Origin of the sequence: Bradyrhizobium sp. CCGB12, assembly GCF_024199845.1 — a bacterium.
Classification (GTDB): Bacteria; Pseudomonadota; Alphaproteobacteria; order Rhizobiales; family Xanthobacteraceae; genus Bradyrhizobium.
The window spans coordinates 5,798,762-6,260,134 of record NZ_JANADO010000001.1 but is presented as its reverse complement, the minus strand read 5'-3'; the positions used below and the strand labels follow the sequence as shown (position 1 = coordinate 6,260,134).

The following is a 461,373-nucleotide window of genomic DNA, read 5'->3' as shown; positions in this document are numbered from 1 at the left end:
GCCGTTCATCGCGGCGGCCATGCCGTGCTCGCGGATGCCGTAATGGATGAAGCGACCCTTCGGCGTCTTGGCCGAGAAGGCGGTCGCCGACTTCGCCTTGTTGTTGTTGGAGCCGGTGAGATCGGCCGAGCCGGCCAGGAACTCCATCGGCATCGCGGCCGCAATCGCCTCGATCGCGGCTTCTGACGATTTGCGGGTCGCCGCTGTCAGCGGCTTTTCGAGCAGCTCCTTCTTGTGCGCCCGCAGTGCCTTCGCCAGCGAGGCCGGACGTTCATGGCGCAGGCGGCGTTCGAACTCGGCGCGCTTGCGGCTGCCGAGCTCGCCAAGGCGTGCTTCCCATTCCTGGCGTGCCGCCGCGCCGCGGCTACCGGCCGCGCGCCACGCCTTCAGCACGTCGTCGGCGACCGCGAACGGTTCGAGTGCGATGCCGAGATTTTCCTTGGCGGCCTTGAGCTCGTCGGCGCCGAGCGCCTCGCCATGCGCCTTCGCGGTGCCGGCCTTGTGCGGCGCGCCGAAGCCGATGGTGGTGCGGCAGGCGATCAGCGTCGGCTTGTTGGACTTTTGCGCGCGCGTGATCGCGGCGGCGATCGCGGCCTGGTCCTGGCCGTCGATCTTCTCGGCGGCCCAGCCCGCGGACTTGAAGCGCTTCACCTGGTCGACGGAATCGGAGATCGAGGTCGGGCCGTCGATCGAGATGCCGTTGTCGTCGTAGAGCACGATCAGCTTGTTGAGCTTCCAGTGCCCGGCCATCGCGATCGCTTCCTGCGACACGCCCTCCATCAGGTCGCCGTCGGAGGCCAGCACATAGGTGTGGTGATCGACGATCTTCTTGCCGAATTCGGCGGCCAGCATCTTCTCGGCGAGCGCCATGCCGACCGCGGTCGAGATGCCCTGGCCGAGCGGGCCGGTGGTGGTCTCGATGCCCTTGGTGCGGAAATTCTCGGGGTGTCCGGGGGTGAGCGAGTCGACCTGGCGGAACTGCTTGATCTGATCCAGCGTCATCTCGGAATTGCCGGTCAGGTACAGCAGCGAATAGAGCAGCATCGAGCCGTGGCCGGCCGAGAGCACGAAGCGGTCGCGATCCGGCCAGCTAGGCGCGGCGGCATCGAATTTCAGGAATTGTGTGAACAGCACCGTGGCGATGTCGGCGGCGCCCATGGGCAGGCCGGGATGGCCCGACTTCGCCTTCTCGACAGCGTCCATCGAGAGGCCGCGGATCGCGTTGGCCATACGGGAGTGATCGACCTGCGTCATGTCTGAAATCCGTCTGAAATGAGGCGCTTGGCGGCGAACGCCCGCGCGGGAGGAGCCTGGCGGCCACTGAAGGTCGGGGCTGGGATAGCACCTCGGTTCCGGGAGTCCAAGGCAATCAAACGCCGGTTTGGCCGTAAAAGTTGCCTGTGTGGAGATCGGTTTTCCGCCGGGATCGCGCCCGGGAGGAACTGGCCGATCGGCACGACCTCCACTCGATCTATCGGTGCATAGTTTGGCGGCGGCGTTGCGCTTGGCTAGCTTGCCACGTAAATTTCTGCTTCTAACCGCTTGCCGAACCGAGTCTTTTACCGGCCGGCAAGCCCCAGGAATAAGGCCACTGGGCAAAGGCCAAAGGTTCCGCCGCTGACTGCATGAACGATCGCGTGTCCAACAGCTCTGCCATGACGGAGTCATCCGCCGTCGAGATCGAGATTGCGACCCGCAGGCTCACGGCGGCGCTCGATGCGCTCGAAAGCGCGGTCGAGCGGCGGCGCGACGCGGATCGCGACGAGAACGAGCTCGCGACGCGGATTCAGGCGCTCGGCGCGGACCGCTCGCGCCTTGCCGACGAGCTCGACGGCGCGCTGGTGAAGGCGCGCAAGCTCGAGCGCACCAATCGCGAGATCTCCGACCGGCTGGATTCCGCAATCGTCACGATACGCTCGGTGCTCGATACCGGAGAGGACGGATGAGCCACATCAACGTCACCATCAACGGCCGGCAATACCGCATGGCCTGCGAGGAGGGCCAGGAGGTGCGGCTGCTCAAGCTCGCCGAAAGCCTGGAGACTCGCATCCAGTCGCTGCGCGGAAAATTCGGCGAGATCGGCGATGCCCGTCTCACCGTGATGGCGGCGTTGACCGTCTGCGACGAGCTGGTCGACGTGGGCAACCGCGTCCGCACCATGGAGCAGGAGTTGATCGAGCTCAGGGACTTCCGCAACGCCGCCGTCGAGCGCGCCCGGATGACGCAGACCGCGGTGGTGAATGCGCTGAACGCCGCCGCCGAACGCATCGAGAAGTCGACCCAGGTCCTGAACCGCACCGTCGGCAACGGGATCGCGATCGGCTGATCGTCTCCCTCCCCCGCTTGCGGGGAGGGTCGGGGAGAGGGTGTCTCGGCAACGGGACAATCCCCCAGAGGAGAAAGCCCTCACCCGCGCCTTCGGCGCGACCTCTCCCGCAAGCGGGAGAGGTGAGTAACCACAAGCCGGGCTGGTGATTCGTCAATATCGTTGTTACATTGCACGGGCGAGGCTGCGACGTGCGTCCGGAGCCATATATCCCCGGGGCCTTATCGATCCTTTAGGGAACTGTCCCTGGCCGGGCCCGTGGGCCCGGACATATGGTGCCCACCTACTTTCGTAGGGAACTCCGGGATCGAGTGCTTCAACGGCGTACGCGGCTTCGCACTTGCGTCTGCTTGGTTTGTGCCTGTCGAAACGATTGCGGCCAGTTCAGGAGATGTCGTGTCCCGGCTTGACCGGGGCATCCAGTACGCCGCGGCCTTTGTGTGAATCACCACTGCCTCTGGAATACTGGATCACCCGCCCCAGTGCGCAAGGGCGCACAAGGCGAGTGATGATGTGGGGGACCAAAGCGCATGTCCACTTCGAAAGCCGAACTCCGTGCCAGGGCCCTCGCCAAGCGCGACGCGCTGAGCGAGAAGAAGCGCGCCACCGCCGCCACCAAGCTCGCCAAGCGCGGCTTGCCGTTCAAGCTCCTGCCCGGGAGCATCGTCTCCGGCTATTCGCCGATCCGCAGCGAGATCGATCCGATGCCGCTGTTGCGCAAGCTCGCTGAAGAGGGCGCAAGGCTGGCGCTGCCTTGCGTCACCGCGCGCGGCCAGTCGCTGATCTTCCGTCTCTTTCATCCGAACGATCGCCTTATGCTCGGCCCGCTCGGCATTCCCGAGCCGTCGCCGGCAGCAAGCGAGGTGATCCCCGACATCATGCTGACGCCGCTCGCCGCCTTCGACCGTCTCGGCCATCGCATCGGCTATGGTGCAGGGCATTACGATTTCACCTTCGCGCATTTGCGCAAAGCCAAGCAGATCGTCGGCATCGGGCTTGCTTTTGCCGCGCAGGAGATCGAGGCGGTTCCGGCACTATCGCACGACGTCGCGCTGGATTATGTGCTAACGGAATCGGACGTGTTCGATTTCCGGAGTTCTGAAGTTGCGCATTCTCTTCGTGGGTGATGTCGTCGGCCGTGCGGGGCGCAACGCCATCGCCGAATATCTGCCCGGCATGGTCAAGGACTGGTCGCTCGATTTGGTCGTCGTCAACGGCGAGAATTCCGCCGGCGGCTTCGGCATCACGGAGGCGATCTATCAGGAGTTTCTCGATGCCGGCGCCGATGCGGTGACGCTCGGCAATCACTCCTGGGACCAGCGCGAGGCGCTGGTGTTCATCGAGCGCGCCGAACGCCTGGTGCGTCCGGCGAACTATCCGCGCGGCACGCCCGGCCGCGGCGCAGCCCTGGTCGAGACCAAGAACGGCAGGCACGCCCTGGTCGTCAACGCGTTGGGGCGCGTCTTCATGACCCCGTTCGACGATCCCTTTGCCGCGCTGGAGCGTGAGCTCGGTGCCTGTCCGCTCGGTGTTGCCGCCGATGCCATCGTCGTCGACTTCCATTGCGAGGCAACCAGCGAGAAGCAGGGCATCGGTTTCTTCTGCGACGGCCGCGCCAGCCTCGTCGTCGGCACCCACACGCATGTGCCGACCGCCGACCACCAGATCCTCGCCGGCGGCACTGCCTACATGACCGATGCCGGCATGACCGGCGACTACGATTCCATCATTGGCATGCAGAAGGAGGAGCCGCTGCGGCGGTTCACGTCGGGAATCCCGTCGGGCCGTTTCGAGCCGGCCGCGGGGACGGCGACGCTGAGCGCCGTCGCCGTGGAGACGGATGACGCGACGGGCCTCGCGCTGCGGATCGCGCCGGTGCGCGTCGGCGGCCGGCTGGAGCCGGCGACGCCGAAATTCTGGTTGAGCTGAATTCTCGCGGCATTCACGGTGCACCCTCGCCCCTTGTGGGAGAGGGTGGCTCGCCGCGAAGCGGCGAGACGGGTGAGGGGTCTCTCTCCGCGAGTTCGCATCGTGCAAGTGGACAGAGACCCCTCATCCGGCGCTTCGCGCCACCTTCTCCCGCAAGGGGAGAAGGAGGGGCAGCGTCGCCCGTTTCGACCGCCGTCTCCCTCACGCCGCCGCCAGGACGGCCTGCCAGAGATCGAGTACTTCCGCACGTGCGATGCCGCGTGTGATGAACACGATGCGCGAGCGGCGATCGCCGTCGGGCCAGCCACCAAGCGCAACAGGCGGATGGAAGACGTGGTGCACGCCGTGGATCACGATCGGCGTTGGCTCGTCACGGAGATTGAGAATTCCCTTCACCCGCAGCAGGTCCTCTCCGCGCGCGCTGCGCAGATGCGCAAGCCAGCGCGTCACGGCCATCCAGTCGAGCGGCTCGTCGAACGCCAGCATGAAGCTGGCGATCGACGCATCGTGATCATGATGGCCATGGTCATGGTGCGCGTGATGATCGTGATGCGAATGACCGGCGTCCGCATGTGGTTCCGCGAAGGCCCGCTCGTTGAGCCAGCGCTCAACGTCTATCCTTTTCAGCTCGGGATCGATCAGGCCGGCGCCGAATAGCTGCGCAGGATCGATCTCGCCGTGACTGACGCTTTCGATCCTGGCGCCGGGATTGAGCCGCCGCAGGCGCAGCTCCAGCGCCGCGATATCCTCGACCAGATCGCTTTTGGTGATCAACAGCCGGTCGGCCAACGCCACCTGTTTCACCGCCTCATATTGCCGATCGAGCTGACGCGGCGCGTTGACCGCATCGACCGTGGTCACGACCGTGTCGAGCCGCAGGAAGTGCGAGACGAGAGGATTGTTGAGCAAGAGCTGCACGATCGGCGCGGGGTCGGCGAGACCGGTGGTCTCGACCAGGATACGGCGGAACGGCGGAATCTCGCCGCGGTCTCGCTTCACCAGAAGGCTTCGCAACGTCTCCTCGAGGTCGCTGCGGATGGTGCAGCAGATGCAGCCGCTGGCGAGCACGGCGACCTCGCCATCGACGCGCTCGACCAGGAGATGATCGAGACTGATCTCGCCGTACTCGTTGATGATGACGGCGCTGTCCTTCATGCCGTCGTGGCGCAGCAGGCGATTGAGCAATGTCGTCTTGCCGCTGCCGAGAAAGCCGGTGATCAGCGAGACCGGAAGTCGCTGCGCGGATTTGTCGCTTTCAAACAGGCTCATTGGAAGCTCTCGCACCAACGGTCGTCGCTGGACAACAGCTTAGCGGAGGAGGAGGGTGACGGAAACAATTTTAGAGTCCGGATTTTTTCCGGACCACAACCTGGGAGGGTGCAATGTCTAGTGAGATCAACGACGTAGATCATGACAGCAGCGGCGCCACGACCGACCGCCGGACCTTGCTCCGCACCGCGGGCATCGCCGGCGTCGCCGGCGCGGCGCTCGCCGGCTCGATGCACGGCAAGTTCTCGCTGGCGCCCATCAGCCAAGCCCAGGCCCAGACTGCCACCTCCATGCCCAAGAATGTCGACAAGCCATGGTGGCCCTCGAAATGGGGCAAGGATGACGAGTCCGGCGCATCCAACCACATCACCCCGGCGAAGGTCCTCGACGCCGCGAAATGGATCAAGGACGGCAAGATCTACAAGATCGGTCGGGTCTACGAGGCCGCGATGCCGCTGTTCGGCGCGCGTGTGTTCGCGCTGCGCATTCCCGGCAGCCCGACCGGTGGCCCGTTCGGCGACAACAAGCTCGTCTATCACGACGAATTTCTCGCTACCGAGATCGCGCAGACCGGCACGCAGTTCGACGGCCTCGGCCACATCGGCATCCAGATGGGCAAGGACGGCGACAAAAGCGAGATGCGATTCTACAACGGCTTCACAGCCGCAGAGATCAGCGACGCCTACGGGCTCAAGAAGCTCGGCGTCGAAAAGCTCAAGCCGATCTTCACCCGCGCGCATCTGATCGACATGGTCGCCCTGAAGGGCGGCATGATGGACGCCGGCCAGGAGATCACCTCGGCCGATATCAAGGCGGCGCTGGCGAAGCAGAACATCCCCGAGAGCGACATCAAGCCTGGCGACGCGATCATGTTTCATACCGGCTGGGGCTCGCTCTGGATGAAAAACAATGATCGTTTCAATAGCGGCGAGCCGGGCATCGGCCTCGACGCGGCCAAATGGATCGTCGAAAAGGATCTCGCGCTCACCGGCGCGGACAACTGGGCGGTCGAGGTGGTGCCCAATCCCGACAAGACGCTCGCCTTCGTGGTCCATGCCGAGCTGCAGACCAAGCACGGCATCCACAACCATGAGAACCTGATCTTCGACGAGCTGATCGCCGACAAGAAGTATCAGTTCGTCTATTGCTTCTCCCCGGCTCCGATCAAGGGCGCTACGGGAAGCAACGGCTGCCCGATCGCGATTACGTAACGATGCGCGTCCGCGTGGGCGAGGGAAGCCCACGCCGAGGTGTTGGGCTAGCTCCACAGCATGGTGTCGTCCCGGCGAAAGCCGGGACCACCAATCTCGTCTTACACTTACTCCGCCGTCTGCTCCCTTAACTCCGCCACATCCTTCGCCGTCAGCTTCGAGCCCTTGGTGCCGAACCGCGCCGTGACGTAGTTCGCCACCGCCGCGATCTCGTCGTCGGTGTACGCCTTGCCGAATGCCGGCATCGACAGCGCACCATCGGGCGTATGGCGCCTGGTGCCTGACAGCACGATCTGCGCGACGTTGGTGGCGGCGGGGTCGTTGACGGCCCAGGTGCCGGTCAGCGTCGCCATCGGCGAGACCGGACTCTCGCCGCTCCAGCCGTGGCAGCTGGCGCAAGCGCTGGCGAATACCTTCTTGCCGCGTGCGTCCGCCGTCACGCCCTGCTTGTGCGAGGCCGGTGCTGCGGGCGCCGTGGTGGCCGGCAGGTCGGGCGAAGGCTGCGGCGGCACGCTGCGCAAATAGGTGACGATGGCGCGGATATCTTCGGGGGCGAACTGGCTGAAACTGTTGTCGACGGCTTCCCCCATCGGACCCGAGGCCGAGCCGTGGCCCGGCGCATGGCCGAGCGACAGATACGAGATCAAATCCTCGTCGCGCCAATTGCCAAGGCCGGTCGCTTTGTCCGAGGAGATGTTGAACGCTCGCCACCCGGCGGTGACGGCTCCTGCGAACTTCCTGCGGTTGTCCAGCGCAAAGCCGAGATTGCGCGGCGTGTGGCACTCGCCGCAATGCGCCAAGGCTTCCGCAAGATACGCGCCTCTGTTCCATTCCGGGCTCTTCGACGGATCTGGCGTAAAGCGCGTGTCAGGATTGAACACGGCCGACCAGAACATCATCGCCCAACGCTGGTTGAACGGGAACGACAGCGTGTTGTCATGAGCTTTCGCGCGCACCGCCGGCAGGCTGAACAGATAGGCCTTCACCGCCAGCACGTCCTCGTCGGTCATGAAGGTGTAGGACGTGTATGGCATCGCCGGATAGAGGCGGGCGCCATCGCGGCGCTTGCCGTGCTGGACCGCGTTGAGGAAATCCTGGTCGCTGTAATTGCCGATGCCGGTGTCCTTGTCCGGCGTGATGTTGGTCGAATAGAGCGTGCCGAACGGCAGCTTGAAGCCGAGCCCGCCGGAATACTCTTTCTCACCGGGCTTGGTGTGGCAGACCATGCAGTCGGCGGCCTTGGCGAGATACTCGCCACGCTCGACGATGCCAGCCTTCTCCAGCTTGGCGGGGACGCCGGTGGGCTTGCCGGCGCGGTAGTCCGCCAGCGCCACCTTCGTGCCGCCGGCGAAGTCGAGCGGGCCGGGCCCGCGGATGATGAAGACGCCGATCCCGACCGCGACGATGGCGATCACAATGATGCTTGCGAGGATACGCATCTTGCCGCTCATGCCTTCTTCCCCACAGCCAGCAGTCTTCGATCGATCGGCAGGCGCCGCAGCGCGACGCCGGTTGCGGCGTAGATCGCGTTACGCAGGGCAGGCGGCCCGGCGTTGACGCCGGCCTCGCCGATGCCGCCGGGCGCCTCGCCGCTCCTAACCACGATCACCTCGATCTTCGGCGTCTCGTTGATGCGCATCATGCGGTAGTCGTGGAAGTTCGACTGCTGCACGCGGCCCTTGTCGATGGTGATCTCGCCATAGAGCGCGGCCGTGAGGCCGAAGATCAGTCCGCCCTCGATCTGCGCCTTCACCGTATCGGGATTGACCGCGATGCCGGTGTCGACCACCGAGGTGATGCGACGGAGCGCGATCTCGCCGACATCGTCGATCTCGGCCTCGACCACGGTCGCGATGAAGCTCGCGAATGACGGTTGTACGCAGACGCCGCGGCCGACGCGCGGCGGCAGCTTTTGGCCCCAGCCGGACTTTTCCGCGGCGAGGTCGAGCACGGCGAGCATGCGCGGATTTTTCGTGAGCATGGAACGGCGGAATTCGACCGGATCCTTGCCGGCCTTGCGTGCGAGCTCATCCATCGCACATTCGACCGCGAACACGTTGTTGTTCGGGCCGACGCCGCGCCAGAATCCCGTCGGCACCGACAGCGGCTCGGCGCGGACATATTCGACATGGAAGTTGGCGAAATCGTAGGGCGCATCGACCGCGGCGTCGACCGCGTCGATGTCGATGCCCTTCTGGAACGCCGGCGGCAGCCAGCGCGCCAGCACGGCGGAGCCGGCGACCTTGTACTTCCAGCCCGCGACCTTGCCGTCGACCAGCGATGCCGTGATCTGGTCGCGATAGACCGGGCGGTAGACGTCGTGCTGGATGTCCTCCTCGCGGGTCCAGATCACCTTGACGGGATAGTCGACCTGCTTGGCGATCTTCACCGCGGCGACCACCATGTCCGGCTCGAGCTTGCGGCCGAAGCCGCCGCCGAGCAGATGCTGGTTGACGATCACCTTGTCGACGGGAAGGCCGGCCGCCTTCGCCGCCTCGGACTGAACGCGCGTCATGATCTGCGTGCCGGTCCAGATCTCGCAGGCATCCGGCCTGACGTGGACAGTGGCGTTGATCGGCTCCATCGAGGCATGCGCGAGGAACGGCAGCTCGTAGGCGGCTTCGAACCTGTCGCCGCTGGCGAGCGCCTTGGCGATGTCGCCGTCCGATTTCGCGACGGCCCCATCCTTCTCGCTGGCCTTGCGCAGATCGTCCCAAATGTCCTTGTTGGAGATCCCAGCGTTCGGCCCCTCGTTCCACTCGATCTTGAGCGCTTCGAGACCTTTCTTCGCCGCCCACATGTGATCGCCGATCACGGCGACCGCGTCGTCGAGCACGACGATCTTGCGCACGCCGGCGACCTTCGTCGCGGCACTGTCGTCGACCTTGCCGACCTTGCCGCCGAACACCGGACAATTGGCGATCGCCGCGATCTTCATGCCGGGCAGGATCGCGTCGATGCCGTAGAGCGCCTTGCCGTTGACCTTGTCAGGCGTATCGAGCCGCTTCAGCGGCTGGCCGATGAGGACGAAGTCCTTGGGATCCTTGATGGCGACGTCCTTGGGCGGCGTCTGGGCCTGCGCGGCGAGCGCCAGCTCGCCGTAGCCGAGCTTGCGGCCGCTTGCGGCATGCGCGACCTCTCCTTTGGACGCCGTGCAGCTTGCGGGCTCAACGCCCCACTGGCTGGCCGCGGCCTGCACCAGCATCGCGCGCGCGGTGGCACCGGCCTTGCGCAGCGGCAGCCACCATGCGCGGATCGAGTTGGAATTGCCGGTGACTTGCAGGCCGAAGGTCGGATTGCCGTAAAGCTTGTCATTCGGCGGCGCATGCTGCACCTCGACCTTGCTCCAGTCGGCATCCAGCTCTTCGGCGATCACGGCCGAGATCGAGGTGTAGGTGCCCTGGCCCATCTCCACCTGCGGCATCATCAGGACGGTGCGGCCGGTCTCGTCGATGCGGATGAAGGCGTTGGGCGCGAACTTGCCGTCGGTCACGTCGCGCTGCACGGGCTCGTTGGCGGCGGCGCGCAGCGGCAGATGAAAGGCGAGCAGGAAGCCGGTGGCGAGGCCGCCGGTCAGAAGCGCGCGGCGGGAGACGCTGTTGTGTGCAGTCATGGCGGACCTCACGACTGCTTGCCGTTGGCGGCCTGCTTGATGGCCTCGCGGATGCGGACATAGGTGCCGCAGCGGCAGATGTTGCCGGCCATCGCAGCATCGATGTCGGAATCGTCAGGGTTGGGCGTGGCCGCCAGCAGTGCGGCGGCGGACATGATCTGCCCGGACTGGCAATAGCCGCACTGGATCACTTCGGCGTCGAGCCAGGCCTTCTGCACCTTCGCGCCCGCAGGCGTGCTGCCAACGTGCTCGATGGTGGTGACGGCACGGTTCTCGACCGCGCTCACCGGCAGCACGCAGGAGCGCACCGCCTTGCCGTCGACATGCACGGTGCACGCACCGCATTGCGCGATGCCGCAGCCGAACTTGGTGCCGGTCATGCCGAGGATGTCGCGCAGCACCCACAGCAGCGGCATTTCAGGTGGCGCGTCGAAGGATTTCGTTTCGCCGTTGATGGTGAGAACAGTCGCCATATGCATCCCCTCTGCTCGCTGAATCGCTTGCGGGCGATCTAGTCGGCGAATTCGCGCGCGACAATAATCATACCGATGCAAAACGATGAAGCGTCGATAAATCCGGCGATGCATATTTGCGCTGCCGACGCGTCAGGCCATGACGTTCACGAATTTGTGCGGCGATCGCTGCAGCGATTCTGGGCTAATTGATATGATAAGCGTCATTTTTTGACGTTTTTTCATCGCGCGCGCCCTCGACAGCCGCAGATGATCGTGTGAATCGGCAAAGCCGTGCGATGACGAAATGCGTGCGATTAGAAAAAAATCGACGGCGGTCGCGCGCCGCAGGGATCGGTCGCAATGGTCGCTGCGCCGGATCTGCGACGCAATAGCCAAGGTGTTCGTCGATGGCACTGCTTATTGTCCGGCCGGGGGAGGTCGGAAGGGCTGGCGTCGCGATTTCGGAATATTGGCAGTATGCCCCTGTTTTGCCCGACGGGTCAACCGTAGAGCGCGGCGATCTGCGCCGGCACTCGGATCACCTCTCCTGCCGGGAGAGGTCATCCGCGGCCCGGGCTGATTGCATCGCGCGTGGGCGCTTGATGATGCATGCGCCCAAGCCATTGATTCCGCACGCCCCGGCTACTGTGCATGGGGTTGTTTTCGAGCTTTTTGTTTTTGGGGATGCCGGAACGCCGTCGCGTGCCGGCCGTCAGCTCTGGCGGAAGCCCATCCGGAAGGCGCCCCAATGCTTGCCGCGGATCACGATCGGCGAGGACAGATCCTTCATCAGCACGAACTGCCCGCCGCCCATGTCGCGGCGGTAGGTCTGGAGCAGGAACGGCTTGGTGTTGGCCGCGACCTTCTTCACCGCGCGATCGGTGAACAGGCGGCGGTTGCGGCAATTGGCGTTATTCCAGACCGGGTCCTTGCCCTGGGGCAGGCGGTAGTTCGGATTGTGCGTCGGCAGATAGCCGCCCTTGGTCCAGGCGACGCAGAACACGATGCGGGGATCGGATTTCTGGATCGGGTCCTGGATCGCGGGCAGCACGCGGTCGGTGAACTCGACGTAGTTGGTGAGGTACTGTTTCGGATCGGTGCCGGCAATTTCGCGGTATTTCTCGTCCATGAGCTGCTCGAGCGTGACGTCGCCGCGATCGATCGCGGCTTCGAACTCGGCAGAGATTCGCCTCGCGGTCTCGACGACGACGCGGACCAGCGGTGCATCCGACGTCTCTACGCCGCTGTCGGCGATCAGCGCGATCAGGCCTTCGGAGGTGTCGAGCAGCTTTGTCACCCGCTGATCGGCGCTCCTGAGATCGCGCGAGGACAGATCGACGCCCTTGGCGAGCTCGTTGAGCTCGCTGATCACGGTGTCGCAATGTCCGAGGTTGGACGTCGCCGCGCGCGTGACGCTGTCGATCTCCGCCTCCACGGAGGCAAAACCCTGCTGGACGCGCGAGATGATGCTGGAGATCTGCTGGGCGCCTTCGCCGGCGGTCTTGGCGCGCTGCGAGGCGTCGCTGCTTTCGCCGATCAGGCCTTCGATCTGGCCGTCGAGGTCGCGCACGGTGTCGGCGATCTGATGCGTGGCCTGGCGGGTCGCTTCCGCGAGGTTCTTCACCTCGCTCGCGACCACGGCGAAGCCGCGACCGGCATTGCCGGCACGCGCCGCCTCGATCGTTGCGTTCAGCGCGAGCAGGTTGGTCTGTTTCGCGATCGCCTCGATCGAGCCGGACACCTTTGCGACCTGCGCCAGCGCCGAGCCGACGGCGCTCAATCGCGCCTCGATGCGCTCCACTGCGGCGACGAGCTCGGAGATGTGGCTGACCGCGGTATCGACCGCGCTGCGCGACTGCGCGATCTCGCCGACCGCGGCGGACGTGGTCGTTTGCACCGCCTGCGATGCATTGGCGATGTCGTGGTTGGCCGAGACCATCGTCTCGGCGGTCTTCTGGAGGTGGTGGAACCGTTCCGACTGGTTCGCGACACGGTTTGCGACCTCCTGGACATTGCCGGCGATGTCGGCGAGTTCCACGCCGAGGCCGCCAATGCGATCGGCGAGCTGGTCGATCAGCCGTTCGGCGAGCGTCCGGTTGGAGCCGGTGTCCATGACGGCAAGTTGTGCGACGGACATGTTCGATGAGTCCTCCAGTCAGAGCCGTTCGCCGGCTCGCGGCGGCATTCCCATTCCAATTTCGACCTTAAAGGATGATTCGCCGCCGCCGTCTTGCCTGAGCGTGCACGAGGGCGCGATTCACTTAGTTCTTTGGTTGGAGCACGGTCTTGTCGAAAGACACCGCGCAATTTCCTGGAGCATGTTCTAGAGCTTGTAAGCGGTGCGGAATCCACCCCAGTGCCGGCCCTGCACGCGGATGGGGACGTCGATCTCCCGCATCATCACGGTGTTGCCGTTGCCCATGTCCCGCGCATAGCTCTGGACCAGATACGAGCGCAGGTTGTGCGCGGCCGCCAACCCCGCCGGATCGTTGAATATCCGCCGGTTGCGGCTGTTGGCCGTGTTCCAGGCGACATCGCCCGCCCGCTGCGCATGCGAATAGATATTGTTGTGCACCGGCAGGAAGCCGTTGCGGTCGACCATGGCGCAGAACGCCATACGCGGCTCCTTCGCCAGAAAGGCTTCCTGAAACGGCGGCAGTGCGCGGTCGGCCCAATCCAGATATCTGGTGCGGTATTGCTGCGGGTTGGTGCCCGCAATCTCCACATAATCGGTGTCGAAGAGTGCGTCGATGCTGACGTCGCCGCGCGCAACCGCCTGCTCGAAGATCCGGGTCAGCGCGCCTCCGGCTTCCATGGCACGGGTCACGAGCTCCGTGTTCTCCTCATGGATCGACCACAGCCTGTCTTCGATCTTCTCGCGGAGCTCGGCGTCGGCACCAACGAATTGCGCGCGAGCGCCGGTCTTGGACTGCTCGACGACGCGCAGGCGGCAGGCGCCGACATGTTCGAGCGTGCCTTCGATCATCGATTGCGGTGCAAGCCGGCCGGCATCCGTGCCGCCGATCAGCACGCCATCCATCGCGATTTCATAGACCGGCAGCACGCCGCGCGCGGTTTTGAACTTGAGATGGCAGGGCAGGCGTTCGGTCTTGCGGCGGTCGTCATGCTCGCTCTGGCGGAGCAGCACGGCGCAGCGCGATTTCAGCTTTTGCGCGAAGGTGGTGACGGCCTTGCCGGCACTGGCGACGTTCTCGCCATGGGTCTCGGCCGCCTTGGTCGCGGCATCGATCTCGGCTGCGCTCTCGCCGACCGAGATGATGAACTCCGACGCGCTCGCGGCATTGCCGGAGACTTCGCTGGTGGTGGCTTTCTGCTCGGCGACCGCACCGTTGACGGTTTCGAACACCGGGCGGATCGCCTCGATCGCCTGCGAGATGCGATGCACAGCATCGGCCGAGCCGACCGCGTCGCGCTGCAGCGCGTCGATCTTCCGTGTGATCTCTTCGGTTGCTCCTTGCGTCTGCACCGCGAGGGCCTTGACCTCGGTGGCGACGACCGCAAAACCCTTTCCCGCAGCGCCGGCACGCGCGGCCTCGATGGTCGAGTTGAGCGCGAGCAGCGTCGTCTGCCGCGCGATCTGGGCGATCAGATTGACGACGTTGCCGATGGCGGCGGAGGATTCGCGCAAGCGATCGACGTTGGCGCGGGCTTCCTGCGCCGCGGCGCTGGCCTCGTCGGCGAGCTTGCCGGCTTCGCGGACCTGCGCCCCGATGCCTTGGGCGGACTGGGTGAACTTGTCGGCGGCATGGGCGAAGGTTGAGGTGGTCGATTGCGCGGCATTGGTGCGGCCGGTCAGGGCGTCGGTGCGGTCGCGAATGGCAGCAAGGGTTGCGGCGGTCGCCTCGGCGCCGCCGGCCACGGAATTGGCGGCGCGCTCGAGCTGGCGAATCATCGCGCCCAGCTCGAGTTCCAGCAATTCCAGGATTTCCCTGGCGGAATCGCCTTCGGCGGCCGGGGCGGGCTCGGAATTGGCCACCGGCTGCGTCGCCTGCGGAGCTTCCGCGGGCGAAGCCATGTCAGGTAGACGCTTCCGAAATAGTCCGAACGCCATCACGTCTCTCTTGTCGTGGAACGCGCGGACGCTATTTTCGCAGGCCGGAATGAAATCAGGGTTAACGATGCCCGACCTCTAGGCAGGCGTCCTCAGGGTGGCTACCTCTACGGTGCTACCTTAAAGCGCCAGAGCCCCTTTGATTCCGGTGGGTTGGCGGCTTATAAGGCCGCGCTTCCCACCCCATCGGCGGACGATTCCAAAGACCATTCAAGAGACCACGCATGGCCGGACATTCCCAATTCAAGAACATCATGCACCGCAAGGGGCGGCAGGATGCGCAGAAGTCGAAGCTGTTCGGCAAGCTGGCGCGGGAAATCACCGTCGCGGCCAAGCTCGGCACGCCTGACCCCGCCATGAACCCGCGCCTGCGCGCCGCCGTGATCGCCGCGCGCCAGGAGAACATGCCGAAGGACAATATCGAGCGCGCCATCAAGAAGGCGCTCGGCAGCGACGGCGAGAACTATGACGAGATCCGCTACGAGGGTTACGGCCCCGGTGGCGTCGCCGTCATCGTCGAGGCGCTGACCGACAACCGTAACCGTGCCGCCTCGGACATCCGCTCGTTCTTCACCAAGTCCGGCGGAAATCTCGGCGAAACCGGCTCGGTGTCCTTCATGTTCGACCGCACCGGCATCATCGAATACGACCGCAGCGTCGCCTCCGACGATGCGGTGCTGGATGCCGCGATCGAGGCCGGCGCCGACGACGTCGTGTCCGGCGAAGGCAGCCACGAGATCTACGCCTCGACCGAAGGCTATCGCGACGTCGCCAAGGCGCTGGAAGCCAAGTTTGGCGAGCCACGCAAGGCCGCGCTGATCTGGAAGCCGCAGAACACCGTCGCGGTGGACGACGAGACCGGCGAGAAGCTGCTCAAGTTGATGGACCTGCTCAACGAGCACGACGACGTCCAGAACGTCTATGCCAATTTCGAGGTGTCCGACGCGCTGGTCGCGAAGATGAGCGGGTAGGGCCGCTCGGACGGTGTGCTCCCTCGCCCCGCTCTTGCGGGGAGAGGGTTGGGGTGAGGGGCTGTTTCCGCGGGCGCGGTGACAGACGGACTCGCGGAGAGTCCCCCTCACCCGGAAGCCGCGCTTTGCGCGCATTCCGGCCTCTCCCCGCAGGCGGGGAGAGGCGAAGAGCACTTCCCCTGTTACTTCCGTTCTGTTTCTGTTTCCCTCTGTCCGGCCAGCCGCTATCACTGGCCCATGACTGCGCTTCCGATTCGTGGCCCCGTTCGCATCATCGGCATCGACCCCGGCCTGCGCCGTACCGGCTGGGGCGTGATCGAGGCCGAGGGCAATCGTTTGATCTATGTCGCCTGCGGCTCGGTGGAACCGCCGGACGATCTGCCGCTGGCGAGCCGGCTGCTCGCGATCCATGAGGGGCTCGCGTCCGTCCTCTCCAGCCACCAGCCGATGGAAGCTGCGGTCGAGCAGACGTTTGTGAACAAGGATGGCGTCGCGACGCTGAAGCTCGGCCAGGCCCGCGGCGTCGCCATGCTGGCGCCCGCAATGTTCGGCATCTCTGTCGCCGAATACGCGCCGAACCAGGTCAAGAAGACCGTGGTCGGTGCCGGTCACGCCGACAAGCAACAGATTGCGATGATGCTGAAGATATTGCTGCCCAAGGCCGAGCCGCCGTCAGCCGATGCCGCCGACGCGCTCGCCATCGCCATCACCCACGCCCATCACCGTCAGAGCGCCGCGCTCAGACTGAAGGTGGTGGGACTATGAGCTTACGCCGCGTATCACTGCCGTCATGCCCGGCCTTGTGCCGGGCATCCACGTTCTTTCTTGCTGATCGCGAAGTCGTGGATGGCCGGGACAAGCCCGGCCATGACGAAAGAGAAGTGCCTGCCGCGACCGAGGTCTCGAGATGATCGGCAAGCTCAAGGGCCTGATCGATTCCTACGGCGAGGATTTCGTCATCCTCGACGTCGGCGGCGTCGGCTACCAGGTGCATTGCTCCTCGCGCACCTTGCAGCATCTGCCGTCGCCCGGTGAAGCCGCCGTGCTGTCGATCGAGACCTATGTCCGCGAGGACCAGATCAAGCTGTTCGGCTTCCGCACCGATCAGGAGCGCGAATGGTTTCGACTGCTCCAGACCGTGCAGGGCGTCGGAGCCAAGGTCGCGCTCGCCGTGCTCGGCACGCTGTCGCCGGCCGATCTCGCCAACGCCATCGCGCTGCGCGACAAGGCCGCGGTAGCGCGCACGCCCGGCGTCGGCCCCAAGGTCGCCGAACGCATCGTCACCGAGCTGAAGGACAAGGCGCCGGCCTTCGCCAATGTCGACCCGGCCGTCGTGCACCTCGCCGGCGCCGTCGACGACCAGCGCGCGCCGCGGCCCGTCGCGGATGCGATCTCCGCGCTGGTCAATCTCGGCTACGGCCAGCCGCAGGCCGCCGCGGCGATCGCATCGGCCTCGCGCAGCGCGGGTGAAGGCGCCGAGACGGCGCAGCTCATTCGGCTCGGCTTGAAGGAGCTCGCGAAGTGAAGGCGTCAATGATCAATCTCGTAGGGTGGGCAAAGCGGAGCGTGCCCACCATCTGTAGAGCGAGCGGTAGCATGGTGGGCACGGCGCGAAGAGCGCCTTTGCCCACCCTACGATCTGAGGGAGTTCGCTGAGTGAGCGATCCCAAGGCCAACCGCATGGTGTCGCCCGAGCGCCGCAGCGACGATGTCGGCGACACCGCGCTGCGTCCGCAATCGCTGTCCGATTTCGTCGGCCAGGCGCAGGCGCGCAAGAACCTCTCGATCTTCATCGAGGCGGCGCGCAAGCGCGGCGAGGCGCTGGATCATGTACTGTTCGTCGGCCCGCCCGGCCTCGGCAAGACCACGCTGGCGCAGATCGTGGCCAAGGAGCTCGGCGTCGGTTTTCGCGCCACGTCTGGTCCAGTCATCGCCAAGGCCGGCGATCTCGCTGCGCTGCTGACCAATCTCGAAGAGCGCGACGTGCTTTTCATCGACGAGATCCATCGCCTCAGCCCGGCGGTGGAAGAGGTGCTCTATCCCGCGATGGAGGATTTTCAGCTCGACCTCATCATCGGCGAGGGCCCGGCGGCGCGGTCAGTGAAGATCGAGCTGTCGAAATTCACGCTGGTCGGCGCCACCACGCGCGCAGGCCTGCTCACCAATCCCCTGCGCGACCGCTTCGGCATTCCGGTCCGGCTGAATTTCTACACGATCGAGGAATTGGAGAGCATCGTCAGCCGCGGCGCGCGCGTGCTCAATGTCGGCATGAGCGCTGACGGCGCCAACGAGATCGCGCGTCGCGCCCGCGGCACGCCGCGCATCGCCGGCCGCCTGCTGCGCCGTGTCCGGGATTTCGCATCGGCGGCCGATGCCGACAAGATCGACCGCAAGATCGCCGACCACGCGCTGAGCGCGCTCGAGGTCGACGCCGCAGGTCTCGACGCCATGGACCGCCGCTACCTCACGACCATTGCGCTCAACTATGGCGGCGGCCCGGTCGGCGTCGAGACCATGGCAGCTGCCTTGTCAGAGCCGCGCGATGCGATCGAAGACATCATAGAGCCCTATCTGATCCAGTGCGGCTATCTCCAGCGCACCCCGCGCGGCCGCCTGCTGACGTCGCACGCCTTCCGCCATCTCGGCATCGCCGAGCCTTCGCGCGATGCGGCGGCACAGTTCGGCCTGTTCGGTACCGACGAGGCCGAGGACGACTGACTGCCGCAACCGGTGAACCCAGCGGTTCAATCCCATCACTAATCCGAACGCGCGGCGGACGGCATCGCCGCTGACGCACACGGACTGGAGCGGGAAGAATGAGGCTGACGGACGACACTGGAGTGCTCGAGGTCATCGCGGCCGCGCCGCAGCTGCGCACGCCTGATGAGACCGAGGCGTTCCTGGATCCGATGCCGCTCAGCGAGCTGGCGTCGATGTGGTGCGTGCTTCAACGCGTCAGCCGGCGCGACCAGGTCGGCAGCATCAGGGCCTTGATACTCTATTTCGATCATCTGCCGCATCGCCGGCCGCAAGAAGCGCTCGATCTCGTGCTGGAGGTGCTCAAGACCGAGGCCGACAAGCCGACGGTGATGCAGCTCAATGACAAGTTCCTGCTGGCGCTGCTCTATGCGCACGGTGAAGAGGTGATCGCGCGCATCGAGCACGAGGCCGGGCACAATGACCGGCTGCGCTGGCTGCTTGGCGGCGTGCATGTCGCTGCCGACGATCCCTTGATGTCGCGTCTTGCAGAGTTCGCCGACGGCGAAGCCTGGCATGCCGACCATCTGGCGCGGCGCACGCCGCGCGAGCCGCTCGATTGCGCCAACATGTCGACCGGCGCGCTGGCCCGCGCCTGGGTCGAGCAATATTCCAGGTCCGAACGCGACCAGGACGACAATCTGTTCGCGATCATGGAGTTCGAGCGCGACCTGCGCGAGGACGATCCCGATGGAATGATCGACCTCATCCTGGAAATCCTGAAGATCGAAGCCAATCCGGTGCTGCTGTCGCTGCTGGCCGCGGGTCCCCTCGAAGACGTAATCAGCGCCGGGACGATCGACCGCATCGAGCGCGAGGCGCGTGTCAATGAACGTTTTCGCGATCTGCTCGGCGGTGTCTGGTACTACCGCGCGCCCGACGACGTGAAAACGCGGCTGGATGCCTTGATTGGCGAGAGCCGCTGGTAACCTTTGTGCAGGCGTCTGCACGAGGATGCAGACGGTCTGCACGAGCCTACCCCAATTCCGCTTCAATCGGATCGCATCGAGAAGCGGCATCAGAACCGGGTTTCCATGATCTCGCGCCGTCATCTCATCCGTTCCGTCGGCGGCCTGTCCGCCCTCGGCGTCTCGACCGCCGCCTATGGCGTTGCTGTCGAGCCGGTGCTGCGGCTTCGCGTCACCCGCTATCATCCGACGCCGCGGCAGTGGCCGGCGGATCTTCCGCTGAAGATCGCCGTCATCGCCGACATCCATGCCTGCGATCCCTGGATGCCGCTGGACCGGATCGAGGCCATCGTCGCCCGCACCAACGCGCTGAACGCCGACCTCATCGTGCTGCTCGGCGACTATGTCGCCGGTCTGCATCAGATCACACGCATCATTCCGTCGAGCGAATGGGCCAGAGTGTTGGGCGGCCTCAAGGCGCCGCTGGGCGTCCATGCCGTCATGGGCAACCACGATTATTGGGACGACAAGACCGTGCAGCGGGCCGGGCAGGGGCCGACCACCGCGCATCGTGCGCTGGAAGCGGCCGGCATTCCCGTCTACGAGAACGACGTCGTGCGCCTCACCAAGGACGGCCGCCCGTTCTGGCTCGCGGGTCTCGGCGATCAGCTCGCCTTCCTGCCGGCGCGCCGGTTTCGGAGCATGGTGCGCTTCGGCGCCGACGATCTCAGCGCGACCCTCGCCAAGGTCACGGACGACGCGCCGATCATCCTGCTCGCGCATGAGCCCAACATCGCGCCGCGCGTGCCCGCGCGTGTTGCGCTGCAGCTGTCCGGCCACACCCATGGTGGCCAGGTCCGCCTGCTCGGCTGGTCGCCGGCAGTTCCGCCGCAGCACGGCATCCGGCTCGCCTATGGTCATGTCCGGCTGAAATGCAACGTCATCATCTCCGGCGGCCTGGGCTGCAGCGTCATGCCGGTTCGTTTCGGCGTGCCGCCCGAGATCGTCGAGGTGACACTGGGCAGGACGGGACCAATTGTGTCCCAGAGCGTTTTCGAGCGAAGTGGGCACCGGTTCGCGTAAAGAAAACGCGACAAGCAAAAAGCCTGCGTGCTTGCGCGACCGCCTGTTTTTGCGCAAAACGGGCCGGTGACCGACAAGCGAAGAGGCTCGCGACGTGACTGCGCATCTCGACGGCGACATCCGCGACGGCCGCCACCACATGCAGGTCCGCGTCTATTACGAGGACACGGATTTCTCGGGGATCGTCTATCACGCCAATTATCTGCGCTACATGGAGCGCGGACGGACCAATCATCTGCGGCTGATGGGCGCCGAGCAGCAGGTGCTGTTCGAGCAGGTCGAGACCGAAGGCGCCGGCTTCGCCTTCGTCGTGCGCTCGATGCATCTGGACTTCCTCAAGCCCGCGCGAATGGACGACGTGCTCGATGTCGTGACCTGGCCGATCGCGGTGAAGGGCGCCTCCATCATGCTGGCGCAGGAGGTGCGGCGCGGTGACGACGTGCTGGTGAAGGCCGAGGTGCGCGTCGCCTTCATCAGCGGCGGCCGTGCCCAGCCGATCCCGAAATCGATCCGGACCTTGATGAAAGCCGATCTGATTTCGTGATCGCCCGATAAGTGATCGCCTGATTTGTAATGGCCTATCGACTCCGGCAATTGCAGCGATAGATTGCGGCCCCAACCAATCGATGAGGCCCCGATGTCGCGCCCGCCGCTTCCCCCCTTCACGAGAGAAACTGCCGCGCAAAAGGCACGCATGGCCGAGGACGCCTGGAACTCGCGCGATCCGGTGAAGGTGTCGCTCGCCTATACCGAGGACAGCCGCTGGCGCAATCGTTCGGAGGTCTTCCTGGGCCGTGAGGCCATCGTCGCGTTCCTCACCCGCAAATGGGAGAAGGAGCACGACTATCGCCTGATCAAGGACCTCTGGGCCTTCGACGGCAACCGCATCGCGGTGCGCTTCCAGTACGAATGGCACGATGCCGGCGGCCAGTGGTATCGCTCCTACGGCAACGAGCAGTGGGAGTTCGACGAGTACGGCTTGATGAAGCGGCGCGAGGCCTCGATCAACGACATCGCGATCGCTGAGAAGGATCGCCGGTTTCATTGGCCTGCGCCTGGGCCGCGGCCGGCGGATGTGGTGGGGCTGGGGACTGATCCGTTCTGAGGCTTGCGAGATGGTGCGGAATGCACGCTGCACCCTCTCCCCTTGCGGGAGAGGGTGGCTCGTCGCGTAGCGACGAGACGGGTGAGGGGTATCTCTCGGCGAGTAGCTCTCACAATTGAGTTCGCGGATAGATACCCCTCATCCGGCGCTTCGCGCCACCTTCTCCCACAGGGGGAGAAGGGAAGAGTCTGCGTGGCGACAGTTGGAAACTAAAGCGTCGCGCGCCGCGCCAAGAACCTCGTGATCGCGCCACCGAGCTTTGCGCTGTCCATCGGCTCCGCCAGCGACTGCCTCGCTGTTGCGACCACGTCATCCGGCGCCTTGCCGTCGCGCAGATCGCAGCACACTTGTGCGAAACCTGCGTCGAATTCCGGATGGGGCTGCACCGTCAGCGTGGTGCCGTTGGCGTAGAGCAGGCCGGCATGTGGCGTGAATTCGGACGAAAGAATCGTGAGGGCGTCGTTTGGCGGTTCGATCACCTGGTCCTGATGCGAGCAGGCGATGGCGACCGCTTCGCCGTCGACCACGCCGTTCTCCGGCAGCACCTGATAGACGTGCCGGCCGATGCCCCAACCCTTGTCCGACTTGCGCACGGTGCCGCCGAGCGCCTGCGCGATCAGTTGATGGCCGAAGCACATGCCGACCATTGGCGTCTTGTTGGCGTAAGCCCTGCGCACGAAATCTTCCAGCGGTGCGATCCAGTCGAGCCCGTCATAAACGCCGGCCGCCGCGCCGGTGATCAGCACGGCTTCGAGCTGGCGTGGATCGGGAAGTGCGTCGCCATTCGGGATGCTGATGACATCCACCGTGGCCGCCGGATCCTCGGCATGGACCATGCGCTCGAACATGTCCGGAAACGAGCCGTGACGCTCGCGATGCTTTTGAGGAACGAGCCCGGTCTCGATGATGGTGATGCGTGCCATGTGCCACCTGCGGATACTGAGAGGATATAGCGAGACCGGCAAGGCGTCCAAGTCAACCGGGCGAAGAATCCTGTGCGGACTCGTCCTCGAGCTTTGTGAGCGCCTTGCGCATGGTCTCGACCAGATCCAGCGCCACCGGCGACGGGCTGCGCTGGGCGGGAAAGACGGCGGAGAATTCAAAGTCGATGCGCGGCAGGAAGCGGCGCACGACGACGCCGCGCGTCGCAAATTCCTGCGCGGTGAAGGGATCGCAGATCGACACCCCGAGCCCTGATGAGACCATGCCGCACATGATCTCCGACAGCGTGGTCTCGACCCTGAGCACGCGGCGGACATCGCTGCGGTGGAAGACCTGGTCGACGAGATGTCGGCTCGACGATCCCGCCGACAGTGAGATGAACGTCTCGCCCTCGAAATCGCGCGGCTCCAGCACTTCCTTCTCCGCCAGATGATGTCCGGTCGGCAGCACCGCGACGCGGGCCAGCGCCGGCAGCCGCAGGCTCGGCAGGCCGGAATGCGCGATCGGCACCTCGGCAAAGCCGATGTCGCATTGGTTGTTCAGCACCCAGTCGACCACGATCGGTGAGATCACGCCGAAGAAGGCGAGGTTGAGGTTGGGACGCTCCTTCAAGAAGTGGCCGGCGAGCCGCGGCAGATAGCCGTTCGCCAGAGCCGGCAGCGCGGCGATGCGCAGCGAGCCGGTGCGGCGGCCGCGGATTTCCTCGGCGGCGGCGGTGATGCGTTCGAGGCCAACGAAGGAGCGCTCGACCTCGGTATAGAGCGCCATCGCCGCCGCGGTTGGCACGAGGCCGGTGCCGCGCCGCTCGAACAGCTCCATCTTCAGCAGCGCCTGGAGGTCGCGCAGCAGCCGGCTGACCGCGGGCTGCGTCACCACCATCAGCTTCGCCGCCTCGGTGACGCTGCCGGTCAGCATTGTCGCGCGGAAAGCCTCGACCTGCCGCGAATTGATACGCACCATCCCAAATACCATTCATAACATTTTGGCATGCAAAGGGTGCCATTATTCATTGGACGATGGAAGCTTGGGTTTGCGATCTTTTTCATCAGAGCTGGAGCCAGCCCGCTTTTTCGGCAGATTGGAGGCGTTCAAACCTCCAAATCGCGCAAAACCCGCCGCGGAGGGGCCGGAGCCCTGGTCGGGAAGGGATTGCGCGGAAGGAAATGCGGAAGGTGCCTCAGTCGGAGACTTGTCGGCACGTCACCTCATTCCGGTATGGAGATCGGTCCACATGAAGACTCTTCGCCTTCTGACCGCGGTCAGCATCGCAGCGCTCATCGCCGTCCCGTCGGCCGCTTCGGCCCAGCAAAAGACGCTCTACGTCGCCGGCTATGGCGGCTCTTTCGAGAAGACCATTCGCGACGAGGTGATCCCGACCTTCGAGAAGGAAAACGGCGTCAAGGTCGAATACGTCGCCGGCAACTCCACCGACACGCTGGCAAAGCTCCAGGCGCAGAAGGGCAATCAGCAGATCGACGTCGCCATCGTCGACGACGGCCCGATGTACCAGGCGATCCAGCTCGGCTTCTGCGGCAAGCTCGACGGCCTGCCGGCTGACCTCTACGACACCGCGCGCTTCAAGGATGATCGTGCGGTGGCGATCGGCATCGTCGCGACCGGCCTGATGTACAACACCAAGGTGTTCAAGGAGAAAGGCTGGGCACCGCCGACCTCCTGGAACGACCTGAAGGACACGAAATACGCAAAGCAGCTCGTGATCCCCCCGATCAACAACACCTATGGCCTCGAAGCGCTGGTGATGCTGTCGAAGATGAACGGCGGCGGCGAGACCAACGTCGATTCCGGCTTCAAGATCTTCAAGGAGCAGGTCAATCCGAACGTGCTCGCCTATGAGCCGTCGCCGGGCAAGATGACCGAGCTGTTCCAGTCCGGTCAGGCGGTCATCGCAGTGTGGGGCACCGGCCGCGTGCAGAGCTTCGCCAACACCGGCTTTCCCGTCGACTTCGTCTATCCGAAGGAAGGCGCGGCAACGCTGCTGACGACGGCGTGTCCGATCAACAAGCCCAACGCTTCGCCGCTGGCCTCGAGCTTCGTCAAGATGCTGCTCGATCCAAAAATCCAGCTCGTGATGCTCAAGGACTACGGCTATGGCCCGGTGCTGAAATCGCTGGTGATCCCGCCCGAGCTCGGCAAGATGGCGCCGATCGGCGAGCGTGCGGCAAAGCTCTATAATCCGGACTGGACCGTCATCAACGAGAAGCGCGAGGAGTGGACCAAGCGCTGGAATCGCGAGGTCGAGCGTTGATCTGATCGTCCGCATCGGAGACAGCGCATGGCTTATCTCGAGCTCGATCGGGTCGCAAAACAGTTCGGCACGCAGACTGTGGTCGACGACTTCAGCCTGTCGGTGGGGAAGGGGGAGTTCATCTCCTTCCTCGGCCCATCCGGCTGCGGCAAGACCACGACGTTGCAGATGATCGCGGGCTTCCTCGATCCCTCGCGCGGCGCGATCCGCCTGGAGGGCAAGGACCTGACCGCGATCCATCCGGCCAAACGCGGCCTCGGCATCGTGTTTCAGAGCTATGCGCTGTTTCCGCACATGACCGCGGCGGAGAACGTCGCCTTCGGCCTCGAGATGCGCAACGTGCCGCGCGCTGAAAGAGCCGAGCGAGTCCGCGCTGCGCTCGCGATGGTGGGTCTTGCCGGTTACGAGGACCGCCACCCGCGCCGGATGTCCGGCGGCCAGCAGCAGCGCGTGGCGCTGGCCCGTGCGCTCGTGATCAAGCCGAGCGTGCTCCTGCTCGACGAGCCGCTGTCCAATCTCGACGCAAAACTGCGCGAGGAAATGCAGATCGAGCTGCGCCAGATCCAGCGCAACATCGGCACGACCACGATCCTGGTCACCCACGATCAGAACGAGGCGATGTCGCTGTCCGACCGCATCGTGGTGATGAGCCAAGGCCGCATCGAACAGATCGGTACGCCGCAGGAGACGTATGAAAGCCCGGCCTCGGCCTTCGTCTCGCAGTTCCTCGGCAAGACCAACGATTTTGCCGCGACGATTGATCGGGCTGTGGCGCCGGCGCAGCTGGTGGCGGGCTCCTGGAGCGCGCCGGCGCCGGCAGGATTCAACGGCCCCGTCACCGTCAGCATTCGCCCCGAACGGATCGGCTTCGGCGATGCCGGCCTCAGTGCGAAGATCATCACCCGCATCTTCCAGGGCAATCACTGGCTGTTCCAGTGCGAGAGCGAATGCGGCCCGGCGATCGTGATCCGGCAGAATGACGGCAAGGCGCAGCCGGTCGAAGGCGAGGCGGTTCGCCTCACCTGGCGATCTGAGGACATGAGCGTGCGTGCGAGGACTGTCGCATGAGCGCGGTCGCCGAGGAGCGCAGCACGCGTGCGCCATGGGCGTTGACCGCGCCTGCCCTGATGCTGTTCGTCGGCGTGCTGCTGATCCCGCTCGCAATGACCGTGATGCTCTCGTTCCACGATTGGGGCCAGTACAAGGGGATCGAGCCGGTCTTCATCCTCAAGAACTGGCACGAGATCGCGACCGATCCCTATTACGCCGAGATGTTCTGGCGGACGTTTCGCATTGCGATCCTGACCACGCTGCTCACCGCTTTGCTTGGAGCGCCCGAAGCTTACATCCTCAACCGCATGAGCGGTCGCTGGAAGAGCTTCTTCCTGCTCGTCATTCTCGGGCCGCTGCTGATCTCCGTGGTCGCGCGCACGCTGGGCTGGGCGTTGCTGTTCGGCGGCAACAACGGGCTCGTCAACAAACTCCTGATGTCGCTTGGGGTGATCGGTTCTCCCATTCCCTTCATGTTCACTGAAACGGGCATGGTGATCGCGCTCGCGCATGTGATGATGCCGTTCATGGTGCTCTCGGTCTGGGCAGCGCTGCAGCGGCTCGATCCGCAGATCGAGAATGCCGCAATGTCGCTCGGCGCGGGCCCCGCGACCATCATCCGCCGCATCATCATGCCGCAGATCATGCCGGGCGTGCTGTCGGGTGCCATCATCGTATTCTCGCTCTCGGCCAGCGCCTTCGCGACCCCGGCGATCATCGGCGGGCGCCGGCTCAAGGTCGCGGCGACGCTCGCCTATGACGAATTCCTCAACACGCTGAACTGGCCGCTCGGTGCGGCGGTCGCAACGCTGCTGCTGGTCGCGCTGGTGCTGATCGTCGTCGGCAGCAACGCGCTGATCGAGCGCCGCTATGCGGAGGTGTTCCGATGAGACGGAACGGCCCGCTCGCGTTGATCTTCCACACCATCTTCGTCATCATCATGGTGGCACCGATCCTGGTGGTCTGCCTCGTCGCGTTCACGCCCGAGGGCTTCCTGTCGCTGCCGACCAACGGCTTTTCGCTGCGCTGGTTCAGGACTATCGCGAACTACCCTGAATTCATCCACGCCTTCTGGGTCAGCCTTGGCCTCGGCGCTCTGTCGTCCCTGGTGGCGCTGCTGTTCGCGGTGCCGGCGGCGCTGGCGATCGCGCGCCACCGCTTCCGTGGTCGCGATGCGCTGGCGGCACTGTTCCTGTCGCCGCTGATGATTCCGCATGTCGTGCTCGGCATCGCCTTCCTGCGCTTCTTCACGTCAGTCGGCCTCGGCGGCAGTTTTGCGGCGCTGATCATCGCGCATGTCATCATCGTGTTTCCGTTCGCGCTGCGGCTGACGCTGGCGGCCGCGACCGGCATGGACCGCACGGTCGAGATGGCGGCGGTGTCGCTCGGCGCCAACGGCTGGACGCTGTTCCGCCGCGTGACCTTGCCGCTGATCCTGCCCGGCGTGATCAGCGGCTGGGCGCTCGCCTTCATCCAGTCCTTCGACGATCTCACCATGACCGTCTTCCTCGCGGCACCCGGCACCGAAACGTTGCCGGTGCGCATGTTCCTTTATATCCAGGACAACATCGATCCGCTGGTGACGTCGGTCTCGGCCTGCGTGATCGCTGTTACCATGACCGCCCTCATTCTGCTCGACCGCTTTTACGGGCTCGACCGTGTGCTCGCCGGCAAGGGCGATACGGGACGATAGGAGACCCCATGCGAACAGATTACGACGTCGCCGTCGTCGGCGGCGGATTGCTCGGCTCCGCCATTGCCTGGGGCCTCGGCCGGCTCGGCAAGAAGGTGGCCGTGCTCGACGAGGGCGACATCACCAAGCGTGCCTCGCGCGCGAATTTCGCGCTGGTCTGGGTGCAGAGCAAGGGTCTCGGTATGCCCGCCTATACGGTCTGGACCGTGCAGGCATCACAAGCGTGGGGCCTGCTTGCCTCCGAACTGAAGCAACAGACAGGCCTCGACGTCTCGCTGCAGCAGAATGGCGGCTTCCACCTCACGCTCGGTGAAGACGAATTCGGCCAGCGCACCGAGCTGGTGAAGCGCATGCACAACCAGGCCGGCGCCGCCGACTACAAGATGGAAATGTTGCCCGCCTCCGAAGTGAAGAAGGCGCTGCCGCTGATCGGGCCGGAGGTTTCCGGCGGCAGCTATTGTCCGCTCGACGGTCACGTCAATTCGCTGCGCACGTTCCGTGCGTTCCACACCGGCTTCAAGGCGTTCGGCATCGACTATTTTCCGGAGCGTCCGGTCTCGGCGATCAGCAGGAGCGGCGGCGAATTCCGCCTGACCACGCCGAAGGGCGAGTTGCGTGCCGCCAAGATCGTGCTGGCCGCCGGCAATGCCAACCAGACGCTGGCGCCGATGGTCGGCCTCTTTGCCCCGATGGGCCCGACCCGCGGCCAGATCGTGGTGACCGAGCGCACCATGCCGTTCCTGCCGCACCCGCTGACCACGATTCGTCAGACCGACGAGGGTACGGTGATGATTGGCGACAGCAAGGAGGACGAGCTGGACGACCGTGCGCTGAAACATTCGATCAGCGCCGTCATGACCGATCGCGCCCAGCGCATGTTTCCGCATCTGTCGCGGCTCAACGTGGTCAGAAGCTGGGCCGGCATCCGCGTCATGCCGCAGGACGGCTTTCCGATCTACGACCAGTCGGAGACGCATCCCGGCGCCTTTGTCGCCTGCTGCCATTCCGGCGTGACGCTCGCCTCCAACCACGCCTTCGAGATCGCGCGCATGGTGGCGCAGGGCGCGCTCGAGCCGGAGCTGGTCGGCGCATTCTCGGCCAGCCGCTTCGGCGGCGCGGGCGCGGCGAACCACAGCGGCTATTAGAGATATCAAGGAGCCAAGAGGCATCCCATGTTCAAGAGATCCGAGCAGGACCAGCGGCCGCACGTGCAGATCTTCGTCGACGGTGTTGCCGTTGCGGCGCGGCAGGGCGATACCGTCTCCGCGGCGCTGCTGGCATCCAGCTGCGATGTGCGCAGGTCAACCGCGGTGAGTGGTGCGCCGCGTCTGCCCTATTGCATGATGGGCGTCTGCTTCGACTGCCTCGTCACCATCGACGGCGTCGGCAATCGCCAAGGCTGTCTCGTGCCCGTTGCAGAGGGTATGCAAATCGAGATCCAGAAGGGCAAGCGGGAGATCGGAAAATGACTGTGGCTCCCAAGCGCGAATCCTATGACGTCGTGGTGATCGGCGCCGGTCCCGCCGGCCTCGCGGCCGCTGCGACATCCGCCGAAGCCGGCCTGTCGACGCTGTTGCTTGACGAGAATGTCGGCCCCGGCGGCCAGGTGTTTCGCGCCATCTCGTCCACGCCGGTCACGGAGCGCAGCCAGCTCGGCGCGGACTATTGGGTGGGTGCCGATCTCGTGCAGGCGCTGCGCGCGAGCAACGCCGAAGTCATCCATCGTGCCACGATCTGGAGCCTCGACCGCAATCTCGAGATTGCCGCCTCGATCGGCGGCGCCTCCGCTTTCGTCAACGCCAAGCGCGTGATCCTTGCGACCGGCGCGCTGGAGCGGCCGTTCCCGATTCCAGGCTGGACGCTGCCGGGCGTGATGACGGCGGGCGCGGCGCAGACGATGCTGAAATCATCGGCTCTCGTGCCCGATGGCCGCACCGTGATCGCAGGGCAGGGGCCGCTGCTCTGGCTTCTCGCCGCGCAGATTTTGCGCCTCGGCGGCCGTATCGACCGCATCCTCGACACCACCGTGCGCGGCAATTACTTTGCCGCGTTGCCGCACGCCTTCGCCTTCCTGACGTCGCCCTATTTCGCCAAGGGCTTGTCGATGATGCGCGAGGTGAAGGCGCAGGTGCAGGTCGTCTCCGGTGTGACGGAGCTCGCCGCATCCGGCGACGGTCAGCTCGCGAGCGTGAGCTATGTCGCCAGCGGCAAGCGCGAGACCATTCCTGCCGATCTGCTGCTGTTGCATCAGGGTGTTGTCCCCAACGTCAATCTGGCGATGGCGGCCGGCGTCGAACACCGCTGGGACGATTTGCAGCTGTGCTGGTCGCCGGTGCTCGATGCGAGCGGCGGTTCGTCGGTCGCCGGCATTGCGATTGCCGGTGACGGCGCCGGAATCGGCGGCGCGAATGCTGCCGTGGTGCGCGGCCGGATCGCGGCGCGTGCGGCGGTGGAAGCGCTGGCGCCGGCGGCTGCGGCGAAGCTCGCATCGATGGCGACACTCCGCGCCGATCTCGCCAAGGCCGAACGCGGCCGCGTCTTCCTCGACACGCTGTTCCGTCCGCCGCCGCAGTTCCGCATTCCCGCAGGCGACACCATCGTCTGCCGTTGCGAAGAGGTTACGGCGAAGGACGTTCTCGATGCCGTCGCGATCGGGGCGACCGGGCCGAACCAGCTCAAGGCCTATCGCCGCACCGGCATGGGCCCGTGCCAGGGCCGGCTCTGCGGCCTCACCGTCACCGAGCTGATGGCGCAGGCGCGCGGAAAGACGCCGCAGGAGATCGGCTATTACCGGCTGCGCGCGCCGGTGAAGCCGATCACGCTCGCCGAGCTCGCCGCCGTTCCCAAGAGCGAGGCCGACGTCAAGGCGGTGGTGCGCGGATGACCGAAAACGTGGATGCGATCGTCGTCGGCGGCGGCATCCACGGATGCTCGACCGCGCTGCATCTGTGCCTCGCCGGCCTGAAGCCGGTGCTGATCGAGAAGGACTATGCCGGCCGCCACGCCTCCGGCGTCAATGCCGGCGGTGTCCGTCAGCTCGCGCGGCACATCCCGGAGATTCCGCTCTCGATCCGCTCGATGGGGGTCTGGGAGAAGATCTCGGATCTCCTCGACGATGATTGCAGCTTTGAGAGCCACGGCCAGGTGCTGGTTGCGGAAAACGAAGAGGAGCTCGCGGTCTGCCGTGCGCGCGTCGCCGAGCTCAATGCGCTCGGCTTCACCCATGAGGAGCTGATCGACGCGGCTGAATTGCGCCGGCTCGTCCCGGCGGTCGCCGAGACCTGTCCCGGCGGCGTGGTCTCGCGCCGCGACGGTGCCGCCAATCCGGCGCAGACGACGACCGCGTTCCGTCGCAAGGCCGAGCAGCTCGGTGCGACCGTGCGCGAAGGCATGGCGGCCAGTAACATCCGATATAGCGATGGCCTCTGGCATGTCGATGTCGGCACTGAAACCTTCGCCGCGCCGGTGCTCGTCAACGCAGCCGGCGCCTGGGCGGGCAAGATCGCGGCCGCGCTCGGCGAGCCCGTTCCGGTCGAGACCGTGGCGCCGATGCTGATGATCACCTCGCGCGTTCCGCACTTCATCGATCCCGTCGTGATCCTGCGCGGGCGCAAATTGTCCTTCAAGCAGTTCTCCAACGGCACCGTGCTGATCGGCGGCGGCCATCTGGCGACGCCGTATCAGGACCGCAACGAGACGGTGCTGGACTGGAAGAGCCTCGCGACCAGCGCGCGCAGCGTGTTCGAGCTGTTTCCGGTGATGCGTAGCGCGACGATCGTGCGGGCCTGGGCCGGCATCGAGGCGAAGATGAAGGACGATATCCCCGTGTTCGGGCCGAGCAGCCGTCACAAGGGCCTCTATCACCAGTTCGGCTTCTCGCTGCACGGTTTCCAGCTCGGCCCCGGTGCCGGCGCCGTCATGGCGGAGCTGATCGTGAACGGCGGCACCCAGACCCGCGTCAGTGATCTCGGCATCGACCGCTTCCATCCTTCCACGCTCTAGCAACAAGAGGACATCATGAGCATCACCCGCAGCATCCGCACGCCCATCATGCACCGCGCCGTCGAGGCCAATGGCTTCGTCTTTCTCGGCGGCACCATCGCCGACGACACTTCGGTCTCGATGGGCGACCAGACCCGCAACATCCTCGGCAAGATCGCCGGCTATCTGAAGGAAGCGGGGACCGACAAGAGCCGCGTCGTCAGCGCCTCGATCTTCGTCACCGATCTGTCCAAGAAAAAGGAGATGGACGCGGCCTGGATCGAGTTCTTTGGCGACAATCTGCCGACCCGCGCCACCGTCGGCGTCGCCGATCTCGGCGGCAGCGCGCTGATCGAGGTGGTGGTGACCGCGCTCAAGGGCTGATCGTAGAGCGATAGGGACCTCAGCACGTTCCTCGTGCTGTCGTCCCTACGAATTGCGGCTTGATCTCGCGCTTCCGCGCGACTAGTTAGAGGGCTCTCAATCAGGAACCTCGCAGCCATGGATTTCACCCCGACCGCAAAGCCCATCCGCCTTGCTCACGGGGAGTTCCATGCCTGCTTCAATCATCCTGTCGAACCTCTCGCTGTCCACGCCTGACGGCCGTTCTCTTCTCTCCAACATCGATCTGACATTCGCGGCCGAGCGCACCGGTCTCGTCGGCCGCAATGGCGTGGGGAAGACCACGCTGCTTGCGTCGATCTCCAGGGACCATGTTCCCCAGGGCGGGCGTGTTCTGATCAACGGCACCATCGGCTTGCTGCGCCAGGACGTTCAACCGCTTGCAGATAGCACGGTAGCTGATCTGTTCGGCGTGCGGCGGGCGCTGGAGCTGCTTCGCCGCGCGGAGCGGGGCGACGCCTCGGTCGATGACATCGCCGCGATCGACTGGACGCTCGAAGCGCGGCTGGAGGCCGCGCTGGCGCGTCTCGGCTTCGATCCGTCTGCCGATACGGAGCTGTCCCGTCTGTCCGGCGGTCAGATCACGCGCGTTCGTCTGGCCGCACTGGTATTTGCCGAGCCCGACTTCCTGCTGTTGGACGAGCCCACCAACAATCTCGACCGGGACGGCCGCAAGGCGGTGATCGATCTCCTCGCCGCTTGGCGTGGCGGCGCGATTGTCGTCAGTCACGACCGGAATTTGCTCGAGACGATGGATGCGATCGTCGAGCTGACGTCGCTCGGGTCAACGCGATATGGCGGCAATTGGAGCAGTTTTCGTGCGCAGAAGGCCGTCGAGCTCGCAGCCGTCAGGCACGACCTCGCGCATGCCCAGAGGCGTCTCTCCGAAATTGACGGGAAGGCGCAGGAGATTACGGAACGGAAGGCGCGCAAGGACAGTGGTGGCAGGAAGAAGCGCGCCAAGGGCGACATGCCGCGCATCCTCGCCGGCGCGCGCAAGGACCGCAGTGAAGACACCGGTGGCAAGAATGCACAAATCACCGAGCGACGGCGCGCGGAGGCGATCGAGGCGGTGGACAAGGCCCGCCACCGCATCGAGGTTCTTCAGCCGCTGTCGGTGAAACTGCCCGCGACCGGCCTGCCCGCGGGCAGGGAAGTGGTTTGCCTCGACGAGGTCAGCGCCGGCTATCGGCCGGCGCAGCCGGTCCTGCGCGACCTGTCGCTCTCGATCGTCGGCCCGGAGCGCGTCGCGATTGTCGGACCCAACGGTTCGGGCAAGACAACGCTGCTGAAGCTCATTGCCGGCGAGTTGCGGCCTGCCGCGGGTACGGTGCGGGTCAGGCCTGACTTGGCGCTGTTCGACCAGAAGGTCAGCCTGCTCGATCCCGTGCTCTCCATCCTGGACAATTTTGGCCGTCTCAATCCACAAGCGGGTGCGAACGCGTGCCACGCCGCGCTGGCTCGATTCATGTTTCGCGCCGATACCGCGTTGCAGATCGTGGGGAGCCTGAGCGGTGGACAAATGTTCCGTGCGGGCCTTGCCTGCGTGCTGGGCGGCGCAAAGCCGCCGTCCCTGCTGATCCTGGACGAGCCGACCAATCATCTCGACATCGAGTCCATCGAAGCCGTTGAAGCGGGCTTGAAAGCCTATGACGGCGCGCTGGTCGTCGTCAGTCACGACGACGCGTTCCTGCAGGCAATCGGGATCACGCGCCGGTTCGATCTCGCCGTCAGAGGGGAGCGCGCCAAAGGCGGGATCACCTGATCCCGCCTTGCGGTCGGATGTGACAGCTAGGCCTTGCTTCGATTTTTCAAACGCCCGACGCCCTGCCCCCAGCGCGTCGGGCGGAAAGATTGACTATCAATCGGTGATCCCAACGCCGTCTGTTGTGACGCGTCTCTCGCCGCTTTTCCACTCCGGGAAACTACCGCATCGGATCGTGTGTGGCGCTATGCAGTGCCGCCAGGCTCCAGCGCCTCGCCCATCTCCAGCGGGTGGGCCATGGTCTCGTGCAGCGCCTCGCGGTCGAGCTCGCCTTCGGACATGCTGATGACGACGCAGGCGACGCCGTTGCCGATCAGATTGGTCAGCGCGCGGCACTCGCTCATGAACTTGTCGATGCCGACGAGGATCGCAATCGACTGGATCGGGATGTCAGGCACGATCGAGAGCGTCGCGGCGAGCGTGATGAAGCCGGCGCCGGTGACGCCCGAGGCACCCTTCGAGGTGATCATGGCGATGCCCAAAATACCGAGCTCCTGCCAGATGGTCAGATGGGTGTTGGTCGCCTGCGCCAAAAACAGCGTCGCCAGAGTCATGTAGATGTTGGTGCCGTCGAGGTTGAAGCTGTAGCCGGTCGGGATCACGAGACCGACCACCGAGCGCGAGGCGCCGAGATGCTCCATCTTCTGGATCATCTGCGGCAGCACCGTCTCCGACGAGGAGGTGCCGAGCACGATCAGCAGCTCGTCCTTGATGTAGGCGATGAAGCGCAGGATCGAGAACCCGGCGAGCCGCGCGATCGAGCCGAGCACGATCAGCACGAACAGGATGCTGGTCAGATAGAACGTGCCGATCAGGGCGGCGAGGTTGAGCAGCGAGCCGAGACCGTAGGCGCCGACGGTGAAGGCCATGGCGCCGAACGCGCCGATCGGTGCCACGCGCACGATGATGCGGATGATGCCGAAGAACATCTTTGCGGCCTTGTCGATCGCCTCTGCGATCGGCTCGCCGGTCTTGCCGAGGAAGGCGATGGCGAAGCCGGAGAGGATCGAGACCAGCAGCACCTGGAGGAGGTCGCCGCGCGCAATCGCGCCCACATAGCTGTCGGGAATGATTGCCATCAGATGGGCGACGATGCCCTCCTCGTGGGCCTTGGTGACATAGGTCGCGACCGATTTCGGATCGATGCTGGCGGGATCGATGTTGAAGCCGTGCCCGGGCTGGAGAATTTCGCCGACCAAAAGGCCGATGGCGAGCGCGACGGTCGAGACCGTCTCGAAATAGATCAGCGACTTCAGCCCGACCCGACCGACGCGCTTGAGGTCGCCCATCGAGGAGATGCCGTGCACCACGGTGCAGAAGATCACCGGCGCGATCATCATCTTGATCAGCGCGATGAAGCCGTCGCCGAGCGGCTTTAGGGCTTTGCCGAGATCGGGATAGAAGTAGCCGACGAGCACGCCGAGCGCGATCGCGATCAGGACCTGGATGTAGAGGATCTTGTACCAGGGCTGGTGTCGGCGGAGGACGGCTGGCTGGATCGCGACTTGTGTCATAGAGTGTGCCCCGGAACGTATTGATCTTGCAGGATTTGGATCTTGCAATGCTTTGCATCATGTGATGGCCGCTGCAGAAGCGACAATCACATTTTTGTCGGATCGCACGAAGATCGATCGCTGCAATTGGGGGGAACATGGCGACTGCAACCGACTCCGACGGCCAAGCTGAAGGCTATTTTCCGCGTTGGAAACTCAAGACCTCGGGCGTGATCATGCCGGAGGAGCGGCTGTCCTGGGGCCAGACCGTCGTCTCCGGTCTCCAGCATTGCGTCGCAATGTCGGGTTCGACGATCATCGCGCCGCTGCTGATGGGGTTCGATCCCAATGTTGCGGTCCTGTTCTCCGGCGTCGGCACGCTGATCTTCTTCGTCATTGTCGCGGGGCGCGTGCCGAGCTATCTCGGCTCGAGCTTCGCATTCATCGCCGTCGTCATCGCCGCCACCGGTTATGCGGGGCAGGGACCAAATCCGAACCTGTCGGTTGCGCTCGGCGGCATTGTCGGAGCCGGCGTACTGTACGGCTTGATTGCGCTGGTCGTGATGTGGTCAGGGGTTGGCTGGGTCGAGAGGCTGCTGCCACCGGCCGTCACCGGCGCCGTGGTCGCCGCGATCGGCCTCAACCTCGCGCCCGTGGCGGTCAAGGCGGTGAGCGCCAACGCGTTCGACACCTGGATCGGGCTCGCGACCGTGCTGATGATCGGCGTGGTGGCCGTTGCCGCACCTGGCCTGTGGCGCCGCCTGCCGATCATCCTTGGCGCAATCGGCGGATATCTCTTGTACTTGCTGTTCGCGAACGGCCTCGGTTTTGGCAAGCCGATCGACTTCGCGCAACTCTCGGCCGCGCCGTGGTTCGGCCTACCCAACTTCACTGCGCCGACCTTTCAGGCCGATGCAATCTTCCTGATCGCACCGGTTGCGGTCATCCTCGTCGCCGAGAACCTAGGTCACATCAAGGCCGTCGGCGCGATGACGGGCCGGAGCCTCGATCGCTACCTCGGCCGCGCCCTGTTCGCAGACAGCCTCGCGACCATCGTGGCGGCCTGCGGCGGGGGCACAGGCGTTACGACCTACGCCGAGAATATTGGCGTCATGGCGGCGACGAAGGTCTATTCCACCTTGTTGTTCGCCTTCGCGGCCACGGTGTCGATCCTGCTCGGCTTCTCGCCGAAATTCGGCGCGCTGATCCTGTCGATCCCGGGTCCCGTCATCGGCGGCCTCTCGATCGTGCTGTTCGGGTTGATCGCGGCGATGGCCGGTCGGATCTGGGTCGAGAACAAGGTCGACTTTGCAAATCCCGCGAACCTGATTACCGTCGCGGTGGCGCTCACCGCAGGCGCCGGCGATCTCACGCTCAAATTCGGCGCGTTCACCATCGGCGGGATCGGCACCGCAACCTTTGGCGCCATCATCCTGTACCAAATCCTGACATTGACGCGCGGCCGCCGCGCCGAATGAATCGCAGCAATGCGTTATGAGATGGAACAAAGGCACCAGTTCCGTCGATGATCAGGCATCCCGGAGATCACTCATGCCACAAATCGATCGCTCCACCTCCTTTCAATCGCGCCTCGTCGGCCAATACGCGCTTGTGACTGGCGCCTCACAAGGCATCGGCCGCGCTGTCGCCATCCGGCTCGCCCAGGAGGGTGCGACTGTCGCCATCAATTATGTCGATCACCCTGAAAGGGCCGAGGAGACGCTCGCGCTCGCGCGCACGGGATCGAGCGATCGCGGCCACGGCAAGCTCGATCATCTCGTCGTGAAGGCCGATGTCAGCAATGAGCGGGCGGTCGCTGCGATGTTCGAGACCATCCTGGCGCGCTGGAAGCGCCTCGACTGTCTCGTCAACAACGCCGGCTTCCAGCGGGAATCGCCGAGTGATGCGCTCGACGTCGAAACCTATCGCCGCATCATCGACGTCAATCTCAACGGCGCTGTGCTCTGCGCGCAGAAGGCGCTCGCCCATTTCGTCGCGCGTGGCGGAGGCGGCAGCATCATCAACTGCTCCAGCGTCCACCAGATCATTCCCAAACCCGGCTATCTCGCCTATTCGATCAGCAAGGGCGGCATGGCCAATCTGACGCGGACGCTAGCGCTCGAATTCGCCGGCCAAGGCATTCGCGTCAATGCGGTTGGCCCCGGCGCGATCGACACTCCGATCAATGCGGCCTGGACCGGGGATCCCGAGAAGCGCGGCGTCGTCACCAGCCACATTCCGCTCGGCCGCGTCGGCACGCCGGAAGAGATCGCCGCCGTGTTCGCCTTCCTCGCTTCGGACGAAGCGAGCTACATCACCGGACAGACCATCTATGCCTGCGGAGGCCTGACGCTGTTTCCCGAGTTCAGGGAGAATTGGGCGAGCTGATGCGCATCGGCGGCAGCCCGATCCAGCTTGCAATAACCAGATCCTGGTCGCGAGGCACGCCTCTCGCTCGGCCTACGGGGCTACCCATGCCCTGCGCGGAGATGCCGGTTCGGGCCGGGTAGGGCTATGCGGCGCCGTGTGCTATCGACCGCGGACGACGCTGTCGCTATTGGCAAGCGTCGGCACAAGAAGGGCTCGTGACCACAACCATAAACATCAATGCCTACAGTGACGCACTGGTGGTCCTCGGTACTGCCGGCGTCGTGGTGCCAATTGTCCGTCATTGGGGCATCAATCCTGTGCTGGGCTATCTCGGCGCCGGCGCCATTCTCGGCCCGCTCGGGCTCGGGTCGCTCGTTCAGGAACTCCCGTTCCTGTACTGGTTCACGGTGACGGACGCGCGGAACGTCGAGGGTATCGCCAATCTCGGCATCGTATTCCTGCTATTTCTGATCGGGCTCGAGCTGTCCTTCAGGCGGCTCGCCACGATGCGACGCCTGGTGTTCGGGCTTGGCGGCCTGCAGGTGCTGGCGACCTCAGCCATGATCTTCGGCGCGACGCTTCTCTTCGGGCAGAACTCCGATACCGCCGTCATCCTTGGCGCGAGCCTTGCGCTGTCCTCCACGGCGATCGTGCTTGAGCTTTTGTCCACCGAGAGGCGGCTTGCGACCACCGCCGGTCGTGCCAGCTTCTCGGTGCTGCTGGCCCAAGACCTTGCGGTGGTTCCCATCCTCGTCTTCGTCTCGGTGCTCGGCGCCGGCAGCGGTGGCTCCGTCGTGACGCATATCTCCAGTGCGATGTTGAAGGCTGCGCTGGCCGGCGCCTTGCTCATCGTGCTCGGACGGTTGCTGCTGCGTCCGCTATTCCAGATGGTTGCGCGCACCCATTCGACGGAGTTGTTTGTCGCCGCGACCTTGTTCGTCATCGTCGGCGCAGGCCTAGCCGCGCACCAGGCCGGCCTGTCGATGGCGCTCGGAGCATTCGTTGCAGGCCTGATGCTGGCGGAAACGGAGTATGGCAAGGCCATTGAGGCCACGGTCGAGCCCTTCAAGGGCCTGCTGCTGGGCATCTTCTTCTTCACCGTCGGGATGGCCATCGACTTCCGCGTCTTCATGCGCGAGCCCGTTTGGCTGCTGGCCGCCGTTATCGGCATTCTGGCCGGCAAGGCGATCGTGCTCATCATCCTGGGCCGCCTCTTCAGACTCTCGTGGCCGGCGGCGATCGAAATCGGCTTCTTGCTGGGGCCAGTCGGCGAATTTGCCTTCGTAAGCATCGGGATGGCGGCGGCGCTCGGCCTGATCGAGCCTCGCGTGTCGAGCTTTGCCGTCGCCATCACCGCCGTGACGATGGCCTTGACGCCGCTTTTGGGTGTGCTCGGACGACGATTGGCCGCGAAGCTGGGTAACGAGCGCACCCTCGATCCCGAACTGGCGGTTCGGCCGCCCGGCGACCGGGCGCAGGCCATCGTGGTCGGCTACGGCCGCGTTGGGAAAGTCGTCTGCTCGCTGCTGACCAGCCATGACCTGAACTACATCGCGGTCGATCACGAGGCAGTCGCCGTGGCACGCGACCGCCGCGACGGTCACAAGGTCTATTTTGGTGATGCGACAGAACCGGGTTTCCTCGAAGCCTGCGGCCTGATGCAGACGACCGGTGTGATCATTACCATCCAGTCGCGACCAGCGATCGACGCCGTGGTCGGGCGGATCCGCGCGGTGCGGCCGGACGTGCTGATCGTTTCACGTGCGCGGGACGCCGATCATGCCCGCCATCTCTATGCGATCGGCGCAACCGATGCGGTGCCGGAAACCATCGAGGCAAGCCTGCAGCTTTCGGAGGCGGCACTGGTCGGCCTCGGGGTTGAGGTCGGGCATGCGATAGCCTCGGTGCACGAGAAGCGGGACGAATTTCGGCTGACGCTGCAGCAAGCCGCCCGCATTGCAGGACAAGAGCAAGCTCGTCCGCTCGATCTCACAGGGCGCCGGTCCCCGCGATAGCCGGCCATGCGCGGACTGTCGTGGTCTGGCAAAATTCGCCCGCACGGACTACATCTGCGCCATGACGAATGCTCCACTGGGAATCCCTCCGCTGCAGGATTTCATCGGCCGGCACGAACGTCTGTTCGTGCTCACCGGCGCCGGCTGTAGCACCAATTCGGGCATTCCCGACTATCGCGATAGCCACGGCAACTGGAAGCGGACCCAGCCGGTCAACTTCCAGGCCTTCATGTCGGACGAGCACACGCGCCGGCGCTATTGGGCGCGCAGCCTGATCGGCTGGCGGCGGTTCGGCCAGGCGAGGCCGAACGATGCGCATCATGCGCTCGCCCGGCTCGAGGCCAACGGCCGGTGCGGGATGCTGCTGACCCAGAACGTCGACCGCCTGCATCAGTCCGCCGGCCACCGGCAGGTGATCGACCTGCACGGCCGGCTCGATCTCGTCCGCTGCATGGGCTGCGGCCGCAAGACGCCGCGGGATGAGTTTCAGCGTGTTCTTGCTCGCGCGAATGCGGCGTGGCTGACGCTCGATGCCGCCGATGCACCTGATGGCGACGCCGATCTGGAGCATGAGGATTTTTCCTCCTTCGAAGTGCCGGCCTGCGAAGCCTGCGGCGGCATCCTCAAGCCCGACGTCGTGTTCTTCGGCGAGAACGTTCCTCGCGACACCGTCGCCACCGCGCAGGATCACCTGGCGCAGGCCGATGCCATGCTCGTCGTCGGCTCCTCGCTGATGGTCTATTCCGGATTCCGCTTCGTGCAGGCTGCCGCGCAGCGCAATATTCCGATTGCGGCGGTCAATCTCGGCCGCACCCGCGCCGACGATCTCCTGACGCTGAAGGTCGAGGAGCGCTGCGAGGCGGCGCTGGCATTTTTGCTCTGAGCGGGCCGCGCCGCGAGCACTCTCCTGTCGCATAGGTGCCACGCAAAGGGGGCCGAAGGCTTCACCATTTGCACCGCCCCTGGTATGAAAATTGCTGCGGTTTCGACCGCAATTTGGCGATCAGCTCGGAGTGTTCAGGAATGCTTGAGGGGGCCGAAGTACGGCTTGCCGTTGATATCGGTGGCACGTTCACCGACATCGTGCTGGACGTGGGGCAGGATCGCAAGACGCGCAAGGTGCTGACGACGCCGCAGCGGCCCGAGCAGGCGGTGATGGACGGAATGCGCCTCATCCTCGCTGACGCGCGCGCACATATGAGCGACATCGACGTCTTCATTCACGGCACCACGCTCGCGACCAACGCGATCATCGAGCGCCGGGGCGCGAAAACCGCGCTGATTGCGACCGACGGATTTCGCGATGTGCTCGATATCGGCACCGAGAGCCGCTACGACCAATATGATCTCAGCATCGACAAGCCGAAGCCGCTGGCGCCGCGGAGCCTGCGTTTCACCGTGCCCGAGCGCGTCGACGCCCATGGCGCCGTTCGCCTCCCCCTGGACGAGGCATCGGTGCGTGCGCTCGCGCCAAAACTGCGTGAGCTGGGGGTCGAGAGCGTCGCGATCGCCTTCCTGCACTCCTACGCCAATCCCGAGCATGAACGCCGCGCCGCGGCGATCATCAGTGAGGAGATGCCCGGCATCTCAGTGACCGTGTCGTCGGCGGTGTGTCCGGAGATCCGCGAATATGAGCGCACCTCCACCGCGGTTGCCAACGCCTATGTGCAACCCCTGATCGACGGTTATCTCGCCCGCATGGCGGACGCCCTGCAGGTCGAGCAGTTCCGCGGCGCGATCTATCTCGTCACCTCCGGCGGCGGCGTGACGTCAATCGAGACGGCGCGGCGTTTTCCGGTGCGTCTCGTCGAATCCGGTCCTGCCGGCGGCGCCATTTTCGCGGCGCAGATCGCGGCTCGCCTCGGCGAGAGCAAGGTGTTGTCCTTCGACATGGGCGGCACCACCGCAAAGATCTGCCTGATCGAGAAGTATCAGCCCGAGACCTCGCGCGTGTTCGAGGTCGATCGCGCCGCGCGCTTCCTCAAAGGGTCCGGCCTGCCGGTACGTATCCCCGTCATCGAAATGGTCGAGATCGGCGCCGGCGGCGGCTCGATCGCGCATGTCGACGCGATGAAGCGCGTGACCGTCGGCCCGGAGAGTGCCTCGTCGGAGCCGGGGCCGGCCTGCTACGGTCGCGGCGGCCAGCGTCCGGCGGTGACGGATGCGGACGTGGCGCTCGGCATGATCGATCCTGATACCTTTGCGGCCGGCACGATCAAGCTCGACCCGGAACTGTCGAAGCAGGCGCTGCTGCGCGACGTCGGCGAGGCGCTAGGCCTGTCGGCAGAAACCGCCGCCTATGCCGTTCACGAGGTCGTCTGCGAAAACATGGCGAGCGCGGCGCGAGTGCATGCGGTCGAGCGCGGTGCCGTGGTCGGCCAGCACACGCTGATCGCCTTCGGCGGCGCTGCGCCGCTTCATGCGGCGCGCGTCGCCGAGAAGATCGGAGTCTCCCGCGTGATCGTGCCGTCGAATGCCGGTGTCGGCTCGGCGGTCGGCTTTCTTGCCGCTCCCATCGCCTATGAGCTGGTGCGCAGCCGCCATGTCCGCCTCGATGATTTCGACACCGAGGCGGTCTCCGACCTCTTGCAGGAGATGGCGAGCGAAGCGCGTGCGCTGGTCGAGCCGGGCGCGGCCGGCGCGCCGGTGCGCGAGCGTCGCGCCGCCTTCATGCGCTATGTCGGCCAGGGTCATGAGATCTCGGTCGAGCTGCCGAACCGGCGGCTGACGACGGCCGATCTCGCTGGCCTGCGCCAGAAATTTGAGGCGGACTATTCCGCGATGTTCGAGCGGCCGATCCCGGGCGCCGCAATCGAAGTGTTGAGCTGGTCGGTGCTCGCGACCACCGAGGCGCGCAATCCGCCCGCGGTCACAGCCGTCGCGCGCAAGCCGGCCGGAAAGGCAATCGGCAGCCGCAAATTCTTCGACGGCCGTGCAGGCGAGGCGATCGAGATCCCGCTCTATCGTCGCGAAGACATGGTGCCGGGCGCGACCATTGCCGGCCCCGCCGTGATCGCGGAGGACGAAACCTCGACCTTCGTCTCCACCAGTTTTGACGCCCATATCGACGGTGCCGGCAGCATCGTCATGGAACGAAAGGCGGCCTGATCATGAGCAAGGCAAGCGGCGCGAGCCTGATCGATCTCCAGATCATGTGGCACCGGCTGATCGCCGTGGTCGAGGAGCAGGCGCAGGTGCTGCTGCGCACCGCCTTCAGCCCGATCGTGCGCGAATGCGGCGACCTCTCGGCCGGCGTATTCGACCTCAAGGGGCGGATGCTGGCGCAGGCGGTGACCGGCACGCCCGGCCACGTCAACTCGATGGCGGAATCGGTCAGGCACTTCATTGCCCACTTCCCGATCGAGACGATGAAGGAGGGCGACGCCTACATCACCAACGATCCCTGGATGGGCACCGGCCATCTCAACGATTTCGTCGTCACCACGCCCTGCTTCAAGGATGGCAAGCCGGTCGCGCTGTTTTCCTGCACCAGCCATCTCATGGACATTGGCGGCATCGGCTTCGGCCCTGATGCCACCGACGTGTTCATGGAGGGGCTCTACATCCCCATGCTGAAGCTGATCGACCAGGGCGTCGTCAACGAGACGCTGATGGCGATGATCCGCACCAACACGCGGTTGCCTGTTGACACCGAGGGCGACACCTATTCGCTCGCCGGCTGCAACGACGTCGGCTGCGAGCGCCTGGTCGAGATGATGAACGAGTTCGGCATCGACGCGCTCGACGAGCTCGGCGATTACATCTGCGACCGCTCGCGCGAGGCCGTGCTGGCCGAGATCGCGAAACTGCCGAAGGGAAGCTGGCGCAACACCATGGTCGTCGACGGCTACGACGCGCCGGTGACGCTTGCCGCGACCTTGACGATCTCGGATGAAGGCATTCACGTCGATTTCGACGGCACCTCCGCCGCCTCGAAATTCGGCATCAACGTGCCCTTGTCCTACACCACGGCCTATACCGTGTTCGGCCTCGGCTGCGTCGTCGCCTCGCAGATCCCGAACAATGCCGGATCGCTCTCGCCGCTGACGGCGTCGGCACCCCCTGGCGCGATTCTCAATGCGCCGAAGCCGGCGCCAGTCGCCTCGCGCCACATCATCGGCCAGATGCTGCCCGACGTCGTGTTCGGCTGCCTGCGCCAGATCATCCCCGAGCGCGTGCCCGCGGAAGGCACCTCTTGCCTGTGGAATCTCGTCGTCCGCGGCCAGACCCACTCCGGCGCCGGCGGCAATTACGGGTTCTCGATGGCGGTGACTTCCAATGGCGGCACCGGTGCGCGCTTCGGCAAGGACGGCCTGTCGGCGACCGCTTACCCAAGCGGCGTGCGCGGCACGCCGGTCGAGATCGCGGAGACACAGACGCCCTTGGTCTTCTGGCGCAAGGAGCTGCGCCCGGATTCAGGCGGAGCAGGGCGCACCCGCGGTGGCCTCGGCCAGATTATCGAGGTCGGCAGCGGCGTCGATGCGCCGTTCGACATCCTGGCCGCGTTCGACCGCATCGATCATCCGCCGCGCGGGCGGGATGGCGGCCGGGACGGCGAGGCCGGCTATGTCGGCCTCAAGTCCGGGAAGAAGTTGCGTGGGAAAGGCTTTCAGCAGGTGCCGCCGGATGATCGGCTGGTGGTGATGACGCCGGGCGGCGCCGGCATCGGCGCGCCCGGTGAGCGCGATCGCGCATCCGTGAAGGACGATGTCGAAAGCGGCCTCGTGTCTGCCGACAACGCCGCCGCCACGTACGGATACGCGCGGCGCTAGAGCCTTTCATTGCTTAATTGAATCGGAGGGGATTCCGGTTTTTGGCGGATTGTGATTCAAGATGCTGACTGGATTGGAGGCCAGCATCGCATGACCCGACCTCTTTCCCTGGATCTTCGCGAGCGTGTGGTGGCTGCGGTTTTGGCGGGCGAGAGCTGCCGGTCTGTGGCGGAACGGTTTGGTGTTGCGGTCTCGTCGGTTGTGAAGTGGTCACAGCGGCAGCGGGCGACCGGCTCGGTTGTGCCTGGCAAGATGGGCGGTCACCGCAAGCCTGTGCTCGATCCGCACCGCGCCTTCATCGTCGAGCGGATCACTCAAACGCCGCACCTGACGCTGCATGGTCTGAAGGCGGAACTGGCAGCCCGTGGGGTCAAGGTCTCACACAACGCGGTCTGGCTGTTCCTGCGCCGGGAAGGGCTGCGGTTCAAAAAAAACACTGTTCGCCCTCGAACAGGCTCGCGCCGACGTCTCGCGTAGGCGCCAGCGTTGGCGATCCTGGCAGGCCGGACTTGATCCGGGCCGGCTCGTCTTCATCGATGAGACCTGGATCAAGACCAACATGGCCCCTTTGCGGGGCTGGGGCCCCAAAGGGGCACGCCTGCGCGGCTTCGCCCCACACGGTCACTGGCGTACCCTCACATTCCTCGGCGCGCTCCGCCATGACCAACTCACGGCACCCTGCGTCTTCGACGGCCCGATCAACGGCGAATGCTTCCGCGCTTATGTGAAGCACCTTCTCCTGCCAACCCTGCGCGAAGGCGACATCGTCATTCTCGACAATCTCGGAAGCCACAAGTCCAAAGCTGTCAGGCAGATGATCCAGGCTGCTGGCGCCAGGCTCTGGTACCTGCCGCCATACTCGCCCGACCTCAACCCGATCGAACAGGCCTTCTCCAAGATCAAACACTGGATGCGGCAAGCTCAGAAGCGCACCATCGAGGACACTTGGCGCCACATCGGTCACCTCGTCCACGACATCCAGCCTCGCGAATGCGCCAACTACTTCGCCAACGCCGGTTACGCTTCAGTCAAAATGTGAAACGCTCTAGCGCTGCCGCATGCACCGCGGCCGGCCGCTATCCGCCGCAATCATTCGGCGGTGCCTTGCCGGTAAAGCGGTCGGTCATCCAGTTCACCGCGGCCATGGTGCTCGCCTGTGCGGCGCGGTCGTGTCCGACGTTGGGAAGGGTGACCATTTTCACGGGATTGCCCGCCTTGCACAGCCGGCCCATATAGGCGCGCGTCACCGTGGGCCGGATGATCTGGTCGACGGTCCCTTGAGCGAGGAACACAGGCATGCCGGCGGGCAATGTGCCGGCGCTGTTCTTCTCCAGCAGCGAGCGCCAGGGCTCGCGCTTGGTCGGATCCGGCACGGCCAGAAAATATTGTTGGAGCGGCCGCTCGGTGCGCTGCCGGATGAAGATATCGAAGGGACCTTCGATGCATTCGCGCGCCAGCCGGTCGATTACCGGCAGTGCGCGCGGATCGACGACACCGTCGAGCGCGGCGTCGTAGACGCGATGCCATGACCATAGCGTCATTGCGGTGATGTTCTTGCCGCCGATTGAATTGATGTCGTCGCTCATCAGCGTGGCGAGATCCGTCGCAGGCGCCGCAGCGGCAACGCCGCGCAGTTGGAGATCGGGCGCGTAGGTCGGCGCCAGCTGCCCGGCGAACAGCACAGCCTGTCCGCCCTGCGAGTGCCCCCACAAGGTAAAATCCTTAGCCCCGCCGGCGCCCGGCAGATCGCGCGCGACGCGCACGATGTCGAGCACGGCGCGGCCTTCGCTCTCGCCGACGAGATAGGGATGCGGCCCCGGCGTGCCGAGCCCGGGATAGTCGGTTGCCGCGACGATGTAGCCGCGTGCCACCATCGAGCGCAGCCCCTGGATCTGCTGGAACAAGAAGATCGCGAGCGACGGCGCGCAGCGCGGCACGACGCCTGACGTCGGGTGCGCCCAGGCCACGATCGGACGGCCACCGGGCGGCGGCGGGCCCTGTGGCACGATGACGACGCCGGAGACCAGAATGGACTCGCCCTTCAATCCGGTCGAGCGGTAGAGCACGCGAAAGGCCGAGGCGCCGAGCGGCGCGCCGTCCATTGGCTCCTGTCGCACGAGGCTGCCGGGCGGACCGTCCGCGAGCGATGCCGGCGCGTCGTAGAAGGGCGATTGCGCGCGTGCCGCCACCAACCCGGCGAACATGACGAGTGCGGCCATCGCCGCGCCGCCGAATGGGCCCAGCATCTGCAAGCCGGTCCTGCGCATGGTCACATCCCGTACAGGATTTTCAGCTCGCCGCTGGCGCGCAGCGCGAGCGTCATGCCGTCGGTCAGCAGTAGTGCCTTGTCGAACTGAATCGAAGACAGCTTTCCTTCCATGCGAAAGCCGTCCTTGAGCGGCCGCGTCAGTCGCTGGTTCGCCGCCATCAGCAGGTTCTGGTAGGAGACGCCGTAGTCGATATTCACGGCCTGCTTCAATTGCGCGATGATCTGTTGCAGTGTTGTGTCGGTCTGTCCGCCGTCCTGTAAGGCGACGTCGAGATCGCCAAGGCCGATGCTCTTATTCCCGTCGTCGACCTTGAGCGCAGCAGCGAGATAGCTCCATTGCCCCGCATTGGGATCGCTGTCAGAGGTGTTCGCAAGACGAAGGCCGATCACAAGCCTGCCCGTCGACGGGTAGACCTGCACCTCGCGCAGCTTCGTGTCCTGCGCCGGCAGCGCTGCGATCGCCTGGCTGATCTTATCCTTGATCGCATCATAGCCGATGCGGACGGGGAGGATGACGTCGAACGTGCCCGGTGCGGCTACGTCGGTGCCAAGCGACGGCAGCGGCGTCGGCACGACGCTCGCGGCTTGCTGTCCGATCGACGTCAGAGCGGTGCCAGAGAGCTCGAGCGAGCCCGATAGGACCTTGTCGTTGGCGCGAACCCCGGCGAAGGCTGCATTCTGTGGCGTCACTTGCAGCCAGACCGGCGGCTCGTCGGCGAGCTTCATCGGTTCGAACGCATGGATCCAGGCCGCGGCTGCCTTGTCGCGCAGATTGAGTTTCCTTGCTGCGGCCAGTGCACGTGATCGCACACGCGCGAGCTGGGTTCGGACGCGCGGCTCGACGTAGGGCGCAAGATCGACCTCGCGGCCGAGCACGTGCAAATAGGGTGCTTCGCTCCAATGGAAGGAGTCGCTGAAATTCAGGTCGAGCGACCAGTCCTTGCGCAGCGCGGGCCGTGCCTCGGCCTCGATCGTCGCGCGCGCTTCGGTCTGGCCGCGGATGCGCGCGGTGAAGCGGTTGGCGCCCTGGCCTTCGGCCGCGCCGTAGATCGAGACTGCACCATAGACGCGATCACCGCGGCCATAGAGCGAGACACCGCTGGTGCGATTGACGAAGCCAAACACGTCGCAATTGGCGTTGACACGGAACATCAGTACGCGGCGGTGCACGCAGTTGACGCGCTCGTCGATGGCGGCGAGCCGCCTGGGAATATCCTGCTCGATCGCCTTGGCGAGCGCCGGCAGACCGAACTCGATGGTTGCGGACACCCGCGAGGTCGTGGCGAGCGGCGCCGGCGGATCGGGAGCGAGCGGCGGCTTGTCGGCGGCGAGCGCGGCTTGCGCGAGTGCGGTGAGCACGAGCGCAACAAAGCCGACACGTTTCCTCGAATGAACAATCCGAAAAGGATCGGGCATTGTTCTTATTCCAGCTTGGCCCTGCTTCGCGCTCAGGTCGCCGGCAGCGGTGCCGTTCGGTCATCAGAGCAAAATCGCGGAAGAAGAGGCGGTCAGTCGATCAATTATTGCTTGTACTCAATGGTCGGATATCGCGGAGCCTGTATGACGCGGCCTTGCACTTTGAGCAAGGCCTTGTCTATCGGTCCGGTATGATGGTGGTACTTGAATTGCTCAAAAGAGATCGACGCCGCTCCGATCCAAATGACCACACGACAAAGCTTCTCCGCGGGCGCTGCGACGCTCGAGTTGAATCTGCTCGTCGAGACGAACGGTCAGCGCAGCTGACGTTTCAAATTCCTGCCGCGCGTCAAATTTGCACCGGACGCGCATTCCATCTTTTCGCTTTCCATCATCCGGCGTACTCTATGAGAGCGAGCAGAAGCGCAACAACAACCAGTCCAGTCATATAACTCCCTTTGGCGATGTCCGCCGAGAGAGAGCGAGACCTGTTGGCAGCTCGCATGCAATGGAGAGGAACGGGCATATAGCAAGCTATTCACATCCTTCGCGGCGGCGTTGGTAAGACGCAAGTTCAACGAACGATAAAAGCGGGAGGAACGGATGAAGAGGCGTTGGTCTAATTCTTGTTTACCCCTTGTTGCTGGCGCAACACTGATCGTTTCGTCAGCGTTGGCCCAAACCGTGGATACTGCGCGGATCGAGAATGCCGGCCAGAACGATTGGCTGACTTACCACGGTTCATACAAATCCTACCACTACAGCCCACTCGCGCAGATCAATGCGAGCAACGTCAAAGATCTGAGCGTTGCCTGGATCCATATTCCTGGACGCTCGACTCGTGGCCTGCAATCAATGCCGCTCGTGGCTGATGGCGTGCTCTACTACACGGGATCTTACAGCCGGGTCTTCGCGCTCAACGGCACGACGGGCGAGGTGATCTGGTCGCATTTCCCGGAACTGGACGAAGCGTTGATCGCCCGCCAGACCCATTCTCCCTACAATCGCGGCGTAGCGCTTGGCGAGGGCAAGGTCTTCGTCGGCACCATGGACGGCAGGGCTCTTGGCCTGGATATGAAGTCGGGGAAGGTCCTCTGGGAAACCCGGCTGATCGACTCGCAGAAGCTCACAGTTGGTTTCACCGGCGCGCCGCTTTACGCGAAGGGTACGGTGATCATCGGAGCACAAGGCGGTGAATGGCCGGGCCGCGGCCCGATCTTCGGCCTGGATGCCACCACTGGGAAGAAGAAGTGGGAATTCCTGACGGTCGCAGGCACCGACGAGGCCATGAAGACGTGGGGAAATGATTCCTGGCGCACGGGCGGGGGCGGCGGCTGGATGCCGGGTACTTTCGACTCCGAGACCAACACCGTCCTGTGGGGCACCGCAAACCCGGCGCCGCTCTACGATTGGTCGGGCGCCGACTACAAGACGCAGGGCGCGCGTCCCGGCGACAATCTCTATACGAGTTCAGTGATCGGTCTTGACGTCGATACCGGAAAGCTAAAATTCTATCATCAGGAATTGCCGCATGACGCCTGGGACTTCGACAGCGCCGTCGGCGAGTTTGTGATGCTGGAACGCGACGGCCAGAAGTTCGTGGTTCATCCGAACAAGGGCGGCTTCGTCTTCGTTTACGACCGCAATCTCGCGGTGAAAAATGTCTGGCGGCTTGTTGAGAACATCAACTTCGTCAAGGATATCGACCCCAAGACGGGCGCCCTGATCGGCCGTCGCGACTTCACCGCGGGGAAAGTTACCGAACCGCCACTGTGCCCATTCATTGGCGGCGGTATCAGCTGGAACGCCGGCTCGTACAACCCCAAGACGGGCCTCTACTACAAGATCGGCCAGGAATGGTGCATGACGCTCGACGTCCAGAAGACGACGCCGGTCACCGCGCCACAGGTCCAGCTCAACATCGGCGCTGATTTCAAGATGGCTCCTCCTCCGGGCGGCGAGATCTATGGACATCTCGACGCGCGCGATCCCATCACCGGGGCCAAGAAATGGGAGGTTCGCTATCCCGAGCCGCCGCTTGGGAGCGTCCTGTCGACCGCGGGCAATCTCGTGTTCGTGCCCGACTCCCGCGGCATCCTCCATGCCTACGATGCTGAAACCGGCACCGAGCTGTGGAATCACAACAACGGCACGGGCCATCAGGGCGGCATCGTCAGCTATTCCGTCAATGGCAAACAGTACATTGCCGTGGCCGCAGGCTTTGGCGGGATGCTGGCGGACGAGTATGCGCCAAACTTCGGCGGCGTCTACAAGAGCATGCCGCGTGACGACGGCGCGCTTGTCGTCTTCAGCCTGAAATAGATCATCGCAGATTGCCGGGGAGCAGGCGCAAGCTTGCTCCCCGTGCGTTGACGTTGCGGGCGGGCTTCAGGACATGGAGCTGGATACCTTGAAATTGCATTTGAAGAAGTTCACCGCGCTGCTGTTGGCAGTGCTGGGCGCTTCGTCGCTCTATGCCGCACCCGTTCTAGCGCAGTCTGCGACCCCTGCACCCGACAACGGGACGTTCGACGTCGAGCAGTTGTTCGCGGGGACTTGCGGCTTTTGCCACTCCGACGGCGGTCGGGCCGCCGGCAAGGGCCCGCAGCTGATGAATTCGCCGCGCGACGACGAATTTCTGCACAGCCGCATCAAGAGCGGCAAGTCTGGCGCGATGCCGGCATTCGGCGGGGCCTTCACCGACGCGCAGATCGATCAGATGGTCAAATATATCCGCGCCTTGAAGCCGCGCGAGGGTTAAATCTCCGAGGCGATCCTGTCGATACGAGGATGCGGAATGAAGACAATTCTCTCATTTGTGGTCGGCGCCGTCATCGCGCTGTTGAGTCCGGCGCAGGCGCGAACCCTGGACGCGATCCGTTCGTCCGGCGCGCTCGGGTTATGCGCTCATCCCAACTCGCTTCCTTTCGCGAGCAAGACCGCCGATCCTCCCGGCTTTCAGGTTGAATTTGGACAGGCGCTGGCACGCGAGCTCGGCGTCTCGCTGCGGCTCGACTGGATCATCACCCAATACCAGATGCGGAGCGCCGGCTGTGACATTCTTCTCGACGTCATCGCCGACCGCGAGGCGCAAGGCGAAACCCGCTTGAGGATCTCAAAGCCGTATCGTCGCACAGGCGTCGCACTCGCCGTGTCGCCATCCAGCACGCTGACCTCGTTCCGGGACCTCAACGCGCATACCAAGGTGGGGGTGCAGGTAGGGTCCGTCGCAGCGATGATCATCGGTCAACGGAATGTGCCTACGTCTACCTTCGGCTTCGAGAGCGACAGCCTTGACGCCCTGTCAAACAATGAGATCGATGCTGCTGCGGTGACACCCACGGCGGCGAGCTATTTCAATCTGACGCATCCGGATAAGGCGCTTCGCATCCTGGATCGCGACGAGAGTGTGGCCGATCTCAACTGGAACGTCGCCGTCGGCATGCTCCGGCCGGATGATGCGTTGCGCGAAGCCATCGATGGAGCCCTGGAACGATTGCGAAACGACGGCACGATCGATCGGGTATACGGTCGCTACGGGGTCGTAGTGCAAGCGCCGAAATAGCTGCGCGACGGCGTCCGGCCGAGAGATATGGAAAATTGGTCTCGAGCGCAGTCGCCCACCATCCAGGCCGGGGTGGCCGGGACGGCGGGCTAATTTGATTCGAGTGTCGCTACGCCGCCGCCTTCTTCCGCGCCTGCTCGGCCTTGTACAGCTCGAACTCCTCCGCGATCGCGCGTGCGACCGACGGCCGCTGACGCAGGCGCTCGTAATACGCCTTCAGGTTTGGCCATTTCGCGAGTTCGATCGGCGGCGTCGCCATCGTCCAGTTGATGACCGTGACGAGGTAGGCGTCGGCGACGCTGAAATGGTCGAGCAGGAATTCACGCCCCTCGAGATGATTGTCGAGATAGTCGAGCCGCGACAGATTTTTCTCCAGCGCATAAGCCTTGGCCTCCTGCGGCGCCTTGCGGTCGAGCACGGGAATGAACAAGGCTTTGTGCAGCTCGGTGCCGACGAAGCAGAGCCATTGATGCAGCCGCGTGCGCTCGATGCCTGCGGTGGCGCCGAGGCCGGATTGCGGAAAACGATCGGCGACATATTGCAGGATCGCCGCGTTCTCGGTCAGCACCACGCCCTCATCGGTGCGCAGCGTCGGCACTAGGCCGATCGGGTTCACGGTGCGGAAGTCGGAACCATCGTTGAGCACCTTCTTCGTCGGCGGATCGACTTCGAGATAATTCGCCTCGGCGCCGGCTTCATACAGCGCGACGCGGGTCGCCATCGAACAGGCGAGCGGCGAGAAATAGAGATCCATCTGTAGCCTCCTTGGGCAATTCCTCGATGTGACTTTTGGAGTGTCGCTCAACCTGGCCAGATTGATTTTTGTACTGTCTTGCATAATATAGGACCGGTCAAGGATTATTTTGCGAAATGGTACAAAAATCGAAGCCGCCAACTGCTGCCACTGAACCCAGGCGCCGCGGCCGGCCGCGCGCCTACGAGCCCGAAGTCGCGCTCGGCAGAGCGCTCGACCTGTTCCGCAAACAGGGTTTTGCCGCGACCTCGCTCGACGATCTCAGCGAGGCGACCGGCATGAATCGCCCGAGCCTCTATGGCGCCTTCGGCGACAAGCGCGAGCTCTACATCAAGAGCTACCAGCGCTACCGCGAGGAAGCGCGCGCAGCGATGGTGGAGATCTTTCGTCAGGAAATGCCGGTGCGCCAGCGCCTCGAGCGCATCTTTGCCGCCGCGCTGAACATCTATCTGTCCGGCGAGACCGGCCCGCGCGGCTGCTTCACGGTCGTGACCGCGGCCTCAGAGGCGGTCAGCGACCCCGAGATTCGCGCCATGGTGCTCGACGGCCTCACCGAGCTCGACAAGGCTTTCACCAATTGCTTCCGCCGCGCCAAGGAGAACGGCGAGGTGCCGGAGAGCGCCGATCCGGCGGCGCTGGCACAAGTCGCGTCGTCGACGGTGCATTCCATCGCCATCCGATCGCGTGCCCGCGTGTCGCGCAAGGAGCTGGAAGCAATCGTGAAGGGCGCGATCGACGTAATGGTGGGAGCCAAACCGTGAGCTGTCGTCCTGGCCTGCGCCGAGACGACACGGAGTAATGTAGCGCGGGCTAATTCCCCGACGTCGTCCTGGCGAAAGCCAGGACCCATAGCCACCGAATACAGTTTGGCGAAAGCCCGGGGTTAGAATGTCGCGCCGCAATTTCTTCTTGGGGTAACGGGTCCTGGCTTTCGCCAGGACGACGCGAGTGTGGGCACATCGGCGAGCTCTAATACCCCCTGGCTCGATCCACCACGTTCTCCAGTACGCCGCCCGCCTCGAAACGCGCAATCTGCTCGGCGACGTAGGCCGAGATTGCGTCCGCGTCGGTGTCCGCCGCATTGTGCGGGGTCAGCACCACCTTGGGATGGCTCCAGAACCGGCTGACAGCCGGCTGCGGCTCCTGCACGAAGACATCGAGCGAGGCGACGCCCAGCGTGCCGTCGTCGAGGCAGGCCAAAATGTCGGCTTCGTTCTGCAGGCCGCCGCGGCCGGCATTGATCAGCACCGGCGCGCCGAGCGGACTGTTACGGTTGAGCTTTGTGAAGACGTCTCGGTTGAGGATGCCGTGCGTATCCGGCGTCAGCGGCAGCAGGCAGACCAGTATGTCGGTCGCGCGCAGGAATGCGTCGATCTGCGCGGTGCCATGGAAGCATTCGACGCCTTCAATGGTGCGCGGGCTGCGGCTCCAGCCGGTGACGCGGAAGCCGAGCCGCCGCAACACGTCCGCCGCGTCGGTGCCCAGCGTGCCCAATCCCATGATGCCAACGGTGATCGCGCTCGCCGGCCATTGATATGTCGGCTCCCAGCGTTTGGCGCGCTGCGAGTCCCGCAGGTAAAGCTCCTGGCGATGGTGCATCAGCACATGCAACACGACATATTCGGTCATGCGGTTGGTCAGGTCAGGCACGGCGACGCGCACGAGCGGCACGTCGGGCAGGCTCTTGTCCGCCATCAACGCGTCGACGCCGGCGCCCAGATTGAAGACCGCACGCAGATTGGGGAACGCACCGAGCTCACCCGGCGCCGGCTTCCACACTGCGGCGTAGTGCACCTCGGCCGGATCAAGAGCGGAATCGGGCAGCAGCGCCACGCGGCGGTCGCCGCAGACCGCGTCGAACCGGGCCTTCCAGCGCTCCGGCAGCCAGTTCTGTTGCGTGCTGTTGATCAGGACGGCCAGTGTGCCCATGGTCATTCGAAGTGCCTCGTCGAGTTCCGCTTGAGAAGGCCCTCCTTGGCACGATCTGCCGGATTTTTCTTGCAAATTTTTTCCGCAGCCCTGTCGGGGTGGGGCATATTGGCGCGTCTTTAGAACAGACGAGGAAAGTGTCGCCTATGCTTTATGCCATCCTTTGCTATCACGATGAGGACTTTGTCGGCTCCTGGAGCAAGGAGCAGGACGAGGCCGTGATGAAGAAGCTCGCCGTGGTGCAGGAGAAGCTCACCAGCCAAGGCCGGCTCGGTCCGGTGGCGCGGCTGCTGCCGACCACGGCGGCGGCGACGCTGCGCAAGGAAGACCCGCCCCTTGTGCTCGACGGCCCCTATGCGGAGACCAAGGAGCAGCTGCTCGGCTTCTACATCGTCGACTGCAAGAACCTCGACGACGCGCTCGATGTCGCTCGCGACCTCGGAGCCGCCAATCCCGGCGGTGCCTATGAGGTGCGTCCGGTCGGTGTGTTCAGGCCAGGAGGGAATCTGACGTGAGCGAGGCCGACACCGCCTGGATCGAGACTGCGCTGACCTCGGCGCGACCCCAGGCGGTCGGCGCGCTGCTGCGCTATTTCCGCGATCTCGACACGGCCGAGGAGGCCTTTCAGAACGCCTGCCTGCGCGCGCTGAAGACCTGGCCGCAGAACGGGCCGCCGCGCGATCCCGCGGCCTGGCTGATCATGGTCGGCCGCAACGTCGCCATCGACGAGGTGCGCCGCGCCCGCAAGCAGCAGCCGCTGCCGGAGGACGACCAGGCGATTTCCGACCTCGACGATGCCGAGGGCGCGCTCGCCGAGCGGCTCGACGGCTCGCACTACCGCGACGACATTTTGCGGCTGATGTTCATCTGCTGCCATCCGCAACTGCCGGCGACGCAACAGATCGCGCTGGCGCTGCGCATCGTCTCGGGTCTCACCGTGAAGCAGATCGCGCGCGCCTTCCTGGTCTCGGAGGCGGCGATGGAGCAGCGCATCACGCGCGCCAAGGCGAAGGTCGCCGAGGCCGGCGTGCCGTTCGAGGCGCCCGGGGCGATCGAGCGCTCCGAGCGGCTCGCCGGTGTCGCGGCGATGATCTACCTGATCTTCAACGAAGGCTATTCGGCAAGCGGCGACACCGCGGAGATCAGGAAGCCGTTGTGCGAAGAGGCGATCCGGCTGGCGCGACTGCTGCTGCGGCTGTTCCAGAGCGAGCCGGAGATCATGGGGCTGACGGCGCTGATCCTGTTGCAACATGCGCGCAGCGCCGCGCGCTTTGCCGCGGACGGGTCGCTGATCCTGCTGGATGACCAGGACCGTTCGCTGTGGAACGGCCCCATGATCGCGGAGGGCCTCGCGCTGATCGACAAGGCGATGCGTCACCGCCGCAGCGGACCCTATCAGATCCAGGCCGCGATCGCCGCGCTGCATGCGCGCGCCGCGACGCCCGAAGAAACCGACTGGACCCAGATCGATCTGCTCTACGGCGCGCTCGAAGTGGTGCAGCCCTCGCCGGTGGTGACGCTCAACCGCGCGGTCGCGGTCTCCAAGGTGCGTGGGCCGCAGGCCGCGCTCGATCTGATCGAGCCGCTGGCGCCGAAGCTTGCCAACTATTTCCATTTCTACGGCGTGCGCGGCGCCTTCCTGATGCAGCTCGGCCGCAACGACGAGGCCCGCATCGCCTTCGACCGCGCCATCGCGCTCGCCAACACGTCCGCGGAAGCCGCCCACATCCGAATGCATCTCGATCGCCTGATCCGGGACAGCCAGCCGAAGTCGAAGGAAAGCGCGAAGGCGAAGTAAGACGCGCCACCATCTCCGTCGTCGCGCCCGGGCTTGACCCGGGCATCCACGTCTTGCCATCGGCGTTGAAGGACGTGGGATGGCCGGGACAACGCCCGGCCATGACGTGGGGCGGGCAGTGTGCCAAAATTTTCGTTTCCGTCTTGTCGGTTGGGGCCTTCCCCGTTCGTCCTAGGCTCCGTATCCCCCGGAGTCATCCATGCTGAAAGCCATTGCCGTTATCGCCATCGTCCTCGCGGCCGGAATTGCGGCCGTGCTCGTTTTTGCCCTGACGAAACCCGACACATTCCGCGTCGAACGCAGTCTCGCCGTGAAAGCGCCGGCCGATGCGATCTATCCGGTGGTCGCCGATTTCCGCCGCTGGACCGCCTGGTCGCCCTATGAGAACCGCGATCCCGCCATGAAGCGGACCTTCGGCGGAACCGCGGAAGGCAAGGGCGCGACCTATGCCTGGGACGGGAACAGCAATGTCGGTGCCGGGCACATGGAGATCCTCGAGGCGAGCACGCCATCAAAGCTTCGCATCAAGCTCGATTTCGAGCGTCCGTTCGAGGGCCACAACACCGCCGAGTTCACCTTTGTGCCGCAAGGCGATGCCACACTGGTCACATGGGCGATGTACGGTCCGGCCCCGTTCATGTCCAAGGTCATGCAGGTGTTCATCAACATGGATAACATGATCGGCAAAGACTTCGAGGCCGGCCTCGCCAGCCTGAAGAAGCTCACCGAGAAATAGCGCGCTCAACGAAGCGAAGAAGAGGAGAGAAACGATGCTCAATCCCTATCTGTTCTATCAGGACACCTGCGAAGCGGCGTTCAACTTCTACGCCAAGGTTCTCGGCGGCAAGATCGAGGCAATGATGCGCTCATCGGATGCGCCGCCGGACATGCCCGCTTCGCCAGGCCGCGAAAAGATGATCATGCATGCGCGCATGTCGCTGCCCGACGGCAGCGTTCTGATGGCCTCCGATTCCCCGCCCGAGCATTTTCAGAAGCCGCAGGGCTTCTCGATTTCGCTCACGGTCAAGGACCCCGCGGATGGCGAGCGCAAATTCAACGCGCTCGCCGACGGCGGCACCGTCACCATGCCCTACAGCAAGACGTTCTGGGCCAAGGGCTTTGGCATGTGCGTCGACAAGTTCGGCATTCCCTGGATGGTGAACTGCCCGGAAGGAATGTGACGCGCGAGACCGTGCGCATGACAGGTTGAGCTGCAATCCCCTCTCTCCAATGCTGCGGGAGAGGGGACACATCGGGAGTCGTTGCGGAGCGTAGAGCCGTTCCGTCACAGGCGCATCGGCTCTACCTTTTTACCGGACCGATCCGGTCACGTCTTGGCCCGGCGGCGACGATTGTACGCAGCGAGGGCAGATCATGAGCTTGGTGCCGAGCTGCTTGTCGTTCTCCGCTTCGATCTCGTCACGGACCGCCCACCACGCGTCGGAATATGGCCGCAAGGTACCGAGCACGCGCTCCCGCTCCTGATTGGGATCGCTCGCCGTGGGCGCAGGGGCCGTTGCGCGCTGCCTTGCGATATGAGGACGGTTCGGGCCCTTGTTGGGGTCTTGGCCGAGGCCATCCCATGCGATCGGACGACGCTCCTGCGCCGGTGCGACTGCACATCCAAGCAGCGTTGTGCAGAAAGTGAGCAAGATAAAGCCGTATCGCATCATGCCGGACCCAAAGTTCAGTGCGCGATGGGCAAGATCCGCGTGAGAACCTGCATCGCGTCGGTCAAATGGAACTTAAGGCAAACCAGCTGGCCGGCATGGCCCAGGAATAAATTCACGATACGCATCACTTTGCGCGAGCAGTGAGGCCGCTTCATGAAGCAATGCGGGCTGCATCGCACAACAATTGACGCAATATTGGGCTTGTGATCTGCACGCCAGAATCGCTATTGGTGATTCATAAAAATTACAAACTGGGATGGACGTCACGAAGGGGAGCGGCCGATGGCGACGGCGCTACAGATCAATTTTGCTCTTTGGGGAATGCTCATCTGCGCCAGCATGAAACTGGCGCCGATGATTCAGTCTCTCTTCTGAACGCGGCCAGCGTGTAAATGGCCAAGACCCGGTGCGCACGTTGCGTGCGAGCACAGGGAACCTGCCGTATGGCCTCGGCCCAGCCAAACCGACCAGCGCTAGTGTGAGTCGTTCACAGAGCTCATTCACGTCAGACTTTTGCCAGCTGCCGAGATCGTCAGCGGCAGCGCGGATAGATCGCGGCGAGATCACGTCCCCTCAGCAGGAGCAACCGCGAGGTGAGGCCGCCACGGCGGCTGATCCAGTCGCGCACCGGGCCGGGATAGGCGGCAAGCACCGCGACCGATGCCTCCGGCTCGGCATAGAAGCGCCCGCGCCGGTCGACCGAACGCGCCGCATGGAAGCCGAGCACGGCACGTTTGGTGACGCAGATGCGCTCGCCCGGCACGATGCTCAGCACCAGGGTGCAGGCGGATAGGCAGGGACCGTCGATCACCACGCGCTCGCCGCTCTCGCGCACCTTCTCGAACAGGTCGAGGAACGGCCCGACTTGTCCGCCCGGAGACTGGATGATGCGGATCTCGGCGGCGGCGGGCGGAGAGGCGAGCAAAGCTGCCGTGAGCATCAAGGCTGTGACGAAAGCAGCGCGTTGCATGGAGCACTCCACAAGCTCGATTCCGTAGGGTGGGCGGTAGCGTGCCCACCAACTGCACCGCAAATTTGCAGAGGCACGGTGAGCACGGCGCCTGCGCGCCTTTGCCCACCCTACAATTTCCGGGCCTACCCGTTGCGCCGCTGGCCGCGCAATGTCGGCAGGCCGATACCCGCTGCATCGAAGCCCCCATCAACGGCCAAAATTTGTCCGGTGATGTAGCTCGCGTTTGCCGAGCACAAAAAGTAGATCGCGTCCGCGAGTTCCTCTTCCAGGCCGTAGCGGTTGAGCGGAATGGCGTCGTGATAGTCGGCGCGGATCTCCTTGGTATGCACCTGCTTCGCCATCGCGGTGTCGACAGGCCCCGGCGCGACCGCGTTGACGCGGATGTTGAGCGAGGCGAGCTCGACAGCGAGCTGCTTGGTGAGGTGTGCGAGGCCCGCCTTGCTGGTGCCGTAGGCCGAGCGCAGCGTCGAGGCGCGCACGGCCGAGATCGAGGTGATGTTGACGATGGCGCCGCCATTGCCGTCGCGCATCAAGGGCACCGCCGCCTTGGTGCAGAGGAAGGGCCCGGTGAGATTGACCTCGAGCACGCGGCGCCAGTCGGCCTCCGACGTCTCCATCAGCGGCGCGAACACCGCGATGCCGGCATTGTTGACGAGCGCATCCAACCGGCCGAACCGCCGCTCGATCGTCGTCATCGCAGCGCTGACCGCGGTCGCCTCCGAAACGTCGCAGGACAGCGCCAGCGTTGTCTCGGCTTGACCGATCTCGGCGACCGCGCGGCCGAGCAATTCGCCCTCGATATCGAGCAGCGCCACGCGCCAGCCCTCGGCGAGGAACTTCTTCGCGGTCGCAAGCCCGATGCCGCGCGCGGCTCCGGTGACGAGGGCGACTTTTTGCGGGGGTGCGGTCATGAGCTGATCTGTCCTGTCTCGAAAAGGGGCGCGCGCGAGCGCGGCCTCCTTTTACTGCGCTTTGGTCCCGGCGAGGAAGGGGCCCGCAGCGATGCGGCCGAGCGCGGGCCCGCGTCGAGCCGTCACCCTGAGGTGGCCGTTTCTTCTGCCCTCGAAGGGCGACGGCCACAGACCGGGCCGATGCATCAGGAGGCTCACACTGCTCTGTAGTGTGAGCCTCAGGATGACGGAATAGAGATGAAGAAGGTGGCGCCTACGACAGCTCCGCCGACGCGCGCTGCATGTTGGCCGACATGTCCGACGTCACGATGCTCTGCTCCTCGATCGCGGCGGCGGTTGAGGTGATGAACTCGTTGACGCCGGCGATCGCCGCCCTGATGGCCGTGAGCGAACCGACGACGTCGCCGGCGATCGTGTTCAGCGCGCCGATCTCCGTAGAGATCGTGTCAGTGGCCTGCTTGGCTTGGTTGGCGAGGCTCTTCACCTCTGAGGCGACAACGGCGAAGCCGCGCCCGGCTTCGCCTGCGCGGGCCGATTCGATTGTGGCGTTCAGCGCGAGCAGATTGATCTGGCCGGTGATGCCGGAGATCATCTCGACGATGCCGCTCATGGCCTGCGCGGCGGCGTTCAAGCGCTGCGCCTGGCCGTCGGCGGCTTCGACGCGGCTGGTCGCGATCTTGGAATTCTCGCGCGACTTCGCCATGGTCTCCGAGATCTCGCGGATCGAGGCACTCATCTCTTCGCTGCCGGCGGCAACCGCCTCGATCAGCCCGCGGGCGTTATCGGCCTTCTTGCGGCCGATCGCCTGCGCGGTGATGTCGGTGGCGTATTTCACCACCTTGTAGGGTTTGCCGTTGAGGTCGAGGATCGGGTTGTAGGACGCCTGGATCCAGATCTCCCGTCCGCCCTTCGCGATCCGCTTGTATTCGGCGGCCTGGTATTCGCCGCGGTTGAGGGCCTCCCAGAACTGGCGATAGGCCGCCGAGTCCTTCTCGTTCGGCTCGACGAACATGGAGTGGTGCCGGCCCTTGATCTCCGCCAGCGAATAACCCATCGCCTTGAGGAAATTTCCGTTTGCGGTGCGGATCGTGCCGTCCATGTCGAACTCGATCACTGCCTGCGACTTCTGGATCGCGGCGAGCTGGCCGTCATTGTCGGCTGCCTTCATCTTCTGCGCGGTGACGTCGGTCGCGAACTTCACGACCTTGAACGGCTTGCCGGTCTCGTCGAGGATTGGATTGTAGGTTGCGAGGATCCAGATTTCCTTGGCCCCCTTGCCGAGGCGCTTGTATTCGCCTGCCTCGAACTGGCCGCTGTTCAGCCGCGCCCAGAAGTCGGCATAGGCGGCGCTGGCGCGGTCCTCTGATGTCACGAACGTGCTGTGATGCTTGCCCTTGATCTCATCGAGCGAGTAGCCCATCGCCTGCAGGAAGTTCTCGTTGGCGGTGACGATGGAGCCGTCCATGTTAAATTCGATCACCGCCTGGGCACGGTTGATCGCAGCGATCTTGCCGGAATCCTCCATGGCCTTGATCTTGTCCGCCGTGATGTCGGTCGCAAATTTGATCACGCCGACCGGCTTGCCGCTCTTGTCCATGATCGGATTGTAGGAGGCCTGGATCCACACCGCCCGGCCGTCCTTGGCAAAGCGTTTGTATTGCGCGGCCTGGTACTCCCCACGATTGAGCCGCGCCCAGAACTCTCGATAGCCGGCGCTTTCGCGCTCAACCGGATCGACGAACATCCGGTGATGCCTGCCCCGGATCTCGCCGAGCGAATAGCCCAACGCCTGCAGGAAATTCTCGTTCGCGCTCACGATGGTGCCGTCGAGCTTGAATTCGATCACCGCCTGTGAGTGATCGATCGCCGCGGCCTGCGCGAGGGCATGCTGGATCTTGGAATTTGCGCTGAAACCGAACATCTGGAATTCCCCCCGCAATGGTTCAACTATGCGTCGGCCGAGTTGCAATTGGCCTCCTCGAAAAAGTTGCATGCGCGCGTTGATCAACTGTAAACCTTTGCAGGAAGCTGCGGCGTCTCCGTAGTTCCACCTGCGCCGCCATGTTGCTCTGTTCGCTGGGATTCTCGTCCCATATGCACGGTGCGCGATATACCGGCACCGTATTCGTACGGACGTGCCTCGCGGCATTTTTCTGCATCGCGTTTGCCGAAATTTGGCAGGCTATGTCGGCGCAAGTATGCGTGCATCGTCTTCCAGAGGACCTTCTGCGGAGGCCGATCGATGCCTGACGACCGCGAGCGCCTGATTCGAGACCTCTTCGTCGCCTATCTTGCCGGCAACCGGCAACAGGTCGCCGACGCCATGGCCGACGATTTCCGCTTCACCAGTCCGTTCGATGACGATCTCGACAAGGCGGCCTATTTCGAGCGTTGCTGGAAGGACGCCGGCTGGATTGCACGACACGAGATCGAGCGGATTGTCGTCCGGGGCGACGAGGCCTTCGTCACCTATCTCTGTCTGGCGACAGATGGCAGGAGCTTTCGCAACACGGAGTTCTTCACCTTCGCCGGCGGCAAGGTCCGCCGCATCGAGGTCTATTTCGGGGCTGCCTGGCAGGACGGGCGTTTCCTGCCCCAGCCGCGCTAAGCGCCGGGCCAGACTTCCAGAACAATAGGATTTCCAAAATAATTTTCGGCTCGCTGTCGGTTCCGCAGGAGTTCGTTCGTCTTGGAGGGGAGGGCGGGTCAGCCGCGACGGGCTTGCGTTTCGTGCAACCCGGAATGACAGCGAAGCAAGGAATTCCCATGCGATTCATGATGCTGATGATCCCGCTTGGCTACGAGCGCGCGCCGGCGGATGTCCAACTCGATCCCGAGCGTGTTGCCGCGATGATGCGCTACAATGAAGCGCTCAGAGACGCCGGCGTGCTGATTACGCTCGACGGCCTGCATCCGCCGTCGACGGGCGCACGCGTCTCGTTTGCGACCGGCGTGCCCGTGGTGACGGACGGACCCTTCACTGAAGCCAAGGAAGTCCTGGGCGGCTACTGGATGATCGATGTCGCCTCGCGCGCCGAGGCGATCGCCTGGGCGAAGAAGTGCCCGGCCTCGCCCAATGAGATCATCGAGATCCGCCAGGTGCAGGAGATGAGCGACTTTTCGCCGGAGGTGCAGGCGGCCGCCGCCGGCTTTGACGATCTGAAGAAATAGCTGCCGTGGTCGCGATGACATCGCGGCTGTCGTCAATCGATCAACAAGGGAGAGAACCATGAGCGCCGAACACAAATTCCTCGCCGTCTATCTCGGCAGCAAGAGCGGGCCGAAAATGGCGGCCTGGGGTGCGCTTCCCGAGGCCGAGCGCAAGGCCAGGGAGCGCGAGGGCATGGCCGCCTGGCACGGCTGGGTCGAGAAGCACAAGGCCGTCATCGTCGAGATGGGCGGTCCGCTCGGCAAGACCCGCAGGATCGACGGAAGCGGCATCGCGGAGATAAGCAATGCATTGACCGGCTTCACGGTGGTGCGGGCCGCCTCGCAGGAGGAGGCTGCAAAACTGTTCGAGAACCATCCGCATTTTTCGATCTTTCCGGGCGAGGCAATCGAGGTCATGCCCGTGCTGCCGATTCCGCAGATGTAGCCTTCGATCGTCATTCCGGGGCGATGCGAAGCATCGAACCCGGAATCTCGAGATTCCGGGTTCGGCTCTTTGAGCCGCCCCGGAATGACAGTGAAAAAACGGGTTAATCACCCCGCTTCCCTGCTAGTGACCTTCTCGGCCGGCTCATGTAAAAGTCGTTCACATGAGCTGGCGCAAGGAGCAGCGCCGCGCCGAGCGCGGCTATCATCACGGCAATCTGAAGGAGGCCCTGTTGCAGGCCGCTCTCGGCCTGATCGCCGAGAAGGGTGCGGCGGGCTTCACGTTTGCCGATGCCGCGCGCATGGCCGGCGTCAGTGCGGCGGCGCCGTACCGGCATTTCCGCGACCGCGACGAGCTGTTGTCCTCGATCGCCCAACGCGGCTTCGAGCAGTTCGAGGCGCGCCTCAGCGCGGCTTGGGATGACGGGCGGCCCGATACGGTCACCGCGTTCGAACGCGTCGGCAAGGCCTATCTCGCCTTTGCCCGCGAGGAGCCTGCCTTCTACAACGCGATGTTCGAATCAGGGGTGCCAGTCGATTCAAGTCCGGCGCTGCAGGCCGCCAGTGAACGCGCCTTCAACATCATTCGCGCAGCGGCAGAACGGCTTGCCGCGCTTGCACCGCCCGGCACGCCGCGCCCGCCGGCGATGATGATGGCGCTGCATATCTGGTCGATGGCGCACGGCGTGGCCTCGCTGTTCTCACGCGGCGACGCCGCGCGGCGAAAACTGCCGATGTCGCCGGACGAGCTGCTCGAAGCCGAGGTGCTGATTTATCTGCGCGGTCTCGGCTTCCCCACCGACCGTCGCCCTCAGGCGAAGAGCGCCGAGCCGCCTCCGGTGCCACCGGAGGCGTCCTCCGGTTCGGGCGTCCCGCCCGGCGGGCCCCTGGGGCAAGCCGAAATAAAATTACGCAAGTAATCACGCGGGCGTGTCTCGCGGCCAGCTTGACAAAATCGTGAATTGATCTAGCTATGTAAATGTTATTTACATTCACAACGGCGCTGGTGCCGTGATGGAGATGGGAAATGGCCTACACCGCTGATGTCAATCGATGGCGCGGCCCCTCGGACCAATACCAACAGTACGAGCGTCCTCGCATGCTCGATACGCCCTGGCACCCCGGCTGGATTGCCGTGACCATTCTCGGCTTCATCATCTGGTGGCCGATCGGACTTGCCCTTCTCTTTTTCACACTCGGGAGCAGAAGAATGTCGTGCTGGAGCCACCAGGATCGCTGGCAGAACAAGATGGAGAAGATGCAGTACAGAATGGACCGCATGCGCGACCGCATGGAGCGCCGCGGCTTCGGCTTTGGCTTCGGCCCGCCGTCCTCCGGCAACCGCGCCTTCGACGAGTATCGCTCTGAAACGCTGCGACGCCTCGAGGAGGAGCAGGTCGAATTCAAGAACTTCCTCGAGCGCCTGCGTCACGCCAAGGACAAGGAAGAGTTCGACCAGTTCATGGCGCAGCACAAGACGCGTCCGACCCCGCCGCCGACCGACCAGCAGCAGGGCTGACACCTCTCAAAGCCTTCAGGCGCATGCCCCCAAAGTCCTGATGGCCCCGAGCCGCCCGCCTGCGCACCCCGCAGGCGGGCGGTCTGGTTTTTTTACCTCGCCCCGCTTGCGGGGAGAGGTCGACGCGCGAAGCGCGGCGGGTGAGGGGGTACAGGTCCATCGACGATCTTGCGTGTGGAGAGGGGCCCCTCACCCCAACCCTCTCCCCGTAAGAACGGGGAGAGGGCGCAGAGCGAGCCCCGAACCGGCGCAGGGTTCACCGACACCAAAAGCCTCATGGACCTCCGCACCCGCTTGCTGCTCGGCGTGACCGCCTTCGCGGTGCTGGGCTATATCGGCCTCGTCTACGGCGGCTGCGCCGCCGATCGCGATTGCCATTTTCGTCCCTGTCCCGGCGGGCGCGCGTTTTGCGGCGTTGATCACGTACATGTGCAGGCGCCATAGAACCCGATCCGCGCCGCGGCCGACCAAGCCCTGAGAGCGCCTCCCGCGGCGCCAACGGGTACGACCATGACGGACGCCGAACGCAAACGGATCAGTGAGCGCATCGCACTGCTCGAGCGCGCGTCGGCGCTGTTCGACCGGTTCGGAACGATCGTGCCGGTGTCGATCGCGTTCCTCAACCACTGGCCGACGGAGGTTCAGCTCTATCCGCAGTGGCAGCTCGGTGAGTCCTGGCGGTTTTTTCTCAGCCTTTATCTCTATTGGTTCGCTTCGTTCGCACTCAGCCGTGCGATCAGTTTTGCGAAGGGGAGCGTCGTCCCATGATCCTGCTCCGCGATTTCGCTCTCTATGTTCTTCCGGTCCTTGTCGCCACGGGAGGCTGGCTCTTTGCGGTCAGCCTGCGCAAGCAGACCCAGGCCGCGCGCGCGACGCACGCGTCCCGGTGGCATGAGCGGCGCCGCGCTGCATTGCTTGGCCGCGAGGGTCAGCGCGCCGTGGCGAGCTGCGCGCGAACTGACGTCAGGAAGTGGTCGTAGGCGTGGTCCACGATCTCGTTGAGCGATCGCGTGCGCGCGAACATCGCCTTGGCCTCGGCGAGAAACTCGTCGCGGGTCGGAATCTTCGGCAGATGCAGATGCGTCAGCGCGTCGACACCTTCATGCGCGCGATTGAGGATGTCGTGCAGCGTCGGCAGTTGCAACTGGGCCAGATCGGCCCGGTGCAGCGCCGATGAGATCGCATGCGCGAGGGCGTGCGCATCGAACCGTCCGGCAAGCTCGTGGGCCGCCCGTTTGATGACCCGCGCGCCGAGCGGCTGCTCGTTGCGCAGCACCTGCTCGGGCGGCGCCTTCATGTTCCAGACGATGCCGCACCAGGACAGGATCTTCAGGATGTAATAGGTGACGTCGATCTCCCACCAGCGAAAGCCCTGTCGCACGCTGCTCTGGTAGGCGTGGTGATTGTTGTGCCAGCCCTCGCCCAGCGTGAGCAGTGCCAACAGCCAGTTGTTGCGGGAATCATCACCCGTCACGTAGCGTTTGCGTCCATGCACATGGGCGAGGGAATTGATGCAGAAGGTCGCGTGATAGACCAGCACCGTGCTCCACAGGAAGCCGACGACCAGACCCGACCACCCCGCAGCCAGGAAGCAGAGCGCTGCAAGCACAAAGGCCGGCAGCAGTTCCATCCGATGCAGCCACATCAGCTCCGGATAGACGGTGAGATCGCCGACTTTCACGAGGTCGGTCTCGTCGTGCTCCCGGTAAAAGATCCAGCCGAGATGGCTGTACAGGAAGCCGCGCTGACGCGGCGAATGCACGTCCATTTCAGTATCGGAATGCAGATGATGGTGCCGATGCTTGGCCGCCCACCACAATACGCTCTTCTGCGCGGTGCTTTGCGCAAGGCAGGCCAGGATGAACTGGAACACCCGGCTGGTGGCAAAAGCCTTATGCGAGAAATAGCGGTGGTAGCCTGCTCCGATCGCAAACATGCGTACGACATACAATAACCCGCAGATCGCGACGGCCTGCCAGGTGATGCCTGTCCAGATGGCCGCAAAGCAGCCGAGATGGACCAGCACGAACGGGATAGCGGAGGGGTACATGACGTCGTCGTGGTGGTCGTCGGCGGGGGCGTTGGGCGACATATTTCAGCGTGACCTTGGATGACGTGGATTCGGAATTCACTTCCGCAGCGCGGGCGGCGCCGGGTACGAAAAACCCGCGGATGGCGGACCACCGCGGGGTCTTGAACGAGATGCTTAGTCTGAGGCCGAGGCTCCGTGTGACCAACCAAGGCCTTGCGAGACCAGGGCTTCGACCGAAACCGACCGACTATATGGTCGCGGCTGCCTGGCGTGCAAGCTCGTAGCCTCACGGGGAGCATGGCCTCGGCTAGCCAGGCGTGCCGATAACGCCATTTGGCGCGGGCTGTCGACAGCCTATATTCGACAGGGAGAAAGAAGCGTCAAAACACCGCAGGCGGCAATGATGGCGAAAGCAGCGTTCATGGCGGGCAAGATCCTCTGGCAGGAGATATGCAGCGAGGCGCAGCGCGCAGCAGCGGCCGACCCCGTCTTCGGCAAGGCTCTTGTCGGCGCCATCCTCGTCCATGAGGATTTTACCGCCGCCTTGGCCGACCTGATCGGGCGCCGGCTGGGCGGCAACGCGGCCGAACGCGAGCGCTTCACGACATTTTCCCGCGACGCCTTTCGCGGCCAGCCGGATCTGATCGAAGCGGCCGGTCGTGACTTGTGGGCCGTCGTGCTCCGGGATCCCGCCGTCGCCGGCCTGTTGCCGCCATTGCTGCATTTCAAGGGCTATGTCGCGCTGCAAGCCTGGCGCGTCTCGCACTGGCTCTGGCTTCATGACCATCGCGACGCGGCGCTGCTGTTGCAGAACGAGGCGTCGAACGCCTTGCAGGTCAGCATTCATCCGGCAGCGAGCCTTGGATCGTCAGTGTATCTCGACCACGCCACCGGCATCGTGATCGGTGCCAATGTCGTCATCGGCGACGAGGTCACCATCCTCCAGAACGTCAGCATCGGGCGCCATGGCGAGCTGCCGATGCGCTCGCCCCGCATCGGCCGCGGCGTGTTCATCGGCTCCGGCGCCACCATTCTCGGCGACATCAGTGTCGGCGATTTCGCGAAGATTGGCGCCGGGACGGTCGTGACCAGTGATGTGCCCGGCGGCTGCACTGCAATCGGCAATCCCGCGCGGCTGACCAATTGCCCCGAACCCGCCTCTGCGGCTTGAGCACATATCGATCCCAGGAGACCTGCAAATGAAGACGGCAATCGTGATCGGCGTCGGGCCGGACCGCGGGCTCGGCGCCCGGCTCTGCAAGCGCTTTGCGGCCGACGGACTCAAGGTGCTCGTCGCGGGCCGGACGCTGTCCGCGTTGCAGGCGGTTGCCGGCGATATCGAGACGGCGGGCGGGGCGGCCGTCCCCTTCGTCGCGGACGCGACCAAGGAGAGCGACATCGCCGCCCTGTTTGATGCGGCCGGCGATGATCTCGATCTCGCCATCTACAATGCCGGCAACAACACGCCGGGAAAAATCATCGAAATGGAGGCCGACTATTTCGAGCAGGCCTGGCGCGTGGTCTGCTTCGGCGGCTTCCTGTTCGGCCGCGAGGCGGTGCGCCGCATGGTGCCGAAGAAAGCCGGCACGCTGCTTTTCACCGGCGCCAGCGCCTCGCTGCGCGGACGCTCCGGCTACGGCGCCTTCAACTCATCCAAGGCCGGGCTGCGCACGCTGGCACAGGCCATGGCCAAGGAATATGCGGGCGACGGCATCCATGTCGGCCATGTCGTTGTCGATGGTGCGGTCGCGGGCGACAAGATCTTTTCGCGCTTCCCGGACGCGGCAAGCCGTGAGGACAGCCTGATCGACATCGAGGGCATCGTCGATGCCTTCGCCTTCCTCTACCGCCAACCCGAGCGCGCCTGGTCGTTCGAGCTCGACGTGCGGACCTCGAAGGAGAAGTGGTGAAGCGAATGAATGGCGAATTGGGCGTGGCGAATGGAGGCCGCGGCCCCTTCATTCGCTACTCGCCATTCGCCATTCGCTGCTTCAATACCCGGCGGCAAGTCCGCTGTTGCGGCGGGGATCGTTGGCGCCATAGTAGCGATTGTTGCCGACCTGCTTGCCGTTGAGCGACGGCGCGCCCACAATGATGACCGCCAGATGGTTGGCCGGTTGCGGCGGGCCGAACTTGTGGCCCATGCCCTCCAGAATCTTCTGCGTGTCGGGTGACAGCGCATAATTCTCGGCGTTGGTGATATCGGGCAGCCATTGCTGATGGATGCGCGGCATGTCGACGGCCTCTTGCGCGTTCATGCCGTAATCGATCGCGTTGATCATGGTCTGCAAGACCGCCGTGATGATGCGGCTGCCGCCGGGCGTGCCCACCACCATGACGGTCTTGCCGTCCTTGGTGACGATGGTTGGGCTCATCGAGGACAGCGGCCGCTTGCCGGGAGCGATGGAATTGGCCTCGCCCTGCACCAGACCGTAAAGGTTTGGCACGCCGACCTTCGCGGTGAAGTCGTCCATTTCATCGTTCAGCAGCACACCGGTCTTTGCCGCGGTGACCTTGGCACCGAACCAGTCATTCAGCGTGTAGGTGACAGACACGGCGTTGCCGTCCTTGTCCGCGATTGAATAGTGCGTGGTGTTGCTGCCCTCGTGCGGCGCGACGCCTGGCTTGATGTCCTTGGAGACGCCGGCCTTGTTAGGATCGATCACGGCACGGATCTTGGCCGCATACGCCTTGTCGAGCAGGCGATCGAGCGGATTCTTCACGAAATCCGGATCGCCGAGGTAGCTGTTGCGATCCACGTAAGCGTGCCGCATGGCTTCGATCTGCACGTGCACGGCCTGTGCGGAGTGATAGCCCAGCTCCTTCAGCGGATAGCCTTCCAGGATATTCAGGATCTCGCAGATGATGACGCCGCCCGAGCTCGGCGGCGGCGCGGAAACCACGTGATAGCCACGATAGTCGCATTCGACGGGTGCGAGCTCGCGGGTCTTGTAGCCGTCGAGGTCGTCCTGCGTGATCAAACCTTTGCCGGCTTGGCTCGATGCCACGATGGCACTGCCGACCCAGCCTTTATAGAAGCCATCGGTACCTTTGCTGCTGATCTCGCGCAGGGTCTTGGCGAGTTCAGACTGCACAAGCTTCTCGCCGACCCGGAACGGCTGACCGTTATTGAGGAAAATGGCGGCGGAGGCGGGATCGTCCTGAAAGTCCTTGGTGGCGGTGAGCAGCAGGTCGATGTCGCCCTGGTCCAGCGCAAAGCCCTGTTCGGCGAGCTGGATCGCGGGAGCGAGCAAGTCGGCACGCTTCATGGTGCCGTACTTTTCGCGCGCATACTCCATGCCCGAGACGGAGCCTGGAACACCCACCGCGAGGTGTCCCTTGGTCGAGATGCCTTTGATGACGTTGCCGTCCTTGTCGAGATACATGTTGGCGGTTGCCGCCCTGGGCGCGGTCTCGCGGAAATCAAGGAAGGTCTTGCGGCCGTCGGCGAGCTGGATCGTCATGAAGCCGCCACCGCCGAGATTGCCGGCTGCCGGATAGACGACGGCCAGGGCATAGCCGACGGCCACCGCGGCATCGACAGCATTGCCGCCGCGTTTCAGCACTTCGACGCCCACCTCGGTCGCCAGATGCTGCGCGGCTACGACCATGCCGTTCTCCGCGGCGACGGGCGCGACCGATGCCGCGTGCGCGGGACCGAACGTGACGAGGCTGACCGATACGATGGCGGCGGACATCCACCGCAGGCTTGTTCCCACATGTTGCACGGCTTGCTCCCCTGGCGAGGCCGGCTGTCCCGGCCCTTGTTGGTTGATGCAAGCCCAACCTATCAGGCGCAGTTCGTCGGGCAAATCGACCGTTCACGTCCGCGGTGCTCGCCAGGCGCATCCCTGCGCTCCCTCCTAGCGGGGAGGGGGCGGCTCAGGAAAAGGTATTCGTCAGGTGCGTCCGATTTCCTCGTCGCGGAGGGAATCCCTGCGCGTGGCCCCCTCCCTAGCCCCTTCCCCGCATAGGGGGAGGGAACCGGCCTCGCTTGACCCCGCGGCCTCCCCACCCCCGTCCGGTCCATCCCCCTGTGCGGCCAGCCTTTCCCGCAGCCAAATTCGTTCCCGGTAACCCCGCATTAACCAACGCCGGGCTCTGGTAATTGCGGACAGTCGCGCCCGAAGCCGTGTCGAGGCCCATAGTTTTGACATCTTGGCGGGGAATGCAGGCGGCCGGCTTTGGACGAGCCCTGCACCCCAGAAAGACAAGGCTTTGAGCGGGCTTGCCGGCCGCGCCGGTTCGAGCGCGGCGATTGGGAAACACCGGCAGCTATTTGCTGGCCGAAGGACATTAGGTAACGATCGCCTTGAGAGGATACTGCTTATGAATCCGGCCGACGTGGCTCAGTCAGCCCTTCCGGTTGCTGCCTCCGCCGACGTGTCGCTGATTGCGCTGTTCTGGCAGGCTCACTGGATCGTGAAAGCGGTGATGCTCGGACTGCTGTCCTGCTCGGTCTGGGTCTGGGCGATCGCCATCGACAAGATCTTCCTTTACGCGCGCACACGACGCTCGATGGACCGGTTCGAGCAGGCGTTCTGGTCCGGCGAATCCATCGAGGAACTCTATCGCACGCTCTCGGCCAAGCCGACGCATTCCATGGCGGCCTGCTTCGTCGCGGCGATGCGCGAATGGAAGCGTTCCTTCGAGAGCCATGCGCGCTCGGTCGCGGGCTTGCAGATGCGCATCGACAAGGTCATGAACGTCTCCATCGCGCGCGAGGTCGAACGGCTGGAACGCCGGCTGCTGGTGCTCGCCACCGTCGGCTCCGCCGGCCCCTTCGTCGGCCTGTTCGGCACGGTCTGGGGCATCATGTCGAGCTTTCAGTCGATCGCGGCGTCGAAAAATACGTCCCTGGCCGTGGTGGCACCCGGTATCGCGGAAGCGCTGTTTGCGACCGCCGTCGGCCTTATCGCCGCCATTCCTGCCACTATTTTCTACAATAAGTTCACCTCCGAGGTGAACCGGCAGGCCCAGCGGCTCGAAGGCTTCGCCGATGAATTTTCAGCCATCCTGTCGCGTCAGATCGACGAGCGGGGCTGACGGACGGCATGTATAGTGTGAAGGGCAATTTGGGCACCAGACCATGGGCATGAACGTCGCGAGTTCGTCCGGAGGCGGCGGGCGCCGCAGCCGGCGCAAGCCGGTCATGGCCGAGATCAACGTCACGCCGATGGTCGACGTGATGCTGGTGCTGCTCATCATCTTCATGGTGTCGGCGCCGCTGCTTACGGTCGGCGTGCCGCTCGATCTGCCGCAGACCCAGGCCAAGAGCCTGGAGCAGAACGACCAGAAACCGATCCAGATGTCGGTCGACATCAAGGGCAAGGTGTTCATCAACGACCAGGAGATCGCGATCAACGAGCTGGTGCCGAAGCTCAAGGCGATCACGGATGCGCGCGGCGGCCTCGAGGAGCGCATTTATCTCCGCGCCGACAAGAAGGCCGATTACGGGACGGTCGCCAGGGTGATGGGCCTGCTGTCCGGCGCGGGCTTCAAGAAGCTGGCGCTCGTCACCGAAGCGGATCAGGGGTAGCCCGTGAAGGTGAAGGTCGACAAGACACTCGTTGCGTCGATTGCCCTCCATGTCCTCGTGCTGGGATGGGGCCTCGTCACCTTTAGCAGCAAGGCCTATGTGGCGCCGGAAGAGTCGCTTCCGATCGACATCATCTCCACCGACCAGCTCGCGCAGATGATGGCGGGGCAGAAGACCGGCGAGAAGGACAAGCCGAAGCCCAAGGTCGAGAAGATCGCGGAAGCAAAGCCCGAGGAAGATGCCGTCGGCAAGGTCACCGAGAAGAAAGAGCTGATCAAGACCAACTCGACGCCGGAGCCGCCGCCAAAACCCGTCGAGAAGCCGGTCGAGAAGAAGCCCGAGCCGCCGAAGCCGGTCGCCGAGGCCAAGCCGAAGGAAGAGCCGAAGCCGCAGGAAAAGAAGCCTGATCCGGCCAAGGAAGATCCGATCGCCGAGCTCCAGAAGAAGCTGGAAACGAAGAAGCCGCCGCCCAAGCCGGTGGAGCAGAAGGTCGCGGCGGTGCAGCCGCAGCAGCAGCCGAAGCCGAAAGAGCGCACCTTCGACCCCGCGCAGATTCAGCGCGACCTCGACAAGCGCGCCGCGACCCGGCACGAGCTCGCCGGCACGGCGTTGAATGCTTCGGCATCGCTGGGAGCGGCGACCGGGACAGCCGCAAACAATATTGCGACCTGGCGAGGTGCGTTTCAGGGCGCCGTCAAGCGCTGCTTCACGCCGACCTATAACGGCCAGGATGCCGACCAGTACGAAGCTGACATCGACATTCCCATGAAGATCGACGGATCATTGGCGTCCGAGCCCATCGTCGTTGCGGTGAGGGGACCGTCGCGGTCGATCGCGCAAGCGATCGCGGAGAGCGCCAAGCGCGCCATCGTGCAGTGTCAGGTCTATTCGTTCATGCCGAAACAGCAGTACGAGAGCTGGAAGCTCATTCCGATGACTTTCGGTCTGAAAGATATGTTGTGACATCCGAACAAAAGAATTTTGCAATGAATGATGCCCCGATGAACCGCCGCCGTTTCATGACCTTCACCGGATCGGCGCTCGCCATGCTCGGCGGCGGACGCGCCTTCGCGCAGGCCCAGACCCAGCAGGGCCGCCTTCGCATCGATCCCACCGAATTCCAGCCGATCCCGATCGCGATCACCAATTTCGTGCCGGGCTCGCCGTCCGATGGCGACGTCGGCAACGGCGTCACCCAGGTCATCACCAACAATTTGAAGCGCTCCGGCCTGTTCGCGCCGATCGACCAGGCCGCCTTCATCGAGCGCATCAGCAACATCGACGTCGCGCCGCAATTCCAGAACTGGAAGACCATCAACGCGCAGGCCCTCGTCACCGGCCGCATGACGCGGCAGCCGGACGGCAGGCTCAAGGCCGAATTCCGCCTGTGGGACGTGATCAGTGGCCAGCAGCTCGCGGGACAGCAATATTTCACCTCGCCGGAATATTGGCGCCGCATCGCCCACATCATCTCCGACCAGATCTACGAGCGGATGACCGGCGAGAAGGGTTATTTCGACAGCCGCGTGGTGTTCGTGGACGAAACCGGACCGAAGGAGCGTCGCGTCAAGCGGCTCGCGATGATGGACCAGGACGGCGCCAATGTGCGCTATCTGACCCGCGGCTCCGACCTCGTGCTGACGCCGCGCTTCTCGCCGAACTCGCAAGAGATCACCTACATGGAGTTCGGCCAGGGTGATCCGAAGGTCTATCTCTTCAATATCGAGACCGGCCAGCGCGAGATCGTCGGCAACTTCCCTGGCATGACCTTTGCGCCGCGCTTCTCGCCGGACGGCCAGCGCGTCATCATGAGCCTGCAGCAGGGCGGCAACTCCAACCTGTTCGTGATGGATCTGCGCTCGCGCTCAACCACGCGCCTCACCGACACGCCCGCGATCGACACGTCGCCTTCTTATTCTCCGGACGGCAACCGCATCTGCTTCGAATCCGATCGTGGCGGCAGGTCGCAGATCTACGTGATGGGCGCGGGCGGGGGACAGGCGCAGCGGATCTCGTTCTCCAAGGACGATACCAATGCCAGCTATTCGACGCCGGTGTGGTCGCCGAAGGGCGATTACATCGCCTTCACCAGGCAGGGCGGCGGGCAGTTCTCGATCGGTGTCATGAAGCCGGACGGCAGCGGCGAGCGGCTGCTCACCTCCGGCTTCCACAACGAGGGCCCGACCTTCTCGCCGAACGGCCGCGTGCTGATGTTCTTCCGCGATCCCGGCGGCAATGGCGGGCCGTCGCTATACAGCGTCGACATCTCCGGTCGCAACGAGCTGAAGGTGCCGACGCCGGGCTTCGCCTCCGACCCGGCATGGTCGCCGCTATTGTCCTCGACCGCGGGCCAATAAATCACGCGTTCAGACGCGCGATCTTGTCGAAAAAGCGCGCAGATTTTTTCGGGTTCGGTGAGGAAAGCAAGCTTTCCTTCACCTTGCGCCCGGCAAGGCTTGCCTAGTTGCTTGAAAGATCAGCAGAAATTGGTTCGCTGTTGCCGAAAAACAACCCGACTTTAACGATGTTCCCTCAGAAAGGCTTCATCTGGCTTGAGTAAAAGTACGCTCCAAACAGGATGCGTAACAAGCCAATGCAACTGGCCGACCAGAAGCAGAGCGATCGAGACGAGCTGGAGCCGATACTCTACGCCGCTCTCGTCAACTCTATGGTGCAGAATTTCTGGGCGATCTTCCTTGGCTCGGCCTGTACGGCCGTGGCCGCGGTCATGACGGCGTTGAAGACCGGCGACGTGTTGCTGTGGCCGATCGCGTTTCTGATCATTGCCATCGGCACCGCGCGCGCGTTTCAGATGCGGCCCTACGAAAAACGCCTGCCGGGCCTGACGTTCCAGCAGGCCAAGCAGCTTGAGCCGCGCTATTGGTTCGGCGCGCTCGTCTATGCCGGCGTTATCGGCCTGTGGTGCTTCGTCGTCATCTTCAACAACGACGACGCGGTCGCGAACATGCTCTGCGTTTCCGTCACGGTTGGCTACACCGCCGGCGGCGCCGCCCGCAATTACGGCCAGCCGCGGGTGATCCAGTGGCACGTCGCGCTCGCCTGCGGTCCGATGTCGCTCGCCTTGCTGCTGCACGGCGGATTCTACCATATCGGGCTCGCGATCCTGCTCGTGCTGTTCTTCATCGCGCTGAAGAACATCAACCTCAGCCTGCACGCGATCTTCGTCAAGGCGCTGACCTCGAGCTTCCGCGAATCCGCGCTGGCGAGCCAGTTCGATACCGCGCTCAACAACATGCCGCATGGCCTGTGCATGTTTCGCGCCGACGGGCGCCTTGCCGTCATGAACCATCGCTTCAGCGAGCTGATGGCGCTGCCCGAGGACCTCGTCAAGCGCGGCGCCACGGCCGCCGACATCGCTTCGGCCTGCGTCTCCGCCGGGTCGATCTCGGCGGAGAGCGGCAACCGGATCCTGACCGAGATCGAGCAAGCGCGAATCTGCGAGATCGTTACCGCCGATCCGGATCAGGCGCGCGGCCGCACGTTGGCCTGGACGTTTCAGCCGATGACCGGCGGCGGCACGGTGCTGCTGCTGGAAGACATCACCGAGCGCACCAGCGCCGAGGCCCGGATCAGTCATCTCGCGCGCTATGACGAGCTCACGGCGCTGCCCAACCGCGTCAGCTTCCGCGACGAGATCGAGCGGCTGCTGGCGCATTCGCACGGCACCGAACGGCTCTCCGCTCTGCTGTTCGTCGACCTCGACCAGTTCAAGCAGGTCAACGACACGCTCGGTCATCCCTGCGGCGACCAGCTGTTATGCGCGGTCGCCAATCGCCTGCGCGAAATGCTGCGCCCCGAGGATTTCGTTGCCCGCTTCGGCGGTGACGAGTTCGTCGTGTTCCAGCAGAACCTCTCGTCGCCCGAGGATGCAGCCGCGCTGGCCCGCCGCATCGTCGAGCGGCTGAGCGAGCGCTATCGTATCGACAACCATCTGGTCGAGATCGGCGCCAGCGTCGGCATCGCGCTGACCTCGTCGGACGGCACCAGCGCCGATACGCTGCTCAAGAACGCCGACATGGCGCTGTACCGTGCCAAGGCCGACGGCCGCGGCACCTTCTGCTTCTTCCGCGACGAGATGGCGGCGACCGTCGAGGCCCGCCGCATCCTCGAGCTCGACCTGCGCAAGGCGCTCGCCAACGAGGAGTTCGAGCTGTTCTACCAGCCGCTGGTCAATCTGAAGTCCGGCAAGATCACCACCTGCGAGGCGCTGTTGCGCTGGAATCATCCGGTGCGCGGCACGGTCTCGCCGGTCGACATCATCCCTGTCGCCGAGGACATGGGCCTGATCGTCGATCTCGGCCGCTGGATCCTGCGTCGCGCCTGCATGGAGTGCATGAAGTGGCCGGAGGGCGTCAGCGTCGCCGTCAACTTCTCGCCGCAGCAATTCCACCAGCGCGACGTGCTGAGCGAAATCCGCTACGCGCTCGAGGTCTCGGGGCTTCCGGCCCATCGCCTGGAGATCGAGATCACCGAATCCTCACTGCTGCGCAACACCCAGCTCACGCACGATATCCTGTCGCAACTGCATGCGCTCGGCGTGCGCATCTCGCTCGATGATTTCGGCACCGGCTATTCCAGCCTCAGTTATCTGCACAATTTCCCGATGCAGAAGGTGAAGATCGACCGCTCCTTCCTCGAAGGCATCGATACCGATCGGCCGCTGACACTGCTGCGCGGCGTGGCGCGGCTGTCCGCCGACCTCGGCATGGCCGTCGTGGTCGAGGGCATCGAGACCAACGAGCAGCTCGAGCTGATCAGCGCCGACGGCACCGTCTCCGAGGGGCAGGGCTATCTGTTCAGCCGTCCGGTGCCCGCGGTGCGGATGCGCCAGCTGCTCAATGCCTCGCATGGGCGCCGCGGCGAGAGCCTGCTCCAGGTCGTCGGCTCGCGCTCCTTCGCCTGAGATCCTTCTCAAGATTTCGTGTCGTCGTTTCAGTCCGTTGCTATGCACCGTAGTGCTACGGGGGGTTAACCCTAACCCTTCGAATGCTTTGCATGGATGTTAAGAAGCTGTTAATAAATCATGACGCGCGTTGAAGTTGTTCTGGAGAATCCTCCTGGCCTGGGCGCGTTTGCAGCGAGCGGTGTGGGTAAGGAGTCTGTATGCAGTCCTCGGCCAGAGCGGTCATTTCGGCTGTGGGACGAGGGGCAGAACTCCTCACCGATGTCGACTATCACCTCGCAGAGACGGCAGAGGAGAAGGAGGAGATCTACAACCTCCGCTACCGCGCCTATCTGCGTGAGGGTGCGGTCAAGGAATCCGCGGACGCACGGGTCACCGACCGCTACGACGAGCTGCCGAACGCGTGGACCTTCGGCGTCTATCTCAACGGCGAACTCTGCAGCTCCGTGCGCATCAGTGTGCTGACCTCGGAATGGCGCGAGTCGACCTCGGCCGATGTCTTCCCCGAGATCCTGCTGCCGCGGCTCGACCGCGGCGAGGTCATGATCGATCCGACCCGCTTCGTCGCCGATCCCGACCAGGTCAAGCGCGTTCCGGAATTGCCCTATCTGACGACGCGCCTCGCCTACATGGCCTGCGAGCATTTCAATGCCGATCTCGGCCTTGCGATCGTGCGCGCCGAGCATCAGGCCTTCTACCGTCGGGTGTTCCTGCACGAGACCATCGCCGAGCCCCGGCTGGTTCCCGGTCTCACCAAGCCGTTCGGCCTGATGGCGGCGGACTTCCCGACCTTCCGCAAGAAGGTGTTCGAGCGCTATCCGATCATGCGGTCGACCGCCTTCGAGCGGCGAATGCTGTTCGGGCGCGGCGGCCAGCGCCAGATGCCGCAACGCCCCGTCCCGCAGCGGCCGGTGCTCGTGGCCGACGCCCTTCACGCCTGATTCCAAAGCAGCGTCGCGGGCCGTTCCCGTCGCCCCGCATCAGCCTTTCGGCCTAGAACTCCGGCAAAAAGGCGCTTGTGCCGCTTGTGCGGCTTGCCTTCACCCTTGCGCCACATTTACAACCCATTAACCATGACGGTTGCTTTTCGCTGGTTGGGGGCATTTGACCGGCTGAGGCAAGGTTCCATCAAGGTTGACGGAACGTTCGCTTAACCAACCCCCTGTAGACCGGACAGCAGTGGACTAACGCGAGCGTGGAGGCTCCGGAATGAAACATCCTATGCGTATCCTCCAGGGATTGAAGCTGGTCGCGGTGCTTGCCGTCGCGCTGTCGATGGGCGCCTGCGCCAACAAGAATGCTGCGACGGATGCGATGGCCAATGCGGCGACGCCGGGCAGCCAGCAGGATTTCGTGGTGAACGTGGGTGACCGCGTGTTCTTCGAAAGCGACCAGACCGATCTGACCCCGCAGGCGATCGTGACCCTGGAGAAGCAGGCGCAATGGCTCCAGACCTATCCGCGCTACAGCTTCACCATCGAAGGTCATGCCGACGAGCGCGGTACCCGCGAATACAACATCGCCCTCGGCGCCCGCCGCGCCCAGTCGGTGCGTTCGTTCCTCTCCTCGCGCGGTATCGATCCGAACCGCATGCGCACAATTTCCTACGGCAAGGAGCGGCCGGTCGCCGTCTGTAACGACATCTCCTGCTGGTCGCAGAACCGGCGCGCCGTCACCGTCCTGAACGCGAGTTCCTGACGCTTCGAGTCAGGCGCCGTTCATCTTCAGAAACCGATTATGCCGGCGTCCTCTCGGGCGCCGGTTTCGTTTCAGCATTCTGTGACCGAAACCCCTTGGTACCAGTCACATTTTTGGCGTACTCCACTTCAATGTGTGGCGCGTCAAATGTTCCGTCGCAGGCCATTTCGCTTTTGTCGTCAGGGCAAGATGTCATCCAGATTTAAGGTCTTTACCGGCACCGTGGCGATCGCCGCGCTGCTCTCTTTGTGCTCGCCCGTCTTCGCGCAGACGGATGATGACCCCGAGATGCGGATCGAGCGGCTGGAGAACCAGCTGCGCCAGCTCACCGGCCAGAACGAGGAACTGCAATATCGCAACCGCCAGCTCGAGGAGCGGCTGCGGGCACTTGAAGGCGGCGCGCAAGCCGCGCCCGGGCAGGTGCCGGTCCAGCCTTCGGTCTCGGCCGCTCCGCCCGCGCAAATCGCCCCCGGCTATCGCCAGCAGCCGCCGCAACAGCAGCAGGCCATGCAGCCGAATTACGAGCAGCCGCAGGGCGGGGCTCCTGCGCCGATCGTGCAGGAGCAGCCGGGCCCCGGTGCTCCGGGCTCGCGCCGCCGCGGCGATGCGTTCGACCCGGGCCAGAATCCGAATGCACCCGGCGCACCGCGCGCGCTTGGCGGCGGCCAGCAGCCGATGCCGGCAGGCCAGGCTGGCGCGCCCGGTGGCCGCAGCGCAGGCGAGCCGCTCGATCTCGCCAACACCAGCCCCCGCTATCAGCAAGGCGTCCCGGCAGCGCAGCCCGGCTACCCTCCTGCCCAGCAGCAAGGCTATCCCGCCCAATCCGGCGGCACCGGCCTGACCACGCTGCCGCCCTCGGCAACGCCGCGCGACGAGTTCGACCTCGGCATCGGTTACATGCAGCGCAAGGATTATGCGCTCGCCGAGCAGACCATGAAGAATTTTGCGCAGAAATACCCGAGCGACCCGCTGCTCGGGGACGCCCAATACTGGCTCGGCGAGAGCTACTTCCAGCGCCAGCAATATCGCGACTCCGCCGAAGCTTTCCTCGCCGTCACCACCAAATATGAAAAATCGGCCAAGGCGCCGGACGCCCTGCTGCGGCTCGGCCAGTCGCTGGCCGCGCTGAAGGAGAAGGAGGCCGCCTGCGCCGCCTTCGGCGAGGTCGGCCGCAAATATCCGCGCGCCTCCGCCGGGGTCAAATCGGCGGTCGACCGCGAGCAGAAGCGGGTGAAGTGCTGACGCCTGGCGTCTGGGCCCTGACAATGCGGACGGTGCTGCGCTAAACATCGCGATCATCCGCTGGTGATGCTGGGCCGCGTCATGTCAGACGACGATAATTCACCGATCTCGGCGCGCGAGGCGAGGCGACTGTTCGCCGGACTGAAAGCTGCGCCGGCACTGGTGCTCGCAGTCTCCGGCGGGCCCGACTCGGTCGCGCTGATGTGGCTCGCGGCGCGCTGGCGGCGCAGTCTTGCGCGCGGCCCGCGGCTCACCGTCGTCACGGTCGATCACGGCCTGCGCCCGGAAGCGGCTCGCGAGGCGCGCGAGGTCAAGCAGCTGGCCACCGAACTCGGACTGCCGCACCGGACCCTGCGCTGGCGTGGCGCAAAGCCTAGGACGGGACTACCTGCCGCTGCCCGCGAGGCCCGCTATCGCCTGCTCGCCGAGGCCGCGCGGGCCGTGGGCGCCAGCCACGTGCTGACCGCCCACACCCGCGACGACCAGGCCGAGACCTTGTTGATGCGAATGCTCCGGGGCAGCGGACTTGCCGGGCTGTCGGCGATGGCTGGTGTCAGCGAGCGCGACGGCATCGCGTTGGCGCGGCCGCTGCTCGATGTCCCGAAGGCACAGCTGATCGCGACCTTGAAGCGGTCCAAGGTCGGCTTTGCCGACGACCCCACCAACCGCGACACGGCCTTCACTCGGCCGCGGCTGCGTGCGCTGCTGCCGCAGCTCGCGGCCGAGGGCGGCGATGCCCGCACGCTGGTGCGGCTCGCGGCGAGGCTGGCGCGCGCCAATGCGGCAGTCGAGATACTGGCCGACGGCGCCGAACGCTTCCTGCGTTTGCGGGATCGCGACGTTGCGCCGCAGGAGGGCGTTCGAAGCTTCGAGGCCGCGGCGTTTGCCGTCCTTCCGGAGGAGGTGCGGCTACGGCTCCTGCTGCGGGCCATCGACGCGCTCGGGCACGAAGGGCCGGCGGAACTCGGCAAGGTCGAAACCCTGATGTCCGCGCTCGATCGGGCCATCGCCGCAGGTCCCCGTGCAGCCGCAAATGGACGGCCGGTCCTGAAGCAGACCCTTGCGGGAGCCTTGATCAGCCTCGCCGGCGGGCGTATCCAGATCGCACCGGCGCCGCCCCGGCGGCGCAAGGATGCATAAAGATGCATGATCGCTGCATGAGGTCGGATCATAACACCGGCCGTTTCGCCGCTGCGCCGTCAGGCCACCTTAACCAGGCAGGAAAAACCCCGGCTCGGACGCCATTATTTCAGCGGGAATCGCACTAAGATGGGATAAATAGTCCCATCTCGTTCCCTTGGCAGCGACCGGGGCGGCACCTAAATTGTATGCGTCTAACGATGAGGATTCCTTGGGGTTTCCTCGTATTGACCCAAATAGACGACCCAATTAACGACCCAAGGATCAAGGCCGCGATCCGCGCGACCACGAAGGAAGATCGATGAACGCCAATCTGCGCAATTTCGCCCTCTGGGTCATCATTGTCTTGCTGCTGTTGGCGTTGTTCACGCTCTTCCAGAACCCGGGTCAGCGCGCTTCCTCGCAGGACATCGCCTTCTCCCAGCTGCTGAGCGAGGTTGACCGCGGCAATGTGCGCGACGTCGTGATCCAGGGTCCCGACATCCACGGCACCTTCACCAACGGCTCCAGCTTCCAGACCTATGCGCCGAACGACCCGACGCTGGTGAAGCGCCTCTATGACAGCAAGGTCCAGATCACCGCGAAGCCGCCCGGCGACAACGTGCCGTGGTTCGTCTCGCTGCTGGTCTCCTGGCTGCCCTTCATCGCGCTGATCGGCGTCTGGATCTTCCTGTCGCGGCAGATGCAGGGCGGCGCCGGCAAGGCGATGGGCTTTGGCAAGTCGCGCGCCAAGATGCTGACCGAAGCGCATGGCCGCGTCACCTTCGAGGACGTCGCCGGCGTGGACGAGGCCAAGCAGGACCTCCAGGAGATCGTCGAATTCCTCCGCGACCCCGGCAAATTCCAGCGCCTCGGCGGCCGCATTCCGCGCGGCGTGCTGCTGGTCGGCCCGCCCGGCACCGGTAAGACCCTGATCGCCCGCGCGGTCGCGGGTGAAGCCAACGTGCCGTTCTTCACCATTTCCGGCTCCGACTTCGTCGAGATGTTCGTCGGCGTCGGTGCGAGCCGCGTCCGCGACATGTTCGAGCAGGCCAAGAAGAACGCGCCCTGCATCATCTTCATCGACGAAATCGATGCCGTCGGTCGTCATCGTGGCGCCGGCCTGGGCGGCGGCAATGACGAGCGCGAGCAGACGCTGAACCAGCTGCTGGTCGAGATGGATGGCTTCGAGGCCAACGAGGGCGTGATCCTTATCGCCGCGACCAACCGTCCCGACGTGCTCGATCCCGCGCTGCTGCGTCCGGGCCGCTTCGACCGCCAGGTCGTGGTGCCCAATCCTGATGTCGTCGGTCGCGAGCAGATCCTCAAGGTTCACGTCCGCAAGGTGCCCCTGGCGCCGGATATCAACCTCAAGACCATCGCGCGCGGCACGCCGGGCTTCTCCGGCGCCGACCTGATGAACCTCGTCAACGAGGCTGCGCTGACCGCCGCCCGTCGCAACAAGCGGATGGTGACGCAGGCCGAATTCGAGGAGGCCAAGGACAAGGTGATGATGGGCGCCGAGCGCAAGTCGCTCGTCATGACCGAGGAAGAGAAGCTGTTGACGGCCTATCACGAGGGCGGCCACGCCATCGTCGGCCTCAACGTGCCCGCGACCGATCCGATCCACAAGGCGACCATCATCCCGCGCGGCCGTGCGCTCGGCATGGTCATGCAGCTGCCGGAGCGCGACAAGCTGTCGATGTCGCTGGAGCAGATGACCTCGCGCCTCGCCATCATGATGGGCGGCCGCGTCGCCGAAGAGCTGATCTTCGGCCGCGAGAAGGTGACTTCGGGCGCGGCCTCCGACATCGAGCAGGCGACGCGCCTTGCCCGCATGATGGTGACGCGCTGGGGCCTGTCGGAAGAGCTCGGCACCGTCTCCTACGGCGAGAATCAGGACGAGGTCTTCCTAGGCATGTCGGTGTCACGGACGCAGAACGCTTCTGAAGCCACCGTCCAGAAGATCGATTCCGAGATCCGCCGTCTGGTCGAGGAAGGCTACAAGGAAGCGACCCGCATCCTCACCGAGAAGCACGCCGACCTCGAGGCGCTCGCCAAGGGCCTGCTCGAGTTCGAAACGCTCTCCGGCGACGAGATCGTCGACCTGCTCAAGGGCAAGAAGCCGAACCGCGAGTCCGTGCTCGAACCGACCACCCCGCGCGCCTCCGCCGTGCCCCCGGCCGGCAAGTCGCGCCCGCGTCCTGATCCGGATCCCGGCCTGGAGCCGCAGCCGCAGGCGTAATCGCAGGGCAGCAGACCGAATTGAAAAACGCGGCGGAAACGCCGCGTTTTTTTGTTGGCGACCGTCATTGCGAGCCACCGGGGCCGCGCAAAGCGCGGCCCGATAACAGGCTCCGCGAAGCAATCCAGACTCTTTCGGCGGTGGCAGTCTGGATTGCTTCGTCGCAAGGCTCCTCGCAATGACAGTGCTGAGGGAGCTGCGCTCCCAATGGCTTGGCGGCAGCTTCGTAGGGTGGGCGCTCAAATGACCGCCGGGAATTTCGCGGCCGCGTCAGGCCGCCCGCTCGTTCTCGATCGCCGCTTGCGGCGTGTTCCGGAAACCGATGGCCATCCGATTGTAGGCGTTCATCAAGCCGATCGCGATCGTGAGGTCGACGAGCTCGCGCTCCTCGAACACGGCGCGGGCAGCCTGATAGGCTTCATCCGGCACGTTGGTCTCTGCGACGCGCGTCACCGTTTCTGACCATGCGAGCGCAGCGCGTTCGCGTGCGTCGAAGAGATTTCCAGCCTCAGCCCACGCTTGCACCAGTGCGAGCTTCTCGATCTTCACACCGTTCTTGAGCAGGTCGCGGGTGTGCATGTCGAGGCAGTAAGCGCAATTGTTGATCTGCGACACACGCAGATAAACCAGGTTGACAAGCACTGCGGGAAGCTTGCTCTGCATGACGTAGCCGTAGACGCCGCCCAGCGCTTTGATGCCTGCCGGGGCGATCTGGTTGTAGTCGAGGCGCTTGCTCATTTTCCTGTTCCTTGATGACGATTGCTATTTGACCGGAGTGGTCAGTTGCTTCTCGTCGCTGTCGACGACAAACACTGCGAGCAGTTTCGCGGGCCTGGTGTTGCTCGCATTGCGGCTGACGGCATGGAGCGAGCCCGGCGGCTCATAGAAACTCTCGCCGGCCCGGTAAACATGCTTCGGCCCGTCATTCACCTGCGACTCGATTTCTCCCGACAGGACGTAAGCGAAGATGAAAGCCGACTTGGCGTGGAGATGTGAAGGCGATGCCCCGCCCGGCGTATAATCGACGATCACGCTGACCAGCGACTTGCCGGGGATGTTGGGAATCGCCTCCGCGAAGTGCGGCCTGACCGTTTCACCGATGCCATGCGCGGCGGCGGGCGTTGCCGCAGCGATGGCAGTGGCAGCATAGGCCGCACTGAGAATGGATCGTATTTTCATGGTCGTGTTCTCTTTGGTTTGTAAGGAGTGATGACACTGGTCCGGAAAAGCGGGCTCACTTGCGAATGGCGGCCTTCAGCGAGTCGACGAATACCCAGAAGGAGGCGGCGAACAGGCCGATATCCTTGAGGAGGAACTGGCCCGGCGCGACCGAGATTGCGGGCACCCCGAGCTCCGGCACCACGACACCCGGCGTCGAGAACATGAAGCTCAAGGTCGTGACGAAGAGTCCGGCCGAGAGAAAACCGCCGGCGACGGAGAAGACCGGGCTTGCCAATCTGAGCGCGATCAGCAGTCCGATGCTCAGTTCCAGGAAGCCGAGAAAGGCGGCGAAGCCGCGGACCGAAAACAGGGCGTAGAACCAGCTCAGCAACGGGCTGTTCTCCACCAGCGGCACCAGCCCCTGGGCTTCGTAGTCGGTGAACTTCATTCCGCCGAACCAGGCGTAGATGATCGCGAGCGACACGTAGAGGCCGACCCGGCTGACCGGCTCTGCGTAAGTGAGCAAGCGTTCGGCGTGATCGTGCCACCGCACGCCGGTACCAGGTAAGAGGAACGGTTCGGGGGTCTGAGTAATGATGCGAGACATGGTCATTTCCTTTTTGTGATCATGGTTTCAGTTGGATATGCGGTTCGATTGGTCTCACGCATTCACGCGCGAGCGAGGTTGTAACGGGGGGCCGGAATGGCGCTCGAGAGCTTGTTCGTCATGGCGAGGCGAGCGGTCTCATGGCGATCCCATTCGGCCTTGTCCGGCAGCGACGGGATGGTCACGGTCTCGCCGAGGTCGAGACCCGCGAGCGCCGCATCGACCAGATCGTCGGCCGACATCACGATTTGCGGCGGAAGCTGATGCACCGGCGTGCCGGCGACATCCCAGAACTCGGTGGCGGTGGCGCCAGGCAGCACGGCCTGCACGCGGATGCCCTTGCCAGCGAGCTCGTGAACGAGCGATTGACTGAATGCGAGCACGAAGGCTTTCGAGCCGCCGTAGACGCCATTCAGCACCTCCGGTGCGATCGCGACAATCGACGCAATGTTGATGATCGTGCCGTTGCCGCGGGCGACAAATCCAGGGACTGCGGCATAGGTCAGCCGCGTCAGCGCGATAACGTTCAGGTTGATCATGTCTTCCATCTTGTCGGCATCGGAGGTCACCAGCGGGGCCGATGCGCCGACGCCTGCATTGTTGACCAGCACTGAGATGCCGGCGTTGGTCTTGAGGATGTCCTCGACGCGCCGTAAGTCCGCCGGGGACGTGAGATCGGCTTCGACCGTCTCCACTTTCCGGCCCGTCTCGTTGGCGAGGCGGCGCGCCAGCGACGCGAGCCGCTGCTTGTTGCGGGCAACAAGAATGAGATCATGGCCACGCTTGGCCAACCGATCGGCGTAGATCGCGCCGATGCCGGTTGATGCGCCGGTAATGAGGGCAGTGCCTGCAGTCTGGGTCATTTCCATCTCCGTTGGTTGGCCGGGTTCGTGGCCTCGCGGTTATGGATATGTCCTTCCGAAATTGATTGGTATCTGCCAAAATAGAGATGCATCCTTCTAAAATTGGAAATATCCCATGGGCCGTTTCGAAAGCATGTCGATCGTCTTGGCAGTAACGGAGACCGGTAGCTTGTCGGCCGCGGCCCGCCGCCAGAAAATCCCGCTGGCGACGGTGAGCCGAAAAATTTCCGAGCTCGAAGCGGACCTGCGCACCAAGCTATTCAACCGGTCGACCCGCGCGCTTGTCCCGACGGAGGCAGGGCTTTCATACGCGGCCGCAGCCAAGCGGATTCTCGCCGACGTCGCCGAAGCCGAGCGCGCCGCGTCCGGCGAGTACGCGACACCGCGCGGGGAACTGAGCGTTACGACCCTCGTCGCGCTCGGCCGCTTGTGCCTGCAGCCAATCCTGGCGGAGTTCCTGGTGGCGTTCCCGGAGGTCGACGTTCAACTCAATCTACAGGATCGAACGCTCAATCTCCTGGACGAGCACATCGACGTTGCGCTTCGGGTCGGCGATCTCGCCGACAGCAACCTGATCGCCGTTCGTGTCGGGGAAATTCATCGCCTGGCTTGCGCCAGCCCGGCCTATCTGAAATCCCGCGGCACGCCGAAAACGCCTGACGATCTCTGTGCGCACGACTGCATTAGCTATCCTCCGATGCAGTCGCCAACCGCTTGGCGATTCAAACGGGAGCAGACCGACTACGAGATACCCGTGCATTCCCGCTTTGTTGCGAGCAATCTGGAGTCGGCCTGTGATGCCGCGCGCGCGGGCATAGGGATCACTGTGGTGTTCTCCTATCTCGCCGCCGAAGCGATAAATTCGAGAGAATTGGTTCCGCTGCTCCAGGAATTTCAGCCGCCGCCGCAGCCTGTCAGCTTCGTGTATTCGCCCAATCGTTTCATGCCGGCCAAATTGCGCGTCTTTCTCGACTTCGCGGTACCACGCCTCAGGGCGCGCCTCGCCGACCTGCCAAAAGGCGCAGCTTCGCCGAAGCCCCGCACGTAACCTGAATCGACAAATGTCATTATGCATCCGCTTCGAATCAGAACCGACCTGACCATAGCCGCGCTTCCCCTGAAGCCCGATGACAGGCTCCGCGAAGCAATCCAGACTCTTTCGGCGGTGGCAGTCTGGATTGCTTCGTCGCAAGGCTCCTCGCAATGACAGTGCTGAGGGAGCTGCGCCCCAATGGCTTGGCGGCAACTTCGTAGGGTGGGCGAAGGCGCCCTTGCGCCGTGCCCACCATCTCTCGGCCATCACGACAGAAGTGATAGGCACGCTTGCGCTTTGGCTATTCTACGATCTCCTCACTTCGCCCCGGCTCCCGACTTGTCACCGCCACGCGCCAGGAAATGCAGCACGTCATCGTTGAACTGCTCGCGATCCTGCAGGAACGAGAAGTGACTGACCTCAGGCTGGATCAGCAGGCCGGCCCCCGGAATGTTGGCCGCCATGAACTCGGTGTTCTCGCGCTTGATCGCCTCGTCATGATCGCCGTCCACGATCCAGGTTGGCACCTTGATCGCCGCGAGGTCGGAGGCCGTCCATTTCGGCTGACTCTCCCACATCTTGGTGATGTCGTCGACGAAGCTCTTGTACGCCGTCGGCGTCGGCGAGAGACGCTTGTACTCCTCTCCGGCCCTGGCGATGTAGGCGTTGAAGACGTTGCTCGATGCGATGTCCGCAACGCCCGACGGATCCGAGTTGGCCGCGAAGGCGAACAGCCTGCTCACCCGCTCCGGGTGCTTCATGGCAATGTCGAGTCCGATGATCGCGCCGTCGCTCCAGCCGACGATCGCGGTCTTCCTGATCCTGAGATCATCGAGCAGCCCGATCACGTCCGAGGCCATCAAATCGTAGCCATACGGCTCCTGGTTGCGGCTGCTGCGCCCGTGGCCGCGGCTCTCCATGACGATGACCTGATAGTGCCGCTGCAGCGCGCGGACCTGATGGCCCCAGTAATTGGCGTTGGCGAGGCCACCATGCAGCAACAGGACGGGTTCACCCCGGCCGAACATTGCGTACCAGACCTTGATGCCGTTGACGGGCGCGAGGCCGCTTCTCGTCGCCTTCGGCAAGGTCGGCGTCGGCGGCAGGCTCAGCCATTGCGGCGCCGCCTGTGCCGCGGTGAACGAGACCGTGACGAGAACTGCAATGAAGAGATTGCGAAAGCGCATGAGACGCCCTCCTGTTCGACCACTGGATATTACCGTACGGCGAGGCGGGTGCGTCACGTCGCAACAGGGGCCGCCACCGAAACGTGAAGCCTCGTGATCTCCATCTGCCGGCGAATGATGCCGCAACGCGACGTCCGGGTTCAAACGGGACGCGCGCTCGGCCTGATCTGCGTCATCGCCACGCCTGACATCGCGAGCAGCCCGCCGACGATCAATCTCGGCGTCATGCGCTCGCCGAGGAACAACACGCTCGACATCAAGGCGAACACCGGAAGCAGCAGGCCGCGACGCGGCTCATGGAGCAGCGCCCGATCAGCCAGAACCAAAGGCCAAACCCGACAATTCCTCCGATGAAGATCGTGTAGGCGAGGGCTAGCCAACCGCGCTCGTCCGCGGCGGCGAGGCTCGCCACTTGTCCATATTCGAGCAGCAGAGACATCAACATCACCTGCGGCACCGTGAACAGCGACGACCATCCCATCAGCATCAGGGGATCAAAAGGGCCGTAGCGCTTCGTCAGGACATTGGACACCGCGAATGCGAAGGCTGCTCCGACCACGAGCAGCAGCGGAAGCCCGTTTCCTGATAGGCCAGACTCCGCCGCCAACGCCACCACGCCACCGAATGCCAGCAGCACTCCGGCGGACGTGGTGAGAGACGGCCGCTCGCTGAGGAGCGGCCAGGCCAACAGCACGGTGAAGGGCGTCGCGAGCTGATAGGCGACGGCCGACATGCTTCCCGAGCCGAGCCCAAGGCCGACATAGAACAGCCCGAAGTTCAGTCCGCCAAGGAAGATCGAGATGGCCGCGATGGGGCCGAGCTGCTCGCGCGTGGGCCGTTTGACGATGGGAACGAGCAGCAGCGCGATCGCCAGGAAGCGGAGTGCGAGGAAGAAGAGCGGCGGAAACTCCGCCACCCCCACCTTGATGGCCACGAACTGATAACCCCAGAGCAGGGGAACGGCCACCGCGCAGACGATCTGGATAGCAGACACGGCATCCTTCCTTTCAAGACTGATCGGTCTAAATATACATGCGTCAATCGTGGTAGCGTCCCTGATCGGGTCGTTTACCGGATGAAGCGGTGGAGCAGAGCGTCAGCGGTGGCTTGCGACGTCGTCCGTGCCGGCGCCGTCTTGCCGACCACGCGCAACCCCTCGACGAAACAGACGAGAATTCTGGCTGCACTGGAGGGATCGACGCCATCGGCGAGCTGGCCCGCCGCCTTTGCGCGGGACAATGCACCCGCAAGCCTGGCTTCCATGGCTTTGAAAAAGCCCGCGACGCGGCGCGCGACTTCGGCGTCCTGGCCAGCCAACTCCATGGCCGTGGCCACCAGCAGGCATCCGCGCCGGCCATTGGCGCCGCTCGTGCGCTCGACGTAGCCGGAAAGAAAGGCTCGCAGGCCGTCGGCCGGCTCCCCGCCGGGCCCGAGTTCGACATCCATCCGTGTCACGGCATCGGCAATGTAGCGATCGAGCGCGCGCAGGAAGAGCGAGTGTTTGTCGCCGAACGCGGCGTAAAGGCTGCCCCGCGAGAGCCTTGTGGCCCGAAGCAGGTCCGGCAGCGCCGTAGCGTGATAGCCGCGCGACCAGAATTCGTTCATCGCACGCGCGACGGCGGCGTCCACGTCGAAACTTCGGGGACGGCCACGGGGCAATTGCACTGGGGCCTGAGAAGGCATGGGTGATATATAGACCATTTGGTTTATATATGGCAAGTGACCGCGGCAGCTCCAGAAGCGGTCATTCGTCCGAGCATTGAAATGTCAGCTATGGCCAATTGCGGCTGTGAGCAGTCGCAGCAAGCCCAGCCCTGTTCGATCACCTCGTCGGCGCGCAACAGAAACGATTCAGGAAGCTTCAGTCCGATCGCCCTCGCGGTCTTGAGGTTGATTGTCAGAAAGAACCGTGTGGGCTGCTCGATCGGCAAATCAGCAGGATTGGCTCCCTTGAAGATCTTGTCGACGAGAGCCGCCGAGCGGCGGAGGAAATCCTTGATGTCGTAGCCATAGCTGAGAGTTCCGCCATCGACCACGTATTCGCGGTGGGCAAACGTCGTTGGCAGCCTGGCCTTCATCGCGAGCTCCGCAATGCGTCTGCGATGCAAGGCGAAGACGGCATCAGTGATGACAACAACGGCCTCGACATGCTGTTGGGCAAACTGGACGAAGGCGGTATCGATCTCGTCTGCGTTGCGCGCATCGGCCCGCCATAGCTCAACAACGACTTGTCGGGCCGCCGCCTGAACCGTTGCGAGCCCCGGCACGGTCGTCGGGCTATCCGGGTTGGCGAGAACCCCGATGCGAGAGAGCTTGGGCAGGATCTCAGATAGAAATTCAATCTGCTTGGCAGTCGTGCTCTCATGTGAGGTCGCAAGGCCGGTGACATTGCCACCCGGCCTCGCAAGGCTGGACACGAAGCCGCTACCAACCGGATCGCTCACATTACTCATGATGATCGGTATGGTGCTCGTTGCGTTCCGCATCGCGGGAATGGCGGCGGGCGTGCCCAAGACGACGACATCGACGTTCAAACGAACCAGTTCGGCGGCAAGTTCGGGAAATCTGTCGTAACGACCTTCGGCATAACGGTATTCGATGACGTAGTCCCGCCCCTCGATATAACCCAAATCGCGCAGCCCCTCGATGAGCCCGACACTGACCCGCGACGTTCCGGCCGGCGTTCCTCCGATCAAGTGTCCGACACGCCAGAGTTTTCGCCCACCTCGCTGGGCCCGCACCGGGGGCGGCCAGACTGCTGCCATAGCGGCAAACGCTGCGATGATCTCCCGCCGTCGCATTCCTCGCCCCTAGGCAATGGACGAAGCACAGTATCGGCTCTGCCGAGCGGCCCCGATATAAGGATGAAATTGGTCCTGCCCCAAGGCCGGAGGGCCGCGGCCCGATGTCTCAGCCGGGTCACTTGCAGAAGTGGTGGAAATGAATGCCGACGCCAGCGCCTTTAGGGCCAGAAGCCGCTACCGCCCATGAAGCAGGCGCATCGCCTCTTCCACGCACTCCTCAAGACTTCGGCGTGCCGTGTCGACCGTGAAGTGATCGCGTTCCCAGGGAGCGTAGGCTCGGCCGGTGACCGCATTCCAGCTGGGCAGCGACTGCCCGGCGATGTCGGTCGACCTGGTTTCAATCCTGCGCCGATGCTCGTCGGAATCGCCGCACACCACCTCGATCCAAACGACTTCGGCACCAGCCTTCCGCGCGGCAGTTTCCCAGCCTTCCCGAGCCTCTTCGCAATCGTTCACACAGTCGGCGATCACGTCCAGGCCAAGGACCAGATTGTCGGTCGCGACGGCTTGAGCAGCTCGGTAGGTCCAGTCCAGGAGATCAACCGGTGCAGTACCGGATGCCCAGATCGCCTGATCCATCGAATCGATCCGCAGCCAGATAGCTCCGGTACGCCGAGCCAAAACCCGAGCAATGTTTGACTTGCCGACCCCCGGCAAACCAGCAAGCGTAATGAGTCTCGCCATTGTACACTCGAATTGCTTTGAATCGGAGGTTAGCAGTCCGACCGCCAAGTCCGCCATAGGTCAAACGGCGAAGTGGCGGAGGGCACGCCTAAGTCCGCTTCTGATTTTTAAGCGAGCATCCAGACACGAGAGAGACGCGCGCCATAGTCGCACACTCCGTCATTGCAAGCGGAGCGAGGCAATCCAGAGTCGATCCGCGGAAAGTTTCAGGTGCCTTTATGCGTGGCTGAACAAAGTGGCATTAAGAAACTTCAGTAAGCTCCTCCAACAGTGCCTTGGCAGAACAAAGGTCTGGTGTTTCGAAGCCTTCCGTAAACCAGCCGTAAACGGGACCAAGGAGGCCTCGCGCGTCGGCCATCTTGCCCTGGTCGCGCAACAGCCGAGCCAAACTCATGGCAGCACGCAATTCAAAGGATTTCGCGCCTTGGCTTTGCGCCACCCTGATCGCCGCTTGCAAGTAATCCTCGATCTCCTCGGCTGGAGCGCCACCAGTGCGATGCAGTTCGCCGTCAAGGCGCATGAGTTCCGCCTCCCACATATGTTCACCATTGCGCTCAGCAATGGCCTTTGCTTCGGCCAGGGTGGCCAGTCCGTTGTCGTCGTCGCCCAATTGGTGATACATCGCCGCGAGCATCCACAAATAACGCACCTGGTACCAGCTAGCTCCGAGCCTGCCCCGCTCGTTCAGACTCAGGCGCATGAGGGCCAGGCCGCCCTCCACGTTGCTTTCCTGTGCCATCGTCCAGCCCCGCAGGATGAGACCGCTCAAGCGCCAATAGTTCAAACTGTGCTGATCGGCGAGATCGATGATGGCTTCGGCGTGCGCATGCACACCCGCCACGTCCGCCATCAACTCGGCAGGCCCCGCTCCACCATAGACCTGCACGTGCGCGGTAAGATTCGTTTGATTCAACTCCGCAGCGTATTCATACGCCGCACGGCTGGCCCTCCGGGCCTGTTCAGGGTAGCCAAGGATCCAAAGCACAATCGCCAAGTAGGGTAGTGCCGAGGCTTTGGGGTCATGGACATAGTGGACAGGCGGCGGCCGATGCGCGTCCGGTCGATAACGACCCAAGATCGTTTCGAACTCCGACCGAGCCGTGAGAAAATCGCCGGCATGCATGGCGGTGAGTGCCGCCAAACGATGTGTCGCCAATTCAAGTGCCGTATCCCCGGTGCGCTCGGCGGCGCGCTGCGCCTCGGCAACAAGGCCCTGCATGGCGCCAAAGTCGCCGCGCACGAAGTGGAAAATGAACTTCCCGCTAAGAGTGGCGAACAGGGCAGCGGTGTCATCGAGTTCATAACAGAGCGCGTGAGCTCTGCTGAAGGCTGTGCCCAGTTGCGGAGCGGTGTACCCGTGAATGGCAATCAGCGGACCTCCGATTGCCGTTTGCAGCGCGAGTTCCAGGCGATCGCGCTCCGGTCCTTCTGGATTCGCCTTGAGTGCCTCCAGCCCCCTTGTGAGGTGAGTGATCGCTTCGAGATTGGCGGAACGTCCCGCGGCAATCCGGCCCGCCCGCAGCCAATAGCCGACTGCCTTTCCCGCCAGTCCACCCTGCATGAGGTGCAAAGCGATCGTCTCCGGCTCAGCCTCGGCACGGGCAGGATAATGTTCCTCGAGAGCTGCTGCGATGCGGGCGTGAATCTGCTGCCGCTTGCTCTTCAAGAGACTCTCATGCGCGATGTCTTGGACCAGCGCATGTTTGAAACTGTAGCCGATATCCGGAGGTGCTCCACGGCGGAATATGAGTTCCGCTGTCAACAGGTCATTGAGAGCACGCTGGAGCGAGTGTTCGTCGAGGGCCGTTACTGATCTTAGAAGGTCGTGTCCGAATTCGCGCCCAATGCATGCCGCGATCTGGGCGACTTCCTTGACCGGCGCCAACCGATCGAGGCGGGCCATCAACGAGTCCTGCAGCGTGGTCGGGATCGCCAGCGGTGGCAACGGACCCATCAACTCATAGCGGCTGCCCCGGTCTTTGAGCAGCCCGGATTCGACGACGGCCTTGGTGAGTTCCTCGACAAATAGAGGCACCCCGTCAGTTTTAGCCAAGATCTGCTCAAGAACCTCCTGTGGAAGTATTTTGCCGCCCGTGATCCGGTCGATCACAGCCGCTCCTTGCCTTCGGCCTAGCCGGCTCAAAGAGAGCGATGTCACGTGTCCACGGCCTGTCCAGCGAGGAACGAATTCCGGCCGGAAGGTGATAATCATCAGAATAGGAAGTCTCTGCACCTCGTCGACCGCCCGGTCGAGGAGTTCGAGCATGGTAGGATCTGCCCAGTGGACATCCTCGTACACGGCAAGCAGCGGCTGCCGCGCCGACAGGCCTTGTATCTGCTCGAGGAGGGCCCGGAACGTTCGTTCTTTCTTCTGGTGTGGACTAAGCGTTAGTGGCGGGTATCTCCCACCTGCCGGGATCGTCAAGAGGTCCGCAAGAACCGGCGCGCTGTCATGCAAGTCGTTTGTAGCAAGAGCGAGCATGGCCTCGAGTTTATCGAGCTGTTCTTCAGGAGCGTCCTCCCGTCGTATTCCGGCGGCCCGTTCGAGGAGGCCAATGATTGGGTACAACGCGGTGTTGGTATGGAACGGAGAACAGAAATGGCTCAGTGGCGTGTGCGGCGCACCTGCGAGATGGTCGCGCAATGCCCGCACGAGCCGAGACTTGCCAATGCCTGCTTCGCCGCCGAGCAGGACGATCTGTCCCTCACGCTCCTTCGCCTGCTCCCAGCGGTCCAAGAGCAATGCAAGCTCTTGATTCCGTCCGACCAGTGCGGTTGTTGCCATGCCGTGCTGGGCATCGAACCGACTCTCGGCCACGCCCTCGCCGATGACGAGCCAGGCCTGCACCAGTTCCGGGAAACCCTTGAGAGGCATCATGCCAAGGTCCTGGTAGATGAAGGCTTCGGCGAGGAGGCGGCGCGTAGACTCGGCGATCACCACATCGCTGGGCTCGGCCAGACTCTGCAACCGGGCAGCCAGGTTCGGGGTTTCGCCGATCACGGTCCGCTCGCGAGCCTCTCCCTCGCCTATGAGTTCGCCGACCACGACCAGACCGGTTGCAATGCCGACGCGAGCGGCAAGCGCTAAACCGCCCGGCTCGGTAAGGGAGGCGACCGCCTTGGTCACGCGAAGCCCGGCGCGGACGGCGCGCTCCGCCTCATCTTCATGCGCCCGCGGCCAACCGAAATACGCAAGAACGCCGTCGCCCAAGAACTTGGCGATGTGGCCTTCGAACCGGGCGATCTCGCCCGCCACGGCGTTGTGGTAGGCCTGCATGAGGTCACGTAGCTCCTCGGGGTCGCGCCCCGAGGCGAGTGCGGTCGACCCGACCAAGTCGACGAACATGACCGTAAGCTGCCGACGATCCGCCTCTGAGGGCAGTGCCGGCCTTATCTGTTCGGTTGGCTCACCTGCGTCAGGTGCGATGGGAGCGATCGATGACGAGCGTGCTTGAATTGCCTTCAGTACGATCTTGCGCGGCCCGAGCGGCAAGCCAAGTTCTCGCAGATCCGTTTCGGTTAGCTCTTGCAGGACATCAGGCGTGACTTCGGCTTCCTGGAAGGCGTGGGTGTAGCGCTCCAGCCCAAGACTGCGAAGCCATTCGGCTATATTCACGCGAAGTCTCCTCGCGCGGTGCCAAGCGATACGACGGCGAACTCAGTTGTCAGTTGAAGGTATGTAACCTCAGCTTCAGTGAGCCGTCCGCCTGGCGCTCGAACACATGGGTTGCAATGCCGCCGGCACTTTGGCGGCTCCCATCCGGTCCCTTGCCCTCGGCCGACCATTTTGCGGTGCTGTAGACGACCTTCTCGTCTCCACCCGCGTCTATGATTGTCAGTTTGTGATCAGTGAATCCGCCTGAAAACAGCCCGGCGAAGAAATTTTCGATTTCTTCCGGACCCGATATGACCTGATGCGTTGGCGGTAGCACTTTGGCGTTCGAAACATACGTCGCGGCGACCGCTTTCGCGTCAGCTTTGTTGAACGCAAAATCCCAGGCGGAATAAGCTCCAATAATTTCGGCTTTGAAGTCGAAGCTCGTCGAGGAGGTCAGGTTCATCATGATTTCCTCCCTCAGATTAGCCTTGGTAACGCCTCCACTATACTACTGCTGGCCAGTACGCGAAATCCGGAATTCGCGGGAACGGGCGTGCTGAGTGCCAAGTCTGCTTCACACTTGGAAGCAGACGTCTCACCTTGGCGAATGCACGCCCTGAGCCGCGGCCTCACTTCGGCGCCGCGGCCGTCCGTGGTCACCCGCACATGGATCACCGCGATGTCGTTCGCGTAGATCCGCTTCCAGCCTTTGAGCTGGTCGAGGACCTCAGGACCCGGCGCGTCGGCGACCAATAGCGGCCCGTGTCAGAACATTCTCTGAAATCAGACCAAGAATCTTGGCGGTCTTGAGATTGATGATGAGGTCGAACTTCACCGGTTGCTGAATGGGCATGCCGGCCGCCTTTGCCCCACGCAGCATTATATCCGCTACGCCGCGCCAAGAGGACGGCGGCCCGGTCGCTCGGGATCACTATTTTCGTAGAATTTTGTCCATTGCTTTTCCACGAGCCAACTCGTCGATCAGTTTATCCAAGTAGCGAATCTCCTGCATAGTTCGCTCTTTGATGTCCTCCACTCGAACACCGCAAATTACGCCTTTAATGAGGGCTCGCGACGGATTGATCTTGGGAGCCTCTGCAAAGAATGTCTCAAAGTCGGTTTGTTCTTTCAGCTGCGTCTCCAGCTCCTCCTGACCGTAGCCAGTCAACCACGAGATGACCTGATCAACCTCCGCCTTGGTACGTCCCTTTTTCTCCGCCTTCGCTACATAGAACGGATAAACGCTCGCGAAGCTTGTCGTATAGATTCGATGCTTTGCCATTGAATCGATCCGCTTGCATGGTTCCAAGGCACGTTCTCGCTCTGATCAATCTGCTGAGCCAACTTTAGCATGTCGGCAGTGATCGAATCCGCGAACGCGTGTCGTGTCCGCTATGCATTCAGCAGCGAAGCAGGTCAACTCGTCTTAACGTGTTGGCCAATAGGCGACATTGATTCCAGTTTGCAGCGTCGTATTCTGCGTATTGCTCCAGATCAAATGGTGCATTGCCGCCAGTGACAGCGTGCTTCCCGTTTCAGGGCGGATTTTACCATGCTGACGAAGCGCGAATTTCTCAGTCCGCGGCGTTGGCCGCAGCTGGCCTCATCGCCGTCAAGTCCACCCCTCTGCTGGCCCAAACCAGTGCGGACCGCCCCGGTCCAAGGGCGGGCGACTTCCGGACGACATCGACCTCCAGAAATATCCTGCACGACGCCGGTTACCGCGATGAGCCAAATCCGGACAACCCGAGAAAGAGCCTATTCGATAACTTCGTCGGCCCGTGTCAGAACACTCTCTGAAATGCTTAGACCAAGAATTTTGGCGGTCTTGAGATTGATGATGAGGTCGAACTTCACCGGTTGCTGAATTGGCATGTCGGCCGCCTTTGCCCCACGCAGTATCTTATCCGCAAACTCCGCTGCACGGGTGAACAGGTCGATAAAATTGGCTCCGTATGAAATCAAGCCTCCGGCGTCAACGAATTCTCTGAATCCAAATATGGTTGGTATTCTTGCGGTGTTGGCCGCGGCGATGATTTGGGACTTGTGAGCGTTTGTAAGAGGCTCACTGTACACATAAAGAGCATCAGTGCGGCCCGCCAGCCTTGTCATGGCGGGCTCGATGTCGCCCGCCGTCGCGATCTCAACAATGTTTACGTCGATGTTCATCCGTTCGGATGCAGCCCGGATACCGGCGACTTCGTGTTTAAGACCGGCGTAGTGTATATTGACCAATGCAGTGAGACGGCGGACGCTTGGGATAACTTCTCTCAGCAATTCAAGACGCTTGCTACTAAGCTCCCCTGGCTGGATGGAAAGTCCCGTCAGGTTTCCGCCTGGCCGAGACAAGCTTACAGCAAGGCCGTTACCAACGGCATCGCCGTAAGCCGCAAATACAATGGGAATGGTAGACGTTGCCTGCTTGGCGGCCACAACGCCGTACGCCGACGTGACGATCAGATCGACCTTTTGTCGCGCGAACTCGGCTGCAAATTCCGTGGTCTGCTGTACATCTCCGGCTGCCCATCGATACTCGATCGTGACGTTGCGTCCATCTGTCCATCCAAGCTCTGACAAGCGCTTCGCGAATGCCGCCGCCCATGCCCCGTGAGACGTCTCTGATCCTGCCACGAGGAAGCCGATCATCGGTCGCTTCTTCGGTTGTTGTTGTGCATTGCCTTTGATCGGCCGCGCAGCTGCCGCGCCTGCGACGAGAGTTAGGAACTGCCTTCGCCTCATCTGACGTTCCTCGCCCAAGAGAATTGCTTAGCCTAGCACACCGGATATGGGGCCGAGTTGGAATTGGCATGAGACGAGGCGAGACGAGACAGGAAAATTCCAAGCGTCGCAGCAATGTGAAACTCGAACTCGTCCATCGCGACTTGGGCCAGATCGGTGTGAGCCTGTCGAAAATCCCATTTTGAAGCTGACGGCGCCGCCGACTTCCATGTCGGTCGTGATCACACAAACAAGCGTCTTGAAGTCCGGGGGCTGATTGAAAAATCCGCGCCGCTTAAGGGCGGCAAGCAGATTTATCGGATAACATCGGCCGGCAGGACTTGAGTGGTTGCGCCAAACATCGTAAGCCAGCTCTGTCGATGCTTCTGCTTGCCACGGTGCTGAACGACGAAACGCAGCACCATCGTGAAGGGTCAGGTTCATTTCCTGACAGGTTCATTTCCTGACTTCCGGCCGATGAGCATAGTTACAGTTTTTTGGTGACTTGGTAAAAAGGCGACATGGGGCCCTTCGTAGGTTCAAAGACCGTCTGCATCCCGTCGAGCGTTAGCTAGACATAGCTCAGATGCCGCGGATCACTCTCACGCGGGTGCCGTTGCATTGGATATGGAGAGCACCAAATGGCTTCCACGCGGGACGACAGGCTCGCGGAAATGCAGATCGCGGAGGAGCTTTCGCACCTGGCGCGCGAAGAGGGAGACAGTCCCTCGGCCCAGCCGACCAGCGTGGCGGCGTCTCGCGCCCAGCCAGCAACGAACCATTCATCGGCGAAGCGGCGCCATGTGGCTTTCGCCTGCTCTCTGTTGGCGGCATCGATTGGTGTTGTTGCTTGGTGGTGGTCGCCCTCCGCTCATCCCGCCATGACGGCCCCTCACCCTGCACCTCTGACGCAGGGCCCCCGAGAGGCGGCCTCTCCGAAAGACGCAGCGCTGTCTGCCATCATCGCCCTGTCTTCCGACTTGGCACCGCAGCTCCAGTCGTTGACGCGCGATCTTGCTGCCCTGAGCCAGGCGGTCGAACAGCTCAAAGTGAGGCAAGAGCAATTGGTCCGCGACAACGAAAATGTCGCGAGCCAACTCAAGGCGAGCCAGGAAGAAATAGCGCGTAACAATCGTATCGCGGACGAGACCAGGGCAATCCAAATCCAGATGGCGCGCGAAAGCCAGACGCTTACCGAGCGCCTCAACGCAAGCCAAGCACAACTCGCCGGCGTCATTGCCAACGCTTCAGCGCCAAATGTGATGCCTGAAGGGCCAAAGGTGAGCCCCGAAGAGCCAAGGGTTATGCCTGAAATACCATTGCCGCGTCCTCGGCAGTCGGCCAATGTTGCCCAAGCGCCAAAGCCGGCGTCAACCGCCCCGCTGCAAGTCAAGAAGCCGCAACCGTTGTTGTCATGGCCATGGTCGCGCTAGTGCCGCGACCGACATGCCCCCAACTTGGATGCTGACGATCCTTCCTTGAGGCCTGCCAGCGCGTCAGACCGACGTCGCCCGAACTCGCAATTTATTACGCGCGTTCGACGTCGCTTCGGTGTACCTGCACAAACGGTCACCAGGCGGGCAGTTCGACCCAAGCCCGAAAACCGAAGTCTCCAAGCCGAGTACGACGCGCGAGGCAATGAAAGATGCGAGTTCGGGCCTCTTTTAAGCGAGACAATCCTTTTGACCAATTCGATGCCGGCTTTGCTGCCGGTCACGGCGCCAGGAATGAATTCCCCAACAACGTGTCGCTCTCCGCGAGGGACGTGCCCGATGCCGTCGTGCGGGCGCAAGCCGCCACGTTCTTCAAGCAATACTTAGCGCCAAGGGACAGCGAAGTCGGTGCTGCTCGCCTCGCTGCGTTGGAATATCTAACGCCGCTGATTGTCGGCCCATCCCTCGTCATTTTGGCGTTTGCCTGCGTGATTGGGTGGATAATGGCGAGCCTCCGTACGGCTTAGGACTTGACCATAAATCCGATCGCGAAGCTATGTCCGCTTGCCCCTCTGAAGCAGAAGGGGGCAGCTCGGGCTAACGAAAGCGGAAGTGAAAGATCGGCCCAAGAATGGTCGACGACCGGCGTCATTGGAGCCCCGTTCCGCTACCTTTTGTTCGACGGATCAGGGCAACACCTAACCTGACCCTTCGATAGATATTCGATCGAGGCGGAGCCGATGTCGATGATCGGTTAGCAGGTGTGCGCCCCCCAGGACGGCGGCCAGCGTTCCCAGCCCTGTTCCGCCAGCGATCAGGAACATAATCAGCAGTTGATACTTTGCCGCATCGACCGGCTCGACGCCCGCAAGAATCTGGCCCGTCATCATGCCCGGCAAAGAAACAAGGCCAATCGCTGCCATGCTGTTGATGATTGGCATGAAACCGCTTCTCAACGCATCCCGTATGACTGGCAGCACAGCTTGGTACCGGGTGCCCCCGAGTGCAAGACAAGCTTCTACAGCGGTTCGTTCGCGCACCAAGCCATTTGTCAGTACGTCCAAGCCCAAGCTGATTCCGGTCATGGTGTTACCCAAGATCATACCCAGCAAAGGTAGCGCATAGCGCGGGTGATACCAGGGATCCGGGCGTAGCTCCGTTAGAAGCGCGAACATCGTGACGGTACCGGCGGCGAGCAGCGTGCATCCGGCGCCCAAGCCGTACTTCCAAACGCCCGGAAGGCGCCGCTTCTGCCGCGCGACGATTTCCCGAGACGCGAAGAGGACCATGATGAAGGCGGCTAGTGCGGTCCAAAGCAGCGACACCGCGGCAAAAAGCAACGTCAGCACGTATCCAACGAGGACGAGCTGGACCACCATGCGCACGGTCGCGATGGCCAGTTGTTTCTCAAGCTTGAGGTGAAGAACAAGCGAGAGGCCGCCGTCCATGACGACAAGGAGCGCGGGCAGGACCAGATCGGCGTACGAAAGCTGGATGTAGGTCACGGCCGGCGCTCCTTGAGGCCGCCATCGGGGCCCATCGCCAATATCCTTGACGCGACGCGGCGGGCTTGAGCGTTGTCGTGGGTGCTCCAGATAACGCTCGTTCCTTTCGAAATGCGTTCGGCGATCAGGAACTCCACGGCTGCGGCGGATGCCGAGTCGAGCGCCGAAGTTGGCTCATCCAGCAGAAGCACGCGCGATCGCAGCATGAGTGCGCGCACAAGCCCTAAACGTTGTCTTTCGCCAGTCGAAAGTCTCTGAATCGGCCAAGGTCCGCAATCGTCTGGCAACCCCAAGCGGGTGACCAGCGGCAGAGCATCTTCCCAGCCTGTGATGTGCTCTTGCACGGTGTCGGACCACCAGCCAGGCTCGGCGGCGAGGTAGGTCACTCGCTTTCGCCAGGCGGGAGCGGACATCGCCTCTCTAAGCGTTCCGTCAAGCTTGACCGTCCCCTCGTTGGGATCGAGGTCCGCGATGGAGCGGAGTAGCAAGGTCTTCCCGACCCCGGAGGGCCCTTGCAGGGCGACGCATTCGCCGTCCTGCAAGTCGAATGACACGGAGATATGCAGGCGCTTGAGCCCGCTGACCGTTAGCATGCGTCAAAGCTTGAGCTGCAGCCGGTCGGCAACCCGCCTCGCGATCTCTGCCGGCGCCTCATCCGGGTAAGGGTGCACCGAGCTGACATTGATCTCGCCGAGCACATAGCTGTCGCTCCCATCGGCTTGGACAGGGCCGAGCATGAAGTCGGCGTCCCAGATCGCGGGCAGGTCACCTCGTACAATATCCAGCAGCGAGGTTAGCTGTGGCGTCCACTCGTCCTCCATCAACTGACGCAGTCGTTTGAAATGCGGATCGGTCTTGGACGAGTAGCGCCGTGGTCCGGCCTCCGAACGTGCGGCAGGCGACTCGACCAGGGCTTTGACCTTGTGATGGCCGAAGCCGGCGCAGCGATCGCCTGCCATGTAGCAACGCACCACGCCCTCGCTCAGGCGAGGCTGGAATGCTTGGTCGATCACGCTGCCGTTCTCGAAATACTCCGCGCAGCGGCGGAGGAAATCATCCAGCGTCAGTTCCTCGGACGCGTCCTTGGTTGCGTCCAGTACCTTTATCATGGAGGAGATCGGCAGCCTCTCGACCTTCCAGACGCCTTGTCCGCCGTTGCCCCGATTGCGCTTGATCACGCGCGGACCGGCAGCGAGCCGTGTCGGCAACTCGGCGCGCATCGCCGCAGCGTTTTGATATAGTGCCGCGTCGCTTCCCCAGGTCATCGAGCGGGTACGATAGAGGACTTCCTTGGTCCCCATCTTGAGGATGACATCGGGGTGCGCGCTCACCCATACGCCGCGGGCGGCGACGTCGCGCAGCAGGGCATCAAGACCCGCGCGATTTCGACCGTCTTGGATAGGATTGACCCATACGAGCACGCCGTCTACCGCGAGCAACTGTTCGCAGACCTCTTCGGCAAAACTTTCGTCGTAGATCGCTGGGCGCGCGTCGATGCCGACGGCGCCGAGCGCTTCGAAAACCTGCACAAAACGGCTGTTCTGCGCGGTCGTCTGCCGGCGCGAGGTTGCGTCGCCTCGCGAGAGAATGGCGATCGAAGGTCGGGAGGAGGAGTATCGGTCGGTGTCCATGCGCAAGCTCCACGTGTTGCGTGCTGCGCAGAGCTTGGACCGAAGTCTCACGGGGAGTCTGCTTGTCCCCTCCAAGACACTCTACGTGAGATCGGCCGAGAGCTTCAAGAGGTGGGTAAGAGACACTCCGAAGCGATTTCCCCGTCCTGGCCCGCCCGACCAGAGCTCAACGAGACGATCACGGCTGCCGACGCGTAGGGCGCGATCAGCGACCGTTGAAGCAGTTTCAATGACTCTCGACGTCGCAGGCTAAAGGCCGCGATGACCCCTGCAACTATCGTGTCTTGGCTCCCTATTTAGGAGCGCCAGTCTGGCTACCTGTGCCCGTGGTCTGACCGGTTCCCGGTCGTCCCGGGGGATGCGAAGAGGCAGCCGGCCTGTCTTGATCGGCTACGTATCCGGACTCTCCGGAATTGCGCGTCTTGATTCCTTTATCTGCATCGCGTTGCATCTGCTCGTTGGGCTCGCCCGTCTTGAGCCCCTTATCTGCATCTTGATGCATCTGCTCTTTTGTTTGATCGCTCGGTGCGGCTTGCGGCGTCTGGGCTGTTGCGGGGAAGGCAATCGCGCTTCCGGCAACGACCATCATCGCGAGAATCGAGGTTCGCATATGCTTCCTCCATTGCGTTGCTCGCTCCGTAACGCGCGAACTTCCAAACGTTTCCTGAATCCGTTGGGCATTTTCAGGACGCGTTTGAAATAGGACAGGGGAGTCCTCTCCGTCTCCAAAGCGTGATGCAAACTGAGCCATTGGATGGAGATATCGGGTTGACAGCCCGGCCATCCGGGCTTGTATTCGAGCCACGGGGATTTGCGATCTCCCCGCCAGGCGACATGCCCAAGAATCGCGTCCTGATCACCAAGGGCGCAGCATGTCATTATCAGACACCTCCATTGTACCCGCCAAATTGTCTCGATTGATCGGCACGGCGGACGCACCGGCGCTGCGCATCGACGACGTCTCGTCGGTCGCGGCTGCCACCGCAATCTTTCGCTTCAACGTATGCATGCTCGTCATGCTCACCGCATCCTGCGGTGCCGACATTCTGCTGCACTTGGCGGGCGGCATCTGAAGCGTAGGCGCCGACGGACTTCACCTGGGGCGGAGGACACGACCAGGAGAACGAATATGAGAACACGGACGATTTATCGGGCAGCAATTCTGCTGGCTCTCGCGGTCGGCATCTCACCAATCCTGGCGCTCGCACAAGAGGAACTCGTCGCCAAGATCCAGGCGGCCGGCTACTCGCAGGTGAGCGACGTCAAGCCGACCGCCGAGGGCACCACGGCCAAGGCGGTCAAGAACGGCAAGCCGGTGACGCTCGTCGTCGACGGCGGCGGCCAGATCAAAGAACGAAACTGAGTGGAGGACGAGTAAAATGAAACGCACAGTCTGGACTTTAACGGCCCTTGGCTTTGCTCTTGCCTACTTGCCGTTCATCTACATGGCGCGCGCGCAGGACATCGACTGGCAAAAGGTCGACGAGACCCTCGGTCGAAAGGCCGCAGTCTCGGACGATGTTCACCGCTACGGCTTCCCACGCAGTGACCTGTCGGTGACCCTAGACGGCGTGACCATCAAGCCTTCGCTGGCGCTGGGCGGTTGGGTTGCTTTCAAGCCGATGCACGGCGGCGCCATGATCATGGGCGACCTTGTGCTTCTAGAGACCGAGATCAATCCCGTGATGGCGAAGATGATCGCGAATGGCCTCGAGATCACCGCCGTACACAACCATCTGCTGCGTGCGAGCCCGCCAACGTTCTACATGCATGTCGCCGGCCACGGTGATCCCGTCAAGCTGGCCTCGGCCGTCCGCGACGCGTTGGCGGAAAGCAGGACACCGCTGACGGTCGCGGCACCGGCGAGCCCGCCGCCTGCCATCGACCTAGATACAGCGCAGCTCGACCAGATCATCGGAACGAAGGGACAGGCCAACGGCGGCGTTTACCAATTCAACGTGAAGCGGCACGATCCGATCACGGAGGACGGTATGCCGCTGACCCCGGTCGGCGCAATGGGCGTTGCCATCGGCATCAACTTCCAGCCGACGGGCGGCGGCAAGGCGGCGATCACCGGCGACTTCGTGCTGACCAATGACGAGGTGAACCCGGTCATCGTCGCGCTGCGGACCCACGGTATCGAGGTGACGGCGCTTCACAGCCACATGCTGGACGAGCAGCCGCGGCTGTTCTTCATGCACTTCTGGGCGAACGACGACGCGATCAAGCTGGCAAAGGGCTTGCGCGCCGCGCTCGACAAGACGGCAAGTACCAAGGGCTAGGATGACTTGAGGGCTGCGGGAACGACTCCGTAGGAGAGTTGTCGCACAAGCTTTAACAGCGTTCGAATTCGAAGTCTGCTCCGGGTTCGTCGCGACGGTTTGGCCCAGCATCCGCCGCTTGCGGGTCTACCCCCTCGGAGATGCCGTCGGATGACCCTAAACGACGCGAAGAGCCACAAGTAGATGACCCTATTGCCAAGGAGTAGATCGTTTTCGTAGGATGGCAGGGCTGGGGACGTCGCAGCCTCCCCGTTAAGTGGTCATCCCATGCAAGCGCTGCTCGCTTTCTTATGGAGCGAGCACTATGGATGGTCACCTTCTTTTCCCCTTCATACTAGCAACATTTCTGGGCGGTTTTGTTAGCGGTTTCTCTGGATTCGCGATGGGCATTGTCGTCTCCGGCATTTGGCTGCACATCATCACTCCGATCCAGACCGCGGCCCTAATCGCTGGCTACGGGCTGCTCACGCAGGGTTACGGCATCGCGAAGCTGCGTCATGAACTGAACTGGCAAAACGTCTGGCCGCTGACTCTGGGTACGGCAATCGGCATTCCGATCGGCGTGATGCTGCTGACCTACATCAATGCGACCTGGTTGCGGTTCGGCGTCGGCGTGCTGCTCGTCCTGTACGCCCTCTACAACCTTGTGCGCCCGACCATAAAGCCAATGAAGATCGGTACGCTGGCCGACGTCGCCATCGGCATCTCCAACGGGTTGCTCGGAGGCCTCACCGGTCTTGGCGGCATCGTCTCAACTATCTCCTGCCAGTGGCGCGGATGGTCGCGGGACAAGCAGCGCTCGGTGTTTCAGCCGGTGCTGTTTGCGGCCTTCGTGATCATCTCGATCTCGCAACTGATCGCGGGATCGTACACGCCCGACACCATTAAGCTTTACGGCCTGGGTCTGCCATTCATGGTAGCAGGCATCTGGATAGGCTTTAAACTCTACGGAGCGATCAACGATGAGACGTTTCGCAAAACTGTGTTGATGCTGGTTCTAATTGCTGGTGCATCGTTAGTTGCTTCCACGTTAACCGGAGGTCGCCAATGATCGAGCGGAAACACCTCTATCCGCAATCGGAAGGGAAGCCGATTTCCAATCATCAAGCGTAGTGTTTACGACAGCGCGGTTCAGGCTTCGCTATCGCGCTGATTCTGATGGGAGTTGACGCACCGCTGGATGCTGATAGGGGTGGGCACGATCCATCGGGGAATGACAATCCGGGTTAACGTCCGCTTTGGGTCTTGGCTGTGTGAAAACGCGAAGACGCTCAATCGCGATAGAAGAAGTTATTCGTCCAAGACCGTTTTAGTCGCTCAACGCGCAAGCGGATTCAACTTCGAACTGAAAAATATCGTTCCTTTGTCGAGTTTCGATTTTTGAGTTTTCACACAGCCAGGGTCAAAAGCCGGCGCCCGCCTATCTGTCGGACGCCGTGCGTCCGCTTCACATCTCTAAGCGAGCATCTGAGAGGACACGCCCGAAGCAGCGGCCTCACTTCGCCGTCGCCGCCGCGCCGTCCGCGTTGTCCCGCACATGGATCACCGCGATGTCGTCCGTGTAGATCCGCTTCCAGCCCTTGAGCTGGTCGAGGATCTGCGGACCCGGCGCGTCGGCGACCAAGAGCGTTGCGTCGATCTTGTGCTCGTCGAGCAGGCGCGGCAGCAGCTCGGGCTTCTTGCCCTCCGTCGCCTTGAAGAAGTCCATGACGAACTTTTCGCCATAGAGCTCGGCGCGGCCGTCGACGAAGACGGGGATGTCGCGCGAGATCAGATAGCCGCCGAACTGATACGCGTTGAAGACGCGCTGCACCTTGAGCTTCTCGAGCAGGTCGACCGCCGCAACCGGCGTCTGCGCCATCGTGAAGGTGAAGCGGTGGTGGTTCATGTAGAGCGAGGTCGAGGTCCAGCTTGCGGCCACGATCATCAGTGCGCCGAGCGCGGTGACGGTCCGGGCCGGCCAGCGGTCGGTATCGGTGGCGTCGACTGGCGGGCGCGAAAACATCTCGCCGAGCGGCTTTGCCAGCACCAGCGGCACCAGGAACGCAAAGGCCTCGATGCTCCTGACATGGGTCAGCGCGCTCCAGGTCAGGAACAGGATCAGGAAGATCCTGGGCGCCGAGAGCACGAGGCCGCGATAATAGCCGAGTGCGATCAGTCCGAGCAGGGCGCCTTCGAACGAGGTGAATGTAGCAAAATTCGCCGGCATCCATTCGAAGATCAGCGACAGCAGCTCGCCGAGGCTGAGGATGTTGGTCGCGCCCATCAGCGTCTTCCAGCCGTAAGGCGTGCAGCAGCTCGCAATCAGCGCGCCGATACCGAACAGCACCCAGCGCAGGAACAGTTGGAGCCGTTTTCCCTTCTCGGCATGCTCGACCGCCTCGAGCGAGATCGGGCCGATCAGCGCAAGGCCCAGCACGAAGCCGCCGTGCAAATTCGCCCAGAGCGCCATCAGCGGCAGCCAGGTCCAGGACGGCGCGCTCCGGCGGTCGGCCGCCGCCATCAAGAGGCCGATCCACGCCACCATGACCGGCAGCGCCAGGATATGCGGACGCGCCAGCACATGATGCAGCGACAGCAGCAGCGCCAGCATCGCGAACAGCACCGCGCGCGGTGCCTCGATCTGCGCATCGAGCAGATAGACGAAGATCGCGGCCGACAGCGCGACCCCCACCGCGGTGAGGATCACGGGCCCGGCCCAGCCCCATTGCGCGTAGGAGAACGCGAACATCACCTGCGACAGCCACGACGTCGAGATCCAGGGCGCGCCCGTCCGCGTGAACGAATAGAAATCCGTGGTGGGCATGGCGCCGTGATCGAGGATCCATTGCCCGATCTTGATCTGCCAGAACGAGTCGGAGTCCTGAAGCAGCGTGTCGCCGACAAAGAGGAAGAAGAGATAGGCGCCGGCACCGACGCATAGCGGCACAAGGGCCCGCGCGCGGCTCTGCACCGCAATGCTGTTGGCAAAGGAAATGGACATGCCGCCTCGTCGTCCTGTTGTTCTTGTCGGTCGAGCATGATCCGGAGCCGAAGGGCCGCGCTAGCGCAAAGCGTGGTGCGGTTTTCCGGGAAGACCATGCTCAAACAATAAGCTGAAGCGCGATGAACGATTCATCTCATCGCGCTTCAGGCCGAGCGGGCGGCATTGGACCACGGGTGGTCATAACTTCGGGTAAATCGCGCTCCGCAGCATTGCCGCAGATACTTACCATTTAACCGATTGTTCTCAATTTCGGTTTACCATCGGCCAATACGTGCAATCCGCTTCGTGTTTACGCAGTCGAATTAACTGCGGCGCAATTCTTTGCCTCTACGTTCGGCCGCATGGTCGGGCGGCGCTGGGAAGCCGAAAAGACCAGGCCAGTTTGTAGCCCTTTACTCTTTGGAGCAGTCTATGAAGAACCTCGTTTCGCGTTTCGTGAAAGACGAATCCGGCGCCACCGCCATCGAATACGGCCTGATCGCCGCCGGCATCGCGCTCGCGATCATCACCGTCGTCAACAATCTCGGCAGCTCGCTGAACACCAAGTTCGGCTCGATCTCGACCAGCCTGAAGTAAGACTGGACGTCTTCAGAATTTCGAGAGCCCCGTCTCGGACGGGGCTCTTTTCTTTTGGGCGGGGGAACGGCACGGCTGCGTGGATTTCTCCCGCTTGCGTGAAACTGGAGGCGTCTTGGCCTGCATGGTTCGAGACGTCCGCTTTGGCGGGCTCTTCACCATGAGGGGTCGGACATCAGCCGCAAAACGTGACCTCATCCTGAGGGTCCGCCGTAGGCGGGCGTCTGAAGGATGGGCCGCGCGCAGACTTTCAGGCACGCCACACGCTGGCTGAGCTTGGCGCTCCAGCCCTTTGCTGTGACGCGTCATGCATTTCCATCTTGTCATTCACCCTGAATAGTTGTTCAGTCCTTGCGGGGCAATTTGCATCGTTTGACGTGACGACGCGTTCGGCCGCAGGGCGTGTGGCTGGCGTGTGGGACAGGAAGCGCGCCATGGTTTACCGGCGGACGCATCAAGTGGTGAAGCGCCTTGCGGCGCGGCGCAGTGCGATATTGGCGGCGGCGCGGGAGGCTGCGGCGGAAGGCGGGATGGTCGCGGTGCAGATTGCGCCGGTCGCGGTCCGGGCCAACGTCGCGGCCGGCACGGTCTACCGCTACTTCCCCTCCAAGGCCGAGCTGATCTCCGAATTGATCGCCGAGGTCTCCCGCGATGAGCTCGCGGCGATCCGCCGGGCGGCCGATGCCGCGCCGGGGCCGTCTTCGGCGCTGGCGGCCGCCGTCACCACCGTGGCGATGCATACGCTGTCGCAGCGCAGGCTGGCCTGGGGCATCCTGGCCGAGCCAGTCGATGTCGATGTCAGCGCCTCGCGCCTGGCCAGCCGGCGCGAGATCGCCGGCGAGATCGCGTCCCGGATCGACGCCGCCGTGCGCGCCGGCCACCTGCCGGCGCAGGACACCGCGCTCGCCGCCACCGCGCTGCTCGGCGCGCTGCATGAGGCCCTGGTCGGGCCGCTCGCGCCCGACAATCTCGAAGATCCTATCAAGATGCGCGACGCGGTGCAGACCGTGACGCTGCTGGCGCTGCGCGCTGTCGGCGTCATGGACGCCCGCGCCAGGGGGCTGGTGGTGCAGCAGACGCTGCTGCCGACCGCGAAGGCGCTGGTTGGGGCGTAAAATCCGCCGCGCGACCCGCGCGGCGGCCTGATTGCGCTCAGGCCGTTGGTCGCGCAGAGCTTTTCGAGAAACCCGAGCACAGCCGCCGAAGTCGCGTTCTACTGTGCATGGGGTTGTTTTCGCACTTTTTGTTTGAGCGGCCGGACATCAGATATGGGCGTCGCCCCCGGGGCCGACCGAGGCGATGCGCACCATGTTGGTGGTGCCGGGAATGCCGAGCGGCACGCCAGCGACGATGATGACGCGCTGGCCGGCGCGGACGAAGCCGTCCCGGAACGCGATCTGGCCGGCGCGGCCGACCATGTCGTCCTGGTCGCGGGCATCCTCCGCTACCACGCAGTGCACGCCCCAGACGACGGCGAGCCGGCGGCCGGCGGTGATGTTCGGCGTGATCGCCACGATCGGCGGCTTGGGCCGCTCGCGCGCCACGCGCACGGCGGTCGAGCCCGAGCTGGTCCAGCAGATCAAGGCGGGCAGGTCGAGCGTCTCGGCGATCTGCCGGGCGGCGTCCGCGATGGCATCGCCCGCGGTGGATTCCGGGGCAGGGCGCTGTGCTGTAACGACCGACCGGTACGTCGGGTCGCGCTCGACCTCCTCGCCGATGCGGTTCATGGTCGAGACCGCCTCGACCGGGAATTTGCCCGCCGCCGATTCCGCCGACAGCATGATGGCGTCGGCGCCCTCATAGACGGCGGTGGCGACGTCGGAGACTTCGGCGCGGGTCGGCACCGGCGACTGGATCATCGATTCCAGCATCTGGGTCGCGATCACCACCGGCTTGCCGGCGCGGCGCGCCATCCGCGTCATCTGCTTCTGCAGGCTCGGCACGCGCTCGAGCGGCAGCTCGACGCCGAGGTCGCCGCGCGCCACCATAAGGGCGTCGGAGGCCTCGATGATGTCGGCGAGGCGGTCGATCGCCTGCGGCTTCTCGATCTTGGCCATGACGGCGGCGCGGCCGCGGATCATCTTCTTGGCCTCGATCACGTCGTCGGCGCGTTGCACGAAGGACAGCGCGATCCAGTCGACGCCGGTGACGAGCGCCGCCTCGAGGTCGGCCTTGTCCTTCGGCGTCATCGCGGAGACCGGCAGATCGGTGTCGGGCAGGCTGACGCCCTTGCGGTCGCTCATCTTGCCGCCGACCACGACGCGCGTCACCGCGTGCTCCTTCGAGGTCTCCTCCGCGATCAGGCGCACCTTGCCGTCGTCGAGCAGCAGCGCATGGCCGGGCCGCAACGCCGCCAGAATCTCCGGATGCGGGAGATTGACGCGGGTGGCATCGCCCGGCGCCTTGTCGGAATCCAGAATGAAGGTCTGGCCATTCTGGAGCTGGATGGCGCCGTCAGTGAAGGAGCCGAGCCGCAGCTTCGGCCCCTGGAGGTCGACCAGGATGCCGATCGGCCGTCCATAGCTGCTCTCGACGTTGCGGATCGTCGCCACCAGCTCCCGCATCTTGTCGTGCGGGGTATGGCTCATGTTGATGCGGAACAGGTCGGCGCCGGCCTCGAACAGGCGGCGGATCATCGCGAGGTCCGAAGAGGCAGGTCCCAGGGTCGCGAGAATCTTGATACGGCGAAGGCGCCTCATGGCTTACTTCCAGACGGGGGCGGGGCAGCGGCTGGCGGGAGGCCAGGCGCGGGGGGCGTACCACCGGGCGGGCTGTTGGGCAAACCCGGAACCCCGCCCGGGCCAACCGGGCCGGGCAGGCCGGGCACGCGCTGCTGCGCCGGCTGTTCGTTGGCGTCGGTGAGCTGGACCGTCCAGGCCCGCTGCTCGCCGGTATCGACCTCGAAATAGCCGGTGCGGTCGTAGCCGCGCGCCAGGCAATCCTCGGTGCCACGGATGGTGAACTCTTTGTCCCGCGAGCACATGAAGGCCTGGCCCGACCATTCGCCGCCGCGATCATAGTCGATGGCGTAGATGTAATAGTAACGGGCGACCAACGTTCCCCGCAGCAGCGTCTCGCAGGAACGGGACGAGATGTTCCACCAGCCCTCGGTGGTCCAGCCCTCGGCGTCCTTGTAGCCGAGCGCGATCCCGACCCGGCTCGACGTGTTGTTGCAGAGCCGGAAATCGGCGGAGGCCGGGCTGCTCCAGAAGCACAGCAGCGCGACCGCCAGCACCGGGACCAACCGGGCGAGCAGGCGAAGGGGGGAGCGGGGAGATTCGGCGATCATTGTCGCGGAAGCTATATCAGATCATGGACGATTTGGCGTAGGGGGCCGGGGAACTGCCCGAGGCCGGATTTGGCTCCCTTTGCGCCGGGATATGGCAAAATCTGTGACAGGACCCACCTGAATCCCGTAAGGGTGACCGGCATCGGGCAAGGGCCTCAAGGAATCCAGCTATGGCAATCGACGACAAAACCAGAACGGAGCTCGAGGCGGCCGCTTTCCGCCGCCTGGTTGATCATTTGCGCAACCGGACGGACGTCCAGAACATCGATCTGATGAATCTCGCGGGCTTCTGCCGCAACTGCCTGTCCAACTGGCTCAAGGACGCCGCCGACGCCCAAGGCGTCGCGCTGAGCAAGGACGAGAGCCGCGAGGCCGTCTACGGCATGCCCTACGAGACCTGGAAGTCGAAATACCAGGGCACGGCCACGCCCGAGCAGATCGACGCAATGAAGAAGGTCCATCCCCACGGGCATTGAACGGCCCCGGCGCGCAACGCCTGAGTCGCATCACACAACAGCTTTCTTCGACACGTCGCAGGAAGGTGTGGGCGCGCTGTGGACGAGCGCGATGCTGCCTTGAACGCGGGGAGCGCCAACCCTAAGGGTCTACCCAGCACGCGCGGTGAGGATACCGGCGTCACCTCGTTTTGCCAGTTCCATTGGGAGTACCAAGATGGCCACCTCCGCCGCCGTCCGCGACGACGAGCCCGCGACGAAATTTGCCAAGGACCAGCTCAAGTCCATCATCGAGCGCATCGAGCGGCTGGAGGAAGAGAAGAAGGCGATCTCCGACGACATCCGCGACGTCTATGCCGAGAGCAAGGGCAACGGCTACGACGTCAAGGCGCTGCGCACCATCGTGCGCCTGCGCAAGCAGGACCCCAACGAGCGCGCCGAGGCCGAGACCATTCTCGAGACCTACATGCAGGCGCTGGGGATGCTCTGAGGCGATGCGGCTGCGGCGGCAGCCGTAGGAGTAAGGAGCACCTCGCCCGGCCGCAATCTGCAGGGCGCCGATTTGGGCAAAATCCGCTCGTCTGCTAGAGTGCTCGGTGAAGGGACCGAGCAATGGACGTGCCTGGACCAGAGCGCAGGCTTGCAGCGGTCCTCGCGGCTGACATGGTCGGCTTTAGTCGGCTCATGGAGGTCGACGAGGCCGGCACGCTTGCGCGCCTCAAGACCCATCGGATCGAACTCATTGATCCGGCGATTGCCAAAAATCATGGCCGCATCATCAAGACGACGGGCGATGGCCTGCTCGTCGAATTCCACAGCGTCGTCGACGCCGTGGTGTGCGCTGCTGAAATTCAGGGCCGAATGGGGCGCCGCAACGCCGACGTCCCGCCGCCGCGATGGATACAATTCCGCATCGGCATCAATCTCGGCGACGTGATTGTCGATCAGAACGACATTTTCGGCGACGGTGTCAACGTCGCGGCACGGTTGGAGGCACTGGCCGAGCCGGGAGGCATTTGCATCTCGAGCGCGGTGCGCGACCAACTCGGCGAGCGCCTCGACGGTGTTGCATTCGAGGATATCGGCGAGCAGACCGTCAAGAACATCGCCCGTTCGATCCGCGTCTACAGGATTCGATTGGAGGATGCGCCGGCAGTTGCGCCGGCCGGCACGACGGGCGCAAAGGCGACGGGCAAGTCGAGGAAGCCGTCCATCGCCGTGCTGCCCTTCGCCAACATGAGCGGCGATCCGGAGCAGGAGTTCTTCGCGGACGGTCTGACCGAAGATATCATCACGGAGCTTTCACGCTTCCACGACCTGCTGGTGATCTCGCGCAACTCGACCTTCGTGTACAAGGGGAAGTCGGTCAAGGTGCAGGATGTCGGCCGCGAATTCGGCGTCGACTACGTCATCGAGGGAAGCGTGCGAAAGGCCGGGGATCGCGTCCGCGTCACCGTGCAGCTGATCGATGCGGAAACCGATCGGCATGTCTGGGCCGAACGCTATGACGGCGAGCTCAAGGACATCTTCGCCATCCAGGACGAGATGACCCGGGCGATCGTCGCCACGTTGCCGGGCCGGGTCGAGGCGGCCACGCACGATCGGGCGAACCGCAAGCCAACGGACAACATGGCGGCCTATGAATGCGTGCTGGCGGCAAAGGTTTTGCACCATCGCTCCAATCGCGACGACAATGCGCGGGCGCAACTGCTGCTCGACCGGGCGCTCGAACTCGACGGGAATTATGCTCACGCACACGCGTGGAAGGCGTGCGTTCTGGGCCAGACCTGGGTCTATAGCTGGTGCGCGGATCGCGAGGCCACCTTCCAGCAGGTGGCCTCGGAGCTGGAAACCGCGCTGGGCCTCGACGACAATGACAGCGACGTCCACCGCATCCTCGCGGCGCTCAATCTGAACCGCGACGACCATGACAAGGCCGCCTACCATCAGGAGCGTGCGCTCGCGCTCAACCCGAATTACGACCTCGTGGTCGTGCAGCAGGGCGAGCTGCTGACCTGGCTTGGGAGGCCGGAGGAAGGCATCGACTGGATCAAGAAGGCGATGCGGCTCAACCCTTATCACCCGGAACGCTTCTGGAGCCATCTCGGGCGCGCCTATTACTGTGCCGAGAGATACGCCGAAGCAGCCGAGGCCTTTTCACGGATCACGCGCCCCGATCACACCCATCACGCGTTCCTTGCGGGCATCTTCGCGCAAATGGGCAACGCGGTTGCTGCTGGCGCGCACGCGACCGAAGTCCTCAAGCGCGAGCCGGCATTTTCGGTGGCCAATCATCTCGCGACCCAGCATTATAAGCGGGACGTCGATCGTCAGCGCTTTGAGGCAGGCCTTCTCCGGGCGGGCCTGCCGGCTTGATGCCGATCCATCCGGCCGATCCATCGAGAGTAGGACCGTGACTGAGCCGCGATTGCCGCGCGATGTGAGCCGGGCCTTCGACGCCTTTCCGGCGCCGATGCGCAAACGGCTGCTTCAGGTGCGCGATCTGATCTTTGCGACCGCCGCGGCGCATGAGGAGGTCGGCCGGCTCAGCGAAACCCTGAAATGGGGCGAGCCCGCCTACCTGACCGAGGCGACGGGCAGCGGCAGCACGATCCGGCTCGGCCGCCTGAAGGGATCCGAACACGCCGCCATTCTCTTCAACTGCAAGACGACGCTGATCGATACGTTCCGGGAGCGCTTTCCCGATCAGTTCGAGTATCGGCAGACGAGGGCGCTGCTGTTGCCGGTGGCGGGCAAGCTGCCCAAGCAGGAGCTATCGGTCTGCTTGTCGTTGGCCTTGACGTACCATCTGGATCGGCGGGGCAGGAAGTAGCGGGAGGGGCTGCCTTGTAGCCCGGATGGAGCGAAGCGCAATCCGGGGCGTCTCAGCACGCTTTGCTTTCCCGGATTACACTGCGCTCCATCCGGGCTACGAGAGACTGAGTTCTTGGAAGCAGTGAGGGCCGCAGTTCTCAGCGCAGCGCGGCGGTGCGCACGACGAACGACGTCGTCTCGAGCTTCGCGGTGGCGCTGCCCGAGAAGCTGTCGCAGGACAGGCCCTGTGTCGGATCGTCGACAAAGCCCATCGCGATCACGGCCTGCGGTTTGACGAAATAGCCGCGCAGCGCCGCGGTATCGAGTTCGCCCATCAACGTGACCGACATCGCGCGGCTGGCGCTGGGCGACAGCATCACGATCTTGAGCCAGATGCTCTCGCCCCTGGCCGCGGAGAGGCGGGTCGCGGTGGCGATCCTGCCGTCGACGCTCTTGCCGACCACCGTGTTGATCTCGGTTGCCTGGGCGCTGCGGGACCCGGCCGCGGAACGGGTGGAGCGCGGGATCGGCGCGGAGGCCGCGACGACGTTGGCGCGGTCGACCGGAGAGGCGGATGCCGGCGCATAGGCCAGCGCCTGGTAGGCCGCGCTGGAGACACTCGCGGTCGCCTGTGGATCGGTGGCGGCGGCGAGCGCCTGGCGTGCCTTCAGGGCGGCGACCTGAGCCGGCGTTGCCTGCTGCGGCGTGGCAGGGACATCATCCCAGAAGCCGCGGGCATTGATGATGTCCGCCGGGGTCTCGGGCTTGGCGTCGGCAGATCTGGCAGTCGCCGGCTTGTCAGCCACCGGCGCGGGCTTCGGCTTGGGCGGCGCAACGATCTGCGCGTCGGCCGAGGCGAGCTGGAGCGTGGCGGCGATTTGCGGCTTGGCGCGGGGTGTCGGCACCGGTTCGGCGGGCTTGGCGGCGGCTGCGACGACGGTCGGTCCCGCCGGCTTCGCGGCCGGGGCGGGCGCGCCCTCGTCATCCTCGTCACTGCTCGCGGCGGCCGGAGCCGATTTGCTCTTGAACAAGGCGGCGAAGAAATTCGGCGTGCTGCCGGAATCATCGCCGCTGCCGCGCCGCTCGATCTCGGCCTTGGCTAGCTCATAGCCCTTCAGCGGCACGCCGTCGGTCGGCAGATGCACCGTTTTTCCGTTCGGGAAGACACGGGCGAGCTGGTCATGCGTCATGCGCGGCCAGTGCCGGATGCTGCCGGTGTCGAGGTGCACGAAGGGCGAGCCGGAGGTCGGATAGAAACCGACGCCGCCGCGCTGCAGGCGCAGGCCGGCGAAGCGGATCTGCTCCAGCGGCACGCCCGGAATGTAGAAGTCCATCGCATGTCCCAGCATGTGCTGGCTGAAGCGCGCCACACCGGCGGAGCGGCGGCGGAGCATGGCGTTGGTGGCGGGGGAGCGGTAGGAGGAGATGATCTGGATCGGCTGCTTGCCGTCGACGTCGCGATAGACTTCCCAGAGGATATCGAACAGGCGACGGTCCATCACCGTCTCGTCCTGGGTGCGCCAGTCGCGCAGGAAGTGGTTGAGCTGCTTCAGCGCGGCTTCGTCATAGCGCCCGTCGCGCTTGAAGGTGACGGTGAGATCTTCGCCGGAATGGGTGTGGTGGAAGGAGAGCGTCTTGGTCTCGTTCAGCGCGGCGGCGTCATGAACCGAACCGGCGGCAGCAAGCAGCAGTGCGGCAGCGAGGCCGATCCGGGATCCGGCCTTCACTCCCGCATGGGACAACGACAGCACAGCAAATTGGCGTGCGAGACTAGTCAGCACGAATGAGCCCACCCAGTCGACGAGCGTTCAAAATGGACTCTCCCGCCAACCCCGCAGCAGCGCGAAAGAGGATGAACGCTTTCTTAAAGCAAGAAGGTTAATTCGAGGTTGACCTTCCCGCCCCCAAACCAAGTCAGAATACAATCCTAACCGGTTGACTGTGGCAAAAAAACGCCGGCTGCTCGAAACGAGGTGGAGAGTGGTTAACGTTAAACGACCCCATCCAGGGATGGGGTCGTTGATTTTATTGCCAAATTTTAGAGAGTGTGGTGCTGAGGGCTCAGCGGGTGAATACCCGCTGCGGCCGGCGGCCGACCGGGGCCGGCGGCGGGGTCGGTGGCCCGAACAGCCGCTCGAAGAAGTTCGGCCCTGACGAGCCGAAGCCGCCGCCATTGTTGGCCACCGCCACCCCTGACGGCAGCGTCGTCGCCGGGCGCGAATAGCTCGGCTGGGAATGCGCCACGACGGCCTCGAGGTCCTTGCCGCGGTTGTTCTTCAGGATGTTGATCATGGTCGCGTCGCGGCCATAGACGTCCTTGCGGAATTGCAGCTTGCCGGCGTCATCCACGAACGCGGTCTGGTAGGTGATGTTGACCGGGACCGGCGTCGGGAATTTCAGGTCGATCTCGCTCTTGCCGTACATGCTGCGCACACGCTCGGGCGTGTACTTCTCGTTCGGCATGGTGATGTTGAGCAGCACCGAGGCATACTGATCCGGATATTGCACCCGCATGCAGCCGTGGCTGAAGGCGCGATCGTCCCTGGCGAACAGGTTCTTGTCCGGCGTGTCGTGCTGATAGACCAGGAACTTGTTCGGGAAGTTGAAGCGGATGCGGCCGAGCGCGTTGGCTTCGCCGGGCGGTTGGGAGATGTGCACCGAACCGTCGCGGTTTTGCTCGAGCTTGAGGCCCATGCGCTGGAGCACGGTCGGATCCTGCTGCAGCGCCGGTAGGTACTCGTTGTAGACGATCGACGGCGGCACATTCCAGGTCGGATTGACCGTGATGTATTTCATCGTCTCGGTGAGCAGCGGCGTCGCGTGCGTGCCCGGCTTGCCGGTGACGACGCGGGTGGTCCAGACCTGCTGGCCGCGCTGCATCACCTTCAGCGTGTAGTCGGGAATGTTCAGGATGACATAGGCATCGCCCAGTGCGGGCGCGCCGAGGTCGCGCGGCAGCCAGCGCCAGCGCTCCATGTTCACCAGCACCACGTCGATCTGCTTGTCGCGCTTGGGGGTGTTGAGCGCCTTGACGGTCTTGTCGTCGAGGATGCCGGTCGCTTTCATCTCGGCGCCGCTCTGGAATTTGCGCACGGCATCGGCGACCGCCGCGTCATAGCGGGTGTCGTTTGCGTTCTCGGCGATGCCGAGCTTGGCGCGCAGCTGCGGCACGCGCGCATCTTCCACCACGATCTCGGCCTGCTTCTTGCCAGCCGGGGTGTATTTCAGCGCCGGACCGTCGGCGATCTCGATCGCCGGGCCGTTGCCCAGGCCACGAAGCTCCGCGAGCTTGGCCTTCAGCTCCTTGTAGAGCTTGTGCGGCGGGTTGTAGCTGTCGAGCGCCGCGGAGGCATCCGCCGCGGTCGTGACCTTGGCGAGCACCTCGTTCGGGTCGACCGGATGCTCGGGATAGAGGATGTCGCCGCTGACCTGCGACCAGTGCATGCGGCCGCTCTGGGCCTGGCGCGCATAGTCGAACATGCTGGCGGTGAGCTTCAGCTCGGCATCGGCAAGCGCATCGGGCGTGGTGGCGGCGGCGAAATCCGGCACCGGGTAGTCGGCCGGATTGAGGCCGTCGGAGGCCGCATCCTTCAGCCGCGCGATGACGCCCTTGGCTGCCGGGGTCAGGCTGCCGCCTTGGGTCCAGACCGGTGCGAAGTCGCGCGCACCGTAGAACTTCTCGATCGCCGCGCGCTCGTTCTTGCGGTCGAAATGGCGCGAGGTCTTGGCGCCGATGATGTCCTTGAGCTTGTCGGCGACCGGCTGGTCGGCGGCGGGAACGTTGCTCGCGGCCTTGACCGGCTCGGCGGCCGGAGCTTCAGCCGCGGCGGGCGCTGCGGGAGCGGCTGGCGTGACGGTCGCGGTGTCAGCCTTGGCGGGCTCGCTCTTCGCGGGTTCCGTCTTCGCAGGTTCTGTTTTGGCCGTCTCGCTCTTCGGCGCCTCGGTGGCAGGCGTGGTGGCCACGTCGGAGGGCTTCGGCTCGACTTTGTCGGGCGACGGTGCGGCTTCAGTCTTCGCTGGTTCCTTCGCGGCATCCTGAAGGGTCGCGGTGGTGTCGAGTTTGATGTCGGCCGCGGTTGGAGGCGGGACGTTGGCCGGCTCGGGGCGCGGGATCGCGGCTTCGATCGCGAGCTCGGCGGCGCTGCTGCGCGCCTGATCCTGCGCCAGGGCTGAGCTGGCCGACACCGTGAGGAAGGTCGCCGCGACCGTCATTAAGACACGGTCAAAGCCTGCACGGTGGTTCAAACAGTCACGCATTGTGTCACACCCCTCGGGTGAACTGTCCCTCTTGGAACAGCTTCGTTATCGTCTCTAGATTTTCGGCTAAATTGCGCCGGCCCTCGATAGTCGCACGCCTGCACGCAACGATTCATACGCAGACGATACACAGGCCCCCATTTTGCAGCCAGCGCCACTCGGGACAACTCACGACAAACTGACTTCAAGGGAGCCTCTTGGCAACGGATTGTGCGCCTGCCCCGCGCGCTTTTCCCTATGTCTGTCACTTCCGGGTCACGGTTCACGTCGTGGCCGAATTACGTCGCAATGCGAAGGGCTTGCAGCCTCCCTCGCAGCGTCGGGCGAACCTCCGTTCGCATCAGGCTCAGTGCGTCTCCTCGCCGCTTTTCCCGCCATGGCCGGGCACGCCGGCTTCGTCGAGTTTGCGGTAGAGCGTGGACCGACCGATTTTGAGACGGCGGGCGACTTCGGACATCTGCCCGCGATAGTGCGAGATCGCGAAACGGATGATCTCGTTCTCCATCTCCTCCAGCGGGCGAACATCGCCGCTCGGCGTCAGCATGGAGAGAGTTCCCACTGACGGGAGGGGGGCAATCGGTATTTCATTACCCGATACGAGAGAGGGTGCCGCGGCCGGCTCGAGCATCAGTGGCGCCGTCGGAATGTCCGTGGCGCCGTGCGGCTGCGAGGCGAGCAGGGGGAAATCGCCAAGGTCGAGCTGGTCGCCGTCGCTCATCACCACAGCGCGGTAGACCGCGTTTTCGAGCTGACGGATGTTGCCGGGCCAGTCGAGCTGGGCGAGGTGTGCCACCGCCTCGCCGCTGATTCCGGTGATGGGGCGGTTCTCCTCGGCGGCAAAGCGCGCCAGGAAGTGCCGCAGCAGGTGCGGAATGTCCTCGCGCCGGGCGCGCAGCGAGGGAATCGTCAGCGGCAACACGTGCAGGCGATAGAACAGGTCTTCCCTGAAGTGTCCCTGTTTCACTCGCTCCAGGAGCTTGCGGTTGGTCGCAGAGACGATGCGCACGTCGACCTTGACGGGCTTGCGGCCGCCGACCGCCTCGACCGCGCCCTCCTGGAGCGCGCGCAAGAGCTTGACCTGCGCGGTCAGCGGCAACTCGCTGACCTCGTCCAGGAACAGCGTGCCACCATGGGCCTCGACGAACTTGCCCATGTGCCGCTCGGTGGCGCCGGTGAAGGCGCCCTTCTCGTGCCCGAACAGAATGGACTCGACGAGGTTGTCTGGGATCGCGCCGCAATTGACCGCGACGAAGGGCTTTGCCTTGCGCTCGCCGCTGCCATGGATGGCGCGCGCGAACATCTCCTTGCCGACGCCGGACTCGCCTTCGATCAGCACGGGAATCGAGGAGTTCGCCGCCTTCTGCGCGGCGCGCATCACGCCCGCCATCGCCTCGGAGCGGGTGATGATGTCGGAGAAGGTCAGCCGGCCCTCGCGGCTGTGACGGATGCGCTGCAATTCGCCCTTGAGCGCGGACGCGTTGAGCGCGTTGCGCAGTGACACCTGAAGTCGCTCGAGGCCGACCGGCTTGACGACGAAATCGGCCGCGCCGGCGCGCATCGCCGAGATCACGTTGTCGATGCCGCCATGCGCGGTCTGCACGATGACGGGGATGCTGAGGCCTGCATCGCGGATTTTCGCCAGCACGCCCATGCCGTCCAGGCCGGGCATCACGAGATCGAGGATGACGCCGTCGATGGCGGGAGCGCCGGGAGCGGTGAGGGCGGCGATCGCAGCATCGCCGGACTCCACGACGATCGTGTCATAGCCGCATTTCTGCACCATGTTTTCGACCAGCCGGCGGGCTACAGCGTCGTCGTCGGCGATCAAAATACAGGCAGCCATGGTGTTCCCCGCACGCTACTACTATCTGTCTCGAATCGGGGCACTCTGGCCGAAGCCGATTAACGCACTCTTAAACCTTGATGCCCCCGCCCGCCGTCGCGCTTGTTGAACACAGGTTTCCCACACAATGAATTCGCGCCCCAGCACTGCTCTGAAGAAGACTGCTCTCAAGAAGCCCGCTCTCCGCAAGCCCGCCGCCAAGACATCCGCCAAGACATCCGCTACCAAGAAGTCTGTTGCCAAGGCAAAGCCCTCCAAACCTTCGCTCGCCAAGCCGTCACCCGCAAAGCCGTCACCCGCAAAGCCTTCATCCGCAAAGCCTGCGAGCAAGACCGGCAAGCTTCCGGAGTGGAACCTGGCCGATCTCTATTCCGGGATCGATGCGCCGGAAGTGGCGCGCGATCTCGAAAAGATGGATGCCGATTGCGTCGCGTTCGAGACCGACTACAGAGGCAAGCTCGCGACAGGGACAGCAAACGAAGATGGCGGAAAATGGCTCGCCGAGGCCGTGCGACGCTATGAGGCAATCGACGATCTCGCCGGCCGTCTCGGTTCCTATGCCGGCCTGGTCCATGCCGGCGACAGCGTGGATCCTGCGATTTCAAAGTTTTACGGCGATGTTTCCGAGCGGCTGACGGCGGCGTCGACGCATCTTCTGTTCTTCGCGCTCGAGCTCAACCGGATCGATGACGATATCTTGAACCGCGCGATGCTGGCCGCGGAGCTCGCGCACTACCGGCCCTGGATCGAGGATCTGCGCAAGGAGAAGCCGTACCAGCTCGACGACAAGCTCGAGCAGCTCTTCCTGGAGAAGGCGCAGACCGGCTATTCCGCCTTCAACCGGTTGTTCGACCAGACCATCTCGGGCCTGCGCTTCAAGGTCGGCGCCAAGGAGCTCGCGATCGAGCCGACGCTCAACCTGTTGCAGGACCGCGACGGTGCCAAGCGCAGGAGCGCGGCGGAGGCGCTGGCCAAAACCTTCAAGGCCAATGAGCGCACCTTTGCGCTGATCACCAACACGCTTGCCAAGGACAAGGACATCTCCGACCGGTGGCGCGGTTTTCAGGATGTCGCGGATTCCCGGCACCTCAACAACCGCGTCGAGCGCGAGGTGGTGGACGCGCTGGTCGCCTCGGTGCAGGCGGCCTATCCCAAATTGTCGCATCGCTATTACGCGCTGAAGGCGAAGTGGTTCGGCAAGAAGCGGCTGGCTTATTGGGACCGCAACGCGCCGCTGCCCTTTGCTGCGACCGACGTCATTGGCTGGCCTGATGCACGCACCATGGTGCTGACGGCCTATCGCGGCTTCTCGCCCAAGATGGCCGACATTGCCGAGCGCTTCTTCACCGACCGCTGGATCGATGCGCCGGTGCGTCCGGGCAAGGCGCCGGGCGCGTTCTCGCATCCGACCACGCCGTCGGCGCATCCCTATGTGCTGATGAACTACCAGGGCAAGCCGCGCGACGTGATGACGCTCGCACATGAACTCGGCCATGGCGTGCATCAGGTGCTGGCGGCGAAGAACGGAGCGCTGATGGCGCCGACGCCGCTAACGCTGGCGGAGACCGCGAGCGTGTTCGGCGAGATGCTGACCTTCCGCCGGCTGCTGGCGCAGACCAAGAGCGCAAAGCAGCGCCAGGCGCTGCTCGCGGGCAAGGTCGAGGACATGATCAACACCGTGGTGCGGCAGATCGCGTTCTATTCGTTCGAGCGCGCGGTCCACACCGAGCGCAAGAACGGCGAACTCACCGCGACCCGGCTCGGCGAGATCTGGCTGTCGGTGCAGGGCGAGAGCCTGGGACCGGCGATCGAGATCAAGGCGGGCTACGAGAACTACTGGATGTACATCCCGCACTTCATCCACTCGCCGTTCTACGTCTACGCCTATGCGTTCGGCGACTGTCTCGTGAACTCGCTCTATGCGGTCTACGAGAATGCGGCCGAGGGCTTTGCCGAGCGTTATCTCGACATGCTCGCCGCTGGCGGGACCAAGCACTATTCCGAGCTGCTGCGGCCGTTCGGGCTGGATGCCAAGGACCCGAAGTTCTGGGACGGGGGCTTGAGCGTCATCGCCGGGATGATCGACGAGCTCGAGGCGATGGGCTGAGGCGGCGCTCTGATCAGGGATTGAAGGCGTAAAACATCTGTTGAACTAGTCGCAGTGATGTTATACATATGTATAACATCACTGGAGCGAAAGCCATGAAGATCGAGATCAAGAAGATCGGTAATTCCGATGGTTTGTTGCTGCCCCGTGAATTGATGCAGCGGCTCGATCTCAAGCGCGGACAGCAATTGCATATCGTGGAATTACCCGGCGGCGGATTTCAGTTGCTGCCCTACGATCCCGACTTCGAACGGACGATGGAAATCGCCGACGAGGTGATGGACAAGTATCGCGACACGCTTGCTGCGCTGGCAAAATAGCTGCAACGCAAATGAGCGATCTTCAGGAGCCGCTCTGGATCACCTACGAGCAGGCCGTCGCAATCCACGGTCGGCAGCTCCGGCGCTTCGGTGGTGCGCCGGGATTGCGTGACAAGGGCATGCTGCGTTCGGCGCTGGAGCGCCCGGTCAATAAATGGCGCTATGAGCAGGCGCCGATGGACGAACTCGCCGCAGCGTACGCATTCGGCCTCGCGAAAAATCATGCCTTCGTCGACGGAAACAAGCGCATCGCCTTCATGGCGATGATGGTCTTCCTCCACAAGAACGGCGTGACTTTCAGTCCAGATCCTGCGGAAGCCACGACAATCATCCTCTCGCTCGCCGCCGGTGAGGTCAGCGAACAGAGCCTCCTCCGCTGGATCCGCGATAATCTGGATTCCAAATGACCTGATTTGGCGGAAAACCGCGCTTCCGTGCCGTTGCCCTGCCCGAAGGTTTAAGGTATCCCAGCCCAAGAATTGGACTTTCGACTGGGGACAATCCATGGCTGACCATAGCGAAGTGGCGTACACCACCGCCGACGGCAACGACTACGTTGCCCACGAGCAGACCTACGAGGGCTTCATCAAGCTGGTGAAGTACGGCACAGCCTCGGTCGCGCTCATCGTGATTCTGATGGCGATCTTCCTGACCTGATTCCTTCGGCAGCTGCACACGCCAGCGGCAGCGGCTGCTCACAATATTTGCATACAAGCCGGTCACAAAACCGGTAACGAACGCCGCGGGAGTAAACGCTTAAGTTTTGCGCGTGCGCTGTCCCGCGCCGCCGGAGGGCCTATGAAGATCGCCGTTGCCAAGGAAATAGATCCGTCCGAGCCGCGCGTTGCCGCTTCGCCTGATACGGTGAAGAAATTCATAGCGCTGGGCGCCGAGATCGCCGTCGAGCCGGGCGCCGGCCTCAAATCAGGCCTGCCGGATTCCGAATTCACCGCCGTGGGCGCCACTATCAGCGCCGATGCGCTGAAGGACGCCGACATCATCATCAAGGTGAAGCGCCCCGAGGCCTCCGAGCTCGCGCAGTACAAGCGCGGCGCGCTCGTCATCGCCATCATGGATCCCTATGGCAACGAGGCCGCGCTGAAGACGATCGCCGATGCCGGCGTCTCCGCCTTCGCGATGGAATTGATGCCGCGCATCACGCGCGCGCAGGTGATGGACGTGCTGTCCTCGCAGGCGAACCTCGCCGGCTACCGCGCCGTGATCGAGGGTGCCGAGGCCTTCGGCCGCGCCTTCCCGATGATGATGACGGCAGCCGGTACCGTGCCTGCCGCGAAGGTGTTCGTGATGGGCGTCGGCGTTGCCGGCCTCCAGGCAATCGCGACCGCGCGCCGTCTCGGCGCCATTGTGACCGCGACCGACGTGCGGCCTGCGACGAAGGAGCAGGTGGAATCGCTTGGCGCAAAGTTCCTCGCCGTCGAGGACGAGGAGTTCAAGAACGCGCAGACCGCCGGCGGCTACGCCAAGGAGATGTCCAAGGAATACCAGGCCAAGCAGGCCGCGCTCACCGCCGAGCACATCAAGAAGCAGGACATCGTGATCACGACCGCGCTGATTCCCGGCCGGCCCGCGCCGATGCTCGTCTCGGGCGAGATGGTCAAGTCGATGAAGCCGGGCTCGGTGCTGGTCGATCTTGCCGTCGAGCGCGGCGGCAATGTCGAGGGCGCCAAGGCCGGCGAGGTCGTCGACCTCGATGGCATCAAGATCGTCGGCTACACCAACGTTGCCGGCCGCGTCGCGGCCTCGGCCTCCAGCCTCTACGCACGCAATCTGTTCTCCTTCATCGAGACCATGGTCGACAAGAAAGAGAAGAAGCTCGCCGTCAACTGGGACGACGAGCTGGTCAAGGCCACTGCGCTTACGAAAGACGGCGCCGTCATCCACCCGAACTTCCAGCCGAAGGTTTAAGGAGTTCCGCCATGGAGCATGCTGCACAGGTCGTCGACCCCTTCATCTTCCGCCTGTCGATCTTCGTCCTCGCCGTCTTCGTCGGCTATTTCGTGGTGTGGTCGGTGACGCCGGCGCTGCACACGCCGCTGATGAGCGTGACCAACGCGATCTCCTCGGTGATCGTGGTCGGTGCGCTGCTTGCCGGCGGCGTCGCGAATGTCTCGAGCGGCTCGGGCTGGGCACGCGCCTTCGGCTTCGTCGCGCTGATCTTCGCCTGCGTGAACATTTTTGGCGGCTTCCTTGTCACCCAGCGCATGCTGGCGATGTACAAGAAGAAGTCGAAGTAAGCGGCCACCTCGGGCTGAAGGGATCAATGGGGACCTGAGATGAGCGCGAACCTCTCTGCATTTTTGTATCTCGTGGCGGGAGTGCTGTTCATCCTGTCGCTGCGCGGATTGTCGAGCCCGGCTTCCTCGCGCCAGGGCAATTTGTTCGGCATGATCGGCATGGCGATCGCGGTCGCCACCACGCTTGCCAACCACCCGCCGGCAGATGGTCTCGCCTGGGTGCTCGTCATCGTCGGCATCGCCATCGGTGGCGGCATCGGCGCGGTGATCGCACGGCGCGTTCCGATGACGTCGATGCCGGAACTGGTCGCCGCCTTCCACTCGCTGGTCGGCATGGCTGCGGTGCTGGTCGCTGCCGGCGCTTTCTACGCGCCGGAGGCCTTCGACATCGGCACCCCCGGCAACATCCATCCGCAGAGCCTGGTCGAGATGTCGCTCGGCGTCGCCATCGGCGCCCTGACCTTCACCGGCTCGGTGATCGCGTTCCTGAAGCTGTCCGCGCGCATGAGCGGCGCGCCAATCATCCTGCCGTTCCGCCATGGCATCAACATCGCGCTGGCGCTCGCGCTGGTGTTCTTCATCGTACGCCTCGTGCTCACCGGCGGCGCGTTCGACTTCTGGATGATCGTCATCCTGGCGCTGGCGCTCGGCGTGCTCATGATCATCCCGATCGGCGGCGCCGACATGCCCGTCGTGATCTCGATGCTGAACTCCTACTCGGGATGGGCCGCGGCCGGCATCGGCTTCACGCTCGGCAATTCCGCGCTGATCATCACCGGCGCGCTGGTCGGCTCCTCCGGCGCGATCCTCTCCTACATCATGTGCCACGCGATGAACCGGTCCTTCATCTCGGTCATCCTCGGCGGCTTCGGCGGCGAGACCGCTGCCGCCGGCGGCGGTACGGGCGAGCAGAAGCCCGCCAAGCTCGGCTCGGCCGACGATGCCGCCTTCATCATGAAGAACGCCTCCAAGGTCATCATCGTGCCCGGCTATGGCATGGCGGTGGCGCAGGCCCAGCATGCGCTCCGCGAAATGGGCGACATCCTGAAGAAGGAAGGCGTCGAGGTGAAATACGCCATTCACCCGGTCGCCGGCCGCATGCCCGGCCACATGAACGTGCTGCTGGCCGAGGCCAACGTGCCCTATGACGAGGTGTTCGAGCTCGAGGACATCAACTCGGAATTCGCGCAGGCCGACATCGCCTTCGTGATCGGCGCCAACGACGTCACCAACCCGGCCGCCGAGGAGGACAAGACCTCGCCGATCTACGGCATGCCCGTGCTCCAGGTCTGGAAGGCCGGAACCGTGATGTTCATCAAGCGCTCGCTCGCTTCGGGCTATGCCGGCATCGACAACCCGCTGTTCTACCGCGACAACACCATGATGCTGCTCGGCGACGCCAAGAAGGTCACCGAGAACATCGTCAAGGCGATGTAGCGCGAGGGGAAGCGGACCGTGGCCATCAACAAGGAATGGCACCGGTCCCATCGCATGCCAGTGAAGGCGACACGCGAGCAGCGTGTCGCATGGCACGCCGCCCACAAGGCGGCGTGCGGCTGCCGCGACGTTCCGGAGAGCCTCCGGCCCGATGTCATCAAATTGCTGCGGAGCCGTCGCAAGCCCTGAGCCGAAAGGCCGGCCGCGTATCATGACCATCGTCAAGTGGATCGCCATCCTGCTCGCGGCCGTCTATCTCGCCGGTCTCGTCGTGCTGTATGTCCGCCAGCGCGAGATGCTGTTTCCGATCCCGCCCGTCGGGCGCACAGCCCCCGATGCCGCCGGCCTGCCCGAGGCGGAAGAGCATGTGTTGGTCACGTCGGACGGCGAGAAGGTCATCCTCTGGCACGTGCCGGCGAAGCCCGGCCGTCCCGTGATCCTCTATTTTCCCGGGAACGGCGATTTTCTCGCCGGTCGCGTCAGCAGCTTCAAGGCGATGACCGCCGACGGCACCGGCCTCGTCGCGCTGTCCTATCGCGGCTATGCCGGCTCGAGCGGTGCGCCGAGCGAGCAGGGGCTGCTGCGCGATGCCGCAGCCGCCTATGCGTTCACGACCGCGCGCTATGCGGCGGAACGGATCGTCGCCTGGGGCTTTTCGCTCGGGACGGGCGTCGCGGTTGCCATCGCCTCGGAGCATCGCGTTGGAAAACTCGTCCTGGAGGCGCCCTATACGTCGACGGCCGACATTGCGGCGTCATCGTTCTGGTACGTTCCCGTCCGCCTGCTGATGCGCGATCCGTTTCATTCCGACGAGCGCATCGCGCGCGTCACTGTGCCGCTCCTCGTGATGCATGGCACCAACGATCTTGCCATTCCGATCGCCTTCGGAGAGCGTCTGTTCGCACTCGCCCATGAGCCCAAGCGCTTCGTTCGCATGGTCGGAGGCGGACACAACGACCTCGATCAGTATGGCGCGATTGAAACGGCGAGAGACTTCATTGGCGGCTAACGGTGTTTTGACCCGTTGCGGTTCCGCGCTCGCTGTCGTCTCCTTGACGCTTTTGCCGCAGGATGCGTTTGCAGCGACCGGGCTCGACGGCGCGGCGATGCGCTGGCCCTACGCGTTGCCGTTTGCCGGCCTGTTGCTGTCGATCGCCCTGGGACCGCTGCTGTTTGCAAAGTTCTGGCACCATCATTACGGCAAGATCGCCGCGGCCTGGTCGCTGGTGACACTCGGCGCACTCGTCGTCTTTGCCGGGAGCACGGCGACACTGGCGGCGCTCGTCCACGCCATGCTCGCCGAATATCTCGGCTTCATCGTGCTGCTGTTCTCGCTCTATGTCGTGGCCGGCGGCATTCTCATTACCGGTGACATCAAGGCCACGCCAGCGACCAATGCCGGCATCCTCGCGCTCGGCACGTTTGGAGCGAGCATCGTCGGCACCACGGGTGCCGCGATGATCCTGATCCGCCCGTTGATCCGCGCCAACCGGGTGCGGCGTCACAACACCCATGTCATCATCTTCTTCATCATCCTGGTCGCCAATGTCGGCGGCGCGCTGAGCCCGCTCGGCGATCCCCCGCTCTTCGTCGGCTTCCTGCATGGTGTCGACTTCTTCTGGACCACGCGCACCATCTGGTTGCAGACCGCGATCGTTGCCGGACTGCTGCTCGCGATCTTCGTCGCTGTCGACGTCTGGCGCTTCCGCAGTGAGCCGCCGCTCGGCGACACCGGCCGCGGGGAGCCGCCGCGCATCCGTGGCCTCGTCAATCTTGTGCTGATCGCGGCCATCGTCGTGAGCCTTCTCGCCTCGGCGATGTGGAAGCCGGGCATCGCCTTCGACGTTCTCGGCACCAGGCTGGAGCTGGAGGACGTCGTCCGCAATTTGGCGCTGCTGGCCATTGCGGCCCTCTCGGTGTGGCTGACGCCCGACGAGCACAGGCACGCCAACGGCTTCACCTGGGAGCCGATCCGCGAGGTCGCGAAACTGTTCGCGGGCATCTTCGTCGCCATCATACCGGTCATTGCCATGCTCAATGCCGGACGTGACGGCGCCTTCGCCTGGCTGTTGTCGGCGGTGACGGCGCCGGACGGTGCGCCGCGCGAGGTCGCCTATTTCTGGTTCACGGGCCTGATGTCGGCCTTCCTCGACAATGCGCCGACCTATCTGCTGTTCTTCGAACTGGCCGGCGGCGATCCGCAGTTGCTGATGCATGAGCTCTCGGGCACGCTCGCCTCGATCTCCATGGGCGCGGTCTACATGGGTGCGCTCACCTATATCGGCAATGCGCCGAACTTCATGGTGAGCAGCATTGCCAGCGAGAACGGCATCGAGATGCCGAGCTTCTTCGGCTATCTCCTGCGCGCCGGCGCCGTGCTGATCCCGCTGTTCCTGCTGCTGACGCTGCTGCCGGTGGCGCCGATCCTGCACTGGCATTGAATCTCGCGCCTGATTTGATACTGCTCATTCGTGCAAATGGAAGCGGTGGATGAGCGCGCATAATCCGATGCCCCGGTCGGCCTGGATCTTCCCGGCGCTGGCCGTGCTGTTGTTCGCGGCCGTCAGTGCGACGGACTACGAGTTCACGCTGTCGCTGGGCGGGCTCGTCTTCGCCATCGTCCTCCTGGTCATCCTGTTCGGCACGGTGTTCGCTGCCGTTCATCATGCCGAGGTGATCGCTGAGCGGGTCGGGGAGCCCTATGGCACGCTGGTGCTGACGCTCTCGGTGACCATCATCGAGGTGGCGCTGATCACCACGATCATGCTGGGCGACAAGCCCGCGCCGGAGCTGGCGCGCGACACCGTGTTCGCCGTGGTCATGATCGTCTGCAACGGCCTCGTTGGGCTCTGCATCTTCATCGGCGGCCTGCGCTATCGCGAGCAGGGTTTTCAGCTCTCCGGGGCCAACGTCTATCTCAGCGTCCTGTTCGCGCTCGCGACCATCACGCTGATCATGCCGAACTACACGACCACCACGCCCGGGCCGGTCTATTCGGCGGTTCAGCTCGGTTTTGTCGACGTGGTCACGCTCGCGCTGTACGGGGTGTTTCTCTACACCCAGACCGTCCTGCACAAGGACTACTTCGTTCACGAACGGGGCGACGGCGGGAGCGGCGAGGCGCATCTGTCGGGCAGGACATTGGTGCTCAGCGTCGTGCTGCTGCTGATTGCGCTGCTGGCGGTCGTGCTGCTCGCCAAGAAATTCTCGCTGGTGGTCGACGCCGTCGCGGCCAAGATCGGCGCGCCGCCGGCCTTTACCGGGCTTCTGGTCGCCCTCCTGATCCTCTTGCCGGAGGGCGTCGCGGCCGTCTCGGCGGCCCGCAAGAACGATCTCCAGAAGAGCATCAACCTGGCGCTGGGGTCATCGCTGGCCACCATCGGGCTGACCATCCCGGCCGTCGGCGTTGCCACCTACGCGCTCGACAAGGAACTCGAACTCGGCCTCAGTGACCAAGGCAGCGTGCTTTTGCTCCTGACCTTCTTCCTGAGTATGCTGACCTTCGGCACGGGCAGGACCAACGTCCTGTTCGGACTGGTCCATTTGGTGGTATTTGCGGTCTACGTGTTCATGGTTTTCGTGCCCTGAGGCGCGATCAGGAAGGTTCCGATGCTTGCTGCCAGGTCCGAGATCCAGATCGACAACGAGCAGGTCCGGGTGACCGAATGGCGGCTTGCGCCCGGCAGCGCAACCGGGCATCACACGCACGGCATGGACTATGTGATTGTTCCGGTCGTGGCGGGGGAGATGACCATCGTGGCGCCGAATGGCGAGCGATCCAAGGCGCAGCTTTCGGCCGGGAAATCCTATTTCCGCAAGGCCGGCGTCCAGCATGACGTACTTAACGAAACCTCAACCGAGATCGTGTTCCTTGAAATCGAGCTGAAACCGTAAGTTGGCGTTACTGTTTGCCATCGATCTGTCGCAGTTGATCCCTCACAATGCCCTAAAGTTCCCGCATCTGATCGCGCGGGGAGTGGCCGAGAAATGCTGAAATACCTCGCTAAAATCTCGATGGATATTTTCCCCTCGGTGCTCGCGACGATCATCGGGGCCTACATCGTTAACCACTACATCAATGCCAAGCCCGCGCCTGATGCACCTGCGGCCGTGGTGGCGCCGGCCCAGGCTGGCAGTGAGGGCAAGCCGACCGAGACCGCCAACATTCCCGTGCCCGGCGTCAAGGCCAAAGGCGTCTCCGAGAAGAGTGTTTCCGAGAAGGGCGTGACGGACAAGGCGGCGGCCGAGAAGCCTGCCGACAAGTCCGAGACCAAGGCTGCGGACACCAAGGCTGCGGACACTGCTCCCGCCGAGACTGCCTCGCACGGTCGCCCGACGGCCCGCGAGAAGGCGGCTGCCAAGTCGGCCCCGGCAGCCACCGCTCCGGTGGCGGAGGCGAATTCGGCGCCGGCGGCTACCTCTCCGGCTGCGGCCCCGGACGCCAACGATCTGGCGCGTGCCGCCATCGAGCGTCTGCGCAAGTCGCCTGAGGGCAAGGCCGCCGAAAAGGCTGCGGAGACCAGGTCGGCCGAGCGAACCCCTGAGCCTGCGGTGCGCGAAGCCGCTCGCACCCCCGAGGCCCCGCGTGTCATCCCGATGGATTCGTCTGCGGTCCGTCCTCTGCCGCCGCCGATCACGGTGTCCACGCCCTCGACGGAGGCGTATGGCAATGGCGGTCCGTCGCCGCCCTACACCGCTTCGGTCGGCAACGACGACCCGAATCGAATCACGCCGCCGGCTGACATTCCGGTGCCGGTGATCGCGCCGCCGCTCGACCTGCGCGCCGACGCCGGCGCGGCCATGCCGCGGCCGAAGAAGACCAACGTCGCCGACGAGATGCTGTCCGGCATGAAGTCGATGTTCCACTCGGTCCTGCCGAAGGGCGCCACCCCCGATTAACGCGGCAGCTGAGCCCTGCTGTCAGCCGCCGACGCGGGCGAGGCCGCTGCGGGCGGCGTCGTCGCGTGGGCGAAGCGAGACGGCCTTGGTGTAGGACGCCGCTGCCTTGGCCCTGTCGCCCAGACGCTCATAGGCCTGCCCGCGGGTGCTCCAGACCTGGGCGTTGTGCGGATCGGCCTCGGAGGCCTCATCCAGGTCGGCTGCAGCCTCCTTGACCTTGCCGAGCGCGAGATAGCTGGTGGCGCGGCCGAGCAGCGGCTCGACCTTTTGCGGATTGAGCCCGCTCGCAGCGCTGAAATCGGCGATTGCGAAATCGTGCTGGTTATTGCCCTGATAGATCAAGGCGCGGCCATAGAGCGCCTGCGCATTGTAGGGATCGAGCCCGACCGCGCGATTGAATTCGTCGAGCGCCGCTGCGATCTCGCTCGACTTCGCCAGGGATTGGGCTTTTGCCGTGTGGGCCTGGGCTTCGCTGACGTTGCCGGCGCTGACCGCGCTTTCGGCGGTCGCGGTCGCCTTCGGTGGCTCCTGCGGCTTCTCCTTCTCCGGCATCAGCGATCCCAGATCGAAGGAGCAGCCGCACAGTGCGATTCCCATCACGGCCAGCACGAACGGCTGCCGCCAGATCTGGCGTAGCCGCGCCAAGCCGCGCTCGGGGAAAGGGGAGGCCATCGACGTTCGCTTGCGCTAGAGCATGATCCGGAAAAGTGTGCGGCGGTTTTGCGCTTTAGTGCCGCATCGGGAGTGCCCCGTCCCAGAAAGGCACCTCTCACAAACAATAACGCGGGCCAAGGGCCCGCGTCATCGAAAACTGAAGTCTTGCAAGCGCCGGTAGATCAGCGCGGTCCGCGCGGACCTGCACCCGGGCCACGACCACCGCGATCACCGCCGGGACCGGCGCCGAACACCGGCTTCGGCTTCATCGGCAGCAGACCTTCGCGCTGGAGCTTCTTGCGAGCCAGCTTGCGTGCCCGGCGCACAGCTTCGGCCTTTTCGCGGGCCTTCTTCTCGGAGGGCTTCTCGTAATGACCGCGGAGCTTCATCTCGCGGAAAATCCCCTCACGCTGCATCTTCTTCTTCAGCGCCTTGAGGGCTTGATCGACGTTGTTATCGCGAACGAGAACCTGCACGCGGCATCCTCTTCAGTGGATCGGATTTGAATTCGGGTAAGTCAAAGGGGATGGCAAAAAGCCCGGCGCCCTTAACCTTGAGCGCGCGGATGTATCAGAGAAAACCCTGGATGTCCACCGGCCACGCGGGTTTTCGGGCCAAGTTCGGCCATTAAATGCGGCGAAAATACCCCCGCGCGGTCGCAATTTGGGTGGTTTGGTGCCAAAAGGCGGGCCGTTTTCCGGAGGTTGATCCGGAGCAGCAATCAGGGGAGAGGCCACATGGACATGAAAAAATACGCGGCCGAGGCTATCGGCACCTTTTGGCTCACATTCGCAGGTTGTGGCAGCGCGGTGATCGCTGCCGGTTTTCCGCAGGTCGGCATCGGCCTCGTCGGTGTATCCCTCGCGTTCGGCTTGAGCGTCGTCACCATGGCCTACGCGATCGGGCACATCTCTGGCTGCCATCTCAACCCGGCCGTCACGGTCGGTCTCGCCGCCGGCGGTCGTTTTCCGGCCGGCCAGATCCTGCCCTATGTGATCGCGCAGGTGGTCGGCGCGATCGTGGCCGCGTGGCTGCTCTATGTCATCGCGAGCGGGGCGCCCGGATTCGACGTCACCAAGGGCTTCGCGTCCAACGGCTATGACGCGCATTCGCCCGGCCAGTACAGCATGATCGTGTGCTTCCTCACCGAGGTGGTGATGACCATGATGTTCCTGTTCATCATCATGGGCGCCACTCATGGCCGTGCACCTGCGGGCTTCGCGCCGCTCGCGATCGGGCTCGCGCTGGTGATGATCCATCTCGTCAGCATCCCCGTCACCAACACCTCGGTGAATCCGGCGCGCAGCACCGGCCCCGCGCTGTTCGTCGGCGGGTGGGCAATGGCGCAGCTCTGGATGTTCTGGGTCGCGCCGCTGATTGGCGGCGCGCTCGGCGGGGTGATCTATCGCTGGCTCAGCGAGGAGCCCGCAGGCATCGTCGCGGGCGTGAAGACGGCATAATTGCCAGGCGGGATCGCAGTCTTTGCCGCGGTCCCGCTACTTGTCCTTCACCGGCCGGACTTCGGTGACGTGGCCCATCTTGCGGCCAGGGCGCGGCGTGCCCTTGCCGTAGATGTGCACGGTCGCGCCCGGCACGCTCAGCCACTTGTCGTAATCGCGGATCTCGTCGCCGATCAGATTGGTCATGGTGACGATTTCGCCGTGGCGCACGGGCTTGCCGAGCTGCCAGCCGGCAATGGCGCGGATATGCTGCTCGAATTGCGAGACCGAGGCGCCGTCCAGCGTCCAATGGCCGGAATTGTGCACGCGCGGGGCGATCTCGTTGACCAGCACCTTCGGTCCGGTGCCATTGGCGAGCACGAACATCTCGACGGCGAGCACGCCGACGTAATCGAGCGCGCTCGCGATCTTGCCGGCGATGCTGCGCGCTTCCTCGGCGAGCGAATCCGGGATCGGTGCGGGCGCGCGGGATATCTTCAGAATGTGGTCGCGGTGCTCGTTCTCGGTGACGTCGAAGCACTCGACCTGGCCCGCGGCGGAGCGCGCGGCGATCACGGAGATCTCGCGCTCGTACGGCACGAAGGCCTCCAGGATCGCCGATTTGGTGCCGAGGCTGGTCCACACCTTGGCGACGTCGTCGCCCTCGCGGATGATGGCCTGGCCCTTGCCATCATACCCGAAGCGGCGGGTCTTCAACACGGCCGGAAGACCGATTCGCGCGATCGCCTCGCGCAACGAAGCCACCGAGATGACGTCGGCGTAAGCGGCCGTGCCGATGCCGAGCCGGGTGACAAAATCCTTCTCGGCCAACCGGTCCTGGGTGGTTTCGAGGATCTTGCGGTTGGGCAGCACCGGGCGACGCGCATCCAGCACCATCGCCGCGGCCGCCGGTACGTTCTCGAATTCGTAGGTGATGACGTCGACGTCGTTGGCGAACAGCTCGAGGGCCTCGACATCGGCATATTCGGCGCAGGTCGCATTCAGGACCACGTCGAAAGCCGGAGAATCCGGATCGGGCGAGAATACCTGGCAGCGCAGCCCGAGCCGCGCCGCAGCCATCGCCAGCATCCGGCCGAGTTGTCCGCCACCGAGGATGCCGATGGTGTCACCGGGCTTCAGCGTCACCTGCTTGGCGCCGGTCACGCCTTGTCCTCCGGGCGTTCGGCAACCGCCTCGGTCTGCGCCTTGCGCCAGGCGGCAAGGCGACCGGACAGGGCGGGGTCGGACAGCGCCAGCACGGAGGCCGCAAGCAGCGCCGCGTTGATCGCGCCGGCCTTGCCGATGGCGAGGGTGCCGACCGGGATACCTGCGGGCATCTGAACGATCGAATACAGCGAATCGAGGCCCTTGAGCGCCCTTGATTCGACGGGCACGCCGAACACGGGTAGCTCCGTCAGCGCCGCCGCCATGCCCGGCAGATGCGCGGCGCCGCCGGCACCGGCGATGATGACCTTGTATCCGGCGGCCTTGGCGCCCTTGGCGAAAGCGAACAGGCGGTCGGGGGTGCGGTGTGCCGAAACGATGCGAGTGTCGGCGGCGACGCCGAGCGCGGCAAGCGTATCGGCGGCATGCCGCATCGTGTCCCAGTCCGACTGGCTTCCCATGATGATGGCGATCGGCGCGGTCATGACGTTAATTGTGCTCGGAAAACAGAAAGATAGGCCAGATTAACGGTTCCGGCCGGCGGCTCGCAAGGCGGTGGCAAGGAGAAGGGAATGCACTATCCTGTCTTGGTGAATCCCCGCAAGCCTTCATTGAGCAGGATGCCCATGAAGAAACCAAAAAGGGCGACCGCTGCGAAGGCCAAAAGGGGCCGGACGACCAGCGCCACCCGCTCCAAAGCCGCTGCCAAGCGTCTTGCCAAGCGTCCGGCCAAACGTTCTGGCAGTCCGGAGCGGGGCGATGGCGCCACGGATACCATCAAGGCGACCATCCGCGGCTTGCGGAACGAGCTCAAGGCGGCAGAGCGGCGGGTTGCGGAGCTCGAGGCGGCCGCTGACACCGATTTCCTGCTGGAGATCCCGAACCGGCGCGGTTTCGAGCGCGAGCTCAACCGTGCCGTTGCCTACATGAAGCGCTACCGCGCCAGCGGCGCGCTGATCGTGCTCGACGTCGATCGGCTGAAGCCGATCAACGATTCCTATGGACACGCCGCCGGCGACGAGGTGCTCAAGGCGATTGTTGCGACGTTGACGCGGCAGGTCCGCGCCTCGGACGTGGTCGGCCGCCTCGGCGGCGACGAGTTCGCGCTGCTCTTGTGGAATCTCAGCGAGACCGACGCCAAGGCGAAGGCCGGCATCTTCGAGCAGGCAATCGACGAATTGTCTTTCACCTTTCGGGGCGAGCGCGTGACTGCAGGGGCCTCCGCGGGCGTCGCGCTGCTGGGAGCGCAGTCCGATGCGGGCCGCGCCCTGGAGGAGGCCGACGCCGCCATGTATGTGCGCAAGGCGCGCCGGCGGCACGAGCCGCGGATCAGCCTGGTCAGCAGCTGACGCTACAGCGCGGCGAGGTCTTCCGGCACGTTGCCGAATTTGCGCAGCAGTGTGGCATCGCCGAATTCGCCGGTCATGGGATCGCCGCTGCGGCTGAAGGCGACCGCGCCGATATGGCCCGGCCCGCGTGCCAGCATTTCGGCGCGCCGCAAAGCGGCCGACGATGTCTGGCACTCCTCGGCCGTGCCCGCGACGGGCGAGCCATCTGCATCGATCAGAAAAGGCATTGCAACATAATAGGTCACAGCGGACATGGCGTTGCTCCCTGGTAGAGCATGATCCGGAAAAGTGCGAAGCGGTTTTCCCTCGCGACAAACGCGGAACGCGTTTGTCCGGAGATCATGCTCGAACGACGACCTAAAGCGCGACCGCGCTTTAGAGGTCAGGCGGCGCTGCTCTTGCTCCGCATCTTGCTGCGCGAGGTCTCCGGAATGCAGCCGGCGGCAACCGCCGCCTGCAACTCCTCGAGCTCGGCTTCCAGATACTCATTGGCCATGATCAGCGCCTTGATGGTGCTGCGCAGATTTCCGTCGCACATCGCGATCGCCTGATCGCAGGCTTGTTCATAATGGCTGTTGTCGAGACGGGCGGTTGCCGACATCTGCGTTGTCCTTCTGCCTTCTCTTGGCGTTTCCTGGGGGCGCTCGGGGTATCCCCAATGTTCCTATTTTGTTCTTTTTGAGTCAAGTGGATTCAGATACGGCGAGCCGCCGCGAAAGACCGGCTCGGGGCTCAGGCGATGATGTCGGGGGTGATCTGGTCTTCGATGAACGCGATGCGGTCGCGCAACAACAGCTTGCGTTTCTTCAACCGCTGCAATCGCAATAGGTCGGGAGCGGGCGATTGATGCAATGCATCGATCGCCGCATCGAGATCTCGGTGTTCCTGCTGCAACCGGGTGAGCTCGGCTTCGAGCTCACGCTCGTCTTCATTGGTCATGTCTGCGGTGGCCGAAAACCGATAGGCGTGAGATTAAGGCTGTGGATGCCCTGTGGAAATTATCGTCCTTGCGCGGCGTGATCGCAAGCGATCTGCGCTCCTCGCTCGCCGATCTCCCGCAACATATTTCTGCGGGTTGGCACGATGCTGCGCAACCGCCTTGATATCATGGATTTTTCCGGCGTGGTTCCCTTAATCACGCTTCATTACATATGAATTTTCAAAAATGACGGAGCGACGACGGATATCCGTCGACAGAACGAATCGGTGATGTAGACTTCGTCGTCCGGATCGAATCCTGAGGTTCAGCCCTACCGAGGAGGTTTCGAATGACAATTCAGGCACATCTTGTTGAATTGGAGCGGAAGCACAAGCTTCTCGAAAACGAATTGCACGAAGCTCTCGTGCACCTTTCAACAGACGACCTGCAAATTGTTGAGTTGAAGCGCCGGAAGTTGATGGTCAAGGACCAGATCGAGCGTCTGAAGCAGTCTGGCGACACGCTCCATTAGTACCCCCGTAACAGTGTAGAGTTGATCTTGCCCCTTCACGCAGGGATGAGAGCCTTTGCTCATCCCTGCTGAAGGGCACTCCGTGCAAAGATGTTTGCGCGGCGTCTGGAGTCGCGTCCGTTCCGATCGAATCGGAACGGAGCTCCAGATTTTGTTCGAGCGCGTTTTCTTTAGTGAACGCTCTAGATGTCCGCGAGCTCGGCGACGTGATCCGCGATCGCGAGCGACGACGTCAATCCCGGCGATTCGATGCCGAACAGGTTGATCAAGCCTGCGACGCCGTGATCGCGCGGGCCTTGCATCAGAAAATCCTGCGTGGCTACAGCCGGCGGCACGATCTTCGGACGGATGCCCGAGTAGCTCGGCATCAACGCGCCGTCGGGTAGCGTCGGCCAGTATTTGCGGATCGCCGGGTAGAAGCGCTCGGCGCGTGACGGATCGACCTCGTAATTGATCGTCTCGATCCACTCGACGTCAGGGCCGAAACGCGCCTGCCCAGCCATGTCCAGCGTCAAATGTACGCCGAGCCCGCCGGGCTCGGGCACCGGGTAGATCAGGTGCGAGAACGGCGCCTTGGCATTGCAGCTGAAGTAATTTCCCTTGGCGAGATAGGCGGGCGGAATGCGGTCCAGCGGCATGCCCTCGATGTTGCGCGCCACCATCGTCGCCGAGAGCCCCGAGGCGTTGACGAGGAGGCTGCATTGCAGCGTCATCGGTGCCTCGCCGCCGGCCTCGATCTCGATCGCGCCGGCGGCTGCCTTGGCGCGGACCAGCGGCGTGTGGAACGCGAAGGCCGCGCCTGATGCTTCGGCTTCGCCGCGCAGCGAGAGCATGTAGGCGTGGCTGTCGATGATGCCGGTCGAGGGCGACAGCAGCGCGGCATCGCAGGCAAGGGCCGGCTCCAGTGCGCGTGCCGCCTCGCCCGAAAGCAGCTGCATGTCGAGCACGCCATTGGCTTCGGCATGCGCCTTGATCGACTGCAGCTTCTCGGTCTCTTTCGCGCTGGTCGCGACGATCAGCTTGCCGCAATTCCTGTGCGGGATGCCGCGCTCGGCGCAGTAGCGGTAGAGCGCATGCTTGCCGTCGACGCACATGCGCGCCATCCAGCTCCCGGCCCGGTAGTAGATGCCGGCATGGATGACCTCGCTGTTGCGCGAGGAGGTGATGGTGCCGATGGCCTCGGCTTCCTCGAGCACGATGACCTCGCGCCCGGCCTGGGCGAGCCTTCGGGCCACCGCGAGCCCGACCACGCCGGCTCCGATGACGACGCAGTCGACCCTATCCATGGTTGTGCAGAACGTCGGCTGGAAGCGTCGGAGGCAGCAGGGCCGGAAACGGCGGTGTGCGGTCGTTTTCCGTTAAGGAAGAATTTATCATGTCAGGGCAATTGCCGTATTTCGCGTCACATTTTTCCGTTGCACCTACAGGCGTTTACCCGATCCAAACCCGTGAAGCCAGACAATCCGACGTTGAAATCGCGGGTGGCTGATGGCTGAGAAGAACTGGCACGTGGGCAGCACGCTTCCGATTGCTGTGCAGGCCGTCGTGTGCCTGGCCGGCGCGGTTGCGCCTGCGCGCGCCTTTGCGCTGTCGGACAGCTTTGCCGCTCCGGGCGACCTCGCCAAGCTCGATCCCAATGTGATCTGGGAAGTCCTGATCGCGGGCATTGTCGTCTGTGCATTCCTCGCTGCGATCGCGCTGTGGATCCATTCCTCGTTGCGCCGGACCAGGCGTCTGCAGTTGCGACGCAATGCCTTCGTCTCCTCCGCCATGAACAATCTCAACCAGGGCGTGGTGATGACGGATGCGCAGCGGCGCGTCATCTTCTGCAACGACCGCTATCTCGAGATCTATGGCCTGGCGCGGTCGGATATCCGGGCCAACATGGACGGCTCCGAACTCCTCGAGCTGCGACGCAAGCGTGGGGTCCTCGATGGCGCCTCTGACGTCGAGTTCTACGAGAAGGCGGCAAGCACCAACGGTCTGATCACCGAACTGCCGGGCGGACGGGCCATCCTCGTGAAGTTTTTTGTGCTGCCGAACGGCGGCTCGGTGGCGACGCATCTCGACGTCAGCGAACAGCGCAGGCTGTCGCAACAGTTGGCCTCCACCAAGCAGTTCCTGGAAACGGTGCTGGACAACGTGCCGGCCTGTGTTGCCGCGAAGAACATCGAGGACGGCTGCTATATCTTCGCCAATACGGCCTATGAGCGCTTCTGGGGCTTCTCGCGGGACCACGTCGTCGGCAAGAATGCCCGCGAGTTGTTTGCGCCCGTCTCGGCGGCCAGCATCGAGGCGTCCGATCGGGCCGCGCTCAATTCGCCGGTCGGCCAGTTCCGCAACGAGTTCGAGGTCGAACGTGGCGGGGAGCGGCGCATGGTCGCCTCGATCCGGATCGCGGTCCGCAATGAAAACAACAGGCCCGGATTCCTGTTGCTGGTGTTCGAGGACATCACCGATCGCCGGTCATTGTCTCAGGAGCTGGAGAGCACCAAGAAGTTCCTCGAGCTCGTGGTCGACAACATCCCGGTGGCGCTGATCGTGGAGCAGGTCAAGGACGGCCGCTATCTGCTCGCCAACCGCAGCGCCGAGACGATTCTCAACCGCAGGCGCGAGGAAGCCACGGGCCTGACCGCCGCCGATATCTTCAATCCCAAGGAAGCCAAGCTGATCATCGCGCGCGACGAGGCCGCGATCAAGAAGCGCGGGATGATCACCGAGGAGCATCCGATCTCCACCAAGGACGGCCTGCGGCTGTTCCTCACCCGCCGCGCCACCGTGCTGAGCGACGCCGGCGAGCCGCAATATCTGATCAAGACCCACGAGGACGTCACCGATCGCCGGCAGACCGAGTCGCGGATGGCGCACATGGCCTACCATGACGGCCTCACCGATCTGCCGAACCGCGCCGCCTTCCTCCAGGCGCTGACCCAGATGATCGAGGCCTGCGAAGGCACAAGCGAGGAGTTCGCCGTCCTCTGCGTCGACCTCGACGGCCTCAAGGAGGTCAACGACGTCTTCGGTCATGCGCTCGGCGACAAGCTTTTGGTCGAGGTGGCCCATCGGCTCCAGGACGCCGCGCGCGGCGGCGTGGTGGCGCGCCTGTCAGGCGACGAGTTCGGTCTCATCATCGACGGCAGGCAGCCGGAAGCCGGGATGGCGCTGGCGCGGCAGCTCGGCGAGGCCGTTGCCCGGGAATTCCAGATCGATGGCCGGGCGGTCCGCGCCGGCGCCACGACCGGTATGTCGATCTTCCCGCACAACGGCGCGGATGGCGCCTCGCTGCTCGCCAATGCCGGCGCGGCGCTGTTCCGCGCCAAGCAGAAGTCACGCGGCACGATCAGCCTCTACCAGCCGGAGATGGACCACCAGATCCGCGATCGCCGCGTGCTGCATCAGGATCTCTCGATGGCGATCAAGAACGGCGAGCTCTCGCTCGCCTTCCAGCCGCAAGGCGTCGCAGGCGACAGCGTCGCCGAGAGCGAGATCATCGGTTTCGAGGCATTGGCGCGCTGGCAGCATCCGGTGCGTGGCCAGGTCTCGCCGGCCGAATTCATCCCGATCGCCGAAGAGAGCGGCCTGATCGTCGAGATGGGCGAGTGGATCCTGCGCGAGGCCTGCCGGGAGGCGGCGTCCTGGCCAATCCCGCTCCAGGTCGCGGTCAATCTGTCGCCGGCGCAGTTCATGCACGGCGATGTGGTCGGGCTGGTCCATTCGATCCTGATCGAGACGGGCCTTGCGCCCGGCCGGCTCGAGCTCGAGATCACCGAAGGCGTGCTGATCGAGGACTTCGATCGCGGCCTTGCGCTGCTGCGCCGGCTGAAGGCGCTCGGCGTGCGCATCTCCATGGACGATTTCGGCAGCGGCTACTCTTCGCTGAGCTATCTCCAGGCGTTCCCGTTCGACAAGATCAAGATCGACCGCGCCTTCATCATCAATCTCGGCCGTAACCCCCAATCGGCGGCGATCGTGCGTGCGGTGATCGATCTCGGCCACGGCCTCGAAATGTCGATCATCGCCGAGGGCGTCGAGACCGTCGACCAGCTCGCCTTCCTTGCCAAGGAGGGCTGCGACGGCGTGCAGGGCTATCTGCTCGGCAAGCCTCTCCCAATCGGGAAATATGCCGGCCTCGTCGGCCGCACTGAGGTCATGGAGCTTGCGCTCAAGACCGGTTAGCGCGCTTTCGAGCGAAGTGGATGCCGGTTCGCGCAAAGAAAGCGCGGCAGAACGAGAATCCGGAGCCCGTTCCGATTTCATCGGAACGGAAATGGCTCTAGTGATGATGGGGCGCTTCGCACCCATTCGACGGCTTCATGGCGGACTACGACCTTGCGATCATCGGCGGCGGCCTGAACGGTGTCAGCCTGGCGCGCGATGCGGCCGGCCGTGGCTTGCGGGTCATCCTGTTCGAGCAGGGCGATCTCGGCGGCGCGGCGTCGTCGGCGACGCCACGGCTGATTCATGGCGATCTGTCGGTCCTGGAGCGGCGCGGCTTCTGGCGGGTGCGTCGGGCGCTGGCGGAGCGCCGGACCTGGCTCAGGATCGCGCCGCATCTGGTCCGGCCGATGCAGTTCGTGATACCCGCCCATTCCGAGGAACGTCCGCCATGGCTGCTGCGCGCGGGCCTGTTTCTCTATGACAGCCTCTCCAGCCCGAGCGGCCTGCCTGTCGCGACGACGCTCGACATCACGCATCATCCGGTCGGCAACGCGCTGAAGCGACCGTTCGGCATGGCGTTCGCGTATACGGACTGCGTCGTCGATGATTCCCGCCTGGTGGTGCTCACGGCGCTCGATGCCGCCGAACGTGGCGCGGTGATCTGGACCGGGGCGCGCTGTGTCCGCGCCGATCGAACCGACACCTGGCGGCTTGCACTGGTCGATCGTGGCCACCGCCGCGCGATCACGGCCCGGGCCCTCGCCAACGCCACCGGGGCCTGGACGCCATTGGTCGCGGAGACCGTGCTGCGGCATCAGCAAGCCCCCATGGCCGCGACGCAGATGAGCCAGATCATCGTGCCCAGGCTGTTCGAGTCCGACAACGTCTACGTGTTCCAGAACAGCGATGGACGGCTGATCTTCGCCAGCCCATTCGCCCACGAGTTCACGCTGATCGGCACGGTCACGCATGATTTCACCGGCGATCCCGCGATCGTGGCGATCCCCGGGGCCGACGTCAGCTATCTCTGCGAGGCGGCCAGCCGCTATTTCCGCGAGCGCGTCGGCCCGACCGACGTGATCCGGACGGTCTCGGGCGTCAACCTGACGCTGGCGTCGGCACGGCGACGTGACGGCACGGCCCTGTTCGACGCGCGCCGACGCAAGGCGCCGCTGATCACGCTGTTCGGCGGCGACGTCACCACCTCGCGCCTGCGCGCCGAGCGTGCGGTGACGCGGCTGACGCCGTTCTATCCGATGTCGCCGCCCTGGACCGCCGGCACGGCACTGCCCGGCGGCGATTTTGCCTGGGATCGTTTCGACACGGAAGTGGACCTCGCGCGAGACCGCTGGCGGTTTCTCTCGGAGCCAGAAGTCCAACGTCTGGTCGCGGCCTATGGCTCGCGATTGCCGGCCGTACTGGGCGAGGCCAAGACGCGCGAAGAGCTCGGCCCGGCCTTCGGCCCTGACCTGACCGGCGCCGAGGTGCGCTACCTGATAGCTCACGAATGGGCGCGCTTTCCCGACGACATCCTGTGGCGTCGTTCCAAGCTCGGCCTGACCATGCCCGCGGCGGATCGCGAATCGTTGGCTGCGTTCATGGCGGGTGTGAACGATCCATCCCGAACCGGTTGAGCTGGGGACGATCGGCCGCTAGCGTGCGGCGGAATCGGGGTTGGCAGGGAACATGACGGACGAGTTGCCCAGAACAGACGCCGCGGCCAATGCAGCCGGCGGAGATGCGTATCCCGCGGCCGGCCAGCCGCTGCTGCGTATCGAGGGCGTCGCCAAGTCGTTTGGGACGTTCCGTGCCGTGGACGGTGTGTCGCTCGACGTCAAGGCCGGCGAGTTCTTCGCACTGCTCGGTCCGAGCGGCTGCGGCAAGACCACGCTATTGCGCATGCTCGCCGGCTTCGAGGCGCCGGACGAGGGGCGCATCCTGCTCGGGGAGCAGGATATCGCGCAGGCCTTGCCGCATCAGCGTCCGATCAACATGATGTTCCAGAATTATGCGCTGTTTCCCCACCTCTCCGTGCGGGACAACATCGCCTTCGGCCTGAAGCGCGCCGGCATGGCGCGCGCCGACATCGCTACGCGTGTTGCGGAGATGGTTGCACTGGTGAAGCTCGAGGGGCTCGAGAAGCGCAAGCCCGACCAACTCTCCGGCGGCCAGCGCCAGCGCGTGGCACTGGCGCGCGCGCTGGCTCGGCGGCCGCAACTCCTCCTGCTCGACGAGCCGCTCGCCGCGCTGGACAAGAAGCTGCGCGAGAGCACGCAAGCCGAGCTGATGGAGCTGCAGCGCCGGCTCGGCATGACCTTCATCATCGTCACCCACGACCAGGAGGAGGCGATGACGATGGCGAGCCGAATCGGCGTGATGAAGGCCGGCAAGCTGGCGCAGGTCGCTGCCCCGCGGGAGCTTTATGAGGCGCCGCGCTCGCGCTGGATCGCGGAGTTCGTCGGCGACGTCAATTTGTTCGAGGGCGAGTTCAAGCTGCGTGACGGCCATCGCCTGGTGATTGCCACGCGTGAGGCAGGGACGTTGGTGGTGGCGGAGCCGCGCGAGCCGGTGGGCGAGACGAAATTGTCGGTCGCGATCCGGCCCGAGAAGGTCAAGCTTTCGCGCCGCGGGCCGGTGTCTGGGGCCGGTCGTGAAACGGTGATCAACAGTCTGGACGGTGTGATCGCCGACATCTGCTATCTCGGCGGCACCACCACCTTCAAGGTGAAGCTCGACGGCGGTGGAATGGTGCAAGCTTCGGTCGTCAACAGCGCGCGCCTCGATGTCGACGCCTACAGCGTGAACCAGAACGTCGTGGCCTGGTTCACGCCCGACGACTGCGTGGTGTTGCCGTCATGAGCGGGCGTCGCATCTTCGCGCGGCCGGCGCGCTTTGCCGCGATCGCGCCTTACGTCTGGATGGTGCTGTTCTTCCTGGTGCCGTTCGCCTTCGTGCTGAAGATCAGCCTGTCGCAGACGGCGATCGCGCAGCCGCCTTACGCGCCGGTATTCGACCCAACGGCGGGATGGGAGGCGCTGAAGACGGCCCTTGCTGCGTTGTCGATCGACAATTTCAGGCTGCTGATCTCCGACGACCTTTATGTGTTCGCTTACGTGCGCAGCCTCACGGTCGCCGTTACGGCGACTGCGCTCCTGCTCCTGATCGGCTACCCCATCGCTTATGGCATGGCGCGGCTGCCGAAGCGCTGGCAGGCGGTGGCGATGGTGCTGGTGATCGTGCCGTTCTGGACCTCGTTCCTGATCCGCATCTATGCCTGGATCAACATCCTCCAGCACGACGGCCTGCTCAACCAGATCCTGCTGGCGCTGCATCTGGTCAGCCAGCCCGTGGTGTGGCTCTCCACCGACAGCGCGATGTATATCGGCATCGTCTATTCCTATTTGCCGTTCATGATCCTGCCGCTCTACGCCACGCTCGCCAAGATGGAGCCGGCGCTGGAGGAGGCGGCTGGTGACCTCGGCGCGCCGCCCTGGCAGGTATTCTGGCTCGTCACCTTCCCGCTGTCGCTGCCCGGCGTCGGCGCCGGCGTGCTCTTGTGCTTCATCCCGATCGTCGGCGAATTCGTCATCCCGGACCTTCTGGCCGGCTCCAATTCCCTGATGATCGGCCAGACTCTGTGGCTCGAATTCTTCACCAACAAGGACTGGCCGGTTGCCTCCGCGGCGGCGATCGTGCTGCTGGTGGTGCTGCTGGTGCCGCTGTTGTTGTATGAACGGCTGCAGAAACGGCAGCTGGAACAGGGGCGCTGAGACGATGCGCAAGTTCTCACGTCTCTCCCGCTTCAACATCGTCTCGCTCGCGCTGGGGCTGGCGTTCCTCTATCTGCCGATCCTCATCCTTGTCATCTATTCCTTCAACGCCTCGCGTCTGGTGACGGTATGGGGCGGCTGGTCGCTGCGCTGGTATCACGAGTTCTTCAATGATCGCGCCATGATCGAGGCGGCCTGGATGAGCCTGCGGGTCGCGGTCTCGTCCGCGACCATCGCCACGCTGCTCGGCACGCTCGCCGCGGTCGCATTGTCGCGCGGCGAGCGTTTTCGCGGCCGTACGCTGTTCTCCGGCATGCTCTATGCGCCGCTGGTGATGCCGGAGGTGATCACCGGATTGTCGCTGCTGCTGCTGTTCGTGGCGCTGAATGCCGAGCGCGGCTTCTGGACCGTGACGATCGCCCATACCACGCTGACGATGTGCTTCGTCGCCGTGGTCGTGCAGTCTCGCCTCGGCTCGCTCGACCGTTCGCTGGAGGAGGCCGCGATGGATCTCGGCTGCGATCCCGTCCGCGCCTTCGTGGCGGTGACGCTGCCGCTGATCGCGCCGGCCATCGTCGCCGGCTGGATGCTGGCGTTCACGCTGTCGCTGGACGATCTCGTGATCGCGAGCTTCACCACCGGCCCCGGCTCGGCGACGCTGCCGATCCGGATTTACTCCGAGGTGCGATTGGGGGTGAAGCCCGAGATCAACGCGATCTGCACGCTGGTGATTGTCCTGATCGCGGTGGTCATCGTCATCGCGTCGCTCGCCTCGAAACTGTCGAGCTCGCAGGGCGAGAACGCCGCGCCGCTGTGAGCCAAGAGAGGCGACCATGACGATGGCCTACCAGGTCCTGATCCACACACCGCTCTGGGTCTTTGCGCTGCTCGCCTATCTGGCGTGGCAGGGCATCAAGGCGATGCAGCCGCGCCGGTCGCCGTTCTGGCGCGCACTGATCGTGCCGGTCGCGTTCATCATCTGGGGCGTCTCGCGGATCGGCTTTGGACACCAGGACAGCGCATGGCCGCTGGCCGCCTGGATGACCGCCGCACTGGCGCTGCTGCCGCTCGGCGTGCTGACGCCGCGGCCTTTCGACGTCGATCACAAGACAGGTGAGATCATCCGCCCCGGCAGCGCGTTCGCGCTGATCCGCAACCTGGTCGTGTTCTCTCTGCAATACGCCGCCGGCGTGATCGCGGCGATCGATGCGGGCGATCGCGCAGTGGCGATCATCGCCGGCCGCGCCATCTCGGGCGCGACCGCTGGCTATTTCATCGGCTCGATGATCGCGCTTCTGCTCGCCTATCGCCGGAAGCGCGCAGCCGATGCCTAGGACTTCACCGCACCCGCCGTGAGCCCGCCCACCATGTAGCGGCGGAAGGCATAATAGACTGCGGCCGGCGGCAGCGCGTAGATGAAGCCGGTGGTCATCAACAGCTCCCAGGGCGAGTCGTCGGCGGCGAGGAAGTTGCCGAGCGCGACGGGGAGGGTGATCTCGCGGTCGTTCGAGAGCAGCAGGAATGCGTAGAGATATTCGTTCCAGGCCAGCAGCACCGCATAGGTGCCGATCGCGACCAACGAAGGCATCATTAACGGCAGGTAGACCAGGCGGAAGATCTGGAGCGTCGTCGCGCCGTCCATCACCGCGGCTTCATCCAGCTCGACCGGCAGCTTGTCGGAGGCCTGCTTGAGCACCCAGATCGCGTACGGGCTGGCGATCGTCACCATGGCCAGGATCAGCGACCAGTGATTGTTGAGCAGGCCGTAATTGCCCATGGTGCGGTACATCGGCACGGCGAGGAACGCCGCGGGGATGAAATAGGTGAAGAGCGCGAGGTTCAGCACGGCGCGTCCGCCCGGCACCTTCAATCGCGAGATCGAGAACGCTGCGGCGGTGGCGATGAACAGCGTCAGCACGCCAACGGAGACCGCGATCACCGTCGAGTTCCAGAACTGGATGTAGAAGTCGCGCAGGAAGTAATGCTGCTGCTTGAACACGATTTCGAAATTGTGCAGCGTCGGATGATCCGGCCACAGCTTGCCCGAGAACGCGTCCTCCTTCGGAGAGATCGCGAACAGGAACATGTGATAGATCGGGATCATCGTCCACAGGAAGACGGGAATACCGATCAGCAGCAGCCGCGCTTCGGTCGCGACGTCGCGCCAGGAAAATTCGCTTACGCCGGGGAGCTTCATCGCGACAACCGTTTCATCATGAAATACACAAGCGGCAGGACGAACGGCATCGCACAGACGATGGAGGCCATCGCGAGCGACAGCTGGTCGAGCCGGAGATAGCGGATGCCGAGCGTCGCCAGCACATGCGTGAGGTCGGCCGGGCCGCCGCCGGTGAGCAGATAGACGCTGTTGAAATCGCCCAGCGTCCAGATCATCGAGAGCAACGTGCAGGTCACGTAGAGCGTCTGCATCGACGGCCAGGTGATGAAGCGGAATTTCTGCCACCAGCTTGCGCCGTCCACCTCGGCTGCCTCGAACAGGTCGTGCGAGATCGCAAGGCGTCCGGTGATCAGGATCAGCGTCCAGAACGGCAGCGACTTCCAGATGTGCACGCCGATCGCCATGCTGAGCGCCACGGTGGGGTCGTTCAGCCAGTTCGGGCCGTCATCGCCGGTGAAAGCGAAGATGTAGTGATTGATCATGCCCCATTCGGGGTTGAGCATGAAGCGCACCGACAGGATGGTCGGGATCGATGGCACTGCCCATGGCAGGATGAAGATCACCGACAGCCATTTGATCCAAGTGCGCTGCATGGCGAAGAAGCCGGACAGGAACAGCGCGATCAACATCTTGATGTTGATGCCGATGACCAGGAAGATCAGCGTGTTGATCGCGGCGCGCGCGAAGATCGGATCGTTGTAGAGCGCGACATAATTCGACGGGGCCCGTGCCAGCCACAGTCCGTAGCAGACGGGATAAACGACGAAGGCAAGGAAAACGAGCAAATAGGGCGCGAGCAGCACGATGCCCCAGACCTGCGCCGGGGTCAGCCGCGACGACAAGGGCGGGCCGGGGACTGCCTGATCGCCAGAGAGCGTGATCGCCATTCTTTTCGGACTCTTCAAAGAGAAGCCGGCCGCGAAACGCGGCCGGTATTGTTAATACACCTCTCCCCGCAGCGCGGGGAGAGGGAAGGAGGATTTAACCAGCGACCTGCTTGATGCGGGCGATCAGCTCGTCGACGGCCTTGTCGACCGGAACCTTCTCGCTGACAACCCGGTTCATCGCCTTCGCCCACACGTTCTCGTTGTTGAGAATCGTGAACTTCCAGTTCTTGGTGAAGTCAAACGCGGCAGTGCCGCCCTTGAACTGGTTATAGACAGCCTTACGGTGCTTGTCGGCCTGCCAGAACGGGCTTTCCTGGCTTTCCTTGGTCACCGGGAACCAGCGGCCAAGCGCGCCCTCGATGTAGGGACGGACGTTCTCTTCCTGGAGCAGGAAGCTGACGAACTGCTTGCCCTCGGCCTTGTTCTTGGCCGCGGTGAAGATCAGCCCGGTCTTGACGTCGGAGCGGTAGCGGATGGTCGAACCATCCGGCGCCTTCGGGAAGGACGCCGTGACGATGTCCTGCTCATAGGCCTTCTTGCCGGCGTCGCGCTGCTCTTGGGTGAGGGCCTGGTTCTGGGAGTCCTCGAACCACTTCGCCGCGATCGAGATCGTGAAGTTGTGGGTCATCACGATGGTCTTGTTGTGGAAGGCGACGTTGTTGTCCGGGTCCTTCCAGGTCGTGGAGGAGGGCGGCGTGCAGCCCTTGATATAGGTGTCGGTATAGTCCTTCAGGGCGTGGATCAGGTTCTCACGAACCTTGGGATCGTCGACCGTGAGCTTGCCGTCGTCGTCGACCAGCTTGACATGGTAGGCGTCCATGAAGGTGTAGAACGACTGGAAGGCGTCGGTGGATTCAACGCCCATCGGCTGGCCGACGCCGTAGATCCGCTGGCCGCTGGCTTTACGGATCCCCGGCTGCACCTTGTCGCACCAGAACGTCCAATAACCGGCCCAGTCGGTAGGAATGTCGGCAAGCTTGAAGCCGGCCTTCTCGAGCATGTCGTTCCAGATCTCGACATGCATGCTCTGCTGCTTCAGCGGGAAGCCGTAATAGGCCTTCTTCTTGGTGACGTCGTTGTAGAGGATCGAGGCATCGAGCGTGTTCTGCACGAACCGGCCCTTGATCGGCTCCATGATGTCCGTGAGGTCCTCGAGCTTGCCCTCATAGGCCCACTTGCCCTGCGCCTGCACGTCATAAGAGTCGGAATAGGCGACATCGGGCACGGTGCCGGCGTCGAGCGCGGCGACCGTCTTCGGAATCATGTCCTGAATCGCGTACTGCGACAATTCGACCTTGATGCCGGTCTTGGCTTCGAACTTCTTGATCGTCTCGATCAGTGCGTCGTCTTCGGAGCGATAGAAGCCCTTGCCCCACCAGACCGTAATCGTCTTCTGCTGCGCAAAGGCGGGTGCAGTGGCGGCAAACAGCCCAACCGCAGCGACCGCCAATGATACTGCGCCAATAACCTTGGATTTCACGTTTTTCTCCCTCAAACGGCCGGTGTTTTTAACCGGTCGTATAAAACACTAGCGCATGGCGGAAGTCCGATCTAGCGCCATCTTGTCAGACCAAGGTCGCGGGATGTTGGCCAGAGGAGATGCTTAATACACGCATCGATCCAATCGCCGCATCAATTCGCCCTGATCAATTCGCGCGGCCCGGCGGGCGCGCTCCTCAGTTCGATTTGGCGCCCTCTTTGGCATTCTCTGCCGTCGGCGATCCGTCCTGCGCGGGGCGCTTTCCGCCCCCGGTGATGCGCTGCTTCAGGAGATCGAGGAAAGGAGACGCCGCAGGCGATTGCCGGATCAGGCTTTCGGGGTCGGGAAAGATCAGCGGATCGTCCCAGGGGCCCTGCACCATGAAAGGCAATTGAAAGCCGGACGCCGTATTGAGGCTAGCCACGCCCTTCATGTCGTATTCGCGCGTCGGCACCGAGGCGGTGCCGGTCAGCGTGATCTTCGCGGCCGGCCCTTCGATACGGATGTCCTGGGCGGTGGCGATCCCGTCGGAGAATTTCACCGCGATGGTCAGGCTGTCGTAGGGGGTCGAGCCGCTGCGGAAATTGCCGCCACCCGACAGTGGCCGCCGCTCCAGGCGCTTGAGGAGCTGCTCGGCATTGAAGCCCGAGATCGCGCCGTCATGCCCGGTGATGGTGGCGCTGCCGTCGAGCGACTGCACGAGCCCGAACGGGCTCGAGCCGGAGGCGAAGAGGGAGACGTTGATGTTGCCGCGGCCGGACAGCTTGTTGAGGCCGAACAGTTCGGAGGCGCAAGCCTGGAGGTCGACATCGGTGAACTGGAATTGCGCCTTGATGTCGGCGACGTTGTCGGCGCGCGCGATGCCGAACGAGCCCTTGGCGATGCCGCCATAGATCTGGGCCTCGCCCACCGAGAGCGCCAGCGTGCCGTTGCGCAAGTTGGCGCCGATCGCGGTGCGCCCGAGCTTCGACGGGCCGACCGTCAGCTTTGCCGCCGACAGGCGCATGTCGAGGTCGGTGGTCGACAATCCGTTGAGATCGAACAGCTGCCTGTTCCAGTCGCGCGCCCCGCTCGCGAGCAGGCGGAAGGTCGAGATATAAGGCGTGAAGTCGAGCGTGTCGGCGGCCAGCGTCGCCTGCAGCGCCTGCCGGCCGTTGTTGGCGTAGGTCATGACACCCTCGGCGGTGTTGCCGTCGAGCTCGACATTGACGTTGGTGAGCGCGATCGAGGCGCCGACGACGTTGGCGCGCGCCTTCAGCGCGAAGCGGCCGAAGCCCCCGCTGGCGGGCTGCGGCTGTCCGGTCCAGCGCAGGGCGTTGCGCAAGGACGGGCTGTCGATGGTGAGCGTGCCTTCCATCATCGGGCTGGTGCGGTTGGCGACGCTGCCGTCGAAGGCGAGCTTGAGCGGCGCGCTCGCGATCCGCGCCTTCAATCCGGAACGATCGCCGGAGAGGGCGGCGAGGAAATCGGAAAAGCTGATCGAGCCGTCGACGCGCTCGCCGCGCCAGTCGAACTGTCCGGTCGCGGCGAAGGAGCGCGAGATCGAGGGCCAGGCCAGCGACAGGTCGATGTCCTCGAACTTCTCGGTGCCGTGCGTGGCCGCGTCCTCGTAATTGAGCACGCCGTCCTGGATCCGGATCTCGGAGAACGACACCTGGCTGTCGGCGCCCGGCTTCATGGTGCGTGCAATGGTTTGGATGAAGGGCGTCCAGTTGCTCTCGCCGTCCGGCTTCAGGCTGACGTGGATGCGCGGCCGCAGCAGCGTCAGGTCGGCGATCTCGAACCGTTGCAGCAGCAGCGGCAGCAGCCGCAGATTGGCAGTGAGCACGTCGATATGGAGCGCGGGATGGTTGGCGCCGCCGCCCTTGAGACCGACGTCGTGGAAGGAGATGTAGCTCGCCGGCAGCACCGAGATGTCGATGCTGCCTGCGACGTTGAGCTCAAGCCCGGTCACGTCGCGGATCTGCGCTTCCACCGCCTTGCGCAGCGCGTCACGGTTGATGAGCCAGGAGGTCGCGATCAGGGCGATCAGCGCCACGCCGAGCAGCGCCGCGATCGGCGTCCCGAGGCGCTTCATTCCTTGGGCCATGGTCAATGGCATGTCCTGATCGGGTTGGTCGTTGGAGCCAGAAGGGCGGGTCGGGAAACCTGCGTGCCCACGCCCAACCCCCGCAACTTGATGGGTTTTCTTGTCGCTTTCAAGGCCGCGGACGATTCTGCCCACGGTGTGGGCAGCTTCTATCACCCGGGGGCGGAACGGAGAACCCCCGTATCATTGACGGCTTCGGAGGATTTCGCCTAATAATCGCCGCCAATAAGGCGCGACGCCCGCAAGCCGAAGGTCCAGTCGAAGGTCATTTGCATGAACAAGGTCTATCCCGACGCCAAGTCGGCTCTCGACGGCATTCTGAAAGACAACATGATGATCATGTCGGGCGGCTTCGGCCTCTGCGGCATCGCCGAGGAGCTGTCGGATGCGATCCGCGAGTCCGGCGTCAAGGGGCTGACGGTGGTCTCCAACAATGCCGGCGTCGACGGTATCGGGCTCAGCCGCCTCTTGGAAACCCGGCAGATCAAGAAGATGATCTCGTCCTATGTCGGCGAGAACAAGCTGTTCGCCCAGCAATTCCTCGCCGGCGAGCTGGAACTCGAATTCAATCCGCAGGGCACGCTGGCCGAGCGCATCCGCGCCGGCGGCGCAGGCATCCCGGCCTTCTACACCAAGACCGGCGTCGGCACGCTGATCGCCGAAGGCAAGGAAGTGAAGGAATTCGACGGCGAGAAATATCTGATGGAGCGCGGCCTGTTCGCCGACCTCGCCATCGTGCATGCCTGGAAGGGCGACACCGCCGGCAACCTCATCTACCGCAAGACCGCGCGCAACTTTAACCCGATGATGGCGACCGCCGCCAAGATCACGGTGGCCGAGGTCGAGCATCTGGTTCCGGCCGGCGAACTCAACCCCGACCACATCCACACGCCCGGCATCTTCGTGAAGCGCATCGTCGAGGTCGGCACGGCCAAGAAGCGCATCGAATTCCGCAACACCCGCCCGCGCACGAGCGCATGATCCGGAAAAGTGGAAGCCGGTTTTCCGATCAGATCATGCGCCACTAAAGAATCGACAGGAGCACAATGATGGCCTGGACCCGTGAACAGATGGCCGCGCGCGCCGCGAAGGAATTGCGCGACGGCTACTACGTCAATCTCGGCATCGGCATCCCGACGCTGGTCTCGAACTACATCCCCCACGGCATCGACGTCAGCCTTCAGAGCGAGAACGGCATGCTCGGCATGGGCCCGTTCCCCTATGAAGACGAGGTGGACGCGGACTTGATCAACGCCGGCAAGCAGACCGTGAGCGAGCTGCCCTCGACGTCCTATTTCTCGAGCGCCGATTCCTTCGGCATGATCCGCGGCGGCCACATGGATCTGTCGATCCTCGGCGCGATGCAGGTGGCCCAGAACGGCGATCTCGCCAACTGGATGATCCCCGGCAAGATGGTCAAGGGCATGGGCGGCGCGATGGACCTCGTCGCCGGCGTCAAGCGCGTCGTCGTGGTGATGGAGCATTCCGCCAAGGACGGTCCGAAGCTCCTGAAGCAGTGCAATCTGCCGCTCACCGGCGAGCGCGTGGTCGACATGGTCGTCACTGATCTTGCCGTTTTCTCCATCGATAAGCACGGCGACGGCGGCATGGCCTTGATCGAGCTTGCCGACGGCGTCACGCTCGACGAGGTCAAGGCCAAGACCGAAGCCGAATTCCGCGTCGCGTTGAAGAATACCTGAGGTCTTCGCAATGGGGCACGCATGACGATACGGTCTGCGCGTCCCGACGACGCCGATTTCATCGCCAAGACCATCCTGTCATCGCAGCGCGGCTACCGCGCGCGCGGCTGGTTCGATGTCGCGCTCGGCTGGCCCGAAGCGCAATGTCTCGATTTCATTGCACGCGTCGCCGTCGCAGACACGGCGTCGATGTGGCACGTCTCACAATTCCTGATCGCCGAGATCGATGGCAAGCCTGCTGCCGCGTTGTGTGCGCTGCCGGCGGCCGGCACGGGACCTGCGGCCTGGCGCGCGATCGAGGAAGTCGCAGCCGCGATCGGGCTCGCCGCGCCAGAGCTGGAAGTCATCCGTCGACGCGGCGCCTATACGCGCGCCTGTTGGGTGCAGGGCGGCGAGGGTGATTGGATGATCGAGCATGTTGCGACCGATCCGACTCATCGCGGTCGCGGTTTGGTACAGGCGTTGATCGCCCATGCGCTGGACAAGGGGCGGACGGCCGGTTTTGCCCGGGCGACCATTTCGTTCCTGATCGGCAACGAGGCCGCCGGGCGAAGCTACAGCAAGGCCGGTTTCGTCTTTGCGGAGGAGAAGCGGGATCCTGCGTTCGAGGCGATCATCGGCGCGCCGGGCTTTCGCATGTTTGCACGGACGATTTGATCGCGCTGCGCAGGCGGTGTCGGTTGAGAGCCGGGTGCGCGCCTCAATCGCGTCATTGCGAGGAGCTCTTGCGACGAAGCAATCCAGACCGCCTAGGGCGGAAAGACTCTGGATTGCTTCGCTTCGCTCGCATTCGGTCGTGAGAACATGCGCTCGATCAGAGCAAGCGTATCGCCATCCAGACCGTTCCCCAGACCGCGAGCGACAGCGCGGTAAGGACAATCGCCATGATGGCGAGGATGCGCATGAGATGGCCGGTGCCGGTCGCGGGCGCCGCGGGCACAGGACGAAAATCGTCGAAGCGCGGGATGTGGCCGCGAATGCCGGCGAGCCAGAGAACGAGATCGAGCGCGAACGACGCCATGGCCTATCTCCAGGATAGCAATGATTGAACGTCATCATCGGCCGAATCCGGCGCTCAGACTTTGAGCGAGCGCAAGTCGCTTGTCCGGAAGCGGCTAATCCAATGCCATCCGGCGCGCCATGCCGGAAAGATATGAGATTCGATCTCGCGGCGGGCTACGGCGAAGAGAGATTGTCGCGCCACACGAGCTATCCGACCGCACCTCATTTCTCGCACGCCCGGGAATGACAGCCCAGCTTGCGCTTCAACAAAGAGACTTCGGCCTGCTCCGCTATCGTCGTTTCGGAACGGAGTTGTCCATGTCTTTCCGATCCGACGATCTGGTCGATGACATCATGCGCGCGGCACCGCACACGATCCGCGTGTTTCTCGCCTTCAGGATGGCCTGTGTCGGCTGTCCGATCGCGACCTTCCACACCGTGGAGGACGCCTGCCGCGAGCACGGCATCGACCGCGAGAAATTCCTCGCCGCGCTGTGTGACTGCGTGCCGGCGTGAGGCGGGTTGGAGTTCGTGCGGGTCGCGCGAATTCCCGGGTGAGGGCGAGCTTTCGCCGTAATCGGAAGCGTCCCCTCGCCCCATCTTCAGGAGCAGGGGAAATGTCCTGGCGCAGCTCTTACGCCGCGCCGCTGTCTGGGTTCCTTTCCGCCAGCACGACGATCCCATGCGGATCGCGCAGGATGATGCGCTGACGGCCGCTCTCGACGAGGCCCTGCTGTTCCCAGCCACTCAGGATGCGGCTGACGGTATGCAGCGTGGTGCCGGTCATCTGCGCGATGTCCTGGCGGCTGATCGGGAAGTCGATCTCGATGCCGTGGTCGAGCTTCTTGCCGGACTGCTTGGCGAGGCGCAGCAGCACATGCGCGACGCGCTGCTCGACCTGCTGGGTCGACATTTCCAGGATGCGGGTGTGGCTCTCCTGGAGGCGCGCGCCGACGGTCCGGAGGGTGTTGGCGGCAATCGCGGGAAACTGCTCGATCAGCCGCGGCCAGGCCGAGTTCGGCCAGATCAACACCACGCTGTCGTCGACCGCCATCGCCGTTGCCGGATAGCGCGCGGCTCCAATCGCCATTGCGAGGCCGAACGTCTCGCCGGGCGCGACATAGCGCACCACGATCTGCTCGCCGGTCGGCGTGGTCTTGGCGGCGCGGACGTGGCCGTGCAGCAGCAGGAAGAAAGACTGCGCGTCCGCTCCCTGCTCGAAGATGGCGCTGTTCTTGGGGTAGCGCGCCGAGCGGGCTTCGCGCAGGATTTCCTCGAGATCATCAGGCTTGACGCCCTCAAACAGCGGCAAACGCGCAACCAGCGATGCGTCGACCTTGGCCATTCCGTCTCCTTTGCGCTGGAGAGTGTGATGGCACCTGCAATCGTCGAGCAGTTTGCGATAGCGCAAAACGGGCCGGCTGGGGCGGCAGTATTTTTCCAGGCATCGGTTTGAATTTCCAGGAGTTGACCCCATGGCTGGTGCCCGATCCCGCAACTTTGAGGGCTGGCCGCTGTTTGCGAACAGCTTTCGGCCCTTTTTCCTGTTCGCCGCGATCCAGGCCGCCCTGTCGATCCTGGCCTGGCTGCCGATGTTCTATGGCGAGCTGTCGGTGACCTCAGCCTTCGCCCCCCGCGACTGGCATGTCCACGAGATGCTCTACGGCTTCTTGCCCGCGGTGATCACCGGATTTCTGTTCACGGCGATCCCGAACTGGACCGGGCGGCTGCCGATCCAGGGCACCGCGCTGGGCGCGCTGCTGGTGGTTTGGTTCGCCGGGCGTGTTGCGGTGACGCTGTCTGCCGATATCGGTTGGATGTTCGCGCTTCTCGTCGATGCCGCCTTCCTGGCGCTGGTCGTCGCCGCCGCGGCGCGTGAGATCATCGCAGGCGGCAACTGGCGCAACCTGCCCGTGGTGGTGCTCGTGCTGGTGCTGCTCGCCGGCAACGTCGCCTTCCATCTCGAAGCGCATGTCGAAGGCGCGGCAGATGTCAGCATCCGCGTCGGCATCGGCGCGGTCGTGCTGCTGATCGCGCTGATCGGCGGCCGCATCATCCCGAGCTTCACCCGCAACTGGCTGGTCAAGTTCAACCCCGGCCGCCTGCCGGTGCCGTTCGGACGCTTCGACGGCGTGGTGATCGGATGTAGCGCGCTCGCGCTCATCGCGTGGATCGTGGCGCCGTTGAATGCCGTCACCGGCGTCGCGATGGCGCTCGTCGGCGGGCTGCATCTGGTCCGGCTTGTGCGCTGGGCCGGGGACCGCACTTCGCGCGAGCGCCTGCTTCTGATTCTCCACGTCGGTTACGTCTTCGTGCCGCTCGGCTTCCTGCTGCATGCCGCGGCTGTCTTCGGCGCGCTGCCGCCGAGTGCGGGCATTCATGCTTGGATGACGGGCGCGGCCGGAACGATGACGCTCGCGGTGATGACGCGTGCGAGCCTCGGCCATACCGGTCAGGCGCTGACGGCGTCGCCCGCGACCCAGGGAATCTACGTCGCGATCATCGTCGCCGCGCTGGCGCGGGTCGCCGCGGCGGTGTTGCCTGCGTATGGTGATGCGCTGCTGCACATCGCCGCCTGCGGCTGGATCGTCGCGTTCCTCGGCTTTGCGGTTGCGTTCGGCCCGCTGCTCGCCGGCGCCCGCATGCGCGCACTCGCCATCATGGGCGTGCCGGCTCCGGCGCGCTGAGGCTTAAGCGGCTGACGCCGACGGCACGCTGTCCGGCTTCGCCAGCGGCCGTACGCCTCTGCGCCATGCGGTGATGGTGCAGCCAAAGCGGCCGCGGAACCAGCGGGCCATGGCACTCTGGGCCGAGAAACCGAGCTGCGCGGCAATGTCGGCCAGCGGCCGGTCGGGATCGGCGACCAACTGAGTGACCAGATCGGCGCGTTGCGCATCGAGGATGGCCGAGAAGCTCGTGCCCGATGCGGCAAGGCGGCGGTGGATGGTGCGGCGGGTACAGGCAAGATGCTCGGCCACGTGCTCGACGGTGCAGTCGCCACTAGCGAGAAGAGTCCGCACGACCTCGTCCACCTTCTCCTCCCAGCTTGCCGGCCGGGTCTCGATCGCCTCGATCCGCTTGCGCAGATAGCTCGCGATCAACGGATGCGCGCTCGGGATGCGGCGCTCCATATCGTGCATCGACAGCAGGATTGCATCGTCGTCCGCATTGAAGGTGACGCGGCAGCCGAAGAATTCGCGATAGCGCTTGCGGTCATGCGGTGGCGGATAATGCAGATGCACCTCCAGCGGCCGCCAATCGCTGCTGAACAGGGACTGGATGATGCGGTGGACGCTGCCGAGCGCCATGTCGATCGACTGGCGCGGCGCGCTCGGCCGGCCGCGCAGATGCAGCGCGAGTGTCACCGCGTGCTTGTCACTGATGACGTCGAGCCGCATGCCGTCGTGATGGACATGAATGAAGCGCGAGAATGCTTCGATGGCCTCGCCGACGGTCGCCTGTTCGCGCACGATCAAGCCGACCGCGCCAAAATTGGTCAGGCCGCCCCGTTCGGCAAGGCGCAAGCCGAAATCTTCGGCGCCGGATACCTCGGCCGACAATTCGAGCAGGCGGCGCAGGCCGGCGACGGCGATGGGGGTGTCGGGCTTGTCGAGGCAGGCCAGCGGCAGCCGGACCTTGCGCATCATCTGGCGCGGGTCGAGCCCGACCGACCGGGCCACCTCCGGATAATAGCTCAAGCCTGCGCTGCGAATGAGGTCGGTCATGCGACCTGTTCCTGCCAGCCATTCCCGCAGATGTCCCGAAATGTAAAGTTTCTGTCCCGATCCGTCAAATCCGGGAACTGGCTGGAACATACATAAGGGAAACCGAAGCACGGGCGTGAATGCCGTGCTCACGACGGCGGGCGAGGCGACGGGGCCCGCTGCCGTCTCGGAGACGACGGCGGGCGAGGCGACGGGGCCCGCTGCCGTCTCGGACCATTTGACCAAGACATTGCTGGATCGGGATGATGCCGGGGAACATGTTTTCCAAGGGTGAGGTGTTCGTCATTGAGACTGACGCGGCCTCCCGCGAACAACTCTCGACTGCGCTCCAACAGAGCGCCTATGACGTCATTTGCTTCGCCGATGGCGCCTCGCTGCTGTCGGAGGCGAGGGCGCGGATGCCGGCCTGCGTGCTGCTGGAGATGCCGCCGGATCGCTCCGGCCTCGATGTGCTCAAGCGGCTGCGCGAGGAAAACTGCATGGCGCCGGTCCTGGTGACCTCGGCGAACGGCAGCATTTCCATGGCGGTCGACGCCATCAAGAGCGGCGCGGCCGACTTCATCGAAAAGCCGTTCCGCACCCGCGACATCGTCAATCGGATCGATGCTGCGATCGACGAGTTCGCGCAGCCCGGTTCGAACCGGCAGCGCTGGCTGCCCGGGTGTGAACCGTTGACGGGGCGCGAAGGCGACGTGCTCGAGCACCTTGCCGCCGGTCTCACCAACAAGGAGATCGCCCGCCGCATGCAGCTCAGCGCCCGGACGATCGAGGGCTATCGCGCCAGCGTTTTGAGGAAGGCCGGCGCCCGCAACGTGACCGACCTGCTCCGCCGCATCTTCGGTCAGGGCTCGCCCACGCAAGCCTGAGCCTCAAGTCCGAGGCTCGACCTGCAAGTCTGCGCCGCCAGGCAGGATGCGTTCCGCGGCCACCGTGCCGCCGCGGCCGCGCCCCACGGAAACCCCAATCGAACCAGTTCCTTCCCTGCCGCGTCTCATCACGATGGCGAGGCATTTGATCGCGCGCGTCCGGCTGGCGGCGCGGCGATACCGGCAGGAGGGATTTATGCGCATCACCGCAAGATATCTGGCAACGACGAGTCTGGTTCTGGTCGCCATGGCGACGGCAACGCCGTCATGGGCCGCCGATGTGGACGCGACGTCGGCCATCGATACCGTTACCGTCTATCCCGACGGCGCCACCATCACCCGCATCATCGCCGTCGATCTGCCGTCCGGGGACTCGACGCTGGTCGCCAAGGACTTTCCGCTTGCCCTCGATACGTCCTCCATCCGGGTCGAGGGTGAAGGCGGCGCAAAACTTACCATCGGCACGATCGATGCGCGACCGCCGCGCGCGGCGCCGGTCAATCTGCCCGAGCTGGAAAAGCGCATCGAGGCGCTGAACGACCAGCGCGCCGACCTGCAAGGCGCGATCGACTCGGCCAATGCGCGCCGCAAGTTCGCGGAGCACTTTGCGGAAGCCTCCCCCGTGGGCATCGGCGAGAAGGGCGAAGCGCGGCCGATCGCCGAATGGCGTACGGCCTTTGCCGCGGTCGGCGAGGAAATTGCGAGCGCCGATACCGCCATCCGCGACGCCACGCGCAAGTTGCGCGAGATCGATCGTCAGATCGTCCAGCTCGAAGCCGAGCGCAAGGCCAAGCCACCGAGCAAGCTCGAGGTCCGCATGGACGTTGCCGCGCCGGCCGCGACCAAGGCGACGTTGCGGGTGACTTATAATGTGCGCAATGCGCGCTGGCTGCCGCTCTATGACGCCCGCCTCGATACCGGCGCCAAGGACCGCAAGCCGCAGCTCGAGCTGGTCCGCCGCGCGGAGATCACGCAGTCGACCGGCGAGGACTGGTCCAACGTGACGCTCGGCGTCTCCACGGTCCGCATCAGCCGCGGCGGCAGCGCACCGGAGCTGCATTCGCTGGTGGCGCAATATCCGCAAGTCCCGAAGCCGTTGGCGCTTGGCACGGCCTCTGATCTGGCGCGGCCCGCTCCGATGACGCGCCAGGCGCAATCGCCGGCAATGGCCAAGATGGCCGAGTCGGCCGAGCCACGTGAACGCGCCGACGAGCAGCAGGCGGTTGCCGAGATCGGCGACTTCCAGGCCACGTTCAGGATTCCCGGCCGCGTCAGTCTCGGCGCGGCCGAGGGCGCCAAGAGCCTGCGCATCGCAGCGATGACGGTGCCCGCTGATCTCGCGGTGCGCGCCGCGCCGGTGATGGATCCGACCGCCTTCCTCGAAGCCAGCTTCAAGCAGACCGACGACACGACATTGCTGCCGGGCAAGGTCGCGATCTACCGCGACGGCGTCTTCGTCGGCCGCGGCAAGCTCACGGCCTCGGCGAAGGACGACATCGTGCGGCTCGGTTTCGGCGCCGACGACAAGATCAAGATCGAGCGTGCCGTACTCAAGCGCAACGAGGGCTCGGCGGGCTTGCTGGTCACGACGTCGAAGACCGACGAGCGTTCGTTCAAGACGACGATCCGCAACGGTCACGACTTCCCGATCAAGGTCGCGATCGAGGATCAGCTGCCGGTCAGCGAGAACGAGGACATCGTGGTCGAGATGCTGCCCTCGACCACGCCGCCCACCGCGAGCAACATCCGCGATAAGCGCGGCGTGCTGGAATGGTCGTTCGACGCCAAGCCCGGCGAGGCCAAGGACATCAACTTCGCCTGGCGCATCCGCTGGCCGAAGGACAAGGGCATGGTGATCGTGCCGGCGGGTTAGCGATCACTGAGATGACACCGACCGCGATCCTTCACCTCTCCCGCTTGCGGGAGAGGTCGGCGCGAAGCGGCGGGTGAGGGTTCTCTCCCTACGGGGAGCATCCCATTGCGGAGTTACTCTCTCCCCGCAAGCGGGACGAGGGAGTGCAGCTTCATCGCGAAGCGGGCGGCGCCGCCCGCATCGATTGCGGCAGTACGTAAGGCACGCCGTCGTCAGCCTGATGGACGACGGCGTCGATCTCAAAAATGTCGCGGATGATCTCGCGCGTCACGACCCCAGTGCGCGGGCCGTCGGCCGCGAGCCTGCCGCCGCTGAGCACGACCAACCGGTCGGCGAAGCGGATCGCGAGGTTGAGGTCGTGCAGGATCGCGATCACGGCCGTGCCGCCTGCCGCGCGGTGGCGGGCGGCTTCGACGAGGTCGATCTGGTGGCGCAGATCGAGGCTCGAGGTCGGCTCGTCCAGCAGCAGAAGTCCCGGACCATGCTCGGCTTCGCCGCAGGCGAGCTGCACCAGCACGCGGGCGAAATGGGCGCGCTGCTGCTCGCCGCCGGACAGTGTCGGCAATTGCCGGTCTCTGAAACGGGTGAGGCCAACCTCGTCCAGCGCGGCATCGACCAGCGCGCTCGCCTCGCGCAAGCTGCGATCGCCAGCGCCCATCAGCACGATTTCCTCGACCGTGAAGGGGAAGGTGACGTTGATGTGCTGGGACAGCATGGCGCGGCGCGCGGCGAGCTCGTGCGGCGTGTAGCTGCCGATGTCGCGCTGCTTCAGCCGCACCTCGCCTTCGTTCGGGCGGAGATCGCCGGAAAGCAGCCGCAGCAGCGTCGACTTGCCAGCGCCGTTCGGGCCGATGATGGCGACCATCTCGCCGGCGGCAACCGTCAGGCCGACCCCATCGAGCAGCGTGGCGGCGCGGCCGGCGCGTTTGACCAAGCCGCGCGCCTCGATCACGGCGCTCATAGCGAAGCCAGCCCGCGCTGCCGCAGCAGGATGCCAAGGAAGACCGGCGCGCCGACGGCCGCGGTCAAAATGCCGATCGGCATCTCCGCGGGCGCCACGATGGTGCGCGCCAGCGTGTCGGCTCCGACCATCAGGATTGCACCGAGCAGCACCGAGGCCGGCAGCAGCAGGCGATGCGCCGGTCCGATGACGAGGCGGAGCAGATGCGGCACGACGATGCCGACGAAGCCGATGACGCCGCTGATCGATACCGCGACGCCGGTCATGGCGGAGACCATCACGATCGAGATCCGCTTCAGGCGCTCGACGTCGACCCCGCCGTGAAAGGCGTCGGCCTCGCCGAGCACCAGCAGATCGAGCCCGCGCGCAATGAAGGCGCAGGCCGCGAGCCCCATGACGAGGATCGGCACGAGCATGGCGGCCTTGGTCCACGTCGTGCCGCTCATCGATCCGAGCAGCCAGAACGTGATGTCGCGGAGCTGGCGGTCGTCGGCGATGAACACCAGGAGCCCGATGCCGGCATTGGTGATGGCGGTGATGGCGACGCCGGCGAGCAGGAAGATCGCGATCGAGGTCCGCCCCGAACGGCTGGAGATGCCGTAGAGGATCGCGGTCGTTGCCAGCGAGCCCGCAAAGGCCGCGAGCGGCAACAGCTCGGTCTGGAGGAAGCGCAGCGCTTCGCCGAAGCGTGAATCGGTGAACACGATCGCGCTCGCGGCGGCGAGCGCACCGCCGCTGGAGACACCGACCAGCGCGGGATCGGCGAGCGGATTGCGAAACAGCCCTTGCATGATCGCGCCCGCTGCGGCGAGCAGGCCGCCGACCATCGCGGTCGCAGCGATCCGGGGAATGCGGATCGACCACAGTACGAGCTGGTCGCGCGCCGTCATGGCATCGGCCGTCGAGTTGCCGGCAAAGCCGAGCGCAGCAGGCAGTCGCGAAAGGGGAATGCCGGCGGCGCCGACCGTCAGCGCGACAATCACGGTGAGCACCAGCAGCACGAGCAGAAGGGGAATCGCGAACGAGGCGGAACGTCGTCCTGCGCTGGCGCGTCGTCGCGGGGCTTGCGCATCCGTCCCGACGGCCGCACTCATTGCCGGCAATTCGCCGCCGACAGGGCCGACGTGAACGCGCCGCCCTGTTCGGCCAGCGCCGGATAGAGCCTGACCGAAAGATCGCGCGCCGCCGCCGCCGTGCGCGGTCCGAACCCGAGCAGATAGAGCCCGTCCATGGTGATGAAACTCTTGTTGGCCGCGACCGGTGTCAGCGCAAAGCCGGGATGGGTGTAGACCGCATCAGCCTGGAGCGAATCCCTGCCGCGCTCGATCGACAGCACGACATCGGGCTTGGCCGCCACGATCGCCTCGTCGCCGATGATCTTGTAGCCGTCGTAATCGTCGACGGCATTGGCGGCGCCGGCGAGCTGGATGATCTCGTCCGCCGCGGTCTTGTGGCCGGCGACCATGGCGCGTCCGTTCTGGAGCGACATCACGAACATCACGCGTACCGGCTTCGTCACCTTGGCACGCAGCGCGCGGAGCTGTGCGAGATCGGCGCCGACCGCAGCGCTCAGGCATTCGGCGCGCGCGTCGACGCCCATGGCATGGCCGACCAGCTTGATCTTCTCGATCAGGCCGTCCTCGGAAAAGGTCTCGGGCACCAGCACCAGCGGCACCTTCGCCGTCTCCAGGATGTCCATGGTCTCGCGCGGGCCCGATCCCTGGATCGCCAGGATCAGCGAGGGATTGAGGCCGAGCACGCCTTCGGCCGAAATCTGGCGCATGTAACCGACATTGGGTTTGTCGTGCAGCGCCGCCGCCGGATAGAGGCTCGTCGTATCGACCCCGACCAGCCGGTTCTCCAGCCCGAGCGCATAGAGGATCTCGGTGATGGCACCGCCGATCGAGACCGTGCGCGCGAAGTCGGCAACAGTGATGTCGCGATTGCGCGCATCATGCACGATGATACCGGCGGCGTGCGCGCCGGACAGAAGCGCGAATGTGCAGGAGAGCAGGAGACTTGCAAGCGTGCGACAAAATGTCATTGCGGTTCACTTCGTCAGGATCAGCTTGTTCTGCGAGGTCAGGCGCAGGCGATAGCTGTCCTCGCCATGTGCGATGATGATCTCGCGCTCGGCCGCAAACAGCTCGCGGCTGTCGATCCGATTGCCGCGCAAGATGAGGGGCCTCGTTGCTGCAGAAGGGCTTCCTGCAGGCCGCGCCGCGTCGCCGCCGCTGTCTCCGGACGTTGCTGACATTGTTGCTGTGATGCGCCTTCGAAATTTCAGATGCGACTTGCCTTGTATAGGCGGCGCGAGGCGCATTCCAACGGCGGCAATTTACAATCGATATAAACTGCAATCCGATGTCATTGACCGTCAGAGAGTTGCCACGTAACCAATTATGGCAGCGGGATGACTTGCCCGCGTGCTTTCGAAAATCAGCCAGCCAGTCGTTCGCGTTGCGAACGCACGCCAGCCAAACGACTCCAACATTGAAGTGAAGTACAGGCTGAGGCTGATATGGCTAACGGGGCTAGGTATTCGCGCGCCCTGATTTTGGGCGCGTCGGTGGTTTCAATCGCGGCAATGACGGCGGCGAGAGGACTTGCGCAGACCGCCCAGCCGCAGGCTGAAGCTGCGTCTCCGGAAAGGCCGGAGCCGGCCAAGCGCAAGCCGGCCAAGCCGCTGGTCGCGCAGCAGGCCGCGCCCGAGGTGATGAACGCGCAAGCGCAAGTAGGCGGCGCCGCGCCCGTGCAGACGCTCGACACCATCACGGTCGCCGCGACCAAAACCCCGGAGCGTGCGATCGATGCGCTGGCGCCGGTCAGCTCGATTTCGCTCGACAAGATCCAGGGGCTTCAGCCGAACCGGCTGTCGGATGTCTTTTACGCCGTTCCCGGCGTGTCGTTCCAGGAGCGCGGCGACGATCCTGCGACCGTCATCAACATCCGCGGCTTGCAGGACTTCGGCCGCGTTGCGGTCGTCGTCGACGGCGCACGGCAGAACTACCAGCGCACCGGCCACAACGCCAACGGCTCGTTCTTCCTCGATCCTGAACTGATCGGCGGCATTGATGTCGTGCGCGGCCCCACCGCGAACATCTATGGCTCCGGCGCGATCGGCGGTCTCGTCTCGTTCCGCACCAAGGATATCAACGACGTGTTGCGCCCCGGCGAGCGCTGGGGCGTCGACATGAGCGGCTCCTACGGCACCAACAAGGACCGCGGCCTCGGCTCGGTGTTCGGCGGTGTGCGTGCCACGCCCGACGTCGACATCTTCGGCGGCGCGGTCTACCGCACGCAAGGCAACTACAAGGACGGCAACGGGACCGAGATCGGCAACACCGGCAATCAGGTGGAAAGTGGGCTGATGAAGCTCACGGTGCGGCCGGCTATCGGTCACGAGGTCAAGTTCGGCGCCATCTTCCAGGATTACCAGTACAATATCGGCCAGTTCAATCGCGGCCCGGTGGCAACCGCGGCGCAGCGCGCGCTCTACCAGGGCTCATCTGTCTACGCGTCCGACGCCAAGAACTACACCGGCACCATCACCTGGAACTATTCGCTGCCGAGCGACAATCTGTTCGACTGGCACATGTCGGTCTATGGCAATCGCGTCGACAACGACCAGACCAAGACCTATCACAATTCGACCGCAGGCGCGGTCCTTTGTGGCACGGGCAATTTCGGCAACAACATCTCCGGCTGTGTCGGCGACAAGCGCGGCTATGTCCTCAACACCTACGGCATCGACGTGAACAACACTTCGCGCTTCAATGTCGGCGACTGGCGCAATGCGCTCACCTGGGGCGTCGACGCCTTCCAGGACGATGTCATCACGACCGACAGCCGCGGCAATTCAAACATCACCACGCCGAGCGGCATCCGCACCGTGTCGGGCGGCTTCATCCAGTTGAAGCAGAATTACAGCACCTGGTTCGAAGCGGTGAGCGCGATCCGCTATGACCGCTATGACCTAGACTCCGGTAGGACGAGCGCTGGTGGCGATCGCTTCTCGCCCAAGATCACCTTGGGCGTCACGCCCGTCGTCGGCTTCCAGCCCTATGTCAGCTATGCCGAGGGCTATCGCGCTCCGTCGATCACCGAAACCGTGATCTCCGGCGCTCACGCGACCGGTGGCGGACCGGCTCTCTTCCCCTGTCCAGACGGCACGGTCGGCCTGTTCTGCTTCCTGCCCAACCCGAACCTTCGTCCCGAGGTCGGCAAGAACAAGGAAGTCGGCTTCAACCTGAAATACGACAACATCTTTACCGCGTCCGACTCGTTCCGGGGCAAGATCAATCTGTTCCGCAACGACGTCAGCGACTATATCGACCTGGTCCCGTTCGGATTCGTGACGTTCCCGGGCGTTGGCTCGTTCGCGCAGTACTACCAGTACCAGAACATCGCGCAGGCCCGCATCCAGGGCTTCGAGGCGGAGACGATGTACGATGCCGGCAACTGGTTCGTCGGTGTCGCCGGCCACTACATCCAGGGTAAGAACGCCGCCACCAATATCGGGCTCGCGACCATCACCCCCCGCAAGGTCGTCACGACCGGCGGCGTCCGGCTGCTCGATCGCACCCTGATCCTGTCGGCACAATGGGCTTCGTTCGGTCCGAACAACGACGTGCCCGCCGGCTATCTGCCGGCGACCGGGTACGAGCTGGTCAACCTCTACCTGACCTACAACGCGACCAAGGACATCGTGTTCTCGGCCTCGATCGACAACCTCTTGAACCAGTACTACCGGCCTTACGCCATTCCCGGCAGTTCGACCGACAGCACGTCGCAGAACGACGTGCTGTGGTCGAGCCCCGGGCCCGGCAGGGTCTACAAGGCCGGCCTAAGGATCCACTTCGGAGGTGCGTAGCCCGGAGGCGTCGCAACACCACAAATTTCCGCCGGGCCGCGCTGATGCTCCAGCGCGGCTTCGGCGCGTTTTCGACTTGATAAGAAGGAGAGACTTTCATGTTCATCGCTATGAATCGCTTCCAGGTGAAGAAGGGCGCGGAGACCGCGTTCGAAACCGTCTGGGCGACCCGCGAATCCTATCTCGGCAGCATGCCGGGCTTCGTCGAATTTCATCTCTTGAAGGGTCCTGAGGCCGAGGATCACACCCTCTATTCGTCGCACACGCTTTGGGTCGATAAGGCCGCGTTCGAGGCCTGGACCCGTTCGGACCAGTTTCGCCGCGCCCATGCCCGCGCCGACAATCAGACGGGCGAGAGCCTCTATCTCGGACATCCCAAGTTCGAGGGCTTTGAGGTGATCCAGAGCGAGCGCAAGGCCGTAGCGGCCTGAGGCGGTGGTAGAGATGAGGAGCCGGATATGCTGAGCACCGATCTTGCCGACCTCTGGGCGTATATGGCCGACAATCCCGGCGCGGTCATCGAGGACGTTGCGCGTGAGCGCAAGGTCACGCCGCGCGCGGTGATCGAGGCGCTGCCGTCATCGATGGTGCGTATGAGCGGCGGCGAGCACTTCGCCGTCGCCATGCAGGACATCGCCGAATGGGGCGAGGTCACCCTGATCGTGCACACGGATGATGCGATCTTCGAGTTCACCGGCGCAATTCCCGCGGGCGAGATCGGCCGCGGCTACTTCAACCTGATGCAGCCCAAGGGATTGCATGGCCATCTTCGCCACGAGCGCTGCGCGGCCGTGGCCTTCGTCGAGCGTCCCTTCATGGGCAAGACTTCGGCCTTCGCCGCCTTCGTCAATGCTGACGGCGGCATCATGTTCAAGGTCTTCGTCGGCCGCGACGAGACCCGGGCCCTTCGTGCGGATCAGCTGGCGCGGTTCAGGCAGCTTGCGGACCGCATCGCGGCACAGCCGGCCGCGTAGCTTTCTCTGTCTGTCGGGAGATCAGCATGCAAGGCAATTCCAGGCTTCGGCACGTGATCCTAACAATCGTTCTGGCGCTCGCGCCGTCGCCGGCCTTCGCGATCGACGAGGCGCTGTTGCCGCGCAATCTGTCGCCCTGGGGCATGTTCGTCAGCGCCGACATCATCGTGAAGATGGTGATGGTCGGGCTCGCTGTCGCCTCGCTGATGACGTGGACGGTATGGCTCGCCAAGACCATCGAGCTGCGCCGCAAGGGCGCGCTGGCCTTGCAGCGGACCTGCGCGCTCGAAGGCAATTTGACACTGGCTGATGCAGCGGCACGGGCCGGCGATGCGCATGATGCGGTCGCCCAGCTCATTCAGTCCTGCGCCAGGGAGGCGGAGCTCTCCGGCGGCGTCCTCGACGACGGCCTCCAGGAGCGCGTGGCGCTGCGGCTGGAGCGGGTCGAGGCGGCGATGTCCCGGCAGATCGCGCGCGGCACCGGCGTGCTCGCGACCATCGGTGCCACCGCGCCGTTCGTCGGCCTGTTCGGCACGGTCTGGGGCATCATGAATTCCTTCATCGGCATTTCCGAGAGCCACACCACGAGCCTTGCGGTGGTCGCACCCGGCATTGCGGAGGCGCTGCTCGCCACCGCACTCGGCCTCGTCGCCGCGATCCCGGCGGTCGTGATCTACAATCATCTCGTTCGCGGTATCGCCAATTACCGCGCACTGCTCGGCGATGCCTCGGCGCAGCTGATGCTGCTGGTGAGCCGCCAGCGCGACCACAGAGAATTCCGCCTGGCGCGGGCGGCGGAGTAAGGCCATGGCCGCGAAGCTCGGCGCACGTTCGGGATCGCCGCTCAAGCGTGGCGACCCTGACGATCTCGACGTCACCCATGAGATCAACGTCACGCCGTTCATCGACGTGATGCTGGTGCTGCTGATCATCTTCATGGTCGCCGCGCCGCTCGCTACCGTCGATATCGGCGTCGAGTTGCCGGCGACCGCCGCCGAGCCGGCGCCCCGGCCCGACAAGCCGGTCTTCGTCACCGTGAAGCCGGACCTTTCGATCGCGGTTGGCGAAGACGTCGTGGGCCGCGACGCGCTCGGCACCTCGCTCGCTGCCGCCACCAAGGGCCGCAAGGACGAACGCATTTATCTGCGTGCCGACAAGGCGGTCTCCTATGGCGACCTGATGGAGGTGATGAACAGCTTGCGCAATGCCGGCTATCTCAAGGTCGCCCTCGTCGGCCTCGACGGACGCAGCTGATGACCGCGAACGCGTTCGTCCTGCACGAGCCGCTCGGCGAGAGGGAGGCCGCGCGCTGGGGCCTGTCGGCGGGCGTGATCGTGGCATTGCATGTTGCCGCTGCGCTGCTCGCGATGAATTGGCTGAAGCACGTCCCCGACGAAGGCGTCAACATGCCGGCCATCCTCATCGACATGACGCCGGAGACGTCTGCGCCGCAGTCGACGCCGCTCGATATCGCGCCGGGACCCGTGATGCAGCAGGCGGATGCCTCGCCGCCGGAGCCGATGCAGCAGCAGGCCGTCGAGGATATGATTCCGCCGACGCCCCCGCAGGAAAAGCCGGATGTGGTTGCCCTGCCGGAGCAGAAGCTCGAGCCAAGCCCGCCAAAGCCCGAGCCTGCGAAAGTTGCCTCCGTGGAGAAGCCGGCTCCGGTCAAGCCCAAGGTGGTGCGCCCCGACGCCCGGAAGCCGTCGGACGCGCCCCCCGCGCCCCGCACTAGCGCCCCGCCACGTGCCGAGCGCGAGGCGCCGCTGGCCTCCGCGGTGAATGCCGGCTCGGTCGCTTCAGCAATGGCGACCTATTATCAGCGAGTCCGCGCGCACCTCATGCGCTTCCACCAGTATCCGACAAGTGCGAACGGCCAGAGGGGCGTGGTCAAGGTGAGCTTCACGCTCGGCCGTGGCGGTCAGGTGCTGTCAAGCCGCCTCGGCGGCTCCTCGGGCGTGGCAGTGCTCGATGCCCAGGCCATGGCAATGGTGCGCCAGGCCCAGCCATTCCCGCCGGTGCCGTCTGACATCAACTATGCGACGATTCCCATCAACGTTGGTGTCGCGTTCGGCAAGTGATGGACGACGAACTCCTCCCCCGCGCCCGGCGGGAGAGGAGCAGAAAGTTTGGCTCACTTCGCCTTCAGGAAATCCGCGACATCGAGCAGCATGAACTCGTCGTCATCGGCCTTGTTGGGATCGCGGCTGGACGAGAACGGCAGATTGTTGTCGTTGCCGACGATGATGTGGGTCTCGTCGACGCGATCGACGTTCTCGATGGTGAAGAACGGGAAGGTGTAGACGCCGTCGTTGAGTGGCTTCCTCGCCTTCTTGTCGGGATCCTTGATCTTCAACAGGTCGATATAGCCGATCTTGCGCACGGGCTTGCCGACATTGGCGTCGGTGACCTCGATCTTGTAGACGCGCTTGAACTTGGCGATGTCGGGGAAGCAGTTCGCGCCGCGGGTGCCTTGCGGGCAGGCCTTGTCGGCGGTGCCTTCGCCGTTGTCGCGCTCGATGATGAGGCCGGAGGCCGGATCGATCATGTTGAAGTCGCCGATGGCGTTGCCGTTCTGCTCGAACACATACTGCCAATAGCGGCCGGTGAACTTCTCAGCGGCGACGTCGAATTCGAGGATGCGGGAGGCTTCCTTGCCATCGACCTTCTCCCAGTCCTTCTTGTCGGCGTCCCACAGCGGTCCTTCGAGCAGGCCGTAGAGGAATTTTCCGTCCTTGGACGAGGCAAAGCCCTCATAGCCCTTGGAGCGGCGGAGGTTGACGTTGGTGTAGGTCGCGCCCGGCGCAGCCGGCGTTCCCACCGCCCAATTGTCGGGCGAGCGCACCGGCTTGCCGTCCGCGACCGTCTCGAACACGGCCAGGATCTTGCCGGACTTGTCGGCCTTCAGGATATAGGGGCCGAACTCATCGCCGATCCAGAAGGTGTCGCCGATGATCTGGAAGCCCTCGGTGTCGAAGTCCGCGCCGGTGAGGTAACGCTTTTGCGTGTCCTCATGCACGATGCGGAAGGGTACCTTCTTGTCGGGATCGTGCAGGAAGATGGTCTCCAGCCGCTCGATCTTGCCGCTGGCCCAATCCATCTTGTAGCGGTTCAGGTACAGCATCGAGTCCGGCGAGTTGGCGCGCGCGCCCATGCCGTTGTCGGTGATGACCCAGAACGTGCCGTCGGGCATGGTCTTGATGCCGGAATGGCCCTGCAGCGGCTGGCCCTTGAACGGCAGCGACACGCCGGTCGCCCGCTCAAAGGATTTGCCCATCACGGTGCCGAGCGCGTCGACGCGCTTGCCCGTGGTGTACTTGCCTGAGGTCTTGAGATCGGCGGGCGCATCGGCCGGAGCGTCGATCAACGACTCGGCCGGCATCACCACGTGGCCGGCGAGCTTGGCCGGGAATTCACCTTCGCTCTGCGCGAGCGCGGGGCTCGCGGTGAGAATGATCGTTGCGACGGTGGCAAGAAAAGTCGCGCGCATGTGCGTCTCCTGTTGGCGGACGCACGCCTTATGCGGACGGCACATTGCAGTTTTGTGAAGCTGGGCCAAACGCCGCAGTGCCCGGTTACTCCCTTACCGCGCGGGTGAGTCGCAGCGCATCGCAAGCGCTGCGGCCGGCATCACACGCCCTCATAGACCAGCCTGGTGAAGAAGCCGGGATCGACGAGGAACTGCCCAAATTTCGCGTCGAATGCGGCCGTGGGCTTGGCGGCAACGATCTCCTCGCGCGACTTTCCCTGTTTCTTGAGATTGCCGACATTGTCCCTGATCGCGACCAGCATGTCGCGGAATGCCTGCAGCTCGGCCTTGTTGCTGACCGGCTTGCCGTGACCGGGAATGATGATGGTGTCGTCCTTCGCCACCGCCAGATTCGCATCCGACGCCGCGATCATGCCGTTGATGCTGCCGCCGGTCGAATAGTCGATGAACGGATAGATGCCGTTCCAGTAGGTGTCGCCGACATGCAGGACATTGGCCTCGGTAAACATCACCGAAATGTCGCCGTCGGTATGTGCCGGCCCGTAGTACCTCATCGCAACCGATGCGCCGTTGACCTTGAGATCGTGCTCCTTGGCGAACACCTGGGCCGGGACCGCGCTGGCGGGCAGGGCGAGGAAATTATAGTCCCAGTCCTCGACCCGCTGAACGACGGAGAGGTGCTTGCGGGTATTTTCGTGGGCAATGATCTTCGCGCCGGCCGCCTGCAGCCATTCATTGCCGTCGGCGTGGTCGAAGTGCCAGTGCGTATTGACGAGGTGCGCGATCGGCTCCTTGCCGAGCTCGGCCAGCGCCTTGGTGAGCTGCGGGCGCGAGACGCCGATGCCCCCATCGACCAGAAGTTTTCCGTCCGGTCCCGTGAGGACGGCGATGTTGCCGCCGGATCCTTCCAGCACGCTGATATTGTTGCGCAGCTTGTAGGTCGTGATGGGAGACGTTGCCGCGCTGTCCTTGATCAGGCTGACGAGGCCGCGCGCCTCGGCGTAGGCCTGCCGGGGGCTGAGCCAGCCCGTCGTCGCAGCGAAAGCGCCGCCGACACAACAGAGGCAAAAGCCGCGCCGGGACAATGAGGGGAGCTTTGGCGAACCCATGCAATCCTCGCTTTCTGGAGCGAGGATCGATGGCACCAACGCCCACACCCGCCGCCGGTGCGGCAGGTAGCACCAGCGAAGGCCGGCGTTCTACCACGATAGCACGATCCACCGTGATCGCACGGAAGCCGCTACTCCTTTACCGCGCCGGTCAGCGAGGACACGTAATAGTCGACGAACAGGGAGTAGAAGACCGCAACCGGCAGCGAGCCGAGCAGCGAGCCCGCCATCAGCGCACCCCACTGGTAGACGTCGCCGGTGACGAGCTCGGTCAGGATCGCGACCGGGACGGTCTTGTTGGCGCCGCTCTGGATGAAGGCGAGCGCGTAGATGAACTCGTTCCAGGACAGTGTGAAGGAAAAGATGCCGGCCGAGATCAAGCCGGGCACCGCGAGCGGTAGCGTGATCCGCCGCAGGATCTGGAGCCGCGTGGCGCCGTCGACCAGCGCGCATTCCTCGAGCTCGTAGGGGATCGACTTGAAATAGCCGATCAGGAGCCAGGTGCAGAACGGCACCAGGAAGGTCGGGTAGACCAGGATCAGCGCCAGCGGCGAGTCGAACAGGCCGAACTGCACCACGACCGTGGCGAGCGGGATGAACAGGATCGACGGCGGCACTAGATACGCCAGGTAGATGCCGAGGCCGACATAGGGGCTGCCGCGGAAGCGCAGGCGCTCAATGGCATAGGCAGCCAGCGTGCTCGCGATCAGCGACAGCGTGGTCGACCCGATCGCCACGAACATCGTCGTCCACAGCCAGCGCGGATAGGCGGTATTGAACAAGAGGTGCTTGATGTGCGCCAGCGTCGGCGAGGAGATCCAGAACGGATTGTGCTCCTTGTAGTTCATCAGCTCTGCGTTCGGCTTGAACGACGTGATCGCCATCCAATAGAACGGGAACAGCAGGATGAGTACGAAGCAGCCGAGCGGCAGATAGATCATCATCAGCCGCCGCAGCCCGGAATCCCAGGCCATCGTGTCGGGCGCTGCCTTCGCGTCGGCGACAGCCGGTTGAGCGACGGTATCAGTCATTGCTCTCTCCCTGCTGCCATTTGCGGCGCGCCAGGCCGAAATAGGAGAACAGCGTCGCGAACACCAGGAACGGGATCATCGACACCGCGATCGCGGCACCTTCGCCGAGCTCGCCGCCGGCAATGCCGCGCTGGAAGGCCAGTGTTGCCAGCAGGTGGGTCGAGTTCACGGGCCCGCCGCGGGTGATGGCGTAGACCAACTGGAAGTCGGTGAAGGTGAAGATGATCGAGAAGGTCATGACGATGGCGAGGATCGGCATCATCATCGGGAAGGTGATGTAGCGGAAGCGCTGCCAGGCGCTGGCGCCGTCGAGCATTGCAGCCTCGTAGAGCGAGGGCGAGATGGTCTGAAGCCCCGCCAGCAGAGAGATCGCGACGAAGGGAATGCCGCGCCAGATGTTGGCGGCGATCAGCGAGAATCGCGCCGGCCAGGGCGAACCGAGGAAGTCGACATTGGTGTCGCGCCAATGCAGCACGTCGACCAGGAGATAGGAGATGATCGAGAATTGCGGATCGTAGATCCACCAGAACGCCAGCGCCGAGAGCACCGTCGGCACGATCCAGGGCAGCAGGATGATCGCGCGCAAGAGGCTCTTGAACGGGAAATGGTTGTTGAGCAGCAGCGCGAGCCAGAAGCCGAGCGCGAACTTCCCGAAGGTCGCGATCGAGGTGTAGACCACGCTGTAGAACACCGCGTTCCACCACAGGGGGTCGGTGAGCAGATACTGGAAATTCTCGAAGCCGATATAGATGCCGCGCCGGCCGATCGTGGTGTCGGTAAAGGCGAGCCAGATGCCGAGGCCGAGCGGATAGGTCAGGAACACCGCGAGCAGCCCGATCGCTGGTGCCAGGCACATCACGATCAGGAACGGCTTGTAGTCGAACAGACGAACAAGCCATGAGGGCTGCCGGTGCGCGAGGGCGGGAGAAGAAAGCGTCGTCACGGACATCAGTGTGTTGTCCTGTTCTCGAAAGTCACCACACCGTCATTGCGAGCGAAGCGAAGCAATCCAGTCTGTCTCCTCGGTGAAGGTCTGGATTGCTTCGTCGCAAGTGCTCCTCGCAATGACGGCCTATCGGCCGTTATCGCTGCCGCCTGAAGTATCGCTTGCAGCGCTGCTCCGCTTCCGCGGCGGCGGCCTCCGGTGTTGCCGCACCGGTCGCGACCGAGGCGAACATCTGCACCGTCACATAGTCTGCGCGAACCGCACCCGTGGCGGTCGAGATCGGACCCTTGTAGCCGGCGTAGTAGTTGCTGTTCATGGTGTTCTTGAAGATCGCGACCTTGGGGTCGCCCTTCCACACCGCAGCATCGGCATAGGCCGCCAGCGGTTGCGACCAGTAGCCGCTGTTTGCGTTGAGCCACGGCTCATACTGGTCCTTCTCCAGCATGAATGTCAGGAAGGCCTTTGCGGCGTTGGGATATTGGCTGTGCTTGAATACCATGGCGTTCAGCGTCAATCCCGACATTGGCGAGACCGGTGCAAGCCCCTTCGGCAGCAGCTGATGCTCGGAATCCTCGGCAATTGCGGCCAGCGCCGGATCGTTCTTCAGCGAGAAGTACAACGAGACGCCGTTCGCGGTCAGTCCGATTTCCTGTGAGGAGTACGCGCGGTTGTTGCTGACGTCGTTCCAGGAGGGCGTCCCGGGGATGAAGGTCGGATAGAGCTCCTTGACATATTGCAGCGCGGCGATGGTCTCCTTGCTGTTGATGGTGACATTGCCTTCCTCATCCAACAGCGCGGCGTTGTGCGACCACATCATCCAGTCGGCAAAGCCGTTGCCGTCGCCGACGGCGTTGCCCAGCGCAAAGCCGGCGGGCTTGCCGGCCTTCTGCAGCTTCTTGCAGAGATCCAGGAGGCCGGCATGGTCCTCCGGGGCCTTGTCGAACCCGACAGATTTGAGAATCGACTTGCGATAGATCAGGGGGCCGGCCGTGGCGCCGAACGGGAGCCCGATCCAAGTGTCGCTCTTGGCCTTCTTGCCGTAGGCCTTCGCAAGGTTCTGCCAGCCGCCATACCTCTTGCCGAGATAGTCGGCGACATCGGTCAACTCGATCAGCTTGTCGATATAGATGTGCGGAGCATCGGAGAAGCCGATGATGATGTCGGGGCCGGCGCCGGAATTGGCGGTCACCGCGGTCTGCTGGTTGATGTCCTCCCAGCCGACGAAGTCGACCTTGATCTCGACACCGGTCTCCTTGGTGAACTTGGCCGCATTGGCGCGGAACACGTCCTCGTCGGCCTGGACGAAGCGCACCGGGCGCAGCATGCGCAAGGACGCGCCCTTCTCGATCGGCAGCTTCGGTGCGGGGACGTCCGCGGCCTTGATCGCGGATTGGGCATTCGCAGCAGTACCGGTCGCGGCGATGGCCGCAGCGGACAGGCCCAGCGCCAAGGCATCACGACGTGTGATGTCGTTCCTCATCAGTTCCTCCCTATGATGTCTCCCTTCCCGGCGTTGATCGCCGGTGAAGGGCCGTTTCGGTCTTCGACGCGCCTTGCGCCGGCCGCCTTAGCTGTTCGGTCCGCGATCCATGCTGACAGGCTGCCAGCGGCGGAGCGCGGTGCTTTGCAGCACCGACGGATTGACGCAGCTTACCGGCCACATGCCCTGGAGCACCAGTGACAATTCGTAGCCCACGCGGCGCTTGCGCGCCTCGTCGAACCGTGCCGAGGCCGAGGCGACATGGGCGGTCAGGGTCACGTTCTCCATGCCGAGCAGCGGATTGTTGTGCGAGGGCGGTTCCTTCTCCAGCACGTCGAGGGCGGCATGGGCGATCCAGCCCTCCTGCAGCGCCTTGATCAGGCTTTCCTCGTCCACCGTAGCCCCGCGGCCGGTGTTGATGAAGATCGAACCCTTCTTCATCTGCCGGAAGTGCTTCTCGGTCAGCATGTGATGCACCTCGGGCCTTGCAGGGGCATGCATCGAGACGAAGTCGGATTGCGACAGCACCTCGTTCAGCGTCGCCGGAACGACGCCGTGGTCGTACATCAGCGTTTCCTGGATGAAGGGATCGTAGGCCATCATGCGCAGGCCGAAGGGCGCGGCGCGTTTCGCAACCGCACGCGCGACGCGGCCGAACGAGATGAAACCGAGCGTCTGGCCCATCAGCCTGGGGACCTTGAGCAGCGCCGGCCGACCCTCGGCCCAGCGGCCGTCGCGCACCATGCGGTCCTGCTCGACCAGGCGGCGGAAGCCCGCGAGCAGCAGCATCATGGCGTGGTCGGCGACCTCCTCGATGAAGGTGTCGGGGATATTGGTGACGGGAATGCCGCGGGCAGTCGCGGCCTTGATGTCGACGCTGTCGACGCCGACCGAGCCGAGCGTGATGACCTTGCAATTGTCCAGCGCGTCGATGATCGACTTGGTGATGGGGATGCTCTTGGCATAGATGGCGTCGGCGGATTTGGCGGCGGCAATGAACCCGGCTTCGTCGGCCGGCGCCTCGATGATCTCGGCGTCGATCGGATCGAGCGCCTCGCGCTCAAAGGAATAGTCGCTGCTTGCGACCGTGAAGCTCGCGCCCTTCGGCGTTACCACCCTGTATTTCGGCATTTCTTGCTCCGATTTGGTCTGTCGGTTCTTGTTGTGACCCGACGTCAATGACGGGCCTTTGCGTCTTTTACGCGAAATCCATGTCGTCGCGTACAATTCCCGGTTGTCGGCATGGAGATAAATTGCTCGTTTTTGCGGCTGCTTCCGGGCTTCTACGGAGGTGCGTAAGTAACTTGCTAATGGGTGCCACACTAAAATTTGACTCAAATCAAAAAGGCATGCGCGCAGTCCGCGCTATCCGAGGAGCCCATCGTGAAGTTGAGCAATCTGAAGATCGCCCCGAAGTTGGGCGTCCTTGTCGGCGTCACCTTGTTCGGCCTGTGCATCTCCGGTGTCCTTGCCGGCTACCTCATGAAGCGCGAGATGGTGAACGCGCGCATCGACCAGACCAAGGCGATCGTCGAGCTGGCCCGCAACTATGCGGCCACGCTGGTGAAGCGGGTCAATGCCGGTGAGATGACCAAGGAGGCCGCGCTCGCCGAGCTGCGCCGCTACGGCAATGCGATGACCTACGACAAGGGCTCCGGCTATCTGTTCGGCACCACCTATGACGGCATCACGCAGCTCGCGCCTGATCCGAAGCAGATCGGCACCAACCGCATGGACGTGGAGACGAACGGTCGGAAGCTGTCTCGCGAGATCATGGACGGGGTCAAGGCCAATGGCGAACTCCTGCTCTTCTATGAATACGTGAAACCCGGCCAGCCAAAGCCGATCCGCAAGCTCGGCTACTCCGTCGCGGTGCCCGGCTTCGACATGTATCTCGGCACCGGCGCCTATCTCGAGGACATCGACGAGAAGATGGTCCCGATCTACTGGCTGCTCGGCTTCGCCATGCTCGGCATCGTCATCGTCGCCGGCAGCGTCGCCTGGCTGATCGGCCGCAGCATCAGCCGCCCGCTCGCGCTGCTAGGGACCCGCATGAAGGCACTGGCCAATGGCAGCCTCGAAGGCGACATTCCGGGCGTCGGCCGTGGCGACGAGGTCGGCGAAATGGCCTCGACCGTGCAGATCTTCAAGGACAACGCCGTTCGCATCCGCGACCTCGAGAAGACCGAGGCCGATGCCAAGGAACGGGCCGCGGCGGAACGTCGCAGCGCGATGGAGGGCATCGCCAACGACTTCGAACGCAGCGTCAACGGCATCGTCCGCTCGGTCTCCTCGGCCGCGGCCGGCATGCAGTCGACCGCGCAGTCGATGACCGCGACCGCGAGCGACGCCTCGTCGCGTGCGGCAACGGTCGGCGCGGCCTCGCAAAAGGCCTCCGGCAATGTCGGCACGGTTGCGGCTGCCGCCGAAGAGCTGTCGAGCTCGGTTGCGGAAATCTCCCGCCAGGTCACCCGCTCGACCGAAGTCGCAAGCCGCGCCGTCAGCGACGCCGAGCGGACCAACGCGACCGTGCAGGTGCTCTCGACCGGCGCCGAGAAGATCGGCGAGGTCGTCAAGCTGATCCATTCGATCGCCGCGCAGACCAACCTGCTTGCGCTCAATGCCACCATCGAGGCGGCACGCGCCGGTGAATCCGGCCGCGGTTTCGCGGTCGTCGCCTCCGAGGTCAAGGCGCTCGCCAACCAGACCGCGAAGGCGACCGAGGAGATCTCCGCGCAGGTCGCGGCGATGCAGACCTCGACCAGCGACGCGGTCACGGCTATCTCCGGCATCACCCAGACCATCGCCGAGATGAGCGAGATCACCGCCGGCATCTCCGCATCGATCGAGCAGCAGGGCGAGGCGACCCGCGAGATCGCCCGCAACATCCAGTCGGTCGCGGCCGGCTCCAGCGAGATCAACGCCCATATCGGCAGCGTCACTTCGGCCGCGGAAGCGACCGGCAGCGCGGCCACCGACGTGCTCTCCAACGCCCGCGAGCTGGACAACCAGTCCGGCGCGCTGCGCAGCGCCGTCGACGGCTTCCTCGCCAAGGTGCGCGCGGCCTAAATGCTCGCGCTGAATTCGTAGGGTGGGCAAAGACGCGCAAGCGTCGTGCCCACCTTTTCTTTTTGAATTCGTGGCGAGTAATGGTGGGCACGCTACGGCTTTGCCCACCCTTGTATTAGCCGGACGGCTTATATTGAACCGTTCCGTGAGGAATGGCCCAGCCCGGGTGGCCGCCCGAGCTGGGTCGCCGTTCGATCGGATCGGTGCCCACCAAAGCCTTGAGGGCTGTCTGACGTAGCGAGATCGCGATCGGCACTTCATCGGGACCCGAATGGTTGAACGAACTTGAGGTTCGCATCACAAGGGAGGGATCGACGAAGATGGCCAAGCATACCACGATCTGTGCCGGGATCGATACCGGCAAACGGAAGCTCGATGTGGCGATCGAGGGCCGCCGCGAGCAGCTGCAGGTGAAGAACACGCCGGAAGGTCACGAGGACCTGTTGGCGTGGCTGCGACAGCATCGCGTCAAACGCATCGGCATCGAGGCGAGCGGCGGTTACGAGCAGCCTGTCGTCGCCGAACTGCGGCGCAAGCGGTTTGTGGTTGTGGTGTTTCAGCCGGCTCAGGTCCGGGCCTATGCTAAATTCCACCTGCAGCGAGCCAAGAACGACAAGATGGATGCCGCTCTTATCGCAGCTTGCACCGCAGCAGTGCGGAAGATCCATGCCGCGCCCGATCCCCGGTTGCTGCCATTTGCCGAGCAGCTGACCATGATCGATCAGATCGGTGAGGATATCGCGCGCCTGAAGAACAGGATCGAGAGCTGCCGCAATGTAGGGATCAACAAGCTCTGGCAGGAGGATATCGCTCGCCTGGAACAACGTGAGACGGCGGCACTCAAGGCCCTGGTCGCCTCGATCCGCAAGCATCCCGACCTTGCCAAGAGGCTTGCGCTGATCAACAGCGTCGACGGCATCGGGTTGCCGACCGCCGTTGCCATCCTGGTGCGCCTGCCTGAGATCGGCCGGATCACGCGGGAGCAAGCTGTCGCTCTCGCCGGCCTTGCGCCCTATGACGACGACAGCGGCGACCAGACCGGCGGTCGGCATATCGAGGGCGGACGCAAGCGGCTGCGTCGCGCCCTTTATACGGCTTCACTCGCTGCATCGTTTCGATGGAACCCGCAGCTCATCCAGCTCTACCGACGGCTAACTGCGGCCGGAAAGGAACACAAGCGCGCGCTCGTTGCCTGCGCCAGGAAGATGCTCATCTTCGCCAACACAGTGGTGGCTCGCGGCACGCCGTGGTGCGACAAACCGCCAGTGCGATCGTTCTCTGTTTCTTAGTTCGACCGCGACGTGTTTCTTCGTCCCGACCTACGGCTCCTCATGACGTCGCGCGCAGCGACCGTCAAGGATGGCCGTCGCTCGCCCTAACCTCACCTGACCTGCTGCCAGGCCACGCCTTGACGGACGCGAGTACGGCGTCATCATCGATGACGCAGGCGATCCGAAAGGGCACAAAAAACCGCCGCCACTTAATGGTTGCTACGAGACCTCGTGCCCCGGACGCAGCGCAGCGCTTCTTCAGCGGTGCGCTGCGGAGCCGGGGCCCATGCTTGCGGCATTCTGGGTCCCGGCTCAGCGTCGCGTCATTGCATGCCGCGCCGCGTCCGGGACGCGAGACCGGCCTACTGCTTCTCGATCTTCGCGTTCGTGATCAGCTTCTCCCACAGCACGAGCTGCTGGTTCACGAAGGTGCCAAGCTCTTCCGGCGTGCCCGAGAAGGCGTCCATGCCGAGGGTGGCGAGCTTGGCCTTGATCTCCGGATTCTCGACGATCTTCCTGATCTCCGCGTTGAGCCGCGTCACGATCTCCTTCGGCGTGCCGGCGGGGCCGAAATAGCCCTGCCACGACGAGATGTCGAAATCAGGCACGCCGGCCTCCTGCATCGAGGGCAGATGCGGCACCAGCGGTGAGCGCTCCTTGGTGGTGACCGCGAGTGCACGCAGTGCGTTACCGTTGACGTGGGGCAGGCCGGTCAGGATGTCCACGAACATCATCGAGACGCGGCCGCCCATGACGTCGTTGAGCGCCGGCGGCGAGCTCTTGTAGGGCACGTGCAGGAGGTCGAGCCCGGCATTGTGCGCAAAGGTCGCGCCCGACACGATCGCCGAGGACGAACCCGAGGCGTAGCTCAGCTTGCCCGGATTGGCCTTGCCATAAGCGACGAGCTCGCCGACGGTCTTGGCCGGCACTTCGGGATTGACGACCAGCATGAAGGGCAGATCGCCGGTGCGCGCGATCGGGGCGAAATCCTTGACCGGATCGTAAGTGAGGCTCTTGAGCAGGTAGGGATTGGCCGAATGCGTCGTGTTGGTCGTCACCAGCAGCGTGTAGCCGTCGGGGGCGGCCTTCGCGACATAGGTGGCGGCGAGCATGCCGTTGGCGCCGGCCTTGTTCTCGATCACGATACCGACCCCGAGCGCCTGCGACAGATGCTGCGAGATCAGCCGCGTCGTGGTGTCGGTGCCGCTGCCGGCCGCGAATGGCAGCACCAGCGTGATGTTGCGGCTGGGATAATTGTCGGCGTGAGCCGTGGATACGGCGGCGAGACAGAGCGTGGCCGTAGCGACGGCGCGCAGGTTTCGAATTAACGCTGAAAGCATGTCTGGACGTTCCCTCTTTTTTCGTTGGCGGGGAACCTAGCGTCTCGGAGGATAAAGAGAAAGATGCGTCTGGTGTCGCGCTTCGCCGCGTCCGGGGACGCGCGCGAGCGTCCACGTCGCGGAATTACTTCACCGCTGAGCCCTGGCGCGACGCGATCACGACGCCGGCGAGCACCAGCGCGTAGCCGATCAGGTGGAACGGCTGCAGCTTTTCGCCGAGCAGTAGGATCGCCATCGCCGAGCCGAACACCGGCACCAGATGAAAGAACGGCGCGGCGCGGTTCGGGCCGATCAGCGCCACGCCGCGGTTAAAGAAGAGATAGGCCAGCGTCGAGGGAAAGATCAGGATGTAGCCCATCGTCGCCAGCGTCGTTGCGTCGAATTGCAGCACGCGGCCGCTTCCCGCTTCCCAGATTGCGGTCGGCAGCAGCATGGTCGCGCCGCAGCAGGTGGTGAAGGAGAGGAAGGAGAGCTGGTGGATCTTTGGCCGCCGCGGGATGAAGGCGGAATAGAGTCCGAACGCCACCAGCGAGGAGGCGAACATGATGTCGCCCCTGTTTAAGCTGATGCTCGCGAGCGCGGCAAGATCGCCGCGCAGGATGATGATGAGCACGCCGAGAAGCGAGATCGCGATGCCGGCGAGCTGCGCGCCCGTCAGCCGCACGCCGAACAGCGCCAGTGACCACAGCGCCACGAACAGGGGACCTGCCGACTGGATCAACAGTGCGTTCAGCGCCTCGGTGTATTGCATCGCCCAGTACGAGATCGCGTTGTTGAAGGCAAAGCCCACCAGCGACAGGAACAGCATCAGCGGCAGGCTGTCGCGCAAGGCAGGCCAGTCGCGCTTCAGATGCGGCCAGGCGAACGGCAACAGGATCAGGAACACGCCGAACCAGCGGATCGTGGTCACGGTCAGCGGCGGCACATGCGCGCCGACATGGCGCGCGAGCACGATGTTGCCGGCCCAGAACAGCGAGCTCAGGCTGAGCAGCAGATAAGGCTGGTTGTTGAGCCAACCGGCCGGATTCGAGGCCGGTGGCGCGGGCGAAGCGATCGTCATTGATGCCTCAGATTGCGCCGGATCGTCGTTGCGGCACAAGCCATGCCGCCGCAATGCTACAATGCGCCCATGAACCAAAGTGGCGGCTTGGGCGGCTAATATGTTGGACGCAGAAGGCCTTGGGCGATGAACCGGACAATGAGTTCGAATCGCGCCAATCGGAGGATCGACGTGAAATTCATCGCCTTTGCTTTTTCATGCTTTTTGATTTTTTCAATACCGGCCAACGCGGGCGACGCGGACACCTTCAATGGGATGGTGGCATTGGCCAACAAGGGACATGCAGAAGCGCAATATCATGTCGGCATGATGCATAACAACGGCATCGGCACCCGACAGGATCCGAGGCAGGCATTCGAGTGGTTTCAAAAAGCCGCTGCATCCAACGACCCGTTGGGCGCCTACAAGCTCGGTTGTTATTACGATGGGCAAGGTGCGGGCATCGTAACGGCCGATCCGAATGAAGCGCTGAGATACAAGCTTGTTGCCGCCAAAGCCGGATATTCGCTCGCCCAGCACGATGTTGCCAATCTGTATGACAGGCAGGGAAATTCGCAGGAGGCGCTGAAGTGGTGGAAGATGGCTGGCGATCAGGGATATCCCAGGGCCCTCTATAGCTTGTCCATGGCGTATTCTGCGGGGAAGGGAACGCCGAGAGATTTGTCGTTGTCGTATGCGTATTTCAAGCTCTCGACACTGGCGCCCAGGAAAAATGTGAACGAGATGGCTTCCATGTTGTCCAAGCCGGAACTCGAGAAAGCGGAAAAACTGGTTTCCGCATGGAGTGCACAGCCAACCGCTCTGACACTCAAGGCAAAGAGCGGTGTCAGTGCAGCAGAGGAGCTCTTGAAAACCGCGAGGAAGTAGCGCTTTGCGATGGACGCGTGTAACTACGCCGCCTGCTTCCGTGACGCCACGAACACGCCCGACAGCACCAATGCAAAGCCGATGATGTGGAACGCCTGCGGGTGCTCGCCCAGAAACGCCATCGCCATGATCGAGCCGAACACCGGCACGACATGGAAGAACGGCGCGGCGCGGTTGGCGCCGATCAGGCGGACGCCGCGATTGAAGCAGAGATAGGCGAGCGTCGACGGGAACACCGCGACATAGAACAGCGTCAGCAGGTTCGGCCCGTCGAGCTTCATCACCGGCCGCGCGAACAATTCCCAGATCTCCAGCGGAATGAGGCAGGCGGCGCCGCAGCCGAAGGTGAAGGCGAGGAAGGACAGGCCATGCATCGGCGGACGCTTCAGCGTCAGCACCGAATAGAGCGCGAAGATCACGAGCGCGACGATGAAGATGAGATCGCCCTTGTTGAACTCGATGTTGGAGAGCGTGGTGAAATCGCCATGCAGCAGGATCGTGAGCACGCCGCACATCGACAGCAGCACGCCGAACGCCTGCGCTGCGGTGAGCCGGATACCGAGGATGGCCAGCGACCACAGGGCCACGACCAGCGGCGCGGCCGACTGCAGCAGCAGCGTGTTCAGCGCCTGGGTATGCTCGAGCGCCCAATATTGCAGTGTGTTGAAGGCGCCGATGCCGGTGACCGAGAGGGTGATCATCAGGCCAAGCCGCCCGCGGATCGCGGGCCAGTCCTGCGCAAGATGCTTCCAGGCGAACGGCAGCACCAGCAGGAAGGCGAAGAACCAGCGCAGGAAGGAGAGGGTGACCGGCGGAATGTGCCCGGCGGCGAGCCGGCCGACGATGGCGTTGCCGGCCCAGCACAGCGCGGTGATGCTGAGCAGCAGGTAAGGCTGATTGGCGATCCAGCCGTGACCGGATGTGTCGGTGCCGGTGGTCTGGCCGGTGGCGGACATGGCGATTGTTATGGCCCCGCGGATGACGCCGAGGCCTTCCGGCCCGGCGAGGTCCGGGCCGGTTCATCGCCCGGCTCTGCTCAAAGACACGGAAATCGAGATGGCATCAACGGGGGGCGGACGCATCGCGACCATGCAGCGACGGACAGGGCGTCTTACGCTTTGGTCGAAGCCGCTCGGCCGTCCCCAAGGGTTTCTGGATTTTCAGGGGATATCAAAGGCTTGGGTCGGGCTTTGGGCCCCGAAAAAGCCCCGTTCTTGCTTGCCTAGAGGGGCTGCTTCCTTTATCCGGTTGGCTGCCTTGCGTGCGGGCGGCTCCGGCCGCTGATTGGGCTGGGCGCAGGCATGATCCCGGAAGAGTGGGCACCGGTTTTCCGCGAGGATCATGCCTCCTAGAGACAGATTGAACAGGGATTACCCGCGAATGGCCAACGTTGTCGTCGTCGGCGCCCAATGGGGCGACGAAGGGAAGGGCAAGATCGTCGACTGGTTGTCGGAGCAGGCGGACATCGTTGTCCGCTTCCAGGGCGGCCATAACGCCGGCCACACGCTGGTGATCAACGGCAAGACCTACAAGCTCGCGCTGCTGCCCTCCGGCGTGCTGCGCGAGGGCAAGCTGTCGGTGATCGGCAACGGCGTGGTGTTCGATCCCGCCGCCTTCCTCGACGAGGTCGCCAAGCTCAGGTCGCAAGGGGTCGATGTCAGCCCTGACAACCTGCGCGTCGCGGAGAACGTCACGCTGATCCTGCCGCTGCACCGCGAGCTCGATGCGCACCGTGAATCCGCCAGCGCGGCGACCGCGATCGGCACGACGCGCCGCGGCATCGGGCCTGCCTATGAGGACAAGGTCGGCCGCCGCGCCATCCGCCTGATGGATCTTGCCGATCATCAGACGCTGCCGCACAAGATCGACCGCCTGCTGGCGCACCACAATGCGCTGCGCCGCGGCCTCAACCTGCCGGAATTCGACGGCGCGGTGATCCTGAAAGAGCTGATGGCGATGGCGCCGCAGCTGCTGCCCTATGCCGAGACGGTCTGGCGGCTGCTCGACATCAAGCGGCGCGAAGGCAAGCGCATGTTGTTCGAGGGGGCGCAAGGCGCGCTGCTCGACGTCGATCACGGCACTTATCCTTACGTCACCTCGTCCAACACGGTGGCGGCGCAGGCCGCGACCGGCGCCGGCCTCGGGCCGGGCGCGGTCGGCTATGTGCTCGGCCTGTGCAAGGCCTACACGACCCGCGTCGGCCAGGGCCCGTTCCCGACCGAGCAGGACAACGAGACCGGCCGCAAGATCGGCGAGCGCGGCCGCGAATTCGGCACCAATACCGGGCGGCCCCGCCGTTGCGGCTGGTTCGACGCCGTGCTGGTCCGCCAGGCGGTCCGGACCTGCGGCATCAACGGCCTGGCGCTGACCAAGCTCGACATCCTCGACGGCTTCGACACGATCGAGGTCTGCACCGGCTACAAGCTCGACGGCAAGGAGATCGACCATTTCCCGGCCGGAGAGGGCGCGCAAAGCCGGGTCGAGCCGATCTACGAGACCATCGAGGGCTGGAAGGAGCCGACCGCCAGCGCGCGGTCCTGGGCCGACCTGCCGGCCCAGGCCATCAAATATGTCCGCCGGATCGAGGAATTGGTGGGGTGCCCGGTCGCATTGCTTTCCACCAGCCCCGAACGCGAGGATACTATCCTGGTGCAAAATCCGTTTGAGGCTTAACGCTATCTTACCGGGACGCGCGTATAGTTGAGTAGAAATGGCTGATTACTACCCGCTGATCGCCCGCGCTATTGCCGCCCTGGACCCCAACGCTCCCGGCGAAAGCCGTCGCGCGCTCTATGAGCGGGCGCGCACGGCACTGATCGCGCAGCTGCGCAGCGTGCAGCCGCCGCTCTCGGAATCCGAGATCACCCGCGAACGGCTGTCGCTGGAAGAGGCTGTCCGCAAGGTCGAATCGGAGGCCGCCCAGCGCGCGCGCGAGGCCTCGCGCCCCGGTGGAGGCGCCACCCGTGGTAGCGGCAGCGGCGATGCCTTCCGCCGGGCCAGCGCCCGCGCCGCAGAGGGTAACGCGCCCGCGTCTCAGCCGGCCCAGCCACGCACGCGTCCGGTTCCGACCCCGCCGCGTGCCGACCGTCCGTCCTTTGGCGCCGAGGATCAGGGCGAGGCGCCGCGCCCACCGCGCGCGCCGCGTTTCGATGCCCCGCGCCAGCCCGGTCCGTCCGCGCCGCCGGCGATGCCGGAGCCGCCGGCCGGACGCGATCGCGCGGGTGGCCGTCGTCCGCCGGACGTGGGCCCGCCGTCACCGCCGCCAACCGCGCCGGGCGTGCGCGGCTTCCGTGACATCACGGCCGATGCCAACGATCTCGGCGGCGCCGCCGCGCAGGCGAGCCGTGCCGCGCGCCGCACCTACGCCAACGTGCCCTCGCCCTCACCGGAGTTCGACCGGCTGGAGCCGAGCCTGGAAAATCGCACCGGCGAGTCCGACGCGCCCTATTCCTACGACGAGTCGATCGAGGAGGCCGAGCGCTACACGCCGCAGCCGCAGCCCCCGTCGCCGCGTTCGCGCATCGGCGCCGAGCGCGACGCCAAGAAGCGCGTCCGCACCGGCTCCGCCTTCCCGTTCAAGAGCGCGATCGCCGTCGGCATCGTGCTGATCCTGGTCGGTGCCGGCATCCTCTGGGGCAAGCAGCTGGTTCAGATCGTCAACGGCTTCCTCAAGCCGTCCGCGACCCAGGTCGTGGAGACGCCGAATCCGGCGCAGCCGCAGAGCAAGCCGAAGATTCCCGATCGCGTCGGCCAGCCTTCGGCCAGCGACCAGCCAGTCGCGCCGGTGGCGCAGAAGGTCGTGCTTTATGACGAGGATCCGTCCGACCCGAAGGGCAAGCAATATGTCGGCTCGGTGGTGTGGCGGCTGGAGCCGATCAAGGCATCCGGCAACCAGAAGGCCGACGTCGCCGTACGCGCCGACATCGAGATTCCCGACCGCAAGTTCAAGATGACGATGTCATTCCGCCGTAACACCGACTCCTCGCTGCCGGCGAGCCACACCGCGGAATTGACCTTCATCCTGCCGCCGGACTTTCCGGGCGGCAGCGTCTCCAACGTGCCGGGCATCCTGATGAAGTCGAACGAGCAGGCGCGGGGCACGCCGCTCGCGGGCCTCGCCGTCAAGGTCACCGACGGGTTCTTCCTGGTCGGCCTCTCCAATGTCGATGCCGACCGCGCCCGCAACGTGCAGCTCCTGAAGGAGCGCTCGTGGTTCGACGTGCCGCTGGTCTACGCCAACCAGCGCCGCGCCATCATCGCCATCGAGAAGGGCGCCCCCGGCGAACGCGCCTTCAACGACGCCTTCGCGCAGTGGGGCGATTAAGCTGCTGCTGTCATTCCGGGGCGTGCGAAGCACGAATCCGGAATCCATTGCGCAGCACGTGACATAGGCAGCACGTGACATAGAGAAATGGATTCCGGGTTCGGTGCTGCGCACCGCCCCGGAATGACATCCTGGAAGGATGACTACTGCGCGGCGGCTTCCCGCTTGCGCGACGCGGTGGCTTCGCGGTCCATCACGGCGCGGCAGCCGGGGCTGACATGCGCCTTGTTCCGCACCATGCAGGCCCTGACCCGCGGGATGTCGGGAATTTCACTGGAGCACAGCCGCATCGCATCGCCCGTGCACATCTGCTGCGCTTCGGACGAGAAGGCGAGGCCGGGTGATGTCTGGAGTACGATGGCGCTGGTTGCGACCGCGAAGAGAGTTGCGATGGTCTGATAGCGTGTCATGCGGAATGGTCCCCGATTTCCCTTGGGCTTGAGCCACTTGGTTTTGGGGCGCCGCACGCGGCTTGACTTGCCGCATGTCACAGCCTTCACGTCGGGACCGTTGATCCCGCATGTGGTCGCTCGATTACTTGTGATGTCGAATCGAAAGTGCTGCGCCGCCCGAGCGAAGTATGCGCCATTGTCACGCGCCTGCAATGGTCATCGCAAATGAATTTGCAATTGTTGCGCGCGAGTCACGCCGCGCGCGATCAGATCAACCGATCGGAGGATGTGCTCGCCTGCTCGGCATCGCTCGTGCCGAGCGATGCGGCGTGTTCCTCGACCGCGGTGACGCCCTTGGCCGTGAGCTCGAACAGATCGCCGTCCTTCATCACGTAGCCGTCGGCGATCAGCTGGCTCATCTTGCCGTGACGGTCGTCGGCGAAGGCAACCGACTGGCTGATGTCCCGCAGGATAGAGAGTTGTTCGTCGCGCAGCATGGCTTCACGCTCCGTTCGCGGGTTCCGGTCCTCACATACCGTGGCTCTGAAATACCTTGCTGCAAGAGCGCGACAGCTTGGCCCGGTTGGCTTGCAGGCAGCTCTGTACCGCACCGTCATTGCCGAGCACCTTGCGGCAGAAGCGCGATGCATCCCGCGAGCAGGCTTGCTGCTCCTGCGGCGTGCCCATGTGGCCTTGCGCGAGAGCAGGCGGGTTCGACAGACCGGTCAGGGCCGCCAGCGTGATCGTCGCCAGGAGGAATTTGCGGGCCATCGGCGGCTCCAATCTGCCAGGGATAAAGTAAGGTCCTGCATGAACTCGTCGCCCTGCCACTTGTTCCCCTCCGAGGAAGCCTGCGCCCCGCTATTCAAGGTTCCCGCGGCGCTGCTATAAGGCGGACGAAGTTGAGAGGGTGCTCGATGAAACGCTATCTGGTGTTTGCGCTGGTCGGCCCGTTCGTTGGCGGGTTCCTGCTGCTGCTGACGACGACCTATCAGTCCGGCTATTGGACCCAGACCAGTCTCGGCGAGATCGGCAAGCTGTTCGCCGTGTTCTTCAAGACCCTGCAATACAGCTATCTGTTCGGCTTCCTGCCCTCGCTGATGATCGGCGCGGTCGACGACATCCTGGTCCACATCAGGCGGATCGGCCCGGTGCTGCGGATGCTCCTGGTCGGCCTGTTCGCGTTCGTCCTGGCCTCGATAACCTACAGCTCGCGTGGGCCGGATTCGGGCGCGGTGCAGTTCATCCTTTACGGCCTCGTCGGGTTCGTGCCGGCGGTGCTCTCGTCCTGGCTCGTGCATAGATATGTCGAGGAGTCGCACACCGCGGCGGCACCGACCTGAGCGCGACCTTCGGGCGCGGCGCAGCAACCTCCGCCGCGGCGGCGCGTTCTCCAGAGACCATGACCATGTCCGACGACGATATCCTTGCTCCGCGCCGATCCCGTTCGGGAACCAGCTCGCGTGCGACCTCCAAGGAGGCGCGCGGGCCGATCATCGATCAGGAGGGGCACGAGATCCGCCCCGAAACGCTGGAGCAGGGGTTTCGCGAGTTTCACTTCGAGTTTGGTCAAGGCAATCCCTTCGGCAATCTGACGCGCGAGCAGCGGATCGCGCGGCTCGAGGCGATCGCAAAACTTCTCGACGTTGCCTTCATCCTGCCCGGCACCAACATCCGCTACGGCATCGACGGGCTGATCGGCCTGATCCCGGTCGTCGGCGACATCATCACCACCGCGATCTCGCTGTGGCTGGTGCGCGAGGCGAGGGCGCTCGGCGCGCCCTGGTACATTACGGCGCGCATGCTCGGCAATGTCGCGGTCGACGGCGTGGTCGGTCTGGTCCCGTTCGCCGGCGACGCCTTCGACGTCATGTTCCGCGCCAATATGCGCAACGTGCGCCTGCTCCGCCGCTGGCTGGAGAAGCAGCCGCGGATGTAGTGCAGCGGTTGCGAGCGCTCGCCGCGATTTTATCTGCTCGATAATGCGCCGGATGTCTCCGTATCGTCATTGCGAGCGCAGCGAAGCAATCCAGAGTCCCTCCGCGGAAAGATTCTGGATTGCTTCGCTGCGCTCGCAATAACGGGGGAGAGAAGCCCCCAAAACACAAAAGGCGCGATAGCCTTTCGGCCATCGCGCCTGCTGCGCACATCGTAAGGCTTTGCGAAGAAACTTACGCCGCGTCGGCGTCGGTCTCCGCGGCTGCCGGCTCGGGCTTGCGGCGGCGGGGCAGCGGGAAGGCTTCGCTCTCATAGAGCGAGCGGATGCCGTTCTGGTCGAAGCGCGCTTCCTCGACCTGGAGATAGGCGCCGTTCAGCGAATCCGTCGGCAACTGCTCCATCGCAAACTGCACGGCTTCGGCCGCGGTGCCGAACCGGCGATAGGTGAAGCCTGCGCGCTTCTTCTTGCGGATCGCGGCGGGGAAGAGTTCGGCGGAGGTGTTGAAGTTGAACGGACGCAGTGGACGCATGGTCAAAGACCTCGTGATCTTCTCTGGGGCTTTAAGCGCGTGGGGTTTGGGAGGGCAGGGGCCGCAATCGAGCGGGCCCGCCACACATGTCAGTTTCGCCCCCTAATATAGGCCGATTTGACAAAAATGCGACCCCCGCGATGCGAGATGATGAATCCACGCATGGCAGCCCCGCAGCCTTGATAAATCAAATATTTTCAATGGGTTATATGGCCTACAACTTGCCAAGAACCAGCAGCACGACCAGCACCACGAGGACGACGCCGCCAATCCCCATGCCGGAATGCCCGAGGCCATAGCCATAACCGCCGATGCGGCCGGACAGGCCCCCCAGCAGGTAGATGATCACCAGGATGATCAGGATGGTCCCGAGTGACATGGCATCCTCCCTGGCGGTCGCCAAAAGTGACGATCGGCCGCACCGCCAAGGAGAGAAAAGCACATCGCGGGGCCGGGTTCCATGAAGGAACCCGGCCCCGCGCGGAGTGGTCGAATATTTATTTCGGCTCGAGCTTCAGCGCGGCGGAGTTGATGCAGTAGCGCAGGCCGGTCGGCCCGGGACCGTCGGGGAAGACATGACCGAGATGGCCGCTGCACTTGGAGCACAGCACCTCGGTGCGGATCATGCCGTGGCTGACGTCCCGCTCCTCGTCGATATGGCTCTCGACGGCGGGCTGGGTGAAGCTCGGCCAGCCGCAACCGGAATCGAACTTGGCATCGGACTCGAACAGCTCGTTGCCGCAACCGGCGCAGACGTAAGTGCCGGCGCGGTGGTCGTGCTCATACTCGCCGGAGAAGGGCCGCTCGGTCGCCTTCTCGCGCAGCACCGCGTATTGCATCGGCGACAATTCGCGCCGCCACTGCTCCTCGCTCTTGGTGACCTTGTCGTCGGTGGTTTTCGTTTTGGTGTCGGGCATGGGTCTCCCGTTTCTGTCGGTGATCTCGCGATCAGTTGGTGGCCTTGCTGGCATTCACCAGCGTCGGCTTCTCAATGTAATTATCCGCAAACAGCTTTTTCAGGTTCTCGACCTTCGGCAGATCGTTATAGGCGATGTAGGGCTGGTTCGGGTGCAGCGTCAGATAGTCCTGGTGATAGGCCTCCGCCGGATAGAATGCCTCCAGCGCGCCGACCTTGGTCACGATCGGCTTGTTGAACACCTTGGCGCCGTTGAGCTGGGCGATATAGGCCTCCGCGACCTTCTTCTGCTCGTCTGAGGTGGTGAAGATCGCCGAGCGATATTGCGTCCCGGTGTCAGGGCCCTGGCGATTGAGCTGGGTCGGGTCGTGCACCACCGAGAAGTAGATCTGGAGAATCTTTCCGTAGGAGATCTTCTTCGGGTCGTACTTGATCTCGACGGACTCGGCGTGGCCGGTGCGGCCGCTCGAGACCGTCTGGTAGTCGGCGGTCGCCTTGGTGCCGCCGGCATAGCCGGAGACGGCGTTGACGACGCCCGCGGTGTGCTGGAAGACGCCCTGCACGCCCCAGAAGCAGCCGCCGGCGATCACGGCGGTCTGGATTCCGCTCGCGGGCGCTGCATCCATGGCGGGGGCGGGGATCACGACCGCATCCTCCGCAGCCCGGGACGGCATCGCGAAGGCCAGCGTCAGGGCTGTGGTTGCGGCGAGCAGAGTGGCGAGGGCGGTTCGGCGCATGGCGATCCTCTTTCGGCAGGGCTGACAGTCTAGGGCGGCCGCGGCCGGGCGAACAGCCCGCCCGGCCGCGTTTTCGCATCATCCGAGATACGGGCACGGCCGGCGATTGTTACGCCGGGACGGACACGAGACCGTGAGAACGCACCGCCGAGACAGTCGCCTTGGCGAGGTGGGGAACTCCGCGCTAGATGAACCCGCGAAAAATGGTGGCTGGAGCTGACCTGACAAGATGCTGCGCGTCATACCCCTGATCCTTGCCGTCTTCACTTCCGTCCTGGCCGCCGGCATGTCGATTGCCGCGGCCGATCCGCAAGCCGGCGATGATCTCGCCATCTGCCGCGACCGCCAGGCGGACGGGCCGGCCCGCGCAACGGCCTGCGACAATCTGCTCAATGCCGACCGCCTCACTGGCAAGGACAAGGCGATCGCGCTCACCGTGCGCGGCAACACGCTGATCAACAAGCGCGACTACGTCCACGCCATCGAGGTCTTGTCCACGGCCCTCGACCTCGATCCCGACTATGTCATCGCGCTCAATCTGCGCGGTCTCGCCCATGAGCGCCGGGGCGAGGACGACCTCGCGATGGCGGATTACAATCTCGCGCTCCAAAAGCGTCCGACCTACGGCGTTCCCTACAACAACCGCGGCGTGATTCAGGTGCGCCGGGGCGCGCTGCAGAGCGCGCTCGACGATTTCAGCCTGTCGATCAAGCTGACGCCCAAATTCATTCTCGGCTGGACCAACCGCGCCCGCGTGCGCACGCTGATGAAGGATTATGATGGCGCGCTCGCCGATTTCGCCGAGGCCGAGAAGATCGACCCGGCTGCGCCGCAGATCGCCGGCAGCCGCTGCATGACCTACGGCCTGATGGGCAAGTTCGATCAGGCCCTTGCCGCCTGCAACGGCCTGATCGAGAAACAGCCGAGGAATGTCTACGCGATCAACAATCGCGCCGACGTCTACGTCCTGAAGGGCGACCTCGACGCCGCGCTGAAGGGCTACAACGCCGCGCTTCAGATCAACCCGAACAATATCCGTGCCCATTCCGCCCGCGGCCAGATCTACGAACGGAAGAAAGATCTCGCCCAGGCGCGCGCCGACTATCGCGCGGCGGCCTACTCGCTGACGAAGTTTGACGAACCCGAGGTCGCGCGCGCCCGCGCCATCGCGCAGGAGCGGCTCGCCGCGCTGACGCCGGGGGCCGCGCCCGCCGGGCGCCGCGTCGCGCTGGTGATCGGCAACGGCGCCTACACGAACGTTCACGCCTTGCCCAATCCGCCACGCGACGCGAAATTGATCGCGGGCGCGCTGCGCGACGTCGGTTTCCAGAGCGTGATCTCGGTCGGCGACCTGACCCGCGACGAGTTCTTCGAGGCGCTGAAGACCTTCGCTGCCGAGGCGGAGAAAGCCGACTGGGCGGTGGTCTATTATGCCGGCCACGGTTTCGAGATCGGCGGGGTGAATTATCTCGTTCCCGTTGACGCCAAGCTCGCTGCCGACAGAGACGCCGAGACCCAGGCGGTTGCCCTGGAGCAGGTGATCGCCGCGGTCGGCGCCGCGCGAAAAATGCGGCTCGTCGTCCTGGATGCCTGCCGCGACAATCCATTCGCGCCGACCATGCAGCGCACGCTGGCGCTGAAGCTGGTCGACAAGGGCTTTTCCAACATCGAGCCCGGTGCCGGCTTCATGGTGGTCTACGCCGCCAAGCACGGTGAGACCGCGATGGACGGCGATGGCAGCGCCAACAGTCCGTTCGCCACTGCGCTCGCCCGCGAGATCAAGCAGCCGCGCGTCGAGATCCGAAAGCTGTTCGACATCATCCGCGACGACGTCTGGGCCGCCACCCGGCACGAGCAGCAGCCGTTCACCTACGGCTCGCCGCCGGGCCGCGAGGATTTTTATTTTGTTGCGGGGAAGTGACGGAAGCGTATAGGGCGCGACGGCGGAGCCTAACACCTGGTGTCGTCTCCGCGCAGGCGGGGACCCATAACCACAGGGAGAAATGCGGGGCAAGGCGCCCACTCCGAGTCTTCGCCAAACTTCTTCCTGTGGGTATGGGTCCCGGATCTGCGCTTCGCTTGTCCGGGACGACGAGCGGAGGTTGAGGCGGTGCTGTCGCCAAAGCATCGACGCTCAAACGACGATACTCAACCTTTTCGCCGCGCGCGTGATGCCGGTGTACAGCCACCGCGCCCTGGACTCCTGAAACGCAAAGCTTTCGTCGAACAGCACGACGTCGTCCCATTGCGAGCCCTGCGACTTGTGCACGGTGAGCACGTAGCCGTAGTCGAACTCGTCATAAGGCTTGCGCTGCTCCCAGGCAATCTGCTCGATACCGCCCTCGAAGCAGTCGGCGCGCACCGAGACCTTGGTCACCTTGTGCCCAAAATCCTCGTCCGGCGACAGCCGCATGCTGAGGATGCGCGATTTCGAACGCGAGGTGTTACGCGACTTCACGCGCCACAGGCCGCCGTTGAACAGGCCCTTCTTGCGGTTGTTGCGCAGGCACACCAGCTTGTCACCGGCGACGGGAAACTGGTCCTCGATGTTCTGACGCTGTCGCACCCGCATGTTGTATGCGCGTCGCGTGTTGTTGCGGCCGACCAGGACCTGGTCGGCGCCCATGACGCGGTCAGGGTCGAGCTCTTTTCGTGACACCACCTCGCTCTCGCCGTAGCGGCCGATGTCGAGCTCGCGGCCCTCGCGCACGTCCATCGACATCCGCACGATCGGATCGTCCTGCGCCTGGCGATGCACCTCGGTCAGCATCGCGTCCGGTTCGGTGTTAGTGAAGAAGCCGCCGCCCTGGATCGGCGGTAGCTGCGCGGGGTCGCCGAGCACCAGCAGCGGACAGTCGAACGACATCAGGTCGCGCCCCAATTCGGCGTCGACCATCGAGCATTCGTCGATCACGATCAGCTTGGCCTTGGAGGCCGGCGCATCGTCCCACAATTCGAAGCTCGGCTGCTCCTCGCCGGATTCACGGGCGCGGTAGATCAGGGAGTGAATGGTGGAGGCCTCGTCACAGCCCTTGTTGCGCATGACGAGGGCCGCCTTGCCGGTGAAGGCGGCGAATTTCACCTCGCCGTCGACGCCCTCGGCGATGTGCCGCGCCAGCGTGGTCTTGCCGGTGCCGGCAAAGCCGAACAGGCGGAACACCGGCGGCGTGCCGCCCCGGCCGGGTTTGGCCTTGAGCCAGTCGCCGACGGCCTTGAGCGCGGCATCTTGATGCGGGGTGAAGGTGGCCATGTCTGTCTTGAAGAAGGGCGAAACGAGGCGATTCGCCGTCCCCCAAAACTAACCATTCGCTCCGCCCGTTCAAGCGGCCGGGCCAACCCTACTGCCAGCCGGGAACGCCGCGCATGTCGGGCAGATGGTGGGCAATGCCCTTGTGGCAGTCGATGCAGGTCTTCTCACCGGTGAACAGGAAGCGCTGGTGCGCTACAGAGGCCCGCGGCGACTGTTTTGTGATGTCCATGGAATCGGCGCTGTGGCAGTTGCGGCATTCCAGGGAATCGTTGGCCTTGAAGCGCGCCCATTCATGCGCGGCCAGCTCGAGCCGGTGATCCAGGAATTTCTCGCGGGTATTGATCGTGCCAAAGATCTTGCCCCAGACCTCCTTGGAGGCCTGCATCTTGCGCGCGATCTTGTCGGTCCAGTTGTGCGGGACGTGGCAGTCCGGGCAGGTCGCCCGCACGCCGGAGCGGTTGGTGAAGTGGATGGTCGACTTCAGCTCGGCATAGACGTTGTCCTTCATCTCGTGGCAGCTGGTGCAGAACTTTTCCGTGTTGGTCAATTCCAGCGCGGTGTTGAAGCCGCCCCAGAAGATCACGCCGGCCGCAAAGCCTGCCAGCACCAGCACGCCGAGCCCGAACACCGAGCTCGGCCGGATCAGCACCTGCCAGAGCTCGAGCAGGAAGTCCCAGCTTCGCGCGAGGAAGCCGCGCTTGGCCTTTGACCCGTCCGCGGTCGTTGTCATCGGCGGCCACCGGGGCTTGCGCGCGAGAGCAGCGTGTCGATGTCGACGAAGTCGTTGCTGACGGGCGGATTGGCGGTGTTTTGCGGCACGTGGCATTCCGTGCAGAAGAAGCGCCGCGGCGAGATCGAGGCCAGGAACTGGCCGTCGCGGTCCATGAAATGCGTGATCGAGACCATCGGTGCCTGCGATTCCGACGTGCGTGCGCGCGCATGGCAGGACAGGCATTTGTTGCTGTTGAGGTCGATCTGGTAGCCGTCGATCGTGTGCGGGATGACAGGCGGCTGCTCCGGATAGTTGCGCACCTCCTTCTCGGAGGTGTTGCGGTTCGGCAGCATCGGCGGCGCCGGGCCCTCGTCATTGAGCGGCGTTGGGCCGCGCAGGCCCGACGTCACGGTCTGCGCGGTCAGCGAGCCCGTGCCCGCGGCAATCGCGACCGCGAGCAGGATGATTGCGGATCGTTTGATCATGACTGGGTCACCCGCTCGATGCGCACGGCGCACTTCTTGAAATCGGTTTGCAGCGAGATCGGATCGGTGGCGTCGAGCGTCACCTTGTTGATCAGCTTGGATTCATCGAACCACGGCACGAAGACGAGGCCGCGCGGCGGCCGGTCGCGGCCGCGCGTCTCCACGCGGGCGCGGATGAAGCCGCGGCGCGAGACCACCTTCACCTCGTCGCCGCGGCGTAGCTTGGCTTCCGACGCGTCGTCGGGATGCATGAAGCAGACGGCCTCGGGGACCGCCCTGTAGAGCTCGGGCACGCGGCGCGTCATGGTGCCGGAATGCCAGTGCTCCAGCACGCGGCCGGTTGAGAGCCAGAGCGGATATTCGCTGTCGGGCGATTCCGCCGGCGGCTCGTAGGGCAGCGCGAAGATGCGGGCCTTGCCGTCGGGATAGCCGTAGAACTGCACGTCGGTGCCCTGCTTGACGTAGGGATCGCTGCCTTCGCGGAAACGCCACTTCGTCTCCTGGCCGTTGACGACGGGCCAGCGCAGACCGCGCTCCCTGTGATAGGCCTCGAACGGCGCGAGGTCGTGGCCATGGCCGCGGCCGAATTGGGCATATTCCTCGAACAGGCCCTTCTGGACGTAGAAGCCGAACGCCTTGGATTCCTCGTTGGCGTAGCCTTCCTCGATCTCCGAGGTCGGAAATTTGTCGACCTGACCGTTCCGGTAGAGCACGTCGAACAGCGTCTTGCCGCGATACTCCGGCTTCTTGGCGATCAGCTCTTCGGTCCACACGTCCTCGATCTTGAAGCGCTTGGAGAACTCCATGAGCTGCCAGAGATCGGACTTCGACTCGCCGGGCGCCGTGACGAGCTGATGCCAGAACTGCGTGCGCCGCTCGGCATTGCCATAGGCGCCTTCCTTTTCCACCCACATCGCGGTCGGCAGGATTAGGTCGGCGGCCAGTGCCGTCACCGTCGGATAGGCATCCGAGACCACGATGAAATTGTCGGGATTGCGGAAGCCCGGAAGGGTCTCCTCGTTGATGTTGGGACCGGCCTGGAGATTGTTGTTGACCTGCACCCAATAGGCGTTGATCAGGCCGTCCTTCAGCATCCGGCTTTGCAGCACAGCGTGTGCGCCGTTCTTGTCGGAGATGGTGCCCTCCGGCAGCTGCCAGATGTGTTCGGTATGGTCGCGATGCGCCTTGTTGGTCACGACCATGTCGGCGGGCAGGCGGTGCGAGAAGGTGCCGACCTCGCGCGCGGTGCCGCAGGCCGAGGGCTGGCCGGTCAGCGAGAACGGGCTGTTGCCGGGTGAGGAGATCTTTCCGGTCAAAAGATGGATGTTGTAGACGAGGTTGTTGCACCAGACGCCGCGGGTGTGCTGGTTGAATCCCATGGTCCAGAACGAGACCACCTTGGTCTTGGGATCGGCGTAGAGCTCGGCCAGCGCCTCCAGGCGATTGAGCGGCACGCCGGACATTTTTGCGGCCTTCTCGAGCGTGTAGTCCGAGACGAACTTGACGAACTCGTCATAGCTCATGTCGGTGGAGTCGTTGGCCTTCGCGGCGCCCGTCGCCTTCTTCTGCAAGGGATGCTCGGGCCGCAGGCCATAGCCGATGTCGGTCTGGCCGCGCTTGAAGACCGTATGTGCGGCAACAAAATCCTTGTTAACGCGGCCGGACTTGATGATGTGGTTGGCGATGGCGTTGAGGATGTAGAGATCGGTCTGCGGCACGAACACCATGCCGATGTCGGCGAGGTCGAACGAGCGGTGCTCGAAGGTGGAGAGCACGGCGACGCGGACATGCGGCGCGGACAGCCGGCGGTCGGCGAGGCGGGTCCACAAGATGGGGTGCATCTCCGCCATGTTGGAGCCCCACAGCACGAAGGCGTCGGTCGCCTCGATGTCGTCGTAGCAGCCGGCCGGCTCGTCGATGCCGAAGGTGCGCATCATGCCGGCCACGGCCGAGGCCATGCAGTGGCGCGCATTGGGATCGATGTTGTTAGTGCGGAAGCCGGCCTTGAACAGCTTTGAGGCGGCATAACCTTCCCAGATCGTCCACTGGCCGGAGCCGAACATGGCGACGCCGTTCGGCCCGCGCTTCCTGATTGCCTCCTTCCACTTCAGCTCCATGATGTCGAAGGCTTCGGTCCAGGACACAGGCGTGAACTCGCCGTTCTTGTCGTATTTGCCGCCGGTCTTGCGCAGCATCGGCTGCGTCAGGCGGTCGTGGCCGTACATGATCTTGGAGAGGAAGTAGCCCTTGACGCAGTTGAGGCCGCGATTGACCTCGGCCTTGATGTCGCCGTGGGTGGCGACGACGCGGTTGTCCTTGGTCGCGACCATCACCGAGCAGCCGGTGCCGCAGAAGCGGCAGGGGGCCTTGTCCCAGTTCAGTTCGCTGTTGTCGCGTTCAGTGACGAGATTGGCGGCGAGCGCCGGAACAGGCATGCCCGCAGCGGCGGCCGCAATGGCGGCGGCCTCGAGCTTCAGCATCTGGCGACGGTCGAGCTTTGGCGATGTCATGACGGCTCTCCGGCCTTAGGCTGTTTCGATGGCGTGAAAGACGAGCGCCGCGGAATAGACGTGCGGCAGCGACTGGATGGTGTTGAGTATCGTGCCGAGGCTGCCGGCATCCGGCGCTTCGGTCACGACGACGAGCTTGCCGCGTGGATCGCGGCCATGGATCTCGCAGCCGGGGAGGACGGTGATCTCGGCTTCGACGTCCGCGAGGCGGTCGGGGCGCGCCTGCACCAGGATGCTGGCGATCTCGTAGCCCGGCGGCGGCACGATGCGGTCGGCGCTGAGCACCCGTCCGGTGATCAGTGCGCGACGGTTGAGTTTGGCTGTGTTGAGTGACCCTTGGGCCATATGCCTGTCTTTCGCTTTTCGGGGATCAATGCGGGGAGGACGGTGGGCCGGGAGGGCCGGCGAACATCTGGTAGATCCAGACGCCGAGCCCGTAAGTGCCGACCGTTCCGACCGCGAGGACGGGCATCACGACCGCGGTCAGGAACAGGAACGCGAAAATCTCCATGCGCTTGCGGCGCGCGCGCGACGTCGTGTCGTCAGGGGCCGACATATTCGGTCTCTCTGAAAGGGTATTGGGAATCGGGACGGCATCCGGGCCGTTGCCTTGCTGCACCTTAGATGCGTTCGAGCCGCTAACGCGTTGATCTGGATCAATCAGTCGCCTTGGCCGCACCCTGTAGTACGCGCCGGAATCGGGCTTTCATCGCGACGTGCGGTCGAGGAATTCATCTCCCGCGCGGCGGAATTGCTCGTCCGTAGACAGCCGCGCCTCACGCATTAAGATGCGATCAACAACAATAATGCGGGAGCGAGCGGCGCCATGAAGTTCGGCATCTTCTACGAGCTGCAACTGCCAAGGCCCTGGGTGGCCGGCGACGAGCTCAGGCTCTACCAGAACGCGCTCTCGCAGATGGAACTCGCCGACAAGCTCGGCTACGACCATGCCTGGGTCGTCGAGCATCACTTCCTCGAGGAGTATTCGCACTCGCCCTCGCCGGAATCCTTCCTCGCGGCCGCGAGCCAGCGCACCAAAAACATCAGGCTCGGCCACGGCATCCTCCAGCTCACCACCAACCATCCGGCCCGCGTTGCCGAGCGCGTCGCGGTGCTGGACCTGCTCTCGAACGGCCGCTGCGAGTTCGGCATGGGCGAGAGCGCCTCGATCACCGAGCTCACGCCGTTCGGCCGCGACATGGAGACCAAGAAGGAGGTGTTCGAGGAGGCCGTCGCCGCGATCTTCCCGATGTTCAAGGACGCCGGCAGCGAGCACCACGGCAAGTATTTCGACATCCCGTTGCGCAACGTGGTGCCGAAGCCGGTGCAGAAGCCGCATCCGCCGCTGTGGATGGCGTGCTCGCAGCTGCCGACCATCGAGCGCGCCGGCCGCCACGGCTTTGGCGCGCTTGGCTTCCAGTTCGTCAGCGCTGATGCTGCGCACGCCTGGGTGCACGCCTATTACAACGCGATGACCAAGCGGCTGCACAAGCTCGCCGACTACGAGATCAACCCGAACATGGCGCTGGTCTCGTTCTTCATGTGCGCCAAGACCGACGAGGAGGCGCGTGCCCGCGCCGACGGCGCCACCTTCTTCCAGTTCGCATTGCGCTTCTACGGCGCCTCGCAGAACCGCCAGCGTCCTGCGCCCTACACCGTCAACATGTGGGACGAGTACAACAAGTGGAAGCGCGACAATCCGGAGGCGCAGGAGGCGGCGCTGCGCGGCGGCCTGATCGGCTCGCCCGAGACCATCCGCAGGAAGCTCAAGCGCTTCCAGTCTTCGCATATCGACCAGGTCATTCTGCTCAACCAGGCCGGCAAGAACAGCCACGAGCACATCTGCGAATCGCTGGAATTGTTCGGCCGTGAGGTGATGCCCGAGTTCCAGAACGATCCGGCTCAGGCGGCCTGGAAGCAGGGCGTCATGAGCGGCGATATCAAGCTGGAAGAGATCGACACCGAGGCTTTCACCGACCGCTACGGCAAGCTTGCGATCAACGTCGCACCGGCGAAGGCGGCGGCAGGGTAGGCGGCCCGGCTCTTGGTCGGAGCCACCTGGCAGCAACGACCGTGCCCTCGTTCCACGGCACGCGCTTTTGGACGTTCTCTCCGGTGGCGTCGGGTCTGCAACGCAGCGTCCCGGCAGCGTCGGCGCCACGCAGATATCGCTACGTTAAGGAACTGGTTACGAGTCAATGTCACCATTTCCATATTACGCCGCCATTTGCGGCGCGCATTCTGAGAATAATTCAATATTTCGACACGCCCGGTTGGCGGTCTCTTTCAGGAGAGGCCCAATGTTTAAGGGCTTAATGGCGGCAGTTGTGGCGCTCATGAGCACGGCGCAACTGGATCGATACCTAACCAACGGCCGGTACACCGACGCGGCCACCGATATGCTGCGGCAAATCAGGCGAGCGTTTGGATTCTGAGGCTTCCCTTGGGGACAATTTGAGGTCGGTGATGGAGGGCATCTCCTGGACTGAACTCGACGCGGAGGAGCAACGCGCCATTGCGATATTGGGAGCGGGCTTGTCGATCGAGCTGTGTGACCCCGTTGCTCTCATCAAATTGAAGCGGCTGCGGCTGATCGTAGGCTCGCATTTGACTGTCGCTGCGCACGATTTGCGCAGACGCGTTGTTATGGACGAACTCGGAGTGAAGACCTGAGACCCATGACCTGATGGGCCTGCATCACGCCTTCCTATCCGCACGCAAGCTGCGAAGATAATAGCCCTGTCTCAGAACGGTTTCCCTGATTTCGTCGCTGACCTTGAGAACTCTCCTTCTGCTCTTGCGCCACTTATTGGAAGAGTAGGGCGCGGGCATCTGGGAGCCATTGCTGATGACGAGCACGTCCCGCTTGCCGTTGCGATAGACATCGAACATGTCTCCCCCCGCAGATAATATTGATTAGAACAAATACGTTTTCGTCATGATCGCTCCAGCTTAGTGGCTGAGATGCCTGACCGGGTGGTAATTTTGTAACGTGGCCTATTTCTTTCGCGCTGGAGTCCCGGAGGGCAAATGCGCCAACGAGACCTCGGCGGCCCCCAACAATGCTGATGCAATCGTTTATCTGGCGCTATTGTCCCTTAGCCGACATTGGTGCGTCAAAGGGGCACAGCGACGAATTGTTCTTTTGGGAACGTATGGTGTCCGGACCAATGACTTTCCCACGAGCCATAAGTGCTCACACGACTCGTGTACTGGCCTCGAAGCTCGCATAGCGGGCCGATGTGTCCCCGACGTCACGGTCGTGATTGCCGCCAGGGTTCAGGCCAATGAGGCGATGGCGCTACGTCAGTTTCATCAGCTTGGTGATCGCTGCGGGTCTGCTGGGCGCCGGAGCTCTGGTCGTTGGCCAGTCGCGCGTGCCGTCAGGAGCCGTAGCCTCCTCGGTGACGCGTACACCGGAGCTCATAGAACGCGCGTGGCACCTGCCAGTGGCCGCCAAATTCCACAGATACGTTGATTGGCAATCCAATGGTTCTCGTTGCGGACCTGCCGCCGTTGCGAATGCGTACAGGTCACTTGGCGAGGCGGCAAGCACGGAGGCCAAGGTACTGGCCGGCACAGGGCGGTGCTGGACCGGCGTGTGCATTCTGGGCCTTTCGCTCGATGAGCTGGCCGAGGTCGCCCGGGCCAACACCAGCCGGAAAGTCACGGTCTTGCGCGATCTCAGCGAAGACCAGTTTCTGGAGCATCTGCGTCGCTCCAACGATCCCGACAGGCGCTACATCGTGAATTTCGAACGCGCGCCAATCTTTGGCGCCGGTGTTGGCCATCATTCGCCGATCGGCGGTTATCTCGAAGCCGAGGATTTGGTGTTCGTGCTCGACGTCAATTCCGACTACCAGCCTTGGCTGGTCGAGTGGAAGCGGCTGTTCGTCGCTGTCAATACATTCGACGGTGATAAGAGGCGCGGACTGCTGCTGATAGAATAGCAGTGGCTGCCGAAACCGGGCGCGTCGGATTGGCCGGGGTCGGCCGGCCGTTGCAGACCATGCGGCGGCGAGCTCTTCTAGAAGAAGCAGTTGCACTGCCCGTTTGACCCCCAAATCCATGGTGATAATGTTCCAATTCGCGTTTGTCCGGGAGGACACGATGGGATGGTTTGACCGACTGTTTGGAACGACGTCGGCGCCTGCGACCCGACTTTTTGCGAAGTTTAGGCGGAAATCACGGGCACCGACCGATCCCGATCTTCTGAGGATTGCCAAGGACCGAAGAGGGCATGTCTCGCGGCGAGCCGTGAGAGATGAATATAATCGGCTGCTGTTGGAGAAGTACGCGCACGACAAGTCGTGACGTCTAGTCCGATCCAGTCGTGCCGCAACGTGCCAAACCTGGCGCTCGTTTCCGGCGATGTGGGCGCGTGGCCCGAAGCTGTCCCAGCCCGCATCTACCCGCTGTGAGCGCAACACCTATCGGGACGTGAGACGCTGCGTCCCGTCATCCTCAGGCTCCGATGAGGATCGAATGAAGCGGCGGGAGTTCATTGCGGCTGCTGCGGCGCTGCTGGTGTCGCCACGACGTTCTCGGGCGCAGGGGAAGCGCCGCCGGCTTGGCTTTCTTGCCGTCGGCGATGGAAGCGCGCAGGCCCTCAATCAAGCCGAGCTGGTGTTGTTTGACGGGCTGCGAAGCCACGGGTGGATCGACGGGAAAAATTTAGCGATCGACCATCGCTTTTCCCAACCCCCGGACCGACTGCCAGGTTCGGTCGCCGACCTGATTGCTCTCCGTCCCGATGTGCTCATCGCCGCGGGACCGCGCGCAACCGAAGCCCTGAAATCGGCGACAGCGAGTATTCCGATCGTGTTCGTGGCCGTGTTTGATCCTGTTGGGCTCGGACTCGTGCAAAGCCTGGCGCGCCCAGGCGGCAACGTCACGGGACTTGCGACCTCCCAGGGAGTAACGCTCGAAAAGCAGATCGATATTCTCCGGGAGCTGGTTCCTGGCGCCTCAACCGTCGCGATCCTCGTCAATCGGGGCAACCCGATGCACAGGCTACTATTGGCCCAGGAGCTACCCGGCACAGCCCGAAACCTGGGCGTGGCACTGCCGATTGTTGAGGCGACCACGGCCGACGAGCTTGATACCGCCTTTGCCTCGGCCGCTGCCCAGCGCGCCGACGCAGTGATTGTCCTTGGCGATGCGCTGACGGTTGTCGAGGCACCCCGGGTGATGGCGCTCGCGGCGAAGCATCGTCTCCCCGCGCTGCATCTCTGGCGCCAATTCGCGAACGGCGGATTGATCGTCTACGGTCCCGATGTGGCCGATCTGTTCCGCCGGGCAGGCGGCTACGTCGATAAGATCCTCAAAGGCATCAAACCTGCCGATCTCCCGGTGGAGCAGCCGACCAAATACCAGTTGGTGATCAACATGAAGACGGCGAGGGCACTCGGGCTCAGCGTGCCAACCTCGTTGCTGCTTCGCGCTGACGAGGTGATCGAATAGGGTTGCGCTTGCTGCGCCTCGAACCGGACCTCGTGGGCAGCATACGCCGGCTTCCGGCCAAATCCCGTTGCTGCTAACCTTCCGCAAAAGAACGTTGACGGAGGAATACTCATGCGGTCTCAGGCAGTGCCCGCAAACTCCGCGGATGGCGACATCACCTCCGCGGTACTCGCCATCGGCCGCCCCGACTTCCCAAATGTCCTGATCGACACCCTGCGCCGGCAGGCCGGCGTCGGCCATTGCATGGTGTTTGCGCTGCGCCGCGCGGGTGCCGCACACTGCCTGCTCGATGCCGGCAACATCCCGATTGGCGGCGATCTTGGCGCCGCCTATGCCGGCCAGTTCCACGAATCCGATCCTAACCGCGATGCCTTGTTCGAAGGCGAGGGCAGTGCGCCGATCATGTTGCCGGCCTTCGCGCCGCGCATGTACGGCGCCCGCTACCGAAAGATCTTCTTTGGCGATTCCGGCATCGTCGACAAGTGCGCGACCGCGATCTGGACTGGCGACACCTGCTTCTATGTCAATTTCTACCGGATCGCCGCGCAGGGCCGCTTCAGCGGCGTGCAGCGCGAGCGGCTTCGAGTGATCGCGCCGGCGATAGGCGCGAGCGTCGCGCGCCATTTTCAGCAGACCGCAACGCCGGATCAGAGCCTCGCCGCGCTGTTTGCCACCCGCGCGCCGCTCGCCGCCCTCACGCGGCGCGAGCAGGAGGTCTGCTGGCGCATCCTCGCAGGCTTCAGCTCCGAAGCGATCTCGCAGGCGCTCGGCATCAGCCTGCATTCGACACTGACCTACCGCAAGCGCGCCTATGAGCGGCTCGGCATCTCCTCGCAGAATGAATTGTTCTCGATTGTGCTGCGGCTATTGACCCACACTCTGAACTAGCGCGCGGAATTTAAGCCAAGGGGAGGACGCGCAGTCCGTCCCCTGGGATCGTCGCCTTTCGACCCGAATCGGATTCGATCGAGGTCCATTGATGCAAGCTGTGCTATAAGTTGTCTCCAATGAACCGGAAGCCATTGGATTGCGGGCAATCTAATGAAACGACGCGAGTTCCTGACGCTAGTTGGCGGCGCGACGACTTGGCCACTCGTGGCTCAAGCTCAACAAAGCCGAAAGGTTGCCCGGATTGGCGTGCTCTGGCACGCGGGCAATGCAGAGGAAGAGGCGGTCTTTCTGAGGCCGCTAGTGGATGGGATTGCCAAGCTAGGGTACGTCGAGGGAAAGAACGTAATATACGAGCATCGCTTTCCGGCAGAGCAGCCCGAGCGTTTCAAAGCGATGGCCGCGGAGTTGGCGCAGCTTAAACTCGACGTTCTCATTACCTCCGCATCGGCCGCATCATACGCTGCGAAAGCGGCAACCAGGACAACTCCGATTGTCTTCATTCTTGTTGCCGACCCAGTAGGGGGCGGCCTGGTCGATAGCTTTTCGCGGCCAGGCGGTAACATCACGGGTTATGCAGTCGTAGACGTCAGCCCAAAGCGACTTCAATTATTGAAAGAGACGTTTCCCAATCTCTCCCGCGTGGCGCTGCTTATCAATCCAGATAACCGCTCGACCGCTCAGCGCTTTTTCGATCAGGTGGAAGCAGCGGCAAGTCCACTGGATCTAACGGTGCAGCCGGTCGAGGTGCTGGGTCCTCACGACTTCGAGCGAGCTCTTTCTCTCGTCCCGAGAGACAAGAAAACTGGCGTGATGACGGTTTTCGACCCCATGTTCTTCAATGAACGTAGACAGATCGCGCAAGTGGCGATGGCGTATGGCTTGCCCGTGATGGCACCTGCCGACGTCTACGTGAAAGCAGGGGCGCTGATGTCCTATGGTCCCAATTTGGTTGACCTGTTTCGGCGCGCAGCGACTTCCGTTGACAAGATATTAAGAGGCGAGCAACCGGGAAATCTTCCGGTCGAGTTGCCAATCAAATACGACCTTGTCATCAATCTAGCGACCGCCAAGACCATACAAATGCATGTTCCGCCAATGCTGCTAGCGCGCGCCGATGAGGTGATCGAATAGATGTCCCTCGGCGACCCGGCATCGCCGTCGAAGCGATCCTTGGCGGCCAGCGCGCAGATGCTGCCGACTGGATCGAGGGTTGCCGAAGCCGGATAGGTCAGTTTCGGTCTGTTGGCCCTTCGCGGACGTTCGGCGGCTTTGACTTGAGCCGCCCTTTGACCCGGACAGACGTCTCTCAGTTCGAGGTTTCGGCACCAAATTTCGTCCGCCACCACCGCCTTAACCGTCGGAAAAATTGGCCGTAGTTGTCACGCGTTGCGGCTTCAAAGTCATAATCATCATCAATTGCGCGTCGCAAGACACTCCTGTGAACATCGTCATTTTGCTGCATCAACTGCTTGGCCGTCTCGGCTTCATACAAATATCCCACCGATGCAGGTGCCGTTGCCGCGGAAAGATCGAGTTCGAGTTTTTCTCCGTTTCGATATCTTTTTGGAAGTCGACGTATATCGAGAACGCCGTCTCCATCTTCAACCTGCTTGTTCGGGATGAGCGTGTACCAATTATTGTATTCGCTGCTGCCTTTTTTGGCCCGATATAGCGTTACGTTCTTGTGGACCAGAAACTTCTTTTGTCTCGCCACCGACCCCTCATCCCATCAAAGCGCATCGCACGGGGTTCTTAGCAGCTGGCTCAGTGCCGACCAACCAGGAGTTGCTGCCGGGCCGCAAGGCGCGTTAAACCCACGAACACTCGTTCTCAGGCCGCCTGTCCAAATTGCTAGGGACAGACGCGGCCGCCGGACTTCGCTAGTCTGGCCCGGAGGAAACGAGAATCCAGGGGAGGCCACCTTGAGCACCGCGCCGCGCATCGAGATCGACCCTGATACCTTCTGGGCCGATCCGTATCCGACGCTCGCGAAGATGCGACGAGAGGCGCCGATCGCCTTCGTGCCGCAGCTCGGCTCGACGCTGCTGACGAGCCGCGACGACATCTCGATCTCCGAGAAGCAGATCGACGTGTTCTCCTCGCACCAGCCGGCAGGCCTGATGAACCGGCTGATGGGCCACAACATGATGCGCAAGGACGGCGAGGCGCACCAGGTCGAGCGCCGCGCGATGTTTCCGACGGTGTCGCCGAGGACCGTGAAGGCGCACTGGACCGCGCAGTTCCAGGCCCATGCCGACCGCATCATCGATGCGATCGAGCCGGGGCGGATCGATTTCATGCGCGACTTCGCGTTGCCCTTTTCCGGCGAATGCCTGAAGTCGATCACCGGCCTCACCAATATCGGCTTTGGGGATATGGATGCGTGGTCGCAAGGCATGATCGAGGGCATCGCCAACTATGCCGGCCATCCCGCGGTCGAGGCGCGCTGCCATGCGGCGACGTCAGGCATCGATGCCGCGATCGACGACATCCTGCCGGTGATGCGCAAAAATCCCGATCAGAGCATCCTCGGCGTCCTTCTCGCTTCCGGCATGCCGATGGAGAGCGTGCGCGCCAACGTCAAGCTCGCGATATCCGGCGGCCAGAACGAGCCGCGCAAGGCGATTGCCGGCACGATGTGGGCGCTGCTGACCCATCCCGACCAGCTCGATCTCGTGCGCAAGGGTGAGGTGTCCTGGCTGCAGGCCTTCGAGGAATATGCACGCTGGATCTCGCCGATCGGCATGTCGCCGCGGCGCATCGCCAAACCGTGGAGCATCCGTGACGTGTCATTCGAGCTTGATGAGCGCGTGTTCCTGATGTTCGGCTCGGCCAACCGCGACGAGAAGCATTTTGAGCGCGCCGACCAGTTCGATGTACGGCGTGATACGTCGAAGAGCGTCGCCTTCGGCGCCGGCCCGCATTTCTGCGCCGGCGCCTGGGCCTCGCGCGCGATGATCGCCGACGTCGCGCTGCCGACTGTGTTCGCGCGTGCCGCGCGGATCGAGATCGCCGAGGACGAGGAGGTGCGGATCGGCGGCTGGGCGTTCCGCGGGCTGCTCAATCTGCCGGTGAGGTGGCAGCAATAGCCGGCAAGGGTCGTGCCTGTTCCTGCATGATGGCATCTTGCCACTGTTTTGCCCGACGCGTCAAACAAAAATTCTGAAAACAAGAAATCCGTTTTGAAAGAATGCGTTGGCTACTGTGCATGGGGTTGTTTTCGCACTTTTGATTTCTGACCGGGCGCGTGCGATCGTCACCTTCGCGTGCGGAAAAAATTCGCGCTGCATTCGCTCCGCCGATTGAAAGATTAATCATGCGCGCGGCCTCGCGCGCAGTGCTCGCATCGCTATTTTTCCGTACGTCTCGACAGCTCCGATGAGCCGCACCATCATTCGAGAAGTGAATGAATAACGGCCGCATGCGGCCGGGAGTGTGGAATGCAGCGTCGGGACTTTCTGAAATTGTCCGCTGGAACCGCGGCCGTTGCTGCGTTCGCATCGCGCGCGAACGCGCAGAGCTCGGTGAAGGAAATTCGTATCGGCTACCAGAAGACTGGCGTGCTGGTCATCACGCGCCAGCAGGCGGCCTTGGAAAAACATTTCGCTGCCTTGGGCATCGAGGTGAAATGGGTCGAGTTTTCGTCGGGGCCTCCGATGATGGAGGCGATGAATGTCGGGAGCGTCGATTTCGGCTCGGTCGGCGATTCCCCGCCGGTGTTCGCCCAGGCCGCGGGCGCCGCGATCGTCTATGCTGCGGGCCAACCCATTACCAACGGCCAGGGCATCCTGGTGCCGAAGGATTCGCCGATCCGGACCATCGCTGACCTGAAGGGCAGGCGTATCGGCTTCACCAAGGGCTCCAGCGCACACAACATCGTGGTGCAGACCCTGGAGAAAGCGGGGCTCACTTATGCGGACATCACGCCGGTCTATCTGACGCCGCCGGATGCGGGGCCCGCCTTCGCCAATGGCAGCATCGAGGCCTGGGCGATCTGGGATCCGTACTTTGCGATCGGCGAGACCAAGCAGGGTGGCCGCATCCTGATCAATTCGCGCGAGGTCACCAAGACCAACTCCTTCTACATCGCCAATCGGGAGTTCGCGAAGAACCACGGGACGATCCTGCAACAGATCGTCGATGTGACGACCACGGCGGGCCAATGGGCCGAACAGCACCGCGACGAGGTCGCCAGATCGCTCGCGGCGATCACCGGTGTCCCGTTGGACATTCAGACCGTCGCTGCCAATCGCGCGAATTTTGTGGTCGGCCCGGTCACCGACGACATCGTCGCGACCCAGCAGGGCGTCGCCGACCGCTTCTACAAGCTCGGCCTGATCCCGAAGCCGATCGTGATCCGCGACATCGTCTGGCGCAACCCGGCAGCCTGATCGTGCCGACCACTCTTCCTACGCACAAGGGTTTGAACATGAGGCGTATCATTCAGCGTCTGATCGCAGCCATCGTGCTGTCGATTGGCATCGTCGCGGCCGCCGTCGGCACGTCCTACGGGCAGGACAAGGTGGTCCGCATCGGCTACCAGAAATACGGCAAGCTGGTGCTGCTCAAGAGCAAGGGCACGCTGGAGCCGAAGCTTGCCTCGGAAGGCTACAAGGTGGTGTGGACCGAATTCCCGTCGGGGCCGCCGCTGCTCGAAGCGCTCAATGTCGGCGCGATCGATTTCGGCAACACCGGTGAAGCCCCGCCGATCTTCGCGCAGGCTGCGGGTGCGCCGATCCAGTATGTCGCCTATGAGCCGCCGGCGCCGAAGGGCGAGGCGATCCTGGTGCCGAAGGACAGCCCGCTGAAGTCGGTCGCCAACCTCAAAGGCAAGAAGGTCGCGCTCAACAAGGGCTCCAACGTCCACTACCTCCTGGTCAAGGCGCTGGAGAAGGCCGGCGTCAAATACTCTGAGATCGAGCCGGTGTTCCTGGCCTCCGCCGATGCGCGCGCCGCCTTCGAGCGCGGCGCGGTCGATGCATGGGTGATCTGGGATCCGTTCCAGGCGGCGGCGGAAGCCGCCACCGGCGCCCGCACGCTGGCCGACGGCACCGATATCGTGGCCAACTACCAGTTCTATTTCTCCTCGAAGAAATTCCTCGAAGCCAACCCTGAGATCGTCGACGCCGTGCTCGCCGAGCTCAGCGCCGTCGACGATTGGGCCAAGGGCGACATCCATGCGGTGGCCGAGCAGCTGGCGCCGTCGATTGGCCTCCCGGTCGCCGTGGTCGAGGTGGCGCTGAAGCGGCAGGCCTACGGCATCAAGCCGATCACGGATGCCGTCATCGCCGATCAGCAACAGGTTGCGGATGCGTTCTTCGCGCTCGGCCTGATCCCCAAATCCATCAGGATTTCCGACGTGGCGCGGAAGCCAGGAACCTGAGCAAGTACGTGAGCGAGCACATGAGTAATAGGTCAAACCCCAACATCCTCTGGTTCCTGCCGACCCACGGCGATGGCCGCTATCTCGGCACCGGAGTTGGCGGCCGCGAGGTCAACTTCAACTATCTGCGCCAGATCGCGCAGGCCGCCGACCAGCTCGGCTATTTCGGCGTGCTGCTGCCGACCGGACGATCTTGCGAGGATTCCTGGATCGTCGCATCGAGCGTCGCGCCCTTCACCGAGCGGCTGCGTTATCTCGTGGCGGTCCGCCCCGGCCTGCAATCGCCTGGTGTCGCCGCGCGGATGACGGCGACGCTGGACCGCATCTCGAACGGTCGGCTTCTCGTCAACGTCGTCACCGGCGGCGATCCCGTCGAAAACAAGGGCGACGGCATCTTCCTTGGCCATGACGAGCGCTACGAGGTCACCCGCGAGTTCCTCAACGTCTATAGCGACCTGCTCGCCGGCAGGACCGTCAATGTCGAGGGCAAGCACATCCACGTCGAGGGCGGCAAGCTGCTGTTTCCTCCGGTGCAGTCGCCGCGCCCGCCGCTTTATTTCGGCGGCTCGTCGGATGCCGGCATCGACGTCGCGGTCGACACCGTCGACAAATATCTCACCTGGGGCGAGCCGCCGGCCTTGGTTGCCGAGAAGATCGCGAAGGTGAGGGAGGTCGCCGCCGCGCGCGGCCGAAAACTCTCCTTCGGCATCCGCCTTCACGTGATTGTCCGCGAGACCAATGAAGAGGCCTGGCGCGCGGCCAACGAGCTGATCAAGCATGTCAGCGACGACACCATCGCGCTGGCGCAGAAGAACTTCGCCCGCATGGACTCCGTCGGCCAGCAGCGCATGACGCAGCTCCATGGCGGCAAGCGCGACAAGCTCGAGATCGCACCGAACCTCTGGGCCGGCGTCGGCCTCGTGCGCGGCGGCGCCGGCACGGCGCTGGTCGGCGATGCCGAGACCGTCGCGGCCCGCATCAGGGAGTATCAGGATCTCGGCATCGATACCTTCATCATGTCGGGCTACCCGCATCTGGAGGAGGCCTTCCGTTTCGCCGAGCTGGTCTTTCCGCTGCTCGCGCTGGAGCAGCCCTCCAACGTGACGAAGCTGCATTTCAACGGCGGTCCTTTCGGCGAGACGGTCGGCAGCGACTTCCGTCCGCAGCATCGGGTGTCGCAGTCATGAGCCTGATCGACAGCATTTCGCTTCCGCGCAGCGTCCGCCTGCCGCGGGTCGACGGCCTGATCCAGTGGATCGTGCCGCTCGCCATCATCGCGGTCTGGCAGGTCGCGAGCGTCACCGGCTTCGTGCCGGTTCGCGTGCTGCCGGCGCCGAGCGACGTCGTGCTCGCGGGCTGGAAGCTGCTGCTCTCCGGCGAGCTTGGCCGCAACATCTGGGTCTCGTTCTGGCGCGCCTCGATCGGCTTCCTGATCGGCGGCGGCATCGGCTTCGCCTTCGGGCTCGCCAACGGCCTGTCGCAGCTCTCGGCCAAGCTCACCGACACCACGCTGCAGATGGTGCGCAATGTGCCGCATCTGGCGCTGATCCCGCTCGTCATTCTGTGGTTCGGTATCGACGAGAGTGCAAAACTGTTCCTCGTGGCGCTGGGCGTGTTCTTCCCGATCTATCTCAACACGCTGCACGGCATTCGCACCGTCGACCCGCAGCTGATCGAGATGGGTCGCATCTACGGCATGACCGACGGCGAATTGTTTCGCCGCGTGATCTTCCCGGGCGCGCTGCCCTCGATCTTCGTCGGCATCCGCTTCGCACTCGGCATCATGTGGTTGACCCTGATCGTCGCCGAGACCATCGCGGCCTCCTCGGGCCTTGGCTACATGGCGATGCAGGCGCGCGAGTTCATGCTGATCGACGTCGTCGTGCTGTCGATTCTGATCTATGCCCTGCTCGGCAAGCTCGCCGACAGCGCCTCCCGCGTGCTGGAGCGCCTGACGCTCTCCTGGCACCCCGCCTTCCAGAAACGTTGAGAAATACTGGGAATCACATGCAGACAGCGCTTCGTACGTCCCTTCCCGAGTCCGAGATCACCAGCCGCGCCAATTTCGCGCCTCACGCCCGCGTGGTGCGCGAAGAGCGGTCGGCGCCTGCCGCCGGCCTGCCGCTCAGCATCCGCGGCTTGCGCAAATCCTTCGGCGACAACGAGGTGCTGCGCGGCATCGATCTGCACATTCCCGCCGGCCAGTTCGTCGCCATCGTCGGCAAGAGCGGCTGCGGCAAGAGCACGCTGCTGCGCCTCATTGCCGGTCTGGACAAGATCGACGCCGGCAGCATCAGCTTCGGCCAGGATATCCAGCCAGAGGACATCCGCGTGATGTTCCAGGAGCCGCGGCTCTTACCCTGGGCTCGCGTGCTCGCCAATGTCGAGGTCGGCCTCGGTCGCGATCGTGCCTCCGGCGACGCGCATGCGCGCGCCGAGAAAGCCCTGGGCGAGGTCGGGTTGGCCGACAAGCGCGACCAATGGCCCTCGGTGCTGTCGGGCGGTCAGAAGCAGCGCGTCGCGCTCGGCCGCGCGCTGGTGTCCCGCCCGCGCGTGCTCGCTTTCGACGAGCCGCTTGGCGCGCTGGACGCGCTGACCCGCATCTCGATGCAGCGTCTCCTCGAGCGCGTCTGGCGCGATCAGGGCTTTACCGCGATCCTGGTCACCCACGATGTCTCCGAGGCCGTCGCGCTGGCCGACCGGGTGCTCGTGATCGAGGAAGGCCGGATCGCCCATGACGTCGTGGTTAACGCCAGCAGGCCACGCCAGCGCGGTTCGGCCGAGCTTGCCGGCCTCGAAGGCTCGATCCTGAGCCACCTTTTGTCGGCGGACGATCGTACCTAAATACAGGGAACCCCAGTCCGGGGAGCAATGCCATGAATGTAGTTCCCCGCGATCTCATGACCGAAATCCCCGTCTCGTCCGCCGATTTCCGCGGCGCCATGCGCCACCTCACTGGCGGCGTCAGCGTCATCACCGCCGGGCGGGGCAAGGACATCAGCGGCATGACGGTGACCTCGGTGACCTCGCTGTCGGTCGAGCCGCCGACGCTGCTGGTCAGCATCAACCGCGACGCCTCGTCCTTTTCGTTGATCCGCCGCTACGGCGCCTTCGGCGTGAACATCCTCAATGCCGATCAGCTCGATGCCGCCGAGCGCTTTGCGGGGAAGGGCGGCCTGAAGGGCGCCGATCGCTTTGCAGGCAGCCAGTGGGTGACCTCAGTCTCGGGCGTCCCGCTCCTGGTCGGCGCGTTGTCGGCGGTCGATTGCGAGGTCGAGGAGATCATCGAACGGCATTCGCACGGCATCGTCATCGGCCGTGTCAGGGACATCAGGAATTCGCCCCGCACCGCGGCGCTGGCCTATTGGCACGGCCAGTACCTGGCGATCGACCAGGACGAGGACGCTGCCAGGCTCGCCGACGTCAGCGTTCCCGGGCGCGCCCGGCGCGGCGTTTGATCGCCGCCGGCGACCCTAGCGCAAGGCTGGTCTTCTTCGCGTCATCGCTCTAGAAGCGCCCTGAGCCTCCCGCCGGGACTGCAATGGAGCGGATCGATGAAGCGCGTCGCGACCTGGGCCTTCTACGCCATCGGCGCGCTCGCGATCGCCTATCTCGCGCTGTACGCCTATGCGATGTTCTCGGGACAGCCGATCGTGCCGGGCGACCCCATTCACATCTTCCGCAAGCCGGACGCGCCGAGTTATTCGTGAGGTGAATGCGCGCGCGGCCATGTGGCGCGGGGCTCTCTCAACTCGTCATGGCCGGGCTTGACCCGGCCATCTACGTACGGCGGCGTTTCGGAAAGACGTGGATGCCCGGGTCGAGCCCGGGCATGACGACGGGGCAGGTGGCTCTACCCCCGCAAAATCGCCAGCGCCAGCGCCAGCGCGCGCGGCACGATGCTGTCGATATCGAGATATTCCTCCGGCGTGTGCGCGAGGCCGCCGACCGGGCCGAGGCCGCAGATCGTCGGTGTGCCCACGGCGGCGGTGAAGCCGGAATCGGCGCAGCCGCCCGAAAACTCGCCCTGCAGCGTGGTGAGGCCGGCCTGCCTTGCGGCGGCCTGATAACTCTCGAACAGCGCCTTCGAGTCGGCGCTCTGCACCACCGGCACGAATTCGCCCTTGATCGACAGCGTCGCGCTGGTGCCCGGCACGTAGGACGTCGCGACGAACTTCTCGATCGCGCCCATGATCCGCGCGCGATCGGCGGGATCGACATAGCGCAGGTCGATCTGGCCCTCGGCGTAGGGCGCCGTGGTGTTGACGGATTGGCCGCCCGAGACCAGGCCGACATTGAGCGTGATGCCCTTGTCGAGATCGGTCAGCGCATGAATCTGTACGATCTTGTGCGCGAGCTCGCCGATCGCGCTGACGCCGGCGGCGAAGTTGGCGCCGGAATGCGCGGCCTTGCCGGTGATGGCTATGTGCATGAAGATTCCGCCTTTGCGTCCCGTGACCACATTGCCTGTGGGGCGGCCCGGCTCAGAATTGAACACCGCGCGCGCGGCACGTCCTTCGCGCTCGATCACGGGCCGCGAGGAGGGTGAGCCGATCTCCTCGTCGGAGGTGATCAGCACCTTGATCGGATGCGGTGAACCGCCGAATTTGTGGAAGGCGGTTGCCACGAACACGTTCATGACGAGCCCGGACTTCATGTCGGCAACGCCGGGACCGTAGGCGCGATTGTCTTTGATCGTGAACGGGCGCCGCCCGGCCTCGCCCTTGCCGAACACGGTATCGCGATGCCCCATCAACAGCACCGGCTTCTCGTTGCTGCCGGGCTTTGCGACCTCGGCATGGATCGCGTCGCCGAAGGTGCCGTGGCTTTCGCGCCGTGAGGGAATGCCGTGCTCGACAAAATGCCGCTCAAACCGCGCCCCGACCGCATCGACGCCTTCCTTGTCGTAGGAACCGGAATCGATGTTCACGACGTCGCGCAAGAGGTCGATCATCGCCTGCTTCTGCGACGCCAGCCAGTCCGTGATTTGAGCTTCCGACATGTTTTATCCCCGCGTGGTCCTGACGCGGGTTATAGCGCCTTGCGCAGACGCGACCTAGTCGCCGAATGCGATGCGGCCATGTGTTCGGTCGCGTAGCCCGATGAGCGAAGCGATGACCGGGGCCGTGTCGGGACCGTGCCGCATGTCGCTTCGCATTGTCGCGCCCATGGTCGAGAATTATGGGACCACGGTCGGAGCGTAGGCGCCCGGTATCGTCAGGCGCCGCTAAGTTTCCGCAGCGGTGCTACCGTCATTTGTACGAAGCGCGATGATCTTTGTCGCGGCCTTTTTCCCCTAGGTTGATGCCGGCGACCTTGGACATTCCGTTGGCAATCGGCACAACGGTCGCGATCGAGATGGGTAGGCTTGGCTTACCGTTCGCGCAGGATGCGGCGTCAGTTATAATCTGGGCAGGCTGCCAGTAGGACGTGCCGAAGTCCGTGACTGAGTTTTCAAGGCAGCTCGCGTGCCGTCGGCAGGCCCTGCCTTGCTCTCGCTCAGAGAGCTCTTTCCAAAGCGACATTTGTCATCGTTCAAACATCGACGGAGAGAAAACATGCCGCTGTTCATCTCATACGTCTCATACTCAAATTCCGGCATCAAGGGATTGGTCGACAAACCGTCCGATCGCAGCGCGGTCATCGGACCGATGATCGAAAAAGCCGGCGGAAAGCTCCAGGGAGCGTTCATGACAACAGGCGCACATGACGCGCTCATCGTTGCGGAGTTCCCCGATGGAGCCGATGCTGTCGCCCTCGGAATGGCGGCTGCGGCGAGCGGGGCTATTGCCAAGATTGAAACCGTACGCGCCTGGAAGATGAGTGAATTCAAGAGTGTTGCGGAAAAGGCTGCGAAGCTTTCAAGTGTCTACGTTCCGCCTGGCAAGTAGCTTGGTGTGAGCGTGGCGCCGCCATGAGGCGAGACACTTGGTGGCGGTGGCCGGGCTCGTCCCGGCCACTCGCACGCTTCATGTGAATGCCTGGGTGGGCTCGACGAGATCGAAGAGCTGTTTGCTCATCCCATGGCCGGCATGCGCGGATATTCGCCGGGTGCGCCCGCGGGCGGGATCGGGATGCCGCCGTCGGCATATTCGTTCAGCTTGTTGCGCAGCGTGCGGATCGAGATGCCGAGGATGTTGGCGGCATGGGTGCGGTTGCCGAGGCAGTGCTTCAGCGTCTCCAGGATCAGGTCGCGCTCGACGTCGGCGACGGTGCGCCCCACAAGCGCGCGCGTCACCTGCTCGGCGGCCATCGTGGCATGTGCAACGGCCGGCGCGGTCTTGGCGAGGTCGAGGCGGTCGCCGTCGGGCGTGATGATGGCGTCGGGGCCGATCTCGTCGCCCTGCGCCATCAGCACCGCGCGATGCATGGTGTTTTCGAGCTCGCGGACGTTGCCCTGCCAGCGGTTGGTGGAGAGCACGCGGCGCGCCTCCGCAGAGATCGGGCGCATCGGCACGCCGTTGGCCTCGGCATATTTCTTCACGAAATGCTGGGCGAGCTCCAGGATGTCGGCGGGGCGTTCGCGCAGCGGCGGAATCTTCAGATTCACGACGTTGAGGCGGAACAGCAGATCTTCGCGGAACGTGCCTTCGCGTACGGCCTCAGCCAGATTGCGGTTCGAGGTCGCGATGATGCGGATGTCCACCGGCACCGGCTTGGTGCCGCCGACGCGGTCGATCACGCGCTCCTGGATGGCGCGGAGCAGCTTGGATTGCAGGCGGACGTCCATCTCCGAGATTTCGTCCAGCAGCAGCGTGCCGCCGGTCGCCTCCTCGAACTTGCCGATGCGGCGGGCGACCGCGCCGGTGAAAGCGCCCTTCTCGTGGCCGAACAGCTCGGATTCCAGGAGATGCTCGGGGATCGCGGCGCAGTTGATCGAGATGAACGGACGCTTGGCGCGTGCCGAGCGGGTGTGGACATAGCGTGCCAGCACTTCCTTGCCGGTGCCGGATTCGCCGGTGACCATCACCGAGGCGTCGGAGCCCGCGATCTGCTGCGCGAGCTTGATGACCTTCGCCATCGCCTCGTCGCGATAGACCAGCTCACGGGAATCGTTGGCAACGGCCGCTAGCACCGCAGCGATCAACTCCGGATCCGGCGGCAGCGGGATGTACTCCTTGGCGCCGGCATGGATCGCGGCGACCGCGGCGCGGGCGTCGTTGGTGATGCCGCAGGCGACGATCGGAGCGTGGATGTGCTCGGCCTCCAGCCGCATCACCAAATCGCGGATGTCGAGCGCGACGTCGACCAGCAGCAGGTCGGCGCCCTTGCCGCCGCGCAGGACGCGCATCGCCTGCTCGTGATCCTCGGCATGGGTCACGGTGGCGCCATTCTCCATCGCGATCTTGGTGGCGGTGGTGAGCTGGCCCTTCAAAGTGCCAACGATGAGAAGCCGCATGTCAGTCTCCTGTTCGTCTGTCCGCGCTGCCGCGCGTTATTCGCTTGTTCCGGCTAGCTGCGTTCGGTCTTGATGATTTCGGTCATGGTCACGCCGAGCTTGTCCTCGACCAGGACGACTTCGCCGCGCGCGACTAGCTTGTTGTTGACGTAGATGTCGATGGCCTCGCCGACGCGCCGGTCGAGCTCGAGCACGGTGCCGGGCCCGAGCTTCAACAGCTCACCCACGTCCATCTTGGAGCGGCCGAGCACGGCCGAGACCTGCACCGGCACGTCGAACACGGCTTCGAGGTCGGCGGCGGCGCGCGCCGCATATTCGTCCTCGTTGTAGCCGACGTCCGCGCTCGGCGGCATCGGGCCGTTGAGATCGGGCAGCGGGACCTGTCCATCGGTGTCGCTCATGGCTTAATTCCCCCTGCGGGACGCGATGTAGCGTCCGACCATGTCGTCGATCTTGGCCGCGATGGCGCCGCGCTCCAGCACGACGCCGCCATCGGCCCATTCGATCCGGCAGTCGCCGGTAGCAATCTCCGGCTCGGCCAGGATCACCAGCCGGCCCTCGAAGCCGCTCTGCTTGGCGAGCCGCTCGATCTTGTCGCGCGCAGCGTCGTAGAGCGCGTCGTTGATGCGGACGACCAGATGCGGCGTCGCGACCAGATGCGAAAAGCAGTCGTTGACCAGCGCCATGATCTCGCCGAGCGGCTCGGCCGCGACCAACTCGGCGCATAGCTTGCGCGCCACCGCGACCGCGACGTCGACCGCCTCCGTCTCCATCTTGGACTCGATGTTACCGATGCCGGAGGCGATGCCCCGGATCGCGATGTTGATCTCTTCCATCGCGAGCGCGACGCGGCGGTCGCTCTCCGCCTTGGCCTCGTTCTGCCCGGCGGCAAAGCCGTCCTGATAGGCGCGGGCCTCGGCCTCCGCGACCTTCTGGGCGATCTCGGCCGCGGTCGCGCCCTTCTCGCGCGTCCGCTCGGGCGCGGCGAAATCGGTATCGAACAGGAATTTGGCCGGAGCGCCCATCAGTACACCAGCTCGTCGTCGGCGCGGTTCTTGGTCAGCATGATCTCGCCCTTGGCGGCGAGGTCCTTGGCGAGGTTGACGAGCAGCGCCTGGGCCTCGTCGACGTCGCGCAGACGCACCGGGCCCATCGCCGCCATGTCGTCCTGGAGCATCTTGGCCGCGCGCGAGGACATGTTGCCGAAGAAGAAGTTGCGGACGTCCTCGTTGGCGCTCTTGAGCGCGACGCCGAGCTTGTCCTTGTCGACATTGCGCATCAAGGTCTGGGCCGAGCCGGAATCCAGCTTCACGAGGTCGTCGAAGGTGAACATCAGTGCCTTGATGCGCTCGGCCGATTCCCGGTTGTCCTCTTCCAGCGAGGTGATGAAGCGGGTTTCGGTCTGGCGGTCGAAATTGTTGAAGATTTCAGCCATGACCTCGTGGGCATCGCGACGGCGGGTCTGCGACAGGTTGGACATGAATTCGGTGCGCAGCGTCTTCTCCACACTCTCGATCACCTCCTTCTGCACCGCCTCCATCTTCAGCATGCGGTTGATGACGTCGAGCGCGAGCTCCTCGGGCAGGATGCCGAGCACGCGGGCGGCGTGCTCCGACTTCAGCTTCGACAGCACTACGGCGATGGTCTGCGGATATTCGTTTTTGAGGTAGTTGGCGAGCACCTCTTCCTGCACGTTGGAGAGCTTCTCCCACATGTTGCGGCCGGCGGGGCCGCGGATCTCGTCCATGATGCCGTTGACGCGCTCGGGCGGCAGGTACTGCTGGAGCAGGCGCTCGGTGGCGTCGAAATTGCCCATCAGCGCGCCCGAGGCCGACATGCGCGAGACGAATTCGAGCAGCATGTCCTCGACGGTGTCGACCTCGACGGTGCCGAGCGTCGACATCTCCAGCGACAGCTGGCGCACCTCGTCGTCGTCGAGCAGGCCCCAGATCTTGCCGCCATATTGCTCGCCCAGCGCCAGCATCAGGATCGCGGCACGGCGCGGGCCGGACAGCTGCTCCGCCCCCTTGCCGTCCTTGGCCCGGCTGCCGGCGCGCTGACCGAGCGTGGAGATCACGCTGGTGATGTCGTTCGAGTTGGCGTTTTGCAAGGAGGCGGCCATGTCAGATCACTTCTTGATTCACTTGGCTAAGTTACTGGGCTTGATTACTTGGCTGGCTCGGTGAGCCATTGACGGATGATGGCGACGGTTTCGTTGGGGTTGCGCTCGGCGAGCTCGCCGACGCGATGAACGGACTGGGCGTGGACCTGGCCCTGGATGGTGGCGACGTCGATCGCGCTGGCGGTGCCGCCCGGCAGCAGCGCCTGGCCGGCGGCCGGCGCGGCCTCTTCGGAAGCCGCCGGGCCGGCGAGCACGCCGGAAATGGCGGCGGCGACTTCGTCGGATGCGAGGATGCGCTTGACCAGCGGGCGGATCACCAGGAACAGCACGACGAGGCCGAGCAGCATCATCACGCCGAGCTCGACGAAGTACATCACGTCGTCCTTGGTGAACTGGAGCATGCCGAGGAAGCCCGAGGGCTCGCCGATCGGGGCGGTGGAGGGGGCGTCGGCGAAGCGCAGATTGACGACCTCGACCTGGTCGCCGCGCTTCTGGTCGAAGCCGATCGCCGAGCGCACCAGCGCGGAGATGCGGTCGAGCTGCTCCTTGGTGCGGTCCTGATAGGCCAGCTCGCCCTTGTCGTTCTTGGAATAGATGCCGTCGACCAGCACCGCGACCGAGATGCGGTTGACGCGGCCGGCCTCGGTCACCTCGGTCTTGGTGGTGCGGGAGATCTCGTAATTGTTGGTCTCTTCGGTCTTCTTGCTCTGGTCCTTGGCCGCGACGCCGTTGTTCTGCTGATTGCCCGGCAGCTCGTTGTTGACGGTGACCTGGCCGTTGTTGTCGGCGGTCATGCTCTGCTCTTCGCGGGTCTGGCTCGAGCGCAGCACGCGGCCTTCGGGATCGAACTTGTCCGAGGTCTGGGTGACCTTGTTGAAGTCGAAATCGGCGGAGAGCTGCACGCGGGCGCGGCCCGAGCCGACCACGGAGGAGACGATGTCCTCGACCTGCTTGCGCATCCGCTTCTCGAAGGCGATGCGGCGCTCTTCGCCGACCGCCTGCTCCGGATCGGTCGCCGCGCCGTCGGCCAAGAGCTGGCCGGCCTCGTCGACGATCGAGACCCGCTGCGGCTTCAGCCCGTTGACGGCGGAGGCGACGAGGTGGCGGATGGCGCGGATCTGCTGGGCTTCCAGCGAGCCGCGGACGCGGACCACGATCGAGGCCGACGGCTCCGGCGCCTCGCGCGAGAACAGCGGGCGTTCGGGCAGCACGAGATGGACGCGGGCGGCCTGGATGCGGTCGATGGCGCGGATGGTGCGGGCGAGCTCGCCTTCCAGCGCGCGGAGATGATTGATGTTCTGGACGAAGGAGGTGGTGCCGAGCGCGTCCGACTTGTCGAACACCTCGTAGCCGACGCCGCCGCCCTTGGGCAGGCCACCCTCGGCAAGCTTCATCCGCAGGCGCGTGACCTTGTCCTTGGGCACCATGATGATGGAGCCCTCATTGCGGATCTCGAACTGGATGCCCTGGCGTTCCAGGTCCTTGATGATGCTGGAGGAATCCTCGACGCTGAGGTCCGTGAACAGCGTCGTCATCTGCGGCGTGGTGACGCGCATGATGACGAACGCGAAAAAGCCGATGAGCGCGGCGGTGACCGCGATCATGGCCCCGAACCGGGCGGCACCGATACTTTTTAAGAAGTCCGCAAGACCTTGCAAGCAACCGCCCCAACAGATTCGGCTGCTTTCACTGGAAAGGCCGAGTGGGCAATTATTGCCTAGGTGATGGTTTCGATATGGTTAACGAAGGTTAAGAGGTGGGACAAAAGTCAACATCAAGAAAAAAATCGGCCTCGCGGGGCGAGGCCGATTTTCTTCAAAAGCCGCAGATTTCCGGATCGCTTACTGGCGATATTGCTGGATGCGGGTGGTGCGAAGACCCGCCAGACCGTGCTGGTCGATGGAAAACTGCCAGGAGAGGAATTCGTCGACCGTCAGGGTATAACGGCTGCAGGCCTCCTCGAGGGAGAGAAGTCCGCCACGCACAGCGGCGACGACTTCGGCCTTGCGGCGGATGACCCAGCGTTTGGTGCCGGGTGCAGGCAGATCCGCGATCGTCAACGGACTGCCGTCCGGCCCGATGACGTATTTTACCCTCGGGCGATGGGGTTCTGTCATGGCGTACTCACAAACTCTCAACCACTGAACTCACGCCATGACCCTACGCCCCGCGGCTTAAAAATCCGCTAAGCCTAAGGCTTCAATACAATTCTCGTTGAAACTTGCGGGAACGCGCCCGTTTCGGCCGACGGGACGGATGAGTCCGGGCCGGCCGAGGGGGACTTCGTAAATACTTTACTAACGAACGGGGCCTGAACGCGATGCGGGAAGGCCCTCAAACGTCGTCCTGGCGAAAACCAGGACCCATTACCCCAGGGAGTAGTTTGGCGAAGGCTCGGGGTCACGTCCTCGCACGAAAACGACTTTCGGTGGCTATGGGTCCTGGCTTTCGCCAGGACGACACCGAGTATGCGGAAGCTGCAGCCTCAATTGCTGCTGGTGGCGATGATGCTCTTCACCTGGCTCAGGGTGTAGCTGGCGCCGTCGATGGTGAGCAGCGGCGGCGACTGGGTCAGGTCGACCGATGACACCACGCCCTGCACCTGCGCGGCGATGCCGACATTGTTGCCCGCCACATCCTTGCCGGTGGCCGAGATCGTGTACTTGCCGTCGGGCCATTGCGTGCCGTCATTGCCCATGCCGCTCCAGGTGAAGGGAATGTCGGTGCCGGCGGCGGCGGTATATTTGCCGGTGAACACGGTCTGGCCGGTGGAATTGGCGACGGTGATGTCGACGGTCGAGTCGGTCGGCACGTTGAGATGCCAGGTCGCTGACGAGTTCGTCATGGTCGCGGTCGAGCCGTCGACCAAAGCGGTCTTGCCGACGAAGCCCAGCGCCTGGGTTGCCTGCGTGGTCTGCTGCAGGGTGACAAGCTGGGAAAGTGAATCGTTGGTCTTGAGCTGCTGCTCGACACCGGCGAACTGCACCAGCTGCTGGGTGAACTGGTTGGTGTCGAGCGGATCCAGCGGGTTCTGGTTCTGAAGCTGCGTCGTCAGCAGTGTCAGGAAGGTCTGGAAATTGCCGGCGAGCGTCGCGCCGGTGGACGATCCCAGGCTCGAGCTTGACGAGGACGACGACGAAGACGTCGGGGTCGTGCCGGAGACGGGCGTCGGGGCGGTGGCGGCATTCGTGGTGGTCATTTGCGAATACTCCTCACACTCTGATGTCGATGCCGCTGCTCGATCCGAGCATGCGGCCGTAGCCGCGCCCGACGGGCGCAGCGGCAACGGATTCGTCCTCGCTGATGATCAGCCGGCGGGCATTGCCGCCATTGTCGTTGTTCTGGCCGGAATTCTGGCCCGACGAATTCTGGTCGCGCAGGCTGAAGGACAGCCCGTTGCTGCCGGTCTTGAGGCCGGCATCGTCGAGCGCGCGCTGCAATTGCGGCGCGTCCTGACGCAGCATCTGCAGCGTCTCCGGCTTCTCCACGGTGAGATGCGAGGTGACCTGGCCGTTGCGGTCGACATTGATGCGGACGTCGATCCTGCCGAGCTCGGCCGGATCGAGGCTGATGTCGAAGCGGGACTTGCCGGAGCGTATCGCGGCCGCGATCTCGATCGGGATGCCGCTGATCGGCACGGCCGTGTTGGTGGCCGCGGTCGCGGTCAGCGTCGCGGCCGATGCCGTCGCGGCTGAGGTGGTGTTGGTCAGCGGTGCCTGCACGGCGGAGGCGGCTTGTGCGCTGGTGTCCGTCGGGGCGATGGTCGCTTGCGATCCCGCATGCGCGTGCGTATTTGCCGTCGCCGGCGCGGCATCCGCGCTGCGGTCGGCCGCGCCGGTCTTCGCGTCGATTGCGCCGGCGTCGGCCTGCGGCTTGCCGGTCTGGGCATGCGCGGTGTTGGTGGCCGCTGCGGTGGCCGGGGTTTGCGTCGTCGCTGCGTTCGCCTTGCCGGTGTCCTGGCCGATATTCGAGATGTCGGTCTGGGCCTGCGCCGTGGCCGCGGCCTTGAACGAGGTCTTGGGCGTGCCCTGGTCGACGGCGGCGATCAGGCCGCCGTTCGCCTTCGCATCCGCCGTGGTGGCCTCCGGCGTGCCGGTCGCGGTCTCGCCGAGCGTCGTTGTGGTGTCCGCATCGACTTCGACGTCCGCGGTCTTGGCACTCTTGTCACCTGCCGTGGCGGTGTCGGTCTTGGTGCCCTGGATCTGCGCGGCGGTGGAGGCGCTGGCGGCGAGGCCGGCGGCGGCGATGGTCAGCGGTGAGGGGGTGCCAGTGGCCTGGTTCGCAGCCGCATTCGGATCGACCGGCACGACCGGCGCGGCAACGAGGATCGCGTTCGGATCCGGCACGGCGGTCTGCGCTGCATCGGTCGGCGCGGCGGCAGACGCATCGACCGCAGTGGCGGGGGTGTCGGTGCCGTCGGTCTTGTCGCCCTTGGTCTCGTCGGATTTGTCCGCCGATTTGGCGTCGGAGGCCTCGGCCTTGTCCTTGGTCTTGCCGGCGTCCTTGGCCGGATCGGCCGTCGTGTCGCTGGGCTTGTCGCTCTTGTCGTCGTTCCGGGCGGGTGCTGACGCGTCGCTGTCGTTGTTCGCCCTGCTCTGCGAGGCCTCATCCGTGGCCGATGTGTCGCGCGCAGCCCGATCCGAGGAGGACGATGAGGCGGAATCGCTCCGGCGCGGCGCGGTGTCCTGCGCCTGCGCGTTGTTGTCGATCGCCTGGGTGTTGCTGTCGACCAGCGAGCCGAAGGAGCCGGTTGCGGAACTATCTTTCGCCGCTTGCGACCGGGCAGGCTTTTGCTGCGCGCTCTGGACTTGCACGCTTGCCACGACATCTGACGTCCGACCGACCACAGGCGACCCCCTGGAAACATCTTCGGCATGGAGGTAGCAAGGAGCGGGCCAGCGTCTTTTTCTGTGAATTTCGGTAGCAAAATCAATATTTTGTGGAAATCGATGCTGCCGCCGCGAGGGCTCCGCGACCCCGCCATTTCTGCCTCCCCGGCAAGAATTGCCCTAAGCCGGCCGCCCGCGTGATTGCTTCACCGGAATGCCGCCTATATTAAAGAGGTCACTCTCAGCCGCTTTCGACCGGGCAGTCGTGCCCCCCGGGGGAACCAGGGTTCCCGGGGACAGCCGATGTCCCGCGAGAAGCACAGAAATCGCGGATGCGCCGCACGCCGCCGTCAGAACCCCAAGGCCCAAGCTCACAAGGCCCAAGCTCATAAGGCCCATGCTCAACAGTCTGGATCTCGAAGGCCGTCCTGAGGATACCAGGGTCGTCGTCGCCATGTCGGGCGGCGTCGATTCCTCGACGACGGCTGCGCTGCTCAAGGCTGAAGGCTACGACGTCGTCGGCATCACGCTGCAGCTCTACGACCATGGCGCGGCGACCCACCGCAAGGGCGCCTGCTGCGCCGGTCAGGACATCCACGACGCCCGCGACGTCGCGGCCAAGCTCGGCATCCCCCATTACGTGCTCGACTACGAGGACCGCTTTCGCGAATCCGTCATCGACAACTTTGCGGACAGCTACGCGCTCGGCGAGACGCCGGTGCCGTGCATCGAGTGCAATCGCTCCGTAAAATTCCGCGACCTCCTGAAGACCGCGCGCGAGCTCGGCGCGCAGGCGCTCGCCACCGGCCATTACGTCGCCTCGCGCCGCCGCGACGATGGCTCGCGCGCGCTGGTGTGCGCGGCCGACAGCGATCGTGACCAGAGCTATTTCCTGTTCGCGACCACGCAGTCACAGCTCGACTTCCTGCGCTTTCCGCTCGGCGACATGACCAAGCCAGAGACACGCGAGCTCGCGCGCCGCTTCGGCCTCGCCGTCGCCGACAAGCACGACAGCCAGGACATCTGCTTCGTGCCGACGGGCCGCTACACCGACATCATCACGCGCCTGCGGCCGAACGCGATGGACCCCGGCGACATCGTCGATCTCGACGGACGCGTGCTCGGCCGGCACAATGGCATCGCCAATTTCACCGTCGGCCAGCGCCGCGGCCTCGGCATCGCCGCAAGCGCGCCGCTGTTTGTGGTGCGGCTGGATGCCGCCAACCGCCGCGTTGTCGTCGGCCCGCGTGATGCGCTGAAGATGCACCGCATCGTGCTGCGCGACGTCAACTGGATCGGCGACGGTGACATCGACCGCGCCATCGGCGCCGGCCTCGAGATGTTCGTGCGCGTGCGCTCGACCCGCAGCCCGCAAGCTGCGTGGCTGCGCGGCGGCAATGGCCATTACGAGGTCGAGCTCGTCGCCGGCGAGGAGGGCGTCTCGCCGGGCCAGGCCTGCGTGTTCTACGACGCGCCTTCGGGGCAGGCGCGCGTGCTCGGCGGCGGCTTCATCCAGAGCGCCGCCGCGAAGGTGACGGCGAGCGCGGCGAGGCCGCTGGTGGAAGCGGTCCGCGGCTGACATGCGATCGGATCGCACTCTCGCGACAACGGAAGTGCGCCCCTTCTCCCGCGTGCGGGGGAGGGTTGGGGAGGGGGTTCTCTCCACCAGCGATATCTCGCGAGCGGAAAGAACCCCTCACCCGGCACTGCGTGCCGACCTCTCCCGCAAGCGGGAGAGGCGCAGACCGCGCGCGGGGCTGACATTGATTTCACCGACAGTCATCACACTCTAAGAGTTTCGCGCAGGGCAGGGGCATGGCAGCAGACATCTCGCGGGCCGGGGTCGAGAAGGCCTATGGCCGCTGGGCGCCGGTCTATGATCTCGTGTTCGGCAAGGTGTTCGACGCCGGACGGCAGTCGACGATCGCGGAGGCCGATCGCATCGGCGGCCGCATCCTCGACGTCGGCGTCGGCACCGGGCTCTCGCTCTCCGATTACGCGCGCACTACGAAAATCTGTGGCGTCGACATCTCCGAGCCGATGCTGCGCAAGGCGCAGGCGCGCGTACGTGCGCTGCGCCTCTCCAATGTCGAAGTGCTCTCGGTGATGGATGCGAAGAACCTCGCCTTCCCCGACCAATTCTTCGACGCGGTGGTCGCGCAATATGTCATCACCGCCGTGCCCGATCCCGAAGGCACGCTCGACGAGTTCGTCCGGGTGCTCAAGCATGGCGGCGAGCTGATCCTCGTCAATCACATCGGTGCCGAGAGCGGCCCGCGCAAACTGTTCGAGCTCGCCTTCGCACCCATCGCCCGCCGCCTCGGCTGGCGCCCGGAATTCCCGTGGGACCGTCTGGTCAACTGGGCGGAGAAACACGGCGGCATCACGCTCGCCGAGCGCCGTCCGATGCCGCCGATGGGGCATTTTTCACTGATCCGCTACCGCAAATCGTGATCATGCGGGCAGGGAACGGGGCGCGCGAGATGCGCGTTTCCTTCCCATGCGCACGACATCAAACATCATCCTGGCTAGCCTCATGATCGCCGCCTCCGGCAGCGCGATCGCGCAGGCTCCACCCGCCCCGGCGACGCCGCCGCAACAGACTGCGCCGCCGTCCCCGCAACATGCGGCCAATTGCATGCCGCAGGACCGCCCGAACCGGCAGGCCGACGGCACCACCACCGGCCAGTCCCGGGAACCGCTCGGCGACAGACTGGCGAAATCCGACGGCGTGCTCTGCCCGCCCTCGGGCGTCGACCCCGACATGCACGCCCCCGCGCCCGACACCGGCGGCAACACCCCGGTGATTCCGCCCCCCGGCAGCCCCGGCGGCGATCCGACGGTGCGGCCGAAATAGGCGGGTTCGCGTTCTTCGCCTTTCCCCGCCCGCGGGGAGAGGCCGGAGCGCGTCGCAGATGCGATCCGGGTGAGGGGACTCTCCGTGAGTCTGGTGGCGCAAAATCCTACGAATCTGTCCAAAATCGCCCGTTTACTCGCCGACTTGTTGCGCCGAAGCCTTGGCGAAGGCGGAAGCTTTTCACAAACGCGGATTGACTTCCCGCCGCCCCCTTCCTTATATGCCGCGCGTTCGCGAGATCGGCCGTTCCGCCGTTCGCGACCCTGTGGCGGGGTAGCTCAGCTGGTTAGAGCACGGGAATCATAATCCTGGGGTCGGGGGTTCGAGTCCCTCTCCCGCTACCACCTTTCCCCACACTCCTTTGACTTGGTTCGGATAGGCCTTTTCCCCCAGCAAGGCGTTTAGCCGGCCTGCTATGTCTACGGCTATACCACCTGGACGTCCTGAATCGCGGAATACAGTGACAGTATCGACCAAGTCTCTGATGGCTTCTGCGGCCTCCCCGTCGCCCGCACTGACGCCTTTACCCAGTGCTTCTTGAAGCCGACCGAGTTGCTCCTCATACCGTTTGAGAATGGCCGGATGCAGCGCGATTTCTTCCGCGGCTGGCGGTTCATTCTGCAGCTCCTGCATTATCCGCGTTCGTTCGGCATCCAAGGCTGTGGATCGGGGACCAAGAACGGATGGATTGCCGTGTCCCTTTGCAATCGCATCGACCAGTCGTTCGATTTCCCGGTTTAGCTGCCCAAGCTGCTGCTCAAGGCGGTGCCGCTTTGCGATTGATGAAGCTGCGAGGCGCTTCCTCTCCTCGAGATACGTGCATATGTATTCCGCAATAACTTTCGGGGCGCGCAACTCGGTCTTGAGCCCACTGAGGACGGCACTCTCGACGGTGTCCAAATAGAACGTCTTGGCGTCAGAACATGTGCCGCTCTCCGTCGCCGCCGAGCAGCGAATGCGAACGCGCCCCGATTTGTCCCGCCCATTGGTTGCCATGCCCGAGCCGCATGAACCGCAACGGAGTAGGCCAGACAGCATCCGGCGAGGCCGGCGTTGGTGATTTGGATGTCCGCGACTTCGCTCCCCTTTGCGTTGCTGAGCAGTTGCGAACAATTCTGGACTGATTATTGCAAGATGCGGCACTGCGGTAACTTGCCGGTCTGACTTAGGATTTGGGCGCGACAGGCGCTTTCCCGATTCGGGATCTTTCACCATTCTGACCTTGTTCCAGACGAGCCGCCCTGCATAAAGCTCGTTCTGGAGAATTCCGGCCCCCCTCTCAACGTTGCCATTGATAGTTGAGGCATTCCACACGCGCCCTCGAGGAGGCGATACCCTCTCCTTGTTTAGACGGTACGCGATTTCGCGAGGCGTTCGACCGTCCACGTATTCCTGAAAGATACGCCGGATCACTTGTGCCTCGGCTTCCACGATGACTCGTTCGCCGCTCCTTCCGGCGACCACGGCGTATCCGTATGTTAGGCCACCTCCAGCCAAACCTTGTTTGGCCCGGCCTGCTTGACCACGACGCACCTTGTGGGCGTTGTCCTCACGGTAGAGCTGTCCGACCAAGCCGCGAAGACCAACCAGCACGGTATTAACGACGCCTTCGTGGACCGCCCGGATCTCGATGCCGAGAAAAGATAGTCGCTTATGGATGCCGGCGAGATCTTCCATGTCGCGAGAGAGGCGATCGAGCGCTTCGACGATCACTACGTCGAAGGATTTTTCCCTCGCTTGGTTCAACATCCGCAGAAGGCCTTCGCGTCCCATGACCGAGCCACCAGAACGAGCTCGATCCTCATGGGTGCTGACAACCATTAAGCCTTCGCGTTCTGCATAGCTGTTACAAAGTGTAAGCTGGTCTTCAATCGAACGCTCGTTCTGTAGATCGGTTGAGAATCGAGCATAAATCGTCGCTCTCTTCCCCATCTTTTCGGTTGGCGAGCTCTCTTTCATGATCTTCCCTAGCGGCCAGACGAGCTAGTACGCGCGCGAGGCGTAAGATCGCCTTGTCTGGCTTCCCCTGCAAGGACAATTTGCGATGCGCGTCCGGCACGATCAAAACTCTAGGTTCCCGCAACTGAAGGATGTGCACGCACCTGCGCTGGTGCCAATCTGCACCATCTCGGCCTTGATGATCCCCGAGCATCATGCTCGGGCGGTGCCTAACTGGAACGGCCGCTATGAGTTGGTCATGCAATTGGATGCTGCGGCGAAGAAAAGAGAAGAAGCCGCGACGCCGTCGTTCGCCGAAGCACTTCCTGCTATAATGCGGAATATTTATTCTTTGAGTATGAGGGGCTAACTATCGATCAGCTTCGTTTATTTATCTCGTTCGTCCGCCTTTCGATTGTGCTCGCTGCGTGAAGATTGTTTCTGGGCGGTACTTATTTTTTGCCCCAAGACCTGCTGCTCTTAATCAGCGGGTCCCAGGTTCGAGCCCTGGTGCGTTTCTGGGGAAAGTCCGCCCCTGGGCACCATCCTCTTGAAGGTCCCTTGTCCTTCAATAACTTAAGCCCCTACAGTGACTTGCGCTCGCCCGACTGTGTAACAACGGTGAGCAACATGCTGTATCGGGTGGTGCGTCCAATGAAGCGCGATGGCTCGCGGTTTCAGCTCTATGTGCGGCGAATTCCGGTGGATGTGCGGGAGCGGCTGATCGGTCGCACTCTGCATTTTCCTCTCGGTGAGGGAACACACGCGGTAACGATCTCGCCCAGAGCGCAGGCTAGAGCAGGGGCCGGACGGCAAGATGCATCCTGCGCCCCATGACCCTGAGGATGATGCTGTTGTCTTCGAGGCGGCCCTGATGCGTCTCGTGCGGTTGGAGACCTTAGGCAAGCATGAGATAGGCCTCGACAATCTTCCACCCGCAGATCAGTGCCCGGAGACCGCTGCCCTTGAGATTCATCTAGGGCGCCTTGTTGATCGCTTGCTTCTATCTGAAGGCATTCGACGGGTTGACGTCGCCTCGCGCGGTCTACTGCTGAGAGCCTTTTGGCTGGCGCTGCGTGATGCATTTCAGGTCCGTCTGCGGAATGCTCAAGGCGACTACAGTCCCGACCCGAAGTCGGAACGCTTCCCTGCTTGGGTCGCGCCGAACGGGGACAGTGCCACCACGAAGCAGTCGGTCCTAAAGGGGGGCTCGTTGACTGCGTTGATCGGAGGATGGTGGGTGGAGGCATCGGAGCGGCCAAGGCAACCGGAAGCCCGATGCCAAGTTCAATACTGCGTTATTTCACAAAGCTTTAATTGTGCACCTTCGGCGAGTTGCGCGGTGGTGCAACCATCGGTAGTTTGAGAGCAAGCGGTTTTTTGTCCGAATCATTCGCGAAGAAATTGATGTCTACATCTAGCAACTCCATGCCCATCCCCTTTCTCGGAGCCCGAAAGCTTGCCCGACAGCTGTTGGGTGAGGTTGACGAGTTACAGGCGCGGTTGAGCGCGGAGGAAGCAAAGACGCAAAAGCTTGCCGAAATTGCACGCAGCTTGGTTGCGGATGCGAAGGCAATCCAGGCAGAACGTGACCAAGCGTTGAAGCAACTTGATGCGCTAGGCGGACTATCGATCTTGGAGGTAGAAAAACGGAAGCAGGAGTCGCAAACTGAAATCGCGAAGTTAGATGAGCTTATCGCGTCGTCCAAAGAGCAGGTTGAAGCAGCAAACCGCTTGGTTGACGCTAAGAACGAAGAAGCTCGTCAGATCGTGGTAGAGACAAGAGAAGCAGTCATACTCCAAGAAGTCGGGATCTATGACTACCGACATCCTCTCTCCGATGCGGTCGCGTATCAGCGAGCGCTCGATCGATTGCAGGCATCGATAAAGTCAGCAACGAAGCGCGATGGCGGCGCGATTCTCGCTGCCACTGACTGGACGGTGAATGGCTCCGTTCAGGAAGGCCGAAAGATGGTGCAAGATTTCTCCAAATTGATGCTGCGGGCATTCAATGCCGAGGCGGACACTTTGGTGCGGGGCCTCAAACCCTATAAACTCGATAGCGCACTAGAACGACTTCGCAAAGTCGAGGAAATCATCAAGCGTCTTGGCGCGACAATGCAAATTCAAATATCTCCCGCATACTATCAGCTTCGCATCGACGAGCTGGCATTGACTGCTGATTTTCTGCAGAAGCAAGCGGAAGAAAAGGAGGCTGAACGCCAGGAACGAGAACGCCTGCGAGAAGAACGGAAAGCGCAGCAGGAAATAGAGCGTGAGCGGGCCAAGTTGGAAAAGGAAAAGCAGCACTACTCAAACGCATTAGCGGCTTTGGAAGCGAACGGCGACTTGGAGGGAGCTCAGAGGCTACGTGAGCAGCTCGCGGACGTTGACCAGGCGATCGAGAGTGTCGATGCGCGAGCCGCCAATATTCGAGCTGGGTATGTTTATGTCATTTCCAACATAGGCTCGTTTGGTGAGAGCATGGTGAAGGTTGGAATGACTCGGCGTCTTGACCCGATGGATCGCATAAGGGAGCTTAGTGATGCCTCAGTTCCCTTCAATTTTGATGTTCATGCGCTTTTCTTCTCGAATGATGCTGTTGGAATAGAGTCAGCAATGCATGAGCGTCTCGCAAGCGTGCGCGTCAACACCGTTAATCGTCGGCGCGAATTCTTCATGGCGACCCCCCTTCAAGTGAAGACCTATCTCAACGAACTAACAGGTGAACTGCTCGAGTTCAGGGAGATTGCGGAAGCCCTTGAATATCGGCAGACGTTGCACGGTGCAGTTCCGAAGAGACTGTGAAGCTCGTGGCGGCCCAACACAAAACTTTGGCATAGCTCGCTCGGATGTTTGTCGTCGCTGTGTCCTCGTCGACCTTCGTGCTCAAGCGTAACGAGGTCGGGACTGACATTTGAGTCAGAGGCAAGATCGTCCAGATCAATGGTAGGATCACCGGAATCAAGAAAGACATCTGAAACAGCGCCTATGTCTTGCTCCAAACGCCCAATCAGTTCATGTCCGCGTACGTGCGGCCGATCGAGTCTGTCATTGATAAAAATCGCGAGCTTGACAAAGGGGCAATTGGCCATCTTCGGTGTGAGAGTACGGGGTGTTTCCTTGGCTCGCCGTCAGGAAGGAACTGCGTGCTAATGGCTTGAGGCAAGACAGCAGGTTGGCCCATCTATCGACCTCTTAAATTAGGAGCCCTTTGATGGAGGCCAGGAACAACCCGGCGGTGTCCTGAACGCGATGTCGTTACGATCTCATATCTCAGGTGTCCTACCCAGCAAAAATCTCGGCCGGGCTATAATAGAGTTTAGGAAAATAACTGGCCGCAAATCTCCCAGAGCTCTGGTTGACGGCCGGGCGCCAACGCGGGGCATAGGGCCAGTGCATCTTCGCGGGTAAGAAGGAGGCGGGTCGCGGCCATTGCTCGTTCAGGTTTTGGGCCAACACCAGGGGCATTCGTGGGATAATAGTCCTCAATAGCACCCCGAGCCAAGACGCAAATCCCTGACGAACGCATAGCGTCAAAGACTTCAACTGCGGCAGCTCTTGCCTCATCATCCTCGCGACACGCCTTAACGCGCGCAATGTCTTGCTCCCACGTAAACAGCCCATCCAACAAACCTAGAGCTTCATCGCTAACTTCCTTGGTCTTCTGAACCTCTCTCAGGGTTTTCTTGGCGGTTTCGTACCTGTCGCGCCAAGAGGCGCCATGAATCCGATCTTTGATTTGGCGACTTGCAGGCTCGGGCTTGATGCCGCGAGCTGCAATCCTTGCATCAATGATTGCGATGGCCGCCTCGCGCAGTGGAAGAATGTCAGCGGGTGCACCTAGATGGGAAAATCCATCAAAAAACGCATCAAGATCGGCGACAATTTTCACCTTTATTCCGAAGGCCTCAAAGAATTTTCGAAATCGGCCAAAGTTTCCCTTTCCGGACACTCTGACCATCGCGAGATTCTTTGCGTCGAAATCCCAATCTTCACTGAATAGGCGAGCAACGTGCTTGAAGTAGGCGTCATCGGACTCGCCCTCAAATAAAATAACGCAATGACTAAAGAAGGCAGCATCCGCATTTTCAAAGCGAGCCATCTTGAATACTTCTGCGCTTCCAGGATCCAAATCGAAATTAACGTGATGAAGCTTGCCGACCGGCTTTGGATCGGATGGATGCTTCGAGACGCGGACAAAAGACGCGGTAATGCTGGGGGCGAAGAAAAGAGGCGAGTGCGTTGTAACAACGACTTGGTATCGCGCGGAGATGCGAGCTAGATTGTTAAAAAGTACTCGTTGCGACTTCGGGTGAAGATAGAGTTCTGGTTCTTCAAAAAGGAAGAGTAATGGCCGAAGGGCAGGAGAATCTGAATTGTGATCCTCAGCAGCCTTCGTCACCAGACGTGCTGAGTAGCATTGAAGTAGAGCAAACGTCAGCGACCGCTTTATTCCATCCCCCTTGTTCTCGACCAGATCCTTTGAACCATCGTCGATAAAAATCTGCGCGGCATTTAGTATGGTCTTCAGCTCAGGGGGTGGGACCTTAACCTCTACCTTTGCGTGGGGGAACGTCTCCTTCAGAAAGCCTTCTACAGAGTTCTCTAGCTGTTTAACGAGGCCATGACGCTCATCGACGGTTTCGCCTTCATGCTCTACTCGATTGAAAAACGAATCGAGTTGTTTAAGTGCCGTGTTGATTTCTGCTAAGTCAGGAGTCATGTCTTCCAGTAGTAGACCCAGCAATCTACCGAACGAAGTCGATTGAGTCGTTTTCAGTTCATCGTTTAGATTTTTCACAGCAGGGATATAGATGGGCTCTGGAAGCAGCGTACCAATAGAAGCGGACATTCCAGACGGAAGCGGCCCCTCGACGACTGTAAAATGATCCCTAGGCAGTGCATTGATTTTTTGAGCTAGGTATTGCTTGGCATTCGTCACGTTGGGAGCTTCGGGGGAGCCTTCAATGAACTCGGGGAAATTCTCCGCGAGCGCCTGCCGGACAGCTCCTCCTCTTTTATTTGCAAAGATGAGATTGATTGCTTCGTCGCGATAGCGCTCCTCAATTGGCAAAAGAATTTCGGTCTTAACGTCTACACGTTCGCCAACGCTATACTTCACTGTTAGAACAAGCCTGCCGTCTAAGATGAGATTGGAAATCCGAGCCCGGTGCTCGACCGCGAGCCTCAAAAGGTGCTCTTCTGTGATTCCACCAAGTTCGATTTTGAAACTCACAGGAACAAGTTTGTCGTAGAAGAGATCAGGAGAAATTTGCGCGGGTCGATTTAGGGCGGTAACGATCGATTGTAGAATGGTAGACTTCCCCGCATTGTTCTCCCCAACAAGGCATGTGAACCGACTTGGCACAAACTCTGCGTTCTGGAAGCCCTTGAAGTTTGAGATAGTAATTTTCTCGATGTGCATCTCGATATCCACCAATTGCCAAAAACTATTCGTCAACGTCCCTGAATAGCTCATCCAAGGAGTCCTCCTTGGCTGCAGACTGTTGAAGAGGCGGCGACGCGGCCGAAGGCGCGTTGTATCTATCTTGCATCTGGTCGATCGCGCGTCGAATAAAGGTATCCCACTGAGAAAATAGCGAGTCAGGGTCGTACCGATCCGAAAGTGCTTGAGCGAAATGGTTCAACGCGTCGCGCAATGTGTCGAAATGGTTTTCGGGATCGTTGTCTTCATCCCAGTCGCGGCGCAAGCGAGTAATATGATCCGAAAGATCGTTCCTTATGACCCCTTCGACTTCCTGAAGTATACTATCGCGCTCGCTCGACGTGAGAACTTCCATAACGGGGGGATAGTCTATGAAACTGTCGTCCAGCTCCTCGATCGCGGCTGCTCGGACGTCCTCCACAAATTGGGTGCGCCTGTCCTCAGGCAATAGTTCGTGCGCGTGAAGTGTGCACAAAAGATCAACGTCGATATCGTCCTTTAGTGGTCGCGAGAGAACGTCAATTCTCTTCCAAAGATCAGGCCGCAGCTTCATCAAGCGTTTGGTAAAAAGCTTGTTTGAGCGAAAGGATATGAATTGGGCCAATTGTATTCCAGATAGGCTTGCGATTCTATCAGAGAGCAGTTCGTGGAGGGAGTTGGGGACCACCACTGCTGCGCCACGGACGTTTGGGCCGGCGCAAACCACTTCCCTCACAATACTCTCGGGCCGCGCACCCCTCAGATAGATCTCAATGAGTTCGGCGCTTTTGGCCACAAAGGAGGCGAATGCATCGCTGATGGTTGGATGGCGATAGGTCCAGAAAGGTCCCTCTTCATCCTCAGCCTTGCTTAGGATGCTTTGATTTAGCGCCTCAAGCTGATTGCGAACGCGGGGGGCGGCTACGCCAAAAGCTTGGGCCGGTTGTTGAAGCAGGGCCGTCTGGACCGGTGACCGAACCTTTCCACCGTTTAGAAAGATCAACGCAATGGCCGCCTTGCAAACTGGCGAGAGGTTTTCAATAGTCTGCTCTAGAAATTCTTTTGGTCGTTCAAAAAAGTCAGCGACCCCATCTGCCGTCTCAGTCAAGCTCTCGGTAAAAAGAGTTGTCCCAAGTCGCCGTGCTGACTCGGGCAGGAAATCGTCGCGTTTGGCTAGCGCCGGTAGGAAGGGCTTCATAGATTTTCGGAAGTCATCCTCCTGATCGCCCAACTTGACGTGGTTGTAAAGAATGCGAGCTTTCTCTTCGACCGTAAGCTGATGCACATTGATAATTACCTGGCTCTTGGCCAAGACAGGAAGCGACTGGATTTTGAGGTCGGTTTTCGCCTCGTTCCAGATATAGTCTCTTGAGGTTATAAGGAAACGTGTGCCGCGCTTCATTGCGCCCTGCATGAGCGGAAAAACTTGATTCCAATGTTCAGTGCGATCTCTTTGGTACTGTGTGCTGCCCCACGCGTCATCGATCCAAAAAAACTGGCCGCCCTTCGGATCGATGTGATGCTCGACGTGCTCTGGCGATGTTGATTTGATAGTAGAGCATTTCCAAATATCGCTGGCGCCTAACGCGAGGCTCGCACCAATGGTTGATTTGCCGGCGGCAGGCGCTCCCAATAGGAGAACGAGGTTAAACTCACTGACTGCTCTAACACTTTTGCGGTGAGCATCGGTTACGACCAGCTTTTGAAGATTGTCGCCCATTTCGCTCAATATCAGTTGGGCCTGCTGGTATGCGCGAACATCCAGAACGCTGCTTAAGTCAACAAGCCCGTACAAGCGAGGCACCATCATTCGAAGGCGGCCTGAATTATGTATTCTGCTAATTATCCAGTCCCGATGGAATACGCGGCAACGTCCTACTCCTGCTTTCTCAAATGCCGCCTTAATGTTTAGTTCGCTTGTGCCGGTGACTGGATGATTAGTTAGAATTATGTAATCGTCCGCGAGTCCCTTTTTGGCGAGGCGTGCTGCTTTCGGCAATTCATTTGCAAGCATCGAGAGCGATAAATTGGCATTCTCTTTGGATGTGAATTTGCATTGAATCGTGGATTCTTTTGTGCCGGTACCATCCCATCGACCCAGGAACGCGCCATCGCGGCCAGAATCTTGGGAAGGCAGAAAAGTTTGTATGGGGCGCTGAAGTCGCTCCTCGACTATCGCCACGCATAAATCTTGGAAGGCTTTCCAACCAAGCCTGTGGAGTGCGTAATCAGGTAAAATCAATCCGTGATGCTCACAGCCAAATCTATAAGTCAAACATCCGTTCGAACTTAAAACCGATTCGAAACGGTTAGACAATTGTGGCGTGCAGGATCCGGCTAAGTCTACTGTTGATATTGCTCTTCGTCCCGCCGTGGGTAGGCAACACCAACGGTAAACAACATGGGCTGCGAGGATTCTTTGAGGACACTCGACGCTACGCTGCAAGTCTGCTACACGGCAGGCTGTAGGCTTGGCAAAAAGGCGAGTTATTTCAGTGGCTTTTGGTCCTTGTTGGTGTTTCCCCTAGGGAGCGGCGCGGCCACGGCAGTCGTCCCCCCAGCGTGCACGCCGTCAATGCACGCACCTGCATTTGGATGGCGCCTCTAAGCCTAAGGGCCGAACGAAGGCCAAGCGGAGAAGGTTGAGGAACATTCCGGGCGTAACGGCCGCATCGCATGCGTGCTCGTTGCTGGCATCCTAGACTGCCATTCAGCGGGTAAGTCCCTAAGATCCGTAAAGCGAGTGGGTCGGGAGTCCGCGCGGATTGAAGGCCGCGTAGCTGCCCTTCGCGTTCGATTTGCCTTTGAGCGGTTTGCGCTCCTGCTCACCCTCTCGGCGTAGGTTGCTTGGGTACACGCGGAAAGCTGTGCGGCAGCCTCCGGGCAATACCCTCGCGTGAGGGCCCAATTAGTCGAGTATACGAGACGAAAGTAGAGGAGGTTGCTTGCCTACTGCTTGGTGTACTCCACAAATTGGCTAACTTGGCTGGCGAGGCTTCGGAGACGATGTTGATAAGAACAATTGCTCTGCTCTTTGCTCTTATGGCGGGTGCTTCTGCGGCTCGTGCCGACGCTCAGAGCAAAACAATATCGCCTCCGGAAGTCCTGAACTATTATGGCCAGCTGGTCACTGTGAGGGGCGTTGTCTCAACAGACACTGCGGCGGTGAGGATTCGCTCCGAGGTATAGCGTGGCTGCTCCCAGCTCGCGTCATCCTCGGGCACCGGCACGTGGTAGATATACCCCTGCTCAATGAGGTAACTGGAGCGGAACGCGTCTATGGAGACGGTCTCTATGTTCAGCTGCTTGCCCATCGCGTACTTGTAGCGGGGTTCGTCACCTGTCGGCTCAGGGTCGGCAGGCATCTCCACGTAAGCGCTGGACATGGCGCGGTGTAGCCTGAGCTGCTTTCGTAGTGCCAACCTGTATCGCAACTCATCGAATAGCATGGGCGCCCGGACAGTCGTGGGGTGCGGGGGGAGTTCGTGAGCCAACACCCACGCCATACCCTTCGCGTTTCTGCCCTCTAAAAATTGAGCAACGAATCACGTAGACTCTACGACCTGATGCGACCGGAGGCACGACCTATGCGAATCAGAAAGGTTGGATCGGAGGACGCGTTCTTGATGGACTGCAAATGCTGCGGGGGCGAATTCCGTTGTGGCCCGCACATATACGATGGCCAGAACGTCGCTGAATGGGGCATACCGTTGTGCCACCGGTGCAAGCCGCCCTTCAGGCAGAACCACGAGATTGCGCCGACGCCACGTCTACTGGCGACTCTTAGGGCGCGAGGCATAGAGGTGACGCCAGATTCCAGTGGAATGCTTTGCGTTTCGTGAGTGTCAGATGAAAGACAAGTTCATCGCTTTCGTGGATATCATCGGCTTCTCGGCAATGGTGAAGGCTGAAGAAGGAGCTGGACGGGACCTTTCGCGACCACTCAAACTCGCAAAGCTTTTAGGGTCGTCGGAGCAGAAATTCTTTCCAAGCGTGTGTCCAAACTCCCGGCGCGTATCCCCAGATATCGATCTCAAGTTGACGCAAATTTCCGACTGCGTGGTGGTTTCAGTGGAAGCATCGCCAGCTGGTGTGATCAACCTCATTCATTACTGTCACTTCACCGCATTGAAGCTCCTCGCGGAGGGGGCTCTATGTCGGGGCTACGTTACGCGCGGCAACATTCATCACGAAGATCAACAATTCATTGGTACGGGGTATCAACACGCTGTTGCAAATGAGAAGTGGGTAGCTTTCATGCGTGCAGACACGGACGAAAAAGGTACCCCATTTATCCAAGTCGACGACACGGTGCTTCGCTACGTTGCAACCGAGGGCGACACTTGCGTCAAGAAGTTATTTGATCGCATGGTTAGATCAGATGGTACCTATGCGGCAGTCTATCCGTTCGGCGTGTTGAGCAAGACGATAGGCGCGATCGTGGGATTGGATTTTAATCCGTGGTTTTGGAAGGAGCAGTTGCAAAGGAGCGTCGGCTACCGACGGCAGGACCTTGCGATATTTGAAGAGGCAGAACGCTCTGCTCCTGACGAAAGCGCGAAGCGAAAGATCCGACACTACAAACGCGGACTAGAGGAAGCGATCGACGAGCTTCGCGTACGTGAGGGAGCCTTGGATCACATGATCGCGACCGGAATAATTCCGTTCGGAACGGTGTGGTAGCCCGTGCGATTGCGCTGACGAAGTGTGTAACGGCTCTGGTAAACAATCGAGTTGTCCGTTAAGAATTCTTGTTAATTTTCAACGCTAGAAGCGTCGGGCAGCGCAATCCGCTCCTGGGACGTGCTCCAGGCGAGCCCAAGAGAAGACGTGGAGAAACCACACAACTTTCCTCCGGTTGTCCGCCCATCAACACGGCATCTAGGAGAGACAAATGGCACACACGGCGCGGGACATTCTTGTGCTGGGATGATTGAGGAACGCCCACGCGATGGAAACGCAGGCGCGCGAGCTCATGGAGCGGCAGTCGGAACGGCTGGACGACTACCCCGAAAAGTCGAAGGTCGCCGCTCATCTTCAGGAGTCCAACGCTCAGTTGCGGCGGCTTGAGCAATGCCTCGACGCTTGTGGCGAGAGCTCGTCCGCCCTCAAGGATGCGACGCAGTCGATCGCCACGAACGCGGTGGCGATGGCACATTCCATGGCGGGTGACGAAATTCCAAAGAACACTTTCGCCAACAATGCCTTCGAACATTTCGAAATCGCTGCCTACAAGTCGCTCCTAGCGCTCTGTTCGGCGGCTGGATTGGAATCATCTCGTGCGCTGTTAAAGGCTTCGCTGGAGGAGGAGCGCATGGCCGCTGCAACGCATCACTTGTGACTCGCGGCGCGGCAAAGGTCGGGGCGGTGCTTTGGCTTCGTCCCAAGGCGCTGGTGGCGGACAACCGGGTTGATCGGGAAAGTTGGATGGCATGCGCGGCAGATGCCAATAATGGTTGCACCCGAAACAGTGCAGGAAGGAGCTTGGTTGGAGTTGATCGAGAAAAAGAATGCAAGTACCCGACTAACCTCATTCTCCACCAAACCTTTAAACGCTTTCAGTCAGGCCGCGTGCCTGGCTACGGCGACTTTCTGTACATTGAGAGCGAAGCCATTATCGGTGCAATGCTAACGCTAATGCGTGATGATCAGCTCCAGAGTCTCCTCCCTGTACATGACAGCCTCATAGTCCCAGCATCGAAGTTCAAGGTCGCAAAGGAGACTCTGATCCACCACTTCCGAGAGCAGAAGGAGTAATTCCGCGGCTGGAGCCTGAGGAGGGTCCATGGGACTGGTAGGTATCCTATGTTCACTGGATAGGGTGTCATTCGGCCTGCAATTGAACGCCGATTGACAGATTGCGTAACCGAAGGATCACCGGCGGATTGATGGAGCGAAAACAGCCGATTTGGTTGGGGTGGTGGAATCCGTCGTGAGATGTATTCTGATGCGGAATTTAGGCGGCATGAACGCATCCTTGCATTATTCAAGCGCGATAGAATGCGGTGGGCAAAGCGGCAAAGAGCTGAAGCACGTCGTGCGGACGCTCGAGAAGGGGTTTGCAGTCCGTGTGAGCAACTCACTTGAATTTCGAAAGGTGCAATCTCTATTATCTTCCCTACACGGGGTTGGGGGAGATCTTCAATGTTCGATGCCGCTACTACCGAGCTTCTACGCGCTGTCCTGGAGGAGGTCTGCGCGAATGTTTCGCGAAACGAAATTGGCGCGCGCGCGCATGTCGCGTCTAGACTTCTAGAGGCTGCCACCAGAGGTGAGAGAAGCCCCGACAGCCTCAAACAGATCGGCACCGAAGCGCTTCGCGAGGCGCCCTCCATGTGGCGGTAAGCGCCGTTAGAATCACCTTTGTCTCGCACGTGAATTTCCAAATCACAGTACTGTAGATCCTGGTTAGATATCTGGACGGAGTCACATCGATGCCGGAGCTCAAGCGCGACATGGCTATTTTAGCGACGAACGGTCGAAACTGGGCCGAGCGCACCAAGAGCTTGGCCGCCCGCGTTTCCAACTTCGACTTTTCGCAGTAACTCGTTGAGCGCATGAACGGCGGCTGGCGCATCACCAAAAAACGGACGTGCCCTTCCCAAAGTTTCATGGAAGAGAGGCGCGGTAACCGCAGAGGACCGGGTGCTCGCCACCTGGCGAGAGCAGTCATGGACACTGATCTCCGTTTGTCTCGCGCGATCGTGCCAGCAGACAGATAGCCAGGATACGCGATCGCTTCGCCTTGTGGCGCATTTTTGCGCGGTAACTCCCTTCCGATTGATGCAGGTCAAAGACGGTTTGTTCTGAGTAGGCATCATTCCTCAACCCGAAGGAGGTCACTGATGCCCGTCGATTCAATGCTCGTTGCTGCAAGCGTGGTCACCATGTTCGTCGTCTTTGCCGCTGTTTTGGCGTGGGGCGATTCGCAGACTCGTCCGAAGAACGTGGCCCAACAGGCCAATGCAAAACGCCGGCCGCTCTGATCCCAGGCATTTCCCGTTCAACGTCGTCTGCCGGCCTGAGGAGCGCTGCCGTGAACGATATCGTACGCCAATACGCTCGATTGCAGGTGCCGCGATATACGTCTTATCCAACGGCGGCCGAATTCACGCCTGCGGTGGGGTGCGTCGACCAGCGTCGGTGGCTGCGCGATCTCGATATGGCTGAGGCCGTCTCGGTCTATCTGCATGTGCCGTACTGCCGCGAACTCTGCCTATATTGCGGTTGCAATGCCAAGAAAGCGCTGCGCGAGAACGTCGTCCGCGCCTATCGCGCGGCAGTGGAGCGCGAGATTGCGCTGGTCAGCGACAGTCTGACAACGTCGGTTCACATTGCGCGACTGCACTGGGGTGGTGGAACGCCCAGCATTTTGGGCGCCGACGGCCTAGCATCGGTGATGACAGTCCTGCGCCGACATTTCATTCTCCAACCCGGTTTCGAGCACGCCATCGAGCTCGATCCCCGCTATGTAACATCGTTGCTGGCAGACAGCCTGAATGAGCTTGGTGTCAACCGCGTCAGCTTGGGCGTGCAGGACGTCAATCCGTGGGTGCAGGCGGCGATCGGCCGATGGCAGCCGATGCAGGACGTCGCTGCCGCCGTTTTGCGCTTGCGAGCTGCCGGCATCGGCAATCTGAATTTCGACCTGATCTACGGATTGCCGCTGCAGACCGTCGCCACGCTCCGCAAGACCTGCGAGATCGTCGCAATGCTCTCGCCGGACCGCATCGCTTGCTACGGCTACGCCCATATGCCGCGTCTCAAGGCCAATCAGCGCTCCATTGATGAGAGGATGCTTCCCGGCGTAGAGGAACGTATCGACCAGGCCGAGGCCATCGCCGAGAACTTCCAGCGCCACGGCTTTTTGAAGATCGGCATCGATCATTTTGCCAAACCGGGTGATGCGTTGGCGCGGGCCGTGGCGTCGGGGAAGCTGCACCGCAATTTCCAGGGCTATACCGACGACAGCAGGGAAACCCTGATCGGCTTTGGCGCGTCTTCTATTTCGCGGTTCAGGGACGGATATGTCCAGAACATCTCGGACGCTCCAAGCTATGTTCGTGCCATTGCGGATGGCCGCCTGGCCGCGGCGCGCGGATGCCGGCTCGATGTCGCGGAGAAGCAACGCGCTAATACAATCGAAAGCCTGATGTGCGCCTTTCGCGCCGACCTCGATATCACTGCGCCGAACATGGACGTTGCCGAGGAACTCGCACTGCTGCGGCCATTGGTCGAAGACGGCCTGGTGCGAATCGAGGGCCGCGTCGTGACGGCGACCGACACCGGCCGCTGCGTGGTGCGGGTGATCGCGGCAGCATTCGATCCGCACAGGCGCGCCAATGCGGCGCATTTCAGCAAGGCGGTTTAGCCCGCGCAATCTGATTGACTTGAATCAAGGTGCTTCCTGTCATCCGAACTGGCATTGCTGCGGGATCACCCTGGAGACCCAAATGGCGAATGCTTCCGGTCAGACAGATAAGTTGCGTGGAGCCAGCGCTCTGGTCGGTTGGGCAAAAGCCTTCGTCGCCCGGTTCTCCCGCGCGAATGAGCTGCGAGGCATGGACCGTGCTGAGTTCGAGCAGATTGCGCGGGATCTCAATCTGTCGCCCCCGGAGCTTTACAGGCTTTTGACGGGGCGTCGGATTTCCGGTGACGCGCTGGATGAATGCCTGGCGGCGGAATTCGAAGAGCCCCCGCAGCTTGCGACGCGGCTGCGTGCGATCGAACGGAAGCATCGCGCGGCCGTACGGATATGCGTGCCGATCGCGTCGTGCTGCTAACGCTGACAGCGCTCAACACACGCAAATTCGCCGGAGTTTGACCTCGATCAATTCGATGATGCCCCGGTTGTGATCATTCGGGGCTGACCTTCGCAGAAGAGAAGTCCGCGCATGAATCAGTCTCAAGCCGAAAAATCGATGACACACGGCGAAGCCGGCCTGATGCTGGTGTTTGCCGTTACCGCGTTTTTCTGCCTCGTCGCCGCGGCCAAGGCATTGGATACGGCATTCGCCTTTCACGCCTCCCTGGCGTGCGCAGCCAGCCTGTGGGCTGTCTTTGCGATCGTGAACCGATATTACGAGCGTCCAGCGGTCCTCCCGCCCCGGGAGATCAACGGTCGGCCCAACTACAATATGGCGCCTGTCAAATTTTCGGCCGTGATGGCGATGTTCTGGGGCATCGCCGGATTTGCAGTCGGGCTGCTCATCGCGTCGCAGCTTGCCTGGCCGGCGCTCAATTTCGACCTGCCATGGACCAGCTTTGGCCGTCTGCGACCCTTGCATACGTCCGCAGTGATCTTCGCGTTCGGCGGCAATGTGCTGATCGCAACCTCGTTCTATGTCGTACAGAAAACCTGCCGCGCGCGTCTCGCGGGCGATCTCGCGCCATGGTTCGTCGTGATCGGTTACAACTTCTTCATTTTGATCGCTGGCACCGGCTATCTGCTCGGCGTCACCCAATCCAAGGAATATGCCGAACCGGAATGGTACGCGGACCTTTGGCTGACGATCGTCTGGGTGGCCTATCTGCTGGTGTTCCTGATGACCATTATCAAGCGCAGGGAACCGCATATCTTTGTCGCGAACTGGTTCTATCTCGCCTTCATCGTCACCATTGCCGTGCTGCATCTTGGCAACAATTCCGCGTTGCCAGTATCCGTATGGGGCTCGAAGTCGTATATCGCTTGGGGCGGCGTGCAGGATGCCATGTTCCAGTGGTGGTACGGCCACAACGCGGTTGGGTTCTTCCTGACCGCCGGCTTCCTTGCCATCATGTACTACTTCATTCCGAAGCGCGCCGAGCGGCCGGTCTATTCCTATCGGCTGTCGATCATCCACTTCTGGGCGATCATCTTCCTCTACATCTGGGCCGGGCCCCACCATCTGCACTACACGGCGCTGCCTGATTGGGCGCAGACACTCGGCATGACGTTCTCGATCATGCTCTGGATGCCGTCCTGGGGCGGCATGATCAACGGCCTCATGACGTTGTCGGGCGCCTGGGACAAGCTTCGCACCGACCCTGTGCTCCGCATGCTCGTCGTATCGGTTGCATTCTATGGCATGGCGACGTTCGAAGGGCCACTGATGTCGATCAAGGTGGTGAATTCGCTCAGCCACTATACCGACTGGACGGTCGGTCACGTTCATTCCGGCGCGCTCGGCTGGGTCGGCTTCGTCTCGTTTGGCGCGCTGTACTGCCTGATTCCCTGGCTGTGGGATCGTAAGGGCCTTTACAGCCTCAAGCTCGTTAGCTGGCATTTCTGGATCGCGACCATCGGCATCGTGCTCTACATCTCCGCGATGTGGGTTTCTGGAATCCTGCAAGGCCTGATGTGGCGTGCCTACACCTCGCTCGGATTCCTTGAATATTCCTTCATCGAGTCCGTAGAGGCGATGCATCCCTTTTACGCGATCCGAGCCGCAGGCGGGGCGTTGTTCCTCATCGGTGCATTGATCATGGCTTATAATCTCTGGATGACGGTGCGTATCAACGAAACGGAAGTGCAGTCGCCGGTCGCTCTTCAGCCAGCGGAATGAGGAGCGACTAGATGTCTTTCTGGAGCAGGCACCAGATTTTCGAGAGGAATTCCATCACCCTGATCGGCGGAATTCTCGCAGTCATCGCCATAGGCGGTCTCGTCGAAATCACGCCGCTGTTTTATCTCAAGAGCACCATCGAAGCGGTCGACGGCGTCAGGCCGTACACACCACTGGAGCTCGCTGGTCGCAACGTCTATGTCCGCGAAGGCTGCTATCTCTGCCATTCGCAGATGGTCCGTCCGTTGCGGGATGAGGTCGAACGCTACGGCCATTATTCGCTGGCGGCCGAAAGCATGTACGACCATCCGTTCCAGTGGGGATCGAAGCGCACCGGCCCGGATCTGGCGCGTGTCGGCGCGAAATACTCCGACGAATGGCACGTCACGCATCTGATGAATCCACGGGCAATCGTGCCGCAGTCGGTGATGCCGGGTTATGGGTTCCTCGCCCAGACGGAGGTCGATGTCGTGAGTACGGCAGATCATCTGCGCACCAGCCGCACCGTTGGCGTTCCCTATTCGGACGAGCAGATCACGAATGCAGTCAACGATCTGAAGGCACAGGCCGACCCCGACAATGCCGGTGTTGATGCGTTCAACAAGCGCTATCCGAGGGCTGTTGCAAGAAATTTCGACGGCAAGCCGGGCGCGCCGACTGAGATGGACGCGTTGGTCGCGTACTTGCAGATGCTGGGCACGCTGGTCGATTTCAAGCTCTACAACGAAAAAGCCAATCTTCGCTGAACCAACCTTCGTCGAGAGAGCACGATGAAAGCCATTCCAACAGTCCAGAATTTCACATCCGATTTCGTCACGACCTTCTGGACACCCATCTTTGTGGGAGTCTTCCTCGCGATCGTGGCTTACGCGTACTGGCCACGCAACAAGGCCGCATTCGACGAGGCAGCGAAAATGCCGCTGCGCGAGGAGTGGCGGGATCATGACTGAACACAGCGATTTCGACAAAGTCTCCGGTAAGACCACCACCGGACATGAGTGGGACGGCATCAAGGAACTGAATACGCCGCTGCCTCGATGGTGGGTAATCACGTTTTACCTGACCATCGTGTGGGCGGTCGGCTATTGGGTCGTTTATCCGGCGTGGCCATTGCTGTGGAGCCACACCACTGGCGTGCTGAATTACTCGTCGCGCGCGGACGTTGCCGTCGAGCGTGCAAATCTTGAGAAAATTCGCGGCAACAAGATGGTCGCGCTCGGTGCAGCGCCGTTGGCAGAGATCGAGATGAATCCAGCCTTGTTGGCGTTGGCGCGGGCACGCGGTAAGACGGTGTTCGGCGACAACTGTGCGCCTTGCCACGGCAGCGGCGGCGCCGGTGCCAAGGGGTATCCCAACCTGAATGATGACGAATGGCTGTGGGGCGGGTCGCTCGACCAGATCATGCAGACGATCCAGTTCGGTGTGCGTTCTGGGCATCCAAAGGCCCACGAAAACGCCATGTTGGCCTTTGGCAAGGATGGAGTTTTGAAGAAGGATCAGATCGTCATCGTTGCCAATTACGTCCGGTCACTGTCCGGTCTGTCGACTCACACGGGCTACGACAAGACGGTTGGCGCGACAATCTTCGCGGATAATTGTGCGGCGTGCCATGGCGACGGAGGCAAAGGGAATCAGGAACTCGGGGCGCCCGATCTGACCGACAAGATCTGGCTCTACGGCTCGGACGAGGCGACACTGGTCGAGACGATCAGCAATGGTCGCGCTGGTGTCATGCCGGCCTGGATCGGTCGTCTCGATCCCTCTACGATCAAGGCACTCGCCGTCTATGTCCACTCGCTCGGCGGGGGCAAGTAGCCGCGCGCCGGGAAGTTTGCGCGCGGCTTTTGAGGTGGATCAATTGCGGTTGCAGGGGCGAGCCTAAAGTCCACGCTGGACATGAGATCGACCGCAACGATGAACAAGCCCGCGAAACCTGCCGACCTGCTGCTTGAAGACGATGGGCCGCTTTATGTGGCGCAGAAGAAGGTCTTTCCGCAAAGCGTTTCGGGTACTTTTCGTTGGATAAAATGGGGGGTGATGGCATTTTGTCTCGGCGTCTACTACTTTCTGCCGTTCGTGCGCTGGAATCGCGGCCTCGGTGTGCCCGACCAGGCGGTGCTGGTCGACTTGCCGAACAGCCGCTTCTATTTCTTCTTCATCGAGCTATGGCCGCAGGAAGTCTACTACTTCACCGGGCTGCTAATCACCGCTGCGATCACGCTGTTCCTGATGAACTCGCTGGGCGGCCGCATCTGGTGCGGATATCTCTGCCCGCAGACGGTATGGACCGACCTGTTCTACGCCCTCGAGCGGCTGATCGAGGGTGACCGCCGCGAGCGCATGCGCAAGGACGCGGCCAGGGGCACGATGAAGCTGGACCGTTTTGCCGAGATCCTGTTGAAGCATTCGCTCTGGCTGATGATCTCGTGGTGGACCGGCGGCGCCTGGGTGCTCTATTTCAACGACGCGCCGACTCTGGTGAAACAGCTGGTGACGTTCCAGGCGCCCATGCTGGCCTACATCTGCATCACTATCCTGACGGCGACGACCTATCTGCTCGCCGGCTTCATGCGCGAACAGGTCTGCGTCTACATGTGCCCATGGCCGCGCATACAGGCCGCACTAACCGATGAATGGGCGCTCAACGTCACTTACAAATATGATCGCGGCGAAAGGCGCACGTCGCTGAAGAAGGCGAATGAGTTACGCGCGCTTGGCGAACCGGTCGGTGACTGCATCGATTGCTACCAGTGCGTTGCAGTTTGTCCAACCGGGATCGATATTCGCGACGGCGCGCAGCTCGATTGCATCCAGTGCGGCCTGTGCATCGACGCTTGCGATACCGTGATGAAAAAGATCGGCCGGGAAACCCGCCTGATCGGATATGACAACGATATCAATATTCAGCGCCGTCAGGCCGGCAAGCCGCCGGTTTATCGCATCGTGCGGCCGCGCACGATCGTCTACTCGGCCATGATCGCCAGCGTTGGCGCGTTGATGCTCTATGCGCTACTGACGCGATCGCTGCTCGACGTCAACGTGCTGCACGACCGCAATCCAATCACTGTGAAGCTGAGTGACGGGTCGATCCGCAATGCTTATACGGTTCGCCTGTTGAACAAGCGGGGCTTCGACCGCGTCATAGCGATCGATATTGACGGCCCGGTTAACGCAACGGTCCATGTCGTCGGCGTCGATTCCGTGACCCCGGAGCGGCCGATGATCATGCTGGGGCGCGATCAGACCACTGAGTTGCGGTTGCTGGTTACGGCGCCTGCCTCAAGCAATCCAGAGAGGTCGGTCCCGGTACATTTCCGCGTCACTGATGTTGGCCTCGGCGATGTGGCATCCGCCACCGATAATTTCGTGACGCCATGAGGTCCGGAAGGGATTTCAGATGAACGAGTCGCAGGCACCCAAGGCTTTCACCGGACGCAAGGTGTTTTTCATGCTGGTCGCGTTCTTTGGCGTCGTGGTCGGAGTCAACCTCGTCATGATGCGGTTTGCCATCCAGACGCTACCGGGCACCGAGGTCGACAGCGCCTATAGCGCAAGCCTCGCCTATGAAAAGCAGATCACGGCGGCCCGCGATCAGAACGCGCGTAACTGGAAAGTCGATGCGCATGTTGAGCGCAGCGGCCTGGGCGGCGCGACGCTGCAGATCGAAGCGCGCGATAGCAGCGGCCGGCCGATGTCGGGGTTGACGTTTCAGGGGCGGTTCGAACGGCCCACCGACCGGCGCGCCGATTTGCCTGTGACCCTCGCCGAGGTGGAGATCGGCATCTATCGGGGAAGCGCGCGGGCGATTGCGCCGGGGCAATGGGATCTGGTGCTCGAGGGGGTTTCTGCAGGGCAGCGGATGTTCCTGTCGAAGAATCGCGTTCTACTGAACTAGGAAGGCAACGTCATGCAGGCGGCGCGAGACTTTTCACACTATGTCAGGGACCTGGATTCCGGGGTGTCGCATATCGATCTTGCGGTCGAAGGCGTGAGTTGTGCCGGCTGCATGTCCAAGATCGAACGCGGTCTTTCCGCGCTTCCGGATGTCACGCTGGCGCGCGTCAATTTAACCGACCGTCGAGTAGCGTTGGAATGGAAGCAAGGGGCACACGATCCGACCCGCTTCATCGATCGGTTGGCTGAACTCGGTTACAAAGCTTATCCGTTCGAACAACTCCGTGCCGAAGCGCTCGAGACTGAGCAGGCGACTTTTCTGCTGCGTTGCCTCGGCGTCGCCGCCTTTGGCGCGATGAACGTGATGATGCTGTCGGTTCCGGTATGGTCCGGCAACGTCACCGACATGATCCCGGAGCAGCGCGACTTCTTCCACTGGCTGTCGGCGCTGATTGCATTGCCGGCGATAGCCTATGCGGGACAGCCGTTCTTCGGGTCAGCCTTACGCGCGCTGCGGGCGCGCAGCACGAACATGGACGTACCAATCAGTATCGGTATCGTGCTGGCGCTTGCGATGTCGGTGGTTGAAACCATCCACCATGCCGAGCACGCCTATTTCGACGCGGCGCTGATGCTGCTCGCCTTCTTGCTCGCCGGCCGCTACTTGGACCAGAGCATGCGCCGCAAGACGCGCGCGGTCGCCGGAAACCTCGCGGCGCTGAAAGCGGAAACGGCGACAAAATTTGTCGGCGCGGACGAGATCAGCGAAGTACCGATTGCCGCGGTGCAGGCCGGAGATGTCGTCTTGCTGCGTCCCGGTGAGCGCTCGGCCGTCGATGGCTCCGTGATCGAGGGAGAGTCCAAGATCGACCAAAGCCTGATCACCGGCGAAACATTGCCGGTGAAGGCCAATTCGGGTACCGCTGTCTATGCGGGGACGCTCAACCTTTCCGGTGCATTGCGCGTGCGGGTGTCCGCGGCATCCGAGGGCACGTTGCTGGCCGAAATCAGCCGACTGCTTGAGAACGCCGTACAGGCGCGATCCCGATATGTGCAGCTCGCCGACCGGGCGTCGCGGCTCTATGCCCCCGTCGTGCATGCGGCGGCACTTCTGACCATGCTGGGTTGGGTGGCATTCGGCGCCAGTTGGCACGACGCCATCGTCACGGCGATCGCGGTTCTCATCATCACTTGCCCCTGTGCACTGGGACTGACGATACCTGCGGTGCAGACTGTGGTCTCGGGCGCCCTGTTCCGCTCCGGCGTGCTGCTCAATTCGGGTGATGCTATCGAACGGCTGGCCGAAGTCGACAGGGTCGTATTCGACAAGACGGGAACGCTCACCTTGCCTGAGCTCGACGTCACCAATGCGGTGGAAATTTCGGAAGCCGAATTCGCGCTGGCCGGCCGTGTCGCTCTTTCCAGCCATCATCCGGTCGCTGCCGCGGTCGCCCGGGCGTCGGGTGCAAAGAATCCGTTAGCCGGGATTGAGGAAGTCGCAGGTCAAGGCGTGCGGGGCTATGTCGGCGAGCTTGAGGTCAAGCTGGGCCGGCCTCCGTTCTGCGGCGCGGATCGCCCTGCCAACGAAATCCTGTGCAGGGATCCCGAAGCCTCCGTCGTTGCCTTCCGTCATGGGGAGGTCTGCCATGTCTTCGCGGTCCGACAACGCATGCGCGCGGATGCAGCCACCGCGGTGACGGCGCTTGCACGAGCGGGGGTCGCCGTTGAGATTCTCTCCGGCGATCGTGAGACAGCGGTGCGACACGCTGCTCAGTCACTCGGAATTCACGAATGGCGCGCCGGTGTCACACCCGCCGACAAGATCGCGCGGATCGATGAGCTGAAGCGGCAGGGCTTGAAGGTCATGATGGTAGGCGACGGCATGAACGATGCGCCAGCGCTGGCGGCCGCGCATGTGTCTATGTCTCCTGTGAGTGCCACCCATTTGAGCCAGGCCACGGCCGATCTGGTTTTCCTTGGCGACCGCCTAGTTCCCGTGGTCGCTGCTATCGGCTTTTCGCGCAAGGCGCTCCGGCTGATGCGGCAAAATCTATGGCTGGCCGTGGGATACAACTTCCTTGTTGTGCCAATAGCGATTGCGGGCCTGGCGGCGCCGCTGGTTGCTGCTGCGGCGATGTCGGGCTCATCCCTGCTGGTAATACTGAACGCCCTTCGCGCGCATCGCGGTGTGAAGGAGTTGAGCTAATGGAAATTCTGGTAATCTTGGTTCCGCTGGCGCTGGCGCTCGGCCTGCTCGGCCTTGTCGCATTCCTTTGGTCGCTCAAGAGTGGCCAGTACGATGATCTTGAAGGGGCGGGGTGGCGTGCGATTGTCGATGACGACGTCTGCGACGAGAACCCAGCACTTTGATCGTCAATAAGGCCATGGGTGCAATAGCGTCCATTGCCCACGATCGACCTCTTCAACGAGGTGGCTCATCAACTCCCCCAATCGGAGAATAATAAGGCTGCCCCGCATTTCTCCAGCAGCTTAGCGGAGGTTGATCGAAGGTCTGCCTTGTCTTGCGTCAAAAGCTGGCTTGGACGCCCACAGTTTCTAGGGCTTTCCCAGATGCTCAAGGACTGCTGTTTCGAGGACCTTCGGGCCGGGGGGCAGAGGATTGCGCACGACCGCCTATTTGGTCGGCACTTTGAGAGCGTCGCGATTTCCGGTCAAATCAGGGATTTGCGAATTGTAGACAACCAATTCGTCCACAAGGGTGACATTTTGTAAATCATCGACCCCTTCGATTTTTGTCGCGCTGGGTGCGAACAAGGCCACTCTCCAGCAAAGGATGGCGGATTGACGGCTATTTCGAAGAGACGAAACCGGCACTGCTGTGCGTTGGTGACCGCGCCGAGGCAACACTGATGGGCTACTCCACGCCAATCATAGGCCACATCTAACGCAGCCGCCTCCTCGCAGGGGGTTGCCCAACGTCGATCGAGTTTACACCTGGGTGCGTTTGGCGCAGCGCGTGCCGGTCCGGATTGCGATCGACAAGGTGGTGCCGCCCACAGTCCCACTTGTATCCGGCCTGACCGCGACCGTCACGATCCGGAACGGCAAGGACGAAACCCTCTTGCAAAGAGTTCGCGCGGGACTCACGACGAGCCTTTATTGATCGGCGAAGCTTCGGCTCGGCGAGCCTGCATTCCCGACCCTTCGTCGCCGCGACCGTAGAAATGCAAGCGACGGCGCCCAACTTTCATGAGTGCGGCGCCGTTAACTCGTCGGGAGGGGAGGTTGGCCTGCTTCATCCGAAGTCGTCGCTGCCGACGATTTCGTGTGGCCGCCCCGCGAGATCGGTCGCGAACCAGATCAAAGGTGATCCCTTGGCGGCATCGGTAAATGGCGCCACGCTCGTTTTCCCATCAGCCCGACGTTTCCATCACTCCGCGGCACCAGGGACACGACTGCCGCCGTCTCAAGGCCGAAACAGGGGATCGATTCCCCTAGGGAGCGCCAGCGGCTCTAGAAGCGTTGAGATTTCAGAAACATCCACAAATCAAAAGCTTTGCTACCCTTGACTGGTAGCAAATGATGGTAGCTTTTGATGCGCGCGATGCCTTATCTGATCAAGAATTCTGCTGGTGTCTGGTGCGTTCAACGGAAGGTGCCACAGAAGCTTGAGGTCGCCGTGGCGCGCGTGGTAGGCGCCAAGAAGAACAAGCAAGCCTATCTCAAGAAGTCTCTCGGAACGAAAGACCGGCGCGAGGTCAGTCGAAGGGCGGTGCACGTCCTTGCAGATTTGGACCGTACGCTGCGAGAAGCTGAAGCGCTGATCAAGCGGGAGCCAAAGCAACCAAAGGCGCCGCTCCGCGACACCCTCAATGATGCCGAGATAAAGCGGATGGCGGAATACGTGTACGCCAAGACGCTGGCATGGGATGAGCGCTGCCGCTATCGGGCCACGACGAAGCTCTTGGAGATTGCTGCGGAGCACGGCATCACTCGAGCCAACGTGCTCGAAAACTTCAAGTTCGAGTTCGTGATGCCTTCCGAGCTGATCAGGCTGACCCAGCCTTCCATGCCGACACCGAACACACCGAGGGTCGCAAAGCTGCGGAGTGATGTCGCCGAACTGAACGCGTTCTTCGCTAAGCAGACGCTTACACCTCCGACGATTAAGCACCTCGGGTGGATACGAATGTTTCACGGGTACACCAAGGGTTACCAATGGAATAAGGGCGGTCGCCTCTATTCCCAGCCTCAGGGACAGGCCTAACGTAGAACAAATGTTGAGGCTGGCGGGTCTCTCGGCTCAGGGAGGCCTCCGCACGGCCCCTTGGGCAGTCGAGGTCGTCCGGCCTTGTGCTGGATCGACCTGTAGGGCCTGACGGTGACTCGGGAATCGCCTGTGGAGGCGTGCGGCGACTTGGGTGGCGGCGCCCCAAACGGCCACCAGCGGACTCCTCAGAGTCCTGTAGAGCCACGACACCACAGATTTCGCGGAGACGGCGACACAGGTTCCGGATGTGGCATTAATGTGACTGGGGCGAGCGTAACAAAGCGGTGGGGCGTATTCAGCCGGCGTGCGTCTCTCTAACCCCGTGGAGGCCCATAGGAAGCCCGAGGGACTTGTTTGGCCCAGCCTGAGCAGGTCCACCCGCGTGCGAGCAATCGCACAAGTGACTCTCGTAGAGTCTCTTGCGGGCATCGGGAGGTGGCCTGTGGTCGCAACTCGGTCTCGTTAAGGACCTTCGGTTTTCGCGGGGATTGGGCGGTTCGCGGCAGCGGCTTGCATATGAATAAGCGACAAACAAGCTGCTAACCTTGATGGACGGTCCGAACCTCTTGGCTCTTTTGACCATGCATGGCTACGACTCTAAAATCGAACCCGCTGCTGATCCTGGCGGTGGAGTTGAAAGGGGTAACTAAGGCTGTGGAAGTCAACAAGCTTGATAAGGTAGCGGGAATTCCGCTGATCGAAATCCGCAATTTCCTTCGCCACTATCGGAACGGCGCAAGCTTCACCGTTGCCGAGGTGGAGACTGAGCTTGGTGTCCCTAGAACTCAAGCCGAGTTGGTCACACGAGCCATCGTCGACGCGGGATTTGCCGAGCCAAGAGCAGAACAAGATAGATCAGCATCGAAGTCAGGCTACTCGGTTACGAAACTCGGCTCCCGGCTATGCGTGGCCCGCTTCGTAAAGAGGATTCCGCGGGCGAGGGCGGACGACCTAGTCACACAGATGCTGGAGCGTGTTGCTGAAATCAATGCGCGAGACGAGCTTGTCTTCCGGGTCAAGCGGGTGCGCGCGTTCGGATCATATGCGAGTGAAGCCCCCGAAGTAGGTGACATCGACTTGGCTGTGGATTGGGAGCAGCGCCACCCCGATAGAGACATCATCGAACAACTGTTGGCCCGTGCGGATGCCTCTGGGAAGAGCCTCAACACCTACATGGCCCGACTGAATTACGGTGAGGTGGAGGTCGATAGGTTGCTCAAGGGGCGCAGTCCCTATATTTCCATACAGGGCGCGAATTGTCCCGAGAAGTTTGGGATATCAGCTATCGTGCTCTTTCCGCCGCCCGATCAGGCCCCCTGACTCCCAGTGTGCGAGTTACTGCTGCTGTCAGCCGGGCAACGGCAGCGGCTTTATCTCAAGGAACTTGAGTCAGCCCGCCAACTCGTTCGGTTTGGGCCCAAGTGGCGAAAGGGGACCCTTCGTTCTCGCGCTCGGAAAAGCTAATCCTGTGTAGCCGTCCGAATGTCGTGGAGGACTGCAAGGGTCATGTCGCTTACGTTATCGCCACGCATGTTGCGTGTCATCGAGGAGTTGGCAGTCGATTGGCGCCGCCTGGATCAGCGCATCAATGGCCTATCTGAAGAGATCGAAACTCTTGCCCGTCAAGATCAGGCATGCTCGCGCCTGATGACGGTGCCTGGCATCGGGCCAATTATTTCGAGCGCCATGGTGGCCGCGATCGGCACTGGAGACCTATTCTCCAAAGGCCGCGACTTCGGCGCCTGGCTTGGACTGGTGCCCAAACAGATCTCGACGGGAGACCGTACGATCCTTGGCAAAGTCTCGAGGCGTGGCAATCGCTACCTGCGCGTTTTATTCGTGCAAGCGGCATGGGTCGTGCTGGTCAGAATAAAAAACTGGGAACGTTACGGGTTTACGTCCTGGATCGAAACCGCCAAGAAGCGGCTACACCACAATGTGCTCGCAATCGCGCTCGCTAACAAACTTGCCCGCATCGCCTGGGCGGTGCTGGCCAAAGGACGCGCCTTCGAGATGACGAGGATCGGCGATGCAGACGCCCGACCTGCCTGATCCTCGCGCCGTGCTCGGCGCTGTCAAGGCGCGGCCTGGCGACGTCCAGTCAGCCGTAAGCCAAGAGCGACGGCCGGCCTTGACCGCACCTGTGCGCGACGCGATCGACGTTCTGCGGGCCGGGACAAAGGAACGGCCCTTTAATCCGAACAAAGGAACTACGCAATATCAGGAGCAGGCGATGACATAGCCGCATCAACGGTCTCCAGCCGAGGTCTGCGAGAAGACAAGACAAAATGGAGGATCGGTCTTCCGAGCGTGTGCGAACACTGATGACCTTAATGGCCCGTTCGAGGCCTGTAGACTAATCAGAACGCACGCGCGCTGATATCCATGATGGCCCGGAGCACAACGCTCCAATCAGGCCGGATACATTGATGCAAGACCGTCGCCGCCAATTCGACGAATCTTCTCGCAACGCGCGGCCGGACCATACATTGGTCAAATCCTCGGGCCGCCTCTCAAACTACACAAGGCGGCCGCCGCCGGAGAGATACGTAAAGCCGAGTTGTGCTTGTTTTTCAGTATCTTCCTGTGTCGCGCTTCGTCTCCCTAGGGAGCGCGAGCGGCTCTAGAAGCGCTGAGATTCAGTGGCTTCGTGCACCGCACTTTGTCTCCGCCACAAAACACCACGGCACCGAGCTAGTTGCTATGTAAAGCATGCTCGATGGTGTCGCTTCAGGGGAGTTTCTTCAAACGAAAGCTGCACGAAGCTACCGAACACAACGTGCTAATTATTCTCGCACCAAGGACACGATCTGATCGCAATCAATTTTCTTGTCGACAATCTTTTCGCCCTGACAAATTTGATTTCGCGCTCGATTAATAAATGTCTGGAAATCGAAATCTGAAGCCTTTAATTGAGCTAGTTCCTCGGGGCGCATTTGGAATAGCTTATAGACAATGGCGGATCGGAAAGCCTCCCCGATTGAAAGCTCCTCGAATGGCTTTAGAACGGTCGTGTTGCTAAAGCTCTGCGCTCCAGTGAATTGAATCCAAGCCACTTTTGGAAGTGCCTTTTCGTCAATCAGGCCGCCTCCATACTGCAACCATGCTTGGATTGAGTTAGCAAAACCCGTCGGTTGTTCCCTGAAGAATCTTAGCGATGACAGATCGCCTCCCCCCAACACTTCTTCCACAATCTGCCTGACATTTGTCGGCAGAACCCATGGGCGACCCTCGAGCTTTATCACGGCACTAAAGCTGGCGACGAAGGGTTGGGCGGCCGCCTGTTCTTGTTCCTTCGTCGTCTGACATTGAGTAAGCGCAGTTGTCTTGTTTGCCTCGCAAGCTAATTTGTTTACCGACTTTTCGGCTTCGCACTGCAACCTGGCGCTGGTCTTTTGATACTCGCAGGTAGTCCTCCTTGCAGCATTTGAAGCTTCGCAAGCGGGATCATTGATGCAAATTTTTCCACCGGGAAACTTCGCGATGCATTGTCGACAATTAGCTACTGGCATCGAACAGTCTGTCGTCTGGCTGCAGTCCCGAGAAGGGTTGCACTCTTGCGAGGTGCTGCAGGACCGAAAGTAACCTTGCGTCGGGACTTGGAAGCCGAACCTTTCTATAAATTCTTGCGCCTTGGCTGAACCGCAACAAATTAATAGCAGGAGGACGCCAACGAGACCCTTCATCGGATTACTCCGCAAAGCCTCAGTTCCTTTTGGGCTGCCTCAAGATCACGTTGGGCTTGCCCCATACTATCTTTTATTCGAGATAGGTCTTTCGATAAATCGCTCAACATTCCCGCAAGTTCCCCGTCCAAATCAGACAGATTACTTTCGGCGTTCTTGAGCGACACCTTTCCCTCAAGAGCTTTGATCATGAAGCGGACCCGTTGCAGTGTCGCTTCCTGTTTCGACGAACCGTCCTTTTGTTGATTGAACAGTGATAGGGTTGAATTGCCTCGTTCTATCAGCGGCTGTATGTCTGATCTGCAGGACAGCACTGTCACCTGATGCCGCATGTCCAAATATTGAAGGATGCCATAAACCGCTGCGATCAATACCAAAGGCACGATTGCTTGTAGAGCGATGCGCCGCAAATTATACGGTCCACTTAGCCCTTCCGCAGTTAAGCGAGCGGTAGGATAGACTCTCTGAATGGCTTGGGCGCCGATGATGTGGCCGATATTACTTTCAGGCGTTACTCTTGCCACCATGCCGAGAATAGCTGACGTTCTTTGAGATACAGCTGGACTGCCACTAAAGCCCGGGCGAAGAAAAGGGCTAGATCCCGACGGCTCAATCTGGAAATAGCCGCCATCAACACCTTCATCAATAATTCCCTTGGCCACTTCGAACGGGCTGTCCAGTGCAGTGCAACGATATGCCGCAAATGGAAGGCCCTTCTTGGCCTCTGACATGCGAGGCGCCGCAATTCTTTGAGGAGCCGAGGCAGCTAGCCGCAAAATGCAAATGTCGTTGCATTCCGTATCATTGCCCGGCGGATACCATTCTTTGACCGAAGCTTTTCGCTCGTCCTTCGAGTAGAAGCGGAGGGTCACGCGGTCTTCAGGCTTGGGCTTGTCGAGAGATGCTAGGCCTCGTCCGAGCGTCTCGTTGACTACATGCGCGCAGGTGATTGCCGTATCCGAATCAACCAGGAATGCCATTCCGTGCGGACGGCCATGTAGATCGACCAATACTGCTATCCAAGAGACCTTCGTGTTATCCAAAACGCCACCAGAGTATGAAAGTAATGATGCGTCTTCGAAATGAGCTGATCGATTAGGAGGATAATCGAAGCCTACGTTGGCGCCTGCACGAGGCCTCTTCCAACGTCGTCGTTCGCGAACTCCTCGCTCCTTTGTGCATAAAATCGGAGGTTATCGAGAACATCTCCGATGGCCAGGTCGCCGTCGTTATCCTGTAACGATTTTTGGGCCCACAAGGCAGCTATCCCCGCAACGTGAGGCGTTGCCATGCTTGTCCCGGATAGCGCTTTCAGGCCTCCTTCAATTGCCGCTGACCAAATTCCAACACCCGGAGCAGCGATTCCGGCTTTTGAATTCGAAAAGGATGCTACTTTGTAAGGCCGGTCCTTATTGCCGGTTTTCTGCACAGCGCCGACTGCAAGTATCCCATCGGCGGCAGCCGGCGGGCCTTTTGCAATAATATAATTGCTCGATACATCGCGGCGGCTGTCATTGCCTGTGGCGGCCACTATTAGCGCTCTTCTGTTTAAGAACTCGCCAGAATTCACCAATTCAGCGACTTTGTCGAACAAGCGGACGTTGTTGCGATAACCCTCAAGAGCGAGAGAAGTGGCGACCTTGGTAGGATATTTAGCTTCGACAAGAGCGGCCTGAACTCCGGGGAAATCCAGTCCCAGAGACATCGAAATAATGTTGGCTTTGTTCGTCACCGCCTACTGCAATGCGTCGAAGATTGCTTCGGTTGATCCCGATCCCGATTGCCCCAAAACCTTTCCAACCAAAAGCTTTTTTATGCCACGTGCTATGCCTATCCGCGTTCCGTTGACATCTCGTCCACAAATGGTGCCCGCGCAATGAGTGCCATGTCCATTTGCATCGCCCGCGCCCTCGCCCGTGAAGTCCTTTTCGCAAATATCAATACCTTCAAATGCGGGATGGCAACGATCTATTCCCGTATCGAGGATTGCGACGGTAATGCCACTACCATCAAACGGAGACCGGCTTGCTGCTGTCGCTTCAATGCCCCAGCTAATAGGCGGCGCGGAGGGATTCGAAGACTTCGAGAACTTCCGCGGCTGGATAAGTTTTATCCCAAAGCTAGGCGCTTCCATTCTGACTTTATTCTGCCGACGAAGTGTAGATAGCGCTGGGTCCTTCTCGTCAAATGCGGCAAAGGACGGCCTGCCGGAAGCCTCATGACCCGCACTAACTGCCACGCTTGGGTCAGAGCTCGACGCGATATACATCGTGATGATGCGGCGATTTAGCATGCATCCAACCCGTCAGAGCGTGTCGCTCTATTGCATATCGGCTTCTTGAAATTCTTCGATCATATCTCTTGGCGGCCAAGTATTGCAACCTCAACGATAAGGTTGAAGGGTGACATGGGATCGCAGTGTCCAAGACGGTCGCATCCCAACCCGCCGCGCACAAACTCCTTGGTGATGCAATAAGTCAGGGAAGGACCCGCTGTTTCATTTGACCTATCTAGGAGTTACCTCGGCTCCTGCCTTAAGCCCAATTTGTGGCGCATCGCCAAAGGGGTCGCGAACTTTACCGTCTGCTCGTATGGAAAAGGATCTGTCTTCGGATGAGACATTTCCGGCTTCATGAAACACCTAATCTTGGAGCCCTTTCAAACCCCGGCAGCTTCCGCCAGTGCGGAAATCGCGAGGGCGGCTCGCGAGGCGAGCAGAATAACAAGTCGATTAAAGATGGGTGGTCAGCATGACGGCCCAACGATGAGCCATTGAAGGTGGTAGCAGGTAGTGGTAGCAATGGTGAAGCAGCCAAGCCGATTTGTGCTGATTTTAAAAGGCTTTCTTGGAGCGCCCATCGTCTCCCCTAGGGAGCGCCAGCCAATCCTAAGTCATTGAAGAGCTGAAAACTCTAAGCAATCATGAGCTTAGAGAAGCCGCCTGCTACACAAGCGTAGCCCACAAAGGTGGTCCACAATGGCGGTTTCGACCTACATGTAGCGGCGAGCATCCGGCACCTACGAGTTCCGAAAAAGGCTCCCTGAAGCTCTGGCTGAGAAGTCAGTACCGCCTCATATGCGGGATGGTTTTGGCGATTTGATCAATACCAAGACTGGGCGTTTCAAACGCGAACTTGTTCGGTCTCTCCAGACTAAGGATTTGAAAGAAGCAAAGAGTCGGGACCACCGGGCGGCGTACAAGTGAGCAAACTGTTTGATGAAGCCGTCAGCGCACTTTCGCCGCACAACGCTTCTGGGGATGTACCTCCGGTCCTCGACCTGGAGGAGCTTGAACGTGAGGTGTTCGCCGAGCTTCTGGGCGGCACCCACTCCATGGACTCCGTCAGAGCACCCTAGAGGTCACGATCTGATGGATTTTGAGCAGAGGTGCAGGCGGCGCAAGGGGAGCCAACGAGGATGCCGAACAGAGAACGACTAAACCGCGCAAAGTTGGCAGAACGAGGGGGCATTTGCGAGCCGCGCAGCAGCTGGATATCGGTACGCTCATCGACGAGCTGATGGCTGGGCGGCAGCAGTATACGAATAAGTAATCTAGTGCATCGGCTACGCACAGACCGAAACGAGAGCAGGGCATTCGACTCGAACACAGCTACTCGGATGCGGAAGACGCTAAAACCAAAACCCAGGCATTCGCCTGTCCAGGCCAAAATAGGTAGGTACGGCCAGTTGTTGTCTTGACCGTCTTATTCTCCTTTCCATCGTGGTACGAGACCGAAACCATCTCACCGCATTTTGCACACGAAAAGTCTATCGACTGCTTAGGTTCAATCGATAGGGTTTGCCATGCAGACTGCCCGTTCCAGTAAGAAAACACTAAGGTGTAAGGACCGGGATTCCTGATGCGAATATCACCAGGCTTAGGTGGGGAGTTCAAAATAAGAGACGGAGGAGCTAACTGAGCTATTCCTCCTTCCCGAGGACCGATCGGCGGCCTCGGCGTTGCAGAATCCCCAGCGACGGCATGCGTCACCAGTCCTATTGCGAGCAGAAAGTAGGCCGGAATCCTCGCGCTGACCTTCATGCTGCGCTCCTAACTTCTTCGGTATTCGGACGCTTTCCCGATGATGGGGGAGCAGTGCTTTGTTGAGAATCACTTGGGTCAGGAGCAGCCGCAGATTGGGCAAAACGGCCGAGCATGTACCCGATGATCGTTCCGAACAGTCCAAAGGCGGGTGCAATCTGTTCATTGCTGTAGCCGACTGTCACCAAGATGAGAGTCCCGGTGATGACCGTAAGAATGATTACCGGGCGGGCAATGTCGTCAGGCCGAGCATTGGTAGCTTTCCGTAGTGTAAAGATAAGTGCGCAGATAATCGCCAGGCCAAGAATGCCGATCAAGCAAGTCAACCAAAACTCGTAAGGAGTCTTCGACGAAAAGAATCCAGCGAGAGTAGCCCCTGAACTCAGGGGATTCTGGAGTATGGGTGGAGGAGGTATAGATTCCTCGCAGGCACTTGGTGAAATCAGGCAACTCCACGTGCCCATGGCCAAAAGGAGTTGGGCTGAATTCTTTCTATAGTCCTTGCACATAAGACGCTCCCTCGCGCGCTGAAGCCTCGAACGTTTGCCCACCTAATGACAACGTATATCCCTTATCCAAGGCCGCACATCGCTGCCCCGGAGATCCATGGTCATCCGGCGACGCGTTCTCGTAAGCGCCCAAGGCAATGAATGCTCTCAGTACATCGCGCATAGCGCCGGGATCGGATCCCATTTTTTTAGCCAAATAGTATCCGGCGAGGACGTCTGCATGAAGCTCGCGCAAACGTTCCGTTGAGCCGCTCAAACGATCATAATATCTCTCAGCCGAGAAGAACTGGAATATGTGACCGCACTCGTGTGCTAACACGCAGGCTACCGTGATGCCTCCTTGGCTCGGCTTGAGAAGCTCATTAACCAACCTGAGTCCGATTAAAACAGTCCCCTTTGTTCCATGGACGATAGTCTCAGGCGTGGCCCCTGCGTTCCTGGCGTTGACAAACTTGAAGCCAGGGTCGATGGGAATCACCGTGATGATGCGCTTCAATTCTGCTATCAGCGCTCGATCAAAGGCCGGATCACCCGATTTGGATTTCATGTCATTGTAATCGGACGGCGGACTTTGAGAAACGCAGGCAACGCGAGTGCTATCGATCGCATGGGAAGCGGTTTGGCTTGACATCAGGATCGAAATCGACCCGACGATCAGGGCGCGTCGCGAGCATGCAACACACATGGCGATATCTCTTAATGCTGCGGCTCAATACTACTTAAACGCGGCAACCGGAGCGGGGGTCATAGCCGCCGGACAATCTCCAAGTCCCTTATAGCAATCCAAAACGCTGACCGCGGATTTGCTCGTTTGAATCACAACAGGAGGCGGATTCACAACGGTAGGTGGAGCCCTGCCAACCGTTTCACTCGACGAAGCGTCATTCTTTCGGTCGGTGTTGGATCTAAAGCTAGAGAGCATCGCTGGAGGAATTGCTTGGTACTCGGGAGGCCGATCCTTGCTCATCCAAACGGAAAATCCGCGTATCTCTGATGGCTGGTTCGTTGGCGTTACGACATCGGCGCGGACATAGACAGCGGCTTTCCCCTCAAATGCAGCAATCACGAACCAAGCGTTTTCAACGAAGCGCTGATATGCGACCTTCCTGTCATTGATTCTGAGGAGCCTATCAAAGAGCTCTTTGAGCGACACTTCGGTCCCGAACCGCAGGGTCTCAACAACGAGCCCATTTTTCTTGCTGTACCAGTGGTTGCCCCATTTCGTCTCTGTTGGTCCCTGCACCAAGCCCAAGGGAATACCGACTGATACCCCTGCTGCATTGTCTGTAAACTGCTTAAACCCCGCTTGAGTACGACGAGCTCGCCCTTCCCGCAGAAGTTGGTCTTCTTCCAGTGAAGTCAGCTGGCCTGTTACTGGATGCCCGATGCTAGCCTGGAAATTCTTAATAGCCGCAAGCGTGCCTTCACCGACTTTTCCGTCAACAAGGCCCTCGTAGTAGGTCGTCCAAATCAGGGCTTCTTGTTGCTTTCGAATTTGGGAGGCTGTTGGGGATTGCGCAAATGCTGATCCGGTGCAGAGCGACGCAACCGCTGCAGCTATTAATGTGGTGTGGATCGCATTCTGGATGCTGGATATAGTCCGTCCGCACATACTCATATCTTCCCTCCGGAAGAAGCGCGTCCGACTTAGTACGAGCAAAGGTAGTGCTCGCTAGAGAGCGAGAATATGAACTAGTTCACATTAGGAGGAAAGCATGGCCAAAAATTGCAAACCACTGCCGCTAACCCAACTTCTGCTTCCGGCGGTGACGCGCGAAAACTATGTTCATTGGGAACGGGTTTTTCGAGCGCGGCATGGAGGCGAATGCGCATTTGCGGCGGTGCCGGTTGTGGTCGTGACGAAGCCAGAGACGTTATTTTGCATGGGAAACTCGCCCGAACAGGCTTTCCAGAGATCTAGGACGCTATCTGTTCATTGCCCCTTGGCCGGAAGCTGGGCATCCGAAACGTCTGTGAAGACGGCGCGTAACAAGGTCAATGAGTTCGTGCGTGAGGTGGTGAAGGATAATAACGTTGATCCGAGCAACGGCTGACGCCAACGCTTCAAGACTGTCGGCATTGATCAGGGCGTTGAGATGTGCGTGCTGGATGCCATTCCGGGACATGCGCCGCGCAATGTCTCAGAGGGGTATGGTGAAGTGACCACTAAGGCGAACGCCATCGCTCGGTTTCCGGCCATCGATGTCGCATGAGCCGCCACGAGCTGACTAAACCCTTTGGAGCCCGCAAGGGCCGCGCCGACCCGCTCTCGCGTTCGCGAACTCAGGAATGTTGCTGATCCGCTCATCGAGGTAGCTTTGTGCAACAACCTTGAAGTGAGGACGCTGCGGGCGGCGGCTTCAGTCTTCCAACTTAACGACCTCCCGATCGAGGTCCTGTCGCGGATGACGGATGATGATAAGCAAGTAATCGAACGGGATTGGAAAACCCAGCCGGCGCTACGGATGATGATAGAGATGAGGCAGCTTGGCTGCTGATACTCCGTGGCGGTCCGCTAGGGAAGAAAGCCGGATTCGCCCTAATTGAGTCTGCCGCAGCGGGTGGGTCAATTGAAGCGATAGGAGACCTCTATTTTCTGGCAGAGATTCTCCATGATGCGACGGAAGCGGATGCCGCGAAGCGTTTTGCCGAGGCGGCAGCAGAGAGAGGTGATCCCAAGGCGCAGAATATTCTCGGCATCATGTATTTTCGAGGCTTCGGCGTCTCAAAGGACTACGCAAAGTCTTTTGTCTGGCTCAAGAAATCCGCGGAAGCGGGAGACGAATTTGGCCAGCTAAACTTGGCAGACTCGTTTGAAAATGGGGACGGCGTCGCTCCCGACCAGCGGGAGGCGGTGGTTTGGTACGTCAAGGCCGCCGCCTTGCAAGACAACTCCAATGCAACACGACGGCTGCAAATCCTTTACAAGTCCGACCTCGCCATTTTTCTTAGGACCACGAGCTTTTCTGCGCCTTGGCGGTCATCTGGGACTAATACGCCCACGTCCCGCGGGACGGCGCTTCAAAACTCTGGCATTGGCGCTGCTGCGCCCAGAGGGCGCGGCGGGAGCGGTCTTGTACGGCAAACTGTGGGCAATTCGGCCGATGAGTTGTCTCAGCCACCGGTGGGCGGCGGAATGATGGGTCCGGTTTGTCCAGGTCATGCCTATCTGAAACGGCTCGGGGAAGGGACACGATCTCGCGACGACTGATTCGGCGATGTTCGAAGCGATGCGGCTTGGCACCGTCGAAATCAGATCCGTTGCGGGGAGAATGTGCGTGAGATCGGAAATGCTCGGTATCGCGACCACCTGGGTGAGCGATAAACCACGTTCATCGAGTTCTCTGAGGTACCCTGACCGCCAGGTGCCGCCATAGGTGACGACAGCGTGGCTCGCGTTGACATAGTCATTCACCCGCAGCCCTCTGCCGGCGAGCCGATGGCCGCGATGCATGACGCATACATAGTGGTCGTCCAGCAGGTAGCGATGATAGAAGCTCTCCTCATGCACGTCGTAAGGCCCGACGAGAAGATCGGCTTCACCGCTTTTCAGACACGCCGTGCCTTTGGCCCGCGCCGTCTTGATTTCCAACACCAGTCGCGGCGCCAGGCGCCTGACCTCCGCGATGGCGCGCGGCAGAATGATCGAGCGTTCGTAATAATTGCAGGCGATCGTGACCCGCCCGGACGCGCTGGCCGGATCGAAATTCGTAGGCTGCACTAGGCACTCGTAGGCTTCGAGCATGCGGCTGGCACATTCGACGATTTCAGCGCATCGCGGCGTTGGCGCGATGCCGCCGCGCTGGCGCACGAATAGCTTGTCGTTGAACGCCGCGCGCAGCCGGTCGATCGTGTAGCTGATCGTCGATTGGTTCGTGCCAAGCGCGTTGGCGGCTTTCGAAAACGAACCCAGTTCCGAGACCAGGCGCAAGGTACGGATCGCGCCAAAATCAATCGCAAGTGGATCCCAGTTCTTTGCCATCTCTTCAGGATCCTCCTGGCGGAAAACTGCAACACCCTATCGAAAGAGTAGATAACGGATATCAACTCTGTCCGATTGTCCGAGAGCTATTGCCAACGCAATCTGCTCGAAAATGGGAATTTAGACGGCGGGCTCGTGATCATCGCCAAAACCTTGGAGATAGCTGCCCCATGAACGCAGCCAAACCTTTTCCGCTCAACGCCTGGTACGCGGCCGCGTGGTCCCACGAGATCGCCAGAGAGCTGTCCGCTCGCACCATCTGCGGCCAGAAAATCGTGCTCTACCGCCGCATCGACGGCCTCATCACAGCGCTAGAGGATGCCTGTTGGCACCGGCTGCTCCCATTGTCTCTCGGACACCTGAAGGGCGACGACGTCATGTGCGGCTATCACGGGCTGGTCTTCAGTTCGGCCGGGCGCTGCTCCTACATGCCCGCGCAAAAGTCGATCAATCCGTCAGCCTGTGTGCGCGCCTATCCGGTCGCTGAGCGGCATCGCCTGGTATGGCTGTGGCCTGGGGATCCAGCGCTCGCGGACCCTGCCAAAATTCCGGATTTCCATTGGAACGACGGAAAGCAATGGGTCGGAGCGGGCGGCACGTTCTATCAGCTGAAATGCGATTATCGCCTGGTGATCGACAACCTCATGGATCTCACACACGAGACCTACGTGCACGCCGGCAGCATCGGCGACGAGGCGATCACAGCCGCGCCCTTCGATGTGACACACACCGATGACACCGCAACGATGACGCGCTGGATGATCGACATCGAGGCGCCTCCGTTCTGGGCGCGCCAGCTTGCTCGGCCGGGCCGTGTCGATCGCTGGCAGGTCGTGACCTTCCAGGCACCCTCGGTGGTCGTTGGTGACGTCGGGGTGGCACTGACAAATACGGGAGCTCCGCAAGGCGACCGCTCGCAGGGCGTCAGTGGTGCGTTTTTGGCGGCGATCACGCCCGAAACTGAGGCAACCTGCCACTATTTCTGGAACTTCGTCCGAGATTATCGGAAGGATGATGCGCAGCTGACGAAAGAGCTTCAGCTTGCCCACGTCAATGGGGGGGCAGGCGTCTACGATCAGGATCACAGAGTATTGGAGGCACAGCAGGCCGCCATCGACAAGAACCCGCGCAAGCCCTTCTATGACCTGAACATCGATGCCGGCGCCCTATGGGCACGACGATTGATCGACCGGATGATGACCAACGAACAGGCCAATGTCATTGCAAACGTTGCGTCCGAGTGAGCGAAAAATGATGGCCAAGCCGATCGAATGGACTAGCGCACGCCTTTGTGCCACGCGCGAACTCACGCCTGACGTCAGGCTCTTCGACGTCGCTCCAGACCGCCTGTTGATGACGGCAACGCCCGGCAGTCATATCGACGTCCTCGTGCCAATCGACGGTCGGCTGCAGGTTCGCAGCTATTCGTTGGTGAGCCATTCGGCGGACGGGCTCTATCGCATCGCCGTCAAGCGCCTCGCATCGAGCCGCGGCGGATCTGTCGGCATGTGGCGCCTCAAGGCGGGTGAGCGGCTCACGGTCTCCCAGCCAAGGAACAGCTTCGAATTGAGCTACGGCCGGCCGGAATATTTGCTGCTGGCCGGCGGCATCGGTATCACGCCGGTCTACCCTATGGCGCTGGCGCTGAAGCAAGCGGACGCGAATTTTCGTCTGCTCTATGCCGTGCGCAGCCGTCGCGACCTAGTCCTCGCGGACGACCTTGCCCGCTATATCGGTGAACGCCTTCGGATCTTCATAAGTGAAGAGGGGCAACGCATCGACATTGCCGACGAAATTGCCCAACTCGACGCGCGTGGCGAGCTCTATATGTGTGGCCCGTTCGGGATGTTGCAGACCGTCAAGCGCCTGTGGCGCGAGGCGGCCCGACCCGAAGCGCACCTTCGCTATGAGATGTTCGGCCATGCGAGCAACATTGCAGACACGTCGTTCAAGATTAGGATTCCCCGATTGAGTCTCGAAATTGACGTTCCTGCCAATCGCTCCATGCTCGAGGCGCTCGAAGATGCTGGCGTCGACATGATCTTTGGTTGTCGGCGCGGAGAATGCGGCCTCTGCGTGCTGCCGATCTTAGAGGCGTCGGCCGAGGTCAATCATCGTGACGTGTTCTTCAGCAGTGAAGAGCGGGCGACGAACAGCAAGCTCTGCACCTGCGTGTCGCGCGCGGCGAGCGGTAGCCTAACGCTCGATACGCCCGATCGGACGCGGATCCTGCGTAATGGCAGCGACGCAAGCGCGGTGTAAGTTCGCAAAGCCGCCGCTAGGCCTCGCGCCACGAACGCGCCGCCAGTCACGGCGCAGGAATTCTCTCGGCAGCGGCCTTGCAACCGCGACTCACTCGCCTGGCAATCGCCTGGAGCAGTATCGCTGTCTGGAGCGGTCCTCGGCAGACCAAACTGCGATTGCCTGCCTCCAAGCCCAGTGTGGATCCGAAGTGATGAGCTATCGAGCGCGCTTTGACCGCCGATTCTTCATCAGTTGCCACATCGTACGCACCTGCCTAATGAAGCTCGAATGCTTCCTGGAGAAACAACTCTTCTGGTTGTTCTATCTCGAGACAATCCGGTTTCTGGGCTGCGGCGTGTTCGATGAGCACAATTCATGGGACTTGCCCCTTATGAAGACGACAGCAGGGACGAGAAGCGATTTGTGAGTCCGGTCAAAGGGGCCAACATGCAGTTCATGCCGACCGAGATCGCCGAGCAACAGATCGGTCTGACGCTTCATCGCGCGCGATATCTCTTCATCCGCCAGCAGACTGCGTTTCAATTCAATCGCGCCTATCTTTCTGAGTTCGGCTTTGTCGCTCCGGTCAGTTGCCTGAGTGTCGAGCAGTTAATCTGGAAGTAGTCGCTGATCCAGCTGACCGCCGGCTCCCGGAGGTGGTCCGCTCATATCTTGCAGCTCTCGGCGGTCAGTTGCGGACCCTGAAGACCCGAATCCAGGAGTTCGAGCGACGCATCATTGCCTAGCATCGATCAAGCGCGATGAGAAAAACAGCTGGACGCGTCGAGCCGGCGCTGGCAACAGTGCTGATCGCGAGCGTTGCCGATGTGGTCGTGGGATCGGCCGCTCGTCGCGCGGCTCACGTTTGATTGTCGCAGACGGTCAGAATCGGCAGTGGCCGCTAGTATGCATTTGTGAGACCGACTTCTGTTGGCGCCGGAATAACCGCGCAAGTCTCGCGTATCTTCCAAACCTTCGTATAGGTTTAGCGACCTATTCTATATCCCTCGCTTACCCTTGTAGAGTTGAGACTCCTGTCGACTTGATTGTACTTTCGACGTCGAAGCGGATCATTGAAGAAATGAGTGTGCGGCACAAAGCCGAAATCTGACTCGATAGCTGGAGGTTGCTACCGGCCATTGAGGCGTGAGAAAGAAGTTGATGGAAATGCGCGAACCGACCTTCGCGTTGGAGCTCCATCAACGCTCTTTTTCGTGCCTAGGAGCCAGATGCCGGCGGACTTGGATCGTGGCTGATGCGAGGGGACTGGTTTCCGGGCGTATTCCCAGGTTTTCTCAGGCGCCTGCTCTAGTGTTCCGAGCCGGGCAACCGGGCGATTGACCTAGTGGAGCGAGACGTGCTGCCCGTGAACACGAGCCTTTGCGAGTGATCCTTCTTTCCTCATGCACGGGCATAACGGCAATCGCCGCATTTATCACTATGGCGGTGGCCCGGGTCTGCTTGCCGACTGAATCAGTCTTTTGAATCCGAGCGTCGCGATGGCATTTACCGAGCTTTTCATCAAACGTCCGGTGTTATCGATTGTGGTCAGTCTCCTGATCCTGCTGATAGGCTTTCGCGCGGCCACCGTTTTGCCGATCCGACAATATCCCAAGCTATCTAACACGGTCGTCAATGTCACGACATCCTATCCAGGCGCCTCCGCTGACATGATTCAGGGGTTCATCACGACCCCGTTGGAGCAGGCGGTCGCTTCGGCCGAGGGCGTCGACTACATCACGTCCTCCTCCGTGCTCGGTACCTCGTCGATCCAAGTCTACATCAAACTCAATTTCGATCCAAACGAGGCGCTCACCGAAGTCCTCTCGAAGGTCAACTCGGTCAGATATTTAATCCCTAAGGAATCGAACGATCCGGTCGTCACCAAATCTTCCGGTCAGACGACAGCTGTCATGTATATCGGCTTCTCCAGCGAGGAACTGACGGCCAGCGCGATCTCCGACTATCTCTCGCGCGTGGTACAACCTGTTCTGTCAACCGTAGACGGCGTCGCGGCGGCAGACATCCTGGGCGGCCAAAGTTTTGCGATGCGGCTATGGCTTGATCCTGCGAGAATGGCAGGGCACGGCGTATCACCAGCTGATGTTTCGGCTGCAATCGCCGCCAATAATTTCCAGGCCGCAGCCGGCCAGGCTAAGGGCTACTTCATCGTCTCAGACGTGACGGCCAATACAGATCTGCGGAGTGTGGATGACTTCAAGAACATGGTCGTCAAAGCCAAAGACGACGGCTTTGTTCGCATAGGGGACATCGCGACAGCTGAGCTTGCTGCACAGTCCGCGGACGTCAGCGTCGCCATGAACGGCGAGCACGCGATCTTTATCGGCGTGCAGGCGAGCCCGCAAGGCAATCCGCTGAACATAGTGCGAGGCGTCCGGGCATTGTTTCCAGAAATCGAGCGTAACCTGCCGCCATCGGTGAAGATGAAAGTGGCCTACGACTCCACTAAATTTATCCAATCGTCGATCGATGAGGTGGAGAAGACGCTTATTGAGTCCATCGCTATCGTTGTGTTCGTGATCTTTCTTTTTCTCGCATCGCTGCGGTCGGTCATCATTCCCATCGTCACCATTCCGCTGTCGCTCGTTGGTGTCTGCAGCATGATGCTTGCGCTGGGCTTTTCATTCAATCTCCTGACTCTCCTCGCGATGGTGCTTGCGATCGGTCTCGTGGTCGACGACGCGATCGTCGTGGTGGAGAACATTCATCGCCATCTGGAAGCAGGAGCGACGCCGACGGCAGCCGCTAGGGAAGGGGCGCGCGAGATCGTCGGTCCCGTCGTTTCGATGACGATTACACTGGCCGCTGTCTACGCGCCGATTGGCTTTCTCGGCGGCCTCACCGGTGCGCTGTTTCGCGAATTCGCGTTTACGCTGGCGGGGTCGGTAATCGTGTCGGGCGTGATCGCGTTGACGCTGTCGCCGATGATGTGCTCGGTTTTCCTGAAGAGTGCTGAGGAAGGGCAATTTGCAAGAATCGTAAACCGCGTGTTCGGCGCCATGACAGGCTGGTACGGCCGCAAGCTCGACCGCTCGCTCGACTATCGCCCGATTACCGGTTTGTTTGCGCTGACCATGCTAGGCCTCGTTGCTTTTCTTTATATGCATACATCCAAGGAACTCGCCCCAGAGGAGGATCAGGGCATCGTATTTGTACTAACTAAAGCGCCGAAATACGCCAATATCGACTACCTCGACTATTACGGCGCTAAGCTCGACAAGGCGTTTCAGAAGTTTCCCGAGACCGACTTGCGTTTCGTGGTTAACGGCACCAGCGGTGCGCAGGGCGGCATGGCCGGCATGTTGCTCAAGCCTTGGGACGAGCGCAAACGATCATCGATCGCGCTGAAGTCGTTAGTGCAGGCGGAGCTGTCCAAGAATGAAGGTATCAATGCTTTTGCCTTTAGCCTGCCGCCCCTTCCGGGCGGTTCAGGCGGCTTGCCGGTGCAGATGGTGATCAACTCGACGCTGGGTTTTCAGTCCATCTACGAGCAAATGTCGAAGTTGAAGGATGCCGCGCGCAAGAGCGGCTTGTTTATGGTCAGCGACTCCGATCTTGAGTTTAATCAGCCGGTGGTCCGAATCAGGGTCAATCGATCCAAGGCCAATGGCCTAGGCGTCACCATGCAGAACATCGGAAGCGCGGTTGCGACCCTCCTTGGCGGAAACTTCGTCAACCGCTTCAACCTAGAGGGCCGCTCCTATCAGGTGATCCCGCAGGTGCCGCGCGAGAACCGGCTGACCCCGGAATCACTCGGGAATTTCTATGTAAAGGCTTCGACGGGCGCAATGATGCCGCTGTCAACTGTTGTCTCCATTGAGACCGCGACCGATCCCAACGCGCTCACCCGCTACAATCAGCTCAACTCTGCAACCTTCCAGGCCGTGCCGATGCCGGGCGTCACGATCGGTCAAGCTGTGGACTTCCTGGACGAGAAGGCAAAGGAACTGCCCACAGGCTACAACCACGACTTTCTCGCCGATGCCCGCCAGTATGTGCGGGAAGGTAACCAGCTTGCCTTCACCTTTGTGTTTGCACTCATCATCATTTTCTTGGTGCTTGCGGCGCAGTTCGAAAGTCTGCGCGATCCTCTCATCATCATGGTCAGCGTGCCCATGGCAATCGTTGGCGCCTTGATTCCGCTATTTTTTGGCGCGGCGACGATGAACATCTACACCCAGATCGGACTGCTGACGCTGGTCGGGCTGATTTCTAAGCATGGTATCCTAATGGTCGAGTTTGCCAATGAGCTGCAGCTCAAGAAGAGACTTGATCGTCGCTCCGCCATCGAGATGGCGGCGCGCGTCCGACTCCGTCCAATCTTGATGACCACTGCGGCCATGGTCGCGGGCCTTTTACCCTTATTGACCGCAACGGGTGCTGGCGCCGCGAGCCGCTTCTCGATTGGGCTGGTGGTCGTAGCGGGCATTGCTATCGGCACACTGTTCACGCTATTCGTGCTGCCGGCGCTCTATGTCGCGATCGCGTCGGATCACCGCCCCGACGCGAGTGCGCGCCGCCCGGAGAAGGCCGCCGAGCTCGATCTCATCGACAGCTGACGCAACTCGCCGAGCGATGGCCCTGATGATCAACCCGAGCTCGCTGATTGCTGCTCTAGGTAAGAGGCTGCTCCGTCGATCGCGGATGGTTGACCTTTCTTGACGTAATTGCAGTTCGTGGCGCCGAGAGATACGAAGGTGATCTGCGGCTGCCGCGCTTCGTCTCGATCTAGCGTTGGCTCGAGGAGAACGACTGAGTATGGCAGGCGCCGGTCGAACGCGAAGCGTATGAGCAATAGCTTCGGAAGAGACAGCGCGAGCGAATCGTTCGTGTAGGCTAACGATGGCGCCCGTGGTTATCCTCTCGCCAGAGTGTTGCCGCTCGTTCGGGCACATTGAGCTCGACGCTGACAGGTGGTCCTCAACTTGATCATCCGCGCCGTCGGCGCGCTGAAAGAACGAGGTACCGAGAGCTGGTAACAGCACGGCCAGACCTGATTGAAATGGTATACTGCTTACGAGATCCCGTTCCAGGATCGGGCCCGAAGGGTCTCGCGCGGCTGATCGAACCCTTTTACATCACTAAGCGCCGGGCATTCGAATGGTGCTCTGCGGTCCATCATTGAGCCCGACGGAGGACTGATATGGGTGATCGCGAAGGAGAATCCGAGGCGCGGTCTTTCAGTTCACGTCTCCGACGCTCCGTCCGAATTCATCGCTTCTCAGTTGCGTAGCATGATGGCGCGCGCATTCCGGTAAGCATTTGAAAGCAAACATAAGATGAGCCAAAATCGATGGGACGTCGACCGCGTCGGAGGTCGCCTCGTTTACTCCGATGGCGTCATTCGCGCCTTAGCTGCCTGTCGTGTGTCTTCACGCCAGCGGTGTCAGCATTTGGCGGCGCGCGTTCAGGTGCCGGGGCTGGTTGCGCTCAGATCTCGGGTATGCGCACCCCGAGACACAAAGTGCCAACGACCGGGAAATGATCCACCGTGTAGATGCGGCCCATCAACACAATCGATTTTACCAACTTTGCGGGATGTCGCATAGCAATGACGCGGAATAAAAGAGCCGACGATCTTATCATGACGGTTATCGATCTTTTGCCCAGGCCGGGAAAATCATTGTCGGTGTACGTCGGGCGTCAAACCACGCGCTTGTGCGGTCCGGCGGCGGTTCTAGGTGATCTCTCGCCTAACACTGCGGGTTCGCAGCAGCCGGCGGCGGCCAAAGGGCTAGGCGTCCGTCGGCATATTGTCGCACCCACGAGTATCAGGCCGAGTTCTTCAGCCTTGGTCCAATCGAACGAAAAAGATCAGATTTCATTTGGAATAGATTTCGGCCTTCTGTGCCTAAGGCCATCGGCGAATGCCCTCGCCGAAATTGGACCGTTGGCAGGAGCCCTCCCTCTGCCGACGGAAGTTGGCGCGATGTGTAACAGCGTCGCTCCTTCCGAGACTAACTTCTGCCCGGCCACTAAAAGCGGTCGGGCTTCTTTTGTCGCCGCGTACGAGCGACAGAATACGACCCGGAAATCCTGGATCCAGCTATACCCTTCGTTTCAGCAGCACCCCTTCTCTTGTTGATCTGGCGGATGCATTATGAATGACTGTCATGGAACTGAACGACCGTGAAGTTCATATTGGTCAATCAGAGGACGCCTAGCAATTCATCGAATTGCGCCGAGTGTCGTCGATCCCTAGGAACGGGTTACCTGCGAGAAATGTCCTCGCGGCGGCCCTATTGCGACTACGATTGTTATCGTCGTAATCGGGAGAGACTGTGCATGCCATGGCTCTCGATGGGATATGACATCCGTCGGCTCGCGCATGACTGTTTCACTCAACTGGAAATTATTGCTTTCTTTGCTGCCGTTGCGTGTTGGTATTCAATCGCGCTCACCGAAGCTGCGCTACAGCTTGGCGAGATCAGACGGCTGAAGCGACCTCACACGTAAGCATCATAAACAAACTGACTCGACAGTGAGTCGTGATGTAAAAAAACTATCAAACCAATCGAATGTCGCAAAAAGGTGAAGTGGCTTTGAGAATTCGTTTTGGTGAGGTCGGGGGATTGATCCGAATGTCGATGATTGATGGCATTCTTGGGCGCTTGCGGAGGCTGAGGCGTCCTATGATCATGCCAGCGATTTCTCGCACAGCCTGTTGAACGACCTGGATTGCGGGGGCGGCGCTCAGCGGTTCGAATATCGCGGCTCCGCGTCCGCGGGTGTTGGGACGCTCCAATACGACCCGCCCCGCCAAGGGCGGGGCGTAAAGGCGGGCGGGCATGATGTTGTCGACCTAGCCGCGGACGTTCTCTTTACACGAGTCGCAAGGACGCGGGCACGGCCATGCCGAACCGTATCCGTCCTAGCCCCTCAAAGCGGTCCTGGGTCGGCTTTCCAGCTCGCTAAGTCGTCGGGCCTTTAGCGGCCGCTTCCGAATTACGATGCAAGCGCCAAAGCTGAGATCAGCCGCTTGATCTCAGCCTTTGGTGGCCACCAATTGATATTGCAGGCGGGCTTCCTTATTAGATCCTACGGCCGAATACGTCCTGCGTGCTAAGGAGACGGCCCGATTGTGCCGAATTGCGGTACCGCGAAGTTGTCCGGCAAACGTGCGATCGGCGGTATTGCACTGCGCCCTGCAGACCCGCACATTCATGCGCGGACGCGAACACATTCAGGCTTCGGACATTCGAATCCGCTTCCAGTCCAAATGCCATCACAGCACTCGCGTTAAGAGGCAGGGAGACTCTTGACTGACTGATCATGCACGAAAGCTTCCTCCTTGACGCTCCCCTCGCTGGCAAGCAAGCATATCCTGCTGCCGGCTGTTGGCGTCATCGAGATAGGACAGATATGCCAACCTGATGCCCTCCTCCAGCGAGATGCGGGCTTGCCAGCCGGTTCTGGCCAGGCGGCTGACGTCCAGCAGCTTGCGCGGCGTGCCGTCGGGACGCGACGTGTCGAAGCTGATCTCGCCCCGAAAGCCGACGGTGGCCGCGACCGCGAGCGCCAAATCGGCGGTGGTGATGTCCTGACCGCTGCCGATATTGACCAGCTCCGGCGACGAATAGGTCTGCATTAGGTGGATGCAGGCATCTGCAAGATCGTCGACATAGAGGAATTCGCGCCGGGGCGTGCCGGTGCCCCATACTACAACGTTCGTGGCGCCCGACAATTTGGCTTCATGGAAACGGCGGATCAGCGCTGGGACCACGTGGCTGTATTCGGGATGATAATTGTCGCCGGGACCGTAAAGGTTAGTCGGCATCACGCTGATGAAGTCGGCGCCGTACTGGCTCCGATAAGCTTCCACCATCTTTACACCGGCTATTTTCGCAATTGCATAGGGCTCGTTGGTGGGCTCTAGCGGGCCGGTCAGCAGCGAATCCTCTCGCATCGGCTGCGCCGCCAGCCGCGGATAGATGCAGGAGGAGCCACAAAACATCAGCTTCTCGCACCCGTTAGCATGCGCGGCTTGTATCACATTGATCGATATTGCAAGGTTGTCGTAGAGGAATTCGGCTCGAAGTGTGTCGTTGGCCAGGATGCCGCCGACCTTTGCAGCGGCGAGGAACACCACCTGCGGCCGTTTCGCGGCGAACCAGGTGTTCACCGCTGCTTGGTCACGCAGATCGAGCTCACTTCGCGCCGCCGTCAGGAGGTTCGCCTGCTCGCTCGCAAGCCGGCGCACCAACGCCGAGCCAACCATGCCGCGGTGGCCGGCGACGAAGACGGACTTGCGCTTCAGCTCAAACGGCGTACTGGCCATTGGCGGCACTCCTGACTCGCTTCGGCGAGATCGCTTGCGACCATCTCCTTGACCAGCTGCGCAAAGCTTGTCTTAGGCTTCCAGTCGAGTTTCTGGCGAGCTTTGCCAGCGTCGCCAATCAGCAGATCGACCTCGGTCGGCCGAAAATAAGCCGGATCGATTTGCACCACGGTCTTGCCCGATGCCCGATCGATGCCGGTCTCCTCGACGCCCTGGCCACGCCATTCAATGCTGCGGCCCACTTCGGCAAACGCGCGCTCGACAAACTCGCGCACCGATCGAGTTTCGCCGGTCGCCAGCACGTAATCCTCTGGCACGTTTGCCTGCAGAATGCGGTGCATGCCCTCGACATAGTCGCGGGCGTGGCCCCAGTCGCGCTTGGCCTCTAGATTGCCGAGATAGAGGCGTTCCTCGAGGCCGACTTCGATGCGGGCGACGCCGCGCGTGATCTTACGTGTGACGAAGGTCTCGCCGCGGATTGGACTCTCATGGTTGAACAGAATTCCGTTGCAAGCGAAGATGCCGTAAGCCTCACGATAGTTCACTGTGGTCCAGTAGGCGTAGAGCTTGGCTACGGCATAGGGCGAACGCGGATAGAATGGCGTCGTCTCCTTCTGCGGCACTTCCTGTACGAGACCGTAGAGTTCCGAGGTCGAGGCCTGATAGAACCTCGTCTCCTTTTCCATGCCTAGGATGCGGATCGCTTCAAGCAGCCGGAGCACGCCGATGCCGTCGGCATTGGCCGTGTATTCAGGACTCTCAAAGCTAACAGCAACATGACTTTGCGCAGCTAGATTATAAATTTCATTCGGGCGGATCTGTTGAAGTAGCCGGATTAAGTTTGTGGAATCGGTCATGTCGCCGTAGTGCATTAGGAAGGGCACGTCGCCGGCATGTCGGTCCTGGTATAGGTGGTCGACGCGCGCAGTGTTGATGGAAGACGACCGCCGCTTGATTCCGTGTACCGTGTAGCCAAGGCCGAGCAGATGCTCCGCGAGGTACGCGCCATCCTGGCCGGTAATTCCGGTGATCAGCGCAATCCGTCGTTTTGAATGCTCGTCCGTCATTGTCTGACCTGTCGCGCCCATTCTTATGTCAACCCTCGGGAAGTCATCTCACGCGCAAAGAAGCCCTGTTCTCACACGAAGATGAACAGAACGATCTTGGCCCTCTGATTGTATGGCAGTGTGGGTCAAACGCACCATATACGTTGATATGCATCGCCAATGGAAAGTCGCAGCGGCGAGTTTGGCGAGAGGAAGCCCATGAGCTCTTCTCAATCTGGATGACGACCCGGACATGCGTTGTGGCTGCAAACCTTCGTATAGCTCTTCAAACCTTTTCGCGGCTCAAGGCTTACCTCCGTACGATTGAACTAGAGATCTCGAGGTTTTAGCCTCGTCTTATCAAGCGAGCAGGGGGTTCTGCTTCGGGGAGGCAGTAACTTGATGAGCAGGAATCATGAAGTTCTATCGTAGGAGCCGATATGCAGTGCCGTTCTTTAAGCATGGTCAATCATCAGAGCCTGCGCCATATGACAGTTGCGACCGTCCAACCAACACGAAAACTCTGATCTCGGCACCAATCCCTATCGAGCTACGCGACGAAGAAGCGCTTTCGAACTCAACTTTGAAGAGCCTCCGTGAGAGTACTATGATGCTTGCCCAAGCTAAAAGACAGGGGACCATGTGGGACGATCGAGATACTTAGCTCAAGCTCTTTGCCTGCGGAGTTGCGTTCCAGCGAATCCTGCAGCGATCATTGAACATCTTACGTAGTCAATTTGGCCAAGTCGTTTCCCCCGCCTGGCTCTTGCTTGCTCGAAAGTCAGGGTGCGTTTATCGATATGTGCGGAATCGTTGGCATCTTAGGACGTGGTCCGATCGTCGGAAAACTGGTCGATTCGCTGAAGCGGCTCGAATATCGGGGATACGACTCTGCAGGCGTGGCAACGCTCGAAGGTGGCTGTCTTGAGTTGAGACGTGCCGCCGGAAAGCTGATAAATCTTGAGGTGCGCCTTCGCATCGATCCTCTCTCGGGTCATGGCGGTATTGGCCACACGCGATGGGCTACTCATGGCAAGCCGAGCGAGAGCAACGCCCATCCGCACGTCACGGATAACGTTGCCGTCGTTCATAATGGGATCATCGAAAATTTCCGCGAGCTGCGCGGCGAACTGGAGCAGAACGGCGCTGAGTTTGTCTCCGAGACAGATACCGAGGCGGTAGCTCATCTTGTAGAGTCATATTTGCGCGAAGGGTACCTTCCGCAGGACGCGGTAAAAGCGTCGTTGCGTCGGCTGCGCGGCGCATTTGCGCTGGCGTTCCTGTTCAAAGGCTACCATGATCTCATGATCGGCGCGCGCAAGGGGGCACCGCTCGCGATCGGTCACGGCGACGGCGAAATCTATCTAGGATCGGACGCGATTGCGCTCGCGCCCCTAACCGACACTATCACGTATCTTGAAGATGGCGATTGTGTTGTTCTCACCCGTGCGAATAGCGTGATCTATGACTCGACTGACGTTGTCGTTCACCGGAAAGCATCAAAGCCAAATGTATCCTCGGTCATCGTCGACAAAGCGCACTATCGCCATTTCATGGCCAAGGAAATTCACGAGCAGCCGGAAGTGATTGCTCGGACGCTGGCGCATTACGTCGATATGACTGCCGAGCGAATATTGCCGATCGAGTTGCCGTTTGACTTCAATTCCGTTCAACATATCTCAATCACGGCGTGCGGTACGGCCAGCTATGCCGGCCACGTCGCCAAGTACTGGTTCGAGCGCCTGGCGCGCATTCCCGTCGATATCGATGTAGCCTCTGAATTTCGATACCGAGCCGCACCTTTGCGCGAGGGGGATCTCGCGATCTTCATCTCTCAGTCAGGGGAGACCGCCGATACTCTCGCCGCGCTGCGCTACGCCAAGGCGAAGGGTCTGCACACAATATCGGTAGTCAACGTGCCGACGTCAACGATTGCGCGAGAGAGCGAAGCCGTGTTGCCGACGCTGGCAGGGCCGGAAATCGGCGTCGCCTCAACAAAAGCGTTCACTTGCCAATTAATGGTGATGGCCGCGCTCGCGGTCGCAGCTGGCAAAGAACGTGGCGAATTGTCCGATATCGATGAATCGAGACTCGCGCGCGAGCTGATTGAAGTTCCGCGGTTGATTGCTGCGGCTCTGCAGACCGAGCCGGAGATCGAGAAAATCGCGCGAGAAATCCCTAAGTCAACTCATGTGCTCTATCTCGGTCGCGGCACATCATTCCCCCTAGCTTCGGAGGGCGCGCTCAAGCTAAAGGAAATCTCCTATATCCACTCGCAAGGCTATGCCGCAGGAGAGCTCAAGCACGGCCCAATTGCGCTGATCGACGATGCCGTGCCCGTGGTCGTTATTGCGCCTTACGACGCGCTCTTCGAAAAAACCGTTTCGAACATGCAGGAAGTTGCCGCACGTGGTGGCAACATTATCTTGATCACTGATGCGAAGGGAGTTTCTGAAGCGACAGTGGATACTTTTGCGAGGATCGTGCTTCCACACATGGTCGCAACCTTCGCGGCGATGGTGTATGCTATTCCAATCCAGCTCTTGGCTTATCATGTCGCTGTAGCGATGGGCGCAGACGTTGATCAGCCGCGCAATCTCGCGAAGTCGGTGACGGTCGAGTAGGCCCCTCATAGCTATCGGGATTGCGCACTTCGCCTGGCAAAAGTGCAAGGCGGGCCACTCACGCGCGCCGATCCCGTCCTCAGGATACGAAGTCGCGCGCTGCATATCCGCACCAGAGACAACGCGTCTGGAATTGGAGGTCGGGATGTGAAGGGGGCCACCGAATCTCTAATGGTATCAACGATGTCAATCATCGCCATTGGGCCTTTTGTACCTGGACCGAAGCAATGTTTCATAGTGAGGGGTTGCAAAGTGTCGCCCCCCGGAGGCCACGCGCGTGCATCCGGCCACGTCGCGTTGATTGGAATCAGAAAGCAAAGAAATACGTTGAACGAAACTGCCGGATGCTCCTGTATAACCTCGCAGGTCGCCTCGCTCACAGGTTAACCGCGGAGGAGCGTGGTCGCTGAGCTCGTCATGCAGCGGCAGAAGAGATAGTACGCGTGACGGTGCGTAGCGCGCCGCGGGGTGAGACTCTGCTCGTCGGAATACGATCTGCCCTAAAGGCGTGTTTTTTATGTTAGCAAGCTTACAGAAAGCGCTCAGTGAGCTGAGGCACTTCATTGAGTCCGCGCATACGGACCCGCTGCGATGGTGTGTTTTAAGCGCTGACGAAACCCGACCGACGCCCAACGTCGCGCAAGCCGTGCGCGACATAGCTTATCAATCTTTGACACTGGTGACGTAGCCGATCAGGCATAGTTCCACATGAATCTCTCACGCGCTCCGTCCCCTGTGGCTGTGGTCAGGTCAGCCTTTTCGTAAGTTGCCGAACATAACTCAACGTCGAGGCGCCCGACCAATCTCCCGGGCACAGAGGCACTCGACAGTTGCTGCGATGCAGATCATCAGATGGAGCTGTGAGAACATTGGTCCAGCCGCAGATGGCGATCCCCCGCCAACTATTAGATTGGAGAATCGAATGGTTTGACTGAAGCGTCAGAGACATCTATTCGTGGGCGGCGAGCGGCCTTGTAAACGTTGCAGACGACTTGCAAGTGAGAATTCGAGCCGTCGCTCGTGCTCTCCATGCGGCGGGAAGGAAACCGTTTTACGAGCTCGCGGCCTCCATTAGGCTTAGCGGGCTCCTTCACGGTAGTCTTTGTAATTCCACTGAAGGCCTGCCAATGTCCGACCTTGATCGGCGCTCTCGGGTCCAGATCTATTCCCTCCTTAGACTGAGTGCCGAAGGCGCTAAGCGGCAGAGGGCTAGCTCGAGAGCAAAGTTGAAATGTTATATCAGGCGCCAGTCCCGCCGCGGTGTTCCTCCAAGGCGGCCTTGAGGCACTTGATCAACGCACGTCCGGCGAAAGGCTTGGCCAGGAACCCAATCGCTCCGGCGGCCGAAGCTGAGTTGCGCGTGCGGTCATCAGGAAAGGCAGTAATGAGAATGCACGGCGTATAGTGACCCCGGGCTCGTATCTCTGCCAGGAGTTCCAAGCCGTTCATGACTGGCATCTGCACATCCGTTATCACGCAGGATGTTTCGGTCAACTCGGGTGACGCCAAGAACTCCCCGGCAGACGCAAACGGGTGAACGATGTAACCTCGTGACTTCAACAGGTTCTCTATTGCGGCACGCACCGACGCGTCGTCATCAACGACGGAAATCAAAGCCACAAGACGAGCCCTCCTGACGGGGAAGGCGGTTGCCGAAGCATTGGCCTACCTGGACGAACTTGGGCTTCGCAAGTGAGATTGTAAAATCATACTTAGGTTTGCTCGGTGCTGCTCGCACGAAATCCCAGTGTGGCGGCCATTGTGATCAACTCGGCAAGAGAACGTGCACGCATCTTCTTCATCACGTGTCCCCGATAGATCTTGACGGTAATCTCGGCCAGCCCGAGCTCGGCGGCTATCTGTTTGTTCATTAGACCGGTAGCGACCAATTTCATTACTTCCTGCTCGCGTGGGCTTAACGCTTCGAACAACGACCGTAGGTGCGTGACTATCTGCTCGGCGGCGCGCCTCTTGCGGTCCTGTTCGGTCGCAGCAATCACAGCATCAAGCAGTTCTTGATCGCGAAAAGGCTTGGTTAGGAAATCGACCGCTCCACCTTTCATGGCCTTGACGCTCATCGGTATGTCACCATGACCTGTAATGAAAATAACCGGAATGTTGATGTTCAACTTGGCGAGTTCGCTCTGGAATTCTAGGCCGCTCACCCCTGGCAGTCGGACGTCAAGAACCAGGCAGCTAACAACGTCCGGAAGCTTGGTCTGAAGCATTTCACGGGCCGATCCGAACGTGACGGCGTCAAGTCCTACCTGTTGAAAAAGATTTGTGAGCGAGCGGCGCATCGAGACATCGTCCTCAACGATGAAGACCATCGGTCCTGCTGCTCCATCGGTCTTACTGTCTTTGCGCGGTGGCTCAAAGCTTGCGGTCACGGGATGGCCTCCTTATGCAGTGGGAGGGCGAATTGAAAAGTTGCGCCAGGCTCCTGCTTACGAACAACCGAAAGCCGCCCTCCGTGAGCTTCCAAGATTGAACGGCAGATTGAAAGACCCATCCCGAGGCCGCTCGATTTAGTAGTAAAGAAGGGGTCCAAGATGCGGTCTATGTCATCCTCGGCAATCCCGATGCCGCAATCAGTCACAGCAATCTCAACACGTCCCATATCGTCCATGCTTGACTGAAGCACCAGCTGGCGAACACGGTCCTTGATGGCTTGCATGGCCTCGATCCCGTTCATCACTAGATTGATGATCACTTGTTGCAGTTGAACCCGGTCGCCGAGTATAGGGGGAAGAGTGGGCGTCAACTCGATTCTCAAAGTCACTTGGTGATTGGCCAGTTCACGTGTCACCAGTGCGACGGCCTCCTTAACGACCTCATTGATATCTAGCGTTACCATCTCGATTTCGCTTTTCTTCGCAAGTGCCCGGACCCGGCGGATCACCTCGCTTGCCCGAATGGCGTCTTCAATAATCCACTCGACCGAGCTGCGTGCTGCCGAAAGGTCTGGAGCTTCGCGACCCAACCAACCGAGGCACGCGTCCGCATTGCTGATGATGGCGGAAAGCGGTTGATTTACCTCGTGAGCGATGGAGGTTGTTAGCTCGCCAAGCGTTGTCACGCGCGTAACATGCGCAAGCTCGGCGTGAGCCTTCCGCAGCTCCTGCTCGGCCTGCTCTGCGCGAATGGAGGCAGTGATATCAGTGCTGACGCCACGGTAGCCGAGAAAATTGCCGCTTACATCGAAAAATGGCTTGCCACTGGCTCGAATGTAGATCGCGGCTCCGAACCGGTCGACGGTTCGATAGATTAAATCGCGAAATGGGAGATGCGCGTCTAGTGCGGCGCGATGTTGGCGCCACTTTTCGGGTTCTGCTTCTATGTCGGACGCAATTTTCCAACGAGGCTGGCCCATGAGCTCTCTGGCCAGAATGCCCGCATAGCTCGTGTGCTCCGACAAGTGCGTGACACGATGGTCCGCCCCGGTCTCCCATAGCCAGTCAGAAGCCGTTTCGGCGTAGTCGCGAAAACGCTGCTCGCTTTCGCGCAGGGCAGCAAGAGTGTTTTCCAACCTTTCTCTGGCAACGTGTTGACCAGTGACGTCCATATGTGTTCCGATTAGTTCGCTGACCCTGCCGTCGCTGCCGATTACAGCATGCGCAACGCTATGTATGCGCCTCACCTCGCCGTCGGGAAGAAGGATTCGGAAGTCATATTCGTAGTTCCCTCCGTTGCCTTTCATCGCCTGATCGGTAACGTCGCGAAGCCGCGGGACGTCGTCCGGATGTATGCGCGACATGATAGCATCAATTGATGCTCCTTCCTCCGGATCGAAGCCAAACAGACGATCAACTTCGGCAGAGCGATAGACGAACTCGCGTTCGCAGAGATCCCAGGACCAACTGCCCGTGTGACTGAGATGCTGTGCTTCGGCCAGATAGGCCTCGCTACGGCGCAGCAGCTGTTCAGCCTGCTTTGCGGACGTGATGTCCGTCGCGGCTCCGACAAACTCGACAACTCCTGGCGCCGTTGTCGTCGATCGTGCCCGCGCGCGGATGTACTTCACCGAGCCGTCCGGCATGAGCAGCCGGTACTCGTGCTCGAAATGTTCTTGGTCTCGCATTGCTCGATCGATAACCTCCTGAACGGAAACCCTATCTTCCGGATGGGTCCGGTCCAGCACGAGTTGTGATGATGCTTCGATCTGCGGATCGTACTCGAAAATACGAAAAGTCTCTTTCGACCAAAAGACCTCGTTAGTGGCGACATTCCACCCGAAGCTTCCGGTGTGGCTCAATTCCTGTGCCTGATGCAAATGAGCTTCACTCCGCAGCAGCGCAAGTTCGGTCCGCTTTCGCGCGCTGATATCTTCGCAGGCAATGAGAACGACAGGCTTGTCATTAGCCCATTGCAGGGCTTTGGCGTTTTCACGCACCCACATTGCCGACCCGTCCTTCCTGATTTTCTGGACCTCCCAAGTGTGCGATTGGCCAATGTTCTCAAGACACGTCACGACGCATTTGCGAACAAACTCGCGATCGTCTTTCAGCAAGATATTTAGGACGGAACGGTCGATCAGCTCGTGGGGCGCATAACCGAGTTGTGTGGCACCGAAAGTATTGACGTTGAGAACCGTTCCGGCTTCATCGACCATGAAGTACATGACGGGATTGTGCTCAAAGATTGCGCGCCCCCATTTCTCACTATCCTGCAAATCGGCAGCGGATTGTTCGAGCTTGGCTGCAGTCTTTAGCGCAGTTTCCCTTTGTTGGCGGATTGTTCGAATCAGGTGCGTTCCGACAATTGAAGTCGTGAGGAAAGCGACAACCACTGAAATATCTTGAGGATCATCGATATCGAGACTGAGACTTGGCGGCGCAAAGTAGTAAGTTAACGCCACTATACAAGCCAAGGAAAGCGCGACCGAGGCAATAAAGCTGTCTGTGAGTGAAAACAGCAGTGCCACCGTCAAATAGGCGAACGCCGTGGTGGCAAGATGTGCATGCAGGTGCAGTGAAGTTAGCGTTACCGCGGCGATCGTAACGCTATATAAAAGAGCCTGGGTGGCTGAACGTCGCAAATCAATGGGCTGGTTACTCATGTGTGTAAATCATCCGGCCTTCTTATGGCGGAGAGGTTAACATCCTACGCAAAAAGCTCAATTGCCCTCGGCTCAGCTACGCTCGAGGGCGATTCCAAGCTCAGTATTCGGCGCGGAAGACAGCACGGCCCGAAGGGTGGTGCATCCCAAACGTTCGTATAGTTCTTTTAAACCTTAAGGTATCGGGGCGCTTAGATCGGTCCTAATCTCGCGGTCTTAGTCGATCATCGGAAGCACAGTCGCCGAATTACTCGCAAGCTGTCGGAAGCCTGGCGTGTCTAATCAGCCGTCGGTCAAGCGCGGCCGCGGCTCCGGTTGCCATGCGACGAGAGGCTTCCTCGCGTCAGCTGTTGCACTTCGCTCCTCTCTTGAATTTCACGAGGGCCGTCGAAGCAAAGACCACCCGCGCGCCCCCTCCGCGAAAGCTTAATTCTTACTCGCGGCCCAGAGCAGTAGAGATATCGGAGGCGCCCCATCCTTGTCGGCTGCGTTCTCTCTACTCAAACGTGCAGATCGTGGCCTTCCGGCCTAATCCAGTCGGGCAAGCGAGCAAGAGGCGGCCGAGCAACGGTGGGGGCGGCATTCACGTGCGGCTGCTGCCGAAATGAACGATCAAAACGTACATCGGCTGCGCATGACTTCAAACGTTTTGAAACATAGCATCGCCTTACTTGGCACTGCTTCTCGGCTCGACATCGTTTGAATCCCTATCGTTGTTTAGGCGCGCATGCAATGTCGTATGCTCCAGTTCGCCCTCCCACCAAGACACGAACACGGCGGCGATGCCATTGCCCACGATGTTGGTAAGCGCTCGCACCTCACTCATGAACTTGTCGATCGAGAACACGATCGCCATGCCGGGCACCAGCACTGGGTTGACCACCGACAGCGTGGCAGCGAGCGTAATAAAACCCGCGCCAGTGACGCCGCTTGCGCCCTTCGAAGTCAGTATCGCGACGAATAGAATTGTCAGTTGCTGGCTAAAAGTGAGATCGACCCCCAACGCCTGTGCAATGAACAAAGTCGCGAGCGTCATATAAATATTGGTGCCGTCGAGATTGAAGGAGTAGCCGGTCGGCACCACGAGCCCCACGACAGACTTGGAGCAGCCTAGCCGCTCGAGCTTCTCCATCAATTGCGGCAGCGCGCTCTCCGAAGACGAGGTGCCGAGCACAATCAGGAGTTCATCCTTTATATATGCGATAAACTTGAAGATCGAAAAACCGATGAATCGTGCAATCAGGCCGAGTATAAGTACGACGAACAGCGCTGCTGTCGCGTAAAATAGAGCGACCAAGCCGATCAGGTTGCCGAGCGCAGCGGGGCCGAACTTTCCGATCGTAAACGCCATGGCACCGAACGCGCCGACTGGGGCCGCCTTCATAATGATGGCGATCAAACCGAAAAGCGCGTGCGCTGAGTCGTCGATCATGCCGCGCAACCTCTCTCCGCGTTTGCCCAGCGCCATCAGCGAAAAGCCGAAAAGGACCGCGAACAGAAGCACTTGCAGAACGTCGCCGCGGGCGAGTGCGCCGACTACGGTGTCAGGAATGACATTGAGGATGAAATCGACAGCTTTCGAGGCTTCCGCCTGCTTCACGTAATTGGCAACCGCCATGGCGTCGGGCTTGACGGCGAGCCCACGGCCGATTTGGAACAGATTGCCTACCAATAGGCCGAGCACCAAGGCAGACGTGGAGACGATTTCAAAATAGACCAGTGCCTTGACGCCGACCCGTCCAACCTTCTTTGCATCCTGAATATGCGCGATTCCGGATACCACGGTGCAAAAGATTATCGGCGCGATCACCATCTTGATCAGCTTAATGAAGCCGTCCCCAAGCGCCTTGATGCAATCGTTGGTCGCAAGTGACGGCCATAACCACCCGACGAAGACGCCAATCAGGATGGCGATCAGCACCTGAATGTAGAGAAGTTTGTACCAAGGTCGCGACGCTCCAACAGGCGTCGCAGTTGCGATTGTGGTCATGCCTTCCTCCCGAAAACTCGAAGACTGCGCCGTCCCGTGCTGAGAGGCGGCGCATCAACGAGTCTGTTGTTCGCGCCCTGTCCGATTGAAGACGCTGTTTGTCGAAGGTCCGACATCCGGCAGCGTGATTCTAAAAGGTGGACGCTCGATTCTGTGTATCTTCTGTCGCCAAGCAAAATGCGCACCGCGCGCGGACGCCGCGGACGATCCGCCGGTCTGAAGATGATCGGCTCCTTTTGGGGATGTTGAATGGCAGCGCTCCGTCGGGCCCGCCGATTGCGAATGCAAGCTAAGCCCAACGCGCGGCATTGCTTCAGCTCAGAGAGGTCTGCAGCAACTGAGGGGACAATGGGAGTCGGTAATCGGCGACCGTCCAGAGCATGCTTTTCGACCGTGGCAATAGTTCACCCCGAGCTGTCGCTTTTTGGTGCCTATCAAGCATTTCGATGCAAACGCCGTTGCGTCCTCGGCGAGTGTGGCCTCGGGCGGTACTGGATGGCTGAATCGGCACCCGGTGTTAGGTGCTGGTGGTCGATGCAACATTCTCCAACATTGGTGAAATCCATTGTTTGAATGGGAAGCATCCAGGTGATGGAAGCACGGAAGCACTCGGCGAAAGCTATGCCGATAGCCTGCGGAAAGGCTTGGTGGTGCAATCCGGATCTCGGCAAAGGGATCATATTGTTCGACAAGAAGCACGCGGGCTTATGCGCCTAAGGAAGGTTGCTGATCAGGCGAGCGCACATTGAGAATGCCGCGCAAGGGAAGCGCGGTGCGCAAGAGCTGAGGAGCATATCCCTTCGCCCCTTCTTCTCGGCCTATCACTCGAAAATGGTGCGGATCTGCCAAGCGCTTCCCGCGCAAGTGCATCATCCGTGTCGAAGCCGAGCGGGCGTGCCGGCATGGGCAAATCTTTACAATTGTCGTACGCGCTTCGACCTTAAGAGACTTTCTTGAGCGTACATACGATATATTCACGTTCTTTCGTGCACCGCCGGATCACCCTGCTTGGTGGATTTGTTTCGCATAAACGTCTAAATCAGACACGAATGGGCAGAGTTGGACAGTTAACGGCGCACTGATCGAACACAATGAACCCGAATTCTCTGTAAGACAGGCCTGCTTAGAACTCACGGCCCGATATCGTAATGGTTTATTAGCTCACCAATAAGCGCTCCTTGGCTTCTGTTCTATCGTGCGCTCCCTTGCGGGCGTCCCAATCAAAGCCCTCCGGCTGGCCTGTGTCCGACCGATATCCGGCGTCGACAATTCTACCGCCAGATCGCAGGGCGGCGGCTTGGTGTCTGTCATCAAATTGTGCTTGGCCTGCTTTTTGCTCCGCTCGTCGGCAATTCGGCAGGGCTGGAAGGAATCATGGGCGAGACGACTGAAACGTTTTACGGCGTGATCAGACGCCAGGGTATTACGCGTCGCAATTTCCATAAGTTCTGCAGCTTGACGGCAACCAGTCTCGGGCTCAGCCCGCTGGCGGCAAAAGATATTGCCAGTGCGCTCGAGACCAAGCCTCGTGTGCCGGTAATCTGGATGCACGGACTCGAATGTACCTGTTGTTCGGAAAGCTTTATGCGTTCGGCCCACCCCTTGGTCAAAGACGCGGTGCTGTCGATGATTTCGCTCGATTATGATGATACCATCATGGCGGCAGCCGGACATCAAGCCGAAGCTATTCTTACGGAGACCCGCACAAAATACAAAGACCGGTATGTCCTCGCCGTTGAAGGCGCTCCTCCGCTGAATGAAGACGGCATGTTCTGCATTGATGGCGGCAAGCCGTTCGTCGAGAAGCTTCGATCGATGGCCGAAGATTGCGTGGCAATCATCGCTTGGGGCTCCTGCGCGTCCTGGGGCTGCGTGCAGGCAGCCAAGCCCAACCCAACTGAGGCGACGCCGATTGATAAGGTCATCACGACCAAGCCGATCATCAAGGTGCCTGGCTGTCCGCCGATCGCCGAGGTCATGACTGCCATTGTGACCTTCATTGTTACGTTCGGAAAACTTCCCGAGCTCGACCGTCAGGGGCGACCAAAGATGTTCTATTCTCAGCGCATTCACGACAAATGTTATCGTCGTGCTCATTTCGACGCTGGTCAGTTTGTGGAGGAGTGGGACGACGAGTCCGCACGAAAGGGCTATTGTCTCTATAAAATGGGCTGCAAAGGGCCGACCACCTACAACGCCTGCTCAGCCGTTCGTTGGAACGGTGGCGTTTCCTTCCCGATCCAATCCGGCCACGGCTGCTTTGGTTGCTCTGAAGATGGCTTCTGGGACAAGGGTTCATTTTACGACCGGCTTACGACCGTTAAGCAATTCGGCATCGAGACGAATGCCGATCAGATTGGCATGGCCGCTGCCGGCGCGGTAGGTCTAGCCGTTGCCGCGCACGCGGCAATTACTGCAGCGAAGCGGCTGACCCGCAAACGCGACGGCTCAGCTCAGGAAAAATGATCGAAATTTCAGGGCTGGAATATCGGTGCGCATCAAGACACCCAATGGATTCACGACCGATAATTCGGGCAAGCGCATTGTCGTCGATCCGCTCACCCGGATTGAAGGCCACCTTCGCGTCGAAGTTGATCTCAACGCAGATAACGTGATCTGCAACGCTGTCTCGAGTGGAACGATGTGGCGTGGCATCGAAACCATCCTGCGCGGGCGCGATCCGCGCAATGCCTGGGCGTTCACGGAGCGGATCTGCGGTGTTTGCACCGGCGCCCATGCGCTCACCTCCGTGCGCGCTGTTGAGAATGCCCTCGACATTATGATTCCGGAGAATGCCAATTCGATCCGCAATATTATGCAGCTTTGCCTGCAAGTGCATGATCACCTCGTGCATTTTTATCACCTGCACGCGCTGGATTGGGTGGACGTGCTCTCGGCGCTGAAGGCTGATCCAAGGGCGACTTCGAGACTGGCGCAGTCAGTTTCGCCCTGGCCGCTGTCATCGCCGGGCTATTTCAAGGATCTGCAGATCAGACTCACCAAGTTCTTCAACTCAGGGCAGCTCGGCCCTTTCAAGAACGCCTATTGGGGGCATCCGGCCTATAAACTTTCGCCCGAAGCGAACTTGATGGCGGTGACGCACTATTTGGAAGCACTCGACTTTCAGAAGGAGATCGTGAAGATCCATGCGATCTATGGGGGCAAGAATCCGCATCCCAACTGGCTGGTCGGCGGCGTGCCCTGCGCGATCAATGTTGACGACACTGGCGCGATCGGAGCCATCAATATCGAGCGGCTCAACTTGGTGTCCTCAATCATCGACCGTTCGATTGACTTCGTCGAGCAGGTTTATCTACCGGACATCACACTGATCGGTTCGTTCTACAAGGGCTGGCTGTATGGCTGCGGGCTGTCGGACAGGTGCGTGATGTCCTACGGCGATATCCCCGAGAATGCCAACGACTATTCTACAAATAGTCTGAAGGTGCCGCGCGGCGTCATTCTTAACGGCAATCTCAAGGAGGTCTTGCCAGTAGACCATGGAGATCCCGATCAGATCCAAGAGTTTGTGGCCCACTCCTGGTACAAATACCCTGATGAGTTCAGAGGACTGCATCCGTGGGACGGCATCACCGAGCCGAATTTCCAGCTTGGCGCCAACCTCAAGGGTACCAGGACCGACATCAAAGAGCTCGATGAAGGCGGCAAGTATTCCTGGATCAAGGCGCCGCGCTGGCGCGGCAATGCCGTCGAAGTAGGACCGCTGGCGCGGTACATCATAGGATATGCGCAGGACAAAGCGGAGTTCAAGGAACCGGCTGAGAAACTGCTAAAGGCACTCAAGCTTCCCGTGACTGCGCTGTTCTCTACGCTCGGCCGCACCGCGGCGCGCGCGCTTGAATGCCAGTGGGCAGCACATCAGATGCGCCATTTCCAGAACAAGCTGGTGGCCCACATTAAGGCGGGTGACACCGCGACCGCCGATGTCAGCAAGTGGAACCCTGAAAGCTGGCCGATGGAAGCCAAGGGTTACGGTTTCACCGAGGCGCCGCGCGGTGCGCTCGGGCACTGGATCAAGATCAGGGACCGCAAAATCGACAACTATCAATGCGTCGTGCCCACGACGTGGAATGGCTCGCCCCGCGATCCCACTGGCAATATCGGCGCATTTGAAGCCTCTCTGCTCGGTACGCCCATGGCTGATCCGGGAAAGCCGTTGGAGATTTTACGTACGATCCATTCTTTCGATCCGTGTTTGGCGTGCTCGACCCACGTCATGAGTCCGGAGGGCCAGGAACTGGCTTCGGTCACGGTCCGCTAGGAGGTGTCATGTTGAACAAGACCGCGCAAGTCACTGCCCTTAATTCCATCGGCGTCGCAGGGAAAAACCGTGGTGCTGGTCGTGACGTCGTCTACGTCTATGAAATGCCGGTGCGGCTGTGGCATTGGCTCAATGCGGCAGCCATTGTGGTGCTGGCCACAACTGGCTACTTCATCGGAACCGCGGTGCCGACCACGCCAGGAGAGGCAAGCGACAAGTTCCTGTTCGGCTATATCCGATTTGCTCATTTCTCAGCGGGTTATGTACTCACCGTCGGCTTCCTGCTGCGCATCTATTGGGCCATGATGGGAAATCCTCATACCAGGCAGATTTTCTACGTGCCGATCTGGCGCAGGTGCTTTTGGAATGAGCTGCGGCAGACGATTCGCTGGTACGCCTTCCTTGCGGTCACGTCGGAAAAATGTGCGGGCCACAATCCCGCAGCTCAGCTCATGATGCTTTCCATGTTCACACTGACGACCGCATTCATGATTGTAACCGGCTTCGCACTTTATGCAGAGGGCTCTGGCCGCGAAAGCTGGCAATTTAGGCTGTTCGGCTGGGTTTTTGCGATCCTGCCGAACAGTCAGGACGTCCATACATCGCACCATCTCGGCCTGTGGGTGATCGCGACATTTGTGCTCATCCACATCTATACGGCGATTCGCGAAGACATCATGTCGCGCCGGAGCATCTCCGCCATAATTTCGGGTGAGCGCGATTTGCGCGATTGAGGGAGGATGGTAACACCGAATTCGAAGACGAGATCGATCCTGGTGCTTGGCATCGGCAACATCCTGTGGGCCGATGAGGGGTTCGGTGTGCGAGCAGTGGAGGCGTTCCACCGCCGCTACATCGTTCCTCACAATGTATCCGTACTCGATGGCGGCACGCTAGGGCTCTACCTCATCGGTCTTCTTCAGAAGGCCGACGGCCTTATCGTTTTCGATGCCATCGACTATGGCCTCCCACCTGGGAAGTTGAAGCTTGTCCAAGGCAACGAGGTGCCGAAATTCACGGCCGCAAAGAAGTTGAGCCTGCATCAGACCGGTTTCCAGGAGGTCTTAAGTGCGGTCGACCTGCTTGGCCGTAGTCCACGAGAGCTCGCTCTGATTGGCTGTCAACCGTTGGATCCGGTAAGTTGGGGAGGGCCGCTGACCTCTCCAGTGCGCAATCAGATTACGCCTGCGATCGAATTGGCTTGCGAAATGCTGGCGCAGTGGGGTTCACCTGCAAAAATGCGGACCGTGCTGCTCCAGGAAACGGAACGTCTGCTTGCAAATGATATCGACCATGAAAACTATGAGATGAGGGCGCGGTCGATCTAACGGCACGCGGTTACAACATGTGCCTTGGCTTGCCAATGACGATCATTGAGACAGACGGCAGGTCCGCGTTGTGTGAGTATGGCAATCAGCAGCGGCGCATCTCTGTCATGCTGCTGTCCGAGCCTTCAGTCGGTTCCAAGGTGCTTGTGTGTGTCGACACTGCGGTGCGGCTCTTGGATGCCGATGAAGCGCGGCTGATCGCACAGGCGCTCGACGCTCTTTATGCGATCCTCAATGGCGAAGACTACGATGGCTTTCTTGCGGACTTGATTGATCACGAGCCTCAGCTGCCCGAGCACCTGCGCTAGCGCGGCGGCTTGCAATACTGCAAGCGTTTCGCACTGCTGATCCCGGCAGGAAGGACGTCGTGAACCAACATCATTGGCACGTCCCTTGCTAACACCTCTGCAGGACAACTGGGGACATCAGAAAGGCGGCTTATGAGCGAGCAGCTGAAAACGCATAATCTGACCCGGATCGGACTGTGCGCGACGAAGACAGCAAAAGACGAAAGGCGATTGGCTGCTGCTGATTCTGCACGGAAGATTGCGCCCTGATGTGGTACCACCAGCCGGTGCTGCCCGACGCGATTTATGCCGATCGGCTTCCTGAAGCGCCTCAGCGGCGTCCCGTCGGTGCTGTCACTGCACGTGACTCTGAAGGTTACCTGAGCCGCTGGTTCGCTCAGCTGTCGCTCTTACGCGCCCTTAAGAGACATGGCTCGACCACCAAGCTCCGGGCTCGGCCAAACCGCCACCACTGCAATTCAAAATTAGTCGACCGGATACCCGGCGGCGCTCCTGTCATCAAGAGCATCGATCTTCAGCGGACGCAACGAGGGCTGGCGTCGTGAAGGCAGCTATATGGGTTGCCCCGATAGGCTACGAGCAGCCGCTCAGCGTCGTCCCTGTCGAGGCGGGAAATCTCGATAAGATACCTAGCGGCCGGACAGCCGCGGATGCACTATCCATGCTCGCTTCACCTGATGGCGGGAAATTCGCACGGAAATGTTCGAATGCCATCGCGCTGTTATCAAATGTAGCCTCTGCTGTTTCACGCCAGAAAAGCTGCGTTCGAACGCGGTTGTTTAGGCTCGGAGGTCTCAATGAACTTGAGCGCGATCTGGTCGCCGACGTGCTTAGGAAGGGAGAGGTCGCCGGCCTCGTCGCGCTGCCGAATGGCTCCATGGCGCAACTCCAGGAATCGGCGTTTGCCGGAATTTGGCACGTGCGCTTCGAAGGCGAGGCGGCATATGAGTACATTGAGATTGGTGCGATCCCAGAGATCGTGCGGCGCGCCGCAACCGATCTGACGTCGACCAATCTGATGATCGACGCGGTGCCGGATGGCGTGATGAACGTGCTGCCGGTGCTCGCGGAAATTCGGGAGCGGGCGCTGGCCTGGCGGCCCGGCATGAGCGCGCAAATCATCAATTTCACGCTGCTTCCGATGAACTCGGTCGACCGTGCCTTTCTCCAACAAAGCCTCGGCAACGGGCCGGTCCAGCTAATCTCACGCGGCTACGGCAGTTGTCGGGTGCAGGCGACGAGCGTCCGGAACGTCTGGTCGGTGCAGTTCTTCAATTCAATTGAGCGCATTATCCTGGATACGCTGGAGGTCGGCGACGTGCCGACGGGCGTCTTAGCAGCCAACGAGGATCTCGAAGATTCCGCCGAACGCCTGAGGGAGATCATGGAGGCATACCTCATATGACGAAGCTCAAAAATATCGGTATCCGACAGGATCTCGCAGATGGTGCCCGCATGGAGTGCGGCATCTGCTGGATCGTTTACGATCCGGCTGAGGGCGACGAGACGGCCCAGATCGCTGCCGGAACGCCGTTTGCCGCCTTGTCCGAAGATTGGCGGTGTCCAAATTGCGACGCACCCAAATCCAAGTTCATGTTGATTGAAGATGACGCCTGACCACGAACGGCAACCCCGCAGGAGCGCGTGCGCCGATGCATCGGCGTGGGGCGAGAAGCTTGCGGAGGCGTATCGCGATATCTCCCATCGCATTATGCGCGAGCTTCCAATCTTCAACAAGGCCTTGAGCGTCGAAGCGATCGGCTTCCGCGCGCATGAGTATGGGATCGTCGGAGTAATGGTCACGCCATGGTTCATGAACCTGGTCATGGCTGCGCCACACCGAACTGCGCAGTCATCAACAGGACTGCGATCCAGTCTGCGCTTGCGATTTCCGTGCGGTGACCTTGAATTCTCTCCTGCTGAGGTCGCGCCCGTCGGCCCGATTGTGAGTGCCTCCCTGTTCTCGCCGATGTTTGGGTTCGACGACATGACATCCGCCCGAGCCATCGCCGAAGCGGCGCTCGCGGCGCTGATGTCTCCGATAAACGACGCAGCGTCACATTTGCCCAATGCACCAGGTTTCGGTTTGATCGACCGCTGGCACTTTTTGCGTGGTGAATTGGCGAAGAGGCGTACATGAGACCTACGGTCGGCAGTCGGCTCGACATCACCGTCTCCCTTGTGGGCGACACAGTAGCCGCGGTCGAGATCTTGCCGCGGGTCCAGCCGCCGGTGGGGCGGCTGTTTGCCGGCAAACCGGCCGTTTCACTGCTCCACGCGCTGCCGCGATTCTTCTCGTTGTGTGCGGTAGCGCACCAGGTGGCATTCACTTCTGCGATCGAGGCGGCGCGCGGCGAGGAAACCCGCTTTGTGACGAAGGCGCATCGTATCACGCAGGTCGTTGCGGAGCGGCTGACGGAATTGTTACGAGGTCTGTTTATCCGGCATCTCGCCCTGGACACCAACGGTTCCGCGGCTATGCCCGCTCTTATAAAGGACATCTCGGTGTTGGTCGGCCGAGTAGGGTATCACTGTGGGTCCGACCGACGGGAAGTAACAGAGAGGGTTGCGGCCGCGCTGGCTGAACTCAGGATATCCAACGACGACGGCACACTGATGCCGGGTAGCGCACTCGCGCTTCGGATCGCAGCGCTCGAGGCGTCCGCATTGGAGCCAAAGTGGACGCAGCAGGCGTTTCTCTCCGCAGTTGACGACTGCAAAATCATCGACCGGCTGCTCGGCAGAGATGCGAGATTTGACCATTGCCTCGACTTGCCAGGCGGTATTCCTGAGACTGGTCCCTGGGCGCGCCAAATGCTGCGTGATCGGCTCTCGCTTGGCCGGTCAGGGCCGGCTGAGCGATTGAAGGCGAGGATTGCTGAAATCGTACAACTGTTTTCTTGGCTCAAGGCTGGTGCGCATGCCGAGACAGCCGAGGAAGGGGTCGTCAAAAGTTACAGCCTACGGCGGGGCTGTGGTGCCGCTGCGGTCGAATGTGCCAGGGGACGTCTCTATCACGCCGTTGAGCTTGATCGGCATGGGCAGATAGCGCGATTCGAATTTCTTGCGCCGACCGAGTGGAACTTTCACGCGCGAGGGCCTCTTGCCAGGAACCTACAAGGCGCGGTGCTCAGCGCGAAGCAACATCAACAGGATGCGGTTCGTGCCATGATTGCATCGTTCGATCCCTGCGTCGCCTTCACGCATAATATTGTTGACGCCAGACATGCATGAATTGGCGCTTTGTGAAAGCATCATGGAAATCGTCGAGGAAGAGGCGCGTCGACGATCGTTCTCGAAGGTGAGGACCGTGTGTTTGGAGATCGGAGCGTTGAGCCATGTCGATGCCGAAGCGATAAAATTTTGCTTTCCGGTTGTTGCCGCCCGCACGATGGCCGATGGCGCACTTCTCGAAATCGTCGAATTAGCTGGCGCCGCCTGGTGCATCGCCTGTTCGAGGAGAGTCGAGATTTCGCAGCGGTATGCGCCGTGTCCCTGCTGTGGCAGCTATAAGCTGCAGGTGACGGCAGGCGTAGAGATGCGCCTGAAAGAGCTGGAGATCGATTGATGTGTACCGTATGCGGCTGCGTCGACGGAATTCCCCCCACTAAACACGCCGACGTGCAAAATGCGCAAACCAACGGCCAGCGCCTTGATCATGGGCATGATCATCATGGTTACCACCATGACCATGGGTGCAGCGGGCAAGATGTGCGCTGTGCGCGCTCCACTGATGACGGCCATGATCATCATGATGATGGCGATCGGCAGGCTCATCGCGAACAAGCGCTCGTGGATTGCGGCATCGACCCAGCCGGCTTGAGGGTTGTGGGCATGAGCAGCGAGCGAATTATTCAGGTCAGCCGTGATATCCTCAGCAAGAATAATCGGATAGCGGCCGAAAACCGCGCGCGCTTCCTTGCCGATGATTTGGTCGTATACAATGTTCTTTCCAGTCCCGGCGCGGGAAAAACCTCGCTTCTCGTACGGGCCGTCTCCGAGCTGAAACGGAGGATACCGGTCGGGGTCATTGGGGGTGACCAGCAGACATCGAACGATGCTGAACGCATTCGCGCAACCGGCGTGCCCGCAATTCAAATCAATACCGGCAAGGGCTGCCATTTGGATGCTGCGATGGTCGGTCAAGCTTATCGTCTCTTACCGGAACTCAAGGGCGGTGTTCTCTTCATAGAGAATGTCGGAAATCTGGTTTGTCCCGCGGCTTTCGATCTTGGAGAGGTTTGCAAGATCGTGGTGTTCTCGACCACCGAGGGTGAGGACAAGCCGCTCAAATATCCCGACATATTTGCCACATCTTCTCTCATGCTGATCAACAAGATTGATCTAGCACCGATGGTGGACTTCGATTTGAACCGCACCATTGAGTTTACGGCACGGGTCAGCCCCAACATTGAAGTGCTGCCAGTTTCGGCGCGAACCGGCGAGGGCTTTGGCGCGCTCTACGCCTGGCTGCAGAAACAGACTGCGCATCGAAGACATGTCGTCGAGGACACAAGGGGATGAGGGTGGGCGCCATCACCTGCGCGGCAACACGACTGCGTCTGCGCGTCAGCGGAACTGTGCAGGGGGTCGGCTTTCGGCCCTATGTCTATGGTCTTGCTAACCGCTATGGCCTGGGCGGGTTCGTCGCCAACGATGCAAGCGGTGTCATCATTGAGGTCGAGGGCAAACGTACGTCCGAATTTATGGCCGCTTTGCCGCTCGAAAGGCCTCCGTTGGCACGCATCGACCACATCTCTGTTCAAACGATAGATGCGCTTGCGACCCAAGACTTTTCGATCCGCGCCAGCGCGCGAGGCAAGCTGTCGACCCGGATCGCTGCCGATGCCGCAACCTGCCAGGAATGTCTCGGCGAGTTGTTCGACCCCGACAGCCGCCATTACCTCTATGCCTTCATCAACTGTTCCCATTGCGGGCCGCGCTACACAATCGCCGAACAGCTTCCGTATGATCGTTGCAACACCGCGATGAAAGCCTTTGCGATGTGTCTCGAGTGCGCGGCAGAATATGCGGATCCGGCGAGCCGCAGATTTCAGGCGGAATCGATCGCGTGCCCGACGTGCGGCCCTCGGCTCAGTCATGGGATCAATACTATCGGCGCTGCGATCGCAGACGGTCAAATCGTCGCGATAAAGGGACTTGGAGGATATCAGCTGCTTTGTGACGCTCGCAACCACGATGCTGTGCATCGTTTGCGTAGGAAAAAGCAACGGGACCAGAAGCCGTTCGCGGTCATGGTTGGCTCGCTGGAGCAGGTTAGCGACATTGCGGAGACGGATGCCTATGAGGACGCGCTCCTCGAATCTGTAGCCCGTCCGATCGTTCTCCTGCGGTCGCGCAATAAGCTAGCCCCCGCATTAGCCCCTGGCTTGTCGCGGGTCGGCGTCATGCTGCCCGGATCGCCACTGCATCACCTCATCTTTCATGTGCTTTGTTCGCCAGGTGCACGGCTTGGGGACAAAGGCTCGGTCATCGTCTGCACAAGCGCGAATCTTGGCGGTGAACCACTCCCGATCGACAACTCGGACGCTCTGCGGCGGCTGGTTGGCATCGCCGATCTTATTGTGACCCATGATCGTAATATCTTGACCCGGACTGATGATTCCGTCGTCGCGGTGGTTGCAGGACGGCGTCAATTCACTCGCCGCGCACGCGGCTACGTTCCAGAACCAGTGCAGCTCGCGCGATCTGTGCCGCCCGTGCTCGCCGTCGGCGGTGCGCTGAAATCGACCGTCACACTCACGCGGGGAAATGAAGCTTTCGTCTCGCAACACATCGGCGACCTCGATACGGCTGAAGGCATCCGGTTCTTTGAAGAGACTATCCGGCACCTCACGTCAACCCTCGACGTTCAGCCGGTCGTCGTTGCCCATGATTTGCATCCCGACATGGCATCTACCCGCTTTGCCGAAGCAACCGGCCGCGCGCGGACCGCTGTCCAGCATCACCACGCGCATGCTGCCGCCGTCATCGCAGAGCATGGTCTTCAGCGACCCACTCTCGCTCTGGTGCTCGATGGCCATGGCTATGGCTCCGATGGCGGCAATTGGGGCGGCGAGCTCCTGTTATGCGAAGGAACCAGCTTTCAACGCATCGGACATCTTGCGCCGTTGAAAATGCCTGGTCGAGATCGGGCCACTCGCGAGCCGTGGCGCATGGCGGGCGCAATACTGCACTTGCTGGGGCGGGGAAACGACATCCGAGCTCGCTTTGCAGCCCAGCCACTGGCGGAAAGTTTGCCGTCACTGCTCGAACAGGCGGGTGGGGCCACGACGACCAGCGCAGGCCGGCTGTTCGACGCAGCGGCTGCGCTACTTGGGATTGCGACTTTACAGACCTATGAGGGTGAAGCCGCGATGAAGCTCGAGGCCTGTGTGCGGCGGACTGCCGTACTCGAAGACGGCTGGTTGATTGATCACGGCGTGCTATCGTTTAGGCCGCTATTTGTGGACCTGATTGCAGGCAAGGTTGACGTCAACGAGGGAGCGGGCCTGGTTCATGGCACGGTTGCTGCGGGCTGCGTTGATTGGGTCACGCGCGCTGCGCGCGCAACCGGTGTCTCGGATGTCGTTCTGAGCGGCGGTTGTTTCCAGAATGCGGTGCTGGCGTATGAAATCCAGCGCGGTTGCATCGGCGCGGGACTTGCTCCACTGCTACCTCGCGAGGTGCCGCCTAATGACGGCGGTTTAAGCCTCGGACAAGCCTGGGTCGCCGGTCTGCAGATTGCCGATGGGTCGTTAGGCCAGGAAGGGACAGCCTGATATGTGTCTCTCAGTACCGGCTGAGATCGCAGAAGTTCTTTCCAATGACATGGCCGTCGTTTGTATCGACGGCGTCAGAATCAAGATATCGATCGCGCTCGTGCAGGATCTCGCTCCGGGGGACTACGTCCTTGTCCACGTCGGCTACGCTCTGGCCAAAATCGACCCGGTCGAGGCCGAGCGCACGCTGAAGCTCCTGCAGGAGCTAGGCAGAGCAGGGCTGGAGACCAACCTATGAAATATGCTGAGGAATTTCGTGACAGGACCATCGCCCAGGGGCTCGCGCGTGCAATCGCTGCCCAGGCCGATTCTCGGAAAGTATACCGCTTTATGGAGTTTTGCGGCGGACACACGCATGCGATCTTTCGCTATGGACTGGAGGATCTACTGCCAGCGAATGTCCGTATGATCCACGGACCAGGTTGTCCAGTTTGCGTTCTCCCCCCCAGCCGAATCGACATGGCGATCAGGCTCGCCAACCGACCGGAAGTTACTCTGTGTATTTACGGTGATTTGATGCGCGTGCCCGGATCACAAGGACAATCCTTGTTGTGGGCCAAGGCCCTCGGCGCTGACATCCGGATGGTCTACTCGACGCTTGATGCAATTCGGATCGCGGAACAGGCGCCTAATCGCGAGATCATCTTCTTTGCCATTGGATTCGAGACTACCACGCCTGCGACGGCGATGATGATCCGAATAGCGGAAAAAAAGCGGCTGAGGTGTCTCAGCGTGTTCTGCAACCACGTACTGACTCCCCCGGCGATGCACAGCATTCTCGACAGTCCTGCAATGCGCAATGTCGGCCGGCCCGAAATCGGCGGCTTTGTCGGGCCCGCGCATGTCAGCACGATCATAGGTACGCAGCCTTACGAGTGTCTGGCAGAAGAGTTCGGCAAGCCGATCGTGATCGCGGGATTCGAACCGCTCGATCTGATGCAGGCGATCTTGATGCTGGTGGTGCAGGTGAACGATGGCCGGTATGAGGTCGAGAACCAATACAGTCGCGCGGTGAGCCGTACCGGCAATCCCCGCGCCAAGGAAGAGGTGTCGGACATTTTCGATCTGCGTGACCGATTTGAATGGCGCGGGCTCGGATTCGTCCCCAATAGCGGACTCAAGTTGAAGAAGGCCTATGCCCAATTTGATGCTGAGGCCCGTTTCGCTATTCAAGAGCTGCGCGTCGCCGACAATCCGGCTTGCGATTGCGGGGCCATTTTGCGCGGCGCGAAGAGGCCTGTCGACTGCAAGCTTTTCGGAAACGTCTGCACGCCGAGAACCCCTATAGGATCCTGCATGGTGTCGTCGGAAGGCGCTTGTGCCGCATATTGGAGGTATGGTCGGCATCGCGAATATCAGGTCATGCGAGCGTCATGAGAGCTAATAAACTCACGCTCGATCTCGAGAACGGGTGCGTCGACCTGTCCCACGGTGCCGGGGGACGCGACATGGCGCAGCTGATCTCCGGTCTGTTTCATAAGGCGTTCGGCAATGAATGGCTCGCCTGCCGCAATGATCAGTCCGCCTTCGATGTCGGCGCAGGCAGGATGGTGATGACAACCGATGCATATGTGGTCTCGCCGCTATTCTTTCCTGGTGGCAATATCGGCTCGCTCGCGGTGCACGGCACAATCAATGATGTCGCGATGGCCGGCGCACGTCCGCAATATCTATCGGCAAGCTTTATCATTGAGGAGGGCTTCCGCCTCTTCGATCTGAAGTCGATCGCGGATTCGATGGGGGAGGCGGCGCGGGAGGCCGGCGTTTACATCATCACGGGTGATACCAAGGTGGTCGAACGCGGCAAAGCGGATGGCCTTTTCATTTCGACGACCGGGATCGGTTTTTTGGCTGATGGGCTTGATCTCTCGGCCGACAAGGCAAGGGCCGGCGATCGTGTGCTGGTCTCCGGCAGCCTCGGCGACCATGGCGTGGCGATCATGTCAAAACGTCAGAACCTCGCATTTCAGACCCAGATCATCTCGGATTCCGCAGCGCTCCATGATCTCGTGGCCGTAATGGTCGGGGCCGGCGGCGGCGGTATTCGAGTGATGCGCGATCCCACGCGCGGAGGACTTGCCGCCACGCTCAACGAGATTGCGCATCAGTCGGGCCTTGGGTTCCGCCTACAGGAGAAAGCCATTCCGGTGAAGCCGCAGGTTGCGGCCGCCTGCGAACTCCTCGGGCTTGATCCGCTCCACATCGCCAACGAGGGGAAGCTCGTTGCAATTGTGGCGCCTGATATGGCCGATGCCGTGCTTGCAGCCATGAAGGCCCACCGACTCGGGTGTGATGCGGCTGATATTGGGGAGGCCATAGCTGACGATCATCAGTTCGTTCAGATTGCGACCAGCGTTGGCGGCGGACGAATTGCGGATTGGCTGTCGGGCGAACAGTTACCCAGGATTTGCTGATCAGCTGCCGGCGCGACCGTGCTCGGGAGGATGCAGTCCAATTGTGCGAGACAGATTTCAATCTCGCCCATCCGCATTGGCGCCGGCCAGTTGAACTGTTGGCGACCGTATGGACTCAATTGTCTATCGCGCGATTCAAGATAGTACGCTGCGGCATCTCACAACATGCGAGATCTGGCCGATTTTGCCCCGTGCGACCTATCTAGCATCGAGTTCGGGAGGAGACAAAGCGATTGTCACTTTTAGGCGAAAGCTTGCTGAATATGCGAAGGCAAGCGTATGGCCGTCAGGTAGCCGAACGACAGGCGCTGCAGATCATTGCACTGTTAGAGCGGACATCTTGAAGGCTGACAGGCGAGCGGACTCTGCGCATCACAAATCAACCGTACTCCGAAAGTTTGACTGGCCTCAAACGAAGTATCCTTTACACGGCGAGGTCGTACGAATCCCATGGTCTCACTAGGAACCCGAACAACTTCCGCGCTCGGCAGCATTCCGTCAAATCTTTGCTGGATTCCGTTCATGATCTGAGGCGCTAATCGGATCTATATCAGATCAAAAAGGGCAAGGACCTCCCCAAGGGCGGCCACCCGGGTTCGGGGGATTCCGGAGCGTGGTAGAACGCAAATGACTTCGGAGATCAAGCTTCCGACGAGTCGCTATGGTGCTCCCGCTTCCAATGTGGCCGCTTGCGTCATCGCTGTCGTTGACACTCTATTCGCTTAGATGTCCCGGGGCTGATCCCGCGCGCCAAATCGTACTTATGCGATGCTCTCTAAGGCATGCTCAGCGCGTGTTTGGAATCCTGCGCAATCAGGCCAAAAATCGCTGAATTTCGGCGCGATTTACGTTCGCGCTTCGAACTATCGCGGAGCTCTTCCAATTAGAAAGGTTTCTCCAAGCAGGGAGAATGCAAATGAAGGTCGGTGTTCCCAAGGAGATCAAAGCGCACGAATATCGTGTGGGCCTGATTCCTGGCGCCGTGCGCGAATATGTGGCCGCTGGTCACAGTGTGGTGGTGGAGACTGATGCCGGCGCAGGCATTGGCGCGACCGACAACGATTATCGCAAGGCTGGCGCAACGATTCTGGACTCCGCGTGCGAGGTATTTGCATCGAGCGAGATGATCGTGAAGGTGAAGGAGCCTCAGCCCTCCGAATGGACGCAATTGCGTGAAAATCAGATCCTCTTCACTTATCTGCATCTGGCGCCGGACCCGGAGCAGGCCGAGGGCCTGCTGAAGTCTGGATGCACCGCGATCGCGTACGAGACCGTGACCGATGCGCATGGCGGCCTTCCGCTGCTGGCGCCGATGAGCGAGGTCGCGGGCCGACTTGCGATCGAAGCGGCAGGTGGTGCGCTAAAGCGGTATTCAGGTGGGCGCGGGCTGTTGATAGGCGGCGTGCCCGGTGTGCAGCCGGCCCGTATCGTTGTGATTGGCGGCGGCGTTGTTGGCACGCATGCGGCGCGCATGGCAGTCGGCTTGGGTGCCGAGGTCACTATTATTGACCGATCGATCCCTCGACTGCGCGAGCTTGATGAGCTATTCGGCGGGCGCGTTCGAACCAGATTCTCGACGATTGACTCAGTGGAGGACGAGGTCCTGGCGGCCGACGTGGTCATCGGTGCGGTGCTTGTTCCCGGAGCAAGCGCGCCAAAGCTGGTCAGCGGCGGCGTGTTGAGCTCGATGCGCGACGGCGCGGTGATCGTCGATGTCGCGATCGATCAGGGCGGATGCTTTGAGACATCGCGCCCGACCACCCACGCCGACCCAACGTACAAGGTAGACGGCGTCATTCACTACTGTGTGGCCAATATGCCCGGGGCTGTCCCGCTCACCTCAAGCCAGGCGTTGAATAATGCCACGCTGCCATTTGGTTTGGCGCTGGCCAATAGGGGCTTTTCGGCTGTGCTCGAAAACCCGCACCTTCGCGCGGGCCTGAACGTCCATCGAGGCCGGCTAACTTATAGGGCTGTCGCCGAGAGTCTCGGTCTGCCCTTCTCACCGATCGAACAGGCTGCGGCCTGATCCCAGAGGCCCTTAGGGGCGTTTCCTCCCTGACTTGGGCCACTTCCATTCGGAGTGGCCCATTTTTTTTGAAACCAGCAATCTACTGAGTGGCATTTTGTATCGATCCCTTTCGAAATAGCGCCGCTTCCACTCTCTGCGCCAGCAATCCCCACTACTTTTGTTTCTGATGAAGGACCTTCTTTCATCAACTACCCGGCTTGGACTGTTTCCTGATCGACCGTTTTAAGGGCGTGCGGCCTGCAATCGGCATCGATCAGAACGACAATGCGATCAAGGCGCCCGCTTCGTAAGTCAAACGATTACAAAGACCTAGGCGCCATCCTGTCTCTTCAGTATGTGCTTCGACTGCCTGGTTCGTTCCGCATGGGCATAGGTGAGAAAGTAGGGCATCGACATCAAGCGTGCGTGAAGAGACTGTCGGGGTCGCGACACACTGTCGAAGCCGCGGCATTCGACGAAGAATATCCAAGATAAACCAAGCCTCGGTAATTTGGCACGACACTTGAAACGGAGAAGCCGTCCCGCACTCTTGCTACCGGAATTGCAGTGATGACTTACAAGATAATCGTGTCCCAGTGCACCGTCTGCGGCGCATGTGAGTACGAATGTCCCAACGCCGCAATAAGCCTGAAGAACGAAGTGTATGTGATCAATCCGAAGAAGTGCACCCGATGTAAGGGGCATTTCGAGTCGCCACAATGCGCCGTTGTGTGCCCGGTGCCCGACACCTGCGTGCCGGCATAGAGGTGCAGCCGATGGGCGGGGCCGCAGCACGTGGCAGGGGTGAGACGCCGTCCGCGGCCACGTTTGCAATAAGTCACGTGAACGCGACAGTTGCCAGCCCCGAGCTGGCGACTTGCAGGATCGCCATAGTAACGAACGAAACACGCCCCAGCCGCCGCTCGACCTGGCCAAGCTCGTCCTCGCACAGGCGGAGCAGGCAATGGTAGCTGTTCATGCCACCGTTGAGCGTGTCGAGGGCGTCAACGTCGACCAGTATCGATATGAGCTTGAGATGCCGATTAAGTCCGACAAGGCTCCGAGGGGGCTGTCGGAAGACACCGTCCGCTTCATCTCTGCGGAAAAGAACGAGCCCGGCTGGATGCTGGAGTGGCGGCTGGAGGCCTTGCGCCGCTGGCTGATCATGACCGAGCCGACCTGGGCGCGTGTCAACTATCCCAAGATCGACTACCAGGACATCAACTATTTCGCACTGCCGACGCAGAAGAAGAGGGTGTCGTCAACCGCAGAGATTGATCCGAAAATGCTTAAGACCTCCGAGACGCGCGGCATTCCGTTGCGCGTGGTCGCGAACCTGGAGGGCGTGGTCGAGCTAAGCCCCGGCGCAGAACCCTCAGCGAATCGCAGGATTTCGGTCAATACCTTGTTCGACCCGCTTTCGGCCGCCACCGCCTTCAAGGAAGAGCTGAAGAAGGAAGGCGTAATTTTTATGCCGATCTCGCAGGCGATCAGGGAACATCCCGAGCTGGTTCAGAGGTATCTCGGCAGCGTGGTGCCGATCTCCGATAATTTCTTCGCGAGATTGAACTCGGCGGTCTTCTCTGACGGTTCGTTCGTCTACGTGCCGCCAGGTGTTCGCTGCCCGATGGAACTGTCGACCTATTTCCGCATAGACGGGCGCAACGCCGGCCAGTTCGAGCGCACCCTGATCATCGCCGACAAGGGCTCCTACGTCAGCTATCTAGAGGGCTGTACCGCCCGGCGGTATGATGAAAACCAGCTGCATGCTGCGGTTGTCGAGCTCGTTGTGCTTGATGACGCAGAGATCAAGTATTCGACAGTGCAAAATGGGTACCTTGACAAGTCCGATGACAAGGTCGCCATCTACAATTTTGCCACCAAGCGTTGCGACTGCCGCGGCAAGAATTCGAAAATTTCCTGGATCCAAGTGGAGACGAGTTCTGCTATGGCCTGGAAGAATCCGAGCTGTATCCTTCGTGGTGACAACTCGAAGGGCGAGTTCTACTCGATCGCGATTTCGACCGGTTTTCAGCAGGTCGATAGCGGCAGTAGAATGATTCACCTCGGCACGAACACATCGAGCCGGATCGTCTCCAAACGTATCGCCACCGGTAGATCTCAGAACACCTATCGGGGCCTCGTCAGCGCTCACCTCAAGGCCACAGGCACGCGCAGCCATACCGCCTGCAACTCGCTTCTGATCGGCGACAGGGCTGGTGCGCACACTGTGCCTTATGTCGAGGCGAAGAACTCCTCTGCGACGATTGAGCACGAGGCCGCGATCTCGAAGATCTCTGAGGACGTGCTGTTCTACTGCATGCAGCGCGGGCATTCGCGGGAGGAAGCCGTTGGCCTTATCGTCAATGGCTTCGTCAGGGACGTACTACGGCAGCTGCCGCTGGAGCTCGGGGTCGAAGCGCAGAGGTTGATCTCGGTCTCGCTGGGACGCGATGTTTTGCCTCGATACGCCGATGGTGATCGACGCCGCGGTGATCACGGTATCATTCACAAGCGATGAGACACAACTCGGGCGCAAACGGCACTATCGCAGCCGCGTGGCTCCCAAGCTTAACGATGCGATGAACGTCTACGGCTCATGAAGCGCGGGGCATCGAATTGCTACTCACTGTTTCGAGAGCGGGTGAGAAGGGCTTGGCGAACATGGATGGTGACGAGCGAGCTTGATTGGCTCATGCCGGTATATTTCTGGTTTGCGGTGTCGGCAACAGGCAAGGCCCGCCAGGTACCGCAATCAGTGGAGAACTGCTTTGCATGTCATGGCGTGGACCGCGATTGTTCTGTTTCTAACATGGGGTATGGGGGCTGATCGTCACTGCGCTCTGTCGACTTCGCAACAAAATTAAGGGCGCCACGCGCAAAACCATTTTCAAATACGCTCGTTTGCGTTCCCGCGGCGCTGGCATGCTCGTTGCAGAAGTCTTCGCCGAGTGCCCCTATTGCAACAAGATAGCTTCAAAGGACATCGGCATGAGTCTCGCAACGACCCAGAGCATCCCGGAAATCAGAGCGCGGAATAAGGAGCTGATCGAGGAGGTATTGAAGGTCTATCCGGAGAAGACTGCGAAACGTCGCGCCAAGCATCTCAATGTTCATGAGACGGGCAAATCGGACTGCGGGGTCAAATCGAACCTGAAATCAATACCGGGGGTGATGACGATCCGGGGCTGCGCCTACGCGGGCTCTAAAGGTGTGGTCTGGGGACCTATTAAGGACATGGTCCATATCAGCCACGGCCCAGTAGGTTGTGGCCAGTATTCGTGGGGCTCGCGGCGCAATTATTACGTCGGAACCACGGGAATAGATACGTTCGTGACTTTACAGTTTACCTCCGACTTCCAGGAAAAGGATATCGTGTTCGGAGGGGACAAGAAGCTCAACAAACTCATCGACGAAGTCCAGGAGCTATTCCCGCTCAACAACGGTATCACCATCCAATCCGAATGTCCGATTGGTCTGATCGGCGACGACATTGAGGCGGTGTCGCGAGCGAAGTCGAAGGAATATGACGGAAAGACCATCGTGCCGGTCCGCTGCGAGGGTTTCCGTGGCGTGTCGCAATCGCTTGGCCACCACATTGCCAATGATGCGGTGCGTGATTGGATATTTGACAAGAACGGGCCCGACAGCAAGCCGAAGTTCGAGCCGACCGCCTACGACGTCGCGATCATCGGCGACTACAATATCGGCGGCGATGCCTGGTCGTCTCGAATTCTGCTGGAGGAAATGGGTCTACGCGTGATTGCGCAATGGTCCGGCGATGGCTCGCTAGCCGAGCTCGAGGCAACGCCGAAAGCAAAGCTCAACATTCTGCATTGCTACCGTTCGATGAATTACATCTCGCGCCACATGGAAGAGAAGTTCGGCATTCCCTGGTGCGAATACAATTTCTTCGGACCCTCCAAGATTGAAGAATCTTTGCGCAAGATCGCCAGCTATTTCGATGACAGAATCAGAGAGGGGGCCGAGCGAGTCATCGAGAAGTACCAGCCGCTGGTGAATGCCGTGATCGCAAAATATCAGCCGCGTCTCCAAGGAAAGACTGTGATGCTGTTCGTCGGCGGACTGCGCCCTCGTCATGTGATCGGCGCATATGAGGACCTCGGCATGGAAGTCATCGGCACTGGATATGAGTTCGGCCACAACGACGATTATCAGCGTACCGCCCAGCACTACGTGAAAGATAGCACTCTCATCTACGACGACGTCAATGGCTATGAGTTCGAGCGCTTTGTCGAGAAGCTCAAGCCCGACCTTGTGGGGTCAGGCATCAAGGAAAAATATGTGTTTCAGAAAATGGGTGTGCCGTTTAGGCAGATGCACTCCTGGGACTATTCCGGCCCATATCACGGTTATGACGGCTTTGCCGTCTTCGCGCGCGATATGGATATGGCCGTCAATTCGCCCATCTGGCGGAAGTTGAAGGCGCCCTGGAAGGATGTCTCCAAGCCGAGACTCTTGGCTGCAGAATGACGCAAGTATGCGCTCTCAGCCGAGAGCCATATTCACAGTAATAACGTTCCAAAAAGGTGTAGCCAATGGCGCAGAGTGCAGAACACGTGCTCGATCACTTAGAGCTGTTCCGCGGTCCGGAATACCAGCAGATGCTGGCCAACAAGAAGGCGTTCGAGAATTGCCGTGATTCCGCTGAGGTCGAACGGGTCAGAGAATGGACAAAGACGCCAGAGTATCGTGAAAAGAATTTTTCGCGGGAAGCCCTGACGATAAACCCCGCCAAGGCATGCCAGCCGCTCGGCGCGGTATTCGCTTCGGTTGGTTTTGAACGCACGCTGCCTTTCGTGCACGGCTCCCAAGGCTGCGTTGCGTATTACCGGAGCCATCTGTCGCGGCACTTTAAGGAGCCGAGCTCCTGCGTCTCCTCTTCGATGACAGAGGATGCAGCAGTATTCGGTGGCCTCAATAACATGATTGACGGGCTCGCAAACAGCTACAACATGTACAAGCCGGGGATGATTGCGGTCTCCACCACCTGCATGGCGGAGGTGATTGGGGACGATCTCAATGCCTTCATCAAAACGTCGAAGGAAAAAGGGTCTGTTCCCGCGGATTTCGACGTGCCGTTCGCGCACACCCCGGCGTTTGTCGGTAGCCACATCACAGGTTATGACAATGCGCTCAAGGGCATCCTAGAGCATTTTTGGGATGGGAAAGCGGGAACGGTCCCCAAGCTGGAGCGCAAGCCGAACGACAAGATCAACTTCATCGGCGGCTTCGACGGTTATACCGTCGGCAACCTGCGCGAAATTAAGCGCATCTTCGAATTAATGGGGATCGAATATACCGTCCTCGCCGACAATTCCGAAGTGTTCGATACACCGACGGACGGCGAGTTTCGGATGTATGACGGCGGCACTACACTCGAGGACGCTGCGAACGCGGTTCACGCCAAGGCGACGATTTCCATGCAACAGTGGTGCACGGAAAAAACGCTGCCGTTCATCGCCGAGCACGGCCACGAGGTCGTGGCCTTCAATCACCCGGTGGGCGTATCCGCTACGGATGACTTCCTGGTCGCGTTGTCGCGCATTAGCGGCAAAGACATCCCGGAAGAACTAGCGCGAGAGCGCGGCCGCTTGGTTGATGCGATGGCCGACTCCAGCGCGCATATCCATGGCAAAAAATTCGCCATCTATGGCGATCCAGATCTCTGCTATGGGTTGGCTGCCTTCCTGCTCGAGCTTGGTGCCGAACCGACCCATGTGCTGTCCACCAACGGCAACAAGGCTTGGGAGAAGAAAACAAAGGCATTACTTGCGGGCTCGACATTTGGACAGAACTGCCATGTCTATCCGGGCCGAGATCTCTGGCACATGCGCTCGCTCTTGTTCACCGAGCCTGTCGATTTTCTGATTGGCAACACCTACGGCAAGTACCTGGAACGGGACACCGGCACGCCGCTGATTCGTATCGGATTTCCAGTGTTTGATCGGCATCACCATCACCGCTCTCCGGTGTGGGGCTATCAAGGTGCCATGAATGTGCTCGTGAAGATTCTCGACAAGATCTTTGACGAGCTGGATAAGAAGGCCAGCCTTGTCGGCAGGACCGACTATAGTTTCGACATAATTCGCTGATGCCGGACGATGCATGTGTCATCGCCGGTGGGATCGGCGATGACCATGCCACGGTTGAGTCCATTCAAATCGTTTCGGCTGAGAGGAGAGAAGGATGAGTTCGCTACCGGCCACGGTCCGGGACATTTTCAACGAGCCGGGCTGCGCGCAGAATCGCAGCAAGCTTGAGAATGAGCGCAGGAAGGGCTGTACCAAGCAGCTGCAGCCGGGTAGCGCTGCTGGCGGTTGCGCCTTTGACGGCGCCAAGATCGCGCTGCAGCCGTTTACCGATGTCGCTCATTTAGTGCATGGTCCAATAAGTTGCGAAGGCAATTCGTGGGACAATCGTGGCTCAGTGTCGTCAGGCTCGGACTTGTGGCGCACGGGATTCACAACCGACATGAACGAAACAGATGTCGTATTTGGGGGCGAAAAGCGACTCTTCAAGGCGATTAAGCAGATAGTCGACAAGTGCGACCCGCCCGCCATCTTCGTCTATCAGACCTGCGTGCCTGCCATGATAGGCGACGACATCGGCGCTGTCTGTAAGGCGGCTACTCGAAAGTTCGGCAAGCCGGTAATTCCCGTCAATTCGCCCGGCTTCGTCGGCTCAAAGAACCTCGGCAACAAGCTTGCCGGCGAGGCTTTGCTCGAACATGTCATCGGGACGCAAGAGCCAGATTACACTACGCCCTACGACATTAATTTGATCGGCGAATACAATCTGTCCGGCGAACTTTGGCAGGTTAAGCCTTTGTTTGACGAACTCGGTATCCGCATTCTCTCCTGCATCTCAGGCGATGGCAAATTTCGCGAAGTGGCTTCGTCGCACCGGGCCCGCGCCGCCATGATGGTGTGTTCAAGGTCAATGATCAACGTCGCGCGTAAGATGAGGGAGCGCTACGAGATTCCATTTTTTGAAGGATCGTTCTACGGCATCCAGGACTCCAGCGACTCACTCCGTGAGATTGCACGATTGCTGGTCGAGCGCGGCGCGCCCGGTCATATGATCGAGCGCACAGAGGCGGTGATCGCACGCGAGGAGGCGCTCGCTCGGGCCGCCATCGAGCCATACAAGCCACGCTTTAAGGGCAAGAAGGCTTTATTGATTACCGGCGGCGTCAAATCGTGGTCGATCGTTGCCGCGCTGCAGGAGGCCGGACTCGAATTGGTTGGGACCAGCGTGAAAAAATCCACCAAGGAGGACAAAGAGCGCATCAGGGAGCTGACTGGGCAGGATGCACACATGATTGAGGACATGCCACCGCGGGAGATGTACAAGATACTGAAGGACGCGAAAGCGGACATCATGCTCTCGGGCGGCAAATCGCAGTTCGTCGCGCTCAAAGCGGCGATGCCCTGGCTGGACATCAACCAGGAGCGGTGCCACGCCTACATGGGCTATCTCGGAATGATCAAGCTGGTCGAGGAGATCGACAGGTCATTATTCAATCCGATGTGGAAGCAGTTGCGCCGACCGGCGCCCTGGATTGAGCCGGCTAGGGCGATAGGGCAGATGCACTCGCCGGCCGCCGCCAGCATCTCCGATCCAGCAATCGACAAGACGGAACGGCGCGCCAAGAAGATCTGCGTCTGTAACACAGTTGATCTGGGCACAATAGAGGACGCGATTTATTCGCATGGTCTGACTAGCGTCGAGGCAGTCCGGCAACACACTAATGCGATCGGTGGCTGCTGCAAGAGACGCATTGAGGATATCCTTCAGTCCTCGCCGCCTCCCGTACTTCAAGCCGCGGAATAGGAAGATGTCATGGCTGTTGTCACGACCTCAAAGAAGGCTTGCGCCGTCAACCCGCTGAAGATGAGTCAGCCGATTGGGGGCGCGTTCGCTTTCATGGGGCTGCGGGAGGCGATGCCACTTTTACATGGCTCTCAAGGGTGCACGTCCTTTGGGCTCACGCTGTTTGTACGGCATTTCAAGGAGGCGGTGCCGTTGCAGACCACCGCGATGACCGAGGTCACGACCGTGCTCGGAGGCTATGAGAATCTCGAGCAGGCCATACTTAACATCTTCCTTCGCGCCAAGCCAAAGATCATTGGCATCTGCTCGACGGGGGTGACTGAGACCAATGGTGACGATGTTGACGCCTACATCAAGCTTATTCGCGATAAACACCCGCAACTTGCTAGATTGCCTCTGGTCTTTGTCTCGACGCCCGATTTCAAAGACGCGTTCCAGGATGGCTGGGAGAAAGCTGTGTCGCGGATGGTCGAGGTGCTGGTTGATACACCTGCGGTGGAGGCTCTGCGTGATCCCGCGCGGGTCAACGTTCTTCCAGGATGCCACCTCACGCCGGGTGATCTCGATGAGCTCCGAATCATCCTTGAAGATTTTGGCTTGCAGCCATCTTTCCTACCTGACCTTGCTGCGTCTCTCGATGGGCATGTCCCGGATGAATTTACGCCGACGACGATCGGCGGCATCGGGGTGGACGAGGTCGCGGTCATGGCCGGGGCGGGGTGGACTATTGCCATCGGTTCGCAGATGCGGCGGGCTGCAGAGGCAATGCAGGCTAAGACTGGCGTGCCATTTCGCTTGTTTGAGCGACTGTCCGGCCTGCTTCCCAGCGATGAGTTCATCGCCTTTTTGAGCGAGATCAGCGGCCGCCCCGTGCCAACAAAATATCGCCGTCAGCGCGGGCAACTCGCTGATGCGATGCTGGACACGCATTTCCATATTGGTGGTCGCAGACTTGCGATAGGAGCCGAGCCCGACCTCTTGTTCGATCTGTCGAGCATGCTCCACGATATGGGGGTCCAGGTTATCGCGGCCGTGACGACCACGCGGTCGACGGTGCTGGAGCGGGTGCCAACCGATGAGGTACGGATCGGTGACCTGGAGGATCTGGAGGAGCTTGCCAAGAGCAAAGGTTGCGATCTGCTCATCACGCATTCTCACGGCCGGCAAGCGGCAGCACGGCTGAAGATTCCGTTTTATCGCGCTGGCTTTCCGATGTTCGATAGGCTGGGCGCAGGACACCACAAATCGGTCGGATATCGGGGGACTCGCGATCTGATCTTCGCCATCGCAAATCTCGTGATCGAGGACCGCGAACAGAATCATGGGCCTACGCCAGATACCTGGCGGATATCGAACCTGCCGTCGGCGGCGTGCCGCCGCAGTTTCAAAGACCGAACAGAGAGGCCCATTGCATGAAGGTTGCGTTCGCTACCCAAGACTTGCAGCGTGTTGATGCGCATTTTGGTTGGGCGAAAAACATCGCTGTCTATGACGTCGGCCCGGGGGGATACGTGTTTGTGAATGTGTTTGAATTCCAAGGCGATCTCAAGGAGGACGGCGATGAGGACAAGCTCGGCCCAAAGATCGAGGCTATCGGGGACTGCGCCATCCTCTATGTCGCGGCCATCGGCGGATCAGCAGCCGCCCGGGTGGTGGCCAAGAAGATTCACCCGATCAAGGTGAACAAGCCTGAGAACATCCTGGTGCTGCTAGCAAAGCTCGAGCGCGTACTGAAGGGGACGCCCCCGCCCTGGCTACGCAAAGCCTTGACTAAGGATCAGAAGCGCACATTCGATGTCGATGACTGAGGATGGCATGAAGCAGGCCGCAAACATAGCGCAAGGCGATAGGGCGCTCGATGCGCCGATCGTCAAAGAGCTGGTCAAGCTCTGGCGCGCGCAGGATATGCACGGTTCGTGGGAGAACAGGAGCGATGTCGACCTGCTCGGACCTTATATCGTTAATAGCATGAAACGACGCGAACTTCCGATCGTCGGCGATCCGGATCCAAGCACGATCCGGCGCCTGGAGCTATTCTTTGATGCCGTCGCACTCTCGATCGAGAAGGCAACCGCGGTTATGATCCAGCCGATGCTGAAGATGAACCATGAAGGCTTCGGTCGCATGGTGCTGATCGGGGGACGACTGGTGGTAGTAAACAAGCAGCTGCGCGATGTGCATCGCTTTGGCTTCGACAGTCTCGCGAAGCTCGTCGGTGAGGGTGACAAATATGTAAGAGACGGCGTTAACATGATCCGCAAGTTTCCTAGTGCAGCAAACCATTGAGGGGGGCTTATGAGCGATCGCGAGGGACTGGAAGCAGAACTAAAGAAGCTTTCTGCAAGGGCAACACAGGCCAAATTGGATCTACACGATCTCTCGGAGGAACTGCCCATCAATTGGCCATCGATCATGGCTGTGGCCCAGAAGGCGCATGATGCCTTCGCCGAACTCGATTGCAAGAGACGGCAGCTAAAACAGCAGGAGAATTCGTAAAGGTACTCGATGATGTCATCTGTAACGCGTGGTGGTCGAGACTGGACGCCGAACTACCTGAACTCTATCGACGCCAGGAAGTGCATCGGATGCGGTCGCTGTTTCAAGGTCTGTGGTCGCAATGTCATGACGTTGAAGGGGCTCAGCGAGGAAGGCGAACTTGTAGACCTCGAGGACGACGAGAACGATGAGATTGAGAAGAAGATCATGGTAATGATTGACAAGGACGCATGCATTGGCTGCGGTGCATGTGCGAGGGTGTGTCCGACCAACTGCCAGGCCCACGCTTCGTCCGTAGCGGGGGCAGCGTAGGGCGCGCATCAAGGTTGGTTGCGGTGGGACCCATCGTTATCCTGACCAATTGCGTTCGGGCATGGTTGTCGTGTTGTCATGTGGCTTGCTGATCTTCGATGAGAGTGTGCCGGTTACAAACGATCTTGGAATCGGGATCACGTAGCCGTCTCACGAAGAAAAAAGGTGATCGGTGAGGACTTCGCGTCCGGTTGGGGTCGACTATCTTGCCTAGCCCGAGCTTGACCACGAGCTCAGTTGAAGGCAGATGTGCTATTACGAGACCTGATCCGATGTATAGGCGACTCGCCGACTCATCCAGCAAATCACAATCGCGACCCAAGCCGGTCAGGCGGGTCATTCACCAGGTTGTCACCGCTTTGCGGACGCAGTTGCACGGCTGAGACGTAGCAGGCCGAAGTTTCAACAAAGCCGGTTCTTGGCGAAGCCGCGAACGTGGATGATGCAAGCGGTGCCACCTCGGCAAGCGCCCCTCTTGGAGTTGGCCGAACCAGGGCATCAGCGATGAACATGCGCTCTTCGAAGGAATCAGTTGCGATAGTGCTCCCGGAAAGAAGCTGATAATCTCGCGGACATGTGCAGGAGGTCATATTGCCGCTCTCGATACCGCAGAGCATGGCGATCGGCATCGCTGCGCGATAGTGGCGCGACAGTGTTGGGGCGTACCTATGCGTCGGACATACGCGCACCGGTCACCATTTGTGCAGTGCCTGCACGCAGGAGCGGTAACGCGGATCGTCTTCGGGATTGACAAGCTTCGACCCAAGAGCGGCCAAATAGACCACCAATGCGCTCGATGCGGCGTTTGACCGCAGATTAAGGTCCGACATGGTTCGATCGCGCGAGTGTCCCTCAAGCATCGTCGTACGCAGCATGCCCAGTCTCGCACTCAGTGTGGTTCATACGTGGTTTGGCGCCCCCTTCGCGGACGCGGGCTCACGTTAGGGGGCGCTGCGGACGGGCGCGGCATTCTTAAGACGTGGTCGGCCGCGTCTCGACGTCGGAATCATCGTGGTCTTTGCCCCCGCGGGGCTGATAGGCAGGATCAGGTTGCACTTACGAACAGGCACGCGATGGACCGTCCAAAATGAAGGTAGGGAGTCTTGCATGGTGAAATCGAAGTGATGATCAATGAAGGCAGCTTGTCATGAATGCGCAATGGAGTTCACCAAACACCGTCTATGCAATCTGCCGGCTTGAATTCATTCCAACCCGCCGTGCGATTGGCTTCCATCTGATGATCGTCGATGAGGACGGCAGCCGAAGACCGTGATCCATAGTCGTGGTTCGTTGGGCAAGAAGGTGCTTGGCTATCTCAACGAATGTCCGCACAACAGCATCAACTTGAACTGGGAGCGTAACGACTTTCTCAATCCATGCGGCGTTCGGCTGATGCCCTCACCTGAGACGTGAAGCCCGGGCTTAGACCGGCCGGTTCTCATTTCGATTTTTCACCGGACCCATTCTCTCCGATGCAACCTCGTAAGAGATCTGGTCATAGGAGATATAGAGTGACTTCGCCGCGTCGAGCAGATAATCGAGCTTGCCGCCGGGGTTTAGATGCTTGATGTCGTTCTTATCGATTCCGATCAGATCCATCATTTCCTTCCAGACTGTGGACTCGTCGCACGGCAGAACGTGGAAGGTGATATCACCAAGTGTAATTCGGTATTTGGCCAAAAGATCTATGTTATTGCAGAACATGAAGTAGCGACCGTCCGGGGTCAGCGCACTATCAAGCACGTTTGCCACGTCAGAAAGATAGGCGAATGAGTGCAGATAGCCAGCCAGCAGTGGAATTGTGCTTTCACCTTCCTGCGCAATCGTCAAAACTTGCTCGATTGAATAGTCCGGCGGTCGTTTTTCGTCGGCCACCTGGGCCTGGAATTTCAGTGCGATGTCGCCGCGAAAGCCAAACCGACCTGGCTTGGTAGTCTCGCCTTTGAGTACGGCGTTGAGCAAACGCCCCTCCCTCTCAAGTTTGCCGAGTGCGGTGTTCTCGATTGAAGTCATCAAAGTAGTCCTCGATCTAATCTCTTCACCGGTGCCTTGGCCGGTGCGAGATTCAATGCAAAGTTCTTGCCGGCACATGCGCGTCGGGTTTGAGGCCTGAGTTACAAAGAATCCCAGCAATCGTGGTGCGAAAACCCTCAAGGATTCTGGTCGGGAATTCGACAGGAGTTCAAAAGCCAACAGGTAGGACTCCAAGGAGATAGCAATAGGCGGCATTGCCGAAGTGGCATGGCACTTGCCAGTTCGGTGACCAAACACAGCTGGACGAGGGTGAACATGATCAGTCTGACCGATAGCGCAGTGAATGCGGCCAAGAGCGCGATTTCAGCGTCGGCGCTCCCCGCGGGGGGGCTGCGCATCGCAGTCGAGGCGGGCGGCTGCGCCGAGTTCAAATACACAATGGGCCTTGCCGCCCAGGCAGAGCCCGACGACACAGTCATCGAGTGTGACGGACTCAATGTGTTCGTTGACAATAGTAGCAGTCAGCATCTGGTTGGCACGACTATCGACTTTGTGGTGGCGCTGGAGAGCTCGGGCTTCACCTTCGACAACCCAAACGCAAAGTCGAGTTGCTCTTGTGGAAAATCCTTCTGCTGATGACGGAAGTCGACGCATGGGCGAAGCGCGAGAAGAAGCTGACGCAGCCGTCGGCCATTGGAGTGACCCGCAGCAGCTCAGCTTCGCCATGAGAGAAGATCGGCCGACCTGCATCGCGAGGGGGACGACTGTCAGATGACCGGATAGACAACAGCACGATCATGGTAAGCCGACCGGCGCCTGCGTGCTCTTTCCGCATCCTGGCGCGACGTTGGGGCAATTCCAATTCAGGGCGCCGGTCAAAAAGTCCCGTCGGAGTCATTTGCCTAATGCCAATGCCGGTCCAATCAAAGTGCGAGATTGAGGGAGGATCAGTTGCCGATCTATCTTGACAACAACGCGACCACACGGACGGACCCGTCCGTCCTGCAAGCCATGTTGCCGTTCTTCAAGGAGCAATTTGGCAATGCCTCCTCGACCCATGCTTTTGGCAGAGAGGTCGCAAGCGCCCTGGAGCACGCGCGTTGCAGCTTGCAAGCATTGTTAGGCGCTGCGCACGATCAGGAAATCGTCTTTACGTCCGGTGGGAGCGAGGCCAATAACACGGCAATTCTTTCTTCGCTCGCGACCCAGGAGGGCCGGGATGAGATTGTCACCACCTCCGTAGAGCATTCCGCCGTCCTTACGCCGGTCAAGCAATTGGCTATAATGAACTTCAAAACGCACGTGGTTCCCGTAGATAGGCGTGGCCGGCTCGACATCGACGCGTTTCGACGCGCACTCGGGCCACGCACTGCTCTTGCTTCTATAATGTGGGCCAACAACGAGACGGGAACGATTTTTCCTGTGGAGTTTCTAGCCGGTTTGACGCGTGAGGCGGGCGCGCTGTTTCATACGGACGCCGTGCAGGCCATAGGCAAACTGCCGATCGACTTGAAGAATAGTGCTATCGACATGCTGTCGCTCTCCGCACACAAACTGCATGGCCCCAAGGGGATCGGCGCACTCTATCTGCGAAAAGGTACAAAATTCAGGCCGCTGATCTGGGGCGGATCACAGGAGCGACTGCGCCGCGGGGGAACTGAGAATATTCCCGGCATCGTCGGCCTCGGAAAAGCTGCAGAGCTTGCGGCGGAGCGGCTCGGGCCGGAGTGCGTTCGCATCGGCGCATTGCGCGATCGCCTCGAGCAGGGAATTTTGCAAAATGGCGACTGCATGGCGCTCGGCGATATCAACAACCGGCTATCAAACACGACGAACATCGCGTTTGACCATCTCGAAGGCGAGGCAATTGTCCATCATCTCAGCCGCGCTGGCATTGCCGCTTCGCTCGGATCAGCTTGCGCCTCCGGTTCAATGGAACCGTCGCATGTCATGCGCGCCATGGGTGTGCCGGCGAAGAGCCTGCGCGGCGGGGTGCGCCTGTCTCTATCGCGTGAGACAACTGTCGAAGAGATCGACGAAGTCGTGTCTGTTGTGTCAGAAATTGTGGCTCACTTACGCGCGGAATTGCGAGGAGCATGCGAAAGCGCCCAGAATGCCTCGCGGTTCAGGAGCTCGAATTCATGAAAATAATGATTCGCCGCTCCCCCGACACTGGCCTTTCGATCTACGTGCCGAAGAAAGATCTCGAGGAGCCGATCGTGGAATCCGAGCATGAGACACTTTGGGGCGGCTGGATCAGGATAGCCAACGGCTGGGTCCTCGATCTGCCCGAAATGGCCAGCGACACGACGCTCCCGATCACAATCAATGCCAAGAAGCGTGGGGAAGACAAGGACGGTCGATGAGGGCGCTCCCGCAAGTCGAGCTCGCCGATGCAGCCGACGCGAAGGCGATCCTCATCGATCTCGCGGGTAGGATGAGAGCCGGCATTTCTTGGAGCAGGCCGCGTCGAGTTGCCCGGCCCTGGATACCAATGGCCTGAGCCCTTGGTTGACTTTCGCCAGAAGGTTGCGCCAGCGCCAGGCTAAGGAGCAATGCCTGAGCGTCGCGCAATATATCGGAGCAACAAGCATCGTTGCACTGTGACGGAACTGATGGATCTCTCCGCCGGTCCAACACCGCTGCATCATCGTGTTGCGATCCTGCCCGTGCCTGATAGCGGACTCTTGCTACGACGGTAGCATACGCGCGGCGCTTGGAAAGCGTAATAACGGATCGGTGAGGTGCAAGGCACCAATCGCTGGTGCCGCTCTCACGATTCGGCGGTCCAAGATTGATCACGCCTCAGCAGCCCGTGGCCTACTGTGTTGTAGCAGCCGCATGGCAGGGCGATACCGGCCAAGAACTTCTTGCTCACTGACTCAGATTACGTCGAGGTCCTTGGCTGAAATCGACGCCCAGAAGCTGATCAAAGCATCGGTGACAGGGCGGAGATCTCTCTCCATCGGCTGTCGCTTCCACGTCCAGCCAATGCGCATCTATGCGTGGCCGATCGCGAAGCACTCTGCCGGTGTCCATTACCCGATCGTCGATCCGCAAGTGCTCTCACGCAACGACCTCCGCTCGATGGAGATATCGCTTTCCAGGTAATGGTGCAGAGCGGGTCCGCCGATCCCGGTGCGATATAGAAGATCGCACCTCAGAATCGGCGCAGGCGAGCGGAGCTAAAGCGAGCTCAGTCGGTGACGTATGAGAACGCGAACATTGGCGTCCCTCCGTCAACATTGCGACTGCTGTCGCGTTTCCGACATATGAGTCATGGTGGCGCGTGCACAACGGAGTGGATCGCCCAAGCGAACTCATTCACAAAGACAGAAATGCCATCGTTTCCGTCTTGGCACGCGAGTTGCTCAGTCCATCCTGTCGTCGCTCGGGGCGAGGGCTTGTCGTCGTCGCCAACCTACTCAGCCAGCAGGAGAGAACTGAATATGAACGCTGTTGCCGAACCCCGAAAGAATGTCATGGCTGCGGAAGCGGGCGGCAAGATGCGGGTCATCGCTGATTACAAGGGGGGCCGAAGCTCTTCGAGTAGCAGCAAGCGGAGCTGCGAGTCACGTGCCGCGCAAGGCGATCTGCCATCTGGGATTTGGGATAAGATTAAGAACCATCCCTGCTACAGCGAAGAAGCCCATCATCACTACGCTCGCATGCATGTCGCTGTGGCGCCCGCTTGCAACATTCAGTGCAACTACTGCAATCGCAAGTACGACTGCGCCAATGAATCGCGTCCAGGAGTAGTTAGCGAAAAGCTCACTCCTGAGCAGGCGGCGAGAAAGGTAGCCGCGGTCGCCACGAGCATTCCACGGCTGAGTGTGCTCGGTATCGCCGGGCCTGGCGATTCCATGGCCAATCCGAAAAAGACATTCAAAACTTTCGAACTTGTTGCCACGGTGGCACCAGATATCAAGTTGTGTCTATCAACAAACGGGCTCGATTTGCCCGATCACGTCGACACGATATCCCGCTGCAAAATTGACCACGTTACCATCACCATAAATATGATTGATCCCGAAATCGGCGCCAGAATATATCCGTGGATCTTCTTCAACCACAGGCGATATACCGGCATCGAAGCCGCAAGAATACTCACCAATCGTCAGCTGCAGGGTCTCGAGATGCTCACGAACCGGGGCATCCTATGCAAGATCAATTCGGTTATGATCCCCGGCATCAACGACCAGCACCTCGTCGAGGTCAATAGGGCGGTCAAGTCGCGCGGCGCCTTCCTACATAATATCATGCCACTGATCTCGGCGCCCGAACACGGCACCGCATTCGGCCTCAATGGGCAGCGAGGCCCGACCGCGCAGGAGCTGAAAGCGCTGCAAGATGCTTGCGAAGGCCAGATAAACATGATGCGGCACTGCCGCCAGTGCCGCGCTGATGCAATCGGCCTTCTTGGAGACGATCGCCGCGCCGAGTTTACTACAGAGAAGATCATGGCCATGGACGTTGAATATGACCTCAAGGCGCGCAGGGCGTATCACGCCAAAGTCGAAGATGAGCGTGAAGCGCAGATCGCAGCCAGGCAGGAGGAGCTAGCAAAAATCGCTGGTGAGATGGACGAGATCAGGCTTCTGGCTGCGGTCGCAACTAAAGGTTCAGGGCTGATCAATGAGCATTTTGGGCATGCCAAAGAGTTTCAAATATACGAACTCTCGACATTGGGTGTCAAATTCGTCGGCCACCGCCGTGTCGACCTTTACTGCCAGGGCGGATATGCTGAGAACGATCGGCTTGCGAGCATCATCCGTGCCATCAACGACTGCCATGCTGTATTCGTGGCCAAGATCGGCAGCTGCCCAAAATTGAATCTGACCAATGCCGGGATCGAGCCGGTGGAAAAACACGCGCATGAATTTATTGAGAAAGCGGCGATCGCCTGGTTCCGGTCCTATCTCGATAGGGTGAAAAGCGGTGAGATCCAGCACGTCCAGCGCGGCGACGCCGCGATCCGGCAAGGGCCGCTGATCTCGGCGGCTTAGGATGTCGGACCGATGCCATTCAAGATCATTTCTGCGCAGTGTACGAGCTGCTCGGCTTGTGAATCGCTATGCCCGAACGTTGCAATCTCGGAGAAGGCTGGAAGCTTCATTATTGAGGCAAAGAGGTGCACCGAATGCATCGGCTATTTCGACGAGCCCCAGTGCGCCGCCGTCTGTCCGGTCGAAGGCACCTGCGTCATCGACACATCATTGCCGCGCTATCAAGGGCCCATCTAGAAGGGGTGTATTCGTGAGCTTCGTGTCGCGCCTCGCCGCTGAACGTCATCAGTTTCGTGGCGTACACTCGAGGACGCGTCAGGCTTGGACACGATGGTTACTCGGGACCCATCGCCAATATAGGTCCGCCGCCGTCGCCGGCCTCCGCGCAAGAACGGCGTGGAGCGCAACGCTCCAAGGCGGCTTCTATTCCACGCGTCCGCTGAAGCAGCCCTCCTGTCACGGATTTGTCGGGCACCGCTGTGCCGACTGGCCTGTTCTGCGCCAAAGCTGGCTCAAGGTCGAAGTGGCCGCCCGCCAAAAGAGGAATGTTACCCGCGAAGTTGGATCTCGCGAATCTGGTCTCGGCCAGCAAGATGGCGGTGATCGCGCTCACGCTGCTCAGCGAAGGCATGCCACGCCAAAAATCAGTTGTGGCAGCCTAGGGTCTTCGATCAGCCGGGCGAAGTGGCCGAGCAGCACATGCGCGAAGACGTGCATTGACCCAAGACCATTCCGTCGTCCTGGTTGGCACTGTACAGCCTTCATTTCTACGAGCCTCGCTGGCAACGACGTTGCGGGTCACATTGCCCGGCCATGGCGCAGGGGATCTCGCTACGATGGCTCGGCCTCGCTGATAAATGACGAGGACATCCAGGCTTGCCGCACGTCGGGTGTGAACGACCAATGTCGTCGTATTGGCTACGAAGCGGCCATGCGCACGGGGCGACGAGTTGGCATACGACATCGAGGGTAAGGACAATGTGGAGCAGGAGATCACCCGCGCTCGCGTCGTGTCCGTCCTGCAGGTCCAAAGGGAGTGATACATGAACAATGTTGTTCGGGATAATGATGTGGTCGAGCTAAGCGGGCCGCCTGCCTTCAACTTTGGCGAAAAGGTGCGAGCCCGCTGGACGATTCGAAATGATGGCACTTTTCACGGCAAGGAGATTGGCGACGTCTTGGCCAAGAAGGGAGACGTTGGTTACGTGGTGTCAATCGGCACGTTCCTGCAGCAGTTCTATATCTACGGCGTTGATTTTGTTGAAAGTGGCAACCGTGTAGGCATGAAGCGCAATGAGCTCGATCGGATCGACGCGTGCGAAGAGGGTTCCGATCTGCCGTTGCCAGAAGAGGCGGTATCATGATGGAGCCGCGCGTTCCAAAATATCGATCGGGCCAGCGCGTGAAAACCGCGGTCGATGTCATCAATGACGGCTCAGTTGAGAACGCGCCGCCTGAGGGAATCTTGGTCGGCGCGGGTGGAATCGGCGAGATCGTCAGGGTGTTGATGCATACTGAAGCGAGCGTGCCCATTTATCTCGTGGATTTCGGTGGGCGGCTGGTCGTCGGTTGTCTAGAAGAGGAAATCGTCCGGGTTTGAGCGGAGGCTCTCGCAATGAAAGTTACGAGAAAGGTGCCAGTCGGAGTGATCGTCCATCCGAACGAGCTCGATCGCAAGAGGATTGAGCGTGCCTTGGTTTCGCGCAAGTACTATCGGTACGTCTCACCGAGTGTGACTCCGGTGAAGGCTGGTTATCTTATCGAGAGCCCCTGCTGCTCGCGTAATATCGACGGGGACGGCCGCCTGATTGATGTCGCTGTATTTCATTACGAAACCGTGAGCGGAACCTGGAAGCTGTTTTTCAAGAACCATACAAGGGGCATGTGGGAATTCTACAGCCTCTACCACCGGCTGGCTTCGGCGATCGACGAATTGAACAATGACCCGGAGCGGCTGTTCTGGCGGTGATGCTCGTGAACGGTCATATAGGAGCAACAGTGGCACTCGCCACAGAGGAATTGATCGAAATCGAGCGCCTGCTCGCCTGCCGGACGACGCCGATCTGGTAGTTGGTTTGCGTCGCCATCGTTGCGCTACATCCTGATGAGCGCACCTCCGTTGTACTCGGCAGTGCTGCAGCGGCGCGGGGCGCAATCGATTGAGTCGCCCATCATGGACCACAAGGTGTTTGCCCTTCCGCAAGATAGGACGATGTCACCAAGGCATACCCTTGCTCGCACTGCTTGGCACGGGCTCCAGATCGGTGAGCGCCCGCCGAGGCTCACGCCAGATCAGTAGTTTCATATTTCCAATGCCTGTGCCAGCTCTGCTTGTCGGCTTGGCCCACGGCCGTAGCCTGCTTGCCGACCCGGGGCCATAGTTGGTGCCCTACGACAGAAACTACAGCACTGGCATGAACCGTCGATAAAGAGGGTGGCCACGAGATCGAGGTGTTCGCGGTCTGTCTAGCCGATGCGAGCGGAGCGGCATTAGCGCGATTGGTCTTTCGCAGATCGACGACATCGGCGAGAGCCGCCGCGTCCCAGTGTTGAATTCAGTACGATGTTCATCACGGAGACCAAGGAAGACTTCGCTGTCGCAGACCTGATGACGACTGGTATCTCAACATTGGAAGGTCAAACACCAATTGTCCCCAAAGCGTATATGCGCTTGATGATCACCGGATATCGCAGGAAGAAGTTAGAAGAGGCCAAAAGGGACTAAGACGACGAAAGCTCAAATACTGAAGAGCTAATGGTGGACGTCGTTTCAGGCGCCGAGGCATCTGAAACGGATGTGACCGGCGAGACCCTTGTAGCGCCACCGTCGGATGCCAGCGCACGCATCGCTGATCACCGTAGAAGGTTTCGAGGTTTAGGTCTCTCCGTGGTGGCCCGGTCCACTCGCTAGTTACCGTCATTGGTTGACCTTACAGCCAGGTGCGTACCGCGACGCAAGAAATGCCGATCACTCGTGTTGCTCGCATCCGTCAGCTTCTGCTGGTGCCGACACTGGCCGGCACCAAACGCGAACGCAAGGGCTTGAGTTTCGGGGCGGTCGAGCGAGATGACGCTTCTTTGAATCGTTGTCACGCTCGATGCTTCGATCAATCAAACGATCCCGTCAGAACTTGTATGTGATGCCGCCGCTCACCAGCCATGGGTCTATGTTGGCCTGTCCCGCGACTGGAATTGTGTTATTCACAGTCGCCGAATAAGCGGGCCTGAGCCACAGCTTCTTTACATCGAAGTTGAGGCCCCAATGACGGTCGAGCATGTAGTCGAAGCCGAATTGGATTGCCGGGGCAACCTGGTTGCTGATACGCAGATCGGTCACGGCAAGTCCGGCGAATCGCGTATTGGCAGCGGATTGGCTAAAGAATACGGTGTAATTAATGCCGGCACCGACATATGGCTTAAACGCGCCGAAATCGGTGAAGTGATATTGCAGCGTCAGTGTTGGAGGCAACAGCGAGGCTTTGCCGATATCGAGTCCATCGAGAGTTCCGGTGCCTGTGATGTGGTGCTTGGTTACGCCCAGAATGAGTTCCGCAGCAATGTTCGTAGTGAAGAAATAGGTGATATCGAGTTCAGGGATGAGTTGATCGCTGATCGAGAGGGTTGAGTTCGGCGAGGACAGGGATGGGACGCCAGCGACGTTGACCGAGCTCGCCCCGAGGTCCGGTAAAACGCCGAGTACTCGCAAGCGGATCATCCAAGGATTGAAAGCCTCGACGTGCTGCGCTCTGGTATGGAGCGTCGCTGACGCTAGATCAGCCGCCTGTACTGACATGAGGCCTCCACCGAGCGCCGCAGCCAGCACGAGAGGCGATGCGGACGTCAGAATTGTTCTTGTTCTCATCGGAATCTCCATTCCCAATCTTGCGCAACGAGTAGCGCGGCACCTCTGTGACACAAGCCGATGGCAAGGGGTTTGATGCCAATCAAACCGGGCGGCTCGTGGCACGGAATAATTGTTGACCACGATGCATGAGGATCGCCGTCGTGAGACGTGGTGGGTCTTCCATATCGCCGCTCGTCTCTATGTGTTTAAGCAGCGGCGTTCTTAAAGACAGTTTTTCATTTCATGCTCTTTCGCGATGGGCCACCACGATCTTGCTCGTCGAAATGGCGCCGCCCGTCATGCCCGCGCATGCGCAATTCGCATTGTCGCGAAGCGCAAATCCGAATTGGAGAAAGCGGGCTCATGTGAAGGCCATCACGCACGTCCGAGCGGAGGTGACCCACAGGAGGTGCTTACTTTCCGTTTTCTTCCGTCGGACCGCTAGTCGGCGCTGAAAATCATCTCACCCGGGCGGGCGCGCAGTTCATGCCGGGTTCCTCGTGCGAACAATTCGATCGAGCATCTGGTGTGCTCCGGTCTGAGCAGGAACAGCACTAGCTCATCATTGAAATTCAGCGCATCTATGCCACCCGGAGCGGCCCTTGAATAGCATCTTTCCGGGGCATCAATCTCAAGCGTCTTCGCCTTGTCATGCGGCTAAAAGTTGCGAGCCGCGCGAGGATGTGGATCCTTGCCGGCCTGAATGCCTCCGTCGGGTCATTCGTCTGCGATCACAATCCGACCTGCATTGCCGCTATCGGCAGGTCGTCGAGGACTGACTTGCGGACAATTTGGCCATTCCCGCTCCAGATCTGAGTGAACCGCACGTCAGGAAACGGCCATTCGATGCCAATCCTTGTCCGATGTCTGACTGGCGAAATGCTGTCGCGGCCAAACAGCTGGTGCAGTTCAACGGCTCGTCGGCGTTCAAAGCGAAAACGGATGCGTGAGAAGAAAGAACAAGAACTGGCACGGGGATTGCTAACCAGCATAGAGCAACACTGAGCGAGGGCTGAGTGCACGCAGACGCGCAAGACGAGCGATGCTCTCCTTCCCCCCGTGTGCCCCGTTTCTGAAAGAGAAACAAGCTCGCGCGCCCAGGCGCGCAACTTTGGCAAATCGGTTGATGGAGAGCAACATGTCTTCCCTTAGACAAATCGCATTCTACGGCAAGGGCGGTATCGGAAAGTCGACCACTTCGCAGAACACGCTGGCAGCGCTGGCAGAGATGGGTCACAAGATCCTGATTGTAGGCTGCGATCCTAAGGCGGACTCGACCCGCTTGATCTTGCACGCCAAGGCGCAGGACACGATCTTGAGCCTCGCAGCGAACGCTGGCAGTGTGGAAGACCTCGAACTCGAGGACGTAATGAAGGTCGGCTACCAAGACATTCGCTGCGTGGAGTCGGGCGGGCCTGAACCAGGTGTCGGCTGCGCTGGACGCGGCGTCATTACATCGATCAATTTCCTGGAAGAAAATGGCGCTTATGAGAATATCGACTATGTCTCCTATGACGTCCTCGGCGATGTCGTCTGCGGCGGGTTTGCTATGCCAATCCGAGAGAACAAGGCGCAGGAGATTTATATCGTGATGTCGGGTGAGATGATGGCGATGTATGCCGCCAACAACATCTCCAAAGGCATTCTCAAATACGCCAACTCCGGCGGTGTGCGGCTCGGCGGTCTGATCTGCAATGAGCGACAGACCGATAAGGAGTTGGAATTGGCCGAGGCGCTGGCCAAGAAGCTCGGGACCCAACTGATCTACTTCGTGCCTCGCGATAACGTCGTACAGCATGCGGAGCTACGCCGCATGACGGTGCTGGAATATTCGCCAAACTGCGCGCAGGCCGATCACTATCGCAATCTCGCGACCAGGATCCATAACAATGGCGGCAAGGGCATCATCCCGACTCCCATTTCCATGGACGAGCTCGAGGATATGCTAATGGAGCACGGAATTATGAAGGCGGTCGACGAATCTATCGTCGGCAAGACCGCCGCCGAGCTCGCGGCCTCGTAAAGGGCGCGGGTCGCGGCCTCGCAAGGGCACGCGACGGATGCCGGTCCCCCTATTTCCCCCTTCCCGGGGGACCGGCATTTCGATCAGAGATCTCGATCGGGATAAGCGTCGTGTGATGAGAAGCGGCGTATCCGACTGCTGTTGAACCTCGCGAACTATGGTCGAAGCGCAATTCTTTTCCTTCGTGGCGGCCCATCCCACCGACGCGACTAGTCAAGCGCATCGTGGAGCTACGGTCTATCGCCTGCTCACGGGGGTGTTCCCCGCAGAGGCCCATATTGCGAGTGACACCAATTTCGACCGTCATGTGCTAGCGTCGATCCTTGCGGCTGCCGCGATGGATGGTGGTCTAGTCCCCGGCAACGCCGGCCTGTCCGGCCAGGAGCTCGCCTTATTGCTGGAGCACTGCTTCCCGGCGGTTGAGATCAAAGCCGATAAGCAGCTTTTGCATTTCAAGGGCGATGAGGACGAGGAGGTCGCAATGATTCGTGATCTCCTACTTGGACAACAATCGACCAAAGGCAGGATCAGCGGGTGGCTTGCTGCGATGGTTGCACGTCGGGCCATTGAGCCGAATCACCTCTGGGAAGATCTCGGATTGCGTAATCGCGGGGAGCTCTCTCGCTTGCTTAGCCGTCACTTCGCGCCGCTCGCCGCGCGTAATATCAATAATATGCGATGGAAGCGTTTCTTCTATCGGACGCTGTGCGAGAACGATGGCCTCGTGATGTGCACCGCGCCTGTGTGCACGCAATGTAACGAATTCAACGTCTGCTTTGGTGCTGAAAGTGGCGAGAGCCGGATGGCAGAGCGCCGGCGCGACGTTTTACGACAGGGGGCGCCCAGTTCGGTCACGGATAGCAGAACTATTTGATGCGCATCTTGACTTCTTTTCGCTTCGCGGCGTTGTCCCGTAACGATGTGCTAGGATGAAGCTAAAAGGGACGCTACCGCGGACGCGAACGTTTTCATCGGCGTGCGTTGCCGCTGCGAGCGAGTGTTAACGGGTTCAGCACCTTGCCGTAGACGACGGTCTAGAAAATCGCGCAACGTCTGGCTGGCGGCCTGCTTTCCATCTACAGTACGTTAGCCTGCCGAAGCGGCTACCTTGCGATCGATCAGGTCTCAAGCAGCGCACAGGTTGACGCCAACACGACGTTTAGTTTCGTATCACTGGTTGATCGACGAGCGTCTATCGTGAAATGCGCAAACCCGTTCTCGAGAATCGAAGTTGCATGAGAGGGGACCCCAGCCGTTAAAGTATTTCCTCACCGTCCGTACGGCAATTGCCCGTGCGAACGAGAATTGTGAGGCGCAATTTTAGTGCTGTTGTATTTACAACAATGTGTTCGCAGCGAAAATAGCGGGTTTGCAGGGCGTTAGGTCGCTACCGGAATGGCACGCGGGTTGCAAAACCGACCTTGGTCAAACAAAACAAGGAGCTGCTCATGATCGTCGCCACTGCTGGCCAACGGTCGTCCGAGACGGCATCGGCTAAGCCAATCGTGCTCAACGACACGACATTGCGCGACGGCGAGCAGGCCCCCGGGGTTGCGTTCACGGTTAAGGAAAAGCTGGCGATCGCGCAAGCGCTTGCGCGAGCCGGCGTTACTGAGCTTGAAGCGGGAACGCCGGCCATGGGCGGGGACGAGGTCGCTGCTATTCGCGCGATTGTCGAAGCGGGTCTTCCGCTCACCGCTATCGGTTGGTGCCGAATGCGTGAAGCCGATGTGGACGCGGCAAAGGAGGCGCGCGTCTCAATGGTCAATATTTCGATCCCCGCCTCAGATATTCAAATCGCGGCCAAGATTGGCAGCGAGCGTGAATTTGCGCTTGAAAAGGTCAAGCGCGTGGTTGGTTATGCCCGCGAGCGGGGACTAGAGGTCGCGGTCGGCGGTGAGGACTCTTCTCGCGCCGATGTTGATTTTCTCATTCGCCTGATTGCCACGGCTAAGGCCGCGGGCGCCCGTCGCTTTCGCATTGCCGACACGCTTGGTGTACTAGATCCGGATTCCACCAATGCGCTTGTCAAGCAGTTGCGTGCGGCCACCGATCTTGAGCTTGAGTTCCATGGTCACGACGATCTTGGGCTCGCGACCGCCAACACGCTCGCTGCCATTAATAGCGGCGCGAGCCACGCATCGGTGACCGTCATCGGGCTTGGAGAGCGTGCGGGCAATGCGCCGCTAGAGGAAGTCGCAGTCGCACTCAAGCAGCTGTACGGACGTCAAACTGGCATCCGACTGCCGGAACTCGAGAAGGTCGCGGCGGTGGTCGCAGCTGCGGCTTTACGTGCGATTCCTCTGAACAAGGCAATCGTGGGTGAACATGTGTTCACCCATGAATCCGGCATTCATGTCGACGGCCTGTTGAAGGACAAACGCACCTATCAGTCGCTTGATCCCGGTCTGCTTGGTCGCTCCAACCGGTTTGTGATGGGCAAGCATTCAGGCCTTTCAGCGGTCACCTCGTTGCTTGATGAATTGCAGCTTTCGGCCAGCGCCGATGAAGCAAGACAGATCCTTTCGCGTGTGCGCAAGCATGCCGTTGAGCACAAGCGGGCGGTTCAGAGCGAGACCTTGATTGCGATCTGGCGCGACGTTCGCGAACGCTCGTTGATCCATGACGTGTAAGGAGCGCGTGTCCAGCATGCCGTCTCAAATTCGAGGTACCTGGGGGATGTGTTGGAAAATCGCGCGCACTTTCACCAGAAGCCGGAGCCTGTCCGCGCCGTCATTGCCAAGCTGCCATAGCTGCGAGAGTTTCTGCAGCGCGGTTTGGCCATACATAGGCGACTGCGAGGAGGGACACCTCGATTATCAAGCTGAGGCCTGCCGCGACCAGACAGGCCACGCCGCTGACCGAATGGAGAGTTTTCGATGAGCGACAAGCCAATGACAGCCGTTATCCTGGATCGGCTCAAAAAGGCCTCTTCTGCGGAAGAGTTTTTTGCACTGCTTGGGGTCGATTATGATCCAAAGGTCGTCAATATCGCACGCCTTCATATCTTAAGGCGCATGGGCCAATATCTCGGCAGGGAACAGTTTGCCGACGCTACGGAAGCGGAGATCACAGCTCGATGCAAGACGATGCTGGAGCGAGCCTACGCCGACTTTGTGGCGTCCTCACCGATTGACCAGCGTGTGTTCAAAGTCTTGCAGGATGCAGTCTCAGAGCCCAAGAAGCCGGCGGCGTTCGTGCCTTTGAGTGAGCTGAAGTAGCCTATTGCATGTCCCATTATCGATTGCGCTGGTTGTCACAACCAGCTGCGCGGAGTTTGTCTTCATTCCGATAGCCTCTGCACCAATGGGCAAAGCGGCAATGTCGGATATCAGACGATATCCGGAGTTGTCGCATCTGCCGTGCTCATGATGTCGCTGTCGACTTATCTCAAGTCATTGTTCTCGCTTTTGATTCTCGATGGTAATTTCAACTGGTACGACATTTGCTGTCCTCCTGCACCAGCGTCAGAGACGCCGAATTTCCATGCTGCTGTCCGGGGATGAGGTTTGGAGGAAGAACCAATGACGTTGCCTATGTTGTACACCGCGCTTGCCGTCACCATGTGGGCCTCGCTCGTGGGCATGCTCGAGATTGACCTGGATTCTGTTGAGGCCGGCATTGGCCGAAAGGTGCCGGTCAATGGGTAGCTCGCGCGTAGAGACCACATCGGGACTGGGCATGCAGGCAATCGCCCGCGTCACCCACATCCGCGTCCACACAATCACCGGCAGTAATTCGCGTCTGCACGGTCGCCCGAAAGTATGGGCTAGCGCGAGTTTCTCACGCTGGAGCCGCGCATGAACTGCATTACTCGTTCAATGCCGGCTGCAGCGCCAAGGCCGGAGTGCACATGCCGCTCAAAGAATGGATCTGTCTCGTCCGCAGTGCTGGAAAGAACGATCAAAAAACGTTGCGGTGCTATGGCCGACGCTCCGCGGGGAGTGCCTAAGCTAGCTGTTAAAGGAAGTGCGCAGGAGGCCAGCATGGAGAACGTCGTGACCAAGGTCCTGCGCGGCATGTGGGCGCTGGTCAAGCGGCGCTTTGTACCCTGCACTATGAATGCGGGAGCTGACAGGACCCGACAAGCAACGCGGCAGTTGCTGATCGGACCTATTGTCGACAATCAATTCACGCTGGAAAGCGATTTGCGCCTGAGGTGCGCAGGTCCTGAGGGGAATTCAAGGGTATGACGAACGTTACCAATGCCGTGGTGCCGGCCGGGTCCGGCCGGGCTGCAGCCAGAAGAGAACTGCCGGAGCACTTTAAGGCCTATAAGCATGTTTGGGTCTTCGTCGAGCAGGAACGCGAGCAGGTGCATCCCGTCTCCTGGGAGCTTATGGGTGCGGGCCGCAGACTTGCTGACAAGTTGAAGGTTGATCTTGCAGCCGTAGTAATCGGTCCAGAAGGTGAGGCCTCCCGTAACGCCGCACTTGAGTCCTTCTGCTACGGCGCCGATCTGACCTATCTCGTGACCGACAATGTGCTATCGGAGTATCGCAACGAATCCTACACCAAGGCGCTAACCGAACTGGTCACCAAGTACAAACCCGAAATCTTGCTGCTGGGCGCCACAACCCTTGGCCGCGATCTCGCCGGTTCTGTAGCGACAACGCTGCTGACAGGTCTGACCGCCGACTGCACGGCTCTTGATGTTGACGCGGATGGCTCGCTTGCGGCTACACGTCCGACCTTCGGCGGCTCTTTGCTTTGCACGATCTACACCTTGAACTACCGGCCGCAAATGGCAACGGTTCGACCGCGCGTGATGCCAATGCCTGATCGTGTCATTCGCGATGCCGCTCGCATCATTATCCATCCACTTGGTCTAATTGAGGATGATATCGTTACCAAAGTGCTCTCGTTCATTCCGGACCGCGATTCCGAAACATCCAATCTGGCCTATGCCGATGCGGTGGTTGCCGGAGGCTTGGGATTGGGATCGCCGGAGAACTTTCAGTTGGTCCGCCAACTCGCCGTAGTGCTGGGAGCCGAGTACGGTTGCTCGCGTCCTTTGGTGCAAAGGGGGTGGGTTACGTCCGACCGGCAGATCGGGCAGACTGGAAAGACCATCCGGCCAAAGCTGTATATCGCAGCTGGCATTTCCGGGGCGATCCAACATCGGGTCGGTGTGGAGGGCGCCGATCTAATCGTCGCCATCAACACTGACAAGAACGCGCCGATCTTCGACTTCGCCCATATCGCGATCGTTCACGATGCTGTGCATCTACTGCCGGCGCTGACCGCCGCATTTCGAGCGCGGCTTCTTCCGAATTCGCGCGCCCGGATTGCGAGCTAAAGAGGTTGTCATGATCGATGAGAGGTTCGACGCAATCGTGGTCGGCGCAGGCATGGCTGGCAACGCGGCGGCGCTGACCATGGCACGGAGCGGTATGAAGGTGCTACAGCTCGAGCGCGGCGAGTATGCGGGTTCGAAAAACGTGCAGGGCGCAATCCTCTACGCGGATATGATGGAAAAGCTGATTCCGGACTTTCGGGAGGAGGCGCCGCTTGAACGTCATTTGGTCGAGCAGCGCTTCTGGATGATGGATGACCGCGCGCACGTCGGCATGCATTACCGCTCTGACGAGTTCAACGAAGAACGACCGAACCGCTACACCATCATTCGCGCGCAGTTCGACAAATGGTTCTCGTCAAAAGTACGCGAAGCCGGAACGACTGTTCTGTACGAGACCACAGTCACCGAACTTGCACGGGACAGCCGTGGAAAGGTGATCGGTGTGCGTACAGATCGTCAAGACGGCGAAGTACATGCCGACGTGGTCGTGTTGGCCGAAGGCGTTAACGGCCTGCTGGGGACGCGCGCGGGGTTACGTGAGCGGCCGACACCCGACAAGGTTGCACTCGCGGTAAAGGAAATGCATTTCTTGCCGCGGGAGACGATTGAGGCTCGTTTCAATCTCAAGGAGGACGAAGGGGTAGTGATCGAGGCAGCGGGTACGATCTCCCGTGGCATGACGGGCATGGGCTTTATCTATGCCAACAAGGAATGCATTTCACTGGGCATGGGTTGTCTTGTCTCCGACTTCCGGCGTACAGGCGAAACGCCGTACGGGTTGCTCGATCACTTCAAAAGGCACCCATCTGTGGCGCCTCTGATCGTCGGCTCCGAGGTCAAAGAATATTCGGCGCATCTCATTCCTGAAGGCGGATATAAGGCAATCCCGCAGCTCTATGGCGAGGGCTGGCTGGTGGTTGGCGATGCGGCGCAGCTCAACAATGCTATTCATCGCGAGGGCTCCAATCTCGCCCTGACATCAGGTCGCATCGCCGCCGAAGCAATCGTCCACGTCAATTCGCGGCGCGATCCCATGACGGGGACAAATCTATCACTCTACAAGAAGATGTTGGACAATTCTTTCGTCATGAAGGACCTCAAGAAGTACAAGGACCTACCGAAACTGATGCACACAAACTCGGAAAATTTCTTTCTCACCTACCCGCAGCTCGTCTCCAGGGCGATGCAGAACTTTGTACGCGTGGATGGTACGCCCAAGATCGAGAAAGAGAGGGTGACGGTGAGATCCTTCGTGAAGGCACGGTCGTGGGTAGGTCTGTTCAGCGATGCGTGCCGTCTTGCTCGTGCGTGGCGCTAACAAATCAGAAAATGAAGCGGATCTAAGGAGTTAACGCATGACTGAATCGTCCGTGCGTGTCGAGGACAAGCTATACTACAACCGATATCTTGTCGACGTAGGTCGCCCCCACGTCAAGGTGCGCGCGCACAACACTCCCTCGCAGCAGCTAAGAGCGCTTTTGAAGGCTTGCCCTGCCCGCTGCTACGAACTCAATGAGACGGGACAGGTCGAAGTAACTGTCGACGGCTGCGTCGAATGCGGCACGTGCCGCGTGATCGCTGAGCCTAGCGGCGACATCGAATGGAATTATCCGCGTGGCGGATATGGAGTACTGTTCAAGTTTGGGTGAGATTTAATGAAAAATTTCGGTGATCGACCGCTGGAAAAAGGGACCTCGCCGCAAGTCCTGTTCGCGCTCTTGCATGGGATTTAAGTGCGAGCGGCCTTGAATGTAAGGTGAGGCCAAGTCAGTGGAACTCGGGCGCGGGTAATCACACCATCATTTCGGCCCATTGAAATAGCCGGCTCGGATCACGCGGGCGAGCGGCGTAACGTCCTGCTTTGGGCGCCAGGCGAGCAGCTACACGACGAGCCCAAACGACTGGCCTAGATCACATCGGTCTCTCGCCTCCTGCAGCGAGAATTCATGTAAGCGATGAAGCGTTTTATGATCGAAAGCGCAAGCGACGACGGGTCGAAATCAATCGTTCACATTGGTCTGCTGATCGCTTCGTACGAAGCCGTTCCAGCATCGTGTTGTATTGTAGACGAGGGGAACAAAGCAGATGTTCATCGCCGCTATTGTCGCAGCCCCCGGATCTTGTCGCCGAGAGTGGTGCTGTCGTCGTCACGAAGGTCGCAGCCGAATCCATCGTGAGACGGCGGCGCATCGCGCGCAATCGCGTTCGCCAGACATAGCCCATATTTGCTTTGTGGAAGCAGCATATCATCGGCCACCATCTCGGCTAATTCGAGGCTGATGTCATTGGAGAAATCAGGGCCTGCTCTCTTTGGCTGTTCAGAGGATAAAAGGCGGTTCATCCAATCGTAAGCGTTTCGCCGCCGATTTCGCGATTGCAAGGACAGAGTTCGTTGGTTTGGAGCGCGTCGAGGACGCGCAGCGTGTCCTTTGGGTTGCGGCCGACGTTGAGATTTGTCGCATAAACGTGCTGAACGGTGTTGTCGGGGTCAGCGATAAAGCTGTAGCGGTAGGCAACGCCTTCGGGCGAACGTGCGCCAAGGCCGTCGATCAACGCGCCCTTGGTGTCAGCAAACTGCCAAATTGGCAGATTGTTGAGGCTCGCGTGAGCACGGCGCCAGGCAAGTTTGCAGAACTCGTTATCAGTCGAGCCGCCTAGTACAACCGCATTACGGTCACTGAAATCCTTGGATAGTCGAGCAAACTCGGCGATCTCAGTCGGGCAGACGAAGGTAAAATCTTTGGGGTAGAAAAAGATGACCTTCCATTTGCCGGGGAAGCTCTCCTCGGTCAGTGTCTCGAACGCGCTCTGTCCTTCTTCCTCCTGTGCGTGAAAGCCTGGCTTCACACCTGTAATCTCGAAAGATGGCAACTTACATCCTATTCCAAGCATGCTGTATCCTTACAAGGCCGCCCAGCGTGGGTCCCAATGTCATAGCGAAGCAAGCTATATGCCATCGATCGTAAGATCGTTGGTTGGACGCGTAGGAGACGGCGCTTGGATTCAGGCACTTCGAAGCCACGAGACAGTGTTTATATCGCTCTCCGTTCATCCCATTGTGTGCGTGTGCCACCCACGTGAGTCGATGAGCAGTCAAATGGTCGATTGGAGCGAGTTGCGACGCATGGAAGCGATTGCGTCGTCACAATGAACATTGAGCGCGCGCGTCCTGCTCGACAAAAGAAGCTCATTACGTACCTGATGAATGAGGCGGCGATGATCTGGGTTCGGTGGCATTGCGCCGCCGATCGCATCACGAGCAAATCGAATGCGTATTAGATGAAGAGCTCCTCGTGCATCACACGCCAGCGATAGCCTGTCCGCGATGACATGCCTCTCGCAGACCAGTGTCCACATCGTCGAAGTCAAACAGCGGCGGAGTTTCCCATAGGAATGCACAACGGGTTCGCAAAACTGCGAATTCTTGAAATGCTGGCGAGAGGCATACTGAACGCGATCATTGTACGGTCCCGAGTGTGCTATTCTCGCTTTTTTGCCCTGAAGCTGTACAGCTCGATCAAGTTTACAAGGAAGATCGTTACCAATGCGAGACACACCGTTCCGGCGGCAAACCAGCTTGTTGCCGTCGAGCGCGAGGTCGGAACCACGGCGACGCCACTCGGCGCGGGGAAGCCGCAGATCGGAAGGTGTAGGATGGGCGGCTCCGCACGATTAGAGGACGTCGTCATGGAATTTCGCATGCGCTCGACGATCGCACAGTTGGAGCTGAGTGGCAGATACGCTCGGCCTTGTTCGACCAACTTGATGGGCACGAGATCACCGGTAGGGAGAGGCCCCCGATGCGGTATGGCTTGCGCAACGGGGGTGTAATCCCACCGGGTGGCAACAACGCCCATCTCAGGCCCTTTGGCCCTCTGATTGACGGACTTGGCGATCTCTTTGGCGAGCAGCACGGACGGTGCTTCGAACGCCCGACTGATGGTCGCCCCTTCCAAGATTAGGAGCATAAGCACCATCAGAGTTGCACCGATCGGAATCATGGCAAGTCTCATTGGTACTCCCGGGGCGGCGCGAAAGCCCATTTCGCTTTCGCGTTTTGGCTCCCTATCTTGGCAAGTTGCATGCCGACGAGTGGTTATTGTACCGTGTCTTGCCTGATCAATGATCCGGGACAGGGGCCGCAGCTGGACGCGTCTCGTCAGGGTTTCGACGCTGCCGGGTCAACATCTACAACAGACGATACAGCTCTATTGTTGCGGTGGGCTGTCGCGTTGAACCGTCGAACATGAGGATGTCTAGTATCTCTCGGTCGAGACGCTGACGTTGGGCGAAGGTGCCGCTACAGTTTCTCGACGCGATCTCATTCTGCCGGCGTCCAAATGGCCATATCCAACAATGCGGCTTGATCGAGAAGGAGAGCCGCGTGGAACTGCAGGGGACGGAATTCTCTTGCCCAACGCTCACAGGGCTTGAATCGTACGTGGCGTCAGGTTGTACGAGTCTGTAGGCGAGTGACGCTCCAAAATATTACGAAGGAAGCAATGGGTTCGCGAACGTCTCACGCTTTCGGCAAATGCCTTACCGTCTGAAAGGGCGCATCGGCGAGGGCCGATCGTTCACAAAAGACCGAAGATGTGCCGAGCACGTCATGAAAACCAAGAGGATATCGTGATTCGGATGCGGCGCACTAGTTGGGCACTCAGCGCACGTCAGTATGCGGCTCTAATTGTGCTCGCGACCACAACGGCGACTTGCACTGAGTACGCCCGCGCGGGAGATTGGGGTGCAGCACAGATGATGACGTCGTGCAGACTAGACGTGTTTCGCTTCTGTAGTCGATTTGAAGCAAGGGGAGAAGAAGACGTCGTTGCGTTTTGCCTCAGCGACAATCATAGACGATTGGGAGACGAATGTCGCCGCGTGATGCAGGGTGCGTCCCATGGAAAGGCAGGCTCGAAACAACACAAAATCAACAAGTCGACGTCTTCCGCAGTCACGCGTGGGGCCGGGGCATCCAAGGTGCATACTCGGCATGGCGAGACGTTAGCTATGAAGAGGGGACAAAGCCATCGTCGTGCCGACTAGACGAAAATGTCGCGCGAAGGATGAGGCCTCACGTCTCAAGATCCACATTGTATCGATTATCGCAAAGTGCGCGAGGGCAGTATTTTCTGAAGCGTCGATCCTGGAGTACCAATTTGGGCGCTGCTACAGTTATGCTCTCCTTGTGAACGGTGCAGCCAATTCGCCGTGGGTAAGCCAGCAGTGAAGCTGCCGGAAAGGGCGACAATGCACCCAAGCTGGGCGTTTTGAGTCGAATTGGCTGCCGGTGCTATTGCTTTTTTAGGACCAACAGCAGCCAGATCGTCGGTGGCCTTTATGAACGCCTAGGCGCCGACGTTGCTCACCTCGGCTAAGTTCACTCGGGCAACAGCCATCCGCTATACCGTATAAGACATTCTTCGAATGAACCGGAGAGAGGAGGCGCTAGCCGAAGAAAATCTCGGCTAGTTCATCGCCATTGCGTTGGGGATTGTTATCGAAAGCTGTGAGGCAGATGAAGTAGCGATGCCTTGCTCGCTGGGCTGCAGCGTCCTTGGCCCGGTGAGCTTGAGTTCGCGAAGTATCAATCGAATCTTGGAGAGCGCCCACTCCGGCGAGAAAGCGAACGAGGAAATAATGGGGTAGCATGAGACGTTGCGACATCTGTCTCTCGCCTACAGCACAACGATGACGGAAGGCATCCGCGCGCGGTGGGAGAGAGGCGCTCCCTCTGCAAGCTCAAGCGACGCGATTGGGAAGGGCGATTTGTCGATTGCTAGCGTAAGCTAGCGATATGTACGGCGATTGGATCGAACTATCAACCGTTTGCTTGCCGCTTTGTCAGTGACCAAACATCTCGAGCCACATGATTCCTTAGCCCGCCGGTGTCCGCTCTATACCGAACTGTTCAAGAGACAGGACAGCCGCGGTACTCGTCTCATTCCCTAGGTGACCGCTAAAGGTCCTTGTGATTGGGGCGGCTCGCTTGCGTGGTCAGGACTAGGATGCGCTTCCACCGCGGCTAAAGGTCCCAATGCCGCATCAAGCCGAAACCTCAAAGGGAACGTGGTCGCTAAGAGACGCTCAAATGCAGAATGCTGTTCGACCAGACGCTTCTCAATGACCTTTCGATCCGCGTCAGACAGTTCTGTTTGGAGCAGCTTACGGCAACGCCAGATGTCGTTCCGGACTGATCTAATCTCACTCAATCTATCATCAATGGAAGTCATTCCACATGCCGGCTGCAAGCTGCGCTTGATCTCAGTTCGCGTTGCGTTTGAGAGACTTGCAATATCGCTGCCAATTGGGTCGAGGGACATCGCCGATGGTCCAGTCCGGGAGAGCTTTCAATAACCAATAAGCGCGTTATCGCTCCATGTGCGATAGGAGTTTCGTCGGACCAGCGAGTTTACCTGCGTTCTTGGGCTCTGAGGCGCGGAATTCCTGCATCTTCCGGCGTTCGCTTGGGTGCTAGGCGTTTTGTAAATCTGGCGCGCAGGAAATCATCCGAACCGGCCTTCAAGGCCTGTTCTGTTCCGAACCTTTGGCTGTGACCAGTCCGCTCAGGATCCGCAATCAATCCGTCAAGCCCGACGGGGAACTCCTGCGCGCAGCGTCATCAGATCGTAGACATAGAAGATTGTCGATCTCGCTCTCAACATCATTCCACACGACAAGGTCGGATGTCGGCAGGCGACATCTTGTAAGTGCGTTCCTTACCATCCTGTTCGGCTTACGTTGTTGGCTCTGGGCCAGAGGGTGACTGCGTGCGCTATCGCGTCCCGTGATTCGCATGGGGATTCATAGTGTAGGTGGCAGCTCCACCGGCGCGACCGGCCATCACCCCGCACCATTGGCCAGATCGGCGTTCGGCAAGTGATCGGACTATAATCCTGGTTTTGCAACGGACGAACGTGGTCCGGTGTGATCGCTGGCTGGATCGCGAAGAAAAGAACTGAGCAGTCCTTGCAGTAGCGGTGCAAACAAGTGGCGCTTTCGCGCAATGTTGTCACGCACGGATCCGGCCGTTGCCGCAGCGATGTTGGCCGCCTCCGCCACATCTTAGAACGCACCTGAATGTGTCTATGCTACAAACTTGGTCATCTTCACCAATCATGGGATCGTGGAAGATCTTGAAAAATGAGCGAAGAGGCTTGAATCGCACCTTGCGTAAGGTTGTATGAATCAGCGGTTCGAATGTCGAACTGAGACATCGCCGGCCTCATGGTGCCGGCATAGCGCGTTAACCCGCAGAAGATATAACGATGGTGGAAGAATTTGGTATCATTTCCCTGGTCGCTCTTGCTGGCTTTGGAGCAGGTTACGCCTTGCATGCCTGGCGTACTCGCAAGGCGCGTAAGAGCGCTCGATTGTACAGCGCATTCTCTCGCTCGTCTCTCACTGAACGTCCACAACAAGCTCCCGGACGACGTGCGTTTTGATTTGAACGGCTTGAGAACACATTTTTCGACCGGTATGGGCTCAGACTTCGCATTGCCTCACCCAGAATATTCTGGACAGCTTCTCGCAGATGACTGGGGCGGCTTCATCAAATCGGGTGGGTGTCGTCAATGGCGGGAAGGGCAGCATGGGCGTCGAGCGCGAAGTGGTGTCCTCGGCTCGGACTCATCGAGCAGCGTTCTGCTGAGGCGCTCAGATGCAAGGCTGCCGAACAGCTGGGTACCCGGGTCCGCTCAGTGACGCCACGACCGCCGCCCCATTGCCCGAGTCTGTGGACGCCCGGGCTATGTGGGGCCGACCCGCCCACGGCCCTCCCATCGAACAAGCTAGAGAACAATTAGCGCGGCCGATCAATCGACATCGGATGGTCATCAGCAATGGCGCCATCAGAGCCCGCAGATGAGGCAACACGCGGTCTGAGTTTCCGTCAGCCCAGGCTAGTCTCACGCGTGTTGCTGCCCCGCACCAATCCTTCAACGATCGTAGACGTTAGATTCGAAGGCGGCGCGACTGTGGTTATACGTTGCGCGTTGGGGCATGAGAGCAGAGCATCGCCGCAAGCCAGTTCACATCAACCACTTTCGTCGTCCGCGATTGGGCCGTGTCAGGAGACAAACTAGCGCTCGTGCCACCTCGGCCGTCCACATGGTGCGGTAGGTTTGTAGCTCTGTCGTCCCATCACGCGTAGTTCCAAATCACGAATCATTGTGTAGTTCCGTCTGATCCACTGATGGAGCTCCGTCGACCAATCCTTTTCGTCGCGCAGATACCCGGTGAAGGAAAAACTCAGTCGATCTACGTAGAACTTTAGAAATGCCGGAAGAGCGGGAATTCGGATCACATGCTCGCCGACCATGGCCTCGGGTAATCCGCCGCGCAGAGCGAACTCGTTATGGATGATAACCAGCGCTCCTGGCGGAATTTGTCGCTGCAGCATCTCATAACTGCGCCATGAGCTGCGGTCACTCCCTGCAACGAATAAGATTATCGGTGTAACATAACGACGTACCGTTTCTTTCATGAAGCCGATCTCTTCGCACATCTTGAAAAATTCGTCGAAAGCATGGAAGCCGAGGTCAATCACCTTGGCTACGCGATCGTGGAAGATAAGTGGATCCATCAACTGCATCTTGCCGTAAGTGTCTATGACATCTGCGGTCTCTGTAATGTGGGGTAGGTAGTCGAGCAAAGACGGCTCCTTCAGACTGACATCGAAGGAAGCCGCCGTGCCGTTCTTCAGCAGCAAGAATTCGCACACTAGCCGCGCGATGAGGGTTTTACCGACCTGTGGGCAAGGGGAGCAGATGATGTAGATGGGCGTTGCTAACATCGTCAGCATTCAATCGAGAGTTTCAAGCTGTTGCTCCCCTTTTCTTGCCGGGCAAGCGCTATTGTTCTCCGCTACGGGTCACCGACTTCGCACCTGCCAATTCGGTTAAGTTGATGCGGTCGTATTCGCTCCAGACGTTAGCAAGCCAGTGTCGAACATAGCCTCGTAGCACGAAGGAGTAGTTTGCCGCCTCATCGTGCCGGCCCTTATTTGCGACAAAATCCACGAACGGCACTGAAGCGACTTCGACCTGCTCATAAGCCATTGCGTTTAGCTTCGGTATAGTCAGCTCCGTTGCATATTTGATGCGGTGGAAATAGGAATTGTAGGTCGATTGGTCCCATTGAAAGAACTGAGTGTCGTTTATGAAGTTCTTGACCAGAAAATATTTCGTGCCGGCCATGAAAGTGGCGGTCTCGGCGATTTCATCCAGCGAAGCAATGGAGGGCCCCAAGATATGAAATACGGCGAAGGTGATCTGGCCGGACCGTGCGGCATCCAAGAAGCCGATGTCGCGCAAGGAGGCAAGCGCTGATGACAGCAGGCCTGCACGGGCGTCAATGATTGTGACCGAGAGCCCCGAGTTCAAGGTGTCAAAGATTTTCATCTGGTGCGCGGTCGTCGTCATATCGACGATTTCTGTGATTTCGGGATAAAAGCGCTTCAACGTTCCGCGCGGCGATTCCGTGTCGAACGCGCGTGTCTGAACGGTGTTGGTGCTGAAGTAGTCGAGAAGCGTGCGGGAGACGGTCGTCTTTCCTACTCCCCCCTTGTCTGCGCCGACCACAATCACAACTGGCTTCACCATGGCATTCCTCTAAGACACTCGCTTTCGCCGACGCGACATGCGTCAACGGCGAGCGCCTGCTTTTATTGCGAACATGGCAGAACGAGGGACAACCGAATTGTAAGATGACGCCGAGGTGAATGGTGGACAGCTTTGTTTGAGAATGCAACGCGCTGATGATGAAGATGGCAAGAAGTGCCTGGTCGAAGCATTTCGTGCGAAAGGCGCTGCAGAATAGGAAAGCGTGTAAAGGGTCAGTCCGATGACTTTTATGTAGCGTTGGATTTCGTTCGGTATTCAAGCAGCTAGAATCTCACGTAGCGTCAGGTTCTTGGCGCGGATAGGCGATGATCCAACCGTTCCGCAAACTCAACAGTTCTCAAGTCTTCCGCACCGACTCTCTCACGAGTGAGTATCAGACCTCCTTCGCCCGCCCAGTTGCGATTGCCAATCTAAGCCGGCGCCGCTTCAACCCCTTTAAGTCTACCTCCAACCTTCATTCGCAAGCGACAAAGCGCCGCTGTGACAAGCCGAACACAAACGATGGTCAGCTCTCTCCATATTGAATCCCATTGGTCATAGAACGGGCGTGCCATGCACTTTTATCGTGAGCAACCGGCAGATCGCGTCACGGTCGTCATTAGCCAAACGATGGTCGCCGCTATCTGCTTCGAACTGCCTTTATCGCCGTCACTGATCATCCCGGACGAGGTAGACAATGGCGAATCGGAAACCGGCCGTTCCGTGCGTTACTCATCCATGCTGTAGATGCATTCCATCAAAAGCATGCATTTTACAGCTCGCGGGGTCGCCATATAGAACACCTTGAGGGCGGCTGGGGCCAATCTAAAGGGAGCGGGTCTCATGAAGAAATTGGTTTTTGTAACTGCGAGCGCCGTGGCGCTTGCCGCGGCGGTGCCGACTTTCGTGGCTGAGGTTGCCGCGCAACCGGTCGACGCCAAGGTGCAGGTAGCCGACACGGTATACCCTGAATGCGAGGAAGACCCGTTGAACGGTATCTGCGATATCTTCTTTTGTTTGGTCGATCCGAGTTGTACGCAGCCTGGACTTGAAGACTGATCAACGAGAGGCTTTGATCAGGGCTCGCCGCCAGCGCGTGCGAGACAGAATTGACCGGCTTTGCCCATAGAGGATTTCTGCTTCATCGAAGCCATCAGGATCATCGATGGAACAGAAATCCGGACCGGGCAAAGCGCCGGCAGAACAAGTACCGAACGACATTCGGCCCAAACACGCCGGAAGAGAAGATGCTATCGCCCTGGAAGGACTGCAGGGCGAGGAGATTATCTTTAGAGCTAAGGCGGCGCGAGATATTGCCGCCTCAATGTACTATTGGGTCCAAAAGAGTTCCTCGAGAACGATAGACATCGCCGTCGTCTCACGACGCAGTCCGCGCCAGAAGTTGCCGCACACTCCGTATCGCGCGGCGCCACCTTTCTATCGCTCGTATGACGGTTAGCGGGAGGGCGGCAGTGACACGCTGACCGATCATCGATCTCGACCGGAGCTGGTCTCGGCGAAGTCGAGGACTGGCTGTCAGACGTCGCCTATGGAATGGAGCCCGAGGACGATCTCACCTTGATCTTCGGCTTCGGTGACCATGGCATCAAGGCGATCACAGACTACGGTAGCGGGAACCTGGTGCAGCTCATCAGGATACACAATGAAAACCTGAACTCCTCAAGTGGTGAGATCGGTGCGTCTACGGTCCGCGGCTTAGCTCGCATGGATACCACGAATCGCAATATCGCGCATTCTTGTGGCTTGCCATCAGCAACGTGAACGCGGATTGCATCGCACAAAAGGCTAAACTGGGATAGAAGTTCCTGCCCAGCAGCCGAGTGTAAACACACACCATCTGAGCGCGACAAAAGCTCGAGCTGTGCTGCAATCGGCCGGAAACGCGCGAAAAGAGAACGATGCAGAATCGCAATAGGCAAGTCATTCGCTTGCGGCGCGGAACGTGAGACGCAGACGCGTGACCATTGCCGAATGCGCTGTCATGCGCTCTTACCGTGATGCAATAGCCATGCAGCGACGGAACCAAGCCCACTAACAAGGAGTGGTTGTGAGAAGAAGCCCGATCTTCTCGATCAAAGTGCTCGAGACGCGTTGCGCGGCTGCCCTCCGAGACTACCGCCCTTTTCGCATCCGTAACAGTCGTGACAGGAGTCCTGCACGGTCAGAACGGCGAGACGACTTAGGATCGATGGATTCCTTTCACCGCGCGCGGCCAGAATCAACATCTTCTCGGCAAGGCAAGCCTTCAAGGAAGACGAGCGTTTCACTTCGGGTACCATCCGGACGGCATCCTCCAAAGCGCCTCTCAGCACCGCATAGAGTTCGGTTTGAGGCGGGGAGCGTGTCATGCGTAATCCTAGGTAGTCCAATCTGACTGCTAAACCGAGCGCGTCTTCATCTTCCCGCAGTTTCATCAAAACCTCCGATAACAAACCGTACTGATACAATGACTATGCCTAGTTCAGTATGACAGCGAAGCGTCGACGCGCCTGAATTTTGTGGCTATCGTCACCATGTATGATCTTGACACGAATGCCGACTGGAAGATCGTGCAGTTTGGACATTGCCAATTATTCTGCCGTGGTGAACGCCGCTGCAATCGCGCGCGTGCTCCGCCTTTGCGTGCTCCAACTGAACGTGTCTTTGTCAGACTGTTGAAGAGGAATGCGGATTGAGCGAGGCTACAGCCGGCTCGATTTCAGACCCTGCCGGAAGAACGCCACCACATGGGATCTGGTCGAAGTCCCGCAGACTTCTCCCAAAATGGGTGTAGTCCGTCACGCGGGGAGAGATGGACTATGAAGCCCTTCGATTCACAGACGAGAACATCATCGGGGATTTGAGAGTAGGAAGTGAAGCACAACGGCTGATCTCTGTCACGGGCAAAAGACCTCCAGCGCCACATCCTAAAAGAGGGAACGAGGTACGGTGGCCTGGAAGTGTCCAAGACCAAGCCGCTTTGGGCGGTGGAGCACGAGAACACCGAGCTGAAAACGCTGCTGGCCAAGGCGAGGCTCGACAGCTATGTTCGAGGGCGTTGCGCCGAAACAACGGTGACGCCTACCACGATGCGAAAGACCGTCGCATCTGCGAACCACTTTCGAGGTGAACGGGCGGCGGGCGTGCGAAGCGTTTGGCCCAAATCGCACATCGGTGCGCTAACACGAAGATCGTTTTGTTCGACGGCGCCTGATATGGATCGTATGATCGACGACAAAGATGCGAGCAGCGGGCGCGAGCCGATGAATTGTCCTACCGAGTCAAGAGGAAACGGCTACGCGACCGAGGCCTGGCCTTCCAATTCAAGGGCGTAGCCGATACCGCGAGCGGTCTTAATCCGTAAAGTCGCGCCGGCCTCGATCAAATGACTGCGTAAACGATAGATTCCGGCCTCGAGCGCATTGGTCGAGACCTCCTTGTTGAATGTATAGAGGCCATCTTCCAATGCTGCGCGCGCCACGGTGCGGCCTGCGCGGCTGAGCAGATGTTCGAGAATGCAAATTTCGCGGCGCGCAATGTTTAGGGGCCGGCCGTTAACCCAGGCTTGCCGACCGATGGTATCAAATCTCAGATTGCCAAGAGTAACGACTGGGGCCGGCATTTGCGTCGATCGGCGCAGAGTAGCGCGCATTCGAGCGATGAGTTCGTCAGTAGACACGGGTTTTGGAAGAAAGTCGTCAGCGCCGCCATTGAAGACCGCGATCCGCCTGACGAGCTCATTGAATCTACTCATTGTCACGGCAGGCATCAGATGTCCGTAGCGTCTCAACTTTTTCAGCCAGTCCAAGCCGTCTCCATCCGGTAGATCCAACTCAAGCAGGAGGATGTCATAGCTGGCGCATTCAAAAGCGGCGGCCGCCTCATCCAGGTTGCATGCGAAGTCAACGGCGAAACCGCAATCCGAGAGTGCTTCGTGTATAACGCGTGCTGGATCCGTCTCATGATCAACCAGTAGCGTTCGCATTCACCACCTCTTATCAAGTCGTGTAAAACGCTCAGCGCGTCTCGTTCGAGCATGACGCCGAGCGAAAGTGAACAGTCCGACCGGCGCGTAAGTATTGGCAGCCGGAATAAACGAAGAAGAGCTGTACTGGCTAATCGCATAATGCGATCTAATCCAGTGTCAGCTCGCCCCGCTTTTTGACGACCTCATGTGGTTCGCATGCATCTTGGTGGCGTCCAATCTGGACCTCCCACAGTGGCCATAGCCCGCAATCAATAAAATGCATCGACGGGATTATAGCCCCTCGCTCATCGCCGCGACAATGTGGGGTAGTTGTCAGCGACATCGTGAGTTCAATGCGATTGGGAGAACACATGAATTGCCGAAATCAAACGTTTGAATCATAAACATTCACATGACGAACGGTGACAATGCAAGTTCGTGGTTTTGGGCTTATATCTCTCATTGCGATCGATGCTCCGATTTTACGAGCGCTGCCGCTCGGCCGTTTGATGGGTTGACGTGATACGCGAGGTGCATCGCGGTCCGCCGGTTTGCCGAGCCTCGCACGGCGGGCACAAGCTCGGCGCAGCTATCGAGGAGCGTGACGGAGCGGAGCGGCGCGAGCTTTGGGATGAAACTGTCGGTCATGAAGGTTTGACGCGATCGGAGACTGCCGGTGGGAGAGCGCACAAAACGTGTCTCGAACCGTACAATCTGACGCTACGTGCGGTTCAAGTCCTTCGAGCCCTCATGATTTAGAATAGATCAAACTAGCTGGTCTCGAAGTGCCGTGATAGCTCGCGAGTAAGCGGGCTGTTAGAGTAGTGGTGTTCAATGGATGCGGCGCTTCGAGGCGTGTCGAACAATTGTGACGAATATTTCGCGCTAAACCCCGCCATCTCCGCTGCCGTCATCTATCTTTTGCTTGCAACCGCGCTCTCGCGGGCTTCGGCCATCGTCCAAGCCGCGATCATCTTATGCTGGGGCGGAGGATATCTGGCAATATTGCCGCGGTGATCAACCGGGACGTCCCCTCGTGACGACACTCAACGATGCCAGGGATCGGCCGGCCATGCCGGTAACCGCATCTAAGAGCCGCTTTGTTACTGCTGCAACATCAAGCAACGACGTCGGCGGCTTTGGTGAAGCACAAAGGGCGCGACGGCCGGGCCGACCTCAGAACCACGAAGGGCACCTTGTTGTTCCCCATCAGATCGGAGATGAAGCGAACGTCGCGGCTCAGGCGGTCGAGCTTAGTGACAAAACGTGAAGACCTGCGCTTCCGATGCGCCGGCCGGCGGCCTTGAGCTGAGGTCTGCGGTCGAGGGCATCTGAGCCTTTGCCAGTCTCTACCTCCACAAATTCGCGGACCACTTCGTATTCCTCAATCGCCGCGAAGTGGGAGAAGGGGAGCCGCTGAGCCGCAGTGCCCAAACCTGAGCGACCCTGGCCGCAGGTGCTAACCTAGGTTCTAGAGGAGTGGGGTGACACTTCCGAGCGATGCAGTTGGGAACGCAAGGCCACGGGTGTTCCAAGCGCCGATACAAGAACCGTGGCGGCCCCGAGCCACTGCGTTGCGGTTAAGGTCTCCTGAAGGAAGATGGATGCGAAAATGGATGTAAACACGGGAACGAGTGGCAGCATCATTGCGGCGGCAGTCGTGCTCATTCGCTGCAGCGTGATTCCGTAGAGGAGAAAGGGGATCGAAAGGAGCAGCAATCCGGATCCGACCACCAGAACAATGTCGCCAATGAGCAAAGAGAGCGTCGGCAATCGACGAGCGCCAATCCACGCAAAGACGATCACTGAAAACGCGACGAGCTGGCTTGCCGTCGTAAGGCGCAATGCGTTCACGCTTTGCGACACCACACGGACCGCTATGCTGTAGAGTGAGGCGAATAGCACGCCAGCGAGGACGAGAGCAACACCCAGTCCCCGCGTTGCGGAAGCACCAAATTCGGAGGTCCAGCTTAACAAGCCGACCCCGGCAAAGGCCAACAAACAGAGGAAGATGATGGCACGGTTGGGTATCTCGCCAAGGATCAACCACGCAAGTAGTATGACCATCGGCGGTTCGACTGCGAACAACATTGCTTCTAACGACGCTGGCAGCATCGATAGCCCGAAGATCGACAGACCCGACGCCAGCGCCGGCTGCAGGATGCCGGGGAGGCCAGCACGCAAATCGCCCAAGCGAGGCGGCGCGCCTGACCAGATGGATAGTAAGGTCAGGCTTGCGGCACTCACAGCCAACTGCCCTGTCAAAAGCGAGAGCGGGTCGATGCAGCAAAGCGCGGCCTTGGACAGAACGTTGCCGATGCTCCAGCTGACCGTCGCGAGTGTTCCGCAAAGAAGCGGTAGGAAAAGAGGTGGGCTTCTCATCGCTCGGTGTTCCGGTTGCGTTGCCATTTGACAACGAGCTTGTGCAAGCGGCGTTGGGCACAGAAATGGAGGGCTGTCTCTCTGCAAAGCCAATTCGCTAAGACCAGATCCGGCATGTTCAAGAGGCGTGTTGATTGCGCGTCCGATGAATGAACGAGAAAGTTCAATAAGTAAGATGGCGAACGGTCGCGATCACAACGAGATCACTCACTCGCTGGAGCGTGGCCTAACTGCGGGGTGTCCCCAGCCTCCTGCCGTCTCGCGTTGTGCAAGCGTCGCGGGTCGACGTCCGCTTATTGCGCTCTCAAGAGACCGCAGGAACTCTCCGCGGCTGACCGCCACGCGGTTTCGGCCGGAATAGTGGCCGTAATCTCATAGTAATCATAATGATAAGTCGATTCGACCGGGGCCTTGATGCGCGCTAGGTAGAGTGGCCGCATGACTTGGCCGTCGGCGCGGATTTCAACGTTCTTCATCACAAAATCATTGATCGGGGTGTTCTTCATCTGTCGCACCACCGCCTCGCCTTCATCGGATTGTATCGTGGCAATCGCTTTGAGATAGTGCGTCACGGCACTGTAGGTGCTCGCCTGCGCCTCGTTCGGAATCCTGCCATCGAATGCGGCCTTGTAGCGATTCGCAAAGGCGCGGGTCTCGTTCGTCATGTCCCAGTAAAAAGAGGTAGCAAGGCGTACATTCTGCAGTGATTGCAGGCCGATACTGTGCGTCTGATTGATCATTAAGCCTAGCGGGGTAAGCTGCTGCTTTTGCGTGAGCCCGAATTCCTGAGCTTGCTTCATGGCAATAGCAAAGTCCGCCCCCGAATTGGCTAGGGCGACGACTTTGGCACCACTCGATTGGGCGGTCAGGAGGAAGGACGAGAAATCTGAAGAATTGAGCGGGTGCAGGACGGATCCGTTCACCCTGCCGCCGCCGGACTCAATAAACTTCGTCGCGTCGGCCTGCCAGACTTTGCCAAAGGAGTAGTCTACGGTGACAAAGAACCAGGTATCCAGATTGCGAGCCAACATCGAGTTCACCATCGTCTTCGCTAGCGCATAGGTATCCATTGCCCATTGTGTGGTCATTGGAGAGCATTTCTCGTTGGTGAATACCGAGGCTGCCGTTCCGGCCAAGAAATATGGCTTCTTCCGGCTCTTCATGACCTCTTGCACGGCGAGAGCGATCGACGACGCCGAACAGCCGACGATCGCGTCCACCCCCTCATTGTCCAGCCAGCGCAAGGCAATTTCGAAGCCAACGTCTGGCTTATTTTGGTCGTCTGCCACGACGAGTTCGACCTTCTTGTCGTCGATAAAGCCGCTGAAGTCGCTGACGGCTAGCTGTGCGGCGAGAACCGAGCCTTGCCCGCAATTGTCTGAATAGGGGCCGGTCTGATCGTTCATCACGCCGATCTTAATGACGCTCCCTGAAATCTCCGCAGCGGTCGGCGCGACGCCAAAGGAGTTTGCTCCTGAGAGAATTGCTATCCCTATGACACAGGCAATTGAAGGTCTCATATTCATCTTTCTTCGTTGGCCCGGAGAGAGATTGAATGGGCAGGCCACAAACTGATCGGAGCTTGAGGGGTGCCGTTCAGTTGAACAGACAGTTTGTTCGTTCGCGAGCCCCTTTTCCTCACCTCCGTCAGAGATGCATAGGTTCGTGACGCTCTGATTTGCTAAACACGGCCGACCGATGTGCCGGCTGAAGTGAATGACTGAAGTTCGAGCCGGGCCGACCGACAGAGATGGCCTAAATCTGCATGATTTTCGTGGTCTTCCGCGGGGGGGGCGATAACGAGACAAAATCCCTGGTTCTGATTGCGACGTCCGGCAGGCGCGTTTTATTCGCAAAAGGGCCCTGCAGGCACCTACCAGTATCGGTTGGCGACAGATCCGGGTTGTTATTGGCAAAGGGATCCGGCTCATTCTCCTTCTGGATCTATGCCGATCACATGAAGATAGAGGCGCTCTAGGCGTTTGGCTTCTTCGAGCTGGAGCCGGAACAGGTGGGCATCGGACGCGTGAAAGGACCTCTCCATGTTAGTCCCGAAGGAGGTGATGGATGGTCTTAAGTCCGCCGGCCCGCATGCGCTCGACCATGAAGGCGTGGAGCTCACACCAGATCCCAGAGCGTCTCGCTTCCCGGACCGCCGTTAACCGATCGATCTCGTCGGTCAGTTTCTGAAGAACCTTGTCGAGCTGTTCGGGCTCGCGGGATTTCAGGATGACCCGCTCGGGCGTTTCCTCGCGGGCCGGGTAAAGCTCGTCACCCACATCCGTTTGTCGACTTCGTGCCAGAAGGTCTTCCACTCGCACGCCTCGCCATCGGTCAAGCCCGGGACGGGGGCAAGGCGCTCGGGCGGCCAGTCCGGGCGCGCCGCGGGCAGCGCGAAGCGCTCGCGGGTGCCGTGCTCCGCCAGGAGCTCGCGCCTGGCCTCAAGCTGGTCTCAATTCACTTCTTTCCCCAAGCGAGGCAGGGCGAATTCGAACTCCTTCGCAAGTCGCGAGTCTTCCGCTTCTCGGCGGCTTCGAGGGCATTTCAGAGCCGGGCCCGATCCGCGTCCAGGTTTAGGGGCACCGGTCGCCAGTTTGATGTCGGTGAACACCACGTCGCGCCGGGCCGCCGAAAGCGCGGTCCTTTTCTCGGCCTCGTTCGCTAGGATCCCGCCCGTACGCCGCCGCCGCCGACCGGCGCTCGCGTATGCTGATGTTCTTGACGTGCAGGTGATATATTGCCACAGGCGGCTCACTCGGCCGGTTGAACGCCCCTCTTCGGGCGCGCCGGGGTCTCCCTGGCGCGCTCGCCGGCTCTTCTCCAACGCGCGCCGCGTTGGCGAGAAAACCAAGCGAAACGCGTCGCCGCCCTCCTGAAACCAATGCGTACATGTTGGCGGCGATGCGCAAGTAGGCTGTTCTTGCAGGAATCCTGCGAGATATTGGCACACTTTACGGTTGTGAAACCAGAGGGTTGTGGGCAGGCTCAGCTTCGGGTTGCGGGGCGTTGACGTTGAGTAATCCGTTCGAATTCTCAAAGGAGCTGGGCATCTTCCGTACCGCCGGCAAATGGGGCCGGGTGGGTTTGAAGGCCTGCTGCTGTTTTAAGGCCGAGCGGGCCCGCCGTCAGATCGAAACCGAGTACGACGCCGAGACATCGGAGGCGGTTGCTGCCGCGATCGCGTTGGGTCGCAATTGCGACGCCATCCTGGAGCAGGCGAGGAAGAAGGTCGAGACCGCCGCGCACGAACAGCTCCTGGCGGCGCCGCCGCCGTTGCACGGTTCGGCGGTCTGGGCGGGCGTCGCTGACCCGTCTCGATCCCTCAGGTGGGGTAATGCGTTCGACCATCCGTTCTCGATCCTGCTCGGCTCTTTCGTTGAAGAGGCGGCCCGTGACCTTGCCGGGTTCGTTAACGCGGACGGGGATGGCCACCTGCTGACGCTCGCGCCGACGCGTGCAGGCAAGTCAGGGAGGCGCCGATCATCCGGAACCTGCTGCGGTATCGTGGCAGTGTCGGGGTCCTTGATCGCAAGAGCGAGCCTTATCGCCAGACCTCGGCATGGCGGGCTAAGCAAGTATTGCATCGATAATCGTTTGTCAGTTTCGATTACACTTTGGGGGATACGATGGGTTGGCAAATTTTTCGATATGTTAAATGGCTTTTCGCAATCGCCCTGCTCGGACTTGGCGGCTGCGCCATCAATCCGGTCACCGACGATTACGCCCACATCTCCGCTTCGAATATAGCCAGGCAGGTGCGTTGCGAAGCCCGGCAGGCAGTGATCGATGCAACGATTGGCTTTTTAGCCGACAAGACCAACAACGAAAACAAGAACAAGGTCGATGATCATTCCCATGCAATTGGCTTGTGGTTGAGAGACCATCCTGAAGCGATCAGAACTTTCGACCCGTCGCAACTGACAGGCTTCGCGCGTACCGTTGTTCAACTGATTTATGGCATAGGCATTGCCTATTACTACGACCTGACGGGTCTGGAGACGAACAACATCGATCCGACGGCCAACCTGATCCGGGCAACGCCGCTGACTTCCCTGGTGACGCTCAACCTGACCGGCAATTTCGACCGGCAACGGCAGAATGAGTGGACCTTCACCATCACTGACAAGTTTGGCGACCTCGTCCAGAAGACCGATGAAAGCTACTGCACGAACCATCTGGTGAGAACGGAGAACTTTGTCTACCCGATAGCCGGCAAGGTCGCCCTTGCGAAGATGATCAAGGAGTTCACCTTGATGAGCCTGTTCGAGAACCTGGACGCCCTCAACAAGGACGTGGCCGCGGTGAAGGATGGCCCGCCCAGCATGGTGCAACAGCTGCTCTTCACCACCACGACCGGCGGTGGCGCCACGCCCAAAATCGTTTTCGCGCCTTCCGGTCCAAACGTGCAGGTCGCCGAAGCCACCTTCCCTGTGACCGTATCACGAAAGGACACGCATCAGCTGACCGTGGGTCTCTATCTCGACAAGGGTGAAGCCAAGCGGCTGGGTGGCGTGCGCACCACTCTCATCGGCGGTTCACTCCTGACCGCGTCGGGAGGAAGGGCGCAGCAAGGGGCGGCAAACGCGGTTCAGCAGTTCCTGGCGCTGAAGATTTTCAAAGCGCCATTTTGAGGAGGCGAAGCAATGGCAGTTAAGGCGAAGAAAGGTCGTAAGGCGAAAACGAGCAAGGCAGCGAAGAAGGTCCGCAAGGCAAAAACGCGCAAAGTGGCAAAGAAGGCTCTGGGCGGCAAACCGGCGCGCCCCGGAGGAACGCACGTCGACTTCGGTCTGCATGGCCTGGGAAGAATCATGCGTGCCGTGCACGACGCGGGGTTGGTTGGCGAGCTCGACCAACACCTCGGCAAGTCGGGGCAATTCGCGAAGGTGAGCCGGAAAACCCTGACCGAAATCAAGACGTTCGTGGCCTCAAAGGAAAAATTGTCCGGCCTCGCTGAGGAGATCGACAAATGCGATTGCCCTGCTTGGGATCCGGGTTGCGTGTATATACCTGGCTGATCAAAGACGTGACCAGGTAAGATCAAGAGCTAGGCCGCTACGGCGGCCCGGCAATTTCTGAGCCGTGCCCGCCTGGTTCGAAGCAATGCGGGGCACGAACTGTCCGTTGCCGGCTTGCCTATCTGCGCCGCCAAGTCATTTTGCTGCGCCCAAGACGCGGCGGAAGTTTTCACACCAGGACACTTTGTTGGAGAGCGCCGGTCAGGAGCGCAGTCTATCGCCGCGTCAGGGCCATCCCCTGGCCAAACCGATCTGGGATATCAGGCTGTAGGCCATGTGGATCACGTTCACCGGCCTCTATGTAATTGTGGGAACGACGGCCTATGTGACCTCGTCCCCCACAACGGCACGGCTACTTTCGTCAGCATTTCTGACGATTGCGGGTGCTCTGGTTCTCCTCCTGATCTGTCACACCGTGATTGCTGCGGATCGCAACGCATCACGAAAGACTCTGCTTGTTGCGTTGACGGCCTGTCTTTTCTTCGTGCAGAAGTCATCCGATACCTACCACGATGACAACGTTCTGATCTTCGCGATCATCTTTTCGGCCATCATCCTGACGATCGTCTGGCTTCCCGATGAAAGCCGCATCGGTGACAGCATCATGCTGACCTCGATTGCGGTGCTGCTCGCCGCAATTGCGTTTTCCGGGCTTCAGCTCGTGACGACGTTGATCGAGCAGCGGCTGCTTAGATGGCAAAACCTGCCAGCAGAGGCGATGGTCATCTCTCCCCATGTTGCCGGCATCCTATCCGGCATGATGAGCTTCTTGGTCATGGACAATTGGATCGCGAGGTCAGCCAGCCGGATGCTGATTTTGCGGCCGGAACTGCCGGAACGATTCTTTCTGTTTTTTGCTTCCGCGATCGCGACCGTGGTGTTTACGTGTGTCGCGAACAAGGCCCGGTTCACGTCTGGCTTTCTGAATTCTGGACTAGGAGTTGCATTTTCAGCGGGTTACGTCTGTCTGCAGATCGTCGTCGTTCTTGCCTGCATCGCGATTGTCTGCAGCAGGAGTCTCGGCACCCGGGTCGTTAAGGGAATGGCGCTGGTTCTTATTGCGATTGTCTCCGGATGGGCACTTGCAGCCCTGCACTATCTGGTTCACGCGCCTCGTGGCCTGGCGAATGCCTTGCAGACCTATCTCATCCTGTACTGCCTGCCGATGATTTCACTTGTTGGCGCCAGCGCTGCCTGCGCGGAACTGCTGGTCCTCATCTGTAACCACCTTTACGAAAGGGTCTCAGCAGGACGTCCTGCGGCAGCCTCGGATGTGACAGCGCGCGTGAACGAAGTGACGCCAGGCGGTCTTAGTAAAAGTCGATCTTGTGCTTCGCCCTATTGAGCCGTTCCAGTCGCCATCCGAATCTCTTTGTCGACGTCAGGGCATTGGACGAGAGTAACGTCAGTATGTGGCGAAGGGCCCACCAAATCGGTGGTGAGGCAAAAAATAGCCGCGAGTGCGCACCCTGCTGCGATGGTGAACATCGCGAACTTGCGCTCGGCAATTCGCGCATTCACAGATATTTGGACGCACAGGTCATCAAGATAGCGCTCGGTGACGCTATGGTTTTCGCCGGGTTTGTAGCGTTCGGTGACTCGCTCGTCGTAGCGAGCCACGGGAGTTTCAGCAATATGGCCCCAGTGAAAGAGACTTTTGGCGTCATCCTCCGGCCGATGAAACCGCGCCAGTAGCTGTCAAAGCTTCGCTCGCTTATAAATGAATCCAAAACCTTCAGTCGTGGGCGCGAGCTGTGGCTAGACAGCGGGTTCTTGGTATGGGCTATCAGCCCTAGAACGAACCAGAAGAGGGTGAATCAGCTACCAAGTATTTCCCGCGGCGCCCTTTCACGACGTTGCGTAAGACAATTTCAGAGAGCTTGACCACCTGCCGTTTGAGAGGGGATAGTTCTCGTCTGCAGGGTTTGGTTCAAACTGGCGTCGACTATGCGCCATGCTCTCGTGCGTGTTCGCGCCATGAGCCGCGCCCCACGCCTAAATCCTACTTTTGACCGCCGTCTTCATTGGATTTCAGCCTACCTGTTGCGCTCCACAGTCCTCCCTCTCTTGAAGAGAGCTCCGCCGGGTTCCAGTAATTTCCCGGATAAAGAGCCGGCCAATTTGCCACGATGTCCTCAGGTTTGGCCAACGCCCGATCTGCGAAAGGTGCGGGCGGGACATGAACTGCCTCAGCTGGGCCATACGCCATGCGCCCGCGTGTACAAGTGATTGCCGTGCGGAAGATCGAGAGCGTCGAGCAGGCCAACCAAACGCATAGCAGGGATTTCGGCCGCCTCGCTATCCAAACCGGTCCCTCGGGCGGGCAACGTTGCGGCATTCACCTTTGGACGGCTAGCGCGCGATTAGGGAGGCGCCTATCTTCCGACACCTGCGGAGTTTTGACTGGGCACTACCGCCAAGGCCACTATAACCAGATTTCAGGAGATTGAAGAATGTCCCGACTGCTTCTGGCAACTCTAGCGATCGCTTCGGTTTTCGCATTGACCGCTTCAGCTTCACCGACCTCCGCTCGACAGTATCGTCAGGGCAATGTTTCATCGTCGGGCCCATATGATCGCTACTGCCTGCAGGGGCGCATCTGGGGGTACCCAGGCAACTGTCAGTTTGCGAGCTACGACCAGTGCTTGGCGACTGCTTCTGGCACCGACGCCTATTGCGGCATCAATCCGGTCTATGCCTTTGCGCGCGACCGCGCCTATCGCGGCGGACGGCAGCCCTACTAGGGGATCAAAATCTTTGGTTCGGTCACATGCTGCCGGATCGGCGTCACGGCTGGTCGGCGGCCGGAAGCTGTCCTTGCTACGCGATGCTTGCTCGCGCGCATCACCGGCTGACCAATTGTCAATCGTGGAGATCGAAGTGGTGCTGAGTTACTGCGGGTCGCAGGCGTTGAATAGCTCCCCGCTTTTGTGGAGGGGCGCTTCTCTAGGCGCCCCCGGGCGGTTGCTATTTAGCCCGCTGAGTCCCATTTCCCCAATCAATTGCCTTCATGTTTTGATCCAGCGGCCGGTTAGGCCTGGGCAAGAAATGGATTGAACCGGCGCAGATACCCCAACCGATATTTCTGCAACTTCGTTCGTGCATATGAAGGTAGCAGAGTTCGCTAGCGTTTCAACTGTTGCTTGGCCGCCGGGAATTTGGCACCGGCTTTCACACTTCCAGGCGAGGACAGGCCTGATACCGTCACTGTCACCGTATGTGTCCCATCTCGTTCCACGCGATGCGTGGCCTGCAGGTCGATCGGAATTTTCGGCATGCGTTTCGCTCTTTTCCGATGCCAGGCAGTCCTCTCATGACAGTAACCTACATTCGGCTTGCGAGCTCATCCAACATCGTATAGGTCGATGCCGACTTCGACGGAAGGAAGCCGCGTCATGAGCAGCGACTCTCAGCTTTCGAACCCCCCGAGGTGGGACTGGCCATCCTGGATGAAGGGCAGCATGCCCAATCCTCTCGATTTCTTTGCAGCGCCCCGGAATTTCGTGCAACCCATATTGCCCGGATGGGTATTTGGTAGCGTAACCAACATTACCGACCAGAATTCAAGCGCGCCTGATACCGAACAAGAAATTGTCGCCGCGCAGAGCTACGGTCGTCAGCTGGGCCGTATCATGGACGCTCTTGCGCTTCTCATCGCCGACCTGCCGAAGGAGAAGCAGGATGCCACGGCTTTCGCAGAGTTCGCCAAGCTTCATCGCGAGATCAACGACATCAAGGCGCAAGCTGCAGCCCGGCACCTCGACCGCATTGCGGCCGACCTCGCTACTCTCAGAGAGACGAAGCCCAAGGAATATGAGCGCGTCGCAGCGACGCTCCGCCAGGTCCTGAAGGAGGCGCAATAAGGGCTTCGCCTCTGTTCCGTCAGGCCATGACGGGCCGGAACGTTTTTTGTGCAGCCATGATGGCAGTCTGTAACCTCCGATATATATATTGGCTGAAGCTTCCCAGCGGACGGCGGCGAACTGATGAAGCGTTAGTTCGCTTTGCGAGCCGATCCGGGCTCCCGCTCGGCCGCGATGATCAAGCGTGTGCGCTCGGATCTCGGCGCCTTGCCCGGCAACGATGGAAGAGGGACTGGTAGCCCGGAATGTCGTCGCCGAGATGCGATCGAGAACCAGGCGCAAGGAGCAACGTCGAGCGCCGCGTCAAGCGCAAGCTTCAAGTGGGTATAGATTTTCCCCTTCCTGAAGAAAGGCCATGGTCGATGCCATGGAGGACCAGTGGCGCCCCATCCTCTACTGCGATCTTCAGGGGCTTTCGCGCTTCAGAGCTCCGTGGCCTGCGTTGGATCAATATTGATTTGTCTCGACGCAAGTTGCACGTCCCGAACGAGCGGATGAGTACAAGCAGATGGGACGCCCGAAATCCGAGGCGGGTGAGCGAGCTGTACCCTTGCCGCCGATCGTCGTCAGCGAGCTGCGTAAGTGGAAGCTGAAGTGTCCCAAGACCGACTTGGGCCTGACTTTTCGGGCCTCCTGGAGGGCGTAGGGGTTGTCGCTCCCGAATACATCGTCCAACGGAGACTGTGGCCTACTCAGATTGCTGCCGGGATCACCAAGCTCGGTAATGACGGTAATGGCTAGATCACCGATGTGGCCAAATACCTAGGACTGCACTCCTTGCGGCACTTCTTCGCGAGCTGGGGCGTCAACCGCAAGGTTGGTGGCGGCCTCGAACTGCCGCCGAATATTTCTTAGGAGCGGCTTCGCCATTCAACAATTGCGATGACCGTGGACATCTGCGGTCACCTGTTCCCATGCCACGAGTGAGGAACTGGCGGCGGCGGAACGGGCATTGCTTGGTTAATGCTTGGGTTGATCCACTATGACATTGTGTTTTGGCGTTTGCGGAATGTCATCGATCGGTGACATACAAACTTGTTGGCGAACGATGACATTTCTTGTTGTCAGCGAACGGTGACATTTGCTAATGTAAGCAAATGCTGACATTTGGATTTTCCCATGCTCATTCGCACCCCTGTCGACCTCGGCGCAGTCATTCGCGACAGACGCAAACGTCTCAAGCTCGACCAGTCGACACTGGCCAAACGGATTGGCGTCAGCCGTCAATGGGTGATCGAGGTCGAGCACGGCCATCCGCGCGCTGAGTTAGCGCTTGTCCTCCGCGCCCTTGATGCCCTCGGCATCCCCTTGGATGCGAGCGGCGAAACTCCAATCAATCGCAGTTCGCCCAAAGCTGGAGTCGACATTAATGCCATCGTCACCAAAGCTAAAAAGAGCAAAGCATGACGAGCGAACTTGTCGCACTCCTGGAGGGCAATGAAGTTGGCCGCGTACGCAACGATGCCCGCCGCCGGCTGACCTTTGCCTACAACGACAACTGGCGCGGCACACGGGGGGCTTACCCTCTCTCACTGTCGATGCCGCTCGCCGCCAAAGAACATGGTCCTAGTGCCGTCCAAGCCTTTCTCTGGGGACTTCTACCGGACAACGAGCGCGTGCTCGATCGTTGGGCGAAGAAGTTCCAGGTCTCGGCTCGCAACGTCTTTGCCCTCATCTCTAATGTCGGCGAGGACTGTGCCGGAGCCGTCCAGTTCGTCACGCCTGATCGACTGGAGGCTCTAAAGACCGGCAAAGACGACAAAATCGAATGGCTGGACGAGCCGGAAATGGCAAACAGGCTTCAAGCCTTGCGCGAGGATCACGCCGCCTGGCGCTTGCCGCGCGACACTGGGCAATTCAGCCTTGCCGGTGACCAACCGAAAACGGCCCTTGTTCTGAAGAAGAACCAATGGGGCATTCCGTCGGGCCGCATTCCGACCACCCACATCCTGAAGCCGCCCACGGGGCACTTCGATGGTCACGCGGAGAATGAGCATATCTGCCTGCAGCTCGCGCGCGAACTCGGGCTGCCCACCGCCGAAACCAAGGTGATGCGGTTCGAAAAGGAAATAGCGATTGTGGTTGAACGCTACGACCGGCAAGTCAGCGGGAACGAGATCATCCGGGTACATCAGGAGGATGTCTGCCAAGCCATGGGCATCCTGCCGACCAAGAAATATCAGAACGAAGGCGGACCAACTCCGGCTGATGTCATCGAACTCCTGCGCACCTACTCCACGGACCGCGAGGCTGATGTCGAAACGTTTCTCGGCGCACTGGGGTTCAACTGGCTCATTGGAGGCTCTGATGCGCACGCCAAGAACTATTCCCTGCTCTTGGCCAGCGGACCTCACGTACGTCTCGCTCCACTGTACGACATCGCTAGCATCCTTCCTTACGACGACGGCGAGCAGCAGAAGATCAAACTCGCAATGAAAGTTGGTGGTGAGTACAAGCTTAGCCAGATCGGCTTGCGCCAATGGCAAAAGTTCGCGCGCGAGGCGCGTGTTGACGCGGACGAGCTTACTGCCACCCTGGTTTCCATGGCCGCGCAGATCCCCGACCTCGTGACGGATATCCGCGCGCGCGCGCAAAAAGATGGATTAGAGAACGCCGTCATCGGACGATTGGCCAAGGCATTGAGCACACGCGCAAAGGATTCCGAGCGTCTCCTGAAGCGCACCTAGTTGCAGACCGGCAGCAGTATGATGATCGCCGGCGTCGCTTCGACACCGCGATCATCGCGGCCATGATCGCCGTCGGGGGGTCACCGGCACCAGAGCTGCCTGACCGCAATGATCGGCTCGCCGATGATGACCATCAGCAGGAGCGCCAGACCGGCGCCAGCGAAATGGCATGCCTCGCACATCTGCCCCACCCCCATCGGGGGCAGAATCGGGACGTTTGAAATACTCGATGACGGGGCTAAGTCTCGCTATTACGACCCCAGTTTCCAACGTCCATACAGGGCCAAACCGGTTGCCGCAGTCGGTAACGGACGCGATCCGCACGGGCGGGTCGGGCGAGATTGCCGCCTCGATCCGCCTGCTTCAGGATCACAGCGACGGTGTCAACAAGAAGCGACTCAATCAAGAAGCCGACGCCGTTCTAGGCATCGACGTGACGGCGGCCGGCCGCGACACGCAATCGTTCTTCACCGACATGAAACCCCATTTTTCGGGCATCAAAGGCCCGCAGGTGCAAGAGCTGACGCGGAAGCGCATCAACGCCATGCTCGAAACCCAGCACAAGGCGCGGCAGACGAACGAACAGCAGGCCAAGGCGCAGCTCTGGCAGTATATCGACCAGGGCAAGACGCCGGATTAAGTGCCGATAGAAGTGCGGCAGACGACGGGGTGGCGGCGGTGTCGTCGGCGTGGTCCTACATGGAGACCATGCGCAAGGGGCCGCGACATCGAGAGCGATCCGGAAATGCTATATGGCATGAAGCGCGTGGCAGCGATGGACCCGGAGTGTTTCTCCAAGGTCGATCTGAACGACTATCGCGATAGGCTGTCTCGCGCCGACATCAAAGAATTGACGGCGCTGCAAACCAGTGCATCGAGCGACGCGGCGCGTCGCTCCGAGCCGGAGGGAGACGCCGTGTTGCCTCGACCGAGCGAAGAATTGCTCGATAGGCTGTCTAGGTCGAGATAGCTCACCTCGCCAGCATTTCCCCGCAAGTCACGATGCGTTTTCGATTTTTGTACCAGCGAACTACCTCGCTTCTGGCTTCTCGTTATCCAATATCGTGAGCGAGTTACGTGGAAGTGGCCGGCCTGTCCCTGCATGTCCCGTCTGGGGTTTTGTTTTCGCGCCTAAGCCACGGTCCGTACGAAAATGGGGCGCTACGGCCTGAGGCCCAGACGGCGGAGTCTATAGTCGAGTTTTGGTCTGCTGATCTTCAAAAGGCGTGCGGCGGCCGATACGTTATTGTCTGCTTGGGCTAGCGCTGAGCGATAGGCGGCGGCCTCCATTTCTGCAAACGACCCGTCCGGCAACGATGCGCCTCCGTTGACGGAGGTAGTGCGTTTTTCCTGCGCTGAAGGTGGATACACTCCAAATAATGGCGTGCGTTCCAATCGTCCCTCACTTGTGAGCTGGATCGAGAATGGCGGCAACAGCTCCGAGCCGCTGAACAGATGACCGATATCTATTGTGCTGCCGTCATCGGCATAGACGACACCGCGCTCAATCAGGTTCTGCAGTTCGCGGATGTTGCCGGGATAATCGTACTTGAGGAGTGCCTCGGTGGCGCGGCGAGTGAAGCCCATGAGCTGCCGGCCGTGGCGCGCGCAGTAAATGCCGAGGAAATGCGCCATCAGAAGTGGGATGTCGTCGCGGCGCTCTCGTAGCGGCGGAATCGCAATCGGAAACACGCAGAGCCGGAAATACAGATCCTGCCGGAATCGGCCAGCCGCAACCTCGGCGGTCAGATCGACGTTGGATGCCGCCACCACACGGACGTTGAGCGAGATGGTCTTCGTACCGCCGACCCGTTCGATCCTGCGCTCCTGCAGTGCCCGTAGCAACTTGCCCTGGGCCGAATAGGTCAGTGACGCGACCTCGTCGAGAAACAACGTGCCCCCGGAGGCGCGTTCGAAATATCCGGCGCGCGAGGCAATGGCGCCGGTATAGGCGCCTTTCTCCACGCCGAATAATTCGGACTCGACGAGCTGCTCCGGGATGGCCGCGCAGTTGATCGCTACGAACGGGCCGCTATTGCGACGACTCATGGCGTGAAGCTGGCTGGAGAACAGCTCCTTGCCGACGCCGGATTCACCGACGAAGAGCACGGTGGCGTCGGTGGCGGCGACGCGTTCGAGCTGGCGTCGGGTACGGACAAACGCGGCCGAGACGCCGACCGCGACGGTGCTGTCATCGTCTGCGGCGGCGGGGCTTTGGTCTGCTGCGACCGGGACTTTCCTGATCCGGCGCATGGTGCCGCTCTTCCAATTCAACCCGAAGTAGTTGCGCTCCGGCGCGTCATCGCCCCATGCCTCGGCTTGCTGGCCGATCACCACGCAGCGTGGCGCACCCATGCCGGCGCATTCGACCTCGCGGAAGATGACGGGCCAGCCGCATAGCTTGGTGGTGTAGCCGGAGGGGTAACCGACCTGAAGCCAGCAGACTGGTTCGCTGGCAAGGCCATAGCTCGCAAGATGCTCGGCGGCTTCAGAGGAATCCTCCCACAGGAATTCACCGAAATATGTGCACTTGTTGCTGTCAAATTCGAAGTGCCGCGTCGTAACTTTGACGAAGCCTTCCAGCGTATGCACGCGCGGGCCGGCCGCGAGCGCGTGAGTGAGGTCCTCGTTTGGAAAGCGCTTCTGGATCAACTCGGCGTCCCGCATACCCTGCATGTAACCAACCCGCATGAACAGCGCCTTCGCGGTCTCGATCCCGAACGCGTCGATGATCTCTGTGCGCAAGCGCCCAAGCACCTGTGACTGCATCAGCACCATGCGCTGGTCGTTAAGCCAGATGCGTCCGTCGCCGAGCGCGAAATGCAGGGACTCGGCAAGATCATTGAAGGTCGGTGCAGCGCCCGTCTCGAGCTCGCTGCTCGCACCTCGAGTGAGAATGCGCGCGGCCCGGCGCGATGCTTCCGCCAGTGAAATCCGGGTTTCATCCTCCTTCATCAGGGTCTTTTATTCATGAAATAGTGAATTTGCTAGCTCGGAAGTTTCATTATTTCATGAATTTTCAAGGATGGAAGAGCCTTGGCCAAACTCAATTGTATGGCGGCTGGAAGCCCAACCGACTGGTCTCACTTGGTAATTCAACGAACTGATTGTTCAGCCGGAGCCTGCCGGGTCGGCTGGCACCGCTCTTGCTAACTGTTGCGCCGTTCGCGGGAGGAAGCGAAGCAAGAGGACCGGCTTACGGTCTCCGACAAGGAGTACGGCGCGTTATTGGCCGCCTTGCGCAGGCAACGGCCCTTGCTCTCTCTTCCCCCGGCAAGCCGCGGTCGCACCGGCCGCACCATTAATAGTTCCGCGAAAAGCGGGGGAGAAGCTATCCATGAATATGCAGGCGCGCGATTTCATTGCCATCGACCGCTGGCGCGGCAAGGCGTTCTTGGGCGAGTGGAGCGTCACCGACGGCGGCGTCCTGGACATTAATGACCTGGCGACGCAAGCGGTGCTGGGTTCGGTCGGCATCGCTAATCCCAAGGACATCGCGAAGGCCGCGCGCGAGGCGCGCCTGGCCCAGTCGGCATGGGCCTTGAGGCTACCGCAGGAGCGCGCAGCAATCCTCAATAAAGCGGCTGATCTGCTGGAGCAGAACGGCGAAGAGCTGATCGGCTGGATCATGCGCGAGAGCGGTTCGACGCGGTCCAAAGCTGCGATCGAGATCGAGCACGGTGCAGGGTTTGTGCGGCATGCGGCTGCTATCGCGATTGAGCCGAATGGCATCCTGCTGCCACCGATGGAGCATGGGCGATCCAACGCCGCCAAACGCGTGCCTCATGGCGTGGTGGGCGTGATCTCGCCTTTCAATTTCCCGCTGGTGCTCTCCATTCGGGCCATCGCCGCGGCGCTCGCGGTGGGTAACGCTGTCGTCCACAAGCCTGATCCCCGCACCGCGGTATCAGGCGGTATCATCATCGCTCGGATCTTCGAGGATGCGGGCCTGCCCAAAGGAGTCTTGCAGGTGGTGCCGGGCGGGGCGGCGGCAGGTGAGGCGATGTGCGCCGATCCCAACATCGCGATGATCTCCTTCACAGGGTCGGCCGAGGGCGGCAGCAAGGTCGGCGAGGTTGCAGGTCGTCATCTCAAGAAGGTGCAACTCGAACTCGGCGGCAAGAATTCGCTGATCATCCTCGACGATGCCGATGTTGACGTCGCAGCCTCCAATGCCGCCTGGGGTGCTTTCCTGCATCAGGGGCAGATCTGCATGTCGACTGGCCTCGTGCTCACGCATGCAAACATCGCCGATGCGCTGGCGACGAAGATCGCCGAGAAGGCCCGACATCTGCGCGCCGGTGATCCGTCGTCCGGGCAGTTTGCGCTTGGCCCTATCATCAGCGACGCACAGGTCGCGAAGATCCAAGCGATTGTCGACGATGCGGTGGCGAATGGCGCGCGGCTGCTGGCCGGCGGCGGCCACGACGGGCGATATTACCAGGCGACCGTGCTGGCCGGCGTGAAGCCGGGCATGCGCGCGTTCGACGAGGAGATTTTTGGCCCCGTGGCCTGCCTCGTCAGTTTCGCTAACGACGATGAAGCGGTCGAGCTCGCCAACCGTTCCGACTATGGCCTTGCGGCCGGCGTGATTTCCGGTTCGATCGCGCGTGCGCGCGCCGTGGGCGATCGCCTTGTGGTCGGCCAGCTCCACATCAACGACCAGACGGTCAACGGCGGGCCGTTCGCTCCGTTCGGCGGGCGCGGCCGTTCCGGCAATGGCAGCCGGATCAGCGGTCCGGCGATCTGGGAAGAGTTCACGCAGTGGATGTGGACCTCGGAGAAGCCGCAGGCGACGCCGTATCCGTTTTGAACCGCTTCGCAAATACCGCACAGCTTCCGGCGCTCGCGTGCCGAAAGCTGTGCGCCTCAAACCGTCTGACCTTTGGAGATTAGGGATGAAGATTCGTGCCGCCGTGGCCCGCGAAACGGGCGCGCCACTCAAGCTTGAAACCATCGAGCTCGAACCCCCGCGCCCCGACGAGATCCTCGTCAAGGTCAAAGCCACGGGCGTCTGTCACACTGATCTGGTCGTCCGCGACGGCATGCTGCCGACGCCGCTGCCGGTTGTGCTCGGTCACGAAGGCGCTGGCATTGTCGAAGCGGTGGGGGATGCAATCACCAAGGTCAAGCCCGGCGACCACGTGGTGATGACCTTCAACTGCTGTGGTGGGTGTCCGAGCTGCAAGGATCATGCTGCGAGCTACTGCCATGAATTCTTCCCGCGCAACTTCTTCGCCGCGCGCGCGGATGGATCGAGCGCGCTGTCGGCGAACGGCGCTCGTATCAACGGCAATTTCTTCGGCCAGTCGTCGTTCGCAACCCATGCGCTTTGCCACGAGATCAATGTGGTAGAGGTCACGTCCGAAGTCCCGCTCGAGCTGCTCGGGCCGCTTGCCTGCGGCATCCAGACCGGCGCCGGCGCGGTGATGAACGCCCTGAAAGTTGCCGCCGGTAAATCCTTCGCGGTGTTCGGGTCCGGATCGGTCGGATTGTCGGCGCTGATGGCCGCCGGCGTCGTAGGTGCCACCACCATCATTGCGGTCGACATAAACCCGGTAAGGCTCGAGATCGCCAGAACACTGGGGGCAACACATGTGATCGATCCGCGCCAAACCAATCCGGTCGAGGCGATCATGCAGATCACCGGCTCGGGCCTTAATTTCGCGCTCGACACGACCGGTCTGCCTGCGGTGATCCGCAACGCCGTGGAGAGCCTTGGCCCGCGCGGCACCTGCGGCATTCTCGGCGCCTCAGGACCGGATGAGGAGATCGTGCTCAACGAGACCCATTTCATGAGCGGTGGCCGCCGCCTGATCGGCATCGTCGAGGGCGACTCCGATCCCGCAGTCTTCATCCCGGAGCTGATCGATCTCTACCGGAGCGGCCGTTTCCCGTTCGACAAGCTCGTCAAGTTCTACACCCTCGATGAGATCAATACTGCGATATTCGATTCGGAGACCGGTGCCGTGATCAAACCGATCGTGCGAATGGACTGAACGAAAGATCGCTCCCTGCGGGCAAGACGACGCGCCTAGCGCCTCGTCACCTTCGGGAAAACTATACCAACCGGCCGATCTGCCGGCGTGCCGCGCATAAGAAATAGGAGGAAACATGTCCAAGCAGCAGCTCGCAGCGATCTTGCAGACGAGCGCGCAATTCCCGCCGCCAGACAATGGCAGCCCGGCGGACATGCGCGCATGGTTCGAGGAAAGCAATGCGCAGACGCCAATCCCGGACGGCGCCATGATCAAGCGGGTATCGTCGGGTCCTGTCAGCGGCGACCTGATCCACTATCCCGACTCGAACGACAAGTGCTTGATCGTTCATTTCCACGGCGGCGGCTTTTTCTTTGGCTCGTCACGATCGCACCGTGTTATCGCCGCTAATCTCGCGCGTGCCTCCGGCGTTGCCGTCCTCGCCGCGGACTATCGGCTCGCGCCTGAACATCCGGCGCCCGCCGCCCATGACGATGCGCTCGCCGTATACAAATGGGCGCTGGAACAGGGCTTCGCGCCGTCCGCAATTTGCCTGTCCGGCGACTCGGCGGGCGGTAACCTCACAATATAGACGGCGATGCGTGCCCGCGACGAAGGGCTACCCATTCCGGGTGCGTTGGCTGTGATGTCCCCGGCACTTGACTTCACCGGACAGAGCGAGTCGTTCCGCTCCGCCGCCGACGCCCCCCTGCTCACCCCACAACTGGTCGAGCTATTCAAGCGCGTCTATTTCGGCGCCAGCGTTCCAACGTCGCCTTATCTTACGCCGCTGAATGGTGATCTGTCGAAGCTACCGCCGACAATGATTCACGTCGGATCGTGGGAACTGCTGCGCGACGACAGCGTGCAACTCGCTGAGCGTCTCCGTCAGGCGAGCGTCGTTGCTGAGCTGAAGGTCTGGGACGGCATGTGCCACTCCTGGCAATTGTTTGCGCCGATGCTCGACGAAGGCATGGCCTCGATCGAAGAGGTCGCGGCCTTCGTGCGAGGGCACCTTGTTGGTTGATTCCTGAAGGCGTTCACCGGATTTGGGGGTAAGAAGACCTGAGAGAAGTCAGTTCAATAGTTCGTCGTCAGCCCAATGCAATGTCTGACGCGCTAACTGGCGCTGGAGCACAGCGAGCGCATGTTGAAGCGAAGCGAGCGAACTCCCCCCAGATCGATATGTTCGTGCTGCGGCTTTTCGGACAATTTCGCCATATCGAAGGTTCGCGGGGACCGATTGAGGCGTGGGCGGCTGGGATGCGATCCACGAAACGGCTCAGTCCCAAGACAATCGATGAGCCGGAAGACGAAGATGAGCACGACTTCGGAAGCCAAACCATTGCTGCGTCTCAGTTCATCGTCGAAAGTGAATCGTGGTAACAACGACAGGCATTTATCGCCTGATGCTGCAGCATCTCGAGCGCGAGCTCACATTTCTATACGAAGATGCGGCTTTGTATCGCTCTTACAGGTTCTGCTTATCTCACTCCTCGCTAGCAATTCGCTGCATCGATCCTGCGATCGGTTGCCCGCGGTTTGGCGTCTCCGCCGAAGCGGATGAAGAACCGTCTCCTTTTCATGAACGGCAATATGCCCATGCGGTCAGCAAGTAGGTTGCGCGTTGCGATTGGATGAAGCGTCAACGCGCTCATAAGGTTGGCGGGATGTCGGAATGACAGCTTGGAAGGCGCGGCGATCGGAAGAATATTTGACTCGAATTTCGCGCGGTTGTATAATTCATTTGATGCACGGGAAGTTCTCGACATGCCGAGAAGGGCCCGCCCGCTATGGTAGCGGCAATTCGCGAAAAGTCTTTTATCTGAATGTAACTTGTTGAGGATTTGGCGGATACTTCTCGCAATCAAACGCGACGGCTGTGGGACTCCCTTCAAAAGGGGTGCCCAATTGATCCTATTTAGCTTTTAGAAGCTTGGCACGACGCCAACGCCGACACACTGCAGACCAATTTTGGCCGAGTCGTTTTGGCCGACCAGCCGGTCGAACGGTGGCGTGACGGCAGCGACCTCCTTTTCCCATTCACGAGGAGATCCAGGATACAGATACCTTGGAAACTTAGATGAAGAGTGGCTCAACTGCGGTGCGTCAACGCAGCGAGCTTCAGCACCGAGGAGTAGGATGATGAGCAAATTTGCATCGGGAATTAACGCGATGTTGCTGCTGTCCTGCGCGATTGCCGTGGGGTCACCACCGGCTCGGTCCCAAGACACGCGGCCGCCTGTAGCGCCGGACGATCGCGTTACGGGGGCGCCAGCGGGGGCCGAAACAAAATTACCTATTATAGAGCGTTATCCAGATCGACTCGAAGCTCGCATGGAACAGCGCCGGCGCGCGTTGAGCACGGTGAGATCACCGAACCTTTCACCGCAATCCATTGTCAATCTAACAAAGCGATGGCAGCCTGCGCAAACCCTAAAGGTTGCGTTCCGCGGAGGAGATACTTCGCTTCATCAACAGATCGCAACCGCTGTCGCGGAGTGGGCCCAATTCGCTAATCTGAAGTTTGACTTTGGCGTTGATCCGGCCACGGGGAAGTATCGAACCTGGAATATATCGGACTCGAACTTCGCAGCTGACATTCGCGTAAGCTTTGATCAACGCGGCTACTACTCGCTCGTTGGTAACGATAGCACCAACCGGACGGTTACCAGACCTGGGGAGGAATCGCTCAATTTGGAAGGATTTGATCAAGAAAAGCCCACCGATTGGGCGGCCGTGGCCCTTCATGAGTTCGGCCACGCCATCGGATTTGAGCACGAGCATCAATCTCCGTTGGCCCCTTGCGACTTCAGGTTCAATGACGATCCTGGTTATGTGCCGACAACGGACTCGTTCGGGCAATACAGACCAGACAACCAGAACAGACGACCGGGGCTCTACACGCTCCTCGGCGGACCACCTAACAACTGGCCGGCGGCGGTGGTGGATTTCAATTTGAAGCCGTTACGCGATTCGCACGCTTATGACATCGGTCCTTTCGACAAAACCTCTATCATGAAATACTTTTTCAGAGATTGGATGTTTGTCGCCGGTACGAACAGCCCATGCTACACCGGCGGGGAGAATTTGGCGCTCTCGGATGGCGATAAGCAAGGAGCTGCCAAGGTCTATCCTCGCGCCCCAGAAAGCATCCGGTCGGTATCCTCCTTACGAGCGCAGGCCCTTGAGGCGGCCGCAAATGTCAAGAGCCTTTCTCCGGCCGCTCTGCAACACTTTCAGGAGGAACTTAAACAAGTTCAAGATAGGTGATGCGCGGCGAGCCGCCGTCCGGTCAGCTGATAGCAAATCTCTTGATCAAGGGCTTCGCTGCGCTCAGGACGGCCTCTCGCAATTCAGGAGCTGTAGATGACCCGCGCGATCTGCGTCGCTCTCGTCCTTGCAGCCGTGATTACATCTGGCGTCGACGCGCAACAGAGCGACTACAACATGGAGAAAACGATCGAATTGACCAGAACGGGCGGCAAGCTAACGTTTATAGAGAGGGGCAAGGACCGCGCGGAACCCATCACCATTGTGGTCGGTGAGAAAATCCGTTTTGAGAATAAGGACAAGGAACCGCACACGGTGGTGAGCACAATGGTTATCGAAGGAAAGCCACTTTTCAGTACCGGCGGCATTAAGCCCGGGGAATACCTGGACTTGCTTTTCGACATCGATTTGTACAAGCGGGCGGGTGGCAAGCCGGCGAACGTCGTCACGTTGAAATACCGCAGCGACCAGCAATTAGGTGAGGACGGCGAAATCCGGCTGTTGTCTGCAGCCAAACGGTGAAACGAAAGGTTTGCGTTCAGCGCTAGGAACTCATAACTAAGCTCGACGCCATCGTCGTCTGCGGCCATGCCTTAGCAGGTGCTCGCTTGCAAAGAGCGACGCGGGTCAGATCGAGGCGAGGCGAAAGGCTTGCCATGGAGATATTGTCTCAGGCGCTTCTCACCGGCCTCGTGGGTATCGGTGGCTTGGTCGGCTCCTTCGGTACCGGCTCGAGCACCGCGTCCGGAGGCGCGTCGGCAACAACAGCGCTATTTTCCAGTCCTATGCGATTGGAGTGGTGAGTACGGGTGGCCCCAGCCGGGCCGGTGGACTCATTGCGGCAGCTCTTTTTCTACCTGATTGGCTTAGGAGTGTTCATCGACTTGCTTTCTCCTCGATGACTGCACTGGTTAATCCGCTCAAGCCATAGCCGATGCGCCTGAGAGTGGCTCCCGGCAGACGCTTTGGTTCAGCAAGCTCTTGCTCGTTCGAAAGCGAAGACGCAGAGCGAGGGAGGCCATACTGAGGAAAGGTTACGTTGCCAGCGTATTTCGCGGACTAACGCGCGTACTTGAGGGCGCGTTTGGCGCCGTTTTGTTCGTGGCAGTTTCTTGTCGCGACGAGCCTTGTTGACGTGGCTGGATCCCTACCGCTCGATCTCACACGGCCTCGGGCGGGCACTCGGGAACGCATCGCTGATCGAATCAAGGACGTTGCGGACCTCCGTGACGGCTTCGTCCGCGATCATGGCCTCAATCACCACTCATTGATCCAGATCCGCATTTCACCTTCGCCGCGGTTGGCCCAGCTGAACCACGGAATGAATGTCAAACGCTGCGGTTGCCGCTTTCCAGGTACTTTGTCGTAGTGATAAAGCGGTGCTCCCTCAGAGAGCGTGTGTTGCAAACGAAAGCCCTCAGCGTGCAGCAGAAGTTTGCCGGCAAATAGGGCCTCACCTTCAACGAGCGAAAACCGGCTGTCTTCATCCAGCCAAACATTGTGTAGCTCTGGCCCGTTGTCGGCTTGTTCCAGACAGTAAATTAGGGGGCCACGCTGTATAGCCACTTTCCCGGCCAAGTGGCGAATTCGTGGATGACCATACACCCGGCGTACTTTCATGGGCAGTTGCAATTCGCAGCGATCGCCCTGCCGCCATGTGCGGTGAATGTGCAAATAGCCCTTGCTCGGCTCGCAATTGACAGGTTCGCCGTTCAGCTTCACCTCCGGCGCGCTGCACCATGCCGGCAGGCGCAGCGCGATCGAGTGGGTGATCGGCTGCTCAGATTCCACGGCAATCTCCACCCGATCCTCCCAGGGATAGTTCCCGCTCATGCGCAATCGTAGCGTATGCTCTCCAACCGCTAATGCCACGCTGTTGCCAATGTAGAGATTGACATAGAGCGCGTCGGAGCGTGGCGTGTAGATGTAATGACCAATTGATGTAAAAAGACGCGCGATGTTCGGCGGACAGCAGGCGCAGCCGAACCAGCCTTGTCGTACTGGCGAGATATGACCGTAGCTGTAATTGGACCGTAGCGTTTTGGGATGAACTTCAAGTGGATTGGCGTAGAAAAAATGCCGCCCATCCAAGGCGATGCTGCCCAATACTGTGTTATAGAGAGCACGCTCCATCACATCCGCATAGTGACTGTCCGCCTCCATCTCCAGCATCTGGCGGGCGAACATCATCAGGCCGATCGACGCGCAGCTTTCCGCGTACGCAGTATCATTCGGCAGATCGTAGTCGCTGCTGAAGGCTTCGCCTGCGCTTTGCGAGCCAATACCGCCGGTGATATACATCTGCCGCTGCACCATGTTTTGCCATAACCGCAGGCAAGCTTGGCGTTGTTGCTCGTTTTGAAGCAGACGCGCCAGATGGGCAACCCCGGTCATGAGGTATACAAATCGGACCGCGTGACCTGTTGCAGTTCGCTGTTCGGTGACTGGCAGGTGCGCCTGGCTATAGGCTTTCCATCTGATTATCCCGGACTTGTCGTGTGCTTTCCGATCGCGGGATCGCTTCTCATATTCTAGGTCATAGAAGTGCGGCTCTGTGCCGCGTTGCTCCACGAAATAGTTAGCTAGCGTGAGATATCGCGGCTCCAGCGTCACTTCATAGAGGCGTGTCAATGCAAGTTCGATTTCCGGATGGCCATCATAGCCGTGTAAATGATCGCGCTCCGGGCCAAAAACCAAGTCAATATGGTCAGCAAGCCTGCAAGCGACGTCCAGTAGGCGGCGTTTACCGGTCGCTTGAAAAAAAGCGACTCCCGCTTCAATCAAGTGGCCGGCGCAGTAAAGCTCGTGGCATTCGGTTAAGTTGGTCCATCGTTCCGCAGGCGTCTTTACGATGAAATAAGTGTTCAGATAGCCGTCGCCGCGCTGCGCAGCCTCCATCAGCTCGATCAGGTCATCGGCGCTTTTCTCCAGTTCCGGATTGGATGTGGCGCACAACGACCAGGCGACTGCTTCCAGCCATTTTGCCAAATCACTGTCCTGGAACACCGAACCGTAGTATTCCCCAGTTGCTCGGTTGGCTGCGATCCGGAGGTTTTCTACGGCATGGCTCGGTGCGACTCCGGGAATACGATCGTTCAGCGCCTCCCACTGGTGGGGAATCGTAACCTCCCTCACCAATTGCTGGTATTTTCCGAAGAGCGGATCGGTGACCCGTAAGTGGTGGAGATTGACTTCCGTAACAGTCGGCCAATTCATCTCGCTCTCCATCGTGGTTGTTGCACAGGCCGGTAGTTCACGAAAGCCACGCCGTACCTCATTGTGAGTTTGCAGGGTCGAATTGGCAGCCCCCGCATGTCCTTGCCTGCTCTGATCAGCTCACACGTCTTCCCCGTGCTTCCAGTCTCGGCATGATGAGCGATTGAGGCGGCCCTCTGCTGATGCACCTGAACCAGGGGTGGAGAGAGAACTCACGGTTGTTGAATAGAACCGGACGTTCTATGACGCTCGACACGAAGGACATTGTCGATCTCCGTACATCGCTTTGACCAGCACTCTCGAGGCTCAAGACAGCAATTTTCGTGCCGGCAACGGCGCACATCGTTCTCTGCAACGAGTTCGTCCTCGTATCCGCCAATCGGTCGTGGCTTCGATGTGGCATTCTGCGCACCGCCTTCCGCCCGATAAAGTTTTGCTCTGCCGGCGAAGCGTCGCGCGCTTCCTGGTCCTCACCGCGATCGATATCGGTTGACCGCGGACGGGTCATGACCGTTCCCGGCAGCTCGAGGCATGCGGATAGAGGCGGCTAGGCCGGTATCGAGGCGAATGCGTTCGCGTCGCGTGGTGCGCCTTCTGCCTTGATGAAATTGCGCTCATTATCGGCCGCGGAGATGAAGAGGGCCGAGACACAGGCGCGCCTGCCGCGTGGACGGCGCGGGTAACGGGGCTCGCGGCAAAACAGGACGCAACAGAAGGCCGAACGACCAGCAAAGTGCGTTCAAGCGTCACGACGAAATCAAACTGACAGACCAACGACGCGGCGGGGCGAGAACGCTCCCGGCTCTGAGCTCAACCTGCGCGTGGCCGGCTCCATCTCCCGCAAGTTCTTGCCGCTCTATGCTTCAGAGAAGGAAGCCGCGCCTACCGCGAGTCTTGATGTCTCCTGCAGATCCAGGCGTTCGACAAGCACTGTGCGATGGCGGACAAGCCAACCAACAGCCGAGGCCGCAGATGCAAACGACTTCGCAGTGAATCCGCAATTTCTCTACGACTACTTCGAAGACTTGGCATGGGTTCGCAAGCCAGCGTCCATCCCGGCACCTTCAGCTATGCTGGCCCCTGATTTGGATCACCTCCCTAAGCTTCCCTGTACGAAATTGCTAGGTTTTCGCAAATCGACGCGAATGCCTTTTTCGCCTCGGCGCTCTCGAAGCAAAAGCGTCTCCCTTGGTCACCACGCTCGATCCACCAGGTGGCCTTGTGCCCTCGTGAAATGCGGTAAGCCTCTTCGCGCAACTGGTCCAGGAGCCTTCCTGATGCACGCACGATCACAACGTTTTCCATTTGAACGCTCATTGGAGAAAAACCAACACAGTTTAGGCAACAACGTATCCAGAAGGCGCTGCTATAACAAATGCGAATCCTCATCTTGCGCCGCCCCAATATTCCTTTGGACAAGATGTTGAAGGTCGGTGCGCGTTTTCCTCGCACATCCGGCGTTTTGCGCCGACTTCCTGCAGCTGCCGATATACCCGTCGAAGAGCGGCGACGTCGCCCCGAAAATCAGACACTTTCGCCCGATAATCGATTAGAAGAAAGGTTGAACCAACAGGCAGAAGAGGCAATCAACATTGATTCAAGCGGAAGAAAGCATGGTACAACAGATGCTCTCATCGATCACAACCAGCGCGCTACAGAACTGCGTCGTCCCTACCCAGGAAATGCTGACGCCTCATTTGAGGCTTGCCCGAAAGAGCGGGTCTTGTCCCTAGGCAGGCATCAACGATTCGGATATTGAAACGTATCTCACGTGAGATCGATCAGGCTGAGACTGTATTGGAATTTATCGACCAAGGTGAGGGGCAATCGCACTGAGTTGGTGAATGAATTTGATCGGGTTCCTGGCTGGCACGCGATCCTGCCACGCATGCTGCAGCCGGCGCTATCAAGGCAGCGATGATCGTCTGCGACTTATCCAATCCCGGCGTAGCAATTGGAGTCGAACAATGGACCGGCAATTCCTGTCCAAGCGAGCAGAGCGCAACTGAGCAGAAGTAACGAGAAGACGACCAGGTCGGGCTGTGGCTTACGGATGTTTAGCCCGCAAGAAGTTCACCGCCAGTGAGGCGCCGGCCGCCTCGATGCGGCGTGCGAGGTGTGACTACAAAGCCGCGATAATCCAGTTCGGATTAACGGAATGGAAAGTCGTCAAGGCCAGGGGCCACCTAATCGCGGCGCACATTCCACACAGGCCAGTATCCCAGCCGCGTGTCGCGCCACAATCGATTGATCTGCCGATCCAATTCGGTGCCAGCTTTGATAGCTGGATGCCAACTGACCCGCCCCGCAGCAAGGACGACAACTCGCGCGAGGCGTGGCTGATTTATTTCGGCGACGGCCGGTGCGATTGGGCGTCGCGGCGGCAGAAAGAGGCGGGATGATGACCATCAACGCTTCTGATCGTCACGGTAGCAAGGCTAAAAGCTTGCCGCCAATTAGCTGGGAACACCATGGTCAAGGCAATTCGCAACTCCGTCCTAATACTCACGTTTATCATCGTCGCTGGTAGCAACATTTTGTGGGGTTTCATGAATAGCTATCTCGCCTGCGGCTTTGCCCTGGCTGCTTCACTGACTGTCGGCATTTGCATCGAGCGCGTCTTCGTCAAGCGGTCCCATCGCGAGATGATCCGCCGCCACGGCAGGGACTCGTGTCCGGCAGATGAGCAACAGCCCGGCCCATGAAAACCGGCGGTCCCGAGGCTCGTCACCGCCTCCGGGTGGCGAGGGGTCTGCGCGCGGTGCATCGAGGACGAATGCTTCCTACAGTTCCAGAATTAACCTGCAGCTGGGACATCAAGCTTAACTAGCGAGTTCGATTGCGACCAGCCTCCCGCGCGCTAAGTTGCATATACCGGACAATTGCCCCGTCCGGGGTCACTTTGGCGAAACGGCGCGTCATTATACTCGGCGCGTCCGCTTCGTTTTATCGATAGCACGAGTTTCGTTTTGACGAGTGAACCCGCCGATAACCCGCTCGATCTCATCGAGATGCGACGACAGATCACGGCTTTGCGCTCGAAAAATTCCAACAATCTGCGCATTGCATCGCTATTAAACCGCTTCCTCGTCAAGGTTGCATTTTTATCAGAGCCCAAGGATGAGGCGCATGCACGACATCTTAGGTCCGAATTTGCACGGACGCTGCAAAGTGTTAATATGATCGCCTCGCGGTCCCCATCCGCAAAGCCATCGGGGCGCCGTTAAGAGCCCTAGTAACACTACGGCACAGACGTTTTTGCGCCCTTCACCTGCCGCGGCTCGCCCATGGGAGCCTTAGTAGGCGCCCGCACCACTCTTGGGTCGCGAGGGTGGTCTTGGAGAAAACCGGTTTGCAAGCGCAAGCACCGCGGCTTCCATCGGTTTCGAGCGCGGTCTTTTGGGCAAGCATCACGCCGCCAGCTACCAAGGCGCGACGAAACACCACCCGGATCTTAGGTGGGTATTCTTCATCAAGCGGCAAAACATCAGTCATAGTTCCCTGATGAATTCGGTATCGCTGGCCGGTTTGAGAGCCCGTGACTTCGAAACGATCTTTGCATCAAGCTGAGCGCGCTGATCCGGAGGCAGCCATTCGCGGGGGAAACGACGCGCACGCGCTTCAAGGTCCATGTTTGTCGATGAAGCTCTGATAGAGCCGCTCGCAGTGCGCGCAACCGTCCTACGCGGCGGCCTGATCGCCGCGAAGGAGCTTGTAGAGATCTTCGACGGGGACAGTCGTGCGACCTCCATTCTTGCGGAGGCGGATCGCGCCTCTTTCGCAAGTTCGTAGATTCGAGTGTTGCCAATGTCTACTTGCGGAAGTCAACAGGCGCGACGTTTGGTGGCAGGCTGTGAATCTTGATGAAGTCGATAAGGGGAGATTGCCCGAGGAAATTGACGATTAAGGCGCTCGGCAAGATCGCCATGGTTATCTGGGAATCACGCGATCCGTGCGTCGGTCGCGGCGATGAAGAATGTTTTCGCACGCATCCTCAAGGATCGCGGCATCCACGACATCACCCGGGATTGTCACTGTCGAGGAGGTCTTCCGTCTGCAGAAAATGGATCAGGTGAAGGCCGACGAGAGGCTTTTTCTCACGTGACGTCGATCAAATATCTCAGTTGGCAAACCGTTCACCTCTCCCTTGGGACCTGACCATCGTCGTAGCGGCGATCGACGCCGGGGCGGGACAATGGCAGATGCCATGACATCGACGGCGGCGGCACATTAAGGAATGTACAGGACGGCAAGTGGCACGAGCGCGCCGATAGCGCAGAGCACCACCGTCTTGCCGATCACCGCGCGTCTCTCGATTTGCTCGGCCCCGAACCTGGGAGATTCAGTAAGCTGTCCCGTTCGATCCCTCCCGGCGAGTGATGGGCCTGTACCAGGTAACTCTGCTCCAGCCGACGGAACTCTTCCGCCCGCAATCTGCGCGCACGCACAGCCATACGCATAGTCCCCTTCACCAGCCAGCTCACCAGGTCGCCGTTGTAACATCCTCGAAAGCCGTCGGCGAAGTGCGGGCCGTACGTGACCACTAGCCCACCAAATCAGATAGTTGAGACCGCTGGATCTCATCGTCCATCACCGTCGCTAGCTGGAATTTGCTTACTTATACGTTTCATGATCCCTCTCGATGCCACGCACATACCCCATCCGCTCCGCGGGCTTAGACCGGCGGCGCGGCCCATAGCTCATGCTTCTGCCTGCTCTCGCTTGCCTTGCCCTCTCTCCTTTGCGCCCACCGGCCATGCTCATCGGCTGACCTGACGCGGATTCCGTCCGCCGCAATGGTCGAGCCCTCGCGCAGGCCGCGCCCTTCGGGTACGGCATCCGTCTCTCCGCGTCCCTCCGCTCGCCGATGGCCGGTAACCGCAAACAAGGAGAGACGACATGAGCAAGGAGCGCTTCGTTATTCACCAGCATCTCACCGACCGCATCGTTGCGGCGATTGAGGCGATGCGGGACAATGGCAGATGCCGTGGCACCGGGGCAGCAGCGGGCTGACGCCCGTCAACAGATGGGCCAACTCTGGGAACGCCAGATCACCACACTAAGGTACCTCGCTAGTGGTGCAGGACTTCAGCCGTTCTTGATGCCGTTGCGCGGGATTTCAACGGACGGACGCCCCCATCGCTATGAAAATCCTGGCCGGGCTCAGCACAAACGCGAGGATTAGTCAGACTAAACTCGCGAATCGGAATGGGGTGGTTGCGCTGTGGACCGCGTCATACATCACAGCCTAACCAAACGATCATAAGCATCGTCGCTTTCCACTGAGGGACAGCTTCCCCCTTTTCCACAAAGAAGAGGGACGCACGGGCGCATCCAAGCAATTCGTTAGAAGCGGACAATCGCCGGGTCGATGAATCGCAAGAAAAAATCGTTCGCATGACGAAGCGATCTTTCTTGCCGAGTTCACGTGATCGTCAGTCGAAATTGTTTTTCTATCAGGGGTTCAATCGTGCTATTCGGCTTAGTCCCACTGGCCCAGGTCGAACCGCACGAGCAGCGGACCTCCTCGCGCCTGGATTCCAGGTCAAGACGTGTCGAATCCGGCTTTTTCTTTGAACTGTGCCCATCCCAACGCAGGTGGATGTGGTTGTGTCCGAGCGTCTTCGTAGAGGGCGCAGGATCTGCGCCAAGGGATGGTCCCGTTGCCAGTGTCTCCAGTAGTTTGATCGGAAGTCAAAAAGAGCAGTGGAGTGAGCACTTGGCATTTTTTTGGGAAAGAAGAGAAGATCCTTGAGCGAACGAACCCAATCCCTGATCGATTCTATCGCGGGCCCTTGGTTGTGCTTTCGCTAGCCGATATATTATCGGGCGGCTCAATGCTCATATGTTTCTAATCGGATGCGTTGCCTTGCATAGAGGATCGCCTAACCCAATGATCAAAGCTTGGTTAGACTGTTCAGCATTTGAACTGTTTGCGGTCCTCATCGCTCTTTACGCAACGACTGGCGCTGTCATTGTGATCGCGAGTTTCAGCCCTGCAACAGTTGTGCCGGTGCGCCGCGTAGATGGCGTGGTCGCTCCGTTCTTCGGCACGGTCGGAGTGTTGTTTGCGTTCCTGACCGGAGTGTTGGCCAATGATATAACCGATCGCAACCGTCAAGCGGCCCGCGCGGTGCAGTCGGAGGCGGCCGAACTGCGCAACATCTATACTGTTAGTAACGCGGCCGTCTCGGATATGGGTGACCTCCGCTCAGTGCTTGCGAAATACGTCGCCGCCCTCGTGAATGACGAGTGGCCGGCGATGGCGCAGGACCAGGATGCCAAATCGGTTGAGTCCGTCTATGACGCTTTGCTGCGCGAAGTGAGCGATCCTCAGATCGGTCAAGCAGCGGGCGCTGCGGTGCAGACGGCCCTGCTAAATGCGGCAGTCGGAGCGGGCAGCGCGCGCTCCGAACGGCTCGCGTTGGCTTCGGACCGCACGATCGATGCCAAATGGATTCTCGTCCTGATCCTTGGCGTGGTGACACAGATATCAATCGGGTTGGCGCACCTGAAGAAGGCTGGTGCACAAATTGCGGCACTAAGCGTGTTCTCAATTGCCGTCGTGATAGCGCTGGGTCTCATTGGTCTGCAAGAGCGTCCTTTTTCCGGTGATATCCGAGTAGAACCGCGACCTCTGGCAGAGGTCGCTAAAATCGCAGCGGAATGAGGATGGGATGAACCGGAGTGACGACATTTCCGAGAGGCAATCAGACCCCCTTGAGCGCGAGAATGAATGGACAACTGCCGCCGCGGATATCATCGTGGCCAGCGGCCAATAATCGCTCGGACCACTTCTCGTCATCGTCGGCATCAAGAAGCCGCCAATACGTCACCAGATGCGGTCCGTTATAGGTGGTCAGCACCAGCTCATTCGGCGTGACATCCGGACCATCTGTGTGAATGCCGAGCATTCCTCTAAACTTATGCGCCACATCTGTATCCCGAATAAAGTTGCTGCAATGGTATGGTTATAGCTAGTGGTTTGATCATGCCAGATGGCAATGCTTTTGCGCATGAAAGCTCGTGCACTTGTGGCTTGGAATGTGCGCCGGATCCGATTAGATCGCGGTATTCCACGAGAGCTGCTCGGGATACGGGGATTGACCGCTCCTATGTGGGCCGTCCTGAGCGGCAATCAAAGAATCCGACAGTTGAACTTCTCGACCGGCTCGCCGAATCGCTAGGTGTTCATTTATCTGAATTCTTTGTTCAGCCCCCAAAGGAGCGACGACACTCTGGACCTTGCCTAAAGGCCACAAGCCGGTGCCGCCAGGTGGCAAGACGAAATAGCACTGCTTGGATGACGGGCGCTTAAGTTGCATATCGTTTTTCGTCAAGCCATCGAAATAGAGCCCTTCCACGTGTCCGATCTAGCGAGGATCGCGACGCGCCAGTATTCTTGTTTCACCGGCTGCAACAAGCGCGGCTCCTTGGTTTGTCCTTCCTGACTTGCTCGGCGTCGTGATCCCGACCTGGCTGGTTGGTGTCATGATGTCAGTCCTTTATGGCCTATTCGATCTGGTGGAGAACCTTGCCCTCTTTTTCCTACTGGCACATTCTGCGTCGTACATGCATCGGGCGCTACGATTGCCTCGGCATTTACAATTCGCAAAATGCTAACAATCTCCTTGGCCGTCTTTGGCCTTCTCATTTTCCTGGCCTCGTCGCTTCTGTCGGTCAGGGTAAATCGGCTCATGTAGCAGAGGCCCGGAGGGGGGCCTCTGCGATAGGAGCTACGGTATTTCGCCACCGGCTCAAGGATGACGAAGCTAACCGGCTGACGCGGACAGCGGCTACGAACCACGTCGGCAGAAGCTGACCCGTCCGTTCTGGGAGCGCGACTTGAGTGGCGGCTTCCTATCTACAGAACCGGCACGAGCGAAGGACCGGATGATAGCTCCCAGGTGACGACTCCATCTTGTCTACGACCTGGCAATCTCTGAGCGACGGCGCGATAGCGCATTGGGGTCGTCCCGAGCCCGCAGTCTGAAGCTATTCTGCACCCTGTAGGGGCGCACCCGCAGTTGCAATCCGGCGCGGATTTGCCTAGACAAGCCAATCCTAGCGGGAACCTTCGACCATGAACGACAACAGTTCATCCGGCTTGCTCGAGCTGCAGGGACTTCAGCTGATCCGAGCATTTCTACGCATACGCGATGAGGCCGAACGCAAAAAGGTGCTCGAATTTGCTGAGCGGCTAGCGGTAAGGGCTCAAGGTGAGCCCCTCTCGACGCCGTGGAGTGAATTAGCTTCATCATTGACGCCGACGGAGCTCCCAACCTAGTCCGACATTGGCATGGCGTGCAACGCGGCGCGCGGCGAGCAGGGGCGTCGCTTCTGCAAGCGGCGCCCTCCCCGCGCTAAGCCGCGGCGGATTCTGCGTTCTGCGACTCGTGCAAGAAGTCCGCGGCGCGCTGGGCGTGCGAGGAAACAGTAAAGATCGCGCGTTTGTCACTCTTCAGGTTTTGATCCACGACGAAACGTAGACGCATGATCCTCCGTCACCTCCGGCCGGACGGGTTGTGATTGCTCCTGCGCTGCTGCGGCTCGCGCGCTCCTCGGGTCCTCAGTTCGCGGAGATTGCGCGGCCACACCTCATCAGGTTGTCCGGTGATCTTCAGGAAACCGTCGATCTTGCCGCCATTCGCAAGGATCGGGCGATCTTCATGACCAGATCGTTGGACCGCAGCGGCTGCGTACCGTTTCGGCGATCGGCGAGTCCTTTCCACTGTACTGCACGGCGAACGGAGAGGCGTATCTCACGACTCTGAAGAACGGTGAGGTCGAAAACCTGCTTGGCCGCTCGTTCGAGCGGCGGACGCCGACAACGATCACGAACTTGAACGCCCTCTTGTCGGAATTGAGTGAAACTCGGACTCGAGGCTTTGCCTTCGACGGGGAAGAGCACACCCTTGGAATTTGTGCCGTCGGCGTGGCAGTAAGGGACGATCTCGGCAATCCTCAGCGATCTCGTTCCTGTCCCGACTGCGAGGTTTGTCAATGAAGAAGCCAACATCACGAAGCAGTTGCTAAAAACAAGAACTCAGCTACTGAAGCTTGTGGAAACGAACGGATAAGCGCAGCAACCTGCGACCGTGAAGGCACTTCTGCCGCTCTCGTCTCCAGGTTCAATCTTCTTCTACGAAGGCTTCCTCGCGTGTCTTCCGGAACGAAGGCTGAAGCACAAGAAGAAGCGCGAGCGACGAGCAGAACGACAAGGACCCGCTCGCTATCGCCCGAGCCAGGAATGGAAAGCCGGGCACTATCTGTCACTGGTGGCGGGGCTCGCTCCTGAAAGGCTGATGCGAGCCTTCATCGTCCGTCCGGGTCGGACCGCCCAGCGCGGGCGCATTATGAGCCATCATGAAGGCGAGGAAATCCTATTCATCCTGACCGGGAAGATCGAGCTGCACATCGGAAAGCGCAAGGAGGTCCTCAGTCCCGGTGATTGCGTCCAGTTCGAATCCACCATACCGCATAAGCTGACGGCAATGACGGCAGAGCCGGCATCAGCATTGGTCGTGATCGCAGCCAATGGCGATTGAGGGCATCAGCCCGTGCGGCGGGCAAAGAGCAGGGTCACGCCGAGCCCGCACATGACGGCGCCCGATGCCTGGCGCGTCCTTCTAATGAATGTCGGTCGCTTGGCAAAACCCTCCTTCGCCCGTGCGGCCCAATAGGTCACAATCAAGTCCACGCTCGTATTGAGTGTAACGGAGATGAGGCCGAGCACGATGAACTGCACGGCGACGTTCGCGGATGGGTCGACGAACTGCGGAATGAACGCGAGAAAAAATGCGGCTGTCTTCGGATTGAGCGCTTCGACGACGATGCCCTCGCGAAAGGCCCGACGCGCTCCGGTCGTCTGTATCTCGGCCGGTTGGACGAAGCGCGCTTCACGCCATGTCTTGATCCCGAGCCAAATGAGGTAGAAGGCGCCAGCTATTTTCAATGCCGTGAATGCCTCGGCGCTGGCCATGATAAGAGCTGATATTCCGACGGCCCCTCCGATAACGTGTACGAGGCCGCCGAGACCCAGGCCGACGCTGGACGCCAGGCCCTCCGACCTCCCGCCTGTAAGCGTTCGCGCCACGATGTAAAAGATGCCCGGTCCCGGCGTGATTGCCACAATCAGCGCCGCCGCCAGAAAGAGAAAGAACATTTCGAGGCTGAGCATTTTGAACACAGAAGCGGATGGATCATTTACACGAAGACGAAGTGTATCTTCATTTCGCTGAATCGCAATCGCCGGCGATGCTCCGCTTGCGATAAGGGCGCTTTTACACGGACTGTGGCTGGGCTGTTGGTCGCAGGGGAGCTGACTATTCTCCGACATCCGTCGGGCGAATGCGTCAGTGTACATCATCGGCTACGATAGGGTTGCCGACACGGCACTGGTTCTTTTCTGGTACAGTAAAAATGTCAGAAACTGGCACTGTTTGATGTGCCAGTTCCACTATAGAAGGTCTTGAATGACAAAGAGAAGGTAAGACCGGCATGACCAGCTCTTCTGGATTCTCGACCGAAACCGCCGCTGACGCGCCCGTGTACAAGACGTGGCGGTGCGTGCTTTGCGGACTAGTCTACAGCGAAGCGGAAGGATGGCCGGACGATGCAATCGCCGCTGGCACTCGCTGGGAAGACGTGCCCGATTCCTGGTTTTGTCCCGATTGCGGGGCGCAAAAGAGCGATTTCGAGATGGTCGAAGTTTGAAGAGCATCTCGTTTGATGCGACGTTCCTGCCTGCCATCTAAGCATGAGCGCCTCTAGCCGACGAAGGAGTGACTATGTACGTTCCGCCGCATTTCGCTGCAACCAAGCCCGAAGTGCTTCACGAGTTGATCGAAAAGAACCCGTTGGGCATTCTGATCACCAACGGCAAGAGTGGTCTCGATGCGAACCATATTCCGTTCGAGCTGAACGCGCATGCTGGTCAGCACGGGATTCTCCATTCGCACGTCGCTCGAGCGAATCCTGTTTGGCAAGATATCTCGACCGGCGACGAAGTTTTGATCATCTTCCGCGCCGCGGACGCTTACATCGCTCCGAACTGGTATCCGAGCAAGGTCGAGTTCAAAAAGCAGGTCCCGACCTGGAACTATATGGTTGCCCATGCGTACGGACGCGCAACGATCCGCGACGATGAGCGCTACGTTCGCGGCATGGTTGCGCGCTTGACTCGCACTCACGAGGCAAAGCAAGCGGATCCTTGGAAGATGACTGATAGCCCCAAGGAATACATCGATATGATGCTCAAGATGATCGTTGGGATCGAGATCGAGATTACCCGATTGGTGGGTAAGTTGAAGCTCAGTCAAAACCGAGAGATCAGGGACATCACTAGCGCCGGTAACGCCCTCAAGGCGCAGGGGGACGTCGAGATCGGCGAGGCCATGCTGGTAGCCGCTGGTGTCAAAGCGGAGCAGGCCTAAAGGATATTCGATCTGTGTACTTCAAGAGGGGAGGGGCTTGACGCCTACCGAAATCGTCACCGCAGAGTACAGTTGGGTCAAGGCGTCGGCGTGCGACGTCCGGATTTTTGGTGGTCACCAAGCACCTTCTTCATTTTGGCTTGGTTGCCCGTGTTTGAGAATTCCATAAGAACGGTTCTCAGATGGATCACGGCGGTTCGTAATTCCCTGACAGAAAAACCGCCGAATCCAAGCATCAGTCCGAAACGGGGCGGGGCGTCCTGGTACATTGGCGAGATCGGCCGCACAACCAGTCCTGCCTTCTCTGCTCGTTCGGAAAGTTTGACGTCGTCGAGAGCGGCTGGAAGCCAAAGCACCACGTGCATGCCCTGGTCGCTCGGTTGTAGTGTTACCCAGGACGGCAAGTCCTTTTCGATGGCCGCAATTAATGCCGCGCGCCTTTCTGCATAGGCGCCGCGGATGCGTCGAATATGGGCTTCGAAATGCCCTTCTCGCATATATTGCGCCAGTACGTGTTGGTCTACCGCCGGGGAATGGCGATCGATGAGGGCTCGCGCGCCGGCGAACGCATCGACTAAAGTAGGCGGAAGGATTGCGTATCCAAGGCGCATCGATGAGAACAGCACCTTACTCATCGTTCCAAGATAGATGACACGCGCAGGGTCAAGTCCCTGTAGGGATGGAAAGGGGTGTCCGGCGTAACGCAATTCGCTGTCGTAGTCGTCCTCGATGATCCATGCGTTGTTCTGACGCGCCCACGACAACAATGCGGTGCGCCTCGCCATGCTCATGGGCATGCCCAGCGGGTATTGGTGTGATGGTGTGACAAAGGCGGCACGGGCATGCGGGCAAGACATAAGGCCTTTCTGAACGTCGATGCCCTGCTCATCTACGGGTAATCGATAAGTCTGGATGTTAAAGTTTCCAAGCACGGCTACAATGCCGGGATAGACAGGGTCTTCAGTCCAAACGGTGTCTGCGTTGGAGAGTAAAACGGTGGCAGCCAAGAAAAGACCCTGCTGCGTGCCCGCTGTGATCAAGATTTGGTCGGGCTCGCAATTCACGCCGCGTGCCTTTCGTACGTAGTCCGCGATTGCGATCCGCAGGTCGAGCAGGCCTTTTGGGTCGATGTAGCCGGAGGGAGCAGCCGCGCGTAACGCCCGGACGCGATTCCCCAGGCGACGCCACTTATCGTCCGGAGCGACGGCGCCTGCCGGATGGGCGATCGCAAATGGTGTTGTCCCTTGGGGACGAAGAACTCGTGCAACCTCGGCGAGACGGTTGGCGTTCGGTGGCAAGGCAGGGACCGTCTGTCCGGCCTCGACGAAAGCCTGCGATCGACTCGCGAACTCGCTCTCCACATTAGCTACGATAGTGCCGCCTCGGGCCCGCGCCTCAAGATAGCCTTCGGCATGTAGCTGGTGAAACGCTTCGATAATGGTACCTCTGGATAGTTGGAGCGAGGTCGCTAAGGCACGCGTTGACGGCAGCCGTTCGCCAGGCTTCAGCACTCCTCTCAATATCGCCTCACGGAGGGCTTGCGTGAGCTGGTATCCTACCCGGCCCGCGGCCTTGTCGAGTGATCTGAGCGACGGGATCGCTATGATGTTTTGGCGCCTTGCCATGGCTTTTTGTCTACCCATCCTCCAACGTTGGGAGCAAATATAGACCAATTCTTACGCATCGACGAAAGACGCCACTACAGGTTTTTGGGTCGCAATAGCAGGGTCCAGAGAGGCCCCTGAGCGACCGATGGTTGCCATTAGCCGTCTCACATCAGCGGCTATGGTTCGTCAGAATGACTACTATGTTGTCGTGTAGCGCCTCCAATTAGAAGCTGGGGGCCAGGCCGGCGGACGTCATCCAACATCATTGTGGCGCCCTTTTCCGCGATCATGGCTGTAGGGGTATTTGTATTTCCCGACGTGATCGTAGGCATGATCGAGGCATCGATCACCCGCAGCCCCAATACGCCGCGGACCTTGAGCCTTGCGTCGACAACAGCCATGGGATCGCTGTCAGCGCCCATCTTAGAAGTCCCTACCGGGTGGAAGATCGTCGTGCCTATGTCACCAGCAGCCTGGACAAGCCCGGCGTCGTCATCGCCGACATGCAGGCCGGGCAGATACTCATGCGGTTGAAATCTGGCGATCGTGGGCTGCTGCATCAGCCTGCGGGTGACGCGGATGGTGTTGGCAGCGACGATTCTGTCGTCATCAGTCGACAGATAGTTAGGAGCGATCTTCGGAGCGTCATGCGGCGAACTGGAGCTGATCTGGATGGTGCCGCGCGACGAGGGGCGCAGATTGCATGCGGCCACCGTGACCGCGGGAAATCGGTGGAGTGGATCGCCGAATTTGTCGAGAGACAAAGGCTGAACGTGGAACTGGATGTTTGCCCGCTCGCGGGTCGGGTCTGATCGGGTGAATATTCCCAATTGCGACGGAGCCATGGTCAGGGGACCGCGTCGACGCAGGGCATAATCGATACCCATCCACGCGCGTCGACTAAGCGAATAATATGTCTCGTTAAGCGTACGAATTCCCTCGACCTTGTATATGGCGCGCTGCTGGAGATGATCTTGAAGGTTCCGACCGACCCCACGACCTTCGTGCACCACATCGATCCCGATCGATGACAACCACTCCGCGGGGCCGACCCCGGAGCGATGGAGAATTTGAACGGATCCGATTGATCCGGAGCACAGAATGATTTCGCCTCTCGCCCGCGCCTCAATCGTTTGTCCATCTTTTATGAAGCGGACGGCAACCGCCCGTCGACCCTCGAAGCGCAGCTTGTCGACCAATGCGTGTGTCTCCAGCAAGAGGTTCTGCCGGGACAAGGCCGGTTTCAGAAAGCCTCTTGCTGACGACCAGCGTCGCCCGCGCTTTTGATTGACGTGGAAATAGCCTACTCCCTCGTTGTCTCCAGTGTTGAAATCGGGTGAGCGCGGAATCCCCATCTCCACGGCGGCTTGCTCAATGGCATCGAGGACCTTCCAAGAGATGCGCGGGGCTTCAATTCGCCAGCCGCCTCCGACCCCATGGCTTTCGCTCTCGCCGAGGAAGTGATCCTCCAGCTTTCGGAAGGCAGGAAGAACGTCGTCCCAGCCCCAACCAGTCAACCCAAGTTGGCGCCAGCCATCGTAATCGGCTGCTTGGCCCCGCATTGAGATCATCGCGTTGATAGCTGACGAGCCTCCTAGAACCTTGCCCCGAGGGTATGCGAGCGAGCGGCCGTTCAGGCCACGCTCGTTCTCGGTTTTAAACATCCAGTCCGATCGAGGGTTACCGATCGCAAAGAGATATCCGACTGGGATATGAAACCAGATCCAGTTGTCTCTTCCTCCGGCTTCGAGCAGGAGCACACGATTACGCGGATCAGCGGAGAGCCGATTTGCCACGATGCATCCGGCAGTGCCGGCACCCACGACGATATAGTCGAAATCACCTTCCATCTGCATCCGGACTGTCCTCCCGAGCGGCATGGACTGGAATGGCATAGTGGATTTTTGCACTCAACGCTGATAGCTACGACTGCAATCTGCAAAAATGCAGGGAGTTGGGCTATGGATTGGGACGATCTTCGCATCTACCTTCAACTCGCGCGCAGCGGACAGATGACTTCCACGGCGAAGGCGCTGGGCATCGACGATTCCACAGTTGGCAGAAGAATTGCGCGGTTGGAGACAGCGGTCGGATTGGCTCTCGTAGAACGAGCCGGGCGAAGGACCGTGATGACGGAGCAGGGACGGCGGCTTGCCGAGACGGTCGAGGAGCTCGAATCTCTTATCCTGCGAAAAGTGGCAGGACTGGCCGAGGATCAGGCCGTGGTTGCCGGTCGCGTCCGCGTTGGAGCTCCGGAAGGCTTCGGGGTAGGCTATTTAGCGCGTCGTTTAGCGATGCTTTCGACGCAACATCCACACCTTGAGACTGAGCTCGTTGCGCTGCCGCGAGTCTATTCGCTTGCTGCTCGCGAGGTCGACATTGCCATCACGCTGGATCGGCCAACAACGGGCCTAGTGACGTCCCAAAAGCTGACGGATTATACTCTCGATCTGTACGGCACTGAAGGGTACTTCAAGCGTCGTGGCAGACCCAAAAGCCTGACTGATCTGCCGGCCCATGTATTCTCGGGTTACATCCCCGAGCTTCTTTTCACGGAAGAGCTCAATTTTTCCAAGCTTGGTGACGGCGTCGAGGTCATGCCTTCGATCCGCAGCTCGAGTGTGATGGCGCAGGTTGACGCTGTCGAATGTGGGGCGGCCATCGGCGTGCTGCCAACCTTTCTGGCCGGGAGCCGCCCACTCCTGAAGGTATTGCTCGCCGACAAAATCCGGATTTTGAGAAGCTATTGGATTTCGGTCCATGAAGACGTGCGGAGGCTACACCGTATCAGGACCGTTCTCGAATCGATAGTAGCGGATGTTCGTACTGACAAGCGTGTCTTTTTGCGGCGCTAAAGTGCCTGCAGCGTCCATATCCAGAGGGCAACGTTTGCTGCAATGATAAGCGTGAGCGTGACTAGGTTGTTCGTCCGCTGCATGCCTAATCGCTGACGACGATCGGCGTCGGCGCGGTCACTTGCATCGTCGGTCCGGTCACGGGCGCGGCGATCGGCGCGTCATCGCCGGCCATTGCGCTCTCGATCGCCACCGGTGCATTCAAGGCGGTGATCGTGATGATCGGCACACCCTTCGTAGCGAACATGATCGGCCTCAACCATCCGCGCAGCGCAGTGGTGTTTGTCGGCTTGATGGGTACGGTCAGACTCAAGAACGATTGTCCACATCTTTGCTTGCGACCTGCGCGCGCCACCGTTTGACTAAGTCCCGCCGGCGACCCGGATAGCGATCGGCCTGGAGCTCTACCCGCTCCATTCGATCAACACGGAATACTCGAAAATCCTGACGTAGCTCGCACCAAGCCGCGGCAAATCGCTGAGATTCTATGAATCCGAGCGAGATCGGCCAAATTACGCGTTCCGTCGCAGCGCCGTGAAAGTCGCGATAAGTTAGAAGGACTTTGCACTGCTGGCGCATACTCTGCCGCAGCACGGCTGGATCGACCGACGTGGGCGGCGTTGGTTTTGGGGAGACATGAAAGGAGCCATCGTGAAGATGACGGCGTAGGTCGGGCGGCAGTACCGCGTCAATTTTGGCGAGCGCGTTCTGGGCAGCGCCAGCGAGGCTATCGTCTGTTTGTCCGCGGACCCACTGAGCGCCGAGGGCTAAAGCATGAATCTCTTCTTCCGAGAACATCAAAGGGGGCAGCAAAAAGCCGGGCTTCAAAACATAACCGACGCTTGACTCTCCGTCGATGTCCGCACCTATGGAGCGTAGCGTGGAAATATCCCGACGAATGGTCCGCAGAGACACTCCGGCTTCACGAGCAAGTTCTACGCCCGCGACCGGTTGCCGGTGACTGCGCAGAATCTGCATAAGGTCGAACAGGCGATGGCTCTTGGACATGCAAGCCCATATCGTGACTAATGCCAGTTGTGCAAACCAAGTCTGAGTGAGATCGACGGGGTGCGCTTGAGGAGGCTCGCCGCTCATCAAATCTACGGATCTGACGGCGACCCAGTTCCACCAAGCACCCGATCGGCAAATGTGCGAATGTCGTGGACGAACTGTTCGGGTTCATCCCAAGCACCAAAGTGGCCGCCGCTGGCCGCCTCGCTCCAGTGAACAATGTTGAACCAGCGCTCACCCCACGAACGCGGCGCGGGTAGAATATCCTTCGGGAATACAGTGACGCCAACGGGAACGGTTCCTCTCTCGGGTGGGATACGGCCCTCAGGATCGGAGAAGCTTTCGGCATAAAGTCTCATCGAAGAACCAATCGTACCGGTCGCCCAATACAAGGTTAGGTTCGCGCAAAGGGCGTCGAGCCCATAGCGCTGCTCAACGTCGCCGTCGCTCCAGCTTCGATACTTCTCGATGATCCATGCGGCGAGGCCAGCCGGACTGTCATGGAGCCCGTAGCTCAGCGTCTGCGGCTTGGTGCCTTGAATAAGGGCATATGCTCCTTCGGCGAACTGCCAGCCTTGCGCTTTACCGAAGTAGGCCTGCTCTTCGGGAGTCGGATACTTCGGATGCGGGTAGTTCCAAAAGACGTTGCTCAAGTGCATGCCTAGGAGCCGACCGGGATGATGGCGCCTAATCCGGTCAACAACCAAGGAGCCCCAGTCGCTACCGTGCGCAACGAAACGCTTATAGCCGAGATCGCTCATAAGCGTGACGAACAGCGCTGAGATACGAGTGCCGTTCATGCCGGGCTTGGTTGGCCGATCGGAGAAGCCGTAGCCCGGCAGCGCTGGTGCGACCACGTGGAAGCCGGCTGCGGTCAAGCGCGGAATAACGTGGAGATATTCGAAAATGGAACTCGGCCAGCCGTTGACGAGGAGCAGCGGCACCGCGTCAGGTTTCTCCGAACGAACATGCACCAGATGGAGACCCACGCTGTCGACCACGGCCCGAAACTGCGGCAAGGCGTTGAGTTGGAGCTCGGCCTCCCGCCAGTTGAAGCGCTCCGCCCAGTACTCGCAAAAGCGCTGAAGGAAGCTGAGCTCGGTGCCCTGGCGCCAATCCTGCCCCTCGAGCTGGTCGGGCCACCGCGTGCGTCTGAGACGCGAGCGCAGATCCTCTATAACATCGTCGGAAATGTTCGCAGAAAATGATTGCATGAGCAGCCTTTGTCGTCGCGATTTGTCGTTGGTCATGGTCTCGCCAGTCATCTTGTTTTCGCATGATCGACGAAGATGATGAGGGTATAGCCCAGCACAGGGACAGATCTTGTCACCATGCTTCAGTTCCGATATGCGCGGCGAAACGACGATATGATGACGGTGGCGGCGATGCAGGTGGCGGACATGAACGTGTGGACGCATTGGTCATAGCGAGTATGGAGGGGGCACCAATCCGCGATTCTACCGAAGATGTCTTCGATCTTTAGCGCTGGCGTAAGAAAGAGAAAATCACCTTATGGCGGCGCTCACGCGCCGCCAAAGATCAACCCCGAATTGCCATCACGGCGACTAAGGGAGTCTAACTCTCCTTCGAGGAATCGCTCCTCTCCTCCAGGCGATAGCGGAAATCGCAATGATTGGCACCTCCCATGATCGTCTGCGTGCGCGTCAGCTTGAGCCGAGAATCGTAGCCCTCGCAGAAGGCGCCGTCCCGATTGCACGACAGAAGGTGGCCGATGGCACCGAGGCCCATCTCGCGATAGGTCTCGGCGTAGCGGCAACGACGAACGTTGAAATCGAATTGATCGTCGGTGGCCGTCAAGACCTCGACCGTCAGTGCGTCGTCCTTGGTCCATAGCGCCTGGATGTCCTGAAACGTCCGCATGCTGGTGCCGCCCGGCGCTTGGGCGGCGAAATGCTCGCCGCTCTCGATGGCAGCGCGCCGGATCGCCGTCTCGATCACGGCTTTTGCCTGCTCCTCGCCGAAGCGTTCGCGCATTTCGGCAAAGATCGGGGCGATAATTCCGGCCTCGATACGCCGCCGCTCCAGAATTCCGATCTCGCTCTCCAGCGGAGAACCGGACGGCATGGTGTCGATCGCTTCGATGTGATTGGCCAAAATAGTCTCCATTTCCGTTGCAGTCGGCGGCTGACGGATGGTCATGACGAACCCTGATCGACCGGCAGCTCGTCGTAGCGTCCGTAGTGATACAGCAGCGCAGAGCAAATCCAACTTGCGATGAAGATCGCTACAACGATGTAGCCGAGGTCGTCCATATGGGCGTTCAAGCTGCGGATGGCGCCCCACACGCCCTTGTCCAGCCCAAGCTTGTCGCTCACCAGCCCGAGCACCTCGAGGCCGCCGATGAAGATCGCGATAATGACAGATACGAACGTCAATGTCAGGTTATACCAGAGCTTGCGGATCGGCTTGACGAAGGCCCAGCCATAAGCGCCCGTCATCAACATGCTGTCCGCCGTGTCCATCAAGGTCATGCCTGCTGCGAAGAGCAATGGAAACAGCAGGATCATCCAGAGCGATGTCCCCTGCGCGGCCTGGGTGGCAGATATCCCGAACAGGCCGATCTCGGTTGCAGTATCAAAGCCGAGGCCGAACATGAACCCGACCGGGAACATGTGCCACGATCTCGTAACGATGTTGAAAAGAGGCCGAAACAGCCGGCTCAGTGGCCCCTGTGTCGACAGCAGCGGGTCGAGCTGTTCGCTCGTGACGGTCTCGCCGCGGTAGACGCGCAAGAATGCCGCCCACACCGATTTTAGAATGAAGTAATTGGCCAGCCCGATCGCCAGCAGGAAGAAGGCCGATACCAGGGTGCGGATCAGGTTGAAGTCCCCGAAGGCGCTGATATCGATCGACAGCGCGGTCCCGGAAATTGCGATCGACGCCAGCATGACGATGCTTGAATGACCGAGTGCGAAGTAGAAGCCGACCAGGGACGAGGGCTTCTGCTCCTGCATCAGTTTTCGAACGACATTGTCGATGGCGGCAATGTGGTCCGGATCGAACGCGTGGCGCAGGCCGAAGACGTAGGCCAGCAGCGCCGTTCCGAGCAGCTCCGGCCGACCGCCAAGCGCCTGCAGCGTCCATATCCAGATGGCGACGTTTGCAGCGAGGATAAGGGCGAGCGCAACCAGGTTGTTCGTCCTCTGCCGAGGCCTTGGATGGCTCACCATAAATGCTGCACCGTGTCTTTCATGCTCCGTAGCGTTTACTGGATCAGTCGGCTTGCAGCAAATTCGTGTAGTCGGAGCGGGGCGCCGGATGTTCCGCGTTATGTCGGTATTCCGCCGGCGGCGCCTGGAATGCGCGAACGAATGCGCGGCGCATGTTTGCCGGGCTGCCGAACCCGACCTGGTGGGAAATTTGCTGAATCGACAGCGCCGTTGTCTCCAGAAGGATGCGGCCGGCTTCGACCCTGATGCTTTCGACGAAACGGGCCGGAGTCGTCATCATTTCGTCCATGAACGCACGGCTAAAATTGCGAGGGCTCATCGCGGCGCGCTTGGCGAGCGCGTCGACCGAAAGGTCCGCGGCGAGGTTCGTCAACGCCCAATCCATGACGTGACTGATCTGGCTATTTCGAATCGATTGCGCCTTGAGGAACTCACTGATCTGGGGCTGATTGCCCGGCCGCCGCAGGAAGATGACCAGCATCCTGGCCACATCGAGAAATGTCGCCCGCCCACAGTCGTTCTCGATGAGATAGAGACACAGGTCGATGCCGGCCATTCCGCCGACCGCGGTGTAATAAGAGCCGTCACGAACGAAAAGCCGGTCCGGCTCAACGTGAACTTTCGGAAACATCGCCGAGAACTGCCCGGTGTAGTCACGATGCGTTGCGACGCGCCGCTGGTCGAGCAAACCGGCTGACGCGAGGACGAACGTCCCCGTGCAGCTCGCGCAAATCCGGCGCGCCGACGGCGCGCTTCGGACAAGCCAATCGATCAGCGGTTGGTTGGCCTCGGTCGCCTGAAGTTCGTGACTGCCAGCGACCAGGATCGTGTCGTAAGAATTATCGAGCTCGGGTTCGATGATCTTGTCGGGAAGCATACGCACGCCGGAAGAGCCCACGATGGGGCCCGATGTCGCGGCAATCAGATCGACCTTGTAGCAAACGGGCGTCGTCGATGATCGGCTGGCTTCGTTGAACGCGTCGATCGGCCCCATGAAGTCGATTGCGTTGGCGCCGTTGACGACGACGATGCCGACGCGAATGATCTGTTCGGGGGCCCCGTGATCTTCACTGAAAGGCCCGAGGGCCGGAGGTCCGAAGTGCGTCATCGATCCTGCCGCGGATGGTCGGCGAACGAGGCGTGTCGCGGACAGACTCCGTCACCCACAGCTCGGCCCTCCGCCGGATTGCGGGCTCGCCAGCTCTCGATCAGGCAAGTTGTTCGGTTACAAATGTAATGGAATTGGTCACACGGAGCCGGCCAATCTCACGTCGACATCGGCCATCCGCATCGGAAAGTGCGCTTTCTGCCGGGTGATCCATCGGGAGAGACCGTAAGCTTCCGGAGGGCAGATCTCATTGCCGCCGCGGCCACTGCGGGGCACTTCAGCCAATCGCCGGAATAATAGCTGTTCGCTAGGGCCGGCCGCCGGCGGGATGGGGAGCGGCGGAGAGGCTCGTGCCAGCCCACGCGCTGCGAAATCTCAGACGGTATTCGCCGGGCCCGATGCCGAGATTGCGGATGAATGCTCGTCTCATACCGTCGGCATTGCCGAAGCCGCATCGTATCGCGATTTGCTGCAACGACTTTGCGCTATCTTCGAGAAGCAAGCGCGCCGCGTCCAGCCTTGCCGCATCCACGAATTCGGTGGGCGTCATGTTCATTTCCTGGCGGAACACGCGCGTAAAATTCCGGAGGCTCATTCCGGCCCGCTCGGCCAGATTGTCGACCGAGAGCGGGGCGGTGAGATTGTCGAGTACGTATTGTTGAACCTGCTGAATCCTGCTCTTGCCCGACATTTGCGCGGCGAGGTGCGCGCTGAACTGCGACTGCCCGCCGGGCCGCTTCAGGAACATGACCATATAGCGAGCGACGATCAGCGCCAGCTCGCGTCCATAATCTTCCTCGACGAGGGCGAGCGCGAGGTCCATCCCGGCCGTGACACCGGCCGTCGTGCAAAGATTGCCGTCCCTGATGAAGATCTGATCGGAATCCACGTCGAGGTTGGGATATTCATTCCGCAAGCGCGTGGCGCATTCCCAATGCGTCGTCACGCGTTTGCCTTCGAGCAGGCCCGCCGCCGCGAGCAGGAAGACGCCGGTGCAGACAGAGCCGAGGCGCCGCACAGTGCCGGCCCTGCGCCGCAGCCATTGAACCATGGCGGGATCGACCGCCGCGAATGACGGGTCGCCGCCGACCAGGAGCGTGTCGATCGGCTCGTCGGGATCAAAAATATGGCGATCAGCCACGAACCGCAGTCCGCCCGTTCCTCGCACCGGATCAGCCGACCCGGCGATCACCTGCACCGTGTAGGCGTTCGGATCTCCAAGCCGCCTGGCCGCCTCCCAGAACACCTCGGCCGGGCCCACAATGTCGAGAGACTGAACCCCTGGTGGAGCAAGCAAGGCGATGCGCATCAACAATCCTCAATCGAGATCAATTGTTATGCAACTTTCATTCCCGTTGTTTGCCGCGAATGCGTCAGTTTCGGCCAAACTTGCGCGATATTCGGACAACCATGTTGCAGCAATTAGGACTTGAGCCGTTCGGCACTTATAGCACATGGGGGGAAGCGCCGAACCTGCGCGTCGCGATGTGCACTGCGACTCGTGCCCGCTTATCAGGATGCCACGGCGCCTTGGCTGCCGAGTCCCGACCTTTCGACCATCGTCTCAAGCACTGTGAGCCAGATCTCGTAATAGTCCCAGCTCGGATCGGACTTGTCGTGAGTGGCTTCCCACGCGGCGATCGTGGCTATCAGTTCCGAACGGAAGTCGTCCCATTCGAACACCCCCTGCTTGGAGAGGGCCAATGCCATGCCAAAAGCCTGACGCTGCCAAGGCGCGCCGAAGCAGAGGCTTCCGTTGTCCTTGGGCGGCATGTCGGATTGCCCCAACATGATGCCCAAGGCGAAATGCTCGAAATTCGTCTGCATGGACGCCTCAGGTGCCCGGCGGCTTGACGACGGCGACGCCCATCATCGATTCCGGCGTCACGAGTGCTGCCAGTTGCTCCTCGCTGAAGCCGCCCGTGCCCGCGGGCCGCTCGGGAACGACGAACCAGCGAATCTGGGCGCTGCTGTCCCAGGTTTTGATTTCCTTGCTCGGGTCGATATCAAGGCCGAACTCGCTGAGCACCTTGCGTGGCTCCCGCGCCGCGCGCGCGCGGAAGGATGGGTCCTTGTACCAATAGGGGGGCAGACCAAGGATCGGCCAAGGGTAGCACGAACAAAGCGTGCAGATGATGAGATTATGCACCTTGGGCGTGTTGATCGCCGCTTTTATGTGCTCGCCTTCAGCACCGGCGCCCCTGGTAACGAAATTCATCTTCTCGACAGCGGCCATGGTGTCTTCGGCGAGAAGCGTCTTGAAGTCGGGGTCGACCCACGCTTTGGCAACGAGCTTGGCGCCGTTGAACGGCCCCATCTCGGTCGCGAAGATCGCCATGATCTTGTCGACGGTCTCGCTGGTGATGACGCCCTTCTCGATGAGGAGGGCTTCCAGCGCGCGTGCGCGCGCCGCATTCACCGCTTCACGGTCCTTCGAATGCTCGAATCGTTCCATCTCGGTTCCTCAGGATGCGGTCGCGGGCTCAAGGTAGGACTCGAACAAGTCCGCGTAGAAAGTGAAGTTCGCCTCGGTATTGCCGGGCCAAAGATCCTCGGGATCGAATTTGACGCAGTACACCGTCATTGCCGGCCCGATTCCGTCGGGTCCGGTGTCGCAAAGGTAGGTGTAAGCATCGGGGTAGACGCTATCGACGATGCCGACTTTGTTTCGGAGATGACCGGGCAAGCGGGTATGTTCGACCGATTTCGGATCGGCGACCTTGACCGAGTCTCCGGCGGCGAATCGGGGCGAGGCTGTGCGCTCGCGTTTCGGATCGTCTCCGATTAGCAGATACTTCCGTACGCGAGCATCGACCTTGGCGTCGCCACCTTCAGGCATCGCGGGAGACGACGACAGGAAGGCTTTGGTGCGCGCGTCGAGCTCTGCCTGGGAGATGTACCCCTTGGCGACGAAGTATCCGGAGATGCCGCCGAGCCACCTTTCGTAATAGCGGAACTTGAAGTAGTCGAACGGGTTCATCGCCTCTGCGCCTTTGCGCAGGTCCGCCCATGTCCACACGGTATTGAACGTACTGGGCGTCGCTTCGAGGTCGAGTTGCGGGCTCAGCGCCATCATCGCCGTGTGGATCCCGAAGATGCGCTCCTCCCAGGCCTCGACGAACACACGTGTTTCGAGAGAGATCGGATCGAGGCCTTCCAGGCCTCCGAGATAGTGTTGTAGCTTCATGCTGGAAACCGCTTTTCCTCAGGGTGAGCATGCCGCCGCCGGAGGCGGCCAGTAACGATGGATTCTTCGAATCCGGCCAGCATGGAAGCGCACCGGGCGAGGCGGACTACCGATCCGTGTCAGGCAACGAGACTTGCGTCCTTCTCGGTCAGTTCGGCAATCTCACCGCGAATTTGAGCCGCATCGAGACCTCTTCCAATTAAGACGATCGCGCTGACGCGAGGCTCGTTGGCGGCCCATGCGCGACCTGGCCGTCCGTCGAGCGTCATGTGGACGCCGTGAAAGACCCAACGGCGCGCTTCGCTTGCCAGGGACAGAATGCCTTTACAGCGCAGGAGGCCTTCGCCGTTCTTTTGGACGAAAGCGTTCAGCCAGCGAAAGAAACGAGGTCCGTCCAGGGGCCGATCCTCGCGGACTTCCACGCTGATCACGGATTGATCGTGCTCGTGCTCGAGGTCGGAGAGCAGTAGCGGCTCGATGGCCAGACAGTTCTTCAGATCGAAAGCCCTGACGTCGACGATCGAGGCGACGTTCACCCGGCCCTCGATCGGGGTCACCACGCGAACCATCGGATTGATGGACCGGATGACCGCTTCCGTCTTGGCGAGGGCGCCTTCTTCAGTCAGATCCAGCTTGCTAATGACCGCGATGTCGGCAAAAGCGATTTGCTCGGCCGCGACGTTCTCGCCGGAGCTCTGGTCGGCAAGCCATCGATCGATGTGGGTGGCGTCCACCACCGTCACGACCGCATCGAGCGTGGTCGTGGCCGACAACGCCTCGTCAACAATGAAGCTCTGAATGACAGGGGCGGGGTCGGCTAGGCCCGTGGTCTCGATGAGAATCCGGCGAATGGGCCTTGGCCCGGATAGAAGCCTGGTGATCGTCGTGACCAGATCCGTGCGGACCGTGCAGCAGATGCAGCCATTGTTGATCTGGAGAATTTCCTCGTCGACGCCAACGACCAGTTCGGCATCGATGCTGATGGCCCCAAACTCGTTGACGATGACAGCGGAGTCGGCCATCAGCCCGCTCTCGAGGAGCTGGTTTAGCAGCGTCGTCTTGCCCGATCCCAGAAAGCCGGTCAGTACAGTAACTGGAATTTTTTGCGATGCCGTCATCGACCCCTGCGCTTCTTTGCACTACTCCACCGGTGAGGCTAATTTTGCGATGCGGGACGCCGCAACTTCCGTGAGCGTGCAAATCCTGCCAAACAGCATCAACATCGTGCACGGGCTGTGCCATTGCCTCGATATTTAAGCGTCTGGTAAGGCGGTGGCTCCAAGGCTGTCGATCATATTTCCGGTCGTGAGAGCCCCATGTCCTTTCGTGGTTTGAAAGCCAAGTTTCTTCTCATCATTGCTATCGCGCTCGCAGGCATGATGGCTCTGGTACCAATCGCGCTGTACAATATCCGCGCCCAGATGATGACGGATCGACAAGCCAAGATACAGCAGATGGTCGATGTCGGGCATGGTATCCTGACGCACTACCACAAGCTCGAGACTGACGGAAAGCTTAGCCGAGAGCAGGCTCAGTCGGCGGCACTCGCCGAGATCAAAGGGCTGCGCTACGACAAGGTCGAGTTCTTCTGGATCAATGACATGGTCCCGCACATGATCATGAGCCCGGCTAAGCCGGAGCTCGATGGCAAGCCGGTAGGGGATTTCAAGGATCCTTCCGGCAATTACCTGTTTCGGAGCTTTGTCGACATCGTCCAGAAGCAGGGAGGCGGATTCTACGGATACCTCTGGCCGAAAATGGGCTCCGATCAACCGGTCTCAAAATTGTCTTTCGTCAAAGGATTTGCGCCTTGGGGCTGGATTATCGGGACTGGCATCTATCTCGACGATGTCGACGTGATCTTTCGACAGACGGCCTGGACTTTCGCGTGGATCTGCCTCGGTGTCGTCGTCCTGGTGCTCGCCATTTCCTTGGCCATCAGTCGCAGCGTGACGTGGTCGCTTATCACGATCACCTCTCTTACCGAGAAGCTTGCTTCGGGTGAAGACGATTTCGAAGTGCCATACACGACCCGTCGCGACGAGGTCGGGAGTCTTGCCCGCGCTCTGCGTGTGTTCAAGGAAAACGCGGCGGCCGCCCGTCAAATGCATAGCGAACAGCAGGAGCTCAAGCAAAAGGCTGACGAAGACAAGCGCAAGACGATGGTCGAGCTCGCCGGCAAGTTCCAGGCAAGCGTCGAAACCGTCGTGCGGCAGGTTTTCGACGAAGCGAGCGAGATGCAGAAGGCTGCCGAGAGCATGTCGGTGAGTGCCGATCACGCCAATGGGCGGGCGAACTCGGTCGCGGAGGCGTGCCATGAGGCTTCCGGCAACGTCCAAATGGTTGCATCGGCTGCCAGCCAATTGTCGGCCTCGATCAACGAGATCAGCCATCGCGTAACGCAGGCGGCTCAGGTTGCCGACAAAGCAGCCAACGACGGGCAGCGTGCGAATGCGACCGTTCAGGGGCTCGCTGCCGCGGCGTCCAAGATTGGTGAAGTCGTCGGCCTCATCAACCAGGTTGCCGCGCAGACCAATCTGCTCGCGCTGAACGCCACGATCGAGGCGGCGCGTGCCGGCGAGGCGGGGAGAGGCTTTGCCGTCGTCGCTGCAGAGGTAAAGTCGCTCGCGACTCAGACCGCCAAGGCGACCGACGAGATTGGTGCGCAGATTTCGTCGATCCAGGCCGAGACGGCCTCAGTGGTCGGTAATATTCAAAGCATTCTGGCGACCATAACCGAAGTCAACGAGATATCGTCTTCAATCGCCTCAGCAGTCGAGGAGCAGGGCGTGGCAACGCAGGCCATCGCGCAAAGCGTGCGAGACGCCGCATCCGGCACGAACCGGGTTTCGCAGAACATCTCCGACGTGAGTACCGCCACGTCAGAAACGGGCGAGGTGGCCGGCACCGTGCTGGGGTCGAGCGCGCGCCTGACCGGTAAGCTGCGGCTGCTGCAAGACGAAGTCAGCAGCTTCGTTGCAAGTGTCAGGGCGGCATAGGTCTGCATTGAGCAGGAAAGATGCGGCGTCAGTTGATCAAAATTCAGAGCCTATTTCGTTGCGCGTGCGGATGCGTTCCGACAGCGCACTCTCGCCGGATGATTTTCGCACCCATTTTGGACCGGCGATCATCGAATTGTTGCTAACGATGGAGCGGGCAGCACATCTCATCACCGAAACTTGCATGGAGATGCCCGAGACGACCGAACAGCAAAAGCTTGTCAGTCAGCGGTGTAGCTTGTTACTCAGGCGATATATTTGCGACGGCTACTCAGAGACGCGGGAGTGATTGCAAGCCAGCCGATGCAGTTGACCGTTGTCGACGTGTTGCAAAGCGACGCACCGACCTTCAACCGATATCCAGCGCCTCAGATACTTCGCTAATGAGCCGCAGGGGGCGTGGGTCTTATCGCGTCGCCTTGACGGATTTGTAAGGCGCGGCCTCGGCGCCTCCGGGCGAAAGCTCGGCCTTGGCCTCCGCAGGCGCAGATCAGCGCTCGCGGCTACTGGCTTTGTTCTCCCAAGAGTCGGTAGAGATGTGCCCGGCTGATGCCCAGCAACTCGGCTGCGCGGCGCTTGTTGCCTCCGGATTGCTGCAAGGCAGCTCGAATTTCCGTGGCGGTCTGTGACTGGATGCGCTGCTTGAGTGGCTGCGGCGCGAGGTCCACCTCCGGCGCTTTGGGCGGACTGGCGGGAAGTGTCATCAGCCGGCCTGTTACGATAAACCGGGTGAGTACGTTCTCAAGCTCTCGGACGTTGCCTGGCCATCTGTGCGCAACAAGCGACGTCATCTCTTTTCGGCTCAGATCTCTCGGTACCGCGTTCAGCCGGGCCGCGATCCGAAGCAGCAATTGCCGGGCAAGAAATTCGATGTCATCGCGATCGCGAAGGGAGGGGACGTCAACAGGCAGTACGCTGAGGCGGTAATAGAGGTCCTGTCTGAAGCGGCCTGTGCGAGCCAGTTCCGGAAGTGAGTGGTTGGTCGCGCAAACCACGCGGGCCTTGACGGCGACTGGGGTCGTGCCGCCGACGCGCACGATCTCGTTTGTTTGGAGAACGCGCAGCAGGCTGCCCTGCAGGTGCAGCGGCATATCTCCGATCTCGTCGAGGAATAGGGTGCCGCCGGAAGCCAGCTCGAATTTCCCGAGCTTTCCACGACTACGCGCGCCGGTGAACGCGCCGCCTTCGTAACCGAACAACTCAGCTTCGATCAGTTCGCCTGGAATCGAAGCGCAATTGATCCAAACGAACGGCCCTTCGGATCTGCTGGAACTCGCGTGGATGGCATGAGCGGCCAATTCCTTGCCGGAACCGGTCTCGCCGGAGATCAGCACGGGGAGATCGTGTCCGGCGACCACCTCGAGCGAGTCGCGGTACGTATCCATGAGCTCTCCTTGGCCAGCGATGTCGCTCATGCTGAATCGGGAGCGCCAAGGCTTGTTGCCCTGGGGCATCTCCAGCTCGGCTTGAGTAGCCCGTCGGAAAGTTCGCTTCAGGGCGCCAAGATCCGAAAACAAGGCCAAGCCGACAGCTCCAATGATCTGCCCATCCTGGAGTACGGGAACTTGTCGCGTGATGAGTTGGTGGCCGCGTACTTTCAACGGGTAGCCGACATGGCTCCCTTCTCCCCGAGCCACGAGATGAAGCTTGGTCTGTGGCCCCACGACGTCGGTGATATGTCGTCCGACGAAGTCGTCCGCCGCGCCGCCCAGGAGCCGGCAATACGGTTGGTTGATCAGGACAATCGTGCCGGACGTGTCAACCGCGACGAGGCAGTCTGAGACATGATCGAGAACAAGCCTCAGGAAGCCTGCCTCTTCCGACGATCCGGCAACCCACTGCGAAAGGACCATTTGCGGAAATCCGGTCTGAACAAGTGTCACGCTTGCGCGACATGAATGTCACGTAAATGATACACTAGCTTCGCGACCAATGAACGTCAAACGATACCGGGCCGCCGCGGTCACGAGAATTTTGCTGCTTCCTCAGAGTGTTGGGCGGCGTCACGTCGCAGGACGCAGGAGTGGCACGGCGCTTGCGAACCTCTCGTTAGGAAATCAAACTCGGGAGGAGCGTAATGACGGCCATTAGAACCATCACAATCGGGGACACCGTCGTGCAGGTGTCTGGAGAGGGAACGCCGCTGGTATTCGTGCACGGCTTTACGACCACGGCCGAGTTCTGGCGCGAGCAGGTCGAAGCGTTTTCAGCCCGTCACCAGATGGTGCGCATCAATCTGCCCGGTCACGGCCTTTCGCCGGGTCCCGAGGACCGGGAATATACGATCGGTACCTTCGTCGAAGACGTGCTGAAAGTGTATCAAACGCTCGGCATCGAATCTGCCGTGCTCATCGGTCTCTCAATGGGCGGTACGGTCGTCCAGAATTTCGCGCTCTCTTATCCCGATCGCGTGCGCGCGCTCGTGCTGGTGGGAGCCACGCCGCATGGGTTAGGCGCCGACGTCAACGTCGACAACGTGCTCAAGGCCATTGAAGATCTGGGCGTTGTCGCCGCGAGCCAGAAAGTCATCGAACGATCCTTCGGTTCTCGTGCAAGCGCCGCACTGATCGATTTTGCCAAGGATGAGGTTGCACAGACGCCTGCCTTCGTGGCGCGCCAGGCGATCGCATCGCTCAATGCGTCGGACAATCGTGCAAGACTTGGAGATATCCATGTGCCGACGATGGTCGTGGTCGGCGATGAGGACATCATCACTCCGCCAAACGAGTCGCGAACGTTGGCGAGAGGTATTCCGAATAGCCAACTCTACAACATCCCGTGGGCCGGGCATTTCCCCATGCTTGAGCTACCGGATACTTTCAATCGCTTGTTGGGCGATTTTCTGATGCGCCAGGGCCTGCCGCCGCCGCGCATTGATGCAAGCGCGACTTCTCACCTGCACCAGAACGTTTGACGCGGGAGGACAAGATGTCAGTTCACGCCATGGAATCAGAAACCAGTCTCGCTTCTCGTCGTCTTGATCGCGACACGAAACGCGTCATCTTCGCCGCTGCCCTCGGCACCGTTTTCGAATGGTATGATTTCTTCGTCTACGGCTCATTGGCCGCATTCTTCAGTACGCTCTTTTTCCCAAAGGGAAATGAAACAGCGGCATTGCTCGCCGCGTTGGCGACATTTGGGGCGGGCTTCGTCCTTCGTCCGTTTGGCGCGGTCGTCTTTGGACGGCTCGGCGATCTCGTCGGACGCAAGAAGACGTTTCTCGCCACCATGCTGGTGATGGGCCTGGCCACCGCGGCAGTCGGGCTGCTGCCTACTTTCGAAACTTTTGGCTGGTGGGCTCCAACCATCCTGGTCGGCCTGCGGCTGCTGCAAGGGCTCGCCGTCGGCGGAGAATTCGGGGGGGCCGTGACCTATGTTGCGGAGCATTCGGATGCGGATCGGAGAGGCTTCACAACAAGCTGGATCCAGATCACGGCGACGCTGGGATTATTTCTCTCGCTCGTTGTGGTCCTTCTGTGTCGCTCTTCGATGTCTGCCGAGAGCTTCGCGAGCTGGGGATGGCGGATTCCGTTCGTCGGATCGATCGCCCTTCTGGTCCTCTCCTTGTACATCCGCCTCAAGATGCACGAATCGCCGGTGTTCCAGCAAATGAAGGCTGAGGGCAAAGGCTCGAAAAATCCGATCATCGATACGTTCGGTGACCGTCGCAATCTGCGCCTCGTGCTGGTCGCAATCTTCGGAGTCGTGGCTGGTCAGGCTGTGATTTGGTATACGGGCCATTTCTACAGCCTCTATTTCATGACGACTGTGCTGAAGATGAGCCTCGAACAGGCTAACTTCTATCTACTTGTCGCGCTGATGCTAGGAACACCGTTCTTTGTGTTTTTTGGCTGGCTATCCGACAAGATCGGGCGCAAGCCGCTCGTTGTTGCAGGATGCGCCTTGTCGGCCTTATTGTTCAACCCGCTCTTCCAGGGGTTGGCAACCTACGGAAATCCCGCGCTTGCCGATTTCCGCGCAAAAACTTCGGTAGTGATTCACGCAAACGACTGTAGTGAGGACCAATCATTATTCGGTCAGCTCTTCAGTCCCCAGGCGACGAAGGAGTGCTCCCGCGTCAAGTCGTTCTTGACCGCGCGGGCTGTTCCCTATGTTGTGAAGGCGGATGCTGCATCTCTCACCGTCCAGATCGGTGATGACGCTGCGGTCGCCTTCGATGAAGCGAGGGTCCTCAAGGTGCTTACTGAAAGAGGCTTACCGGCATTGAAGGCGCCGGTGGAGCCCAACGGTCCCATGGTCATCGCAGTGCTCTTCGCCCTCGTGTTCCTGGCGACGATGGTCTACGGCCCGCTTGGCGCCCTCTTGGTCGAGCTGTTTCCTGTTCGCATCCGATACAGCGGGGTTTCAGTCGCCCTCCAGTTCGGCAACGGCTGGATCGGAGGATTTGCGCCATTCGTTGCAACTGCAGTTGTCATCGCAACCGGCAACATCTTCGGTGGGCTCTGGTACACCATCGCGTTCGCAGCTTCGACGGCGGTTATCGGAGCTCTGCTGCTGCCGGAAACACGCGGTCGAGACATCAATAGCTGATCGCGCGTGCCTCTTGGGAGCCGGCGAGATCATCATGTCTCCCTCGCCGGCCCCAATCCTTTGGATTCGTCTTGCTCGGCTTCTGGCAAGCGCCGCAGCACATGGACCCGCTGGCAGACCGGCTCGTCTGCTGAACCTCCCTAGACTGGGATGGGCCGCTGCTGGCTTACGGTGGCGGCCCCTTTTTCCGTCGCCGGATTACGAGAAGCGTGGCCGCACCCTCCAGATGATGAGAGTGCATGTATGCAATGAAAGGAGGATTTTCGATGAGCGCACAGAATAGAGCAGCCGCCGAGAAGGTGTATCCCGTATCGACCGAATGGGCGAAGCGCGCCTGGGTCGACCAGGCCAAGTACAAGGACATGTACGCGCGCTCGATCTCGGACCCGAACGGTTTCTGGGCCGAGCAGGCCAAGCGCATCGACTGGATGAAGGCGCCCCACAAGATCGAGAACGTCTCGTTCGCACCCGGCAACATTTCGATCAAATGGTTCGAGGACGGCGTCCTCAACGTCGCCCATAATTGCATCGACCGGCATCTGGCCAAGCGCGCCAACCAGACCGCGATCATCTGGGAAGGCGACGATCCCTCGCAGTCGAAGCACATCACCTACAAGGAGTTGCACGACGAAGTCTGCCGGATGGCCAACATCCTGCGCACCCGCAACGTCAAGAAGGGTGACCGAGTCACGATCTACCTGCCGATGATTCCGGAAGCGGCTTACGCGATGCTGGCCTGCGCGCGGATCGGCGCGATCCACTCCGTGGTGTTCGCCGGCTTCTCGCCCGACAGCCTCGCCCAGCGCATCAACGACTGCCAATCCAAGGTGATCATCACCGCGGACGAAGGCCTGCGCGGCGGCAAGAAGGTGCCGCTGAAGGCCAATGTCGACGCGGCGCTCGCCAAGGCGGACGGCGTCGACTGGGTCGTCGTGGTCAAGCGCACCGGCGGCACGGTCGATATGAATCCGTCACGCGACCTCTGGTATCACGACGCCGCCAAGATGGTGACGACCGAATGCCCGGTCGAGCACATGCACGCCGAGGATCCGCTGTTCATCCTCTACACCTCGGGTTCGACCGGCCAGCCCAAGGGCGTGCTGCACACCTCCGGCGGCTATCTCGTATTCGCCTCGATGACGCATCACTACGTCTTCGACTATCACGACGGCGACATCTACTGGTGCACCGCCGACGTCGGCTGGGTCACCGGCCACAGCTATATTCTCTATGGCCCGCTCGCCAATGGCGCGACCACGCTGATGTTCGAAGGCGTGCCGAATTACCCCGATAATTCCAGGTTCTGGAACGTCATCGACAAGCACAAGGTCAACATCTTCTACACCGCGCCGACCGCGATCCGCGCATTGATGCAGTCGGGCGATGATCCCGTGAAGAAGACCTCGCGCGCCTCGCTCCGCCTGCTCGGCTCGGTCGGCGAACCCATCAATCCCGAGGCGTGGGAGTGGTATCACCGCGTCGTCGGCGACGACCGCTGCCCGATCGTCGACACCTGGTGGCAGACCGAGACCGGCGGCATCCTGATCACGCCGCTGCCGGGCGCGACCAAGCTGAAGCCAGGCTCGGCAACGCAGCCGTTCTTCGGCGTCGTCCCTGAAATCGTCGACGCCGACGGCAAGATGCTGGACGGCGAAACATCAGGCAATCTCTGCCTCACCCGCTCATGGCCGGGCCAGATGCGCACGGTCTATGGCGATCATGCCCGCTTCGAGCAGACCTACTTCTCGACCTACAAGGGCAAGTATTTCACCGGCGATGGCTGCCGGCGCGACGCCGACGGCTATTACTCGATCACCGGCCGCGTCGACGACGTCATCAACGTCTCCGGTCACCGCATGGGCACCGCAGAAGTCGAGAGCGCGCTGGTCGCGCATGAGAAGGTGTCGGAAGCCGCTGTGGTCGGTTACCCGCACGACATCAAGGGCCAGGGCATCTACGCCTATGTCACCCTGATGACCGGCGTCGAGCCGAGCGACGAACTGCGCAAGGAGCTGGTCACCTGGGTGCGCAAGGAGATCGGCCCGATCGCCGCGCCCGACCAGATCCAGTTCTCGCCCGGCCTGCCAAAGACCCGCTCCGGCAAGATCATGCGCCGCATCCTGCGCAAGATCGCCGAGGACGAGCCGGGCAGCCTGGGCGACACCTCGACCCTGGCCGATCCCGCCGTGGTCGACGACCTCGTCAAGAACCGGCAGAACAATCGATCGAGTGCTCCATGATGATCGATGTGGTTGCTGCTGTTGGTTCCGCACGGCTCGGCGAATTGCCGAGCAGTGTGCGGTATCGCCTTGACGGAGAAAAGAGATGAGACTCGTGCTCTTGGGGCCGCCCGGCGCTGGAAAGGCGCAGGCATCCAAGCTGTCGCAGATCCTTGCGATCCCGCAACTGTCGACCGGCGATAACCTTTGCGTTCACGTTGTTGAAGCACTCGCCGATGCTCGCGCCGGGCTCGGGACGGACGGGCACCATAATTGGCTGATGTTGGGGACTGACCTCGCGGCAGAGCGAAGCAATAGCGGTGGATACGGTCTTCGGAGCCGTCGTGAATACCTTGGAAAATATCTCTTGTTTGACGGTCGCCACCAGGCCCCCCGTCGGTCTGCGTTACGTTGCTCTGATCACCACCACCTGCGTCAGGCCCTTTTCTGCGCAACGCTTTTAGCTCGTTCGATCGTTTCGTCCAAACGCATGTCGAAGGGACCGCTTCCTTTCCAATCGGTCTCGTCACTCACAGAGAAATAATCTTTGTCGATCGGCGGCTGCCCCATTCGGTGAGCCCGAACGACAACATGGCGTTCGCTTGGCATCGCTGTCGGCATCCAGATGACGTCCACCACAATATTCCTCCAGCTGCGAATCAGTCCTCAAAGGATTCCTTGACGTGCCGGGACTCCGCAAGACCCTCCTCGGCGTGTTTACGAATTCCGTCGTAAAGCTTATGAGCGGGCGAAAACCGCGGCAGCGATCGGAGTACCTGCTCGCTCCGCTCCTTCATGGAAATATCTCGCGGCATCGGTTCTCCGGGAGTACCTGATCGGACACCGCTGACTGCCGAGCTGAAGAGGGCGCCGATCGCGTGCTTTAGCGCCTTCGGGCCGACCTGCTTGGCTTTCTCCAGATAGCGCTCAACGAACGGACGATGGGTGAATACGAAGGTATGGTGTGCCCCGTTGAGGATGCCGGCGATGAGGTTCAAGTCCTGCTCGTCGGATGTCGCGATCCATTCTTCGAGAAACTTGACGGTCTCGCCGTCAAACGGCCTAAAACAGGTTTCGAACAGCTCGCGAGCACGGTAGCCGAAAAGGAAGGGCTTGTCCTTGCCGGCTCTCATCCACTCGGCCACCGTCCGAAGCAGTTCCGGGTAGACTCCGGAATCGCGAAAGCGCAAGGGGACGCGACCATAAGGCCCATGGTTGATGGGGCGGTATTTCCGTTGCTCCTTCTCACCGGCGCGGTCGACCCGGCGCATGAAGAAAGCCATGGTCTCTCGGGGATACGCCTGCGAGGCGTGAGCCAGGAACTCTTCCACCCAATGACCCTCAAGCTCGGCAACTGCCATCAGTTTTTCCAGGAGGGCGTTCACGTCTTCCACCGCCAGATGCTTGAACAGTTCGTTGAACGTGAAGACCGTCAGCAACTCGTCAGCCAGCTGGTGTGAATCGCCGATGTTAGCAACTCGGGCTAGTTCGATGACGAGGCTGACCTTCTCTTCGGGCAGGCTGGTGAGAGTATTAATTGCATTTCGGGCGACCCAAGCACTCGGGCTGGATAGGAGCCGCCGCAAGACAGCGATATCTGAATCGCTGTAGAGCCCGCTGGTCAGGACTCGGGAATAGGCCTGCGCAACCGACGACAGGAATTGTTCGCGTCCTGTCGCAAGCAGATCCCCTGTTGCAGCACGTGCTTCATCCGGGCTGTGATCCCACAGAGCAATCAGCGCTCCGGGCAGAAACCGGACAGTTTCGGAATCCGGTTGGGCCAATGCGTTGTTCAGGGTGACTCGGCAGAAATCTATCGACGACCGGATCAGGGCCTCGTACAAGGCATAAGGTGTCGCCGACGATTTCTTGTAGTTCCTGGAAATGCTGCCGAGAAGGCCGCCGATGAATGCGCGACGTGCCTCCGCGTTTGGATAGGAGGTTTCCAGGTCTCTAACCAGGGCAGCGATGTGCGCTGCCCATTTCTCCCGGTGCTTGATCGGGTCGATGCGCCGAAATTCAACGCCATGACCATCGATGAGCACTGTCAGGGTCCGAAATTCAAGAGAGCTAGGAAGGCCTGCCTGCAGGTGGCGTGCCGCGTCCGAGGCGTCACCTTTCCCGTACTGGACGTGCCAAGAGATGGCTTTCCATACCGATAGTTTGACGAGGTCGTCTACCGGGCGCGCTTTTAGTGCGGCTTCGATTGCGTTCAAGCCTTCGACGAAGACACCTGTCCACTCGTCCCTGATCCTCGGCGAGACGGTACTGTTGAACATTCCCATCGGGTACCTGAAGGCCTTCGCCAGAGCGTCTGCCGCAAGAACGCCGACACGAACGTCCGGATCGAAGAGGAGGTCGATGATTCTGCTCAAGACCTTAGTGCGAAGCGGCTTGATCGCCTCGACCTTCACGAAGTGTGGCTTGAAGGTCAGCGAGAAATTAATGGACTCGGTGATGTGTCCTTCCGTATCGAAAACCGGCGTGAGGATATCCAGCGGACTGTAGGCAGGTTGCCACGCTTCTCGCTGGTCTAGGAGTGACAGCCCGAAGTCGATGATCGCTTCATTGTAAACCAGGGGCTTGTTGGGTTGGACTTCGCACAATTCAGCCAAGATACGAATCGGGTGTTCCGGATGCTGCTCTAGCGGGCGGCTGTCGCGCCTGCCCAGTTCCCAAAGGGCCTCGCAGGCCTGGCGGACATGGGCAAAATTGAACGCCGCGTTGCGAAGAATTTCGGGAAGTTGCTTGAGAAACTTGTCTGCATGAATCAACTTCTCCGCAAATTCGATTGCCTTGGCCGGCTGGTAGTAGGCGACGGCGGCAATGGCCTTGATATGCGGATCACTAAAGTCCCGCTCCGGTTTAAGTTTACTCCAGACCCCATCGATTAGCTTGCTGTTGCTGGGATCACCATCCGAGCGCCTCCAGTCAAGCCTGCTGAGGTTGACCAGAAGATGCTCGGCCAGATTTTCGCTGGCGGCATCGAACACTATCTCGGCATAGCCTGTTGACGAACCGAGTGGACCGACGCAGTGCTCCTCAATGATGTAGTCGGCCAACACGTCGGGCGATAACCTGAATTGCTCGCCGCGCTTGAACAGAACGCCGGCCTCGGTCAACAGGCGCATGATGCGGCTGGCATCATGCGGCTTAATGCTCTCGACTTGCTCGATGACGTGAAGCAAGGCCTCATCCTCGGGATGGACTGGCTGCAATAGCGCGAGCACCCGAAGGACCTTCTTGATCGTTCCGGCTTCGCTCTTGTTGCCTATCTGTCCTGCAATGATGGTCTGGAAGCGCGAGAACAGCAGTTTCCGAAAGGTTTCCTCTTGCTGCGCGAGGCTAAACTGCCGTTTCTCCTTGGCGACGACTTGTGCGCCGACTACGGTGGCCAGCGGACAATCGCGCGTAAGGCGGGCGATATCTTTCGCGGCGGAGAGTGGCCCGCCGTGCTTTTTTAGGACCTGGGTCGCGAGCTGTTCGCTTTCGGTAAGGGTCAGCCGCTCCAGCGCGATTTCCCGAAGCGGAGGGCCGATCAGGGAAAAGGTGCTGGCTTGGGCCTTAATGTGGTCCAGACCGTAGGGGCGAAGAGAAAGGACGAGCCTGGCCTTGTTGGCGGGATCGGCAGCGTACTGAAAGAGGATCTGAAGATCAGTTTGATCGTGAGCGTCGTCGACTACGAGCAGCTTTTCGTTGTTGCCCAAATCTTCGAGGCTCTTCTTCGTGAGTTCAGCGTTTCGCGAGAGATAGCGGACCGCGACACTTTTATGGCCCTCCTCGAAAGCCTCGATCGATTGTTTGAGGATGCGTGATTTTCCCGACCCACCGGTCCCGATCAGCAGGATCGCAGCAACGCTCGGATCGCCTAAGGCCTGATCCATGGCCTCCAGATCACCCTTGCGACCGACGAGATGCCAAACATGATTGAACACGCCCTCGGCATTGTTGAAGGCGGCGAAGAATTCCTCACTGGTCTCCCATGGCCCCGCTTCATTGACGCCGAGCAGGGCGAAGCGCTGTCCCCGGAAAAAGATGTCGACCAGCCTGACCTGGTCGGCGACGGGAAGCTGGCGGATTTTGTAGGAGATGTCCTCCCGGTCCCAGATCTCCCAGTCCGGATGGTCTTTGATGGCGGTGCGGGCCTGTGGGCTTGCGATCTTAGTTAACAGGAGAACCTTTTTCGCGGCGGCGACGGTATGTTTGGCGACGGCTGCGTGAACCTTTTGCGGCCCGAATTCGCCGACCCGTTTGCACTGGAAGCTAAACGTCGTGCCATCGGGGAAGGAGGCGGTGACATCGAGCCCGTCCTGGGTATGCCCCTGGCCGCCGGCATGTTCGACGAGGGCCTCAGTGTACATGGCTTGCAGGAAATGGCGGCAGAAGCGTTCGAAACTGTCCGGGGTGAGGCCATCGACCGGAAACGGCTGGTCAAAGCTCACAACAGCGGTCTTCCGGATGAATCCGGCAGCTTCGAGCAGATCGGCAACGTCGGCCTTCAGCACGGCGGCGATCAGCGGCATTTGGCTGTCGCGTGGGCGCGAGAGCCCCGCCTCCCAGCGGCTCACCGTTTGCTGGCTGCTTTTGACAAGGGTCGCGAATTCGCCCTGGCTGGAGATCCCCGCTTTCTGGCGGAGTTCAACGAGCAGTTGGCCGAATGGTTGGTACGGAGATGCTATCATATATTACTCATTTTCTGGATAATACACATAAAGTGAGTGGGCGACATCGGTCAAGGGTGCTTCGTTGCCTCGCAGGCCCCCGCCAATGAGTTATAGATTTACTTGCTATAGCTCACCTGAAGCCCCACAGTGAGTTATAGAAAGGAGGTCTATAACTCATGGCCTGGAATTGGGAGGAGCCGACTTGGCCCCGCTTTACCTATGATGCGACCGCTCTTGAGCCCTTGGAGGCGGAATTCCTGCTCCGCTCGGGGGAGTTCATTGGCGCCTTCAAGCACGTCAGCCCGGACGATCAGGAGAACCTTCGGATCGAGCTCATCAGCGATGAGGCCCTGAAGACCTCAGAGATTGAGGGTGAAATCCTGAACCGCGACAGCGTCCAGTCGTCGTTACGGTACCAGTTCGGTTTAGGAGGGCAGGAAGCCGGGGTGGCTCCCGCCGAGCGCGGGATCGCGCAAATGATGGTCGATCTGTATCTCAATTTCTCGGAGCCGTTGACCGACGAGACCATGTTTGGGTGGCACGGCCTTTTGATGAGCGGCGACCGGACCATCAAGACGATCGGCGCCTATCGGACCCATATTGAACCCATGCAAGTGGTTTCCGGGGCGATCGCTCACCGGAAGGTTCACTTTGAGGCGCCGCCTTCCGCAATCATGGCGAAAGAGATGTCCGCGTTCGTCGCGTGGTTCAACGACACCGCACCTGACGGTGCCCACCCGCTGCCGGCGATTACGCGTTCCGCCCTCGCACATTTGTATTTCGTCGGCATTCATCCATTCGAGGATGGGAACGGCAGAATTGCTCGCGCGCTGGCGGAAAAATCTCTCGCCCAAAAGCTCGGCCAGCCAACGCTTATTGCGCTGGCCTATACGATCGAACGCAAGCGGAAGGACTATTACGAGGCTCTTGAACACAACAACAAGGGCATGGAGATAACCGATTGGCTGCTGTACTTCGGAAGCACCGTCCTCGAAGCGCAGGAAAACACCAATAAGCGCGTCGACTTCTATATTGCGAAGACGAAGCTCTATGAGCGTCTGCGCGGGCAGTTCAACGCCCGCCAGGAGAAGGCCATTGCCCGTATGTTCAAGGAGGGCATCGATGGCTTCAAGGGCGGCCTGAGCGCTGAAAACTACATCAGCATCACCAAGGCTCCCCGTGCGACAGCAACCCGCGATCTACAGGACCTGATCGCGAAGGGTGCTCTCAAGAGGACGGGTGAGCTACGGCATACGCGCTACCACTTGAGATTAGACGACGACGGTTCGGCGCAATGAGTGCCGCTTATGGCGTCTCGACGATGGCCGTCATTTTTTCGAAAGAGGCAGACAGGCTATCTCGAATTGCAAGGTAGATTTCCGCGAATGTTGCATCCTCTTTCAATTTCAGTCGGTCGGTCACCGTCTTGAGTTTTTCCATCACCGTTTCAGCGGAAGTCAGGTGCCGTGCTGCGACCTGGAAATCGTATAGCTTAAAGAAAGGCTGCATCACCGTGGCGGCGGCATCGCTACCCTTGCTGACAATCTCAAGCACCGCCTGCAACCGCTTCAATGTTCCGAGATCCTTCGGATCACCGCCCAACTGCTTCAACACGGTGGCGATCGCCTTGTTATCAAATGCCTCCGTCGGATTGCGCACCATCGCATTGCCGCGTTCAAGATTGACGAAATAGTAGGTGCCGTTGAATTCTCGATAGAGGCGTAGATTGCGCGCCGTGGCGTAGGCTCTTAGCCGCGCGTCGGTTCATCTTGCGCCAGCTGTTCTCAGTTGGTGCGACCTTCGATTGAGGTGAGGCTGCAGAATAGGAGAATTCGCCAGGGAGGGCTGGAGGTGCCGTCGAGGAAGGCCAGCGTTGCTGGCGTTGCGGCCATTCCCGGTAAGCTCTTCGCTAATTCCCTTCCAGCCGGCCGTTACGGCGAATATTCCGCATCGCCTTGCGGGTGGGAGCGTCCACACCCGTCTCCGTACGATGCGCCTTATTAGCGGCAGCCAGCAGCGCCCAAGCGAAGGGGAGTAAGATCAGCCCGATCACCATCCCGATCGTCATAGAATCGTTGCCCGCGAGGCCCTTGTTAGCAAATCCTGGCTCTAGATTGCCTCTGGCGGAAGGATAGCAGCAAGGCTCTCTTCAATGTCCACGCCGTACAGATATCCGAGCAGACCAATCTGCTGACCAAAGACCGCGCGGAGTTTCCCTAATTCGATGAAGAACTGCTCGTGCTCCCACATGTGGTCGCCGCGCATCATCCCTTTGTCGTTTTCATAGGCCTTAGCGCTGGTGAGCGTCAGGAAATCCCGGCAGGACGCCCGCATGATACGAAAAGCGTCCTTGGCCGGGGAATTGTCGCCGACGCGCTTGAGGCCGTTGGTCAGCTCATCTCGTATTTTGAGGAGGGATTGAACGACATGGCTGGGTTCCTCCCAAACAGCCTGGGAGTATAGGGCCCGCTTGTCTTCGAGAGCCGTAATGACGTCGCGCACGACCACGCGTTCAGGCTCGGGAGCCTTCCAACTCATGCCGAAGCCCAGCGCGGATATGCCGGCAATGCGGCTGGCCAGTGACTGGGACTGAACCTTGGCTCGTTTGGCTCTCATTCCATGCTCCTCAAGTCTAAGAGAAAGTACACCGGCCCCTGCGAACGGGTCCATAAATTAGTTGCGCAGCCCCAATCCCACCAGTGCGATTGCGGCCAAGGCAATGATCAAAAAAACGCAGACGGCAAGAGGACCTTCCGCCTTACCCTCGATCACGCCGAGTATCTTTACCGCTAGGCAGTTTCGCTTGGTCGGCATGGTGGTCTCTAAGAATCACCTCTAGAGGCCTCAGTGTCGTCGGAGATGGTTGTCGCGATGAACCGGCATAAAGGATCTTTGGCCCGTTCGGTGAACGAGCCAGGAACGTGTCGTTGCTTTGCTTTCCTGTGCATTTTCTGCGGTCGCGGAGCAGGGTGACTCAAATCTTGCCATGTTATCGAACTAGCACCCGCGTTAGCTGAGCACGGTGCGTCCTCTCATGCGTTCTCCCGTACCTGGGCCATTTGCGATTTCGCAGAGTCAAATGGTTAACGTCCTAGGAGACCTGTAGGGGCCTGGAGGTACGGAATGCAAAGTGACGAAAACTGGGCTTCGGTGGCCCTAATCGAAGGCCACGGCGGTCCCGCGTTACAGATGATTCGTGAGGCGCCACGCCGATGAGCGGTAAGTGGCCATAAGAGGCAAGCATGACCAAGGAATACGGAACGTCAGTTTGCCGCGGCCCCGCTGGCACTGCTCAATCCAACTCCATCTTGAATGGCGTCAGCTCATCCAATCTGCGGGAATCGCTGGAGCAGCGCGGGGCAGCCTCAGAAAGAACAGAGCCGGCGTGTAATCGAGGGCCATCACGTCGTCGGGCGTGAAGTCCGGCTTCCCGCACAGTTCGGTAAGCCTTTTCCTGAGCTGCAAGCGCAACTGCAACGGGTTGGGTTGCTGCGGCAGCTTGGCAGCCGCGCGCCTCACGCGCCCATCCTCGCGTTCGAATCTGCTTTAACCGGGCCGCGGAAATGCCGAAGGACTTCCCGATCGAGTAGAAGCTTTCACTGCTCTGGCGGCGTTTCAGGATTTGCTGATTGCGCGGGCTCAGTCGATATTTCGGGACGTTCAAGGAGCACCTATTTGAACAGGGTGAAAGCGGGGGCCGGTCGCGAAGGCGGCCATCCACGCCAGCCGGAGGTTCAAATATAGGTCGTCGCGCATGGGGGCCTCTTTCGGAAAGACAGGTTACAAGCCGAAGATCGGCAAATCGCCCGCTGCACAATCGCTCCCGTCGCGTTGGACCTTATTTAAGGTGTTCAGGAAAGTCCGCGGCACTTTGATATGGAGACAGCAGACGGGCCTGAAGCGCAAGCTCTGAGGTTGCTGCAGGCTCGCGGACGCCACGCGGCAACCAGCGACGACAAGGGAAGAGCGCCGATAGGCGGCCACGAAGGCCCTCTGGAAACGGCGAGCTACCCTTCCGAATCGTTGAAGGGTGCCAATAGGTCGTCAACCACAGAGTGCGCGGCACAGATAAAGTGTCGTGGAAAACTTTGCGCTTTGTCCGTGGTAGACTTTCATCGCCATGCACGTGCATAGGCGATTCCTCTCCCTATATTCCAATCTGACCGCCGATATTTTTTGCGGCGGTCTGACCATCCAACGCCGACCCTTCTAGGACTGCATATGAAGCCCTTCGTTGACATTGGCCTTTTGACAATCCGCGACGATGAATTCGCGGCTGTACTGAAGGCTTTCCCGGACGATCCGGGCATCTATAAGGGACGTCACAGAGAGTATGCGTTAAGAACGACAGATGCCGGGCAGCACGCACGTTATAGAATTGCCATTCTCCGCCAGATCGAGCAGGGCAATGGCGAGGCGCAGGAGGCGGCGCGCGATCTCTACGATGACCTGCATCCATCACTCATTCTGGTCGTTGGCATTGCAGGAGGCCTGCCATCAGACGACATCACCCTCGGGGACGTTGTGCTCTCGACGCGAGTCCACGATTTCAGTGTCGAAGCGCGTAAATTTCGCGAAGATACGAGCTACAACGTCGGCGGAGGTCCCATTGATAAAGCGCTTGCTGCGGGCATCGCTAATCTAGCGGCCCGAGAGGCAGAACTTGGCGAATGGTGGTCAGGCTTGCCACCACGACCGGAAGTGACGTTCAGCCGTAATAAGCTCTATGGTCCTGCCGATTGGCAGCGCGAGCTCCGCACAAAGCTACAAGTGCACTACGGCAAAAACGTCCCTGCGCGGCCGCCAAGATTTTCTGCCGGGTCGATCGCTTCGAGCGACCGCCTTGTGAAAGACCCATTGCTTCTCTTTCCATGGATCAGGACCGCACGCGCAATTCTTGCGATCGAGATGGAATCGGCTGGCGTTCATCGTGCCACACGCGACAAGACGCCGATGGTTTCGATCAGGGGCTTGAGTGACATTGTTGGTCTCAAGCGGCTCGACGCGTGGACCAAATACGCTTGCTCGTCGGCTGCAGCCTTTACACGCGCTTATCTAAGAACTCAGCCCGTACCGGTCCTAGAGCCATCGGAATCTGGTGAAGTCACGGCCTCCGATGGAGAGGCCAATGATGAGCGCGACGAGCAAATACCAGATGGCGAGGAGGGATTCGCAAATCTGGCCCTGCTCCGCCAATTCCCTGGCACGCTGTACGTCGCACCGTCGTCGTGCAACACGCGAAAGCAGGGATGGTTCGTACTGAATCAAGCCTTGGGCAAAAAGGTCGATCGTATCCCGGGGGCCTGGACGATTTTCGAAGGCAATCTGTATTCCCTCGCCGATCCGGAACGCTCGAAACTAAAGAACATCATCGACGTCGGAGGATTGGATCAGTTCGACACGAGCGAATGGGCGTTTTCGTCAAGCGACAGCAAGCGTCGTCTCTTCGTTCAGTTGTTGAACATGGCGCTGAGAGAAGATTTGTGGAACCAAGGCGTACGCTTCCATGGCGACCAGGAAGTCTACGCTTTCATGGGAAGTCCTGATGACCCTCCCAAGAAGCTGAAGTATCCCAACTTGAAGGTTCGCAGCACCGCTACCGTTGTCGCCCATTATCAGACCAAGCCAAAGACGGGAAAGCCGTACAGGTTCCTGCGCCACACCGCATTCCAAGGCCGTTTTCGATGGCTTGGCGGACAATGGTATCTAGAAATCACGCCCACTTACCGCTTCACCCGAAACGGGAAGGATCTCGATCGATATCATCAGAGCCGATTGTCAGGCATCAAGCGCTTGGAGCGAAATCGATCGGTGCTTAGTCAACTCCTGCAATGGCAAGCCGTTCTTAGAGCGCCATGGACCCGTTCGAATTGTTCGCGGCTGCTTGAATTCGCGCCTCTTGAAAATTTTCGGTTCTCGTCAGGTGTTGACGAGAATGCTCTCACTGCCTTGGACGTGCCAACCGTCCGCCCTTCGAACGACGAGGAGCTTGACGGATGAGGCTGCAAATTTTCGAAGAACCGCTGCTTGCCTTTCATCAAAACAGCTTGCATGTCGATATCCGCGCCGGGCTCTCGACATTTGGAGTATTCGACAAGGGCAGCAGCGGAATCCCGGTACCCATTCGTCTGGGGGTTATTGGAACAACAGCCACGGTTGATGGAGTTCGTGATTGGCTGGAGCATTGCAAGAACGGTGTGTTGTCGGATGAAAAGAAGCTGGTGGCCCTTTGGCCTGCGTTCCCGGGCATGACGCAACAGGTTTTCGGCACATCCCTACAGCTCTCTGACACAGCTACACGCACGATTACACGCCACGAGCTGATGGCCGCGCTCGCCAAGCCCGAACCGTTGCAACACATCGTCGAGATTTTCATCGACCACGCGCGCGATTTGGCCGCGAAAAGCGGACTTCATGTCCTGGTCATTGCGCCTCCGCATGAGGTATTCGCCCTTGGAGATACACCGGGCACGCAGGTGGCCGATCCGCCTATCGACGAACTGCAAGAACCGGCACCGGAACAGAAGGCGCCGTTGCCTCCAGCGCTCAATTTTCACGACCTATTCAAGGCGCAGGCAATTGACTTGCAACTGCCTTGTCAGGTGTTGCGTCCCGACACCTATGGCACCCCCGTTGGAGCGCGCTCGAAGAGTCGGCGACTCCAAGACGCAGCGACCACGGCATGGAACTTTCACACAGCGCTGTACTACAAGGCCGGCGGTGTACCATGGCGCCTTGCGCGGCACCCATCGTCGTTGACGACCTGCTATGTGGGTGTCAGCTTCTTCAAGAGCGTGGCAGGGGACACGTTGATGACCAGCGTTGCCCAGGTTTTCGACGAGCGCGGCGAGGGTCTCGTTGTCCAAGGCGGAAGCGCAAACTACGACAAAGACGATCGCACTCCTCATTTGTCGAGAGATGATGCGCAACGACTGCTAGCCGACGGTCTGGCGACCTACCGGCGCGAGCATAAGACGATGCCAGCAAGACTTGTCATGCATAAGACCTCTAGCTTCAACGCCGAAGAGAAGGAAGGCTTCACGAGAGCGGCACAGGACGAGAAGCTGGAAGTCCTGGACCTTGTCACCATACGGCGATCCGGCACCCGCGTGCTCCGCGCGGGTGACTCGCCTATGGTACGAGGGACTGCAATGCTTTTTGATGAGGCCGCGGGCATAGTCTATCTCAAAGGGACCGTCCCCTATTTTCAGGTGTATCCAGGCGCATATATCCCGCGTGCCATCGAGTTTCTGAGAGAAGAGGGCGAAACAAATGCCGCGGAACTCGCCAGAGAACTTATCGGCTTGTCCAAGCTCAACTTCAACAACACTCAGTTTGACACTGGCGATCCTATCACCGTTCGAGCTGCGCGACGTGTTGGTGATATTCTGAAGCACGTGCCAACAGGTAAGAAGGTAAACTCGCGTTTCCGGTACTTCACTTAGAAGCGACGCAGTCGAGGTAGTGATGAACCGCCTGTCAAGCTTTACGAGGCCGTTTGCACCTCATGTCGGCTAAGAACAAGCTGTGCTTGGAACTTATCCCCGAACCGCCGTGGGGCAATAATCTGCGCTCGAACATGGTGGGGCTCGGGCCCGGCCGCTGGCTTAAGCTTAGCCGCGCGACCAGGACAGCCTCGGGCAAGTGCGGGATATGCGGCAGCAAGGATAGCCCGCACGATCACGTGAGCATGTGATCGCGACGTCGCACACAGCTTCGCCCTCTTAACCAGGTCGGCCAAAGGCCATGTGTAAACAAGTACATTTGTCGCGCGACGGGCTTTTATTCAGCTCATAACTCCTGATATTAGCCGACGACAAGAGGCCGCGGTTGCGGGAGGCTCATTTGGCAAGCGTATTCTTCTCATACGCCCATGCGGACGAGGTCTTGCGCGACCAGCTCGAGAAGCAACTTTCGCTGCTCAAGCGTCAAGCCGTTGTTCAGTCTGGCATGATCGCCGCATCAGCGCGGGGCAGGAATTCGCCGCGGAGATTGACCGGCATATCGAAACAGACGATATCATCCTACTACTCGTGAGCGCCGACTTCCTTGCCTCGGATTATTGCTACGACATCGAAATGACGCGTGCCATGGAGCGTCATGAGGCCGGGGACGCCATCGATGCCCGTTATCCTTCGCGCTTGCGATTGGCACGGCGCTCCCTTTGGAAAGCTGAATGCCACACCACCGGACGGCAAGCCAATCACGCAGTATCCCGACCGAGACCAGGCTCTGCTTGAGATCGCGAAGTCCGTTCGCGCAGCAGCAAATCGCCTCGCGACGGCGGCCGTCCGCCGCGAGACTGCACAGAGCCTTGCACGGTCGACTTCGCCAGCGATTAGAGCATCGAGCCCCCGGTCCAGCAATCTGCGGCTCGCCAAGGACTTCACCGACCGCGATCGGGACCAGTTCAAGCACGAGAGCTTCGAGTACATAGCAAAATTCTTCGAGAATTCGCTTCAGGAGCTGGAGCGCCGCAATCTGGGCATAGAAACCGACTTCCGCCGCATCGATGCTAACCGATTCACCGCTGCGGTCTACAAAGCGGCCGAGCGATCTCCCGCTGCACCGTATTCATAGGGGGTATCGGAGCAGACGGCATCGCCTATCTCGCGAGCGAGAGCACGGAGAGTAACGCGATGAACGAATCGCTTTCGGTTCGGAACGACGAGCACGATCTCTATCTCAAGAGTCTCGGTATGCAGCGCGGCAGGCCATTTGTCACAAGAAGGGGCCGCCGAATACTACTGGTCCATGTTGATCGAACGCTTACAAGGAAGCTGAGCGATGCTCTCACCGAATGAATTCAGCGTTGGGCATATCGGGGCGGGAGCCGGCCTGACTTTGGTCTTGCCGGCCGATCGGTACGATCACCTGCTTCTGGTAACGACCGCACACGACGAGCCCACAGCGATATTCCTGGACGATCGGCATCAATTTGAAGCATTCGGTTGTCAGGGGAACATACATTACAAGGGAATCCTCGTTCCTAACGTTCGAATCGAGGTCGACGAAACGAGCGTGTTTGATGTGTCACGGAACTGGGCTGAACTCGGTACTGTCGTCCGTAAGGACGATGGACTTTTCATCTCGACGGGAACGGATCGTCGGTACGGCGACAATCAACTGATTGCCCTCCAAAGAAACCTTGTTGCCTGCGACGCCAACGCGGCAATCGGTTTCACTCGCTGGCAAATCGTGATCGGAGAGCGACCCTGTAAACGAACGCTGAAAGCCATCGAGCACGAAAAGAAGACGGCGAATTAAATTCCCCGCAGCCGCCGCGTCGTGGCCGGTCGTGTCGAGCAATCACTTCCATCGAATCTGCTCTTCGTTCGCCAGCCCGGGTCCGATTGCAGCAGGCCGTGGAGTTTTCCCGAGATTGTGGATCAGCCAATGGTTTGGTCGAGCAAAAGACGTAAGTTCGATAGATTCATCCCGTTATCAGCTGCTGTTTAGTACCGACCGGTACTCCTGCAGAACATTCTGGATCCGTTGAACCACCAGCTCGTCAAATGTGAGGAGGCCGACAGGAATGGGAAAGGTCTGGATGGTAACGATCGGACAGTGAACGGAGATGGTCGCGATCAGGCCTGGCACGAGCAATATTTCGAGACCCGGCGGGATTTCCGCGACCTCAATTCGGCGACGATCAAGTCGAATGCTTCGCGAAGATGGCTATCCCCAGAAGCCATCGCCCGTCGTTCCGTCAGTCGATCGTCGAAGATGCCAAGTGCAGTGAACAGGCGGGATCGCGTCCCGTTCGGAGAAAACCGTAGTCTGCCCACCGTCGAGCGAATCGAGCGGCCCCCAAATGCGATCGTAGTTTCTGCGCTAAAAGCAAATCGATTGCGCTGGAAAGATGCATTCCTCTCGAGAAAGAGCAGAAATACTGCTCGGAATCTGGCTACTTGTACCTTAGCCCGCCCACGCGGCCGTCGCGATGTTGCGCTTGAGGTTTTTCTTGCACTTTCACCTCCCGCATGACTCGGGCGGTCCTCTGCGAGTTGCGCGCAGGGGAGACCGGTGCTCGCGCCCACATCGCCTCGAAAGATGCTTCACGCCGCCCTCGGACGTGAGGTTCAAACGAATCAATAACTAAGCTTTTTAGCCCTACCATTTTGCCAGCCGGACAAGATAAAACGAATCCCGAATTGTGAGGGACGGCCTTGGCAACGCAACCTCTTCAAGGACCACGGGCAAAGCCCCAGAGAATTATTGAAGCCGCGCTTTTTGAGGGCGACATCGGCCCCGTGACAGCACGCGAACTTATCGATATGCCCGATGCCGAATGGGGCATGCTTAGAGATCGCATTACCGATTATCACCAGGGGTGGTCAGCTGGTTTGAACTGCAGGTGTGTAATGTGCGGCGATCCGGTCTTCATACGAGCCCGCAGGAAGAAAGGCGTTCCCTACCCGTTGTCCTCCCATTTTCAAGGGGGTGGCTCGCTCTGCCCGTGGCATCATGGAGCAAACGACCACCCAGAGAGGGTCCGCCAAGCGCAGTAAAATGGTCAGCAGGAATCGCAAACACACCGCTTGCTATGTGAGCAGATCGATGCGTTGGCGAAGCTTGATGCGCGCTACGTATCCAGTACGGTAAATGCATATCGGCCCCCTACGGAAAACGAGTACGGCAAGTTCCCCGATGTACAGGTTGTATGGCGTGATTTTCCCGAATGTGTTTTCGAGGTACAGCTATCGCGCACGTTCCAGACCGAGATTTCTGCGCGGTGCACGCATTATGAGCGTGAGGGTGTGGCGCTGGTCTGGGTGTTGTCGGACTTGATCTCGATCGATCAGAATTCCCGCAGAGCTTTGTTGATGTGATCCGGCGCCATCGCGGCAATGCGTTTGTCATAGATCGGGAGTCCGTTTCGAGTTCGTACGCGCAACGGACGATTGTGCTTGAAACCACTGTCGGCGCCATCGCGTTGAGTGCATTTCACTTTTTTGGCCGGAAAGATAGCTGGGGACGTCAACAGGGGACTGTAACCCGTGACGGATTGTGATCATCAGGTTGCATTCCGGAAATGCATCACGAACGCAAGTCGGCATTAGAGCGTTTCACATTTTGACTGAAGCGTAACCGGCGTTGGCGAAGTAGTTGGCGCATTCGCGAGGCTGGATGTCGTGGACGAGGTGACCGATGTGGCGCCAAGTGTCCTCGATGGTGCGCTTCTGAGCTTGCCGCATCCAGTGTTTGATCTTGGAGAAGGCCTGTTCGATCGGGTTGAGGTCGGGCGAGTATGGCGGCAGGTACCAGAGCCTGGCGCCAGCAGCCTGGATCATCTGCCTGACAGCTTTGGACTTGTGGCTTCCGAGATTGTCGAGAATGACGATGTCGCCTTCGCGCAGGGTTGGCAGGAGAAGGTGCTTCACATAAGCGCGGAAGCATTCGCCGTTGATCGGGCCGTCGAAGACGCAGGGTGCCGTGAGTTGGTCATGGCGGAGCGCGCCGAGGAATGTGAGGGTACGCCAGTGACCGTGTGGGGCGAAGCCGCGCAGGCGTGCCCCTTTGGGGCCCCAGCCCCGCAAAGGGGCCATGTTGGTCTTGATCCAGGTCTCATCGATGAAGACGAGCCGGCCCGGATCAAGTCCGGCCTGCCAGGATCGCCAACGCTGGCGCCTACGCGAGACGTCGGCGCGAGCCTGTTCGAGGGCGAACAGTGTTTTTTTTGAACCGCAGCCCTTCCCGGCGCAGGAACAGCCAGACCGCGTTGTGTGAGACCTTGACCCCACGGGCTGCCAGTTCCGCCTTCAGACCATGCAGCGTCAGGTGCGGCGTTTGAGTGATCCGCTCGACGATGAAGGCGCGGTGCGGATCGAGCACAGGCTTGCGGTGACCGCCCATCTTGCCAGGCACAACCGAGCCGGTCGCCCGCTGCCGCTGTGACCACTTCACAACCGACGAGACCGCAACACCAAACCGTTCCGCCACAGACCGGCAGCTCTCGCCCGCCAAAACCGAAGCCACTACACGCTCGCGAAGATCCAGGGAAAGAGGTCGGGTCATGCGATGCTGGCCTCCAATCCAGTCAGCATCTTGAATCACAATCCGCCAAAAACCGGAATCCCCTCCGATTCAATTAAGCAATGAAAAGCTCTAGCCTCAGCAGCGGACATTCTGTCCTCGCCAATCTAGGTCCGCGATAGGCTAAAATCAGACTGTTGACTATCTCGAACCACGTTTGAGATGCAGATCGCGCGCGGTCAGCACCGCGTTCATGCAATGCATAGGGGCCGCCCCTTGTCACCGACCGTGAAGAACCGGAAACCGACGGATGCACAATAGTTGATTAACAGGTCATTTGCTTCGTTGAGTTCAAATCCATGCAACCGGCAGAGCTCAACAAGCGGGTCGCCGGCCAGGCACGACGACCAACACGACAGCCGAGCAAGGTATTCGACCGCGGTGGTATCACCACCCAACAATGTCCAGAATCCCCCCGCACGCATCTTCGTGTGTACTTCATCACGATCGGTCGCGAACAATAGCGCCATGGGGATATATGTCTTGGCCGCAGCCTGCCTAAGCGCATTTTCGGTCCTTTCCCAGTCTACCCCACAATTAATTTTCACTCTTTCTACCGCGTTCTCGCAGAGTTCAAGCGCTATTGCACGCGACGAAAGTCCTTGCGCAATCGCCTGCAGGTTACGCTCGCGCTCTTCAGATTGCCCGTCCTCTGGGGGACTCAATAGAACGTCGACCAATAGCTCTCGGGATTCGTGCAGCTCAAAGAGACAAATTTGGCGTGCTGAGTTTGGCAGAAGATGTATCGAAAACCGGCCTTGCCCTTTATCAGGCAAATTCCGCAATTTGTGGTCCATAACGTGCACCGGGAGCCCGTTGCAGGTAATCACCATCATGCCTTTTGTATTGTGCTGAAACGAAGCATCCACGGCCAATATGGTCATGGCCTCTCGTTGATCTATAAGCGATTGTGACAGCGCCAGAAATTTCTGACTGGAATCATCAAATGCTAGTCGAGCAAGCCGCTCAAGGCTGCGCGATACAGCATGGGCGGCGTCTTGCACCAGAGCCGGAGCCTCCCAGGGAGCGCGCTGGATCTCATGCATCAAGCCAACTCGCGCGATGGGCTCGCCCTTATTCTTCTCTTCGTATTGTGTAGCTAGCTGTTGAATCGGAACGCGCAGATATTCTAGTAGCCGTCCCTCGATGTGCAGTGCAAGTTGCCGAAAACTTTCGTTTGTACACGGAGAGGGGTCTAACAACCTTACTACGAGTGAGCTATCACTGAATAAAAAGCTACGAAACAGCATTTGAAAAAGATCCGGATCGAGCAACCGCGGGAACCTTGAGAAGCTGCTCACCCACATGCTTTTCATTAGAAGATAGCCCAGCAAATATGCGTCTCCGTCCATTGAGAATGGAGACGACAAAAGGCTGCTCTTTCGGTCGATCAAATGCGGCGACGTACGTAGCGCATAAAATGGATTGGCAAGAAAATTAGAACATGACCACTTGTTATGTTCGCTCGCATTTGCCGTCAACGAGCCGCGTCCAAACTGGATGTGGACACTTGGATCTCTGAAAAGTGTCGCAATGTTAAGGACCGGCTTGGAGCATAACTCCCCGTAACTCGTCACCATTAAATCGAACTCAGCAAAGAGCGCCATGCCTTCAACCACTGGTCGGAGCAGTGTGAGGGCGACCATCGCTTTTAAAAGGCAATCGCGCGCCCTCTGTCGCGCTGAAGGTGCAGTATCTTTACTCCAGTCGATCGCGGCTGCCTCTAGGTGCAGAAGTGCTAAGGCAATTCCAACAGGTGAATTGAAGCACCATTGATGCGTTAGCTCGTGCAAGAACTGTGGAAGAGTCTCGGGCGGGTATGTGCCAAGCCTCGCCAGAAAGATTTCACGATGCCGAGAGTAACCTCGGAGAATTGTCCGATTCGACAGCAGATCGATCGAGCTCTTCTCTTGCATGTCGTCTAGCCGCCAGGAGGGGGTGGCAAACCTGCTTTTGTGAGGTCCGTTACGAGATTTGCGTCACCATCACCTTCGGAGTACCGTTTGTCGCACAATTCGATAGTTACGACTTCGCCATTCGGAGCCGTTACTGTGATTTTCAACGTCGTCCTTCTTAGTTTCCTCTGCTTACACACCCACGCAAGAAACGTTGCAGAAGCTCCGGTCGTAAGGGTCAAAATGATCGTCGTGGAAATGGGCTCGCCAAATTCAGGGGGCGCGCCGGTTCGGCCCTTCAATTCTTTCGGGTCAACAGCGCTGTCACCATGTGTTTGCCTTAGCTCTCGCCAGTCGGTGGAAGTAGCGTAATCGATCTGAACAGGAACGCGATCCATAGGTGGCGCCTTCCGAAAGTAAGTGAAGTATCGTTAACTCTAAACACCACCTCTATTGTAGCGCTATGGTCTTCGCTCATGAGGGGCTCGACCGGCCCGATGGAAGACGGAGGCCTTGGCAGTCCCGGCAACGGCCAAGGAACCAGCCCTGTTCAGCCTCGCCATTGGGCACCGAGCTGACTATTTTCAATTGCGCCATCATCGCACTATCGAGAACTTCTGCCAAGGCCCCTTTGTGGCGCGCACAACCGTTAAATAGACAGGTGCGCGGATCGCCACCCTCCTGTCTTTGCATTGTAATGATCACACGCGAGGATCGTAGAGGCTTTACTTTTCATTGAATACAACGCTCTTTTCAACCGTGCGTTCTGCGCTTAGACTGACTGTCAGCCCGCCCACGAAAGCTATACGTTTTTGGTGATCCCTAGAGGAGTCAGTTGGGCTCTCACCTACTTCTTACACTTTGCAAAAAATCGAACAGCAGCAACCGGAAGAAAGACAGCCAATTTAGGCGAAACTCAGCCGTGAAATGGGAGCAGCGCGCCTGATTGTGCAATGCAACTGAACATCGGTCTTATACCTCAGATTCTGATTGCAGGAGCGATACTATGGCTTGGCCTGTTTTTATTTATCGTCCTGAAGCGAGAGTATTTTCGCGGCGGCAGATCGATCGAGCAAACAGCACTCGAACTGACGAATATACATAAGGAATTTTTAGACCACTTACGCGCTACTCGAGGCCCAGAGTTCTTCCGGACGCTGGTAGATGCAGGGCAACTCAAAGAGATATACAGGGATTTCTTGTGGCACCTTCAAATTCGGCATCCCCTTCAGTCATTTCAAAGATCTCGAGAGCTCTCCGGCTTTGCGATTGCTTATCGGGAGTTTATCGATCATCTCGATGACTCTGGATTCTTCGTTAGTGAAGTTCACGACGCGGAAGTCTTGCAGGAAGAGTTTCGGCGCTTTCTCGAACGGCAACCTCGATCCTTGTGGCTTGCATTCGGTGTAGTCGGAACACTTGTATTGTCCGCTCAGCTTGCGGTCGCCGCTTCACCTGCAGCGTTGGTAATTGGCGGATTGCTGGCTGCTTCTTCCCTATATCGAGGCGACGAAATACCAAATCGGGCTTATTGGAACACTTGGTTCGAATATGACGACGGATCGCCGCAAGATTCATTGACTGTTGGCAACCGCTACACGTTCTTCCTCGACCTTTCGCCATTCGAATACGCCAAACTGCGTGCGTCTCCGGTGGCGACTTCGGGAACCAGTCCCAAAATCCAAACATTGCTCGATGAGAAAGAGCGGAAGCAACTCACCCTGATGATCAAACCGTTGCTCGCGGGCGGCAGTGGTCTACATTTTTCCCCAGAGGTGGGCATCACCGCCCTTGAGGCGGACTTAGAGCGTATTCGGTCCCCGAATGACGAGGAGGCAAAGCGCTATGCAAGGGACGGAGGATCGCTTGCCAAATTCTCTAAGAAGGTGGCGGCGGACACCTTACGTTTCAAGATTTTTGCAGACGTGGCCGGCTGTTCTGTCGTCGTCTTCTCTATTTTGGACGTAACCGGGCTCATTCCGCTCGATCATCTGGTGCGCTGGGTTGCGATCGCGAATCCGGGACAAAAGCCGCCCCCCTGTGGAGACCGGCAGATCCACGCCGGTCTGGAAACTCTGCTGGAAGTGTCGCTCGACGTTGAAGCAGCTGGAACTGGCAACCTTGCGGCGGCTGCATTCCATATCTTCGATATCAATCAAGACCACAGTTTCGTTGTATTCGCAGACGGGCGGCCTGACCGAAAACGCGCTTATGCATGGGAAACGGAAGAAAGTGTAGTCAAGCACGTGAACGATGCATCGAGGTTGCCATTGCTGATTAAAGAGGCTCGTGACATGGCGGTGAAGGGAACGCCGGGAAGCTATGCGAAGGTGGCCAATGAACTTGCCAACGTGCTCTTTACAGGGAGGGGGTCGACCGAGGATGAAGCAACGAAGGCCAAGCAGGCATTCAAAGAACTCGTGGAGCACTCGGCGACGCGTCCAGTTATTGTAACGCGCGCGGTTTCCGATAGCCTTGTCGGCGGGCGGAACCAGAGCTTTTATGTCCCGCTTGGTATTCTCGGCGCGAAGGCAGCGACCCCGGACGGCGCGGAAGCGGTCCTGAAGCAGCCCATCACCGTAGTGCAGCCGCTCCCCCGAGAGCGATACGCAACCAAGAATACCTGCATTGATAAGTGGACTTTCGGCGTCCCAAACAAGTTGCAAGATGTCAACGAGAATGTCGCCGATTTGATGCCGCGAGATCCGCCGGGGGCCTGGTTTCATGATTTTGCGAAACTGCAAACGTACCTGCTAGGCGACCCGCAGAGCGACGGCCCATCGGAAAAGAGTCAACTCGGACAGGGATTTCTCCTCCTCGCTCATCATGGCAGAGGACATATATGGTTCGAACGAGAGCAAGATCGCGTTATCGTGTCGAACGTCAAACGTAGGTATCCCGAAGGGAGCGTCGGAGTGTTCGCTGCCTGCGCGGTGACAGCCGCTTACGACGCCGGATTCTTGCAGCAGTTTAATGCGCGTGGAATTGATGCGCTCATTGCGTCGCCTTTCTCGATCCCAGCAACCTATGGTACTCGGCTGGCCGCCGAATTTCCAGGGGCACTGCAGGACCTGATGGAAAGTAAGGGTGTGCCTACGATAACCGATCTGTTCAACCTCGCTCTTGAACGGACCGCCAGCCGTCTGGAGCGCGACTTTGGGAAGGGACGATACGAAGAAATCGGACTCGAATACCTGCTGCTCGGAAATCCCGGGCTGGTTCTGTGCGACAAAACTGGAGCGCGCAAGCAATGATCTCTCGTCCTGATTTCGCGGCCTGCCTGAGTCTCCTGGTGGGACTGCTGCTTTTTAGCACTACTACGGTGACGCAAAGCCAACCGACGGGTCAACGCACTTCTCCGGATGAGCCTGCCATCGCCATTACCCCCTATAGGACTCCGCCTGCGGGATCGCGTTATCTGGTGTTCATAAGCGATCTGCATTTTGGCGTAGGGCGGAGACCGGACGGAAGTTGGGATCCGACCGAGGACTTCCGTTGGCCAAAAGCGCTCGACGGTTTTTTGCAGGAAGTATCCCGCCGCGGGCGGGACCAAGTCGATCTCGTCATCGTGGGTGATTTCCTAGAACTGTGGCAGCCGCCCGCGAGCATTCCTTGCAAAGGTACAAGCGCGGACCTCGGTTGCACCTTGGACGAGATGGAAGCGCTTTCACGTCTGGTAGTGGCTGCCCATTCCGACTCCCTGAGTATTCTACGCGCTTTCGCCGAGCGGGGGGAGAACCGATTGCATGTCGTGCCGGGCAACCACGACGCCACATTGCGCTACGAGCGCGTATGGCGGCCACTCGGAGAGGTGCTAAACGTAACGAGCGGCCGCATCAACTTGGTCGAAAGCGGCATTTGGACCTCACCTGACGAGCGGATCGTCGCAGAGCACGGTCATCAGATCGGGATGGATGTCAACCGGTACGAACAGTGGCCGCACATCGTTCGGCGAGAAGGCGGAGTCGAATACGTCATTCGGCCATGGGGAGAGCTCTTCGTGCAGAGACTCTTCAATGAGCAGGAAGAGACGTATCCAGTCATCGACAACCTGAGCCCGGAGAGCGCGGGGGCGCGTTATCGAGCCGCGGATCGCGGATTTTGGGGCTCCGCGAAAGACATCGCACGCTTTATCTTTTTCAACCTCTGGGAGACGTCCCCTAAGCAGCGCGCAGCTTTCCTTGGCCCAGACGCGATCGACAAGCGGGAGTGGAGTACTACGGTCGCGCGTACGCTCGGGGCTGATCTGTTTCTGAAGGCATTGCCACCCGATGACGAATTAAGCAACCAGATAAAAGCGGGCGGGGGCAACGCAGAAACCGTCAAGGCCGAACTCGCCGCGATGGCGAAGAGTATTTCCAGCCTGCCTGATGAGGCCATTCTGCACCTGTGCGATCTGGTTGCCGATCAGGGAAAGCCGCTCTGTGCGGACCCTGAACTCGGTCAATCGGGCCAGTATTTGTTTCTGGCCAAGGCACAGATTCTGAGTCGGCATTTTCGAGCGAGGCAATTGCAGTTCCGCGCCATGCGCGTATTCATTTATAGCCACACGCACCAATACGAGACGCCTTGGTCCGTGGCACTAAATGATCTAGTAAGCATAACTGTGGCCAATACCGGGGCCTTCCAGCGACTGATAGATGAAGAAGGATTTCTACGTGTCATAGGCGGAACACCGCCCCAAGAGGGGTTGCGTACCCTGCGTTTGGAACAGCTGCCACCGTGCTACACCGCCGTCATCGTGGCAGACGCCAATTCCAATCCGGAGGCTTATGCTTGGCATATGCCGGAAGACGGCATCGGCGCGCTAGTAACGGCCGAAAATGGCCGTTGCAGGTAGGGTAGATGTGTGCACCACAATAGTTGTCGTAGCTTGCCCGTCGTTCGCGGTAGCTCGGACCAAGGTACGACGGCAGAGCCGCAGAGATGTGTCCTCCTGCATGGGGCCGTGCAGTGGGACGGTACCGCGTCCTGCATGTGACAACCCGATGAGGCACACTTCGACACGTTGCAGCATCGACCTAGAGACTGCTCTCTCTCTCGCAGCTGCAAAACTTCCAAAAGAAGACGCATCGGATTTCGGTCTCAGCAACACGTTGTACATGCTCAACGGTCTACTGCGCTACGTCCATGCAGACTTCAGCGAGGCCAACCTCGATTGCATTGAGAAGCTTGTCGATGGCGTCGGTTCAGGCAGCTTCCATATCCGACAGAAGATCGCCGCGATTAGAGCGTGGCGCTTGCATTCGCAACCGGCGGCCGCGCCGCGCCAGTCATAGCAACAGACGCAAAACTACATTTGAAGGATCAGAATGAACCGGCTTCAGAAATTCGTCGAACGAGGCGCCTTCGGAGAAGGCCCCGGCCGCGCGGCGTACGTGCTTGATCCGACGAAGCTACCTAATCCGAGCCGCGGCTTTGAGTGGCACGTTGTGAGTGATTTCATGCCTGGCGAAGCGATCCTTGCGGAGCCGCGCCTGAAGCCGGTGTTTGAGGCGGCGCTGAAAGACGGCTGCGCAGTGCTAGCGCGAGCCCCAGAGGCATGACGGTAGCGTTGGGACTATCATTGCGATCGATCATGGACGTGGCTGGAGCCGGATCGGCCGAAGACGATTGAAGAACGGGCCGTAGTATCGCTTTGAGTGGCGCCCGGCAAAGCTGGCGCCACTACCGTGATCAAGCAAACACACCGGAGCTTCGACGGACACCTATGGACCGATCGGATACAGCTGCACTGCAGGAACGGGTCATTTCTCTGGGCTCCGGTTTGGCCGCCATTCCGGAGAGACTGCTCCTTGCACACGCTCGCGGAGAGGTGCTCTTCATTTGTGGTGCTGGCATCTCCCGGCCAGCTAACCTCCCAGACTTCCGAGAGTTAGTCATCGACGTATATCAGGCTCTCGACCCGGGCGTTCACACAGTTCTCTCCCGACTGCCGCGCGGAGTGTGCAACCAGTGGGAAGTTGATTGTAATAGTCTGACCGATCGGCAAACTGCGGAAGTCAAACGCTTCACTGTCGGCGATTACGATGTCGTACTCGGAATGCTGGAGCGTCGTTTAGATGAAAAGACCAGCGGCAATAGCCAAGTCAGGCGCGAAGTGGCTAATCGATTGCGACGACACGGAAATGTACCGGCGGACGTTCATCGAACGCTGATGCGACTGGCCGACCGTGGCGGGACCACAACTATCGTGACAACGAACTTCGATCTGCTGCTCGAAGCAGGCCGAAAGCGCGGATCACAAGTCGAGACTTATGCGCTTGGCTCAATTCCGCGACCAACCAGACAGACTGAATTTGCCGGGGTGCTCCATGTCCACGGTGCTCTAGACCGCGATCCAAACCGATTTTCGGAGCTTGTTCTATCAGATCAGGATTTCGGTGAGTTCTACTTGAGGCGGCGCGTCGTGCCTGACTTCATTTACGACGCGGCCCGTCTCTTCCATCTTGTGCTCGTCGGATACAGCGCGAACGATCCTCCGATGCGCTACCTTTTGAATGCAGTTGCTGCGGACGGATCGCGCTTCGACGATCTGAAGGAGCGCTTCACGTTTTTCGGTACGCACAGCCCTGATTCGGTCGCATTGGAAGACTGGAAGGCCCGGGGTATCACCCCAATACACTATGATGCCGCAGATAATCACAAAGCCCTTCAAGCGATCCTAGATCGCTGGGCCGAGTTCTCGGCAATAAATGGAAAGCCGACCAAGATTGACGCTCAAATTCGGCGCCTCGTAAAAGATGCTCGGTCTGCCGCGCCGGAGGCCGACAGAGACCTATTTGATCACCTCATCAGACGCAGCAATACAAGCGAGCGCGTTCGATTGTCATCGGTGGCGTCGAAAGCGAAAGCCGATCTCGGTTGGTTGGATGCGATCATTAGAATTGGGTTAGAACATGAACGGACGCGCCGCACATGATCTCGGGCTATTTGGATGAGCAAGATCGTGCTGCATTTAGGGCAACCTATGTCTTTCTGAGCGATCGCCTGGAAGAGGCAAGCACAGTTGAGTGGGCTGTCAGATTGGGACCTGGCAACCGAGTGCAACGACGAGCTATCGAAAATCTGCTGAGCGGGCCCGGCGCTCGAAAACTGAACGAGCCCTGGGCAACCGCGTGGCGACTGATCGAGGAAAGTTGGTCGGAGAGCCCCATCGATACGGGCGCCTCAACCTCAATCTATTTTATACAGGGCAGACTACGAGCTGGCGATCGATCTGGATCGGTCATTTCCGCCATTGTCGATTTAGTGGCGCCTCGGCTCTCGGTTAGCCCCGTAGGTTCCTCGTTTGGCAGCCTCACTAAAACTCCTCGCCGGCCCAAATCATTTCGTGACTTATTGTCTGCAAAGCTAGCGAGTGGCGATCTCGTAAACTTAGACGTCCTCGAACTCGATCGCATTGAGGATGTCGCCTTCCTATCAGCTATGGCGGAAGCATTAGAGAGTGCCGTAACTCACGGCCTCGATATCGGACGGCGCATAGGCTGGGATGGATGGAGCCGGCTTTGGCAGCTGGGAGACCTGTATCGCGTCAATTACATTGTGCGAGGCCGACGAACAGCCGACGGCATCGAAGACCCGGACGCGTATCATCATGGCATCGCGCCGTCCGTGAAGTTGTTGTTTGCGGTCGTTGCACAGATCGGCGCCGTAAGCCCGGCGCGAAGTCTTCCTTTTGTATCGCGCTGGAAATCCGCAGCATCGGCAATCCATGTCCGGCTCTGGGCTGCGGCCGCCAAGAGCTTTGCGCTTATACCCATCTCGGAGGTTGCAGCGTTCCTAGTCGAACTGAACGATCGTCTATTTTGGCGCTTGCACGCCTTTCCTGAAATTGCCGAGCTTAGAGCTGCTCGGTTTCATCAGCTCGATGAGGCCACGCAACAGTTGCTTGCGGAACGATTGACTAAGGGGCCGCCCCGCAACTTTTGGCCGCGCCGGACCGAACCTGAAAAAGTCAGAAACGGGCGTCTTTACTGGACCGTTCGAGAGTTGGCTCGAATATCAAAATTCGGCGCGAATTTACCCGCGCGCGCTAGCAACGTCCTGGCTTCAAACCTCGAGCTTTTTCCGGACCTACGGGCCATGCCGCCGAACGAAGGTTTTCCGGAGGGGCCAGTTGTAAAAGACGTCATCGCCGAGCCAGACGATCGGTTTGATGCCCTCGAAGGGCTTCCTCGCTTACGAGCATTGGAAGCGGCACTAGGGAGCGCCCGCAGCTGGCTAAATGACCCAGCCAGTCGCGCGGATGATTGGCTGCGTCAGCCAGATAGAACCAAGTTTGTGCTGCGCGATCTAGAGATTGCTGATATTGAGGGCGACGAGTTTCCAAAGATTTTGGAGCGCTTCGGATGGGCGCACTCCCCGAAGCAGCTCCAGCCGAATGATGCACCCGACAGCCTGCAGAACGAAGCGGATCGCGTGCTCGCGCTTCTCCTCGATCAATCCGACAATACCTTGCATCTCGCCGTTGAAGGCATCAGCAATTGGCTAGGTCGGTGGAGCCAGGCGGTTGCTACCTCGCCATTTGGTTACGCAGTATGGTTCAGAGTATGGCCCCTAGCTGTGCGCGCCACCAACGAGACAGGCAAGAATGACGCAGACGATGCTGATCTCGGTGCTACAGCTCTTAGTCCAGATGCTGCTCGGGAGCCAATGGACCTCGACACGCTCAACACGCCAGCCGGAAAGCTGGTAGGCGTATTCCTTACGGCGTGCCCTTCGCTTCAAACAAAACCCGATCCGATCGACGTCGATCAAAACCTACGGAAAATGCGCGATGCCCTGATGCTTGCAGACGGTCGAAGTGGACTAATAGCGCGACACCGACTTATAGAAGCGCTGCCATACTTCTTACGGGCCGATCACGATTGGGCAGAACGGCAGCTCGTCCGACCCTTGCTTAAGGACGACCCTGCATCGTTGGCTCTGTGGAGGGCTATCGCAAGGCGAACGCGCTTCGTTGATACGCTCTCGGCAATAGGCAGTCCCATCGCCGAGCGGGCCTGTGATACGCGATTGGGTCGAGAAACGCGTGGCAGGCTCGCCTTCAGTGTGGTCGTCGAGAGCCTTCACGCATTCCTGGCGGATCGCGCTCCGGCTATTCCAAACCGGCGGGTCACGCAGATGATCCGCACGCTTGAGGATGAGGTCAGAGCCACCGCAGCAAATGCGGTGCAACAATTCATCAGAGATATGTCAGCACGATCAGACAAGCCTGCAGACCTTTTGTTTCGGACTGCGGCTGCACCATTTTTACAAATGGTGTGGCCGCAGGAACGCTCTCTCTCCACACCGGGCGTGAGTAAAGCCTTTGCCGATCTTCCGGCGACTTCAAGAGCGGCGTTCGCGGAGGCAGTTGCCACAATCGAACGATTTCTAGTGCCCTTTGATTGTTGGTCAATGCTTGATTATGGTCTATACGGCGATGAAGACGGCGATCGAAAACTAGCAATGATCGACGATGGTGCAAAAGCGAAGTCGCTTCTCCGGCTGCTCGACCTAACAGTCGGTACGTCGGAAGGAGCGGTTATTCCCTACGATCTGACTGACGCCCTTGACCGAATTTCCAATGTCTCGCCACAACTGGCGGATACGCAAGCCTATCGGCGCCTTTCGACCGCTGCGCGCCGATTGTAGGTCGGTGACACTTCTGCAAACCGAGCTTCGACGAGCAACGAAAACGCAGCGCCTGACAAATGTTTATGTTTGCGGCGCTATAAGCCTATTGTTCACCGCTTTTGCGTGGGCCGGCGAGCATTCAGTCGAGACGCCTGAGTGCACGGCCCGGATCATCAAACGGACAAGCACGCATTTCGATCATTTGTCGCCGTCTGGCGGCAGTGTCTTCTTCAAGCGACCGGATATGGTTCTGATCTGTGATCCGAGTTTCGTGACGTATGTCTCCTTGAACTGGGATACGAGCGGCTTTCCTTCTGATGAGTGGTTCAATCTAGTCGCAAAGGCGGGGAATGCGGTCACAGGCGCTAATGTGAAGCAATTGGAGCTCGCGGCCCATCGATGTCATCGAGCTGCGCTGAAGCAAGCAGACGAACAAGCAAACGCAACGCTTTCGGACGCAACTGTTCATGTCGGGCGTTCACCCGAGATGGAGGCGGTGTAGTCATCGATGTTGCGACGCCTCACCGAAAAAGGTGAGGCTAGAGACGCTTTCGGAACTGGCACGATCGAAACTCATCGGTCAATGGGTCTCGAACTTGTCTAAAGGCAATCCGAGTAAGATGAGCATATAGCTCAAGCAAATATTGGGCGATCGGATCTGCGATTTCTACAAACCGAACGTGTATCAATTTTACCAGCCCGATCTGGCGAAAGAACTCAGCTTCAAATTCCGCTTCCTTTACGAGTGCAGCCCGCGAACCTGCTGTAACATAGGTCGCGACAACGTTCTTCTCCCGACGAGTGCGCTTAAATGCAAACGAAGCTGAAAAGTGGCTCTTGGTAATATGACCCCTTAATCGCCCCCCTAAGTTGCGAGTTCGCCCAACGTGCACCGGGACATCGTTTTCGAAAAATGCGTAGACGCCGGACTTCCCTTTCTGGGCGGCGATGCCCTTCTCTAGGAACGGCTCTGACGTGATCAACCGGTGGAACAGCTCAGGAATTGCTGCGGTTGCTCGGCGAAATTGTTCGTTCAACTGGGCTGCCCTTGTGTTGGCATCGTAACCGGAACCAAGTGACCTCGAAACACCCTTAACAATCAGCAGTTTTGCGGTTCTGCACTGGAGTGCTTATCCACACCCACGAGAGACAGTAGCCGTGGAGCATGGTCTACCCAATATATCGAAGAATTGCGTGCCTGCACTTGGTCGTATTTATGGCTCGCATGTCAGCCGCCCGCATCATCAAGCCGCCGCCTATGTCTGGCGGCGACCGCAAGCATTTCACCCGTGAGATCCACAAGGCGGAAGTCACCTTTGCACATCTCATTGAGGAGGCAGCAACGACCCACGCGGCCGCAGACGCCGCGCGGGCCAAGGCTTACGCGCTCGACTGCGGGGCCTGGAACACAGCGCTGTTTGTAGGAGAGCTCGACCACACCTCCCCCACGATCGCGGCAGCGATCGCCGGCGGCTTTCCTCTGCTCGAGGTGCGCTGCGAACACTGCAAGCATACCGAGATGATTGACCTCGCATTGGTCGTGCAACCACGCGACCGGCAGGTCGCGCTGATGCGTAACTATCTCTACTGCGGCCCCTGCCAGCGCACCCTCGGTAAGAAGCGCCGGCCTGACCTGATGGGTCTCCGCCCGGTCGGCGATGCACAACCCGCAGCACCGGGAAGGCGTAGCAAGAAAGCGTCCTGACGATGTGCGATCTCTAAAGCATCACCACCAACCAGGAGGCTATTCGGGCGCTGTTCCGCGTCGTCATTCGCTAAGCCGCCACAGATGATAACAATTGGCATCGACTAGATCAGAAGGGTAGCAGCTCCCTCCACCATAATGAGCTTCGCAACCAACGAAGATCTTCGTCGAGAAGCTGGCGGATTTGCCTCGACACTCCAATTCACCTGATGTTCTGTTGAGTAACGCCGGAAATTTTGGCTCTGCTGCGCAGCATTTCCGCTTCCGCAACTTCGTAATGTGTTCGCCAACTTGCATTGTTCTCAGCGGGACTCATGCGAGCAGAGAGCTATTTCGAGTTGTGACGTAGACGGGCTGGCTTGCGACCTTTGCGCAATGTCTCATAGGACGTTGCTCCATTCGGTGGTTGCACAAAGAACTCAGATGAATGGACGCCAAGTGCTTTAGCGATCTGATCGAGAAGATCAATTGTTGGATTCGCATCTTGCCGCTCAATAGCGCCCATATATGAACGATCAATCGCCGCATCGTAAGCCAATTGCTCCTGCGGAACACCGAGATCCACGCGGATCCGTCGCACATTCCAGGCCACAAGCGCACGAGCTTTCATGCGTCAAAGCAGCCATTCGGCAGGCCATCAAACCACTGGCTCTAACCGCTCTATTGTCCGCAAGTTCGGCAGCGATAGCGCTCTCGCCGCGTAAGCTTACATGAAGGCGGCGGCGTTAGATTCAGATGTGGCGCACGCGGCGCCGAATGAATTGGTGCTGACGCCTCATGACGAACAGCATCTGGGACGTATTGGCTCCTCCTCGATGCCGGGGCCGACAGCGTCGACGGGGGAGGCATTGCCGGCTCTTGCTACTTCGCGCCGGCCATAACTCCCCGGTTCACGTTTCCCGTGCAACGTCGTTACCATCCTGGAAGGAGCCTGCAAGGAAGTGGATTTCCGGCGATGATCTGCGTCAATCATTAGATAGGCCGTGTCGCGCGATTGTGATCTCGAACCCTTCGCTCACCTGCGCGGCATTACGCTGGCTTTTATGACAGTAAGCGCACTCGGGTATGAGGCGGTTGGCCTCAGGCGCTCTGTGGTCTGCACGAAGCTTGTCGTCGCCTCTCGGTCGGCGAAGATGTGATCACGTCAGGCGCCGCGGTGCGCAGCACGAATAGAGATTCGAAAGGCACGGCAACCCGCTAGGGTCCGGATGAGCTGCCAATTCTCTCGCAATCCATCGCAAAAAGAAGAGCAACCCATCGCATTATTCGATGTTGCCGTGTGATCAGTATTGGCCGGCGTCAAACTTCTGCTCCGCGTCGCCGACTCCAATGCACGTCTCAGGCGCGATGTTTGTGCACTAATCCTATGGTGATGCTTCGAGTAAGGATGCGCAATAACGAAACTGCCACCCTTGCATCGGCGGAGTTCGCGATATGCACGAGGCGGCCAATGCGTATCAAATGAAGTGAACAAGAGCTTGCCTTAGAAAACGATACCATCGCGCGTTAGTAGATTAAAATTCTCAACTATTGCGTTCACGTGCTTCTCACAGCTACACGTTGTTTTGTTGGAGGCGCGCTTGCGTTGGCTTATCAGCAGAGGGAAACCGCTCTTCATGAGACAATTTGTGATTGCAACTTGGAAGGACGGTCAATGTGCGCGAGGCGACTCGTTGTCTGGCGGCTCGTTGTCTAGCCCGGCATGTACGTGTCGCAGACGGTGGCTGCGGGTCCTCGAGTTGAGATGAACTGCGCCGTTGCGCAGTCGGCTCAGCACCAGAGTCAGGATCATTTTGGCGTCTCGTGATGCCTGTCAAGCTGTGCCAAGCGGCCGTCCGCTGGCCGGCGCAATGCCCAACGTCTCACCTTTTGGGGGCTGTCCTAGAAGCATGGTCCTGTCGCCGCCCTCCTTCCGGCGCACTCTGGTCAAGCCTCTCCGCGAGGGGTGGAAAAGTCGTCGAATAACGTGATCAAGGTCAGCTTGTAATTGAAGGCGTTCCCACCAGCTTCGGAGGTCGCCGCATTTGGGAGTGTCATGTCTTCCGTTCTCCGCACCCTTCATCTTGGCCTTAACCTTCACGGTGCGGGCGGTCACACCGCAGCTTGGCGTTGGCCCGGCACCAACCCGAGCGCCTTCTTCGACATCGAGCATTACGTTCGTGCTGCGAAGATTGCCGAGCGGGGCCTGTTGGATGCGGTGTTTCTGGCGGATACCCCGGCCATCTCCTATGACATCTCTCGCCAGCCGCCCCTCAACGGGCTTGAGCCTACGCTCGTCCTTTCCGTGATCGCGCGCGAGACAACGCGCATCGGGCTGATCGCAACGGCCTCGACGACCTACAATGAGCCATACAATCTGGCACGACGTTTCCAGTCGCTCGATGTCATCAGTGGCGGCCGAGCCGCCTGGAATGCGGTTACGACCTCCAGCCCAGCGACGGTCGCAAACTTTGGCGGTCGCCAGATCGGACGCGACGAGCGCTACAAGCGCGCGGAGGAGTTCGTTGAAACCGTCCGCGCTCTCTGGCTGAGCTGGGGCGATGAGACCATCATCGCTGATCCGGTATCTGGAATTTACGCCAATCGCGATCATCTCCGGCTGCTCGATCCCAGCAAGAATGCTTTCGCAATCCGTGGCCCGCTCACCCATCCCGGCTCGCGCCAGGGCTATCCCATTATCATACAGGCTGGAGGTTCGGATCCTGGCGTGCGCCTTGCTGCGCGCAGCGCCGATGTCGTTTTTGCCGCAGCAGGCGACTTGGAAACGGCCACTCGGGATTCCGAGCGCCTGCGCGCGCTCTCGCGTCAATTTGGCCGCCGTGTAGCTCCTCTGATCCTCCCCGGCCTCGTCACCTTCATCGGCGGCACGGAAGAGGAGGCGCAGCAGCGAAAAAAAGCAATCGACGCGCTGCTTGATATGAAACGCGCTATGGACGCTCTCGCACGGAGCATGGACGTGCCGGTGGAGAAACTGAACCTCGACCGGCCCATTCCCGAGGAGCTCTTGCCGGATCCGCACAATGTTGCGTTCTCGGTCGGTCACCACCGCACGTTCGAAGCATTGGCAAGGGAAGGCCGCACGGTTCGCGAGATCATCGGCAGCGTTCAAGCGTTCGGTCATCGTTTGGTCGTGGGTGCACCCGCGCAGATCGCCGATTCCATCGAGTCATGGCTCCGCGCTGGTGCGGTTGATGGCTTCAACATCATTCCAGACGTGCTGGAAGACGGCTCGGCGGCCTTTGTCGATCATGTCGTGCCGATCCTACAGAGCCGCGGTCTGTTTCGTACGGAATACCAGGGGGAAACGCTGCGCGAGCACCTCGGAATCCCTCAACACGACGTTGCTGCCGAGAAGCTGGCGACGCCGTCGTCTCTGTGACGCAGTGCTTGTCCACTATCATGGGAGTTTGGATATGTCTGTCATCGAACGCGCGAGCATCTGCCGTCTCGGCATCCGGGCGAACACGCGAAGAAAGCAAAAGGGGGCGGCTGTCCTGTTGGCGCTCTCAGCCCTCCTGCAGGTCTCGATGATGGCGAACTGCTCTGCCCAAGAGGCGTCAGCCGGCAGCGCGAGGCGAGGAGGCATCATTCGTTATGGGCATTTTCAAGAGCCGCCCTGCCTGTTCGGAGGATGGGTGCAGCAGTGGTATCTTCAGCGGCAGTATAGCGACAATCTGGTTGCTCGGAGGGAAGATGGAAAGATTGTGCCTTGGCTCGCAATGTCCTGGACAATCTCCGACGACAGGAAGGCATACACCTTTGAGATCAAGCCGAATGTCAAATTTACCGATGGGACGCCTCTCGATGCACGAGCCGTTGCCGAGAACATCAACGGATGGCTCGGCGACGATCCTGATCGTCGCAACCCGACTGCCGCTCCTTACCTCGAAGACAGCTTTGAATCGGCGACAGCAATTGGGCCTCTCACGCTGCAGATAACGCTGAAGGCGCCTTTTCAGCCGTTGCTCAACGTTCTCGCGCAATCCTCTCAAGGCATTTTGTCGCCAACCGCACTCAAGCGCGGGCTTGCTGAGAACTGCAATAGCCCGGTCGGATCAGGTCCCTTTATCGTGGAGAAATGGAATCACGGCGAGAACGTCGTGTTTCGACGCAACCCGGATTACAATTCGGCGCCAAGTCACGCCAAGCACCAGGGGCCGGCTTACGTTGATGGCATCAACTGGAGGTTCCTTGCGGACCAGACCGTCCGCTATGGCTCGCTGCTGACGGGCGAATCTGATGTCGTCTATGATATTCCGCCGGTCGCCTGGAAGGACGCCAATTCCCGCTTCGCGGTCTTGCGGCATATTACGGGCGGCACCCCGTTACGCCTGGCGCTGTATGCCGCACGGCCGCCGTTTGACGATGTGCGCGTCCGCCAGGCGTTTGCAAGCGCGGCTGACCGAAGAGCCGCTGTGGAATTGTCATTCCTCGGCGCTTTGCCATTCGAGGCTAATGGAGCGCTCAGCCAGAGTTCGCCGGAATATATCAGCGGGCTCGGGCGCTCCTATGGTTACGACGTTGGAAAGGCCAATCAGCTGCTCGATCAAGCGGGTTGGACTGAACACAACAAGAATGGTGTTCGCCTCAAAAATGGCAAGCCTCTGGTCGTGCGTATCTCCTATTCAAGCGCTTTTCTAAAGCCCGATGGCGAGCAGGCATTGCAGGTGATCCAGCAGCAGGCAAAGGCTGCCGGCTTCGAGGTGCGTCTGCAGCCGACAAACCAAGCGGATTTCTTTGCCGGAAAGAATCTCGGTCCGAACGACTACGAGGTCGTCCTCCTCTATTGGGTCGCACCGGGCGCAGAGATCTTCCGCATCTCATGGAAGCCTGATCAGAACGGCCAGCGGAACCGTTATAACCCGTCGCGCTATCAGGATGAGGCCCTGTGGGATGTCATCCTGACAGCGGAACAGGAGTTCAATGATGCCGGGCGGACTGCTCTTTATCAGCAGGCTGAACGCAATATCGTGGAGAAAGCCGCCGTCATAGGCTTCACGGTGCTCGATGTCACGTTGGCGACCAGGCCAAATCTGAAAGATGTCTGGCTGGACCGTGGATCGGTCGGTGAACCCGTCTTTTATGACGCTCATTTCGTAGACGAGAAGTGATGCGTGTGAATATCACAGCTCAAGTTCGGATAGGCTCGCTTGCGAGCAGGTTCCTGTCAGCTGCGACTGTCGTGTGGCTTGCTGCGACGTTCACGTTCGTTGTCCAGTGCCTGATGCCCGGCGACCGCGCCCAGATCATCATCAACATGGCCAGCGGCAATGTTGGAGAGGCTTCTCCAGCGGAGCTCGCGGCGGTCAACGCAAAGTACGGTTTTGATCAGCCGCTTGCTCTGCAATATGCCAAATACATATGGGGTATCCTGCATGGGGACCTTGGTCTGTCATACCAGCAGCATCGGCCGGTCGTTGACATCATCGCAGAACAGATTGGCCCAACCATCATTCTGGCGGTTGCGGCGCTGATTGCGGCATGGGTCATCGCCATTCTGACAACCGTCCTCGTCGCCGGCAGAGACAACATGTGGTCGACCTTGCTCAGCGGAATACAGGTGTTCCTGGCGACTGTGCCGCCCTACTGGCTGGCGACGATCCTCCTCGTCGTGTTTGCGGTCCAGCTTCGCATTGTCCCGGTCATCGGGGGCAATTCCCCGATCGGGCTCGTCCTTCCAACGATTGCGTTGGCTTTGGAATTGTCGGGGTTTTTGGGGCAAATCGTTCGCAGCGAATTCACACGTGTCCTCGAGCAGCCATTTGTCATCTCCGCGCGGGCACGAGGCATGGGTGAGCTCGGCGTCAGGTTTCGCCATGTCCTGCGTCATGCAGCGTTGCCCGGCATCACTCTGTCCGGTTGGGCGATCGGAAAGCTTCTTTCCGGTGCGATTCTGATCGAGGCAGTGTTTGCGCGTCAAGGCCTTGGTGGAGTTCTTGTCGCTGCGACGTCCTCTCGAGACATTCCAGTCGTCTCGGGGGCTATTCTGATCTCCGCCGGACTGTTCGCCGTCACCAGTATCCTCGTCGATCTCACCTACCGGCGCATCGATCCAAGGATCAAAATGACATGAGCGGGGTAGGCGAGTTGAACGTGGCTGCGCAGCCCGGAGAGGAATCAAGGAGCATCCATCGTGCTCCTCTTCGGGTTTACGTCGCTCTGATCTTCATCGGCTTCTTTATCATCGCGGCAATCGCGCCAAGTCTGTTGCAGCCACACGACCCGCTCGCCATTGATTTGACGGCGCCTTTGCAAGCTCCTTCGCTGGCGCACTGGTTCGGAACCGACCAATCGGGCCGGGACCTTTACTCCCGAATTGTCGAAGGAGCAGGTCAATCTCTTACCATCGGGCTTGGCGCAACCGCGCTGAGCATCGGCGTTGCGTTGGTTTTTGGCGTTGTTGCCGGCCTTGTGGGTGGCGCTCTCGACAATGTTCTCAGCCGGCTCTTGGACGTGCTGTTCGCACTTCCCACGCTTTTCCTTGCGCTTCTGTTAGTGAGCCTATTCGGACCGTCAGTGCTGACCCTCGTCATAGCGGTCGGAGTTGGCACAGCTCCGGGCTATGCTCGCATGATCAGAGGACAGGTTCTGTCTGTAAAGGGGGCGCCTTATGTGGAGGCTGCCAAGGCCCTCGGCCATCCTTATTCGCGTATCCTATGGCGGCATATCATCCCGAATGCGATGAGCCCGCTCACTGCGATGATGACGCTTGGCGTCGGACAAGCCATCGTCTGGGCGGCGGGTGTTGCATTTCTAGGTCTCGGCGTAGCTCCCCCCGCGCCTGAATGGGGCGCGCTGCTCAATGCTGGGCGGAACTATGTGATCTTCGCATGGTGGCTTGAGATCATGCCGGGCGTTGCCGTTGTGGCGTTTGCGCTCAGCTTAACTGTCGTCGGACGCTATTTGCAGGATCGCCTGGAAGGAAGGATCTGAGTATGCTCCACGTGCTCCCTCCGCAAGTTCCTCCGCAGGCGGACCTGCTGACTGTCGATTCGCTCTGTGTCTCGTTCGGGCGGGATCTCCGGCAGGGAACAGCCGTGCGCGACGTCTCATTCTCTCTCCAGGCTGGGCGCTGCCTGGCTATCGTCGGCGGGTCCGGCTCCGGCAAGAGCGTGACTTCGCGCGCTATTGTCGGTCTTGCCGGCCGCCGGGCTCATGTCAATGCGCGCCAACTGACCTTCGCCGGCACCGATCTCGCAGCTCTCGATGATCGCAGCTGGCGGCGCGTCCGAGGCAAGGAGATCGGCTTCGTTCTGCAGGATGCACTCGTCGCGCTCGACCCGCTACGCCAGGTAGGTAAGGAGATTGGGGAAGCATTGCTTCTCCACCGAGCGGTTGCATCAAGTGAGGAGCTCGAACGGCGCGTCGTCGCACTCCTTGAGCTCGTCGGGGTGCCTGAAGCAGAGGTCAAGGCCCGGCAACTGCCGCATCAACTATCGGGTGGCCAGCGCCAACGCGCACTGATCGCTGCAGCCCTGGCGCTCGATCCACGCATCCTGATCGCTGACGAGCCGACCACGGCGCTCGACGTCACCGTGCAGGCGCAGGTGCTGGGGCTGCTGGAAGAGACCAAGGTGCGGGGCAAGGCGCTTCTCTTGGTCAGCCATGATCTGGCGGTGGTCTCCCGGATAGCTGACGAGGTCCTGGTCATGCATGAAGGCAAGGTCGTCGAGCGCGGATCGGCAGACCAGGTCTTCCAAGACCCCCAGCACGCCTATACGCGCCAGCTCCACGATGCGGTGCCCTCTGCGCGCCCGCGCGGCTCGCGCTTCTCACTGTCGCCCGCTGCTCTGCCGAAGCCGCAGTCAAGCGCTCAAGAGCAATCACCATCGAGATTGCCTTCGATCGTGCTCAGCGCGGCAAATCTTGTGAAGCGGTTCAAAGGACCAGACGGCGTGCTCCGGACGGCCGTCGATGGTGTCTCCTTTGAGCTGCGATCTGGCGAAACTCTCGGCGTCGTCGGGGAGTCTGGATCTGGCAAGTCAACGATGGCACGAATCGCGCTAGCGCTTGAGCTGCCCGATGAAGGAGCCGTTCTGTTTCAAGGTCGGGCCTGGACCAGGCTGGCCGAACGCGACCGTAGGGCAAGGCGCCGGGCGATCTCGGTCATTTATCAGGATCCCCTCAGCTCCTTTGATCCGCGCTGGTCTGTGGGGCGCATCATATCCGATAGCCTCGCAGGTGACCTCTTGACCAGAGGCGAGCGCGAGATGCGCGTTGTTCAGCTCCTTGATCTGGTCGGACTATCTCCAGTTTTGCTGGATCGCCGGCCGCTCGAACTCTCGGGCGGTCAGCGCCAGCGCGTTGCGATCGCCCGCGCAATCGCTCCACGGCCTGCCGTGATCGTCTGTGACGAGCCGGTCTCGGCGCTCGATGTCTTAATTCAGGCGCAAGTGCTGGACCTGCTGACCGATCTCAAGGCGCATCTCAATATGAGCTACATCTTCATTTCGCATGATCTTGGTGTGGTCCGCCAGCTCAGCGATCGCGTCATGGTCATGCGCCAAGGCCGCGTCGTCGAGACCGGCACCAGGGATGAGATATTCCTCAATCCGCGCACCGACTATACCCAACGCTTGCTCGCCGCGGTCCCAAGCCTTGCGCGCAGCAGGGCGGCCAATAGTACATTCAGCCGCGTCTGAGACGTCCGCATAGATGGGCTCATTTCCAATGCCCTGTCATGAACGAAGTGCGTGGGGCGCTCTCGCCGGCTCGACAGCCGTGGCGAACGGATCGTTCATCACTTGTTCAAACTCTTCGGTCTGCACCCTAGACTAACAGTCCGTTGTCGCGAAGCTGCGCGACCGGCCGGCCGATTCAATGGCGATGGGCGAAGGCGCGTAGGCTGCATCTCCCAAGCAACTCACCGTTGTTCAGGCTCGATTTGAGGAGTAGTTGCCGGATCGGCAGAGGACTTCCTCGTGATGAGGATGGATCTCGCTCTTGACCGCCGCGGCGCAGACGATGAGAAGCTGGGCGCCCCGTGCAAGACTGAGACAGGCCGCTTGCCCAGCAGGCGCAAAACGAGGCACTCGCTCATCTTCGCTAGAACCTGGAACGGCACCCGGCGATGAGGGACGCGTAGATCCCCCGGACAACTTGGCGCCGACCTCTGAGGCCTGCGTAGATAAGCGGCTGCGCATACGCTTGCGTGCAGCCCAAGGCGTCTTGCTCGATACGAAAGGGAGAGGGGGCATCCATCTGCCCTGGAAGATACAGGGAACAAGGAGGACGCGCCGATTGGAGCATTGCCAGATTGTTGTCGACTTTGCGCCAGAGGTGCGAAACTGTCGGGTACAAAACCGAGGCGGCTTTTGCACAGCGCCGTTTCTCGACGCATAGACAGGCGACTATTGAGCATACATAGGCTGGCACAGACGTTGCTTAGGTGAACCGCGTCAATGCCCCGGTTACGAGGAATCGCGGCCGCGTGAAATTTGGGGGCCAGCTCACCTTGCGATCCTTTTTCGCTCGGCTGTCGGCACCCTGATTAAAGGCAGGAGAAGCGATGTCGTGGGAAATCAAATCCGTATAGTACGACCTTGGTTAGGCGCCTTGTGCGCGTCGTTCGTCATGGCGCTTCTCAGAGTGGCGGTCAGGCAATTACGTGCTGATGCTTGCTGACATCTTTGTCGCAGGAGCAAGCTCCCAGGTGTCGCTCTGAGCGGCAAACCCGAAATGCAGGGCAACGAGCCTTGGGAGCGCGCTCGTCATCGAGAATGGATAATACGGCAATGACGAAACCTATCGACAGAAACAGCCACGGCGGCGTGTATGAGAAGTTGGGTCTGCGCGCGACGACGATGAGCCATTCCTCGGCAGATGGTGATTTTGTCCGCTACTGGAGCCGAAATGGTGATCGGGCACTCGCGTTGGCCGCAGTGGGAAAGCGAACCGAGGAAGCGATCAAGAAGACCGGCATCGGCCTGCAGTTATCTTCCGAGAGCTTTAACGGTTACGATCTATCTGGATTTCCCTTGCGGCGATGCATCCTCAATCGTGCGCAACTGCACGGAGCGAAGCTGGATGGCGCCGATTTGTCCGAGGCCAACCTTATCTGCCCAGGATTAGAGCGAGCAAGTTTCCGCGGAGCCAAGCTCGACTTTGCGTATATGCATGCAATTGCTGCTCAGGTCTGCAATTTCGACGACGCAAGTTTGCGTAATCTCATCGATGCAACAGGTAGCCTGTTCCACGGATGCAGCCTGAAAAGAACGCGCTTCGACAATGCAGTCCTAAGTGGCGTCTTCTTTTATCAGTGTGACGCAAGCCAAGCTGTCTTTGATGGCGCCGAACTGCAAGGATCGACAATCAACGAATGCTACCTACCTCGCTCGTCCTTCCAATTTGCCAAGTTGAGCCAAGTGACAATGACGAAGGCGAATCTCACCGGAAGCTCGCTTCTGCAGTCAAGGGGAGAGTGTCTATCGATCCTGCGCCCGACTTCGGTCGATGGGCTTGTTCTAGAGAACGCTCATCTTCCCTATTTCCGACTTGCAAAGGCGAGCGGTCGCATCCTCGCCAAAGCGCTGAGCGCCCCCTTCTCGGATTTCAGCCTCTCAAATCTTGCGAAGGCGGAGCTTGAAGGCGCGGACCTATCTGAGGCCCGACTTCTATCTGTAAATCTGACCGGCGCCAACCTCGTTGGCTCCGTGCTGAACGGAGTATCTGTTCGATCTTGCCAGCTCGATGGAGCTGATCTAAGTCGCGCATCGGGAGAAACCATTTCGATCACCGAGAGCACGATGCGCACCGCGCAATTAAGCGGTTTTCGAGCGCGCTGTGCGTTCATACGTGACTGCGATATGGATGATGTTGATTTTTCTCAGGCGTATCTTTATCGATCAATGATTACAGGTGATCCTCCGCAATCTATGGCTTTGAATCGGGCCAATTTCGAAGGAGCCAACCTTGTTCAGTCATACATTGCGGCAGCAATGACCGGCAGCAATTTGGAAGCCGCCCGCACCGCATATGTCCGAATGAATCAATCGTCCCTGCGCAACGCCAACTTGAGTGGAGTTACGCCCTTTCAGGCAAGCTTTGTAAAAACTGATTTTTCGGATGCAGAAATAACGACTTTTGAACCGCCATTCTTTGCCGACAGGTGTCCTGGGCTCCAAGCCGCTTTGGAGGGGGTGGAGGATCGGCAATGCAGACCCTCAGAGTATCTGGCCGACTTCTCATCGCTCATGAGGCGCGGTCGACAGGGATCGAGCTGATCTAAACCGAGACGTGTATGACGATCCAGATGTCATGGCAGAAGGAAAATGAGGAGCACGATGCCTCCCCACCGTGGCGGGACTCCAGGCGCTCTTGCGTGGCTGCGCGGAGCGGTGTGAGCGTAGCCCTCATCACGCTTTTCTGTCCAATCGAGCAGCCGAGCTGCTGTGCAATCAACACGACGGAGCTGGATATATGCATCTAGCGTCTCTTTCAGCGGGCAAGACCTTCATTGAGGACATGGCAAGAAGAGGTCGAACGATCGGCACAGTACACACTTTGGGTGCCTTGCATCTGGGACACGCGGAGTTGATCAGAAGGGCCGCGGCCGAGAACGATGTGGCCATTATCACCGTCTATCCGAACAAGATTCAGCTTAGGCCGGGTGCCAATTACGAATTCAATTTGGAGGATGACATTGCGCTTGCGTTGAGGGCTGGCGCTTCTGCCGTGATTTCGACGACGGACGCGGAGATGTTTCCGCCGGGATATCGAACGTTTGTGTCTCAAGGGGATTATCCGCTGCGTGCGAACGGGCCTCATGGGCTCTTGATGGAAGGTATCACCGGATGCATTCGCTGGATCTGCTTCGCTCGACCATCTCGCAGCTATTTCGGTTTAAAGGATATCGGACAAGCCCTTCTCGTGAAGCGAGCGGTCGCGGACCTGCTTCTTGATTGCGAGATCCGATTTGTGCCGACAGTACGATACAAGAACGGAGTGCCTATTTCGTCGCGTTTGCGACACTTCAATCGTTCTGAGCTCGACGAGATTTCGTCTCTCTTCATGGCGCTTGACCACTTGAGAAAAGAGGCCGCGCGGGGAGTGTCTTGCGCCCAAGATCTGATAGCGTCAGCAAGACCGCTGATCAAATTCCGGCGGTTTGAATTGGAATCTCTGCGAATCGTTGGCGCGGACAGCTTTGAAGATCAGAAGCAGATCGAGCTTCCCTTTATAATCAGTGGAGTCGCCGTTGGTCGCGGCCTCAGAGTGCCCGACAATATCTTTGTACCGGATCAATATACACTCTCGCGTGGCCCTGCTGATATATGGATCGATTTCCCCGAAACTTGGGAGTTCGGCCACCATGCACAGGCGCGGGCTGAAGATTTCAGCGGCGGCTCGTGCGTTGATCATTCAAGCGGCTAGGCGGCTTCGGAATCTCATCTGCAACCTGCTGCCTATGTCTGCGAGTTGCTCTCGCTCCAGCCGAAGCTCTTCGGCTTTGCGTGACACCTCGGACTCCTGGATTGCAAATTGTTCCTCGAAATGCTGGCGAGTCGCCAGGAGGAGAAGAGCCGCAAGCGATTCTGTGAGCCGAACGGTCCGGCCATCCATTGATCCCGTTGACCTTGGGCCTGGTTGGCGGACTACGTTGACGTTGATCGTGCTGCTCGCGCACTTGCATTTACAGCTACAGGGCTACCTTATTGATTGAGCTGGCGGTTGATCGATACAGATCGGGCAATTGCAGCTTGGGCAGAGTGCCCCGGTTGGAAGTTCTTTCAGTGAATAGAGCTGGTCCGGTGGGTGAGGCCTCTGTCAGGGTTAGGCTGCCATGCGGAGGCAGCGGGGTGGAGTGGGTTGATTCGGCGCACTCGGTCGAGATTCGAGTGGGGGGCGCCTGCCGTCATAGACGTCTCTATAGGCCAATCGAGCTACGCACCTAGCTGCCGCTGTCATAGCAGGCACACACCCTCGTATTGGACGTCACGCCAGAGCCGTTCGACAAACACATTTCTTGCCATTTGCCCATGCCAGCCACGCTGATCGCGATGCCGTTGTCGACGAGCACGCCGATAAAAGCCTCTCTCGTGAACTGAGAGCGCTGTTCCGTATTGAAAGTGTCTGACTTGCCTTGATGCGCCAAGGCATCCTCCAGCGTCGCGAGGCGGAAGGCTGCTTTCATCGTGAGCGACAGTCGCCAGGACAAGACACAAGTTGTTGCGCAGTCCAGCACCACGATGAGAAAGACGAGACCAATCGCCGTCAGGATTGTGATGTTCATCGCCCAGAGCTGGTTCGGTCGCGTAATCTTTATGGCGCGCACAGATATGGATGGATCTGTTGCCGGGCTCGGATCTGGTGGGATCGCAGGTGGCGCTAAAGCGCCTCTATCCCATCCGATGCATCAGCTTCTTCAGATGCCGGCGAACGATCTTGCATCCTTCGCAGCCAGCAGGCCTCTCACCACTTCGCGAAGCGGCGAGGGGAAACTTCAGATGCAGTCAGTTGAGACGCTCATGATCGCGAGATCCGCGTGTTGCACCGGACGCGGAAGGGACCGGAGAATTCCAACCCGGCCTAAACCCCGCCGATACATCGTTCTGATCTGTCGTTTGCCTTTGAAACGAATTTCTCGAGGCGCTCTCCAGCAGCATTGAAATTGCTTGCGCCGCGAATCACCTCAGCGATCATTGTCGCAGATGTCGTCGCTGGATGGGCGGGGTCGACTGCGCTAACCGCATCAGCAACGAAATCGTTCACATCGGGATAGTCAGGCTCCGGCGCAGGTGCCGGCTGCGGCTGCACGTTGGCGCGCCGGCTTCGCCTACAAGTCCCATGTGGGTTCGCCCCGCAGCGGCGAACCGCCGATCAATCCCGGCGAAGCGGTTGAGGAGAAGGTCTCGCTGTTGGATCGCTTCGGCCAGTAATCGCGTGCCTGCAAATCGCATAGGCCCGGAACATGCCGAAGGCACTGTGAGGAGCATCCATCCGAACAAAAATTGATGGCTTGAATCGGTCGTAGCGTCAGGTTGTACAACACGATGCTGGGACATCAGCGGAGTGTAGGCATGAAACGGTTCTCTCTCTGTATGGTACTCTATGTTGTTCTCGGACTACTTGGGCTGAATGAGATTGCTCTCGCGGACTCCACGCGGCGCTACGGTTGCATCATAGATGGCACGGATCGAGAGCCGACAGGCGATCGGAATGGACGCATCATTGTCAGCTTGCAATACACCTGCCGCGTTGCCGATGGTCTGTTGAGGGACGCGGGAATAACGGGACTGTCGGTCAGCGAGTGGGACAATGAGAAAGGAAGGTACCTGGCTTCTATCGACGTTTACCGCGCGCTCGACGGAATTGCGATTGGTCAGCTCTTGGAGGGGACCAGTTCCTCTGTCACGGAGGACAATGGGGCTGTTGGCATCGCAGCTTCCGGTAAAATGGTGTTTAAGTTCGCATCCGGATCCTTGGCGGCTCTCTCAGGAAGGACCATAAAATTCACGACCAAACTCATCAATTCTCGTCAATTCGAGTTGGAGTTCACGGATTGGCCTGAAGCCGCTCAACCGGAATGACTCACGTCGCGACAACGATCGTCTCGTTTCCTAAGGTCGAGCTGAGCTGCAAATCGCGGTGTTTCCATTCTAGGCCCCGCGAGAAAAATTCGCTCCCAGCAGATTCCTTGACGCCGGACTTCATAACAGCAGGATGGGCCTATATGGCCTGGCTTGAACCCGGGAATGTACCGCGAGCCGGAGCGCATTCCGAGAAAGACACAGACTGTACTAGAGGTCTTATCGCGACAGGATGGAATCTAAACTGGCTGGTTCATCGCCGAGGGAAACGGATCGGCCCGGCCAGGAGCTCCTTGCCTGACTCTGAGGAGAATGACCCCGGTCCCTTCAAGAAGTTGCTCGTTGAAAGAGGCTGAGCGTCTCGCTGCGACCGAAGATTAAGCCGCGCGGACTAAACTGCGGCTTGGCAGTTCTGACGGTGGGGGCGCGCAGATCGCTCACGCTACTCTCCATGATTGTTCGTGTGGTGCCTTGGAGTAAAGCAATGCACGCTGCTCGATCTGGGCGTGGCAGCGATCGCTCTCGACCATGGCGTGATTGAAGCGCCTTCTTTGGCGAGCCATGCGTTCGTTCCATCCCCGCGGAAACTTGTCCGTCGTTGATTGTCCGAGGGCGGCTAGGGCGGGGCGGGCTCGCAAGCACTCAATCACAGTGGTTCTCCGAAAATCGAGTCCTACCAGTCGCCAACGGTGTGTCCATGGAGGCCCAAGCCACCGCACACCGCAGGATCACGCGGCACCGAGGGGCGCGTTGGGCTTACGAGTCCCTGCGCCCAGGCCGTTGTCGTTGGCGGCTTGATGGTGCTTGGCCGGTGTCGGCTCCTTTCCGCGAAGAGACATGTCACGGAGCTCACCGCATCGTGACATTTATTGCGAGTGGATCCTTGCCAAGTCGACATATGTAAATCCAACGTTCGATGTGGCGGCGATGATGATGTTTTAGCTATCAATGCAAATCCCAGTTTACGTTTGCATCTCTTTCCGGAAAGCATATCCCGCAAAACGAGTGATATAGCCCGTTGTTAAACCGCAGCGGGAATTGTTACGCGCCAGGATGGCACCGATCTTTCGCTTCACGACTGAGCAACTGCTCCACATGTGACAGGCGGATGAAACCGGCGCGCAAATTGAACAAATTATATACGACGACGAAATTCAGAATTCACGGTAAAATTGAGATTTGAAGCAGGAAGTAACTTATGGTAGAGTGCATTCGTGCCGATCAATTAAGACGTCAAGTTATTCATTCCGTCCTTACAACCTCGATTGAACCTGTTGCGGACGCGTGAGGAGCCAGAGTCCTAAAATTATCTTAGCTCGGCTCGTCGACAAAACGAACATTTCCCATCGTCGAAAAGAAAGCTGGTTTCGTTTCATGGACTGGACATCGATTGACCTTATGATTGCGATGTAAGCGAGGTGATTTATCATGTTGCACGTCTATCCCGGCACAGTTGCCCGCCAACTTCGTCGTCTGACCAGAGCCGGTGCAAGAGGCCGAGCTGTGCGCGACGAAGCAGGTCACACGATAGTCGTGCTCCGTAGCGGACGACCTGTCTTGGCAGTCTGTGGCGGCCGCTGCGGCACATTGCTGCCGACTAGGGTGCATCACCAGTTCGACTTCATTGGCTTCTGTCATTAGTCCCGCGACCAAGTTATCACGCAACTTTGTTTAGGCATCACGATAGTGAGAGAATGAGCATGAGCAACATGACGGATAACATTATCCCGCGAGCGGATGTCATCAAATCCGCGGCCCGGCTGGGTGCCGAGATCAAGAACATCAGGCTATCCGACGAATTGTCCGACGAGGTCATCCGGGCCATTAGCCAATTACTCCTCGAGCACAAGGTCATCTTCTTCCGTAATCAGGGACATCTCGATGATTTCGAACAGCAGCGCTTTGCCCTCAGGCTCGGCTCGCTGATAACGCATACGACCAAGCAGGCATCGATGCTGGAAATGGCGGCGGATCGTCGCAGCGGTCGCGCCGACCAGATGCACACCGATGTCAGTTTCGGAGAGACATGTCCGAAAATCTCGGTGCTGCGCGGCGTTGTGATCCCAGCAGATGACCGTGAGACCGTTTGGTCAAGCAATGCGGCCGCATATCTTGATCTTCCGGAGCCACTGCGGATGCTGGCCGATAATCTCTGGGCGGTACACTGCAGCGCCTATGACTGCGCCGTGAGCAGGCACTCCGACGACATGGATGCAAAGCAGTTTGATGATGTCTTCACCGGAACCATCTGCGAAAGCGCGCGTCCTGTTGTCCGCATCCATCCCGAGACGGGCGAGCGCTTGCTCGTGCTCGGAGATGACTTGCAGAGCTTCGTTGGTTTGGAGAAATATGCCAGCCAGAAGCTGTTCGACCGCCTTCAATCCTACCTCACCACGCTCGAGAACACCGTGACATGGAGCTGGAAATCAGGCGACGTCGTAATCTGGGATAACCGGGCGACCGAGCGCTACGCCATCAAGGAATCCAGCGACCGGGATCGGGTGGAGAGGCGTACCGCTATCGATGGCGATGTGCCGCTCAGTATCGCTGGTCCTCGCAGCGTGGCGCGTACGAAGTCAAAGCCTCAGGCAGCCAGGGCTGCCTAGCGTGGGTCGCTGATCTCGCCTCTCACGACAGACGGGAGTGATTCGAATTTGGCCACGCAAAGACTTTCGTTCGGAAGGAGACGTTGAGTAGCTGATGTACATCTTGGTCTGTTCTACCCGACGTTCGCGAAGTGACTCGACTGAAGCGCAAATGGGTCCGCATCGAGGCCACAGGCCACCAGATTTTTGGTACTTCTCATGTTCGACTCCGAAACCACAGCCCTCTTGCGTGCAGTTCTAAATGAAGTTTGCAAAGAACTCTCGGCTCGGGAGACTGGCACCCGAACGCACGTAGCTTCGAGAATCCTTGAAGCCGCGTCCCGAGGAGAGACGTCCGTTGAGGTCCTCAAGCAAATTGGTCAGACAGCGTTGACCAGCGCTCCGACGATGTGGCCCAAAGGCTCCCGCTGCGATAATCCGGCAGCGGTGGGTGGGGCGGCGAGCTCACAGGAAACCAATATGGATTGAGGGGCCCGATCTTTAGGGGATCTGATATGAAAAGGCCCAACCACCGCAGCACTAATTGACGAGAGATCAGTCTATTGGAGGCCTGCAAGCCAGTAGGGGCGACCGCATCGGGTGGTGAAGCGAACCTCTACTTACCTGAAGGTCATAGGTTCAAATCCTATCCCCGCAACCAACGCTCCCCTAGACTCTAGGGGTTCAGCCGCCCTCTCGGAAATCCTGAGCAGGGCGGCGAGTTGGCCGTAAATCTCGATCGTCACGGGTTTGTACCGGATGCGCGTGATCGATTTCAGCATCGTGATCCTGGCTGCGGCCCTTCCGTAGTTTAGGTCCGCCACAACCATCTTGGCAATCCCCGTATTGCTCATGGTCCTGATCACGTACGGTCCGCTCGCGTTGACTAAAGATTGGACGCGACCTGCCTACGCGCTTCCGGTCGCGCTCTTCGGAATTGCGGCAATCGGGGTGACCTGGGCCCATGAGGTGCCGTGGTCGGACCGATTGCATGCGTTAGAAGGTCGCAAAATTGCTCTGAGTGCTACCGCTCGCCCTTCATTTTCGAAGTTCGGGTTGCGCGCGGATGGTGTTCGTGACCTATGTTGCTTTGGGTCTGCTGGCATTCTCGTTTGTTTTGTTCACCTCGCCCAAAGTCTTCCATCTGATCGGAGTGAGGGAGGAAGGAGTTCCGGTCAAGAACTATATCGACCAAAGTCAGGGATTCGTTCTCATCGCGGTGGTCTTGCTGGGGCTTGCCGCGGAGTCTCTCCGTAACGGACTGCGAATCAAGGCGCTTCTTCTTTGCGTAGCGTCGTCTTGCTAATCTCGCGTTCGTCAACGTCGCGCGCACCGCTTTGATCTACTTGCCGATAATGTTGACGTTGCTTGCATTGCGCTATGTTCGAGGATGGTCGTTGTTTGCCTTCTTCGCGGGGATCGGCGCGCTAACGGCCGGACTGCTGGCGACGTCACCGAATCTGCAAACGAAGACGACTCGTCTGTTCAAGGAAATCGACAGCTATCGCGCGAACGCTGTGTTCACCGCTGACGGCTATCGCGCCGGAGGCGCCGAGCGTCTAGAGTTTTGGCGCAAGTCGATCGGATTCGTGCGTTCCGCACCGGCTCTCGGGCGCGGGACCGGATCGACCAGAAGCCTGTTCGCTGCAGCGGCGGCGGGACATGATGGCCTGACGGGCTTGGTAGTTGACAACCCGCATAATCAAACGCTTGCCGTCGCTATCCAATGCGGAATGCTTGGCGGCGGGATTCTTTTTGGAATGTCGGGGGCTCATCTCTGGCTGTACCGTGCAGGGATGATGGGGCCGAACGGGAATTTCCTGGCGTGGATCGGCTTTGTTGCCGTCGTTGAGAACATTGCGAGCTCGGTCTTCAACTCTCACCTATTCGAGTTTTATCAAGGCTGGCTGCACGTGTTTGTCGTTGGCATTCTCAGCGGGCAGCTGCAGCGGGAGTGACCGATGAGCTGCGCAAGGCTGCTTCGGCGTCGCCCACCAGATGGGCGGGGATGAGATTAGTATCGCTTCCGAGCATGCCTTCGTTTCGCCTCGGCGGCGAAACGTGCTTCGGACGCATGTTGGAGGTCGGCGCCGACGAGCCAGGCACCGGCCAAGCGGCTGAGCGTGTCATTCCCCAAGAAATCATATTGTGAGAGATCGACGAAGCAAAGGAATGCGCTACGACCGGATTGGGCCCGCCGACCAGAGCAGTTCTTCTGCGCTGCAATGAACGACGAGAAGCAGAAGTGTGTGTGTCTGGTGGGCGCCGGCTGGCGGCTGCGTTAGCGACCGTTCATGGGTTGCACGTTTCCGGCTGACCCTGAACTACCATGACATCGTCGACGACGAGATTGTCGCAATCGTGAAAGCCCCTGCGCCCATGCGGTCGCATGAAATCGTGAGCGGCCTCGCCCGGAGCGGCATCACGATCGCCGCGGCGGGTGTATCGGCGCCGGATGGCGATCAATTAGGAGGGAGGTCGTGAGATTCCACGGCAAGGGTTATTGGGGCGCCGCTAGGCCGTGGAAGCCGAAAGGGTACGAGCCGACAACAGTGGGGCCACTTGAAATGACAATAGGCTGCGCAAGCGCGGTTTATTCTCCCACTGTTGCTATAGCCTTCGCCGAAGCCGATATCGTTAGCTCTCTGATTCGACACTCTGGGCTGACCGAGACGGCAGCGCGCGGGCGTTTGTACGAAGCGCTCAAATCTGACGCGGAAATGACACACTCCGATATGAGCGGCGATTGTTCGTATTTCACGTACCGTCCTCGTCAGAGCATTCCTTAGCGAACGGATTTATATGGAGATCGTGTCGGAATCTCCGCGAAGGAAACGCAATGACAGGGCAGCTATCCGAACTGGCCTTGCACGAGGCCTAAAGCGAGCCCAAGACCCGAGACCCCCCGTAAGCTGGCGCTCCAGGTGAGTGCCGGTCGATGCAGAGTTGAATTACGTCCTCGTAGAGCGCTCTAACGCAGGATTTGCGCGCCAAAACCGGTTCGCCGCATCAATTACGATAAGAGAATCGTTATAGTCGCAACATATTATTTGAAGTGTTTGCACGGGGCGGTGCGGGGGTGAATCCGATTTGTTTAATCGCGAGCAGCGAGGAATTTCTTTTTAGGCATTTTTCTCCCGCGATCGAGGCATCAAGAGCCACAAAGGCAGAAGTCATTACCATCATCCCCGAGCCACGGAGTGGCGACAGAAGCCGGATCGATGGGGTGAAGACCATTTCTAGCCCCACTATCCGGGCTCATAATTCGCCTCAATCGATCGTCGGCGAAGCGCTGTGGTTTGCAGCTACGCTCCGCAAGGTGAATCCGTCCGTGGTCGTCGTTTATTCCTTGCGGATGTGCCTTATCCTTACGCTCGTTCAGTGCTTCGTTCGGTCCTGCGAATTCGTATACGTCGTGACCGGCGTCGGACTTCTCGGCATCTCCGAATCCCTCAAGGCACGGCTAACGCGCCGGCTGGTCTTTGGGATATTGAGTCTTGCCTCGCGCAAAAGATCTCACTTCATCTTTGAGAACAGTTCGGACGGTCTTCTTGACTGGATTGCCGCGTATGGTCACAAAACCTCTGTTTTTATGGGTGCTGGCGTCGACCCGGACGAGTTCAGGATGACTGAACTCCCAACAATGCCACCATTCCGCTTCGCTACCGTTTCTCGCCTGATTTGGTCCAAGGGCATCGATCTCGCCGTTGATGCGATTTCGGCGCTCGCTCAGGAGGGGCATCCGGTAGAGCTGCACATTTACGGCGTTCCAGACCTTGCCAACCCGCACCCGATCAACCCCGCGATCTGGAGCGGACGTGTCGGGATTCACTATCATGGCTTCTCCGATCAGGTCGCAAACGTATGGCGAGAAGCTCACGCGGGCATCTTTACCAGCAGGGGGGGCGAAGGCCTTCCGCGGGCCCTACTGGAAGCCTCAGCCTGCGGCCGAGCGTCAATCGTCACCGCGGTGCCCGGATGTCGAGACTTCATCAGAGACGGTTTGGAGGGTTACGTCGTTCCAACAGACTCCGGTCTCGCTCTGAAGGATGCGATCATTCGGCTGATCAATTCTCCAAACGACATTCTGACCTTTGGAAAGGCGGCGCGCGCGCTCGTCTGCGCCACGAGCACGAACAAGATCATCCAAGCGAAGTATGAGCAGATCTTCCACTCTCTACTTGATGGTGGGCGGCCCGTGAAAAGTTACTCAGACAACCTGGGCACCGGACGTCGTCCTGTTTTGTGCGATCCGAACGACGCGATGACGTCGCGCCGGACGAGGCCGCCAAGCTGAACTAGGGCACATGAAACCGATATCCATTTCCTGAATGCGACCGCGAGTTCGGCAATTGGCACGACGTGTATCAAATTGCGAAGTAGGGCCATGCGTCAGTTGGATCCTCATGGCAGAAAGCGACCGATAGGTGCTGTTTCAATGATTATGGTCACGGGCGGGGCCGGTTATATTGGCTCTCATGTCTGCATCGCATTACTCGACGCCGGGTTCGATGTTGTCGTCGTCGATAATCTGTCGAACAGCAAACGAACTTCGCTGGATCGTGTCCAAGCGATTTGCGGGAAGTCAATTTCGTTCAAGGAGGCCGACCTTCGCGACGAGGAGGCTATTCTCCGCATTTTAAGAGAATTCGATGCGACGGCGGTCGTGCATCTAGCGGGTCTCAAAGCCGTCGGCGAATCCCATGATAATCCCATCGGTTACTACGACAACAACTTCGTCGGGACGCTCCGGCTCGTGTCCGCGATGAAGACTGCTAGCGTCAAAAAGCTCATTTTCAGTTCGTCGGCCACCGTCTATGGGAGCCCCTCATACTTGCCGATCGACGAAGACCACTCCCTTGCCCCGACCAATCCTTACGGTCGGACGAAATACTTCATCGAGGAAATGCTGCGGGACCTTCACGGGTCCGACAACGATTGGTCGATCGCGATTCTTCGCTATTTCAATCCCGTCGGCGCTCACGAAAGCGGCCGCATTGGCGAGGATCCTTCGGGCATTCCCAACAACTTGTTGCCGTTGGTGGCGCAGGTCGCTATCGGAAAGCGAAAACAACTCGTCGTTTTGGGGAACGACTATCCAACGCATGACGGGACCGGGATACGCGACTTCATTCATGTCGTTGACCTCGCGTCGGGTCATTTGAGTGCTCTCAACCACTTAACAGGTGCGGGCATTCTGACTGCAAATCTCGGCACCGGAAGGGGCACTAGCGTCCTCGAGATCGTCCAGGCGTTCGAGTCCGCAAGCGGCTCTGCCGTGCCCCACACCATAGGTGATCGGCGCGCCGGAGATGTCGCAGCATGCTACGCCGATCCCACCCTTGCGGCCGATT

413 protein-coding genes, 1 tRNA gene, 1 other RNA gene and 15 pseudogenes (2 of these 430 only partly in view) are annotated in these 461,373 nt (G+C 60.7%); 269 read left to right on the top strand and 161 right to left on the bottom strand.

All coding sequences use genetic code 11. The features are described from left to right. Positions 1-1,254 carry the 5' portion of a transketolase gene (gene tkt, locus NLM27_RS28665; protein ID WP_254146473.1) on the bottom strand. 732 nt of this gene lie to the left of the window's left edge, so the window shows 1,254 of its 1,986 coding nt (coding positions 1-1,254); the start codon lies at positions 1,252-1,254; its stop codon lies off the left edge, out of view. A 371-nt stretch (positions 1,255-1,625) separates the two neighbouring features. Between tkt and NLM27_RS28660 the strand changes: the two genes are divergently transcribed. From NLM27_RS28660 to NLM27_RS28640, 5 genes are all read left to right on the top strand, one after another. After that, entirely contained in the window at positions 1,626-1,946 is a 321-nt protein-coding gene (locus NLM27_RS28660) for a DUF4164 domain-containing protein (RefSeq protein WP_027530137.1), read from the top strand. After that, positions 1,943-2,326 (top strand): cell division protein ZapA, encoded by a 384-nt coding sequence (locus NLM27_RS28655; RefSeq protein WP_254146472.1) that lies wholly within the window; start codon positions 1,943-1,945, stop codon positions 2,324-2,326. The genes NLM27_RS28660 and NLM27_RS28655 overlap by 4 nt, the downstream gene beginning before the upstream one ends. Positions 2,327-2,504: 178 nt before the next feature. Next, positions 2,505-2,665: non-coding RNA, 6S RNA (gene ssrS, locus NLM27_RS28650), on the top strand. A 191-nt stretch (positions 2,666-2,856) separates the two neighbouring features. Next, complete coding sequence (locus NLM27_RS28645; protein ID WP_254146471.1) at positions 2,857-3,453, top strand: 5-formyltetrahydrofolate cyclo-ligase; 597 nt, start codon at positions 2,857-2,859, stop codon at positions 3,451-3,453. After that, on the top strand, positions 3,431-4,255 hold the full coding sequence (locus NLM27_RS28640) for a TIGR00282 family metallophosphoesterase (protein ID WP_254146470.1): 825 nt from the start codon (positions 3,431-3,433) through the stop codon (positions 4,253-4,255). Before NLM27_RS28645 ends, NLM27_RS28640 begins: the two co-directional genes overlap by 23 nt. A 201-nt stretch (positions 4,256-4,456) precedes the next feature. Here NLM27_RS28640 and NLM27_RS28635 read toward each other — a convergent pair whose 3' ends face one another. After that, positions 4,457-5,524, bottom strand: coding sequence for a GTP-binding protein (locus tag NLM27_RS28635; protein ID WP_254146469.1), 1,068 nt, complete (start codon positions 5,522-5,524; stop codon positions 4,457-4,459). 113 nt (positions 5,525-5,637) lie between these two features. Between NLM27_RS28635 and NLM27_RS28630 the strand changes: the two genes are divergently transcribed. Beyond that, positions 5,638-6,735 (top strand): cyclase family protein, encoded by a 1,098-nt coding sequence (locus NLM27_RS28630; protein WP_254146468.1) that lies wholly within the window; start codon positions 5,638-5,640, stop codon positions 6,733-6,735. Positions 6,736-6,842: 107 nt separating this feature from the next. On the opposite strand, the gene NLM27_RS28625 is transcribed toward NLM27_RS28630, so the two are convergent. The 6 genes from NLM27_RS28625 to NLM27_RS28600 all read right to left on the bottom strand — a co-directional run bounded on the left by NLM27_RS28625 (position 6,843) and on the right by NLM27_RS28600 (position 14,875). Continuing rightward, the gene (locus NLM27_RS28625; RefSeq protein WP_254146467.1) at positions 6,843-8,186 is read right to left on the bottom strand and encodes a c-type cytochrome; all 1,344 of its coding nucleotides are present in this window, start codon (positions 8,184-8,186) and stop codon (positions 6,843-6,845) included. Beyond that, positions 8,183-10,348 (bottom strand): molybdopterin cofactor-binding domain-containing protein, encoded by a 2,166-nt coding sequence (locus NLM27_RS28620; RefSeq protein ID WP_254146466.1) that lies wholly within the window; start codon positions 10,346-10,348, stop codon positions 8,183-8,185. Before NLM27_RS28620 ends, NLM27_RS28625 begins: the two co-directional genes overlap by 4 nt. An 8-nt stretch (positions 10,349-10,356) precedes the next feature. Continuing rightward, positions 10,357-10,821 carry a (2Fe-2S)-binding protein gene (locus NLM27_RS28615; protein ID WP_254146465.1) on the bottom strand — a complete coding sequence of 155 codons (465 nt, stop codon included), beginning with the start codon at positions 10,819-10,821 and terminating at the stop codon, positions 10,357-10,359. A gap of 132 nt (positions 10,822-10,953) precedes the next feature. Next, positions 10,954-11,217 carry a hypothetical protein gene (locus NLM27_RS28610; protein ID WP_254146464.1) on the bottom strand — a complete coding sequence of 88 codons (264 nt, stop codon included), beginning with the start codon at positions 11,215-11,217 and terminating at the stop codon, positions 10,954-10,956. Between the two features lie 298 nt (positions 11,218-11,515). Beyond that, complete coding sequence (locus tag NLM27_RS28605; protein ID WP_254146463.1) at positions 11,516-12,940, bottom strand: methyl-accepting chemotaxis protein; 1,425 nt, start codon at positions 12,938-12,940, stop codon at positions 11,516-11,518. Positions 12,941-13,126: 186 nt separating this feature from the next. Beyond that, positions 13,127-14,875 carry a methyl-accepting chemotaxis protein gene (locus tag NLM27_RS28600; protein WP_254146462.1) on the bottom strand — a complete coding sequence of 583 codons (1,749 nt, stop codon included), beginning with the start codon at positions 14,873-14,875 and terminating at the stop codon, positions 13,127-13,129. A gap of 224 nt (positions 14,876-15,099) precedes the next feature. Between NLM27_RS28600 and NLM27_RS28595 the strand changes: the two genes are divergently transcribed. The 8 genes from NLM27_RS28595 to NLM27_RS28560 all read left to right on the top strand — a co-directional run bounded on the left by NLM27_RS28595 (position 15,100) and on the right by NLM27_RS28560 (position 21,699). Continuing rightward, positions 15,100-15,846, top strand: coding sequence for a YebC/PmpR family DNA-binding transcriptional regulator (locus NLM27_RS28595; protein WP_254146461.1), 747 nt, complete (start codon positions 15,100-15,102; stop codon positions 15,844-15,846). Positions 15,847-16,083: 237 nt separating this feature from the next. Next, on the top strand, positions 16,084-16,611 hold the full coding sequence (gene ruvC / locus NLM27_RS28590; protein WP_254146460.1) for a crossover junction endodeoxyribonuclease RuvC: 528 nt from the start codon (positions 16,084-16,086) through the stop codon (positions 16,609-16,611). A gap of 142 nt (positions 16,612-16,753) precedes the next feature. Further along, positions 16,754-17,371 carry a Holliday junction branch migration protein RuvA gene (gene ruvA, locus NLM27_RS28585; protein ID WP_035998377.1) on the top strand — a complete coding sequence of 206 codons (618 nt, stop codon included), beginning with the start codon at positions 16,754-16,756 and terminating at the stop codon, positions 17,369-17,371. 155 nt (positions 17,372-17,526) lie between these two features. Further along, complete coding sequence (gene ruvB, locus NLM27_RS28580) at positions 17,527-18,564, top strand: Holliday junction branch migration DNA helicase RuvB (RefSeq protein WP_254148952.1); 1,038 nt, start codon at positions 17,527-17,529, stop codon at positions 18,562-18,564. A 98-nt stretch (positions 18,565-18,662) separates the two neighbouring features. Continuing rightward, complete coding sequence (locus tag NLM27_RS28575) at positions 18,663-19,532, top strand: DUF6869 domain-containing protein (protein ID WP_254146459.1); 870 nt, start codon at positions 18,663-18,665, stop codon at positions 19,530-19,532. Between the two features lie 105 nt (positions 19,533-19,637). Next, positions 19,638-20,594, top strand: coding sequence for a metallophosphoesterase (locus NLM27_RS28570; RefSeq protein ID WP_254146458.1), 957 nt, complete (start codon positions 19,638-19,640; stop codon positions 20,592-20,594). Positions 20,595-20,688: 94 nt separating this feature from the next. Beyond that, positions 20,689-21,138 carry a tol-pal system-associated acyl-CoA thioesterase gene (gene ybgC, locus NLM27_RS28565; RefSeq protein WP_254146457.1) on the top strand — a complete coding sequence of 150 codons (450 nt, stop codon included), beginning with the start codon at positions 20,689-20,691 and terminating at the stop codon, positions 21,136-21,138. A 93-nt stretch (positions 21,139-21,231) separates the two neighbouring features. Then, entirely contained in the window at positions 21,232-21,699 is a 468-nt protein-coding gene (locus tag NLM27_RS28560; RefSeq protein WP_254146456.1) for a nuclear transport factor 2 family protein, read from the top strand. A 209-nt stretch (positions 21,700-21,908) separates the two neighbouring features. Here the strand turns inward: NLM27_RS28560 and NLM27_RS28555 are convergent, their stop codons facing one another. Together NLM27_RS28555 and NLM27_RS28550 are read right to left on the bottom strand one after the other, a co-directional pair. Beyond that, entirely contained in the window at positions 21,909-22,622 is a 714-nt protein-coding gene (locus NLM27_RS28555) for a type 1 glutamine amidotransferase (RefSeq protein WP_254146455.1), read from the bottom strand. 52 nt (positions 22,623-22,674) lie between these two features. After that, entirely contained in the window at positions 22,675-23,601 is a 927-nt protein-coding gene (locus tag NLM27_RS28550) for a LysR substrate-binding domain-containing protein (RefSeq protein ID WP_254146454.1), read from the bottom strand. Between the two features lie 271 nt (positions 23,602-23,872). Between NLM27_RS28550 and NLM27_RS28545 the strand changes: the two genes are divergently transcribed. The 10 genes from NLM27_RS28545 (at position 23,873) to NLM27_RS28500 (ending at position 33,798) form a co-directional block, all read left to right on the top strand. Next, the gene (locus tag NLM27_RS28545; RefSeq protein ID WP_254146453.1) at positions 23,873-24,907 is read left to right on the top strand and encodes an ABC transporter substrate-binding protein; all 1,035 of its coding nucleotides are present in this window, start codon (positions 23,873-23,875) and stop codon (positions 24,905-24,907) included. A gap of 27 nt (positions 24,908-24,934) precedes the next feature. Beyond that, positions 24,935-25,975, top strand: coding sequence for an ABC transporter ATP-binding protein (locus tag NLM27_RS28540; RefSeq protein WP_254146452.1), 1,041 nt, complete (start codon positions 24,935-24,937; stop codon positions 25,973-25,975). Continuing rightward, complete coding sequence (locus NLM27_RS28535; protein ID WP_254146451.1) at positions 25,972-26,847, top strand: ABC transporter permease; 876 nt, start codon at positions 25,972-25,974, stop codon at positions 26,845-26,847. The genes NLM27_RS28540 and NLM27_RS28535 overlap by 4 nt, the downstream gene beginning before the upstream one ends. Continuing rightward, positions 26,844-27,650: an ABC transporter permease gene (locus NLM27_RS28530; protein ID WP_254146450.1), complete on the top strand. Its 807-nt coding sequence runs from the start codon at positions 26,844-26,846 to the stop codon at positions 27,648-27,650. The genes NLM27_RS28535 and NLM27_RS28530 overlap by 4 nt, the downstream gene beginning before the upstream one ends. An 8-nt stretch (positions 27,651-27,658) precedes the next feature. Continuing rightward, positions 27,659-28,795 (top strand): FAD-binding oxidoreductase, encoded by a 1,137-nt coding sequence (locus tag NLM27_RS28525; RefSeq protein ID WP_254146449.1) that lies wholly within the window; start codon positions 27,659-27,661, stop codon positions 28,793-28,795. 27 nt (positions 28,796-28,822) lie between these two features. Then, positions 28,823-29,119, top strand: a complete 297-nt coding sequence (locus tag NLM27_RS28520) for a (2Fe-2S)-binding protein (RefSeq protein ID WP_254146448.1) — start codon at positions 28,823-28,825, stop codon at positions 29,117-29,119. After that, the gene (locus tag NLM27_RS28515) at positions 29,116-30,534 is read left to right on the top strand and encodes an NAD(P)/FAD-dependent oxidoreductase (protein ID WP_254146447.1); all 1,419 of its coding nucleotides are present in this window, start codon (positions 29,116-29,118) and stop codon (positions 30,532-30,534) included. The genes NLM27_RS28520 and NLM27_RS28515 overlap by 4 nt, the downstream gene beginning before the upstream one ends. Then, positions 30,531-31,652, top strand: coding sequence for an FAD-binding oxidoreductase (locus NLM27_RS28510; protein ID WP_254146446.1), 1,122 nt, complete (start codon positions 30,531-30,533; stop codon positions 31,650-31,652). Before NLM27_RS28515 ends, NLM27_RS28510 begins: the two co-directional genes overlap by 4 nt. A gap of 15 nt (positions 31,653-31,667) precedes the next feature. Continuing rightward, positions 31,668-32,015, top strand: a complete 348-nt coding sequence (locus NLM27_RS28505) for a RidA family protein (protein WP_254146445.1) — start codon at positions 31,668-31,670, stop codon at positions 32,013-32,015. A 169-nt stretch (positions 32,016-32,184) separates the two neighbouring features. Then, the gene (locus NLM27_RS28500) at positions 32,185-33,798 is read left to right on the top strand and encodes an ABC-F family ATP-binding cassette domain-containing protein (protein WP_254146444.1); all 1,614 of its coding nucleotides are present in this window, start codon (positions 32,185-32,187) and stop codon (positions 33,796-33,798) included. A gap of 185 nt (positions 33,799-33,983) precedes the next feature. On the opposite strand, the gene NLM27_RS28495 is transcribed toward NLM27_RS28500, so the two are convergent. Continuing rightward, positions 33,984-35,312 (bottom strand): dicarboxylate/amino acid:cation symporter, encoded by a 1,329-nt coding sequence (locus tag NLM27_RS28495; protein WP_254146443.1) that lies wholly within the window; start codon positions 35,310-35,312, stop codon positions 33,984-33,986. Between the two features lie 137 nt (positions 35,313-35,449). On the opposite strand from NLM27_RS28495, the gene NLM27_RS28490 reads away from it, so the two are divergent. The 7 genes from NLM27_RS28490 to NLM27_RS28460 all read left to right on the top strand — a co-directional run bounded on the left by NLM27_RS28490 (position 35,450) and on the right by NLM27_RS28460 (position 45,487). After that, on the top strand, positions 35,450-36,769 hold the full coding sequence (locus tag NLM27_RS28490) for a solute carrier family 23 protein (RefSeq protein WP_254146442.1): 1,320 nt from the start codon (positions 35,450-35,452) through the stop codon (positions 36,767-36,769). Positions 36,770-36,842: 73 nt separating this feature from the next. Beyond that, positions 36,843-37,679 carry an SDR family oxidoreductase gene (locus tag NLM27_RS28485; protein WP_254146441.1) on the top strand — a complete coding sequence of 279 codons (837 nt, stop codon included), beginning with the start codon at positions 36,843-36,845 and terminating at the stop codon, positions 37,677-37,679. Positions 37,680-37,876: 197 nt separating this feature from the next. Continuing rightward, a complete protein-coding gene (locus NLM27_RS28480; RefSeq protein WP_254146440.1) occupies positions 37,877-39,676 on the top strand; it encodes a cation:proton antiporter in 1,800 nt (599 codons plus the stop codon). Between the two features lie 61 nt (positions 39,677-39,737). Further along, positions 39,738-40,559 (top strand): NAD-dependent protein deacetylase, encoded by an 822-nt coding sequence (locus tag NLM27_RS28475; RefSeq protein ID WP_254146439.1) that lies wholly within the window; start codon positions 39,738-39,740, stop codon positions 40,557-40,559. Between the two features lie 140 nt (positions 40,560-40,699). After that, positions 40,700-42,784, top strand: a complete 2,085-nt coding sequence (locus NLM27_RS28470) for a hydantoinase/oxoprolinase family protein (RefSeq protein WP_254146438.1) — start codon at positions 40,700-40,702, stop codon at positions 42,782-42,784. 2 nt (positions 42,785-42,786) lie between these two features. Beyond that, a complete protein-coding gene (locus NLM27_RS28465; protein ID WP_254146437.1) occupies positions 42,787-44,448 on the top strand; it encodes a hydantoinase B/oxoprolinase family protein in 1,662 nt (553 codons plus the stop codon). A gap of 90 nt (positions 44,449-44,538) precedes the next feature. Next, a protein-coding gene (locus NLM27_RS28460; RefSeq protein WP_254141712.1) for an IS630 family transposase occupies positions 44,539-45,487 on the top strand; the annotation gives its coding sequence in 2 pieces (ribosomal slippage) (positions 44,539-44,874 and positions 44,876-45,487; 948 coding nt in all). A 37-nt stretch (positions 45,488-45,524) separates the two neighbouring features. On the opposite strand, the gene NLM27_RS28455 is transcribed toward NLM27_RS28460, so the two are convergent. Together NLM27_RS28455 and NLM27_RS28450 are read right to left on the bottom strand one after the other, a co-directional pair. Then, on the bottom strand, positions 45,525-46,715 hold the full coding sequence (locus tag NLM27_RS28455) for an alpha/beta fold hydrolase (RefSeq protein WP_254146436.1): 1,191 nt from the start codon (positions 46,713-46,715) through the stop codon (positions 45,525-45,527). A gap of 2 nt (positions 46,716-46,717) precedes the next feature. Beyond that, positions 46,718-48,133 (bottom strand): DUF4403 family protein, encoded by a 1,416-nt coding sequence (locus NLM27_RS28450; protein WP_254146435.1) that lies wholly within the window; start codon positions 48,131-48,133, stop codon positions 46,718-46,720. A gap of 603 nt (positions 48,134-48,736) precedes the next feature. Here NLM27_RS28450 and NLM27_RS28445 point away from each other — a divergent pair. The 3 genes from NLM27_RS28445 (at position 48,737) to NLM27_RS28435 (ending at position 51,698) form a co-directional block, all read left to right on the top strand. Next, complete coding sequence (locus tag NLM27_RS28445) at positions 48,737-50,455, top strand: PQQ-binding-like beta-propeller repeat protein (RefSeq protein ID WP_254146434.1); 1,719 nt, start codon at positions 48,737-48,739, stop codon at positions 50,453-50,455. An 88-nt stretch (positions 50,456-50,543) separates the two neighbouring features. After that, complete coding sequence (locus NLM27_RS28440) at positions 50,544-50,894, top strand: cytochrome c (RefSeq protein ID WP_254146433.1); 351 nt, start codon at positions 50,544-50,546, stop codon at positions 50,892-50,894. 36 nt (positions 50,895-50,930) lie between these two features. Then, positions 50,931-51,698 (top strand): ABC transporter substrate-binding protein, encoded by a 768-nt coding sequence (locus NLM27_RS28435; protein ID WP_254146432.1) that lies wholly within the window; start codon positions 50,931-50,933, stop codon positions 51,696-51,698. Positions 51,699-51,807: 109 nt separating this feature from the next. On the opposite strand, the gene NLM27_RS28430 is transcribed toward NLM27_RS28435, so the two are convergent. Further along, entirely contained in the window at positions 51,808-52,452 is a 645-nt protein-coding gene (locus tag NLM27_RS28430; protein WP_254146431.1) for a glutathione binding-like protein, read from the bottom strand. Between the two features lie 116 nt (positions 52,453-52,568). On the opposite strand from NLM27_RS28430, the gene NLM27_RS28425 reads away from it, so the two are divergent. Further along, on the top strand, positions 52,569-53,213 hold the full coding sequence (locus NLM27_RS28425; protein ID WP_254146430.1) for a TetR/AcrR family transcriptional regulator: 645 nt from the start codon (positions 52,569-52,571) through the stop codon (positions 53,211-53,213). 208 nt (positions 53,214-53,421) lie between these two features. On the opposite strand, the gene NLM27_RS28420 is transcribed toward NLM27_RS28425, so the two are convergent. Next, positions 53,422-54,387 (bottom strand): glyoxylate/hydroxypyruvate reductase A, encoded by a 966-nt coding sequence (locus tag NLM27_RS28420; RefSeq protein WP_254146429.1) that lies wholly within the window; start codon positions 54,385-54,387, stop codon positions 53,422-53,424. A gap of 140 nt (positions 54,388-54,527) precedes the next feature. Between NLM27_RS28420 and NLM27_RS28415 the strand changes: the two genes are divergently transcribed. From NLM27_RS28415 to NLM27_RS28400, 4 genes are all read left to right on the top strand, one after another. Further along, positions 54,528-54,896 carry a YciI family protein gene (locus NLM27_RS28415; protein WP_008546388.1) on the top strand — a complete coding sequence of 123 codons (369 nt, stop codon included), beginning with the start codon at positions 54,528-54,530 and terminating at the stop codon, positions 54,894-54,896. Beyond that, entirely contained in the window at positions 54,893-56,179 is a 1,287-nt protein-coding gene (locus NLM27_RS28410; RefSeq protein WP_254146428.1) for an RNA polymerase sigma factor, read from the top strand. The genes NLM27_RS28415 and NLM27_RS28410 overlap by 4 nt, the downstream gene beginning before the upstream one ends. A 199-nt stretch (positions 56,180-56,378) precedes the next feature. Beyond that, positions 56,379-56,915 carry an SRPBCC family protein gene (locus NLM27_RS28405; protein ID WP_254146427.1) on the top strand — a complete coding sequence of 179 codons (537 nt, stop codon included), beginning with the start codon at positions 56,379-56,381 and terminating at the stop codon, positions 56,913-56,915. 34 nt (positions 56,916-56,949) lie between these two features. Beyond that, entirely contained in the window at positions 56,950-57,360 is a 411-nt protein-coding gene (locus NLM27_RS28400) for a VOC family protein (RefSeq protein ID WP_254146426.1), read from the top strand. 129 nt (positions 57,361-57,489) lie between these two features. Here the strand turns inward: NLM27_RS28400 and NLM27_RS28395 are convergent, their stop codons facing one another. The 4 genes from NLM27_RS28395 to NLM27_RS28380 form a co-directional block, all read right to left on the bottom strand. Then, entirely contained in the window at positions 57,490-57,852 is a 363-nt protein-coding gene (locus tag NLM27_RS28395; protein ID WP_254146425.1) for a hypothetical protein, read from the bottom strand. A gap of 532 nt (positions 57,853-58,384) precedes the next feature. Next, entirely contained in the window at positions 58,385-58,822 is a 438-nt protein-coding gene (locus NLM27_RS28390; protein WP_254146424.1) for a hypothetical protein, read from the bottom strand. 125 nt (positions 58,823-58,947) lie between these two features. Next, positions 58,948-59,736, bottom strand: a complete 789-nt coding sequence (locus NLM27_RS28385) for an SDR family NAD(P)-dependent oxidoreductase (RefSeq protein WP_254146423.1) — start codon at positions 59,734-59,736, stop codon at positions 58,948-58,950. A gap of 253 nt (positions 59,737-59,989) precedes the next feature. Next, positions 59,990-61,657 (bottom strand): PAS domain-containing methyl-accepting chemotaxis protein, encoded by a 1,668-nt coding sequence (locus tag NLM27_RS28380; RefSeq protein WP_254146422.1) that lies wholly within the window; start codon positions 61,655-61,657, stop codon positions 59,990-59,992. Positions 61,658-61,978: 321 nt separating this feature from the next. On the opposite strand from NLM27_RS28380, the gene NLM27_RS28375 reads away from it, so the two are divergent. From NLM27_RS28375 to NLM27_RS28345, 7 genes and pseudogenes are all read left to right on the top strand, one after another. Beyond that, complete coding sequence (locus NLM27_RS28375; protein WP_254146421.1) at positions 61,979-62,344, top strand: nuclear transport factor 2 family protein; 366 nt, start codon at positions 61,979-61,981, stop codon at positions 62,342-62,344. 158 nt (positions 62,345-62,502) lie between these two features. Further along, positions 62,503-62,907: a YciI family protein gene (locus NLM27_RS28370; protein WP_254146420.1), complete on the top strand. Its 405-nt coding sequence runs from the start codon at positions 62,503-62,505 to the stop codon at positions 62,905-62,907. 58 nt (positions 62,908-62,965) lie between these two features. Next, positions 62,966-63,331, top strand: a complete 366-nt coding sequence (locus NLM27_RS28365) for a YciI family protein (RefSeq protein ID WP_254146419.1) — start codon at positions 62,966-62,968, stop codon at positions 63,329-63,331. 163 nt (positions 63,332-63,494) lie between these two features. Beyond that, positions 63,495-64,236, top strand: a pseudogene (locus tag NLM27_RS28360) (TetR/AcrR family transcriptional regulator). 121 nt (positions 64,237-64,357) lie between these two features. After that, complete coding sequence (locus NLM27_RS28355) at positions 64,358-64,849, top strand: DUF2852 domain-containing protein (RefSeq protein ID WP_254146417.1); 492 nt, start codon at positions 64,358-64,360, stop codon at positions 64,847-64,849. A 276-nt stretch (positions 64,850-65,125) separates the two neighbouring features. Continuing rightward, positions 65,126-65,293, top strand: coding sequence for a hypothetical protein (locus tag NLM27_RS28350; RefSeq protein ID WP_254146416.1), 168 nt, complete (start codon positions 65,126-65,128; stop codon positions 65,291-65,293). Positions 65,294-65,359: 66 nt separating this feature from the next. After that, positions 65,360-65,617 (top strand): hypothetical protein, encoded by a 258-nt coding sequence (locus NLM27_RS28345; RefSeq protein WP_254146415.1) that lies wholly within the window; start codon positions 65,360-65,362, stop codon positions 65,615-65,617. A gap of 160 nt (positions 65,618-65,777) precedes the next feature. Here the strand turns inward: NLM27_RS28345 and NLM27_RS28340 are convergent, their stop codons facing one another. Further along, complete coding sequence (locus NLM27_RS28340) at positions 65,778-66,941, bottom strand: acyl-CoA desaturase (RefSeq protein ID WP_254146414.1); 1,164 nt, start codon at positions 66,939-66,941, stop codon at positions 65,778-65,780. A gap of 343 nt (positions 66,942-67,284) precedes the next feature. Here NLM27_RS28340 and NLM27_RS28335 point away from each other — a divergent pair, with 343 nt between their 5' ends. Next, on the top strand, positions 67,285-68,052 hold the full coding sequence (locus NLM27_RS28335; RefSeq protein WP_254146413.1) for a serine acetyltransferase: 768 nt from the start codon (positions 67,285-67,287) through the stop codon (positions 68,050-68,052). Positions 68,053-68,080: 28 nt separating this feature from the next. Continuing rightward, positions 68,081-68,791 (top strand): SDR family NAD(P)-dependent oxidoreductase, encoded by a 711-nt coding sequence (locus tag NLM27_RS28330; protein WP_254146412.1) that lies wholly within the window; start codon positions 68,081-68,083, stop codon positions 68,789-68,791. 81 nt (positions 68,792-68,872) lie between these two features. Here the strand turns inward: NLM27_RS28330 and ggt are convergent, their stop codons facing one another. Then, positions 68,873-70,579, bottom strand: coding sequence for a gamma-glutamyltransferase (ggt, locus tag NLM27_RS28325; protein WP_254146411.1), 1,707 nt, complete (start codon positions 70,577-70,579; stop codon positions 68,873-68,875). A 631-nt stretch (positions 70,580-71,210) separates the two neighbouring features. On the opposite strand from ggt, the gene tolQ reads away from it, so the two are divergent. The 10 genes from tolQ to ftsH all read left to right on the top strand — a co-directional run bounded on the left by tolQ (position 71,211) and on the right by ftsH (position 83,648). After that, entirely contained in the window at positions 71,211-71,927 is a 717-nt protein-coding gene (gene tolQ, locus NLM27_RS28320; protein ID WP_028180156.1) for a protein TolQ, read from the top strand. A gap of 43 nt (positions 71,928-71,970) precedes the next feature. After that, positions 71,971-72,420 (top strand): protein TolR, encoded by a 450-nt coding sequence (tolR, locus tag NLM27_RS28315; RefSeq protein WP_254146410.1) that lies wholly within the window; start codon positions 71,971-71,973, stop codon positions 72,418-72,420. 3 nt (positions 72,421-72,423) lie between these two features. Next, positions 72,424-73,383, top strand: a complete 960-nt coding sequence (locus tag NLM27_RS28310; RefSeq protein ID WP_254146409.1) for a protein TolA — start codon at positions 72,424-72,426, stop codon at positions 73,381-73,383. A gap of 38 nt (positions 73,384-73,421) precedes the next feature. Beyond that, positions 73,422-74,777: a Tol-Pal system beta propeller repeat protein TolB gene (tolB, locus tag NLM27_RS28305; protein WP_254146408.1), complete on the top strand. Its 1,356-nt coding sequence runs from the start codon at positions 73,422-73,424 to the stop codon at positions 74,775-74,777. 236 nt (positions 74,778-75,013) lie between these two features. Then, on the top strand, positions 75,014-77,344 hold the full coding sequence (locus NLM27_RS28300) for a bifunctional diguanylate cyclase/phosphodiesterase (protein WP_254146407.1): 2,331 nt from the start codon (positions 75,014-75,016) through the stop codon (positions 77,342-77,344). Between the two features lie 200 nt (positions 77,345-77,544). Next, positions 77,545-78,285, top strand: coding sequence for a hypothetical protein (locus NLM27_RS28295; RefSeq protein WP_254146406.1), 741 nt, complete (start codon positions 77,545-77,547; stop codon positions 78,283-78,285). A 268-nt stretch (positions 78,286-78,553) separates the two neighbouring features. Then, positions 78,554-79,042 carry a peptidoglycan-associated lipoprotein Pal gene (gene pal, locus NLM27_RS28290; protein ID WP_212286611.1) on the top strand — a complete coding sequence of 163 codons (489 nt, stop codon included), beginning with the start codon at positions 78,554-78,556 and terminating at the stop codon, positions 79,040-79,042. A gap of 189 nt (positions 79,043-79,231) precedes the next feature. Then, on the top strand, positions 79,232-80,284 hold the full coding sequence (ybgF, locus tag NLM27_RS28285) for a tol-pal system protein YbgF (protein WP_254146405.1): 1,053 nt from the start codon (positions 79,232-79,234) through the stop codon (positions 80,282-80,284). A gap of 81 nt (positions 80,285-80,365) precedes the next feature. After that, positions 80,366-81,424, top strand: a complete 1,059-nt coding sequence (gene tilS / locus NLM27_RS28280) for a tRNA lysidine(34) synthetase TilS (RefSeq protein ID WP_254146404.1) — start codon at positions 80,366-80,368, stop codon at positions 81,422-81,424. A gap of 301 nt (positions 81,425-81,725) precedes the next feature. Then, positions 81,726-83,648 (top strand): ATP-dependent zinc metalloprotease FtsH, encoded by a 1,923-nt coding sequence (gene ftsH, locus NLM27_RS28275; protein ID WP_018641582.1) that lies wholly within the window; start codon positions 81,726-81,728, stop codon positions 83,646-83,648. Positions 83,649-83,918: 270 nt separating this feature from the next. Here ftsH and NLM27_RS28270 read toward each other — a convergent pair whose 3' ends face one another. The 4 genes from NLM27_RS28270 to NLM27_RS28255 all read right to left on the bottom strand — a co-directional run bounded on the left by NLM27_RS28270 (position 83,919) and on the right by NLM27_RS28255 (position 86,279). Further along, complete coding sequence (locus NLM27_RS28270) at positions 83,919-84,386, bottom strand: carboxymuconolactone decarboxylase family protein (RefSeq protein WP_254146403.1); 468 nt, start codon at positions 84,384-84,386, stop codon at positions 83,919-83,921. Between the two features lie 24 nt (positions 84,387-84,410). Then, positions 84,411-84,827, bottom strand: a complete 417-nt coding sequence (locus tag NLM27_RS28265; RefSeq protein ID WP_254146402.1) for a cupin domain-containing protein — start codon at positions 84,825-84,827, stop codon at positions 84,411-84,413. Positions 84,828-84,882: 55 nt separating this feature from the next. Continuing rightward, complete coding sequence (locus NLM27_RS28260) at positions 84,883-85,416, bottom strand: YkgB family protein (RefSeq protein WP_254146401.1); 534 nt, start codon at positions 85,414-85,416, stop codon at positions 84,883-84,885. A 62-nt stretch (positions 85,417-85,478) separates the two neighbouring features. Next, positions 85,479-86,279, bottom strand: a complete 801-nt coding sequence (locus NLM27_RS28255) for an SDR family oxidoreductase (protein ID WP_254146400.1) — start codon at positions 86,277-86,279, stop codon at positions 85,479-85,481. A gap of 115 nt (positions 86,280-86,394) precedes the next feature. On the opposite strand from NLM27_RS28255, the gene NLM27_RS28250 reads away from it, so the two are divergent. Next, the gene (locus tag NLM27_RS28250; protein WP_254146399.1) at positions 86,395-87,327 is read left to right on the top strand and encodes a LysR family transcriptional regulator; all 933 of its coding nucleotides are present in this window, start codon (positions 86,395-86,397) and stop codon (positions 87,325-87,327) included. Between the two features lie 302 nt (positions 87,328-87,629). Here the strand turns inward: NLM27_RS28250 and NLM27_RS28245 are convergent, their stop codons facing one another. The 10 genes and pseudogenes from NLM27_RS28245 to NLM27_RS28205 all read right to left on the bottom strand — a co-directional run bounded on the left by NLM27_RS28245 (position 87,630) and on the right by NLM27_RS28205 (position 98,324). After that, on the bottom strand, positions 87,630-88,499 hold the full coding sequence (locus tag NLM27_RS28245) for an alpha/beta fold hydrolase (protein ID WP_254146398.1): 870 nt from the start codon (positions 88,497-88,499) through the stop codon (positions 87,630-87,632). 140 nt (positions 88,500-88,639) lie between these two features. Further along, a pseudogene (locus tag NLM27_RS28240) lies at positions 88,640-89,493 on the bottom strand (DMT family transporter). Positions 89,494-89,567: 74 nt separating this feature from the next. Further along, on the bottom strand, positions 89,568-90,182 hold the full coding sequence (locus tag NLM27_RS28235) for a TetR/AcrR family transcriptional regulator (RefSeq protein WP_254148951.1): 615 nt from the start codon (positions 90,180-90,182) through the stop codon (positions 89,568-89,570). A 23-nt stretch (positions 90,183-90,205) separates the two neighbouring features. After that, positions 90,206-91,300, bottom strand: a complete 1,095-nt coding sequence (locus NLM27_RS28230) for an ABC transporter substrate-binding protein (RefSeq protein WP_254146397.1) — start codon at positions 91,298-91,300, stop codon at positions 90,206-90,208. 177 nt (positions 91,301-91,477) lie between these two features. Then, the gene (locus NLM27_RS28225; protein ID WP_254146396.1) at positions 91,478-91,987 is read right to left on the bottom strand and encodes an AAA family ATPase; all 510 of its coding nucleotides are present in this window, start codon (positions 91,985-91,987) and stop codon (positions 91,478-91,480) included. 241 nt (positions 91,988-92,228) lie between these two features. Then, on the bottom strand, positions 92,229-95,603 hold the full coding sequence (locus NLM27_RS28220) for an AAA family ATPase (protein WP_254146395.1): 3,375 nt from the start codon (positions 95,601-95,603) through the stop codon (positions 92,229-92,231). A gap of 49 nt (positions 95,604-95,652) precedes the next feature. Then, entirely contained in the window at positions 95,653-96,051 is a 399-nt protein-coding gene (locus tag NLM27_RS28215; RefSeq protein WP_254146394.1) for a nuclear transport factor 2 family protein, read from the bottom strand. A 261-nt stretch (positions 96,052-96,312) separates the two neighbouring features. Beyond that, the gene (locus NLM27_RS43655) at positions 96,313-96,438 is read right to left on the bottom strand and encodes a hypothetical protein (protein WP_256570034.1); all 126 of its coding nucleotides are present in this window, start codon (positions 96,436-96,438) and stop codon (positions 96,313-96,315) included. A gap of 78 nt (positions 96,439-96,516) precedes the next feature. Beyond that, a complete protein-coding gene (locus tag NLM27_RS28210; protein ID WP_254146393.1) occupies positions 96,517-96,867 on the bottom strand; it encodes a DUF2200 domain-containing protein in 351 nt (116 codons plus the stop codon). Between the two features lie 476 nt (positions 96,868-97,343). Then, positions 97,344-98,324, bottom strand: coding sequence for an ABC transporter substrate-binding protein (locus NLM27_RS28205; RefSeq protein ID WP_254146392.1), 981 nt, complete (start codon positions 98,322-98,324; stop codon positions 97,344-97,346). A 620-nt stretch (positions 98,325-98,944) separates the two neighbouring features. Here NLM27_RS28205 and NLM27_RS28200 point away from each other — a divergent pair. Both NLM27_RS28200 and NLM27_RS28195 read left to right on the top strand, forming a co-directional pair. Then, positions 98,945-99,736 carry a hypothetical protein gene (locus tag NLM27_RS28200; protein ID WP_254146391.1) on the top strand — a complete coding sequence of 264 codons (792 nt, stop codon included), beginning with the start codon at positions 98,945-98,947 and terminating at the stop codon, positions 99,734-99,736. A 212-nt stretch (positions 99,737-99,948) separates the two neighbouring features. Continuing rightward, the gene (locus NLM27_RS28195; RefSeq protein WP_254146390.1) at positions 99,949-100,263 is read left to right on the top strand and encodes a hypothetical protein; all 315 of its coding nucleotides are present in this window, start codon (positions 99,949-99,951) and stop codon (positions 100,261-100,263) included. Positions 100,264-100,434: 171 nt separating this feature from the next. Here the strand turns inward: NLM27_RS28195 and fetB are convergent, their stop codons facing one another. The 4 genes from fetB to NLM27_RS28175 form a co-directional block, all read right to left on the bottom strand. Then, positions 100,435-101,241, bottom strand: a complete 807-nt coding sequence (gene fetB, locus NLM27_RS28190; protein ID WP_254146389.1) for an ABC transporter permease — start codon at positions 101,239-101,241, stop codon at positions 100,435-100,437. After that, positions 101,238-101,834, bottom strand: a complete 597-nt coding sequence (locus NLM27_RS28185) for an ATP-binding cassette domain-containing protein (RefSeq protein ID WP_254146388.1) — start codon at positions 101,832-101,834, stop codon at positions 101,238-101,240. The genes fetB and NLM27_RS28185 overlap by 4 nt, the downstream gene beginning before the upstream one ends. A 3-nt stretch (positions 101,835-101,837) precedes the next feature. Next, positions 101,838-102,872, bottom strand: a complete 1,035-nt coding sequence (locus NLM27_RS28180; RefSeq protein ID WP_254146387.1) for a Cj0069 family protein — start codon at positions 102,870-102,872, stop codon at positions 101,838-101,840. 292 nt (positions 102,873-103,164) lie between these two features. Next, on the bottom strand, positions 103,165-103,482 hold the full coding sequence (locus tag NLM27_RS28175; protein WP_254146386.1) for a hypothetical protein: 318 nt from the start codon (positions 103,480-103,482) through the stop codon (positions 103,165-103,167). Between the two features lie 307 nt (positions 103,483-103,789). Between NLM27_RS28175 and NLM27_RS28170 the strand changes: the two genes are divergently transcribed. The 4 genes from NLM27_RS28170 to NLM27_RS28155 all read left to right on the top strand — a co-directional run bounded on the left by NLM27_RS28170 (position 103,790) and on the right by NLM27_RS28155 (position 106,205). Further along, a complete protein-coding gene (locus tag NLM27_RS28170; protein WP_254146385.1) occupies positions 103,790-103,945 on the top strand; it encodes a hypothetical protein in 156 nt (51 codons plus the stop codon). A 56-nt stretch (positions 103,946-104,001) separates the two neighbouring features. Beyond that, positions 104,002-104,235 carry a hypothetical protein gene (locus tag NLM27_RS28165; protein WP_254146384.1) on the top strand — a complete coding sequence of 78 codons (234 nt, stop codon included), beginning with the start codon at positions 104,002-104,004 and terminating at the stop codon, positions 104,233-104,235. A 16-nt stretch (positions 104,236-104,251) separates the two neighbouring features. Next, positions 104,252-105,154, top strand: a complete 903-nt coding sequence (locus tag NLM27_RS28160; protein WP_254146383.1) for a DUF1259 domain-containing protein — start codon at positions 104,252-104,254, stop codon at positions 105,152-105,154. Positions 105,155-105,458: 304 nt separating this feature from the next. Further along, positions 105,459-106,205: a sulfite exporter TauE/SafE family protein gene (locus NLM27_RS28155; RefSeq protein ID WP_256570033.1), complete on the top strand. Its 747-nt coding sequence runs from the start codon at positions 105,459-105,461 to the stop codon at positions 106,203-106,205. 444 nt (positions 106,206-106,649) lie between these two features. Here NLM27_RS28155 and NLM27_RS28150 read toward each other — a convergent pair whose 3' ends face one another. Beyond that, positions 106,650-108,137 carry a hypothetical protein gene (locus NLM27_RS28150; protein ID WP_254146381.1) on the bottom strand — a complete coding sequence of 496 codons (1,488 nt, stop codon included), beginning with the start codon at positions 108,135-108,137 and terminating at the stop codon, positions 106,650-106,652. A 414-nt stretch (positions 108,138-108,551) separates the two neighbouring features. On the opposite strand from NLM27_RS28150, the gene NLM27_RS28145 reads away from it, so the two are divergent. Both NLM27_RS28145 and NLM27_RS28140 read left to right on the top strand, forming a co-directional pair. After that, on the top strand, positions 108,552-108,716 hold the full coding sequence (locus tag NLM27_RS28145; RefSeq protein ID WP_166813359.1) for a Flp family type IVb pilin: 165 nt from the start codon (positions 108,552-108,554) through the stop codon (positions 108,714-108,716). A gap of 434 nt (positions 108,717-109,150) precedes the next feature. Next, positions 109,151-109,831 carry a TetR/AcrR family transcriptional regulator gene (locus tag NLM27_RS28140; protein WP_254146380.1) on the top strand — a complete coding sequence of 227 codons (681 nt, stop codon included), beginning with the start codon at positions 109,151-109,153 and terminating at the stop codon, positions 109,829-109,831. A gap of 147 nt (positions 109,832-109,978) precedes the next feature. Here the strand turns inward: NLM27_RS28140 and pyk are convergent, their stop codons facing one another. Both pyk and NLM27_RS28130 read right to left on the bottom strand, forming a co-directional pair. Continuing rightward, a complete protein-coding gene (gene pyk, locus NLM27_RS28135) occupies positions 109,979-111,415 on the bottom strand; it encodes a pyruvate kinase (protein ID WP_254146379.1) in 1,437 nt (478 codons plus the stop codon). Continuing rightward, a complete protein-coding gene (locus NLM27_RS28130) occupies positions 111,412-112,005 on the bottom strand; it encodes a DUF1036 domain-containing protein (protein WP_254146378.1) in 594 nt (197 codons plus the stop codon). Before NLM27_RS28130 ends, pyk begins: the two co-directional genes overlap by 4 nt. Positions 112,006-112,175: 170 nt before the next feature. Between NLM27_RS28130 and NLM27_RS28125 the strand changes: the two genes are divergently transcribed. From NLM27_RS28125 to NLM27_RS28110, 4 genes are all read left to right on the top strand, one after another. After that, positions 112,176-112,481, top strand: coding sequence for a DUF1244 domain-containing protein (locus NLM27_RS28125; RefSeq protein WP_254146377.1), 306 nt, complete (start codon positions 112,176-112,178; stop codon positions 112,479-112,481). Between the two features lie 196 nt (positions 112,482-112,677). Beyond that, entirely contained in the window at positions 112,678-112,950 is a 273-nt protein-coding gene (locus NLM27_RS28120) for a DUF2312 domain-containing protein (protein ID WP_018641571.1), read from the top strand. 122 nt (positions 112,951-113,072) lie between these two features. Beyond that, positions 113,073-114,836: an adenylate/guanylate cyclase domain-containing protein gene (locus NLM27_RS28115; RefSeq protein WP_254146376.1), complete on the top strand. Its 1,764-nt coding sequence runs from the start codon at positions 113,073-113,075 to the stop codon at positions 114,834-114,836. A 37-nt stretch (positions 114,837-114,873) separates the two neighbouring features. Next, positions 114,874-115,293: a DUF1801 domain-containing protein gene (locus NLM27_RS28110; protein ID WP_254146375.1), complete on the top strand. Its 420-nt coding sequence runs from the start codon at positions 114,874-114,876 to the stop codon at positions 115,291-115,293. Positions 115,294-115,432: 139 nt separating this feature from the next. Here NLM27_RS28110 and NLM27_RS28105 read toward each other — a convergent pair whose 3' ends face one another. The 3 genes from NLM27_RS28105 to NLM27_RS28095 form a co-directional block, all read right to left on the bottom strand. After that, positions 115,433-117,067 carry a DUF882 domain-containing protein gene (locus NLM27_RS28105; RefSeq protein ID WP_254146374.1) on the bottom strand — a complete coding sequence of 545 codons (1,635 nt, stop codon included), beginning with the start codon at positions 117,065-117,067 and terminating at the stop codon, positions 115,433-115,435. Positions 117,068-117,335: 268 nt separating this feature from the next. Next, positions 117,336-119,531, bottom strand: coding sequence for a L,D-transpeptidase family protein (locus NLM27_RS28100; RefSeq protein ID WP_254146373.1), 2,196 nt, complete (start codon positions 119,529-119,531; stop codon positions 117,336-117,338). 346 nt (positions 119,532-119,877) lie between these two features. Continuing rightward, positions 119,878-121,374 carry a sigma-54 dependent transcriptional regulator gene (locus NLM27_RS28095; RefSeq protein WP_254146372.1) on the bottom strand — a complete coding sequence of 499 codons (1,497 nt, stop codon included), beginning with the start codon at positions 121,372-121,374 and terminating at the stop codon, positions 119,878-119,880. A 127-nt stretch (positions 121,375-121,501) separates the two neighbouring features. On the opposite strand from NLM27_RS28095, the gene NLM27_RS28090 reads away from it, so the two are divergent. The 13 genes from NLM27_RS28090 (at position 121,502) to NLM27_RS28030 (ending at position 132,392) form a co-directional block, all read left to right on the top strand. Further along, positions 121,502-123,481 (top strand): M3 family oligoendopeptidase, encoded by a 1,980-nt coding sequence (locus NLM27_RS28090; protein ID WP_254146371.1) that lies wholly within the window; start codon positions 121,502-121,504, stop codon positions 123,479-123,481. 95 nt (positions 123,482-123,576) lie between these two features. Next, positions 123,577-123,801 (top strand): AbrB family transcriptional regulator, encoded by a 225-nt coding sequence (locus NLM27_RS28085; RefSeq protein WP_018641564.1) that lies wholly within the window; start codon positions 123,577-123,579, stop codon positions 123,799-123,801. Positions 123,802-123,812: 11 nt separating this feature from the next. Further along, entirely contained in the window at positions 123,813-124,208 is a 396-nt protein-coding gene (locus NLM27_RS28080) for a type II toxin-antitoxin system death-on-curing family toxin (protein WP_254146370.1), read from the top strand. A gap of 97 nt (positions 124,209-124,305) precedes the next feature. Beyond that, entirely contained in the window at positions 124,306-124,458 is a 153-nt protein-coding gene (locus tag NLM27_RS28075; protein ID WP_008136857.1) for an aa3-type cytochrome c oxidase subunit IV, read from the top strand. Between the two features lie 141 nt (positions 124,459-124,599). Further along, positions 124,600-125,727, top strand: a complete 1,128-nt coding sequence (locus tag NLM27_RS28070) for a Re/Si-specific NAD(P)(+) transhydrogenase subunit alpha (RefSeq protein WP_254146369.1) — start codon at positions 124,600-124,602, stop codon at positions 125,725-125,727. An 11-nt stretch (positions 125,728-125,738) separates the two neighbouring features. After that, the gene (locus NLM27_RS28065; RefSeq protein WP_018317801.1) at positions 125,739-126,056 is read left to right on the top strand and encodes a proton-translocating transhydrogenase family protein; all 318 of its coding nucleotides are present in this window, start codon (positions 125,739-125,741) and stop codon (positions 126,054-126,056) included. Positions 126,057-126,095: 39 nt separating this feature from the next. Further along, a complete protein-coding gene (locus NLM27_RS28060) occupies positions 126,096-127,493 on the top strand; it encodes an NAD(P)(+) transhydrogenase (Re/Si-specific) subunit beta (protein WP_254146368.1) in 1,398 nt (465 codons plus the stop codon). A gap of 18 nt (positions 127,494-127,511) precedes the next feature. Next, positions 127,512-127,682, top strand: coding sequence for a hypothetical protein (locus NLM27_RS28055; RefSeq protein WP_254146367.1), 171 nt, complete (start codon positions 127,512-127,514; stop codon positions 127,680-127,682). A 22-nt stretch (positions 127,683-127,704) separates the two neighbouring features. Then, on the top strand, positions 127,705-128,502 hold the full coding sequence (locus NLM27_RS28050) for an alpha/beta hydrolase (RefSeq protein WP_254146366.1): 798 nt from the start codon (positions 127,705-127,707) through the stop codon (positions 128,500-128,502). Between the two features lie 97 nt (positions 128,503-128,599). Continuing rightward, positions 128,600-129,934 (top strand): sodium:proton antiporter, encoded by a 1,335-nt coding sequence (locus NLM27_RS28045; RefSeq protein ID WP_254148950.1) that lies wholly within the window; start codon positions 128,600-128,602, stop codon positions 129,932-129,934. Positions 129,935-129,983: 49 nt separating this feature from the next. Further along, positions 129,984-131,081 carry a calcium:proton antiporter gene (locus NLM27_RS28040; RefSeq protein WP_254146365.1) on the top strand — a complete coding sequence of 366 codons (1,098 nt, stop codon included), beginning with the start codon at positions 129,984-129,986 and terminating at the stop codon, positions 131,079-131,081. 21 nt (positions 131,082-131,102) lie between these two features. Next, positions 131,103-131,387: a cupin domain-containing protein gene (locus NLM27_RS28035; RefSeq protein ID WP_254146364.1), complete on the top strand. Its 285-nt coding sequence runs from the start codon at positions 131,103-131,105 to the stop codon at positions 131,385-131,387. Positions 131,388-131,480: 93 nt separating this feature from the next. Continuing rightward, the gene (locus tag NLM27_RS28030; RefSeq protein WP_254146363.1) at positions 131,481-132,392 is read left to right on the top strand and encodes a hypothetical protein; all 912 of its coding nucleotides are present in this window, start codon (positions 131,481-131,483) and stop codon (positions 132,390-132,392) included. 21 nt (positions 132,393-132,413) lie between these two features. On the opposite strand, the gene NLM27_RS28025 is transcribed toward NLM27_RS28030, so the two are convergent. Then, complete coding sequence (locus tag NLM27_RS28025) at positions 132,414-133,064, bottom strand: tetratricopeptide repeat protein (protein ID WP_254146362.1); 651 nt, start codon at positions 133,062-133,064, stop codon at positions 132,414-132,416. A gap of 164 nt (positions 133,065-133,228) precedes the next feature. Next, positions 133,229-133,522, bottom strand: a complete 294-nt coding sequence (rpsU, locus tag NLM27_RS28020) for a 30S ribosomal protein S21 (protein WP_247280171.1) — start codon at positions 133,520-133,522, stop codon at positions 133,229-133,231. A 261-nt stretch (positions 133,523-133,783) separates the two neighbouring features. Between rpsU and aqpZ the strand changes: the two genes are divergently transcribed. Next, complete coding sequence (aqpZ, locus tag NLM27_RS28015; protein ID WP_254146361.1) at positions 133,784-134,506, top strand: aquaporin Z; 723 nt, start codon at positions 133,784-133,786, stop codon at positions 134,504-134,506. Positions 134,507-134,542: 36 nt separating this feature from the next. Here the strand turns inward: aqpZ and NLM27_RS28010 are convergent, their stop codons facing one another. Further along, positions 134,543-135,649, bottom strand: coding sequence for a 5-(carboxyamino)imidazole ribonucleotide synthase (locus NLM27_RS28010; protein ID WP_254146360.1), 1,107 nt, complete (start codon positions 135,647-135,649; stop codon positions 134,543-134,545). Next, complete coding sequence (purE, locus tag NLM27_RS28005) at positions 135,646-136,134, bottom strand: 5-(carboxyamino)imidazole ribonucleotide mutase (RefSeq protein ID WP_254146359.1); 489 nt, start codon at positions 136,132-136,134, stop codon at positions 135,646-135,648. Before purE ends, NLM27_RS28010 begins: the two co-directional genes overlap by 4 nt. 141 nt (positions 136,135-136,275) lie before the next feature. On the opposite strand from purE, the gene NLM27_RS28000 reads away from it, so the two are divergent. After that, positions 136,276-136,998, top strand: coding sequence for a GGDEF domain-containing protein (locus NLM27_RS28000; RefSeq protein ID WP_254146358.1), 723 nt, complete (start codon positions 136,276-136,278; stop codon positions 136,996-136,998). 2 nt (positions 136,999-137,000) lie between these two features. On the opposite strand, the gene NLM27_RS27995 is transcribed toward NLM27_RS28000, so the two are convergent. The 3 genes from NLM27_RS27995 to NLM27_RS27985 form a co-directional block, all read right to left on the bottom strand. After that, positions 137,001-137,252, bottom strand: coding sequence for a hypothetical protein (locus tag NLM27_RS27995; protein WP_254146357.1), 252 nt, complete (start codon positions 137,250-137,252; stop codon positions 137,001-137,003). 128 nt (positions 137,253-137,380) lie between these two features. Next, complete coding sequence (locus tag NLM27_RS27990; protein WP_254146356.1) at positions 137,381-137,599, bottom strand: hypothetical protein; 219 nt, start codon at positions 137,597-137,599, stop codon at positions 137,381-137,383. A gap of 131 nt (positions 137,600-137,730) precedes the next feature. Beyond that, the gene (locus tag NLM27_RS27985; RefSeq protein WP_008546179.1) at positions 137,731-137,937 is read right to left on the bottom strand and encodes a YdcH family protein; all 207 of its coding nucleotides are present in this window, start codon (positions 137,935-137,937) and stop codon (positions 137,731-137,733) included. 329 nt (positions 137,938-138,266) lie between these two features. Between NLM27_RS27985 and NLM27_RS27980 the strand changes: the two genes are divergently transcribed. Next, positions 138,267-138,449, top strand: a complete 183-nt coding sequence (locus NLM27_RS27980; protein ID WP_008546178.1) for a YdcH family protein — start codon at positions 138,267-138,269, stop codon at positions 138,447-138,449. Between the two features lie 182 nt (positions 138,450-138,631). Here NLM27_RS27980 and NLM27_RS27975 read toward each other — a convergent pair whose 3' ends face one another. Then, positions 138,632-139,735 carry an NAD(P)/FAD-dependent oxidoreductase gene (locus NLM27_RS27975; RefSeq protein WP_254146355.1) on the bottom strand — a complete coding sequence of 368 codons (1,104 nt, stop codon included), beginning with the start codon at positions 139,733-139,735 and terminating at the stop codon, positions 138,632-138,634. A 202-nt stretch (positions 139,736-139,937) separates the two neighbouring features. On the opposite strand from NLM27_RS27975, the gene NLM27_RS27970 reads away from it, so the two are divergent. From NLM27_RS27970 to NLM27_RS27945, 6 genes are all read left to right on the top strand, one after another. Next, positions 139,938-142,625 (top strand): EAL domain-containing protein, encoded by a 2,688-nt coding sequence (locus tag NLM27_RS27970; protein WP_254146354.1) that lies wholly within the window; start codon positions 139,938-139,940, stop codon positions 142,623-142,625. A 137-nt stretch (positions 142,626-142,762) separates the two neighbouring features. Beyond that, positions 142,763-144,241 carry a glycerol-3-phosphate dehydrogenase gene (locus tag NLM27_RS27965; RefSeq protein WP_254146353.1) on the top strand — a complete coding sequence of 493 codons (1,479 nt, stop codon included), beginning with the start codon at positions 142,763-142,765 and terminating at the stop codon, positions 144,239-144,241. Between the two features lie 52 nt (positions 144,242-144,293). Beyond that, positions 144,294-145,466, top strand: coding sequence for an ABC transporter ATP-binding protein (locus NLM27_RS27960; protein ID WP_254146352.1), 1,173 nt, complete (start codon positions 144,294-144,296; stop codon positions 145,464-145,466). After that, positions 145,463-146,377: an ABC transporter permease gene (locus tag NLM27_RS27955; RefSeq protein ID WP_254146351.1), complete on the top strand. Its 915-nt coding sequence runs from the start codon at positions 145,463-145,465 to the stop codon at positions 146,375-146,377. Before NLM27_RS27960 ends, NLM27_RS27955 begins: the two co-directional genes overlap by 4 nt. Positions 146,378-146,381: 4 nt before the next feature. Then, entirely contained in the window at positions 146,382-147,194 is an 813-nt protein-coding gene (locus tag NLM27_RS27950; protein WP_254146350.1) for an ABC transporter permease, read from the top strand. Between the two features lie 16 nt (positions 147,195-147,210). Next, complete coding sequence (locus NLM27_RS27945) at positions 147,211-147,711, top strand: DUF6622 family protein (RefSeq protein WP_254146349.1); 501 nt, start codon at positions 147,211-147,213, stop codon at positions 147,709-147,711. Here NLM27_RS27945 and NLM27_RS27940 read toward each other — a convergent pair. The 4 genes from NLM27_RS27940 to NLM27_RS27925 all read right to left on the bottom strand — a co-directional run bounded on the left by NLM27_RS27940 (position 147,708) and on the right by NLM27_RS27925 (position 153,012). Beyond that, entirely contained in the window at positions 147,708-148,574 is an 867-nt protein-coding gene (locus tag NLM27_RS27940; protein ID WP_254146348.1) for a carbohydrate ABC transporter permease, read from the bottom strand. The two genes, NLM27_RS27945 and NLM27_RS27940, sit on opposite strands and share 4 nt — an antisense overlap. Then, positions 148,571-149,443, bottom strand: a complete 873-nt coding sequence (locus NLM27_RS27935) for a carbohydrate ABC transporter permease (RefSeq protein ID WP_254146347.1) — start codon at positions 149,441-149,443, stop codon at positions 148,571-148,573. The genes NLM27_RS27940 and NLM27_RS27935 overlap by 4 nt, the downstream gene beginning before the upstream one ends. 94 nt (positions 149,444-149,537) lie before the next feature. Further along, positions 149,538-150,923, bottom strand: coding sequence for an ABC transporter substrate-binding protein (locus NLM27_RS27930; RefSeq protein ID WP_254146346.1), 1,386 nt, complete (start codon positions 150,921-150,923; stop codon positions 149,538-149,540). A gap of 196 nt (positions 150,924-151,119) precedes the next feature. Further along, a complete protein-coding gene (locus tag NLM27_RS27925; RefSeq protein WP_254148949.1) occupies positions 151,120-153,012 on the bottom strand; it encodes an AsmA family protein in 1,893 nt (630 codons plus the stop codon). 273 nt (positions 153,013-153,285) lie between these two features. Between NLM27_RS27925 and NLM27_RS27920 the strand changes: the two genes are divergently transcribed. The 3 genes from NLM27_RS27920 (at position 153,286) to NLM27_RS27910 (ending at position 155,369) form a co-directional block, all read left to right on the top strand. Beyond that, positions 153,286-153,993, top strand: a complete 708-nt coding sequence (locus NLM27_RS27920; protein ID WP_027573157.1) for a CoA transferase subunit A — start codon at positions 153,286-153,288, stop codon at positions 153,991-153,993. 68 nt (positions 153,994-154,061) lie between these two features. Then, a complete protein-coding gene (locus tag NLM27_RS27915) occupies positions 154,062-154,712 on the top strand; it encodes a 3-oxoacid CoA-transferase subunit B (RefSeq protein WP_254146345.1) in 651 nt (216 codons plus the stop codon). A gap of 21 nt (positions 154,713-154,733) precedes the next feature. Continuing rightward, positions 154,734-155,369: a GNAT family N-acetyltransferase gene (locus NLM27_RS27910; RefSeq protein WP_254146344.1), complete on the top strand. Its 636-nt coding sequence runs from the start codon at positions 154,734-154,736 to the stop codon at positions 155,367-155,369. Positions 155,370-155,526: 157 nt separating this feature from the next. On the opposite strand, the gene NLM27_RS27905 is transcribed toward NLM27_RS27910, so the two are convergent. After that, entirely contained in the window at positions 155,527-155,733 is a 207-nt protein-coding gene (locus NLM27_RS27905; RefSeq protein WP_254146343.1) for a hypothetical protein, read from the bottom strand. A gap of 299 nt (positions 155,734-156,032) precedes the next feature. Here NLM27_RS27905 and NLM27_RS27900 point away from each other — a divergent pair, with 299 nt between their 5' ends. After that, positions 156,033-156,230, top strand: coding sequence for a DUF1858 domain-containing protein (locus tag NLM27_RS27900; protein WP_254146342.1), 198 nt, complete (start codon positions 156,033-156,035; stop codon positions 156,228-156,230). Between the two features lie 118 nt (positions 156,231-156,348). Here the strand turns inward: NLM27_RS27900 and NLM27_RS27895 are convergent, their stop codons facing one another. Further along, the gene (locus NLM27_RS27895) at positions 156,349-157,059 is read right to left on the bottom strand and encodes a Crp/Fnr family transcriptional regulator (RefSeq protein ID WP_254146341.1); all 711 of its coding nucleotides are present in this window, start codon (positions 157,057-157,059) and stop codon (positions 156,349-156,351) included. Between the two features lie 130 nt (positions 157,060-157,189). Between NLM27_RS27895 and NLM27_RS27890 the strand changes: the two genes are divergently transcribed. After that, entirely contained in the window at positions 157,190-158,401 is a 1,212-nt protein-coding gene (locus NLM27_RS27890) for an NnrS family protein (protein ID WP_254146340.1), read from the top strand. A gap of 3 nt (positions 158,402-158,404) precedes the next feature. Here NLM27_RS27890 and NLM27_RS27885 read toward each other — a convergent pair whose 3' ends face one another. Further along, positions 158,405-159,439: an AraC family transcriptional regulator gene (locus NLM27_RS27885; RefSeq protein ID WP_254146339.1), complete on the bottom strand. Its 1,035-nt coding sequence runs from the start codon at positions 159,437-159,439 to the stop codon at positions 158,405-158,407. Positions 159,440-159,684: 245 nt separating this feature from the next. On the opposite strand from NLM27_RS27885, the gene NLM27_RS27880 reads away from it, so the two are divergent. Together NLM27_RS27880 and NLM27_RS27875 are read left to right on the top strand one after the other, a co-directional pair. Continuing rightward, positions 159,685-160,305 carry a response regulator transcription factor gene (locus tag NLM27_RS27880; RefSeq protein ID WP_254146338.1) on the top strand — a complete coding sequence of 207 codons (621 nt, stop codon included), beginning with the start codon at positions 159,685-159,687 and terminating at the stop codon, positions 160,303-160,305. A 196-nt stretch (positions 160,306-160,501) separates the two neighbouring features. Next, positions 160,502-162,178, top strand: a complete 1,677-nt coding sequence (locus NLM27_RS27875) for a mucoidy inhibitor MuiA family protein (protein ID WP_254146337.1) — start codon at positions 160,502-160,504, stop codon at positions 162,176-162,178. Between the two features lie 151 nt (positions 162,179-162,329). Here the strand turns inward: NLM27_RS27875 and NLM27_RS27870 are convergent, their stop codons facing one another. The 4 genes from NLM27_RS27870 to NLM27_RS27855 are packed head-to-tail and all read right to left on the bottom strand — an operon-like array spanning position 162,330 to position 165,396. Continuing rightward, positions 162,330-163,139 carry a heme ABC transporter ATP-binding protein gene (locus tag NLM27_RS27870; RefSeq protein WP_254146336.1) on the bottom strand — a complete coding sequence of 270 codons (810 nt, stop codon included), beginning with the start codon at positions 163,137-163,139 and terminating at the stop codon, positions 162,330-162,332. Further along, positions 163,136-164,233 (bottom strand): iron ABC transporter permease, encoded by a 1,098-nt coding sequence (locus tag NLM27_RS27865; protein WP_254146335.1) that lies wholly within the window; start codon positions 164,231-164,233, stop codon positions 163,136-163,138. The genes NLM27_RS27870 and NLM27_RS27865 overlap by 4 nt, the downstream gene beginning before the upstream one ends. Beyond that, positions 164,230-165,183, bottom strand: a complete 954-nt coding sequence (locus NLM27_RS27860) for a hemin ABC transporter substrate-binding protein (protein ID WP_254146334.1) — start codon at positions 165,181-165,183, stop codon at positions 164,230-164,232. The genes NLM27_RS27865 and NLM27_RS27860 overlap by 4 nt, the downstream gene beginning before the upstream one ends. A 6-nt stretch (positions 165,184-165,189) precedes the next feature. Continuing rightward, entirely contained in the window at positions 165,190-165,396 is a 207-nt protein-coding gene (locus tag NLM27_RS27855; protein WP_254146333.1) for a hemin uptake protein HemP, read from the bottom strand. Positions 165,397-165,660: 264 nt separating this feature from the next. Here NLM27_RS27855 and NLM27_RS27850 point away from each other — a divergent pair, with 264 nt between their 5' ends. From NLM27_RS27850 to NLM27_RS27825, 6 genes are all read left to right on the top strand, one after another. Next, the gene (locus NLM27_RS27850) at positions 165,661-168,012 is read left to right on the top strand and encodes a TonB-dependent hemoglobin/transferrin/lactoferrin family receptor (RefSeq protein WP_254146332.1); all 2,352 of its coding nucleotides are present in this window, start codon (positions 165,661-165,663) and stop codon (positions 168,010-168,012) included. Between the two features lie 98 nt (positions 168,013-168,110). Next, positions 168,111-168,443 (top strand): antibiotic biosynthesis monooxygenase, encoded by a 333-nt coding sequence (locus tag NLM27_RS27845; protein ID WP_254146331.1) that lies wholly within the window; start codon positions 168,111-168,113, stop codon positions 168,441-168,443. Between the two features lie 27 nt (positions 168,444-168,470). Next, positions 168,471-168,986: a heme utilization cystosolic carrier protein HutX gene (gene hutX, locus NLM27_RS27840; protein ID WP_254146330.1), complete on the top strand. Its 516-nt coding sequence runs from the start codon at positions 168,471-168,473 to the stop codon at positions 168,984-168,986. Between the two features lie 26 nt (positions 168,987-169,012). Then, positions 169,013-169,789, top strand: coding sequence for a tonB-system energizer ExbB (gene exbB, locus NLM27_RS27835; RefSeq protein WP_254146329.1), 777 nt, complete (start codon positions 169,013-169,015; stop codon positions 169,787-169,789). Positions 169,790-169,793: 4 nt separating this feature from the next. Beyond that, positions 169,794-170,240 carry a TonB system transport protein ExbD gene (exbD, locus tag NLM27_RS27830; protein ID WP_254146328.1) on the top strand — a complete coding sequence of 149 codons (447 nt, stop codon included), beginning with the start codon at positions 169,794-169,796 and terminating at the stop codon, positions 170,238-170,240. Next, positions 170,240-171,067: an energy transducer TonB gene (locus NLM27_RS27825; RefSeq protein WP_254146327.1), complete on the top strand. Its 828-nt coding sequence runs from the start codon at positions 170,240-170,242 to the stop codon at positions 171,065-171,067. The genes exbD and NLM27_RS27825 overlap by 1 nt, the downstream gene beginning before the upstream one ends. A gap of 53 nt (positions 171,068-171,120) precedes the next feature. On the opposite strand, the gene NLM27_RS27820 is transcribed toward NLM27_RS27825, so the two are convergent. The 6 genes from NLM27_RS27820 to NLM27_RS27795 all read right to left on the bottom strand — a co-directional run bounded on the left by NLM27_RS27820 (position 171,121) and on the right by NLM27_RS27795 (position 178,173). After that, entirely contained in the window at positions 171,121-172,476 is a 1,356-nt protein-coding gene (locus NLM27_RS27820) for an esterase-like activity of phytase family protein (protein WP_254146326.1), read from the bottom strand. A gap of 140 nt (positions 172,477-172,616) precedes the next feature. Further along, entirely contained in the window at positions 172,617-173,585 is a 969-nt protein-coding gene (locus NLM27_RS27815) for an MBL fold metallo-hydrolase (RefSeq protein ID WP_254146325.1), read from the bottom strand. A 131-nt stretch (positions 173,586-173,716) separates the two neighbouring features. Beyond that, positions 173,717-174,616 carry a carbohydrate ABC transporter permease gene (locus NLM27_RS27810; RefSeq protein ID WP_254146324.1) on the bottom strand — a complete coding sequence of 300 codons (900 nt, stop codon included), beginning with the start codon at positions 174,614-174,616 and terminating at the stop codon, positions 173,717-173,719. Continuing rightward, positions 174,609-175,565, bottom strand: a complete 957-nt coding sequence (locus NLM27_RS27805) for a carbohydrate ABC transporter permease (RefSeq protein ID WP_254146323.1) — start codon at positions 175,563-175,565, stop codon at positions 174,609-174,611. Before NLM27_RS27805 ends, NLM27_RS27810 begins: the two co-directional genes overlap by 8 nt. A 133-nt stretch (positions 175,566-175,698) precedes the next feature. Further along, a complete protein-coding gene (locus tag NLM27_RS27800) occupies positions 175,699-177,042 on the bottom strand; it encodes an ABC transporter substrate-binding protein (RefSeq protein ID WP_254146322.1) in 1,344 nt (447 codons plus the stop codon). A gap of 87 nt (positions 177,043-177,129) precedes the next feature. Continuing rightward, on the bottom strand, positions 177,130-178,173 hold the full coding sequence (locus NLM27_RS27795) for a C-terminal binding protein (RefSeq protein ID WP_254146321.1): 1,044 nt from the start codon (positions 178,171-178,173) through the stop codon (positions 177,130-177,132). A gap of 252 nt (positions 178,174-178,425) precedes the next feature. On the opposite strand from NLM27_RS27795, the gene NLM27_RS27790 reads away from it, so the two are divergent. Next, a complete protein-coding gene (locus NLM27_RS27790) occupies positions 178,426-180,111 on the top strand; it encodes a methyl-accepting chemotaxis protein (RefSeq protein ID WP_254146320.1) in 1,686 nt (561 codons plus the stop codon). A gap of 115 nt (positions 180,112-180,226) precedes the next feature. On the opposite strand, the gene NLM27_RS27785 is transcribed toward NLM27_RS27790, so the two are convergent. Further along, a complete protein-coding gene (locus NLM27_RS27785; protein WP_254143540.1) occupies positions 180,227-180,439 on the bottom strand; it encodes a hypothetical protein in 213 nt (70 codons plus the stop codon). Here NLM27_RS27785 and NLM27_RS27780 point away from each other — a divergent pair. Next, a complete protein-coding gene (locus tag NLM27_RS27780; protein ID WP_254143541.1) occupies positions 180,432-181,400 on the top strand; it encodes an IS110 family transposase in 969 nt (322 codons plus the stop codon). The two genes, NLM27_RS27785 and NLM27_RS27780, sit on opposite strands and share 8 nt — an antisense overlap. Before the next feature lie 344 nt (positions 181,401-181,744). On the opposite strand, the gene NLM27_RS27775 is transcribed toward NLM27_RS27780, so the two are convergent. Next, entirely contained in the window at positions 181,745-182,722 is a 978-nt protein-coding gene (locus NLM27_RS27775; RefSeq protein WP_254146319.1) for a tripartite tricarboxylate transporter substrate binding protein, read from the bottom strand. A gap of 124 nt (positions 182,723-182,846) precedes the next feature. Beyond that, entirely contained in the window at positions 182,847-183,782 is a 936-nt protein-coding gene (locus tag NLM27_RS27770) for a DMT family transporter (RefSeq protein WP_254146318.1), read from the bottom strand. 171 nt (positions 183,783-183,953) lie between these two features. Between NLM27_RS27770 and NLM27_RS27765 the strand changes: the two genes are divergently transcribed. Next, positions 183,954-184,649 (top strand): tetratricopeptide repeat protein, encoded by a 696-nt coding sequence (locus NLM27_RS27765; protein ID WP_254146317.1) that lies wholly within the window; start codon positions 183,954-183,956, stop codon positions 184,647-184,649. A gap of 23 nt (positions 184,650-184,672) precedes the next feature. Here NLM27_RS27765 and NLM27_RS27760 read toward each other — a convergent pair whose 3' ends face one another. Then, positions 184,673-185,605 (bottom strand): DMT family transporter, encoded by a 933-nt coding sequence (locus tag NLM27_RS27760; protein WP_254146316.1) that lies wholly within the window; start codon positions 185,603-185,605, stop codon positions 184,673-184,675. Positions 185,606-186,029: 424 nt separating this feature from the next. On the opposite strand from NLM27_RS27760, the gene NLM27_RS27755 reads away from it, so the two are divergent. Next, positions 186,030-187,322: an adenylosuccinate synthase gene (locus tag NLM27_RS27755; RefSeq protein WP_254146315.1), complete on the top strand. Its 1,293-nt coding sequence runs from the start codon at positions 186,030-186,032 to the stop codon at positions 187,320-187,322. Positions 187,323-187,359: 37 nt separating this feature from the next. Beyond that, positions 187,360-188,973: a hypothetical protein gene (locus NLM27_RS27750; RefSeq protein ID WP_254146314.1), complete on the top strand. Its 1,614-nt coding sequence runs from the start codon at positions 187,360-187,362 to the stop codon at positions 188,971-188,973. Between the two features lie 143 nt (positions 188,974-189,116). Here NLM27_RS27750 and NLM27_RS27745 read toward each other — a convergent pair whose 3' ends face one another. From NLM27_RS27745 to NLM27_RS27735, 3 genes are all read right to left on the bottom strand, one after another. Next, complete coding sequence (locus tag NLM27_RS27745; protein ID WP_254146313.1) at positions 189,117-189,383, bottom strand: hypothetical protein; 267 nt, start codon at positions 189,381-189,383, stop codon at positions 189,117-189,119. A gap of 248 nt (positions 189,384-189,631) precedes the next feature. Next, positions 189,632-189,862, bottom strand: coding sequence for a hypothetical protein (locus NLM27_RS27740; RefSeq protein WP_254146312.1), 231 nt, complete (start codon positions 189,860-189,862; stop codon positions 189,632-189,634). Between the two features lie 31 nt (positions 189,863-189,893). Further along, complete coding sequence (locus tag NLM27_RS27735) at positions 189,894-190,136, bottom strand: cysteine rich repeat-containing protein (RefSeq protein ID WP_254146311.1); 243 nt, start codon at positions 190,134-190,136, stop codon at positions 189,894-189,896. A gap of 146 nt (positions 190,137-190,282) precedes the next feature. Between NLM27_RS27735 and NLM27_RS27730 the strand changes: the two genes are divergently transcribed. Both NLM27_RS27730 and NLM27_RS27725 read left to right on the top strand, forming a co-directional pair. Further along, complete coding sequence (locus NLM27_RS27730) at positions 190,283-190,708, top strand: DUF5413 family protein (protein ID WP_254146310.1); 426 nt, start codon at positions 190,283-190,285, stop codon at positions 190,706-190,708. A gap of 59 nt (positions 190,709-190,767) precedes the next feature. After that, on the top strand, positions 190,768-191,304 hold the full coding sequence (locus NLM27_RS27725) for a DUF4112 domain-containing protein (protein WP_254146309.1): 537 nt from the start codon (positions 190,768-190,770) through the stop codon (positions 191,302-191,304). A 232-nt stretch (positions 191,305-191,536) separates the two neighbouring features. On the opposite strand, the gene NLM27_RS27720 is transcribed toward NLM27_RS27725, so the two are convergent. The 4 genes from NLM27_RS27720 to msrA form a co-directional block, all read right to left on the bottom strand. Beyond that, positions 191,537-191,833, bottom strand: coding sequence for a hypothetical protein (locus tag NLM27_RS27720; RefSeq protein ID WP_092186915.1), 297 nt, complete (start codon positions 191,831-191,833; stop codon positions 191,537-191,539). Between the two features lie 214 nt (positions 191,834-192,047). Further along, positions 192,048-192,212: a DUF3309 family protein gene (locus tag NLM27_RS27715; protein WP_254146308.1), complete on the bottom strand. Its 165-nt coding sequence runs from the start codon at positions 192,210-192,212 to the stop codon at positions 192,048-192,050. A 118-nt stretch (positions 192,213-192,330) separates the two neighbouring features. Continuing rightward, positions 192,331-192,750 (bottom strand): peptide-methionine (R)-S-oxide reductase MsrB, encoded by a 420-nt coding sequence (gene msrB / locus NLM27_RS27710; protein WP_254146307.1) that lies wholly within the window; start codon positions 192,748-192,750, stop codon positions 192,331-192,333. 31 nt (positions 192,751-192,781) lie between these two features. Next, on the bottom strand, positions 192,782-193,486 hold the full coding sequence (msrA, locus tag NLM27_RS27705) for a peptide-methionine (S)-S-oxide reductase MsrA (protein WP_254146306.1): 705 nt from the start codon (positions 193,484-193,486) through the stop codon (positions 192,782-192,784). A gap of 229 nt (positions 193,487-193,715) precedes the next feature. On the opposite strand from msrA, the gene NLM27_RS27700 reads away from it, so the two are divergent. Further along, on the top strand, positions 193,716-195,407 hold the full coding sequence (locus NLM27_RS27700; RefSeq protein WP_254146305.1) for a caspase family protein: 1,692 nt from the start codon (positions 193,716-193,718) through the stop codon (positions 195,405-195,407). Positions 195,408-195,620: 213 nt separating this feature from the next. On the opposite strand, the gene NLM27_RS27695 is transcribed toward NLM27_RS27700, so the two are convergent. The 6 genes from NLM27_RS27695 to napE all read right to left on the bottom strand — a co-directional run bounded on the left by NLM27_RS27695 (position 195,621) and on the right by napE (position 200,999). Beyond that, positions 195,621-196,736, bottom strand: a complete 1,116-nt coding sequence (locus NLM27_RS27695) for an ATP-dependent RecD-like DNA helicase (protein WP_254146304.1) — start codon at positions 196,734-196,736, stop codon at positions 195,621-195,623. Positions 196,737-196,824: 88 nt separating this feature from the next. Continuing rightward, positions 196,825-197,466, bottom strand: a complete 642-nt coding sequence (locus tag NLM27_RS27690) for a NapC/NirT family cytochrome c (RefSeq protein ID WP_254146303.1) — start codon at positions 197,464-197,466, stop codon at positions 196,825-196,827. Beyond that, positions 197,463-197,933, bottom strand: coding sequence for a nitrate reductase cytochrome c-type subunit (locus NLM27_RS27685; protein WP_254146302.1), 471 nt, complete (start codon positions 197,931-197,933; stop codon positions 197,463-197,465). The genes NLM27_RS27690 and NLM27_RS27685 overlap by 4 nt, the downstream gene beginning before the upstream one ends. Continuing rightward, positions 197,930-200,443 carry a nitrate reductase catalytic subunit NapA gene (napA, locus tag NLM27_RS27680; protein ID WP_254146301.1) on the bottom strand — a complete coding sequence of 838 codons (2,514 nt, stop codon included), beginning with the start codon at positions 200,441-200,443 and terminating at the stop codon, positions 197,930-197,932. Before napA ends, NLM27_RS27685 begins: the two co-directional genes overlap by 4 nt. A gap of 15 nt (positions 200,444-200,458) precedes the next feature. Further along, a complete protein-coding gene (locus NLM27_RS27675; RefSeq protein ID WP_254146300.1) occupies positions 200,459-200,788 on the bottom strand; it encodes a chaperone NapD in 330 nt (109 codons plus the stop codon). Between the two features lie 25 nt (positions 200,789-200,813). Continuing rightward, complete coding sequence (gene napE, locus NLM27_RS27670; protein WP_254146299.1) at positions 200,814-200,999, bottom strand: periplasmic nitrate reductase, NapE protein; 186 nt, start codon at positions 200,997-200,999, stop codon at positions 200,814-200,816. Between the two features lie 270 nt (positions 201,000-201,269). Here napE and NLM27_RS27665 point away from each other — a divergent pair, with 270 nt between their 5' ends. Next, positions 201,270-202,475 (top strand): LLM class flavin-dependent oxidoreductase, encoded by a 1,206-nt coding sequence (locus NLM27_RS27665; RefSeq protein WP_254146298.1) that lies wholly within the window; start codon positions 201,270-201,272, stop codon positions 202,473-202,475. Between the two features lie 434 nt (positions 202,476-202,909). Beyond that, on the top strand, positions 202,910-203,116 hold the full coding sequence (locus NLM27_RS27660; protein WP_254146297.1) for a hypothetical protein: 207 nt from the start codon (positions 202,910-202,912) through the stop codon (positions 203,114-203,116). 24 nt (positions 203,117-203,140) lie between these two features. Here the strand turns inward: NLM27_RS27660 and NLM27_RS27655 are convergent, their stop codons facing one another. After that, entirely contained in the window at positions 203,141-203,335 is a 195-nt protein-coding gene (locus NLM27_RS27655; protein ID WP_254146296.1) for a hypothetical protein, read from the bottom strand. A gap of 395 nt (positions 203,336-203,730) precedes the next feature. Here NLM27_RS27655 and NLM27_RS27650 point away from each other — a divergent pair, with 395 nt between their 5' ends. From NLM27_RS27650 to NLM27_RS27635, 4 genes are all read left to right on the top strand, one after another. Continuing rightward, on the top strand, positions 203,731-204,393 hold the full coding sequence (locus NLM27_RS27650; protein WP_254146295.1) for a phytochelatin synthase family protein: 663 nt from the start codon (positions 203,731-203,733) through the stop codon (positions 204,391-204,393). Between the two features lie 535 nt (positions 204,394-204,928). Then, positions 204,929-205,906 (top strand): ABC transporter substrate-binding protein, encoded by a 978-nt coding sequence (locus NLM27_RS27645; RefSeq protein ID WP_254146294.1) that lies wholly within the window; start codon positions 204,929-204,931, stop codon positions 205,904-205,906. A 111-nt stretch (positions 205,907-206,017) separates the two neighbouring features. Beyond that, entirely contained in the window at positions 206,018-206,794 is a 777-nt protein-coding gene (locus tag NLM27_RS27640) for a helix-turn-helix transcriptional regulator (protein ID WP_254146293.1), read from the top strand. Positions 206,795-206,947: 153 nt separating this feature from the next. Further along, positions 206,948-207,928 (top strand): ABC transporter substrate-binding protein, encoded by a 981-nt coding sequence (locus NLM27_RS27635; RefSeq protein WP_254146292.1) that lies wholly within the window; start codon positions 206,948-206,950, stop codon positions 207,926-207,928. 175 nt (positions 207,929-208,103) lie between these two features. Here NLM27_RS27635 and NLM27_RS27630 read toward each other — a convergent pair whose 3' ends face one another. Next, on the bottom strand, positions 208,104-208,511 hold the full coding sequence (locus NLM27_RS27630) for a hypothetical protein (RefSeq protein ID WP_254146291.1): 408 nt from the start codon (positions 208,509-208,511) through the stop codon (positions 208,104-208,106). Positions 208,512-208,719: 208 nt separating this feature from the next. Between NLM27_RS27630 and NLM27_RS27625 the strand changes: the two genes are divergently transcribed. After that, complete coding sequence (locus tag NLM27_RS27625; RefSeq protein WP_254146290.1) at positions 208,720-209,886, top strand: cytochrome P450; 1,167 nt, start codon at positions 208,720-208,722, stop codon at positions 209,884-209,886. On the opposite strand, the gene NLM27_RS27620 is transcribed toward NLM27_RS27625, so the two are convergent. Beyond that, a complete protein-coding gene (locus NLM27_RS27620; RefSeq protein WP_254146289.1) occupies positions 209,858-210,115 on the bottom strand; it encodes a hypothetical protein in 258 nt (85 codons plus the stop codon). The two genes, NLM27_RS27625 and NLM27_RS27620, sit on opposite strands and share 29 nt — an antisense overlap. A 122-nt stretch (positions 210,116-210,237) precedes the next feature. Here NLM27_RS27620 and NLM27_RS27615 point away from each other — a divergent pair, with 122 nt between their 5' ends. From NLM27_RS27615 to NLM27_RS27585, 7 genes are all read left to right on the top strand, one after another. Further along, positions 210,238-211,188 carry a sulfonate ABC transporter substrate-binding protein gene (locus NLM27_RS27615; protein WP_254146288.1) on the top strand — a complete coding sequence of 317 codons (951 nt, stop codon included), beginning with the start codon at positions 210,238-210,240 and terminating at the stop codon, positions 211,186-211,188. Positions 211,189-211,226: 38 nt separating this feature from the next. Continuing rightward, positions 211,227-212,180, top strand: coding sequence for a sulfonate ABC transporter substrate-binding protein (locus NLM27_RS27610; protein ID WP_254146287.1), 954 nt, complete (start codon positions 211,227-211,229; stop codon positions 212,178-212,180). Positions 212,181-212,200: 20 nt separating this feature from the next. Next, on the top strand, positions 212,201-213,367 hold the full coding sequence (ssuD, locus tag NLM27_RS27605; protein WP_254146286.1) for an FMNH2-dependent alkanesulfonate monooxygenase: 1,167 nt from the start codon (positions 212,201-212,203) through the stop codon (positions 213,365-213,367). Further along, positions 213,364-214,170 (top strand): ABC transporter permease subunit, encoded by an 807-nt coding sequence (locus tag NLM27_RS27600; RefSeq protein ID WP_254146285.1) that lies wholly within the window; start codon positions 213,364-213,366, stop codon positions 214,168-214,170. Before ssuD ends, NLM27_RS27600 begins: the two co-directional genes overlap by 4 nt. Positions 214,171-214,187: 17 nt before the next feature. Then, positions 214,188-215,024 carry an ATP-binding cassette domain-containing protein gene (locus NLM27_RS27595; RefSeq protein ID WP_254146284.1) on the top strand — a complete coding sequence of 279 codons (837 nt, stop codon included), beginning with the start codon at positions 214,188-214,190 and terminating at the stop codon, positions 215,022-215,024. A gap of 32 nt (positions 215,025-215,056) precedes the next feature. Continuing rightward, positions 215,057-215,638, top strand: coding sequence for a flavin reductase family protein (locus NLM27_RS27590; RefSeq protein WP_254146283.1), 582 nt, complete (start codon positions 215,057-215,059; stop codon positions 215,636-215,638). Between the two features lie 96 nt (positions 215,639-215,734). Beyond that, positions 215,735-215,890, top strand: coding sequence for a hypothetical protein (locus NLM27_RS27585; RefSeq protein WP_008131268.1), 156 nt, complete (start codon positions 215,735-215,737; stop codon positions 215,888-215,890). Between the two features lie 143 nt (positions 215,891-216,033). Here the strand turns inward: NLM27_RS27585 and NLM27_RS27580 are convergent, their stop codons facing one another. Further along, positions 216,034-217,182, bottom strand: a complete 1,149-nt coding sequence (locus NLM27_RS27580) for a M20 family metallopeptidase (protein ID WP_254146282.1) — start codon at positions 217,180-217,182, stop codon at positions 216,034-216,036. 556 nt (positions 217,183-217,738) lie between these two features. Between NLM27_RS27580 and NLM27_RS27575 the strand changes: the two genes are divergently transcribed. After that, the gene (locus NLM27_RS27575; RefSeq protein ID WP_254146281.1) at positions 217,739-218,071 is read left to right on the top strand and encodes a GYD domain-containing protein; all 333 of its coding nucleotides are present in this window, start codon (positions 217,739-217,741) and stop codon (positions 218,069-218,071) included. Between the two features lie 125 nt (positions 218,072-218,196). Here the strand turns inward: NLM27_RS27575 and NLM27_RS27570 are convergent, their stop codons facing one another. From NLM27_RS27570 to NLM27_RS27535, 8 genes are all read right to left on the bottom strand, one after another. Further along, positions 218,197-219,579, bottom strand: a complete 1,383-nt coding sequence (locus NLM27_RS27570) for a sigma-54-dependent Fis family transcriptional regulator (protein ID WP_254146280.1) — start codon at positions 219,577-219,579, stop codon at positions 218,197-218,199. 53 nt (positions 219,580-219,632) lie between these two features. Then, positions 219,633-219,980 (bottom strand): flagellar motor switch protein FliN, encoded by a 348-nt coding sequence (fliN, locus tag NLM27_RS27565; RefSeq protein ID WP_254146279.1) that lies wholly within the window; start codon positions 219,978-219,980, stop codon positions 219,633-219,635. Between the two features lie 3 nt (positions 219,981-219,983). Beyond that, a complete protein-coding gene (locus NLM27_RS27560) occupies positions 219,984-220,604 on the bottom strand; it encodes a FliH/SctL family protein (protein WP_254146278.1) in 621 nt (206 codons plus the stop codon). Further along, the gene (gene fliG, locus NLM27_RS27555) at positions 220,604-221,701 is read right to left on the bottom strand and encodes a flagellar motor switch protein FliG (protein WP_254146277.1); all 1,098 of its coding nucleotides are present in this window, start codon (positions 221,699-221,701) and stop codon (positions 220,604-220,606) included. Before fliG ends, NLM27_RS27560 begins: the two co-directional genes overlap by 1 nt. 44 nt (positions 221,702-221,745) lie before the next feature. Then, entirely contained in the window at positions 221,746-223,359 is a 1,614-nt protein-coding gene (fliF, locus tag NLM27_RS27550; protein WP_254146276.1) for a flagellar basal-body MS-ring/collar protein FliF, read from the bottom strand. Between the two features lie 183 nt (positions 223,360-223,542). Continuing rightward, on the bottom strand, positions 223,543-223,818 hold the full coding sequence (locus tag NLM27_RS27545; protein WP_002714638.1) for a DUF1153 domain-containing protein: 276 nt from the start codon (positions 223,816-223,818) through the stop codon (positions 223,543-223,545). Positions 223,819-224,186: 368 nt separating this feature from the next. Continuing rightward, positions 224,187-224,900, bottom strand: a complete 714-nt coding sequence (locus tag NLM27_RS27540) for a flagellar hook assembly protein FlgD (RefSeq protein WP_254146275.1) — start codon at positions 224,898-224,900, stop codon at positions 224,187-224,189. Between the two features lie 13 nt (positions 224,901-224,913). Beyond that, complete coding sequence (locus NLM27_RS27535; protein WP_254146274.1) at positions 224,914-226,548, bottom strand: flagellar hook-length control protein FliK; 1,635 nt, start codon at positions 226,546-226,548, stop codon at positions 224,914-224,916. A 379-nt stretch (positions 226,549-226,927) separates the two neighbouring features. On the opposite strand from NLM27_RS27535, the gene mnmA reads away from it, so the two are divergent. The 5 genes from mnmA to NLM27_RS43865 all read left to right on the top strand — a co-directional run bounded on the left by mnmA (position 226,928) and on the right by NLM27_RS43865 (position 230,128). Next, on the top strand, positions 226,928-228,109 hold the full coding sequence (mnmA, locus tag NLM27_RS27530; RefSeq protein ID WP_254146273.1) for a tRNA 2-thiouridine(34) synthase MnmA: 1,182 nt from the start codon (positions 226,928-226,930) through the stop codon (positions 228,107-228,109). A gap of 236 nt (positions 228,110-228,345) precedes the next feature. Beyond that, complete coding sequence (locus tag NLM27_RS27525) at positions 228,346-228,984, top strand: class I SAM-dependent methyltransferase (RefSeq protein ID WP_254146272.1); 639 nt, start codon at positions 228,346-228,348, stop codon at positions 228,982-228,984. A 46-nt stretch (positions 228,985-229,030) separates the two neighbouring features. Then, positions 229,031-229,387 carry a hypothetical protein gene (locus tag NLM27_RS27520; protein ID WP_254146271.1) on the top strand — a complete coding sequence of 119 codons (357 nt, stop codon included), beginning with the start codon at positions 229,031-229,033 and terminating at the stop codon, positions 229,385-229,387. Between the two features lie 267 nt (positions 229,388-229,654). Then, positions 229,655-229,731: transfer RNA gene (locus NLM27_RS27515), tRNA-Met, on the top strand. Between the two features lie 238 nt (positions 229,732-229,969). After that, positions 229,970-230,128, top strand: a complete 159-nt coding sequence (locus NLM27_RS43865) for a hypothetical protein (protein WP_309144768.1) — start codon at positions 229,970-229,972, stop codon at positions 230,126-230,128. A 135-nt stretch (positions 230,129-230,263) separates the two neighbouring features. On the opposite strand, the pseudogene NLM27_RS43860 reads toward NLM27_RS43865, so the two are convergent. After that, positions 230,264-231,319, bottom strand: a pseudogene (locus tag NLM27_RS43860) (recombinase family protein); the annotation flags it as partial. 112 nt (positions 231,320-231,431) lie between these two features. Here NLM27_RS43860 and NLM27_RS27505 point away from each other — a divergent pair. Together NLM27_RS27505 and NLM27_RS27500 are read left to right on the top strand one after the other, a co-directional pair. Next, positions 231,432-231,695 carry a hypothetical protein gene (locus tag NLM27_RS27505; protein ID WP_254146270.1) on the top strand — a complete coding sequence of 88 codons (264 nt, stop codon included), beginning with the start codon at positions 231,432-231,434 and terminating at the stop codon, positions 231,693-231,695. Positions 231,696-232,642: 947 nt separating this feature from the next. After that, positions 232,643-234,133: a DUF4041 domain-containing protein gene (locus tag NLM27_RS27500; RefSeq protein WP_254146269.1), complete on the top strand. Its 1,491-nt coding sequence runs from the start codon at positions 232,643-232,645 to the stop codon at positions 234,131-234,133. Positions 234,134-234,647: 514 nt separating this feature from the next. Here the strand turns inward: NLM27_RS27500 and NLM27_RS27495 are convergent. The 3 genes from NLM27_RS27495 to NLM27_RS27485 all read right to left on the bottom strand — a co-directional run bounded on the left by NLM27_RS27495 (position 234,648) and on the right by NLM27_RS27485 (position 240,139). Further along, complete coding sequence (locus NLM27_RS27495; protein ID WP_254146268.1) at positions 234,648-236,807, bottom strand: AAA family ATPase; 2,160 nt, start codon at positions 236,805-236,807, stop codon at positions 234,648-234,650. Next, positions 236,779-238,935, bottom strand: coding sequence for a hypothetical protein (locus NLM27_RS27490; RefSeq protein WP_254146267.1), 2,157 nt, complete (start codon positions 238,933-238,935; stop codon positions 236,779-236,781). Before NLM27_RS27490 ends, NLM27_RS27495 begins: the two co-directional genes overlap by 29 nt. 931 nt (positions 238,936-239,866) lie before the next feature. Next, positions 239,867-240,139 (bottom strand): hypothetical protein, encoded by a 273-nt coding sequence (locus NLM27_RS27485; protein WP_254146266.1) that lies wholly within the window; start codon positions 240,137-240,139, stop codon positions 239,867-239,869. Between the two features lie 463 nt (positions 240,140-240,602). On the opposite strand from NLM27_RS27485, the gene NLM27_RS27480 reads away from it, so the two are divergent. The 19 genes and pseudogenes from NLM27_RS27480 to NLM27_RS27395 all read left to right on the top strand — a co-directional run. After that, the gene (locus NLM27_RS27480) at positions 240,603-241,436 is read left to right on the top strand and encodes a hypothetical protein (RefSeq protein ID WP_254146265.1); all 834 of its coding nucleotides are present in this window, start codon (positions 240,603-240,605) and stop codon (positions 241,434-241,436) included. A 250-nt stretch (positions 241,437-241,686) separates the two neighbouring features. Then, complete coding sequence (locus NLM27_RS27475; protein WP_256570031.1) at positions 241,687-242,094, top strand: DUF892 family protein; 408 nt, start codon at positions 241,687-241,689, stop codon at positions 242,092-242,094. 803 nt (positions 242,095-242,897) lie between these two features. Beyond that, the gene (locus NLM27_RS27470) at positions 242,898-243,098 is read left to right on the top strand and encodes a hypothetical protein (protein ID WP_254146263.1); all 201 of its coding nucleotides are present in this window, start codon (positions 242,898-242,900) and stop codon (positions 243,096-243,098) included. Between the two features lie 500 nt (positions 243,099-243,598). Further along, the gene (locus NLM27_RS27465) at positions 243,599-243,739 is read left to right on the top strand and encodes a hypothetical protein (RefSeq protein ID WP_254146262.1); all 141 of its coding nucleotides are present in this window, start codon (positions 243,599-243,601) and stop codon (positions 243,737-243,739) included. Positions 243,740-243,789: 50 nt separating this feature from the next. After that, on the top strand, positions 243,790-245,124 hold the full coding sequence (gene hemN, locus NLM27_RS27460; RefSeq protein WP_254146261.1) for an oxygen-independent coproporphyrinogen III oxidase: 1,335 nt from the start codon (positions 243,790-243,792) through the stop codon (positions 245,122-245,124). Positions 245,125-245,206: 82 nt separating this feature from the next. Continuing rightward, complete coding sequence (locus NLM27_RS27455) at positions 245,207-245,536, top strand: hypothetical protein (protein WP_254146260.1); 330 nt, start codon at positions 245,207-245,209, stop codon at positions 245,534-245,536. Positions 245,537-245,674: 138 nt separating this feature from the next. Beyond that, positions 245,675-247,297, top strand: coding sequence for a cytochrome-c oxidase, cbb3-type subunit I (ccoN, locus tag NLM27_RS27450; RefSeq protein ID WP_375142329.1), 1,623 nt, complete (start codon positions 245,675-245,677; stop codon positions 247,295-247,297). An 11-nt stretch (positions 247,298-247,308) separates the two neighbouring features. Further along, positions 247,309-248,043 (top strand): cytochrome-c oxidase, cbb3-type subunit II, encoded by a 735-nt coding sequence (gene ccoO, locus NLM27_RS27445; RefSeq protein ID WP_254146258.1) that lies wholly within the window; start codon positions 247,309-247,311, stop codon positions 248,041-248,043. A 24-nt stretch (positions 248,044-248,067) separates the two neighbouring features. Beyond that, positions 248,068-248,247, top strand: a complete 180-nt coding sequence (locus NLM27_RS27440; RefSeq protein WP_254146257.1) for a cbb3-type cytochrome c oxidase subunit 3 — start codon at positions 248,068-248,070, stop codon at positions 248,245-248,247. Then, on the top strand, positions 248,240-249,112 hold the full coding sequence (ccoP, locus tag NLM27_RS27435) for a cytochrome-c oxidase, cbb3-type subunit III (protein ID WP_254146256.1): 873 nt from the start codon (positions 248,240-248,242) through the stop codon (positions 249,110-249,112). Before NLM27_RS27440 ends, ccoP begins: the two co-directional genes overlap by 8 nt. 99 nt (positions 249,113-249,211) lie before the next feature. Next, positions 249,212-250,675, top strand: a complete 1,464-nt coding sequence (gene ccoG, locus NLM27_RS27430) for a cytochrome c oxidase accessory protein CcoG (protein ID WP_254146255.1) — start codon at positions 249,212-249,214, stop codon at positions 250,673-250,675. Positions 250,676-250,694: 19 nt separating this feature from the next. Then, complete coding sequence (locus NLM27_RS27425; RefSeq protein ID WP_256570030.1) at positions 250,695-251,192, top strand: FixH family protein; 498 nt, start codon at positions 250,695-250,697, stop codon at positions 251,190-251,192. Positions 251,193-251,204: 12 nt separating this feature from the next. Then, positions 251,205-253,397, top strand: a complete 2,193-nt coding sequence (locus NLM27_RS27420; protein WP_254146254.1) for a heavy metal translocating P-type ATPase — start codon at positions 251,205-251,207, stop codon at positions 253,395-253,397. Further along, entirely contained in the window at positions 253,397-253,561 is a 165-nt protein-coding gene (gene ccoS / locus NLM27_RS27415) for a cbb3-type cytochrome oxidase assembly protein CcoS (protein WP_254146253.1), read from the top strand. The genes NLM27_RS27420 and ccoS overlap by 1 nt, the downstream gene beginning before the upstream one ends. A gap of 201 nt (positions 253,562-253,762) precedes the next feature. Next, positions 253,763-253,924 (top strand): biotin/lipoyl-binding protein, encoded by a 162-nt coding sequence (locus tag NLM27_RS44175; protein ID WP_375142328.1) that lies wholly within the window; start codon positions 253,763-253,765, stop codon positions 253,922-253,924. A gap of 41 nt (positions 253,925-253,965) precedes the next feature. After that, positions 253,966-254,315 (top strand): annotated as a pseudogene (locus tag NLM27_RS44170) (HlyD family secretion protein); the annotation flags it as partial. A 441-nt stretch (positions 254,316-254,756) separates the two neighbouring features. Continuing rightward, complete coding sequence (locus tag NLM27_RS27405) at positions 254,757-255,419, top strand: DUF6538 domain-containing protein (protein WP_254146251.1); 663 nt, start codon at positions 254,757-254,759, stop codon at positions 255,417-255,419. Between the two features lie 588 nt (positions 255,420-256,007). Next, positions 256,008-256,742, top strand: coding sequence for a hypothetical protein (locus NLM27_RS27400; RefSeq protein WP_254146250.1), 735 nt, complete (start codon positions 256,008-256,010; stop codon positions 256,740-256,742). Between the two features lie 198 nt (positions 256,743-256,940). Continuing rightward, positions 256,941-257,474: pseudogene (locus tag NLM27_RS27395) on the top strand (IS110 family transposase); the annotation flags it as partial. A gap of 734 nt (positions 257,475-258,208) precedes the next feature. On the opposite strand, the gene NLM27_RS27390 reads toward NLM27_RS27395, so the two are convergent. From NLM27_RS27390 to NLM27_RS27380, 3 genes and pseudogenes are all read right to left on the bottom strand, one after another. Continuing rightward, on the bottom strand, positions 258,209-259,108 hold the full coding sequence (locus tag NLM27_RS27390) for a hypothetical protein (RefSeq protein ID WP_254146249.1): 900 nt from the start codon (positions 259,106-259,108) through the stop codon (positions 258,209-258,211). After that, positions 259,105-260,118 carry a serine protease gene (locus tag NLM27_RS27385; protein ID WP_254146248.1) on the bottom strand — a complete coding sequence of 338 codons (1,014 nt, stop codon included), beginning with the start codon at positions 260,116-260,118 and terminating at the stop codon, positions 259,105-259,107. Before NLM27_RS27385 ends, NLM27_RS27390 begins: the two co-directional genes overlap by 4 nt. Positions 260,119-260,222: 104 nt before the next feature. Further along, positions 260,223-261,242: pseudogene (locus NLM27_RS27380) on the bottom strand (S8 family serine peptidase). Positions 261,243-262,124: 882 nt separating this feature from the next. Here NLM27_RS27380 and NLM27_RS43855 point away from each other — a divergent pair. Together NLM27_RS43855 and NLM27_RS27375 are read left to right on the top strand one after the other, a co-directional pair. Beyond that, a pseudogene (locus NLM27_RS43855) lies at positions 262,125-262,313 on the top strand (DUF6538 domain-containing protein); the annotation flags it as partial. Further along, positions 262,310-262,465 (top strand): hypothetical protein, encoded by a 156-nt coding sequence (locus NLM27_RS27375; protein WP_254146247.1) that lies wholly within the window; start codon positions 262,310-262,312, stop codon positions 262,463-262,465. The pseudogene NLM27_RS43855 and the gene NLM27_RS27375, both read left to right, overlap by 4 nt. A 681-nt stretch (positions 262,466-263,146) precedes the next feature. Here NLM27_RS27375 and NLM27_RS27370 read toward each other — a convergent pair. From NLM27_RS27370 to NLM27_RS27360, 3 genes are all read right to left on the bottom strand, one after another. Beyond that, positions 263,147-263,467, bottom strand: coding sequence for a hypothetical protein (locus tag NLM27_RS27370; RefSeq protein ID WP_254146246.1), 321 nt, complete (start codon positions 263,465-263,467; stop codon positions 263,147-263,149). 175 nt (positions 263,468-263,642) lie between these two features. After that, the gene (locus tag NLM27_RS27365) at positions 263,643-264,206 is read right to left on the bottom strand and encodes a hypothetical protein (RefSeq protein WP_254146245.1); all 564 of its coding nucleotides are present in this window, start codon (positions 264,204-264,206) and stop codon (positions 263,643-263,645) included. Positions 264,207-264,374: 168 nt separating this feature from the next. After that, on the bottom strand, positions 264,375-265,277 hold the full coding sequence (locus NLM27_RS27360) for a peptidoglycan-binding protein (protein ID WP_254146244.1): 903 nt from the start codon (positions 265,275-265,277) through the stop codon (positions 264,375-264,377). A 97-nt stretch (positions 265,278-265,374) separates the two neighbouring features. Between NLM27_RS27360 and NLM27_RS27355 the strand changes: the two genes are divergently transcribed. Further along, the gene (locus NLM27_RS27355) at positions 265,375-265,713 is read left to right on the top strand and encodes a hypothetical protein (RefSeq protein ID WP_254146243.1); all 339 of its coding nucleotides are present in this window, start codon (positions 265,375-265,377) and stop codon (positions 265,711-265,713) included. A gap of 386 nt (positions 265,714-266,099) precedes the next feature. After that, positions 266,100-266,534: pseudogene (locus tag NLM27_RS44165) on the top strand (tetratricopeptide repeat protein); the annotation flags it as partial. A 105-nt stretch (positions 266,535-266,639) separates the two neighbouring features. Here NLM27_RS44165 and NLM27_RS27350 read toward each other — a convergent pair. Continuing rightward, complete coding sequence (locus tag NLM27_RS27350; protein WP_254146242.1) at positions 266,640-267,641, bottom strand: LysR family transcriptional regulator; 1,002 nt, start codon at positions 267,639-267,641, stop codon at positions 266,640-266,642. Between the two features lie 170 nt (positions 267,642-267,811). Between NLM27_RS27350 and NLM27_RS27345 the strand changes: the two genes are divergently transcribed. The 4 genes from NLM27_RS27345 (at position 267,812) to NLM27_RS27330 (ending at position 274,465) form a co-directional block, all read left to right on the top strand. Beyond that, entirely contained in the window at positions 267,812-268,885 is a 1,074-nt protein-coding gene (locus tag NLM27_RS27345) for an aromatic ring-hydroxylating dioxygenase subunit alpha (RefSeq protein WP_254148946.1), read from the top strand. Between the two features lie 7 nt (positions 268,886-268,892). Beyond that, entirely contained in the window at positions 268,893-269,903 is a 1,011-nt protein-coding gene (locus NLM27_RS27340; RefSeq protein ID WP_254146241.1) for a PDR/VanB family oxidoreductase, read from the top strand. 357 nt (positions 269,904-270,260) lie between these two features. Then, positions 270,261-270,509 carry a hypothetical protein gene (locus NLM27_RS27335; RefSeq protein WP_254146240.1) on the top strand — a complete coding sequence of 83 codons (249 nt, stop codon included), beginning with the start codon at positions 270,261-270,263 and terminating at the stop codon, positions 270,507-270,509. A gap of 875 nt (positions 270,510-271,384) precedes the next feature. Further along, positions 271,385-274,465, top strand: coding sequence for an efflux RND transporter permease subunit (locus tag NLM27_RS27330; protein ID WP_254146239.1), 3,081 nt, complete (start codon positions 271,385-271,387; stop codon positions 274,463-274,465). 2,711 nt (positions 274,466-277,176) lie between these two features. On the opposite strand, the gene NLM27_RS27325 is transcribed toward NLM27_RS27330, so the two are convergent. Continuing rightward, positions 277,177-278,184 carry a GDP-L-fucose synthase gene (locus NLM27_RS27325; RefSeq protein ID WP_305887607.1) on the bottom strand — a complete coding sequence of 336 codons (1,008 nt, stop codon included), beginning with the start codon at positions 278,182-278,184 and terminating at the stop codon, positions 277,177-277,179. Beyond that, positions 278,165-279,251, bottom strand: a pseudogene (gene gmd, locus NLM27_RS27320) (GDP-mannose 4,6-dehydratase). The gene NLM27_RS27325 and the pseudogene gmd overlap by 20 nt, the downstream one beginning before the upstream one ends. A 779-nt stretch (positions 279,252-280,030) precedes the next feature. Between gmd and glmS the strand changes: the two are divergent. After that, positions 280,031-281,854, top strand: a complete 1,824-nt coding sequence (gene glmS / locus NLM27_RS27315; RefSeq protein WP_254148944.1) for a glutamine--fructose-6-phosphate transaminase (isomerizing) — start codon at positions 280,031-280,033, stop codon at positions 281,852-281,854. 1,239 nt (positions 281,855-283,093) lie between these two features. On the opposite strand, the gene NLM27_RS27310 is transcribed toward glmS, so the two are convergent. From NLM27_RS27310 to dctA, 4 genes are all read right to left on the bottom strand, one after another. Then, entirely contained in the window at positions 283,094-283,468 is a 375-nt protein-coding gene (locus NLM27_RS27310; RefSeq protein ID WP_254148943.1) for a response regulator transcription factor, read from the bottom strand. A 98-nt stretch (positions 283,469-283,566) separates the two neighbouring features. Further along, positions 283,567-284,184, bottom strand: coding sequence for a response regulator transcription factor (locus tag NLM27_RS27305; RefSeq protein ID WP_254148942.1), 618 nt, complete (start codon positions 284,182-284,184; stop codon positions 283,567-283,569). Between the two features lie 56 nt (positions 284,185-284,240). Beyond that, positions 284,241-286,913, bottom strand: coding sequence for a PAS domain S-box protein (locus NLM27_RS27300; protein ID WP_254146238.1), 2,673 nt, complete (start codon positions 286,911-286,913; stop codon positions 284,241-284,243). Positions 286,914-287,580: 667 nt separating this feature from the next. Then, complete coding sequence (gene dctA, locus NLM27_RS27295; RefSeq protein ID WP_254146237.1) at positions 287,581-288,903, bottom strand: C4-dicarboxylate transporter DctA; 1,323 nt, start codon at positions 288,901-288,903, stop codon at positions 287,581-287,583. Between the two features lie 1,374 nt (positions 288,904-290,277). Between dctA and NLM27_RS27290 the strand changes: the two genes are divergently transcribed. The 26 genes from NLM27_RS27290 (at position 290,278) to fdxB (ending at position 316,693) form a co-directional block, all read left to right on the top strand. Continuing rightward, positions 290,278-291,369: a hydrogenase small subunit gene (locus NLM27_RS27290; protein WP_254146236.1), complete on the top strand. Its 1,092-nt coding sequence runs from the start codon at positions 290,278-290,280 to the stop codon at positions 291,367-291,369. 25 nt (positions 291,370-291,394) lie between these two features. Then, entirely contained in the window at positions 291,395-293,185 is a 1,791-nt protein-coding gene (locus NLM27_RS27285; protein WP_254146235.1) for a nickel-dependent hydrogenase large subunit, read from the top strand. 8 nt (positions 293,186-293,193) lie between these two features. Continuing rightward, positions 293,194-293,919, top strand: coding sequence for a Ni/Fe-hydrogenase, b-type cytochrome subunit (cybH, locus tag NLM27_RS27280; protein WP_254146234.1), 726 nt, complete (start codon positions 293,194-293,196; stop codon positions 293,917-293,919). Positions 293,920-293,925: 6 nt separating this feature from the next. After that, on the top strand, positions 293,926-294,513 hold the full coding sequence (locus tag NLM27_RS27275; protein ID WP_254146233.1) for a HyaD/HybD family hydrogenase maturation endopeptidase: 588 nt from the start codon (positions 293,926-293,928) through the stop codon (positions 294,511-294,513). A gap of 17 nt (positions 294,514-294,530) precedes the next feature. Then, the gene (locus tag NLM27_RS27270; RefSeq protein ID WP_254146232.1) at positions 294,531-294,821 is read left to right on the top strand and encodes a HypC/HybG/HupF family hydrogenase formation chaperone; all 291 of its coding nucleotides are present in this window, start codon (positions 294,531-294,533) and stop codon (positions 294,819-294,821) included. Between the two features lie 541 nt (positions 294,822-295,362). Next, entirely contained in the window at positions 295,363-296,226 is an 864-nt protein-coding gene (locus NLM27_RS27265; RefSeq protein WP_375142282.1) for a hydrogenase expression/formation C-terminal domain-containing protein, read from the top strand. After that, positions 296,223-296,438 (top strand): rubredoxin, encoded by a 216-nt coding sequence (locus tag NLM27_RS27260; protein ID WP_254146230.1) that lies wholly within the window; start codon positions 296,223-296,225, stop codon positions 296,436-296,438. Before NLM27_RS27265 ends, NLM27_RS27260 begins: the two co-directional genes overlap by 4 nt. Further along, complete coding sequence (gene hybE / locus NLM27_RS27255) at positions 296,428-296,961, top strand: [NiFe]-hydrogenase assembly chaperone HybE (RefSeq protein ID WP_254146229.1); 534 nt, start codon at positions 296,428-296,430, stop codon at positions 296,959-296,961. Before NLM27_RS27260 ends, hybE begins: the two co-directional genes overlap by 11 nt. Further along, the gene (locus NLM27_RS27250) at positions 296,958-298,055 is read left to right on the top strand and encodes a nickel-dependent hydrogenase large subunit (RefSeq protein ID WP_254146228.1); all 1,098 of its coding nucleotides are present in this window, start codon (positions 296,958-296,960) and stop codon (positions 298,053-298,055) included. Before hybE ends, NLM27_RS27250 begins: the two co-directional genes overlap by 4 nt. After that, positions 298,048-298,389: a hydrogenase maturation nickel metallochaperone HypA gene (gene hypA / locus NLM27_RS27245; protein WP_254146227.1), complete on the top strand. Its 342-nt coding sequence runs from the start codon at positions 298,048-298,050 to the stop codon at positions 298,387-298,389. The genes NLM27_RS27250 and hypA overlap by 8 nt, the downstream gene beginning before the upstream one ends. After that, positions 298,389-299,345 (top strand): hydrogenase nickel incorporation protein HypB, encoded by a 957-nt coding sequence (gene hypB / locus NLM27_RS27240; RefSeq protein ID WP_254146226.1) that lies wholly within the window; start codon positions 298,389-298,391, stop codon positions 299,343-299,345. Before hypA ends, hypB begins: the two co-directional genes overlap by 1 nt. Beyond that, entirely contained in the window at positions 299,342-301,603 is a 2,262-nt protein-coding gene (hypF, locus tag NLM27_RS27235; protein WP_254146225.1) for a carbamoyltransferase HypF, read from the top strand. Before hypB ends, hypF begins: the two co-directional genes overlap by 4 nt. Positions 301,604-301,652: 49 nt before the next feature. Further along, the gene (locus NLM27_RS27230; protein ID WP_309144766.1) at positions 301,653-301,841 is read left to right on the top strand and encodes a HypC/HybG/HupF family hydrogenase formation chaperone; all 189 of its coding nucleotides are present in this window, start codon (positions 301,653-301,655) and stop codon (positions 301,839-301,841) included. Beyond that, positions 301,838-302,980, top strand: a complete 1,143-nt coding sequence (gene hypD, locus NLM27_RS27225; RefSeq protein WP_254146223.1) for a hydrogenase formation protein HypD — start codon at positions 301,838-301,840, stop codon at positions 302,978-302,980. Before NLM27_RS27230 ends, hypD begins: the two co-directional genes overlap by 4 nt. Next, the gene (gene hypE, locus NLM27_RS27220) at positions 302,977-304,017 is read left to right on the top strand and encodes a hydrogenase expression/formation protein HypE (RefSeq protein ID WP_254148941.1); all 1,041 of its coding nucleotides are present in this window, start codon (positions 302,977-302,979) and stop codon (positions 304,015-304,017) included. The genes hypD and hypE overlap by 4 nt, the downstream gene beginning before the upstream one ends. Positions 304,018-304,933: 916 nt before the next feature. After that, entirely contained in the window at positions 304,934-306,046 is a 1,113-nt protein-coding gene (gene ald, locus NLM27_RS27215) for an alanine dehydrogenase (protein WP_254146222.1), read from the top strand. Positions 306,047-306,598: 552 nt separating this feature from the next. Beyond that, positions 306,599-306,793, top strand: coding sequence for a 4Fe-4S dicluster domain-containing protein (locus NLM27_RS27210; RefSeq protein WP_254146221.1), 195 nt, complete (start codon positions 306,599-306,601; stop codon positions 306,791-306,793). Between the two features lie 199 nt (positions 306,794-306,992). After that, a complete protein-coding gene (sufB, locus tag NLM27_RS27205) occupies positions 306,993-308,549 on the top strand; it encodes a Fe-S cluster assembly protein SufB (protein ID WP_254148940.1) in 1,557 nt (518 codons plus the stop codon). A gap of 470 nt (positions 308,550-309,019) precedes the next feature. Beyond that, entirely contained in the window at positions 309,020-310,522 is a 1,503-nt protein-coding gene (gene nifD / locus NLM27_RS27200; RefSeq protein WP_254146220.1) for a nitrogenase molybdenum-iron protein alpha chain, read from the top strand. 65 nt (positions 310,523-310,587) lie between these two features. Next, entirely contained in the window at positions 310,588-312,144 is a 1,557-nt protein-coding gene (gene nifK, locus NLM27_RS27195) for a nitrogenase molybdenum-iron protein subunit beta (protein WP_254146219.1), read from the top strand. A 94-nt stretch (positions 312,145-312,238) separates the two neighbouring features. Then, positions 312,239-313,885, top strand: a complete 1,647-nt coding sequence (gene nifE / locus NLM27_RS27190) for a nitrogenase iron-molybdenum cofactor biosynthesis protein NifE (RefSeq protein WP_254146218.1) — start codon at positions 312,239-312,241, stop codon at positions 313,883-313,885. Between the two features lie 9 nt (positions 313,886-313,894). Next, a complete protein-coding gene (nifN, locus tag NLM27_RS27185) occupies positions 313,895-315,301 on the top strand; it encodes a nitrogenase iron-molybdenum cofactor biosynthesis protein NifN (RefSeq protein ID WP_254146217.1) in 1,407 nt (468 codons plus the stop codon). After that, positions 315,298-315,693 (top strand): nitrogen fixation protein NifX, encoded by a 396-nt coding sequence (gene nifX / locus NLM27_RS27180; protein ID WP_254146216.1) that lies wholly within the window; start codon positions 315,298-315,300, stop codon positions 315,691-315,693. The genes nifN and nifX overlap by 4 nt, the downstream gene beginning before the upstream one ends. 7 nt (positions 315,694-315,700) lie before the next feature. Further along, positions 315,701-316,171 (top strand): NifX-associated nitrogen fixation protein, encoded by a 471-nt coding sequence (locus NLM27_RS27175; protein ID WP_254146215.1) that lies wholly within the window; start codon positions 315,701-315,703, stop codon positions 316,169-316,171. A 9-nt stretch (positions 316,172-316,180) separates the two neighbouring features. Continuing rightward, the gene (locus NLM27_RS27170; RefSeq protein WP_254146214.1) at positions 316,181-316,381 is read left to right on the top strand and encodes a CCE_0567 family metalloprotein; all 201 of its coding nucleotides are present in this window, start codon (positions 316,181-316,183) and stop codon (positions 316,379-316,381) included. 12 nt (positions 316,382-316,393) lie between these two features. After that, on the top strand, positions 316,394-316,693 hold the full coding sequence (fdxB, locus tag NLM27_RS27165; RefSeq protein ID WP_254148939.1) for a ferredoxin III, nif-specific: 300 nt from the start codon (positions 316,394-316,396) through the stop codon (positions 316,691-316,693). A gap of 692 nt (positions 316,694-317,385) precedes the next feature. Here fdxB and NLM27_RS27160 read toward each other — a convergent pair. Together NLM27_RS27160 and NLM27_RS27155 are read right to left on the bottom strand one after the other, a co-directional pair. Further along, positions 317,386-317,568 (bottom strand): hypothetical protein, encoded by a 183-nt coding sequence (locus NLM27_RS27160; RefSeq protein ID WP_254146213.1) that lies wholly within the window; start codon positions 317,566-317,568, stop codon positions 317,386-317,388. A 547-nt stretch (positions 317,569-318,115) separates the two neighbouring features. Beyond that, positions 318,116-318,706, bottom strand: a complete 591-nt coding sequence (locus tag NLM27_RS27155; RefSeq protein WP_254146212.1) for a hypothetical protein — start codon at positions 318,704-318,706, stop codon at positions 318,116-318,118. 276 nt (positions 318,707-318,982) lie between these two features. On the opposite strand from NLM27_RS27155, the gene NLM27_RS27150 reads away from it, so the two are divergent. From NLM27_RS27150 to NLM27_RS27110, 9 genes are all read left to right on the top strand, one after another. Continuing rightward, complete coding sequence (locus tag NLM27_RS27150; RefSeq protein ID WP_254146211.1) at positions 318,983-319,303, top strand: iron-sulfur cluster assembly accessory protein; 321 nt, start codon at positions 318,983-318,985, stop codon at positions 319,301-319,303. Between the two features lie 300 nt (positions 319,304-319,603). Then, positions 319,604-320,812, top strand: coding sequence for a cysteine desulfurase NifS (gene nifS / locus NLM27_RS27145; protein WP_254146210.1), 1,209 nt, complete (start codon positions 319,604-319,606; stop codon positions 320,810-320,812). Next, positions 320,809-321,033: a putative nitrogen fixation protein NifT gene (gene nifT / locus NLM27_RS27140; protein WP_254146209.1), complete on the top strand. Its 225-nt coding sequence runs from the start codon at positions 320,809-320,811 to the stop codon at positions 321,031-321,033. The genes nifS and nifT overlap by 4 nt, the downstream gene beginning before the upstream one ends. A 535-nt stretch (positions 321,034-321,568) precedes the next feature. Beyond that, positions 321,569-321,778, top strand: coding sequence for a hypothetical protein (locus NLM27_RS27135; protein ID WP_254146208.1), 210 nt, complete (start codon positions 321,569-321,571; stop codon positions 321,776-321,778). Between the two features lie 338 nt (positions 321,779-322,116). After that, entirely contained in the window at positions 322,117-323,673 is a 1,557-nt protein-coding gene (gene nifB, locus NLM27_RS27130; protein WP_254146207.1) for a nitrogenase cofactor biosynthesis protein NifB, read from the top strand. 12 nt (positions 323,674-323,685) lie between these two features. Further along, the gene (locus NLM27_RS27125) at positions 323,686-323,910 is read left to right on the top strand and encodes a 4Fe-4S binding protein (protein WP_254146206.1); all 225 of its coding nucleotides are present in this window, start codon (positions 323,686-323,688) and stop codon (positions 323,908-323,910) included. Between the two features lie 806 nt (positions 323,911-324,716). Further along, positions 324,717-325,037 carry a nitrogen fixation protein NifZ gene (locus tag NLM27_RS27120; protein WP_254146205.1) on the top strand — a complete coding sequence of 107 codons (321 nt, stop codon included), beginning with the start codon at positions 324,717-324,719 and terminating at the stop codon, positions 325,035-325,037. Next, complete coding sequence (locus NLM27_RS27115; protein WP_254146204.1) at positions 325,034-325,273, top strand: nitrogen fixation protein NifZ; 240 nt, start codon at positions 325,034-325,036, stop codon at positions 325,271-325,273. The genes NLM27_RS27120 and NLM27_RS27115 overlap by 4 nt, the downstream gene beginning before the upstream one ends. A gap of 15 nt (positions 325,274-325,288) precedes the next feature. Beyond that, a complete protein-coding gene (locus NLM27_RS27110) occupies positions 325,289-325,642 on the top strand; it encodes a DUF3024 domain-containing protein (RefSeq protein WP_254146203.1) in 354 nt (117 codons plus the stop codon). Between the two features lie 1,155 nt (positions 325,643-326,797). Here the strand turns inward: NLM27_RS27110 and NLM27_RS27105 are convergent. Then, entirely contained in the window at positions 326,798-327,547 is a 750-nt protein-coding gene (locus tag NLM27_RS27105) for an OmpW family protein (protein WP_305887601.1), read from the bottom strand. 1,108 nt (positions 327,548-328,655) lie between these two features. Between NLM27_RS27105 and nifH the strand changes: the two genes are divergently transcribed. From nifH to NLM27_RS27065, 9 genes are all read left to right on the top strand, one after another. Beyond that, on the top strand, positions 328,656-329,540 hold the full coding sequence (gene nifH, locus NLM27_RS27100) for a nitrogenase iron protein (protein WP_254148938.1): 885 nt from the start codon (positions 328,656-328,658) through the stop codon (positions 329,538-329,540). Positions 329,541-329,697: 157 nt separating this feature from the next. Next, positions 329,698-330,414 carry a nitrogen fixation protein NifQ gene (locus tag NLM27_RS27095; RefSeq protein WP_254146201.1) on the top strand — a complete coding sequence of 239 codons (717 nt, stop codon included), beginning with the start codon at positions 329,698-329,700 and terminating at the stop codon, positions 330,412-330,414. 574 nt (positions 330,415-330,988) lie between these two features. Then, the gene (gene nifV / locus NLM27_RS27090; protein ID WP_254146200.1) at positions 330,989-332,173 is read left to right on the top strand and encodes a homocitrate synthase; all 1,185 of its coding nucleotides are present in this window, start codon (positions 330,989-330,991) and stop codon (positions 332,171-332,173) included. 246 nt (positions 332,174-332,419) lie between these two features. Continuing rightward, positions 332,420-332,761 carry a nitrogenase stabilizing/protective protein NifW gene (nifW, locus tag NLM27_RS27085; protein ID WP_254146199.1) on the top strand — a complete coding sequence of 114 codons (342 nt, stop codon included), beginning with the start codon at positions 332,420-332,422 and terminating at the stop codon, positions 332,759-332,761. 303 nt (positions 332,762-333,064) lie between these two features. Further along, a complete protein-coding gene (locus tag NLM27_RS43650; protein WP_256570029.1) occupies positions 333,065-333,190 on the top strand; it encodes a hypothetical protein in 126 nt (41 codons plus the stop codon). Between the two features lie 336 nt (positions 333,191-333,526). Beyond that, positions 333,527-333,733, top strand: a complete 207-nt coding sequence (locus tag NLM27_RS27080; RefSeq protein ID WP_254146198.1) for a hypothetical protein — start codon at positions 333,527-333,529, stop codon at positions 333,731-333,733. Then, positions 333,730-334,839 carry an electron transfer flavoprotein subunit alpha/FixB family protein gene (locus NLM27_RS27075; RefSeq protein WP_254146197.1) on the top strand — a complete coding sequence of 370 codons (1,110 nt, stop codon included), beginning with the start codon at positions 333,730-333,732 and terminating at the stop codon, positions 334,837-334,839. Before NLM27_RS27080 ends, NLM27_RS27075 begins: the two co-directional genes overlap by 4 nt. Positions 334,840-334,849: 10 nt before the next feature. Further along, positions 334,850-336,157: an FAD-dependent oxidoreductase gene (locus NLM27_RS27070; protein ID WP_254146196.1), complete on the top strand. Its 1,308-nt coding sequence runs from the start codon at positions 334,850-334,852 to the stop codon at positions 336,155-336,157. Positions 336,158-336,194: 37 nt separating this feature from the next. Next, a complete protein-coding gene (locus NLM27_RS27065; RefSeq protein ID WP_254146195.1) occupies positions 336,195-336,488 on the top strand; it encodes a ferredoxin family protein in 294 nt (97 codons plus the stop codon). 449 nt (positions 336,489-336,937) lie between these two features. Here NLM27_RS27065 and NLM27_RS27060 read toward each other — a convergent pair whose 3' ends face one another. From NLM27_RS27060 to NLM27_RS27035, 6 genes are all read right to left on the bottom strand, one after another. Next, a complete protein-coding gene (locus NLM27_RS27060) occupies positions 336,938-337,180 on the bottom strand; it encodes a hypothetical protein (protein WP_254146194.1) in 243 nt (80 codons plus the stop codon). Continuing rightward, complete coding sequence (locus NLM27_RS27055) at positions 337,177-337,731, bottom strand: peroxiredoxin (protein WP_254146193.1); 555 nt, start codon at positions 337,729-337,731, stop codon at positions 337,177-337,179. The genes NLM27_RS27060 and NLM27_RS27055 overlap by 4 nt, the downstream gene beginning before the upstream one ends. Before the next feature lie 587 nt (positions 337,732-338,318). Next, a complete protein-coding gene (locus NLM27_RS27050; protein WP_254146192.1) occupies positions 338,319-338,852 on the bottom strand; it encodes a hypothetical protein in 534 nt (177 codons plus the stop codon). Between the two features lie 1,435 nt (positions 338,853-340,287). Beyond that, positions 340,288-340,506: a hypothetical protein gene (locus NLM27_RS27045; RefSeq protein WP_254146191.1), complete on the bottom strand. Its 219-nt coding sequence runs from the start codon at positions 340,504-340,506 to the stop codon at positions 340,288-340,290. A gap of 2,413 nt (positions 340,507-342,919) precedes the next feature. Beyond that, entirely contained in the window at positions 342,920-343,633 is a 714-nt protein-coding gene (locus tag NLM27_RS27040) for a hypothetical protein (protein ID WP_254148937.1), read from the bottom strand. A 58-nt stretch (positions 343,634-343,691) separates the two neighbouring features. Then, positions 343,692-344,441, bottom strand: a complete 750-nt coding sequence (locus tag NLM27_RS27035) for a hypothetical protein (RefSeq protein ID WP_254146190.1) — start codon at positions 344,439-344,441, stop codon at positions 343,692-343,694. A 573-nt stretch (positions 344,442-345,014) separates the two neighbouring features. Between NLM27_RS27035 and NLM27_RS27030 the strand changes: the two genes are divergently transcribed. From NLM27_RS27030 to NLM27_RS27020, 3 genes are all read left to right on the top strand, one after another. Beyond that, entirely contained in the window at positions 345,015-345,188 is a 174-nt protein-coding gene (locus tag NLM27_RS27030; RefSeq protein WP_254146189.1) for a hypothetical protein, read from the top strand. A gap of 96 nt (positions 345,189-345,284) precedes the next feature. After that, entirely contained in the window at positions 345,285-345,500 is a 216-nt protein-coding gene (locus NLM27_RS27025; RefSeq protein ID WP_254146188.1) for a hypothetical protein, read from the top strand. 106 nt (positions 345,501-345,606) lie between these two features. Then, positions 345,607-345,900 carry a hypothetical protein gene (locus NLM27_RS27020; RefSeq protein ID WP_254146187.1) on the top strand — a complete coding sequence of 98 codons (294 nt, stop codon included), beginning with the start codon at positions 345,607-345,609 and terminating at the stop codon, positions 345,898-345,900. Between the two features lie 1,836 nt (positions 345,901-347,736). On the opposite strand, the gene NLM27_RS27015 is transcribed toward NLM27_RS27020, so the two are convergent. Beyond that, entirely contained in the window at positions 347,737-348,426 is a 690-nt protein-coding gene (locus NLM27_RS27015; RefSeq protein ID WP_254146186.1) for a response regulator transcription factor, read from the bottom strand. 1,018 nt (positions 348,427-349,444) lie between these two features. Here NLM27_RS27015 and NLM27_RS27010 point away from each other — a divergent pair. After that, a complete protein-coding gene (locus NLM27_RS27010; RefSeq protein WP_254146185.1) occupies positions 349,445-349,678 on the top strand; it encodes a hypothetical protein in 234 nt (77 codons plus the stop codon). Positions 349,679-349,872: 194 nt separating this feature from the next. On the opposite strand, the gene NLM27_RS27005 is transcribed toward NLM27_RS27010, so the two are convergent. The 4 genes from NLM27_RS27005 to NLM27_RS26990 form a co-directional block, all read right to left on the bottom strand. Then, complete coding sequence (locus NLM27_RS27005; protein ID WP_254146184.1) at positions 349,873-350,790, bottom strand: DMT family transporter; 918 nt, start codon at positions 350,788-350,790, stop codon at positions 349,873-349,875. Positions 350,791-351,083: 293 nt separating this feature from the next. Next, entirely contained in the window at positions 351,084-352,310 is a 1,227-nt protein-coding gene (locus NLM27_RS27000) for an ABC transporter substrate-binding protein (protein ID WP_256570028.1), read from the bottom strand. 525 nt (positions 352,311-352,835) lie between these two features. Further along, complete coding sequence (locus NLM27_RS26995) at positions 352,836-353,105, bottom strand: hypothetical protein (protein WP_254146182.1); 270 nt, start codon at positions 353,103-353,105, stop codon at positions 352,836-352,838. Between the two features lie 718 nt (positions 353,106-353,823). Next, positions 353,824-354,222 carry a hypothetical protein gene (locus NLM27_RS26990; RefSeq protein WP_254146181.1) on the bottom strand — a complete coding sequence of 133 codons (399 nt, stop codon included), beginning with the start codon at positions 354,220-354,222 and terminating at the stop codon, positions 353,824-353,826. A gap of 194 nt (positions 354,223-354,416) precedes the next feature. Here NLM27_RS26990 and NLM27_RS26985 point away from each other — a divergent pair, with 194 nt between their 5' ends. From NLM27_RS26985 to NLM27_RS26975, 3 genes are all read left to right on the top strand, one after another. Then, a complete protein-coding gene (locus tag NLM27_RS26985) occupies positions 354,417-355,421 on the top strand; it encodes a hypothetical protein (RefSeq protein WP_254146180.1) in 1,005 nt (334 codons plus the stop codon). Between the two features lie 12 nt (positions 355,422-355,433). Further along, positions 355,434-355,805, top strand: coding sequence for a hypothetical protein (locus NLM27_RS26980; protein ID WP_254146179.1), 372 nt, complete (start codon positions 355,434-355,436; stop codon positions 355,803-355,805). 274 nt (positions 355,806-356,079) lie between these two features. After that, positions 356,080-357,150, top strand: a complete 1,071-nt coding sequence (locus NLM27_RS26975) for a hypothetical protein (protein ID WP_254146178.1) — start codon at positions 356,080-356,082, stop codon at positions 357,148-357,150. Here the strand turns inward: NLM27_RS26975 and NLM27_RS26970 are convergent. Beyond that, the gene (locus NLM27_RS26970; protein ID WP_254146177.1) at positions 357,144-357,425 is read right to left on the bottom strand and encodes a hypothetical protein; all 282 of its coding nucleotides are present in this window, start codon (positions 357,423-357,425) and stop codon (positions 357,144-357,146) included. The two genes, NLM27_RS26975 and NLM27_RS26970, sit on opposite strands and share 7 nt — an antisense overlap. An 833-nt stretch (positions 357,426-358,258) precedes the next feature. On the opposite strand from NLM27_RS26970, the gene NLM27_RS26965 reads away from it, so the two are divergent. Beyond that, positions 358,259-358,549: a DUF3551 domain-containing protein gene (locus tag NLM27_RS26965; protein ID WP_254146176.1), complete on the top strand. Its 291-nt coding sequence runs from the start codon at positions 358,259-358,261 to the stop codon at positions 358,547-358,549. A 380-nt stretch (positions 358,550-358,929) separates the two neighbouring features. Here NLM27_RS26965 and NLM27_RS26960 read toward each other — a convergent pair whose 3' ends face one another. Beyond that, positions 358,930-359,082 carry a hypothetical protein gene (locus NLM27_RS26960; RefSeq protein ID WP_254146175.1) on the bottom strand — a complete coding sequence of 51 codons (153 nt, stop codon included), beginning with the start codon at positions 359,080-359,082 and terminating at the stop codon, positions 358,930-358,932. A gap of 172 nt (positions 359,083-359,254) precedes the next feature. Between NLM27_RS26960 and NLM27_RS26955 the strand changes: the two genes are divergently transcribed. From NLM27_RS26955 to NLM27_RS26940, 4 genes are all read left to right on the top strand, one after another. Further along, positions 359,255-359,668, top strand: a complete 414-nt coding sequence (locus tag NLM27_RS26955; protein WP_254146174.1) for a hypothetical protein — start codon at positions 359,255-359,257, stop codon at positions 359,666-359,668. A gap of 1,119 nt (positions 359,669-360,787) precedes the next feature. Then, the gene (locus tag NLM27_RS26950; RefSeq protein WP_254146173.1) at positions 360,788-361,075 is read left to right on the top strand and encodes a helix-turn-helix domain-containing protein; all 288 of its coding nucleotides are present in this window, start codon (positions 360,788-360,790) and stop codon (positions 361,073-361,075) included. Beyond that, positions 361,072-362,355 carry a type II toxin-antitoxin system HipA family toxin gene (locus NLM27_RS26945; protein ID WP_254146172.1) on the top strand — a complete coding sequence of 428 codons (1,284 nt, stop codon included), beginning with the start codon at positions 361,072-361,074 and terminating at the stop codon, positions 362,353-362,355. The genes NLM27_RS26950 and NLM27_RS26945 overlap by 4 nt, the downstream gene beginning before the upstream one ends. A 217-nt stretch (positions 362,356-362,572) precedes the next feature. Continuing rightward, entirely contained in the window at positions 362,573-362,995 is a 423-nt protein-coding gene (locus NLM27_RS26940) for a hypothetical protein (protein ID WP_254146171.1), read from the top strand. 521 nt (positions 362,996-363,516) lie between these two features. Here the strand turns inward: NLM27_RS26940 and NLM27_RS26935 are convergent. Next, positions 363,517-365,310: a sigma-54-dependent Fis family transcriptional regulator gene (locus tag NLM27_RS26935; RefSeq protein ID WP_254146170.1), complete on the bottom strand. Its 1,794-nt coding sequence runs from the start codon at positions 365,308-365,310 to the stop codon at positions 363,517-363,519. Positions 365,311-365,692: 382 nt separating this feature from the next. Between NLM27_RS26935 and NLM27_RS26930 the strand changes: the two genes are divergently transcribed. The 5 genes and pseudogenes from NLM27_RS26930 to NLM27_RS26910 all read left to right on the top strand — a co-directional run bounded on the left by NLM27_RS26930 (position 365,693) and on the right by NLM27_RS26910 (position 372,128). Further along, positions 365,693-367,168, top strand: coding sequence for a benzaldehyde dehydrogenase (locus NLM27_RS26930; protein ID WP_254146169.1), 1,476 nt, complete (start codon positions 365,693-365,695; stop codon positions 367,166-367,168). 85 nt (positions 367,169-367,253) lie between these two features. After that, positions 367,254-368,354, top strand: a complete 1,101-nt coding sequence (locus NLM27_RS26925; RefSeq protein ID WP_254146168.1) for an NAD(P)-dependent alcohol dehydrogenase — start codon at positions 367,254-367,256, stop codon at positions 368,352-368,354. Between the two features lie 115 nt (positions 368,355-368,469). After that, positions 368,470-369,360 (top strand): annotated as a pseudogene (locus tag NLM27_RS26920) (alpha/beta hydrolase). A gap of 1,118 nt (positions 369,361-370,478) precedes the next feature. Continuing rightward, entirely contained in the window at positions 370,479-371,606 is a 1,128-nt protein-coding gene (locus NLM27_RS26915; protein WP_254146167.1) for a hypothetical protein, read from the top strand. A 96-nt stretch (positions 371,607-371,702) separates the two neighbouring features. Then, positions 371,703-372,128 (top strand): hypothetical protein, encoded by a 426-nt coding sequence (locus NLM27_RS26910; RefSeq protein ID WP_254146166.1) that lies wholly within the window; start codon positions 371,703-371,705, stop codon positions 372,126-372,128. 735 nt (positions 372,129-372,863) lie between these two features. On the opposite strand, the gene NLM27_RS26905 is transcribed toward NLM27_RS26910, so the two are convergent. Further along, on the bottom strand, positions 372,864-374,822 hold the full coding sequence (locus NLM27_RS26905; RefSeq protein WP_254146165.1) for a glycoside hydrolase family 127 protein: 1,959 nt from the start codon (positions 374,820-374,822) through the stop codon (positions 372,864-372,866). A gap of 1,375 nt (positions 374,823-376,197) precedes the next feature. On the opposite strand from NLM27_RS26905, the gene NLM27_RS26900 reads away from it, so the two are divergent. The 3 genes from NLM27_RS26900 (at position 376,198) to NLM27_RS26890 (ending at position 381,492) form a co-directional block, all read left to right on the top strand. Further along, on the top strand, positions 376,198-376,581 hold the full coding sequence (locus tag NLM27_RS26900; RefSeq protein ID WP_254146164.1) for a hypothetical protein: 384 nt from the start codon (positions 376,198-376,200) through the stop codon (positions 376,579-376,581). A 712-nt stretch (positions 376,582-377,293) separates the two neighbouring features. After that, the gene (locus NLM27_RS26895; RefSeq protein ID WP_254146163.1) at positions 377,294-377,527 is read left to right on the top strand and encodes a hypothetical protein; all 234 of its coding nucleotides are present in this window, start codon (positions 377,294-377,296) and stop codon (positions 377,525-377,527) included. Between the two features lie 3,188 nt (positions 377,528-380,715). After that, on the top strand, positions 380,716-381,492 hold the full coding sequence (locus tag NLM27_RS26890) for a DUF4239 domain-containing protein (RefSeq protein ID WP_254146162.1): 777 nt from the start codon (positions 380,716-380,718) through the stop codon (positions 381,490-381,492). Between the two features lie 40 nt (positions 381,493-381,532). On the opposite strand, the gene NLM27_RS26885 is transcribed toward NLM27_RS26890, so the two are convergent. Next, on the bottom strand, positions 381,533-381,757 hold the full coding sequence (locus NLM27_RS26885) for a hypothetical protein (RefSeq protein ID WP_254146161.1): 225 nt from the start codon (positions 381,755-381,757) through the stop codon (positions 381,533-381,535). Between the two features lie 32 nt (positions 381,758-381,789). On the opposite strand from NLM27_RS26885, the gene NLM27_RS44160 reads away from it, so the two are divergent. The 4 genes from NLM27_RS44160 to NLM27_RS43850 all read left to right on the top strand — a co-directional run bounded on the left by NLM27_RS44160 (position 381,790) and on the right by NLM27_RS43850 (position 384,370). Then, positions 381,790-382,140 (top strand): helix-turn-helix domain-containing protein, encoded by a 351-nt coding sequence (locus NLM27_RS44160; protein WP_375142281.1) that lies wholly within the window; start codon positions 381,790-381,792, stop codon positions 382,138-382,140. Between the two features lie 765 nt (positions 382,141-382,905). Beyond that, positions 382,906-383,109, top strand: coding sequence for a hypothetical protein (locus tag NLM27_RS26880; protein WP_254146160.1), 204 nt, complete (start codon positions 382,906-382,908; stop codon positions 383,107-383,109). Between the two features lie 390 nt (positions 383,110-383,499). Continuing rightward, the gene (locus tag NLM27_RS44155) at positions 383,500-383,829 is read left to right on the top strand and encodes an IclR family transcriptional regulator C-terminal domain-containing protein (RefSeq protein ID WP_375142327.1); all 330 of its coding nucleotides are present in this window, start codon (positions 383,500-383,502) and stop codon (positions 383,827-383,829) included. Between the two features lie 91 nt (positions 383,830-383,920). After that, the gene (locus tag NLM27_RS43850; RefSeq protein WP_254146159.1) at positions 383,921-384,370 is read left to right on the top strand and encodes a cupin domain-containing protein; all 450 of its coding nucleotides are present in this window, start codon (positions 383,921-383,923) and stop codon (positions 384,368-384,370) included. 5 nt (positions 384,371-384,375) lie between these two features. Here the strand turns inward: NLM27_RS43850 and NLM27_RS26865 are convergent, their stop codons facing one another. Then, positions 384,376-385,002: a LysE family translocator gene (locus NLM27_RS26865; protein WP_254146158.1), complete on the bottom strand. Its 627-nt coding sequence runs from the start codon at positions 385,000-385,002 to the stop codon at positions 384,376-384,378. Positions 385,003-385,322: 320 nt separating this feature from the next. On the opposite strand from NLM27_RS26865, the gene NLM27_RS26860 reads away from it, so the two are divergent. Next, positions 385,323-385,538: a rubredoxin gene (locus NLM27_RS26860; protein WP_254146157.1), complete on the top strand. Its 216-nt coding sequence runs from the start codon at positions 385,323-385,325 to the stop codon at positions 385,536-385,538. 74 nt (positions 385,539-385,612) lie between these two features. Next, positions 385,613-386,257, top strand: a complete 645-nt coding sequence (locus NLM27_RS26855) for an FMN-binding negative transcriptional regulator (protein WP_254146156.1) — start codon at positions 385,613-385,615, stop codon at positions 386,255-386,257. A gap of 77 nt (positions 386,258-386,334) precedes the next feature. Here the strand turns inward: NLM27_RS26855 and NLM27_RS26850 are convergent, their stop codons facing one another. Continuing rightward, entirely contained in the window at positions 386,335-387,882 is a 1,548-nt protein-coding gene (locus NLM27_RS26850) for a PLP-dependent aminotransferase family protein (RefSeq protein ID WP_254148936.1), read from the bottom strand. 227 nt (positions 387,883-388,109) lie between these two features. Continuing rightward, positions 388,110-389,720 (bottom strand): annotated as a pseudogene (locus NLM27_RS26845) (GMC family oxidoreductase); the annotation flags it as partial. Positions 389,721-389,825: 105 nt separating this feature from the next. On the opposite strand from NLM27_RS26845, the gene NLM27_RS26840 reads away from it, so the two are divergent. Next, the gene (locus tag NLM27_RS26840) at positions 389,826-390,719 is read left to right on the top strand and encodes a LysR family transcriptional regulator (RefSeq protein ID WP_254146155.1); all 894 of its coding nucleotides are present in this window, start codon (positions 389,826-389,828) and stop codon (positions 390,717-390,719) included. A gap of 89 nt (positions 390,720-390,808) precedes the next feature. Next, positions 390,809-391,024 (top strand): annotated as a pseudogene (locus NLM27_RS26835) (malonate transporter subunit MadM); the annotation flags it as partial. A gap of 4 nt (positions 391,025-391,028) precedes the next feature. Here the strand turns inward: NLM27_RS26835 and NLM27_RS26830 are convergent. From NLM27_RS26830 to NLM27_RS26785, 10 genes are all read right to left on the bottom strand, one after another. Next, positions 391,029-391,727, bottom strand: coding sequence for a YafY family protein (locus tag NLM27_RS26830; protein ID WP_254146154.1), 699 nt, complete (start codon positions 391,725-391,727; stop codon positions 391,029-391,031). A gap of 92 nt (positions 391,728-391,819) precedes the next feature. Then, a complete protein-coding gene (locus NLM27_RS26825; protein WP_254146153.1) occupies positions 391,820-392,995 on the bottom strand; it encodes an epoxide hydrolase family protein in 1,176 nt (391 codons plus the stop codon). Between the two features lie 310 nt (positions 392,996-393,305). Then, positions 393,306-393,815, bottom strand: a complete 510-nt coding sequence (locus tag NLM27_RS26820) for an L-2-amino-thiazoline-4-carboxylic acid hydrolase (RefSeq protein ID WP_254148935.1) — start codon at positions 393,813-393,815, stop codon at positions 393,306-393,308. 71 nt (positions 393,816-393,886) lie between these two features. Then, entirely contained in the window at positions 393,887-394,921 is a 1,035-nt protein-coding gene (locus NLM27_RS26815) for a HoxN/HupN/NixA family nickel/cobalt transporter (RefSeq protein ID WP_254146152.1), read from the bottom strand. 43 nt (positions 394,922-394,964) lie between these two features. Beyond that, entirely contained in the window at positions 394,965-396,029 is a 1,065-nt protein-coding gene (locus tag NLM27_RS26810; RefSeq protein WP_254146151.1) for a GlxA family transcriptional regulator, read from the bottom strand. Positions 396,030-396,336: 307 nt separating this feature from the next. Beyond that, on the bottom strand, positions 396,337-397,338 hold the full coding sequence (locus NLM27_RS26805) for a GlxA family transcriptional regulator (protein WP_254146150.1): 1,002 nt from the start codon (positions 397,336-397,338) through the stop codon (positions 396,337-396,339). A 203-nt stretch (positions 397,339-397,541) separates the two neighbouring features. Beyond that, positions 397,542-397,856, bottom strand: coding sequence for a nitrile hydratase accessory protein (locus NLM27_RS26800; protein ID WP_254146149.1), 315 nt, complete (start codon positions 397,854-397,856; stop codon positions 397,542-397,544). Between the two features lie 7 nt (positions 397,857-397,863). Then, the gene (gene nthA, locus NLM27_RS26795) at positions 397,864-398,484 is read right to left on the bottom strand and encodes a nitrile hydratase subunit alpha (RefSeq protein WP_254146148.1); all 621 of its coding nucleotides are present in this window, start codon (positions 398,482-398,484) and stop codon (positions 397,864-397,866) included. A gap of 9 nt (positions 398,485-398,493) precedes the next feature. Continuing rightward, positions 398,494-399,216: a nitrile hydratase subunit beta gene (gene nthB, locus NLM27_RS26790; protein WP_254146147.1), complete on the bottom strand. Its 723-nt coding sequence runs from the start codon at positions 399,214-399,216 to the stop codon at positions 398,494-398,496. Positions 399,217-399,335: 119 nt separating this feature from the next. Next, positions 399,336-400,334: a GTP-binding protein gene (locus NLM27_RS26785; RefSeq protein ID WP_254146146.1), complete on the bottom strand. Its 999-nt coding sequence runs from the start codon at positions 400,332-400,334 to the stop codon at positions 399,336-399,338. A 198-nt stretch (positions 400,335-400,532) separates the two neighbouring features. On the opposite strand from NLM27_RS26785, the gene NLM27_RS26780 reads away from it, so the two are divergent. Further along, entirely contained in the window at positions 400,533-402,215 is a 1,683-nt protein-coding gene (locus NLM27_RS26780; RefSeq protein WP_254146145.1) for a methyl-accepting chemotaxis protein, read from the top strand. Positions 402,216-402,718: 503 nt separating this feature from the next. On the opposite strand, the gene NLM27_RS26775 is transcribed toward NLM27_RS26780, so the two are convergent. After that, positions 402,719-404,068, bottom strand: a complete 1,350-nt coding sequence (locus NLM27_RS26775) for a sigma-54-dependent Fis family transcriptional regulator (RefSeq protein WP_254146144.1) — start codon at positions 404,066-404,068, stop codon at positions 402,719-402,721. Between the two features lie 224 nt (positions 404,069-404,292). Here NLM27_RS26775 and NLM27_RS26770 point away from each other — a divergent pair, with 224 nt between their 5' ends. The 4 genes and pseudogenes from NLM27_RS26770 to NLM27_RS26755 all read left to right on the top strand — a co-directional run. Then, positions 404,293-405,129, top strand: a complete 837-nt coding sequence (locus NLM27_RS26770) for an alpha/beta fold hydrolase (RefSeq protein ID WP_254146143.1) — start codon at positions 404,293-404,295, stop codon at positions 405,127-405,129. 14 nt (positions 405,130-405,143) lie between these two features. Continuing rightward, on the top strand, positions 405,144-406,766 hold the full coding sequence (locus NLM27_RS26765; protein ID WP_254146142.1) for an MFS transporter: 1,623 nt from the start codon (positions 405,144-405,146) through the stop codon (positions 406,764-406,766). 266 nt (positions 406,767-407,032) lie between these two features. After that, a complete protein-coding gene (acs, locus tag NLM27_RS26760) occupies positions 407,033-409,006 on the top strand; it encodes an acetate--CoA ligase (RefSeq protein WP_254146141.1) in 1,974 nt (657 codons plus the stop codon). Positions 409,007-409,091: 85 nt separating this feature from the next. Then, positions 409,092-409,193: pseudogene (locus tag NLM27_RS26755) on the top strand (adenylate kinase); the annotation flags it as partial. 227 nt (positions 409,194-409,420) lie between these two features. On the opposite strand, the gene NLM27_RS26750 reads toward NLM27_RS26755, so the two are convergent. Together NLM27_RS26750 and NLM27_RS26745 are read right to left on the bottom strand one after the other, a co-directional pair. After that, complete coding sequence (locus NLM27_RS26750) at positions 409,421-409,624, bottom strand: hypothetical protein (protein ID WP_254149069.1); 204 nt, start codon at positions 409,622-409,624, stop codon at positions 409,421-409,423. 20 nt (positions 409,625-409,644) lie between these two features. Beyond that, positions 409,645-413,667: a helix-turn-helix domain-containing protein gene (locus NLM27_RS26745; RefSeq protein WP_254146140.1), complete on the bottom strand. Its 4,023-nt coding sequence runs from the start codon at positions 413,665-413,667 to the stop codon at positions 409,645-409,647. A 158-nt stretch (positions 413,668-413,825) separates the two neighbouring features. Between NLM27_RS26745 and NLM27_RS26740 the strand changes: the two genes are divergently transcribed. Beyond that, positions 413,826-414,947 (top strand): Fic family protein, encoded by a 1,122-nt coding sequence (locus NLM27_RS26740; RefSeq protein WP_254146139.1) that lies wholly within the window; start codon positions 413,826-413,828, stop codon positions 414,945-414,947. Positions 414,948-414,954: 7 nt separating this feature from the next. Here NLM27_RS26740 and NLM27_RS26735 read toward each other — a convergent pair whose 3' ends face one another. The 4 genes from NLM27_RS26735 to NLM27_RS26720 all read right to left on the bottom strand — a co-directional run bounded on the left by NLM27_RS26735 (position 414,955) and on the right by NLM27_RS26720 (position 417,168). Beyond that, on the bottom strand, positions 414,955-415,311 hold the full coding sequence (locus NLM27_RS26735) for a hypothetical protein (RefSeq protein ID WP_254146138.1): 357 nt from the start codon (positions 415,309-415,311) through the stop codon (positions 414,955-414,957). A gap of 447 nt (positions 415,312-415,758) precedes the next feature. Then, positions 415,759-416,265, bottom strand: a complete 507-nt coding sequence (locus tag NLM27_RS26730) for a DUF6650 family protein (protein ID WP_254146137.1) — start codon at positions 416,263-416,265, stop codon at positions 415,759-415,761. A 57-nt stretch (positions 416,266-416,322) separates the two neighbouring features. Then, entirely contained in the window at positions 416,323-416,463 is a 141-nt protein-coding gene (locus NLM27_RS26725; protein WP_254146136.1) for a hypothetical protein, read from the bottom strand. Between the two features lie 504 nt (positions 416,464-416,967). Further along, positions 416,968-417,168: a hypothetical protein gene (locus tag NLM27_RS26720; RefSeq protein WP_254146135.1), complete on the bottom strand. Its 201-nt coding sequence runs from the start codon at positions 417,166-417,168 to the stop codon at positions 416,968-416,970. Positions 417,169-417,870: 702 nt separating this feature from the next. On the opposite strand from NLM27_RS26720, the gene NLM27_RS26715 reads away from it, so the two are divergent. The 5 genes from NLM27_RS26715 to NLM27_RS26695 all read left to right on the top strand — a co-directional run bounded on the left by NLM27_RS26715 (position 417,871) and on the right by NLM27_RS26695 (position 422,916). After that, a complete protein-coding gene (locus NLM27_RS26715; RefSeq protein ID WP_254146134.1) occupies positions 417,871-419,649 on the top strand; it encodes a hypothetical protein in 1,779 nt (592 codons plus the stop codon). Then, positions 419,646-421,094 (top strand): hypothetical protein, encoded by a 1,449-nt coding sequence (locus tag NLM27_RS26710; protein WP_254146133.1) that lies wholly within the window; start codon positions 419,646-419,648, stop codon positions 421,092-421,094. The genes NLM27_RS26715 and NLM27_RS26710 overlap by 4 nt, the downstream gene beginning before the upstream one ends. Before the next feature lie 339 nt (positions 421,095-421,433). Next, entirely contained in the window at positions 421,434-421,889 is a 456-nt protein-coding gene (locus tag NLM27_RS43845; protein WP_309144804.1) for a TIR domain-containing protein, read from the top strand. After that, positions 421,771-422,229: a hypothetical protein gene (locus tag NLM27_RS26700; protein ID WP_254146132.1), complete on the top strand. Its 459-nt coding sequence runs from the start codon at positions 421,771-421,773 to the stop codon at positions 422,227-422,229. The genes NLM27_RS43845 and NLM27_RS26700 overlap by 119 nt, the downstream gene beginning before the upstream one ends. Before the next feature lie 207 nt (positions 422,230-422,436). Then, positions 422,437-422,916: a hypothetical protein gene (locus tag NLM27_RS26695; RefSeq protein WP_254146131.1), complete on the top strand. Its 480-nt coding sequence runs from the start codon at positions 422,437-422,439 to the stop codon at positions 422,914-422,916. Between the two features lie 1,802 nt (positions 422,917-424,718). On the opposite strand, the gene NLM27_RS26690 is transcribed toward NLM27_RS26695, so the two are convergent. Further along, positions 424,719-425,667, bottom strand: a protein-coding gene (locus NLM27_RS26690) for an IS630 family transposase (protein WP_254146130.1) whose coding sequence is annotated in 2 segments (ribosomal slippage) — positions 424,719-425,330 and positions 425,332-425,667 — 948 coding nt in all. Because the reading frame shifts where the segments join, the coding sequence is not laid out codon by codon here. A gap of 209 nt (positions 425,668-425,876) precedes the next feature. Then, complete coding sequence (locus NLM27_RS26685) at positions 425,877-427,601, bottom strand: hypothetical protein (protein ID WP_254146129.1); 1,725 nt, start codon at positions 427,599-427,601, stop codon at positions 425,877-425,879. 932 nt (positions 427,602-428,533) lie between these two features. Here NLM27_RS26685 and NLM27_RS26680 point away from each other — a divergent pair. The 7 genes from NLM27_RS26680 (at position 428,534) to NLM27_RS26650 (ending at position 437,703) form a co-directional block, all read left to right on the top strand. Beyond that, entirely contained in the window at positions 428,534-430,834 is a 2,301-nt protein-coding gene (locus NLM27_RS26680; RefSeq protein WP_254146128.1) for a hypothetical protein, read from the top strand. Next, positions 430,831-432,420 carry a metallophosphoesterase gene (locus NLM27_RS26675; protein ID WP_254146127.1) on the top strand — a complete coding sequence of 530 codons (1,590 nt, stop codon included), beginning with the start codon at positions 430,831-430,833 and terminating at the stop codon, positions 432,418-432,420. Before NLM27_RS26680 ends, NLM27_RS26675 begins: the two co-directional genes overlap by 4 nt. 148 nt (positions 432,421-432,568) lie before the next feature. Further along, positions 432,569-432,859 carry a hypothetical protein gene (locus NLM27_RS26670; protein ID WP_254146126.1) on the top strand — a complete coding sequence of 97 codons (291 nt, stop codon included), beginning with the start codon at positions 432,569-432,571 and terminating at the stop codon, positions 432,857-432,859. Between the two features lie 33 nt (positions 432,860-432,892). Continuing rightward, positions 432,893-433,126, top strand: a complete 234-nt coding sequence (locus NLM27_RS26665; RefSeq protein WP_254146125.1) for a hypothetical protein — start codon at positions 432,893-432,895, stop codon at positions 433,124-433,126. Between the two features lie 164 nt (positions 433,127-433,290). Further along, the gene (locus NLM27_RS26660; protein ID WP_254146124.1) at positions 433,291-434,502 is read left to right on the top strand and encodes an SIR2 family protein; all 1,212 of its coding nucleotides are present in this window, start codon (positions 433,291-433,293) and stop codon (positions 434,500-434,502) included. Then, positions 434,499-437,219: a hypothetical protein gene (locus NLM27_RS26655; protein ID WP_254146123.1), complete on the top strand. Its 2,721-nt coding sequence runs from the start codon at positions 434,499-434,501 to the stop codon at positions 437,217-437,219. The genes NLM27_RS26660 and NLM27_RS26655 overlap by 4 nt, the downstream gene beginning before the upstream one ends. Before the next feature lie 4 nt (positions 437,220-437,223). Beyond that, positions 437,224-437,703: a hypothetical protein gene (locus NLM27_RS26650; protein WP_254146122.1), complete on the top strand. Its 480-nt coding sequence runs from the start codon at positions 437,224-437,226 to the stop codon at positions 437,701-437,703. A 37-nt stretch (positions 437,704-437,740) separates the two neighbouring features. On the opposite strand, the gene NLM27_RS26645 is transcribed toward NLM27_RS26650, so the two are convergent. Next, positions 437,741-438,238, bottom strand: coding sequence for a hypothetical protein (locus NLM27_RS26645; protein WP_254146121.1), 498 nt, complete (start codon positions 438,236-438,238; stop codon positions 437,741-437,743). Between the two features lie 188 nt (positions 438,239-438,426). Between NLM27_RS26645 and NLM27_RS26640 the strand changes: the two genes are divergently transcribed. Continuing rightward, on the top strand, positions 438,427-438,906 hold the full coding sequence (locus NLM27_RS26640) for a hypothetical protein (protein ID WP_254146120.1): 480 nt from the start codon (positions 438,427-438,429) through the stop codon (positions 438,904-438,906). 328 nt (positions 438,907-439,234) lie between these two features. Here NLM27_RS26640 and NLM27_RS26635 read toward each other — a convergent pair whose 3' ends face one another. Next, on the bottom strand, positions 439,235-439,516 hold the full coding sequence (locus NLM27_RS26635; protein WP_254146119.1) for a helix-turn-helix domain-containing protein: 282 nt from the start codon (positions 439,514-439,516) through the stop codon (positions 439,235-439,237). 1,425 nt (positions 439,517-440,941) lie between these two features. Between NLM27_RS26635 and NLM27_RS26630 the strand changes: the two genes are divergently transcribed. The 7 genes from NLM27_RS26630 to NLM27_RS26600 all read left to right on the top strand — a co-directional run bounded on the left by NLM27_RS26630 (position 440,942) and on the right by NLM27_RS26600 (position 451,278). Next, entirely contained in the window at positions 440,942-442,285 is a 1,344-nt protein-coding gene (locus NLM27_RS26630) for an NtaA/DmoA family FMN-dependent monooxygenase (protein ID WP_254146118.1), read from the top strand. 34 nt (positions 442,286-442,319) lie between these two features. After that, complete coding sequence (locus NLM27_RS26625; RefSeq protein ID WP_254146117.1) at positions 442,320-444,017, top strand: ABC transporter substrate-binding protein; 1,698 nt, start codon at positions 442,320-442,322, stop codon at positions 444,015-444,017. Beyond that, on the top strand, positions 444,017-444,979 hold the full coding sequence (locus NLM27_RS26620; RefSeq protein ID WP_254146116.1) for an ABC transporter permease: 963 nt from the start codon (positions 444,017-444,019) through the stop codon (positions 444,977-444,979). Before NLM27_RS26625 ends, NLM27_RS26620 begins: the two co-directional genes overlap by 1 nt. Then, positions 444,976-445,839 (top strand): ABC transporter permease, encoded by an 864-nt coding sequence (locus NLM27_RS26615; RefSeq protein ID WP_254146115.1) that lies wholly within the window; start codon positions 444,976-444,978, stop codon positions 445,837-445,839. The genes NLM27_RS26620 and NLM27_RS26615 overlap by 4 nt, the downstream gene beginning before the upstream one ends. A 2-nt stretch (positions 445,840-445,841) precedes the next feature. Continuing rightward, positions 445,842-447,548, top strand: coding sequence for an ABC transporter ATP-binding protein (locus NLM27_RS26610; RefSeq protein ID WP_254146114.1), 1,707 nt, complete (start codon positions 445,842-445,844; stop codon positions 447,546-447,548). A gap of 1,092 nt (positions 447,549-448,640) precedes the next feature. Beyond that, positions 448,641-450,128 carry a pentapeptide repeat-containing protein gene (locus NLM27_RS26605; protein WP_254146113.1) on the top strand — a complete coding sequence of 496 codons (1,488 nt, stop codon included), beginning with the start codon at positions 448,641-448,643 and terminating at the stop codon, positions 450,126-450,128. Between the two features lie 196 nt (positions 450,129-450,324). Then, positions 450,325-451,278, top strand: a complete 954-nt coding sequence (locus NLM27_RS26600) for a pantoate--beta-alanine ligase (protein ID WP_254146112.1) — start codon at positions 450,325-450,327, stop codon at positions 451,276-451,278. A 517-nt stretch (positions 451,279-451,795) separates the two neighbouring features. Here NLM27_RS26600 and NLM27_RS26595 read toward each other — a convergent pair. Continuing rightward, positions 451,796-452,179 carry a DDE-type integrase/transposase/recombinase gene (locus NLM27_RS26595; RefSeq protein WP_309144765.1) on the bottom strand — a complete coding sequence of 128 codons (384 nt, stop codon included), beginning with the start codon at positions 452,177-452,179 and terminating at the stop codon, positions 451,796-451,798. Between the two features lie 745 nt (positions 452,180-452,924). Here NLM27_RS26595 and NLM27_RS26590 point away from each other — a divergent pair. The 3 genes and pseudogenes from NLM27_RS26590 to NLM27_RS26580 form a co-directional block, all read left to right on the top strand. Continuing rightward, entirely contained in the window at positions 452,925-453,434 is a 510-nt protein-coding gene (locus NLM27_RS26590; RefSeq protein WP_254146110.1) for a hypothetical protein, read from the top strand. Between the two features lie 1,694 nt (positions 453,435-455,128). Then, positions 455,129-456,040: a TauD/TfdA family dioxygenase gene (locus NLM27_RS26585; RefSeq protein ID WP_254146109.1), complete on the top strand. Its 912-nt coding sequence runs from the start codon at positions 455,129-455,131 to the stop codon at positions 456,038-456,040. Positions 456,041-456,238: 198 nt separating this feature from the next. Continuing rightward, positions 456,239-456,433, top strand: a pseudogene (locus NLM27_RS26580) (hypothetical protein); the annotation flags it as partial. A 206-nt stretch (positions 456,434-456,639) separates the two neighbouring features. Here NLM27_RS26580 and NLM27_RS26575 read toward each other — a convergent pair. Beyond that, the gene (locus tag NLM27_RS26575) at positions 456,640-456,873 is read right to left on the bottom strand and encodes a hypothetical protein (RefSeq protein WP_254146108.1); all 234 of its coding nucleotides are present in this window, start codon (positions 456,871-456,873) and stop codon (positions 456,640-456,642) included. Between the two features lie 212 nt (positions 456,874-457,085). On the opposite strand from NLM27_RS26575, the gene NLM27_RS26570 reads away from it, so the two are divergent. The 4 genes and pseudogenes from NLM27_RS26570 to galE all read left to right on the top strand — a co-directional run. Next, complete coding sequence (locus NLM27_RS26570; RefSeq protein ID WP_254146107.1) at positions 457,086-457,325, top strand: hypothetical protein; 240 nt, start codon at positions 457,086-457,088, stop codon at positions 457,323-457,325. Between the two features lie 16 nt (positions 457,326-457,341). Beyond that, positions 457,342-457,977, top strand: a pseudogene (locus NLM27_RS26565) (O-antigen ligase family protein); the annotation flags it as partial. A 1,268-nt stretch (positions 457,978-459,245) separates the two neighbouring features. Continuing rightward, on the top strand, positions 459,246-460,316 hold the full coding sequence (locus tag NLM27_RS43840; RefSeq protein WP_254146105.1) for a glycosyltransferase: 1,071 nt from the start codon (positions 459,246-459,248) through the stop codon (positions 460,314-460,316). A 141-nt stretch (positions 460,317-460,457) separates the two neighbouring features. Further along, positions 460,458-461,373, top strand: the 5' portion of a protein-coding gene (gene galE, locus NLM27_RS26555) for a UDP-glucose 4-epimerase GalE (protein ID WP_254146104.1). It continues 128 nt past the right edge of the window; only the first 916 of its 1,044 coding nucleotides appear in the window; it begins with the start codon at positions 460,458-460,460; the stop codon falls past the right edge of the window.

Coding starts and splice junctions, on each gene's coding strand:
- NLM27_RS28635 (WP_254146469.1), bottom strand. CDS start 5,524: ATGAGCCTGTTTGAAAGCGACAAATCCGCGCAGCGACTTCCGGTCTCG.
- NLM27_RS28425 (WP_254146430.1), top strand. CDS start 52,569: ATGGTACAAAAATCGAAGCCGCCAACTGCTGCCACTGAACCCAGGCGC.
- acs (WP_254146141.1), top strand. CDS start 407,033: ATGAGCGCACAGAATAGAGCAGCCGCCGAGAAGGTGTATCCCGTATCG.
- NLM27_RS26675 (WP_254146127.1), top strand. CDS start 430,831: ATGATCTCTCGTCCTGATTTCGCGGCCTGCCTGAGTCTCCTGGTGGGA.
- NLM27_RS27330 (WP_254146239.1), top strand. CDS start 271,385: ATGGCATTTACCGAGCTTTTCATCAAACGTCCGGTGTTATCGATTGTG.
- nifE (WP_254146218.1), top strand. CDS start 312,239: ATGAGTTCGCTACCGGCCACGGTCCGGGACATTTTCAACGAGCCGGGC.
- NLM27_RS27155 (WP_254146212.1), bottom strand. CDS start 318,706: ATGACTTCAATCGAGAACACCGCACTCGGCAAACTTGAGAGGGAGGGG.
- msrB (WP_254146307.1), bottom strand. CDS start 192,750: ATGCCCGACACCAAAACGAAAACCACCGACGACAAGGTCACCAAGAGC.
- NLM27_RS28485 (WP_254146441.1), top strand. CDS start 36,843: ATGCCACAAATCGATCGCTCCACCTCCTTTCAATCGCGCCTCGTCGGC.
- NLM27_RS27400 (WP_254146250.1), top strand. CDS start 256,008: ATGGCTACGACTCTAAAATCGAACCCGCTGCTGATCCTGGCGGTGGAG.
- NLM27_RS27065 (WP_254146195.1), top strand. CDS start 336,195: ATGACTGAATCGTCCGTGCGTGTCGAGGACAAGCTATACTACAACCGA.
- NLM27_RS27635 (WP_254146292.1), top strand. CDS start 206,948: ATGAAACGACGCGAGTTCCTGACGCTAGTTGGCGGCGCGACGACTTGG.
- NLM27_RS27350 (WP_254146242.1), bottom strand. CDS start 267,641: ATGGCAAAGAACTGGGATCCACTTGCGATTGATTTTGGCGCGATCCGT.
- NLM27_RS26930 (WP_254146169.1), top strand. CDS start 365,693: ATGAATATGCAGGCGCGCGATTTCATTGCCATCGACCGCTGGCGCGGC.
- NLM27_RS26980 (WP_254146179.1), top strand. CDS start 355,434: ATGGCAGTTAAGGCGAAGAAAGGTCGTAAGGCGAAAACGAGCAAGGCA.
- NLM27_RS28040 (WP_254146365.1), top strand. CDS start 129,984: ATGAGCGCGCATAATCCGATGCCCCGGTCGGCCTGGATCTTCCCGGCG.
- NLM27_RS28605 (WP_254146463.1), bottom strand. CDS start 12,940: ATGTCCGTCGCACAACTTGCCGTCATGGACACCGGCTCCAACCGGACG.
- NLM27_RS26890 (WP_254146162.1), top strand. CDS start 380,716: ATGATCAAAGCTTGGTTAGACTGTTCAGCATTTGAACTGTTTGCGGTC.
- NLM27_RS27640 (WP_254146293.1), top strand. CDS start 206,018: ATGCGGTCTCAGGCAGTGCCCGCAAACTCCGCGGATGGCGACATCACC.
- NLM27_RS27800 (WP_254146322.1), bottom strand. CDS start 177,042: ATGAGGAACGACATCACACGTCGTGATGCCTTGGCGCTGGGCCTGTCC.
- NLM27_RS26780 (WP_254146145.1), top strand. CDS start 400,533: ATGTCCTTTCGTGGTTTGAAAGCCAAGTTTCTTCTCATCATTGCTATC.
- NLM27_RS26830 (WP_254146154.1), bottom strand. CDS start 391,727: ATGTCCAAGAGCCATCGCCTGTTCGACCTTATGCAGATTCTGCGCAGT.
- NLM27_RS27390 (WP_254146249.1), bottom strand. CDS start 259,108: ATGAAGGGTCTCGTTGGCGTCCTCCTGCTATTAATTTGTTGCGGTTCA.
- NLM27_RS28515 (WP_254146447.1), top strand. CDS start 29,116: ATGACTGTGGCTCCCAAGCGCGAATCCTATGACGTCGTGGTGATCGGC.
- NLM27_RS27070 (WP_254146196.1), top strand. CDS start 334,850: ATGATCGATGAGAGGTTCGACGCAATCGTGGTCGGCGCAGGCATGGCT.
- NLM27_RS28495 (WP_254146443.1), bottom strand. CDS start 35,312: ATGACACAAGTCGCGATCCAGCCAGCCGTCCTCCGCCGACACCAGCCC.
- nifH (WP_254148938.1), top strand. CDS start 328,656: ATGTCTTCCCTTAGACAAATCGCATTCTACGGCAAGGGCGGTATCGGA.
- NLM27_RS28090 (WP_254146371.1), top strand. CDS start 121,502: ATGAATTCGCGCCCCAGCACTGCTCTGAAGAAGACTGCTCTCAAGAAG.
- NLM27_RS28160 (WP_254146383.1), top strand. CDS start 104,252: ATGAAACGCACAGTCTGGACTTTAACGGCCCTTGGCTTTGCTCTTGCC.
- NLM27_RS27570 (WP_254146280.1), bottom strand. CDS start 219,579: ATGCGGCTTCTCATCGTTGGCACTTTGAAGGGCCAGCTCACCACCGCC.
- NLM27_RS28030 (WP_254146363.1), top strand. CDS start 131,481: ATGCTGAAATACCTCGCTAAAATCTCGATGGATATTTTCCCCTCGGTG.
- NLM27_RS27125 (WP_254146206.1), top strand. CDS start 323,686: ATGCCATTCAAGATCATTTCTGCGCAGTGTACGAGCTGCTCGGCTTGT.
- NLM27_RS27745 (WP_254146313.1), bottom strand. CDS start 189,383: ATGACACGCTATCAGACCATCGCAACTCTCTTCGCGGTCGCAACCAGC.
- NLM27_RS27965 (WP_254146353.1), top strand. CDS start 142,763: ATGGCGGACTACGACCTTGCGATCATCGGCGGCGGCCTGAACGGTGTC.
- NLM27_RS28345 (WP_254146415.1), top strand. CDS start 65,360: ATGACGGACGCCGAACGCAAACGGATCAGTGAGCGCATCGCACTGCTC.
- NLM27_RS26605 (WP_254146113.1), top strand. CDS start 448,641: ATGACGAAACCTATCGACAGAAACAGCCACGGCGGCGTGTATGAGAAG.
- NLM27_RS27895 (WP_254146341.1), bottom strand. CDS start 157,059: ATGGCCAAGGTCGACGCATCGCTGGTTGCGCGTTTGCCGCTGTTTGAG.
- NLM27_RS28215 (WP_254146394.1), bottom strand. CDS start 96,051: ATGATGAACCTGACCTCCTCGACGAGCTTCGACTTCAAAGCCGAAATT.
- fliN (WP_254146279.1), bottom strand. CDS start 219,980: ATGAGCGACACCGATGGACAGGTCCCGCTGCCCGATCTCAACGGCCCG.
- NLM27_RS27975 (WP_254146355.1), bottom strand. CDS start 139,735: ATGGATAGGGTCGACTGCGTCGTCATCGGAGCCGGCGTGGTCGGGCTC.
- ccoP (WP_254146256.1), top strand. CDS start 248,240: ATGACTGAACACAGCGATTTCGACAAAGTCTCCGGTAAGACCACCACC.
- NLM27_RS27470 (WP_254146263.1), top strand. CDS start 242,898: ATGTTCGATGCCGCTACTACCGAGCTTCTACGCGCTGTCCTGGAGGAG.
- NLM27_RS27095 (WP_254146201.1), top strand. CDS start 329,698: ATGGTCGAAGCGCAATTCTTTTCCTTCGTGGCGGCCCATCCCACCGAC.
- NLM27_RS27810 (WP_254146324.1), bottom strand. CDS start 174,616: ATGACTGATACCGTCGCTCAACCGGCTGTCGCCGACGCGAAGGCAGCG.
- NLM27_RS27355 (WP_254146243.1), top strand. CDS start 265,375: ATGGCCAAAAATTGCAAACCACTGCCGCTAACCCAACTTCTGCTTCCG.
- NLM27_RS27075 (WP_254146197.1), top strand. CDS start 333,730: ATGACGAACGTTACCAATGCCGTGGTGCCGGCCGGGTCCGGCCGGGCT.
- tolQ (WP_028180156.1), top strand. CDS start 71,211: ATGAATCCGGCCGACGTGGCTCAGTCAGCCCTTCCGGTTGCTGCCTCC.
- NLM27_RS44160 (WP_375142281.1), top strand. CDS start 381,790: ATGGTTATAGCTAGTGGTTTGATCATGCCAGATGGCAATGCTTTTGCG.
- NLM27_RS28530 (WP_254146450.1), top strand. CDS start 26,844: ATGAGACGGAACGGCCCGCTCGCGTTGATCTTCCACACCATCTTCGTC.
- NLM27_RS27940 (WP_254146348.1), bottom strand. CDS start 148,574: ATGAAGCTCCCCGGCGTAAGCGAATTTTCCTGGCGCGACGTCGCGACC.
- nifK (WP_254146219.1), top strand. CDS start 310,588: ATGGCGCAGAGTGCAGAACACGTGCTCGATCACTTAGAGCTGTTCCGC.
- NLM27_RS28340 (WP_254146414.1), bottom strand. CDS start 66,941: ATGTCGCCCAACGCCCCCGCCGACGACCACCACGACGACGTCATGTAC.
- NLM27_RS26810 (WP_254146151.1), bottom strand. CDS start 396,029: ATGACGCACTTCGGACCTCCGGCCCTCGGGCCTTTCAGTGAAGATCAC.
- NLM27_RS27865 (WP_254146335.1), bottom strand. CDS start 164,233: ATGAGTGCGGCCGTCGGGACGGATGCGCAAGCCCCGCGACGACGCGCC.
- NLM27_RS27915 (WP_254146345.1), top strand. CDS start 154,062: ATGGCCTGGACCCGTGAACAGATGGCCGCGCGCGCCGCGAAGGAATTG.
- NLM27_RS26945 (WP_254146172.1), top strand. CDS start 361,072: ATGACGAGCGAACTTGTCGCACTCCTGGAGGGCAATGAAGTTGGCCGC.
- tilS (WP_254146404.1), top strand. CDS start 80,366: ATGTCAGACGACGATAATTCACCGATCTCGGCGCGCGAGGCGAGGCGA.
- NLM27_RS27275 (WP_254146233.1), top strand. CDS start 293,926: ATGGTAACACCGAATTCGAAGACGAGATCGATCCTGGTGCTTGGCATC.
- NLM27_RS27485 (WP_254146266.1), bottom strand. CDS start 240,139: ATGTCCAGCGCTTACGTGGAGATGCCTGCCGACCCTGAGCCGACAGGT.
- NLM27_RS28230 (WP_254146397.1), bottom strand. CDS start 91,300: ATGCGACGGCGGGAGATCATCGCAGCGTTTGCCGCTATGGCAGCAGTC.
- NLM27_RS27780 (WP_254143541.1), top strand. CDS start 180,432: ATGGCCAAGCATACCACGATCTGTGCCGGGATCGATACCGGCAAACGG.
- NLM27_RS26670 (WP_254146126.1), top strand. CDS start 432,569: ATGAGGCACACTTCGACACGTTGCAGCATCGACCTAGAGACTGCTCTC.
- NLM27_RS26710 (WP_254146133.1), top strand. CDS start 419,646: ATGAGGCTGCAAATTTTCGAAGAACCGCTGCTTGCCTTTCATCAAAAC.
- NLM27_RS27720 (WP_092186915.1), bottom strand. CDS start 191,833: ATGCGTCCACTGCGTCCGTTCAACTTCAACACCTCCGCCGAACTCTTC.
- NLM27_RS28400 (WP_254146426.1), top strand. CDS start 56,950: ATGCTCAATCCCTATCTGTTCTATCAGGACACCTGCGAAGCGGCGTTC.
- nifN (WP_254146217.1), top strand. CDS start 313,895: ATGGCTGTTGTCACGACCTCAAAGAAGGCTTGCGCCGTCAACCCGCTG.
- ccoS (WP_254146253.1), top strand. CDS start 253,397: ATGGAAATTCTGGTAATCTTGGTTCCGCTGGCGCTGGCGCTCGGCCTG.
- NLM27_RS28095 (WP_254146372.1), bottom strand. CDS start 121,374: ATGGCTGCCTGTATTTTGATCGCCGACGACGACGCTGTAGCCCGCCGG.
- NLM27_RS28210 (WP_254146393.1), bottom strand. CDS start 96,867: ATGGCAAAGCATCGAATCTATACGACAAGCTTCGCGAGCGTTTATCCG.
- NLM27_RS27575 (WP_254146281.1), top strand. CDS start 217,739: ATGCCGCTGTTCATCTCATACGTCTCATACTCAAATTCCGGCATCAAG.
- NLM27_RS28655 (WP_254146472.1), top strand. CDS start 1,943: ATGAGCCACATCAACGTCACCATCAACGGCCGGCAATACCGCATGGCC.
- NLM27_RS26960 (WP_254146175.1), bottom strand. CDS start 359,082: ATGCCGAAAATTCCGATCGACCTGCAGGCCACGCATCGCGTGGAACGA.
- napA (WP_254146301.1), bottom strand. CDS start 200,443: ATGACATCGCCAAAGCTCGACCGTCGCCAGATGCTGAAGCTCGAGGCC.
- nifB (WP_254146207.1), top strand. CDS start 322,117: ATGAACGCTGTTGCCGAACCCCGAAAGAATGTCATGGCTGCGGAAGCG.
- NLM27_RS26975 (WP_254146178.1), top strand. CDS start 356,080: ATGTGGATCACGTTCACCGGCCTCTATGTAATTGTGGGAACGACGGCC.
- NLM27_RS28265 (WP_254146402.1), bottom strand. CDS start 84,827: ATGAAAATACGATCCATTCTCAGTGCGGCCTATGCTGCCACTGCCATC.
- NLM27_RS27030 (WP_254146189.1), top strand. CDS start 345,015: ATGCACTTTTATCGTGAGCAACCGGCAGATCGCGTCACGGTCGTCATT.
- NLM27_RS26910 (WP_254146166.1), top strand. CDS start 371,703: ATGACCCGCGCGATCTGCGTCGCTCTCGTCCTTGCAGCCGTGATTACA.
- NLM27_RS27420 (WP_254146254.1), top strand. CDS start 251,205: ATGCAGGCGGCGCGAGACTTTTCACACTATGTCAGGGACCTGGATTCC.
- NLM27_RS27340 (WP_254146241.1), top strand. CDS start 268,893: ATGATGGCCAAGCCGATCGAATGGACTAGCGCACGCCTTTGTGCCACG.
- glmS (WP_254148944.1), top strand. CDS start 280,031: ATGTGCGGAATCGTTGGCATCTTAGGACGTGGTCCGATCGTCGGAAAA.
- NLM27_RS27080 (WP_254146198.1), top strand. CDS start 333,527: ATGGAGAACGTCGTGACCAAGGTCCTGCGCGGCATGTGGGCGCTGGTC.
- nifD (WP_254146220.1), top strand. CDS start 309,020: ATGAGTCTCGCAACGACCCAGAGCATCCCGGAAATCAGAGCGCGGAAT.
- NLM27_RS27595 (WP_254146284.1), top strand. CDS start 214,188: ATGCAGACAGCGCTTCGTACGTCCCTTCCCGAGTCCGAGATCACCAGC.
- NLM27_RS26620 (WP_254146116.1), top strand. CDS start 444,017: ATGCGTGTGAATATCACAGCTCAAGTTCGGATAGGCTCGCTTGCGAGC.
- NLM27_RS28550 (WP_254146454.1), bottom strand. CDS start 23,601: ATGGTGCGTATCAATTCGCGGCAGGTCGAGGCTTTCCGCGCGACAATG.
- NLM27_RS27815 (WP_254146325.1), bottom strand. CDS start 173,585: ATGGGTTCGCCAAAGCTCCCCTCATTGTCCCGGCGCGGCTTTTGCCTC.
- NLM27_RS27650 (WP_254146295.1), top strand. CDS start 203,731: ATGAGGCGATGGCGCTACGTCAGTTTCATCAGCTTGGTGATCGCTGCG.
- NLM27_RS27060 (WP_254146194.1), bottom strand. CDS start 337,180: ATGAACCGCCTTTTATCCTCTGAACAGCCAAAGAGAGCAGGCCCTGAT.
- NLM27_RS26985 (WP_254146180.1), top strand. CDS start 354,417: ATGGGTTGGCAAATTTTTCGATATGTTAAATGGCTTTTCGCAATCGCC.
- NLM27_RS26640 (WP_254146120.1), top strand. CDS start 438,427: ATGTCAGCCGCCCGCATCATCAAGCCGCCGCCTATGTCTGGCGGCGAC.
- NLM27_RS28625 (WP_254146467.1), bottom strand. CDS start 8,186: ATGAGCGGCAAGATGCGTATCCTCGCAAGCATCATTGTGATCGCCATC.
- NLM27_RS27580 (WP_254146282.1), bottom strand. CDS start 217,182: ATGTCGGAAGCTCAAATCACGGACTGGCTGGCGTCGCAGAAGCAGGCG.
- NLM27_RS27520 (WP_254146271.1), top strand. CDS start 229,031: ATGCGCACGACATCAAACATCATCCTGGCTAGCCTCATGATCGCCGCC.
- hypD (WP_254146223.1), top strand. CDS start 301,838: ATGAAATATGCTGAGGAATTTCGTGACAGGACCATCGCCCAGGGGCTC.
- msrA (WP_254146306.1), bottom strand. CDS start 193,486: ATGCGCCGAACCGCCCTCGCCACTCTGCTCGCCGCAACCACAGCCCTG.
- hypA (WP_254146227.1), top strand. CDS start 298,048: ATGCATGAATTGGCGCTTTGTGAAAGCATCATGGAAATCGTCGAGGAA.
- NLM27_RS27645 (WP_254146294.1), top strand. CDS start 204,929: ATGAAGCGGCGGGAGTTCATTGCGGCTGCTGCGGCGCTGCTGGTGTCG.
- NLM27_RS28130 (WP_254146378.1), bottom strand. CDS start 112,005: ATGATCGCCGAATCTCCCCGCTCCCCCCTTCGCCTGCTCGCCCGGTTG.
- NLM27_RS26815 (WP_254146152.1), bottom strand. CDS start 394,921: ATGGTGAGCCATCCAAGGCCTCGGCAGAGGACGAACAACCTGGTTGCG.
- NLM27_RS27935 (WP_254146347.1), bottom strand. CDS start 149,443: ATGGCGATCACGCTCTCTGGCGATCAGGCAGTCCCCGGCCCGCCCTTG.
- NLM27_RS28125 (WP_254146377.1), top strand. CDS start 112,176: ATGGCAATCGACGACAAAACCAGAACGGAGCTCGAGGCGGCCGCTTTC.
- hybE (WP_254146229.1), top strand. CDS start 296,428: ATGACGCCTGACCACGAACGGCAACCCCGCAGGAGCGCGTGCGCCGAT.
- NLM27_RS26570 (WP_254146107.1), top strand. CDS start 457,086: ATGGTGTTCGTGACCTATGTTGCTTTGGGTCTGCTGGCATTCTCGTTT.
- NLM27_RS27425 (WP_256570030.1), top strand. CDS start 250,695: ATGAACGAGTCGCAGGCACCCAAGGCTTTCACCGGACGCAAGGTGTTT.
- NLM27_RS27850 (WP_254146332.1), top strand. CDS start 165,661: ATGGCTAACGGGGCTAGGTATTCGCGCGCCCTGATTTTGGGCGCGTCG.
- NLM27_RS28620 (WP_254146466.1), bottom strand. CDS start 10,348: ATGACTGCACACAACAGCGTCTCCCGCCGCGCGCTTCTGACCGGCGGC.
- NLM27_RS26950 (WP_254146173.1), top strand. CDS start 360,788: ATGCTCATTCGCACCCCTGTCGACCTCGGCGCAGTCATTCGCGACAGA.
- NLM27_RS26725 (WP_254146136.1), bottom strand. CDS start 416,463: ATGCCGACCAAGCGAAACTGCCTAGCGGTAAAGATACTCGGCGTGATC.
- cybH (WP_254146234.1), top strand. CDS start 293,194: ATGTTGAACAAGACCGCGCAAGTCACTGCCCTTAATTCCATCGGCGTC.
- NLM27_RS28295 (WP_254146406.1), top strand. CDS start 77,545: ATGCAGTCCTCGGCCAGAGCGGTCATTTCGGCTGTGGGACGAGGGGCA.
- NLM27_RS28200 (WP_254146391.1), top strand. CDS start 98,945: ATGGCTTCCACGCGGGACGACAGGCTCGCGGAAATGCAGATCGCGGAG.
- ssuD (WP_254146286.1), top strand. CDS start 212,201: ATGAGTAATAGGTCAAACCCCAACATCCTCTGGTTCCTGCCGACCCAC.
- NLM27_RS28465 (WP_254146437.1), top strand. CDS start 42,787: ATGAGCAAGGCAAGCGGCGCGAGCCTGATCGATCTCCAGATCATGTGG.
- NLM27_RS27665 (WP_254146298.1), top strand. CDS start 201,270: ATGAAGTTCGGCATCTTCTACGAGCTGCAACTGCCAAGGCCCTGGGTG.
- NLM27_RS27920 (WP_027573157.1), top strand. CDS start 153,286: ATGAACAAGGTCTATCCCGACGCCAAGTCGGCTCTCGACGGCATTCTG.
- NLM27_RS27955 (WP_254146351.1), top strand. CDS start 145,463: ATGAGCGGGCGTCGCATCTTCGCGCGGCCGGCGCGCTTTGCCGCGATC.
- NLM27_RS28000 (WP_254146358.1), top strand. CDS start 136,276: ATGAAGAAACCAAAAAGGGCGACCGCTGCGAAGGCCAAAAGGGGCCGG.
- NLM27_RS26770 (WP_254146143.1), top strand. CDS start 404,293: ATGACGGCCATTAGAACCATCACAATCGGGGACACCGTCGTGCAGGTG.
- exbB (WP_254146329.1), top strand. CDS start 169,013: ATGCAAGGCAATTCCAGGCTTCGGCACGTGATCCTAACAATCGTTCTG.
- ccoG (WP_254146255.1), top strand. CDS start 249,212: ATGAACAAGCCCGCGAAACCTGCCGACCTGCTGCTTGAAGACGATGGG.
- NLM27_RS27290 (WP_254146236.1), top strand. CDS start 290,278: ATGGGCGAGACGACTGAAACGTTTTACGGCGTGATCAGACGCCAGGGT.
- NLM27_RS27820 (WP_254146326.1), bottom strand. CDS start 172,476: ATGCGCGCGACTTTTCTTGCCACCGTCGCAACGATCATTCTCACCGCG.
- NLM27_RS27000 (WP_256570028.1), bottom strand. CDS start 352,310: ATGAGACCTTCAATTGCCTGTGTCATAGGGATAGCAATTCTCTCAGGA.
- NLM27_RS26665 (WP_254146125.1), top strand. CDS start 432,893: ATGAACCGGCTTCAGAAATTCGTCGAACGAGGCGCCTTCGGAGAAGGC.
- NLM27_RS27690 (WP_254146303.1), bottom strand. CDS start 197,466: ATGACAACGACCGCGGACGGGTCAAAGGCCAAGCGCGGCTTCCTCGCG.
- NLM27_RS27615 (WP_254146288.1), top strand. CDS start 210,238: ATGCAGCGTCGGGACTTTCTGAAATTGTCCGCTGGAACCGCGGCCGTT.
- NLM27_RS27770 (WP_254146318.1), bottom strand. CDS start 183,782: ATGACGATCGCTTCGCCCGCGCCACCGGCCTCGAATCCGGCCGGTTGG.
- NLM27_RS27695 (WP_254146304.1), bottom strand. CDS start 196,736: ATGGCCACCTTCACCCCGCATCAAGATGCCGCGCTCAAGGCCGTCGGC.
- NLM27_RS28035 (WP_254146364.1), top strand. CDS start 131,103: ATGCTTGCTGCCAGGTCCGAGATCCAGATCGACAACGAGCAGGTCCGG.
- NLM27_RS27360 (WP_254146244.1), bottom strand. CDS start 265,277: ATGAGTATGTGCGGACGGACTATATCCAGCATCCAGAATGCGATCCAC.
- NLM27_RS27725 (WP_254146309.1), top strand. CDS start 190,768: ATGACCATGTCCGACGACGATATCCTTGCTCCGCGCCGATCCCGTTCG.
- hutX (WP_254146330.1), top strand. CDS start 168,471: ATGCTGAGCACCGATCTTGCCGACCTCTGGGCGTATATGGCCGACAAT.
- NLM27_RS26785 (WP_254146146.1), bottom strand. CDS start 400,334: ATGACGGCATCGCAAAAAATTCCAGTTACTGTACTGACCGGCTTTCTG.
- NLM27_RS27230 (WP_309144766.1), top strand. CDS start 301,653: ATGGCCGTCGTTTGTATCGACGGCGTCAGAATCAAGATATCGATCGCG.
- fliG (WP_254146277.1), bottom strand. CDS start 221,701: ATGGCCGCCTCCTTGCAAAACGCCAACTCGAACGACATCACCAGCGTG.
- NLM27_RS28505 (WP_254146445.1), top strand. CDS start 31,668: ATGAGCATCACCCGCAGCATCCGCACGCCCATCATGCACCGCGCCGTC.
- NLM27_RS27455 (WP_254146260.1), top strand. CDS start 245,207: ATGGCGAATGCTTCCGGTCAGACAGATAAGTTGCGTGGAGCCAGCGCT.
- NLM27_RS26865 (WP_254146158.1), bottom strand. CDS start 385,002: ATGCTCAGCCTCGAAATGTTCTTTCTCTTTCTGGCGGCGGCGCTGATT.
- NLM27_RS27480 (WP_254146265.1), top strand. CDS start 240,603: ATGAAAGACAAGTTCATCGCTTTCGTGGATATCATCGGCTTCTCGGCA.
- NLM27_RS26680 (WP_254146128.1), top strand. CDS start 428,534: ATGCAACTGAACATCGGTCTTATACCTCAGATTCTGATTGCAGGAGCG.
- NLM27_RS28075 (WP_008136857.1), top strand. CDS start 124,306: ATGGCTGACCATAGCGAAGTGGCGTACACCACCGCCGACGGCAACGAC.
- NLM27_RS27015 (WP_254146186.1), bottom strand. CDS start 348,426: ATGCGAACGCTACTGGTTGATCATGAGACGGATCCAGCACGCGTTATA.
- NLM27_RS27890 (WP_254146340.1), top strand. CDS start 157,190: ATGGCTGGTGCCCGATCCCGCAACTTTGAGGGCTGGCCGCTGTTTGCG.
- NLM27_RS27860 (WP_254146334.1), bottom strand. CDS start 165,183: ATGACATTTTGTCGCACGCTTGCAAGTCTCCTGCTCTCCTGCACATTC.
- NLM27_RS28570 (WP_254146458.1), top strand. CDS start 19,638: ATGATCTCGCGCCGTCATCTCATCCGTTCCGTCGGCGGCCTGTCCGCC.
- NLM27_RS28630 (WP_254146468.1), top strand. CDS start 5,638: ATGTCTAGTGAGATCAACGACGTAGATCATGACAGCAGCGGCGCCACG.
- NLM27_RS26825 (WP_254146153.1), bottom strand. CDS start 392,995: ATGACTGGCGAGACCATGACCAACGACAAATCGCGACGACAAAGGCTG.
- NLM27_RS27925 (WP_254148949.1), bottom strand. CDS start 153,012: ATGGCCCAAGGAATGAAGCGCCTCGGGACGCCGATCGCGGCGCTGCTC.
- NLM27_RS26625 (WP_254146117.1), top strand. CDS start 442,320: ATGTCTGTCATCGAACGCGCGAGCATCTGCCGTCTCGGCATCCGGGCG.
- NLM27_RS28235 (WP_254148951.1), bottom strand. CDS start 90,182: ATGCCTTCTCAGGCCCCAGTGCAATTGCCCCGTGGCCGTCCCCGAAGT.
- NLM27_RS28045 (WP_254148950.1), top strand. CDS start 128,600: ATGCGCTGGCCCTACGCGTTGCCGTTTGCCGGCCTGTTGCTGTCGATC.
- NLM27_RS26965 (WP_254146176.1), top strand. CDS start 358,259: ATGTCCCGACTGCTTCTGGCAACTCTAGCGATCGCTTCGGTTTTCGCA.
- NLM27_RS28430 (WP_254146431.1), bottom strand. CDS start 52,452: ATGGATCTCTATTTCTCGCCGCTCGCCTGTTCGATGGCGACCCGCGTC.
- NLM27_RS27730 (WP_254146310.1), top strand. CDS start 190,283: ATGAAACGCTATCTGGTGTTTGCGCTGGTCGGCCCGTTCGTTGGCGGG.
- NLM27_RS28475 (WP_254146439.1), top strand. CDS start 39,738: ATGACGAATGCTCCACTGGGAATCCCTCCGCTGCAGGATTTCATCGGC.
- NLM27_RS27440 (WP_254146257.1), top strand. CDS start 248,068: ATGAAAGCCATTCCAACAGTCCAGAATTTCACATCCGATTTCGTCACG.
- NLM27_RS28545 (WP_254146453.1), top strand. CDS start 23,873: ATGAAGACTCTTCGCCTTCTGACCGCGGTCAGCATCGCAGCGCTCATC.
- pyk (WP_254146379.1), bottom strand. CDS start 111,415: ATGAGGCGCCTTCGCCGTATCAAGATTCTCGCGACCCTGGGACCTGCC.
- NLM27_RS27525 (WP_254146272.1), top strand. CDS start 228,346: ATGGCAGCAGACATCTCGCGGGCCGGGGTCGAGAAGGCCTATGGCCGC.
- NLM27_RS28575 (WP_254146459.1), top strand. CDS start 18,663: ATGAGGCTGACGGACGACACTGGAGTGCTCGAGGTCATCGCGGCCGCG.
- NLM27_RS26900 (WP_254146164.1), top strand. CDS start 376,198: ATGCGAATCCTCATCTTGCGCCGCCCCAATATTCCTTTGGACAAGATG.
- nthB (WP_254146147.1), bottom strand. CDS start 399,216: ATGAAGCTACAACACTATCTCGGAGGCCTGGAAGGCCTCGATCCGATC.
- NLM27_RS27685 (WP_254146302.1), bottom strand. CDS start 197,933: ATGATCAAACGATCCGCAATCATCCTGCTCGCGGTCGCGATTGCCGCG.
- ybgF (WP_254146405.1), top strand. CDS start 79,232: ATGTCATCCAGATTTAAGGTCTTTACCGGCACCGTGGCGATCGCCGCG.
- NLM27_RS28615 (WP_254146465.1), bottom strand. CDS start 10,821: ATGGCGACTGTTCTCACCATCAACGGCGAAACGAAATCCTTCGACGCG.
- NLM27_RS27755 (WP_254146315.1), top strand. CDS start 186,030: ATGGCCAACGTTGTCGTCGTCGGCGCCCAATGGGGCGACGAAGGGAAG.
- NLM27_RS28080 (WP_254146370.1), top strand. CDS start 123,813: ATGAGCGATCTTCAGGAGCCGCTCTGGATCACCTACGAGCAGGCCGTC.
- NLM27_RS28140 (WP_254146380.1), top strand. CDS start 109,151: ATGGTTTACCGGCGGACGCATCAAGTGGTGAAGCGCCTTGCGGCGCGG.
- NLM27_RS26735 (WP_254146138.1), bottom strand. CDS start 415,311: ATGGTGCGCAATCCGACGGAGGCATTTGATAACAAGGCGATCGCCACC.
- NLM27_RS27105 (WP_305887601.1), bottom strand. CDS start 327,547: ATGGAGATTCCGATGAGAACAAGAACAATTCTGACGTCCGCATCGCCT.
- NLM27_RS27885 (WP_254146339.1), bottom strand. CDS start 159,439: ATGACCGACCTCATTCGCAGCGCAGGCTTGAGCTATTATCCGGAGGTG.
- hypB (WP_254146226.1), top strand. CDS start 298,389: ATGTGTACCGTATGCGGCTGCGTCGACGGAATTCCCCCCACTAAACAC.
- ccoN (WP_375142329.1), top strand. CDS start 245,675: ATGACACACGGCGAAGCCGGCCTGATGCTGGTGTTTGCCGTTACCGCG.
- NLM27_RS27880 (WP_254146338.1), top strand. CDS start 159,685: ATGCCGGGGAACATGTTTTCCAAGGGTGAGGTGTTCGTCATTGAGACT.
- NLM27_RS28500 (WP_254146444.1), top strand. CDS start 32,185: ATGCCTGCTTCAATCATCCTGTCGAACCTCTCGCTGTCCACGCCTGAC.
- NLM27_RS27260 (WP_254146230.1), top strand. CDS start 296,223: ATGACGAAGCTCAAAAATATCGGTATCCGACAGGATCTCGCAGATGGT.
- NLM27_RS27875 (WP_254146337.1), top strand. CDS start 160,502: ATGCGCATCACCGCAAGATATCTGGCAACGACGAGTCTGGTTCTGGTC.
- NLM27_RS27990 (WP_254146356.1), bottom strand. CDS start 137,599: ATGTCGGCAACCGCCCGTCTCGACAACAGCCATTATGAACAAGCCTGC.
- NLM27_RS27805 (WP_254146323.1), bottom strand. CDS start 175,565: ATGTCCGTGACGACGCTTTCTTCTCCCGCCCTCGCGCACCGGCAGCCC.
- NLM27_RS27250 (WP_254146228.1), top strand. CDS start 296,958: ATGAGACCTACGGTCGGCAGTCGGCTCGACATCACCGTCTCCCTTGTG.
- NLM27_RS28445 (WP_254146434.1), top strand. CDS start 48,737: ATGAAGAGGCGTTGGTCTAATTCTTGTTTACCCCTTGTTGCTGGCGCA.
- NLM27_RS27270 (WP_254146232.1), top strand. CDS start 294,531: ATGTGCCTTGGCTTGCCAATGACGATCATTGAGACAGACGGCAGGTCC.
- NLM27_RS28510 (WP_254146446.1), top strand. CDS start 30,531: ATGACCGAAAACGTGGATGCGATCGTCGTCGGCGGCGGCATCCACGGA.
- NLM27_RS28540 (WP_254146452.1), top strand. CDS start 24,935: ATGGCTTATCTCGAGCTCGATCGGGTCGCAAAACAGTTCGGCACGCAG.
- NLM27_RS27610 (WP_254146287.1), top strand. CDS start 211,227: ATGAGGCGTATCATTCAGCGTCTGATCGCAGCCATCGTGCTGTCGATT.
- NLM27_RS27585 (WP_008131268.1), top strand. CDS start 215,735: ATGAAGCGCGTCGCGACCTGGGCCTTCTACGCCATCGGCGCGCTCGCG.
- NLM27_RS27590 (WP_254146283.1), top strand. CDS start 215,057: ATGAATGTAGTTCCCCGCGATCTCATGACCGAAATCCCCGTCTCGTCC.
- NLM27_RS27170 (WP_254146214.1), top strand. CDS start 316,181: ATGAGCGATCGCGAGGGACTGGAAGCAGAACTAAAGAAGCTTTCTGCA.
- NLM27_RS27905 (WP_254146343.1), bottom strand. CDS start 155,733: ATGGCGTCGTTCGCGCTCGATCTCGTTCTCTGGCTCGCCGGCATTCGC.
- NLM27_RS26715 (WP_254146134.1), top strand. CDS start 417,871: ATGAAGCCCTTCGTTGACATTGGCCTTTTGACAATCCGCGACGATGAA.
- NLM27_RS26820 (WP_254148935.1), bottom strand. CDS start 393,815: ATGCCGTCCGGTTCTCCGCTGGAGAGCGAGATCGGAATTCTGGAGCGG.
- NLM27_RS28535 (WP_254146451.1), top strand. CDS start 25,972: ATGAGCGCGGTCGCCGAGGAGCGCAGCACGCGTGCGCCATGGGCGTTG.
- NLM27_RS27055 (WP_254146193.1), bottom strand. CDS start 337,731: ATGCTTGGAATAGGATGTAAGTTGCCATCTTTCGAGATTACAGGTGTG.
- NLM27_RS27115 (WP_254146204.1), top strand. CDS start 325,034: ATGATGGAGCCGCGCGTTCCAAAATATCGATCGGGCCAGCGCGTGAAA.
- NLM27_RS27600 (WP_254146285.1), top strand. CDS start 213,364: ATGAGCCTGATCGACAGCATTTCGCTTCCGCGCAGCGTCCGCCTGCCG.
- NLM27_RS27540 (WP_254146275.1), bottom strand. CDS start 224,900: ATGACCACCACGAATGCCGCCACCGCCCCGACGCCCGTCTCCGGCACG.
- NLM27_RS27045 (WP_254146191.1), bottom strand. CDS start 340,506: ATGTCGCAACGTCTCATGCTACCCCATTATTTCCTCGTTCGCTTTCTC.
- NLM27_RS27175 (WP_254146215.1), top strand. CDS start 315,701: ATGAAGCAGGCCGCAAACATAGCGCAAGGCGATAGGGCGCTCGATGCG.
- NLM27_RS27715 (WP_254146308.1), bottom strand. CDS start 192,212: ATGTCACTCGGGACCATCCTGATCATCCTGGTGATCATCTACCTGCTG.
- NLM27_RS27760 (WP_254146316.1), bottom strand. CDS start 185,605: ATGTCCGCCACCGGCCAGACCACCGGCACCGACACATCCGGTCACGGC.
- NLM27_RS28065 (WP_018317801.1), top strand. CDS start 125,739: ATGGAGCATGCTGCACAGGTCGTCGACCCCTTCATCTTCCGCCTGTCG.
- NLM27_RS28260 (WP_254146401.1), bottom strand. CDS start 85,416: ATGTCTCGCATCATTACTCAGACCCCCGAACCGTTCCTCTTACCTGGT.
- NLM27_RS28150 (WP_254146381.1), bottom strand. CDS start 108,137: ATGTCCATTTCCTTTGCCAACAGCATTGCGGTGCAGAGCCGCGCGCGG.
- NLM27_RS28225 (WP_254146396.1), bottom strand. CDS start 91,987: ATGGCGAGACTCATTACGCTTGCTGGTTTGCCGGGGGTCGGCAAGTCA.
- nifT (WP_254146209.1), top strand. CDS start 320,809: ATGAAAATAATGATTCGCCGCTCCCCCGACACTGGCCTTTCGATCTAC.
- NLM27_RS27960 (WP_254146352.1), top strand. CDS start 144,294: ATGACGGACGAGTTGCCCAGAACAGACGCCGCGGCCAATGCAGCCGGC.
- NLM27_RS27150 (WP_254146211.1), top strand. CDS start 318,983: ATGATCAGTCTGACCGATAGCGCAGTGAATGCGGCCAAGAGCGCGATT.
- ald (WP_254146222.1), top strand. CDS start 304,934: ATGAAGGTCGGTGTTCCCAAGGAGATCAAAGCGCACGAATATCGTGTG.
- NLM27_RS28405 (WP_254146427.1), top strand. CDS start 56,379: ATGCTGAAAGCCATTGCCGTTATCGCCATCGTCCTCGCGGCCGGAATT.
- NLM27_RS26590 (WP_254146110.1), top strand. CDS start 452,925: ATGAAACGGTTCTCTCTCTGTATGGTACTCTATGTTGTTCTCGGACTA.
- NLM27_RS26730 (WP_254146137.1), bottom strand. CDS start 416,265: ATGAGAGCCAAACGAGCCAAGGTTCAGTCCCAGTCACTGGCCAGCCGC.
- NLM27_RS26765 (WP_254146142.1), top strand. CDS start 405,144: ATGTCAGTTCACGCCATGGAATCAGAAACCAGTCTCGCTTCTCGTCGT.
- sufB (WP_254148940.1), top strand. CDS start 306,993: ATGGTAGCTGTTCATGCCACCGTTGAGCGTGTCGAGGGCGTCAACGTC.
- pal (WP_212286611.1), top strand. CDS start 78,554: ATGAAACATCCTATGCGTATCCTCCAGGGATTGAAGCTGGTCGCGGTG.
- NLM27_RS28180 (WP_254146387.1), bottom strand. CDS start 102,872: ATGGACACCGACCGATACTCCTCCTCCCGACCTTCGATCGCCATTCTC.
- NLM27_RS26860 (WP_254146157.1), top strand. CDS start 385,323: ATGACCAGCTCTTCTGGATTCTCGACCGAAACCGCCGCTGACGCGCCC.
- NLM27_RS27735 (WP_254146311.1), bottom strand. CDS start 190,136: ATGGCCCGCAAATTCCTCCTGGCGACGATCACGCTGGCGGCCCTGACC.
- NLM27_RS27950 (WP_254146350.1), top strand. CDS start 146,382: ATGCGCAAGTTCTCACGTCTCTCCCGCTTCAACATCGTCTCGCTCGCG.
- NLM27_RS27345 (WP_254148946.1), top strand. CDS start 267,812: ATGAACGCAGCCAAACCTTTTCCGCTCAACGCCTGGTACGCGGCCGCG.
- NLM27_RS27870 (WP_254146336.1), bottom strand. CDS start 163,139: ATGAGCGCCGTGATCGAGGCGCGCGGCTTGGTCAAACGCGCCGGCCGC.
- NLM27_RS27675 (WP_254146300.1), bottom strand. CDS start 200,788: ATGGCCCAAGGGTCACTCAACACAGCCAAACTCAACCGTCGCGCACTG.
- NLM27_RS27700 (WP_254146305.1), top strand. CDS start 193,716: ATGCTGCGCGTCATACCCCTGATCCTTGCCGTCTTCACTTCCGTCCTG.
- NLM27_RS28390 (WP_254146424.1), bottom strand. CDS start 58,822: ATGCAACGCGCTGCTTTCGTCACAGCCTTGATGCTCACGGCAGCTTTG.
- NLM27_RS28270 (WP_254146403.1), bottom strand. CDS start 84,386: ATGAGCAAGCGCCTCGACTACAACCAGATCGCCCCGGCAGGCATCAAA.
- NLM27_RS27620 (WP_254146289.1), bottom strand. CDS start 210,115: ATGATTAATCTTTCAATCGGCGGAGCGAATGCAGCGCGAATTTTTTCC.
- NLM27_RS26840 (WP_254146155.1), top strand. CDS start 389,826: ATGGATTGGGACGATCTTCGCATCTACCTTCAACTCGCGCGCAGCGGA.
- NLM27_RS28060 (WP_254146368.1), top strand. CDS start 126,096: ATGAGCGCGAACCTCTCTGCATTTTTGTATCTCGTGGCGGGAGTGCTG.
- NLM27_RS26955 (WP_254146174.1), top strand. CDS start 359,255: ATGAAGGGCAGCATGCCCAATCCTCTCGATTTCTTTGCAGCGCCCCGG.
- NLM27_RS26745 (WP_254146140.1), bottom strand. CDS start 413,667: ATGATAGCATCTCCGTACCAACCATTCGGCCAACTGCTCGTTGAACTC.
- NLM27_RS27325 (WP_305887607.1), bottom strand. CDS start 278,184: ATGGCCAGTACGCCGTTTGAGCTGAAGCGCAAGTCCGTCTTCGTCGCC.
- NLM27_RS28155 (WP_256570033.1), top strand. CDS start 105,459: ATGGATGGTCACCTTCTTTTCCCCTTCATACTAGCAACATTTCTGGGC.
- ruvB (WP_254148952.1), top strand. CDS start 17,527: ATGGTGTCGCCCGAGCGCCGCAGCGACGATGTCGGCGACACCGCGCTG.
- NLM27_RS27300 (WP_254146238.1), bottom strand. CDS start 286,913: ATGAGTAACCAGCCCATTGATTTGCGACGTTCAGCCACCCAGGCTCTT.
- NLM27_RS27775 (WP_254146319.1), bottom strand. CDS start 182,722: ATGCTTTCAGCGTTAATTCGAAACCTGCGCGCCGTCGCTACGGCCACG.
- NLM27_RS28355 (WP_254146417.1), top strand. CDS start 64,358: ATGGCCTACACCGCTGATGTCAATCGATGGCGCGGCCCCTCGGACCAA.
- NLM27_RS28420 (WP_254146429.1), bottom strand. CDS start 54,387: ATGACCATGGGCACACTGGCCGTCCTGATCAACAGCACGCAACAGAAC.
- NLM27_RS28145 (WP_166813359.1), top strand. CDS start 108,552: ATGAAGAACCTCGTTTCGCGTTTCGTGAAAGACGAATCCGGCGCCACC.
- NLM27_RS28115 (WP_254146376.1), top strand. CDS start 113,073: ATGGACGTGCCTGGACCAGAGCGCAGGCTTGCAGCGGTCCTCGCGGCT.
- NLM27_RS27980 (WP_008546178.1), top strand. CDS start 138,267: ATGACAATTCAGGCACATCTTGTTGAATTGGAGCGGAAGCACAAGCTT.
- NLM27_RS27560 (WP_254146278.1), bottom strand. CDS start 220,604: ATGGGCGCTCCGGCCAAATTCCTGTTCGATACCGATTTCGCCGCGCCC.
- NLM27_RS27120 (WP_254146205.1), top strand. CDS start 324,717: ATGAACAATGTTGTTCGGGATAATGATGTGGTCGAGCTAAGCGGGCCG.
- fdxB (WP_254148939.1), top strand. CDS start 316,394: ATGTCATCTGTAACGCGTGGTGGTCGAGACTGGACGCCGAACTACCTG.
- NLM27_RS28050 (WP_254146366.1), top strand. CDS start 127,705: ATGACCATCGTCAAGTGGATCGCCATCCTGCTCGCGGCCGTCTATCTC.
- NLM27_RS26775 (WP_254146144.1), bottom strand. CDS start 404,068: ATGGTCCTTTCGCAGTGGGTTGCCGGATCGTCGGAAGAGGCAGGCTTC.
- NLM27_RS28385 (WP_254146423.1), bottom strand. CDS start 59,736: ATGACCGCACCCCCGCAAAAAGTCGCCCTCGTCACCGGAGCCGCGCGC.
- NLM27_RS28645 (WP_254146471.1), top strand. CDS start 2,857: ATGTCCACTTCGAAAGCCGAACTCCGTGCCAGGGCCCTCGCCAAGCGC.
- NLM27_RS28520 (WP_254146448.1), top strand. CDS start 28,823: ATGTTCAAGAGATCCGAGCAGGACCAGCGGCCGCACGTGCAGATCTTC.
- NLM27_RS28165 (WP_254146384.1), top strand. CDS start 104,002: ATGAGAACACGGACGATTTATCGGGCAGCAATTCTGCTGGCTCTCGCG.
- NLM27_RS28250 (WP_254146399.1), top strand. CDS start 86,395: ATGGGCCGTTTCGAAAGCATGTCGATCGTCTTGGCAGTAACGGAGACC.
- NLM27_RS28595 (WP_254146461.1), top strand. CDS start 15,100: ATGGCCGGACATTCCCAATTCAAGAACATCATGCACCGCAAGGGGCGG.
- NLM27_RS26630 (WP_254146118.1), top strand. CDS start 440,942: ATGTCTTCCGTTCTCCGCACCCTTCATCTTGGCCTTAACCTTCACGGT.
- NLM27_RS26805 (WP_254146150.1), bottom strand. CDS start 397,338: ATGCGCATCGCCTTGCTTGCTCCACCAGGGGTTCAGTCTCTCGACATT.
- NLM27_RS28335 (WP_254146413.1), top strand. CDS start 67,285: ATGGCGAAAGCAGCGTTCATGGCGGGCAAGATCCTCTGGCAGGAGATA.
- NLM27_RS27405 (WP_254146251.1), top strand. CDS start 254,757: ATGCCTTATCTGATCAAGAATTCTGCTGGTGTCTGGTGCGTTCAACGG.
- NLM27_RS26800 (WP_254146149.1), bottom strand. CDS start 397,856: ATGCAGACGAATTTCGAGCATTTCGCCTTGGGCATCATGTTGGGGCAA.
- NLM27_RS26660 (WP_254146124.1), top strand. CDS start 433,291: ATGGACCGATCGGATACAGCTGCACTGCAGGAACGGGTCATTTCTCTG.
- NLM27_RS27040 (WP_254148937.1), bottom strand. CDS start 343,633: ATGTTAGCAACGCCCATCTACATCATCTGCTCCCCTTGCCCACAGGTC.
- NLM27_RS27655 (WP_254146296.1), bottom strand. CDS start 203,335: ATGTTCGATGTCTATCGCAACGGCAAGCGGGACGTGCTCGTCATCAGC.
- NLM27_RS28525 (WP_254146449.1), top strand. CDS start 27,659: ATGCGAACAGATTACGACGTCGCCGTCGTCGGCGGCGGATTGCTCGGC.
- tolB (WP_254146408.1), top strand. CDS start 73,422: ATGAACCGCCGCCGTTTCATGACCTTCACCGGATCGGCGCTCGCCATG.
- NLM27_RS27025 (WP_254146188.1), top strand. CDS start 345,285: ATGAAGAAATTGGTTTTTGTAACTGCGAGCGCCGTGGCGCTTGCCGCG.
- ruvC (WP_254146460.1), top strand. CDS start 16,084: ATGACTGCGCTTCCGATTCGTGGCCCCGTTCGCATCATCGGCATCGAC.
- NLM27_RS28660 (WP_027530137.1), top strand. CDS start 1,626: ATGAACGATCGCGTGTCCAACAGCTCTGCCATGACGGAGTCATCCGCC.
- NLM27_RS26895 (WP_254146163.1), top strand. CDS start 377,294: ATGGTCAAGGCAATTCGCAACTCCGTCCTAATACTCACGTTTATCATC.
- NLM27_RS27020 (WP_254146187.1), top strand. CDS start 345,607: ATGGAACAGAAATCCGGACCGGGCAAAGCGCCGGCAGAACAAGTACCG.
- NLM27_RS28455 (WP_254146436.1), bottom strand. CDS start 46,715: ATGCGCAGGACCGGCTTGCAGATGCTGGGCCCATTCGGCGGCGCGGCG.
- NLM27_RS28450 (WP_254146435.1), bottom strand. CDS start 48,133: ATGCCCGATCCTTTTCGGATTGTTCATTCGAGGAAACGTGTCGGCTTT.
- NLM27_RS28025 (WP_254146362.1), bottom strand. CDS start 133,064: ATGGCCTCCCCTTTCCCCGAGCGCGGCTTGGCGCGGCTACGCCAGATC.
- NLM27_RS27210 (WP_254146221.1), top strand. CDS start 306,599: ATGACTTACAAGATAATCGTGTCCCAGTGCACCGTCTGCGGCGCATGT.
- NLM27_RS44175 (WP_375142328.1), top strand. CDS start 253,763: ATGCTCAAGGACTGCTGTTTCGAGGACCTTCGGGCCGGGGGGCAGAGG.
- NLM27_RS28185 (WP_254146388.1), bottom strand. CDS start 101,834: ATGCTAACGGTCAGCGGGCTCAAGCGCCTGCATATCTCCGTGTCATTC.
- NLM27_RS26880 (WP_254146160.1), top strand. CDS start 382,906: ATGAACGACAACAGTTCATCCGGCTTGCTCGAGCTGCAGGGACTTCAG.
- NLM27_RS27900 (WP_254146342.1), top strand. CDS start 156,033: ATGTCTTTCCGATCCGACGATCTGGTCGATGACATCATGCGCGCGGCA.
- NLM27_RS27545 (WP_002714638.1), bottom strand. CDS start 223,818: ATGACAGAACCCCATCGCCCGAGGGTAAAATACGTCATCGGGCCGGAC.
- NLM27_RS28435 (WP_254146432.1), top strand. CDS start 50,931: ATGAAGACAATTCTCTCATTTGTGGTCGGCGCCGTCATCGCGCTGTTG.
- NLM27_RS27050 (WP_254146192.1), bottom strand. CDS start 338,852: ATGAGACTTGCCATGATTCCGATCGGTGCAACTCTGATGGTGCTTATG.
- NLM27_RS43865 (WP_309144768.1), top strand. CDS start 229,970: ATGCAGCGCGATTTCTTCCGCGGCTGGCGGTTCATTCTGCAGCTCCTG.
- NLM27_RS27740 (WP_254146312.1), bottom strand. CDS start 189,862: ATGCTGCGCGACGAACAACTCTCTATCCTGCGGGACATCAGCCAGTCG.
- NLM27_RS28350 (WP_254146416.1), top strand. CDS start 65,126: ATGGACCTCCGCACCCGCTTGCTGCTCGGCGTGACCGCCTTCGCGGTG.
- NLM27_RS28255 (WP_254146400.1), bottom strand. CDS start 86,279: ATGACCCAGACTGCAGGCACTGCCCTCATTACCGGCGCATCAACCGGC.
- NLM27_RS28560 (WP_254146456.1), top strand. CDS start 21,232: ATGTCGCGCCCGCCGCTTCCCCCCTTCACGAGAGAAACTGCCGCGCAA.
- NLM27_RS26635 (WP_254146119.1), bottom strand. CDS start 439,516: ATGAAAGCTCGTGCGCTTGTGGCCTGGAATGTGCGACGGATCCGCGTG.
- nifW (WP_254146199.1), top strand. CDS start 332,420: ATGAGCGACAAGCCAATGACAGCCGTTATCCTGGATCGGCTCAAAAAG.
- NLM27_RS28470 (WP_254146438.1), top strand. CDS start 40,700: ATGCTTGAGGGGGCCGAAGTACGGCTTGCCGTTGATATCGGTGGCACG.
- NLM27_RS27335 (WP_254146240.1), top strand. CDS start 270,261: ATGGGACTTGCCCCTTATGAAGACGACAGCAGGGACGAGAAGCGATTT.
- NLM27_RS27005 (WP_254146184.1), bottom strand. CDS start 350,790: ATGAGAAGCCCACCTCTTTTCCTACCGCTTCTTTGCGGAACACTCGCG.
- NLM27_RS28120 (WP_018641571.1), top strand. CDS start 112,678: ATGGCCACCTCCGCCGCCGTCCGCGACGACGAGCCCGCGACGAAATTT.
- NLM27_RS27985 (WP_008546179.1), bottom strand. CDS start 137,937: ATGACCAATGAAGACGAGCGTGAGCTCGAAGCCGAGCTCACCCGGTTG.
- NLM27_RS27305 (WP_254148942.1), bottom strand. CDS start 284,184: ATGGTCTTCATCGTTGAGGACGATGTCTCGATGCGCCGCTCGCTCACA.
- NLM27_RS28490 (WP_254146442.1), top strand. CDS start 35,450: ATGGCGACTGCAACCGACTCCGACGGCCAAGCTGAAGGCTATTTTCCG.
- aqpZ (WP_254146361.1), top strand. CDS start 133,784: ATGGACATGAAAAAATACGCGGCCGAGGCTATCGGCACCTTTTGGCTC.
- NLM27_RS27855 (WP_254146333.1), bottom strand. CDS start 165,396: ATGTCAGCAACGTCCGGAGACAGCGGCGGCGACGCGGCGCGGCCTGCA.
- NLM27_RS28415 (WP_008546388.1), top strand. CDS start 54,528: ATGCTTTATGCCATCCTTTGCTATCACGATGAGGACTTTGTCGGCTCC.
- NLM27_RS28100 (WP_254146373.1), bottom strand. CDS start 119,531: ATGCGTGACTGTTTGAACCACCGTGCAGGCTTTGACCGTGTCTTAATG.
- NLM27_RS27845 (WP_254146331.1), top strand. CDS start 168,111: ATGTTCATCGCTATGAATCGCTTCCAGGTGAAGAAGGGCGCGGAGACC.
- NLM27_RS28365 (WP_254146419.1), top strand. CDS start 62,966: ATGAGCGCCGAACACAAATTCCTCGCCGTCTATCTCGGCAGCAAGAGC.
- NLM27_RS28070 (WP_254146369.1), top strand. CDS start 124,600: ATGAAGATCGCCGTTGCCAAGGAAATAGATCCGTCCGAGCCGCGCGTT.
- dctA (WP_254146237.1), bottom strand. CDS start 288,903: ATGACCACAATCGCAACTGCGACGCCTGTTGGAGCGTCGCGACCTTGG.
- ggt (WP_254146411.1), bottom strand. CDS start 70,579: ATGTCCGCCGCCATCGTATCGGTCAGCCTCGTCACGTTCGGTCCCGCG.
- NLM27_RS26740 (WP_254146139.1), top strand. CDS start 413,826: ATGGCCTGGAATTGGGAGGAGCCGACTTGGCCCCGCTTTACCTATGAT.
- hypF (WP_254146225.1), top strand. CDS start 299,342: ATGAGGGTGGGCGCCATCACCTGCGCGGCAACACGACTGCGTCTGCGC.
- purE (WP_254146359.1), bottom strand. CDS start 136,134: ATGACCGCGCCGATCGCCATCATCATGGGAAGCCAGTCGGACTGGGAC.
- NLM27_RS26655 (WP_254146123.1), top strand. CDS start 434,499: ATGATCTCGGGCTATTTGGATGAGCAAGATCGTGCTGCATTTAGGGCA.
- NLM27_RS27110 (WP_254146203.1), top strand. CDS start 325,289: ATGAAAGTTACGAGAAAGGTGCCAGTCGGAGTGATCGTCCATCCGAAC.
- NLM27_RS27495 (WP_254146268.1), bottom strand. CDS start 236,807: ATGAGCTATTCAGGGACGTTGACGAATAGTTTTTGGCAATTGGTGGAT.
- NLM27_RS28195 (WP_254146390.1), top strand. CDS start 99,949: ATGCGAGTTCGGGCCTCTTTTAAGCGAGACAATCCTTTTGACCAATTC.
- NLM27_RS27035 (WP_254146190.1), bottom strand. CDS start 344,441: ATGGTGAAGCCAGTTGTGATTGTGGTCGGCGCAGACAAGGGGGGAGTA.
- NLM27_RS27825 (WP_254146327.1), top strand. CDS start 170,240: ATGACCGCGAACGCGTTCGTCCTGCACGAGCCGCTCGGCGAGAGGGAG.
- NLM27_RS28370 (WP_254146420.1), top strand. CDS start 62,503: ATGCGATTCATGATGCTGATGATCCCGCTTGGCTACGAGCGCGCGCCG.
- NLM27_RS43655 (WP_256570034.1), bottom strand. CDS start 96,438: ATGCCCATTCAGCAACCGGTGAAGTTCGACCTCATCATCAATCTCAAG.
- NLM27_RS28600 (WP_254146462.1), bottom strand. CDS start 14,875: ATGGCGTTCGGACTATTTCGGAAGCGTCTACCTGACATGGCTTCGCCC.
- NLM27_RS27505 (WP_254146270.1), top strand. CDS start 231,432: ATGCGCGTCCGGCACGATCAAAACTCTAGGTTCCCGCAACTGAAGGAT.
- NLM27_RS28085 (WP_018641564.1), top strand. CDS start 123,577: ATGAAGATCGAGATCAAGAAGATCGGTAATTCCGATGGTTTGTTGCTG.
- NLM27_RS28395 (WP_254146425.1), bottom strand. CDS start 57,852: ATGATGCGATACGGCTTTATCTTGCTCACTTTCTGCACAACGCTGCTT.
- NLM27_RS28555 (WP_254146455.1), bottom strand. CDS start 22,622: ATGGCACGCATCACCATCATCGAGACCGGGCTCGTTCCTCAAAAGCAT.
- NLM27_RS26695 (WP_254146131.1), top strand. CDS start 422,437: ATGCTCTCACCGAATGAATTCAGCGTTGGGCATATCGGGGCGGGAGCC.
- NLM27_RS43650 (WP_256570029.1), top strand. CDS start 333,065: ATGACGTTGCCTATGTTGTACACCGCGCTTGCCGTCACCATGTGGGCC.
- mnmA (WP_254146273.1), top strand. CDS start 226,928: ATGCTCAACAGTCTGGATCTCGAAGGCCGTCCTGAGGATACCAGGGTC.
- NLM27_RS26685 (WP_254146129.1), bottom strand. CDS start 427,601: ATGCAAGAGAAGAGCTCGATCGATCTGCTGTCGAATCGGACAATTCTC.
- NLM27_RS26585 (WP_254146109.1), top strand. CDS start 455,129: ATGAGCATGAGCAACATGACGGATAACATTATCCCGCGAGCGGATGTC.
- NLM27_RS27970 (WP_254146354.1), top strand. CDS start 139,938: ATGGCTGAGAAGAACTGGCACGTGGGCAGCACGCTTCCGATTGCTGTG.
- ruvA (WP_035998377.1), top strand. CDS start 16,754: ATGATCGGCAAGCTCAAGGGCCTGATCGATTCCTACGGCGAGGATTTC.
- NLM27_RS26935 (WP_254146170.1), bottom strand. CDS start 365,310: ATGAAGGAGGATGAAACCCGGATTTCACTGGCGGAAGCATCGCGCCGG.
- NLM27_RS28300 (WP_254146407.1), top strand. CDS start 75,014: ATGCAACTGGCCGACCAGAAGCAGAGCGATCGAGACGAGCTGGAGCCG.
- NLM27_RS27945 (WP_254146349.1), top strand. CDS start 147,211: ATGACGATGGCCTACCAGGTCCTGATCCACACACCGCTCTGGGTCTTT.
- NLM27_RS27660 (WP_254146297.1), top strand. CDS start 202,910: ATGGAGGGCATCTCCTGGACTGAACTCGACGCGGAGGAGCAACGCGCC.
- NLM27_RS28330 (WP_254146412.1), top strand. CDS start 68,081: ATGAAGACGGCAATCGTGATCGGCGTCGGGCCGGACCGCGGGCTCGGC.
- NLM27_RS28380 (WP_254146422.1), bottom strand. CDS start 61,657: ATGTTCGGTTTCAGCGCAAATTCCAAGATCCAGCATGCCCTCGCGCAG.
- NLM27_RS27795 (WP_254146321.1), bottom strand. CDS start 178,173: ATGCCGAAATACAGGGTGGTAACGCCGAAGGGCGCGAGCTTCACGGTC.
- hypE (WP_254148941.1), top strand. CDS start 302,977: ATGAGAGCTAATAAACTCACGCTCGATCTCGAGAACGGGTGCGTCGAC.
- nifV (WP_254146200.1), top strand. CDS start 330,989: ATGATCGTCGCCACTGCTGGCCAACGGTCGTCCGAGACGGCATCGGCT.
- NLM27_RS27365 (WP_254146245.1), bottom strand. CDS start 264,206: ATGAAATCCAAATCGGGTGATCCGGCCTTTGATCGAGCGCTGATAGCA.
- ftsH (WP_018641582.1), top strand. CDS start 81,726: ATGAACGCCAATCTGCGCAATTTCGCCCTCTGGGTCATCATTGTCTTG.
- NLM27_RS27910 (WP_254146344.1), top strand. CDS start 154,734: ATGACGATACGGTCTGCGCGTCCCGACGACGCCGATTTCATCGCCAAG.
- NLM27_RS27995 (WP_254146357.1), bottom strand. CDS start 137,252: ATGTCCGCTGTGACCTATTATGTTGCAATGCCTTTTCTGATCGATGCA.
- NLM27_RS26610 (WP_254146114.1), top strand. CDS start 445,842: ATGCTCCACGTGCTCCCTCCGCAAGTTCCTCCGCAGGCGGACCTGCTG.
- NLM27_RS27465 (WP_254146262.1), top strand. CDS start 243,599: ATGCCCGTCGATTCAATGCTCGTTGCTGCAAGCGTGGTCACCATGTTC.
- NLM27_RS28175 (WP_254146386.1), bottom strand. CDS start 103,482: ATGCGAACCTCGATTCTCGCGATGATGGTCGTTGCCGGAAGCGCGATT.
- napE (WP_254146299.1), bottom strand. CDS start 200,999: ATGTCGGCCCCTGACGACACGACGTCGCGCGCGCGCCGCAAGCGCATG.
- NLM27_RS28205 (WP_254146392.1), bottom strand. CDS start 98,324: ATGAGGCGAAGGCAGTTCCTAACTCTCGTCGCAGGCGCGGCAGCTGCG.
- NLM27_RS26850 (WP_254148936.1), bottom strand. CDS start 387,882: ATGGCAAGGCGCCAAAACATCATAGCGATCCCGTCGCTCAGATCACTC.
- NLM27_RS26905 (WP_254146165.1), bottom strand. CDS start 374,822: ATGAATTGGCCGACTGTTACGGAAGTCAATCTCCACCACTTACGGGTC.
- NLM27_RS26915 (WP_254146167.1), top strand. CDS start 370,479: ATGAGCAAATTTGCATCGGGAATTAACGCGATGTTGCTGCTGTCCTGC.
- ccoO (WP_254146258.1), top strand. CDS start 247,309: ATGTCTTTCTGGAGCAGGCACCAGATTTTCGAGAGGAATTCCATCACC.
- exbD (WP_254146328.1), top strand. CDS start 169,794: ATGGCCGCGAAGCTCGGCGCACGTTCGGGATCGCCGCTCAAGCGTGGC.
- NLM27_RS27750 (WP_254146314.1), top strand. CDS start 187,360: ATGGCTGATTACTACCCGCTGATCGCCCGCGCTATTGCCGCCCTGGAC.
- nthA (WP_254146148.1), bottom strand. CDS start 398,484: ATGGAACGATTCGAGCATTCGAAGGACCGTGAAGCGGTGAATGCGGCG.
- NLM27_RS26575 (WP_254146108.1), bottom strand. CDS start 456,873: ATGAGCAATACGGGGATTGCCAAGATGGTTGTGGCGGACCTAAACTAC.
- nifX (WP_254146216.1), top strand. CDS start 315,298: ATGAAGGTTGCGTTCGCTACCCAAGACTTGCAGCGTGTTGATGCGCAT.
- tolR (WP_254146410.1), top strand. CDS start 71,971: ATGGGCATGAACGTCGCGAGTTCGTCCGGAGGCGGCGGGCGCCGCAGC.
- NLM27_RS26700 (WP_254146132.1), top strand. CDS start 421,771: ATGCCCGTTATCCTTCGCGCTTGCGATTGGCACGGCGCTCCCTTTGGA.
- NLM27_RS26925 (WP_254146168.1), top strand. CDS start 367,254: ATGAAGATTCGTGCCGCCGTGGCCCGCGAAACGGGCGCGCCACTCAAG.
- NLM27_RS26600 (WP_254146112.1), top strand. CDS start 450,325: ATGCATCTAGCGTCTCTTTCAGCGGGCAAGACCTTCATTGAGGACATG.
- NLM27_RS27160 (WP_254146213.1), bottom strand. CDS start 317,568: ATGCTGCGTACGACGATGCTTGAGGGACACTCGCGCGATCGAACCATG.
- NLM27_RS26855 (WP_254146156.1), top strand. CDS start 385,613: ATGTACGTTCCGCCGCATTTCGCTGCAACCAAGCCCGAAGTGCTTCAC.
- NLM27_RS28375 (WP_254146421.1), top strand. CDS start 61,979: ATGCCTGACGACCGCGAGCGCCTGATTCGAGACCTCTTCGTCGCCTAT.
- NLM27_RS26615 (WP_254146115.1), top strand. CDS start 444,976: ATGAGCGGGGTAGGCGAGTTGAACGTGGCTGCGCAGCCCGGAGAGGAA.
- NLM27_RS28245 (WP_254146398.1), bottom strand. CDS start 88,499: ATGCGCTTTCGCAATCTCTTCATTGCAGTTCTCGTCACGGTCTCGTTC.